General features: G+C 66.0%; 298 protein-coding genes and 2 riboswitches (1 of these 300 cut by a window edge). Of the genes, 135 read left to right on the top strand and 163 right to left on the bottom strand.

All coding sequences use genetic code 11. The annotated features are described in order from the left end of the window. Window positions 1–155 precede the first annotated feature (155 nt). The 10 genes from ACQR10_RS10780 to ACQR10_RS10735 all read right to left on the bottom strand — a co-directional run bounded on the left by ACQR10_RS10780 (window position 156) and on the right by ACQR10_RS10735 (window position 10,632). Window positions 156–1,499 (bottom strand): methyl-accepting chemotaxis protein, encoded by a 1,344-nt coding sequence (locus ACQR10_RS10780; RefSeq protein WP_316218075.1) that lies wholly within the window; start codon window positions 1,497–1,499, stop codon window positions 156–158. Window positions 1,500–1,827: 328 nt separating this feature from the next. Then, window positions 1,828–2,316, bottom strand: a complete 489-nt coding sequence (locus ACQR10_RS10775; RefSeq protein WP_316218076.1) for a cytochrome c-type biogenesis protein — start codon at window positions 2,314–2,316, stop codon at window positions 1,828–1,830. Window positions 2,317–2,321: 5 nt separating this feature from the next. Continuing rightward, window positions 2,322–4,301, bottom strand: a complete 1,980-nt coding sequence (locus tag ACQR10_RS10770; RefSeq protein ID WP_316218077.1) for a heme lyase CcmF/NrfE family subunit — start codon at window positions 4,299–4,301, stop codon at window positions 2,322–2,324. Then, window positions 4,298–4,870: a cytochrome c maturation protein CcmE gene (gene ccmE / locus ACQR10_RS10765; RefSeq protein ID WP_316218078.1), complete on the bottom strand. Its 573-nt coding sequence runs from the start codon at window positions 4,868–4,870 to the stop codon at window positions 4,298–4,300. The genes ACQR10_RS10770 and ccmE overlap by 4 nt, the downstream gene beginning before the upstream one ends. Window positions 4,871–4,901: 31 nt before the next feature. Further along, window positions 4,902–6,002 (bottom strand): c-type cytochrome biogenesis protein CcmI, encoded by a 1,101-nt coding sequence (gene ccmI, locus ACQR10_RS10760; protein WP_316218079.1) that lies wholly within the window; start codon window positions 6,000–6,002, stop codon window positions 4,902–4,904. 138 nt (window positions 6,003–6,140) lie between these two features. Beyond that, window positions 6,141–6,410 carry a hypothetical protein gene (locus ACQR10_RS10755; protein ID WP_315804188.1) on the bottom strand — a complete coding sequence of 90 codons (270 nt, stop codon included), beginning with the start codon at window positions 6,408–6,410 and terminating at the stop codon, window positions 6,141–6,143. Window positions 6,411–6,516: 106 nt separating this feature from the next. Continuing rightward, window positions 6,517–7,983: a hypothetical protein gene (locus tag ACQR10_RS10750; protein WP_316218080.1), complete on the bottom strand. Its 1,467-nt coding sequence runs from the start codon at window positions 7,981–7,983 to the stop codon at window positions 6,517–6,519. Window positions 7,984–8,093: 110 nt separating this feature from the next. Next, the gene (locus tag ACQR10_RS10745) at window positions 8,094–9,470 is read right to left on the bottom strand and encodes a sensor histidine kinase (RefSeq protein ID WP_316218081.1); all 1,377 of its coding nucleotides are present in this window, start codon (window positions 9,468–9,470) and stop codon (window positions 8,094–8,096) included. A 62-nt stretch (window positions 9,471–9,532) separates the two neighbouring features. Further along, window positions 9,533–10,207 carry a response regulator transcription factor gene (locus tag ACQR10_RS10740; protein WP_006614547.1) on the bottom strand — a complete coding sequence of 225 codons (675 nt, stop codon included), beginning with the start codon at window positions 10,205–10,207 and terminating at the stop codon, window positions 9,533–9,535. Window positions 10,208–10,479: 272 nt separating this feature from the next. Next, complete coding sequence (locus tag ACQR10_RS10735) at window positions 10,480–10,632, bottom strand: hypothetical protein (RefSeq protein ID WP_009027687.1); 153 nt, start codon at window positions 10,630–10,632, stop codon at window positions 10,480–10,482. Between the two features lie 263 nt (window positions 10,633–10,895). Between ACQR10_RS10735 and ACQR10_RS10730 the strand changes: the two genes are divergently transcribed. From ACQR10_RS10730 to ACQR10_RS10720, 3 genes are all read left to right on the top strand, one after another. Then, window positions 10,896–11,870, top strand: coding sequence for a Ku protein (locus tag ACQR10_RS10730; RefSeq protein WP_316218082.1), 975 nt, complete (start codon window positions 10,896–10,898; stop codon window positions 11,868–11,870). 463 nt (window positions 11,871–12,333) lie between these two features. Next, entirely contained in the window at window positions 12,334–13,335 is a 1,002-nt protein-coding gene (locus ACQR10_RS10725; protein ID WP_315804192.1) for a LysR family transcriptional regulator, read from the top strand. Between the two features lie 404 nt (window positions 13,336–13,739). Further along, window positions 13,740–15,236: a porin gene (locus ACQR10_RS10720; protein ID WP_316218083.1), complete on the top strand. Its 1,497-nt coding sequence runs from the start codon at window positions 13,740–13,742 to the stop codon at window positions 15,234–15,236. 192 nt (window positions 15,237–15,428) lie between these two features. Here ACQR10_RS10720 and ACQR10_RS10715 read toward each other — a convergent pair whose 3' ends face one another. Beyond that, window positions 15,429–15,593: a Flp family type IVb pilin gene (locus ACQR10_RS10715; protein WP_315716136.1), complete on the bottom strand. Its 165-nt coding sequence runs from the start codon at window positions 15,591–15,593 to the stop codon at window positions 15,429–15,431. Between the two features lie 390 nt (window positions 15,594–15,983). Between ACQR10_RS10715 and ACQR10_RS10710 the strand changes: the two genes are divergently transcribed. From ACQR10_RS10710 to ACQR10_RS10695, 4 genes are all read left to right on the top strand, one after another. Next, complete coding sequence (locus ACQR10_RS10710) at window positions 15,984–17,516, top strand: thymidine phosphorylase family protein (RefSeq protein WP_316182597.1); 1,533 nt, start codon at window positions 15,984–15,986, stop codon at window positions 17,514–17,516. Between the two features lie 46 nt (window positions 17,517–17,562). After that, complete coding sequence (locus ACQR10_RS10705; protein ID WP_316182595.1) at window positions 17,563–19,155, top strand: MBL fold metallo-hydrolase; 1,593 nt, start codon at window positions 17,563–17,565, stop codon at window positions 19,153–19,155. 258 nt (window positions 19,156–19,413) lie between these two features. Beyond that, window positions 19,414–21,531: an OmpA family protein gene (locus ACQR10_RS10700; RefSeq protein ID WP_434911951.1), complete on the top strand. Its 2,118-nt coding sequence runs from the start codon at window positions 19,414–19,416 to the stop codon at window positions 21,529–21,531. Window positions 21,532–21,543: 12 nt separating this feature from the next. Next, a complete protein-coding gene (locus ACQR10_RS10695) occupies window positions 21,544–23,277 on the top strand; it encodes a cell envelope biogenesis protein TolA (protein WP_434847177.1) in 1,734 nt (577 codons plus the stop codon). A 181-nt stretch (window positions 23,278–23,458) separates the two neighbouring features. Here ACQR10_RS10695 and ACQR10_RS10690 read toward each other — a convergent pair whose 3' ends face one another. Then, window positions 23,459–25,042, bottom strand: coding sequence for an MDR family MFS transporter (locus ACQR10_RS10690; RefSeq protein ID WP_434911950.1), 1,584 nt, complete (start codon window positions 25,040–25,042; stop codon window positions 23,459–23,461). A gap of 168 nt (window positions 25,043–25,210) precedes the next feature. Beyond that, the gene (locus tag ACQR10_RS10685) at window positions 25,211–25,723 is read right to left on the bottom strand and encodes a YcgN family cysteine cluster protein (protein ID WP_315804199.1); all 513 of its coding nucleotides are present in this window, start codon (window positions 25,721–25,723) and stop codon (window positions 25,211–25,213) included. A 341-nt stretch (window positions 25,724–26,064) separates the two neighbouring features. Here ACQR10_RS10685 and ACQR10_RS10680 point away from each other — a divergent pair, with 341 nt between their 5' ends. The 5 genes from ACQR10_RS10680 (at window position 26,065) to ACQR10_RS10660 (ending at window position 31,743) form a co-directional block, all read left to right on the top strand. Then, on the top strand, window positions 26,065–28,344 hold the full coding sequence (locus ACQR10_RS10680; protein ID WP_434911949.1) for a transglycosylase domain-containing protein: 2,280 nt from the start codon (window positions 26,065–26,067) through the stop codon (window positions 28,342–28,344). A 14-nt stretch (window positions 28,345–28,358) separates the two neighbouring features. After that, window positions 28,359–28,940: a DUF1214 domain-containing protein gene (locus tag ACQR10_RS10675; protein ID WP_315716128.1), complete on the top strand. Its 582-nt coding sequence runs from the start codon at window positions 28,359–28,361 to the stop codon at window positions 28,938–28,940. Further along, the gene (locus ACQR10_RS10670) at window positions 28,937–29,521 is read left to right on the top strand and encodes a DUF1254 domain-containing protein (protein ID WP_315804202.1); all 585 of its coding nucleotides are present in this window, start codon (window positions 28,937–28,939) and stop codon (window positions 29,519–29,521) included. Before ACQR10_RS10675 ends, ACQR10_RS10670 begins: the two co-directional genes overlap by 4 nt. Before the next feature lie 119 nt (window positions 29,522–29,640). Further along, the gene (locus ACQR10_RS10665; RefSeq protein ID WP_316218091.1) at window positions 29,641–30,144 is read left to right on the top strand and encodes a CYTH domain-containing protein; all 504 of its coding nucleotides are present in this window, start codon (window positions 29,641–29,643) and stop codon (window positions 30,142–30,144) included. Window positions 30,145–30,252: 108 nt separating this feature from the next. Beyond that, a complete protein-coding gene (locus ACQR10_RS10660) occupies window positions 30,253–31,743 on the top strand; it encodes an acetyl-CoA hydrolase/transferase family protein (protein WP_316182583.1) in 1,491 nt (496 codons plus the stop codon). Between the two features lie 27 nt (window positions 31,744–31,770). Here the strand turns inward: ACQR10_RS10660 and ACQR10_RS10655 are convergent, their stop codons facing one another. Both ACQR10_RS10655 and ACQR10_RS10650 read right to left on the bottom strand, forming a co-directional pair. Further along, window positions 31,771–32,532 carry a hypothetical protein gene (locus ACQR10_RS10655; RefSeq protein ID WP_316218092.1) on the bottom strand — a complete coding sequence of 254 codons (762 nt, stop codon included), beginning with the start codon at window positions 32,530–32,532 and terminating at the stop codon, window positions 31,771–31,773. A 19-nt stretch (window positions 32,533–32,551) separates the two neighbouring features. Next, window positions 32,552–32,740 (bottom strand): hypothetical protein, encoded by a 189-nt coding sequence (locus ACQR10_RS10650; RefSeq protein WP_316218093.1) that lies wholly within the window; start codon window positions 32,738–32,740, stop codon window positions 32,552–32,554. A gap of 398 nt (window positions 32,741–33,138) precedes the next feature. On the opposite strand from ACQR10_RS10650, the gene ACQR10_RS10645 reads away from it, so the two are divergent. Next, the gene (locus tag ACQR10_RS10645; RefSeq protein WP_316218094.1) at window positions 33,139–34,092 is read left to right on the top strand and encodes a DUF2336 domain-containing protein; all 954 of its coding nucleotides are present in this window, start codon (window positions 33,139–33,141) and stop codon (window positions 34,090–34,092) included. Between the two features lie 31 nt (window positions 34,093–34,123). Here ACQR10_RS10645 and ACQR10_RS10640 read toward each other — a convergent pair whose 3' ends face one another. Genes ACQR10_RS10640 through ACQR10_RS10630 form a run of 3 tightly spaced genes read right to left on the bottom strand, consistent with a single transcriptional unit; the run spans window position 34,124 to window position 36,967 of the window. Continuing rightward, window positions 34,124–34,474, bottom strand: coding sequence for a DUF1491 family protein (locus tag ACQR10_RS10640; protein ID WP_315804208.1), 351 nt, complete (start codon window positions 34,472–34,474; stop codon window positions 34,124–34,126). A 50-nt stretch (window positions 34,475–34,524) separates the two neighbouring features. Then, window positions 34,525–35,211, bottom strand: a complete 687-nt coding sequence (locus ACQR10_RS10635) for a peptidoglycan-binding domain-containing protein (RefSeq protein WP_316218095.1) — start codon at window positions 35,209–35,211, stop codon at window positions 34,525–34,527. After that, a complete protein-coding gene (locus ACQR10_RS10630) occupies window positions 35,204–36,967 on the bottom strand; it encodes a PAS domain-containing sensor histidine kinase (protein ID WP_315804210.1) in 1,764 nt (587 codons plus the stop codon). The genes ACQR10_RS10635 and ACQR10_RS10630 overlap by 8 nt, the downstream gene beginning before the upstream one ends. Before the next feature lie 452 nt (window positions 36,968–37,419). On the opposite strand from ACQR10_RS10630, the gene ACQR10_RS10625 reads away from it, so the two are divergent. After that, complete coding sequence (locus tag ACQR10_RS10625; protein WP_316218096.1) at window positions 37,420–37,881, top strand: DUF5330 domain-containing protein; 462 nt, start codon at window positions 37,420–37,422, stop codon at window positions 37,879–37,881. A gap of 74 nt (window positions 37,882–37,955) precedes the next feature. Continuing rightward, entirely contained in the window at window positions 37,956–38,381 is a 426-nt protein-coding gene (locus tag ACQR10_RS10620; protein WP_315804212.1) for a SufE family protein, read from the top strand. Window positions 38,382–38,390: 9 nt separating this feature from the next. Here the strand turns inward: ACQR10_RS10620 and ACQR10_RS10615 are convergent, their stop codons facing one another. Both ACQR10_RS10615 and ACQR10_RS10610 read right to left on the bottom strand, forming a co-directional pair. After that, the gene (locus ACQR10_RS10615; protein WP_315716114.1) at window positions 38,391–38,807 is read right to left on the bottom strand and encodes a MucR family transcriptional regulator; all 417 of its coding nucleotides are present in this window, start codon (window positions 38,805–38,807) and stop codon (window positions 38,391–38,393) included. A 229-nt stretch (window positions 38,808–39,036) separates the two neighbouring features. Continuing rightward, on the bottom strand, window positions 39,037–39,957 hold the full coding sequence (locus ACQR10_RS10610; RefSeq protein ID WP_434911957.1) for a hypothetical protein: 921 nt from the start codon (window positions 39,955–39,957) through the stop codon (window positions 39,037–39,039). Window positions 39,958–40,398: 441 nt separating this feature from the next. On the opposite strand from ACQR10_RS10610, the gene ACQR10_RS10605 reads away from it, so the two are divergent. Both ACQR10_RS10605 and ACQR10_RS10600 read left to right on the top strand, forming a co-directional pair. Continuing rightward, window positions 40,399–42,051: a glycosyltransferase family 39 protein gene (locus ACQR10_RS10605; RefSeq protein ID WP_316182575.1), complete on the top strand. Its 1,653-nt coding sequence runs from the start codon at window positions 40,399–40,401 to the stop codon at window positions 42,049–42,051. Between the two features lie 104 nt (window positions 42,052–42,155). Next, window positions 42,156–42,935 (top strand): class II aldolase/adducin family protein, encoded by a 780-nt coding sequence (locus ACQR10_RS10600; RefSeq protein ID WP_316218097.1) that lies wholly within the window; start codon window positions 42,156–42,158, stop codon window positions 42,933–42,935. A 107-nt stretch (window positions 42,936–43,042) separates the two neighbouring features. Here ACQR10_RS10600 and ACQR10_RS10595 read toward each other — a convergent pair whose 3' ends face one another. From ACQR10_RS10595 to groES, 5 genes are all read right to left on the bottom strand, one after another. After that, window positions 43,043–43,576, bottom strand: coding sequence for a hypothetical protein (locus ACQR10_RS10595; protein WP_434911948.1), 534 nt, complete (start codon window positions 43,574–43,576; stop codon window positions 43,043–43,045). A gap of 90 nt (window positions 43,577–43,666) precedes the next feature. After that, window positions 43,667–44,116 (bottom strand): Hsp20 family protein, encoded by a 450-nt coding sequence (locus ACQR10_RS10590; RefSeq protein ID WP_315804216.1) that lies wholly within the window; start codon window positions 44,114–44,116, stop codon window positions 43,667–43,669. 265 nt (window positions 44,117–44,381) lie between these two features. Continuing rightward, window positions 44,382–44,612 (bottom strand): hypothetical protein, encoded by a 231-nt coding sequence (locus ACQR10_RS10585; RefSeq protein ID WP_315716108.1) that lies wholly within the window; start codon window positions 44,610–44,612, stop codon window positions 44,382–44,384. A gap of 265 nt (window positions 44,613–44,877) precedes the next feature. After that, complete coding sequence (groL, locus tag ACQR10_RS10580; protein ID WP_434911947.1) at window positions 44,878–46,500, bottom strand: chaperonin GroEL; 1,623 nt, start codon at window positions 46,498–46,500, stop codon at window positions 44,878–44,880. Between the two features lie 40 nt (window positions 46,501–46,540). Then, on the bottom strand, window positions 46,541–46,855 hold the full coding sequence (gene groES, locus ACQR10_RS10575; RefSeq protein WP_316182572.1) for a co-chaperone GroES: 315 nt from the start codon (window positions 46,853–46,855) through the stop codon (window positions 46,541–46,543). Window positions 46,856–47,077: 222 nt separating this feature from the next. Between groES and ACQR10_RS10570 the strand changes: the two genes are divergently transcribed. Next, a complete protein-coding gene (locus ACQR10_RS10570; protein WP_434837905.1) occupies window positions 47,078–48,172 on the top strand; it encodes a trypsin-like peptidase domain-containing protein in 1,095 nt (364 codons plus the stop codon). 145 nt (window positions 48,173–48,317) lie between these two features. Next, the gene (locus ACQR10_RS10565; protein WP_434911946.1) at window positions 48,318–49,529 is read left to right on the top strand and encodes a diguanylate cyclase domain-containing protein; all 1,212 of its coding nucleotides are present in this window, start codon (window positions 48,318–48,320) and stop codon (window positions 49,527–49,529) included. A gap of 51 nt (window positions 49,530–49,580) precedes the next feature. On the opposite strand, the gene ACQR10_RS10560 is transcribed toward ACQR10_RS10565, so the two are convergent. Both ACQR10_RS10560 and ACQR10_RS10555 read right to left on the bottom strand, forming a co-directional pair. Continuing rightward, window positions 49,581–50,984, bottom strand: a complete 1,404-nt coding sequence (locus ACQR10_RS10560; protein ID WP_434911945.1) for a M20/M25/M40 family metallo-hydrolase — start codon at window positions 50,982–50,984, stop codon at window positions 49,581–49,583. 159 nt (window positions 50,985–51,143) lie between these two features. Beyond that, on the bottom strand, window positions 51,144–52,751 hold the full coding sequence (locus ACQR10_RS10555) for a helicase HerA-like domain-containing protein (RefSeq protein ID WP_434911944.1): 1,608 nt from the start codon (window positions 52,749–52,751) through the stop codon (window positions 51,144–51,146). 334 nt (window positions 52,752–53,085) lie between these two features. Here ACQR10_RS10555 and ACQR10_RS10550 point away from each other — a divergent pair, with 334 nt between their 5' ends. The 14 genes from ACQR10_RS10550 to ACQR10_RS10485 all read left to right on the top strand — a co-directional run bounded on the left by ACQR10_RS10550 (window position 53,086) and on the right by ACQR10_RS10485 (window position 64,897). Beyond that, a complete protein-coding gene (locus ACQR10_RS10550) occupies window positions 53,086–53,292 on the top strand; it encodes a hypothetical protein (RefSeq protein WP_316182563.1) in 207 nt (68 codons plus the stop codon). Window positions 53,293–53,359: 67 nt separating this feature from the next. Further along, entirely contained in the window at window positions 53,360–53,767 is a 408-nt protein-coding gene (locus ACQR10_RS10545) for a DUF4332 domain-containing protein (RefSeq protein WP_316182561.1), read from the top strand. 74 nt (window positions 53,768–53,841) lie between these two features. After that, on the top strand, window positions 53,842–54,699 hold the full coding sequence (folP, locus tag ACQR10_RS10540) for a dihydropteroate synthase (protein WP_434911943.1): 858 nt from the start codon (window positions 53,842–53,844) through the stop codon (window positions 54,697–54,699). Next, complete coding sequence (gene folB / locus ACQR10_RS10535) at window positions 54,696–55,064, top strand: dihydroneopterin aldolase (protein ID WP_315804226.1); 369 nt, start codon at window positions 54,696–54,698, stop codon at window positions 55,062–55,064. Before folP ends, folB begins: the two co-directional genes overlap by 4 nt. A 5-nt stretch (window positions 55,065–55,069) precedes the next feature. Beyond that, a complete protein-coding gene (folK, locus tag ACQR10_RS10530) occupies window positions 55,070–55,561 on the top strand; it encodes a 2-amino-4-hydroxy-6-hydroxymethyldihydropteridine diphosphokinase (protein ID WP_316218106.1) in 492 nt (163 codons plus the stop codon). A gap of 102 nt (window positions 55,562–55,663) precedes the next feature. Beyond that, entirely contained in the window at window positions 55,664–57,532 is a 1,869-nt protein-coding gene (locus ACQR10_RS10525) for a methylmalonyl-CoA mutase subunit beta (RefSeq protein WP_316218107.1), read from the top strand. Next, window positions 57,529–57,993 (top strand): GFA family protein, encoded by a 465-nt coding sequence (locus ACQR10_RS10520; RefSeq protein ID WP_316218108.1) that lies wholly within the window; start codon window positions 57,529–57,531, stop codon window positions 57,991–57,993. Before ACQR10_RS10525 ends, ACQR10_RS10520 begins: the two co-directional genes overlap by 4 nt. Window positions 57,994–58,012: 19 nt before the next feature. Further along, window positions 58,013–60,169: a methylmalonyl-CoA mutase gene (gene scpA, locus ACQR10_RS10515; protein WP_316182552.1), complete on the top strand. Its 2,157-nt coding sequence runs from the start codon at window positions 58,013–58,015 to the stop codon at window positions 60,167–60,169. A 125-nt stretch (window positions 60,170–60,294) separates the two neighbouring features. Continuing rightward, window positions 60,295–61,071, top strand: coding sequence for an RsiV family protein (locus ACQR10_RS10510; RefSeq protein ID WP_316182550.1), 777 nt, complete (start codon window positions 60,295–60,297; stop codon window positions 61,069–61,071). 50 nt (window positions 61,072–61,121) lie between these two features. Continuing rightward, window positions 61,122–61,436 carry a nucleotidyltransferase family protein gene (locus ACQR10_RS10505; RefSeq protein ID WP_315804232.1) on the top strand — a complete coding sequence of 105 codons (315 nt, stop codon included), beginning with the start codon at window positions 61,122–61,124 and terminating at the stop codon, window positions 61,434–61,436. A gap of 1 nt (window position 61,437) precedes the next feature. Beyond that, window positions 61,438–61,779, top strand: a complete 342-nt coding sequence (locus ACQR10_RS10500) for a HepT-like ribonuclease domain-containing protein (protein ID WP_316182548.1) — start codon at window positions 61,438–61,440, stop codon at window positions 61,777–61,779. 1 nt (window position 61,780) lies between these two features. Continuing rightward, the gene (gene meaB / locus ACQR10_RS10495) at window positions 61,781–62,764 is read left to right on the top strand and encodes a methylmalonyl Co-A mutase-associated GTPase MeaB (RefSeq protein WP_316182547.1); all 984 of its coding nucleotides are present in this window, start codon (window positions 61,781–61,783) and stop codon (window positions 62,762–62,764) included. Next, window positions 62,761–63,411 carry a pyroglutamyl-peptidase I gene (locus ACQR10_RS10490; protein WP_316218109.1) on the top strand — a complete coding sequence of 217 codons (651 nt, stop codon included), beginning with the start codon at window positions 62,761–62,763 and terminating at the stop codon, window positions 63,409–63,411. Before meaB ends, ACQR10_RS10490 begins: the two co-directional genes overlap by 4 nt. 112 nt (window positions 63,412–63,523) lie before the next feature. Beyond that, window positions 63,524–64,897: a TIGR03808 family TAT-translocated repetitive protein gene (locus ACQR10_RS10485; RefSeq protein WP_316218110.1), complete on the top strand. Its 1,374-nt coding sequence runs from the start codon at window positions 63,524–63,526 to the stop codon at window positions 64,895–64,897. A gap of 4 nt (window positions 64,898–64,901) precedes the next feature. Here ACQR10_RS10485 and ACQR10_RS10480 read toward each other — a convergent pair whose 3' ends face one another. The 4 genes from ACQR10_RS10480 to ACQR10_RS10465 form a co-directional block, all read right to left on the bottom strand. After that, on the bottom strand, window positions 64,902–65,528 hold the full coding sequence (locus ACQR10_RS10480) for a TIGR03809 family protein (protein WP_316218111.1): 627 nt from the start codon (window positions 65,526–65,528) through the stop codon (window positions 64,902–64,904). Between the two features lie 470 nt (window positions 65,529–65,998). Next, complete coding sequence (locus ACQR10_RS10475) at window positions 65,999–67,636, bottom strand: S8 family serine peptidase (RefSeq protein WP_410051452.1); 1,638 nt, start codon at window positions 67,634–67,636, stop codon at window positions 65,999–66,001. Between the two features lie 33 nt (window positions 67,637–67,669). Further along, window positions 67,670–68,509, bottom strand: coding sequence for a hypothetical protein (locus ACQR10_RS10470; RefSeq protein ID WP_434837899.1), 840 nt, complete (start codon window positions 68,507–68,509; stop codon window positions 67,670–67,672). After that, on the bottom strand, window positions 68,506–69,075 hold the full coding sequence (locus tag ACQR10_RS10465; RefSeq protein WP_008961196.1) for a sigma-70 family RNA polymerase sigma factor: 570 nt from the start codon (window positions 69,073–69,075) through the stop codon (window positions 68,506–68,508). The genes ACQR10_RS10470 and ACQR10_RS10465 overlap by 4 nt, the downstream gene beginning before the upstream one ends. Before the next feature lie 322 nt (window positions 69,076–69,397). Between ACQR10_RS10465 and ACQR10_RS10460 the strand changes: the two genes are divergently transcribed. Together ACQR10_RS10460 and ACQR10_RS10455 are read left to right on the top strand one after the other, a co-directional pair. Further along, window positions 69,398–70,561 carry a GGDEF domain-containing protein gene (locus ACQR10_RS10460; RefSeq protein ID WP_315804239.1) on the top strand — a complete coding sequence of 388 codons (1,164 nt, stop codon included), beginning with the start codon at window positions 69,398–69,400 and terminating at the stop codon, window positions 70,559–70,561. Continuing rightward, on the top strand, window positions 70,558–71,667 hold the full coding sequence (locus ACQR10_RS10455; protein ID WP_316218113.1) for a DUF2336 domain-containing protein: 1,110 nt from the start codon (window positions 70,558–70,560) through the stop codon (window positions 71,665–71,667). Before ACQR10_RS10460 ends, ACQR10_RS10455 begins: the two co-directional genes overlap by 4 nt. Window positions 71,668–71,672: 5 nt before the next feature. On the opposite strand, the gene ACQR10_RS10450 is transcribed toward ACQR10_RS10455, so the two are convergent. Both ACQR10_RS10450 and ACQR10_RS10445 read right to left on the bottom strand, forming a co-directional pair. Continuing rightward, a complete protein-coding gene (locus tag ACQR10_RS10450; protein ID WP_316218114.1) occupies window positions 71,673–72,311 on the bottom strand; it encodes a DUF1109 domain-containing protein in 639 nt (212 codons plus the stop codon). Between the two features lie 2 nt (window positions 72,312–72,313). Continuing rightward, on the bottom strand, window positions 72,314–72,859 hold the full coding sequence (locus ACQR10_RS10445; protein WP_315716082.1) for a sigma-70 family RNA polymerase sigma factor: 546 nt from the start codon (window positions 72,857–72,859) through the stop codon (window positions 72,314–72,316). Between the two features lie 337 nt (window positions 72,860–73,196). Between ACQR10_RS10445 and ACQR10_RS10440 the strand changes: the two genes are divergently transcribed. The 6 genes from ACQR10_RS10440 (at window position 73,197) to ACQR10_RS10415 (ending at window position 78,060) form a co-directional block, all read left to right on the top strand. After that, window positions 73,197–73,586 carry a hypothetical protein gene (locus ACQR10_RS10440; RefSeq protein ID WP_316218115.1) on the top strand — a complete coding sequence of 130 codons (390 nt, stop codon included), beginning with the start codon at window positions 73,197–73,199 and terminating at the stop codon, window positions 73,584–73,586. 83 nt (window positions 73,587–73,669) lie between these two features. Beyond that, complete coding sequence (locus tag ACQR10_RS10435; RefSeq protein WP_316218116.1) at window positions 73,670–74,449, top strand: enoyl-CoA hydratase; 780 nt, start codon at window positions 73,670–73,672, stop codon at window positions 74,447–74,449. 249 nt (window positions 74,450–74,698) lie between these two features. Further along, window positions 74,699–76,117 carry a TolC family outer membrane protein gene (locus ACQR10_RS10430; protein WP_315804245.1) on the top strand — a complete coding sequence of 473 codons (1,419 nt, stop codon included), beginning with the start codon at window positions 74,699–74,701 and terminating at the stop codon, window positions 76,115–76,117. A 116-nt stretch (window positions 76,118–76,233) separates the two neighbouring features. Then, window positions 76,234–76,521, top strand: a complete 288-nt coding sequence (locus ACQR10_RS10425) for a DUF3303 domain-containing protein (protein ID WP_316182532.1) — start codon at window positions 76,234–76,236, stop codon at window positions 76,519–76,521. Further along, the gene (locus ACQR10_RS10420; RefSeq protein WP_434883478.1) at window positions 76,518–76,925 is read left to right on the top strand and encodes a hypothetical protein; all 408 of its coding nucleotides are present in this window, start codon (window positions 76,518–76,520) and stop codon (window positions 76,923–76,925) included. Before ACQR10_RS10425 ends, ACQR10_RS10420 begins: the two co-directional genes overlap by 4 nt. A 127-nt stretch (window positions 76,926–77,052) precedes the next feature. Beyond that, on the top strand, window positions 77,053–78,060 hold the full coding sequence (locus tag ACQR10_RS10415) for a hypothetical protein (protein WP_434911942.1): 1,008 nt from the start codon (window positions 77,053–77,055) through the stop codon (window positions 78,058–78,060). A gap of 36 nt (window positions 78,061–78,096) precedes the next feature. Here ACQR10_RS10415 and ACQR10_RS10410 read toward each other — a convergent pair whose 3' ends face one another. Together ACQR10_RS10410 and ACQR10_RS10405 are read right to left on the bottom strand one after the other, a co-directional pair. Next, the gene (locus tag ACQR10_RS10410) at window positions 78,097–79,296 is read right to left on the bottom strand and encodes an adenylate/guanylate cyclase domain-containing protein (RefSeq protein ID WP_315804249.1); all 1,200 of its coding nucleotides are present in this window, start codon (window positions 79,294–79,296) and stop codon (window positions 78,097–78,099) included. 195 nt (window positions 79,297–79,491) lie between these two features. Then, a complete protein-coding gene (locus tag ACQR10_RS10405; RefSeq protein ID WP_316182525.1) occupies window positions 79,492–80,838 on the bottom strand; it encodes a carbohydrate porin in 1,347 nt (448 codons plus the stop codon). 390 nt (window positions 80,839–81,228) lie between these two features. Here ACQR10_RS10405 and ACQR10_RS10400 point away from each other — a divergent pair, with 390 nt between their 5' ends. Further along, entirely contained in the window at window positions 81,229–81,735 is a 507-nt protein-coding gene (locus tag ACQR10_RS10400) for a hypothetical protein (protein WP_434911941.1), read from the top strand. A gap of 14 nt (window positions 81,736–81,749) precedes the next feature. Here the strand turns inward: ACQR10_RS10400 and ACQR10_RS10395 are convergent, their stop codons facing one another. The 4 genes from ACQR10_RS10395 to alaS form a co-directional block, all read right to left on the bottom strand. After that, a complete protein-coding gene (locus ACQR10_RS10395; RefSeq protein ID WP_434911940.1) occupies window positions 81,750–82,007 on the bottom strand; it encodes a hypothetical protein in 258 nt (85 codons plus the stop codon). Between the two features lie 249 nt (window positions 82,008–82,256). After that, on the bottom strand, window positions 82,257–82,463 hold the full coding sequence (locus ACQR10_RS10390; RefSeq protein WP_434911939.1) for a hypothetical protein: 207 nt from the start codon (window positions 82,461–82,463) through the stop codon (window positions 82,257–82,259). A gap of 763 nt (window positions 82,464–83,226) precedes the next feature. After that, window positions 83,227–84,456 (bottom strand): cyclic nucleotide-gated ion channel, encoded by a 1,230-nt coding sequence (locus tag ACQR10_RS10385; RefSeq protein WP_434889186.1) that lies wholly within the window; start codon window positions 84,454–84,456, stop codon window positions 83,227–83,229. A 2-nt stretch (window positions 84,457–84,458) separates the two neighbouring features. Further along, complete coding sequence (gene alaS / locus ACQR10_RS10380; RefSeq protein ID WP_434911956.1) at window positions 84,459–87,140, bottom strand: alanine--tRNA ligase; 2,682 nt, start codon at window positions 87,138–87,140, stop codon at window positions 84,459–84,461. 181 nt (window positions 87,141–87,321) lie between these two features. Next, window positions 87,322–87,433: riboswitch (glycine riboswitch) on the top strand. Window positions 87,434–87,579: 146 nt separating this feature from the next. Between alaS and gcvT the strand changes: the two genes are divergently transcribed. The 3 genes from gcvT (at window position 87,580) to gcvP (ending at window position 92,131) form a co-directional block, all read left to right on the top strand. Then, window positions 87,580–88,728, top strand: a complete 1,149-nt coding sequence (gcvT, locus tag ACQR10_RS10375) for a glycine cleavage system aminomethyltransferase GcvT (protein WP_315804255.1) — start codon at window positions 87,580–87,582, stop codon at window positions 88,726–88,728. A gap of 9 nt (window positions 88,729–88,737) precedes the next feature. After that, entirely contained in the window at window positions 88,738–89,103 is a 366-nt protein-coding gene (gene gcvH / locus ACQR10_RS10370; protein WP_315804256.1) for a glycine cleavage system protein GcvH, read from the top strand. Between the two features lie 154 nt (window positions 89,104–89,257). Next, window positions 89,258–92,131, top strand: coding sequence for an aminomethyl-transferring glycine dehydrogenase (gene gcvP, locus ACQR10_RS10365; protein ID WP_316218122.1), 2,874 nt, complete (start codon window positions 89,258–89,260; stop codon window positions 92,129–92,131). Here gcvP and ACQR10_RS10360 read toward each other — a convergent pair. Beyond that, a complete protein-coding gene (locus ACQR10_RS10360) occupies window positions 92,110–93,189 on the bottom strand; it encodes a DUF1835 domain-containing protein (protein ID WP_316218123.1) in 1,080 nt (359 codons plus the stop codon). The genes gcvP and ACQR10_RS10360 overlap by 22 nt on opposite strands. A gap of 293 nt (window positions 93,190–93,482) precedes the next feature. After that, window positions 93,483–94,571 carry a recombinase RecA gene (gene recA / locus ACQR10_RS10355; protein ID WP_315804259.1) on the bottom strand — a complete coding sequence of 363 codons (1,089 nt, stop codon included), beginning with the start codon at window positions 94,569–94,571 and terminating at the stop codon, window positions 93,483–93,485. Window positions 94,572–95,144: 573 nt separating this feature from the next. On the opposite strand from recA, the gene ACQR10_RS10350 reads away from it, so the two are divergent. Beyond that, the gene (locus ACQR10_RS10350) at window positions 95,145–95,438 is read left to right on the top strand and encodes a hypothetical protein (protein WP_315804347.1); all 294 of its coding nucleotides are present in this window, start codon (window positions 95,145–95,147) and stop codon (window positions 95,436–95,438) included. Between the two features lie 1,268 nt (window positions 95,439–96,706). Next, complete coding sequence (locus ACQR10_RS10345) at window positions 96,707–96,946, top strand: DUF6894 family protein (RefSeq protein ID WP_012045383.1); 240 nt, start codon at window positions 96,707–96,709, stop codon at window positions 96,944–96,946. A gap of 339 nt (window positions 96,947–97,285) precedes the next feature. Here ACQR10_RS10345 and ACQR10_RS10340 read toward each other — a convergent pair whose 3' ends face one another. Both ACQR10_RS10340 and ACQR10_RS10335 read right to left on the bottom strand, forming a co-directional pair. Continuing rightward, complete coding sequence (locus tag ACQR10_RS10340) at window positions 97,286–97,531, bottom strand: hypothetical protein (protein ID WP_315804260.1); 246 nt, start codon at window positions 97,529–97,531, stop codon at window positions 97,286–97,288. 111 nt (window positions 97,532–97,642) lie between these two features. Then, on the bottom strand, window positions 97,643–97,939 hold the full coding sequence (locus ACQR10_RS10335; RefSeq protein WP_316182504.1) for a hypothetical protein: 297 nt from the start codon (window positions 97,937–97,939) through the stop codon (window positions 97,643–97,645). 272 nt (window positions 97,940–98,211) lie between these two features. Between ACQR10_RS10335 and ACQR10_RS10330 the strand changes: the two genes are divergently transcribed. Both ACQR10_RS10330 and ACQR10_RS10325 read left to right on the top strand, forming a co-directional pair. Continuing rightward, entirely contained in the window at window positions 98,212–98,652 is a 441-nt protein-coding gene (locus ACQR10_RS10330) for a PaaI family thioesterase (RefSeq protein ID WP_315804262.1), read from the top strand. 147 nt (window positions 98,653–98,799) lie between these two features. After that, the gene (locus ACQR10_RS10325) at window positions 98,800–99,051 is read left to right on the top strand and encodes a PilZ domain-containing protein (RefSeq protein ID WP_315716061.1); all 252 of its coding nucleotides are present in this window, start codon (window positions 98,800–98,802) and stop codon (window positions 99,049–99,051) included. A 15-nt stretch (window positions 99,052–99,066) separates the two neighbouring features. Here ACQR10_RS10325 and ACQR10_RS10320 read toward each other — a convergent pair whose 3' ends face one another. Together ACQR10_RS10320 and ACQR10_RS10315 are read right to left on the bottom strand one after the other, a co-directional pair. Next, on the bottom strand, window positions 99,067–101,040 hold the full coding sequence (locus ACQR10_RS10320) for a pyrroloquinoline quinone-dependent dehydrogenase (protein WP_316218156.1): 1,974 nt from the start codon (window positions 101,038–101,040) through the stop codon (window positions 99,067–99,069). Between the two features lie 279 nt (window positions 101,041–101,319). Then, complete coding sequence (locus ACQR10_RS10315; RefSeq protein WP_316218125.1) at window positions 101,320–102,816, bottom strand: caspase family protein; 1,497 nt, start codon at window positions 102,814–102,816, stop codon at window positions 101,320–101,322. A 243-nt stretch (window positions 102,817–103,059) separates the two neighbouring features. On the opposite strand from ACQR10_RS10315, the gene ACQR10_RS10310 reads away from it, so the two are divergent. From ACQR10_RS10310 to ACQR10_RS10300, 3 genes are all read left to right on the top strand, one after another. Continuing rightward, window positions 103,060–103,449 (top strand): hypothetical protein, encoded by a 390-nt coding sequence (locus ACQR10_RS10310; protein ID WP_316182498.1) that lies wholly within the window; start codon window positions 103,060–103,062, stop codon window positions 103,447–103,449. A gap of 210 nt (window positions 103,450–103,659) precedes the next feature. Then, a complete protein-coding gene (locus tag ACQR10_RS10305; RefSeq protein WP_316182497.1) occupies window positions 103,660–104,706 on the top strand; it encodes an HD-GYP domain-containing protein in 1,047 nt (348 codons plus the stop codon). 139 nt (window positions 104,707–104,845) lie between these two features. Further along, window positions 104,846–106,081, top strand: a complete 1,236-nt coding sequence (locus ACQR10_RS10300) for a GNAT family N-acetyltransferase (protein ID WP_316218127.1) — start codon at window positions 104,846–104,848, stop codon at window positions 106,079–106,081. Here the strand turns inward: ACQR10_RS10300 and ACQR10_RS10295 are convergent. Together ACQR10_RS10295 and ACQR10_RS10290 are read right to left on the bottom strand one after the other, a co-directional pair. Next, window positions 106,059–106,724 carry a DsbA family oxidoreductase gene (locus ACQR10_RS10295; protein ID WP_315804267.1) on the bottom strand — a complete coding sequence of 222 codons (666 nt, stop codon included), beginning with the start codon at window positions 106,722–106,724 and terminating at the stop codon, window positions 106,059–106,061. The genes ACQR10_RS10300 and ACQR10_RS10295 overlap by 23 nt on opposite strands. A 66-nt stretch (window positions 106,725–106,790) precedes the next feature. Then, window positions 106,791–107,609: a helix-turn-helix domain-containing protein gene (locus ACQR10_RS10290; RefSeq protein WP_316182493.1), complete on the bottom strand. Its 819-nt coding sequence runs from the start codon at window positions 107,607–107,609 to the stop codon at window positions 106,791–106,793. Window positions 107,610–107,709: 100 nt separating this feature from the next. On the opposite strand from ACQR10_RS10290, the gene ACQR10_RS10285 reads away from it, so the two are divergent. From ACQR10_RS10285 to ACQR10_RS10275, 3 genes are all read left to right on the top strand, one after another. Continuing rightward, window positions 107,710–107,940: a hypothetical protein gene (locus tag ACQR10_RS10285; RefSeq protein WP_316218128.1), complete on the top strand. Its 231-nt coding sequence runs from the start codon at window positions 107,710–107,712 to the stop codon at window positions 107,938–107,940. 27 nt (window positions 107,941–107,967) lie between these two features. Beyond that, on the top strand, window positions 107,968–108,366 hold the full coding sequence (locus ACQR10_RS10280; RefSeq protein ID WP_316218129.1) for a hypothetical protein: 399 nt from the start codon (window positions 107,968–107,970) through the stop codon (window positions 108,364–108,366). 118 nt (window positions 108,367–108,484) lie between these two features. Further along, the gene (locus tag ACQR10_RS10275; RefSeq protein WP_316218130.1) at window positions 108,485–109,102 is read left to right on the top strand and encodes a class I SAM-dependent methyltransferase; all 618 of its coding nucleotides are present in this window, start codon (window positions 108,485–108,487) and stop codon (window positions 109,100–109,102) included. A gap of 26 nt (window positions 109,103–109,128) precedes the next feature. Here ACQR10_RS10275 and ACQR10_RS10270 read toward each other — a convergent pair whose 3' ends face one another. The 3 genes from ACQR10_RS10270 to ACQR10_RS10260 all read right to left on the bottom strand — a co-directional run bounded on the left by ACQR10_RS10270 (window position 109,129) and on the right by ACQR10_RS10260 (window position 111,078). Beyond that, window positions 109,129–109,794 (bottom strand): SET domain-containing protein, encoded by a 666-nt coding sequence (locus ACQR10_RS10270; protein WP_316218131.1) that lies wholly within the window; start codon window positions 109,792–109,794, stop codon window positions 109,129–109,131. A gap of 237 nt (window positions 109,795–110,031) precedes the next feature. Further along, the gene (locus ACQR10_RS10265) at window positions 110,032–110,316 is read right to left on the bottom strand and encodes a hypothetical protein (protein ID WP_316218132.1); all 285 of its coding nucleotides are present in this window, start codon (window positions 110,314–110,316) and stop codon (window positions 110,032–110,034) included. Between the two features lie 45 nt (window positions 110,317–110,361). Beyond that, window positions 110,362–111,078, bottom strand: coding sequence for a TetR/AcrR family transcriptional regulator (locus ACQR10_RS10260; protein ID WP_315804274.1), 717 nt, complete (start codon window positions 111,076–111,078; stop codon window positions 110,362–110,364). Between the two features lie 121 nt (window positions 111,079–111,199). On the opposite strand from ACQR10_RS10260, the gene ACQR10_RS10255 reads away from it, so the two are divergent. The 4 genes from ACQR10_RS10255 to ACQR10_RS10240 all read left to right on the top strand — a co-directional run bounded on the left by ACQR10_RS10255 (window position 111,200) and on the right by ACQR10_RS10240 (window position 114,317). Next, window positions 111,200–112,624 (top strand): carotenoid oxygenase family protein, encoded by a 1,425-nt coding sequence (locus ACQR10_RS10255; protein WP_434911938.1) that lies wholly within the window; start codon window positions 111,200–111,202, stop codon window positions 112,622–112,624. Window positions 112,625–112,739: 115 nt separating this feature from the next. Beyond that, complete coding sequence (locus ACQR10_RS10250) at window positions 112,740–113,324, top strand: hypothetical protein (RefSeq protein ID WP_316238723.1); 585 nt, start codon at window positions 112,740–112,742, stop codon at window positions 113,322–113,324. Between the two features lie 25 nt (window positions 113,325–113,349). Continuing rightward, complete coding sequence (locus ACQR10_RS10245; RefSeq protein WP_315804277.1) at window positions 113,350–113,901, top strand: septation protein IspZ; 552 nt, start codon at window positions 113,350–113,352, stop codon at window positions 113,899–113,901. A gap of 119 nt (window positions 113,902–114,020) precedes the next feature. Continuing rightward, a complete protein-coding gene (locus tag ACQR10_RS10240) occupies window positions 114,021–114,317 on the top strand; it encodes a hypothetical protein (protein WP_315804278.1) in 297 nt (98 codons plus the stop codon). Window positions 114,318–115,164: 847 nt separating this feature from the next. Here the strand turns inward: ACQR10_RS10240 and ACQR10_RS10235 are convergent. The 3 genes from ACQR10_RS10235 to ACQR10_RS10225 are packed head-to-tail and all read right to left on the bottom strand — an operon-like array spanning window position 115,165 to window position 118,151. Beyond that, window positions 115,165–115,833 (bottom strand): DUF429 domain-containing protein, encoded by a 669-nt coding sequence (locus tag ACQR10_RS10235; protein ID WP_434893825.1) that lies wholly within the window; start codon window positions 115,831–115,833, stop codon window positions 115,165–115,167. Between the two features lie 23 nt (window positions 115,834–115,856). After that, window positions 115,857–116,492, bottom strand: coding sequence for a hypothetical protein (locus ACQR10_RS10230; protein WP_434837875.1), 636 nt, complete (start codon window positions 116,490–116,492; stop codon window positions 115,857–115,859). A 3-nt stretch (window positions 116,493–116,495) separates the two neighbouring features. After that, window positions 116,496–118,151, bottom strand: coding sequence for a fumarate hydratase (locus ACQR10_RS10225; RefSeq protein ID WP_434837874.1), 1,656 nt, complete (start codon window positions 118,149–118,151; stop codon window positions 116,496–116,498). Window positions 118,152–118,267: 116 nt separating this feature from the next. On the opposite strand from ACQR10_RS10225, the gene ACQR10_RS10220 reads away from it, so the two are divergent. From ACQR10_RS10220 to ACQR10_RS10205, 4 genes are all read left to right on the top strand, one after another. Beyond that, window positions 118,268–118,948, top strand: coding sequence for an alpha/beta fold hydrolase (locus ACQR10_RS10220; protein WP_434837873.1), 681 nt, complete (start codon window positions 118,268–118,270; stop codon window positions 118,946–118,948). A 103-nt stretch (window positions 118,949–119,051) separates the two neighbouring features. Further along, a complete protein-coding gene (locus tag ACQR10_RS10215; RefSeq protein WP_316238727.1) occupies window positions 119,052–119,369 on the top strand; it encodes a Kazal-type serine protease inhibitor family protein in 318 nt (105 codons plus the stop codon). Between the two features lie 144 nt (window positions 119,370–119,513). Then, entirely contained in the window at window positions 119,514–119,993 is a 480-nt protein-coding gene (locus ACQR10_RS10210) for a hypothetical protein (RefSeq protein WP_316238728.1), read from the top strand. Between the two features lie 163 nt (window positions 119,994–120,156). Continuing rightward, entirely contained in the window at window positions 120,157–120,381 is a 225-nt protein-coding gene (locus ACQR10_RS10205) for a hypothetical protein (RefSeq protein WP_434837872.1), read from the top strand. Window positions 120,382–120,677: 296 nt separating this feature from the next. On the opposite strand, the gene ACQR10_RS10200 is transcribed toward ACQR10_RS10205, so the two are convergent. The 9 genes from ACQR10_RS10200 to flgB form a co-directional block, all read right to left on the bottom strand. Next, window positions 120,678–121,382 carry a glutathione S-transferase gene (locus ACQR10_RS10200; RefSeq protein WP_316218140.1) on the bottom strand — a complete coding sequence of 235 codons (705 nt, stop codon included), beginning with the start codon at window positions 121,380–121,382 and terminating at the stop codon, window positions 120,678–120,680. A gap of 107 nt (window positions 121,383–121,489) precedes the next feature. Further along, a complete protein-coding gene (locus tag ACQR10_RS10195) occupies window positions 121,490–122,461 on the bottom strand; it encodes a Tim44 domain-containing protein (protein ID WP_434837941.1) in 972 nt (323 codons plus the stop codon). Between the two features lie 154 nt (window positions 122,462–122,615). After that, complete coding sequence (cckA, locus tag ACQR10_RS10190; RefSeq protein ID WP_434837871.1) at window positions 122,616–125,183, bottom strand: cell cycle histidine kinase CckA; 2,568 nt, start codon at window positions 125,181–125,183, stop codon at window positions 122,616–122,618. Between the two features lie 155 nt (window positions 125,184–125,338). Continuing rightward, window positions 125,339–126,418 carry a flagellar biosynthesis protein FlhB gene (gene flhB, locus ACQR10_RS10185; protein WP_434911937.1) on the bottom strand — a complete coding sequence of 360 codons (1,080 nt, stop codon included), beginning with the start codon at window positions 126,416–126,418 and terminating at the stop codon, window positions 125,339–125,341. A 12-nt stretch (window positions 126,419–126,430) separates the two neighbouring features. Next, complete coding sequence (gene fliR, locus ACQR10_RS10180; RefSeq protein ID WP_315716025.1) at window positions 126,431–127,198, bottom strand: flagellar biosynthetic protein FliR; 768 nt, start codon at window positions 127,196–127,198, stop codon at window positions 126,431–126,433. 218 nt (window positions 127,199–127,416) lie between these two features. Beyond that, window positions 127,417–127,680 (bottom strand): flagellar biosynthesis protein FliQ, encoded by a 264-nt coding sequence (gene fliQ, locus ACQR10_RS10175; protein ID WP_008965881.1) that lies wholly within the window; start codon window positions 127,678–127,680, stop codon window positions 127,417–127,419. Between the two features lie 133 nt (window positions 127,681–127,813). Further along, window positions 127,814–128,170 carry a flagellar hook-basal body complex protein FliE gene (fliE, locus tag ACQR10_RS10170; protein WP_315738761.1) on the bottom strand — a complete coding sequence of 119 codons (357 nt, stop codon included), beginning with the start codon at window positions 128,168–128,170 and terminating at the stop codon, window positions 127,814–127,816. A gap of 16 nt (window positions 128,171–128,186) precedes the next feature. After that, complete coding sequence (gene flgC / locus ACQR10_RS10165) at window positions 128,187–128,612, bottom strand: flagellar basal body rod protein FlgC (protein WP_315716023.1); 426 nt, start codon at window positions 128,610–128,612, stop codon at window positions 128,187–128,189. Window positions 128,613–128,642: 30 nt separating this feature from the next. Continuing rightward, window positions 128,643–129,050: a flagellar basal body rod protein FlgB gene (gene flgB, locus ACQR10_RS10160; RefSeq protein WP_315804287.1), complete on the bottom strand. Its 408-nt coding sequence runs from the start codon at window positions 129,048–129,050 to the stop codon at window positions 128,643–128,645. Window positions 129,051–129,406: 356 nt separating this feature from the next. Here flgB and ACQR10_RS10155 point away from each other — a divergent pair, with 356 nt between their 5' ends. Next, window positions 129,407–130,471 (top strand): flagellar biosynthetic protein FliO, encoded by a 1,065-nt coding sequence (locus ACQR10_RS10155; RefSeq protein ID WP_316218142.1) that lies wholly within the window; start codon window positions 129,407–129,409, stop codon window positions 130,469–130,471. After that, window positions 130,468–131,223 (top strand): flagellar type III secretion system pore protein FliP, encoded by a 756-nt coding sequence (fliP, locus tag ACQR10_RS10150; protein ID WP_316218143.1) that lies wholly within the window; start codon window positions 130,468–130,470, stop codon window positions 131,221–131,223. The genes ACQR10_RS10155 and fliP overlap by 4 nt, the downstream gene beginning before the upstream one ends. 422 nt (window positions 131,224–131,645) lie before the next feature. On the opposite strand, the gene ACQR10_RS10145 is transcribed toward fliP, so the two are convergent. The 7 genes from ACQR10_RS10145 to fliL all read right to left on the bottom strand — a co-directional run bounded on the left by ACQR10_RS10145 (window position 131,646) and on the right by fliL (window position 139,930). Next, window positions 131,646–132,683: a ParA family protein gene (locus tag ACQR10_RS10145; RefSeq protein ID WP_316218144.1), complete on the bottom strand. Its 1,038-nt coding sequence runs from the start codon at window positions 132,681–132,683 to the stop codon at window positions 131,646–131,648. A gap of 187 nt (window positions 132,684–132,870) precedes the next feature. Next, window positions 132,871–132,996, bottom strand: coding sequence for a hypothetical protein (locus ACQR10_RS10140; RefSeq protein ID WP_316218145.1), 126 nt, complete (start codon window positions 132,994–132,996; stop codon window positions 132,871–132,873). Between the two features lie 75 nt (window positions 132,997–133,071). After that, window positions 133,072–136,866: a tetratricopeptide repeat protein gene (locus ACQR10_RS10135; RefSeq protein ID WP_316218146.1), complete on the bottom strand. Its 3,795-nt coding sequence runs from the start codon at window positions 136,864–136,866 to the stop codon at window positions 133,072–133,074. Between the two features lie 103 nt (window positions 136,867–136,969). After that, the gene (locus ACQR10_RS10130; RefSeq protein WP_315804291.1) at window positions 136,970–137,740 is read right to left on the bottom strand and encodes a flagellar protein FlbB; all 771 of its coding nucleotides are present in this window, start codon (window positions 137,738–137,740) and stop codon (window positions 136,970–136,972) included. Then, the gene (locus ACQR10_RS10125) at window positions 137,737–138,216 is read right to left on the bottom strand and encodes a DUF6468 domain-containing protein (RefSeq protein ID WP_315804292.1); all 480 of its coding nucleotides are present in this window, start codon (window positions 138,214–138,216) and stop codon (window positions 137,737–137,739) included. The genes ACQR10_RS10130 and ACQR10_RS10125 overlap by 4 nt, the downstream gene beginning before the upstream one ends. Next, window positions 138,213–139,415, bottom strand: coding sequence for a flagellar motor switch protein FliM (gene fliM, locus ACQR10_RS10120; RefSeq protein ID WP_315804293.1), 1,203 nt, complete (start codon window positions 139,413–139,415; stop codon window positions 138,213–138,215). Before fliM ends, ACQR10_RS10125 begins: the two co-directional genes overlap by 4 nt. 20 nt (window positions 139,416–139,435) lie before the next feature. Next, window positions 139,436–139,930, bottom strand: coding sequence for a flagellar basal body-associated protein FliL (fliL, locus tag ACQR10_RS10115; protein WP_315804294.1), 495 nt, complete (start codon window positions 139,928–139,930; stop codon window positions 139,436–139,438). Between the two features lie 376 nt (window positions 139,931–140,306). Between fliL and flgF the strand changes: the two genes are divergently transcribed. Genes flgF through flgH form a run of 4 tightly spaced genes read left to right on the top strand, consistent with a single transcriptional unit; the run spans window position 140,307 to window position 143,754 of the window. Next, entirely contained in the window at window positions 140,307–141,071 is a 765-nt protein-coding gene (gene flgF / locus ACQR10_RS10110; protein ID WP_316180437.1) for a flagellar basal-body rod protein FlgF, read from the top strand. A 22-nt stretch (window positions 141,072–141,093) separates the two neighbouring features. After that, window positions 141,094–141,882 (top strand): flagellar basal-body rod protein FlgG, encoded by a 789-nt coding sequence (flgG, locus tag ACQR10_RS10105; protein WP_315804296.1) that lies wholly within the window; start codon window positions 141,094–141,096, stop codon window positions 141,880–141,882. A gap of 22 nt (window positions 141,883–141,904) precedes the next feature. Then, the gene (flgA, locus tag ACQR10_RS10100) at window positions 141,905–142,969 is read left to right on the top strand and encodes a flagellar basal body P-ring formation chaperone FlgA (protein ID WP_316180435.1); all 1,065 of its coding nucleotides are present in this window, start codon (window positions 141,905–141,907) and stop codon (window positions 142,967–142,969) included. Between the two features lie 5 nt (window positions 142,970–142,974). Further along, window positions 142,975–143,754, top strand: a complete 780-nt coding sequence (flgH, locus tag ACQR10_RS10095) for a flagellar basal body L-ring protein FlgH (protein WP_315804298.1) — start codon at window positions 142,975–142,977, stop codon at window positions 143,752–143,754. A 358-nt stretch (window positions 143,755–144,112) separates the two neighbouring features. On the opposite strand, the gene ACQR10_RS10090 is transcribed toward flgH, so the two are convergent. The 5 genes from ACQR10_RS10090 to ACQR10_RS10070 all read right to left on the bottom strand — a co-directional run bounded on the left by ACQR10_RS10090 (window position 144,113) and on the right by ACQR10_RS10070 (window position 149,683). After that, window positions 144,113–144,904, bottom strand: coding sequence for a 2-keto-4-pentenoate hydratase (locus ACQR10_RS10090; protein WP_316218147.1), 792 nt, complete (start codon window positions 144,902–144,904; stop codon window positions 144,113–144,115). A 142-nt stretch (window positions 144,905–145,046) separates the two neighbouring features. Then, window positions 145,047–146,084: an SDR family oxidoreductase gene (locus ACQR10_RS10085; protein WP_316218148.1), complete on the bottom strand. Its 1,038-nt coding sequence runs from the start codon at window positions 146,082–146,084 to the stop codon at window positions 145,047–145,049. 97 nt (window positions 146,085–146,181) lie between these two features. Then, entirely contained in the window at window positions 146,182–148,239 is a 2,058-nt protein-coding gene (locus ACQR10_RS10080) for a sensor histidine kinase (protein WP_434848763.1), read from the bottom strand. Window positions 148,240–148,477: 238 nt separating this feature from the next. Next, window positions 148,478–148,843 carry an RNA polymerase-binding protein DksA gene (gene dksA / locus ACQR10_RS10075; RefSeq protein WP_170323279.1) on the bottom strand — a complete coding sequence of 122 codons (366 nt, stop codon included), beginning with the start codon at window positions 148,841–148,843 and terminating at the stop codon, window positions 148,478–148,480. A 228-nt stretch (window positions 148,844–149,071) separates the two neighbouring features. Further along, window positions 149,072–149,683: an NAD(P)-dependent oxidoreductase gene (locus ACQR10_RS10070; protein WP_316218150.1), complete on the bottom strand. Its 612-nt coding sequence runs from the start codon at window positions 149,681–149,683 to the stop codon at window positions 149,072–149,074. 143 nt (window positions 149,684–149,826) lie between these two features. Here ACQR10_RS10070 and ACQR10_RS10065 point away from each other — a divergent pair, with 143 nt between their 5' ends. Further along, window positions 149,827–150,201: a winged helix-turn-helix transcriptional regulator gene (locus ACQR10_RS10065; protein WP_315804303.1), complete on the top strand. Its 375-nt coding sequence runs from the start codon at window positions 149,827–149,829 to the stop codon at window positions 150,199–150,201. A 16-nt stretch (window positions 150,202–150,217) separates the two neighbouring features. On the opposite strand, the gene ACQR10_RS10060 is transcribed toward ACQR10_RS10065, so the two are convergent. Next, on the bottom strand, window positions 150,218–150,631 hold the full coding sequence (locus ACQR10_RS10060; RefSeq protein WP_316180422.1) for a flagellar assembly protein FliX: 414 nt from the start codon (window positions 150,629–150,631) through the stop codon (window positions 150,218–150,220). A gap of 271 nt (window positions 150,632–150,902) precedes the next feature. On the opposite strand from ACQR10_RS10060, the gene ACQR10_RS10055 reads away from it, so the two are divergent. The 4 genes from ACQR10_RS10055 to ACQR10_RS10040 all read left to right on the top strand — a co-directional run bounded on the left by ACQR10_RS10055 (window position 150,903) and on the right by ACQR10_RS10040 (window position 153,554). Then, window positions 150,903–152,027 carry a flagellar basal body P-ring protein FlgI gene (locus tag ACQR10_RS10055; protein WP_315738786.1) on the top strand — a complete coding sequence of 375 codons (1,125 nt, stop codon included), beginning with the start codon at window positions 150,903–150,905 and terminating at the stop codon, window positions 152,025–152,027. Next, window positions 152,027–152,413, top strand: coding sequence for a flagellar assembly peptidoglycan hydrolase FlgJ (gene flgJ, locus ACQR10_RS10050; protein ID WP_316180420.1), 387 nt, complete (start codon window positions 152,027–152,029; stop codon window positions 152,411–152,413). Before ACQR10_RS10055 ends, flgJ begins: the two co-directional genes overlap by 1 nt. A 56-nt stretch (window positions 152,414–152,469) precedes the next feature. After that, window positions 152,470–152,955 (top strand): hypothetical protein, encoded by a 486-nt coding sequence (locus ACQR10_RS10045; protein ID WP_316180418.1) that lies wholly within the window; start codon window positions 152,470–152,472, stop codon window positions 152,953–152,955. A gap of 212 nt (window positions 152,956–153,167) precedes the next feature. Further along, window positions 153,168–153,554 carry a hypothetical protein gene (locus ACQR10_RS10040; protein WP_316180416.1) on the top strand — a complete coding sequence of 129 codons (387 nt, stop codon included), beginning with the start codon at window positions 153,168–153,170 and terminating at the stop codon, window positions 153,552–153,554. A 91-nt stretch (window positions 153,555–153,645) separates the two neighbouring features. Here ACQR10_RS10040 and ACQR10_RS10035 read toward each other — a convergent pair whose 3' ends face one another. From ACQR10_RS10035 to ACQR10_RS10020, 4 genes are all read right to left on the bottom strand, one after another. Continuing rightward, the gene (locus ACQR10_RS10035; RefSeq protein ID WP_316218151.1) at window positions 153,646–153,936 is read right to left on the bottom strand and encodes a hypothetical protein; all 291 of its coding nucleotides are present in this window, start codon (window positions 153,934–153,936) and stop codon (window positions 153,646–153,648) included. Between the two features lie 96 nt (window positions 153,937–154,032). After that, the gene (gene flaF / locus ACQR10_RS10030) at window positions 154,033–154,398 is read right to left on the bottom strand and encodes a flagellar biosynthesis regulator FlaF (RefSeq protein ID WP_315715999.1); all 366 of its coding nucleotides are present in this window, start codon (window positions 154,396–154,398) and stop codon (window positions 154,033–154,035) included. Between the two features lie 371 nt (window positions 154,399–154,769). Continuing rightward, on the bottom strand, window positions 154,770–156,341 hold the full coding sequence (locus ACQR10_RS10025) for a flagellin (protein ID WP_316218152.1): 1,572 nt from the start codon (window positions 156,339–156,341) through the stop codon (window positions 154,770–154,772). Between the two features lie 231 nt (window positions 156,342–156,572). After that, window positions 156,573–158,117, bottom strand: coding sequence for a flagellin (locus ACQR10_RS10020; protein ID WP_434848762.1), 1,545 nt, complete (start codon window positions 158,115–158,117; stop codon window positions 156,573–156,575). A 388-nt stretch (window positions 158,118–158,505) separates the two neighbouring features. Here ACQR10_RS10020 and flbT point away from each other — a divergent pair, with 388 nt between their 5' ends. Further along, window positions 158,506–158,931: a flagellar biosynthesis repressor FlbT gene (gene flbT, locus ACQR10_RS10015; protein WP_315715996.1), complete on the top strand. Its 426-nt coding sequence runs from the start codon at window positions 158,506–158,508 to the stop codon at window positions 158,929–158,931. A gap of 178 nt (window positions 158,932–159,109) precedes the next feature. Here the strand turns inward: flbT and ACQR10_RS10010 are convergent, their stop codons facing one another. The 10 genes from ACQR10_RS10010 to ACQR10_RS09965 form a co-directional block, all read right to left on the bottom strand. Continuing rightward, window positions 159,110–160,657, bottom strand: coding sequence for a flagellin (locus ACQR10_RS10010; RefSeq protein ID WP_316216857.1), 1,548 nt, complete (start codon window positions 160,655–160,657; stop codon window positions 159,110–159,112). A 346-nt stretch (window positions 160,658–161,003) separates the two neighbouring features. Beyond that, window positions 161,004–162,440 carry a pyridoxal phosphate-dependent decarboxylase family protein gene (locus tag ACQR10_RS10005; RefSeq protein ID WP_316216884.1) on the bottom strand — a complete coding sequence of 479 codons (1,437 nt, stop codon included), beginning with the start codon at window positions 162,438–162,440 and terminating at the stop codon, window positions 161,004–161,006. 68 nt (window positions 162,441–162,508) lie between these two features. Beyond that, on the bottom strand, window positions 162,509–163,699 hold the full coding sequence (locus ACQR10_RS10000; protein ID WP_315804351.1) for an ATP-grasp domain-containing protein: 1,191 nt from the start codon (window positions 163,697–163,699) through the stop codon (window positions 162,509–162,511). 52 nt (window positions 163,700–163,751) lie between these two features. Continuing rightward, entirely contained in the window at window positions 163,752–165,380 is a 1,629-nt protein-coding gene (locus tag ACQR10_RS09995) for a hypothetical protein (RefSeq protein ID WP_316216858.1), read from the bottom strand. Between the two features lie 11 nt (window positions 165,381–165,391). Beyond that, window positions 165,392–166,198, bottom strand: a complete 807-nt coding sequence (locus ACQR10_RS09990; protein WP_316216859.1) for a hypothetical protein — start codon at window positions 166,196–166,198, stop codon at window positions 165,392–165,394. A 93-nt stretch (window positions 166,199–166,291) separates the two neighbouring features. Continuing rightward, on the bottom strand, window positions 166,292–168,163 hold the full coding sequence (locus ACQR10_RS09985) for a flagellar protein (RefSeq protein WP_316216860.1): 1,872 nt from the start codon (window positions 168,161–168,163) through the stop codon (window positions 166,292–166,294). A gap of 15 nt (window positions 168,164–168,178) precedes the next feature. Continuing rightward, window positions 168,179–170,041 (bottom strand): flagellar hook-associated protein FlgK, encoded by a 1,863-nt coding sequence (gene flgK / locus ACQR10_RS09980; protein ID WP_315804316.1) that lies wholly within the window; start codon window positions 170,039–170,041, stop codon window positions 168,179–168,181. Between the two features lie 44 nt (window positions 170,042–170,085). After that, window positions 170,086–171,891 (bottom strand): flagellar hook-basal body complex protein, encoded by a 1,806-nt coding sequence (locus ACQR10_RS09975; RefSeq protein ID WP_316182988.1) that lies wholly within the window; start codon window positions 171,889–171,891, stop codon window positions 170,086–170,088. Between the two features lie 296 nt (window positions 171,892–172,187). After that, complete coding sequence (gene msrB, locus ACQR10_RS09970; RefSeq protein ID WP_316182987.1) at window positions 172,188–172,691, bottom strand: peptide-methionine (R)-S-oxide reductase MsrB; 504 nt, start codon at window positions 172,689–172,691, stop codon at window positions 172,188–172,190. Between the two features lie 97 nt (window positions 172,692–172,788). Beyond that, window positions 172,789–174,219 carry an NAD(P)/FAD-dependent oxidoreductase gene (locus tag ACQR10_RS09965; RefSeq protein WP_316216861.1) on the bottom strand — a complete coding sequence of 477 codons (1,431 nt, stop codon included), beginning with the start codon at window positions 174,217–174,219 and terminating at the stop codon, window positions 172,789–172,791. A gap of 105 nt (window positions 174,220–174,324) precedes the next feature. On the opposite strand from ACQR10_RS09965, the gene ACQR10_RS09960 reads away from it, so the two are divergent. Both ACQR10_RS09960 and ACQR10_RS09955 read left to right on the top strand, forming a co-directional pair. Then, the gene (locus tag ACQR10_RS09960; RefSeq protein WP_315804320.1) at window positions 174,325–174,867 is read left to right on the top strand and encodes a SixA phosphatase family protein; all 543 of its coding nucleotides are present in this window, start codon (window positions 174,325–174,327) and stop codon (window positions 174,865–174,867) included. 51 nt (window positions 174,868–174,918) lie between these two features. Continuing rightward, window positions 174,919–175,344: a universal stress protein gene (locus ACQR10_RS09955; RefSeq protein ID WP_284420907.1), complete on the top strand. Its 426-nt coding sequence runs from the start codon at window positions 174,919–174,921 to the stop codon at window positions 175,342–175,344. 486 nt (window positions 175,345–175,830) lie between these two features. Here the strand turns inward: ACQR10_RS09955 and ACQR10_RS09950 are convergent, their stop codons facing one another. From ACQR10_RS09950 to ACQR10_RS09940, 3 genes are all read right to left on the bottom strand, one after another. After that, complete coding sequence (locus tag ACQR10_RS09950) at window positions 175,831–176,571, bottom strand: class I SAM-dependent methyltransferase (RefSeq protein ID WP_316216862.1); 741 nt, start codon at window positions 176,569–176,571, stop codon at window positions 175,831–175,833. Window positions 176,572–176,642: 71 nt separating this feature from the next. Continuing rightward, complete coding sequence (locus ACQR10_RS09945; RefSeq protein ID WP_316216863.1) at window positions 176,643–177,230, bottom strand: YdcF family protein; 588 nt, start codon at window positions 177,228–177,230, stop codon at window positions 176,643–176,645. An 89-nt stretch (window positions 177,231–177,319) separates the two neighbouring features. Beyond that, window positions 177,320–177,910, bottom strand: a complete 591-nt coding sequence (locus ACQR10_RS09940) for a hypothetical protein (protein ID WP_410051424.1) — start codon at window positions 177,908–177,910, stop codon at window positions 177,320–177,322. 48 nt (window positions 177,911–177,958) lie between these two features. Between ACQR10_RS09940 and ACQR10_RS09935 the strand changes: the two genes are divergently transcribed. Next, a complete protein-coding gene (locus tag ACQR10_RS09935; RefSeq protein WP_315712681.1) occupies window positions 177,959–178,393 on the top strand; it encodes a hypothetical protein in 435 nt (144 codons plus the stop codon). A gap of 72 nt (window positions 178,394–178,465) precedes the next feature. Here the strand turns inward: ACQR10_RS09935 and ACQR10_RS09930 are convergent, their stop codons facing one another. Continuing rightward, window positions 178,466–178,972, bottom strand: a complete 507-nt coding sequence (locus tag ACQR10_RS09930) for a ferritin-like domain-containing protein (RefSeq protein WP_316216864.1) — start codon at window positions 178,970–178,972, stop codon at window positions 178,466–178,468. 388 nt (window positions 178,973–179,360) lie between these two features. Between ACQR10_RS09930 and ACQR10_RS09925 the strand changes: the two genes are divergently transcribed. Then, window positions 179,361–180,452 (top strand): lysylphosphatidylglycerol synthase transmembrane domain-containing protein, encoded by a 1,092-nt coding sequence (locus tag ACQR10_RS09925; RefSeq protein WP_315804325.1) that lies wholly within the window; start codon window positions 179,361–179,363, stop codon window positions 180,450–180,452. 103 nt (window positions 180,453–180,555) lie between these two features. Next, a complete protein-coding gene (locus tag ACQR10_RS09920) occupies window positions 180,556–182,505 on the top strand; it encodes a hypothetical protein (RefSeq protein WP_316216865.1) in 1,950 nt (649 codons plus the stop codon). Between the two features lie 187 nt (window positions 182,506–182,692). Here ACQR10_RS09920 and ACQR10_RS09915 read toward each other — a convergent pair whose 3' ends face one another. The 3 genes from ACQR10_RS09915 to ACQR10_RS09905 form a co-directional block, all read right to left on the bottom strand. After that, a complete protein-coding gene (locus ACQR10_RS09915) occupies window positions 182,693–183,073 on the bottom strand; it encodes a DUF3551 domain-containing protein (protein WP_316216866.1) in 381 nt (126 codons plus the stop codon). Window positions 183,074–183,147: 74 nt separating this feature from the next. Next, window positions 183,148–183,756, bottom strand: coding sequence for a DUF2147 domain-containing protein (locus ACQR10_RS09910; protein WP_315804353.1), 609 nt, complete (start codon window positions 183,754–183,756; stop codon window positions 183,148–183,150). A gap of 171 nt (window positions 183,757–183,927) precedes the next feature. Next, the gene (locus ACQR10_RS09905) at window positions 183,928–184,956 is read right to left on the bottom strand and encodes an NAD(P)/FAD-dependent oxidoreductase (RefSeq protein WP_315804328.1); all 1,029 of its coding nucleotides are present in this window, start codon (window positions 184,954–184,956) and stop codon (window positions 183,928–183,930) included. 172 nt (window positions 184,957–185,128) lie between these two features. On the opposite strand from ACQR10_RS09905, the gene ACQR10_RS09900 reads away from it, so the two are divergent. Continuing rightward, on the top strand, window positions 185,129–185,593 hold the full coding sequence (locus tag ACQR10_RS09900) for an acyl-CoA thioesterase (protein ID WP_316216867.1): 465 nt from the start codon (window positions 185,129–185,131) through the stop codon (window positions 185,591–185,593). A 50-nt stretch (window positions 185,594–185,643) separates the two neighbouring features. Here ACQR10_RS09900 and ACQR10_RS09895 read toward each other — a convergent pair whose 3' ends face one another. Further along, a complete protein-coding gene (locus ACQR10_RS09895; protein ID WP_315707114.1) occupies window positions 185,644–185,964 on the bottom strand; it encodes a 2Fe-2S iron-sulfur cluster-binding protein in 321 nt (106 codons plus the stop codon). 83 nt (window positions 185,965–186,047) lie between these two features. Further along, a complete protein-coding gene (locus tag ACQR10_RS09890; RefSeq protein WP_315804330.1) occupies window positions 186,048–186,392 on the bottom strand; it encodes an Hpt domain-containing protein in 345 nt (114 codons plus the stop codon). Window positions 186,393–186,806: 414 nt separating this feature from the next. Between ACQR10_RS09890 and ACQR10_RS09885 the strand changes: the two genes are divergently transcribed. Further along, window positions 186,807–192,419 carry a methyl-accepting chemotaxis protein gene (locus ACQR10_RS09885; RefSeq protein ID WP_316216868.1) on the top strand — a complete coding sequence of 1,871 codons (5,613 nt, stop codon included), beginning with the start codon at window positions 186,807–186,809 and terminating at the stop codon, window positions 192,417–192,419. Between the two features lie 316 nt (window positions 192,420–192,735). On the opposite strand, the gene ACQR10_RS09880 is transcribed toward ACQR10_RS09885, so the two are convergent. The 3 genes from ACQR10_RS09880 to ACQR10_RS09870 form a co-directional block, all read right to left on the bottom strand. Further along, entirely contained in the window at window positions 192,736–193,608 is an 873-nt protein-coding gene (locus ACQR10_RS09880) for an MlaD family protein (RefSeq protein ID WP_315804332.1), read from the bottom strand. A gap of 151 nt (window positions 193,609–193,759) precedes the next feature. Next, a complete protein-coding gene (locus tag ACQR10_RS09875; protein WP_315804333.1) occupies window positions 193,760–194,530 on the bottom strand; it encodes an ABC transporter ATP-binding protein in 771 nt (256 codons plus the stop codon). A gap of 6 nt (window positions 194,531–194,536) precedes the next feature. Further along, the gene (locus ACQR10_RS09870) at window positions 194,537–195,670 is read right to left on the bottom strand and encodes an ABC transporter permease (RefSeq protein WP_316216886.1); all 1,134 of its coding nucleotides are present in this window, start codon (window positions 195,668–195,670) and stop codon (window positions 194,537–194,539) included. A 158-nt stretch (window positions 195,671–195,828) separates the two neighbouring features. On the opposite strand from ACQR10_RS09870, the gene dgcA reads away from it, so the two are divergent. Then, complete coding sequence (gene dgcA / locus ACQR10_RS09865) at window positions 195,829–196,824, top strand: N-acetyl-D-Glu racemase DgcA (RefSeq protein ID WP_316216869.1); 996 nt, start codon at window positions 195,829–195,831, stop codon at window positions 196,822–196,824. Here the strand turns inward: dgcA and ACQR10_RS09860 are convergent. Next, the gene (locus ACQR10_RS09860; RefSeq protein ID WP_316216870.1) at window positions 196,806–197,993 is read right to left on the bottom strand and encodes an MFS transporter; all 1,188 of its coding nucleotides are present in this window, start codon (window positions 197,991–197,993) and stop codon (window positions 196,806–196,808) included. The two genes, dgcA and ACQR10_RS09860, sit on opposite strands and share 19 nt — an antisense overlap. Window positions 197,994–198,068: 75 nt before the next feature. On the opposite strand from ACQR10_RS09860, the gene ACQR10_RS09855 reads away from it, so the two are divergent. Together ACQR10_RS09855 and ACQR10_RS09850 are read left to right on the top strand one after the other, a co-directional pair. After that, window positions 198,069–199,688 carry a hypothetical protein gene (locus ACQR10_RS09855; RefSeq protein ID WP_316216871.1) on the top strand — a complete coding sequence of 540 codons (1,620 nt, stop codon included), beginning with the start codon at window positions 198,069–198,071 and terminating at the stop codon, window positions 199,686–199,688. A gap of 153 nt (window positions 199,689–199,841) precedes the next feature. Beyond that, the gene (locus tag ACQR10_RS09850) at window positions 199,842–201,560 is read left to right on the top strand and encodes a caspase family protein (RefSeq protein WP_410051423.1); all 1,719 of its coding nucleotides are present in this window, start codon (window positions 199,842–199,844) and stop codon (window positions 201,558–201,560) included. 10 nt (window positions 201,561–201,570) lie between these two features. Here ACQR10_RS09850 and ACQR10_RS09845 read toward each other — a convergent pair whose 3' ends face one another. The 6 genes from ACQR10_RS09845 to ACQR10_RS09820 form a co-directional block, all read right to left on the bottom strand. After that, window positions 201,571–202,560 carry a threonine ammonia-lyase gene (locus tag ACQR10_RS09845; protein ID WP_316216873.1) on the bottom strand — a complete coding sequence of 330 codons (990 nt, stop codon included), beginning with the start codon at window positions 202,558–202,560 and terminating at the stop codon, window positions 201,571–201,573. A gap of 47 nt (window positions 202,561–202,607) precedes the next feature. After that, window positions 202,608–203,420 (bottom strand): UDP-2,3-diacylglucosamine diphosphatase, encoded by an 813-nt coding sequence (locus ACQR10_RS09840; protein WP_315804339.1) that lies wholly within the window; start codon window positions 203,418–203,420, stop codon window positions 202,608–202,610. Between the two features lie 192 nt (window positions 203,421–203,612). Then, entirely contained in the window at window positions 203,613–205,031 is a 1,419-nt protein-coding gene (gene pyk, locus ACQR10_RS09835; RefSeq protein WP_316182973.1) for a pyruvate kinase, read from the bottom strand. 171 nt (window positions 205,032–205,202) lie between these two features. Then, window positions 205,203–206,276, bottom strand: a complete 1,074-nt coding sequence (locus ACQR10_RS09830) for a tartrate dehydrogenase (protein WP_316182972.1) — start codon at window positions 206,274–206,276, stop codon at window positions 205,203–205,205. A gap of 96 nt (window positions 206,277–206,372) precedes the next feature. Further along, the gene (gene glgX, locus ACQR10_RS09825; RefSeq protein ID WP_316182971.1) at window positions 206,373–208,607 is read right to left on the bottom strand and encodes a glycogen debranching protein GlgX; all 2,235 of its coding nucleotides are present in this window, start codon (window positions 208,605–208,607) and stop codon (window positions 206,373–206,375) included. A 67-nt stretch (window positions 208,608–208,674) separates the two neighbouring features. Further along, window positions 208,675–208,950, bottom strand: a complete 276-nt coding sequence (locus tag ACQR10_RS09820; protein ID WP_316182970.1) for a DUF3606 domain-containing protein — start codon at window positions 208,948–208,950, stop codon at window positions 208,675–208,677. An 833-nt stretch (window positions 208,951–209,783) separates the two neighbouring features. Between ACQR10_RS09820 and ACQR10_RS09815 the strand changes: the two genes are divergently transcribed. Next, a complete protein-coding gene (locus ACQR10_RS09815; RefSeq protein ID WP_316218467.1) occupies window positions 209,784–211,124 on the top strand; it encodes an IS1182 family transposase in 1,341 nt (446 codons plus the stop codon). Window positions 211,125–211,241: 117 nt separating this feature from the next. Here the strand turns inward: ACQR10_RS09815 and ACQR10_RS09810 are convergent, their stop codons facing one another. The 9 genes from ACQR10_RS09810 to ACQR10_RS09770 form a co-directional block, all read right to left on the bottom strand. Beyond that, entirely contained in the window at window positions 211,242–212,633 is a 1,392-nt protein-coding gene (locus tag ACQR10_RS09810; protein WP_316218809.1) for a serine hydrolase domain-containing protein, read from the bottom strand. A gap of 506 nt (window positions 212,634–213,139) precedes the next feature. Next, complete coding sequence (locus ACQR10_RS09805; protein WP_315805359.1) at window positions 213,140–213,610, bottom strand: GNAT family N-acetyltransferase; 471 nt, start codon at window positions 213,608–213,610, stop codon at window positions 213,140–213,142. 45 nt (window positions 213,611–213,655) lie between these two features. Next, a riboswitch (SAM-I-IV-variant riboswitch) is annotated at window positions 213,656–213,765 on the bottom strand. Window positions 213,766–213,917: 152 nt separating this feature from the next. Next, a complete protein-coding gene (locus tag ACQR10_RS09800) occupies window positions 213,918–214,166 on the bottom strand; it encodes a DUF3551 domain-containing protein (protein WP_410051475.1) in 249 nt (82 codons plus the stop codon). A 171-nt stretch (window positions 214,167–214,337) separates the two neighbouring features. Further along, window positions 214,338–214,949, bottom strand: coding sequence for a hypothetical protein (locus ACQR10_RS09795; protein WP_316182969.1), 612 nt, complete (start codon window positions 214,947–214,949; stop codon window positions 214,338–214,340). Window positions 214,950–215,488: 539 nt separating this feature from the next. Beyond that, window positions 215,489–216,184, bottom strand: coding sequence for a VIT1/CCC1 transporter family protein (locus ACQR10_RS09790; protein ID WP_315805357.1), 696 nt, complete (start codon window positions 216,182–216,184; stop codon window positions 215,489–215,491). A 60-nt stretch (window positions 216,185–216,244) separates the two neighbouring features. After that, on the bottom strand, window positions 216,245–216,793 hold the full coding sequence (locus tag ACQR10_RS09785; RefSeq protein WP_316182968.1) for a cytochrome b: 549 nt from the start codon (window positions 216,791–216,793) through the stop codon (window positions 216,245–216,247). Between the two features lie 109 nt (window positions 216,794–216,902). Continuing rightward, window positions 216,903–218,321: a sensor histidine kinase gene (locus tag ACQR10_RS09780; protein WP_316218808.1), complete on the bottom strand. Its 1,419-nt coding sequence runs from the start codon at window positions 218,319–218,321 to the stop codon at window positions 216,903–216,905. Continuing rightward, a complete protein-coding gene (locus ACQR10_RS09775; protein WP_315805354.1) occupies window positions 218,318–218,983 on the bottom strand; it encodes a response regulator transcription factor in 666 nt (221 codons plus the stop codon). Before ACQR10_RS09775 ends, ACQR10_RS09780 begins: the two co-directional genes overlap by 4 nt. After that, window positions 218,984–219,289 (bottom strand): PepSY domain-containing protein, encoded by a 306-nt coding sequence (locus ACQR10_RS09770; RefSeq protein WP_315805353.1) that lies wholly within the window; start codon window positions 219,287–219,289, stop codon window positions 218,984–218,986. Between the two features lie 346 nt (window positions 219,290–219,635). Between ACQR10_RS09770 and ACQR10_RS09765 the strand changes: the two genes are divergently transcribed. Next, entirely contained in the window at window positions 219,636–219,881 is a 246-nt protein-coding gene (locus ACQR10_RS09765; protein ID WP_316218807.1) for a hypothetical protein, read from the top strand. 35 nt (window positions 219,882–219,916) lie between these two features. On the opposite strand, the gene arsB is transcribed toward ACQR10_RS09765, so the two are convergent. From arsB to ACQR10_RS09745, 4 genes are all read right to left on the bottom strand, one after another. After that, window positions 219,917–220,945: an ACR3 family arsenite efflux transporter gene (gene arsB / locus ACQR10_RS09760; RefSeq protein WP_316218806.1), complete on the bottom strand. Its 1,029-nt coding sequence runs from the start codon at window positions 220,943–220,945 to the stop codon at window positions 219,917–219,919. 4 nt (window positions 220,946–220,949) lie between these two features. Continuing rightward, complete coding sequence (locus ACQR10_RS09755; RefSeq protein ID WP_316218805.1) at window positions 220,950–221,477, bottom strand: arsenate reductase ArsC; 528 nt, start codon at window positions 221,475–221,477, stop codon at window positions 220,950–220,952. Continuing rightward, entirely contained in the window at window positions 221,470–221,832 is a 363-nt protein-coding gene (locus ACQR10_RS09750; protein ID WP_316182963.1) for an ArsR/SmtB family transcription factor, read from the bottom strand. Before ACQR10_RS09750 ends, ACQR10_RS09755 begins: the two co-directional genes overlap by 8 nt. 91 nt (window positions 221,833–221,923) lie before the next feature. Further along, window positions 221,924–222,571, bottom strand: coding sequence for a Crp/Fnr family transcriptional regulator (locus ACQR10_RS09745; protein ID WP_316218804.1), 648 nt, complete (start codon window positions 222,569–222,571; stop codon window positions 221,924–221,926). A gap of 78 nt (window positions 222,572–222,649) precedes the next feature. On the opposite strand from ACQR10_RS09745, the gene ACQR10_RS09740 reads away from it, so the two are divergent. The 5 genes from ACQR10_RS09740 (at window position 222,650) to ACQR10_RS09720 (ending at window position 227,931) form a co-directional block, all read left to right on the top strand. Then, window positions 222,650–223,129 carry a hypothetical protein gene (locus ACQR10_RS09740; RefSeq protein ID WP_316218803.1) on the top strand — a complete coding sequence of 160 codons (480 nt, stop codon included), beginning with the start codon at window positions 222,650–222,652 and terminating at the stop codon, window positions 223,127–223,129. Window positions 223,130–223,234: 105 nt separating this feature from the next. Then, on the top strand, window positions 223,235–223,552 hold the full coding sequence (locus tag ACQR10_RS09735; RefSeq protein WP_316218802.1) for an ArsR/SmtB family transcription factor: 318 nt from the start codon (window positions 223,235–223,237) through the stop codon (window positions 223,550–223,552). A gap of 47 nt (window positions 223,553–223,599) precedes the next feature. Beyond that, window positions 223,600–224,964, top strand: a complete 1,365-nt coding sequence (locus ACQR10_RS09730; RefSeq protein ID WP_434911936.1) for an NAD(P)-binding domain-containing protein — start codon at window positions 223,600–223,602, stop codon at window positions 224,962–224,964. A 43-nt stretch (window positions 224,965–225,007) separates the two neighbouring features. Beyond that, window positions 225,008–226,195: an MFS transporter gene (locus tag ACQR10_RS09725; RefSeq protein ID WP_434891998.1), complete on the top strand. Its 1,188-nt coding sequence runs from the start codon at window positions 225,008–225,010 to the stop codon at window positions 226,193–226,195. 161 nt (window positions 226,196–226,356) lie between these two features. After that, window positions 226,357–227,931, top strand: coding sequence for an EAL domain-containing protein (locus tag ACQR10_RS09720; RefSeq protein ID WP_315805343.1), 1,575 nt, complete (start codon window positions 226,357–226,359; stop codon window positions 227,929–227,931). 30 nt (window positions 227,932–227,961) lie between these two features. Here the strand turns inward: ACQR10_RS09720 and ACQR10_RS09715 are convergent, their stop codons facing one another. After that, the gene (locus tag ACQR10_RS09715; protein ID WP_434899572.1) at window positions 227,962–228,390 is read right to left on the bottom strand and encodes a CHRD domain-containing protein; all 429 of its coding nucleotides are present in this window, start codon (window positions 228,388–228,390) and stop codon (window positions 227,962–227,964) included. A 206-nt stretch (window positions 228,391–228,596) separates the two neighbouring features. Here ACQR10_RS09715 and ACQR10_RS09710 point away from each other — a divergent pair, with 206 nt between their 5' ends. After that, complete coding sequence (locus ACQR10_RS09710; RefSeq protein WP_315805365.1) at window positions 228,597–229,253, top strand: TetR/AcrR family transcriptional regulator; 657 nt, start codon at window positions 228,597–228,599, stop codon at window positions 229,251–229,253. A gap of 2 nt (window positions 229,254–229,255) precedes the next feature. On the opposite strand, the gene ACQR10_RS09705 is transcribed toward ACQR10_RS09710, so the two are convergent. Further along, window positions 229,256–229,972, bottom strand: coding sequence for a GntR family transcriptional regulator (locus ACQR10_RS09705; protein WP_315805341.1), 717 nt, complete (start codon window positions 229,970–229,972; stop codon window positions 229,256–229,258). A 174-nt stretch (window positions 229,973–230,146) separates the two neighbouring features. On the opposite strand from ACQR10_RS09705, the gene ACQR10_RS09700 reads away from it, so the two are divergent. Genes ACQR10_RS09700 through ACQR10_RS09685 form a run of 4 tightly spaced genes read left to right on the top strand, consistent with a single transcriptional unit; the run spans window position 230,147 to window position 234,836 of the window. Further along, the gene (locus ACQR10_RS09700) at window positions 230,147–231,040 is read left to right on the top strand and encodes a VOC family protein (RefSeq protein ID WP_434911935.1); all 894 of its coding nucleotides are present in this window, start codon (window positions 230,147–230,149) and stop codon (window positions 231,038–231,040) included. A 25-nt stretch (window positions 231,041–231,065) separates the two neighbouring features. Then, window positions 231,066–232,619 (top strand): bifunctional 3-(3-hydroxy-phenyl)propionate/3-hydroxycinnamic acid hydroxylase, encoded by a 1,554-nt coding sequence (locus ACQR10_RS09695; protein WP_434911934.1) that lies wholly within the window; start codon window positions 231,066–231,068, stop codon window positions 232,617–232,619. A gap of 33 nt (window positions 232,620–232,652) precedes the next feature. After that, window positions 232,653–233,975, top strand: a complete 1,323-nt coding sequence (locus ACQR10_RS09690) for an MFS transporter (protein ID WP_434911933.1) — start codon at window positions 232,653–232,655, stop codon at window positions 233,973–233,975. 9 nt (window positions 233,976–233,984) lie between these two features. Then, window positions 233,985–234,836, top strand: coding sequence for a fumarylacetoacetate hydrolase family protein (locus tag ACQR10_RS09685; RefSeq protein ID WP_434837838.1), 852 nt, complete (start codon window positions 233,985–233,987; stop codon window positions 234,834–234,836). 144 nt (window positions 234,837–234,980) lie between these two features. On the opposite strand, the gene ACQR10_RS09680 is transcribed toward ACQR10_RS09685, so the two are convergent. Both ACQR10_RS09680 and ACQR10_RS09675 read right to left on the bottom strand, forming a co-directional pair. After that, window positions 234,981–236,561 (bottom strand): DHA2 family efflux MFS transporter permease subunit, encoded by a 1,581-nt coding sequence (locus tag ACQR10_RS09680; protein WP_434911932.1) that lies wholly within the window; start codon window positions 236,559–236,561, stop codon window positions 234,981–234,983. A 12-nt stretch (window positions 236,562–236,573) separates the two neighbouring features. Further along, window positions 236,574–237,839 (bottom strand): HlyD family secretion protein, encoded by a 1,266-nt coding sequence (locus ACQR10_RS09675; protein ID WP_434911931.1) that lies wholly within the window; start codon window positions 237,837–237,839, stop codon window positions 236,574–236,576. Between the two features lie 314 nt (window positions 237,840–238,153). Here ACQR10_RS09675 and ACQR10_RS09670 point away from each other — a divergent pair, with 314 nt between their 5' ends. Continuing rightward, window positions 238,154–241,540, top strand: coding sequence for a hypothetical protein (locus ACQR10_RS09670; protein ID WP_434911930.1), 3,387 nt, complete (start codon window positions 238,154–238,156; stop codon window positions 241,538–241,540). Between the two features lie 8 nt (window positions 241,541–241,548). On the opposite strand, the gene ACQR10_RS09665 is transcribed toward ACQR10_RS09670, so the two are convergent. From ACQR10_RS09665 to ACQR10_RS09625, 9 genes are read right to left on the bottom strand one after another with little or no spacing between them, the layout of a single operon-like run. After that, window positions 241,549–242,241, bottom strand: a complete 693-nt coding sequence (locus tag ACQR10_RS09665) for a YoaK family protein (protein ID WP_316218792.1) — start codon at window positions 242,239–242,241, stop codon at window positions 241,549–241,551. Between the two features lie 19 nt (window positions 242,242–242,260). Further along, window positions 242,261–243,670, bottom strand: coding sequence for an alginate export family protein (locus ACQR10_RS09660; RefSeq protein WP_434911929.1), 1,410 nt, complete (start codon window positions 243,668–243,670; stop codon window positions 242,261–242,263). A gap of 12 nt (window positions 243,671–243,682) precedes the next feature. After that, complete coding sequence (locus tag ACQR10_RS09655; protein WP_316182948.1) at window positions 243,683–244,573, bottom strand: glyoxalase; 891 nt, start codon at window positions 244,571–244,573, stop codon at window positions 243,683–243,685. A gap of 27 nt (window positions 244,574–244,600) precedes the next feature. Continuing rightward, complete coding sequence (locus ACQR10_RS09650; protein ID WP_315805331.1) at window positions 244,601–245,026, bottom strand: DoxX family protein; 426 nt, start codon at window positions 245,024–245,026, stop codon at window positions 244,601–244,603. Next, window positions 245,026–246,903, bottom strand: a complete 1,878-nt coding sequence (locus tag ACQR10_RS09645; RefSeq protein ID WP_316218790.1) for an amidohydrolase — start codon at window positions 246,901–246,903, stop codon at window positions 245,026–245,028. The genes ACQR10_RS09650 and ACQR10_RS09645 overlap by 1 nt, the downstream gene beginning before the upstream one ends. Next, complete coding sequence (locus ACQR10_RS09640) at window positions 246,900–247,184, bottom strand: XapX domain-containing protein (RefSeq protein ID WP_316218789.1); 285 nt, start codon at window positions 247,182–247,184, stop codon at window positions 246,900–246,902. Before ACQR10_RS09640 ends, ACQR10_RS09645 begins: the two co-directional genes overlap by 4 nt. A gap of 14 nt (window positions 247,185–247,198) precedes the next feature. After that, window positions 247,199–247,843, bottom strand: a complete 645-nt coding sequence (locus tag ACQR10_RS09635; RefSeq protein ID WP_315712755.1) for a hydrolase — start codon at window positions 247,841–247,843, stop codon at window positions 247,199–247,201. Window positions 247,844–247,870: 27 nt separating this feature from the next. Continuing rightward, the gene (locus ACQR10_RS09630; protein ID WP_316218788.1) at window positions 247,871–248,383 is read right to left on the bottom strand and encodes a hypothetical protein; all 513 of its coding nucleotides are present in this window, start codon (window positions 248,381–248,383) and stop codon (window positions 247,871–247,873) included. Between the two features lie 15 nt (window positions 248,384–248,398). Next, entirely contained in the window at window positions 248,399–249,223 is an 825-nt protein-coding gene (locus ACQR10_RS09625) for an alpha/beta fold hydrolase (RefSeq protein ID WP_316218787.1), read from the bottom strand. Between the two features lie 139 nt (window positions 249,224–249,362). Here ACQR10_RS09625 and ACQR10_RS09620 point away from each other — a divergent pair, with 139 nt between their 5' ends. Continuing rightward, on the top strand, window positions 249,363–250,412 hold the full coding sequence (locus ACQR10_RS09620; RefSeq protein ID WP_316218786.1) for an AraC family transcriptional regulator: 1,050 nt from the start codon (window positions 249,363–249,365) through the stop codon (window positions 250,410–250,412). 33 nt (window positions 250,413–250,445) lie between these two features. Here the strand turns inward: ACQR10_RS09620 and ACQR10_RS09615 are convergent, their stop codons facing one another. Next, window positions 250,446–250,901: a nuclear transport factor 2 family protein gene (locus ACQR10_RS09615; protein WP_434911928.1), complete on the bottom strand. Its 456-nt coding sequence runs from the start codon at window positions 250,899–250,901 to the stop codon at window positions 250,446–250,448. A 114-nt stretch (window positions 250,902–251,015) separates the two neighbouring features. Continuing rightward, on the bottom strand, window positions 251,016–251,816 hold the full coding sequence (thiD, locus tag ACQR10_RS09610) for a bifunctional hydroxymethylpyrimidine kinase/phosphomethylpyrimidine kinase (protein WP_315805324.1): 801 nt from the start codon (window positions 251,814–251,816) through the stop codon (window positions 251,016–251,018). A 121-nt stretch (window positions 251,817–251,937) separates the two neighbouring features. Between thiD and ACQR10_RS09605 the strand changes: the two genes are divergently transcribed. Together ACQR10_RS09605 and ACQR10_RS09600 are read left to right on the top strand one after the other, a co-directional pair. Then, a complete protein-coding gene (locus ACQR10_RS09605; protein WP_315805323.1) occupies window positions 251,938–252,183 on the top strand; it encodes an Lrp/AsnC ligand binding domain-containing protein in 246 nt (81 codons plus the stop codon). A gap of 371 nt (window positions 252,184–252,554) precedes the next feature. Beyond that, window positions 252,555–253,619: a helix-turn-helix domain-containing protein gene (locus ACQR10_RS09600; RefSeq protein WP_316182993.1), complete on the top strand. Its 1,065-nt coding sequence runs from the start codon at window positions 252,555–252,557 to the stop codon at window positions 253,617–253,619. On the opposite strand, the gene ACQR10_RS09595 is transcribed toward ACQR10_RS09600, so the two are convergent. After that, window positions 253,573–256,095: a bifunctional diguanylate cyclase/phosphodiesterase gene (locus ACQR10_RS09595; protein ID WP_315805322.1), complete on the bottom strand. Its 2,523-nt coding sequence runs from the start codon at window positions 256,093–256,095 to the stop codon at window positions 253,573–253,575. The genes ACQR10_RS09600 and ACQR10_RS09595 overlap by 47 nt on opposite strands. Before the next feature lie 238 nt (window positions 256,096–256,333). Between ACQR10_RS09595 and ACQR10_RS09590 the strand changes: the two genes are divergently transcribed. Continuing rightward, window positions 256,334–257,494, top strand: a complete 1,161-nt coding sequence (locus ACQR10_RS09590; protein WP_315805321.1) for an ABC transporter substrate-binding protein — start codon at window positions 256,334–256,336, stop codon at window positions 257,492–257,494. Window positions 257,495–257,521: 27 nt separating this feature from the next. Here ACQR10_RS09590 and ACQR10_RS09585 read toward each other — a convergent pair whose 3' ends face one another. The 6 genes from ACQR10_RS09585 to ACQR10_RS09560 all read right to left on the bottom strand — a co-directional run bounded on the left by ACQR10_RS09585 (window position 257,522) and on the right by ACQR10_RS09560 (window position 264,638). After that, the gene (locus ACQR10_RS09585; RefSeq protein WP_316218785.1) at window positions 257,522–258,442 is read right to left on the bottom strand and encodes a cytochrome c; all 921 of its coding nucleotides are present in this window, start codon (window positions 258,440–258,442) and stop codon (window positions 257,522–257,524) included. Window positions 258,443–258,590: 148 nt separating this feature from the next. Further along, the gene (locus tag ACQR10_RS09580) at window positions 258,591–259,040 is read right to left on the bottom strand and encodes a c-type cytochrome (protein WP_434911927.1); all 450 of its coding nucleotides are present in this window, start codon (window positions 259,038–259,040) and stop codon (window positions 258,591–258,593) included. Between the two features lie 130 nt (window positions 259,041–259,170). Further along, a complete protein-coding gene (locus ACQR10_RS09575) occupies window positions 259,171–261,480 on the bottom strand; it encodes a xanthine dehydrogenase family protein molybdopterin-binding subunit (protein ID WP_434911926.1) in 2,310 nt (769 codons plus the stop codon). 149 nt (window positions 261,481–261,629) lie between these two features. Continuing rightward, window positions 261,630–263,159 (bottom strand): murein biosynthesis integral membrane protein MurJ, encoded by a 1,530-nt coding sequence (gene murJ, locus ACQR10_RS09570; RefSeq protein WP_434911925.1) that lies wholly within the window; start codon window positions 263,157–263,159, stop codon window positions 261,630–261,632. A gap of 305 nt (window positions 263,160–263,464) precedes the next feature. Then, on the bottom strand, window positions 263,465–264,028 hold the full coding sequence (locus ACQR10_RS09565) for a tetratricopeptide repeat protein (protein WP_434889117.1): 564 nt from the start codon (window positions 264,026–264,028) through the stop codon (window positions 263,465–263,467). 28 nt (window positions 264,029–264,056) lie between these two features. After that, on the bottom strand, window positions 264,057–264,638 hold the full coding sequence (locus tag ACQR10_RS09560; protein WP_434911924.1) for a hypothetical protein: 582 nt from the start codon (window positions 264,636–264,638) through the stop codon (window positions 264,057–264,059). A 99-nt stretch (window positions 264,639–264,737) separates the two neighbouring features. Here ACQR10_RS09560 and ACQR10_RS09555 point away from each other — a divergent pair, with 99 nt between their 5' ends. Then, complete coding sequence (locus tag ACQR10_RS09555; protein WP_434889116.1) at window positions 264,738–265,547, top strand: hypothetical protein; 810 nt, start codon at window positions 264,738–264,740, stop codon at window positions 265,545–265,547. Between the two features lie 1,104 nt (window positions 265,548–266,651). On the opposite strand, the gene ACQR10_RS09550 is transcribed toward ACQR10_RS09555, so the two are convergent. Both ACQR10_RS09550 and ACQR10_RS09545 read right to left on the bottom strand, forming a co-directional pair. Then, complete coding sequence (locus ACQR10_RS09550; protein ID WP_434911923.1) at window positions 266,652–267,800, bottom strand: DegT/DnrJ/EryC1/StrS family aminotransferase; 1,149 nt, start codon at window positions 267,798–267,800, stop codon at window positions 266,652–266,654. Window positions 267,801–267,855: 55 nt separating this feature from the next. Continuing rightward, window positions 267,856–268,866 (bottom strand): Gfo/Idh/MocA family protein, encoded by a 1,011-nt coding sequence (locus ACQR10_RS09545; RefSeq protein ID WP_316183697.1) that lies wholly within the window; start codon window positions 268,864–268,866, stop codon window positions 267,856–267,858. A 360-nt stretch (window positions 268,867–269,226) separates the two neighbouring features. Here ACQR10_RS09545 and ACQR10_RS09540 point away from each other — a divergent pair, with 360 nt between their 5' ends. Next, window positions 269,227–269,937, top strand: a complete 711-nt coding sequence (locus tag ACQR10_RS09540; protein WP_434911922.1) for a DUF1223 domain-containing protein — start codon at window positions 269,227–269,229, stop codon at window positions 269,935–269,937. Between the two features lie 9 nt (window positions 269,938–269,946). On the opposite strand, the gene ACQR10_RS09535 is transcribed toward ACQR10_RS09540, so the two are convergent. From ACQR10_RS09535 to ACQR10_RS09515, 5 genes are all read right to left on the bottom strand, one after another. Continuing rightward, on the bottom strand, window positions 269,947–272,166 hold the full coding sequence (locus ACQR10_RS09535) for a tetratricopeptide repeat protein (protein WP_434911921.1): 2,220 nt from the start codon (window positions 272,164–272,166) through the stop codon (window positions 269,947–269,949). A 57-nt stretch (window positions 272,167–272,223) separates the two neighbouring features. Next, window positions 272,224–274,446 carry a tetratricopeptide repeat protein gene (locus tag ACQR10_RS09530; protein ID WP_316218706.1) on the bottom strand — a complete coding sequence of 741 codons (2,223 nt, stop codon included), beginning with the start codon at window positions 274,444–274,446 and terminating at the stop codon, window positions 272,224–272,226. Window positions 274,447–274,515: 69 nt separating this feature from the next. Next, on the bottom strand, window positions 274,516–275,928 hold the full coding sequence (locus tag ACQR10_RS09525; protein ID WP_316218705.1) for a mannose-1-phosphate guanylyltransferase/mannose-6-phosphate isomerase: 1,413 nt from the start codon (window positions 275,926–275,928) through the stop codon (window positions 274,516–274,518). Between the two features lie 12 nt (window positions 275,929–275,940). Further along, entirely contained in the window at window positions 275,941–276,957 is a 1,017-nt protein-coding gene (locus ACQR10_RS09520; protein WP_316218704.1) for an NAD-dependent epimerase, read from the bottom strand. Between the two features lie 10 nt (window positions 276,958–276,967). Continuing rightward, on the bottom strand, window positions 276,968–278,251 hold the full coding sequence (locus ACQR10_RS09515) for a nucleotide sugar dehydrogenase (protein ID WP_316183398.1): 1,284 nt from the start codon (window positions 278,249–278,251) through the stop codon (window positions 276,968–276,970). A gap of 188 nt (window positions 278,252–278,439) precedes the next feature. On the opposite strand from ACQR10_RS09515, the gene ACQR10_RS09510 reads away from it, so the two are divergent. Beyond that, window positions 278,440–279,402, top strand: a complete 963-nt coding sequence (locus tag ACQR10_RS09510) for a lysylphosphatidylglycerol synthase transmembrane domain-containing protein (protein ID WP_315805308.1) — start codon at window positions 278,440–278,442, stop codon at window positions 279,400–279,402. A gap of 102 nt (window positions 279,403–279,504) precedes the next feature. On the opposite strand, the gene asnB is transcribed toward ACQR10_RS09510, so the two are convergent. The 3 genes from asnB to ACQR10_RS09495 form a co-directional block, all read right to left on the bottom strand. Beyond that, window positions 279,505–281,475, bottom strand: a complete 1,971-nt coding sequence (gene asnB, locus ACQR10_RS09505) for an asparagine synthase (glutamine-hydrolyzing) (protein WP_316218703.1) — start codon at window positions 281,473–281,475, stop codon at window positions 279,505–279,507. A gap of 38 nt (window positions 281,476–281,513) precedes the next feature. Continuing rightward, window positions 281,514–283,472: a TIGR04372 family glycosyltransferase gene (locus ACQR10_RS09500; RefSeq protein ID WP_316218702.1), complete on the bottom strand. Its 1,959-nt coding sequence runs from the start codon at window positions 283,470–283,472 to the stop codon at window positions 281,514–281,516. A gap of 423 nt (window positions 283,473–283,895) precedes the next feature. Further along, complete coding sequence (locus tag ACQR10_RS09495; protein ID WP_316218701.1) at window positions 283,896–284,957, bottom strand: hypothetical protein; 1,062 nt, start codon at window positions 284,955–284,957, stop codon at window positions 283,896–283,898. A gap of 450 nt (window positions 284,958–285,407) precedes the next feature. On the opposite strand from ACQR10_RS09495, the gene ACQR10_RS09490 reads away from it, so the two are divergent. From ACQR10_RS09490 to ACQR10_RS09420, 15 genes are all read left to right on the top strand, one after another. Then, window positions 285,408–286,910, top strand: a complete 1,503-nt coding sequence (locus ACQR10_RS09490) for an MBOAT family O-acyltransferase (protein WP_316218700.1) — start codon at window positions 285,408–285,410, stop codon at window positions 286,908–286,910. A 67-nt stretch (window positions 286,911–286,977) separates the two neighbouring features. Then, window positions 286,978–288,114 carry a hydrolase gene (locus ACQR10_RS09485; RefSeq protein ID WP_316218699.1) on the top strand — a complete coding sequence of 379 codons (1,137 nt, stop codon included), beginning with the start codon at window positions 286,978–286,980 and terminating at the stop codon, window positions 288,112–288,114. A 146-nt stretch (window positions 288,115–288,260) separates the two neighbouring features. After that, a complete protein-coding gene (locus tag ACQR10_RS09480; RefSeq protein ID WP_316218698.1) occupies window positions 288,261–289,394 on the top strand; it encodes a hypothetical protein in 1,134 nt (377 codons plus the stop codon). A 488-nt stretch (window positions 289,395–289,882) separates the two neighbouring features. Beyond that, entirely contained in the window at window positions 289,883–291,370 is a 1,488-nt protein-coding gene (locus ACQR10_RS09475) for a PfkB family carbohydrate kinase (RefSeq protein ID WP_410051472.1), read from the top strand. 9 nt (window positions 291,371–291,379) lie between these two features. Next, a complete protein-coding gene (locus tag ACQR10_RS09470) occupies window positions 291,380–292,102 on the top strand; it encodes a nucleotidyltransferase family protein (protein ID WP_316218697.1) in 723 nt (240 codons plus the stop codon). 108 nt (window positions 292,103–292,210) lie between these two features. Further along, window positions 292,211–293,149, top strand: a complete 939-nt coding sequence (locus tag ACQR10_RS09465; protein ID WP_257170486.1) for an NAD-dependent epimerase/dehydratase family protein — start codon at window positions 292,211–292,213, stop codon at window positions 293,147–293,149. Beyond that, window positions 293,146–293,754 carry an SIS domain-containing protein gene (locus tag ACQR10_RS09460; protein WP_316218696.1) on the top strand — a complete coding sequence of 203 codons (609 nt, stop codon included), beginning with the start codon at window positions 293,146–293,148 and terminating at the stop codon, window positions 293,752–293,754. Before ACQR10_RS09465 ends, ACQR10_RS09460 begins: the two co-directional genes overlap by 4 nt. A gap of 12 nt (window positions 293,755–293,766) precedes the next feature. Then, window positions 293,767–294,765, top strand: coding sequence for an NAD-dependent epimerase/dehydratase family protein (locus ACQR10_RS09455; protein ID WP_316218695.1), 999 nt, complete (start codon window positions 293,767–293,769; stop codon window positions 294,763–294,765). A gap of 45 nt (window positions 294,766–294,810) precedes the next feature. Beyond that, window positions 294,811–295,659 carry a transketolase gene (locus ACQR10_RS09450; protein ID WP_316183388.1) on the top strand — a complete coding sequence of 283 codons (849 nt, stop codon included), beginning with the start codon at window positions 294,811–294,813 and terminating at the stop codon, window positions 295,657–295,659. Further along, the gene (locus tag ACQR10_RS09445; RefSeq protein WP_316183387.1) at window positions 295,656–296,579 is read left to right on the top strand and encodes a transketolase family protein; all 924 of its coding nucleotides are present in this window, start codon (window positions 295,656–295,658) and stop codon (window positions 296,577–296,579) included. Before ACQR10_RS09450 ends, ACQR10_RS09445 begins: the two co-directional genes overlap by 4 nt. 8 nt (window positions 296,580–296,587) lie before the next feature. Next, complete coding sequence (locus tag ACQR10_RS09440; protein ID WP_316218694.1) at window positions 296,588–297,625, top strand: zinc-binding dehydrogenase; 1,038 nt, start codon at window positions 296,588–296,590, stop codon at window positions 297,623–297,625. A gap of 24 nt (window positions 297,626–297,649) precedes the next feature. Further along, complete coding sequence (locus ACQR10_RS09435) at window positions 297,650–298,267, top strand: hypothetical protein (RefSeq protein ID WP_315805296.1); 618 nt, start codon at window positions 297,650–297,652, stop codon at window positions 298,265–298,267. Further along, window positions 298,254–299,297: an aminoglycoside phosphotransferase family protein gene (locus tag ACQR10_RS09430; RefSeq protein ID WP_316218693.1), complete on the top strand. Its 1,044-nt coding sequence runs from the start codon at window positions 298,254–298,256 to the stop codon at window positions 299,295–299,297. The genes ACQR10_RS09435 and ACQR10_RS09430 overlap by 14 nt, the downstream gene beginning before the upstream one ends. A 27-nt stretch (window positions 299,298–299,324) precedes the next feature. Further along, entirely contained in the window at window positions 299,325–299,987 is a 663-nt protein-coding gene (locus ACQR10_RS09425) for a class I SAM-dependent methyltransferase (RefSeq protein WP_315805294.1), read from the top strand. A gap of 681 nt (window positions 299,988–300,668) precedes the next feature. Continuing rightward, window positions 300,669–301,616: a TylF/MycF/NovP-related O-methyltransferase gene (locus ACQR10_RS09420; RefSeq protein ID WP_316218692.1), complete on the top strand. Its 948-nt coding sequence runs from the start codon at window positions 300,669–300,671 to the stop codon at window positions 301,614–301,616. 21 nt (window positions 301,617–301,637) lie between these two features. Here ACQR10_RS09420 and ACQR10_RS09415 read toward each other — a convergent pair whose 3' ends face one another. Beyond that, window positions 301,638–302,783 (bottom strand): TylF/MycF/NovP-related O-methyltransferase, encoded by a 1,146-nt coding sequence (locus ACQR10_RS09415; RefSeq protein ID WP_316218691.1) that lies wholly within the window; start codon window positions 302,781–302,783, stop codon window positions 301,638–301,640. 297 nt (window positions 302,784–303,080) lie between these two features. On the opposite strand from ACQR10_RS09415, the gene ACQR10_RS09410 reads away from it, so the two are divergent. Next, entirely contained in the window at window positions 303,081–304,055 is a 975-nt protein-coding gene (locus ACQR10_RS09410; protein ID WP_316218690.1) for a TylF/MycF/NovP-related O-methyltransferase, read from the top strand. A 5-nt stretch (window positions 304,056–304,060) separates the two neighbouring features. On the opposite strand, the gene ACQR10_RS09405 is transcribed toward ACQR10_RS09410, so the two are convergent. From ACQR10_RS09405 to ACQR10_RS09395, 3 genes are read right to left on the bottom strand one after another with little or no spacing between them, the layout of a single operon-like run. Continuing rightward, on the bottom strand, window positions 304,061–306,040 hold the full coding sequence (locus tag ACQR10_RS09405; RefSeq protein ID WP_316218689.1) for an acyltransferase family protein: 1,980 nt from the start codon (window positions 306,038–306,040) through the stop codon (window positions 304,061–304,063). Beyond that, window positions 306,018–307,097, bottom strand: a complete 1,080-nt coding sequence (locus ACQR10_RS09400; protein WP_316218688.1) for a hypothetical protein — start codon at window positions 307,095–307,097, stop codon at window positions 306,018–306,020. Before ACQR10_RS09400 ends, ACQR10_RS09405 begins: the two co-directional genes overlap by 23 nt. A 27-nt stretch (window positions 307,098–307,124) precedes the next feature. Beyond that, window positions 307,125–309,083, bottom strand: a complete 1,959-nt coding sequence (locus ACQR10_RS09395) for an acyltransferase family protein (RefSeq protein WP_316218687.1) — start codon at window positions 309,081–309,083, stop codon at window positions 307,125–307,127. 538 nt (window positions 309,084–309,621) lie between these two features. On the opposite strand from ACQR10_RS09395, the gene ACQR10_RS09390 reads away from it, so the two are divergent. Beyond that, window positions 309,622–311,760 carry a TIGR04372 family glycosyltransferase gene (locus tag ACQR10_RS09390; protein WP_316218686.1) on the top strand — a complete coding sequence of 713 codons (2,139 nt, stop codon included), beginning with the start codon at window positions 309,622–309,624 and terminating at the stop codon, window positions 311,758–311,760. Window positions 311,761–311,907: 147 nt separating this feature from the next. Here the strand turns inward: ACQR10_RS09390 and ACQR10_RS09385 are convergent, their stop codons facing one another. Further along, entirely contained in the window at window positions 311,908–313,956 is a 2,049-nt protein-coding gene (locus tag ACQR10_RS09385; protein ID WP_316218685.1) for a TIGR04372 family glycosyltransferase, read from the bottom strand. A gap of 153 nt (window positions 313,957–314,109) precedes the next feature. Next, window positions 314,110–314,379: a hypothetical protein gene (locus ACQR10_RS09380; protein ID WP_244440752.1), complete on the bottom strand. Its 270-nt coding sequence runs from the start codon at window positions 314,377–314,379 to the stop codon at window positions 314,110–314,112. A 379-nt stretch (window positions 314,380–314,758) separates the two neighbouring features. Here ACQR10_RS09380 and ACQR10_RS09375 point away from each other — a divergent pair, with 379 nt between their 5' ends. The 11 genes from ACQR10_RS09375 (at window position 314,759) to ACQR10_RS09325 (ending at window position 328,924) form a co-directional block, all read left to right on the top strand. Beyond that, window positions 314,759–315,964 carry a methyltransferase domain-containing protein gene (locus tag ACQR10_RS09375; protein WP_316218684.1) on the top strand — a complete coding sequence of 402 codons (1,206 nt, stop codon included), beginning with the start codon at window positions 314,759–314,761 and terminating at the stop codon, window positions 315,962–315,964. Continuing rightward, window positions 315,961–316,497, top strand: a complete 537-nt coding sequence (locus ACQR10_RS09370) for a WbuC family cupin fold metalloprotein (protein WP_315805281.1) — start codon at window positions 315,961–315,963, stop codon at window positions 316,495–316,497. The genes ACQR10_RS09375 and ACQR10_RS09370 overlap by 4 nt, the downstream gene beginning before the upstream one ends. Next, complete coding sequence (locus tag ACQR10_RS09365) at window positions 316,494–317,234, top strand: SDR family NAD(P)-dependent oxidoreductase (protein WP_316218683.1); 741 nt, start codon at window positions 316,494–316,496, stop codon at window positions 317,232–317,234. Before ACQR10_RS09370 ends, ACQR10_RS09365 begins: the two co-directional genes overlap by 4 nt. Before the next feature lie 69 nt (window positions 317,235–317,303). Continuing rightward, window positions 317,304–318,569: a class I SAM-dependent methyltransferase gene (locus ACQR10_RS09360; RefSeq protein WP_316183372.1), complete on the top strand. Its 1,266-nt coding sequence runs from the start codon at window positions 317,304–317,306 to the stop codon at window positions 318,567–318,569. A 148-nt stretch (window positions 318,570–318,717) separates the two neighbouring features. Continuing rightward, window positions 318,718–319,560: an ABC transporter permease gene (locus tag ACQR10_RS09355; protein ID WP_315805278.1), complete on the top strand. Its 843-nt coding sequence runs from the start codon at window positions 318,718–318,720 to the stop codon at window positions 319,558–319,560. Between the two features lie 33 nt (window positions 319,561–319,593). Next, window positions 319,594–320,343, top strand: a complete 750-nt coding sequence (locus ACQR10_RS09350; RefSeq protein WP_315805277.1) for an ABC transporter ATP-binding protein — start codon at window positions 319,594–319,596, stop codon at window positions 320,341–320,343. A 43-nt stretch (window positions 320,344–320,386) separates the two neighbouring features. Further along, window positions 320,387–321,454, top strand: coding sequence for a glycosyltransferase family 2 protein (locus ACQR10_RS09345; protein WP_316218682.1), 1,068 nt, complete (start codon window positions 320,387–320,389; stop codon window positions 321,452–321,454). Further along, a complete protein-coding gene (locus tag ACQR10_RS09340; RefSeq protein ID WP_316218681.1) occupies window positions 321,451–323,559 on the top strand; it encodes a TIGR04372 family glycosyltransferase in 2,109 nt (702 codons plus the stop codon). The genes ACQR10_RS09345 and ACQR10_RS09340 overlap by 4 nt, the downstream gene beginning before the upstream one ends. Window positions 323,560–323,750: 191 nt before the next feature. Further along, on the top strand, window positions 323,751–326,624 hold the full coding sequence (locus ACQR10_RS09335) for an NF038122 family metalloprotease (RefSeq protein WP_316218680.1): 2,874 nt from the start codon (window positions 323,751–323,753) through the stop codon (window positions 326,622–326,624). Between the two features lie 144 nt (window positions 326,625–326,768). After that, window positions 326,769–327,926, top strand: coding sequence for a glycosyltransferase family 4 protein (locus ACQR10_RS09330; protein WP_316218679.1), 1,158 nt, complete (start codon window positions 326,769–326,771; stop codon window positions 327,924–327,926). Continuing rightward, entirely contained in the window at window positions 327,923–328,924 is a 1,002-nt protein-coding gene (locus ACQR10_RS09325; RefSeq protein WP_316218678.1) for a glycosyl transferase, read from the top strand. Before ACQR10_RS09330 ends, ACQR10_RS09325 begins: the two co-directional genes overlap by 4 nt. A 4-nt stretch (window positions 328,925–328,928) precedes the next feature. Here ACQR10_RS09325 and ACQR10_RS09320 read toward each other — a convergent pair whose 3' ends face one another. The 4 genes from ACQR10_RS09320 to rfaD are packed head-to-tail and all read right to left on the bottom strand — an operon-like array spanning window position 328,929 to window position 334,610. Continuing rightward, window positions 328,929–330,842: a polysaccharide biosynthesis protein gene (locus ACQR10_RS09320; protein WP_315803507.1), complete on the bottom strand. Its 1,914-nt coding sequence runs from the start codon at window positions 330,840–330,842 to the stop codon at window positions 328,929–328,931. Then, entirely contained in the window at window positions 330,839–332,122 is a 1,284-nt protein-coding gene (locus ACQR10_RS09315) for an O-antigen ligase family protein (RefSeq protein WP_434911920.1), read from the bottom strand. The genes ACQR10_RS09320 and ACQR10_RS09315 overlap by 4 nt, the downstream gene beginning before the upstream one ends. Continuing rightward, a complete protein-coding gene (gene rfaE1 / locus ACQR10_RS09310; protein ID WP_434911919.1) occupies window positions 332,119–333,591 on the bottom strand; it encodes a D-glycero-beta-D-manno-heptose-7-phosphate kinase in 1,473 nt (490 codons plus the stop codon). The genes ACQR10_RS09315 and rfaE1 overlap by 4 nt, the downstream gene beginning before the upstream one ends. A 38-nt stretch (window positions 333,592–333,629) precedes the next feature. After that, window positions 333,630–334,610: an ADP-glyceromanno-heptose 6-epimerase gene (gene rfaD / locus ACQR10_RS09305; protein ID WP_316218676.1), complete on the bottom strand. Its 981-nt coding sequence runs from the start codon at window positions 334,608–334,610 to the stop codon at window positions 333,630–333,632. 147 nt (window positions 334,611–334,757) lie between these two features. Here rfaD and waaF point away from each other — a divergent pair, with 147 nt between their 5' ends. Together waaF and ACQR10_RS09295 are read left to right on the top strand one after the other, a co-directional pair. Next, entirely contained in the window at window positions 334,758–335,822 is a 1,065-nt protein-coding gene (waaF, locus tag ACQR10_RS09300; RefSeq protein ID WP_316218675.1) for a lipopolysaccharide heptosyltransferase II, read from the top strand. A gap of 57 nt (window positions 335,823–335,879) precedes the next feature. Next, window positions 335,880–336,219 carry the 5' portion of a D-sedoheptulose 7-phosphate isomerase gene (locus ACQR10_RS09295; protein WP_316218674.1) on the top strand. 254 nt of this gene lie beyond the right edge of the window, so 340 of the gene's 594 nt are visible here — the first part of the coding sequence; its start codon is at window positions 335,880–335,882; its stop codon lies off the right edge, out of view.

Here is a 336,219-nt window from a genome sequence, read left to right as displayed (position 1 = left end):
CCAAAAACCCACAACAGTTGAGCCTCGCAATATGCGGAAGCTGAACCGGACAGCCGTGGGTCAAGCCCGGCCATGACAGGGGAGAGAGGTGGGCTCACAACGCACGCCATGACAGCGGAGAAATACAACTGGCGCCCCCGGCGGTGCGCCTGCCCTCAGCTCGCCTTCACGCTGATGATGAACGCATCGACCTCGCGCTTCAGCGTCTCGGCCTGCTGCGACAGGTCGCCGGCGGCGTCGCGGGCCTCCGAGGCGAGGCGGCCGGTTTCGGCCGAGGTCGAACTGATCTGGGCGATGTGGTTAGAGACGTCGAGGGTGCCGCGGGCGGCTTCCTGGACGCTCCTGGAGATGTCCTGGGTGGCGGTGCGCTGCTGCGAGGTGTCGACCTCGATGCCGGACATGATGGCGCTGATCTCCGACAGCGTGGTCGAGATGCCGTCGATGGCGCCGCGGGTCTCAGCCGTGATGCCCTGGATGCTGGCGACGTGGGCGGAGATCTCGTCGGTCGCCTTGCTGGTCTGGTTGGCGAGGTTCTTCACCTCCGACGCCACGACCGAGAAGCCCCGGCCGGCCTCGCCGGCGCGGGCGGCCTCGATGGTGGCGTTCAGCGCCAGCAGATTGGTCTGCGAGGCGATCGCCTGCACGAGCTGGACCACGGCGCCGATCTTCTCGGCGGCGTCCGACAGCGCGTGGATGGTGTTCTTGCTCTTCTCGGCCTGCGAGGCCGCGCCCTCGGCGCGCTGGGTGGCGTCGGAGACGCGGCGGCTGATGGTGCCGATCGAGCTCGTCATCTCCTCGGTCGAGCCGGCCACGGTCTGGACGCTGCGGTTGGCGTGGTTGGCGGCGGCCTCGACCGCATTGGCCTTGGCGGAGGTGTCGTTGGCGGCGCGCGACAAGGTCTCGGCGTTGCTCTTCAGCCGGATGGCCGACGACGCCACGCTGCCGACGACGCTGGCGACGAGGTCGTTGAAGGAATGGATGCGGCCGTCGAGAAAGCGCGAGCGCTCGCCCTGGCGCTGCGCCTCCTGCAGCTCGCGCGCGGTGAGGCGCTGGCGCTCGATGCCGTTGGTCTTGAACACCTCGAGCGCGCCGGCGAGCTGGCCGATCTCGTTGCCGAGGCCGAGGCCGGGAATGGGCGTGTCGTATTTCTGGCCGGCGACGTCGCGCATGGCCGAGACCATCGCGGCGAGCGGCCGCAGGATGCCGTTCTGCACGGCGGCATAGGTCATCAGGCAGACGGCGCTGGCGAACACCGCGATGGCCGCGCAGGCCATCAGGAAGTAGGAGAACGCCGACTGCGCCTGCTGATAGATCAGCATCGCATGATCACGGGCCGGACCGCTGAGATTGGCGAAGTCCGACGACAGGCTGGTGATCTGGTTGTTGAGATAGAGCACCGCGATGAAGCCGGTGCCGCCGCCGATCGCCAGGAGCATGAGGAGAGAGGCGACGACGCCTCCCACGAGGAAGCGGATCGTCAGATGACTGTTGGAGAACATGGACCTTGCCCGGACGCGTCAGACGGAATGTGCTGCGCACCCTTCCAGACAAAGGTAAAATAAGCTGAAAGCGCGGGTAGGCGCGGAGCACGGGAAAGCACGGGGTTTTGCGGATCCACGGCGCGTTCCCATTTGCTGCGCTCGCTTCTTACTCGCGACAGCCGGCCTTCGCACCACGCGCTTTCAGCCCGCCTCTCTCCGTCGTCATGGCCGGGCTTGACCCGGCCATCCACGTCGTCCGGCACTCTGGGATCCACATGGATGCCCGGGTCAAGCCCGGGCATGACGGAGTAACTAACTGGCAGGGGATCGTGGCGTTAGCGGATCATCATGTCGCCGGCGGCGGCTGCTCGGCGGCCATCAGCGCGGCGAGGCGCGCCTCCTCCTCCGCGGTCAGCTTCGGCGTGGCCTCCGGGCCGCGCTGCCCGCGACGGCGCACCTGCCACCACAGCGCCAGGCCGCCGCCGAGCAGCAGCACCGGCGGCAGCAGCCACAGCAGCAAAGTCTGGCGCTCGAAGCGCGGCTTCAGCAGCACGAACTGGCCGTAGCGCGCGACCAGGAAATCCAGCACCTGATTGTCACTGTCACCGGCGGCGAGCCGCTCGCGCACCAAGAGGCGCAGGTCGCGCGCCAGCGGCGCGTCGGAATCGTCGATCGACTGGTTCTGGCAGACCATGCAGCGCAGCTCGCGCGACAGCGCGCGGGCGCGCTGCTCCTTGGCCGTGTCGGCCATGACCTCGTCGGGCTGCACCGCATGCGCCACCGGCGCGGCGAGCAGCAGCAGCACCAGCGCCGCAAGACCGAGACTACGTCGCATCCGCCCTACTCCGCCGGCTGCAGCGCGCGCGCGGCACGCGCCGGCCGCGGCGCGCCGACGCGCAGGCGCCGGTCGGACAGCGACAGCAGGCCGCCGAACGCCATCAGCACCGGACCGAACCAGATCAAGAGCACCAGCGGCTTGTGATAGATGCGCACGGCGAGGCCGCCGTCGGGGGTGGCATCGCCGAGCGAGACGTAGAGCTGGCTGACGCCGCGGGTCATCAGCGCGGCTTCCGTCGTCGACATGCCGCGGGTGGCGAAGCTGCGCTTGCTCGGCGTCAGGACGCTGAGCTGCCGGCCGTCCTGGCTGATGACGAAGGTGCTGACGACCTCGCTGAAATTCGGGCCCTGGCGCTGGCTCATGCCGTCGAACTTGATCTGGTAGCCGGCGAGATTGCGGACGTCGCCGGGACGCAAGGTCGAGATCAGCTCGCTGTTCCAGGTGGTCTCGCAGACGATGCCGAGCAGCGCGACGCCGAGGCCGGCATGGGCGAAGGCGGTGCCCCACACCGAGCGCGGCAGACCGCGGGTCCGGTGCAGCGCGGTCTTGAACGGCACGCGCGCCACGCCGGTGCGCTCGACCAGATCGACGACCGAGCCGGTGATGACGAACACGCCGAGGCCGATGCCAACAGGCGCCAGCGCGCTGCCCCCGCGCGCCCAGGCCCAGACGATCGCGATCGCCACCAGCGCCGTGACGCCGGCCGCGAGCAGCCGCTGCGTCGCCGCGACGAGGTCGCCGCGCTTCCACGCCAGCATCGGGCCGAACGGCACCATCAGCAAGAGCAGCGCGAACAAGGGGCCGAAGGTGATGTTGTAGAACGGCGCGCCGACCGAGAGCTTGAAGTCGAGCGCCTCCATGATCACCGGGTACAGCGTGCCGAACAGCACGGTGGCGCAGGACACGGTGAGCAGCAGGTTGTTCAAGACCAGCGCGCCCTCGCGCGAGATCGGCGCGAACAGGCCGCCCTGCTTCAGCGCGGTGGCGCGGCCGGCGAACAGCGTGAGGCTGCCGCCGATGAACAGCACGAGGATGCCGAGGATGAACACGCCGCGGGTCGGATCGCTGGCGAAGGCATGGACCGAGGTGATGACGCCGGAGCGGACCAGGAAGGTGCCGAGCAGAGACAGCGAGAAGGTCAGGATCGACAGCAGGATGGTCCAGACCTTGAGCGCGTTGCGCTTCTCCATCACGACGGCGGAATGCAACAGCGCGGTGCCGGCGAGCCAGGGCATCAGCGAGGCGTTCTCGACCGGGTCCCAGAACCACCAGCCGCCCCAGCCGAGCTCGTAATAGGCCCAGTACGAGCCCATGGCGATGCCGAGCGTCAGGAAGATCCAGGCCATCAGGGTCCACGGCCGCACCCAGCGCGCCCAGGCGGCATCGATGCGGCCTTCGAGCAGGGCCGCGATCGCGAACGAGAACGAGATCGAGAAGCCGACATAGCCGAGATAGAGCATCGGCGGGTGCACCGCGAGGCCGATGTCCTGCAAGACGGGATTGAGGTCGCGGCCCTCGATCGGCGGGTTGGCGAGGCGGGCGAACGGATTCGATGTGGTCAGGATGAACAGATAGAACGCGGTCGCCACCCAGGCCTGCACCGCGAGCACGCGGGCGCGCAAGGACAGCGGCAGGTTGTTGCCGAACATCGCGACCATGGCGCCGAACAGGGCCAGGATCGACACCCACAAGAGCATCGAGCCTTCGTGGTTGCCCCAGACGCCGGTGATCTTGTAGAGCAGCGGCTTCATCGAGTGCGAGTTCTCGAACACGTTGGCGACGGAGAAATCCGAGGTCACGTGCAGGGTGACCAGCGCGATGAAGGAGAGACCGGCGAACAGCAATTGCGCCAGCGCGGCCGAGCGGCCGACATTCATCAGGGCGATGTCACGTTGATGCGCGCCGAGCATCGGCACGGTGGACTGGATCAGCGCCAGCGCGAGCGCAAGCACCAGGGCGTAATGTCCGCTCTCTGCAATCACTGCGTCGCTCCTGCCGCCGTCTTCTCGGCGCCTTCGCGCATCGACACCGGGCTTGGCGTGGCTGCGCCGGCTGGCGTGGCTGCGCCGGCTGGCGTGGCTGCGCCGGCTGGCTTGGCCGCCGCGCCGGGCTTGCCGTAATCGTCCTTCCAATGGCCCTGCTTCTTCAGGGCATCGGCGACTTCCTTCGGCATGTAGGTCTCGTCATGCTTGGCGAGCACGGTGTCGGCCTTGAACACGCCGGCGGCATCGAGCGCGCCCTCGGCGACGACGCCCTGCCCTTCGCGGAACAGATCCGGCAGAATGCCCTTGTAGGCGACCGGCAGCTTGGCGCCGCCATCGGCCACTTCGAACGTCACGGCGAGATCGTCGCCCTTCTTCAGCGAGCCCGGCTGCACCAGGCCGCCGAGCCGGAAGCGCTTGCCCGGGCCGATATGCTTTTCCGCCACCATGGTCGGTGTCGAGAAGAACACGATGGAGTCGCGCAGCGCATTCAGCACCAGCCCGGCCGCGACCGCGAGCACGAACAGCGCCCCGCCGATGATCGTCAAACGCCTCTGCTTGCGTGTCATCCCTTGATCCCGTTGGCGGCGGAAGCGCCGCTCATCCATCCAAGCCGAAAGTCTTCACGCCCTCGTTGAGCTGCCGCAACCGCTCGGCATCGCCGGACACCGCCTGCCGCGCCTCCGACAGCGCCCCCTTGGCCTTGTCGAGATCGCCCATCACGACATAGGCGCGCACCAGCCGCAACCAGCCCTCGACGTCGTCGCCGTTCTGCTTCAGCCGCGCCGCCAGCCGGTCGACCATGCCGCGGATCATCGTCTCGCGATCGCCTGCGCTCATGTCCTTGGCCGCGGCGATCGTCTCGCTCGGCAGCGCCGGCACCTCGCCGCCGCCGACGCGGGCCAGCGCCGCCGTCACCAGCGGCCGCCACGGCGCATCCGCCGGCGCCTTGCCCAGCATCGCCCGCCAGATCGCGCCCGCCTCGTCCTTGCGGCCGTCCTGCTCGGCAGAAAGGCCGAGATAGTAGTTCGACTTCGGCTCGTCGGCCTCGAGCGCATGGGCGCGCTCGAACTCCGCCTTGGCCTCGGCGGTGACGACGCCGCCGGCGGCCGCCGTGATCATCTCGCCGAGATCGGCGCGCTTGGCCGCGCCGTCGCCAGCATAGGTGATCATGTTGCGATAGGCCCGAATCGCGTCATCGGTGCGGCCAAGCCGCGCCAGCACCGGGGCGAGCACGGTCCAGCCGCGGCCATCGGTCGGGTTCTTCTGCAGGTGCTGCTCGACCTGCGCCACCAGCGTTTCCAGCGGCTGCGTCCCGTTGGGCGCCGCGCGGGCGGTGAGCGGGAAATCCGGCAGTTGCGGCGAGCCGAGCGGGAGGTAGACCGCGAGCGCCACGATCGGCACGCCGATCAGCGCCAGCACCGCCGACGCGCGGCGCAGACCGAGGCTCGGCTTCACCGCAGCCTCGTCCTCCTGGTCGGCCGCGGCCAGAAGGCGGCGGCTGATCTCGACCCGCGCGGCTTCCGCCTCGACCTTGCCGATCAGCCCGGTTTCGACGTCGCGCTCGATCTCCGCCAGCTGGTCCTTGTAGACGGCGACCTCGCGCCCGTCCGACGCGGCCCGCGCGCCCAGCCCGAGCGGCAGCAGGACGGCGAAGATCGCCGCGGCCGTCATCACGGCGAACACGAACCAGAGAGTCATCGGACAGGGTTCCAGTCAGCGCCTACCGGCAGGCGCGCCTCGCGCCGCTTTTAACCAGCACCGTTCCCGGCGGCAATTCACATTTGCCGCCGTGGTAGCCCAGCCGTCCGAGCCGAAAAACTCAGGACAATTACGTAATTAGGGGACCTCGAACTCGGCGCTCTTGGCGAGATAGCTGCCGTGCCCGTTCAGGGCCACCAGGAAATAGGTCCCCGGCCGGACATGGTCGGTGAGCCTGATCCGCAGCGACCCGACCGGGACCGGAGAGGCGATGGTGGTGACGGGATCGGGGAGTGGCGCCCCGCTCGTCTTGTCGACGAGCACGACCTTGGCCTTGATCATGAGGTTGCGATAGGTCGCGCGCACGACGCGGTTCTCGACCTCGACGAAGTTGATGACGGAAATCATGGTCTTGATGAAAACGGATGGAACCTGCGGGAACCTATGCGTGGCCCCGGGGCGGGGTCAACCTGAAATTGCAAAAATCAAAACGTGGACAGACTAGCAGAAAATCTCAACCGGCGCGCGAGGATTTTCGCTCGCCGTTCATCGCGTTCTCGGCCGCCCTGCTCATCAATTGGGCGTAGTCGTTGCCGAACAGGACGTGACAGAAGCGGATCGCCGCCGACACCTGCGACTGCCGATAGGCGCGCGCCCGCGCGTCGCCCGAGCGCAGCGACTGCACCAGCGCTTCGGTGGCCTTCTCGACATATTGCTGCAGATCGGAATAGGTCCGCAGCGTCACCTCGTTGATCGCGAGCTCGCTCGCATAGTTGCGGCAGACCGCGACGAACTCGATCAGCGCCGCCACCTCCTCGACCTCGCCGCCGTCGACGCCGGCGCCGGCCGGAATGTCCTTGTCGGCGCGCTGGCGCAGGATGCGGCGGACGCGGCCCGGCACGCTGTCGATCTCCGATTGCAGGGCATTGGAGATGTCGGCGCGGATCGCGGTGAGCTGCTTGCCCCAATTCGATTCCGAGCGCAGGTCGAGCTCGGTGCGCAGGCCGCGAACGCCGTCATGCAGCGTCTTCAGCGTATCGCCGAGATTGGAGAAATGACCGCGCCGGATGTCGGCGCGCAGCACCGAGGCGAGGCCGGCGAGATCGTTGAGCGCGATGGTGACGGCGACGCCGAACGGGGTCGCCGCCACGCGGATCTCATCGTCCGATGCCGCGATCTTGGTCGCGAGCCGGATGATCTGCCAGGGCGCGGCGAGCCGCTGCATCACCAGCGACAGTGCGAACGGCAGCATCGAGGGCGTCTGCAGTGACGGCACGTTGATGGCTTCGGTGACGGAGGCAATCTGCGAATCGCCGAGCACGCGGATGATGCCGGGCAGCCGGCCGTTGAGGCCGTCGAGCGCCTCGCGATTCTGCAGCACCAGCCCGATCGGCAGCAGATCCTCGATCACGCTGGGTGCGCCGATGCGGGCGAGCGCGCGCTGGCGGTCGCCGGTCGCGTTGGGGCCGACGAGGTTCATCAGCGCCTCGGCGGCGGCGCGCTGCAGCTTGCGTGCGGCCATCTCGACCTCGCGCGAACTGTCGCCGGTGACCGACATCGCGGCCTCGAATTCGGCGTAGCGCTCCGGCGCGCCTTCGCGGCCGAGCCACTGCCAGACCGGCAACAGCGAGGCACGGCGGATCTGGCCGGGACGGAGAGGACCGGTGGAATCGGTGAGGAACGGGTCGAGCGGCCGGAACAGCCGACGCGGGCCATCGCCACTCTGGCGGCGCTCCTCGCGGGCCGGCGGACGAGCGACCTCGATGGCGGGTTGGGGACGCACGGGATCCAATGTTGGAGCGGGAGCCGGCGGCGCGACGGGCCGCACCACCTTGCGCAACTGCTCGAGCACCAGGGTCGCCACGGCGACGTCCTGGCCACGCTCGATGGCGCGCTCGAATTCGCGCATCAGGAGCGACTGCGCGTTCGGCGGCAGCTGCCCGAGATATTCCCTTAACCGCTCGTGAGCTGTCTGACCCATGCGCCGGCGTGCAAATTTCCACGGCGAGAGCGCACATCGCGCACCCCTGCCCGGACCATACGGTCCGCGGTATTAAGAACACCTTTAGGATGGCGAAATTCGCCGCCCCGTCAAACGCCGGGCAATCTCAGCTCCGCCCGCAGGCCCCCGGTCGGGGCATCGCCCAGGGTCAATCGGCCGCCATAGAGCGCGGCCAGATCGGTGACGATCGACAGCCCGAGCCCCGACCCCGGCTTGGATTCGTCCAGCCGCTGGCCGCGCCGCAGCACCTGGGCACGCTCGGCGGCCGAGAGGCCACGGCCATCGTCATCGACCACGATCCGCAGCATCGGCGAGGCCCCGGACTGGGCCGGCGGCTCCACGGTGAGCTCGACCGAGACTCGCGAGGTCGCCCATTTGCAGGCATTGTCGACCAGATTGCCGACCATCTCCTCCAGATCCTGGCGCTCGCCACGAAATCTCGCCGCGGGATCGGCGGTCGCCGCGACCACGATGCCGCGGTCGCGGTAGATCTTTTCCATGGTGCGGCGCAGCGCCTCGATGGCCGGCGCCACCTCGGTCACGGTGGACACGATGGTGACGCGCGCGGCGATCCGCGCCCGCTCGAGGTGGTGGGCGACCTGGTCGCGCATGACGTCCGCCTGCTCCATCACCTTGGCGGCGAACGGGTCCGCCGCATGGGTCGCCGCTTCATTCACGATGACCGAGAGCGGCGTCTTGATGGCATGGGCGAGATTGCCGACATGCGTGCGCGCCCGCTCGACGATCTCGCGATTGGCATCGATCAGGGCATTGGTCTCGCGGGCCAGCGGCGCGATCTCCACCGGGAACTCCCCTTCCAGCCGCTCGGCGCGCCCGGACCGGATGTCGGCGATCGATTCGGAGATGCGTTTCAGCGGCGCGAGGCCATAGCGGACCTGGAAGATGGTCGTGAGCAGCAGCACGATCCCGAGCGCGGTGAAGGTGCCGCCGAGGTAGTAGTCGAAGCTGCGGGTCTCGTCGAAGATCTCCGAGGCATCGCCTGCGACGCTGACCAGGAACTTGCCGTCGGAGCCGAGATCCACCGGGCGCTCGACCATGCGCAGGTCCTGGTTCTCCGGCCCCTCGACATAGCCGATCCGGATCCCGGCCGCCGTCAGCTCGATCCCCTGCTCCTCCAGCTTGGGCAGCTTCTTGTCCCACAGCGAGCGCGAGGCCCGTACCTCCGGCTTCTCGGCGTCGGTACGGGTGATCTGCCAGTACCAGCCGGACAGCGGCAGCTCGAACAGTGGCTCGCCCAATGACTGGAATTGGCGGTCCGGCGGATCGTCGGGGGTGGCGACCTCGGCGATCAGGGTGCGCAGATAGAGATTGAGCCGGCGATCGAAGGCGCGCTCGGTCGCGTTGCGATACACCGAGGACAGCACGATGCCGGTGATGGCGAGAATGACCACGAGCCACGCGGTCGCGGACAGGAACAACCGGGTGGCAAGTGAGCTCTGGCGCATGACCGCAAACTAGCGAAACGGCCGGCGCCCGGCCACCGCGAATGGCTGGCTCCGGAAACGGATCAGGCGCCTGCGGCCGGCGGCGGGGTCAACAGATAGCCGAGGCCGCGCACGGTCTGGATGACGTCGCAGTCGAGCTTCTTCCTGATGCGGCCGACGAACACCTCGATGGTGTTGGAGTCGCGGTCGAAGTCCTGGTCGTACAGATGCTCGACCAGCTCGCTGCGCGAGACGACGCGGCCGGAATGATGCATCAGATAGGACAGCAGGCGGTATTCATGTGAGGTCATCTTGACGGGGTTGCCCGACACGCTGACCTTGCCGGTGCGGGTGTCCAGGGTGACCGGCCCGCAGGTCAGCTCGCTCTGGGCGTGGCCGGCCGAGCGGCGCAGCAACGCGCGGATGCGCGCCAGCACCTCCTCGAGGTGGAAGGGCTTGGCAACGTAGTCGTCGGCGCCGGCGTCGAAGCCCTGGACCTTGTCGCTCCAGCGGTCGCGCGCGGTGAGAATCAGGACCGGCATCGCCCGGCCATTGCGCCGCCACGCCTCCAGCACCGAGATGCCGTCCATCTTGGGCAGGCCGATATCCAGCACGACAGCGTCATAGGGCTCGCTGTCGCCCAGATAGTGCCCTTCCTCCCCATCGAACGCACGGTCCACGACGTAGCCGGCGTCGCTCAGGGCCGTGGTGAGCTGACGGTTGAGATCCGGATCGTCCTCGACAACGAGCAGACGCACGCTTGCCTCCAAAGCTGAACTGCACGATTTCCGCCCTCAAGATGAACCGGAAGGCCGTGAACCGTGCATGAACGGAACCCGAGCGACCAGGTTACTTTTTGGTCATCTCGATCGGGACCCCCGGCAGGCGGCCGACAGAATTGGGGCGGATATAAGCTCCGGGACACCACGATGAAAAGCCCGGCCATGGGAATGGCCGGGCTGGATTTCGTGACCAGGCGAAGGGCGTCGGCCGCGGCGTCACGCAGCCGGCCGACCTCGCGATGTGCCTCTCAGGTGTGGAAGAACACGAACCACACGAGGCCCAGGACCAGCAGTGCCAGCCCCGTGGAGATGGCCAGCATCGCCAGGACCGACGGGCCGGGCTCGCCCTGCCGCGCTTCGGTTGGAGTTTCGACGATCTGCGACCCTCGTCTTGTTGCCATGGCGCCCTCAGCTCGCTGCTGTTCGATATCGAGCGCGGTATCGCGCTCCCTCACTTGCTCCCGTTGGCAACGTCGACCGCCAGATGATGTTCCGGGACGGACACGGCTGCGACCAGTTAACGCCGCTCTCAGAATCTGCAGCTACGCTTGTTGAATCCGGGGCCTGCGGTGTTATCCTCGCGGCAGCTACCGACAACTATGTCCGCAGCAGCCCGGTCCCGGGGGAGCACGCCCGTCAGTTTGCAGTTGAGTGGAGTTGAGGAATGGCCCCGCGCGCCAATTGGAAGGGTTTTCTGCGCCTGTCGCTCGTGACCTGTCCGGTCGCGCTCTATCCGGCGACGTCCGAGTCCGAGAAGGTCTCCTTCAACCAGATCAACCGCAAGACCGGCCACCGCATCAAATACAGCAGGGTCGACGCCGAGACCGGCGAGGAAGTCGCCAGCGACGACATCGTCAAGGGCTACAAGGTCGACACCGACACCTACATCGAGGTCACCAAGGACGAGCTCGAGGACATCGCCTTGGAATCGACGCACACGATCGAGATCGACGAGTTCGTGCCGCGCACCGATATCGACAGCCGCTATCTGATCCGCCCCTATTATCTCGTTCCTGACGGCAAGGTCGGCCATGACGCCTTCGCGGTCATTCGCGAGACCATCCGCAGCATGGACAAGGTCGCGATCGGCCGGGTCGTGCTCACCAATCGCGAGCACATCATCGCGCTGGAGCCGCTCGGCAAGGGCCTGATGGGAACGCTGCTGCGCTACCCCTACGAGGTGCGCAACGAGGACGAATATTTCGACGACATTCAGGATGTGAAGATCACCAGCGACATGCTGGATCTCGCCAAGCACATCGTCGAGAAGAAATCGGCCGACTTCCAGCCGGAGAACTTCGAGGACCACTACGAGGCCGCGCTGATCGAGCTGATCAACAAGAAGCGCAGCGGCGTGACGATCGCCGCCAAGTCCGCGCCGAAGTCGAGCGGCAACGTCATCAACCTGATGGACGCCCTGAAGCGCAGCCTTGCCGGCGAGGGTGACAAGGCGCCCGCGGCGGTCGCCCCCGCGCCGAAGGCCAAGGCCAAGAAGCCGAAGAAGCGCGTCGAAGGCCAGCGCGAGATGCTGCTGCCGATCAGCGGCAAGAAGGCCAAGGACGAGCCGAAGAAGGCCGAGGAGCCGAAGAAGTCGGAGAAGCCGGCGCGGACCACCGCACGCTCGCGCAAGGCCAGCTGAGGCTTCGATACGGCGAACGACCTCCGAAGCTTCGCGCGGCGTCCGGATCCCGTGCAGAACGGTCGCTCGACCGCGAGTTCCGGCTGTGGCCGTGGGCACGCCACCGCGTGGTGTCACGGGTCCGTCATCCACCAAGAACGCCGCAATCGATCGCCGCCCCCCCGATTGGTGGGGAAATATCTGCGTTGATCAGGTAAGTCGATCCGGCAATGGTGAGCCGACGATCAGGCGCGGATTCGTGATCGTTTCGACATCACTTCGATGCTTGCGGAATGATCACGTCGCCCCTAGCTCTGCGGCGCGGGATGGTGATCCGGGCGTAAGCTTCCTGACGGAAGATTGATGTGCCTGGTCGGTCGGGACGACGCTGGCGAAGTCGTCCCAGCCGCACGACGCGGCGTATCAGGGGGATGTGGATGTTTCAGCACGATGCGGACCAACGCCGGGCGAAGTACGCCTAGCGATGGCACGGGTTCAGCTGTCCGAGCTCTCCGCCTTCGCAGCCGTCGCGGATTCGTTGAGCTTCACCAAGGCGGCCGCTCATCTCGGCTGCTCCTTGCCGACCATCAGCCAGACCATCAAGAGCCTCGAGGAGCGGCTGGACGTCAGGCTGTTCAACCGGACGACGCGCAGCGTGGCCCTCACCGAGGCCGGCGAGCGCCTGCTGGCGGAGATCCAGCCGATTCTCGAACGGGTCGACCAGGCCATCGAGAGCATCAACGCGTTCCGCGACAAGCCGATGGGCACCCTGCGCCTGACCGTATCGCGTGTGTTCGCCGTGAGAGGGCTCGGGCCCCTGATCAGGTCGTTCCTGGCCGAATACCCGGACATCCATATCGAACTGGCTGTCGACGACACCAACAGTGACATCGTGCGCAATCGCTTTGATGCCGGCATCAGATCCGGACACCGGGTGGAGCGCGACATGAAGGTCATCCGCGTGTTCGACGAGTGCAGCTTCGTTGCGGTTGCCGCCCCCGGCTATCTCGCGGCGCATCCCGCGCCGGCCGTTCCCGAGGATCTCCAGGCCCATAACTGCATCCGGCATCGGGTCCCTGCCGACGATACGCTGCAGCCCTGGATCTTCGAAAAGGGCGGCGAGCGCACCGAGATTGCCGTGGACGGCTCTCTTATCGTCAACGACTTCGATCTCGCGCTGAATGCCGCGCTCGACGGCATCGGCGTTGCTTATCTGGTCGAGCCGATGATCGAGTCGCATCTGGCCGAAGGACGGCTGATGCGGCTGCTGCCCGGCTGGCGCTACGCGACGCCCGGACTGTTCCTGTACCATCCGAGCCGCCGGCAACCGCCGATGCCGCTGCAGGTCTTTCTCGACTTCGTCAAGCGCTGGCGCAGCGGCGTCACGCTGGACGCAATGTCGCGCGCGGCGGATTACGATGCACGCGGGTTGGTAGCAGCGACGTCACACCGAGCGTCGATGCACGTCGAGCCGAACCGCCGTTGATATCTCACGTGTGGCCGGAGAATCTTCGCGCGTCACCGACGGCGCCGCGGAAGCACAATGACGTGCGCAGTTTGCGCTGAGCGCCCGGGATTGTTCGGGATTCCCATCTAGCCTATTCACGATTATCACCATTAACAAATCGACACCGCGAGGCCAAAACCGCGGCGTCACTGCGTCGATGCTGGTGCGTGCGAGCAGCGTGTTAACGACGATCGAGTGGGCTTCGAACAAGGCAGAGCACATTCATCAAATCGAAATTGGCTCATGCACACTTCATTCAACCATTCCGCCGGTCGCGCCGATCGAGCCGTCGTCGGAATCAGAGGTGTGAGAGCGGCAATCTGGCGAAGCCAGAGGCGACACGCGGGGGGCCGTGTGCATCGCCGTCAACCGGAGAAACGGAAATGAAGACGTTGAGGGGCCTGCTTCTTGGAACGGGAGCAGTGATACTGTCCGCCGCTGCGGCTCAGGCCGCGGATCTTCCGCTGAAGGCCAAGGCCGTCGAATATGTGAAGGTGTGCTCGCTCTACGGCACGGGCTTCTACTACATTCCCGGCACCGACACCTGCATCAAGCTCGGCGGCTATCTGCGTGCCGAGACCGCGCTGTGGACCAACAGCAACTATGGTGGCGCCTATTCGGGGCAGGCCGGCGCCGACAACCGCCTGAGCAATCGCTACCAGACTCGCTCGCGCCAGGATCTGAACATCGATACACGCACCGCGACCGAATATGGCGTGGTGCGCACCTACTTCGAAACCGTGCTGAACTGGACCTCGGGCTCCTACGGCGGCACCGGCGCCGGCGCGACGTCCTACACCGGCGACGCCATCTCGGGCGGCATCGTCGGCGTCTACTACGCCTTCATCCAGTTCGCCGGCTTCACGATGGGCAAGGCGGTGTCGACCTTCGACGCGCCCTGGACCAATTATCCCGGCAACAATTTCGACGGCCTGGTCGGCGGCAGCGGCTCCAACAACGGCGTCAACCAGTTCACCTACACCGCCGATTTCGGCCAGGGCATCACCGCCGCGATCTCGCTGGAAGACCAGACGCAGTTCTTCACCACCAACATCTGGAACACCTCCGGCATCACCGCGGCCGGCGTGCTCGGTGGCAACTACGGCTCGAGCGCCTTCGGCGGCACCGTCGCGCCCGACATCATCGGCATGGTTCGCGTCGACCAGGCCTGGGGCATCTTCCAGGCATCGTTCGCCGCGCATGACAATCATGCGGCCTATTACGGTGCGACCGAGACCTCGGGTCATCCCTCCGACAAGTGGGGCTGGGCCGCGCAACTGGCGCTGTCCATCAAGAACATCCCCACCGGTCCGGGCGACGTCGTCAACCTGCAGGCGGTCTACACCGACGGCGCGAGCCGCTACAACTTCCAGAGCCTCGCCAACACGACCTATTCGATGTACGGCAGCACGGGCGTGGCCGGCGCCTATCAGAGCATCGGCTTCGCCGGCGTCGGCGACGCGGTGTTCGGCACCGGCACGGGCCTGTCGACCGTGCAGACCTGGGGCATGCGCGGCGCCTTCACCCACAATTGGGATCCGCGCTGGAATACGGCGCTGTATGGCGCCTATGCCCAGGTGAAGTATGGTCAGACGGGCTCGGCTCTCGTCTGCGCCGGCATTGCCGCCACTGGCATGCTCACGGCGGGCTCGACCTGCAATCCCGACTTCAATCTCGGTCAGATCGGCCTCATCACCCGATGGACGCCGGTCAAGGGCCTGACCTTCTCGGCCGACGTGACCTACAGCCACCTCGACCAGAAATTCTCGGGCACGGCGATTGCTCCGGCCGTCACGAGCACGGCCAAGCCGGCCGCGACCTACCAGCTCAAGGACCAGGACACGGTGAGCATGCTGCTGCGCGCCCAGCGCAACTTTTGAAGCTGGGCCGTTGAACCTCTGACCGCTCGACGAGCTTCCGGCGATGCCCCCGCCGGAAGCTTCGTTCGTGGAGACGAGCGGCGCGTCGCGAGGGATGGGGCGAAATGCGGCAGGCGTCGTGCGGGTCACGACGCCTGTGATTTGTCGGACGGTGCGCGCTGACCTGATCGCGCCGGCGGCGTGACCGGCCGGCTACTTGATCGAGGTGTTGATCGCGGTGAACTTGCTGCTCAGCCCCGAGCCCAGGCCATTCACGGCCGCCAGGATCACGATGCTCAATCCACCGGCAATGATGGCGTATTCGATCGAGGTCGCGCCAGCCTGATTCTTCAGGAAGCTCGCAATCAACTGCCGCATCTACCTCTCCGGTCGGGCTCGATCATGGGATCGCGCCGGAACGGCGCGCGCAGGCCGGGACGGACGCCCCAGCGAAAACCCTCGGTCATCCGCTTGAACAATCAGTTAACCCGATCAGGTACCTGGCGGGCCCGCCGCGCCGGCCCCCGGCCCCGCCCTTGCTCTCTGATCCGGCACGCAGCCGCGCCGCCGACTGATCCGCAAACATCTGGATTGATTGAGCTTTATTTTCTGCTTGCCACGCCTTCGGCAGGCCGGCCCGGCCATCGCCGAGCTCGGCCCTTGCCCGGACATATTGAGAAAAAATTCGGTCGGCCCGGGGAGACGCCGGCCGCATGATCTGCGTCAACGGCCATGGCGCGGACGGGCTTAAGGGGTATCCTGGCCGCCATGAGCACAACAGATTCCGCCCGTCCCCAGCTCAAGATCCGCAGCGTCGCGCTCGACACCGGCCGCGAGAACGTGGTCGTGATCTCCCGACGCTCGAAGGCGTTGCGGCCCGAGGTCTTCCGCGGCTTCAGCCGCGTCGAGCTGCGCTGCAACTCGCGGACGCTGCTGGCGACCCTTCTGATCACCGACGACGATGCGCTGGTCGGCCCCGACGAGATCGGCCTGTCGGAGCCGGCGATGCGGCGCTTCGCGGAAGCCGCCGGCACGCTGGCGACGGTGTCGCCGGCGACCCCGCCCGAGAGCCTGGAAGCGGTGCGCGCCAAGATCCGCGGCGAGACCCTGAGCGACCAGGCGATCGCGGCCGTGATCGACGACCTCGCCCACTACCGCTACTCGGACATGGAGATCGCCGCCTTCCTGATCGGCTCAGCCAGCTTCATGAGCTCCGGCGAGCTGCTGGCGCTGACCCGCGCGATGGCCAATGCCGGCACGCAGTTGAAATGGCCCGAGCCGGTCGTGGTCGACAAGCACTGCATCGGCGGCATCCCCGGCAACCGCACCTCGATGGTGGTGGTGCCGATCGTCGCCGCCCACGGCCTGACCATTCCAAAAACCTCGTCGCGCGCGATCACCTCGCCGGCCGGCACCGCCGATACGATGGAGGTGCTGGCGCGGGTGAATGTGGGCGCCGACGAGATGAAGTCGATCGTTGCGGCCTGCAATGGCTGCATGATCTGGGGCGGCCACGTCAATCTGTCGCCGGCCGACGACGTCCTGATCTCGGTCGAGCGCCCGCTCAGCCTCGACACCCGTGAGCAGATGGTCGCCTCGATCCTGTCGAAGAAGCTGGCCGCCGGCTCGACGCATCTGCTGCTCGACCTGCCGGTCGGGCCGACCGCCAAGCTCACCAGCGGCGCGGAGGCGATGCGGCTGCGCAAGCTGTTCGAATTCGTCGGCGACCGGTTCGGGCTCAAGGTCGAGGTGATCACGACCGACGGCCGCCAGCCGATCGGCAACGGCATCGGCCCCGTGCTGGAGGCGCGTGACGTGATGGCGGTGCTGGGCAACGAGCCGTCGGCGCCTGTGGACCTGCGCGAGAAGTCGCTGCGGCTCGCCGCGCATCTGCTCGAATATGATCCGAAGCTGCGCGGCGGCGCCGGCTACAACAGGGCGCGCGAGCTGCTCGACAGCGGCGCGGCGCTCAGGCAGATGCTGAAGATCATCGATGCCCAGGGGCCACCGGAATGCCGCAGCGAGCTCGGCGATCTCGCCTTCGACGTCAAGGCCGAGCACGACGGCATCGTCTCCGCGATCGACTGCCTGCGGCTCAATCGCCTGGCGCGTACCGCCGGCGCGCCGGTGAACAAGGGCTCCGGGATCATGCTGTTCAAGAAGATCGGCGATCGCGTCGACCAGGGTGAGCCACTTTATCGCGTGTTCACCTGCGATCCGTCGGAGCATGATCTGGCCGCAGCCGCAGCCGCCGTCAACCACGGCTATGGCTTCGCCGACGGCGCGAATGGTCGTTCGTGATGAACCGTCATCGAGCATCGATCCATCGTCCTCGGGAGACCGCCGCATGAGTGTGACCGTTCGCTTCTGCGGGGCCGCGCATACCGTGACCGGGTCCTGCTGTCTGGTGCGGAGCGGCAAAAGCCAGTTTCTGATCGATTGCGGCCTGTTCCAGGGACAGAAGACGCTGAAGGAGCTCAACTACGGCGACTTCCCGTTCCGTCCCGCCGACATCGACGCCGTGCTGCTGACGCATGCGCATATCGACCATAGCGGCCTGCTGCCGAAGCTCGTGCGCCTGGGCTTCGACGGCAAGATCTTCGCCACCCGCGGCACCATCGATCTGTGCTCATGGATGCTGCCCGATGCCGGCAACATCCAGGAGCAGGAGGTGCTGGCGCTGAACCGCCGCAACATCGCGCGCGGCCGCGGCGAGGTCAGCCCGATCTATACCCAGGCCGACGCCATCGCGGCGATGCAATACTTTCAGCCGGTCGCCTATGAGACCTGGACCGACATCGTGCCGGGCGTTCGCGCCCGCTACTGGAATGCCGGGCATCTGCTGGGCTCGGCCTCGATCGAGATCGAATTCGCAGGACAAGGCGCCGACGGCGCGGCGCTGCGGCTGCTCGCCTCCGGCGATGTCGGGCCCGACGCCAAGCTGCTGCAGCCGGACCCGAAAGCGCCCGAAGGTTTCGACTACGTGATCTCCGAGGCCACCTATGGCGACCGCATTCGCGAGCCGACCACGCCGGAGCTGCGCCGCGGCCGTCTGGCCGGCGAGGTGCGCGACGCGGCGGCGGCCAAGGGCGCGCTGTTGATCCCGGCCTTCGCGGTCGAGCGGACGCAGGAGCTGATCGTCGATCTGGTCGGCCTGATGGAGCGCGGCGAGATTCCGGCCGCACCGGTCTTCCTGGATTCGCCGCTTGCGATCCACGCCACCGAGGTGTTCCGCGCGCATACCGAGAGCCTCGACGGCGGCAGCGATGTCGGCCGTCTGCTGTCGTCGTCGCATCTGCGCTTCACCGAGACCGTCGATGAAAGCAAGGCGATCGCCAAGCTGACCGGCTTCCACATCATCATCGCCGCCAGCGGCATGTGCGATGCCGGTCGCATCCGCCACCATCTCAAGCGCTGGCTGTGGAACAACCGCGCCACCGTGCTGCTGGTCGGCTACCAGGCCAACGGCACGCTGGGGCGCTTCCTGCAGGACGGCGTCAAGGCGGTGCGCATCCAGGGCGAGGAGATCAAGGTCGCGGCGCGCATCCGCATGATGGACGACTATTCCGGCCACGCCGACGGCACCGAGATCGCCCGCTGGATCGCGGCCCGCCGTCCGATCGCGCGCGGCCTGTTCCTGTCCCATGGCGAGGAGGCCGCGATCACGGCGCTGGCAGCACGCGTCGCCGAGCGCATCGTGCCGACCGCGAAAGTGTTCTCCCCCCTGCTCGACGACGTCTACGAGCTGACGACCGCGGTGCCGACGCCGCTCGACGTCGCACGCCGGCGGCGGCTGGCGCCGGAGGCGGTCACCCGGCTGGACTGGCACAACGACATGTCCGGCCTGCTGCTCGACATCCACGAGCGGATCGAGCAGGCCGCCGACGACCGCGCCCGCGGCGTCATCATCCGCCGCCTGCGCCGGGCGCTGGAAGAGTGATGCGAGCGGCGCCGCCGCGAAGGCTGCGCGCCTGCGATGTTCGTCGTCGAACGGTCACACTTTGATCGCACCTTGAGGACGATCAGGTGCGGTGCGAAGCTCGCAGACGGCGACGCTCCCCCAGCTTGTGCATATTGAAACACACAACGTGCCGACGGCTGGTCTCCGGGAGCTGTTCTGATAGGCTCGGCACGTGGTTCATAACAACGGAACGATCCGGGTGAACCGGGCGCAGGTGGGGAAACGAGGGGCTCTCACATGCATCAACCATCGAAATGGTGGGCGGGACTGATCGCTGTTGCCGTGCTGTGGCTCGCCGCCATGAGCTTCAAGACGGCTGATGTCGAGGACGACATTGCGCCGCGAGTCCGCGCCGCCATTGCCGCCGCCGTCCCCGATACGGCCGCAGCGCTCAAGGTCTCGGTCGCGGGCCGCGACGTTCGCATCGCAGGGCCGGAGTTCAGTCCCGACCAGTCGACGAAACTGGCAGACGCCGCCACGGTCAATGGCGTCCGGCTCGTCGACGGTACCTACGACAAGCTGCCGACACCGAAGCCCTATGCTTTCCGCGCCACGCGAAACGGCGGCCAGCTCGTGCTCGAAGGCGCGGTGCCGACGCCCGCCGTTCGCAATGCCGTGCTCAATGCCGTCCGTTCGTCCGGCGGTGAGGTGGTCGATCGCCTCTCCTATGCACTGGGGGCTCCGGCCGACTTCGCGGCCATCGCAAGCCACGGAGCGGTCCAGGCCGCCAAGCTCAATGGCGGCACGTTCGCGCTCGCGGACAAGGCCTATTCGATCGCAGGCGCCGCCGCCTCATCGGACGTCTACGAGGCCGCCGTCGCCGCGACGCGGCAGCTGCCGGGCGGCGCCGTGCTCGACAAAATGGCGATCCTGCCGCCGGAGGCAAAGCCCTTCATCTGGAGCGCGGTCCGCGAGGGCAACACGCTGGTGATGTCCGGCGTCGTCCCGAACGACGACATCAGGCGCGCGCTCGAGGCCGCCGCGACCAAGGCCTGGCCCGGCACGTCGGTGATGCATCAGATGCAGATCGCGCGCGGCGCGCCTGACGGCGATTTCGGTGCCTACGCCTCCTATGCGCTTGCGGAGCTCGCCAGGCTGAGCACGGGCCGGGTCGTCATCTCCGACGCCACCTACGCGATCTCGGGCGAAGCACCCTCGACCGCCGCCTACGACGAAACGATGGCCGGCGTCGGCAAGCTGCCGGCCGGGCTGACCTTGGCGAAGGCCGACATTCTGCCGCCGGAGATCAATCCCTATCGCTGGTCGGCGGAGTTCGACGGCACCGGCCTGAGCCTCACAGGTCTCGCGCCGAGCGCGACCGCCCGCGAGGCGATGCTGGCCTCTGCCAGCGGACAGTTCGACGGCAAGCCGATCAAGAGCCAGATCGGCATCGCCCGCGGCGCCCCCGATGGCGACGTTGCCAAAGCGAGCGCGAGCCTGCTGCAGCAGCTCGCCAGGCTTGCGCAGGGGCGCGCCGAGATCAACGACACTCAGGTCTCGCTCAGAGGCGTGGGACTCGCCAATGTCACCGGCGCGACCCTGCGCGAGCAACTGGCCGGCGCCCTGCCCGCGCCGTTCGCGCTCGCATCCATCGACGTCCGCGACGGCCCGGTCTCGCCCTACGCGTTCGGACTGCAGAAGCAGGACGGCCGTGTCCTGCTGAGCGGCTATGTGCCTGATGACGCCGCCCGCCGCGATCTCGTCGACGCCGCCACGACGACCTTCATCACCGAGACGGTCGAGGACGGCCTGAAGATCGGCGACGGTGCGCCAAAGGATTACGTGCAGTCGCTGAAGGCGACGTTCCCGGCGCTGGCGCGGCTGTGGTCCGGCGCGCTGACGGCGAAGGACGCGGCGATCACGGTCGACGGGCTCGCCATCTACGACAAGTCGGCCGAGCAGGTCCGCAAGGAGCTCGCCGACGCGGTCGGCAGCGGCTTCAAGCTCGACGACGTCAAGATCGGCCTCAAGCCGGAAGGCCCACCATTGGCGGTCGCGGAGTGCCAGCCGGCGTTCAACGGGCTGCTCGCCAAGGGCCGCATCCGCTTCAGCACCGGCAGCGCCGAGCTGAGCCGCGCCTCGCTGGCGCTGCTCGACCACCTGATCGAGGTTGCGCAGCGCTGCAAGGACGCCGAGATCGCGATCGAGGGCCACACCGACAATGTCGGGGACGAAGCTGACAACATGGACCTCTCCAAGCGCCGGGCGGCGGCGGTGGTCGGCTATATCGGCGACGCCGGCATCGACACCTCGCGCATGACCTCGGAGGGCTACGGCCAGAACAAGCCGGTCGCCTCCAACGACACGGCCGAAGGCCGCGCGCAGAACCGCCGCATCGAATTCGTCGTCAAGTGAGGCGCTGACATCATGATGTACGACCTTGCGACATTTCCGTTCTGGATCATCCTCGCCGCCGGCATCGGCGGCTTTGTCGGCTGGCGCACCTGGTCGGACGAGCCGCGGCCGGACTGGCTGAGAAGCTGGCTGCTGCCGGCGACGCTCGCCCTTGTCATCGGGATCCTGATGGCGCTGCTGAGCGTGCTGCCCGGACGTGCCGGCCTGTGGCTCGAGGTCGGCCTGCTGATGGTCGGCGCCTATGTGCTCGGCTGCCTGATCGGCGGACAGCTCAAGGAATATGTCGGGCTGGGTGACACCAGTGCGATGTCGCCGGGCGGTCCTGGAAACAGCGTCGCGTTCGCCGGCGCAACCGCGGCGGCTCGTCCTTGGGCGGACAGCCCTTCCCCGGCTTCGCAAGCTGCAGCCAGCGTCGAGGCCGACCGCCTCGCCACTGAAGCTGCCGCAAAGGCTGAAGCCGAACGTGTTGCGGCCGAAGCCGCTGCAAGGGCGGAGGCCGAGCGGCTGGCCGCCGAGACGGCCGCAAAGGCCGAGGCTGAGCGGCTCGCCGCGGAAGCCGCGGCAAGGGCCGAGGCTGATCGTCTGGCGGCTGAAGCCGCAGCGAAGGCCGAAGCCGAACGTCTCGCTGCCGAGGCGGTGGCGAAGGCCGAGTCCGATCGCCTTGCTGCGGGGGCCGCCGCGAAAGCCGAAGCCGACCGCCTCGCTGCGGAAGCCGCCGCGAAAGCAGAGGCCGATCGTGTTGCGGCAGAAGCGGCTGCGAAGGCCGAAGCTGAACGCTTGGCCGCCGAAGCAGCGGCGAAAGCCGAAGCGGACCGTCTTTCGGCGGAGGCCGTTGCGAAGGCCGCGGCGGAAGCTCAGCGTCTCGCGGCCGAAGCGACCGCCAAGGCCGAGGCCGATCGCCTGGCCGCCGAAGCGGCCGCACGGGCGGAAGCCGATCGCCTCGCCGCGGACGCCGAGGCGGAACGGCTCGCAGCCGAGGTGGCCGCATCAGCGGCCCCGGAGAGCCCGGCCGCGGCCGACGACAGACCGCCGGCCCTGCCCGCCCCCGAGGGCGCCGCGGACGATCTCAAGCTCATCAAGGGCATCGGACCCAAGAACGAGCGCATCCTGAACGACATCGGCGTGCATCATTTCAGCCAGATCGCGGCGTGGTCGCCAGCGCATGCCGACTGGGTCGGCCATCACATGGCCTTCCCCGGCCGCATCGAGCGCGAGCATTGGATCGCGCAGGCCAAGCTGCTCGCGGCCGGCCTCGACACCGCGCATTCCAGCGCGGTGAAGTCCGGCGCGATCACCATCGACGAACACGCCGACACGCCGCTGAGCGAGGACGAGGCGAGCTACCTCCTGGCCCACCTGCCGGCGCTGATGCCGCCCGTCGAGAACGAAGACGCCCATGGCGGCGCCCGCCCGCTCGGGCTCGTCGCGCCGCGCGGCGGCCAGGCCGACGATCTCAAGCTGATCAAGGGCATCGGCAAGCAGAACGAGGCGCGGCTGCACGGCCTCGGCATCTGGCATTTCGCGCAGATCGCGGCCTGGACCGCCGAGCACGCCAAATGGGTCGGCTCGTATCTGGCGTTCGCAGGACGGATCGAGCGCGAGCAATGGATCAGCCAGGCCAGGGAGCTGGCGAGCGGCGGCACGACCGAATTCGCGAAACGCGTCGAGGCCGGTCTGGTGAAGTCATCGCTCGACGATGGCTCGCGCGGGCAGGACAACATCGAAATCGTTCAGCCGCGCGAGTAGCTGCGCCGACGGGCGAACCGTAGGGTGGGCAAAGGCGCTGTCGCGCCCTCGCCTCACGCGCGCTCGTGGTGGCGCCGTGCTCACCGTCTCGCCGCGGCCGTGCTGGACGATGGTGGGCACGGCGCGCGACAGCGTGCTTCGCAGGGCTGTCCTGCCGGGCGCCTTTGCCCACCCTACGGCCCTATTCCGCCAGCTCCACGGCCTCATTCCGCGACGGGCCGGCCAGCGGCCGCTCCTCCATCAGCATCATGCAGACGGAGGCGCAGGCGAGCATCGCGGTGGCCGCGGCATAGACGAAGCGGAAGGCATGGATCATGTCGGCTTCCGCAATGCCGCTGACGGCGCCATGAGCGCCCTCTGCCAGCGAGATGTCGGCGCCCAGCGCCATCAGCAGGATGGCGCTGAAGGCCGCGACCGTGAACGAGGACATCATCGAGCGGAAGAAGTTCATCGCGCCGGTGATGGTGCCGATCTGGGAGCGGTCCACCGCGTTCTGCAGCGACACCACCGAGATCGGGAACGCAGTGCCAAGCCCGATGCCGTAGATCGACAGCAGCACCATCAGCACCCATAGCGACGGCGTCGTCACCGTCATGACCGCGGCGGCGATGGTGCCGATGATCGTGCCCACGATGGCGACGCGCTTGTAGTGCTTGACCCGGGCCATGGTACGACCGGCAATCGCGGCACCGAAGGTCGAGATCGCCGCGATCGGAATCAGGCCGAGGCCGGCCTGGCTCGGGGTCAAATGATAGACCAGCTCGTAGTACAGCGGCAGATGGACCGTGAGCCCGATCAGCGCGCCGAGGGCGCAGCCGCTGGCCAGCATGCCGTAGGGCACGACCGTGCCGCCCATCAGCGACAGCGGCAGGAATGGCTCATCGGCCCGCTTGGCGTGCCAGACGAAGGCGAGACCCAGCGCCACCGCGCTGCCGATCATCGCGAGCAGCGTGGGCGACAGCCAAGCCAGCTTGTGCCCGCCCCAGGTCAGCACCAGCATGAACACGACGGCCGAGGCCATCAGCAGCAGGCCACCGGCCCAGTCGACCTTGCGCAGCCGGTGATAGACCGGCAGCCGGCCCATCTTGGGCAGCAGCAGTGCGAGCGCGGCGATCGCGAGCGGGACGTTGATCCAGAAGATCATCGACCAGTGCAGATGGTCGGCGAAGAAGCCGCCGATCACCGGCCCGAGCAGGCCGGCCAGCAGCCAGACGCCGCTGAAATAGGCCTGATACTGGCCGCGCTCGCGCGGGCTGACGACGTCGGAGATCACGGTCTGGACCACCGGCATGATGCCGCCGCCGCCGAGCCCCTGCAGGCCGCGGGCAAGGATCAGCACCGGCATGTTCGGTGCCAGCGCGCAGACCACCGAGCCGACCACGAACAGGCTGAGCGCGGTGATGATCATGGAGCGGCGGCCATAGATATCGCACAGCGTGCCGAACACCGGCGCCACCGCGGTCGACGCCAGCAGGTAGGCCGTGATCACCCAGGACAGGTTGGTCACGTCCTGGAACTCGCGGCCGATGGTCGGCAGCGCCGTCGCCACGATGGTCTGGTCGAGCGCGGCCAGGAACATCGTCAGCAGCAGGCTCATCAGGATGGTGCGCACCTCGGCCTGGGTCAGCGGCACCGGCGGCGCAAGCGACGGCGCATCCTCGATCGCCTGAACCTGCGGCGGAATGGCCGGCAGCTCGGCGGCAATTTCTTCAGGCAGGGACTGGGACGCGGCAGGGTAATGCGTCCGCCGATCAAACTTGTTCATGGGATGAATGCTGTGCCCGGGCGCGACATCGCCGCGCGGATTCGCCGACTGGCGAACTACTTAAGGCATAATTTTCCCGTGCGGCAGCGGGTCGGGTGCATGGGTGCATTCCGACAGCACGGGAACGGTCGCATCATCGTGACTTGCTGCGGGCGCGAGGTGATCGCGCTATTTCGGCCGACGCTTCAGCTTGGCCCGCTTCGGCAGCAGCACCGGCCACTGCACGATGTGGTCCTCGAGCTGGTCGTCCGGAACGTCCTCCTCGGTGCCCTCGACCCGGCCGCGCACCGAGACGCCGGCTTCATGTACCGTCTGAGGATCGCCCGAGATCAGAGGATGCCACCAGTAGAGATCGCGCCCCTCCGCCACGAGGCGGTAGCCGCAGCTCGGCGGCAGCCACGTCAGGGTGCGGACGTTCTCAGGTGTCAGTCGAACGCAATCCGACACCTGTTCGGAACGATTCGGGTAGTCCTTGCAAGCACATAGCCCGGCATCCAAGAGTTTGCAGGAAATGTGGGTGAAGTAGATGTCGCCGGTATCCTCGTCTTCCAGCTTCTCCAGGCAGCAGCGCCCGCAGCCATCGCAGAGGCTTTCCCATTCCGCCTCGGACATCTCTTCCAAGATCTTGGTTTTCCAGAACATTCCCTCCTGGCCCGAGGGACGTTTGAGCGGTGCGGTCATCGGGCGATTCTCAAAGAGGGCGTGTGGCGTGGCCGCCATCTAGGTGCCCGGCCCCGAGCCGCGCAAGGGCTTTGCCTGCCACAGCGGCACGTTAGCTTTGTGCATCAAATTGTGAGCGGAACCATTGGTTTGTGACCCCCGCTCGGCTAGATAGATGATTGAGTCACTCCGGCGGCGGCGCCGGCACGCGGCTTGGGGTCAGGTGCTCGGGTTCGGGCGGCTGACTGTGCAGTGCCATGGGTTTGCCGCAACAATCGCGCAAGACCCTTCGATGGCCCCCAGCCCACTTGCTGAGTGCTTTCGAAGCCAGCTGACACGCTTTCGAAACGACCAGGGTTCCCGTGCGGCAGATCATTCCAGACGATTGGAAGAAGCGGATCAACAATTTCCGCCTGGATCTCGACGCCCGCTTCGATTCGGCGCTGTTCTCCTCCCTGCGCGGCACCCGTGAGCTCTACGAGCGCTATTCCGCGTTCATGGACCGCTTCTATGTCGGCGGCTGGAAACGCTGGGTGTTCGTCGAGCCATTGTCGGAGGCCGCCACGATCGGACTCGGCGGCCTGGTGCTGATGCTGGCGCTGGCGATTCCTGCCTTCCGGGAGACCGCCGACGAGGACTGGCTGAAGAAGTCCGACCTCGCCGTCACCTTCCTCGACCGCTATGGCAACCCGATCGGCAGCCGCGGCATCAAGCACAACGACTCGATCCCGCTGGAGGACTTCCCGGACAATCTGATCAAGGCGACGCTCGCCACCGAGGACCGCCGCTTCTACGACCATTTCGGCATCGACATCGCCGGCACGGCGCGTGCCCTCGTCACCAACGCCCAGGCCGGCGGCGTCCGCCAGGGCGGCTCCTCGATCAGCCAGCAGCTCGCCAAGAACCTGTTCCTGTCCAACGAGCGCACCATCGAGCGCAAGGTCAACGAGGCGTTCCTGGCGATCTGGCTCGAAACCCGCCTGACCAAGAACGAGATCCTCAAGCTCTATCTCGACCGGGCCTATATGGGCGGCGGCACCTTCGGCGTCGACGGCGCGGCACACTTCTATTTCAACAAGTCGGTGCGCGACATCAACCTCGCCGAAGCCGCGATGCTGGCCGGCCTGTTCAAGGCGCCGACCAAGTTCGCCCCCCACATCAACCTGCCCGCCGCCCGCGCCCGCGCCAACGTCGTGCTCGACAACCTGGTCGATGCCGGCTTCATGACCGAGGGCCAGGTGTTCGGTGCCCGCCGCAACCCGGCGTTCGCGGTCGACCGCCGCGACGAGAGCTCGCCGAACTACTTCCTCGACTATGCGTTCGACGAGATGCGCAAGCTGGTCGACACGTTCCCGAAGTCCTACACCGAGCGCGTCTTCGTGGTGCGGACCTCGATCGACATGACCGTGCAGCATGCGGCCGACGAGGCGATCGAGAACCAGTTGCGCCAGTTCGGCCGCGACTATCACGCGACCCAGGCGGCAACGGTCGTTTCCGACCTGGACGGCGGCATCCGCGCCATGGTCGGCGGCCGCGACTACGGTGCCAGTCAGTTCAACCGCGCCGTCGACGCCTACCGGCAGCCGGGATCCTCGTTCAAGCCGTATGTCTACACCACCGCGCTGCTGAACGGCTTCAAGCCGACCTCGATCGTGGTCGACGGCCCGGTCTGCATCGGCAACTGGTGCCCGCAGAATTATGGCCATTCCTATTCGGGCTCGGTGACGCTGACGCAGGCGATCACCCGCTCGATCAACGTCGTGCCGGTCAAGCTGTCGATCGCGCTCGGCGGCAAGGAAGGTCCGAAGGCCGGCCGCGCCAAGATCATCGAGGTCGCGCGGCGCTTCGGCCTCAAGGCGCCGCTGCCCGACACCCCGTCGATGCCGATCGGCTCCGACGAGGTCACGGTGCTGGAGCATGCGGTCGCCTATGCGACCTTCCCGAACAAGGGCAAGGCGGTGACGCCGCATTCGGTGCTGGAGGTCCGCACCGGCGCCGGCGACCTGGTCTGGCGCTGGGACCGTGACGGGCCGAAGCCGAAGCAGGCGATCCCGGCCTCGGTTGCCGCCGACATGGCGGGCATGATGAGCCACGTCGTCAGCGAAGGCACCGCGCGCCGCGCCGCACTCGACGGCATTCCGACCGCCGGCAAGACCGGCACGACCAATGCGTATCGCGACGCCTGGTTCGTCGGCTACACCGGCAACTTCACCTGCGCGGTCTGGTACGGCAATGACGACTATTCGCCGACCAACCGCATGACCGGCGGCTCGCTGCCGGCGCAGACATGGCACGACATCATGCTCGCCGCGCATCAGGGCGTCGAGGTCAAGGAGCTGCCCGGCGTCGGCATGGGCGAGAAGCTGCCGCAGTCCGCGTCCGCCGCGATGGCACAGGCCGGCCAGCCGAAGACCCTGGAGATCAAGCCCGGTCCGCCGCCGATCCTGACCCGCCGCGGCGCCGAGGTGCTGGTTCAGGTCGAGAAGATGCTCGACGATGCCGCGCGCGTCGCCGAAAAGAGCGCGCCGGTGGATCCGCGCAAGCCCGCCAAGCCGGTCTCATCGAGCGCGCTGGCCTTCCCCGAGAACTACGCCGCGGCAACGGCCGACGGCGTCGCCACCCCTGCCTTGCGCAAGAACTGACGTCAGCGATCCCCGTGCGGCTGCTCTTCATCACCTTGGTCACGCTCCTGATCGCCACCGGCGTCGGCATCGGCGCGACCTGGATGACGACGACCCGCGGCACCGAATTCGGCACGCTGACGATCGGCGCCTGGACGGCGCGTCCGAAAACCGGCACGGCCGATGTCGACCCCTATGCGCGCGCGACCATCACCCGCAATGGCGAATTGCCGATCGGCACCGGCGACGGCGTGGCCTTCACCGCCACCACAGACGACAAGAGGAAGCCGCTCGACGGGCGCTGCGACATCCTCGTCAGCGGCGTGACGCCGCCCGCCCGCTTCTGGACGCTCACGCTGTACGACCGCAAGGGCCACCTCGTCGCCAACACGCTGCAGCGCTACGGCTTCACCAGCCAGGAGCTGGTGCGAGGTGCCGATGGCTCGTTCGAGATCCGTGTCGCCGCACGCTCGCGCTCCGGCAACTGGCTGCCGACCGGCGGCATCGAGCGCTACGCGCTGATGCTGCGGCTCTACGACACGCCGGTCGGCGTCGCGACCCGCACGCAGCGCGACGCGCCGATGCCCTCGATCACGACAGTAGGCTGCCCATCATGATCCGGCTGCTGTTCACCATCGTGGTCGGCGTGCTGCTCGGCGGCGTGGTCCATCTCGTCAGCGTGCTGGCGCTGCCGCGGATCTCGACCCAGGACGCCTACTCCCGGCTGACGCCGATGACCAAGCTGAACGCCGTGACGCAATTGCCATTGGCCGATCCCGGCAATTCACCGATGCCGTTCATGGATCCGGCGTTCGCGATGGCGATCTGCCGCTACGATCTGTCCGACGGCCCGCTGAAGCTCACGGTCCCGGTGAGCCAGGCCTATACGTCGGTGTCGTTCTACACGCGCAACGAGATCGCGTACTACGCCATCAACGACCGCTCCGCCGGCAAGCGCGTGATCGAGCTCAACCTGATGACCGAGGCGCAGCACGAAGACCTGCCCGAGGACGAGGAGATCACGGCCGCCGACCGGCTGATCATCGATTCGCCGACGACGACCGGTTTGATCGTGCTGAAGGCCCTGGCCGCCGAGCCGGGTCTCATGCCGCAGGCGCAGGCCTCCCTTGCAGCGGCGAGCTGCGGCGTACAGACCGAGGCACCGGCCAAGGCCGAGAAGCCGCGCGGCAAACGATAAGTCAATCCGACGTCCGGAATGAATTTGACAACGCTCTCTTCATCCTTGGTGGCATAGTCGTCGTCGCGCGCCGCTGCTATGACGTATCAGGACGGCGGCGCTTCGCTCAACATCAGGTCATGCCTCTCGAAATCGAACGGAAGTTTCTCGTCAAGTCCGATGCTTGGCGGGATCAGGCGACGCACAGTGAACGCCTTCGCGACGGCCTCGTCGCACGTCAGGACGGCCTCAAGGTCCGCGTTCGCTGCTATGGCAACCGGACGACGCTGTGCGTGAAGAGCGGCCGCCGCGGTCTGGCCCGGGATGAATTCGAGTACGATATTCCCGCGGACCACGCAGCGGTGCTGTTCGCGCATTGCGCGGGACGCATCCTCGAAAAGACGCGTCACTACGTGCCGGCCGAAGCCGGCGTCTGGGAGATCGACGTCTACCACGACCCGCTCGAAGGCGTCGTCATCGCCGAGATCGAGCTGCCGACCGAAACGACCGTCGTGACCCTTCCGGACTGGGTCGGCGACGAGGTCACCGGCGACCCGCGCTACGGCAAGGCCAATATGCTGACGGAGCGCTCGCGGGCGGCGAAAGTCCGGGAACTGCGGCGCGCGCGCCTTGCAGGGCTGTGATGCACGCACGGGCCGTTGCGGCTTGACCCCTGTCAAATCACCCGTCGAGGGCACACCTTAAACAGCGCGGACTTGGCGGTCTGAACGATCGCGCATGGAGTTTGCACGATGAGTTCATCGCAGGTGATGTCACAGGCGCTGCGCGCCAAAATCATGTCGGCCGACGAGGCTGCCGCGCTGGTCGAGCCCGGCAACCATGTCGGCATGAGCGGTTTCACCGGGTCGGGCTATCCGAAAGCGGTGCCGCTCGCGCTGGCGCGCCGGATCGAGGCCGCGCATGCGCGCGGCGAGCCGTTCCGCGTCGGCGTGTGGACCGGGGCGAGCACCGCGCCCGAGCTCGACGGCGCGCTCGCCCGGGCTGATGGCATCGACCTGCGCCTGCCCTATCAGTCCGATCCGGCGACACGACAGCGCATCAACGCCGGCAGCATCGACTATATCGATCTGCATCTCAGCCATGTCGCACAGTTCGTGTGGTTCGGTTTTCTCGGCCATCTCGACGTCGCCGTGATCGAATGCGCCGGCATCCTGCCCGACGGGCGGCTGATCCCCTCGACCTCGATCGGCAACAACAAGACCTGGCTCGATCTGGCTGACCGCGTCATCATCGAGGTCAATTCGTGGATGAATCCGGCGCTGCTCGGCATGCACGACGTCTACTACGGCACCCGCCTGCCACCGCATCGCAAGCCGATCCCGATCGTGGCGCCCGGCGACCGCATCGGCGAGACCACCTATCGCTGCAATCCGGACAAGGTCATCGCGGTCGTCGAGACCCATGCGCCCGACCGCAACACCAGCTTCGCCGCGCCCGACGATAACTCGGGTGCGATTGCCGGCCACATCCTGGAGTTCTTCGAACACGAGGTGAAGCAGGGCCGCCTGCCGCGCAACCTGCTGCCGCTGCAATCCGGCGTCGGCAATGTCGCGAACGCCGTGATGGCCGGGCTCGATGACGGCCCCTTCCCGCATCTGACCGCCTATACCGAGGTGCTGCAGGACGGCATGCTCAATTTGATCCGCTCGGGCCGCATGGATCTGGCGTCGGCCACCGCGCTGTCGCTGAGCTCGGAAGCTGCGGTCGAATTCAACCGCGAAATCGAGTTCCTGCGCGACCGCATCGTGCTGCGGCCGCAGGAGATCTCCAACCATCCCGAAGTGATCCGCCGGCTCGGCGTCATCGCCATGAACGGCATGATCGAGGCGGACATTTACGGCAACGTCAATTCGACCCATGTGCGCGGCAGCAGCATCATGAACGGCATCGGCGGCTCCGGCGACTTCGCCCGCAACGCCTATCTGTCGATCTTCATGACGCCCTCGACCGCCAAGAACGGCACGATCTCCTGCATCGTGCCGATGGTCACCCATGTCGACCACACCGAGCACGACGTGCAGGTCCTCGTGACCGAGCGAGGCCTCGCCGATCTGCGCGGCCTGTCGCCGAAACAGCGCGCCCGCACCATCATCGACCAGGCGGCGCATCCGAAATTCCGGCCGGCGCTGGCGGATTATTTCGAACGCGCCTGCCGCGATTCGACCGGCAAGCACACGCCGCATCTGCTCGAGGAGGCCTTCCGCCTGCTCAGGCCGGACTGAGCGAAGCGGCGTGCGACCGCGTGCGGGCTAGCCCCGCGTCGTCAGCGGCCGTTCGATCAGGGGCCGCGCCGCGACCGGCGGATTGGCGGTCTGGGCTGCCAGTTCATGGATCAGGCGATCGGCCTCGGCGGCCATGCCGTCGGGCGCCTGCAGCACCAGGCGCTCCAGCGCCCAGCGATAGGACGAGACGCGCTGCTCCAGGCTGATCTGCACCCACTGTACGATCAGCGAGTTCTCCTGCATGCGCGCGACCGCGTCGGCCTTCTCGCGCGGCGAGAGCTCGGTCATGTATTTCATGCTGGCATCGCGCTTGCGGTCGAGATCGATGACGCGGATGGCCGATGCGAAGAACGGCTCGAACCGGGTGATGTCGTCGCGCACGTCGTCGATCAGTTGGGTGTAGCGCGAGGCGTGCGAGCGGTGCGGCTCGTCGATCAGGGCGCGGCCATAGGCGGTGCGGTCGAACACGACCTTCTGCCGCCAGGGCGAGGCCGACGGCTGATAGTCGCCGAACACGCTCTTCCAGGCGGGGCGCGAATGCGGCGGCTCGATCAGCGGATAAGCGAGGTCGCGCAGCTGGCGCTCATTGTCGGTGAGCTGGAACTGCGATGGCATGACACCGACGCTGGCGGTGGCTTCCGCGCCGATCCATTTGTGCATGTCGTCATTGCGCATGTCGGCGCGGGTGCGGCCAAAATCGCCGCCGCTGCAGGCACCGAGCAGGCCGCCGACGAGACCGAGCGCGAGGACCGGCAGCGCGCGCCGGACCGGATTGACGATGGCCGGCATTCCCATGTCCCCCGACCTGTCAGCGGCGACGGCGGCGGCGGCTTGGCGCTGTGCCCTCGCGGGGCCCTCGATCGTCGGTCGTGGTCTCGCGCTCGATCCGAACGACGGGAAGAATCAGGATCGTTCCCATGCCCTCCTGCGGCGCGCCGGTCACGGCAGACCGCGCGCGACGCGCAACGTCCGCCGGGAATTCAATGATGGTCGCCATATCCACTCTCTTTCGTGCCCGAAGTTCTTACCCCCTGAAAACTCCCCGTCGCCCGAACTTCGCAGGCAAGAGGGCACGCAGAACTGACGATCACGAATGCCGGCGCATGACGCTGCACCTTGGCATTCGGCGCGGCGAAGATCAGGCCGGCCGCGCGACGCGGCCAAGGCGAGATCATCGAACGGATCGATTAAGATCAGGACGTGGTTAAGAGGATATTAATGCGCGGCCCGCCCGACACGGATCGCGTGCACCGGTGGGAGAGAAGGCAAGCCGGCGTTGCGCCTTTGTCTCACCGGGTCATTTCGACCCATCTTCACCGATTGTTTTCCTTAACGCCGCATTAAAACAACTCCGCTCTAATCGGCGCAACGATTGCCGAAGTTGCGTACCCCGACATGACAAGATCATCGCTGTTCCCCGGCTTCGACGGGTTGCTCACGCTCTCGCGCCGCGAGGGCGTCGACATCAAGCCCACTCTGCTGCGCGTGCTGACCGACCTCTATGTCCAGGCGAGCGCGCATTCCGCCGACGAGGAGCGGCAGTTCGTCGAATTGGCTTCCCGTCTGGTGGACGACGTCGATGACGCGACCCGTGCGGCGGTGCGTGCGCGGCTGGCGATCTATCCGGCGACGCCGATCGAGATCCTGAACAAGCTGGGCTTGCGCCCGGCGCAGAGCGAGCCGGCGCCGCCGCTCGCCGGCCCCATTCCCGCATCGCTTCGCCCCTCGTCTCCGATGCCGCCGCGCGACGACGCATCGTCCGGACTGTCGATGCAGCCGAAGGATGCCGCCGAGCTGAGCGAGATGTTCATGCGCGCCGCCTCGCACGAACGCATCGCCATCCTGCAGAACCTCGCCACCACGCCGCTGAGGCCCGCCGCGCCGACGCCGTTGCACCGCGCGGTGCATGCGATCGAGGCACTGGAGATGGCCGCCTTCAACGCCGACGTCGAGACGTTCACGATCGAGCTCGGCGAGAGCCTGATCCTGCCCTCACGCATGACCCTCGAGGTGGTCAACGATCCCCATGGCGAGCCGCTGGCCTGTGCCGCAAAGGCGCTCGGCATGCCAGCGCCGGTGTTCGAGCGCGTGCTGCTGTTCCTCAAGCCGGAGATGGGCCAGTCCGTCCAGACCGTGTTTCGGCTGTCACGCTTCTACGAGCGCCTCAGCGAGCGCGCGGCGCTGATCATGCTGGCGGCCTGGCGCGGCTCGGGCATGGCGGCGATCAGGGCCAAACATCGCACGATGCTGTACGACGACGAGCGCCAGTCTGTCCGCGCAGGCGGAGCGCGGCCCGGCACAGCGACGCGACCGATCGTGCGCACGGGCACCGACGGCTTCAAGCGCTGACGCGCGATCACCGTCGCGGATCGGAGGATGATCAGGGACGCTCGCGCACGAGATCGAGGAAATGACGACCCTGCCTGTCCTCGGTCTCGATGATCCAGGCATCGGGATCGAAGCGCAGCTCCTTCACGAGACGCTCCTCGACCTGCGCTTCCGCGATCGGCTGCGGCGATACCGGTACGAAGAAGCGGTCGATCGGCCGGCTGTCGTCATAGACGGTCTGCGGCGCGGGGACATAGAGCTGCGCCGTGCCGTCCATCAGCGCGACCTTGACGAACACCGCGCCGGCCTCCTCGGCGCCGCGGTGGCGGATCGCGCTGAACGCGCCGGCCGACTGGCAGCGCCGCAGATAGGCGCTCACCCAGATGCTGGTCTTCAATCGCATGATGGTTCGATGCAGGAGCAAGCGCGCTGCACGTCGCAGCCGCCCCTGCTCTATTCGATCGGGTGACCGATGACAATCGCAAGCTCGCGCACCAGGCGGTCCGACACCTGGCCGGTCACCGGCAGCTTGCGCTCACGCTCGAACTTCTGGATCGCGGCCTGGGTGTCGGAGCCGACCATCCCGGTGGGCTTCAACTGGCCATAGCCATATTCGGTCAGCGCACGCTGGACCGCCGCGACACGGCGGACATTGCCGCCCTGCTGCGTCGGCTGCGGACGCGGCACATTGCCCTGACCGCCGCTGACCGAGCGGACGAGATCGGCCAGGGGATCGGCATATTTCTGATCCGGACGCGCCTCGGTCGCGCGCTGCTCGACCGCCCTCTGCTCCGCCGCCCTGGTTTCAGCGGGCCGCGTCTCGATCACCTTCGGATCGAGCGGCGAGATGTCCATCGGCCGGGGCCGCGGCAGCGGATTGGAGCTCGTCAGATTGGGCGGAATGGTGACGATCGATCCGAACATCGGCGCCGGATGCGGTCCCGATTGCAGGAACACGGCATTGACGATGATGGCGCTGCCAGCCGCACAGGCCAGCAGGCCCGCAAACAGATCCTTCGGGCTGTAGAGCATGGCCCGCAGCAGCCAGCCGCGCTCCTCCGCCACGTCGGCGACGGCCGCAGCGGCGCGCTTGCGACGGCGCGGCGGCGCCGGATCATCCTCTGCAGCTCGTCTAGGCACTCTTCTTCACCTGCATGACCTGCCCTGGCTGGGCGGAGCGCGAGGGTGACAGCGGCGTGACGGTGGCGCCGGCGGCCGCCTCGGCCACGAAGTTGATCGGCAGCGCGATCGTGACCGTGGTCCCCTCGTCGATCTTGCTTTCTATCGACATTTCGCCGCCGTGCAAGTTCACGAGGCTCTTGACGATCGACAGCCCGAGCCCGGTTCCCTCGTGGCGCCGCTGGTAGGTCTTGCCGGCCTGAAAGAACGGATCGCCGATGCGCTTGAGATCATCGGCGGCGATGCCGACGCCGGTGTCGGTGATTCGCAGCAGCAGGCGCGCGCCGTCGACGCCGGCAGAGACCGTGACACGGCCGCCGCGCTCGGTGAACTTGATGGCATTGGAGACGAGGTTGAGCACGATCTGCTTGAAGGCGCGCGGATCACCGGTGACCATCGGCAGGTCCTGCGGCACGTCGGCCGACAGATCGACACCGTTCTCGCGCGCCCGCAGCGCCAGCAGGTTGCAGCAATTGATCAGCGCAGCGCGCGGCGCAAACGGCTCCGGCGTCAGCTCGAAATTGCCGGACTCCATCTTCGACATGTCGAGGATGCCGTTCACGACCGACAGCAGATGCTGGCCGGAATCGTTGATGAGTTGCGCATATTCGCGGCGCCGCGCCGCGTTCAGCACCAGCACCTGCTCCTGCATCAGCATCTCGGAGAAGCCGATGATGGCGTTCAAGGGCGTGCGCAGCTCGTGGCTCATGGTCGCGAGGAATCGCGTCTTCGCGGCGTCGGCGCGCTCGGCAGCGCTGCGCGCCAATTCGAGCGCCTGCTCCTGCAGCTTGCGGTCGGTGACGTCGCGCATGACCGCGACCACCTCCTGCTCCGACCCGCCCGGCATCACGCCGATGCGGTCGAGCGGGCGGCACCGCATCTCGACCCAGATGAAATCGACCGGATGATGAAAGCCGCGGCCCTCGCCCGGCGCATCGCGGCGCAGGCGGAACTCGACGCTCGAGGCTTCGCTACCGCCCGCCGCTTCCGACAGCGCCGTGAGGTAGGCCGGCCGGTCGGCGACATGGACCCGTTCGAACAGGCCGTGGCCGTGCAACTGCGCGACCGGCGCGCCGAGCAGCGTCTCGGCCGCCGGCGAGATGAACATGACCGCGCCGTTGCGACGGTGACGGGAGATCACGTCGCTCATATTACGTGCGAGCAGGCGATAACGCTCCTCCTCCATCGACAGCAGCGTCACGCTGGTGCGCGCGAGCGTGTCGGCGGCAAAGGCGAGCACGGCCGCATAGAGCGTGGCCGAGGCGACGCCGAACGCGAGCAGCCCGGTGCGCAGGGCGGGGTTGATCTCGGGCTTCGGCAGCCACCCGAAATGACCGATGAGGATGAGCAGCAGCGCGCAGCACAGTGCGAGCCCCGCGGAGAACACGACGACGCGGCGCGAGGCCGAGAACGAGGCTTCCAGGGGTACGACGATCAGCCACACCGCGGCAAAGGATTCGATGCCGCCGGTCTCGATCGACACCGCCATGATCAGCGCCGACAGCGCCATCGACGACAGCGCGCAGGCGCTCTCGTAGCGGCCGGTGCGTGACAGATACCAGGACAGCAGAATGGGCGCGATCAGCCAGGACAGCGCGCCGACCTCGAGCGCGCTCGGCGCACCGCGTAGCGCGAGATAAGCGGGAAACACGGCGAAGGCGGCGAGGCTGCCCAGCAGGCGCGGCGCGATGAAGGCGCGATGACGCGCGCGCGTCATCGCATCAGTTCGAGCCGATGGATGCAATAACGCATCGAGACAATCGCGGATGATACTCAACACACTCACGGCTCTCGCGCCTCGGCTTAATCGGTGGTTCTCACAAAGAGAACGCGCCGGGACGCCCCCTGTCGTCGGAAGTCACCGTGTCAGACTCGCATTAAGCGAACGCTAAGGTCCAGACTGCGGTGAGCCCGCCATTCGGCCGGGATGGTGAATGCATCGTTTCCGGCCGGGCCTGCGGTTGCGAAAGCGGCGCGATCTACAGCCGGTTGCACGGCGCGGGCGCCCGGCGCCAATGAAAAATTGACTCCGAAAAAAATCCAGCGCCCGGCTTCGCGAAATCTCAACCAATTAAGCCCAATGCAAGCAGTCGCGACATAGAACAATCAGCTGCGATCCGGTTGCGCGATTTGAGCACGCGAGATCAGCAGCACGGTCGGGGTTGCGTGATGTTCTTTCTGCTTCGGATGGCATTCTGGCTCGGACTCGTGCTGGTGCTGCTGCCGCGCGAGAAGAGCCCGGACGCCGACAAGCTGCCGCAGATCAATGCGCACGAAGCCGTGCAGGCCGCGACCGCGGCCGTCTCCGACATGAGCCAGTTCTGCAAGCGCCAGCCGCAGGCCTGCGAGGTCGGCGGCCAGGCCGCGACCGTGATCGGCCACCGCGCCCAGGAAGGCGCGCGCAAGATCTACCAGATCATCACCGACAAGGCCGAAGGCGCGGAGAAGCCCGCCGGCGCCGACAAGTTCATCGGCCCGGTGAAGCCGGCCAGTCTCGACAAGCGCGGCAACGATCACACCGGCTCGATCGACGCCCCCGTGCTCGAGGAGATTCCGCCGGGCGACGCGCCGGCCGATACGCTCTCGACCGACGATCTCGCCGCCGAATGGCATCTGCCGCCGACGCCCTGAACCGGCGGAACCGACTGTCGCTTTCGTCGTCCCGAACGCCTATATGAAAGCCGACATCGGGACCGAAGAGCATCATGACGATCGACGACATCCGCGACAATTTCGCCCTGCTCGACGACTGGGACGACCGCTACCGCTACGTGATCGAGCTCGGCCGCACCCTGGCGCCGATGCCGGAGGACGAGCACTCCGCCGCGAACAAGGTGCAGGGCTGCGCCAGCCAGGTCTGGCTGTCCAAGCACGTCGATCACAGCAGCGCCGTGCCGGTCCTGAACTATCTCGGCGACAGCGACGCCCATATCGTTCGCGGCCTGATCGCAATTCTGCTGACGCTGTATTCGGGGCGGACGCCGCAGGAGATCATGACCATCGATGCGCCCGCGGTGTTCGACGAGCTCGGGTTCCGCGAGCATCTGACGCCGCAGCGCTCCAACGGCCTGCGCTCGATGGTCGAGCGCATCCGCGCCGACGCCCGCGAGGCGCTCGCCGCGGCGTCCTGATCGGCTCGGCTACTTTTCCCGCTCGGGCCGCTGCTGGCCCAGGCCCATCTTCTTGGCAAGCTGCGAGCGGGTGACCGCGTAGTTCGGCGCCACCATCGGATAGTCCGGCGGCAGGTTCCATTTGTCGCGGTATTGTTCCGGCGTCATGTTGTACTGCGTGCGCAGATGCCGCCGCAGCGACTTGAAGCGCTTGCCGTCCTCGAGGCAGACCAGATAGTCCGGATGGATCGATTTCTTCACTGGGACCGCGGGCCGCGCCGGCTCCGGCGCGGGCTCGCTTCGTCCCGCTGCGACCCGCGTCAGCGCCGCATGCACCTGGCTGATCAGAGAGGGAATCTCCGCCGCCGGGGTCGGGTTGTTGCTGAGATAGGCCGACACGATGTCGGCCGTCAGATCGATAAAGCTCTTGCCGACCGCTTCGGTCATTGACCCCTCATCCCGCTCCGCCCTGTGACCGTCGATCGCAAGTATCCCTCGATCGCAAGTATCACTCGCGCCGAGTGGCAGCGTTGTCTCGCGATTCTGCAAGCAATATGGGCAAATGACTGGCAAAATGACAAGATAGTGAGGACTTCTTCTTGAGAAGTCTGTCACCCGCCAAGTAGTGTGTACCGTATGCCAGCCGGGTTCAACCTGACCGTGTGATCCCGCTGCCTCAGGTCCGGCCTTCGAGATGGGCGCGCAGCTCGTCGATCGACGCAAAGCGCATCATCCCTTCGGGCATCTGCGCCTCGATCGAGCCGTCGGAATAGAGCGAATAGGCCATCCCATCCACCACGCCCGACTTGACGATGCTGACGGCCGGCGCGTCCAGATCCTTCGGCTCGGGCGGCGGCGGGGTTGGCTCGGGATCGACGAAGGCCGGGGCGGCCCGCGCCAGGCGCCGCGGGAACGGCGGGCGCAGAGGCTCCGGCGTCCGCTCCGGTCGCGACCAGCCGTCCGACGCGCCCGGCTCGGTCGCGGCAGGTTCGTCCAGCGGCACGGGCGGCGGGGCGCTGAGGGGCGGTGACCGGAAATCCGTCGGCAGCGGCTCGGCGCCGCGCTTCTCCGCGCGGTCCCGCTCCCGGCGCGACGACGCAAACAGCAGATTGCGCTTGGGCCGCTCGGCGGGTTCGGACGGCGACTCGGCGGGATCCCGCAAGGACTCGGAGGCGCGCAGCGAGCTTGACAAGGGAGACGAGGACAGCGGTGAGGACGACGACAGCCCCGAGGACAAGGGGGCCGACAGGTCCGGCATGCGGGGACGCGGACGCGGCGAACCGCCTTCGCGCCAGACATCTTCTGTCGGCGGCACCGGGGCGGTCTCGAAGTCGGTCGTCCCGGCGGCAGGTGGGAGCTGCAGGGGCCTGGCCTCGGACTCGGCGCCCGAACGCGACCTCAGCCGGCTCGAAATCACCTTCAGCTCGTTGAGGACGGCCGCCAGTCCGAACAGGATCAGCCCGCTGCACACGCCAAGGGTCCCCGACAGGATCAGCGTATTACCGACGCTGAACTCCTTGACCGGAATTCCCCAGGCGATCGCCCCGAGCCCGGCCAAGATGGCGAGGGCCCCGGCGGCCAACATTGCACTCATCATCGAACTCATCCCCTAATGCGCCGGTTCCGGGCGGTGTCCCGACCGAAATCACATTAGATAGCTGCGGTTGCGCGCGTCCTTGAATCCGGTTTCTAGTCCAAATCCGCGACGATTTGCAGCGGAAGTTCGTCCAAGACCGCCGAAGTTCGTATCCGACCTGCGCCGCCCGCCACGATCCCGCCACAATACGGTTCAGCCAACCCTCGGAATTCCTGGAGGTTCCTCTCGGGTTCTCCCGGTCCTTCTGGTTCAGCGGCCGTTCATTTGGCTGTGCCAATATGGCGCTTAGCAGCCGAAATTCGGGTCCCCGCTGCGCTGCGACAAGGCGTGCCTCCCATATTTTCGACACCTCCGAACACGGGACGCGCTATACGCAGGCGGGGAACACAAGCCTGAAACGCGGAAGCGGGGTCGCCAGGGGACGCCGGGTCACACTCAGCCATGACAACGATAACCACTTCGGTCCTCGAGACGCCGACGCGGCGGTCCCTCGAGCGGACGTATGACGATCTCGCCGTGTTCGTGCTCGCCGCAGTCGCGGTGGTGGCCGGACTGACGTTCCGGGATTACGGCCTCGGCTGGGACGATTACACCCATGCCGAATATGCCGATCTGTTGCTGCGCATGTACGGCTCCGGTTTCAGGGACCAGGCGGCGCTGTCGTTCGCCAACCTCTATATGTACGGTGGCGGCTTCGACATGGTTGCAGCCCTGCTGCACAAGATCATGCCGCTGGAATTGTTCGAGACCCGCCGGCTGGTCGGGGCCATCGTCGGGCTGATTGGCCTCGGCGTGACCTGGCGCCTGGCGCGCCGCATCGGCGGCCCCGTGGCCGGCCTCGCCGCGCTGCTGCTGCTGGCGCTCTGCCCGATCTTCTACGGCCACATGTTCATGAACCCGAAGGACGCGCCCTTCGCGGTCGCCATGGTGGTGCTGCTGATGGGCCTCGTGCGCCTTGCCGAGGAGTATCCCTACCCCTCGCCACGCACCATCCTGATCATCGGCCTCGGCGCCGGCTTCTCGATCGGCTCGCGGATCCTCGGCGGCATGGCCGTGGTTTACGCCATGGTCGGCTTCATGCCGCTGTTCATGGAGGAGTACCGCACGCAAGGGCCCCGCGAGGCGATCCGCCGCTTCGCCCACGTGCTCTACGTGCTGATCCCCGGCCTGATCCTGGGCTACCTGATCATGGGGTTGATTTGGCCGTGGTCGATCATCGAACCGGCCAACCCGTTCCGGGCCCTGACCTACTTCTCGCATTTCTTCGAGAAGCCGTGGAAGGAGATGTTCGACGGGGCGCTGGTCTCGGTGCCCGACATGCCCTGGTCGTATCTGCCGACGCTGTTCGCGCTGCAACTGCCCGAACTGATGATCGCGCTGTTCGTCGCCGGCGTCGTCGCCTCGATCATGTCGCTGTCGCGGCCCGACATGCCGGCGCGCCAGAAGAGCATCCTGTTGATGCTGACCCTAGCGGCGACGCTGCCGATCCTGATCGCGATCGTCAAACGCCCGGCGCTCTACAACGGCATCCGCCATTTCGTGTTCGTGATCCCGCCGATGGCGCTGCTCGGCGGCATCGCCTTCTCCTGGCTGTTGTCGTGGCTCAACGCCGACGAGCGAAGGAGCTGGCAGCCGGTGGCGATCGCCGCGTTCTGCTTCGGCCTGCTGCTGCCGCTGGCGGAGATGATCCGGCTGCATCCCTATCAGTACACCCACTTCAACTTCATCGCCGGCACCGTGCGCGAGGCCGACACCCGCTTCATGCTCGACTATTGGGGGCTGGCGCTGAAGCAGGCCTCCGACGGGCTGAAGGAACAGCTCGACGAGCGCCAGGAGGTGCCGCCGATCGGGCACAAATGGAAGGTCGCGGTCTGCGGCCCGCAGCGCCCCGCCCAGGTCGCGCTCGGCCCCGATTTCACCATCGGCTGGGACAGCCATGCGGCCGACTTCGCCATGACGCTCGGCGAGTTCTACTGCAAGGGACTGACCGCACCCGTGATGGTCGAGATCAAGCGCGACGATGTCGTGTTCGCCCGGGTCTACGACATCCGCGGCCGCAGCATCTCCAGCCTGCTGTCGATCCCGGCGCCCTGAGCGGCGCACTCGGCCAAACGGCATGACTGCCCCCCTGCCCCGCGCCTTGTCGCGCGGCGGCGAGCCGCTTAGGCTCCGGTCAACCCAGGAAATCGGAGAATGCCATGTCGCCAGCCGAAGCGCGCCTCAAGGAAGTGCCGTCGAACATGACCGAGGCCGAATGGTCGCAGCGGGTCAATCTCGCCGCCGCCTACCGGCTGGTGGCGCTGTTCGGCTGGGACGACTTGGTGGACACTCACATCTCCGCCCGCGTGCCCGGCCCCGAGCATCACTTCCTGATCAACCCCTATGGCCTGCTGTTCGAGGAGATCACCGCCTCCAGCCTGATCAAGGTCGACCTCTACGGCAATCAGTTGTCCGAGAGCGAGTACAGCATCAATCCCGCCGGGTTCACCATCCATTCCGCGATCCACGAGGTCCGCGAGGATGCCGGCTGCGTGATCCATCTGCACACGCTGGACGGCGTCGCCGTGTCGAGCTGCGCCGACGGCCTGCTGCCGCTGAACCAGATCGCGCAATACGTGACCCACGACCTCGCCTATCACGACTATGAAGGCGTGGCGCTGGACCATGACGAGCGGCCGCGGCTGCAGCACGACCTCGGCAGCAAGAACCACATGCTGCTGCGCAATCACGGCACGCTGACGGTCGGCCGCTCCGTCGCCTCCGCCTTCGAGCGCATGTATCATCTGGAGCGCGCCTGCTCGATCCAGGTGCGCACCCGCACGCTCGGTCCCTCGGCCTATCCGGTGCGCGACGAGGTCATCGACAAGAACGCGAAGCTGTTCGACAACGAGGATCGCGTCGAGCTGCGCTCCAATCAGTTGGTGTGGCCGCCGCTGCTGCGCCGGCTCGATCGCCTCAACCCGGGCTACCGGAATTGATTTTTCGCCGATGATCGGCTAGCCTGAGTTCATCACCCTCTACGCTTTCGGAGTCAAACGCCGCCCAATTCCGGGCGGCGTTTTCATTCGTCCGGCGATGTCCCTCGTCAGCAGCACCCGGCCCGAGCCGAGCCATGCCGCTCGGCCGGGCCGTGCACTTGCTGCAGCTCCTCGGCCAGCCGGCGCTCGACGAAGCGCCGCTCGTTCTCGGCGAGGTGGGTGGCAAGCAGCTTGCGATAGCGCCGCACATTGGCCTCGCGCGAGAACCGCAGGCGGGCGGCGGGCCGCATCCTGCCGCTAGCGGTGCTGTCCATCGCAGCGCCATCGGCCTCGACATCGACGCGCGGAACGATGCGCATGGCCGCCCCGCCGCGCGGGCGCGGCGGCTGGTCCTCGCGGTCGAGCTGACGCAGCGCGCCGAGCACATCGGCCAGATGCAGCGGCCTGGAGATGCCCGGAATCTTGCGCAGGCCCGGCTGCGACTCGACGGCATACATATCTGACGCCCAGGACGACAGGATCAGCCGCTTCTCGGCCAGTGACAGCTTGCGGTCGTTCAGCAAGTCGGCCGGCGACTCGTAGTGCGAGACCGGATGGAATCCGGCTCTGCCCGCGGTGATCGAAAAACAGTGCTCGCTCATGGCGTCTCTCCTCTTCCACTCCTTTCACAAGAGACAGATGCTGCAAGGGCGCGGGCGACACGCCGCCCGCGCCGCAACTCGAACAAGGCGTCAGGCCGCCTTCTGCTGCGCGATCTTTTCGACCGGCACTGTACCGATGGCGATGCGGCGCGGCTTCATCGCCTCGGGGATCTCGCGCACGAGCTCGATCCGCAGCAGGCCGTTGTCGAACGCCGCGTTGGTCACCTGCACGTAGTCGGCGAGATTGAACTGCCGCTTGAACGGCCGCGACGAGATGCCTTGATAGAGATATTCGCGGGTTTCCTTGTCGCCCTTGCGTCCTTCCACCGTGAGCACGTTGTGCTCGGCGGTGATCGACAGCTCGTCCGGCGCGAACCCCGCCAGCGCCAGCGAAATCTGGTAGCGGTCGTCGCCGAGCCGCTCGATGTTGTACGGGGGATAGTTGTCCTCGACCGCGCGCTGGGTCTCGTCGAGCAGATCGAACAGACGGTCGAAACCGATGGTCGAACGCCACAGCGGAGAGAAGTCGTAGGTCCTCATAGCCAAGTCCTCCTGAGAGCAAGATGGATACGAAGGAGCGCCGAGCCGATGCGGACTTCAAAGTCCCGGAGATGTCTAAGTACCAAGAGACTTGGTACAAGAGACTACTGAGTACCAGACAACCGGTCAGCGCCCAGATTTCGACCGGGCCCTGATGGCACCCGGCGCCGCCGAAGCGGCAGCAGACGAATTAGAACAACCGATATCCATTTCAAGAGGGGAAGATCGAATTTTTTGTCGTAGCCTTTTCGCGGCGCAACACCCGTCAGGCGGCCACGGCAGACAGCCGCTGCAGCCGCATCGTCGCCTCCCGGAGCACGCTGACCAGCCGGTCGCGCTCGCGCTGATCGATGTCACCGCGCGACAGCACGGCCTGGCAGTGTGCCACCACGCGCTGTTCGCTCTCGATCAGAAACCGTGTCAAGCGACGCGGATCGCCCATGCTCATGACGGAGGTCGGGTTGGGCGGCGGATGATCGTATTGCCAGGCTGGCATGATCGGGCCTGCGAGCTCGCGCTGCTGATGAGACCGGGCGGCGCGACAGCGCTCAACCACACCTCCCGTCGACCGTCGGTCCGTTCTCAGCCGGCTCACCGAATGCAATTGTGGCCGGTTGTGGACGGATTGCGGTCGTTGGCCTGATTGATAGCTGCGCGTTGTGGCCGATCCACGACCTCACGGGGCAGCGATCAGTTGTTTGTCGATATTTCTTTCGGGGAGCCGGGGGTGGCTGCGGCCAGCCGCCCCCGGCTGCATCGGATCAGAAGTCCATCGACGGCGCGGCCGCGGTGGCGTCGCCCTTCTTCGGCTTGTCCGCCACCAGCGCCTCGGTGGTGATCAGCAGCGAGGCGACCGAGGCCGCGTCCTGCAACGCGGTACGGACCACCTTGGCCGGGTCGATCACGCCGGCCTGCACCAGATCCTGGTACTCGCCGGTCGCGGCGTTGAAGCCCCAACCATAGGCATCCTTCTCCAGGAGCTTGCCGACCACCAGCGAGCCGTCCTCCCCGGCGTTCTGCACGATCTGCCGCACCGGCACCTGGATGGCGCGGCGGACGATGTCGACGCCGGCCTTCTGGTCGGCATTGGCGGTCTTGACGCCGTCGAGCACCTTGGTGGCGCGCAGCAGCGCCACGCCGCCGCCGGGCAGGATGCCCTCCTCCACCGCGGCGCGGGTGGCGTGCAGCGCATCGTCGACGCGGTCCTTGCGCTCCTTGACCTCGACCTCGGTGGCGCCGCCGACCCGGATCACCGCGACGCCGCCGGCGAGCTTGGCCAGCCGCTCCTGCAGCTTCTCGCGGTCGTAGTCGGAGGTGGTCTCCTCGATCTGCAGCTTGATCTGCTGCGCGCGGGCCTCGATGTCGGCCTTCTTGCCGGCGCCGTCGACGATGGTGGTGTTCTCCTTGTCGATCACGACCTTCTTGGCGCGGCCGAGCATCGACAGGGTCACGTTCTCCAGCTTGATGCCGAGATCCTCGGAGATGGTCGTGCCGCCGGTGAGGATCGCGATGTCCTCCAGCATCGCCTTGCGGCGATCGCCGAAGCCCGGCGCCTTGACGGCCGCGATCTTCAGGCCGCCACGCAGCTTGTTGACGACCAGGGTCGCCAGCGCCTCGCCCTCGACGTCTTCAGCCACGATCAGCAGCGGCTTGCCCGACTGCACCACGGCCTCGAGCAGCGGCAGCATGGTCTGCAAGCCCGACAGCTTCTTCTCGTGGATCAGGATGTAGGGATCCTCGAGCTCGACCCGCATCTTCTCGGAGTTGGTGACGAAGTACGGCGAGACATAGCCGCGGTCGAACTGCATGCCCTCGACCACTTCCAGCTCGGTATCGAGGCTCTTGGCCTCCTCGACCGTGATCACGCCCTCGTTGCCGACCTTCTGCATGGCCTCGGCGAGGAAACGCCCGATCTCATTGTCGCCATTGGCCGAGATGGTGCCGACCTGGGCGATCTCGTCGTTGCTGGTGATCTTCTTGGCGTGCGACTTGAGATCCTTGACGATCGCGTCGACGGCGAGATCAATGCCGCGCTTCAGATCCATCGGGTTCATGCCGGCGGCGACCGACTTTGCGCCTTCCTTGACGATGGCCTGGGCGAGCACGGTGGCGGTGGTGGTGCCGTCGCCGGCGAGATCGGCGGTCTTCGAGGCCACTTCGCGCACCATCTGCGCGCCCATGTTCTCGAACTTGTCCTCCAGCTCGATCTCCTTGGCGACCGTCACGCCGTCCTTGGTGATGCGCGGCGCGCCGAACGATTTCTCGATCACGACATTGCGGCCCTTGGGACCGAGCGTGACCTTCACGGCATTGGCGAGGATGTCGACGCCGCGCAGCATGCGGTCGCGCGCGTCGGTGGAAAACTTCACGTCCTTGGCAGCCATGTTCGTCGTCTCCTTTCCTTCGATGACTGTCAGTTGGGGATCAGGCGGCCTTCTTCGCCGCGGCGGGCGCGTCGATGATGCCGAGCAGGTCGCTCTCCTTCATGATCAGGAGATCCTTGCCGTCGATCTTGACCTCGGTGCCCGACCACTTCGCGAACAACACGCGGTCTCCCGGCTTGACGCCGAGGGCGACCTGCTGCCCCTGCTCGTTCCGCGCCCCCGGACCCGCGGCAACGATCTCGCCCTCCTGCGGCTTCTCCTTCGCGGTGTCGGGAATGATGATGCCGCCCTTGGTCTTCTCCTCGGCATCGATGCGGCGCACGAGCACGCGGTCGTGCAATGGACGGAAATGCATGCACATCCTCCTTTACAGATCAGCGATGTCATAAGCCTCGGGTCCCATCAGGCCCCCGGGCGAGCAACGACCTAGGAAAGCCGAACTTTTCGTTCAAGAGGGTCACGCAAATTTTTTGGCACTCTCGGGGAACGATTGCCAGCCCGGCTCTTGAACCGGGCCGGCCGCCTTCCCAGCTCTGTCGTCGCCAAAAAATCCTGATCGCGCTTGTTGGGGATCACGATGCAGCTTCCGCCTTCTCTCCGGGCCGTCCTGGCGCCTGCCATCCTGCTTTGCCTGATGACCGGGCCTGCCTTGGCCCAAATTCCCGATCTCAAGCTCGGCCGGGTGCCGACGCTCGCGCCGCTGGTCAAGGAGGTGACGCCGGCCGTCGTCAACATCTCGGTCGAGGGCAAGGTCCGCCAGGACAACCCGCTCTACCAGGACCCGCTGTTCCGCGAGTTCTTCGACGTGCCGAAGCAGGTCGAGAAGCAGATCAGCGCGACCGGCTCCGGCGTCATCGTCGATGCGCAGCGCGGCTACGTGATGACGGCCAACCACGTCGTCGAACACGTCACGACAGCGCAGATCCGCACCAAGGACGGCCGCAAATTCGCCGCCCGCCTGGTCGGGCGCGATCCCGCCACCGACATCGCGCTGCTGCAGATCAGGGACCCGATCGAGCTCAGGGCCATCGCACTCGGCGACAGCGACGCGCTCGAGGTCGGCGACTTCGTGATCGCGGTCGGCAACCCGTTCGGCCTCGGCCAGACGGTCACCTCGGGCCTCGTCAGCGCGCTCGGACGCACGGGCCTGGGCAAGCAGGGCTACGAGGATTTCATCCAGACCGACGCGGCGATCAATCCCGGCAATTCCGGCGGCGCGCTGATCAATCTGCGCGGCGAGCTGGTCGGTATCAACACCGCGATCATCTCGCCCGGCGGAGGCAATGTCGGCATCGGCTTCGCGGTGCCGATCAACATGGCGCGACGGGTGATGGAGCAGCTCGTCGCGAACGGCCGCGTCGATCGCGGCCGCATCGGCGTGACCCTGCTCGACCTCGACGCGCCGGCCGATGGCCGCATTCAAGGCGCGCGCGTCGCCGACGTCACCGTGGGCTCGCCGGCCGAACGCGCGGGGCTGCGCAAGGGCGACATCATCGTGAAGGCGAACGACATGCCGGTGCGCAGCGCCACGCAGGTGCGCAACCTGATCGGCCTCACGCCGGTCGGACAGCGCGTCCGTCTCGTGTTCGAGCGCGACCGCGCGCTCGGCAATGCGACAGTGGAGGTCGCGCCGGTCGCCGAAGAACGCGCGCGTGCGCGAACCTCGGGCTGAGAATTCAACTTCAGTTCGCTGTGAGCTGCGCATACCACGTGGAGTAAATTTTTACCGTGCATCAAGCATGCAGCGAGACGCCGATACCTCCATAAACGCGTGTTAAGTGCCCTCGCGGTTAGTGCAACCCCGCGGAGGTATTGAAATGCGGGGTGATGGTTTGTCGTTCAGTTTGCCACGCTGGCGCGTGACGCGCTGGCTGGCCGACCCGGGATATCCGGTGTCATCAGATATCCGCGGCGCATTGACCGGCGAGCTCTACGGCTGCTGGTCGGTGTTCGCCGGCGGCGCCATCAACACCGTCGCCGTTGCTGCTGCGCTTGCGCTGCGCACGCCGAGCCCGCTGTTCATCACCTGGTTCGTGCTCGAGGTCGCGGTCTGCCTGTCGCGGCTGGTCGTGATGATGATCGCCTACCGCCGCGCCCGCGAGCGGCTGGCGACGCCGACCGACATCCACATCCTGCTGTCGGTGGCCTGGAGCGCCAGCGTCGGCTTCGGCGTCGGCATCAGCCTGGCGTCCGGCGACTGGGTGGCCGCGTCGCTGACCTGCATCTCCTCGGCCGCCATGGTCGGCGGCATCTGCTTTCGCAATTTCAGCGCGCCGCGCCTCGTCGGCACGATGATCCTGTTCAGCATCGGCCCCGTCATCCCCGGCGTCGCGACGTCGCATGAGCCGCTGTTGTTCGCGATGTATCTGCAGATGCCGGTCTACTTCCTCGCCATGACCGGCGCGGCGTTCCGGCTCAACAGGATGCTGGTGGCGGTGATGCAGGCCAAACGCGAGAGCGACGAGCGGGCGCGGCTCGATCCGCTCACGGGTCTGTCCAATCGCGCCGGCCTGATCGATGCGCTGCAGAGCAGGCTCAACGCCGGCGGCGATCGCAGCTTTGCCGTCCTGTATCTCGACCTCGATGGCTTCAAGCCGGTCAACGACACCTTCGGTCATGCCGCAGGCGATGAGCTGCTGAAGATCGTCGGCCGGACGCTGCGGCAGACCGCCGCTCCCGACGACGTCATCGCCCGGATCGGCGGCGACGAATTCGTCGTGCTCGCCGGTGATCCGGCGATCGACCACGCGCTGGCGCTCGGCGAGCGCATCATCGAGGTGATGACCGCGCCGATGGCCATGCCGGGCGGCGCGCATGTCCACATCGGCATCAGCATCGGCATTGCCGTCGCGCCCGAGCACGGCACCGATCCGGAAGCCCTGCTGTTCGCGGCGGACGCCGCATTGTATGAAGCGAAGTCGAGCGGCAAATCATGCTGGCGGCTGGCCTCAGCCGAGGCCAATCTCGCAGCGCTGCGCAAGATCGCCGGCAGCGACCCGACCGCGAGCTCGGTCGCCAGCGCTGCGTGAGTTGCGCCTGGTGCAAACGACCAGCGCATCGCAGCCCGGATGAGCGCCTACCTACTGCGGCATCTCCGCGAGCGCAGCGAGGATGCGGGCCCAGGAGCGGATGCCCTTGTGGTAGCTCTTCAGGTCGTACTTCTCATTCGGTGAATGGATGTTGTCGTCGTCGAGGCCGAAGCCGACCAGCAGTGAATCGAGACCGAGCGTCCTCTTGAAATCGGTGACGATCGGGATCGAGGCGCCCGATCCCATCAGGATGGTCTCCTTGCCCCACTCCTCGGTCAGCGCCTGCTTGGCAGCCGCGAGCGGCTTCATGGTCCAGTCGAGCGCGATCGCAGCGCCCGCCGAATGATCGCCGAATTCGACCGAGCAGTCGCCGGGAATGCGCGCCGAGACGTAGTCGCGGAACGCCTTGCGGATCTTCAGCGGGTCCTGGCCCTCGACGAGGCGGAAAGAGACCTTCGCATGCGCCAGCGACGGGATCACGGTCTTGGAGCCCTCGCCGATATAGCCGCCCCAGATGCCGTTGATGTCGCAGGTCGGCCGCGACGAGATCTGCTCGATCAGCAGACGGTCCTTTTCGCCGGCGGGAATCGACAGGCCGATCGGCTTGAGGAAGCTCTCGGGCGTCAGGTTCAGCTTCTTCCACTGCTCCAGCACCTCAGGCGGAACGTCCTTCACGCCATCATAGAAGCCGGGAATGGTGATGCGGCCGTCGGCGTCGAACAGGCCGCCGAGGATCTCCGTCAGCACGCGGATCGGATTGCGCGCGCCGCCGCCGAACACGCCGGAATGCAGGTCGCGATTGGCGGCCTTGATCTTGATCTCCTCATAGAGCAGGCCGCGCAATGAGGTGGTGATCGCCGGCGTGTTCGGGTCCCACATGCCGGTGTCGCAGACCAGCGCGAAATCGGCCTTGAACTCGTCCTTGTTGGCCTCGAGGAACGGCACGAAGTTCTTGGAGCCGACCTCCTCCTCGCCTTCGATCAGCATGGTGATGTCGAGCGGCAGCGCCCCCGTCACCTTCTTCCAGGCGCGACAGGCCTCGACGAAGGTCATCAGTTGGCCCTTGTCGTCCTCGGCGCCGCGCGCGACGATGATCTTGCGGCCGTCGGCGTGATCGGCGACCACAGGCTCGAACGGCGGCCGGTGCCACAATTCGAGCGGATCGACCGGCTGCACGTCGTAATGACCATAGAACAGGACATGCGGCTTGGCGGCGCCATGGCCGTTGCTCTTGCCGACCACGGCCGGATGGCCGGCGGTCGGCCGCACCTCGGTCGCAAAGCCGAGCGTCGCGAGATCCTTGGCGAGGTGGTCGGCCGCCACCCTGCAATCGTCAGCAAAGGCCGGATCGGCCGAGATCGACTTGATGCGGATCAGCGCAAACAGCCGTTCCAGGCTGTTGTCGAAGTCGGCATCGATGTGATCGAGAACGGATTGAAGCTGCGCATTGGCCATGGCCACCGGATCCTTCGCATGTACGGCTATTGGCCCGCTTGTAGCTCCGTTGCGCGGTCCGGGCCAGCCTCATGCAAAGGCGAAGTGAATGCCGCCTGCGTCCCAAGTCGGCCGATGACATGACAAGGCCATCACGCCGACCGGAAACACGACATCATCTCAACGCCGCAGCAGTCCACCGAGCGCGCCCCGCACGAGGGATCGGCCGATCGAACTGCCCAAGGAGCCACCGACCTGCTTGCCGAGATCGGCCGCGATCCCGCCCACCACCTTGTCGGAGACCGAGCGGGCGACGTTGCGCGCGATCACCTGCGTGGTCGAGAGCTGGCCGCGCTTGACGTTGGTGCCGAAGATCGTCGCGGCGATGTCGCCGATCTTGCCGAGCACGCCGCCGGAGGAGGCTGCCGTCGTCACGGCGTTTCCCGCGATCCGCTTCTGCAGCAGCTCGTAGGCGGACTCGGCGTCAATCGCGGTGTCGTATTTGCCCTTGACCGGGCTCGCGGCGATGACCGCCTTGCGTTCGTCCGGCGTCACGGGTCCGATCCGCGCCGAGGGCGGCCGGATCAGGACGCGCTCCACCATCGCCGGTGTGCCGTTGCCCTCCAGGAACGACACCAGCGCCTCGCCCTTGCCGAGTTCCGTGATCACCTTCGCGGTATCGAGCTTGGGGTTGGGACGGAAAGTGTCGGCGGCGGCGGCCACCGCCTTCTGGTCGCGCGGCGTGAAGGCGCGCAGCGCGTGCTGCACGCGATTGCCCAATTGCCCGAGCACCCGGTCCGGAACATCGAGCGGGTTCTGCGTGACGAAGTAGACGCCGACACCCTTCGACCGGATCAGCCGCACCACCTGCTCGATCTTGTCCATCAGCGCCTTCGGCGCATCATTGAACAACAGATGCGCCTCGTCGAAAAAGAAGACCAGCTTCGGCTTGGCGACGTCGCCGACCTCCGGCAGTTCCTCGAACAGCTCGGACAGCATCCAGAGCAGGAACGTCGCGTAGAGTCGCGGGCTCTCCAGCAGCCTGTCGGCGACAAGGATGTTGATCATGCCGCGGCCGTCGCGGTCGGTCTTCATGAAGTCGGTGAGCGTCAGCGCCGGTTCGCCGAAGAACTTCGTGCCGCCCTGGTTCTCGAGCACGAGCAACTGCCGCTGGATCGTACCGACGGTCGCGCGCGTGACATTGCCGAACGACTGCGCCGCCTTCCGGATCGGCGCCAGCGGGTCGGCGTCCGCATCCGCGCCCTTCTTGGCGTCCGGAATGATGGCGTCGAGCAGCGCGCGCAGATCCTTCATGTCGATCAGGGCGAGGCCGTTCTCGTCGGCCACGCGGAACGCGACGTTGAGCACGCCTTCCTGGACATCGTTCAGATCGAGCATGCGCGCCAGCAGCAGCGGTCCCATCTCGGTCACGGTGGCGCGCACCGGATGACCCTGCTCGCCGAACACATCCCAAAATACCGTCGAGAACTGATCGGGCTGATAGGTGAGGCCGAGCTCGGCGGCGCGCTTGAGGATGAAGTCCTTCGCTTCGCCGGTTTGCGAGATGCCGGAGAGATCACCCTTGATGTCGGAGGCGAAGACCGGAACACCGGCACGGGCAAAACCTTCGGCCATCACCTGCAGCGAGACCGTCTTGCCGGTGCCGGTCGCGCCGGTGACCAGTCCATGGCGATTGGCAAGCGCAAGCGTCAACCAGGCCGGCTGCTCGCCGGCACCCACGAAGATCTTGTCGTCGGTATCAGCTAGGGGTTTTCCGGATGGTGCCATGATGATCCATCTTTCGAAAGAGAATGTTTCGCATCACACGTGGTGCGGAGCATCGCGTACGATAACATAGTTGAGTTTCGCGAATTGGAACCGGCGTCAGGTGCCTCACCTCTTCGCACGGCACGCACTTTTCTTAGCATTTGTGCTGCGCGATGCGCACGTTTGGTACGTAGATTCAACATCCGGTCTTGCATCGCTGCAACAGTTCATCGTCGATCGCGAATCGATTCGCGCACCGACCCGGCTCCTCGCTTGTAATTCACGGATCGTCCGATCAAGATGAATTCAGCGAGAGGACGTCCGGTCGTGGGGGACCGGATGAGACGGGGTTCACATGAACGAGTTGATTGAGCCGCTGGCCAGAACGGCCGGCATCAGTAAAGTCGTGGCTGAAATCATCGGCATCGAGCTGGACCTCCTCAGCGGCAATGGACGGCGTCGGCAGGCGCAGCAGCCGTCAGCCGGTGAACTTTTTGCGTTCGGCCGCGACCAAATCGAAGCCGATCAGTTGGCACGATCGCGACAGGCACACCCGGCCTGAGCCGGTTGCCCCAAGCCCGACCGCCTGGGCCAGATCATCTGAAGCACCTTCGCGCGCGCCGAGTATCATGACATATCCGATCACCGAACTCGAAGGCATGACGACCTTCTATGCCGCCAAGCTGAAAGCTTTGGGCATCCGGACCACCGACGCATTTCTCGAAGCCGCCCGGACCGTGAAAGGGCGCAAGGCGCTGGCCGCCAAGACCGGCATCAGCGAGCAGCAACTGCTCGATTGGGCAAACGCCGCCGATTACATGCGCATTCCCGGCATGGGCAAGGCCAAGGTCTGCCTCGTCCGCGCAGCCGGCGTGACCACCGTGCGCGAGCTGGCGCACCGCAATCCGGCCCGGCTGGCGCAGAACATCAAGGAAGTGAACACCCGGCGGAAGCTGGTTCGCATCCTGCCGTCGGAGAAGTCGGTCGGCCAGCTCATCGAAAAGGCGCGGCGGCTGGAGCCGAAGATCAGCTATTGATCGGCTCTGGATTGACCGCGCTTGTGCAGTGCGACACCTTGACTTGACGGTGCCAACCGCGCAAAGCGGCGCCCATGAGCGCCATTTCGCCGCACTCCGCCCCGGACCTCGCGTCGAGCCACCCGCTGCTGCGGACGTGGCTTTCGCGTCCATTCCCGGCGGTGATGGGCATTCTCAACGTCACACCGGATTCGTTCTCGGACGGCGGCCGTTTCGATGCGCCGGAACGGGCGATCGCGCAGGCCGAGCGCATGATCGCGGCCGGCGCCGACATCATCGACATCGGCGCCGAGTCGACCCGCCCCTACAAGGGCGCGGTGCCGGTCACGGCCGAGGAGGAACTGGCGCGCCTGCGACCGATCCTGCCAGCGATCGTCGCACTCGGCGTGCCCGTGTCGATCGACAGCATGAAATCTCAAGTTGCAGGTTACGCGCTGGACCATGGTGCCGCAATCGCCAATGATGTGTGGGGCCTGCAGCGCGATCCCGCGATGGCAGCGGTCGTCGCCGCGCATGGCGCGCCGGTCGTGGTGATGCACAACCGTGCTGCCGTCGATCCGGAGATCGACATCATCGAAGACATGCTGGGCTTCTTCACGCGCTCGCTGGACATCGCGGCCAAGGCCGGCATCTCCATTGGGAACATCGTGCTCGATCCCGGTATCGGCTTCGGCAAGACGCCGCAGCAGAGCATGACGGCGCTGGCCCGGCTCGATGCATTCGCATGCTTCGGGCTGCCGCTGCTGGTCGGCGCATCGCGAAAACGTTTCATCAGCACCGTGGTGGCGTCGGAGCCGCAGGAGCGGCTCGGCGGCTCGATCGCGGCGCATCTGATTGCGGCTCGGCGCGGTGCTGCAATCATCCGGGCGCATGACGTCGCCGAGACGGTTCAGGCCGTGCGCGTGGCCGCGGCAATCGAGGCACTGCGATGACCGATACGATCTTCATCAAGGGCGTTCTCATCCACGCGCGTCATGGCGTGATGGAGCATGAGAGCGAGGTCGGCCAGCGCTTCGTCATCGACCTCGAACTCTACACCGATCTGTCGGACTCCTCGCGCAGCGACCGCCTCGCCGACACCGTGTCTTATTCCGACGTGGTGGAGACGGCGACGGCGGCGTTCAAGGACACCAACTACCGCCTGCTCGAACGCGCGGCCGGCGCGGTCGCCGATGCGATCCTGTCGACCTTCGCCCGCATTCGCGCCGTCAAGGTCACGGTGCACAAGCCGCATGCGCCGATCGCCGCCATCTTCGAGGATGTCGGCGTCGTGCTGACGCGCTCGCGACATCCGTGACGGCGATGGCAAGCGCGCTGGTTGCTCTCGGCGGCAATGTCGGCGACGTCAGGGCGACGTTCCGGCGCGCCATTCCGGAGATCTGCGCGCGTGCCTCGGCTGCGCTCGTTGCGCGGTCGTCCGACTACACCACGCCGCCTTGGGGCGAGGAGCAGCAGCCGCCCTTCATCAATGCCTGCATCGAGATCGCAACCGCGATGCCCCCACGGCGGCTGCTCAGCGCTCTGCACGCGGTCGAACGCATGTTCGGCCGCGATCGCGCGCAAGAGACGCGTTGGGGTCCGCGGACGCTCGACCTCGATCTGATCGCCTATGACGACATCGCGGTCGACACGCCCGATCTGACGCTGCCGCACCCCCGGCTGTTCGAACGCGGCTTCGTGCTGGTGCCGTTGTCCGAGATCGTGCCGGCGCGACGGATTGCCGGGCGCCGCGTCGACGAGGCCGTGCTCGCCGTTTCGCGCGACGGAATCCGGCCGCTGCCGTCAGCCGAATAGCTGACATCTCCGGCCAAACAACCGTTTGGCTTGGCCGCCCTGACGTGGCATTTTGCGCCACAACAATCGCGATAACAGACGCCCCGGGAGACGCGTGCCGACATGACGACCGAGACCGACGATCTGCGACTGGCTGCCGATTTCGCTCCGGCCGGCGAGGCGGACTGGCGCAAGCTGGTCGATGGCGTGCTGAAGGGTGCGGCCTTCGAGAAGCTGGTCGGCAAGACCTATGACGGGCTCGAAATCCAGCCGATCTATCTGCGCGCCAAGCATGCCGCGCCGGTCGCGGGCCGCGCACCATCGGCGCCATGGCAGATCATGCAGCGCATCGATCATCCCGATCCGGCCAAGGCCAATGCGCAGGCGCTGATCGACCTCGAGAACGGCGCGACCGGTTTGTCGCTGGTGTTTGCCGGCTCGAATGCCGCGCATGGCTTTGGCCTCGCCGCCAACGCCGACGCGGTGGCGCGCGCGCTCGACGGCGTGCATCTCGATGCTGCGATTGCAATCGAATTGCAGCTCGGTGACTCGCTCTCGCCCGCCTCGCTTGTCGCCGATATCGTCAAGCAGCGCGGCATCACGGCCGCGGCCTGCGACATCCGGTTCGGCCTCGATCCGATCGGGGACGCCGCTGTTCGCGGCGCAAGCACGCATGACGCATCGACGCTCGGCGGCAATTCGGGCGCGCTGGTCAGGCAGCTGCACGAGGCCGGCTTCAAAGGCCCGTTCTTCGCCGCCGACGGCCGCGTCGTGCACGACGCCGGCGGATCGGAGGCGCAGGAGCTCGCCTTCGTGCTCGCCTCTGGTGTCGCCTATCTGCGGGCGCTCGAAGCCGAAGGCATCGCGCTCGAGACCGCGCGCGGCATGATCTATGGCCGGCTCGCCGCCGACACCGATCAGTTCCTCACGCTGGCGAAATTCCGCAGCCTGCGCCGGCTGTGGGCACGCGTCGAGGAGGCGTGCGGACTGACACCGAAGCCGCTCTTCATCTCGGGCGAGACGGCGTGGCGCATGCTCACCCGGCGCGATCCTTACGTGAACATGCTGCGCGCCACCATCGCCGTGTTCGCGGCCGGGCTCGGCGGCGCCAACGCCGTGACGGTGCTGCCGCATACGACCGCGCTCGGCCTGCCCGACCCGTTCGCGCGCCGCGTCGCCCGCAACACGCAACTGGTGCTGCTGGAGGAAAGCAACCTCGCCCGTGTGGCCGATCCGGCCGCCGGCGCTGGCGGCGTCGAGGCGCTGACCAGCGAGCTGTGCAGCGCCGCCTGGGCCCTGTTCCAGGAGATCGAGAAGGCCGGCGGCGTGGGCGCGGCTCTGCAGACCGGGCTGATCCAGTCCAAGGTCGCCGCGGTCAAGACGGTGCGGGATGCCAACATCGCGAGGCGCCGCGACGTGCTGACCGGCGCCAGCGAGTTTCCAAATCTCAACGAGGCCGCGGTCGCGGTCGAAGCGCTCGCACCGGTGGCGCCGCAACCGATCGACAAGACTTCGCTCACCTTCGCCGCGCTCGCGCCGATCCGTCTCGCGGACGGTTTCGAGAAGCTGCGGGATCGCTCGGACGCGCTGTTGGAGCGCCAGGGACAGCGCCCCTCGGTGTTCCTCGCCAATCTCGGCACCGCCGCCGACTTCACCGCGCGCGCCACCTTCGCCCGCAGCTTCTTCGAGGCCGGCGGTATCGCCGCGATCGACGGCCAGGGCGGCGCCGATCCGGCCGCGCTCGCAGATGCCTACCGCGCCTCCGGCGCCGCGATCGCCTGCCTTTGCTCGTCCGACAAGGTCTATGCCGACGCCGCGGTTCCCGCTGCCAAGGCCCTTCAGGCCGCCGGCGCGCGACATATCTATCTGGCAGGCCGCGGCGGCGAACAGGAAGCTGCGCTGCGCGAGGCCGGCATCGGCAGCTTCGTCTTTGCCGGCGGCGACGCATTGAAGACGCTCGCGGACGCCTACGCGCATCTGGAGTCAGCATGACCGACGAAAGCAAACCCGTCCTCACCGGCGGCTGCCAATGCGGCGCGATCCGCTACGCGCTGATGTCGGCGCCGAGCAAGGTCAGCATCTGCCATTGTCGGATGTGCCAGAAGGCTTCGGGCGCGCCGTTCGCGTCGTTCGCCGAAATCAACAATGAGAGCTTCGCCTGGACCCGCGGTCAGCCGGCCGCGTTCCATTCCTCCTCGATCGCGATGCGCGACTTCTGCAGCCAGTGCGGCACGCCCCTGAGCTTTCGCCGCATCGACGGGCCGCGCATCGAGATCATGACCGGGACCTTTGACCGGCCCGACCGGGTGGTGCCGACGCGGCAATATGGCTCGGAATCCCGGCTCGGCTGGGTGGTCGCGATCGCCAACCTGCCGAGCCAGACGACGCAGCAGAACTACGGACCGGAGAAGATGGCTGGTATCGTCAGCCATCAGCATCCGGATCATGATTAAGCGATGAGGACACGAGGCCATGAGCCGCATTCCTGATTTCAGCGCCATCGCGTTCGAACCCATCGCCTCCCCCGCGCCCGCGGGCGCCGCCGAGCCGTGGCTGACGCCGGAAGGCATCCCGGTGAAACCGGCCTATGGCGAGGCCGATCTCGCCGGCATCGACTTCCTCGACACCTGGCCCGGCATCGCGCCCTATCTGCGCGGCCCCTACCCCACGATGTATGTCAACCAACCCTGGACCGTCCGGCAATATGCCGGCTTCTCCACGGCGGAGGATTCCAACGCCTTCTACCGGCGCAACCTCGCCGCCGGCCAGAAGGGCCTGTCGGTCGCGTTCGATCTCGCCACCCATCGCGGCTATGATTCCGATCATCCGCGCGTCGGCGGCGACGTCGGCATGGCCGGCGTCGCGATCGACTCGATCTACGACATGCGCACCTTGTTCGCCGGCATTCCGCTCGACCAGATGAGCGTGTCGATGACCATGAACGGCGCGGTGCTGCCGATCCTCGCGCTGTTCGTCGTCGCCGCCGAAGAACAAGGCGTGCCGCCGGAGAAGCTGTCGGGCACCATTCAGAACGACATTCTGAAAGAGTTCATGGTGCGCAACACCTACATCTATCCGCCCTCGCCCTCGATGCGGATCATCTCCGACATCTTCGCCTTCACCTCGCAGCGGATGCCGAAGTTCAACTCGATCTCGATCTCCGGCTATCACATGCAGGAGGCCGGCGCGACGCAGGACCTCGAGCTCGCCTACACGCTCGCCGACGGCGTCGAATATCTGCGCGCCGGCATCGCCGCCGGCCTCGACGTCGACCGCTTCGCGCCGCGGCTGTCGTTTTTCTGGGCGATCGGCATGAACTTCTTCATGGAGGTCGCCAAGCTCCGCGCCGCGCGGCTTTTGTGGGCCAAGCTCCTGAAGCCGTTCAATCCGAAGGACGCGCGCTCGCTGTCGCTGCGCACGCACAGCCAGACCTCGGGCTGGTCGCTGACCGCGCAGGACGTCTACAACAACGTGGTGCGCACCGCGGTCGAAGCGATGGCCGCCACGCAGGGCCACACCCAGTCGCTGCACACCAACGCGCTCGACGAGGCGCTGGCGCTGCCCACCGACTTCTCCGCGCGCATCGCCCGCAACACGCAATTGTTCCTGCAGCAGGAGAGCGGCACCACCCGGATCATCGATCCCTGGGGCGGCTCGTACTACGTCGAGCGTCTCACCCGCGATCTCGCCGCGAAGGCCTGGGGCCACATCCAGGAGATCGAGGAGCTCGGCGGCATGGCCAAGGCGATCGAGGCCGGCGTGCCGAAGCTGCGCATCGAGGAGGCCTCGGCCAAGACCCAGGCGCGGATCGACACCGGCCGCCAGTCCGTCATCGGCGTCAACAAGTACAAGCCGACCGACGAGCCGCCGCTCGACGTTCTCAAGGTCGACAATTCCACCGTGCGCCGGCTGCAGATCGACAAGCTGTCGCGGCTGAAGTCCGAGCGCAAGCAGGCCGAGGTCGACGCGGCGCTGGCGGCGCTGACGCGCTCGGCCGGCGACGGCAACGGCAACCTGCTGGCGCTCGCGATCGACGCCGCGCGCGCCAAGGCGACCGTCGGCGAGATATCCGACGCGCTGGAAAAGGTGTTCGGCCGCCACCGCGCCGAGATCAAGTCCATCACCGGCGTCTACAAGCGGGAGATCGCCGCCATGTCCGGCAAAGCCGAGAAGCTGCAGGCGCTGATCGAGGCGTTCGAGGAGGCGGAAGGCCGCCGGCCGCGCATCCTCGTCGCCAAGATCGGCCAGGACGGCCACGACCGCGGCCAGAAGGTGATCGCGTCCGCTTTCGCCGACATCGGCTTCGACGTCGACATCGGGCCGCTGTTCGCCACCGCCGACGAGGCGGCGCGGCAGGCCGTCGAGAACGACGTCCACATTCTCGGCGTGTCGTCGCTCGCCGCCGCGCATCTCACCGCGGTGCCGGAGCTCAAGGCCGCGCTCAAGAAGCAGGGCCGCGAGGACATCATGATCATCGTCGGCGGCGTGGTGCCGCCGCAGGATTACGACGCGCTGTACAAGTCCGGCGCGGAAGCGATCTTCCCGCCGGGCACCGTGATCGCCGACGCCGCGGAGGAACTGATCCACAAGCTCAACGCGCGGCTCGGCCACAGCCAGGCAGCGGAATAGTTTTTCGAATCCGCGAGCGCAGCTCTCCGGCGTACGATCGTCAGATCGTGCGCCGCTACGTTTTTGCAGATGAACCTCAGCATTCCCTGGCGATACGCATCTTCATCCGCTGGATATTGATAGCCATGACCCGTTCGACACTTTGCGCCGCTGCGCTGCTTGGCCTGTTCCTGGCCGCCCCGGTCCTCGCCGCCGATCCCAAGCCGGACGCCAGCATCAACACCAAGGCGGTCGAGGCCAACGTGACGCTCGATGCCCGGATCAGGGCGGACGCGCCGCTCGCCGCCTACTGCCTCGCCGACGGCAAGAAGTGGATCGACAAGAACGCCGCTGACGCCGCCAAGGAGCGCAAGGAGGATCCGGAAACATTCCGCGACGGCAAGTGGTCGTTCGAGCGCAGATATTCCATTCGCTCGGTCGTCGCCGACCGCTACGTCAGCATCCTCCGGGACGACTACATGGACACGCGCGCCGCGCATCCCAACAGCGACGTCAACACCATCCTCTGGGACAAGGCCGCGGCCAAGCCGATCAGCATCCGCCCGTTCTTCACCGACACCGCCGACAACGGCCCCACGATGAAGGCGATGCTGAATGCGGTGATCACGTCGCTGAAGGCCGAGAAAAAGAAGCGCGACGCCACGGAGACGGCGACCGCCGAATGGTTCAAGGGGCTGGAGCCGAAGCTGCTGAAGATCGGCGCCGTGACGCTCGCTCCCTCCACGGAGGCCGGAAAGAGCTCCGGCCTGACCTTCCACTACCCGCCTTATGCGGTCGGCCCCTACGCCGAAGGCCAGTACGTCGCCTTCGTGCCGTGGGAGACGCTGAAGCCGTATCTGTCACCGGAGGGCCAGGCGATCTTCGGCGGCGCCAGGCCGAAGGGGGATGCGGAAGACCAGTGAAGCCGACCGGCGGCCGTGCAGCCGATGGCTGGATATGCTAGACTGTTCTCATGAACGACGTCGCTGACATTCGCCTCATGACGATCATCGGCCGGCTGCAGGCCCTTGCGCCGGCCCTGCGAAAGGCCGGCATCACGCGACTGTCGCTGTTCGGTTCGCGTGCGCGCGGCGACTCCCGTCCTGACAGCGACCTCGACGTTCTCGTGGAAACCACGCCCCCCGGACTCCCTCCCGCGTTCGATCACTTCAAGGCGCAGCACCTCATCGAGGACGACATCGGACTGCGCGTCCAGATCACGCAACGGGCGCTGTTGAAGCGGCGGATCGCCGATCGAATTGCTGATGACCTGATCGAGGTGTTTTGAGGTGCCTCCGACCGTCGAAGACCGGCTACGGGACATTGCCGAAGCCATTGCGGAAATCGAACAGCTTGTCGCCGGCACCGATCTCGCGGCCTTCAGCTCTGACCGCCTGTTGCGCCTGGCAACCGAGCGCCTGCTCGAGATCATTTGCGAGGCCTCCCGCAGCATTCCAGACAGCATCAAGAGCGAGAGTCCGACCATCCACTGGCGGAAAATGATCGACTTCGGAAACCTGCTGCGGCATGCCTATCATACCACCGACGTCGCCGTCGTCTGGGATGTCATAGCCAGTGAACTGCCGGCTTTGACAACGTTCGTCAGCGGCAAGCTCACCGACTTGAAGTAGAATGATCTCGCGGGGCACCGACACCACCTCATTGGCCGATGCCATCCGCGCCGGCAGCCGCGCCGCGCTGGCGCGCGCGATCACGCTGGTCGAGAGCCGCCGTGCCGACCACCAGGCCGCCGCGCGCGAGCTGGTGCAGGCGCTGCTGCCGCAGACGGGGCACGCGATCCGCGTCGGCATCACCGGCTCGCCCGGCGTCGGCAAGTCGACCACGATCGATGCGCTCGGCATGTACCTGATCGGACAGGGCCACAAGGTCGCGGTGCTCGCGGTCGACCCGTCCTCGGCGCGCACCGGCGGTTCGATCCTCGGCGACAAGACGCGGATGGCGCGATTGTCCCATCACGAGCACGCCTTCATCCGCCCCTCGCCCTCGTCGGGCACGCTCGGCGGCGTCGCCGCCAAGACGCGCGAGGCGATGCTGCTGTGCGAGGCTGCGGGCTTCGACGTGATCCTGGTCGAGACCGTCGGCATCGGCCAGTCCGAGACCGCGGTCTGCGACATGACCGACTTTTTCCTTGCGCTGATGCTGCCCGGCGGCGGCGACGAGCTGCAGGGCATCAAGAAGGGCCTGGTCGAACTCGCCGACATGATCGCGATCAACAAGGCCGATGGCGACAACATCAAGCGCGCCAACATCACCGCCGCCGACTATCGCGGCGCGCTGCATCTGCTCAGCCCGCGCTCCGAGCACTGGCATCCGCCGGTCGTCACCTACTCCGCGATATCAGGCACGGGCATCGCCGAGCTGTGGCAGAAGGTGATCGGTCATCGCAAGGCGATGGTCGCGTCCGGCGAGTTCGCCGCGCGCCGCCGCGACCAGCAGGTGAAATGGATGTGGACCATGCTGGAGCAGCGCCTGATGGCCCGGCTGCGCACCGACCCCTCCATTCGTACGAAAGTGAAGAAGCTGGAGACCGACGTTGCCGAGGGCCGCGTCGCGCCGGCGCTGGCCGCCGAGCAGCTTGCGGAGATGCTGAATTGACCGAGCGGCTGCGCCTCCTGATCACCGGATTCGGCCCGTTTCCCGGCGCGCCGTCCAACCCGACCATGCCGCTGGTGAAACGGCTCGCGGCGCTGCGGCGCCCGGCGCTGGCTGATGTCGACATCTCCAGCCACATCTTTCACGTGACCTACGATACCGTCGATCGCGAGCTGCCCGCATTGATCGCCGAGCGGCGCCCGCATGCGCTGTTGATGTTCGGCCTCGCGGGACGAACATCCTATCTGCGGATCGAGACCCGTGCCCGCAACGCGGTCACCACCACCTTTCCCGATGCCGACCGCCACGTCGCGCGCAAGGGCCTGATCGTCCCGGGCGCGCATCCGATCTCCTTCGGCCCGCACATGGCGCGACTGCTGCGCGCGGCACGCGCTACCGGCATCGATGCGCGGGCTTCGCGCGATGCCGGCAGCTATCTTTGCAACTATCTGAGCTGGCGCGCGATCGAGGCGACCAGGGCCGCCGACGGCCCGCGGCTCGCCGCCTTCATCCACATCCCGCCGCTGCCGCGCTCCGGCACGGTACTGCCACAAGGCAGCCCCCGCATCACGCTGGACGCGCTGGTCGATGCCGGCGAAGCCATGCTGATGGAGCTGGTGAAGCTGGCGCGGCATCGAGGCCGAGCGTAAAGATTTAACCCTACCCGCAACAAACAGCCGCTGCGACCGTCCGACCAAGCCGGCCGTGAGCGCTTTTGCGTTATCTCGGCAAGCGAGAACTGACCAACGCGAGCCTGACATCATGGACGTCAACCGCCGCAACCTGCTCGGGACTTCAGCGGCCGCCGCTGCCGCCGTGCTGGCGCTGCCGAGTGAACCGGCGCAGGCTGTCCCGCTGATCTCCACGCTCGGCCGCGACGCCACCCAATTTGGCGTCAAGCCCAACAGCCCGGATGACCAGACCCGTGCCCTGCAGCGCGCGATCGACGAGGCGGCGCGGGCGCAGGCGCCGCTGGCGCTGCCGCCGGGCACCTACCGGACCTCGATGCTCAGGCTCGCCAAAGGCAGCCAGTTGGTCGGCGTCCGCGGCGCCACGAAGCTCGTGTTCACCGGCGGCGGCCCGTCGCTGCTCTCGGCAGAAGGCGCCGATGGCCTCGGCATCAGCGGCATCGCGCTCGACGGCGGCGGCATCGCCCTGCCCCAGCGGCGCGGCCTGCTTCACGTTGCAGCCGGCAACGATGTCAGGGTCCAGGACTGCGAGGTCACGCGCTCCGGCGGCAGCGGCATCTGGCTCGAGCAGGTCTCCGGCGATGTCAGCGGCAACGTCCTGACCGACGTCGCCGTCACCGCGATCGTGTCGTTCGATGCCCTCGGCCTGATCGTGTCGCGCAACACCATCAAGGGCACGCGCGACAACGGCATCGAGATCCTGCGCACCGCGATCGGCGACGACGGCACCATGGTGCTCGACAACTTCATCGCGGACATCAAGGCCGGCCCCGGCGGCTCGGGCCAGTACGGCAATGCCATCAACGCCTTTCGCGCCGGCAACGTCATCATCAGTGGCAACCGCATTAGGAATTGCGACTACTCGGCGGTGCGCGGCAACTCGGCCTCGAACATCCAGATCGTCGGCAACAGCGTCAGCGACGTGCGCGAGGTCGCGCTCTACTCGGAGTTCGCGTTCGAAGGTGCCGTGATTTCGGGCAATACGGTGGACGGCGCCGCCTTCGGCGTCTCCGTCTGCAACTTCAACGAAGGCGGCCGCATCGCCGTGGTCCAGGGCAACATCATCCGCAACCTGATCCCGAAGCGACCGATCGGCACAGCGCCTGACGACGATGCCGGCATCGGCATCTATGTCGAGGCGGACTCCGCGGTGACCGGCAACGTGGTCGAGAACGCCCCGTCCTACGGCATCGTCGCCGGCTGGGGCCGCTATCTCCGTGACGTCGTGATCTCCGGCAACATCATTCGCAATGCGCTGGCGGGCGTCGGCGTGTCGGTCGTCCCAGGCGCGGGCACGGCCATGGTCAGCAACAACATGATCTCCGGCACGCCGCGCGGCGCCGTGATCGGGCTCGATCACATCAAGCCGGTCACCTCGGACCTGACGCAGGACGGCGCGCAGCGCTTTGCGCAGCTGACCGTCAACGGCAACGCCGTCACACGATGAGAAACTAGTACGCGACCGCCAGCGCCGGATAGCGGCGCTCGATGGCGTCGAGATCGACAACGGGCTCGTCATACTCCGCATCGGATTCGATGCCGATGCTCAAGGCCTGCTCCAGCGCCGACATGTCGATGCGCGGCGCCGCGAGGGTCAGTTCCGCGGCGAGGTCGTCTGCGGCGACATGGTCCGGTTCGATAACCTCATGGGGCTCCAGATCCTCTGTGCCGAGTTCGACCTCGGACTCGACGATGATCTCGGACGCCGCGAGGATGGTTTCGAGCGAGCGCGGCAGAGCGATCGGCCGGTGCTCGTGCGGATGGACGTCAATGGGGTGGCGCGCGATCGGCTCCGGCTCGGCGAGGCGCACGGGAGCCGGTGGCGCGGCCAACACCGGGGCCGGCCTCTGACTCGGCACGATGCTCACCCTCTCGGGTTCGGCGCGGGACAGGGCCTGCCAGGTCTGCACCGCGGCCTTGGCCTGGCGGATATCGTCGAGGAGAGACTGCTCGGTGTAGTAGCGGCGCCAGCGGCCGCTATCGAACAGCTCGGTGAGATGGTCGAGGCGCCGTTCGGCAAGCGCGCACCAGCGCGCAGCCAGTTCGCGGCTACAAGCCACGTCCGGTCGATGTGTCATAGGGGAGCCCGTGAGAGAAGGGGACGGACGCACTCGGCACGAATCAACGCAACGTGACGTGAATATTTTGTGGAAAAGGTTAACAAAGTCTAGCTAATGCCATGTTGTTTGGCGGCCAAACCGTAGTCGTGCGGAAATTTTGTCCGTGTTTTTTCGGGCTTTGGCCAGGCGCGGCAATACGAACGCGACCAACGGCATCCCTAAACAACCCAAAGATGTTCCCCTCAGGGGCGCGAGACACTGCCGGATATCGACGTTGCCGGGCTTCGACCTCGCTCAAAAATGAAAGACCCGTCCGGGGGGACAACCGGACGGGTCGAGCCATATTGGCGCTTGGGGTGGATGGGCGCTCGCGCCGTATATAGCCTTGGGGAGGGGATCACCGCTCCCACATGCTTTCTGTCGTGACCGCCCCGCTGCACGTTCAAAGCGAGCAGGAGAATTTCGGAACGTTCACGAAAACGTTGGCGTCATTGCTGCGCGGGCCGAAGCGCATCGCCGGCCGGAGATGCTTCGGTCACCGCGGCCGGGCGCAACTCGCGGGCCGGTGCCGGCTCCGCTTGCAGCCCCGCGGACGGCGCCGCAGCAGCAGGCGCATCCTGCGGCGAGACCACGGCCTGGACCGCCGCGAGGGCGTCCGCCTCCCCTGCTCCGAACAGATCGTCACGTCCGGGCGTGCCGAGATCGCGCGCGGTGCGCGTCAGCACGGTCCGCACCGTCTCGGGCTTCAGCGCCGGATTGCGCTCCAGCACCAGCGCCGCAAGCCCGCTGACATAGGCCGCGGAAAACGAGGTGCCCGAGATGATCTGATATTTGCCATCCGGCGCCGGCAGGAATATCCCGGCGCCGGGCGCGGCCAGCGCGATGTAGTTGCCGCGGTTCGACGCCGGCAGCAGCTGGTCCCTGTCGTCGGTGGCGCTGACGGCGATGACGTTCGGATTGCCCGCGGGATAGAGCGGCGGCGACTTGGCGCCGGCATTGCCGGCGGCCGCGACCATCACGACGCCCTTGGCAGCGACGGCCGCGATCGCGCGCTCGATCACCGCATCCTTCGGGCCGGCGAAGCTCATGTTGACGATCTGGGCGCCGTGCAGGGCCGCGTAGTCCAGCGCCTTCAGGATCACGTAGGAGCTGCTTTCCGGCCCGCCGCCTTTCTTGGCCATGCCGAAGGCGCGGATGGCGATGATGCGTGCATAGGGCGCGCTACCCATCAACCGCTTGTGCGACACGATCACGCCGGCGATACCGGTGCCATGCACATCCGGCCCCTCGTCGCCGCCGAGCGCGTCGAACACGTCGAACGACGCGTCGGCGAATTCGGGGTGCCTGAGATCGACCCCGGAATCGATCACAGCGATGGTGACGTTGGAGCCCTGGGCCAGCCTGTGCGCTTCCGGCAGCCGCAGCTTCGCCAGCGCGTATTGCGCCGGATCGCCCTCGACGGGGGCTGCGTTCTGCTGCTGCAGCGTATAGCGGTAGTTCGGCTGCACCGAACGCACCCTGGCATCTGCCGCGAGCGCACGGCTGACCGCCTGCACCGAGCGGCGATCGGTGATCCTGAACAGACCGATGGTGGCGCCGATCAGCGGAAAGCGCTGCGAGCTGATGCGCTGCAGGCCATGGCGACGCGCCAGCGCGTCGGCCTGGTCGGTCGAGAGAGAGTCATCGATTTCGGCGACGATCTCGTTGGCGATGGTCCGCAGATCGACCGCGGCCGCAACCTTCGGCTCGCGCCGCTGCGTCACCCTGGCGGAGCTGCCCTTGTCCAATTTTCCCTGGGCTCGCCGACCCTGCCCATCCCCCGTCACCGACGGGTGGTCGAGACATTCGCCCGAGACGCTGCGATCCGCCGGGTTGCAGGACGCCTGCAGGTTCGGTGCAAATCGCGCATTGGGCAAGGCCGGGCGCGGCGCCATCCCGGTCGGCGGCGGCGCGCGCAGCGCGGTGCCCGGGTTGATGCTCGGCACCCGGCTCGGGATGTTGATGGTGGGCGAACGCATCATCGCCTGGGCATGGGCACTGAGGTCGCCACCTGCGAAAGCAGGCATTGTGACGACGATCAGCATCGCAACCGATCTGGCGAAGCGTAGCGGCGAACTCGACGACATGAAGCCTCCGAATGAATTTCGGACGGCGCGGGCCTATTGCGCGGCCACCGCGAGGCTGACGATCTTCTCCCGCGCCAGACGGCCGATCAGGCTGTCGGCCTCGGCCTTCGACAACGGCCGGTCGCCGAGTTGCAGCTTGAACAGGCCGCCCTTGGCGCCCTCGACGATCGAGGCCTGGTAGCTGTCGAGCAGCGCCGAGATGTCCGCCATGCGCGCCTCCGGCGCGAACCGCACCAGCGCATAGGCGGGCGCGGTCGATCCGGCGACCTGCGGTCCAAGGCCGCGGATCAGCGGCGCGGCCGGCGCGGGTGCTTCGGCCATCCGCGACCGCGTCATGCTCTCGGGCGCCCGCTCCGCCGGGGCCGGCGCAGCGGCGCTCGGCGGCGGCGCGGCCATCGGCTTGCTCGCGGGCTCGGGCGCGGCGGTCTTGTCCTGGACCGAGGCGGTCTGATAGGTCGCGGTCTGCGAGCGCATCAGCACGGCGCCGATCACGCCGGCCTGCGCCAGCACCAGCAGCGCGCCGAGGCTGACGGTCCACGCCAAGGTCCGCGGCGACAGGCTGTCGAAGAAATCCATCAGCCGCGCGCTGAAGCCGCGCGGCGCGGCAGGCTTCTGCACCGGATCCGCCTCGATCGCCGCGAACAGCTTCTGCATCGCACGCATCGACGGCGCGCCGAGGCTTTCGTTCAGCGCGATGGTCTCGGCATATTCCTTCTGGATTTCCGCATACTGCCTGGCGAGATCGGCATCGTTGGCGAGAGCCTCCTCGACCCGGCGCATGTCGCGCGCATTCAGCGTGCCGGCGGCATACCACGGCAGCAGGAGTTCGATCTCTCCGGGCTCTTGCTCCAGCATCTTGCTCAAAGCCATCATGGCCAGCCTCTCTCAATGCCGGCCGCTTTCAGGAGTTCGGCCAATTTCTTGCGCGCATAGAACAGGCGCGTCTTGACGGTGTTCTCCGGAATTCCGACGATCTCGGCCACCTCCTCCACGGACTTCTCGTGGTAGTAGACGAGATCGACGATCTCCCGGTGATCAGGCGAAAGCGCCGTCAGGCACTTGCGCAATGCTTCGCCGGTATTCTTCTTCTGGACCGCGACCTCCGGATCGTCGGACGTATCCTCGATCGCGTTCGCGGCCTCGTCTTCCAGCTCAACGTCCTTCCGGCGCCGAAGTGCCGACAGGGCCTTGAACCGCGTGATCGCCAGGAGCCAGGTGGAGACGGCAGAACGGCCTTCGAACTTGCCGGCCTGACGCCACACGTCGAGAAAGACCTCGCTGATGAGGTCTTCCGCGACCTGCTCGTCCCGCACGAGCCGGAGCCCGAAACGGTACACCCTGACATGGTGCCGTCCGTACAGCACCTGCATGGCGAGCCGGTCGCCTTGAGCGATCCGGGCAATCAGGGTTTCATCTGACGCCGCTGCTGTCACGCTCAATGGCCGTCTCGCAAGATTGGTCTGGAGGATTGACGTCGCGGTTCGAACACAACCGCAAAAATCTTCAAAATACCGGAAAGATACGTCCCGAAATGTGAGTTGGCGCACAGACTTGCAGATTTCGCTGCAGCGCCCAGGTCGATCGCGACCAGCGGGTTCCCGCCTACCATGTTCCGCCCGTTCCCGCCAACTACCCGCCCTGAAAGCCGTAGATTCCCGGTCGCAGCACCACGGCGGCGGCCTCTTCGTCCATGCCCATAGATACCAAAGTTAAATGCTTTCCCACGTAGATATTAAGCCAACGACGAAGAATCGCGAGCACATGGGCACGACGGCACCGCCTTTTCCCAGTCCTGATATCGCTGAGGCCGGGGACGCGCAGCCGTCTCCGTCCAGCGACCTGCGCGCGCGTCGAGCCGGACGGCGCCGGCAGATGCTGGCGCTGGTCGCCGGATGCTACCTGATCGATGCCGTCATCCTGCTGATCTACGCCCAGGCGGGAACCGTCCCGGTCACGATCGCGCCAGCCTACGCAGCGATCGGCATTCTCACCGTCGCGCTGTGGACCGTCCTGTCGGAGAGCGGTTTCAACGACCGTTTCCGCGACCACTACCTCGTGGTGCCGCAATCGCTCGCCAGCATGATGCTCACGGTCGCGTTCTGCTACATCGCGCCCGAAGTCAGCATCCTGTTCCTATGCACGCTGTACATCGTCGTCGCCTTTGCCTCGCTGCGGGCGACGCCGCGCCAGAGCGCGATCTGCTGGACGTTCCTCGCGATCGGCCTGGCGGGATTGTTCCTGCTCACCGACAAGCCGCTCGGCATGCCGCACGGCAGCGGCCTCGAGCGGCTCGCGACGCTGCTGGTCTTCCTGCTCACCATCGCCTGCTGCATGTTCCTCGGCATCTTCTCCAGCGCGCTGCGCGAGACGCTGTACCAGCGCGGACAGAAGCTCAAGGAAGCCTATCGCCGCATCGAGGAGCTGGCCGAGCTCGACGAGCTCACCGGCGCGCTGAACCGGCACTCGATCATGCATGTGCTGGACGAGGAGATGGCGCAGGCGCAGCAGGGCGGCCAGCCTTGCTCGGTGGTGCTGATCGATCTCGACTGGTTCAAACGCATCAACGACACGCATGGCCATCCGACCGGCGACGATGTGCTGCGCACCTTCGCCATCACCATCTTCGCCAACATTCGCGGCAGCGACCGCTTCGGCCGCTACGGCGGCGAGGAATTCCTGCTGGTGCTGCCGGGCGCGCCGGCCGACGCCGCGGCGCGGCTCGCCGAACGATTGCGCCAGATCATCGCCGGCCTCGACTGGAGCGCGTTTTCGACCGGCCTGCAGGTCACGTTCTCGGCCGGCGTGGCCACCCCGCGCGGCGACGAGACCGCCGATTCGCTGCTCGCCCGGGCCGATCGTGCGCTCTACGACTCGAAGGCGCAGGGCCGCAATCGCGTCACCAGCGCCTGCGCCATCCCGGCATGACCCCGAAACCCGCCCCGAACGAAAGCCTGCTCGACGAGCTCGAGGACACGCTCGCGCACGGCACCGTCGCCCGGCGGGTCGAGACCCTGCGCAAGGTGACGGACCTGTTCGTCGACGGCGCGACGGACTTCGCCGATGATCAGGTCGCGCTGTTCGACGACGTGTTCGAATGCCTGGTCGAGCACATCGAGATCTCGGCCCGCGCCCTGCTCGCGCGGCGGCTGGCGCCGCTGGCGTCGGCGCCGCCGCGGACGCTGCACCGGCTGGCCGATGACGACGCCATCGATGTCGCAGGTCCCGTGCTGTCGAAGTCCGACCGGCTCGATGAGGCCGCGCTGATCCGCACAGCCGAGACCAAGAGCCAGGCGCATCTGCTCGCGATCTCGCTCCGGCGCGTGCTCAGCCGCGCCGTCACCGACATCCTGCTCAGGCGCGGCAACGACGAGGTCGTTCACAGCACCGTCAGCAATCCCGGCGCCGACGTCTCGGAGGCCAGCCTCGACACGCTGGTCGATCGCGCCGCGCTGGACGAAAACCTCGCCGCCTGCCTCGCCATGCGGCCCAATCTGCCGCGCCACCTCTATCTGAAGCTGGTCGCCAAGGCGTCGGCCACGGTCCGCACGCGGCTCGAGGCGGCAAATCCGAAGCTCGCGCAAGAGGTCCCCTCGGCAGTGCGCATGGCGGGCCGGCGGGCGCGATCGAGCGCGGTGGCGCTGACCAGCCAGACCGAGATCGCGCACGCGCTGGTGCGCTCGCTGCATGCCGAGGGCCGGCTCGACGACCGTCTCGTCGTGCAGTTCACCGAGCAGCGCAAGTTCGACGAGGCCAATGCGGCGCTTGCGGCCATGGCCAACGTGCCGGTCGCGGTCGCCGAGAGCATCATGATCGAAAGCCGCGCCGAGGGCGTCATGATCCTCGCCAAGGTCGCAGGCCTGTCATGGCCGACGGTGAAGTCGATCATCCTGATGCGCGATGAGCTCGCCACCACCGCGACCGCCGATCTCGACGCCTGCAAGGCCACCTATGAACGGCTCCGGCGGTCCACTGCGCAGCAGGTGCTGCGCTTCCATCGCGTGCAGGACGCCGCGACGCCGGTGCAGGCGTAGCGCGCTCAATAGCGCAGCACCCTCGCGCCGATGAGCGCGCCGAGCCCGGCCACGATCAGCGCCGCCACCGTGTACCAGGTCGCCACGAACAGCGGCGAGTCGTCGGTGCAATGCGCGGCATAGAGCGTCGCCGCGATGCCCGCCGAGACCAGCCCGGCGATCGCGCCGGTCATCGCCGGACGCGACGGCGCGCCATGGCGCAGGCCGAACAGCGCCGCGCCCAGCAGCGGCAGCGACAGCACGGGGATGGCGCTCATGCACACCATCGAATTGTGGCCGACCAGCCGCGCCATCATCGGCGTGCGCTGCGGCAGCATCATCTCCGCCGCCATGCCGCCGACGAGGACCACGATCGGCGCGATCAGGAGCCAGCTCCAGCCCTGCAGCGAGGCCTCGGGGCGCGACAGATGCAGGCTGATGATCAGCGCCGGGATCGCCAGCGCCGTGGTGACGACGAACTTCAGGTCGAAGAACGGATTGCGCACCGCGAGCCAGATGTCCGGCCGCACGCCGAGGCCGATGAGCAGCATCGCGGTCGAGACCGGCGTTGCCGCCATCAGGGCCAGCGCCAGCACGATGCCGACCGGCTGCGCGCGTTGCGCATTGTCGGCCGCGAGGGTCCGGATGAGCTGATCGGTGTCCATGGTCAGGTATCCCGTAGCTTGGCCGTGAGGCTTGCGAGTGCCCGGTGCAGCGCCACCCGCACCGCGCCCTCGCTCATCGAAAACTTTTCCGCGGTCTGCTTGATCGAGGCGGCCTCGACCGCGATCGACTGCAGCACGTCGCGCTGGCGCTGCGGCAACGTCTTCAGCTGCGCCTCGACCTCGCCGGCCGAGACGGTGGGCGCCGGCGGCTCGTCGGCCAGCGTCTCCGAGAAATCGTCGATGTCGACGAACACCCGGCGGCCGCGCCGGCGCAGCATGTCGATCAGCTTGTTGCGCGCGATCGCGAACAGCCAGGGCGCGAACGGCGCATCGACGTCCCAGGTGTGCCGCTTGAGATGAACCGCCAACAGAATTTCCTGCACGATGTCCTCGGCCTGGTCGGGGGGCTGGCCGGCGCGCGCCAGCCCGCGCCGTGATGCTGCGCGCAACACCGGCGTGATCGCCCTCAGCAGGCGATGATAGGCCTCGTCGTCACCGGCGACGGCCTGGCGCATCCAGCCCGTCCACTCGTCGTCACGCTCGCGCAACTCCGCTCCACCCCCAGCAATTCGCCCGATTCGTCAGTTTGTTACTCTCGCGGCATCCTGATCACTAATTCGTGATGCGGACGTTGGCCTCGGAAGCATCCGAGTTACGCCACACCGAGAGCACGCCACCGGGCAAGTCTTGGAAACAGTTCCTTGGAACCGCTCCATAGCACCGAATCGCACGGTGCATGATCAGGTTTGATGGGCCGCATCGCAAACTGCGGCGCCGCCCAGCTTTTGCCGTGAGCGGCAGGAAGATACCCATTTTCTGCCCCGTTCTCGACATCTGTCGGGGTCTCACTCCGACTTGGGCTGGCGGGATGGGGAGAAGCCGACGATGACGATCCAAGCCAGTGGACGTTCAGCATTGATCATTGCCGCCGCGTTCGTTCTGGGCCTCGTTGGCACTGGATTGGCGCGCGCGGCCGAACAGCAGAGCTACAGTCCGTTCCTGCCGGTGGGGGCCGAGAGCGCCCCGGCGGCGAAGCAGGACGGATTCCCGGCGCCGATGCCGGCCGAGGCCCAGGCTCAGGCCGCGCCTGCGGCGGAATCGGCCGACGCCGCGCCGAGCGATGCGCCGACGGCCTCGGACGTCACCGTGAACATGGTCACGGTCAGCAATGACGACAGCTCGGGCTGGGACAAGGCCTCGATCATCGGTAAGATCTTCATCGCCTGCGGCACCCTGCTCACCCTGGGCTCGGCGGCACGGATGTTCATGATCTGAGGCGCCACGCGGCGCCGCACCTACTTGATGCGTAGCGATCCAGCGGGCACATTGCCCGCTGTTTTGATTTGCGGGGTGGGATCATGAGCGTTTACGAGCACATCATCGTCGAGGGCAAGGGCGCGGTCGGACTCATCACCCTGAACCGGCCGAAGATGCTCAACGCGCTGTCGTTCGGCGTCTTCCGCGAGATCGCCGCAGCCGTCGACGATCTCGAGGCCGACGACGCCATCGGCTGCATCGTGATCACCGGCAGCGAGAAGGCGTTTGCCGCCGGCGCCGACATCAAGGAGATGCAGCCCAAGAGCTTCATCGACATGTTCTCGAGCGACTTCACCGCGATCGGCGGCGACCGCGTCGCGCGCTGCCGCAAGCCGACGATCGCTGCGGTTTCGGGCTATGCCCTCGGCGGCGGCTGCGAGCTCGCGATGATGTGCGACTTCATCATCGCCGCCGACACCGCAAAATTCGGGCAGCCCGAGATCACGCTCGGCACCATCCCGGGCATTGGCGGCACCCAGCGCCTGACGCGCGCGATCGGCAAGGCCAAGGCGATGGACCTCTGCCTCACCGGCCGCATGATGGATGCGGCCGAGGCCGAACGCGCCGGCCTCGTCAGCCGCATCGTGCCGGCCGACAAATTGATGGACGAGGCGATGGCCGCGGCCGAGAAGATCGCCGCGATGTCGCGCCCGGCAGCGGCGATGGCCAAGGAGGCCGTCAACCGCGCCTTCGAGACCCCGCTGTCCGAAGGCATGAATGTCGAGCGAAACCTGTTCCACGCCACCTTCGCGCTGGAAGACCGCGCCGAGGGCATGGCCGCGTTCATCGAGAAGCGCAAGCCGGTGAACAAGAACCGGTGAGATGGCTGCGGGTCACTCGCAGCTGAACGAATCGCTCTGCCTCTCGCGTCGACGGGTGCACCTCACCCGCTTACCAAGCGCGTATTCGCGCGGCCATGTCGCAGCACTGCGACAAACGGCCTGTGGCGAGCACGCCACAACAAACCATGGAAAAGCCCGCCGGATTCCATATCCGCGGTTTGTGTGTGGCCGCCATCCGCCGTAAACAGGTAAACAACTGGTTAAGACAGTGAGACGCGGCGGAGTCGGATGGTGGGTCGAGCCAAACAATTTGGCGTCGGCAAGGTGCATGCGCGGCGGTTCGGCCTCGGCCTGACCGTGGCCGCCGGCTTTGTCGTCGCCTGCTCGCCCGCGCGCGCCGAGGATCTCGCGGCCGCGCTCGTCAAAGCCTATCAGACCAACCCGGCGCTGAACGCCGAGCGCGCGCGCCAGCGCGCCACCGACGAGAACGTGCCGCAGGCGCTCGCCGGCTATCGCCCGCAACTGATCGCGAGCCTCGGCGCCGGCCTGCAGGCCGTGCGCAATCTGCTGCCCGGCAACACGATCCAGACCGCGACATTGAAGCCCTGGACCATCGGCGTCACCGTGACGCAGACACTGTTCAACGGCTTCCGCACCGCCAACAGCGTGCGCATGGCCGAGTTGCAGGTGCAGTCGGGCCGCGAGGCGCTGCGCAATGTCGGTCAGGGCGTGCTGCTCGACGCCGTCACGGCCTACACCAACGTGCTCGCCAACCAGTCGCTGGTCGAGGCGCAGCGCTCCAACGTCGCCTTCCTGCGCGAGACGCTCTCCGTCACGCAGCGCCGCCTCAATGCCGGCGACGTCACGCCGACCGATGCCTCGCAGGCCGAGGCGCGGCTGGCGCGCGGCCAGTCCGACCTCAACGCCGCCGAGGTCAACCTCGCCATCAGCCAGGCGACCTATGCCCAGGTCATCGGCATGGCGCCGGGCCAGCTGCGCGCGGCCGACCCGATCGATCGCCTGCTGCCGCGCAGCCGCGAGGACGCGATTGCGCTTGGCAACAAGGAAAATCCGGCGGTGGCTGCGGCCAGCTTCGACGTCGACGTGGCCTCGACCTCGATCAAGGTCGCCGAGGGCGCGCTGCTGCCGACCGTGACCCTGCAAGGCAATGTCAGCCGCAGCCGCGATTCGGATCAGACGCTCGGCACCTTCGGCACCGACCAGGCCTCGATCGTCGGCAGCGTCACCGCGCCGATCTATGACGGCGGCACCGCCGCGTCGCAGACCCGCCAGAGCAAGGAGCTCGCGGCGCAGAGCCGCCTCGTGCTCGACCAGGTCCGCAACCAGGCCCGCACCGCGGCGGTCAGCGCCTGGGTCGCCAATGAAGGCGCCAAGGTCGCCGTCAGCGCCTCAGAGGCCGAGGTGAAGGCCGCCACCGTCGCGCTGCAGGGCGTCTCGCGCGAGGCCCAGGGCGGCCAGCGCACCACCGTCGACGTGCTCAACTCGCAGGCCGATCTGATCCAGGCCAAGGCGCGGCTGATCGGCGCGCAGCGCGACCGCGTCATCGCCTCCTACACGCTGCTCAGCGCGGTCGGCCGGCTCGACGTCAAGAATCTCAATCTGAATACGCCGGACTATCTGCCCGAGGTTCACTACCATCAGGTGCGCGACGCCTGGCACGGCCTGCGCACGCCGTCGGGACAGTAGAGCTCCCTCACCGCCGGTGCCGGAGCCGGTCTTTCAGACCGCGAGGCCACGCGCGAGACCTGGAACACCTGCTCGATTCCGTCCACACTCTGCGCCGGACCCAGGCGGAGGCGCGCATGCTGTTCATGGTGATCGAGCGTTTCAAGGACCGCGATCCGATTCCCGTCTACCGTCGCGTTCGCGACCCCGGCATCACCTTTCCCGACGGCTTGAAATATCTCGGCAGCTGGATCGAGCCGAATTTCGACCGCTGCTTCCAACTGATGGAATGCAACGACGCCCGCCTGCTGCAGCAATGGATCCTGTCCAACGCCCGCGACACCGGCATGACGTTCGAGATCGTCCCGGTGGTCACCAGCGCGGAGACGCGCGAGGTGGTGGCGCCGTTCCTGGATGAGAGTTGAGTCGCGCGACGATGCTCGACGTCCTGACGCAGATGCTCGCCGTCTGCCTGATCTCCTATGCGATCGCGGTGCTAATGCCATCGTGGCGGGCGCTGCTGGCGGCGACGCTGCTGCTCGCGCTGGCGACAATGATCGGCGGCCTGCGAGAATGGTGGACGCTGGAGCAAGGCAGCTGCAGCCGCGCTTGTACGCTCGAAGATCTGCTCGACATCCCGATGCTTCCGATCGCAAGAGCGGGCTTCATCACCGGAGCGATCGTCCGGGCGCTCACATTCCTGCCGCAGGCCCGCGGCCTGTCGCCGCGCACCATCGTCACGATCTGTATTGCCGGGGGCGCATTTGCGCTCGCAGTGGCCTTGTTCGCGCCGAGCCTCGTCTGGTGGCGGCCGCTGCGAATCCTCTAGGCACGGCGACAGAGTCGTTCATTGCTGCGGCGAGCTGCGATGGCTTACACTGCGTCTCGCGCGAACGTCAGACGCCGAGGCGATTTCGCCGCATGTTGTCGGCTAGCAAAAACGAAAGGCTGATGTCGTGGACTGGTTCGAACGCCTGACCGGCTTCAAGGAGACCGACTATGCCTCGACGCGCGCCAGACTGGCCTGCGAAGACGGACGGCTGACGTCTCTGGTCAATGGCAAGAGCTACCAGACCGGGCGGCTGGAGCTTCCGAAATTGTCGGAGCTCCGGACCAGGGTCCAAGACTCGGCCTGTCGAACCGGGCGGCTCCGCGTGAGTCTCGTCAGCGGCGATGTCCGCACCCTTCATCTGGTCCCGGAGTTCGCCGGCGCCCTGTTCCAGGTCGCCTCGCAGTTCAATCTGCTGGAGATGATCGGCCCCCACGCGACCCCGGAAGACGGCGTGACGATCTACCAGCATGATCCGACGCAGGGGCCGGCCTGCGCGATCGCCGCCGGCGCCGCAACGATCTATCGCAACTACTTTGCCCCGGTCGGCGGTGAATCGGGCCAGACCCGCGACCGTCAGCTCGACGCGCTCGCAGATGTCGGGGCGGCTCTGAAGTCCCGTCTATCCCGCGGCGGCGAGCTTTGGGCGATGACGAACGGGTACGCCCTGTGCACGCGGACCGGACTCGAGACCATCACGGCCATCCTCGACGCAAGCGATGGCGATGAGATCGACGCATTGCGCGGACACCTTCGGATCGGCCTGCATTCCGACGTCGAGCTGACCGACGCGGGCGAGCCCCGACCGACAGTGTCACAGGCCTTCTGCTCCGCGCTCCCCGTGGCCTACTGCTCCCCTGCCCCCCGATATTGGCAGACATTCGCTCGCCTGATCCTCGAGGCCAGCTACGAGGCAACGATCTGGGCGGCGGTCCTCAACGCGACACGCGGCTCGAACGTTGCCCTGCTCACCAGCGTCGGCGGCGGCGCGTTCGGCAATGAGGAGAGCTCGATCGAGGACGCGCTGCGCCGCGCGCTGCTGCTGGCGTCCAGCTTCGACCTCGACGTCAGGCTCGTCAGCTATGATCGCCCGACCGAGACATTCCTGCGGCTTCAGGACGAGTTCGGCCGCTGAGCCATGCCGTGAGCACGGCACAGCTCGTACGACGCCCTACCCCTCGAACGCAAACAGCTCGATCGGGTCGTTGAAGCCGCGCACCGGGTATTCGCCGACGCGTTCGAGCGCGAACGGGCCTTCGACGAGTTCGGCGAAGGCCCGCGACATCAGCACGGGACGACCGACCTGCTTGGTCAGCGCCTCCATGCGCGAAGCCATGTTGACCGCGGGTCCGATCACGGTGAAATCCAGCCGCGTGCGCGAGCCGATGTTGCCGTACATGACGTCGCCGACGTGGATGCCGATGCCGTAGCGCAGCGGCGCACGGCCGCCTTCCGCATGCCGCGCGTTGAGCGCCGCCATCGCCTGCCTGGCGCCGGTGACCGCGTGTAGCAGGTTCTCGCAGGCGCCGGGCTGGCTAAGCGGAAAGATGGCGAGCAGGCCGTCGCCGATGAACTTCAGGATCTCGCCTCCATGCTCTGTGATCGGCTCGACCATCGCGTCGAAATAGCCGTTGAGGAGATCGATCACGTCGTCGCGCGGCCAATTGTCGGAGATCTTGGTGAAGTCGCGGAGATCGCAGATCATGATCGCGGCGCTCACGGTCTCGCCGCTGCCGCGTCGGGTCGCGCCGGCCAGCACCATCTCGCCGGCATGCGGCCCGACATAGGTCTCGAGCAGGGTGCGCGCCAGCCGGTTCTTGATGCGGATCTCGCTGACCAGCGCCAGCACCGGCAGCAGCCGCTTCAGGGCGCCGATCTCGGCATGATCGAAGCCGCCGCGCTGGTCGGTCGCGAAGGTCACGCAGTGGCGCTTGCCGAGCGTGTGAAAGATCGGCCAGGCGACATAGTCGGTCAGCCCCTGCGCGCGCATGTCGTCATAGATGCCATGCTGCCGGCCGAGCGCGGGATCACGCGCCAGGTTTTCACGGATCTCGTCGGCGCCGTTGTAGACCTCGCTCACCGGGCTGCCGATGAACTCGGAACGCGAGCCGACGTCATAGTCGACGCGATTGATCTCGGAGCTCTCCATCCCGTCGCTCCACAGGATGCGCGCGCCGAGCCATTGCGGATGGTTGATCTGCACGTGCAGCGACGCGCGCTTCACCGGGATTCCGGCGCGCTGCAGGCGGATGCACATCTGCGCGAAGATGTTGTCGATGAAGCGTTCGTCGCGGGTGCCGCTGGTGAGCCAGTCCACGACCTCGTCGCCCAGGCGCTGGCCGGCGGCGAGACGGACGTCGGTTGCGGTCATGGCGGTCTCCTGGGCCGGCGCGGCAATGCCAGGGAGATGTCGTGTCGCAGCGCAAAAGAGTCAACCGATACCAACGCATCGCGCCCCTACCCCGATGGGCAGGCCCATCAGGTTCGGCGTCGGCAAAGGACGGCTCATCGTCTCAGCCCAGCGAGGGACGGATGCTGCACATCCGCCCCTCGCCTGACAGGCTTCTCAGAAATGCACCACCGTCCGCAGGCCGAGCACCACCGCATTGCCGGTCTTCAGGCCGGCGGCGTTGAAGCCGCGTCCGCCCGGATTGATGACATACTGGGCGTCGAACTTCAGGTTCATCCAGCCGGTCGCCTGCCAGCCATACCAGGCTTCGATCGGCACTTCGTTGCCGCCTGCATTCGGCGTCAGCGCCGCCGAGTTGACATGCGTGGTGCCGACCGCGAAGCCGACCTCGTCGTCGGGACGGAACGAGAAGGTGCCGGTGTGCTTGACGCCCCAGGAGATCTGGTAATCCTGATAGGACGTGCGGTGATCGGCCACGCTGGTGTTGAGGAAGGTATACCAGCCCTGCGCCTTCGGACCCTCGACGGTCAGCCGCTGCAGGATCGATTCGTAGAAGCCGTAGCGGCCGCGCTGGCTGCTGAGGTTCTGATCGCCCACGCCGGGACCGCCGGCGTAGACCCCGGTGATGCCGGGCAGACCGCCGTCGATGGTCGAAGCGCTGTCATACCAGCCGCCGAAGCGCCAGGTGCCGTTGAGCGGACCGCTCGGCTCCCACACCACTTCCACCGGCACCAGGACGCCCGAGGCCGGATTGGAGCGCGCGATGCCCGGCGCCAGGTAGACGCCGGCGTCCGACGTCGTCAGGTAGTTCGGATTGGCATCGTAGACGCCGACCGACAGCTTCCACTCCTTGGTGAAGTTGTAGTGCACGACGCCGGCCCACTGGCTGACCGGCCAGTTGTAGATGTAGCCGCCCTGGATGTTGCCGGGCTGGCCGCCGCAGAAGGTCAGGTTGATGAACTCGCACTGGCCGAAGAAGAAGTCGGAGCCGACCGGCAGCCGGCCGCCCTTGAGCACGAGGCGGTCGTCGAACAGCTTCTGCTGATAGTAGAACTCGGTAAGGCGCAGGATGTTGCCGCGGCCGAACACCTCGTTGGTCAGCTGCAGCGCCGGAATGCCGGCTTCGCTGTTGAGATTCTTGCCGAAGCGGTCGACCAGCGTCACGCCGATCAGGCCGCCCTGGATGCCGGCGAGCTTGGCCATGTCGAACTTGGCCTCGAACCACAATTGCCCGGCATTGGCCGCGGTGTTGCGCGAGCCACCTGACAGATTGGTGACGGCTTCGTCGCCGAGCGTGAGCGCGAGCGAGATGCCCTGCTCCTTCAGCCTAGTCCGGCCGAGATCGCCGAACAGATACGGCCGCGTCCAGAAATCATCGACACCGGCATAGGGAACCGGCGGCGCCTTCATCGGCAGATCGGCGGCGAGCGCACCGCCGCCCAACAAACAAGACAAAGCAACCCCTACGCCACACATACGTGCGGTCGTCGCAAACCCACTCATTTTTCCTGCTCCTCGCAGCGTCCCCAGGCTCTGGCTGTTGTTCTGTCGCGTCCGGCCCAGAGCCTCCGTCCCGGCACGCGCTTCCCCACGGCTCAATCCCGGCCGCCGCTCATTCGAGGAGCGAATTCGTCAACCTGAGATTGGATGGCAATCCTAGCAAGCGCCGAGGTGCCTTTGAATAGTCATATTATATTGGGGAGTCGGTATAACCGTAAGTGTGACATGGGCGTCACATGCCGCATTGCGGAATATTGTGTTCCGCGCCGTTGCGGCTCTCGGGATGCGTCGGACGCACGACAAGGCAACCAATTTGGAGAACCGTGGCGTGGCTGTTGACCTGCGCCTTTCAGCTCGCATGAGATCACGCCCAAGCTGGACGAGACTTGCTGCATGAAAGTGTCAGACCCCGATTTGTCAGAAGCACGCTGGGCCAGCCTCCTCGGCGGCTATCGCGTTCCCTACGACCCGCGCCCAGCCCTGCAACGCCTCGAAGGTGGCGATAGCTCAGCCTGGGACGAACTCTGGAATGAGCTGCACCACCAAGGTGACGTCGGCGAAGCATCCTTCGCCGCCGTACCCGGTCTGGTCCGAATTCGCGAGCGCCGCGGTGTTGCCGACTGGCAGACCTACACGATGATCGCGATCATCGAGCTTGCGGGAGACGGCTCTCGCAATCCGGCGATGCCGGCTGACCTGCGCGAGAGCTACGAAGCGGCGTGGGGCCAATTACTCCACATGGCACTCCGCGACCTCGCGACGGCGCAGGATGCCGACGTTGTCAGCCAACTCCTCGGCGTTATAGCGATCGCGCGCGGCCAACGCGCGCTGGGACGCATTGCGATCGAATTCACGGAAGATGAACGGGCTGCAATGCTGGCCGGCGAATGGCCTCCATGAATCACAACGCGACCTCACGGGTAGAATCGCTTTAGGAAGGCATCGATCTCGTCGTCATCTGCCTGCCAGTCGGCGCCGCGCTCCATGTACATCAACGCAAGTCCAAGCAGCTGCAGGGGGCTCTCGGCGACGAGTTGAAGCGTCCCCTTCGTTGCGTTCCAGAGTTCGCCGCCGCTCTCATAGCGACGATCGATTTCGTATCCGAGCTTGTTCAGCGTCAGATATGCCGGAATTTCGGTATTGCCTGCCGCCGCGATGGTTTGGGTAAACACGGAGTTCTCCCGTTCTGGACGGAGTCCCCGGCCTGCCGACTGCGTCAATCAAACAGACTGGATCTGATTTGGCACGCGTGGAGCACCACACCCCGGACCTCGAACACATCAGCCGATATCGTGTAGTAGACGACATGCGCCTGGAATTGAAACCGTCGTAGCCCGCGCCGGAAGTCCTCGGCTGATTGACCTATGGCCGGGAATCTGAGAGCAGCTCGAAGGTCGCGAGCTCGAATGGTGAGGCGATAGCTACCCACGGCGCGCAGCAACACGCTGCCGAGCAGCCGCGATGATGTCCTCAGCAGTCTCGGCAGTGCACGTCTCGCAATCAGTGTGCGCGAAGAACTCTTTGAAGCGAGCGATCTGCTCCTCGCGACTCAATGCCTGCCAATCCGCAAGCTCGGCTTCACTGGGCGGCAGCGCCGACGGGACGACCCGAGACTTGATTTGCGACATTGGTCCTTTCCGAGAGAACGGAGCCTGAAACATAAAGGTAGCACCTCCCGGTGGAATTGCGAGATCGGCCGCCATCTTCGACGAGGCATCGAGCTTGGCCGATTTTGCCGGGCGGGCATTATCGCGCCGACGAAAGCACGGGACCGTTCCTGATCACGGGTCAAAATCGCCTGCGTCAATGCTTCCATTTTCCCATTCCGTTCAGCCACATCTTTCGTTTCAAGAGCTTCGCGCAAAAATAAATCACTTCCGAAAATCAGCAAATCATGTCTATTCTATCCGCGTTCCGGTCCGGATGAGGGGCGTACGCGTCGTCACGAGACGTTGGGCCGGCAATGCGGTGGACGTGAGGGCATCAGCGCGCTTTCGGGTGCGGACGAATGATGCGCTCGCGGACGTGAAGTCGCGTGGTCCTGGCATCCCGATGCTGATGTCCCGCGCGATGCGCTTGGAGCGCATTGCGCGAACGGTGGCCAACAAGCCCGGTGCACCGAGGAGATCGCGTATAAGCGTTAAAACCGCCGCGCAGGGAATGCCGGATGAACCGGCTTTGCCTGTGGTACCTGCCGCCTGCATTTTTTCCGCAGGCGGGCCATGGGTGAGGCCCTCACCCGGCATTCCCTGCGCCCTCATCGTCTTTCGAGGGCGAATGCTTTCCGCATCCCCCGGGCGCGACCGCGCCGCGGGACCGTGTGTGCACGCCCGGCTGTTTGACTGGTTGGAAGATGGGACGGGGGACTGCGAGCGATCCGGGAGCAGCGTCCTACGCGTCCGGCTGGTCGTCGCGTTCGGCCTGCGACAGCTCGGCGAGGGCAAGATCGCCGGAATCGGCCATGCGCGCCTTGGCGATGGTCCGGACATGCGCGGCGAGCGCCGGCATGCGCGCGATCAGCGCATGGAAATCCTGCGCGTCGAGCACCAGCAGCCGGGTCTTGCGCGTCGCCGTCACGGTGCCCGAGCGCTTGGTCCGGTGCAGCAGCGCGATCTCGCCGAAGAAGGTGCCGTCGGCGAGCTTGACGCATTGCGTCGGCAGCTCGATCTCGACCTCGCCCGTGGTGATGAAATACATCGAGGACGCCGGATCGCCGCGCCGCACCAGCACCTCGCCGCCTTCGATCGTGCGTGCACGCAGCAGCCGCATGATGTCGGCGATTTCGGACGCCGAAAGATGCGAGAACAGCGGCACCCGCGCCAGCATGCCCCAGGTGACGACGAAATCGCGCCGCTTGATCTCCTCGGCGAACGCAGTGGAGATGATCGCGACCGGCAGCGCGATCATGGCAAAGCCCCAGATGATCGCGAACACCGTGATGATGCGGCCGAGCGGCGTCACCGGCACGACGTCGCCATAGCCGACGGTGCCGAGTGTCACGATCGCCCACCACATCGCATGCGGGATGGTGCCGAACTTGTCGGGCTGGACATCGCGCTCGACCGCGTAGAGCAGCGAGGCGAACAGCAGCACCGCGCCGGCCAGGATGACGAGGCAGCCGATCAGGATGCGCCGCTCGGCCTGCACGGCGGACAAGAGCGAGCGCAGCGCCGGCGAATAGCGCACCAGCTTCAGGAACGGCAGCACGATGCACAGGGCTTCCAGCGTGCGATCGCCAAGCACCAGCGCGATGGACGCCGGCACGAAGGACAGGAGATCAATCAGGCCGAGCGCGGACAAGGCGTAGGCGAGCCGCTCCCGGTGCGGCGACTGGCGCCGCGGCATGTGCCCCGCCACGCTCCAGAGCCGAGCGACATACTCCGCGGCAAACACGATCAGCGAACAGACCTTGATCGCTCGCAGCAATCCGCCAATGGAAGCCGCGATGTCCGGGTCGGAGGCCAGCACCACCGCCAGCACGTCGAGCGTGATGACGAGCACGATGAACTGGACGATGCGCGAGCCGTGCGTGCTCGGCAGATGGTCGTGCTCGAGCAGCTCGTACAGCCGGTCGCGCAGATCGGGATCGCGAACGCTCTCGCCCGGCCCGAGCGTCGGCACGATCAGCCTGCCTTGCCGATCGCACTCTCGATCGCGGCCAGCGCAGCCTCCGCCTTGGTGCCGTCCGGGCCGCCGGCCTGGGCCATGTCAGGTCGGCCGCCGCCGCCCTTGCCGCCGAGCGCCTCGGACGCGGCGCGCACGAGGTCGACCGCATTGAAGCGCGATGTGAGATCGGCGGTGACGCCGACCACGACGCCGGCCTTGCCGTCCTCGGAGGTCGCGACCAGCGCGACCACACCGGAGCCGAGCTGCTTCTTGGCCTCGTCGGCGAGCGACTTGAGGTCCTTCATCTCGATTCCGGAGACGGCGCGGGCCATCAGCTTGATACCGGAGACGTCACGAATCCCGGCTGCCGGCGAGCCGTTGCCGATCGAGGTGCCGCTGCCCATCGCGAGCTTCTTGCGCGCGTCCGACAGCTCGCGCTCGAGCTTCTTGCGCTCCTCCATCAGCGCGGTGATGCGCGCTGGCACATCCTCGACCGTGGTGCGCAGCTCGGCTGCCGCCGCCTTGGCGAGCGAGAGGTTGTGGTTGGCATGCGCCCGCGCGCCGCGCGCCGTCAGCGCCTCGATGCGGCGGACGCCGGACGCCACCGCGCTCTCCGAGGTGACCGCGATCAGGCCGATGTCGCCGGTGCGCCTGACGTGGGTGCCGCCGCACAGCTCGACCGACCAGCCCATGGCATTCGAGCCCAGCTCGCGCGCGGCGTTGCCCATCGAGACGACGCGGACCTCGTCGCCATATTTCTCGCCGAACAGCGCGCGGGCGCCGGCCTCCCGCGCATCGTCGAGCCCCATCAGCCGGGTCGTGACCTCGGCATTCTCGAGCACGACGTCGTTGGCGATGTCCTCGACGCGGGCGAGCTCTTCCGGAGAGATCGGCTTCGGATGGACGAAGTCGAAGCGCAGCCGGTCGGGCGAGACGAGCGAGCCGCGCTGGGCGATGTGGTCGCCGAGCACCTGGCGCAGCGCCTCGTGCAGGATGTGGGTGGCGGAGTGATTGGCGCGGATCGCCGAGCGCCTGGAATGATCGACGTCGAGCTGCAGCGCGGTGCCGAGCTTGAGCGTGCCCTGCTCCACGGTGCCGATGTGCGCGAACAGGTCGCCGGCCTTCTTCTGGGTGTCGGTGATGCGCACGCGGACGCCGTCTCCGGTCATAAGGCCGGTGTCGCCGACCTGGCCGCCGGACTCGCCATAGAACGGCGTCTGGTTCAGCACGATGACGCCGGTCTCGCCGGCCTTGAGGCTGTCAACCTCAGCGCCGTCCTTGACCAGCGCGGTCACCGCGCCCTCCGCGGTCTCGGTCTCATAGCCGAGGAACTCGGTGGCCCCGAGCTTCTCGCGCAGCGGGAACCAGACAGTCTCGGTCGCCGCCTCGCCGCTTCCGGCCCACGCCGCGCGCGCCTTGGCCCGCTGGCGGTCCATGGCATCGGTGAAGGAGGCCTGGTCGACGCTGATGCCGCGCGACTTCAGCGCGTCCTGGGTGAGATCGAGCGGGAAGCCGTAGGTGTCGTACAGCGTGAAGGCGACGTCGCCGTCGAACATGTCGCCCTTCGAGAGCGAGGCCGACTTCTCGTCGAGGATAGCCAGCCCGCGCTCCAGGGTCTTGCGGAAGCGGGTCTCCTCGAGCCGCAGCGTCTCCTTGATCAGCGCCTCGGCGCGGATCAGCTCGGGATAGGCCTGGCCCATCTCGCGCGAGAGCGTGCCGACGAGCTTGTGCATCAGCGGCTCACGGGCGCCGAGCAGCTGGGCGTGGCGCATCGCGCGGCGCATGATCCGGCGCAGCACATAGCCGCGGCCCTCGTTGGACGGCAGCACGCCGTCCGAGATCAGGAACGACGAGGCGCGCAAATGGTCGGCGATCACGCGAAGCGACGCCTTCTGCGGCCCCTGCGGGTCGGCATTGGTGAGGTCGGCGATGGCGCGGATCAGCGCGACGAACAGGTCGATGTCGTAATTGTCGTGCTTGCCCTGCAGCACCGCGGCGACGCGCTCGAGGCCCGCGCCGGTGTCGATCGACGGCTTCGGAAGGGGATTGCGGACCCCGCCCTCGAGCTGCTCGTACTGCATGAACACGAGGTTCCAGATCTCGATGAAGCGGTCGCCGTCCGCCTCCGGCGATCCCGGCGGGCCGCCCCAGATCTTGTCGCCGTGGTCGTAGAAGATCTCCGAGCACGGGCCGCACGGGCCGGTGTCGCCCATCTGCCAGAAATTGTCCGAACCGGCGATGCGGATGATGCGCGATTCCGGCAGGCCGGCGATCTTCTTCCAGAGCCCGAACGCCTCGTCGTCGTCGATGTAGACGGTCGCGGTCAGCTTGTCCTTCGGGAGGCCGAACTCCTTGGTGACCAGCTTCCAGGCAAGCTCGATGGCGTTCTCCTTGAAGTAATCTCCGAAGGAGAAGTTGCCGAGCATCTCGAAGAAGGTGTGGTGCCGGGCGGTGTAGCCGACATTGTCGAGGTCGTTGTGCTTGCCGCCGGCGCGGACGCATTTCTGCGACGTGGTGGCGCGGTTGTAGGGCCGCTTCTCGACCCCGGTGAAGACGTTCTTGAACTGCACCATGCCGGCGTTCGTGAACATCAAAGTCGGGTCGTTGCGCGGCACCAGCGGCGAGGACGGCACGATCTCGTGGCCGTTCGCAGCGAAGAAATTGAGGAAGGTCGACCTGATCTCGTTGACGCCGCTCATAGCAATCCAATCGAAGAAGTCCGGGAATTCGGCGGCAATGCTTTTAGACAAGGCGACTTCGCGTGTCCAGAAACTGTGCAGAAACATCATGGGCTTGCTGCACGGCTCCTAAAGCTGGTTGAAAGCCCGAGTGACGCGTTGACAGCTTGCGCGGGCTGGTGTTTGGTCCCGGACATAGACGACAGTCGCGTCGGGAGAGACTGGCCTTTTGAGGTTCTGGTTGAACGTCAAGGGTCGGCGCCGAAGGAGCAACCGCCCCGGAAACTCTCAGGCAAAAGGACCCTCGCGCCTGCAACTGCATCTGGAAAGAGACGCTCGCCCGGCATGATCCCGGGACGCGTCCGCCGACGGGATAATACTCTCAGGCACAGCGACAGATGGGGCTTCGGTGGCGTTTTTCGGGACTGGTCCCGAGGAACCGCGCGAGGACCCCTGATCGATGGCTGAACCGGCTGCCCCCCTTTCTTTGAAGCGAACGCCGCTGCATGCGCTGCATGTCAGCCTCGGCGGCAAGATGGTGCCCTTTGCGGGCTATGAGATGCCGGTGCAATACGCGCCCGGCGTACTCAAGGAGCACCTCCATACCCGCAGCGCGGCCGGGCTGTTCGACGTCTCCCACATGGGCCAGGTCGCGCTGCTGCCGAAATCCGGCAACGTCGCCGACGCCGCGGCGGCGCTGGAGCGGCTGGTGCCGCAGGACGTCATCGGCATCCCGCCCGGCCGGCAGCGCTATGCCCAGTTCACCAACGCCGAGGGCGGCATCCTCGACGACCTGATGGTGGCGAATTTCGGCGAGCACCTGGTGCTGGTGGTCAACGCCGCCTGCAAGGAGGCGGACATCGCGCTGCTGCGCGACGGAGTGTCCGACGTCTGCGAGGTCCAACCGCTGACCGACCGCGCGCTGCTGGCGCTGCAGGGGCCGAAGGCGGCGTCCGTGCTGACGAAATTCTGTGCAGAGGCCGAGGCGATGCGGTTCATGGACGCGGGGCCGCGCAGCGTCGATGGGCTCGCCTGCTACGTTTCGCGCTCGGGCTACACCGGCGAGGACGGCTACGAGATCTCGGTGCCTGCCGATCAGGCCGAGCGGCTCGCCGAGGCGATGCTGTCCGACAAGGACGTGCTGCCGATCGGGCTGGGCGCCCGCGACAGCCTGCGGCTCGAGGCCGGGCTCTGCCTCTACGGCCACGACATCGACACGGCGACAACGCCCGTGGAAGCTGCGCTGGAATGGTCGGTGCAGAAGGTCCGCCGCACCGGCGGCGCGCGCGCCGGCGGCTTCCCCGGCGCTGACAAGATCCTCGCGCAGTTCGATGGCGGTGCGACACGCCGCCGCGTCGGTTTGCGGCCCGAGGGCCGCGCGCCGGTGCGCGAGGGAGCAGCGCTGTTCGCTTCGGCCGATTCAGGCGAGCCGGTCGGCAAGGTCACCTCTGGTGGCTTCGGCCCGACGCTGAATGCGCCGGTCGCGATGGGTTACGTGCCGACCACTCTCTCTGCGCTCGACACCCCGTTGTTCGCCGATGTGCGCGGCCAACGCCTGCCGCTGCGGGTCGCCGCCATGCCCTTCGTTCCCAACACCTACAAGCGCTGAAGGACGTCCATGACTACGCTCTACACCTCCGACCATGAATGGCTCAGCATCGATGGCGACACAGCCACCATCGGCATCACCGACTATGCGCAGGCCCAGCTCGGCGACGTCGTGTTCGTGGAGCTGCCGCAGGTCGGCCGCGCGCTGAAGAAGTCGGAAGCCGCCGCCGTGGTCGAATCGGTCAAGGCCGCCTCCGACGTCTACGCGCCGATCACCGGCGAGGTGGTCGAGGTCAACCAGGCGATCGTCGACGAGCCTGCGCTCGTCAACACCGACGCCGGCGGCAAGGCCTGGTTCTTCAAGCTCAAGATCGCCGACCGGGCCGAGCTCGGCGGCCTGATGGATGAGGCCGCCTACAAGGCGCACACGGCGTGAGACGGGCGGAGCGTAGCCCCCATGAGCGGAGCGATGCGGGACCAGGGGTCCCGGGTCGCTCCGCTCGCCCGGGCTACGGTCTGCCGATCTCGCTGTCGCTGTTTACTGGACGCCCCGCCGTCGCGGGGCATGACGAGGCATAGAGGATTTGCTCATGACCACGCCGCTCAAGCCGCTCGATGATGCCGCCACCAGCTTCGCCCGCCGCCATATCGGTCCCTCGCCGCGCGACGTCGCGGCGATGCTGGAGACCGTCGGCGCCAAGAGCGTCGCGGAGCTGATGGCGCAGACGCTGCCCGGCACGATCCGGCAGACGGCGCCGCTCACCCTGGGGCCGGCGCTGAGCGAGCCCGAAGCGTTGTCACAGATGCGCGCACTCGCGGCGCGGAATCAGGTTTTCACCTCGCTGATCGGCCAGGGCTATTCCGGCACGCTGATGCCGGCGGTGATCCAGCGCAACATCCTGGAGAACCCGGCCTGGTACACGGCCTACACCCCCTATCAGCCGGAGATCAGCCAGGGGCGGCTGGAGGCGCTGTTCAACTTCCAGACCATGATCTGCGATCTCACCGGGCTCGACGTCGCCAACGCCTCGCTGCTGGACGAAGCCACGGCGGCGGCGGAAGCGATGGCGCTGGCCGAGCGGTCGGCGCGGGCGAAGACCAAGGCATTCTTCGTCGATCGGAACGTGCATCCGCAGACGCTGGCGGTGCTGCGCACCCGCGCGGAGCCGCTCGGCTGGCAGCTGATCGTCGGCGATCCCGCCAAGGATCTGGACGGCGCCGAGGTGTTCGGCGGCCTGCTGCAATATCCGGATACGACGGGCGCGCTGCGCGATCCGCGCGCCGCGATCGCCAAGCTGCACGACAAGGGCGCACTGGCGATTCTGGCCGCCGACCTGCTGGCCGTGACCGTGATTGCCTCGCCGGGCGAACTCGGCGCCGACATCGCGATCGGCTCGGCGCAGCGCTTCGGCGTGCCGATGGGCTATGGCGGACCGCATGCGGCGTACATGGCGGTGCGCGATGCGCTGAAGCGGTCGCTGCCCGGCCGCATCGTCGGCCTGTCCGTCGATTCGCGCGGTGCCCCCGCCTATCGGCTGGCGCTGCAGACCCGCGAGCAGCACATCAGGCGCGAGAAGGCAACGTCGAACATCTGCACCGCGCAAGTGCTGCTGGCGGTGATCGCCGCGATGTATGCGGTCTATCATGGCCCGGATGGGCTGAAGGCGATCGCCCGCACCGCGCATCGGCGGACCGCTGTGCTGGCTGCGGGGCTGCGCAAGCTCGGCTTTGCGCCGGAAAGCGAGACCTTCTTCGACACGATCACCGTCGAGGCCGGCGCCAAGTCCGGGTCGATCATCGCCCGCGCCGAAGGCGAGCGGATCAATCTCGGGCGCGACGGCAGCAGGCTGCGGATCGCACTCGATGAGACCACGACGGCCGATGTCGTCGAAGCCGTCTGGCGCGCATTCGGCGGCGACCTCTCCTACACGACGATCGAGGCGGAAGCCCGCGAGGCGCTGCCGGCCGAGCTCAAGCGGCAGCGGCCGTACCTCGCGCATCCGGTGTTCCACGCGCATCGCTCCGAGACCGAGATGCTGCGCTATTTGCGCAAGCTTGCGGACCGCGACCTCGCGCTCGATCGTGCGATGATTCCGCTTGGCTCGTGCACGATGAAGCTGAACGCGACCACCGAGATGATCCCGCTGACCTGGCCGGAATTTTCCAGCCTGCACCCGTTCGTGCCGCGCGCGCAGGCGGCCGGCTATCACACGATGTTCGCCGATCTGACCGACTGGCTGTGCCGCATCTCCGGCTATGACGCCGTGTCGCTGCAGCCGAACTCGGGCGCGCAGGGCGAATATGCCGGGCTTCTGGCCATTCGGGGCTACCATGCCGCCCGCGGCGAGGGCCACCGCACGATCTGCCTGATTCCCTCGTCCGCTCACGGCACCAACCCCGCCTCCGCGCATATGGCCGGCATGGAGGTGGTCGTGGTCGGCTGCGATGCAGGCGGCAATGTCGATCTCGCCGATCTCAAGGCCAAGGCGGAAGTGCATAGCGCCAAGCTCGCCGCCATCATGATCACCTATCCCTCGACGCATGGCGTGTTCGAGGAGCACATCCGCGACATCTGCGACATCGTCCATGCCCACGGCGGACAGGTCTATCTCGACGGCGCCAACCTCAATGCGCAGGTCGGCCTCTCCAGACCCGGCGATTACGGCGCCGATGTCAGCCATTTCAACCTGCACAAGACGTTCTGCATTCCGCATGGCGGCGGCGGCCCCGGCATGGGTCCGATCGGGGTCAAGGCGCATCTGGCGCCCTTCCTGCCCGGTCACCCAGCGACCGACGGCGCGAGCGCGCATCCGATCGGGCCGGTCTCGGCCGCCCCCTACGGCTCGGCCTCGATCCTGACCATCTCCTACATCTACATGCTGCTGATGGGCGGCGACGGCCTGACCCGCGCCACCGAGATTGCGATCCTCAACGCCAACTACGTCGCGGCGCGGCTCGATGCGCATTTCCCGGTGCTCTACCGCAATGAGCGCGGCCGCGTCGCGCATGAATGCATCATCGACCCGCGGCCGCTCAAGCAGAGCAGCAGCGTCACCGTCGACGACATCGCCAAGCGGCTGATCGACTACGGCTTCCACGCGCCGACTATGAGCTTCCCGGTGGCGGGCACCCTGATGATCGAGCCGACGGAATCGGAGTCCAAGGCTGAGCTCGACCGCTTCTGCGACGCCATGATCGCGATCCGCAAGGAGATCGCCGAGGTCGAACAGGGCCGCTTCGGAATCGAGGCCTCGCCGTTGCGCCACGCGCCGCACACGGTGCACGACATCGCCGACGACGATTGGAACAGGGCCTACCGGCGCAGCGAGGGCTGCTTCCCCGCGGGCACCTCGCGCACCGACAAGTACTGGTGCCCGGTCGGCCGCGTCGACAACGTCTACGGCGACCGCAATCTGGTGTGCTCCTGTCCGCCGGTGGCGGACTACGCCCAGGCGGCGGAGTAAGCTTCCTCACGCATGTTCCGAGCGATCGGGCGCCACGGCTCGCGACAATCAATGACGTCAGACGTGCCCGGATCCGGAGCGATGAGCGCCGCATGCCAACGCCAGAGATTGGCGTTGATCAATTCGATGCCGCCCCACCAGCGCCGGATCGGATTATGGCTGCTGAAATCCTCCTCGCCGGCGAGGATTGCCTTGCCGAGCGGCGTCAGCGACAGCCTGCTGGCCTTGTAGCGCTCGAGGCGTTCACGGCTGTCGTGCATCTCGACCGAGAACGGCCATTCGTCGAGGCCCGAAATTGCCGGCACCGGCGCGAGTGCCAGACCGTCAAGCAACGTGCCTCCTTCCCAATAGTCATAGACGCGGCGTTGAAAGCGATCCCGATGATGCGGCAACAGGTCGAAGGGGTGCTGATAGCCGGCTGACAGCAATTCGAGGATTCGCAGTTCCGATGCTCCCAGGCCCGTGGCAACACCGGGAAGCTCATCGAGCATCTCCTGCACGCAGCGGCGAAGCTGCGGCAGTGCACTGAGATCCTGCTTCAACAGATCGAACCAGGCTTGCGGCGTCGGCGTTCGAAACGCCTGCCATGCCAGATGGCCCAGGTCGAGATGCTCACGCGCGAGCGCTACGCCGGCAATGGTCCGGCCGGCGGGTTGTCTGGCCAAGGCGTCGAAGACTGGCGCATCGAGGTGTCGCAACACGATCTTCGTCGCGATCTCGGCGTAATCGCGCAGATAATCCAAGAGCCAGATCAGCACCAACTGATCGTTCGGACGGGTCCCCATCCACAGTTCGACGCTATCGCAACGGTCGACAAGTTCGAGAAAACTCTGACTCCGCCCGCCGACCGCCATGAAGTCGACGCGCGAGGCGAAATCCAACCAATGCCCCCGCTTCCGTCGCACGGTGCGCTGGACGAGATAAGCCGATAATTCGGCATCGGATGGCAGCGGTCCCCACACGAAACGATGGAGAATTGGTACCACCAGGTCGGCAAAGCCGCCCCTCCGAAGCGCTCCGGCGCTGGGATCATCGGCCGCTAGAATCAAACGCGTCATGCTGTTGGCTCCGGCACGACCTGATTGGCTCAAGGCTATCAACACGTTTGCGATCGGCTCCCGGCGCCCAGGACCGGCGCCGGAAATGTTGGTGCCGCCGCGCGGATCCGGTCCGCTCGTCCGCCCGCACGCTTTCGACTATTCGCGCTGAAGATCGTATCCGGCGCTCAGAAACCCGGGCTCACTGCATTGGTCATGCAGCAACGCAGATTTCGGCAGAACACCACACTTCTGCAAACGGGCGCCGGAACGTCGGCAACACGACGTCCATGGCACCCGCCGCCGTCGTAGCTCTACTCCTCCGCCGGCTCCTCGCCGTCGGCGTCGCGCTCGGCATTGCCGGCCAGGATCTGCTCGGCGATCAGGCCGGAGTTCTGGCGGATCGCGGCTTCGATCTTGGCGGTCATGTCCGGATTGGTCTTGAGGAACGATTTCGAATTCTCACGTCCCTGCCCGAGACGCTGGCTATCGTAGGAGAACCAGGCGCCGGACTTCTCAACGATGCCGGCCTTGACGCCGAGATCGAGGATTTCGCCCATCTTGGAGACGCCCTCGCCATACATGATGTCGAACTCGACCTGCTTGAACGGCGGCGCCAGCTTGTTCTTCACCACCTTCACACGGGTGGAATTGCCGATCACCTCGTCGCGCTCCTTGATCGCGCCGATGCGGCGGATGTCGAGGCGGACCGAGGCATAGAATTTCAGCGCATTGCCGCCGGTGGTGGTCTCCGGCGAGCCGTACATCACACCGATCTTCATGCGGATCTGGTTGATGAAGATCACCATCGTGTTGGACTTGTTGATCGAGGCCGTCAGCTTGCGCAGAGCCTGGCTCATCAGGCGGGCCTGCAGGCCCGGCAGCGACTCGCCCATCTCGCCTTCGAGCTCGGCCTTCGGCACCAGCGCCGCCACCGAGTCGACCACCAGCACGTCGACCGCACCGGAACGCACCAGGGTGTCGCAGATCTCCAGCGCCTGCTCACCCGTATCCGGCTGTGAGATCAGGAGCTCATCGATGTTGACGCCCAGCTTGCGCGCATAGACCGGATCGAGCGCATGCTCGGCATCGATGAAGGCACAGATGCCGCCCTTCTTCTGCGCTTCCGCCACCGTGTGCAGCGCCAGCGTGGTCTTGCCCGAGGATTCCGGACCGTAGATCTCGACGATGCGCCCTTTCGGCAGCCCACCGATCCCCAACGCGATGTCGAGCCCGAGCGAGCCGGTCGACACCGTCTCGACATCCATCGAGCGGTCGTTCTTGCCCAGCTTCATCACCGAGCCCTTGCCGAACTGACGTTCGATCTGGGACAGCGCAGCAGAGAGCGCCTTACTCTTATCCATTGAGGAACCTTCGACGATACGCAGGGCGGTGGCGGACATTGGCGCTCCTTATGGCGGGGATTCGCGAGATGGACAAACGGTTAACGAGGTCGGCCAGCAATCTTGAGGTGAATGTACTCCATCCGTTCTTTGTTCGCAATATGTTCTTCTCGACAATCACGCCTCTTCTCTTCGCAAACCCCTGACAGCCGCGGGGACGCGCCTGCCGCTCGAGGGGCCGAGGGCCGGCGCCAGTGCACCGAGCACCGCTGAGGAAGCGCTGCCCGACGAGCGGGCCCACAAGCGAAGTAAGGGATGCTGGATGACGGCGACCGCGAGAGGATCCTGGCTCGGCTGAAGGCGGAGGCCATGCGCGCGAGCGGCGCAGCCGCCGACCGGCGATCATGCGAATTACGACCGGCCTGTCCGAGCGCTCCAACCTCGCCTCTCGCGCCAGTGACAGACGCCACTTCAATTATAAATTGTTATTGTGGTCTCGACCGTGCCCTATCATCCTGCTGGTCCTTCTCTGTGAGCCCCCTACCGCTTCCAATTTTCGGGACCAGCATGACCGGATCCAACAAGGAACAGACCCTCACGCTGTGACGCCCGGTCGGCCCAAAGGAGTTCGCCTTGATCGCGGCCTCGGGCATGCGGGCGTTTCCGCCGCGCCTTCCGGAGCAGCCGATCTTCTACCCGGTGCTGACCGAGGCCTATGCCGTGAAGATCGCGAGGGACTGGAACGTACCGGCGAGCGGCTGCGGCCATGTGCTGCGCTTCGCGATCCTGCGACGCTTCATCGACGCGTACGAAGTGCATGAGGCCGGCGGCCGAGAGCATCTCGAGTACTGGATTCCCAGCGAAGACCTCGCCGACTTCAATGCCGCGATCGTCGGGCCGATCGAGCTCGTCAAGACTTTTCCTTGAAACTACCAAACTCCTACACGCGTGCGTAGATCGCACGGTCCGTGGTTCTCCTGAGAAGAACGAAGTTCCCTCGCCTCTTCTGCTTTTGTTCGGCTCATCGTGCGTGCAGACGCACGATTTCGATGCAGACGTGCAGCCGCCCTGCACGCGGCGTCCGGCCGCGAAGTTCCGCAGCACGCGGATCCGACCAGCTCGGCGGCCGCCATATGACGAGCGACAGATGAAACGACGAACCTCGGACAACTTCGTGTCGGACCACGCCCGAGGGATGGGTTAGCGTGCCATTCGCGCAAGCTCCTCATGCCGGCCTGAGGAACGGCCTGGACGAGACCCGCGTGACCCGCATCACGCGGCGCCCCCGCGCCCACGACATCTTCAAGCCACAAACCATTGTCATAAACTTTGGGTTGCGTTATATAATCGTGGTTGTCGTACGTCTGAGCAAATTTTTGATCAGCCCCGGATTTGTTTGTTCGTTGCGATGATGGCTGACCCGTATTGTCCGTGATGTATTGTCAGTGATGCGGCGTCGACCGATCCCTTGCAGCCTGCCAGCTCCAACATTTGCAGGCTCCGTCACCCGTAGGCGCACGGCCCTGAAACCATCCGCGCCGAAAGAAAGCCCCGGACGACGTCCGGGGCTTTCGACGTTGATAGCTCCGCTCGGGATGCATCTCCCTCCGTCATTGTCGTGATGTCGGGGAACGGATTGCGGGCGCTGCGCTTCATATCGGCGATGACAAGAGATGACGTGACGTGTCCGTCCTGCAGGGCCGGCCTTCAAAGGATCGAGCTTCACTCGCAGCAAGGCGCCGCGGGAGAGAGGCGTTGTCCGGCCTGCGACGAACTCCTGGAAATGGTCGACGGCGCGACGCAGATTGCCTACCGACTGACAGTCGTGCCGGAACGGATCTTCGACCGCAGCCAAGTGCGTCCCGCGGCGGTTGATCGAGATTGCAACCTTGATCTGACGCAAGGCACGCCGACAGGTTTCGTACTAATTTAATTGTTTCATTGCCGAACTGCCCTTGCTGGGAAGCTACGACGTTGACGCCGAGCCTCGGACCGCGGCGGTCCGAGGCTCATTCGTCGGCCTTCGCTGTGCCCGGTTGCGCCGCACATCACCAACGGCAATCAGCCTAACCGAAGCGAACAGCGCGACCGACCGTATTTTACCGGAATTGATCCGAGTGGGTTTTGCGCTTCCATTTGTGGTGCGTACATCAAACCCAGCGGCCTGGGGCGGTCAGGGCTCACCGGTTTTGGCAATGCCGCTCTATTTCTTTCGTATCCGCAACGGCCACTTCTCAGGCGCGTCCGAGTATGGGACCGAGTGCGCCGACCGCAACGCAGCCTGGAAAGAGATGACCACCGTCTGCGCCGACATGGCCAGCAGCATCTCGCGCAAGCTCGCCGAAAACTCCGAATGGCAGATGGAGCTGCTCGACGAGGCACGGCAGCCGGTCTTCCGCATCCGGATCGTCGCCGAGTCGCTGGATCAGGCCTGACGGCTCGCCAGACCTCTTGTGGATTGTCACCGACGAGAACCACAACCTCAGCCTGTGGCCGGCGAGGTCGACTGCGCGTCATTTCGGCAGCCGAGCTTGATCGAGATCAAAATGCCTGTCTGCATCCTGGCAGACATTTAAATTTGTATGGGTAATCTGATCTTCAAATGTCCGCGAACGGGGATGAACGTGCAGCATTGGCTGGAAGAGCCGAAGCCAGGCGATCCCACGTGCTCCTATGAAACCGTGGTCTGCAAGGCCTGCACGCGGCTTCATTTCATCAATCGCGACACACGCAAGCTTCTTGGCGAAAAGGAATGAGGCGCTTGCCGGAATCGTTCAATCGGCGCTGGGAAGCCGCCGCATCGTGAACTCGATCGCCCCGTCGGGAAGCTCGCGCCAGCTTTCGACGGCGCTCATGTAGCCGGCCTTGGGATAGCGGGTCAGATAGTCGCGGGCCTTGGCGCGCGCTTGCTCGCGCGGCAGCGTGAACGTGTCGCGAACGTAGCCGTCGCGAGCCTGTGCGGCGCCCTTCTGGCGCCGGGCCGCCATCCGGCTGGCAATGTCCCGGGGCCGCATCCCCATCGACGAACTCCAACGCGCTGCCACACCGTCAATATAGACGGGGCCGCGAGGAATCCGAGTCCGCAATCGGCCCGGAGGGTCAGAGCCCGCCCGACCCGAACGCGATAAATCTCAATTGGTGCTGCCGACAGCCTTCGGCTTCTTGGCCGCGGTGGTCTTCATGGCAGGCGCCGCCTTGGGCTGCTCCGCCGCGCGGACGTTGCCCCAGGGATCGGCGCTCGTCTTGGCGTCCGGAATCTTGCGCATGGTGTCCTTGTAGGCCTGCTCCCGCGCCGCTTCAGCTTCCTTTTCCTCGGGCGTCTTCGAGGGACCGTCGGCGAGAAGGTTGATATTGGGCATTTGCGCCATCGCGGGAACCGCCCAGCCTGCCAGCACGGCGACCGCCATCGTCACGATCAGCTTCTTCATTGGTTACTCCCCGGTAGAGGCGCCTTATACCATCGCCTCGCCATGCGCCAAGCCCGCGGCACTGTGCCGAAACGGTGGACCGCAGGCCGGGATGTTCGCGGCCGCACCGTCTGCGCGCACCTGCCGTCTGTTCCACGGTGTGCCATCATCATAGTTTTCCAACTCCGGCCTTTTCAAGCCGCCGCTCTGCGGCAACATTCCGGCGGCTCCGCCGATCGCGGCGACAAAAGTCGACGAGACAAATCGACAAGACCATGGGAGGACCTCCGCGCGTGCCGAATGAGACCCCGAACTTCACCATCGACGACGCGAGGCGAATCCTCGATGACGTGTTCGCTCCCTGGATCAAGGATCTTGGCCTGATCGTCGAGGACATCGCGCCCTCCCCGCTGGGCGAAGCCGGCGCCATCCTGCGCATGCCGTTCTCGCCGCGGCTCTGCCGCGACAATGGCGTTGTCTGCGGCCAGGCGCTGATGGCTTTTGCTGATACCGCGATGGTGATCGGGATGGTCACCGCCAGCGGCGGCTACCGGCCGATGACCACTGTCGACCAGACCACGCATTTCATGCGCGCCATTGCATCCGCCGACGTGCTGGCGGATGCGCGCGTGGTGCGGATGGGCCGCACCATGAGCTTCGGCCGGGTCACACTGACCAGCGCCGGCGATGGCAAGCCGGTGGCCATGGTGTCGAGCGCCTTCGCGATGCTCTGATCCGCGCGGCCCGGCCGGGGTTAACGAAACGTGAAGGCGACGGCCCGGGCCTCGCGGGCCGGATTCATCTGATCGAAACGCGAGCGTGATTTATTTTAGGTGCTTTTGACGCGAAAGGTGACGCCATTCGGCACCGGGTTACAGGCCATGAGCGAGACGAGTGACAAGCGCATTGCACCGAGGCATCGGGTGCTGAAGCAGGGCAGGCTGGCGTTCGACGGCGGCGGCGCGGTCGATTGCATGGTCCGCAACATGTCCGATACCGGCGCCAGGGTCGAGGTGGTCAGCCCGGTCGGTCTGCCCGAAGCCTTCACGCTGGTGATCCCGGCCGACAAGTTCACGCGGCGCTGCCACGCAGTCTGGAGCCACGACAAGCGGATCGGCGTCGCATTCGACTGATGGCGGTGCGGAGGGCTAGGCCCGCCGCAGGCGCCATCGCCACAACGCCACGAACAGACCAACCAGCACAATGGCCGCGAGCAGCACACCGGCGGCAAACCGTCCGCCGGGGCGATCAATCGTCCGTGACCATAGCGAGGGCCCTTCGCCATCCCGCGCCAGCCGAAACGCCACGACGCTGTCGCCGAGCGACGTTCCCGCCTCCGAATGCCCCCCCGCTGCGATCACCACGAATTGCTCGCCCTTCCATTGATAGGTCATCGGATTGGCGACGCCCGGCGCGGGCAACCGGCCCTGCCAGAGCTCCTGACCTGAGACAGCGTCGAAGGCGCGCAGATAGGCGTCCATCGCGCCGGTGAAGACGAGGCCGCCGGCTGTGACCACGACGCCGTTGACGAGCGGCGTGCCCCACTTGAACGCCAGTCCGAGCGGAGCGCGATCCTCGGTGGTGCCGACGGTCGAGCGCCACAGGATCTTTCCGGCCTTGAGGTCGACCGCAACCATTTCGCCCCATGGCGGCCGGTTGCACAACAGGCCGAGCCTGGACACCGCGACCGCCCGTGTCACGGCGAACGGCGCTCCGCGCTGCAGTCCAAAATCAACACCGAGCGGCGCCTTCATCCGGTCGGCTTCTGCGCGCGGGATCAGCCTGACGATGTGGATGGCGCGGCTGACATTGGCGTAGAGGATCTGGTGGACGGGATCGAACGCCGCGCCGCCCCAGTTCACGCCGCCGCCGGTCATCGGAAACAGCAGCGTGCCCTGAGTCGTCGGTGGCGTGTAGAGACCCTCATTGCGCAACGGCGCGAGCTGATCATCGCAGGAGGAATCCAGGACGCGCGGCACGGCCCTGAAAATATCACCCGCCGCGAAGCGCTGATCGAGCAGCGGCGGCACATGGGTCGGGAACGGCTGCGTCGGCGACAAAACGTCACCCTCGACCGCGCCTTGCGGCACTGCGCGCTCCTCCACCGGCCAGACCGGCGCGCCGGTGTCGCGGTCGAGCACGAACACGAAGCCTTGCTTGGTCGGCTGCATCACGACGTCACGCGCCCCCTGCCCGGTCTCGATCCGCGCCAGCATCGGCTGCGCCGGCAGATCGTAGTCCCAGACGTCATGATGGGTGGTCTGAAACGACCAGGCCAGCGCGCCGCTTTCGATCCGCAAAGCGACCACGGAATCGGCGTGCCGGTTGTCACCCGGACGCGCACCACCGAAGAAATCCGGACTGGGCGAGGAGGTCGGAAGGAACACGAGGCCGCGCGCCTCGTCGACCGACATCGGCGCCCAGACGTTCGCATGTCCCGCCGCGATGCCGTCATGGATCAGCGGATCGAAGCTCCAGCGCAGCTCGCCGGTGCGGGCATCGAAGCCGCGGACCGTGCCTCTGGGCGCATCGACCCGCACGTTGTCGCCGATCGATGAGCCGACCACGACGACGTCCCTGCCCGCCACTGGCGCCGAGGTGATCTGGAACTCGCCCGGCCACAGCAGGTCCTTGCCGATGTCGATCCGCACTTCGCCGTCCGCTCCGAAGCCGGCGCAGGGCTGTCCCGTCCGGGCGTCGAGGGCGATCAGGCGCGCATCGACCGTACCCATGAACAGCCGGCTGCGGCATGCCGTGCCGGCGGGCGCCCGCTCGTCCACCCAATAGGCAACGCCGCGGCAGGCATAGCGATTGGCCGGGCGCCGTCCGCTACCGACCTTGGGATCAAAACGCCAGCGCTGAACGCCGGTGCCTGGGTCGAGCGCCACCACCTCGTTGAACGGCGTGCAGAACACCAGGCTGTCCTCGACCAGGATCGGCGTCGCCTCGAACTTGGTGCGCAAGGCTGCCGCGGGCGGCCGGCTCTGCAGATCCCCGGTGTGATAGTCCCAGGCGGGCACCAGCCGATCGACATTGGAAGGCGTGATCTGCGCCAGCGGCGAGAACCGCGTTCCACCGGCATCGCCGCCCCAGTGCTGCCAGCCAAAGGCCGGCACGAACATCAGCTGGCTCCAGACGAGGCCCGCGCAAACACCCGCTCGACGCAACGACATGACCCTTCCCTCCCTCAGACGGCATCCGAAGCGACGCACCGGCACGATGAAAGCAGCCTTCGCGGACGGATCGAGCGGGATGGGACGGACGGCGGCATCCGCGGGACGAGTGGTGAGGAGCGATGACGAATGGCGGAACCCAGAGGATGACCCGAACGAACGCCTCCCGCCCAACGTCAATGGCCGCCCCTGCGGGCGGCCACCTCGATGCACGGATGTCAGCAAGCTTCAGTAGCCGTAGCCGCGCCGTGCCGGATAGTTCTGAGGCACCCGTCCATAGCCGCCGCCATAGCCGCCGCCGATCCCGATGCTCACCGGCGGCGCCACGCGCACCGGCGGTCCATAATACACGCGCGGCGGAGGCGGCGGCGCATAGACGACGACATCGTCGCCAGGGTCGCGCCGGGGCGGGCGGCCGGCGCGCTTGGGCGGGTCCTCGTCGCGCTTCCTCGCCGGCTTCTCCTCGACCCGCTTCTCCAACTTCCGGGCCGGCGGAGGCGTCTGCGAGCATGGGCAGGTGGGGCCTGCCGCGGCCACGGCCGGCACGACCGGCGGGGCTGCCGAAGCGGCCGGGATCGCCGCATTGGCGGCCGCCACGACCGGCGTCACCACGGGCCGGTTGCGCAGGCGCTCGATCAGCTTGCGCGCGGTCGGGGTCAGGTCGCTGTTCGGATAGCGGTCGAGAAAGCCCTGATAGGACGCCACCGTATTGATCAGCACCGCCTCGTTCCAGGCGGCCATCCTGTTGTGGAGGTCGAGCCATTCCCGCGCCTGCGGGCCATAGGGCGGCGCGGTGTAGAGCGCCACGAACGCCTCATAGGCCTCGACGCTGCCGTCGCCGACGATGATTTCGTTGGCGGCCTCGATCGGCTTGCCTTCCAGGCTGCGCTTCCATTCGTCGACGCTGCGCTTGGCGACGGCCGGCCGCGGGCCCGCATTGGCAGCGCCCGCATCCGTCGCCCCGACGAAGCGAAAATCCTCCGTCAGGGACGACGAATCCCATGGCGTCTGACGGCCCTCAGTGACCTTGTTCACCGCGACGCGCACGCGCTTGAATGCCTGCTCGATCGGGAGGCCCGGCTCCCGCGCCGCCTGCAGCAGTGCCGTGGTGTAGGGGCTGTTGGCGCCGGTGCCATCCTCGGCTTCCGCGCCGGGCGAGGTCGAGTAGGACAGGAAGGTGCCCGGCGCTCCGGTCTTGGTGTCGACCAGCGCAAGGCCGCGGCCCGCGTTCTGGCTGATGGCGGGAAACGGATTGTTGCGGCAGGCGTCGAGCAGCAGGATGCGCATCCGGCTCGGTACCGAATTGAGCGTGTTCAGGAGATCGTTGAGACGCACGGCCTGCAGCGGAATGTCGGCTTCACGCCGCGGATCGACGTCGACGGGTACGAGATAGTTCTCGCCATCGATCTGCAAGCCGTGGCCGGCATAGAACACCAGCGCCACCGTGTCGGGTCCCTTGGCCGCGATCTTGGCAGCAAAGTCGCCCACCTCCCTGTTGAGGTCCCGCTGCGACAGATCGGCGGCGGTCGTCACGTCGAACCCCGCTTCACCCAGCATCTTCGCCATTGCCTTGGCGTCGTTGGCGGGGTTCGGCAGCGGCGTCACCGAACGATAGGCCGACTGCCCGATCACCAGCGCCAGCCTGCTGCCTTCGGCCAATGCGGGAGCAAGGCCGGCAAACAGGCCGCCGGCGAGCAATGCAGCCCTGAGAGCGTGCCGAAACATGGGATCTCCAATCTGCTCATGGCGTGCCTGTTGGTCGGGCCGGTTCGCGGCCGGGTTCATCCCGACGGGCACAATCCGGTGAGCACGATGCCGCACGGCAGGCGCCGTTCGCGCGCGCATGACGGCCTCCGGCCGCGACCGGACATCGTTGCTTCACGGGATCCCCGCAGCAATGCCGCGATCACCCGCTAGCGTCCGCGCCGAAACGGGGGGCGAGGCGACATGCGGCGGATTGCGTCACACGTGGGGCTGCTCTCGGCCCTGCTTCTGACCGGCTGCGCCGCCGACAGCAATGCGCGCCTGCCGGCCTTCATGCGAGCCAAGGCGCCCGAGCCGCCACCGCCCGAAGCCGCGCCGGACGTCGCGCTTCTCGTGCGCAAGAATCTCGACATGATCTTCGTCGCAACGACGCTGCCGCGCGATCTCGAGGCCACATCCGCCCGACATTCCGATGGCGGCGATACATGGACCGCCTGCGTGCGGGCTCAGATCACATCCGCCAGTGGAACCGCGCTTCGGCGCCAGACCTATCGGCTCATGATCAGGCACAACGAGATCATCGACCGGCGGCGCGCGGCGGCCAGCAACGACTGTGTTTCTGAAGATTACAAAGCCGTCCTGCCGACGAAGTAATTCCCTCCGAAGACGAGCTGGATCCGCCAACTCGACTGGAACTCGCCCTGTCGGCGGGCGTGCAGGAACGGACTACCGCACCGCTCGCAGATTGTTAGTTCTTAGCTAACGCAAATCCGCAACCGCACAGCGAACGAATGGCTCAAATTTAACGATTCCTGCGGAACATCGGGGCCCACAAACGCGGAATGACCCTGGACCTGGTTTTCCATGAACGTTCACCTCGTCGGCGATGACACGGCCAAGCTCGCTATGCTTCGCGGCATGCTGGCCGAACGCTGCTCGCTCACATCTGAACTGATCGGTGATGCCGACTTCAAAGGCGGCGACATCGACGCGATTGTCGTGGCCGCCGATCTGCGCCACGTCGACAACATCACCGCATTGAAGGAAATCTCCGACCGGCTCTCGCGTATTCCGCGGCGGATCTTCCTGACCAACAACAAATCCCGTCTGTCGACGGTCCAGGCCTATGCGCTCGGTGCGACCAGCGTGCTGTCGAGCACGCCGAGCCGCAATCAGTTGCTCGGAAAGCTGCTCGATGCGCGCCCCGGTTCTGCAGCCAAGAGCATCGCGACCGACGACCGCCAGGCTGCATTTGCGGGCGCGTCCTGCATCGCCTCGATGTTCGCAGCCGTGCTGGGCGGTACTGCGATCGACGTCGAGGAGACCCGGCGGGCGGGCAAGCGGATCGCCGACTGTATAGCGGAAAACGGTCTGTCCGACTGGCTCGCCACCGTTCGCCGCCATCACGAAGGCACCTATCAGCACTGCCTGCTGGTGACCGGCATCACCGTGGATTTCGGCTTGAGCCTCGGCGTCCACAGCTCCGATCTGGAGCGTCTCTACATGGCCGCGATGTTCCACGACATCGGCAAGGCCAAGATCCCGCTCACCATTCTCGACAAGCCGGGCCGGCTCGACGTCAAGGAACGCACGCTGGTGGAAACCCATCCCGTGGCTGGTTACGATGCACTGAAGGACAACGCAGCGATCACCGACGAAGTGCTGAAGGCGGTACGCAACCATCACGAATTTCTCGACGGCAGCGGCTATCCCGACGGGCTGATGGCCGACAACATCCCGGACCTGACGCGCATCCTCACCATCTCCGACATCTTCTCGGCGCTGATCGAATATCGCAGCTACAAGCCGGTGATGACGCGCGAGAAGGCCTATGAGATCCTCCAGGGGATGGAGGGCAAGCTCGAGAAGCCGCTGATCGGCGCCTTCCGCGAGGTCGCGCTGATCCGCTGACCGCATCCAGCGACATGCTGAACCGACCGTTAACGCATCGATTCGAATTGTTGGCCGGCGGCAAGCGTCTCTTGTCAGCTTTGCGCTAGTGTCGCCCACGCGGTGCGGGTTGTCCGCCTCGCGAGGGGATTATCGGGACGTGGCCGAGATCATCGATCGCGCGATGGCGACTGCTTCATCGACGGCAGGGAACCAGCAGGCCGGTCCGCTCGCGCGCGAGCGCGCCGCCGACCTGGTGCCGTTGGAGACCGTTTCACCGCAGGCATGGCAGGATCTGGCGGAGCGTGCGCGCGAGCCGAACGGCTATTACCTGCCCGGCTGGGAACGCGCGGTGAACGCCACGGCGCGCGGCCGCACCGGAACATCGGCGCTGTGCGCATGGGATGACGATCAGCCCTCGCGTCTCATCGGCCTGATGCCCACGACCTCTTTATGGCATGCCTGCAGGCTTCCCCTGCCTGCGCTCGCCAGCGGCCATCCCTACGGCACGCTGTGCACGCCGCTGCTCGACGCCGTGCGCGCGGAGCGGGCTGCGGCGCAACTGCTCGATGCCGCGCGACGAACGGGCGCTCGGGCCCTGCTGCTGCGCGACATGTCGCTGGCAGGCTCCGTGATGCAGGCGTTCGAGGCGGCGCTTCGTCGCGGGGATCTGCGCCCGCGTGTGCTGCAATCCTATGAAAGAGCCTTTCTCGATGCGACCGGCGTCGGCGACCAGGTGCTGCATGACGCGCTTGGCGCCAAGAAGCTGAAGGAGCTGCGCCGCCTGCGTCATCGGCTGGCCGAGCATGGCGACGTCCGCTTCGAGGTCGCGCGCTCTCCCGGCGACGTCTCCACTGCGCTGGAGACGTTTCTGGTGCTGGAGGCGAGCGGCTGGAAGGGACATCGCGGCACTGCGCTGATCCAGCACGACGGCGACGCGACGTTCATCCGACGCGCTGCACCGGCGCTGGCGCGGCACGAGGCCTGCGAGATCATCAGCCTCATGGCGGGCGACACCACCGTTGCGGCGGGCGTCGTCTTGCGGCATCAGGATCGCGCCTTCTTCTTCAAGCTCGGCGTCGACGAGCGCTTCGCGAAATACTCGCCCGGTGTCCAGCTGACGCTTGACCTGACGCGGCACCTTTGCGCGGATCCGAAGATCAACGCCGCCGACTCCACCGCCGGTCCCGACCATCCCATGATCAACCCGATCTGGCGCGAACGCCTCGCCATCGGCGACGTGATGATCCCGCTCTATGCGCGCGATCCGGTCGTCGAGCTTATTCACGGCGCGTTGACTGCGCGACGCGAAGGCCTGACCATCGCACGCCGCGCGGTGCACGGGATCCGCGCCCTCCGAAAGCGCCGGCCGACTACTCAGCCGCCTCGGCGTTGACCTCCGCCGACACCTGCCGGATGGCGCGCGCCAGCATCTGCGGATCCTGCGCGCCGGAGACGGCGTATTTCTGCGCGAAGACGTAGGTCGGCACTCCGGAGATGCCCTTCTCTGCGGCCTCCTGCGCCTGGGCCGAGACCAGCGCCACATCCTCGTCCGTCGCCAGCATCTTGCGGACCACCTCGGCATCGAGCCCGCAATCCGCTGCGGCCTGTACCAGCACCTCGACGTCGGTCAGATCGCCGCCGTCGCGGAAGTACAACTCCATCAGCCGCTGCTTCATCTCCGGCGCCTTGCCGATCTCGCCGGCCCAGCGGATCAGGCGATGACAATCGATCGTGTTGGGCTGACGGGCGACACGATCGGGATGATAGCTCAGCCCCTCCTGCTCCGCGGCCGCGACCACGCGGCCTGCGATTCCCTTGTAGGCTTCGACCGATCCGAACTTGGTCGTGAGGTACTGCTCGCGGCTGATGCCCTCGCGCGGCACCCAGGGATTGAGGAAGAACGGCCGAAAGTTCACCTCGACCGGCACGTCAGGCACGAGCTTCAGCGCCTCCTCGATGCGCTTCTTGCCGATGTAGCACCAGGGACAGACGACATCGGAGACGACATCGATGATCAGCGGCTTCAAGGTGCTCATGCGCGTGCCTCCAAGTTCCCATGGCTGCGCCCAACATAAGCCCACGCGCGGCCAACACAAGCGGGGTCACGGCGAGGTAACCATCTCCTTCAGCCTGAGCGCAGTGAGCTCATCGGCGGGAAAGAAGGTCTCCAACGCCAGCTCCGACAGCGTGATGTCGACCGGCGTGCCGAACACCATCGTCGTCGAGAAGAAGCTCAGCACGTCATCGCCGACCCGAAGCCGCAATGGGATCGCGACGCTGTCGGCCGCGAGCGGCGCCGATCGCGCGGGGAATGGATAGGACTTCAGCTCCTCATAGAGCTTCAGCAGATCCGCATCCGCGGTGGCCTCGCATTGCCGGTGCAATCGCTCCAGCAGATGGCCGGTCCATTCGGCGAGGTTCACCGTCCGCGCCGCGAGCCCCTCCGGATGCAGCGCCACCCGCAGCACGTTGAGCGGCGGCGCAAGCAGCCGCTCGGAGACCCCTGTCAGCAGCGGCGCGATCATGCGGTTCGCCGCGACCAGGTTCCAGTGCCGGTCGATCGCCAGCGCAGGGTTGGGCTCGTGCGCCTTGAGCACGAGGTTCATCGCCTCGCGCGCGGGCTTGAGCGCCGGATCATCCAGCGGGCGCTGCTGGAAGGCGGGCGCGTAGCCGGCCGCCACCAGCAAAACGTTGCGTTCGCGCAATGGCACGTCCAGTCGCTCCGCCAGTTTGAGGACCATGTCGCGCGACGGCGCGGAGCGGCCGGTTTCCACGAAGCTCAGATGTCGTGCCGAGATCTCGGCATCGAGTGCGAGATCGAGCTGGGACAGATGCCGGCGCTGCCGCCATTGCCGCAAGTGCTCGCCGACATGAGCGGGTCTGGCGCGGTCGGCGCGCGCCGAAGCAAGCTGTGCATTCATGATCCGAGACCTATCACGCTGACGTCAGCGCCTCCATGACCTGCCAGGTAATCGAAATGCCTCCCGGCGCAGGTCATCGTCCTCACCACAGGAGATGACGATGAGCAGGCAGCGCGATCCCGAGACCCTTTCCTTCCCCTTCACCGCCGCCAGCCAATGGCTGGCGGGTCTCGCGACATCGCTGCTGGCGCGCTCGCTCAACATGCCGGAGTCGCTGCTGCACGTCACGGGCAGCCTCGTCTTCGCACAGGTGTACGCGATCGAGACGAGAGCCGCGCGCTCGCTGCGCCCGGCGCGGCTACGGCGTCAGCTCCTGGCCTGGTTCCGTTGAACCGCCCCCAACCGAAGGAGACCCGACATGATCACCTCGTCCGCCCTGCTCCGCCGCGCCCTGCTCGCCGATGCCGCCTTCAGCGGCGTTGCCGGACTCGCGCTCACCTTCGGCGCTTCGCCGCTGGCGACGCTGCTGCAACTGCCTGACGCGCTGCTGCTCGAGACCGGGCTGTTCCTGATCGTCTACGCGGGCTTCGTCGGCTGGCTGGGCTGGCGGCAGATGGCTCCAAGGCCGCTGATCCTTCTGGTCATCGCCGGCAATGCGGCGTGGACGGTCGGCAGCATCGCGTTGCTGTTCTCGGGCGTCGTCACACCGAACGTGCTCGGCGAGATATTCGTCGCGGTGCAGGCGGTGGGCACCGGCGTCTTCGCCGAATTGCAGTATATGGGCTTGCGCCGGAGCACCGTCGCGGTCACGGCCTGACCGGCGGTGAGCGCCGGGCTTCATGATCGAGCGGCCCGGCGCTCGCGACCGAACCGAGATTGACATGCGCGGCGAATGCATCTTCTGCATAATCTGAGATCGACAGGGGATCGCAGCGATGCAGCCGCAGGTGATCGGAACGGAAGGCTACGCCACCGAGGCCGACAGTCTCTTCGTGCGCTACGAGAGCATTCCGTCGGAACAGGTCCATGGCGCCGTGCTTCACCTGCTGCCCGCCGTGCCAGCGCGCGTGCTCGACATCGGTGCGGGCACGGGCCGCGACGCCGCCTGGTTTGCGAGCCTTGGACATCAGGTGGTGGCCGTCGAGCCGACCGAGGCACTACGCGTCGGCGCCATGCAACTGCATCCCTCCCCCGCCATCACCTGGATCGACGACAGCCTTCCCGATCTGGCCGCACTGGCCGCTCGGGACGAGCAGTTCGACCTGGTGATGCTGACCGCCGTTCTGATGCATCTCGACGAGGCGCAGCGGCGACGCGCGCTGCCCAACATCGCGGCACGGGTCGCCCCCGGCGGACTGCTGATCATGACGCTGCGGCATGGGCCGGTGCCGCCGGGCCGGCGGATGTTCGAGGTCGCGGCCGAAACGATCATCGAGCCGGCGCGCCAGCTCGGGCTGACGCTCCGGCTCAACCGCCTCGGCGAGTCGCTCGGCGCCGAGAACCGGGCGGCCGGAATCACCTGGACGACGCTGGCCTTCGGCAAGCCGTCCTGAGATATCCCGGAAACGGGCCCGCCAGATCAGGCCGCCTTGGCGCGGTTGGTCAGCGTCTTTGCGGGGGTGGATTTGGTCTTGCCGCGACTGCCGGCAGCCGGCCGCCGGGACTTGGCTTTGCCGCGAGCCGCCGCGCCCGATTGGGCTTTTGCCTTGGACCGCTGCTTGGCCTTGTCCTTGACCAGCTTCTCGGCCTTTTTCTTCGCCTTCTTCTCGGCCTTGCGCGCGTCCTTCGCCTTCACCCGCGCCCGCTCGGCGCGCGCCTCGGCCTTCTTCTTCGCCCGCTTCTTCTCGCAAGCATCGCATTTGCAGCCGATCGGCTTCAGATAGGCTTTGAAGTAGTCCGTGCCGTAGTCGTAGTTGATCTCCTCGCCGGGCTCGATGTTCTTGATGGCCCGGATGAAGATCTTCTTCTTGCGCGGCTTGACGTCGGACTCGGCGTTCGGCTTGCAGGAATGATTGATGTAGCGGGCGACGTTCTCGCGGATCGAGCCGTCGATGGTCCAGCGCTTGTCGAGCTCGAACAGATATTTGTTCTCGATCGCATCCTCCTCCGCCTTCTTCGAATCCAGGAGCGGTCCGAAATAGCGGATGATCTTGGTGCCCTTCTTGATCGGCTGGGTGGCAAACAGGCCGAGCCCCGTCTTGGAGCGGCCGATGCGATAGGGTTTGGATTGCGGGATGACAGGCATGAGTGATGAGAAGACTTGGACCTCGCGAGGCCGCCGTTCTAGGATAAATTCGCGACGCTGTCAGGTGTTTCCCGCCGCCGTTTCGCGCCGTCCCCAGCTTGCAGCGTCCTGCGCAGGACGAGTTCCGGTCATCAGGGGCCCTGCCGCTCGAAATCCTTCGACATCGCGACGTGGCGCGAATCAGCGCCGCGCTTATGCTCTAGGCTGCGTCCGTCGGCCGGGCGGCCGCAGCGAACGTCACTTCGCGGTCTTGCGCACGGCGGATGTGCGCCTGCTCGCTGGCTTCGATGCGCTCTTCCCGGTCTTCGATTTCGCCGCCCGCTTGCGGCCGCTGGTCTTGGTCTTTGCCGCCTTCTTGGCCAAGACGCGCATGTTGTCGACCAGATTGGGATAGCGCCGTCCGGCGCGCCGGGCGCGGGCCTTGGCCGTCGCCTTCTCGGCCGGAGTGAGATGGGTGGAGGCCTTGCCGGCGCGCTTGCGCGGATTGGCCTTGCTCCAGGGAGCGCGTGGGGTTCGTGCCATGCATTGCCAACGCATGATCCCCCACCCGGTTTCCGGTGCGTCGAACTACGCGCCCGGCGGCAGCTTCGGCACCGTGGCCCTGAGCATCGCCTCCAGCAGCTTTTCGGCCGTGGTGCCCGGCGGCGAGCGGCGCAGGATGTCGGCAAGGCGGCCGTCGAGCAGCAGCATCGTGTAGCCGTGCACCAGCGACCAGGCGCGGGCGATCGCTGCCGACTGATCGAGCGACAATTCCTCGTCGCCGACCGGACCTTCGCTGCGCGCGGCGACCGAGCCCGCGAGTCCGGCAAACGAGGCTTCCGCGGCCTCGTGCAGCGCGGGGCGCGAATAATCCAGACGCTCCGTCCGGAACATCAGTCCATACATGCCGGGATTGGCCTGCGCATAGGCGACATAGGCGCGGGCCCGCGCCATCGCCCGCTCGATCGGCGTGCCCGGCTGCTCGCCGGCCGCTTTCATCGCCGCATTGAACCGCGTGAAGCCGATTGCCGCGAGCTCGCTGACCAGCCCGGTGAGATCGCCGAAATGATGCGTCGGCGCCGCATGCGACACGCCGGCCTCGCGCGCCACCGCGCGCAAGGTCAGTCCGGCCAGCCCGTCGCGCTCCAGCACGCGCTCGGCCGCTTCGAGCAGCGCATCGCGCAGCGCGCCGTGATGATAGGGGGCGGCCGGCTCGCCCGCGCTCACCGCGCGCCGCGATCGCGTCCGGGCCGCCGCCGTCGTCGTCCGGTGCCTGCTCAGTCTTGCCTGTTCGATCTTCGTCATGCTTCTCCTTATACAAGCAATTTTGACAGCGTAAAGATTAGCCTTGACCTCGGGCTTCTCGGCCGGTAGCTTTATCTTTACATCGTAAAGATAAAGCTGGCATCGAGGGGAAGGACACGCCATGAATGGACCGTCGAAAGAAACAGTCCAGCGCCGCACTCCGCGCGACAACATCGCGCCGATCCCGTTCGAGGCCGACGCGCCGTTCCTCGCCATCACCGGCGAGCTGCCGCGCGAGCTGAACGGCACGCTCTATCGCAACGGCCCCAACCCGCAATTCTCTTCGCCAGGCTCGCACTGGTTCGTCGGCGACGGCATGCTGCACGCGTTCCATCTGGAGAACAGCCGCGCGTCTTATCGCAACCGCTGGATCCGCACCCCGAAATTCGAGGCCGAGCGCAAGGCCGGCCGCGCCCTGTTCGGCGGCTTCGGCCGCAGGCTGCCGGATGCGCCGGCCGACGTCACCGATGGCGGCGTCGCCAACACCAACGTCATCGCCCATGCCGGCCGCCTGCTCGCGCTCGAGGAGGCGCATCTGCCGACCGAGATCGAGCCGGGCACGCTCGCCACCCGCGGCTATCATGATTTCGGCGGCCGCCTCCGCGGCGCCTTCACCGCGCATCCGAAGACCGATCCGGTCACCGGCGAATTGCTGTTCTTCGGCTACAACGCCGCCGGACCGCTGACGCCGGCGCTGTCCTACGGCACGGTCGATGCGGCCGGCAGGCTGACGCGCCTCGATCGTTTCGAGGCGCCCTATGCCAGCATGGTGCACGACTTCATCGTCACGGCCAACCACGTGCTGTTTCCAATCCTGCCGCTCACCGGCAGCATCGAGCGCGCAATGTCCGGCAGGCCGCCTTATGCCTGGGAGCCCGACAAGGGCGCCTATGTCGGTGTGATGAAGCGCAGCGGCGACATCAAGGACATCGTCTGGTTTCGCGGTGACGCCTGCTACGTCTTCCACATCATGAACGCCTGGGAGGACGGCAGCCGCATCGTCGCCGACGTGATGCAGTTCGAGGAAGCGCCGCTGTTTCCGCATCCCGACGGGCGCCCGACCGATCCGGCCAAGTCGGTCGCGCGGCTGTGCCGCTGGAGCTTCGACCTCGCCGGCAACACCGACCGCTTCTCGCAGAGCTATCTCGACGACCTCACCGGCGAATTCCCCCGCATCGACGACCGCCGCGCCGGTCTCGCCAGCCAACATGGCTGGTACGCCTGCGCCAATCCCGACGGGCCACAGTTCGGCGCGCTGTCCGGGCTCGCCCATGTCGACGGCGCCGGCACGCGCCGGGCGACGCACCTGCTGCCCGCTGGCGACACCCTGTCCGAGCCGGTGTTCGTGCCGCGCAGCCGCGATGCCGCCGAAGGCGACGGCTGGCTGCTCACGGTGGTCTGGCGCGCCGAGAGCAACACGTCCGACCTCGCGGTGTTCAACGCCACCGACATCGGCAATGGGCCGGTGGCACTGGTGCATCTCGGCCATCGCGTGCCCGACGGCTTCCACGGCAATTGGGTCGGGGCTGACGATCCAAGGCATTGAAAAGCCTTGCGTAAGCTGCGAAGTCACAAGATTTTGACACTGTCAAGATTTGCTTGACCCGACGCCGTACGGACTCTAAGTATCTTGGCAGTGTAAAGATTGGCCGGGCGAACTTATGACGATCTTCCTCATCCTTGCGCCCTATGGCGTCTATGCTGCGCTGATGATGGTGGTCTCGGCCACGCTCAGCCTGGCCGTCGGCGCCGCGCTGTGCCTTGCGGTGGTGGCGCTGGATGTGATCAAGGGCCGGTCGATCAAGATCCTCGGCCTCGGCTCGGCCGTCGTGTTCGCCGCCGTAGCCGCCTACCTCCAGCTCATCGATCCCACGCCGAGCGCCTCTATGGTGCGTCTTGCGGTCGACTGCGGCATTTTCGCGCTGTCGCTGGGCTCGATGCTGCTGCGCATGCCGTTCACGCTGCAATATGCGCTCGAGGCCGTCCCTCCGGAAACCGCGGCGATTCCGGGCTTCCTGCGCGCCAATTACGTCATCACCGGCGCCTGGACTGCTTCCGCGCTGCTGATGATCGTCGGCAACCTGATGACGCTCTACGTGCCCGGCCTGCCCTATTGGACCGGCCTCGCCATCGCCTTTGCCGCCCGCAACAGTGCACTTTATTTCACGCGCTGGTATCCTGACTACCGCCGAACAAAGGACGTGGCAGCGCAGACTGCCGCCGCAATGTCCGGCCAAGATTCGTGACCGGGGTCTGCTGCAGGAGACGTGCGTGAAAGTCGTGTTTGCCAAGCTGATTGCCGACTTCCTGTCGGCCGCAGTGTTCTTCCTCCTTTACATCGCGACCGACGACGTGGTGCTGGCGACCGCCGTCGCGGTGGCCGTCGCCGTGGTGCAGGTGGTCTGGGCGCGCATCAAGGGCGTGCACCTCAGCTTCATGGCCTATGCCAGCGTCGGCCTCGTCATCGTGCTCGGCGGCGTGACGCTCCTGACCAACGATCCCCGCTTCATGTTCGCCAAGCCCGCGATCGGGCATTTCGCCATCGGGCTGATCATGCTGAAGCGCGGCTGGATGCTGCGCTACGTGCCGCCGATCGTGTCGGAGACCATCCCGGAATACGTCACCATCGCCGGCTATGCCTGGGCGGCGCTGATGTTCGCGCTCGGCCTCGGCACCATCGCGGTCGCCATGACCGGCGACATCAAGCTGTGGGTGCTCTACATCACCGTGGTTGCGGGCGGCGCCAAGGTCGCGGCCTTCGCGCTGCAGTTCATCGCCTTCCGCTTCGTGGTCGCCAACCGCCTCAGGGCGGCCCGGGCCTGACCGCTGCATCCGATCGCCGCAATGGGCTTACGCGCAAAGATGCGCTATAGGGGCGGCCGAACGCATCCTCGAGGCCGCCGCCTCGAGGTCCGCAAAGCGCAACGCCAGGAGAACGATCGATGGCTGTGGACGGCAACTGGAATCTGACCTTGAACACGCCGATGGGCGAGCGCAGCGCGACCCTGAGCGTGAAGAGCTCGGGCGCGACGCTGACCGGCACCCAGGCCGCCGAGGGCGATTCCGCCGAGATCTTCGATGGCACCGTCAACGGCGATGACGTCGCCTGGAAGGTCTCCATCACCAGCCCGATGCCGCTGACGCTCGACTTCAAGGGCAAGGTCGCCGGCGACACCATCTCCGGCGAGATGGGCATCGGCTTCATGGGCAGCTTCCCGTTCACCGGCGCGCGCGGCTGAATCCGTAAGGTGGGCAAAGGCGCGCCCACGCCGCCACTCGATGGCGATGTGCTCTCCCGCGCCGTGCCCACCATTCGCTCCGCAATGCTCCGACTGACGGTGGGCACGCGACCGCCTTGCGGGCGGCCGCTTTGCCCACCCTACCGCCGCGCCGCTCGGGCTTGTTCCGCTTCACATCTCAAACAGCATGGACAAGCGCGCGCGCACTCGCGGCGAACATCGCCCGAGGGATACATCGGCATGTCCCTCTCCAAATGCAGAGGGCGCAGGGAAGGCCAGGCGTCGGCTGACGCCTGCGGCCCGCCTGCGAAAGAAATGCAGGCGGCAGGTACCACAGGTGCAGCCGAGAACACCCGGCCTTCCCTGCGCGATGGTCTTCACGCTTATACGCGATCTCCCCGGTGTCCGGCTTGTTAGCCACCGTCGCCCGAAGGATCATCATCCTCCGGACTTGGCGCCAGCTTCGGGGCGCCAGGACCACGCGACTTCGCGTCCGCATATCGCCGTTCGTCGGCACACCCCGAGGGCATGCTGCGACAATCCGCGGCCATCGCCTCCCCGCCTCGCGTGTCGTGACGATCGCGCGCAACGCCCCTCCGCAGTGAGGCGGGATGGCGAGAGAGAACCATAATTTCCGAAATTTGGCAAGTGGTTTATTTTTTTCGGAAATAGGAGCCGCCATCTCGCCTCCCCGGCCGGGCATCACGCAACACTCTCTCTTTTGTCATCGAGCCCGGACTCCATCGTGCGGCAATGCGCGCGGCAAAATGGATTCCGGGCTCGCGCTGCGCGCGCCGCCCGGAATGACGGCTGAGTTTGTCGCGGCCGTCGTGCCCATATGCCGCGTTCAAAACCAGATCTGCATCGGCACGCCATGCGCGTCGCGCGGCGGCTCGCCCTCAGGGACGCTGCCGACGCAGTCGCAAGCGGCGAGTGCGACGGCGCAGGCGTCGAGCACGTCGTCTTTCTTGGCGCCGGTGCCGCGACGCGCGATGCCGATCCAGTCATCGATCTCGGCAAAGCCCCCGCCGATCAGCAACTCGCGCCGCAGCGCGGCGCCCTGCTCCGTCTTCTTCGACGGCAGCGGCGCGCCGTGGAGGCGCAGGAACACGAGCTCCGGATGCACCTCGCGGATGTCGAGATCGCGATGCGCGCGCACGAAGGCATCGACCTCCATGATCTTGCGGCCGAGATGCCAGAGCTGGCGCGAGGCGCGCGGCTGGCGGCGGCGCGAGGCCTCGATATTCGCCTCATCGGGATCCGTGTACTCCTCCCACAGCCAGCGCCGCGCGCCAGTGAAGACGCGGGAGCGATGCGGCGTCAGCTTGTCGCGGGCGAGCTGGTCGCAGTCGCGATTGCCGTCGTCGGTCATGCCAATCGGCATATCGATGGCGGCACGGGCGAAGGGGGCTGCAAGCGCGGTCGAGATATCAGCCGGGAAGCTGATCGCGTGATCATCGCCATCGATCGAGACAGCGACCCAACCGTTGCGGAATCCGTCGAGCCCGACGACCAAGGGCCGCGAGTGGAAATTCCCGCCTAGCACGTTCGCGTAAGCTTGTGACGCGGAGAGCAGCCACAAGACTGCAGCCGCGGCTCGGGATGTGTGCGCTTGTTAGGTACTTGGACGCCACTTTCTCTAAACCACGCGAGAAGCGCCCTTTTTGATGTATCACCTATTTCGCTTCGGCGATGACCACGTCGAGCACCGATCTCGATGCGAAATTTCAGAAATTTCGCGGGCAATACAACGCCGTTCCGGCCGAAATGCCATGCGGCCTTCATGACCAAAACATTGCGCCCACCGATATCCCGAGACTGGTCTCCCAGCTGATGGACAGAGTTCCGAACCTGAATATATCCGCCGGCTCTAGGGCGATAGATATTGTCAGGACGCGAACTCCGGTCGGGCTTTTTTGTCTGAAAGCGCGAATCCCGCCAATATTGATCGAAGCTCAAGATTTCGCCGACCTCTCCAGCCCAAATGACTGCATCAGGATGCCACTTTCCATCCTTTCCCCTTAGCAGCGAGCGCCCCGCGAATGCCATCACGAGGTCGCCCACCTCAGCCAGCCTGCGTATTTCCGGCTTGCATATGGCGAGCGTTACGGAGGGCGGACCATAGTTCGGTGCGCTACCGTGATCCACTGTGATGACGTATCGCCACAAGTGCATGATCTAGCCGAGGTTCAGCTCCTTGAAGAAGTCGTTGCCCTTGTCGTCGATGATGATGAAGGCCGGGAAGTCCAACACTTCGATGCGCCAGATCGCTTCCATGCCGAGCTCGGGATATTCGACCACCTCGACCTTCTTGATGCAGTGCTCGGCGAGGTTCGCCGCGGCGCCGCCGATCGAGCCGAGATAGAAGCCGCCGTGCTTCTTGCAGGCTTCGCGCACGGCCGGCGCGCGGTTGCCCTTGGCGACCATGACCATCGAGCCGCCGGCCGCCTGGAACTGGTCGACGAAGGAATCCATGCGGCCCGCGGTGGTCGGGCCGAACGCGCCGGAGGCGTAGCCGTCCGGGGTCTTGGCGGGACCGGCGTAGTAGACCGGATGGTTCTTGAAGTAGTCCGGCAGCGGCTCGCCGCGATCGAGACGCTCGCGCAGCTTGGCGTGCGCGGCGTCGCGGGCGACGATCATGGTGCCGGTCAGCGACAGCCGGGTCTTGATCGGGTTCTTCGACAGGGTGGCGAGGATGTCCTTCATCGGCTGATTGAGATCGATCTTCACGACCTCGCCGCCAAGCGCCTGCTCGACCTCCGGCAGATACTGCGCCGGATGGTGCTCGAGCTCCTCGAGATAGACGCCGTCCCTGGTGATCTTGCCGAGCACCTGGCGGTCGGCCGAGCAGGATACGCCGAGACCGATCGGCAAGCTCGCGCCGTGGCGCGGCATGCGGATGACGCGGACGTCATGGCAGAAATACTTGCCGCCGAACTGCGCGCCGACGCCGAGCGACTGCGTCATCTTGTGGATTTCCTGCTCCATCTCCAAGTCGCGGAAGGCATTGCCATCCGGGGAGCCCTGGGTCGGCAGCGCATCGAGATAACGCGCCGACGCCAGCTTCACCGTCTTCATGCACAGCTCCGCCGACGTGCCGCCGATGACGATCGCCAAGTGATAAGGCGGGCACGCCGCGGTGCCGAGCGTCAGGATCTTCTCCTTCAGGAACGCCAGCAGCCGATCCTTGGTCAGCACCGAGGGCGTCGCCTGGAACAGGAAGCTCTTGTTGGCCGAGCCGCCGCCCTTGGCCATGAACATGAACTTGTAGGCGTCCTCGCCCTCGGCATAGATCTCGGTCTGCGCCGGCATGTTGTTGGCGGTGTTCTTCTCCTCGTACATCGACAGCGGCGCGACCTGCGAGTAGCGCAGGTTGCGACGTAGATACGCGTCGCGCGCGCCTTGGCTGAGCGCCGCCTCGTCGTCGCCGTCGGTGATGACGTTGCAGCCCTTCTTGCCCATGATGATCGCGGTGCCGGTATCCTGGCACATCGGCAGCACGCCGCCGGCGGAGATGTTGGCGTTCTTCAGGAAGTCGAGCGCGACGAACTTGTCATTCGGGCTGGCCTCCGGATCCTCCAGGATGCTGCGCAGCTGCTTCAGATGGCCGGGGCGCAGGAAGTGGTTGATCTCGCCGAACGCGGCCTCCGACAAGGTCCGCAGCGCCTCCCGCGACACCACCAGCATGTCGCGGCCCAAGACCTTCTCGACCCGCACGCCGTCGGTGGTGATCTTCTTGTAGGGCGTGGTGTCCGGCCCCAGCGGAAACAGCGGCGTGTGCTTGTAGGGCGGGACGGGCTTGGACTGGTCGGGGAAGGCGGTCGGCGCGTTCATGGCGAGCTCGTGGGGTTCTAAAGATGGCCGCCCAAAGCGGTCTTGACAGGTCTGATACGCTACCCGTCGGAAGCCTTGCAAGACATGTCTCCGTACAGCAGCCGAGGAGTAAGATCATGGCGACTTTTGTCCTGATTCCAGGAGGTTGGCACGGCGGCTGGATGTACGCCGCGCTCTCGGCCAGGCTCCGGCAGGCCGGTCATGACGCCTATGCCTTGACCCTGAGCGGATTGGAGGAAACGCCCGCCCGCACCCATGCCGTCAATCTCGATACCCACGTCACCGACGTCGTCGAGCTGCTGACGACCGAAGATCTGTCCGAGGTCATCCTGTGCGCGCACAGCTATGGCGGCATGGTCGCGACCGGCGTCGCCGACCGCGTGCCGGAACGGCTCGCCGCACTGATCTATCTCGATGCCTTCGCACCCGAGAACGGTCAGTCATGGTGGGATCTCGCCGGTGACGCGTATCGCCGGTTCGTGATCGAACGCGCCGGGCATGACGGGCTGACGGCGCTGCCGCGCGAAGGCTCCGATCCGCGCCGCCGGCCACATCCGCTCGGGACCTTCATCCAGGCCCTGAACCTCCGCAGTCCGGCGCCGCCTACTCTGCGCCGCACCTTCGTCTACGCCAGCGGATGGAGCGCGACGCCGTTCACCGCGCAATATGAGCGGCTGCGCAGCGATCCCGCGTGGCGCGTGCTGGCATTTGCGTGCGGGCACGATGTCGTGCAGCACGCCCCCGACGAGACGTTCGACCTGCTGGTCGAGACGGCCCGCGAGGTCGCCGCAACATGACGCCGCGAGCAGCGCAGTGTCGTGCGGCGAGATCGATTGCGATCGGCTGCCAAATTATGTAACCTTAGATTGTTGACATATTCATTTTCTTCCTGGAGGCGTCATGACACGAGGTCTCGTTTCCATCATCGCATTCGTCCTCGCCCTGATCACCCTGCTCCCGAACTCCGCTGGTGCCGTCGGTCCCGGCCGCGCGTGCGGCGGCTTCGCCGGCATTCGCTGCAATGCCGGTCTCTATTGCGAATTCCCAGCCGGCCAGTGCGGCCGGTTCGACATGATGGGCGTCTGCCGCCGAAAGCCGACGCTCTGCCCACGCATCTACATGCCGGTCTGCGGCTGCAACTTCCAGACCTACGGCAACGACTGCGAGCGCCGCGCAGCCGGCGTCTCGCTCGCACATCCGGGCCGCTGCTGGTTCTGAGCAAGCGATCGCGCCGCTGCAGCCGGCATGTGACCGCCGTCCCGTCAACACGCGGCCACACCCGCTGATGATCTTGTGCAGCTGCGGCGCATCGCGCTTGCATGCCCCCCTCGCGCAGGCTTCAATGGCGCGGGGGTATTTGGAATGCAGTCATCGCTTTGCTCATTTGGCCGCTTGGCCGGTTTTGTTTTTCTCGTTGCGTTGAGCAGCGCGCTGCTGCCGCGGGCGGCACGGGCCGATCGTTGCGATGACGTTGCCAAGGAACTGAAGAACGGCATCGACGGCATCAAGATCGGCCAGACCGCGGCCGGCACGGTCTATCTCGCCCATCCCAAGGCACGCGAGATCACGCTCGGCTGCTCATCGAAGAATGTCAGCAACCAGTTGTTCGGTAAATCCGAACGCAAGCCGACACCGGCCTTCATCGAGCTGATGGCGAGCGCGGCGGCGATCGTGTTCACCTTGCCGAAGGACGACATGCAGCGCGGCGTCACACGCTGTTACCGCCGGCTCGGAATCTTCCGCGGCGACGACGTCGCCAGCCGCTACCGCCGGCTCGACATGCGTTGCGCCCGAACCAAGACCGAGTCCTCGATCACGATCAGCCGCAGCAAGGACCAATAGGCCGGGGGCGAAGCGATAGCCCTGTCGTTTCTGCGCCGGCGGCAGCGACCCGTTCACTATTCGCCGCGCCACTGACAGTTGCAGACAATTCGAACGATCTGCTTGACGAAGTTTTCGTCAGGGATGGCCACGCTTGTCGCAACACCAAGCGAGGAGCTGGACCATGTCCGTTTCGAGCGTTTCGTCGTCATCGCCGCCGCCCTCACCGCCGCCGGTCTCGACCGAGACGACCAAGCCGCAGACCCAAGACACCCAGGCGCGGAACCAGACGCAGCAGAGCCAGGCCGTGAATCCCGCCAAGACCGGCGACGAGGCGGCCGCGGAGAAGCAGGCCTCGCGTCCGCCGCTGCCGCCCGGCCAGGGCACCCGCATCGACATTCTCGCCTGACGATCCCACACCCTCAGGCCAACTTCGTATAGCGGCGGCGCCCCAGGCGCCTGCCGCTATACGTGTGAGCGGGGCCCTGGCAGCGCGGCGATCCACGTGGTTTTGGAGCACGCGCGCGGCTCGCTCGGGTGAGGCGTTACAGGTCTACCGACACCCACTTCCCGTGCGGCCGCCCCTCACCCCAACCCTCTCCCCGTGAAGAACGGGGAGAGGGAGCGCAGCGCCGACGAGGCGCCAGCGAGGCTCTCAGAGGAGCACGCGAAGCTCGCTTCAGCATGACTGCACGCCCTCAGCCCTCAGGCATCCAGCGCCTTGTAGTGGCGGAAGATGCCGTCTTCGTTGAAGGGGATGCGGCGGTCGCTGGCCAGATAGGCCGAAATGTTCGGCCTGGCGGCGACGCGGTCGTGCAGCGCGACGAGGCCTGGAATGTTGCGCTCGAATGCCGTCATGCGATGGGGAAAGGCGTAGCGCAGGCCGGCGACGATCTGGAACAGCGACAGGTCCACATAGGTGAGCCGGCGCCCGGTGATGTAGGCGCCACCGCTTTTCGATAGGAGCTGCTCGAAATAGCCGAGGAATTTCGGCACCCGCTCGCTCCAGAACTCGGCGGTGCGCTTTTTGGCCGGCGCGCGCTGGTCCTCGTAGTACAGCGTCGGCCCCAGCGGATGATGCGTGTCATGGATCTCGACGACGAAGTCGGTCACGGTGAGCTGCAGCTGATGCACCCAGAGCTGGCCGGCTTCGGTCTTCGGTGCGAGGCCATGGCGGCTGCCGAGAAACAGCAGGATGTTGGCGGTCTGGCCGATGACGCGGCGGCCCGCTCTCAGGAACGGCGGCGCGAAGGGCGGCGTGTCGCTGTCCGCCGCCATCATCGCCGTCATCGTACCGATGCCGTCCTCGCGCGCGACATCGCGATAGGCGGCGCCCGCCTCCTCCAGCGCGAGACGCACATATTCGCCGCGGCCCTGGATCATGGGCCAGTAGTAGAGCTCGTAACGCATGGGCCATCCTCATTGCCTGTTCATCGCGGCACGCCACTATAACCACGCGCAAAGCAAAAGCGCCGCGGATTGCTCCGCGGCGCCCGATGATCGTTCGACCTATGGCGTCAGCCGACCTGCTGGATCGCCGACAACTGCCAGTCGGCGCCGGGGTGACGCAGGAAGGTCCAGATCTCCGTGACCTCCTGCGGCTGGTCGGAGCCGTCGACAACGCGGCCCGAGGCGCGCTCGATGGTCTTGTCGGCCAGGGTGAAGCGCATCGCGACCGTGGCGTAGTCGGCGCCATTCTCGCGCCAGGCTTCGGCGAGGTCGCCCTGCAGCAGCTTCACGGCGCTGACCTTGTTGACCACGCCGCGGGCCTGGTTCTGCTCGAGATCGCGCTCGAAATACGAGGCCATCTCGGGCGTCGAGAGCAGGCGCAGGCGGCCGACATCCTCGTTCGACCAGGCGGACTGGATCTCGCCGAGCAGCCGCTCGAACGCCTCATAGTCGGCCGGCTGGATCTGCAGCGGCGGCACAGTGTTGCCGCCGCCCAGGCCGCCGAAGCCGCCGAGACCACCGAAACCGGAGCGGAAGCTCTGCTGGCCGTCATTGGGGCCCGGCGACGGGCCGGCCGCATAGGCCGGCTGGTTACGGCGCTGCCACCAGGCCATCGCGAAGCGCACGGCGACCACCACCAGCAGGATCTGCAGGATCAGGCCGATGAACGAGGCGAAGCCGCCGAGGCCGGAGAACAGGCCGCCGCCGAACAGCATGCCGAACAGGCCGGCGCCGAGGAAGCCGGCGGCGAGGCCGCCGAGCAGGCCACCGGCGCGGCCGCCGAACAGGCCGCCACGCGCGGGCGCAGCCGTGTTGAAGCCGCCGGGCTGGCCCGGCTGGGTGATCGTCCTATTGAACTGCGACGCCGATCCCGGCGCGGTCGTGGTCGAAGGCGGAGCCGAGAAGGTGCGCGTGCCGCGGGAGCCCGAGCTGGAGCCGCCGCCGATCCGGGCGTCGGCCGCCGAGACGGCGAGCACCGTCGGCAGCGCCAGTGAAAGGGCCACGGCCATCGCCTTGAGGAGGCCGCTTTTGCGCTGCATGAAGCTCATCTGTGTTTCCCATAATCCCCGGAATGGGGATGCCCGTAAGATGGGCACAACCCACGAAAAAGGAAGGCGGCACGAGGCCGCGCGGCTGCGGCGCTGGGTCGCGGGATGAACGCGCTCGGCCGGCTGGCGAAGGAACTCCGGTAACCTATTGTGGCGCCATGGTTTCCTTGACCGCCGCCACGAGCTGGCTGAGCGTGAAAGGCTTCGGCAGGAACGCAAACTGCTGGTTCTCCGGCAGGCTCTTCTCGAACGCATCCTCGGCATAGCCCGAGACGAAGATGATCTTGATCTCCGGATTGCGCTCGCGCATCGCCTTGAGCAGCGTCGGCCCGTCCATTTCCGGCATCACCACGTCGGACACCACGAGATCGAGCACGCCGTCGCACTCCTCCAGCGCCTCCATCGCCTCGACGCCGTTCGACGCCTCGATGACGCTGTAGCCCCGCGAGCGCAGGCCGCGCGCGTTCAGCGCCCGCAGGCCCTCCTCGTCCTCCACCAGCAGGATCGTCCCCTGCCCGGTCAGGTCGGCGCGCGGCTTCGGCGCATCGGCGGCAGCCGGCTCCTTGGCGGCGCCGTTGGCGGCGTGCGGCTCGACCTGGACCTCCGGCACGACGATGTGGCGCGGCAGGAAGATCTGGAACGAGGTCCCCTTGCCGACCTCGCTGTCGACATAGATGAAGCCGCCGGTCTGCTTGATGATGCCGTAGACGGTCGAGAGCCCGAGGCCGGTGCCCTTGCCGACCTCCTTGGTCGAGAAGAACGGCTCGAAGATCTTCTCGCGGATCTCTGCCGGAATGCCGGTGCCGGTATCGCTGATCTCGATGCGGACGTAGTCGGCGACCGGCATGCCCTTGTAGGCGGCCTGCGCGACCTCGTCGGCCGAGACGTTGGCGGTCCGCACCGACAGCTTGCCGCCATCGGGCATCGCGTCGCGGGCGTTGACCGCGAGGTTCACGACCACCTGCTCGAACTGCGAGACGTCGACCTTGACCGGCCAGAGGTCGCGGCCGTGAACCAGGTCGAGCTTGACCTTCTCGCCGATCAGCCGGCGCAGCAGCATCGTCAGGTCGGACAGTGCGTCGCCGAGATCGAGCACCTGCGGCCGCAATGTCTGCCGGCGCGAGAAGGCGAGCAGCTGCCGCACCAAGGTCGCGGCGCGGGTCGCGTTCTGCTTGATCTGCATGATGTCCTGGAACGACGGGTCGGTCGGCTTGTGCGCGTTCAGCAGGAAATCATTGGCCATCATGATGGCCGAGAGCACGTTGTTGAAGTCGTGGGCGATGCCGCCGGCGAGCTGGCCGACCATCTCCATCTTCTGCGACTGGTTGATCTGGTTCTCGAGCGCGCGGCGCTCGGTGGTCTCCAGCATGTAGACGATCGCAGCTTCCGTCTCGCGCTCGTCCTCGTCGACCGCGGTGACGAAGAACTGGCCGAAGCGCTCCTTCGGCCCGTCCAGCATCACCTCGACCGGCGGAATGTCCGCCTGCCCCTCGGCCGCCTGGTTGATCGCGGCGATCAGCAGATGCCGGTCGCGCTGACTGACGGCGCGGAAGATCGACTTCGCCGCCGCCGCATCGCCGCTGACGCTCTGCGCGAGCTTGGCGAAGCGGGCGTTGGCGCGCACCACGGCGCCGCCGCGGTCGACGGTCGCGATCGCCATCGGCGTATGGTCGAAGAAGCGCATGAAGCGCACCTCGGCGGCGCGCTCCGGATCGGAGCGCTCGTCGCGGGCGCGGCTGATGACGAGCGTGCGCGAGGCGCCTGGCTTGCCGTCGGCGCCGAAGGCGAGCTTATGGTAGAGCCGCGCCGGCATGGTCTTGCCACCGCGCATCTTCAGGTCGATGTCGAACACCTCGGTGCGGACCTCGCCGGGCACCGCGACGATCGAGCTGAGCAGCGAGGCACCGTCGCCCGAGACGACGTCGGCGAGCTTCAGCCCGCCCGAGCCGATCTCGGCGAGATCATAGTCGAGCCAGTTGGCGAGCGTGGCATTGACGTAGACGAGGCTGCCTTCCGGATTGACCGAGAAGAAGCCGCACGGCGCATGGTCGAGATATTCGATCGCGTGCTGCAGCTCCTGGAACACGTCCTCCTGGCGCTCGCGATCCCTGGTGATGTCGGCGATCGACCACACCGCGTAGCGGGCATGGCGCTTGGTCTGGCCGAGCGGGCGCACGCGCATCCGCAGCCAGCGCCCCTGCGCGCCTTCGGCCGCGGTGATGCGGACCTCCTCCTGCTGCCGCTTGCCCTCGCGCGCCGCCTTGAGCAGGCGGAACACCGCTTCGGACACATCGGGATTGCCGATGAAGACGCGCTCGACGGGACGCGCCTCCTGCGCGGTCGCTGCTCCCGTCATGTTGAGATAGGCGGCGTTGGCGTAGACGACATGGCCGCGCGGATCGGTCACCGCGAGGCCATCGAAGGCATGATCGGCGATCGCGCCCAACACCGGATCGTCGGTCGACTTGTCGGCGAAGCGGACGATGCCGGCGGCGAACGCGAACAGATTGAACAGGCCGACGGTGGCGAGCAGCGACAGCAGGCCGAGAATGTAGGGCTGCGCCTGGGCGCGGCCGATCGTCATCAGCGCGATCGCGACCGCGACGAGGCCGAACGCCACCAGAAGGATCAGCAGAATGCTGCCGCTGCGGCGCGGCCGCTCCGGCAGGCCCGCCTGATCCTGTAACCCATCATTGTCGGAATCGGCGCTCATGGCTCGGGGACGCGACCTGTCGGCTGGGAGCCCCAGCCCGTTCGCGCGGCTCCCCCTTCCACCTGCCTGAATCGACGGGTCAAGCGCAAGCCCGTCAAGCCGATATTCCATGATTTATCCGTATTTTGCGGTCCGTCCGGGGACCTGCTCGGTTGTCATTGCGGGCGCCCCGAGAGGTTGCGCCGCAGCCCCATCACGTAGCCGATGATCTCAGCGACCGCGTGATAATGTTCCACCGGGATCTCCTCGTCGATCTCGACCGTGGCATAGAGCGCGCGCGCCAGCGGCACGTTCTCGACGATCGGGATGTCGTGCGCCTTGGCGACCTCCCGGATCTTGAAGGCGATGTTGTCGACGCCCTTGGCGACGCAGACCGGTGCCGACATGCCGCGCTCGTAGGACAGCGCGACCGAGTAGTGCGTCGGGTTGGTGATGATCACGGAGGCCTTGGGAACCGCGGCCATCATGCGCTTCTTCATGCGCTGCTGGCGGATCTGCCGGATGCGGCCCTTGACGTGCGGGTCGCCTTCCGACTGCTTGAACTCCTCCTTCATCTCCTGCACCGACATCTTCTGGCGCTCGTACCATTGCCGGTACTGGAACAGGTAGTCGCCGATCGCGACCAGGGCGAGCAGCGCGACCACCGAGCCCATCAGATGCGTCGTCAGCGAGATCGTGACGCCGAGCAGCTCGCCGACGTCCATATGCAGCAGCGATTCCAGGCGCAGCCGCTCCGGCCACAGGATCATGACCATGACCGTGCCGAGCAGCACGAGCTTGAAGAGACCCTTGGCGAAATTGGCCGCGGCCTGCTTGCCGAACAGGCGCTTGGCGCCGGCCAGCGGAGAGATCTTGCTCAGGCTCGGCTTCATCGGCTCGCCCGACCAGACCAGGCGATGCTGCATCATGTTGCCGGCGATCGCCGCCAGCATCACCATCAGGATCGGCACGCCGATCGCCGCGATCACGGCGAACGACAGGCTGCGCGCCAGCAACAGCAGGCCGGCGCCGTCGGTCTGGATCATCCAGGAATTGGCGATCAGGTTGCGCATCGGCACCAGCACCGCGGTGCCGATCGAGCCCGAGAAGGTCGACATCACCAGGGTCGCGGAGGCGATCACGAACCAGGTGTTGAGCTCCTGGCTCTTGACGACGTCGCCGCGTTCGAGCGCCTGATCGAGCCGCTTTTGCGTCGGGTCTTCTGTTTTGTCTTCGGAATCGGCTTCATCGGCCATCGGTCAGGCCCCTCACCGCGGCATCATCTCGTGCATGACGCCTTCGAAATAGCCGAGAAACGTTCCCATCATCGCGGTCAGGACCAGCGCGAAGATCAGGAAGCCGATCAGGATCGAGAGCGGCGCGCCGACGAAATAGACCTGCATCTGCGGCATCAGCCGCGCCAAGACGCCGAGCCCGATGTTGAAGACCAGCCCGAACACCAGGAACGGCGCCGACAATTGCAGGCCGATCTTGAAGGCCGCGGCAAACGCCTTGGTCGCCAGCGAGGCGACGTCGCCGCTCGGGATCAATTCGCCGGGCGCGAAGATCTTGTAGCTGTCGCTGAGCGCGGCGATCACCAGGTGATGGCTGTCGGTCGAGAACAGCAGGGTCACGCCGAGCATGGTGAGGAAGTTGCCGATCAGGACGCCCTGCTGTCCCTGCGTCGGATCCACCGCGGTGACGAAGCCGAGCCCCATCTGCTGCGCGATCACGGAGCCCGCGACCTGCAGCGCCGACAGCGTCACCCGCGCCGTCGCGCCGAGCACGATGCCAATCACGATCTCGTGCACCATCATCACCAGCAGCGGCGACAACGCCTGCAAATCGACCTGATAGGCCTGACGGTGCAGCGGCAGCACGATCATCGTGAGCAGCAGCGCGGTCGCGAGCTTGATGCGGACGGGGATGTTGACCTCGCCGAGGCCCGGCAACAGCATCACCATCGCGCCCACGCGCGCGAAGGCCAGCATGAACACGGCGGCCAGCGCCGGAAGGAAGGAAATATCGATGCGCATCGTCCGCCGTCACGGCCCTTTCGACCGCATGCTGGTGCGGCACGGCGGTCTTTGAAGAGACAACCTGCGAATAGACAGCCTCAGACGAGTCAGCCTGCGAAGAGCTCGCCCGAAAGGCTGCCCGCGCACGGCCGAAAGCAGCAGCGCCCCCCGCACTGCTCCTTACGACCGCTCGCAGCGCCCTCACGCAGGCCTGCCCTGCCGCCCCGGACATTGCCTCATCCGCCGATGATTCGCGACGAGATCCGCATCATGTGCGAATGCAGCGCATCGGCCATGAACGGCAGCGCCAGCAGCAGCGTCACGAAGATCGCGATGATCTTCGGCACGAACACCAGCGTCTGCTCCTGGATCTGCGTGAGCGCCTGGAACAGCGAGACGACCACGCCGACCACGAGGCCGACCACCATCAGCGGCGACGACACCAGCACGATGGTCCAGATCGCATCGCGCGCCACATCGAGCGTTTCAGCTCCCGTCATGTCCTGTCGTTCCTCACTGTCGATCGGCTCCGGTCCGGCCCCCGCCTCAGCGCGCATCGCGCGCAGTCGCGGCAGACGGCAAATCCTCTGGGCGCATCAGGCACGTGGCGGCCTGAAGCGTTACGAGCTGCGCCTAGATCGTCATCTTCATCACGTCTTCATAGGCCTGGATCACACGGTCGCGCACCGACACCAGCGTCGACACCGCGACGTCGGTTTCGGCGACCGCCGTGACGACATCCATGACGTTTGCCTTGCCCGCGGCCATCGCGACCGCCTGACTGTCGGACTTGCGTCCGGCCTCCATCACGCTGCCGATCGCGTCCTTCAGCACCGCGCTGAATGACGGACCACCCTTGTCGGCGCCGTTGCCGCTACCGAGCACGTCGCGCACGCGCCCAAGGCTGCCGAAGGCACCGCTCGAGCCGCCGGCGTCGAGCACGCGGGCGGAATTCGCATAGGCATTCGCTGCGGAGATTGGGGAGGCCATGACTTTCGTTCCTGTCCTAGGTCTTCAGAATGTCGAGTGTGCGCTGGATCATGCGGCGCGTGGCGCCGATGATGTTCAAATTCGCCTCGTAGGACCGCTGTGCATCACGCATGTCGGTCATCTCGATGAGCGGATTGACGTTGGGGTACTTGACATTGCCGGACGCGTCCGCGGCCGGGTTACTGGGGTCGTATTTGACGCGGAACGACGATTGATCGGGCACCACCTTGCCGAGCGCCACCACCTTGGCATCGAGCGCACGGTCGAGCGCCGAGGTGAATGTCGGGACCTTGCGGCGATACGGATCGCCACCCGCCTTGGCGGCGGTCGAATCGGCATTGGCGATGTTCTCGGAAATGACGCGCATACGTCCCGCCTGCGCACGCAGGCCGGAGGTCGCGATGCTCATCGAGCGCAGGAAATCGCTGGAGTCGTTTGCCATGCTTGTCGGTCTCCGTCCTTAAACCCGAGCTCAGCCCTTGCCGATCGCCGTCTTCAACAGATGCAGGCTCTTGCCATACAGCGAGGTCGCCGCGGCGTAGTCCATCTGGTTGGCGGAGACCTTCAGCATCTCCTCTTCGAGGCTCACCGCGTTGCCGGCGGGCCTCGTCTGAAATCCGACCTTGCGGTTCTGGTCGAAGCTCGCGCTCTCGCCCGACGACGGTGCGATGTGCGCGGTGCTGGTCCGGGTCAGCGACAGCGGCGCAAAGCCGCCGACCGCCTGGCCGGTTGAATCGAACTTCGGCTCAACCAGATCCTTCGGCTTGAAGTTGGGCGTATCCGAATTGGACACGTTCTCGGACAGCACGCGCTGGCGCTCCTGATGCCATTGCATCTTGGTCCGCAACGCCGACAACACGGGGATATCGTTGATGGACATGGCGCTGCTCGGTTGTGTCCGACTACCGGACGGTTTGGGTAGGTAGAAATTGCCGTGCATATGGTTAACAGGGAGTTAAGAAACGGTGCGGCGACCCCCGGGATGATCCCGGTGTTTTGACGATTTCTTAGGAAAGTGCCGGGCTCCCGGCCGACCGATGCATCATTCCGGGACGGCACGGCTCGCCAAGAAGTCGTTTTGGCCCGGCCGATTCATGGGTTATTAAGAGGCCGAGCGGCAGTTCCTGCCGTCATGCGTTAACAGGTTGGTTCCGGTTCTGAAGCTCCGTTCGCTGCCGGCGATGCGTTGGACAGACGAGAGACTTCGAAAGGACGCGGTATTTGCCGGGGACAGAGATGCAGGCACTGACGTTCTTTTTTGCATTCGTAGCGGTGCTGGCGCTGATCGGCCTCGCCGCGTGGCTGGTTCGTCGATTCGCGGGGAATCGTCTCGGCACCAACCCGAATCGCGGCCGCATGCCCCGGCTCGCCGTGATCGATGCCGCCGCCGTCGATGGCCGCCGCCGTCTCGTGCTCGTACGCCGTGACAACATAGAGCATCTTCTGATGATCGGCGGACCGACCGACATCGTGGTCGAGTCCAATATCGTGCGCGCCATGCCGGCACGCGAGCAATTGCCGCAGCGGCCGGGCATCAATGCCGAGCCGCCGGCGGCGCGCATCGCGCCGCTGCCGGATGCGCCGTCCTGGGCCGACAGCGAGAAGACCGAGGCCGCCGAGCCTGCCGAGCCGCAGATGCCGGAGCCGCCGCAGCGCCCGATGCGGCCCTCGTTCATCGACGAGGTTCGCCGCACGGCGCCGGTTGCCGCTGAGCGGCGTGAGCCGGCACCGGCATTCCCGCCGGAACCACCGCTCCCTCCGCGCCGACCCGATCCCCGCCAGGATCTCCGGGCGGACGTCCGTGGAGAACCGCGCGGCGGCGACGAAGCTCGCCTGGAGCCCCGCCCCGAGCGGGTGATGCGCGGCGAGCCGGGAATGCCACGGCCGCTGCGGCCCGCGGAGCCGCAACGCCAGGCCGAGGCGCCGCGCGCTTCCGAGGGGCCCCGGCTGCCGCCCGTGCGGAACGCTGAGCGCGCAGCCGAGCGCATCGAACGCGCGGCGGCGCCGCCGCTGCCGCCGGTGGCCCAGATGCCGCCGCCACCGCCCCCGGCTGCCCCACCGCCCGCAGCGGCCGATTCGAGCGCCGAAGCCAATCTGGCCGAGATGGCGCAACGGCTCGAGGCCGCGCTGCGTCGTCCATCAGCCGATCCGTCGGCTGCTCCGGCCTCGGGTCCTCCGGCGCTCCGGGCGGCCGCGCGCAACGAGCCGGCTCCGGCGCAAGCCGCGCCGGTCAAGACCAGCTTCGAGAATCTGGAGGACGAGATGGCCTCGCTGCTCGGACGTCCGAAGTCGTCTCAGTGAGATCGCTGCTTCCCCCGCGTAGAGTTGTCTTCATCGCTGTTCTGACTGCCGCCGGTTTACTGGCGGCACCCACTGCTGCGCAGGACATCAGTATCAATCTCGGCGGCGGTGGCGGCGGCGGCGTCACCGAACGCGCGATCCAACTGATCGCGCTGCTCACGGTGCTGTCGATCGCGCCGTCGATCCTGATCATGATGACGTCGTTCACGCGCATCGTGGTCGTGCTGTCGCTGCTGCGCACGGCGATGGGAACAGCGACCGCGCCCCCCAACTCGGTCATCATCGCGCTTGCGATGTTCCTCACGGCCTTCGTGATGGGCCCGGTGCTGCAGAAATCCTATGATGACGGCATCCGGCCGCTGGTCGAGAACCAGATCGGCGTCGAGGACGCGCTGCAGCGCGCCTCGGTGCCGCTGCGCGGTTTCATGCAGAAGAACGTGCGCGAGAAGGACCTGAAGCTGTTCATGGACCTCTCCGGCGAGCCGCCGCCGGCGACGCCCGACGACCTGTCGCTGCGCATCCTGGTGCCGGCCTTCATGATCTCCGAGCTGAAGCGCGCCTTCGAGATCGGCTTCCTGCTGTTCCTGCCGTTCCTGATCATCGACCTCGTGGTCGCCTCGGTCTTGATGTCGATGGGCATGATGATGCTGCCGCCGGTCGTGGTGTCGCTGCCGTTCAAGCTGATCTTCTTCGTGCTGGTCGACGGCTGGTCGCTGGTGGCAGGCAGCCTGGTGCAGAGCTACGGAGGGTAGCGGCGGTAGCCGCCGCTCAAGAGCGATCAGCGCCGTTTTCGAGTCGGCATCTGGTGGCCCGGATGAGCGTCAGCCGACGCCCCTGAGTCGGCGTGAGCGATATCTGGGGTCGCCGGCGACAATGCCTGATAACCCGGATATCGCGTCCGCCCTCGCTCTTCGGCTTCCGCTCATTCGGCTACGATACTGCCCCCGCCGGTGATTGGCGGCCAAGTAAGACGATCGATCACGCCGATCGAAGCTCAGGCCGACATACTCGCCGCTTTTGCGCGGCGAAATCTCAGGCGCCAGCGCTTTACTTGTTGCGGCCATACCGTCGTGCTGGATCAGCCGGGCCGCACTTTGCGTTGATCCCGCAAATGCATCCGTGGGACGCAGTCCAATAGCCCGAATCCCATGAAGCAGCCTGACGTCCTTTAGTTTCACTTCAACCTGGCTATGACCGTATCCGCCACGAAGTCTATCTGGTCACGAATCTTCCCAATTAGTGTCAACTGCGCTGCTGACCACTTTTGCTTGTTGCCAGTGAGATCCTTGACCTGATCGTGCTGATCCAGCCGCGCGGCAGGCACGTTAAGCCAAAGGCTATTCTGCATAATCACGTTCATGTCCTCGACTGTCCCGATGTTGAATGAGTCTTCATTATTGTCGAGAACAGCGCGGTAGCTTTTGATGCTCTTGTCTAGCTCTTCGGCAAGCCTGTCATTCGCAGCATCGATGTTTGAGTAGTGCGCAGAATCAGCCCGCAGCATTTTGTCAGATCGAGTGTCGAATCCGTTGAAGACCCATCCAGCGTAGACGGGTTTCCCTAACGCGTCATATTCTTTAGACGCATAGTTATTGGCTTTAAATCGAGCAATGCCAGTTTCCCAATCCGAAATAAACTGAGGCAACATCTGAGCGATGAGGCCAATACAATACTCACTGAATGAGTCCGACGTGCAAGGTATGATAAGATAGTCTGACGAATAAAGAGCCGACCTAACGAGACCACCAAACGACGGCGGCAGATCGATCATGACGTAATCGAAAATATGTCCTGCTTCCTTGAGCTTTTCTACCAGGGTACGAATCGCAGTAAATTTCGCGATGCCGTTGCCCGTCAGCAGATCGTTTCCTACGCTTAGAGCATCGGAATAAACGTTTAGCCAAAAGTCGCCAGCAACGATTTTGACATTTGAGTTTGTGTTTTCCGCCGAGTGGATGGTAACAGGTCCAGGACCGACATTCTGAAGATAACCCTGAAGAAATGACCGTATAGTCTTGGGTGACGCCTTATCAGCAACAAGGGTCTTGAATTGCTCAGCCCCTAGCATGGCTATCGAAAGATTGCACTGAGGGTCGAGATCAATCAGTAGAACGGTCTTTCCCTTTTCACCCAACGCATCAGCAAGATTCCAAGTAAGTGTCGTTTTCCCAACTCCACCCTTATTGTTGAAGATGCTAATGAATTTCGTCATGCCGAAAGCCCTCGAATACGTGGTCAAACAAAGAGCCACAACCAAAGAGGGCAAGCAATAGGTTTGTCGCGTGTCATCCACACAAGTTGGATGACAGAGGCTCTCATGGAGCAACCAACCAAATTCCAGGGAACTTATCCGCGTTTGCTCACGTTCATGGAACCTGTGTTGCGCTTGGGCTCGGGGATCACGCCAGCGTAGTTGCCCGGACCGCTTTTCCCCCTGGCACGTCGTCCTGCTTGTTCAGCCCGTCGCCGATCTTCACCAGCATCGCGACGGCCTCCGGATAACCCGGCCGTGTCGCCGTCTCCACGCGATCAACCCGGCTTCGGTCCCGGCCGGTTTGGTCCTCTGGTCGCCCTCTCCGACTCTGCGTGTCGCGTTGAGATCACCGACCCGCAATCGCCTGCTTGACGCCCTGGATGCGCGGCAAGGCGCCAGTCGCCTCCGACGGGGCCTTGGCCGCATCCTTGCCGCCGTCCGGTCCTTTGCCGGTGGCATCCGGGAAGCGCGCGCGCATGTCGCGCAGGAAGCCGTCGAGCGTGTCGACGCTCGCCGCCATCTTCGCGATCTGGGCGAATTCGGCGCTGGAGCCGCTCGCCGGCTTGCTGGCGACGTCGAACGCGATCTTGTCCGCCTCGCCGGTCATCAGCGGCGCATATTTCTCGCGGAAACGGGCGAGGCCGATGGCGTCGTCGGCGAGCGCATAGCCGACCACGGCCCGCAGGATGTCGCCGCGCTCCGCCGGATTGAGCGGACGGAAATCGCGCCAGCGATCGCCGTAGTAAAGCTCGATCTGCTCGGACGCCTCGCGCCAGCGCCGCGACGCCCAGTAGATGTCGGAGCGCAGCCGGATCGCCTCGCGGCCGCCGATGTTGCTGATGATGTCCAGCCCGAGGTCGTAACGACCGATGTCACTGTTGGCGCGCGCCTCCAAGAGCAGCCGCTGCTGGCGCAGCTCGCCGGCGAGATCGGCGATGCGGGTCGTGCGCAGCGCCTCGATGGCGCGGTCCGGCTTGCGGTTGGTGAGATAGACCATGGCGAGGCGGGCGGCGACCTGGGCGCGTGCCGCCCCTTCGAGGCGGTGGTCGACCTGGTATTGGAGAAGCTCGGCGGCCTGGTCGAGCAGGTCGATGCCGACCAGGCGATCGGCGAGCTTGCGGATCATCTCGTCGCCGCGGCGGCCGATCGGAGTCAGCTCGCGAAACCCGTAGAAGATGCTGAGCGCATCGACCGGCGGAAGCTCGTCGGCCTTGCCACTCAGAAACAACTGCGAGAACAGGCGGGAGGCTGCATCCTGGGCCTGCCGCGCCATGTCGGAGTTGGGCATCAGGCGGGTGGCCTGGCGCGCGGCCTCGAGCGAGTCCGCATAGCGCCCGGCCTCCTCGTAGAGCTGCGCCATCATCTGCAACGTCTGCACCTCGATCGCGTCGCCGCGCCAGATCGCCTGCAAGGTCTCCAGCTCCCTCAGCGCGTCGGGCGGCTTGATCTCGCCGCGCTTCTGCAGGAGCTTGATCTCCAGCAGCTTGGCCTCCGCCGCCGCCGGGCGGTCGTCGGAGTTCACGGCGAAGCGATAGTCGTCCAGCGCATCCTTCTCCTGCGCCATCGCCTCGGCGAGCCGGCCGCGCAGCACCGCGATGTCCGGCTTCATGTCCGCCGGCACGCCGATCACGTCGAGCTCGGCGCGGCGCTTGGCGGCGCCGGCGAAATCCTTGATCTCGAGCGCCGACTTCATCGCATCCGCGATCACGACGCGCTGCAGATCGAGTGGCAGCGAGGCGATCGCGAACTCGACGTTCTTCAGCTTCTCGCGCGCATCCGCAAACTTGCCCTGCCGGGCGAAGGCAAGCCCCTTCCACATCTGCGAGTCGAAATTGTTGCCGATCGACGGCGTGGCGAGATCCTTGAGGCCCTGGTCCGGCCGGCCCATCAGGATGCTCGCCACCGCGTGGATCATCAGCATGGCGGTCTCGTCGGTGCGCGGATCGGCGTCGGAGATCATCAGATTGGTGACGCCGCGCGCTTCCGGATACATCGCTCGCGCCATGTAGAAGCGCGCCAGCGCCAGCCGCGTCTGCGCCCGCCGCTCCGGCTCGGCGTTGGCCGCGGCCTTGATCAGGAGATCCTCGCGCGGCACGAACGGCTGGGTCTGGTTCTGCTGCCATTCGTCGATGTCGAACATCGGCCTGACAGCGGTCGGCGCCCGCTCCGGCGAGAAGCCGATCGACGACAGCGTCAGCCCGCCCGGCCGGCCCAGGATCACCTTGTCAGGCGCGATCTCGACGGCGATGTCATCCGAATTCGGACGCACCGCGATGCCGTGGATGGAATCGAGCAGCGACAGATCGACGAAATCCTGGCGCTTGATGAAGCCCCGGATCGGCGGCGGCGCCGTCACGACCAGCAGCGTGTCGCCGGCATCCGGGTCGGTCAGGCGGTGCAGCATGCCGGCTCCGGGATTGGCGAGCGGCACCATCACATTGGCAAGCGCGGGATCGGTGACGTTGCGCATCACCATCAGCGGCTGCTGATTGGCCTGGCCCTTGTCGGCGAACGACAGCGTCCAGCTGCGCCCGCCATCATCGCTGCCGAGCGAATGCATCTGCGGGCGGTTGAGCCGGATCCGGATCGCCTGCCCGTTATCGAGCGGCATCCTGTTGACCTCGCCGATGATGGCGCCGCCCTTGGCGCGGATGGGCTCGACGTCGACGGGCTTGGTCGAATCGAACACCATCCATACCGTATCGCCGCGGCGGAACAGCGCCGCCGGCGTAACCTGGCCGAAGCCGAAGGTGAGCCGCAGGCCCTCGCTGTCGCGCAAGGCCTCCAGGGTGGCGGCTCCATTGGCTGCCTTCTCGGCCGGCTTGGTTTCGGCAGGCTTGGTTTCGGCCGACTTGGTTTCGGCCGACTTGGCCTCTACAGCCTTGGCATCGGCCGACTTGCTCTCGACGGGCTTGGCGGCTTCGCCTTTGCCGGCCTCCGGCTTCATCGCCTCGGGCTTCGCCGGTTCGGATTTGGCCGCCTCGGATTTGACAGCTTCAGGCGCAGCAGCTTCAGGCTTGGGGAGCTCGGGCGCGGCTTCGGCCTTCGCGGCGGCCGGCGCGGCAGCAGCCGCTGCCGACGGCGCAGGCTCGGCCGCGGGCTCGGTGGCTGGCGCCGCGACCGCAGGCGCCGGCTTGGCCTCCGTCTTCATCTCCTTGGCGATGGTGTCGGAGGTCGGCGGCACGATCTCCGGCTGCGCAGCCTGCTTCGGCTTGTCACCATTGGGCTTGCTGCCGTTGGGTTTCTCGGCCGCGGCCGCCTTGGCGCCCGGCAGCGTGTCCGAGGAGACTGCGGAAACCTTCTTGTCCGGCTGCTGATAGGCGACGTCGATGTTGTAGTTCTTCTCCTCGCGGAAGGCGCGAACGTCGACCTCGCCGATCAGGCCGATCTCGACGACGGTCCTGCTGCCGTCGATGCGCTGGTTGATCGCGGCGACGTTGGGCGGCGAAACGATCTTGGCGTCGGCGAGATCGAAGGACAGCGGCGCGGTGAAGAACAGCGACAGCTTCTGGTCGTTGAGCACCGAGGAGATGCCGACGCCGTCGGGGATCTCGAACACGAAGCGCACGAAGGTCGGCTGCACCAGCGCGCGCACCCGGATCGGCGGCCGCTTCTTCGATTCCGCCTCGGCGCGCTGCAGCCGCAGCGCCTTCTCGGCGGCGCGCGCGCGCTCGGCGAGCTCGCGCACGACCTCGGCCGGCAGCGGCGGCGGCGGGCCGGTCCAGCTGTCGGGCAACAGGTCGATGAAGACGCGCTCGCCCGCGGTCATGGTGTTGACGCGGACCTTGCGCGACAGCGACAGCCGCAGCGCCGAGCCGTCGGGGTCGCCGCGGGCCGACGAGATGTAGTCGGGCGCCGCATCGACCCAGCGGTCGATCGGAACGGTGGCGGGGCGATCGAACCTGATCAGCAGAATCGAGCCGGCGGTGGTGACGTCGGCGCTGACGTCCTCGGCGAATTTCAGCACCAGCCGCGCATAGCCGTCCTGAGCCGACAGGCTCGCCTCGCCCGGCACCGGTGCAGCGCCCGCCGCGACCGTGGACAGCACCAGGCCGATGACGATGGCCGACAGCAGCGCGAGGCCGGCGCGCGCCCGTGCGCGGGCCTTCGACCGCAATCCAATGGGAGTCGTGCGCGCCATGGTCACAAGCTTCCGGTTCGACATCCGCAACTTGACGGATACGCCTGCCCCGCCACGCCGGAAATCTAGGTGCCGGCGTTTAAGGGCGCATTAAACATGCGGCTCAATTGCTCTTCACGGGCACGATCTTGCCTTCGATCTTCGGCAGCTCGGCGCTCGCCTCGGGCCGTTCGGCGCCGGCCCGGCGGGCGAGCTCGACCGTGAGCCGTTCGGCCGCCTCCGGCGTCATCAGGCCGAGAATGTCGGACATCTTGCGTGGCGCGATCTGCGAGGCGATCTCGATCAGCACCGACATCTCGAGCCGGTCGAACACCTTGGCGGCGTCCTTCGGCTTCATGCCCTCGTACATCGTGACGATGCTCTTGAAGCGGGCGTTGTCGGCCTCGGTCTTGGCGGCCTGCGCGCCGGAGATGCGGCCCTCGATCGCCTTCATCTCCTCGGTCTTGGACTGGATGCGCTGCTCGGCGGCGCGCAACAGGCTCTCGCGGATGTCGATCTCGCGCGCGCGCGCGTCGAGCTCCTGGCGGCGCGACTGCAGCCGCTCGAGGATCGCCTTCTCCGCCGGCGACACCTGCTGCTGGTTCTCCTCGGGCTTGATCACGACGCCCTCGGGCTTGGTGTCCGGAGCGGCGGGCTTGGGCGCCTCCTCCTTCTTCTCCTTCGGCGCGCCGTGCGTGGAGCCGGTGACGATGTCATTGTCCTCGCGGCCTGGATAGCCGAGGTTCTCCTGAGCCCAGGACCGCTTGGTCGGGTGAGGGTCGTAGTCGAAAACGTAGCCGCCATCGATCACCAGGCCGGCCACCTTCAGGACGGCGAGGCAGGCCACCGCGATCAGGACGACGGGAATGACGCGGATGTTACGAAACGCATTCATGCGGCAAGGCCACCAGTCCTTCGACGTTCGGAGAATGCCTGGGCCGCGGCGGCAACCGCCTTGGCACCGGAGACGCGCACCGGCTCGGTCGTGATCGCCGGCACAGGCGCCGGCGCCGGCTCGGGCGCGGCGTCAGGCGAGGTGATGGGTCGCGCGGCGCTGGCGATGCGCGAGAGACGGCGCACCACGCCGTCGCTCTCGGCGAGCTGCTTGCGCAACTGGTCGGACATCTGCGTCGCGGCGGCGAGCTGATTGCCGAGATTGTCGTTGACGTCGCGCACCGCGAGCTTGAGGCCGCCGATCGCGCGCTCGGCGATCTCGGTCGCGGTGATCAGCTCAGCGATCACGGCCTTGAGCGAATGCTCGTCGGCCTTCAGCCGCTTCAGCCTGGAATTCAGCAGCATGCAATAGCCGATGGTCAGCACCAATAGGACCGCCACCAGGCTTTCGATGATCAATCCGAGGGAGTGGTTCATTGGGCCTCCATCAACTTGTTCTGGCCTTCGGCGCCTTCGAACATCGCAAGCGTCGTATTCGGCTTGCGCAAATTCTTGGTGACACGGATCGCGACGCGGTCTCCGACCCGCCCCATCCGCCCCTCCGTCAGCATGGTGCTGCCGCAGCGGACCGCGACCAGCGCATCGGGACGGATGTCGAGCGGCAGGGTGTCGCCGACCTTCAGCTTCATGAGCTGCTTCAGCGGCACGTCGGCCTCGTAGAGCACGGCGTCGACGGCGATCTCGGCCTTGGTGATCTCGGTGGCGAAGTGGCCTTCCCAGACGGGATCGCGGCCGAACTTCTCACCCATGAACATCTGCAACAGCACCGGCCGGATCGGCTCGATGGTCGCGTAGGGCAGCAGCAGCTCGATGTTGCCGCCGCGGTCTTCCATGTCGATCCGCAGCTTCACCAGGATCGCGGCGTTGGCGGGCCGGCTGATCGCGGCGAAGCGCGGGTTGGTCTCGAGCCGGTCGATGGTGAAGCGCACCGGCGACAGCGGCCGGAACGCCTGCTCGGCATCGCTCAGCACCACCTCGATCAGGCGCTTGACCAGGTTGGTCTCGATCGTCGTGTAGGGGCGGCCCTCGACGCGGAGCTGGGTGTTGCCGCGGCGGCCGCCGAGCAGCACGTCGATGATCGAATAGATCAGGGTCGAGTCGACGGTGGCGAGCCCGAAATTCTCCCACTCCTCCGCCTTGAACACGCTGAGCACGGCCGGCAGCGGGATCGAGTTCATGTAGTCGCCGAAGCGCACCGAGGTGATGCGGTCGAGCGAGACCTCGACGTTGTCGGAGGTGAAGTTGCGCAAGGACGTCGTCATCAGCCGCACCAGGCGGTCGAAGACGATTTCGAGCATCGGCAGACGCTCGTAGGAGACCATCGCCGAATCGATGATCGCGCGAATGCCGGAATGGTCGTCGAGACTGACCTCGCCGGCGGTGAAGCCGAGGAGGTTGTCGATCTCCTCCTGCGACAGCACCCGCTCGCCGCCGTTCTTGGTGGCGCCGAAATCGCGGCTGCCGTCCTCGACCATCGCGGCCCATTGCAGGGCCATCGATTCGGTGAGTTCGTTGGCTGCTGCGGCTTCCGCGGCCTCTGTGGGATCCTCCGAGTCGAGCGAGGCTTCCCATTGCGCGGCTATCGCATCTTGGTCGACTTGATCGTTGCCAGCCATGATCGTTGCGCTTCTTTGCCTTACTGGACCACGATTTCCTTGAACAACACCGCGTTGACCTGGTTGGGCGCCAGCGCGACGTTGACCCGCTTGGTGAGCTCCTCCTTGAGCCGGAACAGGCCCGCCGAGCCGTTGAGGTCGCTCGGCCGGAGCTCGCGCAAATACGTCTGGAAGATGTCGGTGACGCGCGGAAGCGTCGGCTTGATCGTCTCGACCTGCTTCTCCTCCTTCACCTCGAGCACGATCTTCACCTTCAGATATTGGACGCGGTCACCGGGATTGCCGACCAGGTTGACGAGAAGGTCCGGCACCTCGACGAAGGCCGGCGGCTTCGGCGGCGGCGCCGCCTCGGCGTGATGCTCGTCGTTCTTGTGGCTGAAGAAGAAGAAATAGGCCGCGCCGCCGACGCCGAGCAGCGCCAGCGCGCCGACGACCATGATGATCAGCTTGAGCTTGCTCTTCGGCGAGCCTGCTTGCTCCTCGCCTTCGCCTGCTCCGGCTTCGTTCTCGGCCATAGCTTTCGGATCCTTCCGGAAAATCGAGCCGATGCCGCCAGAAAGCTTAATGACGCGAAACCAACGCTCCCAGCGCATCTGCGCTTTGTTGAGGGAACGCTACGGTAACAATGGTTAACGGAAGCTTTCTTTTGCCGAGGCGGTGGGAAAAACTTGCCGGGCAATTATGGTTAGCGAGACGTTATTGCCGGGTGTTGTGATCCCGTACTGAAATCCAAACCATTGATTTATCGATAGTTTCAGAGTTGGCACGGCTTTCGCTGTACCCCTTGCGAACCCGCCGGCTTGGGAGAGCTGAACGGTTCTGGAAGACCCGGTCGAGACCGCCTTGGGAGAGGTGCCGCGAACGGGATTCGTTAAGAGGGGAGATCGACCGGTGGAGAATGCGCTTCTCATCGGATTGTCGCGGCAGATGGTGCTGGAGCGACAACTCGACGTCGTTGCCAACAACGTCGCCAACGTCAACACCAACGGCTTCAAGGCCGATCAGCAGCTGTTCGAGGAGTATCTCTCCTCCGGCGCGCATGAGGACAATTTTCCGGTAGCCGGCCGCAGGGTCTCCTATGTGCAGGACCGCGGCACCTATCGCGACTTCTCGCAGGGCTCGATGCAGCGCACCGGCAACGCGCTCGACGTCGCCGTCACGGGCGACGGCTTCCTGACGGTGCAGACCGCGGCCGGCGAGCGCTACACCCGCGATGGCAATCTGCACATGAACAACCTCGGCCAGCTCGTCACCGCCGCCGGCGACCTCGTGCTCGGCACCGGCGGTCCGATCGTGTTCCAGCAGACCGACCACGACATCAACATCTCGCCCGACGGCACCGTGACGGTGGTCGAGGGCCTCAACCGCACCGACTCGATCCGCGGCAAGCTGCGCATCGTCAACTTCGCCGATCCGCAGGCCGCGCAGAAGCAGGGCAACAACCTCTACGCCGCCGCCGCCGGCGCCACCGCACAGCAGGACACCAAGTCGACCGTGCAGCAGGGCTACATCGAGAAGTCGAACGTCAGCGCGGTCGGCGAGATGAGCAAGATGGTCGAAGTGATGCGTGCCTACACCCAGGTCGCCAACATGCTGCAGGTCCAGAGCGACCTGCGCAAGAACGCGATCGAGAAACTCGCCGACGTTCCGGCCTGACAGATCTTGAAGGAGACGTGACATGCAGGCGCTTCACACCGCTGCGACCGGAATGGCGGCACAGGAACTCAACGTTCAGGTGATCTCCAACAACATCGCCAACCTCCGCACCACCGGCTTCAAGAAGCAGACGGTGGCGTTCCAGGACCTGATCTACGAGCACATGCGCCGCGTCGGCGCGCAGTCGTCGGACCAGGGCACGATCCTGCCCGTCGGCATCGACATCGGCGGCGGCGTCAAGACCGTCGGCACGCCGCGCTCGATGACCCAGGGCACGCTGTCGCAGACCGGCAACGACCTCGACCTCGCGATCTCGGGCGAGGGCTTCTTCAAGGTGCTGATGCCCGACGGCACCTTCCAGTACACCCGCGACGGCACCTTCCAGATGGACAATCAGGGCCGCATCGTCACCGCCCAGGGCAACCCGGTGCAGCCGACCATCACGATCCCGCAGAACGCCTCGGGCATCACGGTCAACGCGCAGGGCCAGGTCTCGGTGACGCTGCCGGGCTCGACCACCTCGAACATCATCGGCCAGCTCCAGATCACGCGCTTCATCAACAAGGCCGGCCTGCAGCCGGTCGGCAACAACCAGTTCACCGACACCCCCTCCTCCGGGCCGCCGCAGGACGGCGTCGCCAACCAGGACGGCCTCGGCAGCATCACCCAGGGCAGCCTGGAGCAGGCCAATGTCGACGTCGTCAGCGAGATGAGCGAGCTGATCGCCGCGCAGCGCGCCTACGAGATGAACGCGAAGGTCATCTCGGCCGCGGACCAGATGCTGCAGTCGACCACGGCGCTGTTCCGCTGAGGTTCGAAGGGAGATCACCGTCATGACCCGTACCGTCCGTCCCTTCCTTCTTGCGGCTGCCCTGCTCGCCTCGACTGCGCTCTCGGCGCTGGCCGGCGAGGCCGACGACCAGATCAAGGCGCCCGTGCTGCGCTCCACCGTGAACGTCACCGGCGACATCGTTCGCGTCGGCGACCTGATCGACAATGCGGGCGTCGCGGCCAACATCGCCGTCTACCGCGCGCCCGACCTCGGCACCACCGGCGTGCTGCCGGCCGCGCAGGTGATCGCGACCCTGCGCACCCACCAGGTGATCGGCGTCGAGGTCCGCGACATCAAGGAGGTCGCGGTCACGCGGCTGGCGCGCGCCGTCGATGCCAAGGAGATCGGCGCGGCGGTGGCCCAGGCGCTCGATCACCGCAACGGCCTTGGCGATGCCGCGAACCTCAGCATCAGCTTCGACCAGCCGGTGCAGGACCTCAAATTCGAGGCGTCGATGTCGGGCACGCTGGCGCCGACCAGCGTCCGGTTCGACCCACGCAGCGGCCGCTTCGACATCACCTTGGAGCTCGGCCAGGCCAATGGCGCTGGTACGACCAAGCTGCGCTACACCGGCACGGCGATCGAGACCGTCGAGGCCGTGGTGCTGACCCGCAACATCGATCGCAACGAGATGATCCGCTCCGGCGACCTGCAGACCGAGCGACGGCCGCGTGCCGAGCTCGGCGGCGGCGAACCCGCCTCGCGCGAGCTCGCGGTGGGCATGCAGATGCGCCGCCCGGCGCGCGCGGGCCAGGCGCTCAAGACCACCGACCTCGCCAAGCCCGACCTCGTGCAGCGCGACCAGGCGGTCACGCTGATCTTCCAGACCGCCGGCATCTATCTCACCACGCGCGGCAAGGCGCTGGAGTCGGGCACCGAAGGCGATGTCGTCAGCGTGCTCAATCTGCAGTCCAAGCGCACCGTGACCGGCCGCGTCTCGGGTCGCGGCCAGGTCTCCGTCGACATCGCCGTCGCCAAGCCGGCGCAGACCTCCGAAGCGGACATCGCCGCGCCCGTGGCCGTCGCCAGCCGCCTTCCCACCTCCGCCACCCCGAAAGCCGAGTAAGTTTCATGTCGAAGTTCAAGTTTGATGATCGGGGCGCATCGAGCCTGCGCCGGGTCGCGCTGATCTCGGTCTCCTTCGCGGTGCTGTCGATCGCCGGCGGATGCTCCTCGATCGACCGTCTCAGCCAGATCGGCGAGCGGCCGAAGCTGACGGAGATCGACAATCCGACCACGCAGCCGGGCTACAAGCCGGTACAGATGCCGATGCCGAAACCCGAGACCGTGTCCTACGCGCCGAACTCGCTGTGGCGTAACGGCTCGCGCGCCTTCTTCAAGGACCAGCGCGCCCGTCAGGTCGGCGACCTCCTGACCGTCACGGTCAGCATCTCCGACAAGGCCAATTTCGCCAACGAAACCCAGCGCAGCCGCACCAACAAGGAGGATTCGGGCATCACCGACTTCATCGGCGCGAAGACGCTCGGCGTGCAGGCGCAGAAGGTGCTGCCCGGCCGCATCCTGACCGCCGACGGCACCTCGTCCTCCGACGGCAAGGGCACCATCCAGCGGTCGGAGTCCCTGACCACCAGCGTCGCCGCGGTCGTGACCCAGGTGCTGCCGAACGGCAACCTCGTCGTCGAAGGCAAGCAGGAGATCCGGGTCAACTACGAGATCCGCGAGCTGATCGTGGCCGGCATCGTCCGCCCCGAGGACATCCAGAGCGACAACACCATCGACTCCACCAAGATCGCCCAGGCCCGCATCTCCTACGGCGGCCGCGGCCAGATCACCGACATCCAGCAGCCGCGCTACGGCCAGCAGGTCATGGACATCCTGCTGCCGTTCTGAGGCAAACCTCAGCATCAAGGACCGGACGGAGCGCCGCCCGGTCGCACTGGAAGCCGCCCATGCGATGACCTCGCAAGGCGCGAATCGAAACGAGGACCAAGACACACGACCGAAATCCCTCCCCAGGCGGGAGGGTCGGACAAGGGATTGGCCGAGCGCGATATGGGTCATGGCGCATGACCCCGCAGCCGCCGCCCTTCTCTGAAAACGAGCTCCCACATTGCCCTATGCGAACCTAGGCGCGGCGGGTGATGTATACGCGGCCTCCGGTAGCTCCCCTGCCGGAGGCCGTGTTCGTTTTAGTTGTCACACCCGAGCTGATGGACGCCAGCTCAAAGCGTTCCAGCGCCACCTCGGCTCACACGAACGCGGCCTCGACCACGCCGAGGCCGTCCAGCTCCATCCGTACCCGGTCGCCCGCGCCCAGCCAGATCGTCTTGACCAGGCTGCCGGTCAGGACGAGCTGCCCGGCCTCGAGCCCGTCACCACCCGCGGCGAGATGATTAGCAAGCCAGGCCAGCGCATGGACCGGATGTCCCAGCACATCCGCGCCTGTGCCCTCGCCGACCAGGGTGCCGTTGACGATGGCACGGCCCTGCACAGCGGCCAGGTCCGCCACGGCAGCGCGTGGGAGCGCCGGGCCGAGGACACAGCCGGCAGCAAAGAAATCGTCGGCGACCAGCGTCGGCGCTCCCAGCGTCTGCCATTGCACATAACGGTCGTCGACGATCTCGATCGCCGCATGACAGTCGCCGATCGCCTCGATGACCCGATCCATGGTGAACGGCGCGTCCAACGGCGGCAGGTCGTGCTCGAGCCGCACGGCGATCTCGCATTCGACGCCCACGCGGACGAAGTCGGCCGTGCGCAGTTCGACACCTGTCTGGTGAATACCGGACGCGAACACTCCGCCGGAACAGGGATGCGGAATGCCAAGATAGTCCTGCATCACCTTGCTGGTGCAGCCGATCTTGTAGCCGGCGAAGTCACCGGCCTGCTCGGCGAGCAGCCAATGGACTTCGCGCTGGATCTCATAGCCGGCCGCTTCATCCTTCGGCTGAAGCTGAGGCGGCAGAGCCCCCAGGGGCGCCCGCTGCTTGCGGGCATCCACGATCAGTCGCGCAGCGGCAAGGATCTCGTCTGCTCCCATGGCCCTTCAACTCCCCTGGCCCGCGGCCCGAACCGGCATCGCAGGATCTATGGTGAACGGATTGTTTATAAACGAGTTTTGGACTCCCATCTCAGCTTCATCAACAATTTGAGACGGCGCGGCCGCGGCGCAAGCGGCTCGTTCAACCGATTTCACGTTTCACGATACCGAGTTCGAGCAGACTTTCCGCAGTGGCGACGATCGCGTCCTCGTTGGAGCGTGGACTCCAGCCGAGCAGACGCCGCGCCTTGTCGGCGCTCGCCTCGCAATAACGCCCAAGCAGCGGCTGCACGGCGCGTAGCTGCGGCACCACCACGCCGAGCAGGCGCGCCAGCCAGTCAGGCAGCTCATGCCGTGGCACCCGTCGCCCGCCGACGCCCATCCGCGCGCGCAGGACTTGCGCGATTTCCAGTAGCGAGACGCTCCGGCCCGCCATCGCCAGGAAGCGCTCGCCGTTGGCGGCCGGGTCTGTCATCGCCCGCAGATGCAGGTCGGCGACATCGCGCACGTCGACGAGGCCAAAGCTGATGCGAGGCACGGCGGGGGCCTGGCCGGCCAGCAGCGCCTGCACCATCGCGATGGAGGTCGAGAAATCCGGGCCCAGGACAGGGCCGAGCACGGCGACCGGATTGATCGTTGCAAGCTCCAGCGCGCCGCCCTCGCGGGCGATGAACTCCCAGGCCGCGCGCTCGGCGAGGGTCTTGGACTTCGGATAGGGTTGAATGCCCGGACCATCGAGCCGGCTCCAGTCGGTCTCGTCGAACGGCCGGCGCCGCCCCTCGTGGCCGTAGCCGATCGCGGCGAAGGATGAGGTCACCACCACGCGCCTGACACCGGCATCGCGCGCCGCCCGCAGCACCCGCAAGGTGCCCTCGCGGGCCGGCACGATGAGCTCGCTCTCATCCTTGGGCACGGCGGCTGGCAGCGGCGAGGCGATGTGCAGGACATAATCGCACCCGTCGACCGCGGCCGACCAGCCCTCGTCGCTGTTGAGATCGGCGGCATGAAACGACAGCGGCCCGGTGTCGGTCGCACCGCCGCGCCGGAGCATTGTCAAAACCTCGCTTCGCCGATCGGGACTGCGCAAGGTCGCGCGGACACGGTGGCCCGCGGCCAGCAGCTGCAGGATCGCATGCGCCCCGATGAAGCCGGAGCCGCCGGTAACCAGAACCTCGCTCATCAGAATTGCGTTCTCCGGGCAGGACTCCTGGGCGCAAGGATGGCAGTGCGCGATGGCAAGGCCATGTCGGGACCCGCTGCGCTTCGCGCGCCGGCGCTCAGCTCGCTTCCGTTGCGGCCACCGAACTCTCGCCAGGCGTCCTGAGCCAGGGCAGCTCGAACTGGCAGGTCAGCCCGCTCTCGGCAAACGTCCGCTGCAGATGCCTGACGGTGCGGGTCAGCAGCCGGCTGCCGAAGCCGACCACCGGCGGCTCTGTTGCCGGCGGGCCGCCGCTCTCCTGCCAACGGACATGCAGCGCGTCCTGCGCCAGCGACCAGCTGACATCGACGTGACCGTTGGGCGTGGTAAGCGCGCCGTATTTGCTGGCGTTGCAGGCCATCTCGTGGATGACGAGCGCCAGCTGCGTCGTCAGCTCGACCGGGACCAGGACGGCGGGGCCGCTGATCGCGAGCTGATCCGGTGTGCCGGCGAACGGCGCGACCTGGCTCCTGATGAGCGCGGCGAGATCGGCGCCCTGCCAGTCGTTCTCGGCGAGGCTGGTGTGCACCGTCGCCAGCGCATGCAGGCGCGAGGTGAAATCGCGGACCTTGGCGTCGTGGCGCGGCAGCAGCTGATGCGCCAGCGACTGCACCACGGCGAGGCTGTTCTTGACGCGATGGGCGAGCTCATGCACCAGCAGCTCGCGCTTGCGATCGGCTTCCTTCGCGGCCGTGACGTCGATGTTCACGCCGATCATGTACGGATCGCCGCCGCCCTCGCCGCCCAGCATGCGGGCGCGCGCCTCGATCCACCGGATCGAGCCGTCGGGCAGCGGCACCCGCCATTCCGAATCGAGCTCCCCGGTGATCAGCGCCTGCTTGTTGTCCCGGTCGGCACGCGCCTGATCCTCGGGATGCACCAGCGCCAGCCAAGCGTCATAGGTCCCGGGGAACGTGCCCGGCGCAAGACCATAGAGCTCTTCGATCTCATCGGACCAGTGGCTGGCGCCGGATCTGCCGTCCCAGGTAAAGGTGCCAAGCCGTCCGTATTTCGCGGCGAGCTTGAGCTGCCCGGCCGTGCGCGACGCATCGTCCCTGGCCTGGGCGAGCATCCCGAAATTCTCCTGGATGACGCGTGCACTCTCCGCCTGCGCCCTTTCGGCCGCAGCCAGTCGGGCGTTGAGCGCCCGGACCTCCGGGGGATCGGCGGGCGCGGCCTCACCGGGGATGGCGCTCTTGACGGCGATGCTTTCGAGCGGCCGGGCGATGCTTCGGCCGATGCCGGCCGCCAGCAGCAGCGCCAAGGCACAGATCGTCGTCGCCACGATGGTCGCGGTCTGGACCGTCGAGGAGATCGCCTGGGCGAAGGCCGCCTGCTTGATGCCGACCCCGACCGTCCAGTCGCTCAGTTGGGGACGCGCATTGGCGTTGATGACCCGATCGCCCTCGATCGACGGAAACTCCGCAATCCCCTCGGTCTTGGCCGTCGCCCGCCAGCCGGCCGACGCCGGCTGCCCGGTCGTGGTCGCGTTCTTCGGGATGCGCGAAACGTAGCGGCCCTGGCCGTCCATGATGCCGACCAGCCAGTCGGCCGGCAGCTGCTGCTGGGCCAGCAGCCGGGTGTAGCTCGCGGCCGGCATGGCAATCGAAAGGCAGCGGAACGGCTTGCCGTCCTTGAAGACGGGGACATCGACGGTCGCCACCCACGCGCCGGAGTTGGGGCCGGTAAAGATGTCCGAGATCGACGGCCGCCCCGACTGAAACGCCCGCTCCTGCGAGCGCCGGCCCTCGGGAGTGCGCTCGCCGAGCGGCTTGCCCGGCGTTGCGATGGTGTTGAGCAGCAGCCGGCCGCTGGCGTCGGACACGATGATCCAGCCTTCGCCGCTGACCGCACCGACACGGCGCGCCTCTGCCTCGAAGCTGCTGAGATCGGCAGCGCTGAGATCAGGCGACTTCGCCAGCACCTCCGCGAGCGCGATGTAGCGCCGCAGTTCGGCGTCGACGGCACCGGAGATCGTTTGCGCGGCATAGGACAGGCCGCGCCGGATCGAGGCGTCGGCAGATTGCGCCATCGACACGATGACATAGGCGATCAGCCCGACGCAGGGCAGGAACAGAATGCCGGCCAGCAGAAGGAGGCGTCCCTTGATGCTCAGGACGCCGTAGGAACGCTGCATCGTTGCCAGCGCGCCTCTGGCTATGTTCGGCTCGCCCATGATTCCCCGCGGCGTTCCGAGATGGAACCGCAGATAATTCAGCAGACGCCGAAAAGTTCCGGATGTTTGGAGAACAAAGGCGCTTGCGTTCGCTCCCGCACAGCCTGTGCGGACCGCACGAACGCGTCTCGGCCGTCAACACTGCGGCCGCACCCGGCAAGCGGCCGCAATCCCTGCTCGTTCAGGTCAGCGTCGCGATCTACTCGTCGCGATAGACCTTTTCACGCTTCTCGTGGCGTTCCTGCGCCTCCACCGACAGCGTCGCGATGGGACGGGCCTCGAGCCGCTTCAGCGAAATCGGCTCGCCGGTCTCCTCGCAATAGCCGTAGGTGTTGTCCTCGATACGCTGGAGCGCCGCGTCGATCTTGGAGATCAGCTTGCGCTGGCGGTCACGGGCGCGAAGCTCGATCGCCCGGTCGGTCTCCGACGACGCGCGGTCGGCGAGGTCCGGATGGTTCACGTTCTCCTCCTGCAGAGCCTGCAGGGTGAGCTTCGATTCGCGCAGGATCTCCTCCTTCCATGCCAGCAGCTTGGCGCGGAAATAGTCGCGCTGGCGTTCGTTCATGAAAGGCTCTTTTTCGGAAGGTTTGTAGTTCTTCAACTTTTCCAAGGTCAGCCCATCTGTACGTGCTGGCGCCGGTTTCGGCACCGGCGGACGGAATACGCCCGTTCGCGGCCGCGTTATATAGCGGCCTCATGTGACAGACAATATTTCCATCGGCACGGGCGCCCCGCCGTTCGGGCCGTTGCACAGGCAAATTCGGCCCCAGCCGGCGGGACGCCGCGGATGGCCTCAGTAACCGACCGTGAAACGGGCCCGCCGGTGCGCCGGACGCTCGATTTCGTCGGCCATCGCGACCGCGAAGTCCTCGAAGGTGATGAAACTCTTGCCGTCGGCATCGACCAGCAGCTGATCCGTTCCGAGGCGGAACTTGCCGGTCCGGGCGCCGAAATCGATCATGGCCGAGGGCGACAGGAAGGTCCAGTCGAGCTCCTTCTCCTGGCGCAGGCGGTCGAGGAACGCGGCACCTTTCTCCGCCTCGGCCTTGTAGATGGCCGGAAAGCCGGGCGTCGTCACCAGCCGCACACCCGGCGCGACCTCGAGCGAGCCGGCACCACCGACCACGAGGTAACGCGATACGCCGGAGTCCTTGGCGGCTCCGATCAGGGTCTCGACATCGCTGACCAGGAAATGGATCGCGCTGATCGCGACATCATGGCCGGCCCACAGTTTCGCCAGCGCGGCGCGGTCGTTGGCATCGCCCTGCACCGCCGTGACGTTGGCGCGCTTCTCGATCTTGTCCGGGTTGCGGGCGATGCCGGTGACCTGGTGGCCGCGGCTGGCCAGCTCGGCGGTGATACGGGATCCGGCACGGCCGGACGCGCCGGCGACGGCGATCTTCATGGGGCAGCTCCTATGTTCGAGATCACGAGGTCGGATCCGAGACTGGACGCAGCCACCTCGGTATCCGATAGTGACTAGATAGCCGAACGAATGCTGGTGTTAAGAGCGCACTTTAAGATCACCTGGTCACGCCGGAGTAACCGATGAGAGCCGCGAACGTCTACGCCGCCGACTGCCCGACCCGCCAGATCCTGGATCGCGTCGGCGACAAATGGGCCGTGCTGATCCTGATCCTGCTGCGCAACGAACCGTTGCGCTTCAATCAGTTGCGGCGGACGATCGAAGGCATTTCGCAGAAGATGCTGTCCCAGGTTCTGAAGAGCCTGGAGCGCGACGGCCTGGTGCGGCGGCGCGCGATCGCGACCGTTCCGGTCACGGTCGAATATTCGATCACGCCGCTCGGGCTGACGCTCGCCGCTGCGGTCGATCCGCTGCGCGACTGGGCCGAGCGCCATCTCAAGGAGGTCACCGCGGCGCAGCGCCGCTACGACGCGCAGCAGCCGTCGAAGGCGGCTTGAGCGCGCGCGATGCGTCTCAGCCCCGCCCGGCCTTGGCGAGCTCGACCTCGACGCGCAGCTCGATCTCGGAGAGGATCGCATCCAGTCCCGGGTCGCCCGAGGTCTGCTTCAGGTCGGCCGCGGCATCGCGCAGCCGCAGCGCCATCGCGGTGTCGAGCCTGCCGGACAGCAGCGACAGCTTGAGATCATCGAGCACGTCGAGCGCGCGCTTGCCGCGCTGGACCGAGCGCTTGCGGCGCTCCGCCGGCTCCTCCTCGATGCCCTGCAGCGCCAGCAGCGCATCGATGTTCGCAGTCTGCTTCGGCGCGAGCGTCGCGCGCGTGTCCTGCGTGGTGCCGGCATCAGGCAGCCTGAAGCCGCCGGACGAGGTCTTCCGCGTCGCGCTCGTCGACGAGCCCAGCGTCGTGCCTTTCGGTCCGTAGATGCGCATCGATGGCTCCCGCAAGCTTCCGCCTCTCGACGGGGAGATTGGCTCCGTCGTGGTTAACGGTGCGTAAACGGCCCGGCAAATTCTGCCGGGGCGGCAGCTTCGTTCCCCCGGCGCACCCCGGGATCGCAACAAGGCTCGCGATTGATTTCACACTCTTTCAATGAGTTAGCCCGGAGCATCGCCCTGGCACGGCGCTCGCATAGTTGAACGTCGATCATGCGGTCATGGGAGTGGCCGAGTGATCACTTGAAGAGTTCGAGGGGAGCATAGGATGCGACGCGTCCGAACTACGCGCCTGTTTCAGGTCGCCTGCGCCGCCGTGCTGGCGCTGGCATCTACCGTCATGTCTGCGAATGCGACCTCGCGGATCAAGGATCTCGCCAATATCGAGGGCGTGCGCCAGAACCAGCTGATCGGCTACGGCCTCGTGGTCGGCCTCAACGGCACCGGCGATACGCTGAACAACATCCCGTTCACCAAGCAGTCGCTGCAGGCGATGCTCGAGCGCATGGGTGTCAACATCCGCGGCGCCACCATCCGCACCGGCAACGTCGCCGCAGTCATGGTCACCGGAAACCTGCCGCCATTCGCCACGCAAGGCACGCGCATGGACGTGACGGTCTCCGCGCTCGGCGACGCCAAGAACCTGCAGGGCGGCACCCTGCTCGTCACCCCGCTGCTCGGCGCCGACGGCAACGTCTATGCGGTGGCGCAGGGCTCGCTCGCGATCTCCGGCTTCCAGGCCGAGGGCGAGGCCGCCAAGATCGTGCGCGGCGTGCCGACCGTCGGCCGCATCGCCAACGGCGCCATCATCGAGCGTGAGATCGAGTTTGCGCTGAACCGGCTGCCGAACGTACGGCTTGCCCTGCGCAACGCCGACTTCACCACCGCCAAGCGCATCGCCGCCGCGATCAACGATTTCCTCGGCGTCAAGACCGCCGAGCCGATCGACCCGTCGACGGTGCAACTGAGCGTCCCGGCGGAGTTCAAGGGCAACGTCGTCGCCTTCCTGACCGAGATCGAGCAGTTGCAGGTCGATCCTGACCTTGCCGCCAAGATCGTCATCGACGAGCGCTCCGGCATCATCGTGATGGGCCGCGACGTGCGCGTGGCGACCGTCGCGGTGGCGCAGGGCAACCTCACCGTCACGATCTCCGAAAGTCCGCAGGTCAGCCAGCCCAACCCGCTGTCCCGCGGCCGCACCGTGGTCACGCCGCGCACCAGCGTCGGCGTCACCGAGGAAGGCAAGAAGTTCGCGGTCGTCAAGGACGGCGTGTCCTTGCAGCAGCTGGTCGACGGCCTCAACGGCCTGGGCATCGGTCCCCGCGACCTGATCAGCATCCTCCAGGCCATCAAGGCGGCCGGCGCGATCGAAGCCGACATCGAGGTGATGTGATGGCGACGTCCTTCATCGACTCCTATCATGGCCGCGTCGCCCTTAGCATGCCGACGGCGGCGGCGGTCACCGCGCCGCGCACCGATCTCGATCTCGCCGAGGCGCTGACCAAGGTCTCGCCCAAGGCGCAGGCCAGGGCCAAGGCGACGGCGACCGACTTCGAAGCGATGTTCCTCAACAGCATGTTCTCGCAGATGACCAGCGGCGTGAAGGGCGAAGGTCCGTTCGGCGACACGCCGGGCACGGGCGTCTGGCGCTCGATGCTGACGGAGCAATATTCCAAGAACTTCGCCAAGGCCGGCGGCGTCGGCATCTCAAACGACGTCTTCCGCACTCTCATCCTGCAACAGGCCGGCAGCAGCTCCGGCGCCAACGGCAAAGCGTAGATGTTCGCGTGACAAGCGCGTGGGCGGCAAACGCTCGCGCCGAAGGGAGTTATGAAATGACCGCACAGGGCCAGGCGAAGAAGACGACCTACACCGCCGCCACCAGCGCCGCCGAGGCACGCGCGCTCGCCGACGAGATGGTGAGCGTCATGAGCGAGCTGATCGCCGTCATCGAGCAGGAGACCGAGCTGGTCCGCGCCGGCAAGCTGCGCGAAGGCATGGCGTTCGGCCCGAGGAAGACCGAGCTGTCCCGTCACTACGTCACGGCCGTCGGTCGTCTGAAGGCGAGCCAGAATTTCATGAAGCAGACCGCGCCGGAGCTGCTCGCCACCCTGCACCGTCACCACGACACCTTCCGCGCCATGCTGCAGGTGAACCTGACCGTGCTGGCCACTGCGCACGCGATCTCGGAAAAGATCGTGCGCGGCGTCAATGCCGAGGTTCAGCGCAAGAACATCCCCAGCACCTATACCGCCGGCGGCCGCCGCGCCGCCCCGGGGGCGCGGCACCTCACCCCGCTCGCCGTCAGCCGGACGCTCTGAGCCTCACCGCCAGACCCCCATCTGCATCGCAGCGCCGCGCCGCCTCACGGGCCGCGCGGCCATCGCCGCTTAACGCTCGGATAAGCTTAAAAGGCCCGGGCGAATCACAACGCGCCGTTCATCCTATTTCCTAACATAACGTTGATTGGTCATCGGCATAGTTGCAAGCGGGATGGGTTGGGAATTGACTCGATGGCCATGAGGAGGCTGCCATGAGTTCCGATTTCAGCGTAAGACCGGTAGGGACGCCAGCGTCCGTTCCGATAATTCCACCGTCGAGCCAGGCGGTGGTGAGCGCTGTTCCAACGGACCTTCCTCCCAGCCAGACCGTGACCGCGGCCGAGCCCGGCGCCCCCGTGCGCAACGACATCCCGGTCAACATCGCGAACGATCTGTCGGTGTCGCGCCAGGCCTATTACGATCGCGCCGCTGCCGCTCTGGTGTTCCAGGTGGTCAACCGCAAGACCGACCAGGTCGTGACCCAATATCCAGATGAGGCCGTGCTGCGCCGCCGGGCCTACTTCAACACGCTCGATCTGCAGAAGGATCTGCAGAAGGCGGACGTGCCGCGCGTCGTGGCGACCGATCGCACAGCCTGAGCCCCCCGCGGGATCGAGCCGCTTCATTCCGCCGCCTGCACGCCGCCCCACCGGGCGGCGTTGCCGTATCGAGCGGCGCAGCTCTGGCGGATCAACTGCTCCGTATCGCGTAGGCGGTGTCGAGATAGGTCTGGCCCGAGGCGGCGTCGGTGACCACGTTCTTGATCTGGGCCTTGCCGTTGCCGGTCAGCGTGAACTTCGTATCGCCGATCCTGAACGCATTGTGCTTGATCAGCACGTCCTGATACTTGTTCACGCCGTCGCGCTGGTAGCGAAGCTTGGCGTGAAAGCCCTCGACGTTGGCGATCGAGACCGTGAACGACGTCCCGTTGGCATATCTTCCGCGCCAGCCGCCCTGATGGAGCGTCTGATCGACGGCCACGTATCTGCTGTTGCTTCGCGCCGTATTGAACAGGTTCGACTTGTCGGACGCAGAGGGGATGCTGCGATGACGCGCCTCCCGCCCCTGCCCCTGTGGTCAGCTCCGCCCGGACAATCCCGCGGCGATGTGGCAGTTGATGTCGATCAGCGACTTGAGCTTCGCCGGATCCGGGTCCATCTGCATCTCGATCGTCTGCTTCATCACGAACACGCCGATGTTTGCGATGTTCTGGCGGATGTCGAGCGGATTCGGATTGTCGTCCGCCTCCATCGCGCTCATGAAGATCGTCCACAGGCGACGATTGAAGAGCAGAGCCTTGTACATGTTGCGATCGGGGCCATTCCAATTGGCCTGGACTTCCTGCAGCTGCCGTGCCGCCTTCAACAGAGCCTGAGCTTCGATCTCCCGTGGTGATGCCGTCGTCTGCGACGTGCGGGCATAGGCTTGAGCGGCATATGACATCAACTACTCCGGACTGACGCAGGGACACGACCAAACTGCCCAGGTTTTGTACTTTGCGTGCCTTTAAAATATGGTTAGCGGCCGTTAGCGGAATTTGTTTCGTAGCGTCACGGAGCACCGCAAATCGCTTTGTTTGGTGCACCTCTTAATTTCTTGCGAACCGACTTATTCAAAATGTCCGGACGAAGATCGCGTGTTGTTCATCCCGCCCTGGCGGCTTGAACTACACGAACAATGGCGTTCTCACCGAGCTCATCCACTGTCCCCGGCGTTGACCTGAGACCAGCGCCGGCACGCGCGGCATGGCCCAACGCAGAAGCGGCGGGCATGGCCCGCCGCTTCGATGAGATACTATTCCAGCGCGTTCGCGCTCAGCGCAGGAGCTGCAGCACGCTCGCCTGCGACTGGTTGGCCAGCGCGAGCGCGGAGACCGCGATCGACTGGCGGGTCGACAGCGCCTGGCTGTTGGCCGCTTCCTCGTTGGTGTCGGCCAAGGTCAGGTTCGACGAACCGGTCTGCAGCACGTTGATCAGGTTCTTGTTGAAGTCCTGACGGACCTGCACGATCGACAGGTTCGAACCGAGCGACGACGCCTCGGAGCGGATCGCCGTCGATGCGCTGTTCAACGTCGACAGCACCTTGTTGGCCGAGTTGCTGTCGAGGAAGTCGGTGCCGACCACCAGCGCCGACAGGCCGAGACCGGTGCTGTTGAAGGTCACGCCGGTGATGTTCAGCGTGGACCGTCCGGTCTCGTTGAACACCAGCTTGAGCGTATCGCCGTTGAGCAAATTGATGCCGTTGAACGAGGCGTCCTGCGCCGTGGTGTCGATCTGCGCCAGCACGTTGTTGTACTGGGCGATCAATCCGGCGCGTGTGGTCTGCGAGTTGGTGTCGGCCACCGGCGTGGATGCGGTCACACCATTGAAGGCCTGGCTTGCCGCCGTGGAGGAGCCGGCCACCGCGCCGATCGTCGACGACGCCGATTCGTTGGTCGTCAGGATCGTGAGCTGGCCGTTCGTGCTGAGGCTTGCCTGCAGATTGTTCGCCGCAAGCGCGGTGTTGAGCTGCGCCAGAGTCGATATCTGCGAGGCGCCGGTGCCGAACGTTATGTTCGTGGCGACACCGCCTCCTGTCGAGGCTATGGTCAGTGTCTGTCCTGACAATGCAGGCGGATTGCGCGTCGTGGTTGCGGCCGTCAATCCGAGCTTGGCCAGGGCCGTGCCCGAGACTGTCAGATCCTGCGCCGTGCCTGTCGCGAGAGTTATCTGGCCGCCGCTCACAGTGGACGGCGTCGCAGTCGCACCGGTCACGGAGTCGATGGCTGCAAGAAGGTTGCTGACGGTGTCGCCGACGCCGATATTGGTGCCGGCCGAGACCGAACCGGCCACGAAGGTGAACACCACGCCGTTGACCACGAGCGTGTCGCCGGTCGTGACGCTGCTCGCCAGGTCGTTCGAGGTGGAGCTCGCCGTGCCGGACAGCCTGGTGGAGCCGGTGATCGCGACCGCCGCGCTGGTGTTGTCGTTGTTGACCACGGAGCCGGTCACGAACTTGTTCGAGGAGCTGCCGAGCAGGTTGTTGGCCGTCGCCCCCGGAATGACCGCGGAGGTCACGCTCGACTTGGTCGTGTAGCCCGTGGGAGCCTGGAGCACCTGACTTGCGATCGACTTGGCGCTGTCGACCAGCTTCTGCAGCGAGGTGAGACCGGTATTCGCAGCCTGGAGAACCTGGACACCGTTACCGATGCTGTCGAGCAGGTTCGCAATGTCGCTCGCGCGGTTGTTGAGCGATTGCGCGGTGAAGAATTCGGTGGGGTTGTCGAGCGCCGTGTTGACCTTGTTGCCGGTGGCCAGGTTGTTTTGAGTGGTGGCCAGCAGCGATGCGGTGTTTTGCAGCGCCAGCAGGTTTTGGCGAACCGAAGCCGAGAGAACGATACCGGACATGTGTGTGAAACCTTCCTAGTTATTCACCAGGAGGTTCTAGTCCATCCACTTTTAAAACATGGTTAATGGCGCTTTAAATTTCTTGCTTAACGACTGGTTGCGATCCCTCAGCTCCACTCCCGTCCGGTTCCAGACCAGTATTGATACGGATCGGGCGGCCGAACCAGGCGAAAAAAAGCGGCGGGGTTGCCCCCGCCGCCTTGGTTTTCGAGAGATGCCGATGCTTGCGGATCAGCGCAGCAGCTGCAGCACGCTCGCCTGCGACTGGTTGGCGAGCGACAGCGCGGACACCGCGATCGACTGGCGGGTCGACAGCGCCTGGCTGTTGGCCGCTTCCTCGTTGGTGTCGGCCAAGGTCAGGTTCGACGAGCCGGTCTGCAGCACGTTGATCAGGTTCTTGTTGAAGTCCTGACGGATCTGCACGACCGACAGGTTCGAACCCAGCGTCGAGGCTTCCGACCGCAGCGTCGAACTCGCCGAGTTCAGCAGGGTGATCACCTTGTTCGCCGAGTTGTTGTCGAGGAAGTCGGTGCCCGAGGTGAGGTTCGACAGGCCGAGACCGCCGGTGTTGAAGGTCACGCCGGTGATCGAGAGCGTCGACTTGCCGTTCTCGTTGAAGGTCAGCTTCAGCGTGTCGCCGTTCAGCAGGTTGACACCGTTGAACGAGGCGTCGGCCGCGGTCGTGTTGATCTGCGCCAGCACGTTGTTGTACTGCGAGACCAGGCTCGCGCGCTGCGTCTGCGCGGTCGCATCGGCCACCGGAGCCGCCGCCGTCAGGCCGTTGAAGGACTGGCTGGAGGCCGCCGCCGTACCACCGATCGCGCCGATCGTGGCCGAAGCCGCGTCGTTGGTCGTCGTGATCGAGATCTTGCCGGTCGTATCGATCGAGGCCTGCAGGTTGTTGGCCGCGAGCTTGGCGTTGAGATCGTTCAGCGACTTGACCTGCCCTGTCCCGAGGCCGAACGTGACACTCGTCGCCGTGCCACCTCCTGTGGCGCCGATCGTCAAGGTCTGTCCCGACAATCCGTCGCCGACGGCAGTCAGCCCGAGCTTGGCCAAGGTGCCGGTGCTGCCCGAGAGCGTCAGTCCGGACGCCGGCGGCGTCAGGGTGATCGCACCCGCAGTGATCGACGCGGTAACGCCGGTCTGGGTCTGGATCGCCGACAGCAGGTTGCTGACGCTGTCGCCGATGCCGATGTTGGTGCCGGTCGAGGACGTGCCGGTGACGAAGGTGAAGGTGGTGCCGTTGACGACCAGCGTCTCACCCGAGGTGATGCCGGTGGACAGATCGTTCGACGAGCTGCCCGACGTACCCGACAGCTTGGTCGAGCCGGTGATCGCCGCCGGGGTCGTGTTGTCGTTCTGCACGACCGAGCCGGTCACTGCCGTCGAGCTGGAGCCCAGCAGGTCGGTCGCGGTCGCGCCGGTCAGAGCCGCCGAGGTGACGCTGGACTTGGTGGAGTAACCCACGGAACTCTGCAGCACCTGGTTGGCGATCGACTTGGCGCTGTCGACGAGCTTCTGCAGCGAGGTGATGCCGGTGTTGGCGGCCTGCAGCACCTGCACGCCGTTGCCGATGCCATCGAGCAGATTGGAGATGTCGGAAGCGCGGTTGTCGAGACCCTGGGCGGTGAAGAAGTTGGTCGGATTGTCGAGGGCCGAGTTGACCTTCTTGCCCGTGGAGAGGTTGTTCTGGGTGGTGGCGAGGAGCTGAGCCGTCGACTGAAGCGAGAGCAGATTCTGACGCACCGACGCCGAGAGAACAATACCTGACATTTTCATACCCTTCTGGTGTGAAACAAACTGCCCGATCCATTCAGGATCGAGGCGAAGCCCGCGGGTGACTGCACCACCGGGCGACGTGCGTTAAGGTAAATGCGAGCGGCTAACAAACAGTGAAGTCACGACCGCTCGCGTTGCCCCACGCGCCGCACCGGCACGGCCGCGCCGAGGTGATTCGCCGCGGATCACATTGAAAACACCGCATATTCGCCGCCCGCGCCCGGCCGTTTACCGTCCGTTAACCATGATCGGAAAGGATTGCTGCGCGCCGACCGATCGAGCGCGCAGACTCCCCGCGCGATTGAGACTGGCAGCTGGACCGGTCATCGGCCTCGACGCAGCAGGTTCGGCGCCACGCCGATTGCGGCAACGGAGAATGAGAATGGCCCTGAAAGTCGAACTGAAGCCGCATGAGCGCATCATCATCGGCTCCTGCGTGATCACCAATACCGACCAGCGCGCGCGCCTCCTGATCGATGGCGAGAACATTCCGATCCTGCGCGAAAAGGACATCCTGACGCCGGAGACGGCCGACACGCCGGCCAAGCTCGTCTATCTTGCGGTCCAGCTGATGTACATCTCGCCGGGGGCAGATGCGGATCACGGCACCTATTTCAACCTGCTGCGCGACATCATCACGACGGTGCCGAGCGCCTGGCCGATCATCGAGGCGATCAACGGCCATATCCTGAACGGCGATCTCTATCAGGCCCTGAAGGAAGCCAAGAAGCTCGTCGCCTACGAGAAGAAGCTGATCGAGCAGGCTGAAGCCGAACAGCAGGACAAGCCGGTGAGCTCGGCGGCCTGAGCTTTCGCGTCCTCCCATCGGAAGGCCCGGCTCGCCAGTCGCGAGGCCGGGCCTTCCGAATTTTTGCGCGGTCGCCAGGCTCCGCCGCCAGCAACGTCGGACCTCTCCATGTCGTCCGATGAAAAAGCGGCGGGGTTTCCCCCGCCGCCCTGGTCGTCGAGATGCGATGCCTTTCGGATCAGCGCAGCAGCTGCAGCACGCTCGCCTGCGACTGGTTGGCGAGCGACAGCGCGGACACCGCGATCGACTGGCGGGTCGACAGCGCCTGGCTGTTGGCCGCTTCCTCGTTGGTGTCGGCCAAGGTCAGGTTCGACGAGCCGGTCTGCAGCACGTTGATCAGGTTCTTGTTGAAGTCCTGACGAACCTGCACGACCGACAGGTTCGAACCCAGCGTCGAGGCCTCGTTGCGCAGCGTCGAGCTCGCCGTGGTGAGCACGCCGATGACCTTGTTCGCCGAGTTGTTGTCGAGGAAGTCGGTGCCCGAGGTCAACGTCGAGAGGCCGAGGCCCGCGGAGTTGAAGGTCACGCCGGTGATCGACAGCGTGGACTTGCCGTTCTCGTTGAAGGTCAGCTTCAGCGTGTCGCCGTTCAGCAGGTTGACACCGTTGAACGACGCATCGCTCGCGGTCGTGTTGATCTGCGCCAGCACGTTGTTGTACTGCGAGACCAGGCTCGCGCGCTGCGTCTGCGCGGTCACATCGGCCACCGGAGCCGCCGCCGTCAGCCCGTTGAAGGACTGGCTGGAAGCCGCCGCCGTACCGCCGATCGCGCCGATCGTGGCGGACGCCGCGTCGTTGGTCGTGGTGAGGGTGATCTTGCCGGTCGACGAATCGATCGAGGCCTGCAGGTTGTTGGCTGCGAGCTTGGCGTTGAGATCGTTCAGCGACTTGACCTGCCCTGTCCCCAGGCCGAACGTGATGCTGGTCGCCGTGCCACCTCCTGTGGCGCCGACCGTCAAGGTCTGTCCCGACAATCCGTCGCCGACGGCAGTCAGCCCGAGCTTGGCCAAGGTGCCGCTGCTGCCCGAGAGCGTCAATCCCGCCGCCGGCGGCGTCAGGGTGATCGCACCCGCGGTGATCGACGCCGTCACGCCGGTCTGGGTCTGGATCGCCGACAGCAGGTTGCTGACGCTGTCGCCGATGCCGATGTTGGTGCCGGTCGAGGACGTGCCGGTGATGAAGGTGAAGGTGGTGCCGTTGACGACCAGCGTCTCACCCGACGTGATGCCGGTGGAGAGGTCGTTCGACGAGGTGCCCGACGTACCCGACAGCTTGGTCGAGCCGGTGATCGCCGCCGGAGTCGTATTGTCGTTCTGGACGACCGAACCGGTCACAGCGGTCGAGCTGGAGCCGAGCAGGTCGGTGGCGGTCGCACCGGTCAGGGCCGCCGAGGTCACGTTCGACTTGGTGGAATAGCCCACCGCGCTCTGCAGCACCTGGTTGGCGATCGACTTGGCACTGTCGACGAGCTTCTGCAGCGAGGTGATGCCGGTGTTGGCGGCCTGCAGCACCTGCACGCCGTTGCCGATGCCGTCGAGCAGATTGGAGATGTCGGAAGCGCGGTTGTCGAGACCCTGGGCGGTGAAGAAGTTGGTCGGATTGTCGAGCGCCGAGTTGACCTTCTTGCCCGTGGAGAGATTGTTCTGGGTGGTGGCGAGGAGCTGAGCTGTCGACTGAAGCGATAGCAGATTCTGGCGCACCGACGCCGAGAGGACGATACCTGACATTTTCATACCCTTCTGGTGTGAAATAAGCCCCGATCCCTTCGAGATCAGGGTGAAGCCCAGGTCGACTTGAGCGACCCGGACGACGGGCGTCACGGTGAATGGCAGTGGCTAACAAACGCTGAAGAGTTGTGGGGCGCAGCCGCCTCAATCAGCAGAACAGGCGCATCGGCGCGGCTCATTGCCGCGTCATCACGCAGGAACGCCCCTTGAAAAGGCTCATTGATTCAACAACCGCACCCGTCATTCACAACGCGTCAACCACCTTTGGAAAGGTTTCGACACGCGCGGCTACATTCCGTCGGCGGTCGTCATCGACCAGCGGACGACGCCTAGATGCGGTTTGCGATCAGAGCGCCAGCGGCGGAGCTTCGATCTCGATCAACGGCGTGAGACCGGCCGCGCGCTGGCGGCCGAACATGAGGACCGCCGCAATCAGCCGGTCGATGTCGCTCGTCCCGGTGCGATGATTGACGATCGCGGCACGGATCGCCAGCCGTCCGTCGAGCATCGTGGTCGACGGTGCGGCGAGGCCGGATTCGTGGATGTCGGCGACGATCTCGCCGTTGAGCGCATCGGCATCGTCTGCGCGATAGCGGAAGCAGACGATGTTGAGATTGACCGGCGCCAGCAGCTCGAGCTCGGGCTCGGCGCGCACCCGCGACTCCAGATGGCGCGCGAGCTTGCAGCTTCGCGCGATCACGGCACCGAGCGCGTCCGTGCCGAACGTTCTCAGCGTGAACCAGGTCTTCAGCGCCCGGAAGCCGCGCGACAGATCAGGACCGAGATCGCAGGGCCATTCGGCGCCCGCCGCGAGACCGCGGGTTTCCCGGCGCAGATAGGCGGCCGGCGAGGCGAAGGCGTCACGATGCTTGGTGCCATCGCGCACCAGCAGGAAGCCCGCATCGTAGGGCACCTGCCCCCATTTGTGAAAATCCAGCGCAATCGAATCCGCCAGCTCGATGCCGGCGAGCTTCGGTGCGAGCTCCGCTGACAGCATCGCGAGCGCACCGAAGGCGCCGTCGACGTGAAACCAGAGCCCCTCGGCACGGCAGAGCTCGGCAATATCAGCGAGGTCGTCGATGGCGCCGATATCGACGGTGCCAGCGGAGGCGACGACGAGAAACGGATGCAGGCCCGCGGCGCGATCGCGCGCGATCGCGGTCCGCAGCTCGCCGACGTCGACGCGATGTGCGGCATCCACCGCGATGCAGCCGAGCGCGTCGCTGCCCAGTCCGCAGATGTCCATCGCCTTGGCGATGCAGCCATGCGCCGCCTTCGACGTGTAGGCGCGCAAGCGCCGCCCCTCCTCACCGAGACCCGCCGAGCGAACCGACGCGCCGAGCGCGGCGCGGCGCGCCACCAGCACCGCCATCAGGTTCGCCATCGAGGTGCCGGTGACGAAGATGCCGCTGGCGCATACCGGAAAGCCGAACAACTGGCGCGTCCAGTCGACGACCTGCCGCTCGATCTCGATCGGCGCATGGTCGCGGCCGCCGAGATTGGCGTTCAGTCCGGCAGCCAGCATCTCGGCAAGCATGCCGACCACGGTGCCGCCGCCGTGCACCCAGCCCATGAATCCGGGATGCACGTTGCCGGTCGCGTAGGGAACGACGAGCTCGCTGAAATCGCGATAGACCTCGGCGAGATCGGTCGGCGCGTGCGGCAGCGCGCTGCGGAAGCTCCGCCGTGTCGCCGGCGACATCGGCTGCCACACCGGCCGGTCGCGGATATCGGCGACATAGTCGATCATGTCGTCGAGCATGCGATGACCGAGCGCGCGCATCTGGTCCCAATGTTGCGGATCGAGCGTCTCCGCCGTCCGCGACGCGGGATCGATGCGCAGCCCGGCGGTCACGCCGCCTGCTCCGCCCGCGACGCGGCGCGCTTCTCGATCATGGCCGCGAAGGCCGCGAAGATCTTCTGCATCTGCGGCGGCTTGTAGGGGAAGATCTCCGGCGAATCCATGTTGTGGACGACGGCCGTATTGTCGGCCTCGAACACCAGCAGCGCGCCGTCCCTGGTCTCGGCGCAATCGATGATGAAATAGTCGAGGCCGACGCGCGCGGCGATCGCATCGAGCACGCTGCGATGACGGCGGCCGAAGCCGATGTCGAAGGTCTGCATGAAGGTCGCCTCTTCGAGGCGCTTGCTCTCGCTGCCGGCCATGTTGGCGTTGAGGTACCAGATGTCCCAGCGCCGCGCGATCGCCATGTGGCAGGCGTAGGCCGTGCCGTCGACGAACACGATGCGGTACTTGCGGAACTGGCCGTCCTCGCTGGCATAGTCGACGAAGCGCGAGACGAAGAACTCCTGCTCGTCGCGCTCGTCGAGATAGAGCGACAGCTCGAGCGGCTCGTCGATCTTCTCGAGGCCGACGCCGGCATGCGAGCCGCGCGGCCGCACGATGACCGGGAAGGCGAGCGAGTGGTCGACGTCGGTGATCCATTCGCGCTCGTCGGCGATCTCGATCAGGCGCTCGCGGTCGACGGGGATGGTCGCCGGAATGGTGAGTCCGTCGATGCAGGCCAGCAGCGCATGCAGCTTGTCGCGGTCGAGATGCCAGATCCGCTCCGGCGGATTGAGCAGCGGACGCGGCCAGCGCGCCGCGACAGCATCGATCTCGCGCAGCGCGTGCTGGCAATCCTCGGAATCGGAGGCGATGACGATGGCGACGTCATGGGCCGGCAGCGGTGCCAGCAGGTTCGCGCCTGGAACGACGTAGAGCAGCAGCAGCTCGAAGTCGGTATCCTCGAGCAGGAACTCGATCGGCGTGTTGCTGCCCATGTCGGTGGCCGCAGCGAGCGCGAGCACGCGCAGGCGCGGCGTCTCGCTCTTGCAGCGCACGCGATAGAGCTGCTGCGACTGCAGCACGTCGTGCTGGATTGCAAGCCCGGACGATTTCTCGCCGATGAGCTGCGCGATCAGCGCCAGGTCGAGCCCCTCGCCCGGCTCCGCGCGGCCGTCGAGCAGCTTGGCGAGCAAGGCGGCCCACAACGGTTTCAGGTCCTGGCCGTCGAAGGCGGCCTTGGCGAGCTTGGCCATGCCGACCCGGTCGGCACATCCTGCGCCGGTGGCGTCGGCCAGCGCGAGCAAATCAGTCGGCATTGCAGATGTCCCTGAGATCCTGGCTGCTCAGATCCGATACGAGCAGCTCTGTTTTGGCAACGATGTCGGCGACGCGGTCGATGTCGGATTCGAGATTGACCCGGGCGGCGGTGACGTCGTCACACCATGCGTCCGTCACCTGGCGCGCCCCGATGCACAGCCGCAGCGCGGCCGTCGGCGCCTCGCCCGCGCGTTCGATCCGCACCGGCTGGCCGATCAGGCACTGGCGCGCGGCAACCTCGGCCGCTCGCCCGGTGAAGCGGCTGCCGAGATCGCGCTGCAGCGCGCGATATACCGCCTGCGTCTCACCGAGGCCGAGCGGGCCGCCGTCACGCTGGAGCGCGAACGGGAAGATGGTGGGAAAGCCGAACTCGCCATCGCTCGCATCCGGCGCAGGCGCGCGGGCGGCGATCGAACGCAGCGCCGGCGACAGCATCAGCAGGCTTTCGATGGACTCGCCGAGCTGCCGGATCGCCATCCGGCGGAACGGCTCGGGCACGGCGTGATATGCGGCGATCTCCGCCAGCGCGGCTTCCCAGCGCAGCCATTGGCCGATATTGGCGCGCGGCGCCGTGCGCGCGCGCAGATCCGTCCAGGCGAGCGGCCAATCGCTGCGATTGACATAGTCGAACAGGCCGGGCGCGATCGGATGTCCGCAGCGCAGCGCAGCCGCTGCGGCCGCGGGCACCAGCAGGGCGCCGCTGAAGGCGGGTCCGCCAAAGAACTTCGCGCCCGTGACGAGCACCAGATGGCCGCGATCGAGATGGGCGCGCAGCCGCGCCGTGCCGAGCCGCATCTGGCAGGCATCGACGACGACCTGCACGCGCCCCGGCCAGCGCCGCGCCACCTCGTCCAGGCAGGCCATGTCCGGCGCGCGCCAGCCGAGCTTGGAGGACTCCATGACCTGCAGCAGGACGCTACGGCCCTTCCGCGCCAGCGCCTCGACGCTGTCGAGCACCTCGGCATCGATATCGCCGCGCGGCTGCATCGATGCGCCGTCGAGCAGCGGCAGCGACACGGCGTCGCCCGAGAGCCCCTCGATCGGCGTGTTCGTCCGCACCGCCAGGCCGTTCGCCGTCCGCGTGCTGAAATGGTGTCCCCGGGCGCTCGCGGCAGTGCCGCTTCCGGTCTGGTCGCTGCCGACGACGATGCTCGTGACGCTCTCGCCGAGCATCGCCCGCACCAGCGCCAGCGCATGCAGTTGCGAGTCGGTGCCGGACGGCGAGAACACGATGTCGATGTCGTCGGCAAGGCCGAGATGTCCGCGCAGTTCGCAGCGCATCTCCTCGGTGCGCCGGTCGAGCGCGGCGTCGAGGCCGAGCGAGATCGCCGCATGCATCAGTTGCTCGCGCGCCAGCTCGACGCGCGCATAGGCGCGTTCCGAAATCGGCGACGCCGTGCTCGATGCGAAGCACAGCACATCGGGTTCGGGCGACGGCCCGCAGCCATAGACGTTGCGGCCCCAGGGGCGATCGAGCGCCAGGCGGGCGTCGCCGCCATCGATCAGGAGATCGCCGAGCAGGGCAAACAGATCACGCAGTCCGGCCGCGACGCCCTGCTCGCGCCGGTCGATGCGGGATGGCTGGGAGATCTGCGACCGGGTTGCCGCCGGGGTCATGGTACGGATCGTCAGGCTGCGTCAGCCGCAGCAGCGGTCGGAACCGCCACCGCCGAGGCGAATTGCGAGGCGACATTGCCATGGAAGACGGACGGACCGACGTGATCGAGCCGGCTGTCGAGATCGGCCCAGATCTCGCCGCCGAGATCGGTCCATCGCCTGCAGAACGCGAAATCCTCGCTGAGATAGGTGCCGGTCGCCGGATCGATCATGCATTCGAACAGCGCGAAGCGGTTCCGGCTGCCGGCCAGCGCATCCTGCGAATGCTCGCGGAAGAACTGCAGCGGCGCGTAGGCCGGATGCGCGATCATCGCCTCGATGACGCGGCGGCGGATCATCAGGAAGCCGGTGCCGGCATAGCGCACGCGGGTAAAGCCGTTGACCACCGCGACGTGGTCCGGATTGTCAATCTCCAGCACGTAGTCGAGCGACGCCGCCGGCACGTCCATCCGGTTGTCGTTGATGGCGCGGCGCGCCTTGCTCCAGTTGACCTTCTTGACCGGATAGACACCGGCGACCATGTCGCCGCCGGACTCGATCAGCCGGAAGACCTGCCTGGGCGTAAAGCCGATGTCGGCATCGACGAACAGCAGATGGGTTGCTGTGGGATCATTGAGGAACAGGGTGACGAGATTGGCCCTCGCCCGGGTGATCAGCGCATCACCGTCGCGCATGTGGACGGTGAGGCCGACGTTGGAGGTGGCGCGCAACTCGCGCTGCAGGGCGAAGATCGAGCTCGCATAGATGCTCGACACCTGGCCGCCGAAGCATGGTGTCGCGACCACCAGATGAATGCGCTCGTCGGTTCCGTCACTCACGTTCCGCCTCCAGACAAAGAGGCTCTCGCCCCAGATCTGAACAAAAGCTAAAGAGACGTGGTTAACGAAAACCTAACCGCCGTCCCCGGGGCGCTACAGATATTTCACCAGCGTCAACTGGGCGAGCATCGCCGTCGTCTGGTAGGACGCCTGGAGGTTGGTCTGGAGCTGCAGGATCTGGCTCGCCACCTCCTGCTGCGAGATGCCCTCGGTCTGGTCGACCATGGCCTGCATTGCCGCCTTGGCCTGGGTCTGGCGCGCCGTGGCGTCCTTCATCGTGGTCTGGGCGTTGGCAAACTCGGTCTGGATGTCCGAGATCGCCTGCTGGCCGAGCTGCGGCGTCAGGTTGGCGGCGATGCGCTGGCTGAGCGCGCCGATCTGCTGCGGGGCATTCGCACCCGCCGGCGGCGTGTTGACGGCGGCATAGACCGCGGTCTGCTGCACGAGGTTGCGGATCGCATACTCGTTGCCCTGGGCGCCGAACTGAATGCTCTGCGCCGTGTCGATCCGGATGGTCGCGCTCGACCGCGCCGAGCCGGGACCGCTGTTGCCGGTGTACCAGGCGACGGTGTTGGCCGAACCGTTGACGAGGCTGGTCGCCGACCCCAGCGGCGAGCCGGAGACGCGCAACGGCGGCGTCGGCGCCGTCACGGTGCCGGAGAAGCCGAGCGCCCCGAACGCACCCGCGTTCGAGCTCGACACCGAGAAGCTGGCGGCGGCGTCGGTGCGCAAGGTGATCACGCCGCCGCTGACCGTCGACGGCGTCGACGTGCCGCTGAGCGTATCGATCTTCGACAGCAGCGTCTGCACGCTGTCGCCGACATTGATCTGGTTGTTGCCGTTGGCGCCGGAGGCGACGAAGGTCAGCGTCTGTCCGTTGACGGTGATGGTGTCGCCGGTTGCAAAGCTGGTCGCGATCGAGTCGGAGCCCGCACCGCCCGACAGCAGCGTCGCTCCGGTGATCGGAGCCGGCGTTGCGAGCTTGTTGTTGACTACGGTGCCCGACACGGAGCTCGCCGTGTTGAAGAAGTTGTCACCGGCGACGACCGCCGAGGCGGCGGTCAGCGAGGTGTTGGCCAGCGTCGACAGCGCCGTGTTGAGCGCCGCGTTGAGATTGGCGGAGGTGGCCGCGGGCGTGGCACCGATGGCGAACGTATTGGTCGGCGCCGGCGTCGTGGTGGACGCCGTCAGCTTGATCGATTCCGAGGTGCCGTCGGGCAGCTTGAAGGTGAAGCTGATCTGGTCGCCCGCATTCGGATTGCCGGCGGTGAGATCGACCGAGATGCCCGCGGGCGAGCCGGACGGTCCGGTCACCGTGGCGTTGGTCAGCGACGACGTCACCCCGCTCAGCTTGAAGCCGAACGGCGAGCCGGCGACGTCCTCCGCCAGCGTGATCGGCATGGTGGCCGACGCCGACAGGTTGAGACGCCCGAGACCGTTGAGCCCGAGATCCGCCTGCTGCCGCTCGGCGATGACCTGCTTGAGCCCGGCCTGCGTTGTGGTGCCGTTCAGGATGTCGTCGGCCGATGCGATCGCCGGCCGGTCGGTGGCGCTGCCGGAGAAGATGTAGCGGTCGCCGACCTGCGTGTTGAGGATGCCGGTGATCGCCGACAGGTTGGACAGCGCCGTCAATTGTCCCGTGGTCTGGCCAGTGCTGGTCAGGTTCTGTGGTGTCGCCGAGGCGCCACTCTGGACCTGGTCATGAATCTTGGACAGCGATTGCAGCGAGGTATTGACCGCGCCGATCACGGTATTGACGTGGGTCATCGTCAGCGTGAACGCCGAGATGTTCGACAGCTGCGCCCGCGCCGCGATCGCGAACCCCTCGTCGGGCCCCATGCCGGCGTAGTTGTTCGCCTTGACGCCGCTCGAGAGCTGCGTGGAAAGGTCCGCGAGCTGGCTCGTGATGTTCCGCACGGACAGGCCGAGCAGAGAGCTTCCGTAATTGACACTGCTGATCGTCATCTTACACGCGCCTCACTAAAACGCCTGGAGCAGGCTCTGCATCATGCTTTGCACGACCGACATGATATGGGCGTTTGCCGCATAGGTGTTCTGGACCTGGATCAGGTTGGACATCTCGCTGTCCATGTTGACCCCCGCGGTGCCCTGGAACTTCTCCTTCAGCGTGCTGACCACGACGGCCTGGCCCTGGCTGAGCTGGGTCGCCAACGTCGACGCACTGCCCTGCTGGCTGACGAATTGCTGCAGATAGCCGGACACCGTGCCCTGGAACGGCTGCGCCGCCGAGCCGAGGCCGGTGGTCGGCGAGTAGCTGAAGGTCGCCGAGGTGAGCTGCGCGAACAGGAAGTCCGGCCGCGTCGAGTCGCCGGCCGCCGTCTGCGGCGAGGTCGAATAGGTCGACAGCTTGGTCGGATCGTTGAGCAGCGCCGGGTTGACGTTGAGCCGCCCGGCGAGCCCCGTCATCTGCGAGCCGGTCGAGGTGATCGCGCCGGTGTAGAGCGCGCCGCCGTCGGTGAACACCGGGAGCTGCGCATTGCCGCTGGCAAGCGTCTGCGTTGTGGTGGTGGCCGAGGCCGCCTTGACGGTCGCCTGGCTGCTGCCGTCGTCGGTGATCCGCAGCGTGCTGCCGGAGGGATTGGAGAACTGCAGATGCGCCGACCCGAGCGCGCTGTTGAGCTGCGAGACCACCGAGGCCATGCCGAGCGAGAAGTCGACGCCGACATAGGACGGGTTGGCTCCGGTCGCATTCTGCAGCGGCAGCGCAGCGGGATCGTTGACGTTGACGACCTTGATCTGACGCTGGACGTTGCTCGAGTCCGTGTAGGTCAGGTTGATGGTGTTGCCCGCCAGCAGTCCGGTGGTCGAGACGTCGAAGCCCGCCGGCGGCCCAGCCACCGCGGTGCCCGCCGTGGTCTTGTCGGACAGTGCCGAAGCCATCGTCGCCGCGAGCTGGTCGACCTGGGTCTGGGCCTGCACCAGGGTCTGGTCGCGCAGCTTGAGGTCGGCTGCGATCTGGCCCGAGTTCAGCAGATTGTTCGACACGACGTCGAGCGACACGCCGTTCGACAGCTTGATGTTGAGCTGGCCGACGCCGGTCTTGGTCGGATCGCTGTTGTAGAGCGAGGTGGCGTCGAGCGTCCCCGGCGAGGAGAAGGTGAACTCCGAGCTGAGGCCCGCGCCGACCAGCTGGATGCCCGAATTGGTGAATATGCTCGTGCCGTTGGTCGGGTCGGACACGACGCGGATATCGACATATTTGGCGAGCGTGTTGATCGCGTTGTCGCGCTGGTCCTGCAGGGTCGCCGCCAGCGGGTCGGAGCTGTCGAGGCCCTGCAGCTGCGTGTTGAGCGTCGCAATCTGCTTGATCGCCGCGTTGGCCTGCGTGACCGAATTGCCGATGTCCTGCTCGACATTGCTGCGCAGGGTCTGGATGCCCTTGGTGGTCGCGTTGAGCTGCAGCGCCACGCCCTGCGCCGCCGACAGCGCCACCGACTGCGCCGACTGGTTGCTCGGATTGTTCGACAGCGACTGCAGCGCCGTGGTGAAATTGTTCAGCGCCGTCTCGAGCGTGCCGCTGCCGCCGGGCGTACCGTACACGGTCTGCAGCTGGCTCAGGATGTTGGCCATCTGATTGGCGTAAGTCCCGCCCGAGGTCTCGGTGCGGAGCTGGTTCTGGACGAACAGATCGAGCTGACGGTTGACGCCGGTCGTCGTCACCGTCGAGCCGAAGCCGCCGCTGGCGACCTCGATCTGGTTCGGGTTCTGCGCGACGTAGCCGGGGGTGTTCGCGTTGGCGACGTTCGACGAGATGATCGAGAGCGCGGCCTGCGTCGAACGCAGGCCGGACATCGCGGTGGCGAGGGCAGAACTCAAACCCATGTGCGGTAGCCTTATGTCAATTCAACTGCCACGTCTCAGCGCGATCAGCGCAGCACGTTCAGAAGATCCTGCACCATCGAATTGGCCGTCGTGATCACCTTGGTGTTGGCCGAATAGGCCTGCTGGGTCACGATCAGCTTGGTGAACTCGTCGGCGATGTCGGTGTTCGAGCCTTCCAGCGAGCCGCCCGAGATCTTGCCGGTCGCGCCGATGATGGCCTGGCCGGACTGATCGGTCGCCTCATAGGCGCCGCCGTCGAGCGCCTTCAGGTAATTGGTGCCGTTGAAATGCGACAGCGTCACCTGCGCCAGGTTGATGGTCTGGCCGTTGGAGAAGGTGCCGGTGACGACGCCGCTGTTGTTAACGGCGACCGACTGCAACTGACCGGCGGCGAAGCCGTTCTGATTGATCTGGTTGATGGTCGCCGAGCCGATCGTGCTCGCATATTGCGTCAGCGCGCCCGAGGAGATGTTGAGGCTGACGGTACCGAGCGTGGTGCCGTCGACCACGACGTTGGGGATGGAGATGTTGGAGGTCGTCGGCGACACCAGCGAGCCGTCGGAGGCGAACTGGAAGTTGGTGCCGACGTTCTGCCACGCCACGGTCGAGCCGGTCGCGTTCGAGTCGGTCTGGTAGAACAGGTTCCAGGTGTCCTTGTGGCCGGTGCCGAGCGTCGCGCTGTCGACCTTGCCCCAGCGCAACTGCACGTTCACCGGCGTGCCCGACGAGTTGTAGGCCGTGACCGCGCCGCCAGAGATCGTCTCGTTGTTGAAGTTGGTGAGATCATTGCCGATCACGATGCCGGTGCCGGGACTCGCCGTGCGCGTCAGTGCCACCGGTGACGTGAGGCCGAGCGCGGTGAAACCCGGGGACGCGCTGCTCATGGTCCAGTCCTCGCCGCTGCCGGAATGCAGCGTGATCTTGCCGGCGGTGATGGTGGGCGTCACGCCGGTGACGGCCGCGATCTTCGCCATCAGCGTGCCGACGGAGTCGCCGACGTTGATCTGGGTGCCCGAGGCGCCGGAGGCGACGAAAGTGAAGGTGATGACGTCGCCCGCGCTGCCGGTCATGGTGATCGTGTCGCCGGTGGCAAAGTTGCTCGTGATCGAATCGGTGGCCGCACCACCCGACAGCAGCGTCGACGTGGTGATGTTCGCCGCGTTCTTGTTGACCGCCGTACCGCCGGTGACGGTGGAGTCGGCGTAGAAGTTGGTGCCCACCGGCAGCGGCACGTTGGAGAGGTCGGCCGAGTTGAGGCCGCCGGCCGCGACCAGGGTGCCGGTCGCGGCATTGCCGCTCGCGGCGGTCTTCGGCTGCGTCGGCAGGTTAGCGGCGTACTGGATCGCGGTGGTCGCCTGCGCCGGCACGAAATTGTTGGCGAATTGCAGCACGGTCGGCACGTTGCCGGTGGCGTTGCCGGTCTTCGGATCGACCGCGACGCCCATCAGGTAATAGCCGGCGCCGTTGATCAGGTTGCCGTTGGCGTTGAGTTGGAAGTCGCCGCGCCGGGTGTAGTTGGTGACGCCAGTGAAGACCGGCACGTTGTCGACGACCGAGGAGGCCTTCTGCACGTTGAAGAAGCCGTCGCCGTTGATCGCCATGTTGGTGGCGACCGAGGACGTCGAGACGGTGCCCTGGGTGGTGATGGTGGCCTTGGCGAAGGCGGTGACGCCGCCGGCATTCTGGCGCGTCGGGTTGGTCGCGTTGGGGATGAGGTCTTCGAAGCTGGTGCCGATGCCCTTGTAGCCGACGGTCGACGCGTTCGCGATGTTACCGGAAATGTTCTGCAGCGCGAATGATTGAGCGGACAGACCGCTCACCGAAGTATTCATCGCGTCGAAGATACCCATACCAATCTCTCCACTGTGATGCCGGTGACAGGTCGGCCCGCACCGCGTTTCGTGGAGAGCTGTCGCAATCGCTGTGCCAGATGCGAAAATACTGTGAAATCAGCGGGTTGAAAAACAACAACGTCAAAAAACCAGCGTCAAAACTGGTGAACAATTGCCGAGCCGGCAGTTCTTGCCGGGCCGGACACGCCAAATCGCGCTCCGGCGCGGCCGCTCGTCACGGCTACCGGCGCGTCCTCAAGACCCCCATCTGAGCCTTGAACGGACGAGCCGGAATATCCGGGCGCAGATTCCCGTCAGGTCGACGACGGATTTGCCGGGTGGAACGTGAGCGACAGCCCGTCCATGCAGTAGCGCAGGCCGGTCGGCTTGGGGCCATCGTCGAACACGTGGCCGAGATGGCCGCCGCAGCGGCGGCAATGCACCTCGGTGCGGACCATGCCGTAGGTCTTGTCCTGGCGGGTCGCCACGGCATTGTCGAGCGGCTTGAAGAAGCTCGGCCAGCCGGTGCCGCTGTCGAACTTGGTGTCGGAGGAGAACAGCGGCAGGTCGCAGCCGGCGCAGGCGAAGGTGCCCTTGCGATGCTCCTTCAGCAGCGGGCTGGTCCACGGCCGCTCGGTGCCCTCCTCGCGTAGGATCTCGTATTGCTGCGGCGTCAGTTGCGCGCGCCACTCGGCCTCGGTTTTCTCGACCTCGAACTTCTCGGCGGCGCGGGCCGGCGCGGAACCGCCGAGCCAGCGCAGGGCGGCGAAGCCGAACAGTCCGGCGGCGGTGGTCAACATCAGGCGGCGGTCGATCATGGCGGTCTCCGTACGGCGATGGGTTACCGGATCTACGGATGGGATCCCGCGAAGTTACGTCGGGCGCGGGCGCGGCGGCTCACTTTCTTGCGAGGTGTCAGCCCTCCCCGGCGTCGGGATGACGGTTCAGATCGGATGGCTGCGGCCGCAGCGGCAGCCGCGAGCCGGGCCGCTCGGCCGCCCGGCGCCGCGCTTCGGCCGCCCGGATCTCGCGCATGCGCTCCTGCGCACGCGCGCGCTCGCGGTGTCGCGCCAGCGTTCCGGCCGCGGCGGAGCGGCCGCGGACCCAGAGATTGACGACATGCCCGGCAACCCGGCCGCTGACGCCGCCGGCCCAGACCAGCTCGAACGGCGAGAACAGCTTCCAGCGATCGTCGCCGGCGAGGATCGCCTGGGCGATCAACTGTCCGGCCATCGCCGAGGTGTTGAGCCCCTGCCGGCCGAAGCCGCTCGCGACCCACAGGCCTTTGCGGAGCTGGCCGATCTGCGGCATGCCGTGCACGGTCTGGCCGGTGACGCCGCCGAAGGTGTCGGCGATCTCGACCCGGCCGAGCTGCGGAAACACCGTCCGGATCCGGCGCTGCAGCGCCGCGGCAAATCCGCTGGGCCGCGCGTCCCAGGTCGTCTCCGGGCTCGCCCACATCAGCCGGTCACCGTCGACGATTCGGAAATGATCGATGCCGTCGGTGTCGCTGACCGATCCCTGGAAGGAAATCGCTTCGGCGAGGCGCTCGCCGAGCGGCGCGGTGACGCCGCCATAGCGCCACACCGGCAGCAGCGTATCGGACAGCTTCTGCAGCGGCGCGCCGAGATGGATGTTGCCGGCCAGCACGATGTGCGAGGCGCGCATCCGCGCCGACGGCGTCACGATGCGCTTGCGCACGCCCGACGCATCGATGCTGACCACCGGCGTGTCCTCGAAGATCCGCGCCCCGGCCTTGTGCGCGAGCCGCGCCAGCGCGTGAACGTACCTGCGGCCGTCGAGCTGGAACGCCTTGGGATAATGGACGCCGTGGAAGTAGCGGTCGGTCTTGAGCTCGGTCCTGACGCGCTCGACCTGCCAGCCCTCGACCTCGGTGTCGAAATCCTCGTGCAGCATCTGCAGGCGGCGGATCAAGGCGTCGCCGGCGTCGACATTGGAGACTTCGAGCGCGCCCTCGCTGAGCCCGATGCCCGGCATCGCTGCCTCGGTGGCCTGGGCGCGGATGAACTCGGCACCGGACCAGGACAACGCCCATAGCGCCCGGGCATGCGCGAGCCCGACGCGCTCGATCAGATCCGGCAGCGGCAGGTCGAACCCAGGCATCACCGTGCCGATCATGTGGCCGGATGCGTTCCACCCGACCTGGCGGCCTTCCAGCACCGCGACGCTCGCCCCCTGCCGGGCCGCGCACAATGCCACCGTCAAGCCGGCCAATCCCGCCCCGACCACGCAGACGTCGACGTCGAGGTCGAAATTCAGCCTGGTGCGGCCGTGTGCACCTGCGGCATCCGCGTCATCGTTCACGCTTGTGGAAGTCTCGCTCATGGCGTTTTCTTAGCGAACCCTGCGCCGGACGTCATGACGCTTTTAATGGCGACAAAGAGACGTGGTACAGCCGGACCCAGCCTGAACGATTCGAGACGGAATTCCATGCGCCGATTGATGCTGCTGCGCCACGCCAAGACCGAGACTGACGCGCCGACCGGCCGCGACCAGGACCGCCGTCTCGACGAGCGCGGGCACCAGGATGCCGCCATGATCGGCGATTTCATCGCCAGCCACCCGCCGGTGCCGGAGCTGGTGCTGGTCTCGACCGCGGTCCGGGCACAGCAGACCTGGGACCTCGCGCTTGCGGCGATGAAGGACCGTGTCCCGGCCCCGCAGGTCGAGACCGTTCCCGGGCTCTACGGCGCCGAGCCGATGCAGATGCTGCATCACATCCGCCTCGCGGCAGTGCACGATCCGAAGCAGCTCCTGCTCGTCGGGCACAATCCCGGAATGCACGAGCTCGCGCTGGCGCTGACCGGCGGGGGCGATTCAGAGGCCCGCCACGAGCTGATGCGCAACATGCCGACCGCGGGTTTGGCGGTGCTCGATTTCGACACCGACGATTGGGGCGACGTCAGCTTCACCCGCGGCCGTCTCCTGAGATTCGTCACGCCCAAGCTGCTCAAGCATGGCTCGGTCGATTGACAGGCAGGTCCGGTCCGGCGCGTAATCCCGGCGGACAGAGGAGGACCTTCGATGTTCAACTCGATTCTGGTGCCGATCGATCTGGCCGACACCGACCTCGCCAAGCCCGCCATCGCCACCGCGGCCACGTTGGCACAGACCTGGAGCGGCACGGTGCATCTGCTCAACGTCATGCCGATGACGCCGGTGATGCTCGCCGAATACGTCCCGGCCGATTTCGACGCGCAGCAGCGCGAGACCGCCGAGGAAGCGCTGTCGATCGTGGCGCGCGAATCCGGCATCCCGGCGGAGCGCATCAGCTATACGGTGCGCCAGGGCGGCATCTATCACGAGATCCTCGAGGAGGCAGCCAAGGTCAAGGCCGACCTGATCGTAATGACCTCGCACCGCCCGGCGATGCGGACCTACTTCCTCGGCAGCAACGCCGGCCACGTCGTGCGCTACGCCAAGTGCTCGGTGCTCGTGGTGAGGCCGTAAGACGCGGCCCGTCCGACGCATCCTGCGCGTGGACCAATTTCCACTTCGTGGTCATTGCCATTGCATTGGCGTTTCTCGATCATATTGCCCGACCGAAGCGCCGACTGAGGACACCGTCATGAGATGGCCTCTGCCTTATCCAAGGGCTGGTGACGTATTGGGTATCCTATTCATCGTCGCGCTGCTTTGCCTTCTCGTTTCTGGCTTCTACTGGTTTCCCAATCCTAATCCGAATACGGGATTTGGTCCGGACTGGGATTGCACTCCTGTCCCCAATGGCCAACCGATCTGCATCAAAAAGATAGGTCAGTGAACGCAGTCCGCTGACGGAATGAACCACGCGGTTGTCCGAATGCCCCCGATCATGCGTCGGCGTGATCTCGATCGAGTTCTTGCTTCGGTTGGCTGTGAATAAGGATCCGGCTAGCGTGAAACGATCCCATCGAATCTCACGCGCATGTTGGAAGACCCTGAGCAAGTGTTGGGTCAGACGGGCGGAGCCCGAACGGCGCGGGCAAGCCAGAAGCTGCGCTCGCCGTTGGCCGGCTCGCCGACTGACTGTGCGATCAGTTCGAATCCATTGTCGCGCAGCAACGCAGCGTACTCGGACGGATCGAGAGACGCATGATAGAGCGGATCGCCGCGGTAGGACCCGATGGCTTCGCCATGTGCGGGTCCGGCGTTGAACAGCAGCACGCCGCCCGAAGCCGTGCAGGCCGCGAAGATCGGAAACATGCGCCGCTGGTCATCATGTCCGAGATGGAAGAAGCTGTCCCACGCCAACACCCCGTCAAATCGCCGCCCTGAGGTCCACGACCGCATGTCGGCAACGACCCATTCCTGATCCGGCATTCGCGTCCGACACAGCGCGATCATCGTCGGCGAGCTGTCCACCCCGGTGACGGAAAATCCTTGCGCCGAGATGTGCGCTGCGACCGGCACACCACCCCCGCAGCCGAGATCGAGCACGTTCGCGCCCGGCCGCAGGAGCGTAACGAAGCGTTCGATGGGAGGCTTGTCAGTCCAGGCGGCCGCGCGGCGGTCAGCGTCCCACGCCAATGCGTGACGCTCATAATGGGCGACGATCCGGCTCGCACCTCGGCTCATGGAAGCTCCGTCATAGAAGTAGGGTCGGCAAAGGCGCGCCCGATCAGCGTGCTTGTCCGTGCCATCTGAGGGCGCCGTGCCCACCGTCTCGCGCGGATGGAGAGACGGTGGGCACATCATCGTGCGGCTCGCGCCCCCCGATGACTTTGCCCACCCTACGGGGCTCGCACCTTTGCCTCGAGCTTTGCGCCTCACGGCCACTCCGCAATGTAGCCCTTCGCCTTGTACGGCGCGATCTTGTCCCATTCGCCGAGCACGCGGCGGCGGAATTCGGGATGTGTGTGCCAGAGATGGCGCGGCACGCCGAAGCCGTCCACCGTCAGCAGCATCTTCTCCACCTCGGGCCAGTGCCGCTGCAAGGTCATCGCGTAGCGCCGCGCGGTCCAGCTGTTGCCGAGACAGATCACGCTGCCGACATTGGCGAGGCCGAGCGCGGCGTCGATCACCGGCAGCGCGAGCACGACGTTCTCGCCGGTGTTCGTGGCATGATGCTCTTCGAGGATGCGCTCGGCCGGAACGCCGCGCCTCACCATGGCGGCCTTGATCAGCGTACACTCCGAAACATCCGCGCCCGGCGTGATGCCGCCGCTGACGATGGCGTGGCGGAAGTAGCCCTGCTGCCATAGCTTCGCCGCCGTCTCGGCACGCAGCTCCTCGTCGACGCGGGTGCCGAACACGAACAGCAGATCGGCCGGCCGCAGCGGCGTGTCGGCGAAATGCCGCGCGTTGATCGCGGCGATCTCGGCGTCATCCGGCCTGCGCAGCGCGCGATCCTGCATCGTCCCACTCCGAAAGCGACTCGCTCAGTCTGGCATGGTGCGCGAAATCTGCACGATCACATTCGGTGACCGGCGATGAGATTGCGTGATCACGGCAGCAGCGCGGCCGGAATGTCCGCGAACGTGTAGCTGCGCGGCCGGTTGCGGGTGATGAAGCCGCCGACATACCAGGCGAACAGCGCGGCGAAGCCGATCAGGAACAACGCGCCCGACCATTCGGCGATGACGAGCGCGCGCACCAGCAGCCCGGTCATCGCCACGGCGAGCAGCGCGATCGCGGCGAGCGCCGCGCCGTAGGTGAAGCGGCCGAGACCCGCGGTCAGCCGCGCGTTGCTGCCGCTGACGGCGAGCCGCGCATGCAGGCCGACGATAAAGGCGCGATAGGCCTCGCTCTGCGGCGCCATCAGGGCAGCCGTCTGCCACGAGACGGAGACGATGCCGAGGCGGCGGCCGTCGCGATGGGTGATGTCGGCCCGAAAACGCTTCGCCTGCATCGACACCGGTCGGTAGGACAGCCGGATCGCGGCGATCTCGGCGTAAGGCCACAGGCCGGTCCGGCCGGCGAACCGCCACGACAGGCCCTGCTCCGTCAGTTCGAACTGGTGCGCGGCCCCGATCAGCGACGCCTTGTAGGCGTAGCGGATCGCATCATCGCCGGCCGTGGTGGTGCGCTCGGAAATGGATCGGTCCTGTTGCGTGTGGCGCGCGCCTTATCCTACAAACGGAGCATGAGCGAAACGATCTATTTTCCGCGCCATTTGATCCTGGCCGGGGCGATGGCCGCCGGCGTGCTGCTGGCGCTGGCGGTGCACATGCTTGGCGCCCGCTACGGGCTCGATCTCGGCGGCCTGTGGCAGACCGAGAGCGGCGCCTTCATGCCGGCGGGATCGGCGATCGCGTGGTGGCTGATCGCGACCGTCGGGTTCTCCTCGGGCTATTTCATCGCCAACATCATGCACAGCGCGGTGTCGGGCGAGATCCCGCAGCGGATGCGCAACTTCCTGGTCGTGGTCGGCGTCCTGATGCTGGCCGGCATCGGCCAGGCGATCTCCGGTCCGAGCCCCGTGCCGTCGGCCTCGGGCGTACTGGCAGGCCTCGCCGCCCTCTGCCTCGGCGCCCTGATGGCGTTCTGCGGCGCCAACTTCGCGCTGCGCAAGACCTGACCGGCGCGATCCGCACACGCCGACACCGCGCGGGCGACCCGCGCGGCGTTTTGCCTCATCAGCGATCGAGCGTCAGCTCGCGGCGCGCAGGTTGACGCCCGTCTCGGCGAGCTTGGTCAGCTTCATGTCGGTCGCCTTCTCCTCGTCGAGCGTCTTCTGCAGCACGGCGGCGCAGTCGCTGCGGCCGAGCTGCTTGGCCCAGGCGATCAGGCTGCCGTAGCGGGTGATCTCATAGTGCTCGGCCGCCTGGCCGGCATTGATCAGGGCGGCGTCGAGCACGGTCTTGTCCGCGACCTCGCCGGCGACCTCCTCCGCCTCTTCGATGATGCCGTCGATCGCCGGGCAGTCGACTGCCTTGGGCGCGATGCCATGCATCTCGAACACCTGCTCGAGCCGCTTCACATGCGTCCTGGTTTCGTCGAGATGGGCCAGAAAACCCTGCTTGAGCTTCTGATCCGTCGCCTTCTCCGCCATCTTGGGCAGCGCTTTGACGAGCTGGTTTTCGGCGTAATAGATGTCCTGCAGCTGATGAACGAACAGATCGTTCATCGTCTTGATGTCCTTTGTGAACAATCCCATTTGCTTCACGTCCTCCTGGTTCGGGAACATGGCAGGTCCCGCCCCCGACCGGTGGTCGCCATGTTCACTGTGCTCGCGGGCGCTAACCGGCGGCAGCGGCGGTCGTTCCTGTGTCACCGAGCCTGCCGTCCGGAACCGGGCGCGGAGGACCAAGTTTGCCCGTGAACCCCGCGGGTAACCAGTTGGACCGAACTGAGGCGGATGGGCGGCCAGCCATGTGACCGGAGTGTGACAGACCTGCGCCGCATGGGTCGGAGCTGACCTGTGTCAAGGACTGCACAAGCCGCGCATTTTAGCATAAGAAACAGGCTGTCACGAATTGCCCGCCCCATCGATCAATGGTTTCGCCTCTTTTCCAAGATCTAGTACCGCCCCGCCGGGAGGATGAATGCAGCGCCTGCTGACCACGCTTGGGCGTGGCTTCAAGAAATGGATCGGCTGGAAGCGGCTGGGGATTGCAGCGAGCCTTGCGATCATCGCCTTCGCGATCACGACGCTCGTGCGCACGCTGAAGGGCGTCGACGCCGGCGTCATCCTGACCGCGCTCACCGAAATCCCGCCCGGTCACATCGCGCTCGCGGCCTTGTGTGTGGTCGGCGCGTTCTGCACGCTGACCTTCTATGACTATTTTGCGCTGCGAACGATTGGCAAGAAACACGTGCCCTATCGCATCGCGGCGATGAGCGCCTTCACCAGCTATTCGATCGGCCACAACATCGGCGCCACCGTGTTCACCGGCGGCGCCATCCGGTTCCGGATCTACTCCGACTACGGCCTGTCCGCGATCGACGTCGCCAAGATCTGCTTCCTATCGGGCCTGACCTTCTGGCTCGGCAATCTGTTCGTGCTCGGTATCGGCATGACCTTGCATCCGGCCGCCGCCACCGCGATGGACCAGTTGCCCCCGGCGGTGAACCAGTTGATCGCGATCGGCATCCTCGGGGCGATCTTCGCCTATCTCGGATGGCTGACCGCCGGCAAGAACCGGCGCCAGCTCGGCCAGAACGGTTGGAAGGTGGTGCTGCCCTCGGCGCAGCTCACGCTCGTGCAGATCCTGATCGGAGTGGTCGACCTCGGCTTCTGCGCGCTGGCGATGTACCTCCTCGTCCCCGCCGCTCCGCCGATCGATTTCCTGTCGCTGTCGGTGGTGTTCATCCTCGCTACCCTGCTCGGCTTTGCCAGCCATGCCCCCGGCAGCATCGGCGTGTTCGATGCCGCGATGCTGGTGGCGCTGCCGCAGTTCGGCCGCGAGCAGTTGCTGGCCACCCTGCTCGTTTTCCGCGTGCTGTATTTCGTGATCCCGTTCGCGACGGCGATCTCCATCATGGGCATCAGGGAACTCTGGCTGAATGTGGTCAAGCCGTGGCAGGAGCGGCGCCGGCTGCAGGGCGCGGTGTCGGACGAGATCGCCGCCAAGCGCGCCGCGACCACGGCGCACGCTGCGGTTCCCCAGCGCATCAAGCGGCACTCCCAGCGCTGAGCATCAATTCTCTCGCGGACGACGCAGCGGCTCGCCCCTCGGCCGGTTGAAGTCGCGTGCGATCCTCTTATTTCCGCCCCATCGCTGACGTGAATCCTTGCGCATGACCCGAATGCCCCATCGTCCGTTGCTCGCCGCCTGCGTCCTGGCCGGCCTGCTTGCCCCTCTCGCCGCCACCGAGGTCGCCGCGCAGTTCGGCACGGCGCCGCCGCTGCAGATCAGCTGGGAGGTGCGCAACCGCTTCCGTCTCTTCCGGGAGGAGCGCGACTTCCTGCTGCATACCGAGAGCACGCGCGACCGCTCCATCCTCGCCGCCGAGCAGGCGTTGGCGGTGCAGAGCGACGGCCGCGGCTGGGCCCGCAACGTCGTCAACCGGCTCTGCATCGACCTCGCCGGTCGCATCAACGAGCCATGCACGCGCGACAACGTCAAGGAAAGCTATCTCACGCCGATCGACCACCCGGTCACCGTGCGCCTGACCGGCCCGGTTCCGGTCGGCGCCACCTGCGCGTGGTCGTTCGACGACGGCGACGGGCCGCAGACCTCGACATTCGACTGCGCCGAGCCGGTCAACCTGCGCGTCCGCTACGGCCGGCAGACCGTGGCATCCGTCGATGTCGCCAGCCCGGAAGGGACGCTGCAGGTCTCGACCGGAATCCAGGTCCGCGACGTCCTGATCGCCGGCCTCGGCGACAGCATCGCCTCCGGCGAGGGCAATCCGGACCGCCCGATCGCGCTCGCCGACGAAGGCTTCTGCTTCCGCTCCTATCTCGGCGGTCCGACCGCGCAATATTATCGGCCGAGCCGCGCCGGCTTCAAAGGCGGCCGCGCCTGCGAGGCGCCGGACACGCTGCAGAACTGGCAGAAGCACAGCGCGGTCTGGCTCAACGCCGCCTGCCACCGCTCGCTCTACAGCTACCAGACACGGACGGCGCTGGCGCTCGCCGTGCGCTATCCGCATGTCGCGGTCACCTACCTGCCGCTTGCCTGCACCGGCGCTACCATCGCCGACGGCCTGTTCGGCAGTCAGCGCGCGCGCGAATGCACGCCGGGCCGCTCTGCGGCCACCTGCGCCGGCGGCGTCAACGGCCAGCTCGGCGAGCTGCGCGAGGCGCTGACCGCGGCCAAGCGCCGCCAGCCGGACCGCAAGCTCGATCTGATTCTGCTGTCGATCGGCGCCAACGACATCAACTTCTCCGGCCTCGTCGCCGACGTCATCGTCGATACGCCCACCGAGCGCACGCTGTTCAAGCGCTCCGGCGTGATCGGCTCGGTCGAGGAATCGCGCAGCGAGCTGGCGCGCGACCTGCCGCAGGGTTTTGCCAAGCTGCGCGAGGCGCTGAAGCCGCTGGTCGGCGACCTCTCGCACGTCATCTACACATCCTACGGCAACCCGGCGCTGAGCGGCCCGGGCACGCCCTGCCCGGGTGGTCCGGCCGGCTTCGAGGTCCACCCGTCGTTCAATGCCAATCCGCAGCGGCTCGCCAAGGTCGCGGGCTTCGTCGAGAACGAGTTCCTGCCGTCACTGCGCGGGCTGGCGCAATGCACCGCGGGAGTCCTGTGCCGCGACCCGCAGGCCGACCGCATGACCTTCGTCGATGCGCATCAGGCCGCGTTTGCCGATCACGGCTTCTGCGCCCGCTCGCCGCAGGATCCGCCGTTCGACCGCGAATGCTTTTCGGCCGACGGCGCCAGCTTCGATCCGAACATCGTCAGCGCCGCCAACGAGCCGCTGCTGTGCGGCCGCGGCGCCAGCGAGTATCGCCCCTATCTGCCGCGCGCGCGCTGGATCCGCGACGCCAACGACAGCTACTTCTCGGCGATGACCTATCCGCAAGGGCTGCCGGCGGCGATGCAGCCCTCCGACATCCACGATGCGAGCTGGGGCGTGCTGTCCGCGGTCTATGGCGGCGCCGTGCATCCGACGGCGGAGGGCCATGCCGCGATGGCCGACGCCGCCTTTCCGGCTGCGGCGCAAGTGCTCAACCTCGATGCGGCCGAGCCCAACGTCACCAGCCAGCCGCTGCCGCCCGCGGGCGTGGTGAGGCAGTAGTCGGCCATTCGGGCAGAGATCGCAGAGGAAGAACGGCCTGAAGCGCTCCGCTCCGCACAGCGTCTTTCGGGAGGCCCTCCGTGAGCGGGCGCTCAGGGACAATGGCCGTGTGGCAGCGAGATCTCCGAGCCTCATGGTGAGTTGGGAGCGGACGGAGAGCTGGGCCGCCCCCTCGACGTCCCAACGCTCAGCGCGCAAGTCGGCGGCGACCACCGCCATGCGATCCTGATTGTCGTTGTGCCCAATATGGGTTGTTCACGCACATGGCCGCGAGACCCCAGCCTGCCCTTCGACACTGATCCCAGGATGTATAGGTGCATTCGAAAGAGGTGCTACCACCCCATTCCCACTTTTGTAGGCAGACAGGATAATTGGAATCATGGGTTTGAGCAGCGGCGATCGGGATCATGGAGATGGCCGCGCTCCCCGCGATTATCCAACGCAGCATCAGCATCGCTCCCTCGTCGAATTCCGACCGCTGCGGCCAATGGCCCGCACAACCACCGGCAAGCAACGCTCGGATGATCATGGAGACCTTGTCGTCGACCACGCGCTTGATCTGGATCAAGCTCTTCGCCGACGCGGTGTCCGAGATCGCGCTCCCTTGTCGGCCCGGAGCGACGGTCGTAGTTCGGAAGCCGTCTACTTGATTGCAGCCGGCTTCTTCATCATCGGCGGCGCCTGCTTGGTGGCAGGGCCTGTTGCCGTCGTCGCTTGCGAGGGCAGATATTTGGCGAGGATCGCCGGATCGATCTGCGCCATGTTGCTGTCCGGCAGGCGGGTCCAGGTCTCGTCCTTGCCGAACAGCGAGATGCCGAGATAGCCGTGCAGGATCAGCGACTGCCCATCCGGAGTGACCCGCATGTTGGCCTTCCAGATGTTGCCGTCGCGCGGGTTGAGCACGTTGCCGCCTTCGTATTTCAGCCCCTCGCGCTTCATGTCACGCACGAAGGAGATGCCGAGCACCGGCGCATTCTTGCGGTCATCGCTGCACTTCGAACAGACCTCGTTCGGATTGTCGCCGGGACGCGGAAACGTCTTGGCGATCACGCCCTCGAACACGCCGTCGTGGTCGATGAAGAGAAACCAGCCGACGGGCCTGCCATCCTCCACCTTCTGCCACAGACCGGCCGCGGTCGGCTCAGCCGCGAGCGCAGGCCGCGTCAGCAGAGCACCGGCAACAACGAGCGCGCCGATCGCGAGCTTCGTCACACCAGGCACCAGCCGAAGTCGGGGAAACGCATTGCGCATCATCATCTCACCTTGACCAAGTCACAAAATGAATGGCCGCACAGTACGGCCGTTTCGTGCATCGTTCCAGCCCATAACAGGTCTGGCGCGCCGGTGAAACCGGCACGCGCAGGAAACATTTCTTCACATTTGAGTTGGTCCGGCGGTGCCGGGTTCCACTGTGCGAACGAATTAGTTGACGCCGAGCTTCTTCTGCAGGCTCGACGACGACGTCGTGTACTGGAACACCAGCCGCTTCTCCGGATACACGTAGCGGTGCGCCTTCTGCGCCATCAGCGCGCCCTCGTGGAAGCCGCACAGGATCAGCTTGATCTTGCCGGGATAGGTATTGATGTCGCCGATCGCGAAGATGCCGGGCACCGAGGTCTCGAACGCCGACGTCTCGACCGGAATGAGATTGTGCTCGAGCGCGAGGCCCCACTCGGCGACCGGGCCGAGCTTCATCGTCAGGCCGAAGAACGGCAGCATCATCTCGCACGGCACGGTCTCGACCGCATTGTCGTTGCCCTTGATGGTGGCCGCGGAAAGCTGACCGTTCGCACCTTCGAGCGCGGTCACCTGACCGATGCGCAGATCCATCTTGCCGCTCGCGACCAGCGCGCGCATCTGCTCGACGCTGTGCGGCGCGGCTCGGAAGTCGTCGCGGCGATGGACCAGCGTGATGCGCTTGGCAAGGGGATGCAGATTGAGGGTCCAGTCGAGCGCGGAATCGCCGCCGCCGACGATGACGACATGCTTGTCGCGGAACTGCTCCATCTTGCGCACGGCATAAAATACCGAGGTGCCTTCGTAGGCCTCGATGCCCGGCACCGGCGGACGCTTGGGCTGGAACGAGCCGCCGCCGGCGGCGATCACCACGACCTTGCACTCGAACACCTTGCCGGCATCGGTGGTGACGCGAAAACCGGGATCGCCGATCTTCTCGACCTTCTCGACCATCTCGCCGAGATGGAAGGTCGGACTGAACGGCTTGATCTGCTCCATCAATTGATCGGTGAGGCCCTGCCCCGTCACCATCGGCACGCCGGGAATGTCGTAGATCGGCTTCTCCGGATACAGCTCGGCGCATTGGCCGCCGACCTTATCGAGGATGTCGATCAGATGCGCCTTGATGTCGAGCAGCCCCAGTTCAAAAACGGCAAACAGTCCGCAAGGGCCCGCGCCAATGATCAGCACATCGGTCTTGATCGCTTCGCTCATGTCGCTCTTCTCGTTGGAGGCGCCGCTCGACGGAGGGCGGCAGATGGCGGTTCCGAATTTGTAGCCAACGGGCTGGTCGCAGGGAAGGCACAAAAGCCGCCCTCCGCTCGCGCGGCTTGCAGCGGCGGGCTTAGCCGGGTTTGAAGGGGACATGAATGATGGAGATCAATCGGTGACAGAGACGGCCCGTCGCGACCACGCGCCACGCCTGGAGGACTTTCCCTACCGCCTCACGGACAATGTCCGCTTCGGCGACCTCGACCCCAACCAGCACGTCAACAACGCAGTCTACGCGACCTATTTCGAGACCGGCCGGGTGACCCTGATGAAGGACCCGCGGCACGGCCTCGGCCAACAGGGGCTGGCCTGGATCATGGTGCGGCTCGACATGCATTTCCGGGCCGAGCTGCGCTGGCCGGGCACAATCGAGCTGGGACTGGGGGTCGTGAGGCTGGGGCGCACGTCGGTGACATCAGAGCAGGTCGTATTCTCGGACGGGCGCTGCGTGGCGTCGGCCACCGCGGTCATGGTCCTGATCGACGAAGTGACGCGCAAGCCGGCGCCGCTGACGCCGAATCTCATTGCTGCGCTACAGCCCTGGGTCCGCCGCGGCGTGACGATCGCGCCGCCGGCATAGGCTTGGCGGCGATCATCGGAGGCGCGGCGACGAGGGCGCGAGGCGAACGGTCAGGCCTGACGCTCGGGGGTGGAGACGACGAGGCCGTCGAGTTCGTCGGAGACCTTGATCTGGCAGGAAAGACGGGAATTCGGCCGGACATCGTAGCCGAAATCGAGCATGTCCTCTTCCATCGGGGTCGGCGGGCCGACCTTCTCGCGCCAGGCTTCGTCGACATAGACATGGCAGGTCGCGCAGGCGCAGGCGCCGCCACATTCAGCCTCGATGCCGGGAATGGCATTGCGGATCGCCGCTTCCATCACAGTCGCGCCGTTCTCGATCTCAACGGTTCGGGATTCGCCGGTATGGTCGACAAAGGTGATCTTGGCCATGTGTGCTCGTGCTGCGCAGGAAATGAGGTCGGGCTGTCCTATAACGGACCGCTCCGCTCCGCGCTAGTGCTGCCGCCGGCCGCTCAGGCCGCGCCGAGCATCTCCGAAATCGCCGCGCGGGCCTGCGCGATCGCCGTGCCGAGCCAGGCCAGCGCATCGGCCGGATCGCCCGCCCGCAGCGCCGCTTCGAGCCCTTCCGCCGCATCGGCAACGTCGAGCGCGCCGACGGCGCGGGCCGAGCCCTTCAGCGTGTGGGCGACGGTGGCGGCATCCTCGGGCATCACCTGCAACCGCTCCAGCAGGCGGACGGCCTGGCTGGAGAACATGGCGAGCACCTCGCGCTCGAGCGCGCTGTCGCCGAGCGTCATCCGGCGCAGCAGGTCCAGGCTGATCGGCCCGTCATCGGGAACCAGCGGGGGCGAGGGCATCCATTCGATCCGTGAAAGGTCGGGAATCATGGCGGCAATCCGGTCCGGCGGGCGCGCCGCGCGCGCCTGTGGTAAGCCAAGCACGACAATGGTTAATGCATTGTTACCGGCCCAATTGCCGCGGGTTTGCCGCGATTTGGGCCCGGCTCTGCCCCAATCGCGGCAGAAACGGGAATTCGCAGAACTTCTAAAGTGTTAACGGCGGCTGCTGTTAACGATGATTAAGAATCTCTTAACCACGGCCATTTCTTTCAACAGGCACAGCCAATAGGATGATGCCCGGATGGAGTGGGTCACCTGGCGGAATTTGCCACCCCTGGTGCCTGCGAGGGATGACGTCCGGTTCGAGCGTTGCGAGAGGGCACTCGTACGCGGCTCGCCGGATCGAAATTAAGACGAGGGCTCGGACTCAACATGGCGAACACTCCGAAAAAGGTCAAAGACCCGACTGAAGTTGCGCTGTCCGCCATTCAGGAGGCTTTGAACATCAGCGATTCGTCCGCGCCCACGGACTCGCAGAGCTCGGTCCACGCTGACGGAGCCCCGCCGGTCATGCCGAACGGCGTGTCGAGCCTGGATTCGTTCGACTCCCGTCCGGGCATCGATCGCAGCAGCCTTGACGAGATTGAGCCGCCGCCGCTCGCCGCGCGCCGTCCGGCCAATGACGACCGCGAAACCATCGGCCAGTTGCTGCAGGCGATCCAGAAGGGCCGCCCGTCGCGCGGCGTCTACACGCTGGCAACCGCCTTTGCAGGCATCTGGATCGTCGGCTGCGTGCTGCTGACCATCGGTTTCCTGCCCGCCTTGCAGGCCTTGATCGGCCAGAGCGGCGGCGTGCTGGTGCTCGCCGGCCTCGCCGCGGTGTTCTTCGCACCCGTTCTGCTGTTCTATTTCCTCGCGAGCCTCGCCTGGCGCGGCCAGGAGCTGCGCATGATCGCGCAGTCGATGGCGCAGGTGGCGATCCGCTTCTCAGAGCCGGAGGGCGCCGTCAGCGATTCGATCGTGACCGTCGGCCAGGCCATCCGCCGCGAGGTCGCGGCGATGGGCGACGGCGTCGAGCGCGCGATCGCGCGCGCGGGCGAGCTCGAGATGCTGGTCGCCAACGAGGTCGCGGCCCTCGAGCGCGCCTACAGCGACAACGAGGTCCGCATCCGCGCCCTGCTGCAGGACATCGCCCACCAGCGCGACAACCTCGTCGGCCAGGCCGAGCAGGTCCGCAGCGCCATCTCGGGCGTCCAGATCGACCTTCGCCACGACATCGCGCTGATCTCGGACGCCATCGCCTCGCGGGTCGACGAGGTCGCCAAGAGCATCACCGGCGCGCTGGAAGAGCGCGGCGCCCACATCACGGCCGCGCTCGGCAACGCCGGCGACAACATGATCCTCGCGCTCGGCGAGCGCGGTGGCGATCTGCTCGACCGGCTCGAAGAGGCCAGCGCCGAGACCACCCGCGCCGTGCTCGACGCCTCGGAGCGGCTCACCACCAGCCTCAATTTCAAGACCGGCCACGTCCACGACGAGTTCGCCGACCTGTCGGACCGAGTCCACGAGATGCTCAACGAGCGCATCGACCGCATCACCGGCGAGTTCGAGCAGCGCACGGCGGCCATCGTCGACGGCATTTCGGTGCGCACCGAGCAGCTCCACGACCAGCTCAAGGCCTCCGGCGAGTCCCTCCTGCTGGAGCTCGAACTGCGCAGCGGCGATCTCGTCACCAAGATCGACGAGGCGAGCCAGCGCATGTCCGGCCACATCGTCACGTCAGGCGAGAAGGCGAGCGAGTCGCTCGATGCGACCGTCAATTCGCTGGTCGCCAAGGTCGTCAGCCAGACCGAGAGCACCCACGACACGCTGTCGATCCAGATCAGTGCCTTCGACGAGCTGGTGAAGAACCAGGGCACCGAGCTCGCCGAGCGCTTCGCACGCGACAGCTCGACCTTGGGCGCGCTGATCACCCGGCACATCACAGAGTTCGACCGCACGGTGAAGACCTATGGCGGCGAGATCGTCGAGCGCATGGGCCAGCGGACCCAGGAAATCTCCGACAATCTCAAGTCCTATGTCGACACGTTCGATACGCGGCTGTCGTCCAACAGCGGTGAGATCACGGCGACGCTGGATCAGCGGCTGAACCAGTTCGAGACCAATCTGCAGGCCCGCATCACCACCCTCGACACCTCGCTCGATGCGAAGATCAAGACCTTCGACGACAGCGTCGAGGGCCGCCTCAAGTCGCTCGAGGAGAACTTCGACACCCGCGCGACCTCGGTCACCTCGACGATCGAGGGCCGCCTCGGCACTCTGTCCAACTCGCTGACCGACGGCGCGGCGCAGGTGCTGCACGCGATCGACTCGCGGCTCACCGTTCTGACGACCTCGCTGACCGACGGCTCGGCGCAGGCGATCCAGTCGATCGATTCCCGCCTCAACATTCTCACCTCCTCGCTGACCGACGGCACCGACAAGGCGCTCGAAGCCATCGATCAGCGCATCCACAGCCTGTCGAACATCATCGACGGCCGCAGCTACGAGTTGACCGAAGCCGTCACCGCACGCTTCCAGGACATCCATCAGGGCATCGAGACCCGCGTCGGCTCGATCGCCAAGGACATCGACCAGCGCGTCTCGCAGTTCGAGGACCTCTTGGGCTCGCGCGTCGAGGCCGTGGCCGGCCGCATCGAGAGCAGCGGCCGTCAGGCCAGCGACGAGCTGATGACCCGCGCCGAGCTGCTGTCCGCCAGCATCAAGTCGCATGTGGAAGATGCGGAGCGGGCGCTCACAAACCTCGTGGTCAACACCAGCGAGACGATCCAGACCGGTGCCCGCTCGGCACAGCAGTCGCTGCTCAACGTCTCGACTGACGTCGGCTCGCAGCTGAAGAACACGTCCGCCGAGGTCGAGCGTGCCCTGTCGAACGCAGGCAGCGGCGCGGCCGAGGCCGTCCTGACCAGTGCGCGCGAGGCCCAGGCCGCGCTGGTCGCGGCCTCCGGCGAGACCGCCGACCAGATCAAGTCGCTGTCGGCCGACGTCGAGCGTACGCTCACGGCGGCAGGCTCGACCACCGCAGCCTCGATCCTCGCCGGTGCGCGCGAGGCCCAGAACACGCTGGTGTCCGCCTCCTCCGACGCCGCCACCCACGTCAAGTCGCTCGCCGTCGACGTCGAGCAGGCGCTGACGGCCGCCGGCTCAGCCACGGCAGCCTCGATCCTCGCCGGTGCGCGCGAGGTCCAGAACACGCTGGTGTCCGCCTCCTCCAACGCAGCCGACCACGTGAAGTCGCTCGCAGCCGACGTGCAGCGCTCGCTGACCAGTGCCGGGACGGAAACCGCCGAAGCCATCACGGCGGGCGCTCGCGATGCCCAGCATGCCCTGCTCACGGCATCGAGCGAAGCGGCCGAACAGGTCAAGGCGCTGACCGTCGACGTCCAGCGCTCGCTGTCGATCGCGGGGACAACCACCGCGGAAACGATCACCGGCGGCGCCCGGGAAGCGCAGAACACGCTGATCAGCGCTTCGTCCGAAGCGGCCAATCACGTCAAGTCGCTAGCGGCCGACGTCGAGCGCACGCTCGCGGCGGTCGGGACCAGCACGGCCGCGGCGATCGTCGACAGCGCCCGCGACGTCCAGTCGAAGCTCGTCACCGCCTCGACGGAAGCAACCGAGCACGTCAAGTCGCTGGCCGTCGACGTCGAGCGGACGCTGTCGTCCGTCGGCGCCGATACCGCGACCTCGATCCTCAACAGCGCGCGCCAGGCGCAGATGTCGCTGACCGCCACGTCGGCCGACACCGCAGCCACCCTGGTCGGCAGCGCACGCGAAGCCCAGGCGGTGCTGACGACGACCACGACCGAGACGGTCGCGGTGATCGTCGGCGGCGCGCGCGAGGCGCAGAACCTGCTGACGGCCACCTCCACCGACACCGCGGGCCAGCTCAAGGCGATGTCGTCGGAGATCGAGCGCGTCATCAATTCCGTCGCGGCGAACACCACCGACGCGATCCAGAGCAGCGCGCTCAATGCGCAGAGCGCGCTCGTCGCCGCCTCCAACGAGGTCTCCACGCGGGTCAAGTCGACCTCGACCGAGATCGAGCGCTCGGTGCTCGCCGCCGGCAACTCGTTCGGCTCGGCCATGACCGGCAAGACCGACGAGATCGTCACCTATGTGCAGCAGCAGAGCGAGCGGCTGTCGCAGATGCTCGACGGCAAGCGCGGCACCCTGGTCGAGGCGCTCAACTCCAAGACCAACCAGCTCACGATCGAGATCGATCGCGTCACCACCGACGCGCTGAAGGCGATCGAGGTGCGCGGCCAGAACTTCGCCCAGAGCGTCAATGGCAACGGCTCCGAGGTCGCCCGCACCATCACCTCGGCGGGCGAGCTTGCGACCACCGCGATCACCAAGTCGCTCAAGGAGCTGGAGCAGGCCTCGCGCGCGGCGATCGAGCAGTCGCGCCAGGTCTCGGTGGCCGCGGTCACCGAGATGCAGGAGACGAGCAAGATCCTGCGCACCGACACGGTCGCCCTGTTCGAGCGTCTGCGCGAGGGCAACATCCTGCTGCAGGAGGTCCTGACCGGAGCCCACGACAACCTCAACTCGCTGGAGCGGGCGCTGGTCACCCGGGTGGCCGACTTCGTCACCGCGATGAACGACGTCACCGCGCGCAACGGCACCGCGACGCAGACGCTCGAGGACCAGCTCAACGTGTTCAACTCCAAGACGTCGCGGGCGCTGGAGGATCTCAACTCGCTGTCCAGCCAGTTCGACGCGCATGGCAAGGCGCTGATCGAGGCGGCGGCGATCGTCGAGCAGAGCAACCGCGATGCGACCGTCTCGATCTCGGATCGCAAGACGACGCTGGAATCGCTGGTCACCACCATCGATCTGCGCACGGCCGATCTCGACCAGCGTCTGACCCGCTTCACCACCCTGCTCGACGAGTCCTTGGCGGCCGCCGAGGAGCGCGCCCGCGACATCGCCCGCGTCGTGGCGGAAACGGCGGGTGCCGGCTCCACCGCGCTCAGCCGCCAGTTCGAAGCCATCCGCACCAACGCCGAGGAGGAGCGCCGCCTCACCACGTCGCAGATGCAGGAGATCTACCAGCAGAGCACGCAGGAAGCCGATGCGATGTTCAAGCAGTCGGCCGAGAAGTTCGCCACGCTGGTGTCGAGCATGAAGCAGATGACCGCCGAGATGCATCGCGAGCTCGAGGCGACGCGCAACGAGCTGCGCCGCGGCGTGCTGGAGATGCCGCAGGAGGCCGCCGAGAGCACGGCGCAGATGCGCAAGGTCATCGTCGACCAGATCGAGGCGCTGGCCGAGCTCAACCGGATCGTCGCCCATCATGGCCGCGGCCTCGACGTGGTCAGCGCGTCGCGCCCCGCCGCGGTCGCCGCGCCCGCCGCCGTGATCCGTCAGGAAGAGCCGATCGTCGCCGCAGCCGTCGGCGGCCGGCCCGACATGCGCCTGCGCGAGCCGGCTGCGACCAGCGTCGCCAACCTGCCGCCGCCGGATCTCGGCATGCAGCCGCCGGCCCCGCCGCCACAGCCACGCCGGGTCGAGGCGCCGCCGATGGGTCCGGTCGCCGATCAGCGCAGCGACAACTGGCTGTCCGACCTGCTCAACCGGGCCGACAACAGCACCGCCGGCCAGCCGCAGCCGCCGCGTGGCCGCGGTCCGGCGCAGCAGTCGGGCAATCCGCTGGAGTCGCTGTCGCTCGACATCGCCCGACTGATGGACCGCAATCTCGCGGCCGAGATGTGGGACCGCTACCAGCGCGGCGAGACCAAGGCGTTCTCCAAGCGCCTCTACACCCCGGCCGGCCAGAAGGCGTTCGACGAGGTCGCCCGCAAGTACCGCGCCGACCGCACCTTCAAGCAGACGGTGGACCGCTACATCACCGAGTTCGAGCGGCTGCTCGACGAGGTCGCCCGCGACGACCGCAATCCGCAGGCGCTGCGTGCCCAGCTCACCTCGGAGACCGGGCTGGTCTACACCCTGCTCGCCCACGCCGCCGGAAGGCTGGCGTGAGGGAGGGGACGAATAGCGAGTAGCGAATGGCGAGTAGCCGACCAACGACCGAAAAACAAACGGAGGCCGCGAGGCCTCCTTTTTGCTTTTGCAGGTCCAGCAACGCTTTTTCCGGCTTCGCTCGTTCCCGCCCCGCCTCCGCTCAACCGGACAGGAAGACCTGGCGCTGGGTGGCGCATCCTGCAGTCGAGGTCGCCCAGGACTCGGACGTCACGCTCCGTCAGACGAGACGACGACGCACCGACCAAGGAGCCACCAGCGGCGCGCGGTAGGAGATCTCATGCACCCTATTCGCTATTCCCCATTCGCCAAGGCCTCACCGCCGTCCGCTGGCGGAGGGCGCGGGCGCCGGCTGCGAGGCCTGGGCGTTGCTCGGGCTGGAGTTGCTGGCCCCGAACAGGACCCGGGTCGGATTGCGGTCGAAATTGTTCACGGCGCGGCTGATGTCGGACAGCGTGCGCCGTCCATCGGCCATCAGCGCGCCGGAGCGCTTGTCCAGATCCTCGGCGAGCTCGCGGATCGACTTCACCGTCAGGAACAGCTCGCCGCCATCCTTGCCGCCGGCCAGCGTGTTGAGACCGAGCATCAGGGTATCGGCCTTGCCCATGATGCCGTCGACCCGGCTCATGACGCCATCGATGCGCTCGGAATTGCGGGCCAGCGACTGGGTGAACACCTCGAGATTCTTGATCGAGTTCTTTACGGCGTCCTGGTTGTCGGCGACGACCTTGTTGATGTTCTGCAAGGTCGCGCGGATCGCTTCGGTCACGTCCTGCAGCCGGGTCGGATCGGCACGCAGCACCGGCACGCCATCCTCGTCGAGCGGCGGCGGCGGCGCAGCCTCCTCGCCGCCCTTCAGCGAGATCGCGGCGACGCCGGTCAGGCCCTGGAACTCGAGCCCGACCAGGGTGTCCTTGCGGATCGGCGCGTTGTTCTCGACCATCGCCAGCGCCACGACGCGGCGCGGATTGTCGAGCTTGACCGAAATGACCTCGCCGACCCGGATACCATTGAAGTTGACGCTGCCGCCGTTGCGCAGACCCGCGGCCGGCCCCTCGAACACGACCCGCAGCGGGCTGCGCTGCTTGGTCGTGTGCAGGCTCTGAAACCAGAGGACAAACCCGATCGCCGCGGCAATCACTGCCAGCGTGAACGACCCGATCAGGACGTAATTCGCCCGCGTTTCCATTACCAACTCCGGTACCGGCACGTCACGGCGGTCATCCAGCCCCCGCTTCCGCGCACTGTCGGTTGGCGCCGGACAGCGGCACCCACCCCATCAACTTTGTCGCGGCAGTCCCCACTCCCGCTCACAAAAATCGTCCCTGGGGCGCGTCGCGCTACCCCATCACGGCTCGGGCACGCTTGCCGTGGAAATACTGTCGGAGCCACGGATGTTCCGAGGCCTGCATGTCGGCCATCGATCCCGCGGCGATAATCTTGCCGTCGCCCAGCACGGCGATGCGGTCGCACGCCGTATACAGGCTGTCGAGATCATGGGTTACCATGAAAACCGTCAGTCCCAAAGTGCGCTGCAGGGTCCGGACGAGCTCGTCGAAATCGCCGGCGCCGATCGGGTCGAGTCCCGAGGTCGGCTCATCGAGGAACACCAGTTCCGGATCGAGCGCGAGCGCGCGTGCCAGCGCGACCCGCTTGATCATGCCCCCCGACAGCTCGCTCGGGAAACGATCAGCAACATCGGGCCGCAATCCGACCATCACCAGCTTTGCGATCATGATCTCGTCGAGCAGACGCTGCGAGACCTTGAGATACTCCCGGACCGGGAACTGGATGTTCTGCCGCACCGTGAGCGAGGAGAACAACGCGCCCTGTTGGAACAGCACGCCCCAGCGCCGCTCGACAGCGCGGCGGCCGGCACGATCGGCGGCGTCGAGATCGACGCCGAACACCTCGATGTTGCCCGACAGCTTCGGCACCAGGCCGATGATGGTGCGCGTCAGCACCGACTTGCCCGCGCCAGAGGGACCGACGAAGCCCAGGATCTCGCCGCGCTTGACGTCGAGGTCGAGCCCGTCGAGCACGCGCGTCTTGCCGAACTGCACGGTGACGTCACGCACGCGGATGATGGGATCGGAGACCTGCTGCACCATCTCAGCTCACATCCCGACCGCGGCGAAGAAGATCGCGAACACGCCGTCCATCACGATGACGAAGAAGATGCCCTTCACCACCGACGAAGTGGTGTGGCGCCCCAGCGACTCGGCGCTGCCCTGCACGGCCAGTCCTTCGACGCAGGCGACGATCCCGATCACGGCAGCCATCACCGGCGCCTTCAGCAGGCCGACCTTGAAATGATCGATCGAGATCGCATCGCGCAGGCGCAGCAGGAAGGCCTCGGGATCGACGCCGCCATAAAACCAGGCCACCAGCCCGCCGCCATAGAGCGCGGCGATGTCGCCGAGGAAGGCCAGGATCGGCAGCGCGATCACCAGCGCCAGCATGCGCGGCAGGATCAGGACCTCGATCGGATCGAAGCCCATGGTGCGCAGCGCGTCGATCTCCTCGCGCATCTTCATCGAGCCGAGCTCGGCCGTGTAGGCGCTGCCCGACCGGCCGGCGATCATGATCGCCACAAGCAGCACGCCGATCTCGCGCAGCACCAGCACGCCGAGCATGTCGACGACGAAGATGTCGGCGCCAAACCTTCGGAAATGGAAGATGCCCTGCTGAGCGATGATGCAGCCGATCAGGAAGGTGATCAGCACGATGATCGGCACCGCACGCCAGCACACCTGCTCGAGATGATGAATGGTCGAGGTCAGTCGGAAGCTGCGGGGATGAATGAGGACCCGGCCGCTGGCGACGATCACGGCGCCGAGCATGTCGACGAGTGCGGCGACCGTGCCGAAGATGCCGGCGACACTGAGGCCGATCTGGCCGAGCATGCCGGTGATGGTCACCATCGTCGCGTCGCCATTGGGCGCGGTGCTGACGCGGCGAACCTCGTCGACCAGGCTGGCGTAGTTCGCAGAGAGCCCATCGATCCGGACCTCGACGGTTCCGGTCGTGAAGCTGCGGCGCAGCCGCTCGATCAGCCAGGCGCCGAACGTGTCGAGCTTGGACACCTGGGAGACGTCGATGGAGACATCGATCTTCTTGCCGGCGAGCTTTTCGGCATCGGCGACGAGCCGTTCGAGCGACGGCGCAAAGGGCGCAGTCCAGGCGCCGGTCGCGCGCAGCGACAGCGCATTGCCATCGCCACTGCGCTGCAGATCAGGGCCGCCCTTCACGACGGCCATCCTCGGAGCCTTGGACGTCCGCTCCTTGACGAGAAAAATCCCACCGCGTCGCTACCACCTTGCCGGAGACCACTATCAACAGCCATAGTCGGTCACATCGCGCAAGTCCCAAGCGCCTCATTCCGGTTCACAAAGCGCCAGACTTTCAAATGACTTCCAACGGTTTTCCAATACTGGACGCCCGGATCGGCCACTGGCCGATCGCCGGCAGCTTCACGATCAGCCGCGGCGTCAAGACCGAAGCCGTGACAGTGATCGCGGAGCTGCGACACGGGACGATGGTTGGCCACGGCGAATGCGTGCCCTATCCGCGTTATGGCGAAACGCCCGATGCGGCGCTGAGCGCCCTGCTCGCGATGCGCGATGCGATCGCCTCTGGTCTCGACCGCAACGCCCTGCAGACGGCGATGCCGCCGGGCGCGGCGCGCAATGCCCTCGATTGCGCGCTGCTCGACCTCGAAGCCAAACGAAACGGCCGGCGCATCTGGGACCTGCTCGGACGCCGCGCACCGGCGCCGTGCGTCACGGCCTACACGATTTCGCTCGGGACCCCCGATGTGATGGCCAAAGCTGCGGCCAAGGCCGCGCACCGCCCGCTGCTCAAGATCAAGCTCGGCGGCGACGGCGATCCGGCGCGGATTGCAGCCGTGCGAGCCGCGGCGCCGCAGTCACAACTGATCGTCGACGCCAACGAGGCCTGGACCGAGGCCGTCCTGGAATCCAATCTCGCAGCCTGCGCCGCCGCCGGCGTCACGCTGGTCGAGCAGCCGCTGCCCGCAGGCAACGACGAAGCGCTCGGAAGGATCGCGCGCCCGCTCGCCGTCTGCGCCGACGAGAGCGTGCACGACCGCAGCTCGCTGGACGCGCTGCGTGGGCGCTACGACGCCGTCAACATCAAGCTCGATAAGACCGGAGGACTCACCGAGGCGCTTGCCATGGCCGATGCCGCGCGCGCGCTCGGCTTCGACATCATGGTCGGCTGCATGGTGGCGACGTCGCTGTCGATGGCGCCGGCCATGCTGCTGACGCCGTTCGCCCGTTTCGTCGATCTGGACGGTCCGCTGCTGCTTGCCGAGGATTGCGAGCACGGCCTGCACTACGACGACAGCCTGGTCTATCCGCCCGATCAGGCGTTGTGGGGCTGAAGCGAGACGCCGCGGCGCGCGAGCCACATCAGCGCGCCGCCCGCTCCGGCCATCGCAGCCATCACGTAGTAGACGCCGGGGCCATAGGCCGCATAGACCGGCCCCGAGAGGGCCGACGCCGCCGAGCCGACCACGCCGCTGGCGGCGGCATAATAGCCCTGCCCGCGCGCGGTCAGATGCGCCGGCACCTGGCGCACCAGCAGCCCCATGGTTCCGACCAGCGTCAGCCCGAAAGTGAAGCCATGGCTGATCTGGACCGCCGCGAGCCCCGCCGCATGCGGCTCCTGCGCCGTGAGGCTCCAGCGCAGCACGGCCGCCATCGCACCGATCATGACCAGGCTGGCGGGCGCCAGCGTGAACCGTGGCGACAGGGCAAACACGACGATCTCGGCGAGCACGCCCATGGTCCAGAGCCAAGCGATGGTCAGCCCGCTGAAGCCCTGCGCCTTCCACTCGATGGCGGAGAACGTGTAGTAGGCCGCATGGCTGGCCTGAATCAGCGCCGAAGCTGCGATGATGCAGAGGAAGCTCGGATTGGCCAGCAGACTGCGGCCGTCCCGCGATGGGCCGGCGCCATGCGGCAAGGGCGGCAGCGCCTGCAGCAGCAGGCTGCTTGCCGCACCGCACAGCGCAACCGAGACGATGATCCAGATCAGCTCGGACGACGGCGCGAGATCGGCCAGCCCGCCGCACAGCAGCGTTCCAGCGATGAAGGCCGCCGATCCCCACAGCCGCAGGCGACCGTAGTTCAGGCCATAGCTCATCACGCCACGAAGCGCATAGGCGTCCGTCAGCGGGACAACGGGTGTCCATAGGCAGCAGGTCGCCACGTAGACCAGGAATACCAGCCAGGGTTCGCGCTGGAAGGCAAGAACCACAAAGCCCGATGCCGTTGCGAAGGTGGCCAGCCCCATCGCGGTGCGCAGGGCCTGCCGGCGCTCGGCGACCGCAGTGATCAGCGGCAGGACGGTGAAGCGGGTTACGGCGGGAACCGCAATGATGACGCCAATCCATGCGGCATCCAGCCCGATCGCCCGTAGCCATACGGGAAAGAACGGCAGATGCGTGCCCGACAGCATGAACACCGCGCCATAGAACAGCCCCAACCTGTCCGCGAATCGGCGCGACAATACCGGCGATGTGGTGGAGATTTGTCGGGACAGTGGCATCAATTCAATTGCGATTCGATCAATATCATGGTGATCGTTATGCCAACGCGCAGCAATGTGCGCGATAGGTTTGCCATGGTCGATGAAGTCTTCGCCCTCTCGCCGATATCCGCCCGTGCGGCTCAGCCGAACGAGGCCGATTACGAGGCGATCCGCGACGCCTTCATGGAGACGTCCCGAGGCCGCTGGTTCCTCGGTGAATATGCCAAGCGCAACCGCAATGCTGACACCAGCATGGTGCTCGACGCCGTCGCCCGCATCGAGCACGCTCTTGCCTCGCAGCGTCAGCAGCAGCAGGAATTCGAGCAGGCGGACAGCAAGGCGCTGCCCGAAGCGCTCGCCGCGATCCGCGCCACGGTCGAAGACGCCGCATTGGCCGCCGCCTCCGCGGTCGACCGCATGGCCCTCGACCAGAACCTGGCGCCGGTGCGCAAGGGCATCCGAATCATCAAGGAGATTTCCTGGCGCTGGCGCGAGATCGGCGCCGATTCCCGGATCTGTGACCTGATCGATTCGCAGGTGACGTCGATCGAGGCCGCCTGCGATCAGCTTGCGAGCGCCGACCCCAAGCTCGCGCTGCTTGCGGCGTTCGAGATCATCAAGACGCGGCTGAAGGAGCTCGAGGCGGAGAAAGCGAGCGTTCCGCCTGTAGCCGACGAGATCAGTCCGGCGGCCGAGGCCGCCGCTTCGCCAGCGCCTGATGTCGCATCAAGTCCGTCCGCCGAGATGGTGGTCTCGGAGCCGGAGCCTGCACCGGAACAGAGCGAGGCGTCCCAGGCAGCGCTCGAGATCGCCATTCCGCTCGTTGCGGCGGTGGCCGCGATGGAAGTGGTTGAGACCTCCTCGGCTGCTGACGCTGTGATCGTGGCGGCCGCAGCAGTCGACGCCAGGATCGTTGACGCCGAAACTGCGGCAGTGGTGCAGCCCCCGGAAGCTGCGACGGAGCCGTCGGTGGACGAAGCCCTGCTCGAGATCGAGCAGCACGCCGCGGCGGCCCTGGATGACGCCGCCGCCGCAGAAGCCGAAGACGAGGCCATTCTGGAATTGGTCGCGGCGGAGATGGGTGTCCTCGACCCGATCGACGACGAGGAGTTCAGCCGGGTCAGGACGCTCGGCTTCGACATTGAGGAGCCGACCTCGGTCGACGACGACATCGTCGCGAGCTTCAGCGAGACAGCGCCGTCGGAGCCGGATCTCGTGCTGACCACGGCAGAAGCCCCGGTTGCCACGGCGGCGCCGGCTCCGGCTGCGCCCACGATGCCTGCCCCGCCGGTGTCTGCCCCGCCGGTGTCTGCTCCGTCGATGTCTGCCCCTCCGATGCCGGCCCCGCCCACGGCGGCCCCGCGCATGGCATCGCCTCCAGTCCCGGCGCCAATCCCCAGCGCGCCCGTATCGCCACCGCTTCCGGAGGCGATCACCATCGAGACCCTGGCCGCCGTGGCGGCTGCGGTCGCAGCTCAATCTCCCGCAGCGGCCCCGCAGGCCGACGTTGCGCCGAGCCAGCAGGTCCGCCCGACCGCTGCCGCGGCTCACAGCACCAGCGCATCCGCGATGCCCAAGCCTGCCTACGAGCCGTCGCTGGGATCGACACTCCTGTCGAACGGCCTTCTGCAGCGGCCACAGGCGCCCGCCAATGACTCGCTGGCGCCGATCCGTCGCATGACCCAGCCTGAGAAGATCGCATTCTTCTCGTAGGCCGAGAGCATCTCGGCCACCTCCTGTTGAACCTCGATCACTGAGCACCAAGGGTGCCGCGTTGATGGGTGACGCGGATCACGTACGCCACTGCGTGATCTGCGTAGCCTGCTTCTCAAGCCATTCGCTTTGCGCATGCTTGAGGAGAACGCCGTGTCCGTTCCGAAATTTCGCGCTGTAACGTCCGCCTGGAAATCCCTGCTCATGTCCGCGCTGCTGGGCCTGATGGCCTGGGTCGGCCCGGGCTCGGCGTTCGCCGCCGGCAGTGAGCTCGACACCCTTCACACGCCACCGCGCGCGCTGGCAGCTTCCTCACCGGCAAGGGAGAGCAACACGCTCGCCGCGATCCCTCAAGGAGCCGAGCCACGCGTCGCGCTCGTGATCGGCAATGCGAGCTATCAGAACGCGCCGCCGCTGGAGAACCCGGACAACGACGCCCATGCTGTTGCCAAGCTGTTGAACTCGGCCGGCTTCGAGGTGATCACGGCGACGGACCTGACGCAGAACGAGATGCTCAAGGTCGTGGAGGATTTTTCGAGCCGGGTGGCAGCACACGGCCCGAATACCGTGGCAATGGTCTACTACGCCGGCCATGGGGTTCAGCTCGCGGGCGAGAACTATCTGATCCCGATCGATGCCCGCATCTCGGCGCCCTCCGACCTGACGACGGGGACCATCCGGCTGGTGGATCTGATGGCGACGCTCGACGCCATCCCGAGCCGCATGCGGATCGTCGTACTGGACGCCTGCCGCAACAATCCATTCCCTGCCATCAACGATGCCGGACGCGGATTGGCCATCGTCGACGCGCCGAACGGCTCCATCCTCGGATACTCGACCTCGCCCGGCGCGGAGGCGCTCGACGGCCGCGGCGAGCACAGCCCTTATGCGCAGGCCTTCCTCAACCTCGCGCGACAGCCGAACCTGCCGATCGAGCAATTGTTCAAGCGCATCCGTCTGCAGGTCAACCAGACCACCGACGGCCGGCAGACGCCGTGGGAAAGCTCTTCGCTCACCGGCGATTTCACCTTCTTCGGGGATACGCTGGTCGCGGCCGCGCGCCCTGCCGAGAATGCGCCGGTGATCCAGATGGCGGCCAACCTGCCCAGCCGGTCCGTGCGGCAGGCCTATGACTACGTGCTGTCGGAGAACCGTCCGCAATATTATCGCGAGTTCATCGCGATGTATCCGCGCGATCCGCTCGCCGACCGCATCCGCGCCCTGCTCGCCGGCCTCGTGCAGGCCGCGGCGTGGCACGAGGCCGTACTGGCGAATTCGCCGGCCGCCTATCGGAGCTTCCGTGAATCCTATGCCGACAGTCCATATGCGCCGGTCGCGCTGCGGCTGCAGGGACAGCCGCGGCCCATCCCCGTGCTGCAACCGAGCCGCCTCATCATGCCACCGCAACTGGCGCCGATCGCGCGACCGTTCAATCCGGGCGCCCAGATCCCGCAGCCGAAGCTGCCGACCACCACCATGCCGCCGCGCGGGCCGCTGCCGCCCACGGTCGTCACGAAAGGCGATGCCGTCAACAACACAGGCCCCGGCAAGGTCGCTGATCCCAGGCCAATCGCTCAGACCAGGTTACGCGACAGGATCATGCCGCCGGCAAATCCGCCCGTGACTACGAAAATCCAGCGCGACCCACTGAAGCGCAGTCCTGGTCGGCCATTCGACACCCGCGAGGTCCGGCGTCCCTTCCCCGGCAATTCCGGACCGTTCAAGCCGAACATCAACGCGTCGCATCCGTCGATGGCGCGGGGTCAAGGCGGGATGCAGGGCGGCCTGACGCGGGGCGCGCCGCACGTCGCGCAGTCCGGACTGCGGATGGGTGGTGGAGGATCGGCAAGAGGCGGCCTCGGCTTTCGCTGAGGCTTGATCGTCAGGCAATCAGCCGGGCGTAGAGCTCAGCGTCGACATTGCCGCCGGAGAGCACGATCACCACAGTCTTGCCCGCCGCGTCCAGCCGGCCGGCCAGCAATGCCGCGAGCCCGACCGACCCGCCGGGCTCGACCACGAGCTTCAGCTCCCGGAAGGCAAAGCCGACCGCCCGCCCCACCTCCTCATCCGAGGCCTCGACCGCAGCCGACAGAAGTTGGCTGTTGATCGCGAAGGTGATCTCGCCGGGAATCGCCGCCATCAGCGCGTCGCAGATGGTTCGGCCCTTTGCATCGTGGGCCTCGCGGTGGCCGGCCCGCAGCGAGCGCGCATGGTCGTCGAAGCCCTTGGGCTCAGCCACGACCATCCGGGTGCTCGGAAACTGCGCCTTCACCGCGGTCGAGACGCCGGCAAGCAGCCCGCCGCCGGAAGCAGGCACAATCACCAGATCCGGCGACAGGCCGAGCGCAGCAAGGTCGTCGGCGATCTCGCGGCCGACGGTGCCCTGCCCTGCGATGACGAAGGGATCGTCATAGGGCGGCACCACCGTCGAGCCGCGCTTTGCAGCGATGTCGCGCGCGATCGCTTCGCGGTCCTCGCGGTCGCGATCATAGAGCACGACGTCGGCGCCGAACGCCTTGGTGCGCTCGCGCTTGGCCGCCGGCGCATCCGAGGGCATCACGATCGTGGCGTCCATGCCCAGCAATGTGGCGGCATGGGCGACGCCCTGCGCATGATTGCCGGAGGAGAATGCGACGACGCCGTTGCCGCGCGCTGCTTGCGGGATCGACGCCAGCTTGTTGTAGGCGCCGCGGAACTTGAACGAGCCGGTCCGCTGCAGCACCTCCGGCTTCACGAAAACGTTCGCTTTGAAGCGCTCGCTGAGCACGGGAGCCGGCAGCAGCGGGGTCCGCACGGCCACGGGCGCAAGGACGCGTGCCGCCGCATCGATGTCGGCGGCGGTCACGGGCAGGATCGGGGAATGAGCTGTCATGCCCCGATTTTACCGCGCCCGATTGCCGAGAGGCAAGGGAGCCGGTGTCAGGCGGCGCGGGCGGCCAGCTGCGGAACCGGCGCCGGCTGCCGCTGCGGATCGGTCCAGGTGAGGATCTCGAAGCGGCCGTCCTCGTGCTCGACCAGCGCCGTGCAGCTTTCGACCCAGTCGCCGCAATTCATGTAGCGGATGCCGTCCTGGTCGCGGATGACGGCGCAATGGATGTGGCCGCAGATCACGCCGTCAGCGCCATGCCGGCGCGCCTCGGAGGCCAGTGCCGTCTCGAACGCGCCGATATAGTTCACCGCGTTCTTGACCTTCTGCTTGGCCCATTGCGACAGCGACCAATAGGGCACGCCGAACATGCGGCGGAAGAAGTTGACCAGCCGGTTCATCTGGATCGCAAAATCGTAGGCCTTGTCGCCGAGATGGGCGAGCCAGCGCGCGTTCTGCACGACCAGATCGAAGATGTCGCCGTGAATGACGAGATAGCGTTTGCCGTCGGTGCCGGTGTGCACGATGTTCTCGACGACGTCGATGCCGCCGAAATGCGTGCCGTAGTAGCCGCGCAGGAACTCGTCGTGATTGCCGGGGACGTAAACGACCTTGGCGCCCTTGCGCGCCTTGCGCAGCATCTTCTGCACCAAGTCGTTGTGCGACTGCGGCCAATGCCAGCTCGATTTGAGCGCCCAGCCATCGATGATGTCGCCGACCAGATAGATCGTATCGGCATCATGGTGCCGCAGGAAATCGACCAGGAGATTGGCCTGCGAGCCGCGGGCTCCGAGATGAACGTCCGAGATGAACAACGTCCGAAAGCGCCGAGCCGGGCTTTCTTCACCAGCAGTCTCAAGTCCCATGCGCGCCCACCTAACAGCCCCTGATGACACCGCGATGACGAACGGCCTCACTGGCAGAACCCGTCCTGCCGGACCGCGACCGGACACCGCTCGTTCGACGACTCGCGACGTCCTTCGTCACTGCCCCGCGATACCAGCGCGGTGCGACAATCAGGCGACAGGCGGGCGGCGCGAACAGGGAAAATCGGCCTCCTATCTCGGCATGGTGACGACACGCAGATTGTTGGTGGTGCCGGCCTGCGCGAACGGGATGCCGGCGACGACGACGAGCAGGTCGCCGGCTTCCGCGAACTCCTCCTGCACGGCAAAGAAGGTCGCGCGCTCGACCATTTCCTCGTAGTTCTGCACGTCCTGCGACAGCACGCTGTGCGCGCCCCACAACAGGCACATGCGCCGCGAGGTGTCCTCGTTCGGCGTGATCGCCAGAATCGGCAGGCTCGGCCGCTTGCGCGCAACGCGGGAGGCCGAAGTTCCGCTCGACGTATAGGCCACGATCGCCCTGGCGTGGATCGCCGACGCCAGGTCGGCCGCGGCGGTCGCCACCGCATGCGGTGCGGTCTGCTCCTCGCCCGGCTGCGTCGCCTCGACGATGGAGCGGTACATCTTGTGGCCCTCGGTTGCCTTGATGATGCTGTCCATCATCGCGACCGCCTCGCGCGGGTATTGCCCGCTGGCCGATTCCGCCGACAGCATCACCGCGTCGGCGCCGTCATAGATCGCGGTCGCGACGTCGGAGACCTCGGCGCGGGTCGGCGTCGGCGTCGCGACCATCGAATCCAGCATCTGCGTCGCGACGATCACCGGCTTCACCGCGAGCCGGCAGGCGCGCACCAGCTCCTTCTGCTTGCCCGGCACGTCCTCGTTGGGAATCTCGACGCCGAGATCGCCGCGCGCGACCATGATCGCGTCCGACAGCTGGATGATGTCGTCGATGCGCTCCAGCGCCGCCGGCTTCTCGATCTTGGACATGATGCCGGCGCGGCCATTGATCAGGCCCCTCGCCTCCAGCACGTCGGACGGCTTCTGCACGAACGACAGCGCCACCCAGTCGACGCCGAGGTCGAGCCCAAAGGCAAGATCGGAGCGGTCCTTGGCCGTCAGCGGCGACAGCTCCAGAATCGTGCCCGGCAGATTGACGCCCTTGTGATTGGAGATCGCGCCGCCGACGATCACCTTGGCTTCGATCCAGTCGTCGCCGAGGCCCATGACGCGCACCCGCACGCGGCCGTCATCGATCAGAAGATCGTGACCGGGCGCGACCGCCGCAAAGATCTCCGGATGCGGCAACGGAATCGACGTCTTGTCGCCCTCGGTGCCGTTGAGGACAAACCGAATCGTCTCGCCGGCTTCGACCTGGATCTTCTTGTCGCGTAGCGTGCCGACACGAATCTTCGGACCCTGCAGATCCATCAAGATGCCGATTGGCCGCTGCACCTCCTTCTCGAGGGCGCGGATCGCGGCATGGACCCTGGCGTGATCGGCCTGCGTGCCGTGGCTGAAATTGAGACGAAATGTGTCTACACCGGCGAGGAACAGCGCTTTCAGCACCTCCGGAGAATTGCTCGCGGGACCGACAGTCGCGACGATCTTGGCTCGACGGTGACGACGCATGATGTGTCCTTTCTCCTGAAGCCCAGGCCACTTAAGTCCGTGTCTCGCGTCACTATGACATGCATGTGATTAGCATGCGCGGACGCGGCGGAAGCGCTGGTATACGCCCCGCAGCGTCCATTGCAAGCGCGACGCGGAACACGCCTAGATTGTGCAAGCGAGTAGCACGCCTCAGACGTTGGAGCCGTGGATCGCGTCGATGACGGCGTCGGTCACCTCCCTGGTCGTCGCCTTGCCACCCACATCGGGGGTGAGGATGCCGGCTGCGCAGACCTTCTCGACCGCAGCCATCAGCCTGACGGCCGCGTCCTTTTCGCCGAGGTGCTCGAGCATCTGCGCGCCGGTCCAGAACGTCGCCACCGGATTGGCGATGCCCTTGCCGGTGATGTCGAACGCCGAGCCGTGGATCGGCTCGAACATCGACGGGAAGCGCCGCTCCGGATCGATGTTGCCGGTCGGCGCCACGCCGAGGCTGCCGGCGAGCGCGCCGGCGAGATCGGACAGGATGTCGGCATGCAGGTTGGTCGCGACGATGGTGTCGAGGCTCTTCGGCTGCAGGGTCATGCGCACGGTCATCGCGTCGACCAGCATCTTGTCCCAGGTCACGTCGGGGAATTCCCGCGCCACCTCGGCGGCGATCTCGTCCCACATCACCATGCCGTGGCGCTGCGCATTCGACTTGGTGACGACGGTGAGGAACTTGCGCGGTCGCGACTGCGCCAGCTTGAACGCGTAGCGCATGATTCTGACGACGCCGACGCGGGTGAAGACCGCGACCTCGGTGCCGACCTCCTCCGGCAGGCCGCGATGCGCCCGGCCGCCCATGCCGGCATATTCGCCTTCGGAATTCTCGCGCACGATCACCCAGTCGAGATCGCCGACGCCGACATTGCGCAAGGGCGAGGCCACGCCGGGCAGGATCTTGGTCGGGCGCACATTGGCGTACTGATCGAAGCCCTGGCAGATCGGCAGCCGCAGGCCCCACAGCGTGATGTGATCGGGCACGTCGGGCGCGCCGACCGCGCCGAAATAGATCGCATCGAATTTCTTGAGCTCAGCGAGGCCGTCGGCCGGCATCATCACGCCGTGCTTCTTGTAGTAGTCCGAGCCCCAGTCGAAGGTCTTGACGTTGAAGCTGATGTCGCCCGCGCGCTTGGCGAGTGCCTCGAGCACGCGGACGCCTTCGGAGATGACCTCGGGGCCGATGCCGTCGGCGGGAATGGCGGCGATGGAATGGGTGCGCATTTGAGCTTTTCTTGACCTCTGTCCGGGCGTTTCACCCGGACAGCTTTTGCACGACATCCCGCGAACGACAAGCCGGCGCCGGGCTGTCTCGCCGCCCTACCCCAGCGGCGCCTCCGCGATGTCCAGCAGGGCGCCGAGGCCGTGGCGCAGGCTGCGCATCGGCTGCTGCTCCGAGGACAGGCCGAGGGCCAGCAGCGATCGCCCGGTCACCGCGTAGACGTGGCCAAACGGAAACGACTGCGGCTGTGCATCCGGCTGGTTGGTATCGATCAGCGCCAGCCAGTTGTGCCCCTCCGGAACGGAAGGCAATGTGAAGTTCACGACGTCGTAATGGGCGTTGTAGACCAGCAGCAGGGTCGCATCCGATCCGCGCCGCTTGACGCCGGTCTCCTGGGCGCGGCCGTCGAGCAGCATGCCGAAACAGCGCGCATGATCGTCCGTCCACTGCTCGGTCGTCATCTCCTCGCCGGAGGGATCGAGCCACGTCACATCCTTGACGTCGAGCTCCTCGTTGTGCGAGCCGACCAGGAAGCGGCTGCGATAGAGGATCGGGAAAGCCTTGCGCATCGCGATCAGCTTGCGCGTGAACTCGCGCAACGCCCTGCCCTGCGGCGAGATCCCCATCCAGTCGAGCCAGGTGGTCTCGTTGTCCTGCGCATAGGCGTTGTTGGTGCCGTTCTGGCTATGGCCGAACTCGTCGCCCGCCAGCAGCATCGGCGTGCCGTGCGACAGCAGCATCGTGGCGAGCAGATTGCGCTTCTGCCGCTCGCGCAACGCGGTGATCTCGGGGTCGTCGGTCGGCCCCTCGACGCCGCAATTCCAGGAATGGTTGTTGCTGTGGCCGTCGCGATTGTCCTCGCCATTCGCCTCGTTGTGCTTCTCGTTGTAGGAGACGAGGTCGTTGAGGTTGAAGCCGTCATGGGCGGTGATGAAGTTCACGCTCGCCCAGGGCCTCCGGCCGCGCTTGTTGAACAGGTCGCCCGAGCCCGAGATGCGCTTGGCGAAGTCGGCCAGTGTGCCGCCGTCGCCCTTCCAGAAGGCGCGCGCGGTGTCGCGGAACTTGTCGTTCCATTCGGCCCAACCCGGCGGAAACTGCCCGACCTGATAGCCGCCCGGGCCGATGTCCCAGGGCTCGGCAATCAGCTTGACGCTGGACAGCACCGGATCCTGCCGGCAGGCGTCGAGGAAGCTGCCGCCTTCGTCGAAGCCGTAGGGCTCGCGCGCCAGGATGGTGGCGAGATCGAAGCGGAAGCCGTCGACCCGCATCTCCGTCGCCCAATAGCGCAGCGAGTCCGCGACGAGCTGCAGCACGCGCTGGTGCGACAGGTTCACGGTGTTGCCGGTGCCGGTGTCGTTGATGTAGTAGCGCTTCTGGTCCGGCATCAGCCGGTAGTAGCTGGCATTGTCGATGCCCTTGAACGACAGGGTCGGCCCGAACTCGTTGCCTTCGGCGGTGTGGTTGTAGACCACGTCGAGGATGACCTCGATGCCGTTGGCGTGGAACTGGTTGACCATGGTCTTGAATTCGGTCGCGAGCGGCGTCTTCAGATAGCGCGGCTCCGGCGCGAAGAAGCCGATCGAGTTGTAGCCCCAGTAGTTGCGCAGGCCCTTGTCGACCAGATAGCTGTCGTCGATGAAGGCATGGATCGGCAACAGCTCGGCCGAGGTGATGCCCAGGGAGCGCAGATAGGCCGGGATGTCCTGGTGCGCGAGACCGGCGAAGGTGCCGCGATCGGCCTCGGGCACCAGCGGATGCAGCTTGGTAAAACCCTTGACGTGCATCTCGTAGAAGATCGTCCGCTCCCACGGAATTTCCGGCTTGCGCGAGGTGCCCCAGGTGAAGGCGGGATCGATGACGCGGCACTTCAGCATCAACGGCGCGCTGTCGCGGCCGTCGAACGACAGATCCTTGTCGGCATGATCGAGCTGATAGCCGAACAGCTCCGGACCCCAGCGCAGGTCGCCGACGAGCTGCTTGGCATAGGGATCGATCACGAGCTTGTTCGGATTGAAGCGGTGACCGACGTCGGGCTCGTAGGGCCCGTGCACGCGATAGCCATAGACGGTGCCGGGACGTGCCGTCGGCAGATAGCCGTGCCAGACCTCGTCGGTGTATTCGGGGAGCTCGATGCGCTCGAGCTCGGTCTCGCCGGTGTCGTCGAACAGGCACAGCTCGACCTTGGTCGCGTGCGCGGAAAAGATCGCAAAGTTGACGCCGAGGCCGTCCCAGGTCGCGCCCAGCGGAAACGGACGGCCTTCGCTGATCTTGGCCTTGCGCAGGCTGAACGCGGCCTGCATCAAAGCGTCACCGTGATCGGTGCGTTGGTCCATCCTTTGCCCCCTTCGTCCAATGCCCGGACCGATTGCCGGGCTTCTCGATGATCCGCGCCGCCGCTTGCTAGGTTGCCGCCGGCGTCTCGTCCGGCATGATCACTTCCGCCTTGGTCTCGGTCACCGTCACCGAGGCGATGACGGCTCCTTCCGGCGCCGAAGCCTTCGCGGCCCGCTGCTGCGCTACTTCCTTGGTGATGGCCGCGATGGAGTTGCCGATGCGCTCGACCATCTCGGCCAACTCGCCGGGCGACATCTTCAGCCGCTTGGTCACCACGCGGACCTGGGCCTGATCGGCCATGTCGAGCTTGTTGCGGGACGGCTGAATTTTCGGACGGCGCATGTGGGGGGTCTCCTGCATGCCAGCTAACCTTGGCTGCGGAAATTGGTTCCCGCGATGGGGCTCCCTCCCCTCCGGGTGTCGCCACGAAGACGTGCGTCACCGACCTCGCGGCGCCATGCGCCCGAGGGATGTCATCGATGTTGCCCCCTGATCAGGCAGAGGGCGCAGGGAATGCCGGGAGCTGGCCGCCCCCATGGCCCGCCTGCAGAAAAAAAGCAGGCGGCAGTCACCACAGGTTCAGCCGAGACATCCCGGCATTCCCCGCGCGATGGTTTTCACGCTTATACGCGATCTCCCCGGTGTCCGGCTTGTGAGCCACCGTCGCCCTCGGGATCATCGCCCGAGGACTTGGCGCCAGCGTCGGGGCGCCAGGACCACGCGACTTCGCGTCCGCAAGCTGCCGTTCGTCCACGCGAGCCTCCCCGCGCTGCGGCATCCTGCAGCCACCGCATCCCGCACCCAACGTTCCGTGACGATCGCGAAGCGCCCCTCTCGAGGAGCACGGGATGGCGATGGTCTAGCACGTTTTCTGGAAACGCGAAATAGAAATTTTCAGTCGGCGACGAGCGCCTTTTCGCACGCACGCGTTCGACGGGGTGGCCGGGGACTGCCCTTGCACCGGTCAGCCGAACGAAAGGCGGGAGCCCGCGACCGGAGTCGACCCGAGCACTCCGATTTGCGCAGTGCTTCAGGAAGGATCTGGATGCAGGACGTCAGCACCAATGCGCGCGACAAAGCCACGTCCGCTTTTGACCGATTCCGTTGAAAAAGTCGGCAGTTGCGACGCAGAGAGATCGATGATTCAGTCTGTCTAATTGGCAGGACTGAAGGTCATGATGGGGCATCGGCAAGTCGAACAGGCTGCGTTGTTCTATGAGTTCTCCCTAGAAAAGCACGTTCCAGCCGACCACCTCCTGCGGTCGATCGATAGGTTCGTCGACCTTGAGGACCTGCGACGGGAGTTGGCTCCGTTCTACAGCAACATCGGGCGACCCTCGATCGATCCGGAGCTGATGATCAGGATGCTCCTGATCGGCTACTGCTTCGGCATCCGATCGGAACGGCGCCTCTGTGACGAAGTCCACCTCAATCTGGCATACCGCTGGTTTTGCCGGCTGGGTCTGGATGGAGCTGTCCCCGATCACTCGACGTTCTCGAAGAACAGGCACGGCCGCTTCCGTGAGAGCGATCTCTTTCGCCGCGTGTTCGAGACCGTCTTGCGGCGCTGTATCCGGGAGCGCCTGGTTGGCGGCGAAGGGTTCGCGGTCGACGCGAGCCTGATCAAGGCGGATGCCAATCGGCAGAAGGGAATCGAAGGCGATAAGGGGCTTCCGCCGGAGGCCACGGGCCGAGCAATTGACGAGTACCTTGCTGCTCTTGATGATGCCGCGTTCGGTGCCGCGACGGAGGTCACGCCCAAGTTTGTATCGCCCTCCGATCCGGCGGCACGCTGGACGGGAGCGCATGGCGGCCAAGCCTTCTTCGCCTACTCGACGAACTATCTGGTCGACGTCGAAAACGCGATCATCGTCGATGTCGAGGCGACCACGGCGATCCGCCAGGCAGAAGTGTTGGCCGCCAAGCGCATGATTGAGCGTTCACTCGAAAGGTTCGATCTTTATCCAAGCCGGCTTCTCGGCGACAGCGCCTATGGCTCCGCTGAGATGCTCGGGTGGCTGGTCTACGAGCACGGGATCGAGCCGCACGTGACCGTCTTCGACAAGTCGACCCGCACTGACGGGACCTTCTCGCGTGAGGCCTTCACTTACGACCATGCTGGGGACGTCTATCGCTGCCCCGGTGGCAAAACCCTCACCACCACAGGAACGCTGGTGAACGACGACAAGACGATCCTCTACCGCGCGAGCAAGCACGACTGTCAAGCATGCTCTCTGAAAAGCAGGTGTAGCCCGAACACCCCGGCCCGGAAAGTGCCACGCTCGATCTATGAGGGCGCTCGCGACATGGCACGCGAGATCGCAAGCTCATGGGAGGGCCGCACTTCACGGCGGCTCCGCAAGAAGATCGAGATGCTGTTCGCGCATCTCAAGCGCATTCTCAAGCTCGATCGGCTACGACTAAGAGGGCCGAACGGCGCGCGTGACGAGTTCACCCTTGCTGCAGCCGCTCAGAATCTTCGTAAAATGGCCAAGCTGATCCCGATGCCCGCGTGACTCCCCCACCAAGCCAACGCGTCCTCGGAACAGCCGGCGTTCACAACGAAACTACTGCCGACTTTTTCAACGGAATCGACCCTGAACCGACGTCGCGAGCCGATTGCTGCATGCAGATCACTGAGGCAGCGCCACCCCGGCGATTTGCATGACGCCAAGCTGGTCGAACAACTCAATCTGCTCACCGTTCAGCACTGGAATGTAGCAACGACGTCTAGCAGCCGAGATCAAGATACAGAGCTTATCCTCCGCGACCGCCCATGTCCCCGTTGCAGGCCCAAAGGACTCGTCCCAGTGCGGATAAGTCATCCGGCCGTCGGGCTCGAATCGCATGGATAACGGACCATTCTTGAGCTTCGGACCGAAGCTGATCGTCTTGCCCTTGAATTTTGCGGCCAGGGTCTCACCTGTCGGTCTTTCGCCGGTTGCTGCGGTGAGCGAGGCATCGGGCCCCGGATCATAGCCATCGGCCTTCAGGATGAGCCAGAAGAGCCTAGCCATGTTGCGAAATGAAGGTTCGACGTACGGCGCATCGCGGTCGACACGATGCACCACGACAAGGTCGAGTGCGGGTACGACTAAGGCGTATTGGCCGCCGGCACCTTGGGCCATAAAGCTGCCCTCGGGCAAAGTCACCGTAGGCGCAACGTCACCGCCCAGAAAGCCGATCCACCAGAGATAGCCATAGCCCATCCCGAACGCTGCTTTCGAATAGCTGCGCGTGCTCTCTTCCACCCACTCCCGCGGCACGATCTGGTGTCCGGCCCAATTGCCTTTGTGAAGATAGAGAAGTGCAAAACGCGCCAAGTCCCGTGCGCTCATGCGTATCTCATAGGCGGGGTGGATAGACGCTTCGCCGCGGACGTAGCTGCCATCCTGTGGCCGGTAGTCCTGCATGCCGATTGGCTTTGCGATCTTTTGGTCGAGCGCCTCGAAGAGGCCGATGCCAGTTGCGTGCTCGTAGATCGTGCCAAGCGCGTTGAAGTCCCAATTGTTGTAATACCAGAAGGTGCCGGGCGGGTGACTGCCGCGCGGCGGTCTCATCTTGGCATTGTCCGGCGTCTCATAGAGCGCCGCGTGGTAGACCCCGGAACGCGCTTCGAGGAGTTCGCGCACCGTCGCGCCCTTCTCGACCCCGGTCAAGCCAGGCGGGTTATCGTCGATGCCAAGTTCGCCAAGCGTGCTGTCAAGGTTGATCTGGTGATCCGACACTGCGATGCCGATCAGGGCGCTGAGCATGCTCTTGCGGATTGAAGCGACTTCCATCGGCTTCGTCGTACTGCCCCACTCGGCCACGACCTTGCCGTGCTGAACGATCACAACCGCGCTCGAATGAATCTGATCCGAAAAGGATCGCGCTTGGGTCAATCCGGTTTCTGACCAACCCAATTCTGCAGGCGTGACGCGCTCCCACTCCGCTGCTGGGAAGCCATCTTCAGCTTGGGCATGCTCGAACCGAACCAAAGCGCCGAGCAGCACGACAGCGAAAACAATCTGGCGAATATGCATAGGATGATCCCACCCGTTGCGAGCTTGACCAGATTGCTACACACTAATCATTAACGGAATTAAGCAGAACGCCTGTTGAAGTGTTTTCTTTGGATACCCGCCAACCATCCTCATAGCGACGTCTCTTGTTGGCCCACAACGGACATGGAACGAACGGAACTCCCTTACGACCAAACTGTGTGACCGGCTGGTGAGAAATCGCTACTCATCCTTATTCAACGCGGCGATGAGGACGCCAACCTCTTCAACAGGTAAGGATCGTCACGCGCTATCAACTCTTCTGTCCTTGGGAGCTTTCCGAAAGCAAACCGTGCCTCCTCGATGCAAGAAAAATAACACAAGCATCTCCGTGCCATCTGAATGCTCGACCTCAACCATGTAGGATGCTAGCGATGGCGGAGTAACCACCCCATGTAAGGCTGGTCTGAGAGGCGATCTCGATTGTGCAACACGATCGAAAAGCAGACTTGATCATCTATTCCTTGTCGTCACATCGCCCTCGACCATCATTTCGTCAGCCATCTCTCGAAGTACAAATTGATCGGGTTGGAAACGTAAGGGCCATACGCTGGGCACGGAACGAACCCCTTCGCCCGATAGAGCCTCTGGGCATCGGGAAGAAATTCCGTGGTTTCCAGCCGCAGAACCGACAGCTTGGCGGTCAAGGCCGCTTCCACAACGCGCGTCAGGAGCCTGCTGCCTATTCCAGTTGTCCGAGCCTCGGTGACGACATACATGCGCTTCACCTCCCCGGTACCATCCGCGAACACCTGCAGCCCTGCACAGCCAACGGCTTGTCCGGCAATCCGCGCGATAAACATTTGCGTGTCGTCGTGCGCTAGCCGATCAATTGGAGAGCCGTGATTCCTCTCCACCCCGCAGACCTTGTTTAAGAAATCGTCCAGCGCGGTTACGAGATTAATCAGGTCCGGGGACCTTGCATCGGCCAGCTCAATTTCGATTCGATCGACAGTCATTCTCGTCCCCTTCTTCGAAGAGATGAGCGCATGACGCCGTGGTGGCTTGTCCCGTTTAGTTGCCGGACCGGCCACATCTTCTTCCGAAGGAAGAAAGCCACCTTGCTCGGGGAGCAGGTTGGCGCTGGGCGTCGGCCCAACTCTTGATGTTGGAGTTGACGATAGCGGGCACTATCGAGCTTGGCAAGTACGCCCCCAGTTCGAGGAACAACGCGTGGCCGCTCCTGGCTCATCTCGAACCTTTTGGTCGGCTCCGACGATGGCCGCTCCGTCGAAGATTGGGGTCTTGTCAGGCCGCAATCGGCGCCTACCGGGGAGGCCGACGGCGGCTCGGCTCAGGCGGGCGCTGTGCATAGGGGTTCGGCAGGCACATGGCCGAAAGGCCCGCGGCCCCCGCTCTGCACGCCTCCCACGACCTGTACTGGCACGCGATCGTGCTGGACCCGCCCCACTCCCATGTCTGGAGGCACACCGGATCATTGCCATCGAACCGCTGGGCCGCGGCTGGAGCGGTTGCAAGCACGATGATCGAAGTCATGAGGAGAAGCGCGCGCATCATCAGCCATCATGACATGAGGCTGACCAATCCGAAAGGGTCTGCCGGCGCGGCCACGTCCACGCGCGCTTGATCCGCAGGCGCGGCGGGTTTCGGTACCCGCGTCGTCAGGTGACCCTCTCTTGCTCCACGGAAAGCAGGCGATCGCAGCTAGCTTCGGCGGCTCATGAGTCAGAAATAGGAGCGCGGCTGCTGCCTGGTATGTTGGCCGAGGTAGCGTCTCACGGTCGAAAGATTTTTCGGTTCAGAAAGCTTCTCAAATACCTGATGCACCAATTCATCGTGATCGGAGGCAACAATTGCGACGGCGTCCCTCAGGTTTCTAAGCTGACGCCACGAAAGAGCAGGCTCCGCTGCTGCCACCAAAGCCCAAAATACAGGGCGCCATAACCCGGTGTCGAAGGGCTTCGACGCCTGAAATATGGAAAACAGCGCCTCTGAACGACTCCCCATGTTTTCAATGGCGCCAGAAGCAGCGACGTACTTTATGAGAAGTTCTTTGGCGGGCGGCCCGTTGCCGCGCTCAAGATATGCCCTGATCGGCCATGCCGAGACGGCTACACGATTGAAAATATCCTCCTGACAGTCGGCTGCCAGAATCGCCTCTTCAAGGAGGCGGCTATACCTTTCATCGGGCCAATGGCGTGCGACGTGAGATAACGCCTGACACCTGAACCAAGGTGCTTCTATCCCCCTTGCGACGCTTAGCGCTTCGTCAGGGCGAGCAGATGCGAGGCGGATCGCGAGGTCTCTTGCTTTGGTCGGGGTCAGGGTCTTGCTCACCCAAACCGACTACCATAACTCCCCGCAACGGCCAATTGGATGGAACGTCAGATTCTGGCCTAAAGGTGAACTATGCTGGTTCAAGGCTGACGCATGGTCTCAACCCAACGCCGTCGTCAGGACGTCCAGATCCGCAGAGCACCAACAGTCTCGAACTCGGCGAGCCTAAAGCTCTTTGTCACAGACAACGCTGCCGTAGGGTGGGCAAAGCGACGCCAAGGGCGGCGCGTGCCCACCATCGGTGGCGCTGGGTGTAGGCGGTGGGCACGGCGCGCGTGAAAGCTCGCCCGACAAGGCCGCATCCCGGCGCGCCTTTGCCCACCCTACGGCAGGTTGTTAGTTCAGCGTGCCATCAATCTTGACGCTGCTGGCAAAGCGGCGCGTGACCACCATCGCCACCGCTCGAAACGCGCGGTGGGCCCGATGCGACGCGGCGTTGCCGCGTACGCCTCTTTGCCCACCCTACAGCTCGGGTGACGGGATCATGACCGGCCCGGTGACCTTCGTCCGAACGGCCTAGACCGCAATCCCGCTCCACCTCACCCGAACAGATGCGCCAGCCAGAACGCGGCGCCGGCGGCGAGGCCGCCGACGAGGGCGGTCTGAAGCGCCGACTTGATCTTGTTGACGCCGGTGAAGTGGCCCTTGATGGCGCCGAAGATCAAGAGCGCGATGCCGGTGGCGATCACGGAGATGCGGAGCGCGGACGAGATGTCGGCTGCCAGCATGTAGGGGATCAGCGGGATCAAGCCGCCGATCACGTAGGAGCCGCCGATGGTCACCGCGCTGACCGGCGCGCGCTTCGGATCCGGGCGTTCGAGGCCGAGCTCGAAGCGCATCATGAAGTCGACCCAGCGCTTGCGATCGGACGCGATGGCGTCGACCACGGTGGTCAAGGCCTGGCCTTCGAGACCATAGCCGCGAAAGATCGCCGCGACCTCCTCGACCTCCCGACCGCGGAGCTTCTCGATCTCGTCGTGCTCCCGCTTCTCCTCGGCGGCGTAGTGCTCTGCGTCGGAGCGGGCGGCGAGATAGCCGCCGAGCCCCATCGCGATCGCGCCGGCGACGACCTCGGCGAGGCCGGCCGTGACGATCACGTCGGTCCTGGCGACCGCCGCCGAAAGACCGGCGGCGAGCGCGAACGGCACGGTGAGGCCGTCGGCCATGCCGATGACGACGTCGCGGACGACCTCCGACGCGGTGAAGTGCTTTTCGATGTGCGGCGTTGCCGGCATGGCGGCCTCCGATGGCGTGTTCGACGGAGACCTTCTAGCAGGCCCGGATGACAGGCGCGATCACCGCAGTCCCGGCACCATCCGCCGCAGGGTGCGATCGTGCAGCCAGTAATGGTGCAGCAAGGCGGCGCCTGCGTGCAGGCCGATCAGGATCATCAGGCCATTGGCCAGCGCCTCGTGCATCTCCTTCATGTCGTGGGCGAAGCCGCGGTCGCCGATCCAGGGTGAGGCGATCTCGAACAGGCCGAACACCGGCAAGCCGTAGCCGCGGGCAAACTGGGTGACGATGCCAAGCACCGGAATGGCGAACATGATGCCGTAGATCAGCAGATGCGTGATCTCGCCGACATGAACGGTCCACGCGCCGAATTTGGTCGCTTCAGGCACCGGCGGCGGATCGGCCAGGCGCCAGGCCAGGCGCGCCAGCGCGAAGCCGAGCATCGACAGCCCGAGCGAGACGTGCATGAACAGGCCCATGTCATGAGCGGGACGTGGCAGCACGTCGCCGAGATGGCCTGAAATCCAGGCCGCCGGCACCAGCACGGCGACGATCCAGTGCAGTGCGATCGCGACGGAGCCATACGTCTTGGCGGAGTTTCGAATGCGCATGATCAGCTTCCTTCGACCATTGGGCATCCCGCGCCGGCACGCCGGAGCACGGGGTGGCATGGCCGGAGGCAATAGCCGACCGGGGGCGTCGCGCCGCTGACGCGGGATGTCAGCCTGCTGTCAGAATGGACGGCGCCGGGGTGGCCTGCGACGTCGCGGGCTGCGACCAGCGGAGCGCCGAGACGATGGCCGGCGCGATCGTGATCCTGGCGCCGCCGAGCTGGGAACGTCCGATGTGCAGCCGCCAGCCATAGGCTTCGAGCACGTCCTGCACGATCGCGAGCCCCAGCCCGCTGCCCGGCCCCTGCTCATCGAGGCGGCCGCCGCGCTCGAGCACGCGGCCGATCTTCGCGTCCGGAATGCCCGGACCGTCGTCCTCGACAGTGACGATCAGAGGGGTCGCACTGGCGACGATGCGAACCGTGCTCGCCGCATGACGCGCGGCGTTCTCCAGGAGATTGCCGAGCACCTCGGCGAGATCCGTGCGGTCCATGCCGACGCGCAGGCTTGGAGGCACCTCGCCATCGAAGCTGACATGGGCGGCCGCCGGCGTGCGGCCGAGCGTCCCGAGCAGCGCATTCACCAGCGGCGCCAGCTCGGTTGCGGCCTCCGGCCCACCGCGAGCCTTGCCGCGCAGCCGCGCCAGCGCCAGTTCGCGATCGACCTGCCGGCTCATCGCCTCGGCGACATCCTCGACATTGCGCGCCAGCTCGAGCTGGCCGAGCTCCCGCAACCGCGCCGCGTCGGCCGCGAGTGCGGCGAGCGGCGTCTTGAAGCCGTGGGCGAGATCGGCCGCACGGCTGCGCGAGCGCATGATCTCGCGGCTCTGCGCATCGAGCAGCGCGTTGACCTCGTCGACCAGCGGCGCCACCTCGGTCGGCACGTCCACGGGAAGATGCTGGCGCCGGCCGCTGCGGATCTCGGCGACGCCACGGCGCAGCACGCCGAGCGGACGCAGGCCGAGCGTGACCTGAACCGAGGTGCCGACGGCGAGGATGACGGCCAGCACGGCGAGCGCGATCGACAGATCCTTGGCGAAGGTCCGCACCGCGCTGGTGGCGCCGTCGAGGTCGTAGGCCACGGCCGCGCGCACGCGGATCTGGCTTTCCGGATTCATCAGGATGCCGCGCTCGGCAACCAGCACGTGTTCGCCATCCGGCCCGGCGAGCTCATGCTGATGCACGTCGCTCGGTCCGGGCTCGTCGATGGGCAGCGGCAGGATGGTGTCCCACAGCGAGCGCGAGCGCAGCAACTGGCCATGATCGTCCGAGATCTGCCAGTACAGCCCCGACAGCGGCACCACGAAGCGCGGATCGGCCGGCGGCCGCGCGACCACGATGCGCCCTTCCGCATCGACCTCGAGGCCGTTCAGCAATTGGCGCAGGTGGATGTCGAGATCGGAGGCGAGCGTGCGCGCGACGTGGCGCTTGAACAGCACGACCATGCCGAAGCCGGCGACGCCGAGCGCGACCAGCAGCGCGATGGTGCCCGCCGCCACCAGTCGCAGCCGCAGCGAGCCGAGCCTCATTCCGTCGTCTCCGGGATCATGTAGCCGAAGCCGCGGCGGGTCTCGATGATGTCGGCGCCGAGCTTCTTGCGCACGCGCCGGATCAGCACCTCGAGCGCGTTGGAGTCGTGCTCGTGGCCGAGACCGTAGACGTTCTCCTCCAGCTCATGCTGCGGCACGACGCGGCCGCTCTGCCGCAGCAGGTAGGCGATCAGCCGGTATTCGAGCTGCGACAGCGTCACCGGCACGCCGGACAGGCTGACCTTCATCTGGCGCTCGTCGAGCATCAGGTCGCCCGACGAAAGCACCGGAGCGGCATGGCCGGCGGAGCGCCTGATGATCGCGCGCAGCCGCGCCAGCAGCTCCTCGTTGCGAAACGGTTTCGGCAGATAATCGTCGGCGCCGGCATCGATGCCGTCGACCCGCTCGGCCCAGCTCGCGCGCGCCGTCAGGATCAGCACCGGCATGTGCCGCGCCGCGCCGCGCCAGCGCTTCAGCACCGACAGGCCGTCCATGCCGGGGAGGCCGAGATCGAGGATCACGGCGCCATAGTCCTCGGTGTCGCCGAGAAACCAGGCCTGCTCGCCGTTGTCGGACGTTTCGACCAGATAGCCCGCCGCCTGCAGCGTCCGCGCCAGGTCGGACGACAGCCGCGGATCGTCCTCGACCAGCAGCACACGCATCTATTTTTCCTCGATCCGCTCGATCTCGCCGCTGCGCGCATCGACATAGACCTCGCGCACGCGGCCATCACGGCCGATCACCCGAAACTCATACCGCCAGCGGCCACGCTGGCGGTCGACATCGATTCCCATCACGTCGCCGGCGATCCGGCCGCGCAATCTCGGCAGGATCTGCGACAGCGGCAGGACGTCGCCCGCCTCCACCGCGCGACGCACGGCATCACGGCGCTCGCGATCGTCCTCGCGCGCCACCGTCGCCGCGGACGCCGCCGTCGAGATCAGCATCGCAAATGCCGTGATGCGCATGAACCGTCCGATTTGAGGCAAATGCATGATCTTCCCGGGGCCTGACGCTCTGATCTTCAAAGCTCGTCGTCATTCGTTGCGCGCGCGCCACTGGGTTCGAATTGCGGGGGTCGACTTGCGGAGCGTTCGCAGATGCTAAGGAGCTGGTGCGGATTTTAGTTTGAACTTCCGATGTCGGAATTGCGCTCAGGCCGATGCGCGGGTGGAAACTCGCAAGGGATCGGCATCCTGCCCGAGACAAGCTGACGTCTCGCTGACTCAACCTGACAGGATGCCGTCAGCCTCGTTGCGACATGATCCCGCCCGGACGGAGCGAGCCGGGGGCGCGGTGAGTTCGGAGACGAGAATGCGTAAGACGATGACATTGGCAGCCGTGCTGGCTGGGCTGGGCGGCCTCCTGGGGATGTCACAAGCCGGCCGGGAGACGGCACCCACGCTGGTGCCGGTGGCCCGTGCCGATGTCGGCACCCTGGCGGCCTATGCGCATCTCGCGGCGCTGCATGCGCGGGCCGACAGCCAGCTGCTGAGCTACGAGCCCGCGCGCCGGGACCGCGAAGGCGACGACGACGATCAGGACGAGCCGCGGCGGTGAGGCGAACCGGCTTCTGACCAAGGCACGGACCAAGGCTAGGCCGGCAGGCCCGCTTCGTACCACCGACGCGTCGCCTTGACGATGCGCACGACCGAGAGCATCACGGGGACTTCGACGAGAACCCCGACGACGGTCGCGAGCGCAGCCCCCGAGTCGAGCCCGAACAGGCTGATCGCGGCGGCAACCGCCAGCTCGAAGAAATTGCTGGCGCCGATCAAGGCGGCCGGCGCCGCGACGCACCAGGCCACGCCGAGCCGGCGGCTCAGCCAATAGGCGATCCCCGCGTTCAGATAGACCTGGATCAGGATCGGCACGGCCAGGATCGCGATGACGACCGGCTGCTTCAGGATCTGCTCGCCCTGGAAGCCGAACAGCAGCACGAGCGTCCCGAGCAGCGCCACGAGCGAGACCGGTTGCAGCACCCGCAAGGTGCGCTCCAACGCCCCGTCCGTGCTACGCAGCAATGCCCGACGCCAGAGTTGCGAGACGATGACCGGCACGACGATATAGAGCAGCACCGACAGCAGCAGGGTTGTCCAGGGCACCGAGATCGAGGCGACGCCGAGCAGCAGGCCCACCAGCGGCGCAAACAGGAACACCATGATGACGTCGTTGAGCGCGACCTGGCTCAGCGTGTAGTGCGGCTCGCCGTCGCACAGATTCGACCAGACGAACACCATCGCCGTGCACGGCGCCGCCGCCAGCAGGATCAGACCCGCCACGTAGGACGACAACTGGCCTGCGGGAAGCATCGGCGCGAACACGTGGCCGATGAAGATGCTGCCGAGCAGAGCCATCGAAAACGGCTTGATCGCCCAGTTCACGATCAGGGTGACGCCGATGCCCCGCCAATGCTCCTTCACATTGCCGAGCGCGGCGAAATCGATCTTCAGCAGCATCGGGATGATCATCAGCCAGATCAGGGCCGCGACCGGCAGATTGACCCGCGCCACCTCCGCCGACGCGACAGCCGCGAACAGCCCCGGCATCAGATGGCCGAGACCGATACCGACGACGATGCAGAGCAGGACCCAGACCGTCAGATAGCGCTCGAAGATCGTCATCGGATCAGGCCACGTCGGAGCGGAACGACGTTGCGCCCTCGCCCGTCCCGATCTCGCGCAGCCGCGTGCCGAGCGACATCGAATCGATGCGGCCGAGCGGCAGATTGATGAAGGCGTCGATCCGGTTCTTCAGATAGCGGAAGGCGGTCGTGAACGCCGCGAGCTTCTCCAGCTCCGTGCCTGCGGCCGCCGCCGGATCCTCGATGCCCCAATGCGCGGTCATCGGCTGCCCCGGCCAGATCGGACACGCCTCGCCGGCGGCGTTGTCGCAGACCGTGAAGACGAAATCCATCGCCGGCGCGCCGGCGGCGGCGAACTCGCTCCAGCTCTTCGAGCGCAGATCGTCGGTCGGATAGTCCATGCGCGCGAGCGTCTCGAGTGCCAACGGATGCACCGCGCCCTTCGGCGTGCTGCCGGCGGAGAAGGCGCGGAAACGGCCGGCGCCGTCCTTGCGCAGGATCGACTCGGCGAGCACCGAGCGCGCCGAATTTCCAGTGCAGAGGAACAAGACATTGTAGATGCGGTCAGACACGACTCTTCTCCTTGCGCTTCGGCGCACAGCACGGGGTGAGACTTGCGATGACGGGTGCGCAGACCTCCGGCCGGCCGCCGCAGCAATCCTGCAGCAGAAACAGCGCGACCTCGCGAAACTGCGTGAGATCGGCCCGGTAGACGATCGAGCGGCTGTGCCTGATCGAGCTGACGAGGCCGGCGCGGGCGAGCACGGATAGATGTGCCGACAGCGTGTTCTGCGGTACCTCCAGCAGACGCGCGAGCTCGCCCGCCGGCAGCCCGTCGGGCTCGTGCTGCACCAGAGTGCGGAAGGCCTGCAGGCGCGTCGGCTGCGCCAGCGCCGCCAAGGCCAGAACGGCTTGTTCGTTTTCCATATATCCAGAATTATCGATATAACCAGCAAACGTCAAGGCCGGCCGCACCAGGAATGCACGACGGAGCGAGAGGCTCCGCAGACTGGAAGGCTCATCGCAAGCGCAGGCGGGTGCCGTGGACGATGAGTTCGCCGTCCTGCGCCATCCGCGCCAGCGCGCGATAGAGCGCTTCATGGGTGACGCCGAGCTCGGCGGCCCAGTCCTTCTTCGACCGGCCGAGCTCGACCTCGCCGCCCTCCCCTTCGGTCTCGATGAAATGCACGATCCGCTCGCGCGCCGTCTTCAGGCTGAGCCGCTCCGATTGGGCCCGGACCTTGCGCAGCTCGCGGGCGAGATGGTCGGACCATCGGTCCCTGATCTCGGGACGGCGCAGCGCCTCGGCGAAGGCCGTGCGGTCGATCGCGAGCAGCGCTGAATCCTGCGCCGCGACGGCGTCGCAATGATACGACGCCTGATCGAGGCTGGCCTCGGCGAGAAAGCCCTGCCGCGCCCGCTGCAGGATGATGTCGTCGCCGGCGCGCGAGCGGCGCAGCAGCCTCACCTCGCCGGTCAGCACGAAGAACATTGCCTGCGGCCGATCCCCCCGGCAGAACACCGTGCCCTGGCGCGGCACCTGGATGCGCCGGGTTTTCAACCGCGCGGCCTCCGGCAGCGCGGCAAGCAACGGCGACAGCCGTGCAAGGGCACGCCAGTCCAGCGGGTGCGTACCTTCGGGCGGGAGACGGTCGGTTCTCGGCATATGATCAGGATCATATGCCGCGTCGGGCTGCGCGGTCTAGGGAAGACCTCACCGCGTTCGCCCGAATGGGAGGTCCTCATGCGCCTGCGCCTTGCCGTCATCACGCTGGCCTTCGTTGCGTCCGCCGGCATCGCCACGGCGCAGCATCACGGCCATCACGACCACGAAAGCCATGGGGCGCTTGCGGCGGACCCGCGCGAGCGGGTGGCATTCCCGCCCGACCTCGCCGAGCATACGCTTGCCAACATGCGCGACCATCTGCTGGCGCTGCAGCAGATCAACGACGCGCTCGCGGCGGGCGAGCCGGACCAGGCCGGCCAGATCGCCGAGCAGCGCCTGGGCATGAGCTCGCTGCGGCTGCACGGCGCCGCCGAGGTGGCCGGGTTCATGCCCCCGGGCATGCAGGAGGCCGGAACGACGATGCACAAGGCGGCGAGCCGCTTCGCCATCGAAGCGCAGAATGCGGGCGTGACCGGCGACCTCAAGCCGGCGCTGAAGGCGCTCGGCGAGACGATGGCGGCCTGCGTGGGCTGCCATGCCGGCTACCGGCTGCGATAGCGCGCCGGACGCGCCTCCCGCCGGCGATGCACCGCGGCGCGTTATTTCCAATATTCTAGAAATATCGTTTGACTTCGGCACGCCGCCTGCCCCATCCTGCTTGTCATGAAGCTCGATGACGCCGCTGCCCGCCTGGAAGCCCTCGGCAACACCACGCGCCTGAAGATCTACCGCGCGCTGGTGCGCGCCGGGCATGCCGGGATGCCGGTCGGCCGATTGCAGGAGCGGCTGAAGATCCCGGCCTCGACGCTGTCGCACCACGTCAAGACGCTGGTCGCGGTCGGGCTGATCTCGCAGCAGCGCGAGAGCACCACGCTGGTCTGTCACGCCGAATACGACGTGATGCGCTCCCTGCTCGGCTTCCTCGTCTCCGAGTGTTGCGCTGAGGAGCAAGGCTGCGGCACCGAGAGGCCGGCCGCCTGATCATTTGACAAATAATTCGATGATTCTAGAAATATGGGAGGAATAGCGTGATGGATGCCAAGACGGTTGCGATCATCGGCGCCGGCCCGGTCGGGCTGGCGGCCGCCGCCCACGCGCTGGCGCGCGGCCTGACCCCGGTCGTGCTGGAAGCAGGTCCAGAAGCCGCGCATGCGGTGCGGCAGTGGCAGCACGTCCAGCTGTTCTCGCCGTGGAAGTACAACATCGACAGCGCGGCGGCGCGGCTGCTGGCGGCGACGGGATGGACTTCGCCCGAGCCCGAGGCCTATCCGACAGGGCGCGAGCTGATCGAATCCTATCTCGCGCCGCTTGCAACGCGCACCGCGCTGCGCGACGTCATCAGAACCTCGCATCGCGTCACCGCGATCGGCCGCGCCGGCTTCGACAAGGCCAGGTCGAAGGGACGCGCCGATGCGCCGTTCGAGATCCGCGCCCACAACGGCAAGGGCGAGGCGGCGCTGCAGGCCGACGCCGTCATCGATGTCTCCGGCGCCTGGTTCTCGCCCAATCCTGCCGGCCATAGCGGGCTGCCCGCGCTCGGCGAAGCCGCGCATGCGGCGCGCATCGCCTACGCGATGCCGGACGTCCGCGGCGCGCAGCGCAGCCGCTATGCCGGCAAGACGGTCGCGGTGCTCGGCGCCGGCCACTCGGCGATCGGCACCTTGATCGATCTGGCCGCATTGGCCGAGGTCGCGCCGGGTACGCGGGCGATCTGGCTGATGCGCGGCGACGATCCCGCGAAGGCATTCGGCGGCGGCAGCGCCGACCAGCTCGCCGCGCGCGGCGAGCTCGGCCTAGCCTTTGCCGCGCTGGTGCGTTCGGGCCGCATCCGGCTCGAGGCCGGCTTCGGCGTCACCGGGATCACCCTTGAGGACGGCCGGTTGCGGATCGCCGCAGACGGCGACCGCCATGTCACCGCCGACGAGCTGATCGTCGCCACCGGTTTCCGCCCCGATCTGTCGCTGCTGGCGGAGCTGCGCCTGCGGCTCGATCCCGCGATCGAGGCCCCTGTGGCGCTCGCGCCATTGATCGATCCGAACGAGCATTCCTGCGGCACCGTGCGGCCGCATGGCGCGCGCGAGCTGGCGCAGGCCGACGAGCCCGGGCTCTATCTCGCCGGCATGAAGAGCTATGGCCGCGCGCCGAACTTCCTGATGATGACGGGCTATGAGCAGGTCCGTTCGATCACCGCCGACATCGCCGGCGACAAGGCCGCCGCGCGTCGTGTCGAGTTGAAGCTGCCGGAGACCGGCGTCTGCACCCGCGGCGGAGTGGAGAGCATTGCAGCCTTGTCCGGCTGCTGTGGCGGACCGGCGCCATCGGGCGTAGACAGTTGCTGTGCCGATGATGCCAAGGCCAAGGCGGCTGGCCGCAGCGGCTGCGGCTGTTCGTGATCCAGAGACGTCGTGACGCAGAACCGAGGAGAGGTCGACGGGAATGCAGGCAAGACGGCTGGGCGTGGTCATCGCTCTCGGCACCGCCCAGACACTGGCCTGGGGATCGAGCTACTATCTGCCCGCCATCCTCGCCGACCCGATCGCGAGGGATCTCGGCCTGTCCAACAACTGGTTCTTCGCCGCCTTCTCCGCCTCGCTGATCATCTCCGGCCTGTTGGGTCCGCGCATCGGCCGCCAGATCGACCGCGTCGGCGGCCGCCAGGTGCTGTGCGCCTCCAACATCGTGCTGGCGATCGGGCTCGCGCTGCTTGGCCTGTCGCATTCGCTGTGGGTGATGGCGCTGGCGTGGCTGTGGCTCGGCGTCGGCATGGGGCTCGGCCTCTATGACGCCGCGTTCGGCGCGCTCGGGCGCATCTATGGCAAGGATGCGCGCGGCGCGATCACCGGCATCACCCTGATCGCGGGCTTTGCCTCCACCGTCGGCTGGCCGCTGAGCACCTGGGGGCTCGCCACCATCGGCTGGCGCGAGACCTGCTTTGCCTGGGCGATCGCGCATCTCGTGATCGGCCTGCCGCTCAATCTGTCGCTGCCGCGCGCGACCCAGATGGCACCCGGCGAGATGCCGGCGGGCAAGCCGAACATTCCGCTCGATCGTCCCATGATCCTGATCGCGTTCGCGATGGCGGCGGCCTGGACCGTGACCGCGGCGATGGCGGTGCATCTGCCGCGGCTGATGCAGGCGTTCGGCGCCACACCGGCACAGGCGCTGTTCGCGGGCATGATGATCGGGCCGGCGCAGGTCGCCGCGCGCGTGTTCGAGGCCGGCTTCCTCAGCCGCTTCCATCCGCTCGCCTCGGCGCGGCTCGCCTGTATCACCCATCCGATCGGCGCCGTGACAATCGGGCTGTTCGGCGGCGGCGCGGCGGCGGCCTTCGCGCTGCTGCACGGCTCCGGCAACGGCATCCTGACCATTGCTCGCGGCACGCTGCCGCTCGCGATCTTCGGCCCCGTCAACTACGCCTACCGGCTCGGCCTGATCGGGGCGCCGTCGCGGATCTGCCAGGCCTTCGCGCCGCTGCTGTTCGGCCTGCTCATCGACGGGCTCGGCCGCGGCGTGCTGATCGTGTCGGCGAGCCTGAGCCTGTCGGCGCTCGCCGCCCTGATGCTGCTGCCGGCCGAGCGCGCCGAGACGGCGATGCCGCTCGACACCACCGACAAGGCGGCCTGAGCCGGTAGCCTTTCATTAACCAGCTTCCTGCGCTCACGGCCCACCGTGCCGCTGCGGACGGGCATCCTGGGGCGCATATACGGAAAGTTGAAGGTTGGATTGAAGGATACCCGTGGTCATACGGGGGCGTTCACGACACGATGGCATTGCAACGTAAACACATGCTTCGTGTCGCGGCGGTGGTCGCCTGCGTCGGGATCTTCCTGGCCGGCGCCGATCTCGCCGTGACCGCGCTGATCGGCAACCAGACCGCGCGGCAGCTCAGCGAGCTCAGCAAGCTGGCGCTGCGCCGTTCCGAGGCCGCGATCGACTCGGCCGGATCGATCCTGAACCGTCTGATCGCGAAAGGACCGATGGACTGCAGCGCCGTCGCGCTGCAGGCGCTGCGCCTTCACGTCTATCAAGGCACCATCATCAAGGACATCCGCACCGTCGATCGCGACGGCGCGGTCAAGTGCGCGGCCTATTCCGAAACACTGGAATTCGACAATGGCTGGGCGCGGCGCGACGAGATGTTCAAGTCCGCCGACGGCGAGCTGCGGCTGTTCCGCGTCGAGCAGTTCACCGGCGCCGCGTTCGGCGTGATGCGCGACATCGACCCGCAACGGTCGCTGGCGGCGATCCTGCGCATCGACGGCAATCTGCTGGACGTGATGCCGGTCGGCCTGCGCGCCGAGAGCAACGTCACCCTGACTTTGCCCGATGGCGAGCAGGTGGCCGGCTATCATCCCGACGCATCCGCCAGATCGCCGGCGCAGACCGTCGCGTTCACCACCGTGTCCGACCGCTATCCGCTGCAGGCCACGATCCATGTGCGGCCGCAGAGCCTGAGCGCGCGCGGCGACCTCGCTTATCTCCTGACGATGCTCGCCGCCGGCACGCTGGGCGGCATGTTCGGCCTGCTGCTGGCGAGCTACCTCAGCCGGCCGGTGGACCCGGTCGCCGAGCTCGACCGCGCGCTCGCGGCCAACGAGTTCAAGCCCTATGTGCAGCCGACCTTCCGACTGAAGACCGGCGACATCGTCGGCTGCGAGATCCTGGCGCGCTGGGAGAAGCCGGACGGCCGGCTGATCCCGCCGATGAGCTTCATCCCGCTCGCCGAGAGCTCCGGCCGCATCGAGAGACTGACCTGGCAGCTCCTCAAGACCGCCTTGCGCGAGCTGCAGCCGGAGATGAAGCAGGACAAGCTGTTCAAGCTGTCCGTCAACGTCACCCCGCGCCACCTGCTCGGCGACCGCTTCATCGACGATCTGCGCAAGACGGTCGCGTCGTCATCGGTCTCCACCCGCCAGGTCGTGCTCGAGGTCACCGAGCGCGAGGAGCTCGCCGATCTCGCCAAGGCGACTGATGTCGTGAAGGAGCTCAGCGAGCTCGGCTTCCGCGTCGCACTCGACGACGTCGGCATCGGCCATAGCGGCCTGTCCTATATCCAGCGGCTCGGCGCGCGCATCCTGAAGATCGACAAGTTCTTCGTCGACGCGATCACCCGCGACCAGTCCGCCATCGTGGTGGTGCAGATGCTGGTGGCGCTGGCGCGCGAGCTCGACATGTCCGTGGTCGCCGAGGGCATCGAGCATCAGGAGCAGGTCGATGCGCTGATCGCCTGCGGCGTCGAGGAAGGCCAGGGCTATCTGGTTGCGCCGCCGCTGTCGCTCGGGCGCTTCAAGCAGTTCCTCGACGTGCGCCGGGCCTCGGCCGTTCCCGGCCAGGCCGGCGAACCGGAACTGGCCGCGTGACGGCGAGCCCGCGCGCGTCGGGCACGCGCCTCACTGCCGGGTCATCTGTCCGCGAATCTCGCCGCCTGGGTTCGCCTGGGTATGAACGTTGGCGTACCATTTGCCGGCCAGCAGATCGGCCGCCTGAGCGTCCGTGATGACGGCCGAACCGGTAATCGGGGTCTCCGGGCTCTTGAACGGCAGCACGATGCCGGCATTCTTGCCGGGCTCGCTGGGACCGTGGAAATGCGCTCCCATCGCCGGCCCGGTGAGGCCCGAATAGGTAACCTTCCAGCTCAGCGTCCTGGTGGCGGTGTCGAAGCTCGCTTCGGCCGCGCCCGACGCGGTCGACGCGTTCGGCGGCACCTCGTTGGCGGCCTTGAGCTCGGACTTCAAGATGACGGTCTCAGCGCGCGCAATCGGCGCGGCCGCGACGCAGGCGACCGCGAGCAACGACAAATGAACGAATGTCCGTCCCATAGTTTCCTCCTCAATCGTTTTGTGCAGTCTCAGTGTTCGAGACCCCACGGGCAAGCCGATATTCCGTGGAACGCGTTAACGCCCCAGGCATGAGCAGCGGCCCCCGGCCGCGTTGATTGAACAATCCGGACCCCTGTGCCAAACAGGACGGGAACACAAAGGCCGCGAAAGAAAGCCTCGAAAGAAAGAAAGCCATGGCGGATCGAATGGTTGCTTCCAAGACGGCGCGCGGCAAGGTGGGGCGGCCTCCGCTCGAACGTGCCGGCGAGGTCGAGGAGCGCATTCTCGATGCGGCAAAGACGGTGTTCCTCGCCAACGGCTTCGAAGGCGCGAGCGTCGACGAAATCGCGCAGACCGCGCGTGCCGGCAAGCCGACCATCTACGCGCGATTTCCCAGCAAGGCCGCGCTGTTCGCGGCCGTGATCGCCCGCCATGCCGCGCGCAACACCCAATATGAGAACCTGGTGCCGCAGGGCCGCACCTTCCGCGCCCGGCTGATCAGCCTCGGACTCACCCTGATCGAGCGCGCCTTCGTCGAAGACACGATCGGCCTGATGCGGACCGCGATTGCGGAAAATCCGCGGTTTCCCGAGCTGACGCTCGAGATCCAGGACACCGCGCGCAAGCGCGCCACCTGCAATGTGAGCCATGCGATCGGCGAGCTCGCGCGCGCCGAAGGCCTTGCCGGCAAGGGCGCGTTCTCGGCCGATCGCATCGAGGACAGCGCACGGATCTTCCTCGATCTCGTCGTGTTCGCCGTGCTGATCCGCAGCCTGCTCGGCGAGGACATGCGCACCCTGAAGAAGGAAGCCCAGGCGCATGTCGAGAAGCGCGTCGACTTCTTCCTCGCCGCGACGACGTGATCCTAAATCTGCTTGTCCTTGCGCAGCTCCGGAAAGATCGTCTCGTCCTGCAGGATCACGTCGGCGGTGCGCTGATAGTGCGCCGTGAGCAGCGCAACCGCGCGTTCGGTGTCGGCGTCAAGCACGGCGTTCACGATGTCGGCGTGCTCGTCGCCGACGGGGCGTGACGGAAACGCCTTGCGGATCGACAGCCGGCGGTAGCGATAGAGCTGGTCGGCAAGCTGGCCGCAGAACGCGATCAGCGACTGCGAGCCGCAGTTCGAGATCAGGACCCGATGATAGATCCGGTGCAGCCTCTCCCACTCCGGATTGTCCTCGAACGTGGTCGCGCTGAGCGAGCGCGGCGCGCGGCTGAGCCGATGCTGCGCCAGCACCAGTTGCTCCTCCCAATCCGGCGTCGCCGCCGCCATCGACTCGCGCAGCGCCAGCGCCTCGACCCAGCAGCGGGTCTTGGTCAGCTCGGCGAGCTCGGCGCGGCTGATGTCCTTGACGTAGAAGCCGCGCTGCTCGCGCACCTCGACCAGTCCGTCGGCAGTGAGGCGGTTGAGCGCCTCGCGCAGCGGTGTCTGCCCGGTCTGATAGGTCTCGGTCAAAAACCGCATCTGCAGCTTGCGCGACGGCGCCAGCCGGCCGGACAGCAGGTCCTCGCGCAGCCGGTCATACACATGACTCGCCTGCGTCGACGGGCCCTGCCCCTCGGCCTCCAAAACCGCATCCACGCCCGATCTCCTCTGAATCAGACGACATGTATAGAGCGAGGCTACAGAACATAAAATTTATAAATTCTGATTGATTCCTATTTTTTATGTAATAAAAAGGACGAGCCGGTTCTGCCGGCCAGGGATAGAAACGTCGCGCGTCCTCACCCGGGCATCGCGCAGGAGGACACGCTCATGACCCGGTTTCCGGTCGCGGCTCTGCGCAGTGTCGATCTGGGCACGCCAGATCTCGCGCGTTCGGAAGCGTTCTATCGACAGACCTGGGGGCTGGAGCGCGTCGCGGAGGCCCGCGGCATCGTCTATCTCCGTGCGACCGGCAGCGATCATCATGTCGTAGCGCTGCACCAGAGCCAGCGTACCGAGTTGAAGGCGGTGACTTTCCGCCTCGCCGAGTCCAGTGATTTCGATGCCGTCAGCCGCAACGCCATCCATGAAGGCGCGACGCTGATCGCAGCGCCAGCGCCGAACCCCGGTCCCGACGGCGGCGTGATCATGAGCCTGCGCGGCCCCGAAGGCGGCGTGCTGCGCTTCGTTCATGACGACCTCAGGCACGACGCCAGGCCACCGCGGCCCGAGCTCCCCGAACGGCTCGCCCACGTCAATCTCAACAGCACCGACGTCGATCGCACGGCCGCGTTCTACGAGAACGCGCTCGGCTTCAAGCTGACCGATCGCTCCGCGGCGATGGCGTTCGTCCGCTGCAACTCCGATCACCATGCGGTGGTGATCGCCGCCGCCAAGGTCAACGGCCTCAACCACGTCGCCTTCCTGATGCCGACCTGGGAAGGCGTGATGCGCGGCGCGGGCCGCATGATCGATGCCGGCCATCCGATCGCCTGGGGCGTCGGCCGCCACGGCCCCGGCGACAATGTCTTCGCCTACTTCATCGATCCCGTCGGGACCGTGATCGAATACACCGCCGAGGTGCTGCAGGTCGACGACGACTACGTCGTGCGTGGGCCGGAGCATTGGGTCTGGCCACCCGGCCGCACCGACCAATGGGGCATCGCGCCGCCCAAGGCCGAGCACGTCAAGGCCGCGCAGCTCGCGGTCGGCTACACCGCCTGACTCGTTGTCCAACTCCAGAGTTTCCATGTCAGCTACGTCCGATCACAAGCATTTCGAGGTTGCCGTCATCGGCTTCGGTCCGACCGGCGCCATCGCCGCGAGCCTGCTCGGCATGCAGGGCATCAAAACGCTCGCGATCGATCGCGCTGTCGAGATCTACGACAAGCCGCGCGCGATCGCGCTCGATCACGAGATCATGCGGCTGTTCGACAATCTCGGCATCGCCGAACAGGTCAGCCGCCATGTCGCGCCGTTCCCGGCGTCCGAGCATTTCGGCGCACGAGGGCAGTTGATCCGCCGCATCGACATGGTCGGCCCGCCCTACCCGCTCGGCTACACGCCGAGCATGGTGTTCACGCAGCCGCCGGTCGAACAGATGATGCGCGATCGCGTTCGCGCCTGTCCGTCGGTGACGGTCGAGCTCGGCACGAGCCTCGTCGCGATCCGGCAGGATGCAACGGCGGCGACCGTCGTGCTGCAGCGGGCGGACGGCACGACGCATCAGGTCACCGCCGACTACGTGATCGCCTGTGACGGCGCCTCCAGCACCGTGCGCCAGCAGCTCGGCATCAGCTTCGATGATCTCGACTTCGACGAGCCATGGCTGGTGGTCGATCTTCTCGTGAATGCTGGCAGCGCCGGCAAGCTCCCGGCCACCGCGGCGCAATTCTGCGATCCCGCGCGTCCGACCACCTACATCATCGGTCCCGGGAACCATCGCCGCTTCGAGATCATGCTGCGGCCGGGGGAAGACCGCCACGCGATGGAGCAGCCGGAGCAGGTCTGGCAGTTGCTGTCCCGCTGGCTCGGGCCCGAGGACGCCACCCTGTGGCGCGCGGCGAGCTACCGCTTCCATGCGCTGGTCGCGCACCGCTGGCGCCAGGGCCGTGTCCTGCTCGCCGGCGATGCCGCGCATCAGCAGCCGCCCTTCATCGGCCAGGGCATGTGCCAGGGCCTGCGCGACGCCGCCAATCTGTGCTGGAAGCTCGCGCGCGTGTTGCGCGGCCAATCGACCACGGCCCTGCTCGACAGCTATGAGAGCGAGCGCAGCACGCATGTGCGCGAGCTGACCACGCGCATCAAGGCGATCGGCCGCGTCATCTGCGAGCAGGATCCGGAGGCCGCAGCGGCACGCGATGCGCGTATCCTTGCCGAAGGCGGCGGCGCGCCGCGCACCATCACGCGGCAGGAGATCGTGCCGCCGCTGACGCAGGGACTGCTCGCGACCAGGGCAAACGCGGCCAATGGCACGCTGTTTCCGCAGCCCTGGATCGTCGGCGACGGTGGTGGGCGAGCGCTGCTCGATGCCATCGCCGGCACCGGATGGCGGCTCGTCCTCGACGGGCGGGGCGCGCTGAACTCGAGCTCGATCGACGCTGCGACCCGCGACGCCGGGATCAGTGTGATCGCCATCGGCGGTCACGGCTTGCACGAGGAGAGCGCCGTCGTCGCACGCTGGTTCGAACGCCACGGCTGCAGCGCCGCGCTGGTGCGCCCCGATCATTATGTCTACGGCGTCGCGACGGACGCGCCGGAGCTCGCCGCGCTGCTGAGCGAGCTGAACCAACGACTGCACTAATCAAAACAAGAGAATGTCAAACGGGGAAACGCCATGACGACATCATCGGACACCGCCAGACCCAGTGTGGGAGGACGCGCGATCGCCGTCCTCATCATGCTGTTCCTGTTCCAGACGCTGAACTTCTTCGACAAGCTGGTATTCGGCCTCTCGGCCGTGCCGATGATGAAGGAGCTTGGCTTGAGCCCGAAGGAGTTCGGGCTGATCGGCAGCAGCTTCTTCCTGCTGTTCTCGCTGTCGGGCATGGCGGTCGGCATGTTCGTCGTCGGCCGCTTCCCGGTGAAATGGCTGCTCCTGATCATGGCCGGCGTCTGGTCGGCGACGCAGATCCCGATCTTCTTCTCCGGCTCGGTCGCCGTGCTGGTGATCTGCCGCATCATCCTCGGCGCCGGCGAAGGCCCGGGACTGCCGACCGCGCTGCACGCCTGCTACAACTGGTTTCCCGCCGACCGCCGCAGCGTGCCGAGCGCGGTGGTGCTGCAGGGCATCAGCGTCGGTCTGTTGGCCGGCGGCCCGATCCTGACCTATGTCATCGTCAACCATGGCTGGCGCACCGGCTTCCTGTTCTGCGGCCTGCTCGGCCTCGCCTGGATGCTCGGCTGGTTCTTCGTCGGTGGCGAGGGTCCCTACTCCGCCCATGCGCCGGAGGCTTCGGCGGCGAAGGACAAGGCGTTGCCGGCGCGCGTGCTGTGGGCCGATCCGACCGTGATCGGCGTCATCATCATGTCGACCGCGTCGTACTGGATCGTCGGCATGTCCGCGACCTGGCTGCCGCCCTATCTGCAGCTCGGGCTCGGCTACAAGCAGGTCGATGTCGGCTGGATCATCTCGGGGATCTACCTGTTCCAGTCGCCGCTGCTGCTCGGCGGCTCCTGGCTGACGCAAGTTCTGCAGCGCAGAGGCTTCAGCCTGCGTGCCTGCCTCGGCCACGCCTCCGGTCTCGCGCTGCTCGCCGCCGGCTGCGCGCTGCTCCTGAGCATCGTCACCTCGGGGCCGCTGCAGCTCGCCTGCATCGCGATCGCCTTCGCGGCGCCGAGTCTCACCACGATCTTCGGCCCCGTCGCGCTCGGCGCCGTGGCGCCGGCAATCCAGCGCGGCCGGCTGATCGTCGTGATCTATTCCGGCAACGCGGCCTCCGCGCTGGTGTCGAATGCGCTCACCGGCTGGATCGTCGGCGAGGCCGGCGGCAACGCGCCGCTCGGCTACGCCCACGCCATGACCTTCACCGCCGGCGTGCTGATCGTCGGCGCCATCTCGGCCTTCGCGCTGATCTTCCCGGAGCGCACCATCGCGCGCTTCGCGAAATCGGCGCAAGAACCGGCTTCTCCCTCCGCCGTAGCGGCGGTTTCGACCTGAGGACATCGGATGAGATTTGCAAGCTTCACCATCGACAATGCGCCGACTTGGGGACTCGTCGAGGGCACCGACGTCGCCGATCTCGGTGCCGTCCTGCGCGACCGCTTCCCGGACCTGAAATCGGCGATCGCAGCGGACGCGCTGAAGGAGGCGGCTGCAGCGGCCTCAGGCGCAAGGCGGCATCCGCTCTCGGCCATCAGCTTCCTGCCGGTGATCCCGAACCCGGACAAGATCCTCTGCATCGGCTTGAACTACGAGACGCACCGCAAGGAGACCGGCCGCTCCGAGGTCGAGAACCCCACGGTGTTCGGCCGCTTCGCCAACAGCCAGACCGGGCATCTCACGAATATCATCCGCCCGCGCGTCTCGACCGATCTCGATTTCGAGGGCGAGCTCGCCATCGTGATTGGCAAGCCGGGTCGCTACATCCCGCGCAGCGAGGCCTTCAAGCACATCGCCGGCTATGCCTGCTACAATGAGGGCAGCGTCCGCGACTTCCAGCGCCACACCCACCAGTTCACGCCGGGCAAGAATTTTCCGGCGACCGGCGGGTTCGGCCCGTGGCTGGTCACGCCGGATGAGATCGACGATCTCGGTTCGCTGCGGCTGCAGACGCGGCTGAACGGCGAGGTCGTCCAGGATGCGACGATCAGCCAGATGATCTTCGATATCCCGCGCCAGATCGAATATTGCTCCTCGTTCACCCGGCTCGAGCCCGGCGACGTCATCGCCACCGGCACGCCCGGCGGCGTCGGCTCCCGCCGCACACCGCCGCTGTGGATGAAGCCCGGCGATGTCGTGGAGGTCGAGATCGACAAGATCGGACTGCTGCGAAATGGCATCGCCGACGAGGCGGTGTGAGCGCCCCTGATGTTCCTGACCGTCACTCCGGGGCAGCCCGCCAGGGCTGAACCCGGAATCTCGGGATTCTCAGGTGCGCAACTGCGCACCATAGTTCGATGCTTGCGCATCGCCCCGGAACGACAGCCGAACGACCGTGCTTCCTCAATGCGCCATCGCCGGGCCGCCGCCGAGCTTGACCTTGCGGAGCGTCAGCGCCAGCGGAATCGCCGACAGCGAGATCAGCATCAGCGCCCAGTAGACGTCGACATAGGCGAGCAGCGACGCCTGCATCTGCACGGTCTGGCCGATCCAGGCGAGCGCCTGCTGCTGCGCCTGGACCAGCGAGCTGCCGTGGGCGGTGAAGTAGTTGGTCACCTGGTGCAGCGTGTCCTGATAGGCCGGGTTGGACGGAATGGCATTCTCGACCAGCCGGCTCTGGTGGAACTGCGCGCGATGCGCCAGGATGTTGGCGGCGAGCGACACCCCGATCGACCCGCCGGTGTTGCGCGCGGCGTTGATCAGCGCCGAGGCCTGGTCGGTCCTCTCGGGCGGAATGCCGTTGTAGGACGCGGTCGTGATCGACAGGAAGATCAGCGGCAGGCCGATTCCGATCAGCATGCGGGATTCGGCGAAGAACCAGAAGTCCACATTGGCATAGACCCGGGTGAGGTCATACATCGCGAAGGCGACGACCGCGGCGCCCGTCATGATCATGTATTTCGGCTGCACCTTGCCCGAGAGCCGTCCGACCACGAACATCATCGCCATGGTGACGAGGCCGCCGGGCGACAACACGAGGCCCGCCCAGGTCGCGGTGTAGCCGAAATCCTGCTGCACCATCTGCGGCAGCATCTGCGTGGTGCCGAGCAGGATCGCGCCGGTCGCCAGCATCACCAGGAAGCTGGCGCCGAACTGGCGCGACGCCAGCATGCGGACGTCGACCGTCGGGTTTTTCTGGTTCATCTCCCACGGGATCATGGCGATGAAGGCGGCAACGCAGACGGCGGCGGTGACCAGTATGAAGCGCGAGTCGAACCAGTCGTCCTCGAGGCCGCGGTCGAGCATCAGTTCGAGCGCGCCGAGGAAGGTCGCGACCAGCACGAAGCCGACGACGTCGAAGCCGTGCGCCTGCTTGCGCCGCTCTTCAGTGACAGCTTCAGGCTCCTTGAGGATCAGCCCGATCAGCAGCATCGCGGCGACGCCGACGGGGCCGTTGATCAGGAAGCACCAGTGCCAGGAGACGTTGTCGGAGAGATAGCCGCCGAGCGTCGGGCCGACGACGGGCGCGACCACGACGGCGACGCCGAACAGCGCGAAGGCCTGGCCGCGCTTTTCCGGCGGGAAGGAGTCGGCGAGGATCGATTGCGCGACCGGCACCATGCCGCCGCCGCCCAGGCCCTGCATGATCCGGAACAGCAGCAGCACCTGCAGATTCCAGGCGAGGCCGCACAGCACCGAGCTCAAGGTGAACAGGCCGAGGCACATGATGAAGAAGGTCTTGCGTCCCAGGCGCTTGGCGAGATAGCTCGACGCCGTCAGGATGATCGCGTTGGAGACGAGATAGGTCGTCACCACCCAGGAGGATTCGTCCTGGCTGACACCCATGCCGCCGGCGATATAGGGCAGCGCGACGTTGGCGATGGTGGTGTCCAGCACCTCCATGAAGGTCGCGAGCGCGACCAGCACCGCGATGATCCACGGACTGCCGGCGCGCGGCGCGGAGAGAGCGGCAGCCTCACGCATGGCGGACCTCCCTCACAGCACGGCCTTCAGCCGCTCATAGAGCGACGGCCTGGCATCGACGCGCACGGTCGGCACCACCGACATGCCGGGACCGAGCGCGACGTCCGTCGGCGGATCATCCATGTCGATCTTGACCGGCACGCGCTGCACGATCTTGACGTAGTTGCCGGTCGCATTCTGCGGCGGCAGCAGCGAGAAGGCCGGGCCCGAGCCGGACTGCACGCTGGCGACATGGCCGCGGATCTCGCGCTCCGGATAGGCGTCGATCTCCAGGGTCACGGGCTGGCCTGGACGCATCTCGTCGAGCTGGGTTTCCTTGAAATTGGCGGTCACCCAGACGTCATCGGGCACGAACATCGAAAGCGCCGTGCCTTGTGCCGCCAACTGGCCGTCGGCGGCGCTGAGATTGACAACGCGGCCGGGCTGCGCCGCGGTCACGGTCGTGTAGGACAGATTGAGCTGCGCCTGGTCGCGCTGCGCCTGCGCCTGCGCGAGATTGGCGTCGGCGCTCTCGCGCTGCGCCTTCAAGGACTCCAGTTGCCGCTGCGCCACCTGCAGATTGGCCTGCGCCGAGGTCAGCGCCGCCTTCTGCTGCTGGAGCTGCGATGTGTATTGCTGCTCGCTCTGCACCGTGCCCGAGCCGGTGCGGGCGAGGTCCTGATAGCGCTTGGCCTGCTGCTCGGCGAAGGTCAGCCCGGCCTGGGCCTGCTCGACCTGGGCCTGGCCCGCGGTGATCTGCGCCTGCTGCACCTCGATCTGCGCCTCGATGTTGCGGATCGCCGCCTGGGCCGACTTCACCTGCGCATCGGCCTGGGCCAGCGCGGTCTTGTAGTCGCGATCGTCGATGCGCGCGATCACGTCGCCGGCCTTGACGTGCTGGTTGTCGGTGACGGGGACGGCGGTGATGTAGCCGGAGACTTTCGGCGCAATGGAGAACTGGCGGGCCGCGATGAAGGCATCGTCGGTGGTCTCATAGTGACCGGCCGCATCGTAGTAGACGTAGCCGCCGGCGCCGACGGCGAGCAGCAGCACGAGACCCAGCGCTGCCCCAAGCGGATGCCGCCGGATCAGGCTCCTCCGGGCCCCCTCCTGGCGCTGCCCGTGCTCCGTCGGCGACGGACCGGGCTCCGCAGCCGGCGCCTTGGCCTCGATCTGCTGCGGAGTGTCGCCAGAGGCATCCCCGCGCCATTGCCGCACGGCACGATCGCGCGCGGAGACCACCGGATCGTCGTTGGCCGCAGATGGAACCTCAGCCGATGACAGAGCTTGCTGTGTCATCACGTCTCCTTGAAAAGAACGGAACCGTTTCGTTTCTACAGTTGGGCGCGATGCATGTGGGACGCAATGGCGCACAGCGATGCGGCGAGCTAAACTTTTCGTCATTGGAGATCGCCGACGCGCGTTTCCCTGCGCCTCCACCGCGAACCGCCGTGAGCAAGGTCAACTGCGTGACGCAGCCGCGGTTGCAGTCTCACGTGATCGCGTTGACTCGATCAACGCGGCTAAATACAACACACGCATAATAAGAAATTGTTAGGGTCGGCAACCGACTACCGCGGAAGATGCCGACGTGATCCTATTGCGAGGCACGCATGCCCGTCCGTCAGGTGCCAGGCTCAGACCTGCAATATGTGCTCATCGCCTTCGATGCGACGGGGCAAGAGCGGCGAGAGGCCGACGGTTCGCTCGCGAGCGAGATGGTGGTGAACCGCCTCCATGCGCTGGGCGCGGCGGTCAGCGATATCATCCTGCTGAGCCATGGCTGGATGGGCGACGTCCCCGCGGCGATCGAGCAGTATGATCGCTGGCTCACCGCCATGGGAGCGCTCGACGCGGACCGGCTCGCCGCGGAACGGCAGCGTCCCGGCTTTGCTCCCGTCATCATCGGGCTGCACTGGCCGAGCCTGCCATTCGGCGACGAGACGCTGCCGTCGGGCGGCGGCGGGTTACTGTCCGCCGACACGCCGGCGGCATCGCTCGAGGCGGAGGTGGAGCGCTATGCGGCACGCGTCGCCGACACGCCGGCGGCGCGCGCCGACATTCGCTCGATCCTCGAGCAGGCGCGCATTGCGCCGGCGGCCACGTTGCCGGACTCGATGCGCGATGCCTATCTCAGGCTGTTCGCTGCGTCCGGCCTTGCGATGGGCGATGTAAGCGGACGCCCTGGCGCCGAGCAGGACCGGTTCGATCCGACCGTGATCGTGAGCGAGGCACGGAGCGGGCCGGCCGATGCGACCGCAGGCACGCTCGGCCTCGGCGACGACCTGCGCGAGGCGCTGCTGGCGCCGCTCCGCATCCTGTCGTTCTGGAAGATGAAGGATCGCGCGCGCCAGTTCGGCGAGGCCGGCGCCCATGATGTCCTCGTCAAGCTGCAGCAGGCGGCGCCGGCGGCCCGGGTTCACCTGATGGGCCACAGCTTCGGCTGCATCGTCGTGTCAGCGGCCGTCGCCGGCACACCCGACGGCCGCGCGCTGCCGCGTCCGGTCGAGACGATGTTCCTGGTCCAGGGTGCACTGTCGCTGTGGTGCTATGCCGAGAGCATTCCGCAGGCCGCCCCGGCGCAGGGCTATTTCCGGCGCACGCTGCTGAAGGGGCTCGTGCGCGGCGCCTTCGTGACCACCCGCTCGAGCTACGACCGGGCGAACGGATGGTTCTACCCGCTCGGAGCGCGGCTGAAGCAGCAATATCTGCTCGATACCGACTATCCGCTGTACGGCGCCATCGGCAGCTTCGGCGTCCGCGGCACCCAGCCTGTGGCGACCGTCGACATGCCGATCCAGGATGTCGGCTTCAGCTACGGTTTCGGCAGCGGCCGGGTCTACAACATCGAGGCGAGCCGGATCATCCGGAACGGCGGCGGCGCGGCCGGCGCCCACAGCGACATCGCCCACCCCGAAGTGGCTCACGCCTTCTGGGCCGCGATCCTGGCCGCGCCCGCGGCCGTCAGGCCGCAACCCGGCAGCATCGGCGGCGGGCTGCTCAGCGACGACATCCGCCACTTCGATCAACAGCGATACGATCAGCAACTCTGGCGGCAGCGAACGTTCGAGCGGACTTCGGAGCAGGTGCAACAGGTTCAGCGGCAGGAACAGCAGCAGCAGGTGCAGCGACAGCAGCGCGAGCAGCAGGAGCAGAGCCAGCATCAGCAGCAGCAACGGCAGCAGGAGGAACAGCAGCAGCGACAGCAGGAGCAGGATCAGCAGCAGCAGCGGCAGCAACGGCAGGAAGAGCCGCAACAGATTCAACTGCAATATCCGCAATGGGTGGCGCCGCCGACCGTTCCGCAGCCGCCCCCGCTCGACAACCGCAAAGCCTATCCGCCCGGCGAGCAGCGCTGGATCAATGCCGGCTTCGAGGATCTCGATGCGCCGTTGAAGCCGGGCCAGTGGTACACGTTCGCTTTCGACGTCGACATCCAGCAGAGCGGCGTCTCGTCGGTGCCGCTTGCCGACGAGCAGCTGTTCCCGGAAGGAACCTCCGATGTCACTTTGACCATCCAGCTCGACAGCGACGATTTCGAGCTTTCCGACAAGAGCCGCCCGCTGCGCCTGCCGAGCACCGGCAAGTCGCGCAACAAGGCGCGGTTCGATCTGTCGCCGAAGAAATTCGGCCCGTCGGCGCTGCGGGCGACGGTCCACAAGGACGGCAATTTCGTCCAGCAGATGGACCTTGTCATCGATGTCGGCGCGGCGCCCTCTCCCCGCGTCGAGGGCGCGCATGGCCGGCCCTATTCCTCCGCCAGCGTGCTCAATCCGCGCGACGTCGGCCTGTCGATCATGCCGATCGCGGGCGGCTACGACTGTCTCGTCTGGAAGCCCGTCACGGTCCGCGCCCGGCTGCCGTTGCTGCCGGACTACCTGGCCAAATCGATCGAGATCGTGCGCCAGGAGCTCATGAAGGTCGTGACCCATCAGAACGCGGCCGGCAGCTTCGTCTTCCAGAGCGGGATCGACATCGCCGATGCCGACCGCGACGCCGCCCTGAAGATCATGGCGCGGGCGGGATCGGCGCTGTTCCAGAAGCTGTTCTTCGGGCCCGCCGCGGCGCAGGATTCCAAGGACATCGGCGACTTCCTGCGCAAGCTGACCAGCGACCGCTCCAGGCGGCTGAAGCTGCAGATCGTGGCGGAGGCGACCACGGTGCCGTGGGGCCTGCTCTATGTCGGCGATGCCTCGGCCGGCGCACAGCTCGACTGGGACAATTTCATCGGCATGCGCCACGTGATCGAGCAGATCCCGATGCAGAACACGCCGCGCATCTCCGACTGCCTGATCCCGAGCGACAAGCCCGAGCTCAGCATCAGCCTGAACGTCAACGACAACATCGACCGGCAGATGGGCGCCGACCTCGTCGCCCAGCAGCAGCGGTTCTGGCTTGCGGAAAAGGCGGCGCGCCGCAACGTCCACATCGTCTCGCGCACGACCAGCAAGGAGCTGGTCAAGGCGCTGGCCGACGAGACCACCAACGACCAGATCCTCTACCTCTATTGTCACGCCCGGGCGACCGGCCTCGACGACCCCGGCGGTCCCGACAGCTCCAGCCTGGTGCTGACCGATGCCGGCATCACGCTGGGCGAGCTCAGCCTGGACGCCCCGACCAGCAAGCTGCTTCCCGGCAACCCCCTCGTCTTCATCAACGCCTGCGAGTCGGCCGAATTGTCGCCGGCGTTCTACGACGGCTTCGTGCCGTATTTCATGGCCAAGGGCGCGCGCGGCGTGGTTGGAACGGAATGCAAGACCCCGGCGATCTTCGCCACGGCCTGGGCGAAGCGCTTCTTCGAAAGCTTTCTCGACGGCGTGCCGCTGGGAGAGACCTTCCTCAGCCTGCGCCGAGAATTCCTCCGCGAGCACGGCAACCCGCTCGGACTGCTCTACGCTGTCCACTGCGACGGCGACACCCAGGTTGCGCCGTCGCTGCCGCGGCTGCCGCCGACGGCGCCCGCGCCGACCGTCCAGCCGGCCCTCGGCACCGGCACCTGACGGCGTTCTCAGCGCGCCGGCTCGGGCCCGGCGAGGCGCACGCCGAGCGCCAGCGCGGCGACGACCGGCGGCACGACGAAGCACCAGCTTCCCAGGCGCATGAACAGCAGCGCCGCGGCACCGCAGCCGAGCGCAAAGGCGAGCACGTTGATCGCCATCTGCATCAGCCGCGCCGGCGGCGGCGCTTGGCCCTTGTCGCCGACATAGATCCTGTCGGCGAGGTCGATCATCACCTGCGTGGTCGTGCCGGTCATCAGGGTCGACGGCGGCGAGCTCGGCAGATGGATCCGGTGCACGGCGTTCTGGATCGCCATCGCCGCGACCAGCACCATGCCGGTGATGATCGCCTCGCGGCTGTCGCCGTCATGGAACGGGCCGAAATGGATGGCGAGCACGGCGCCAAGGACGAGCAGCACCAGCTTGACGCCGATCAGGACCTCGAACGCGCGCGACCACCGCCGCGACAGCAACGTGCCGGCCAGCCGCGTCGCGATCACGACCAAGCAGAATACCGGGAGCGCCAGCAGCTTGGCGGTCGCGCCCGAGGTGCCCAGCGCCAGCGCCGCACCGAACGTCACGAAGTTGCCGGTGACGTGCGCGGTGAACAGGCCCTGCAGCGCCAGGAAGCCGGCAGTGTCGACATAGCCGGCATTGACGCTGAGCAGCAGCGGCACCACGTTGCGGGACTCGAATTGCGACATGTGGTCCTGCTTTCGTTGTTCAGAGCGCGTATTTCAGCTCGATGCCGATGTAGTCGCTGTCGTGGCCGCCGGCGCGGCGCAGCGTGTCGCCGATCTCATAGTGCACGGCTTCCAACGCGCCCGTGAGGTTGGCGTTGAAGCGATAGTCGGCGCGCAGCTGCGCATAGGCGCCGGACCACGAGCTGCCCTGCCCCGCGGTGCCGGCGACCGCGACATTGGGCTGGACGTAGATCGCGTCCGCATTGGTCGCGCGCCATTGCAGGCCGATCGCGGCCATGAAGGACAGCGCGGCGGTCGGCTTCACGGTCAGCGACGGCTTGAGATGGATCAGGTTGGTGTAGCCGGTGAAGCCGGCGAGCGAGAAGTAGTAGCCGTTCGGAAACAGCGGATTGAAGGTCTCGATCCGGCCATCGCCGCGATGGCGGTCGCCGGAGGCGCCATCGAGCTGCAGGCCAATGCGTGGCTGCCAGGCGACATCGGCGAACGTGTAGCCGGCGCGGGCGCCGGCGCCCCAGGCGCGGATCTGCTTGGCGCCGACCGAGCCCGCCTGCCCCATCGCCTCGAGATCCCAGTCGAAGCCGGCGAGCTTGCCAGCGAAGCGGAGGTCCAGCACGTGGCGCTGCTCGAGGCCGGCGGCGTCGAGAAAGCGGGCATTGTCGCGCTGGTAGTAGGAATAGTACGCCGACAGCTCGTTGGTGCCGAGCACCTGGCGCTCGACGCGAAAGGTGTGGAACAGAAACTTGCCGTTGGACGTATCGTCGAACGGCCGCACCAGATTGTACTGCACCGGCTGGCTGACGAAGCCGATGAAGCGCCAGGGACCGCTTTCCCAATCGCCCCACAGCGCATCGAAGGACTGGCGCACGTTCGGCCCGTCGCGCGAGGAGACGAAGCGCTGCAGGTCGAAGTCGAAATCCTGCCGGCCGACACGGACCTTGAACGTGCCCTGCTCCGTCGCGTTGACGTAGGCGAGGAAAGCCAGCCGGAGATCGAGCGGGTTCTGGTCGACAGAGGTGATGTTGGCCTTGCCGAAGGCTCTCGCGTCCTCGAGCTGGACGAATGCCTGCCAGTGCTCGTCGAAATGCGCGTCGGCATGGATCTGCAGCCGCTGCAACACGTGCTGATCCGGCTTCGCCCCGCCGATGCCGAAGCTCGCCGCGTCCAGGCTCTCGAACCGCTCGCGCAGGGTCATGCCGAACGAGACATAGCTCTGCGGCACGCCGGCCTGCAGCGGAATGTACTTGATCGGATCGAACGGCTCCGTGCGCAGCGCCGGATTGGCGAGGACGGACCAGTCCTCCTGCCAGCGATTGGTGCGAATGGCGGGACGGGCGTCCTCGGCGGCGGCCAGGCCGCACGACACCGCGACCATCGCAAGCGCCGCGGCCGTCCTCGTCAGTGCCCCAGCCATCCGCACGCGCCTCTCCATCCGCCGATGGCGCTACTTTACCAGCGCATGGATTTCCGCGACATAGCCGCCGGGAAACTGCACCAGCGCCTGCTCGCGCTTGTCCGCCGTGAACGGCTCGACCAGCACGGTCGCGCCCGAAGCCTTGGCCTTGTCGAGCGTGGCCTTGAGGTCGGCGACCTCATAGCCGGTCATCTCGCGGCCGAACGGATATGGCAGATGGCCATCGGTGACGAGCACGGTCATGCGGCCGAACACCGACTCGATGCGGATGCGCCGGTAGCGGTCGTTGGGCCGGCCGATCTCGACGCCCGGCGCCTTGGCCTCGTCGGAGATCACCTTGCCCTTTGAGAACCGCAGGAAGGCGCGGGTAAACGCCTCGGCGCGATCGGCCGAGACATAGACGCGGTTCTCCGGAACCTTCTCGAACGCGGCGTAGGACGGCTTGGTCGTGTGCCAGTAGAGCTGCATGTTGACGCCGCCCGGCCACTGGATCACGGCATCGCGGCCGATCGGATCGGGAAACGGCGAGACGACGACGTCGGCGCCGGCGGCCCTGGCGGCCTTGATGGCGGCGTCCATGTCGGTGACGAGATAGCCGGTGCGCTCTGCGCCGAACGGATACGGGATCGGAGTCTTGAAGCCGAACAGCGACACCGTGCCGACCGGCGTCTGCAGCAGCTGCGAGGTCGTGCTGCTCGGCGTCGGCGTCACCGTCGCGACGACCTGCTTGGTGCTCTGGCCGCCGAAGGTGGCGAGGAAGCTCGTGACGAACTTCTCGACGTCGTCGGGCGCGACATAGACATGCGTCGTGTCGTATTGCGCGCCGACGCCCACGAGCCGCGCGGTGTCCTTGGCGAATGCGGGAGCGCCGAACAAGGCGGTGGCAACGAGTACGCCGAGCAGATGACGGGAGCGGATCATGACAACCTCAGACAAATGGAGACCGGATCAGGCGCGGCGCGCGCGCCAGGACATGATGGAGACGAGCACGAGACCGGCGATCAGGCCGAGATGCTCGAAGAAGGAATTGAGCGCCATGAAGCGGTCATGGCCCTCCATGTGCCAGAAGTCGTTGGCGGTGAGCATGGCGACGAAGGTGAGCACGCCGAGCGCACCGGCGCCGAGCCAGGCGAAGCGGTTGACCACGACGAGCAGCGAGCCGATCAGCTCGACGGCGATTGCAGCGACCGCCCACAGCGCCGCCGGCTGCAGGCCGAAATGGGCCTGCTCGGCGACGGCACCGGGAAAATCCATCAGCTTCTGGACGCCGCCGATCACATAGGCCGAGACGAGCGCGAGCCGCGCCGCGGGCCAGAGCCACGGCCAGGCGAGCACCGCTGCGACCGGCCGCGGCGTGTCCGGGATCACGGCCATCACACCGCCCAGCAGGCGCAGCCGAGCGCGCCCCAGAAGCTCTTGAGGTCGGCGATCGGCAACTGGCTCGACCAGGACCGTGCATGGTCGTGGCCGTGGACGCCGCAGGCATTGGCGCAGCCGCACATCTGCATCGCCTGGGCACGCACCGCGCCGGTCTCATCCTTCGCGAGCCACGCGCCGTAACCGCCGAAGCGGCGCACCGGCGACCAGTCCGGCATCGCCGGCGGCGGCGCGGAGTCGTCCAGCATCTTGAAATCTGACGCCGCATAGACGACGCGGCCGCCGACCATGGTGAGGTCGCTGGCGATGTCGGCGATCTCGGCCTCGGCACAGGAGAAGAAGTCGCGGTCCGGCACGATCAAATCGGCAAACTGCCCGACCGCGATGCGGCCCTTGCGGCCCTCTTCATTGGAGAACCAGGTGACGTTCTCGGTCCACATCCGCAAAGCGGTCTCGCGATCGAGGCAGTTGCGCTGGGGATACAGCCGCAGGCCGCCGACGGTGCGGCCGGTGACCAGCCAGGACAGCGAGACCCAGGGATTGTAGGAGGCAACGCGCGTCGCATCGGTGCCGGCGGAGACCTTGACGCCCTTGTCCAGAATCTTCTTCACCGGCGGCGTCGCCTCGGCCGCGCCAAAACCGTAGCGCTCGACGAAGTACTCGCCCTGATAGGCCATGCGGTGCTGCACGGCGATGCCGCCGCCGAGCGCGGCGACGCGGTCGATCGACTGGTCCGAGATCGTTTCGGCATGATCGAAGAACCAGTTGAGACCCTCGAGCGGCGTATCCTGGTTGACCTTCTCGAACACGTCGAGCGCGCGCGAGATGGTCTCGTCATAGGTGGCGTGCAGCCGCCACGGCCATTTGTTCTGGACGAGGATGCGCACCACCTCTTCGAGCTCGCCTTCCATCTCGGCCGGCATGTCCGGCCGCGGTACGCGAAAATCCTCGAAATCGGCGGCCGAGAACACCAGCATCTCGCCGGCGCCGTTGTGGCGGAAATAGTCGTTGCCCTGCTTGTAGGTCGAGCTTTGCGTCCAGCGCAGGAAATCGTCCTTCTCGCCCTTTGGCTTCTGCGTGAACAGATTGTAGGCGAGCCGGATCGTGAGCTGGCCGTCATCGGCCAGCTTCTGGATCACGGCATAGTCGTCCGGATAGTTCTGGAAGCCGCCGCCCGCGTCGATCGCGCCGGTGACGCCGAGGCGGTTCAATTCGCGCATGAAGTGCCGGGTGGAATTGAGCTGATAGTCAAACGGCAGTTTCGGTCCCTTGGCGAGCGTCGCATAGAGTATGGCGGCGTTCGGCTTGGCGAGCAGCAGACCGGTCGGATTGCCCTCGGCATCACGCGCGATCTCGCCGCCGGGCGGTTGCGGCGTGTGCTTGTCGTAGCCGACGGCGCGCAGCGCGGCGCCGTTGAGAATCGCACGATCATAGAGATGCAGCAGGAACACCGGGGTGTCGGGCGCGACGGCGTTGAGTTCGTCGATGGTCGGCAGCCGCTTCTCGGCGAACTGATGCTCGGTGAAGCCGCCGACCACGCGCACCCATTGCGGCGGCGGCGTGATGGCGACCTGGGCCTTGAGCATCGCCATCGCGTCCGCGAGCGAGCGCACACCGTCCCAGCGCAGCTCCATGTTGAAGTTGAGTCCGCCGCGGATGATGTGCAGGTGGTTGTCGATCAGGCCAGGCAGCACGCGACGGCCCTTGAGATCGATGACCTTCGTCCGGGGGCCGGCGAGCTTCATCACGTCCTGCTCGTGGCCGACCGCGGTGAACACGCCGTCCTTGATCGCGACCGCGCTCGCCGCGGGATTGGAACGGTCGAGCGTCGTGAACAGGCCGCGATGCAGGATGAGATCGGGATGGTCGCTCATGAGGCCTTCTCGTCTTGCGTAGCAATGGTGGTCTCTGCCCGGCCGTGATGGCCGGGCAGCAGGCCGAAGATGTGCGTGGCGCAGGCTGCCTTCTGCCACGCAGCCGCAAGGCTGGTGCCGTCCAGGAGCTGCCTGCCCACGGGGATCACCTGCTCTCCGACGAGGATGCCGAGCAGGCCGACCAGCGCCACCAGCGGCGGCGCCGGCGAGCGGACCTGAAGCAGGCTGTAGATCACGCCGACCAGCAGCCCTGCCCCGAGCGAAAACAGGTAGATCTTCATGGGATGCCTCAGCGCTACTTCGCCCCGCCCTCGGAGGCGTGCTCGCCGAGCGCCCATTTCGAGAAGCGGATCTGGATGCCGTAGGGCGAATGCGCCTTCAGGATCTCCATCATGCCGTCATAGGTCTCGGCACGTGCCCAGTCCTGCTGCAGCTCGAAGGCGAACTGGCACGAGGTGATCGGCACCGCGCCGGCCTGCACCGCGCGATCCATCGCCCGGTTGTGCGCTTCGAGCGACAGGTCGCCGCAGGCATCGGCCGGGATGTAGATCTCATAGCCTTCGCGCAGCATGTCGAGCGTCGGGAACAGCACACAGGCCTCGGTCCAGAGTCCCGCGATGATGAACTTCTTGCGACCGGTGGCGGCGACCTGCTTGCGGAAGCCGGCATCGAGCCAGGAGTTCATCGCCGTGCGGTCGACGATGTCGTGCTCCGGAAACAGCTCGGTCACTTCCGGCATGAAGGGACCGGAGAACGAGTCCTTGGCGACCGTGGTGAGCACCGTCGGAATCTTGAACAGCTTGGCCGCCTTGGCGACGATCTGGATGTTGTTGAACACGCCGAGGCGATCATGCGACTGCACGCCCTGATACATCGCGGGCTGATAGTCGATCAGCGCCACGGCGCAGTTCTGCGGGGTCAACATTTCGAGCTTGGACACGAGGTTCTCCTTGAAAGACCGAACGGATCAGGTGAGCGAAGCTCGCGGCGCCAGCGCGGTGGGCGCGAAACGCCGCCACGAGAAGACACCGAAAGCAATGAACAGAGCGAGCGCGACGAGCTGAGCTGCCGCGAACGGCGGCTCGCTCTGCGTCGGCGCCAGCGCATTGAGCACGCCGATCTTCTGGAACGACTGCACGATCGCGACGAAGACGTTGAGATAGAGCGAGAGCAGCGCGGTGACGACATAGACCCGTCGCCACCATCCCGATAGCCCGAACGCATAGAGGGCGGCGCTGGCCGCAATCAGCAGCGCGAGCAGGATGATGCCGATGATGCGCGGCGGGTCGAGACCGAACGGCGGCAGCGGAAAGCCGGTCACGCCGGTGAGGAAGGTCGTCACCAGGAACAGCGCCGCCCAGGCCGCCAGATGGCGGCCTGCCAGCATGCCGGCGAGCATCACGAGCCCGGTCGCGATTCCAATCAGGCTCAGCACCACGTGGATCTGAAGAAACAGGGCCGTCGGAATTCCCCAGGTCATGCAAGCCTCCCCTGATCAGCTCTTGATGAAGGACAGGAGATCGGCGTTGATGGTCTCGGCTTCCGTGGTCGGCATGCCGTGCGGAAAGCCCTTGTAGGTCTTCAACACGCCGTTCTTCAGCAGCCTGGCCGACAGCGGCGCGGAATCCGCGTAAGGCACGATCTGGTCGTCCTCGCTGTGCATGACCAGCACCGGCAAGGTGATCGTCTTGAGATCCTCGGTGAAGTCGGTCTGCGAGAAGGCGACGACGCCGTCGTAATGCGCCTTGGCGCTGCCCATCATGCCCTGGCGCCACCAGTTCTGGATCACGGCCTCGGACGGCTTGGCGCCAGGCTTGTTGTAGTTGTAGAACGGCCCAGCGGCGACGTCGCGATAGAATTCCGCGCGGCGCGTGGCGACCTGGGTCTGGAAGTCGTCGAACACGGATTTCGGCAGTCCGCCCGGATTCGCCGCGGTCTGCACCATCAGCGGCGGCACCGCGGCGATGATCGCAGCCTTGGCCGCGCGGCTCTCGCCATGGCGCGCGAGGTAGTGCACGACCTCACCGCCGCCGGTCGAATGGCCGACATGGATCGCGCTGTTGAGATCGAGATGTGCGGTCAGTGCCGCGAGATCGTCGGCATAGTGATCCATGTCGTGACCGTCGGCGACCTGGGCCGAGCGGCCATGGCCGCGGCGATCGTGGGCGATGACGCGAAAGCCGTGATTGAGGAAGAACAGCATCTGCGCATCCCAATCATCGGCTGACAGCGGCCAGCCATGGCTGAACACGATCGGCTGGCCGGAGCCCCAATCCTTGTAGTAAATCTCTGTGCCGTCATTGGTTTTCAGAACGGGCATGATTTCTCCTGCGCGCCAGCCATGCGGTCGCACCACCGATTTTGGTATCGCGATCGCCAATATCAGGTGCTATGCAGTCTCATGTGCATCTGCACAATGACCCGAGGATGCCAAAGCACTGGCTCCAGAAGGCCAAGGGATGGCTCAGCAGATTCGAACCACATCGTCGTCCTGGATGCGCGGCGTTGCGACGACGCTGAACGAGCAAGGTCTGGATGCCGCCGCGCTGTTTGCCGAGGTCGGCCTGTCGATCGGCGATCTCGACGATTGCGACCGACGCTGGCCGACCGAGGCGCTGAGCCGGTTGTGGGTGCTGGCGGCCGAGCGTTCGGGCAATCCGGACATCGGGCTGGCAAAGCTCGATGCGCCGCGACCTGACAACTATGGCGTCGCCGGCTACGCCATGATGTCGAGCCCCACTCTTCTCGCCGGGCTGATGCGCCTGATCCGCTACATGTGCCTGGTGAGCGACGCGGTGACCATCACGCTCGAGCAGGGCTCTGGCGGTCGCTGGATACGAACCGACGTGTTCGGCGGTGAATGCCCGATTCCGCGGCAGCGTTATGACTACGGCGTCGTCAATCTGCTCAATCTATGCCGGTGGATGCTGGATCGTCCGCTGACGCCGCTCGCGACGCGTTTCTCGCATGCGGTGCCGCTGTCGATCGCGTGCTACAACAGGGCGTTCCAATCCCCGCTCGAATTCGATGCGCCGTTCAACGGCTTCCTGGTGTCGGAACAGGATCTCGCCTGCAAGCTGACGACCTCGGCGCCCGAGCTTTCGGCAATCCACGATCGGATCGCCGACGAGGCGCTGGAGCGCCTGGTCAAGGCCGACACCGCGCATCGCGCCCGCACCGCGATCGCCAGGCTGCTGCCCGACGGCAGCCCGCTGCGCTCGGCCATCGCAGCCGAGCTCGGCTTGAGCGACCGCACCTTCCAGCGCCGGCTCGCCGATGAAGGCCTCTCCTTCAGCGACCTCGTCGACGATGTCAGGCGCGAGCTGGCCCAGCGCCATCTCGCCGACTTCCGCATGACGCTCACCGACATCGGCTATCTGCTCGGCTATGCCGACCAGAGCACCTTCTTCCGCGCGTCAAATCGCTGGTTCGGCGAATCGCCAGGCGAATACCGCTCGCGCGTGATGAGGGGCGTGCGTCGGGAAATCGCGCTCGCGCGCGGACCATGATCCGCCGGCGGGAGACGCCTTCAGACGCGTTCTTCAGAACATCCCATTGGGATTGGCCGACTGCTCGGGAATGGGCTGAACCGAATCCCAGTGCTCCTCGATCTTGCCGTCCTTGAGACGGAAGATGTCGACGATGGCGTTGCCGCGGGTGCCGGGCTCGCGGATGGCGTGAACGCGCAGCACGACGAAGTCGCCGTCGACATGCACCTGCGTGATCCTGCTGTGCGACTGTGGAAACTTGGCCTTCAGAAATTCGATGAACTTGCGAAATCCCTCAGGGCCATCCTCGGCATTCGGATTGTGCTGGATGTAGGTGCCGAGATATTTCGACGCCGCCTCGAAATCCTTGCGATTGAGGCCCTGCTCATAGAAGTCGAGCACGATCGCATTGTTGCGTTCCTCCTGGGCGGAATAGGCCCGCTGGGCCAGCACCGGTGTCGCCACCGCGGCGAACAGCACCGCAGCCACCGCCGCGAAACGCGTCATCATTCCGTCATCTCCTGCGGAGCGCAGGCATGATGCAGCCGTTGTCCGCCCCAGCTATTTCGGCTGCCGCCAGCTAAGCTGAGTTGCCACGGGAAGTGACCTCAAAGATGTGTGACCTCAATAATAGCGGTGGAGATGATGCACCGGGCCGTGGCCGTGTCCGACCGTGAAGCGATCGGCCGCCGCGATCGCGCCGGAGATGAAGGCCTTGGCGTTGCGCACGGCCGCCTCGAGGCTCTCCCCCTTCGCCAGCCCTGCGGCCACGGCCGACGACAGCGAACAGCCCGTGCCGTGGGTGTTCTTCGTGTCGATGCGCGGCGACGGCAACGGGATGCTGGTCGCTGATGTGATCAGGTAATCGGTGCTGTCGGCGCCCTGCCCGTGACCGCCCTTGATCAGTACGGCCGGACAGCCGAGCGCGAGCAGCCGGCGGCCTTGCGCCGCGATCGCCTCGTCCGTATCAGCGACCGGCTCGTCGAGCAGCGCGGCCGCCTCGGGCAGGTTCGGCGTGATCAGCGTCGCCTGGGGGATCAGCCGGCGGCGCAGCGCGTCGATCGCATCCTCCGGCAACAGCCGCGCGCCCGAGGTCGCGACCATCACGGGATCGAGCACGACATGCCGCGGCCGCCAGCGCGCAAGGCTTGCCGCGATGGCGTCGGCGATCGGCGCCTGCGCCACCATGCCGATCTTGACCGCGCCGACGTCGAGGTCATCGAACACCGCGTCGATCTGCGCCGTGACGAAATCGGGCGGCACCAGATGCACCCCGGTCACGCCCCTGGTGTTCTGGGCGGTCAGCGCCGTCAGCACCGAGGCGCCGTAGACGCCGAGCGCCGCGAAGGTCTTGAGGTCGGCCTGGATACCGGCTCCCCCGGAGGAATCCGAACCGGCGATGGTGAGTGCGACGGGGGTGCTCATGCCCCTTCCTAGCGCGGGCCGGCCGCGCCCGGCAAGCAGGCCCGGTCGCCGGAGAAAGCGTATCGACTTCGCCGGAAAACGCTATATTGAGGCGAAAGATGCCTTCCGGAGACAGCCCGCAATGGTTCCCTTCTTCGTCCAGATCAAGTGCAAGCTCGGCCAGTCCTACACGGTCGCCAATGCGCTGGCGGAAGCCGAGATCGCCTCCGAGATCTACTCGACGGCGGGAAATTACGACCTGCTGGTGAAGTTCTACGTCGACAATGACACCGACATCGGCCACTTCGTGAACGAGAAGGTCCAGGTCCTGCCCGGCATTCAGGACACCCACACCATCATCACGTTCAAGGCCTTCGGCGCCACCTAGCGACGCGCTCGTCCCGACCGGGCGCGGCCTGCCCGTCGGCCGCCTGCCCCACGACAAAGGCGCCCGTCGTGACCGACGGGCGCCGAGGTCCTGAAAATGGGTCAAGCATGGTTTCGTCATGAAAGACGGTGGCGGCCGGAGACCGTTGTCCGCCAATTCGCGCCAGTGGGCCGGAAAGCCGGACCTTTCGATCGTGAGGGGCAATGGGGGACCGTCGAACGGCCCGGCTTTCCCTTTCGGCAACTCGGCGATAGGCGTTCTATAGCGGGTGCGCGGAGCACCCGGTCAAGGCGAGCAACCGATCCGATACGGTCGATCAAGAGGTTGAGACGAAAACTCAAGAATGACTGCGGCGCCGTGTGAAGAGTGAGATCAAAGCCGTTTCGTCCCTGCTGCCGAGTTACGGCTTTTGCGCCGAGCAGATGGACACCGAGGCGAACATCGCGGCGTGGCGCGAGGCCACTTCGACGTTTTTCGAGGTCGACGAACTCGCGGCCGGCGAGGCCGCTCCGTTCAGGGCGGACGTGCTGTCCTACGCGCTGGGCTCCGTGCTGCTCGGATCGGCCCGGGCGAGCGGCCAGCGGTTCCGCCGATCGGCCGAGACCATTGCCCGCAGCGGCGTCGACCACATCATCCTGCAGCTCTACGTGAGCGGCAGCTATGAGGGGGTCGCGGCGGCCGCGCCGATCCGGGTCGAGGCCGGCGACCTCTGCGTGCTCGATCTCGCCCAGACACTCGAAACGCGCGCGACGCCGTTCGAGAACATTACCTTGGTCGTTCCCCGTCCGATGTTCGATGCGCGCCTGCTGCAGGTCGACGACCTGCACGGCCTGGTGCTGCCGCGCAGCGGCGCGCTGGCGCCGCTGCTGGCGCGGCATTTCGGCGCACTGCTCGACTGTGCGCCGCGCATGAGTTTCGACGAGTGCCAGGCCGCGGTCGAGGGCACGATCGCGCTGATCTCGGCCTGCCTGCGCGGCGAGCTCGAACGCCGCGATGCCGACCGCAGCGTGACGCCGGATGCTTCGCTGCTCCGCATCCGCCAATACATCGAGGCGCAGCTGTCGAGCCCCGAGCTCAGCGCCGACGCGGTGGCGCTGCATTTCGGGATGTCGCGCGCGTCGCTCTATCGCCTGTTCGCGCCGATCGGCGGCATCGCCGACTACATCCGCAGCCGCCGCCTGCATCGCGCGTTCTTCGATCTCGCCGGGACCGGGTCGCGGACACAGCGCATCAGCGAGGTGGCGCGGCGCTGGCAGCTCGGCACCGATGCCCATTTCACGCGGCTGTTCAAGACCGCCTACGGCATCACGCCGAGCGCCGCGCGCGAGGCCGCCATGCTGGGCCTGGCACGCCTGCCGGTCGACGCAGATGCCGAAGCCGCCTCGCCGCTCAGCCGTTGGATGCGAGGGATAGCAGCGCCCCGGACCGGGGAATGAGCGCGACGACGGCCGCCGAGCGCGGATCGTCGTCCTCGGATGCGTCGTCCTCGGATGCGTCTTCGGCCGGCTGCGGCTCGTCGGCCTCGGATGCAGCGCGGGCGATCTCCAGATGCTGCTCGAGCTGCTCAACCGGCATCGGCCGGCCCAGCAGATAACCTTGCGCGAAGTTGACGCCGAGCGAGCGCAGTTGCACCAGCTGCTCTTCGGTCTCGACGCCTTCGGCGGTGATCTGGATGCCGAGCCCCCGCGCCAGCGTCACGACCGATGAGATCACGGCGGCACTTTCGTCGCGCACGCTCAGATTGGCGACGAAGGACTTGTCGATCTTGATCTTGTTGAACGGGAACGCCGTCAACGAACGCAGCGACGAATAGCCGGTGCCGAAATCGTCGAGCGCCAGCGAGATGCCGAGGCCCTTCAGCCGGTCGATGAAGCTCTCGTTCTCGGCCGCGCGCTCCAGCAGCACCGACTCCGTGATCTCGATCTCGAGACGCTTCGGATCGAGGCCCGACCTCGCGAGCGCCGACTGGATCACGTCGAACAGCTCGGCCTGCTTGAACTGGACGGGCGACAGATTGACGGCGATCTTGACGTCGTCGGGCCATGCGGTGGCGTCGTCGCAGGCGCGCCCGATGATCCATTCGCCGAGCGGCACGATCAGGCCGGTCGACTCCGCAAGCGGGATGAACTTGTCCGGCGGCACCAGCCCCTTGACCGGATGGCGCCAGCGCACCAGCGCCTCGACGCCGCACCGCTCGCGCGTCTCGGCGTCGTAGAACGGCTGATAGTGCACCTCGAACTGGCACTGCGCGATGGCGTCGCGCAGATCGCCCTCGAGCGTGTTGCGCGCCTCGAGCTCGGCCGACATCGCGTCGTCATAGAGCGTGTAGCAGCTGCGGCCGGCGGATTTCGAGCGGTAGAGCGCGAGGTCGGCCTTCTTGAGCAGGTGCTCCTGGTCGCGGCCGTGCTGGGGCGCGAGCGAGATGCCGATGCTGGTGCCGATCTCGACGCGCTGTCCGCCGAGCTGGTACGGCTCCGCGATCAGCCGGGTGATGCGCTGCGCGAGCTCGATCGCGGCGGCGCGCTGGTCGGAGGCGCCGGCCTGGATCAGGGCGAACTCGTCGCCGCCGAGCCGGGCCAGCACGTCCTCGTCGCGCAACTGCGATCTCAGCCGCTGTGCCACCTGCACCAGCAGCTCGTCGCCGGCGCCATGGCCGAGCGAATCGTTGACGTTCTTGAAGCGGTCGAGGTCGAGCAGGAAGACGGTGAAGCGGCCGCTCTTCTCGTCGTTGATGCGCTCCATTTCCTCGAGGAAGAAGGCGCGGTTCGCAAGGCCGGTCAGCGCGTCGGTCTGCGCCAGCTCGAGCACGCGGCGATTGGCGAGGGCGAGCTGCAGGGCGTTACGGCTCGACAGCGCGAGATACACGGCAAGGAAGATCGTCGTCGCCATGCCGGCCGCATACAGCGCCAGCGCGCGATTGTGGCTCGCCATCAGGCTGCCACCGGCGGGCGCCGCCTGGAACACCCAGTCGGCATCGCCGATGCGCAAGGTCGTCGACCAGATGCTGGGGTCCGCGGGCCAGCGCTGCGGGTCCACGCCGGAGGCATTGATCACGCGCTCGGGCGGCAGCAGGTTGATCGCGAGCGCCGGGCTGTTGGGATTGTTCGCGCGCACCGACTGCAACAGCGTCGGCAGGTCGAACACGCCGATGATGAAGCCAGAGAGATTGCGCCGGCGGTCGGCGACCGTCGTGCGCGACGTCCCCTTGGCGTAGACGGGGATGCCGATCATCACGGCGTTATTGCGCTCGTTCTGATTGATCAGGTTCTGACGCGTGCGCAACGCGCCGATCACGTCGTAGTCGCGCGACTGCTCCAGCACGGCGCGATGGTCGGGAATGCTCCAATAGTCGAGACCGTAGACCGGCGAGGTCTTCGCCTCGGTGGAGAAGTAGACCGGATAGTATTCGTCGCTCTCCGGCGCGACGGTGCCGTCGGGATAGGACTTGATGCGAAACGCGGGAACGCCGTCGGTGATCGCCGCCGCCTCGTATTCGCCGCGCTCCTTGCGCTTGATCCGCGGCAGCCACGCCAGCCGCAGCATGCCGCGATGCGACTCGAACAGGCGCGCGCTGAAGGTCTGGTACTCGCTGCGCGTAATGTCGTCGTTGGCGGATTCGAAGCGGGTGCGCAGCGCGGTCAGCCGGCTGACATATTCGTTGACGCCGTTCTGGACCAGGATCGCCTGGGCTTCGGCCAAGCCTTCGAAATCGGTGCGCGCCAGCCGGTTCTCCCAGCGTCCCACGGCAACCGTCCCGACCACCGACAGCACGACACCGACGCATGCCGCGATGATCGCAGGGCGATAAAGGCGGTATCGCGATAACGACGCGCGCAGCCTCTCGCGCCCGCTACCGCTGCGAGCATCATCCTTTTCCTGCAGCGTCGGTGCGCTGTACTCTTCAACCTGCAATATGGCCCCCGCCAAACGGCTGCCCCTCACCACGATGCGGCCGATGCTGGCCGCGGTAAGTTAAGGACGGTCAAAGATGATCCGTTGTGGCGTACCAGAAACCGGGGCTTGGTTAACGGCTGACTGTTGAGGGCCGCCCAAAACGCGATCAAGCGCGGGCTACGTCTTTAGCGAGGTCTTCATTCAACACGCCTAGACTGAGTTGTCATCAAGTGTACCCCGTGCATCGAAGATCGCAATGAACTGGTTTTCAAGCCTTCGGATCTCCTTCATTCTCATCTTGATCGCCGGCGTGCTCCCGCTGGGGTCTGCGCGCGCCGACGAGCTCGGCGTCACCAACGACACCATCATGTTCGGCCAAGTGGCGGCGCTGGAAGGCCCGTCGGCCGCGCTGGGCCAAGCGGCGCGCCAGGGACTGCTGGCGGCCTTCAACGAGCTCAACGCCAAGGGCGGCGTCTACGGACGCAGGCTCAAGTTGTTGAGCCGCAACGACGGCTACGACCCCGATCGCTCGGTCGTCGAGACCATCAAGCTGATCTACGAGGACAAGGTGTTCGCGCTGATCGGCGCCGTCGGCACGCCGACCGCGATGGCCACTGCGCCGATCGCGGCCTCCAACGACGTCCCCTTCATCGGGCCGATCTCCGGCGCCGAATTCCTGCGGACGCCTGAATTCCAGAACATCGTCAACATCCGCGCGAGCTACGCGGCGGAGGCGGAAGCCTCGATCAAGTATCTCACCGAAGAGCTTCACCTGACCCGCATCGCGATCTTCTATCAGGATGACGCGTTCGGCCGCGACGTACTGGCCGGCGTGAAGACGCATCTCGATCGCCGCGGCCTCGAGCTCGCGGCCGAAGGCACGTTCGAGCGCAACACGCGCGCTGTCGGCGCGGCGCTCAAGGTCATTCGGCGCGCGGAGCCTGAAGCGGTGATCCTGGTCGGCACCTACGGCCCGTGCGCCGAGTTCATCAAGATGGCGCATCGCAGCGGCTTCAATCCGACCTTTACGGCGGTCTCCTTCGTCGGCGGCAACGCGCTCGCCAAGGAGCTCGGCCCGGAAGGCCGCGGCGTCGTCGTCTCCGAGGTGGTGCCGTTTCCGTGGGACACCGACCTCCGCATCGTCGCCGACTATCAGGCCGCGATGAAGACGCTCGATCCGAGCCAGACGCCGGACTTCATCGGCCTCGAGGGCTACATCACCGGCCGACTGGTGGCGCGCGCCCTGGCGATGACCGGGCCGAACCCGACCCGCGCCGAGCTGCTCCGCATCATCAACGAGGTCGGCCAGTTCGACATCGGCGGGCTGGTGGTCAGCTTCGGCAACGCGCGCAAGGAGAATCCACCGCCGGTGTCGCTGACGGTGATCCAGAGCGACGGCAGCTTCAAGCCGATCTGACCTGAGCGCGCGCGCCCGCCGAACTGATCAGCTTGCCGGCTTCTTCGGCTTCGGCGGGCCTTCCACCGGCGGCAGCGATTTCAGATAGACCGCCATCGCCTTGCGATCCTCGGGCGAGAGCTGCGAGGTGTTGCGGATCACCCGCGCCATCGAGCCGCCGACGTTGTCGCCGTCGGGCAGTTGTCCGGTCTCGAGGAAATAGCTGATGTCGCTCTCGCTCCAGTCGGACAAGCCCTTCTGGGTGATGTTCGGCACGAAGCCCTGACCTTCCGGCTCTGGCCCACCCGCCAGCCGCTGCGCCGAGACGATGCCGCCGAGCGCATTGCGCGGGCTGTGGCACTCGGCGCAATGGCCGAAGGTGCTGACCAGATAGGCGCCGCGATTCCACTCCGCCGGGCGCGAGGCGTTGGCGGCAAAGGGCTTGCCGTCGAAGAACAGCAGCTTCCAGACCCCGACGGTGCGACGGATGTTGAACGGAAATGGCATGTCGTGCGCGCGCGAGGCGCCCGCAACCGGAGGCAGCGTCTTCATGTAGGCGAAGAGATCGCGGACGTCGTCGATCTTCGCGGCCGCGTAGGAGGGATAGGGAAACGCCGGGTAGTAGTGGCTGCCGTCCGGCGACACGCCCCTCACCACCGCATTGACGAACTCGGCCTCGCTCCAGCGCCCGATACCGTCAGTGGGATCGGGCGAGATGTTGGGCGCATAGAACGTCCCGAACGGCGAGCTCAGCGGCAGGCCGCCGCCGAGCTTCAGCCGGTCCGGCTGGTTCGGCACGGCGTGACAGGACGCGCAGCCACCGATGTTGAACATCTCCTGCCCGTTGGCGAGATCCGGCGCGCGCGTCGCCGCTGCGAGCGTGATCGTCGACGGCTGGGTCAACCACCAGAACACCGTCAGGCCGGCGGCGCCGAGCACGCAGAGAGCAAGCAGGAGGCGGCGTAGCATGGTGGCTCCGTCACAGCAGGAGGAGATCGTCGGCCCGGCGATCATCACCGGAGCTCGGCGGCGCCGTGATACGTCAGGACGCCCGCGCGGCGCAGACAAACGGGGGCGGACGCCATGTCGCGTCCGCCCCCGTGGATGGCAGGTCAGATCAACTGTTCTTGAGACGGAAGGTCTCGTGGCAGCCGCCACATTCCTTGCCGATGCCCGGCGCGGTCGCCTTCAGGCTGTCGAGATCCTTGATCTTCGCCTTGGCCTCGGTGACGACCTTGGCGAAGCTGTCGATCTTGGCCTTGAAGCCCGCCTGGTCTTCCCAGATCTTCGGCGACGGAGCGTAGTCGCCTTCGAACTTGGCGCCCTTCAGGCTCGCCGGATACATCGTCGGCAGCTTCTTGGCGGTGTCCTCGAGCTGGGCCAGAGCGGCATTGACGGCGGCCTGGTCATACGGCTTCTCGCCCTTGACCATCGCGATCAGGACACCGCCGAGGTTCTTGGCGTTGGCCTTCATCGTGTCCTGGCTATGCTTGACCAGATCCTGCTGTGCCATCACGGCGCCGGCCCCTAGCAGCAAAGCTGCGACAGCCACGACAGTCCGCTTCATCAATTCGCTCCTTTGTTGTCACAATCCCGTCCAGCCCACCCGGACGGGGTCGCTCGGTTGGTCAACCCCTCAGCCGGCGGATTATTCCGGAATTGAGGCGGATATCGGAGGAGATCCGGAGGGAGAGTACTCAGAGACTATGACGGCGATGCTGCTCCCGGATCGCGATCCAGACGCGCTCCGGGGTCGCCGGCATGTCGATGTGATCGATCTTGTACTCACGCCAGAGGGCTTCGACGATCGCATTGACGACGGCCGGACAGGAGCCGATCGCCCCCGCTTCGCCGGCGCCCTTGACGCCCATCGGATTGGTCTTGCAGGGCACGTTGTGGGTCTCGAAGGTAAAGGACGGCGCGTCGGCGGCGCGCGGCAGCGCGTAGTCCATGAAGCTGCCGGTGACGAGCTGGGCGTCGGAGTTGCTGTAGACCACCTGCTCCATCAGCGCCTGGCCGATGCCCTGCACCGCACCGCCATGCACCTGGCCGGCCAGCAGCAGCGGATTCAGCGTCACGCCGAAATCGTCGACGATGACGTAGTTGACGATCCTGATGATGCCGGTCGCCGGGTCGATCTCGACCTCGGCCACGTGGGTGCCGTTCGGATAGGTGCCGTCGGCGCTGGCGAAGGTGGCGCTGCCCTTGAGCTTGTCAGGATCGACGCCGGGACGCTTGGCGAGGTCGGCAAACGAGATCGCGCGGTCGGTGCCGGCGACGCGGATCACGCCGTCGGCGATCTCGAGATCGCCGAGCCCGGCTTCGAGCGCTTCGGCCGCGATCTGCTTGAGCTTGTCGCCGAGCTCATGGGTGGCGCGCTGCACGCTGACGCCGCCGGAGGGGATCGAGGCCGAGCCGCCGGTGCCGAGGCCGGTCGCGATCTCGGCCGTGTCGCCCTGATGGATGTGCACGCGCTCCGGCGGCAGGCCGAACTGCTCGGCGACGATCTGGGCGTAGGCGGTCTGGTGGCCCTGCCCGCTCGACTGCGTGCCGATCAGGATGGTGACGTCACCGTTGGGGTCGAGCCGCACATTGGCGGTCTCCTCGCCCATGGTGCCGCAGACCTCGACATAGCTCGCGAGCCCGATGCCGCGAATGAGACCGTGCTTCTTGGCGGCCTTGGCGCGCTTCGAAAACTCCTTCCACTCGGCGATCTCCATGGCGCGCTTGAGGTGCGCGTTGAAATCGCCGGAATCATAGACCTTGCCGGTCGCGGTCTTGTAGGGCAACGCGCGCGGCGGAATGAAGTTCTTGCGCCTGATCGCATCGACGGACATGTCGAGCTTGCGCGCGCAGGCATCGACCAGACGCTCGATGACGTAGGCCGCCTCGGGACGGCCCGCGCCGCGATAGGCGTCGACCGGCACGGTGTGGGTGAAGATCGTGCGCACGCGGCAGTGGAAGGCCTGGATGTCGTAAAGGCCCGGCAGCATGCCGGCGCCGCCATGCGGGATATAGGGCGCGAAGGTCGACAGATAGGCGCCCATGTCGCCCATCAGGTCGACGTCCATCGCGAGGAACTTGCCGTCCTCGGCCAGCGCCATCTTGGCGGTGGTGACGTTGTCGCGGCCCTGCGCATCGCCCATGAAATGCTCGGAGCGGTCGGCGGCCCAGCGCACCGACTTGCGCAGCCGCTGCGCGGCGACCGCGACCAGCGCGTATTCCCGGTAGGGAAACAGTTTTGTGCCGAAGCCGCCGCCGACGTCCGGGCAGATCACCCGCATCTTCTCGGTCGGGATCTTCAGCACGTTCTGGCAGAGGATGTCGCGCAGGCGGTGGCTGCCCTGGCTGCCGGCCGTCAGGGTCAGATGGTCGCGCTTGGTGTCGTAGTCGCAGACCGCGGCGCGGGTCTCCATGAAGCTCGCCACCACGCGCGGATTGACGATGCGGATCTCGGCGACCGCATGCGCCTTCGCGAACGCCGCCGCGACCGCCGCCTTGTCGCCGATCCCGACATCGAACAGCACGTTGCCCTTGTGCTCGGCCCAGACTTGCGGCGCATCCGCCTTGATCGCGTTCACGACGCCGGTCACCGCCGGCAGCGTCGTCCACTCGACCTTGATCGCCTCCAGCGCATCGCGCGCGTGGTCGAGCGTGTCGGCGACGACGAAGGCGATGGCATCGCCGACGTGGCGCACCTCGTCCTTGGCGAGGATCGGATAAGGCGGTGCCGTGAACGGATCGGTCTCGAGATTGAACAGGCACGGCAGCCCGCCGAGCTCGGCGGTGTCCTCGGCGGTCAGGATCAGCGCCACGCCCGGCAACAGCCGCGCCTGGGTGACATCGATGGTGAACCGGGCATGGGCATGCGGCGAGCGCAGCACCAGGGCATGCAGGGCAGCGGATGGCGCGAGATCATCGGTGTAGCGGCCCTTGCCGCGAATCAGCGCGTCATCCTCTTTCCGGAGAACGCTTTGTCCCATACCGAACTTGATCGGAGCTGCCATCTGGTTTCACTTCCCACTGCATTGTCGCGACGATTGGCCGGCATATTGCAGCGGATCACGCCCTCGCGCAAACGCCATATGGCCGCTCCCCGAACACGCGCGGTCAACTCTCGGCAGGCATGCCAGCACGCAATGTTGCAGCGCAAACGTCAGCGCCGCACGAGGGCCTTCAGCCAGCGCGGACCGAACAGCACGAGGATGGCGCCCACATAGATGACGGCGCCGACGATGATCAGCAGACCGAGAACGGCTTCGTCCTGCATGCGGCCGAGCGACGCGAGCCGGGTCGATGCCACCAGGGCCGTTGCCCACAACGCCGCCGCGAGCACCACGCCGGTCCCGGCGAACTTCAGCAGCGACGAGGTGAGCCGCCGATCGAAGTGCAGATAGCCTTTGTGCACGGCGAAGCCGAGCACCAGCAGCAGATTGATCCAGGCGCCGACGGCCGTCGCCAGCGCGAGTCCGACCTGGGCGAGCGAGCCCATCAGCAGCACCTTCAGCACGACGTTGGCGGTCAGCCCCGTCAGCGAGGCCTTCACCGGCGTCGCGGTGTCCTTGCGCGCGTAGAAGGTCGAGACCGCGCTGCGAATCATCACGAACGGGATCAGGCCCACGGCATAGGCGGCGAGCGTCGCCCCGGCCGCGGCGGCGTCGCCCTTGGTGAAGGCGCCGCGCGCGAACATCGCGCGGGTGATCACGTCGGGGACGGCGAGGAAGGCGGCGACGAACGGCACCGAGAACAACAGCGTGAACTCGAACGCCCGGCGCTGCTGCTCCATGGCGCCGTCGTGATCGTTCGCCGTGAGCCGCCGTGACATCTCCGGCAGCAGCACCGTCCCGATGGCGATGCCGATCACGCCGATCGGCAACTGGTTGAGGCGGTCGGCATAATACAGTGCCGAGATCGCGCCGGCGGGGAGGAACGTCGCGATGATGGTGTCGGCGAACATCGCGACCTGCGTGCCCATCGAGCCCAAGGTCGCCGGTCCCAGCGCCTTGAAGAACGCGCGGATGTCGTCGTCGAGCTTGAGCGGCGCAAAGCGCGGCAGGCCGCCGTGGCGGGCGAGATCGCCGGCGAGCAGGAAATATTGCAGGAACCCCGAGATCAGCACGCCCCAGGCCGCGGCGTGACCGACACCGGGGAAGAACGCCGCCAGCGCCAGGGTCGCCATCATGGCGAGGTTGAGGAAGATCGACGCCGCCGCCGCGCTGGCAAACCGCTGCATCACATTGAGCATGCCGCCATAGAGCGTCACCAGCGTGATCAGCAGCAGATACGGAAAGGTGATTCGCGTCAGCGTGATCGCAAGCTCGCGCTGCCCGGGATCGTCGGTGAAGCCCGGCGCCAGGATCGTCATCGCCTGCGGCATGAACACCCAGGCGAGGATCAGCAGCACTATTTGCGAGGCCAGCAGCAAGGTGAAGATGCGATCGGCAAACAGGCTGGCGGAGGCCGGCCCCTTCTCGCCATGGACATGCGCATAGGCCGGCACGAACGCGGCGTTGAACGCCCCCTCGGCGAAGATCGCCCGGAAATGGTTCGGCAGCCGGAACGCAATGAAGAACGCGTCGGCCACCGGCCCGGCGCCAAGTATAGCCGCCAGCATGATATCGCGGGCAAAGCCGGTGAGGCGCGACAGCAGCGTATAGCCGCCAACGGTGAAGATACGTCCGAGCATGGGGGGCTTCTAGAGCATTGGGGGGAGAGTTTGAAGCCGGGAACGTCTGCTGTCCTCGCTTGCGGCTAAAATGAGGCGCCGCAGTTGGGCCCCTCTCCCGCTTGCGAGCGAGACTGGCACAGATTTTCTGACGCTAGCCCGTTGGTGGCAAACCTCTCCCCGCTTGCGTCAGGATCGCATATGGCGCTCGACGTATTGCGTCCGGCCGCTCCCACGTCGTGATGGCCGGCCTGCCCGGCGGAATATGTCAGCTCCGCTCGCTTTCCGACCGCCGGTTCGTGTCAATTCCAACCCTATCGACTCCGTTATCGCCCCTTCGATGCTTTCCATTCCCGCGCCCGCCTTTGCCCCTCGGCAACCTGAGCTGCAGTCATGCGTTGCCCAAGGCCATCCCGAAATTGCGCGGCGCCCTGGTTGCCTTCGGTCGCTAGCTGGAGCCACATGTATGCAAGCACATAGTCCTGCGGAACGGCTTGCCCTTTCGCGTACATTATCCCAAGCATGCCCTGAGCATTAGCTAGCCCCAGCTCGGCGGCCTTGCGAAACCACTTCACCGCTTCGCCATCGTTCTTGGCGGTGCCGTCGCCCGACATGTACATGTCGCCAACTCGAAACTGAGAATGGGCATGGCCTTGTTCAGCGGCGAGCCGAAACCATTTGAACGCTTCGGTATAGTCTTTCGAAACGCCTAGCCCTTCATCATACGCGGTGCCAAGCTTGTACTGGGACTCGGCATCTCCCTTATTGGCGAGAGCACGAAGATGTCTATCGAATGAAGCAGCATCCTTCGTTTGCGCTGCGGCTGGCGTTGGAGCGAACCAAATCCCCAGCAAAGCGGCTCCAACGCCGATTAACCTACGTGTACGCATCGCGTTCTCCTCGCCAACAAGGCCCCAGCTAATATAGTCCCTCTCGCTGCGTATCCGCGACAAGGCGCATGTGAAAAAACACCTCTACAACCATAACCGCGGCGAAAATCTGCGTGGCGGACGTGAGGTCAACTCCGAAAGCGAGACTAATCATCATAACTATGAAAGCTGCTTGGGCGAAAAACGCAGCCAGCATTGAGGCAACGGAACCGTCTTGTTGTGCCATGTATGTCCAAGGGGAAGTGGCTACCACGTAAGACCATATAAGCAGTGGCCAAAAGGCCTGGTTGGCGGCTCCATTCAAGAAATAAAAAGTAACAGTGCCGCACCACGCTGAAATCAAGGCCGCTATGTAGATGCTGGCGAGGAAGCTGAAGAAATAGACCCCTATCGTGACGCCGCGTTTTGCGAAGAATATTCCTGGCCCCCCAAGCAATACTGTCGGAAGAGAAGCCAATCCTAGGAAAAAGGGCGCTGTTACAGACATCAATAGGCCGACCAGCACCGAGCGCCACTGTCCAAGAGTGAGCAGCCAAATTGCCGAGCCGATGAAGCCGAAAAGGTTCAGAACTAGGATTGGAAGTTGGAATATCGAAAATATGGCTTGCATTCTGCGCCCCCCCCCTGCCGCAGCGTAGAGCGCAGCATGCTAGGATATTAGAGGGCACCTCACAACTTGCGGTGGCTAAAAAAAGGGGGGGGGCGACGAATGTCTCTGGAAGGCGCGATAGATCAAATGCAGAAGGCGAGGGTGCCGTTTTGGCCCGTCGTGCTCGCTCCTTTGGTCGCAGGCATCTATTATCTGTCACTCAAACTAGCATTTGCGGAATCTGTTATACCGGTGCTGGGGCGGGCTGATCTATTCGAGACGCCGCACTGGGGCTCACATTGGGCCTTTCGCCTAATCGCTGAAGCAATATCGATCGGCTTCGGCGCGTTCGTGGCGGCGGCTTTAGCGCCTGGACGGGAGAAGGCAGCGGCGGTGGTGGGAGGCTGCACCATTTCGCTGGGCTTTGCTGCCAAATTGGCGATTTTATATGCCGATCCAACGACAATACCGGGAGCAGAACCTTGGTATCAGTTTGCTATCGACGCGCTGTGGATTGTTTTAGCCCCTATGGTGGGCGCTTACGTCTCAGAAGCTGCAACAGACATGCATGGAGCCGCGCGAGGTGTCGGAGGCATAAGCAGATTTCATTTCCTGTGGCTTTGGCTTCCAGCGTATTTTTATGCTCTGGGGCTAGTTACACCGATAGGCCGAATGTACGGGGTCAGCAACGAGGGTCTCGTCGCAATGATTGTCGTTGTTATCGTCAATGGAATCCCGGCTGTCGCGCTCGCGATACCCGCCTACTATGGCCTAGCATTCCTTGCTGGACACCATGGCGAAAGCATGCACCCCGCAGGTCGCAACATGGTAGGGTTGCTCGTACTCGTATCTGGGTTCGGACTAGGTGCTGCGATACAATTCGGATGGTATTGGATTATTGAAAAAATCCATGCTGCTCTATTCGAATAAGTGTTGGCGCACTCGCCGGCGCGCTGTGAGACATACGTCCGCTCAGGTCCGGGACCGCGGTGGCTGTGGCAAGCCAGGCGCCCTCGGTCTACCCCAGCTCAGGAAACTTCCGAGTGTGCGGCACTTGCGCTCGGGCTGATCTCCCACCCGATTTGCGCCGTCCCTACAGCCCGCGCCAAAAAACTCATTTCGCGAGCCAATTCAAGCGTATCCCCCTCTCCAGCCCGCCTCTGAAAATATTCCTCTTTCTTTTTTTCAGAAATCATGATTGTATGCCGCTGTCCCGTCTCGATCAGAGGGGCGCTTCGCGGTCGTCACGGACGTTGAGGCGGGATGCGGTGGGCGTGTCGGTGCTGCAGCGTGGGGTCATCCTGCGCCGACGAACGGCATTGATGCGCACGGTCAAGTCGCGTGGTCCTGGCATCCCGACGCTGATGCCAAGTTGGTGCTGATGCGCAAAGCGCAGTGCCGACGACGGTGGCCAACAAGCCCGGAGCACCGGGGAGAACGCGAAGCAGCCGTTCCACCCATCGCGCGGGGAATGCCGGGATGTCTCGGCTGAACCTGTGGTTCCTGCCGCCTGCATTTTTTTCTGCAGGCGGGCCATGGGTGCGGCCAGCGCCCGGCATTCCCCGTGCCCTCTTTTCGGGAGGGCATGACGAACAGCAAAGCTCGGACGCCAGATGCGCCGCGAGAAGGTGAACACATGTCTCACCACCGTCATTGCGAGGAGCGAAGCGACGAAGCAATCCAGGACCGCACGCGCAGCCCTGGATTGCTTCGCTTCGCTCGCAATGACAGTGAGCATGCCGGTCGCACGTCGGCACTTGCGACGCTGGCGGGGAGGCGCACCACGCACTCCGCTGTCGTCCCGGACAAGCCTGCCGACGCGAAGCGGCGGCGGGCGCCGATCCGGGATCCATACGCCGTGCAGCCGATGGGGCGCGCGGAACGGGCCGCCTGCCCCTTCCAGACATCACGCGGTATGGGTCCCGGCGTTCGCCGGGACGACAGTGTTTGTTGGAGCTGCCGGTGGGACAGATCATTCATACACGCTGCGGCCGGTCGGGCCGCCAGCGGAGATGCGCGACGATGCGTAAGACCTCAGGCCAGTGCGCCGCGCACGACGTCGATGATGCGCCCTTGCGTCGCTTCGTCGAGATAGGCGTGCATCGGCAGGCTGATGACGTCGCTGGAGAGCTGCTCGCTGACCGGGAGGCCGCCGTCGGCGCTCGGGAAGATGCGGTAGGCCGTCTGCTGGTGCATCGACTTCGGATAGTAGATCGCGGTCGGGATGCCCTGCGCCTTCAGCGCGGCGGCGAAGGTGTCGCGGTCGACGCCCTTGGGCAGGCGGATGGTGTATTGCGCCCAGACCGAGGTGCAGCCGTCGACGAGGCGCGGCACCTTGACGACATCGGCCAGCGCGGCCGTGTAGCGCTCCGCCACCACGTTGCGCGCGGCGATCTCGTCCTCGAAAATCTTCAGCTTCTCGAGCAGCACCGCGGCCTGGATGGTGTCGAGCCGCGCGGTGAGGCCGAGGCGGACGTTGTCGTATTTGTCGCTGCCGCCGCCATGGGCGCGCACGCTGCGCAGGCGCTCCAGGAGGCCTGCATCATCGGTGAGGATGGCGCCGCCGTCGCCGAAGCAGCCGAGCGGTTTTGCCGGATAGAAGCTGGTCGCGGTCGCGAGACCGAAGGTGCCGATGCGGCGGCCCTTGTAGCTGGCGCCAAAGCCCTGCGCGGCGTCGTCGAGCACGAACAGGCCCTCGTCCGCCGCGATCGCTGCGACCGAATCGTGGTCCGCGCTCTGGCCGAACAGATCCACCGGAATGACGGCCTTCGGCTTCAGGCCGAGCCGCTTCGCGGTGGCGATGCCGCGGCGGAGCGAGGCCGGATCGATGTTGAAGGTGTCCTCCAGCACGTCGACGAAGACGGGCGTGGCGCCAGTCAACGCCACGGCCTCGCCGGTGGCGCAGAAGGTGAAGGACGGGCACAGCACCGCGTCACCCGGGCCGATGCCCTGCGCCATCAGCACCATCAGCAGCGCGTCGGTGCCGCTGGAGCAGCTCACGGCGTATTTGGCACCGCAGAACTCGGCCAGCTCCTTCTCGAGCTGAATGATTTCGGGGCCGCCGAGAAACTGGCAATGCGCGAGCACGCGGGCGACGGCGTCGTCGAGCGACTTGCCGAGCCGCTGGCGCTGCGCGGCGGTGTCGATGAACGGAATGGGCTGATGACGCAGGTGCTGGTTCATGAGCTCTGACAAAGGTTCGGAAACGGAAATGAGGGTGAAGCGGAAGCCTGGGCGGCTAGCCGGCCACGGCGCGCCGCTTGGTGGCAGCCGCCTCGGCCGGACGATGGCTCGACGTCTCCAGGCACTGTGTGGCGATCGCGAGGCTCGCGACGCCCTCGTCGCCGGTGACGGCGGGTGCCGTGCCCGAGCGCACCGCGTGCAGGAAGGCGATCAGCTCGGCGCGCAGCGGCTCGTCATGGCCGACCGGGAGATGACGCATCGAGTAGCTGCCGTCCGGCTTGAAGCCGAAGCACTCGGTGACCTGGCGGGTGAGCAGATCGCCCATGATGTATTTGCCGCGCGTCGCCACCGTGACGTTTCGCGCCTTGAACGGCGTCAGCCAGTTGGTGTTGATGTGGGCGAGCACGCCGGAGGCGGTGCGGAACTGCAAGAGCGCGATGTCCTCGCGCTCGGCCACCGCGCTCGACAGTTGCGGCTGCACCTCGATGATGTCGGATTCGGTGAACCACCGGATGAGATCGATGTCGTGCACGGCGAGATCGATGACGACGCCGACATTGGACATGCGCGGCGGGAACGGGCCGACGCGGGTGATCGCGATCGACAGGATGTCCTCGCCGGCGATCGCCTTCTTGATCGCGGCCACCGCCGGATTGAAGCGCTCGACATGGCCGATCATCAGGGTGACGCCGGCGCGATGCGCGGCCGAGACGATCTCCCTGCCCTCGTCCACCGTCGAGGCGATCGGCTTCTCGACCATCAGGTGAACCTTGCGCGCGATGCAGGCCAGCGCAAGCTCATGATGCAGATGCGTCGGAGCCGCGATGGTCACGGCGTCGACGCCCTCGGCGACGAGCTGGTCGAGGCTCTCGAAGGTCGGGCAGTTCGCGAGCTCGGTGACGCGGCTGCGATGCGCGGGCAGCGGATCGACCACGCCGACCAGATGCACGTCGGGGAGTCCGGCGAGCACGCGGGCATGATTGCTGCCCATCACGCCGGCTCCGATCACGCCGACGCGCAGCGCCTGCCTCAGCTCGGCCTTGTGGCCCGCCCCCTTGGAACTCATGTCATCGACCCCATCAATGCCCCCGGCTTGCGACGTCACGGATTGGCCGTAACGGTTAACGAACTGCAAATCACCGGTCGAAGCTCTCCTAGCATGCCGCTCGAAGCGAGGCGAATGCGGAAAGCCTTTTCAGGACACGATTTGATTCAGAAAGTTACATCCGGCACGGACGAAAAACGCTGTCTTTTGAACGGCGTGCGCGATGCGCTTCAGGTGTGGCGGGCGCCCTGCTCACGCGTCACGACAGGTCGCGAAAGTAACGGTGGATGCGTCTTCACGCCTGCGTGTGGGCCGCGGCAGGAGGTAACGCGATGGCTCCCGCCAGCGAAGGAGATCACGTCACAACGCGGGAGAACACCCATGCCCCTCAGCCTCGCCTCGCTCCGCCACGCCTCCGCCTTCGCCGTGCTGCTCGCATCGCTTGCCCCATGGTCGCCGTCGGCCGCCGCCACGGACCGGCCCGTCGTCATCGAGCTGTTCACCTCGCAGGGCTGCTCCTCCTGCCCGCCTGCGAATGCCTATCTGAACGAAATGGTGCGGCAGCGCCGCGACGTGCTGCCCCTCGCCTTTCACGTCACCTATTGGGACCGGCTCGGCTGGAAGGATCCGTTCTCGCTGCCGGCCGCCACTGACCGCCAGGCCCGCTATGGCAGCCGCTTCGGCGATGGCTCCTACACGCCGGAGATCGTCGTCGACGGCACGACGAGCCATGTCGGCTCCAACCGGGCCGAGGTAGGACCCGCGATCGACCGCGCCAGAGGCGCGAGCGCGACTGCGGCGCCGCTCAAGCTCGCACGCAATGGCGACAAGCTCACGGTCGAGGTCGGCGGCGGTGAAGGACGCGGACGCCTGCTCCTGGTCGGCTTCGATCATCGGCATGAAACGTCGATCCGCCGCGGCGAGAATGGCGGCCGCACGCTGGAGGAGCTGAACGTGGTGCGCTCGGTGCGCCCGCTCGCAGATTGGAGCGGCAGCGCGCTGCGCCTCACCGAGCCGATGCCCGAGGGCGAGGATGCTGCAGTGATCCTCGAAGCGGCGGACGGGCGCATCGTCGGTGCAGCGCGGCTGTAGCCGCCACGATCAGGAGGAGGCACAATAACGGCGCCAGAACAGACGATAGCCCTCCTCCACCTTGCGCGTGTAGGTCTCGACATTGCCGGCGGCGGAGTTCGCGACCATCGCCGGCAGTTGCGCCCGCAGCTTCGCCAGCTCCGCGGGCTGCGCCGCATGCTTCAGGGCGATGGCGATGTACCCGTCATCGTCCTCCGCCACGAACTCTGCGAGCCCGACCGCCGTGTTGATGGCGGCCGCCGCCCGCGCCGCGGCGCCGTGGCCGAGCCTGGCGATGACGGGCACGCCGGCCTGCAACGACTCCCAGGTGCTGACGCCGCCATTCTGCGGGAACGGATCGAGCGACATGTCGATCGCGGCGAACTGCGCGATGTGCTGATCGCGCGTCGACAGGCCGAGGCAGGTGATGCGCCCCTCGGCGATGCCGTGCGCCACGAACCGGGCCACGAGCCCATCGCGCAGCAAGGGCTCATCGAGCGCACCGTTCTTGATGACGATCCGCGAGTCCGGCAGCGCGCCCATCAGCCGCGACCACAGCGCGAGCGCGGGCTCGGAGATCTTGTCGATGCGGTTGAAGACGCCGAACGTAACGTAGCCGTTGCGCAGCATCGGCAGCGGCGTCGGCTGCCATCCCGGCAAGGGATCGGTGGTGATGACGGCCGGCAGGTCGTAGACCTGCTCGGCAAACAGAGGACGCGCGGCCTCGGGCACGGTCACCGGATCGGCGAAGAAGTAGTCGATGGTCGGAAGCCCCGTTCCGGTGCCGCTGCCCCACGCGGTGACCTGCACCGGCGCCGGCTTGCGCGCGAACACCGGCAGCCGGTTGCCGGCGGAATGGCCGGAGACGTCGACGAGGATATCGACCTGATCAGCCTCGATGCGATCGCTCAGTTCCTCATCGGACATCTGCCAGGCGTCGACCCAGAGGTCGGCGGCGGAACGGCAGCGCTCGGTCATGCCATCCTGCAGCGGCGAGCAGGAGTAGCAGACGACCTTGAACGCCTGATGGTCGTGGTGGCGCAGGACGGGCAGGAACACCAGCGCAGCCGAGTGATTCCTGAAATCGGAGGAGACGTAGCCGATGGTCAGCCGCCGCTCCGGATCGCGGTCGCGGACCGGCGGCGGCCGGCGCACGATCTTGCTGCCGATCCTGGTCCACCATTCCCGGCGCGCCGCCTGGTGCTGAGCGAAGTCGGTGTCCGGCATGAAGTCGAGCAGGAAGATCTTGGCAGTGATCGCATCACCGAAATCCGGCTTGATCTCGAGCGCACGCTCGAAGTGCTGCAAGGCCGTTGCGAGATCGCCCTGCTTGCAGAAGCATTCGCCGAGCCAGGTCCAGGCGACCTCGGAGGCCGGATTGAGCTCCAGCACCTTGCGGCACGCGTCCATCGCCGGCGCGATATTGTCCTTGATGGCGCTGAGCTGCGCGAAGCCCAGCAACGCCACGTCCTGCCATGGATCGAGCGCCAGGGCGGCCTTGAAGTCGGCCATGGCCCGCTCGAACCGTCCGGCCTGCTGGTGCAGGCGGCCGCGCTGTGCCAGCACCTGCGCGGCATTGGACTTGATTGCAAGCGCGGCGTCGAACGCCGCGAGCGCCTCGTCGGAATGGCGCAGATTGATGCTGGCGAGGCCCTTGCCGAACATCGCCTCCATGTGGCGCGGGTTGAGCGACAATGCGCGATCGAAGCTCGCATTGGCCTCCGCATTGCGGGCGAGCGGAAGCAGCGCCATGCCGCGATTGCAATAGGCGTCGGCATAGTCCGGCTTGAGCGCGATCGCCCGGTCATGCGCGGCGATCGCCTCCTCCGGCCGCCCCAGCCGCATCAGCGTGTTGCCGAGGCCGGTGATCGCCACGAGCAGGTTCGGCTTCAGCGCAATCGCCCGCTCCTGGCATTTGCGCGCCTCCTCGAACCGCTTGCGGTTGAACAGCGCAAGGCCGAGATTGGAGAGCGCCTCGGCATTCCGCGGCTCGATCTCGACAGCCTTGATGAGCGCCTGCTCGGCCATCTCCATTTGTCCGCCGTCGAGCGCCGTCACGCCGAGCAGATGCAGCGCATCGAAATGATCGGGCAGCAGCGCCAGGATCTGGCCGCAGACCGCCTGCGCCTCGGCGCGACGGCCGCCGCGATAAGCGGCGACGGCCTGTTGCATCAGCGCATCGGCCTGCTTGCGATGCTTCTTCTGCAGCCTCGCATTCTGAAACGCGCGGGAACCGACGTCGCTTGCCAAAAGACGGCCTCCGGAGTGACGCGTAGATCGACAGAACAGGCGTACTGCGGACGGCGCTCAGCCGCCGGCGGCACAATAGCGGCGCCAGAACTGGCGATAGCCTTCCTCGACCTTGCGCGTGTAGGTCTCGACATTGCCGGCAGCGGAGTTGGCCACCCGCGCCGGCAGCTCGGCGCGGAGCCGAGCCAGCTCGGCCGGCTGGGCCGCGTGTCGCACGGCGATCGCGATGTAGCCCTCGTCGTCCTCGGCCACCCAGTCGTCGAGCCCGACCGCCTTGACGATCGCGCCGCCGGCCCGCGACGCCGCGCTGCTGCCGAGCTTGGCAACCACGGGCACGCCGGCCTGCAGCGATTCCCAGGTGCTGACGCCGCCATTCTGCGGGAACGGATCGAGCGAGATGTCGATGTTGGCGAACGCTGCGATGTGCTCATGGCGCATCGACGCGCCCAGACACGTAAGGCGGCTCTCGCCGACGCCGTGCGCGGCGAAGCGGGCGATCAGCGTGTCGCGCAGGAATGCATCCTCAAGCGCGCCGTTCTTGATCACGACGCGGGCGTCCGGCAGCGCCCGGAGCAGCGCCGACCACACCGTCAGCACCTCGTCGGAGATCTTGTCGACGCGGTTGAAGACACCGAAGGTGACGTAGCCGTTGCGCAACATCGGCAGCGGTGTCGGCTGCGCGTCCGGCAGAGGATCCGTGGTGATCAGTGCCGGCAGATCGTAGACCTGCTCGGCGAACAGCGGCCGTACTGCCGCCGGCACCGTCACCGGATCGGCGAAGAAGTAGTCCATGGTGGGCAGGCCGGTGCCGGTCGCATTGCCCCACGCGGTGACCTGGATCGGCGCGGGCTTGCGGGCGAACACGGTGAGCCGGTTGCCGGCCGAATGACCGGAGAGGTCGACGAGAATGTCGACCTGATCGGCCTGGATGCGATCGGCGAGTTCATCGTCGGACAACTGAGATGCCTCGATCCAGCCATCGGCCGCAGCCTTGCACTGCTCGGTGACGGAATCGACCAGCGGCGAGCACGAGTAGCAGATGACCTTGAACGCCGCGTGGTCGTGATGGCGCAGCACCGGAAGGAAGGTCAGCGCGGCCGAATGGCTGCGGAAGTCGGACGACACGTAGCCGACCGTGATGCGGCGATCCGGATCGCGGTCGATGGCGGCAAGCTGGCGCTGCGGGATATGCGCGCCGATCCGCTCCCACCATTCGCGGCGGACGGCCTGATGCAGGGCGACGTCGGCGCCGGGATAGAAATCGAGCGCGAAGATCTTCTTCATGATCGCATCCTCGAAATCCGGCTTGATCTCGAGGGCGCGATCGAAGTGCTGGATGGCGCCGGCCGTGTCGCCCTGCTTCGCGAGGCACGTGCCGAGCCAGATCAGCGCGACTTCCGACGCCGGATTCTGCTCCAGCACCCGCTTGCAGGCCAGCATCGCTGGCGCGATCCGCTCGGTGAGCACGCAGACATGCGCCTTGCCGAGCAGCGCCGCTTCGAGCCCGGGGTCGATCGCCAGCGCGGCATCGAAATCGGCCTCGGCCTCGGCGAACCGTCCCATCTGCACATAGAGGCGGCCACGTTGCGCGATGACGGCCGCTGTGCCCGGCTTCATGGCGAGGGCGGCGTTGAAGGCGGCGAGCGCCTGCTCAAGGTGCCGCAGATTGACGCTGACCAGTCCCTTGCCGAAGGTCGCCTGCATGTGCCGCGGCGCCAGCGCCAGGGCGCGGTCGAAACTCTGCCGGGCCTCTTCGTTGCGCAGCAGGAGCAGTTGCGCCATGCCGCGATTGCAATAGGCGTCGGCGAAGTCCGGCTTCAGCGCGATGGCGCGGTCGTGCGCCTCGATCGCCTGCGCGAACAGCTGCATGTTCATCAGGGTGTTGCCGAGGCTGGTCAGCGCCGTGGCGAAATTGGGCTTGAGCGCGACGGCGCGCTCCTGAACCGCGCGCGCCTCCTCGTAGCGCTTCATGCTGAACAGCACCAGGCCGAGATTGGCCAGGGCCTCGGCATTGCGCGGCTCCACCGCGACGGCGCGGGTCAGGGCCTGCTCGGCGAGATCGAGCCGGCCGCTGTCGAGCGCGGAGGCGCCGAGAAGGTGAAGAGCGTCGAAATGATCGGGCACGAGGGCCAGCGCCTGACCGCAGATGGCCTGGGCATCGGCATGCCGGCCAGCCCGATAGGCCTCGACGGCCTTCGGCAGCAGGCCGTCGGCCTGCTTGCGGTTCTTCTTCTGCAGGCGCGCGTTCTGGAACGCACGCGATCCGATCGTGCTTTGCAAGGAAGCTCTCCGGCGGACGACTCCGGGGCTGTCTAGCACGGCTCGCGTGATTCGCGGCGAGACCCCGCCCTACTCGCGGCGGTAATCGTCCTCGATGCGGATGATGTCGTCCTCGCCGAGATAGGACCCGGTCTGGACCTCGATCAGCTCCAACAGGATCTTGCCCGGGTTCTCCAGCCGGTGCACCGCGCCCATCGGAATGTAGATCGATTCGTTCTCGTGCACGGTCTGAACGGTTTCGTTCACCGTGACCCGCGCCGCGCCGCGCACCACGATCCAGTGCTCGGACCGGTGATAGTGCTTCTGCAGCGACAGCCGCTGGCCGGGCTTGACGATGATGCGCTTGACCTGGTGGCGCTCGCCATTGTCGACCGACTGATAGCTGCCCCAGGGCCGGTGCACCTTGATGTGCGCCTCGGTGACCTCCGGCGCGACGGTCTTGAGCTTGGCGACCAGCCGCTTCAAGCCGTTGGCATCGCGCTGGCGCGACACCAGCACGGCATCCTGCGCCGCCACCACGACGAGATCGTCGACGCCTTCGAGTGCGACCAGCGCCTTGTCGGTGACGACGTTGCAATTGCGGGAATCCTCGAACACGGCGGTGCCGCGCGCGGCGTTGCCCTGCCCGTCCTTGTCGGACAATTCCCAGACCGCATGCCAGGAGCCGACGTCGGACCAGCCGCACGACACCGGGGCCACGGCCGCACGCTCGGTCTTCTCCATCACGGCATAGTCGATCGAGATCGGCTTGGCCGCGGCGAAGGCGTCGGAGTCGAGGATGATGAAGCTGAGGTCGCGGCCGGCCTTGGCAACGGAGTTGGTGACCGTCTGCACGCTGTCGGCATCGAACTTGCGGTATTCGTCGAGCAGGACCGACGCGCGGAACATGAAGTTGCCGCTGTTCCAGAGATAGCCCTCGCGAATGTAGCGCTCCGCGGTCGGCTGGTCCGGCTTCTCGACGAATTTCGCGACCGCCCGCACCTCCCCGGATACCGGCGCGCCAGGACTGATGTAGCCGTATTCTGTGGCCGCGCGCTCCGGATTGACGCCGAAGGTGACGATGCGGCCGGCCTCGGCGGCAGCGAGCCCCTGGCGGCACGCCGCGAGAAAAGCGGGGGTGTCACGAACGACGTGATCGGCCGCGAGCGCCAGCACGACAGCATCCTGATGGCGCGACTGGGCGAAGGCGGCTCCGGCGGCGATCGCCGGGCCTGAATCGCGTCGCATCGGCTCCAGCAGGACGTCGGCCTCGATGCCGATCTCGGCCAGTTGCTCCAGCACCATGAAGCGATAGGCCAGGTTGGTGATGATGATCGGCCGCTCGAACAGATCGGCATCGGAGACGCGCAGCAGCGTATCCTGGAAGGTGGAACGGGCGCCGAACAGCGGCAGGAACTGCTTCGGCCTGACCTCGCGCGAGGCCGGCCACAGCCGGGTTCCGGCGCCGCCGCACATGATGAGAGGAATGATGCGTCCGGTCATGAAATCAATCCGTCAAATCCCGTGATACTCGCGGTACCATTTTGCAAAACGCCCAATGCCGTCGGCGATCGAGGTCGCCGGCCGGAAGCCGATGTCGCGCTCGAGGTCGCTGACATCCGCGTAGGTCGCCTCGACGTCGCCGGGCTGCATCGGCAGCATCTCCCTGATGGCTGGCCGCCCGAACTCCTTCTCCAGCAGCGTTATCACGTCCATCAGCTGTTCGGGATGATTGTTGCCGATATTGTAAATCCGCCATGGCGCCCGGCTGCTCGACGGATCGGGCCTGTTTCCGTCCCAATCCGGGTTTCCCTGTGGCGGCCGGCCGAGCAGGCGGACGATGGCCTGCACGATGTCGTCGACATAGGTAAAATCACGCCGCATGCGGCCATGATTGAACAGCTTGACCGGCTGTCCGGCGAGGATGGCCTTGGCGAAGATGAACATGGCCATGTCGGGCCGGCCCCAGGGACCGTAGACCGTGAAGAAGCGCAGACCGGTCGCCGGCAGCCGGTACAGATGGCTGTAGGAATGCGCCATCAGCTCGTTGGCCTTCTTGCTCGCCGCATAGAGGCTGATCGGATGATCGACATTGTCCCTGACCGAGAACGGCAGCTTGGTGTTGGCGCCATAGACCGATGAGGACGAGGCGAACAGCAGATGCTCGCAGCCATGATGGCGGCAGCCTTCGAGGACGTTGATGAAGCCTTCGAGATTGGCGTCGACATAGGCGTGCGGATTTTCCAGCGAGTAACGCACGCCGGCCTGGGCGGCGAGATGCACCACGGCTGGAAAGCGATGCTGAGCGAACAACGCCTTGATGCCGGCGCGGTCGACCAGATCGAGCTTGTGGAAGGTGAAGCCGGGCTGCCTCTTGAGAATGTCGAGACGCGCTTCCTTCAGCTTCGGATCGTAGTAGGCATTGACGTTGTCGATGCCGATCACCTGGCGTCCGTCGGCGAGCAACCGCTGCGACAGGTGAAATCCGATGAACCCGGCGGCGCCGGTCACGAGGATGGGATGATCAGCCATGGTCGCTCCGTCAGGGTCGCCACAGTTCGATGGCGGCGGGTTTGCTCGCGCGGTCGAGCTTCATCTTCACGTCGAGCACGAGGCCGCTCTCCTCGCGCAGCAGGCCCTGTACGAGAGGCCAGCCTCCGGCGAGATATCGATCGTGCGACACGGCCAGCACGACCGCGTCGGCCGGACGCAGCGCCTCGATCGCCGTCAGGCCGATGCCGTACTCCTCATGCACGGCCGCAGCATCGGCCAGTGGATCGGCGACCTGCACCTCGACGCCGAACGACTGCAATTCGCTGATGATGTCGATCACGCGCGAATTGCGGATGTCCGGCACGTTCTCCTTGAACGTCATGCCGAGAATGGTGACGAGGCCACCCCGGCCCTTCCGCCGCAGCAAGCCGCGGATGCATTCGCGCGCGATGCGCCGGCCCATCTCGTCGTTGATGCGGCGGCCCGCCAGAATGACCTCGGGATGATAGCCCGCCTTCTCGGCGCGGTAGGTGAGGTAGTAGGGATCGACGCCGATGCAGTGACCGCCGACGAGGCCGGGCGTGAACGGCAGGAAGTTCCACTTGGTGGCGGCGGCGGCGAGCACGTCACCGGTATCGATCTCCAGTGCCTGGAAGATCAGCGACAGCTCGTTCATGAACGCGATGTTGAGGTCGCGCTGGGTGTTCTCGATCACCTTGGCCGCCTCGGCGACCTTGATCGAGGGCGCGCGATGGATGCCAGCGGTGACGACCGAGCCGTAGACGGCGGCGACGATCGCGAGCGTCTGCGGATTCTGTGCCGAGACCACCTTGGTGATGGTCTCGAAGCGATGCGTCTTGTCACCGGGATTGATGCGCTCCGGCGAATAGCCGACGTTGAAATCCGTCCCCGCCTTCAGCCCCGAGCTGCTCTCCAGCAGCGGGACGCAGTCTTCCTCGACGGCGCCCGGGTATACGGTCGACTCGTAGACGACGATGTCGCCGCGCTTCAGAACGGCTCCCACCGTGCGCGTCGCGGCCAGCATGGCGCCGAGATCGGGCCGCCTTGCGTTGTCGATCGGGGTCGGAACGGTGACGATGAAAAAATCGGCAGTCGCGATATCATCCGGCTCGCTGGTGAAGCGCAGGCCCGGCCGGCGCAGATCGGCCGCATCGACCTCGCAGGTCCGGTCCCTTGCGTCCTTCAGCTCCGCGACCCGGACCGCATCGATATCGAACCCGATCGCCGGGCAGCCTGCCCGCGCGAACGCAGCCGCGACCGGCAGGCCGACATAGCCAAGGCCTATCACCGCAATCTTCCGGCCATGAGACATAAATTGATATTCCGGTCGTTTCGGAGGCCATTGACGCCACCCCTGCGACTGTTTAGCCACCGGGGCATCAGGACCGCAAGGGGCGGCTACGGCTCCCCCTGGACCCGGGGTCCAGCCTTGCCAGGACGGGAGTTGCGCGTATCGCACTCGGCTTGGAGCGTTTCAACCAAGAGCGAAGCCAGCCTGGCATGCGTGCGTTTTTGATTCTTCTCCTCCGGATCGTGGTGTCGCTGGCTCTGCTGTATCTCGCTCTGCGCGGGATCAACTTTGCGGCGATCCGTGAGCGGCTCAGCCAGATCAACATCGGCTGGATCGGACTGGCGGTGGCCATCACGCTGGTGCAGATCTTCATCGGTGCCCTGCGGTGGCGCGAGATCTCGGCGCTGTGCGGCGCGCCGCTGACGGACATGCAGGCGTTCCGCTACAACATGATCGGCGCCTTCTTCAATCAGACCCTGCCGTCCTCGATCGGCGGCGACGCCGTGCGTCTGTGGCTGATCGGGCGCACCGGCGCCGGCTGGCGCGCAGCCAGCTACTCGATCCTGACCGACCGCGCCGTCGGCTTCATTGCGCTGGCACTGATCATCGTCGCGAGCCTGCCGTGGAGCTATGGCATGATCGCCGACGAGCACGGGCGGCTGGCCCTGGTGCTGGTCGACGCGGCGGCGCTGGCCGCCGGCGTCGGCTTCCTCACCATCGGCTATCTGCCGGCCAAATGGATGAAGGCGTGGTGGCCGACGCGGCACGTCTATGCCTGCTCGGTGATCGCGAACAAGGTGATCTTCGGCCCAGGCACCGCTGCGAAGATCGCCGTGCTGTCGCTGTCGATCCATGTGCTGGCGGTCGTCATCGCCTGGTGCGCCGTGCGCTCCATCGCGGCGCCCGCCGCGTTCGAACAACTGTTCCTTCTGACCCCGCCGATCATGCTGATCACGATGCTGCCGATCTCGATCGCAGGCTGGGGCGTGCGCGAGGCGACGATGATGGTCGCGTTCGGCTATGCCGGCCTGGCGCCTGCCGACGGCACCGTCGTCTCGATCCTGTTCGGCGCGGTCTACTTCATCGTCGGCGGCATGGGTGGGCTGGTGTGGATCCTCAGCGCCGAAAAGGGCGCCGGCCGCCTCGCGGTTCCCGCGACGGTCGAGGACTGACCTGGATCATGATACGATTCCACGGAATCGCATCATGATGTCATCTCTTTGTTTGAGCATGATCTTTTCGGAAAACCGGTTTCCACTTTTCCGGATCATGCTCTAAGCGGCGCGCGCCCATTCGTCGTGCCAGGCCTGCGCCATCAACACGTTCCACAGCCAGTAGGAATGATTGTGGCGGCGGCTGACATGCTCGTCGAACATGCGCGTCACCCGCACCGGATCGAACAGACCCTGCCGCCGCAGGCGCTCCGGCGACAGCAGGTCCGATGCCCAGGATCTCAACGGCCCACGCAGCCACGCGTCGAGCGGAATGCTGAAGCCCGTCTTCGGCCGATCGATCATCTCCGCCGGGACGTGGCGATACAGCACCTGTCGCACCAGCCATTTGCCACGGCCGTCCCGCACCTTCATGCCGGCGGGCACCCTGGCCGAGAACTCGACGACGTCCTTGTCGAGGAACGGAACGCGCGTCTCCAGCGCCACGGCCATCGCCGCGCGATCGACCTTCTGCAGGATGTCGTCGCTGAGATAGCTGAGGGAATCCGCCAGGGTCATGCGGTCGAGCGGATCGAGCTTCGCCGCAAGCTGCCGCATCTCGTTCCCCGCCCAACTCTCCCGCTCCGTGCCGCCCACCACCGTCCCGGCCGGATCCTGATCGACCGAGCACAGCGCCCGGTAGAGGCCATCAAAGCCGTCGGCGGCAATGACGCGGCCGAGCTTGGCGACCTGATCACCGGCGTGCCGAATCCTCAATCGGGCCGGCAACACCGGCTGCAGCGCCCTGAGGACCGTATCGGCGGGCTCCGGGGCAATCGCGCCGAGGACGGCACCGATCGCGCGCCGCACCGGCATCGGCACACGACCCAGGCGTGCCTGCAGCGTGCCGCCCCAGACATGCCTGTTGTAGCCGCCGAACAGCTCGTCGCCCGCGTCACCTGACAATGCGACGGTCACGTGCCGGCGCGCGAGCTGAGCGACCAGATGCGTCGGGATCTGCGAGGAGTCGGCGAACGGCTCGTCATAGATCCGCGGCAGCTTCGGTACCACGTCCATCGCGGTCCGCGCATCGACATACAGCTCGGTATGATCGGTACCGAGATGCAGGGCGACCCTGCGGGCATCCTGGGCCTCGTTGTAGCCGCCCTCGGCAAAACCGATGCTGAAGGTGCGGACCGGCTGCCCCGACTGCGCCTGCATCAAGGCCACGATGGTCGATGAATCGACGCCACCGGACAGGAACGCGCCGAGCGGCACGTCCGACAGGCACTGCCGCTTCACGGCGACCGACAGCAACTGCTCCAGCCGATCGACGGCCTCGCGCTCGTCGGCAATGCGATCGCCCTGGGCGGCGACAACGCGATCGCGCAGCGACCAATAGGGTTGCGGCGCGGGCCAACTGTCGGGAGCCGCATCCGCCGAGAAGCGCACGAACGACGCCGGGGGCAGCTTGCGGATGCCGGTCCAGATCGTGGCGGGCGCAGGCACGTAGGAATAGCGCATGAACGCCGTGAGCGCCGCGCGGTCGAGCGACGGCGCCCAGGTGGGATGCGCCGCCAGCGCCTTGAGCTCGGAGCCGAACACCAGATCGGCGCCGCTCCAGCCGTAGAACAGCGGCTTCTCGCCGAAGCGGTCGCGCGCCAGGATCAATTGCCGAGTCTCGGCGTCCCAGAGCCCGACGACGAACATGCCGATCAGGCGCTGAAGCGCCGGCTCAACGCCCCATCGGCTGATCGCGGCGAGCAGCGTTTCGGTGTCGGAATGACCGCGCCAATTCGGTGCGGCGCCGGCGGCCTCCAGCTCGGCACGGACATCGAGATGGTTGTAGATCTCGCCGTTGAAGGTGACGGTGTAGCGTCCGCAGGCGCTGTGCATCGGCTGCGCCCCGGCCTCGGAGAGATCGAGGATCGCCAGACGGCGATGTCCGAAGGCAACTCCCCTCGCAGCACTGATCCAACTGCCGGACGCATCGGGGCCGCGATGCGCCAGCGCCGCCGTCATCCGTTCGACGATCCCGGCCAGTTGGGCCTCGTCGGCTCCGCCGGGGCGAAACAGGCCGGCTATGCCGCACATGGTGCCATCTCCACCGCTTCGTCCCCCCTCTGCATGGCTCAGTGCCCCTCACCGGTGTCGTGCAGCAACTCCGTCTCATGATGGGCCAGGAAACCGAGGCTTGGACGGCTGGTGCCGTAGTAATAGGGCAGCCCGAGCGCACGCCTCCAGCGCGACAGCAGCCGCGCGCCATCGTGACCAGCTTCGAATTCGGCCAACCGACCGTCGGCGATGGCCAGGACCTCGTCCGCGGTGTGGCGGATGTCGTCCGCCGAGTTGGTCTCCGGATGCGCACCGCTCCGGCCCAGCACGGCCGCGTCGAACACGCGCCAGCGCCAGGGCGACGTTGTCAGCTGGTGCTGCGTCAGCGCGGCGCCGTCTGCCAGTCTGACGGGCTTGAGGGCAAAACGGACGTTGCTGTTCCACAGCTGGGCGTCGGTCGTGATCGCATTCACGATCGCACAGGGAATACCGAAACTGACAGCGACATTCGTCAACCCGGACGTCGTCCCGATGAAGGCGTGGGCGTGGCGGATCAGGTGGATGTCCATCGGCTCCGATCTGAATTCGCCGAGCGCATAATCGATCGTGCGCGCCATCGGCGGAAGCCTCGGCGAGTTCGGACCACCGAGCTTGATGACCCATCCGCCACGGGCGGTGATCAGGCGAATGGCGTCCAACGACGTTTCGATCGGCGCGTTGCGATGGGTCTGCCCTGTGCCCATGAACTCGAAATAATGCGCCGCGTCCCGGGTGTGCAGGCACACATACCAGTCGTCGGGCTTCATGCCGTACCTGGAACGGAACGCGTCGAAGCGAGCCGTTGCCGCTGCCGCCTCGCTCCGATCGTAGGCATCACGCAACGGATGCCCTCTTCCTTCGCGCTCCCATTGCTCGATGGCGATCGCACCCGCATCTTGCCAGGGAACGACCCGCCCATCCGGCAGCCTGAAGGCGTTGAAGTTCAACCCGCACCATCGCTGCAAGGACAGCAGTTCCTCACCCAGTCGCTCCGATACCGTTTCGCCGATCACCACGACCTTGCCGAAACTTTCAAACAGCTTGAAGAAGACCGCGTTGGCGATGCTATCGGGACGGACGACGATCACGGCTTCGCCTGACCACCAGCCCAGCGCTCGCATCCGAAACAGAATGTCGAGCATGCCCAGATGGCCGATCTGCGTCGCCCATTCCTCAGGAACGAGCCGCAACGTATCGAAGGTGACGCCGAGCCGGTCGAGCAGACGCTTCAACTCATCAGAAAGCGGTGGCGGCGATGCCCGCAGTTCCTGCTGCGCATCCAAAGCGCGCTCGTACAACCGAATTGCAATCTCGCCGCGACCGACATGCATCACACGCTGGCCCGTGAAGTTGCACAGGTCGAACAGCCGGCCTCGAGCGCCGCAGAGGAAGTCGAGGCTGTTCGGGACATAATACGGTGAATTCCGAGCCGCGATATTCTGGTGGGGACGGAGAAAATGCAGGCTGCTCCGACACGCCCAGAACATCGCGTCGAGCGCCGCCGCGTCATCCCCTCCGATCACGTCGACCATGGCCTTGTAGAAGGCGAGATCGACCATCGCTTCGAGCTGTTCGGGCTTCGCTCCCGCCGCGGCATCGCGCGCTTCCGAAAACTCGCCCAGCTCGAACAAGGATCGAACCAGCGCGTATCTGGTCTCCGCATCATCGAACGCCAAGGTTTCGCGGCCGACAGTCCCGGCCGCCTCGCGATAGGCGCCGATGCTGCTCAGGGCTTGAATCGAAGGGCCGGGGAAATATCGGCTGAGAGCCGTCGAAAAACGAAACTCCGGCCGAGCTGCAAGATGCGACGTCACATAGGGAAAATACGCCTGAGCCAGGCGCCGCCGGAGTGGAAGTCTCGCGGCGAAAGCGATGACCAGACCAAGGAACACCGCGCGTCGCGGCAGCAGGTTGAGGGTCGCTCCGACTATGACGAAGACCTGGTAGACAATCCGTCGGCGGCCGCCGCGCATCGGCCTTTGCTTTTGCAGTTTCATACGACCAAGTTCCACACAACCTTGAAATCCCGGATTCCGCGCGTTCGGATCAAGGCGGAGCCTGGACGACCGGCCGTTCAAGTCGCCTGCGCGCCAAGGATCACGTCTCGGGATGAGGACAGTACGCTCGCCGGGTCCAATGCGAGAATTCCCCGTGCAGACATCGCCGCCGCAAATGCCAACCAAGGATTGAGCCGATTGGATCGCAGCTATAACAGAGGTGCCGGGAATTTTCCAAGCCGAACATGGGGATGAACGCGAGCAAAACTGGACGAAATGGGAATTCAGAATTCTAAGCCCCGGTGGCGATTAGTCTCGGGGAGCCCCACCTTGAGCGAGGGTCCTCGATGGCTCGGACGAAGCGTGTCGGACGAACCCGCGTGGAGCCGGCGGCTCCTTGGCTGGAATTCAGCAACATCGGCATCATTTGCCGTCGCCAGTTCCGACTGGAAATGCCCGTTTGAAAGCCGCCGTCTTGACGATCTCGCGAGCGAGATAGCTCGTAAAGACTTGCGCGCCGTGCCTGTCCAAATGGCCGCCGCCGTCGATCGTCGTCAGGCCATCGAATGGCGGCGCGATCAGTTCGATGTTCAATTCCTTCGCCAGCTCTGCCGCCTGCTGGACGCAGGACTGGCTGTGCGGGACCAGTGTGAGCACGACCTCTCCGCCCACCTCGTGGAGAAATCTCTTCGCATAGTCGACAATCGCGGGGGTCGTATGACAGTCCGGATCACGGGCCGATAGCATCGGCTTGTTGCCCGCGGCGACATAGCCCGGATTGGCATCCAACCCCATGTCGCCGTCCGTGATGTTGCGATAGAGGCCGGTGGGCGAAAAATGGCCGTTCTGATAGGCCGCAACGAGGTCCTCGATGCGCCAGTGCAGATTACGGCCCACCACCGTCAGGTACCCCCGCATTCGGTTGCGCTGGACGGCGGCGATGGGCTGCTTCTGCGGACCAAGAGTGACGCTGAGATCGTTGCTGAAAAAGTGCACGAACTGATCGTCGGCATTGATGACCCACAAACGCGGACGGATTTTCCAGCGCTGGATCACGAGCCGCGAGAACTCCCCGCCGCGAATGCCCACGAAGGCCATGTTGTAGATCCCCAATCGACCGAGCACCGGTGATTGCGCGAGCGTCTGCCGGTCTACCGCATAGCTGACGAAGGACGGGCCGAGAAAGACGAGATCGGCCTGCTTTGCGGCTTCGACCGATCCTCCCAGATTGCTGTAGAAGATATCCTGGTCCTGGATCTGCGGAATGCTGCGGCCGCCGAAATCACGATACCAGTTGGTGTCGCCTTCCCGTGGAATCTGCAGCAGCCCATCACGCAACGTCCACACGTCCGACGAAAAGAGCGACAGACCGAGCGAAAACGCGAGCGCGGCCGCCACGCCGACAATTCCGACTGCGATGAGATAGCGCCCGAATCCGCCCGGTTCAGCTGACTTTTCCGGTGCAGACCGGCCGACTGTCGACATGACGCAATTCCCGCTCGATAGGTTGTCTCGGTGGGTGTCGTGGCAGCTGCTTCGGCTCCGACAACGAGAGTCTAGACACGACGTCAGCCGGTGGAACAGAGGGCTTTCCACTCCTCCCCAGCTTGCTTTGCGCGCGAGAGCGCAGACCTATCGGGATGTCATCGGCATGGTCCATCGAGGGGTTTCTTGGCCGCGGCGGTCATCGGCGAGAGTGATTGCGCGAAACCCCATCATGGCGTCATTGGATTGGCGTCGTCGTCTAATTGAGCTGCCATAGCAGAAGAATCATTGATCGAAAAGTGTCCGCCCCATTCGAGAGGCTGGTCCACGTCGCTGTCGTCAGGGGGCGACATCCCCCGAAATTCGCATCGCGAGAGGTGCACCCAACTTGGCAGCGCCCTCAATCATTGATAAAGCAGCGCAATATGCAGCAACATCAAGAAACTTGTTATGCTCTTCACGCAGTTTGAGTTTCTGTTTCTGTTCCTGCCGGTGACCCTGGTCGGTTATTTTCTGCTGGCTCGCTTTTTCGCCGCCCCTGTCGTGCGCCTCAGCTGGCTCGCCGCGGCGTCGCTGACCTTCTACAGCTATTGGGACATTCACTTCCTCCCGGTCATCCTGGTCTCCATCGTCTTCAATTACACGATGGGTCTGCTGATTGCCGGACAGACCGGAAAGCTCCGAACCGGCCTGTTTTCCGCGGCCATCACGCTCAACCTGGCCGCGCTCGCGTTCTACAAATATACGAATTTCGGCATCCAGATCCTCAATGCGATCACCGCGTCGAAACACCCCTCGCTCGCGATCGTTCTCCCGCTCGGCATTTCGTTCTTCACCTTCACCCAGATCGCCTACCTCGCCGACGTCTATGGCGGTTATTCCGACGAACGAAGCTTCGTGAAATACGGCCTGTTCGTCACGTATTTCCCGCATCTGGTCGCCGGCCCGATCCTCCATCACCGCGAGATGATGCCGCAATTCGGCTCGGAGGAGAGCCGACGGATTTCCATCGAGAAGGTCGCGGTCGGCCTCACGATTCTGACCATTGGACTTTTCAAGAAGTCGTTCATCGCGGACGGGTTCGGCCTGATCGCGAATCCCGTGTTCCAGGCCGCCAATTCGAGCCACCTTCACCTGATGGACGCCTGGGGCGGCGCCCTCGCCTACTCGCTGCAGATCTATTTCGATTTCTCGGGCTACTCCGACATGGCGATCGGCATCTCGATCATGTTCGGGATCCGGCTGCCTTTCAACTTCGATTCCCCCTACAAGTCGCTGAGCATCGTCGAATTCTGGCGCCGTTGGCATATCTCACTGTCGCGCTTCCTGCGCGACTATCTCTACATCCCGCTTGGCGGCAACCGCTACGGCGAGCACCGGAGAAACGCCAACCTCTTCGCCACCATGCTGCTCGGCGGTCTCTGGCATGGCGCGGGTTTCACCTTCATCATCTGGGGCGCGCTGCACGGGCTGTTTCTGATCGTCAATCATCGCTGGAGCAAATTCGTCGCGCAGCGACCGGGCCTCACCCGCCTGTCGGCGACCGCCTGGTATACGGTGGCGGCGCTCTTGTTGACACAGTTCGTCGTGGTTCTGGCATGGGTTTTCTTCCGGGCCGACAATCCGAATGCCGCGGTCAGGCTCATCAAGGGAATGCTCGCCCTGTCCAACCCGGAGAAGATCACGGCAACGAACCTCGTCGATCCGCGCCTCATGATCGCGATCCTGGCAGGCTATGTTGCCTGTTTCACCCTGCCCAACGTGAACGCGATGTTCGAGCGTTGGAAGGTTGGGCTGGAAACCTATCACAACCCTCGTCCCTGGAGCATTCTGAACCTGAAGTGGCGGCCGTCCCTGCCGTGGGCCATCGGAACCTCCATCGCGCTCGTGGCGGCGGTCTTGATGAACATCATTGCCGGCGATACCTCCCAGTTCCTCTACTTCCAATTCTGAACTATCATCGCGTGCGCGGCAGCGCCTTGCGCTGATCTCAATGAGCATGGATTCAGACGATAGCTGCATGGATGATCACCCGCGGCCACCGCCTTCAGCGCAGTCGATAGATTGCACGCGGCGCTACGTCACGACGGTGCTGGCGACCTCCGCGTTGGCCGGTTACCTGCTTCCCACGGCTCTTTTTCAACTCGCCCGACCATTCGGCGCGACGAGAACGCTGCATGAACTAGCGGAATCGCAGCGAAAGAACCCAGAACAGATCGTGCTGCCCTTTGATCTGCGCTACAACGCAGCGTTCAAGCTGGCGAGGCTCGAGCACGAGCGTCCCGAAGTCATCTGGATCAGTTCGTCGCGCGCGGGTGCGTTTCGTGCAGCCCATTTTGCTCCGTACAGCTTCTACAATCTCTCGTTCACGGCTTGGACGACCGACCAGATGGTTGAACTGTTCGAGCGCGCCACACGGCAAGCACCTCCCCGAGTTGCCATTCTCTCACTGGATCATTTCCTGTTCGCGGAGCGGTGGGAAGAATGGTTCGCTCTTCCTAGAAAGATGCATTATGACTTTGCGCTTGCCTATGTGAGATCGAGCGTTTTGGATTTCGCGCGTACCGCAGCGCGGAATCCGACGCCGTTCCGGAACTACTCTAGCGCTCCGACGGCCTTCGTCGGCACCCAGTCCATCGTTCACGAAGAAGGCTTCCGCAGCGACGGGTCCTACGTCTATTCGCCGGCACATATCGCCGACGCGCGCTCACGCTATTTGAATGCCGAAACGCTCGCCGGGAGCCTTCCTCGCGCGCCGGGCGTGTCGCCGCGGCTGGAACAGCCGATTGCTCGCCTCGCCAAAATCGCAAAGTCTCGCGAGGTAAAGCTCATCGGCGTTCAATTGCCGTTCATTCGGGCCGGCGTTGATCTTCTTGATCGCGAACAGAGCGGTCCTCAGGGGTTCGGTGCTTGGCGAGAGTTCGCGAGCAAGGAGACCCGAGACTGGCTGCAGGAGATAGGAATCCGCTTCTTCGATCTGGCGCGTCTAACGCTGGAGCATGAAACGGTCAGTTTCGTGGACGCGTATCATCTGGCTGAGACCGGCGCCGCCCGGACGATGCTGCATCTACTGGACGACCCGGATTTTCGAGCCGAGTTTCCGAGAATCGACCCCGTAGAGATCCGGCGATCACTCGCTTCTTCAACGCAAACCTGAGCATCATACAACGTTCTTTGGGCACCGGCGGCTCAAGCGATCGTCGCAACACCAAGTTTTCACGGGGGCAGTCAGCGTCCGGATGTTGCTCGTTGGCAACCAAAATGGCCGCGCCTTGCGGGAGGAGACGGATTGGATACAAGACCGTGACCCGGTATATCGCGATAGTCATAACGCTGTTCGCTGCCGTGTTCGTGCCGCTCCTGGCGGCGCTGGAATGGGCCGGCTGGCGGCTGGGCGCCACGGTTCCGCTTTCAGTGATCGCAGCGGAGCAATCACGCAGCGACCGGCTCGTCTGGCTCGGGACGTTCAAGGACTATGCGGCTTACAAGCTGGAGCGAATCAGGCGAACTCGTCCTGAGATCTTGCTAGTAGGAAGCTCACGCTGTGGCCAGGCCCGCGAGCAGATGTTTCGTCCCTATCGCACCTACAATGCCTGCCTGACGGCTTGGCCTCTCGCGCAAATCGTGGATTTCGTCGATCGCGCGACCTCATCTACGAAACCTCGCGTCGTCGTCGTGGCGCTTGACTACTTCCTGTTCGACGATTCCCTTGCCGATGCCTGGAGAAAAGAACGCACGATGGATTTCGCGCAGGGGCTCGATGCGCACCGGCGAGAGTTGCACAGCGTTGTAGAGTTCTTGATCCGGACCGGCGGAAACTTCGAAGCAATCCGGTCCGCACTCTTTGTTCCGCAATTCGATCCTGTGGATAACAATAAACTGGTCGGACCAGAGGCAATTCGCGGGAAGTTCGGATTCCGCAACGACGGCTCGGTCATTGTGGCCCCACCCTATCGACGCGCGTCGGCCGAAACGATGTCCAATGGCGCTCAATACATCCTGTCGTTCTGGGGCACATCCCACCTCAGCGAACGGCAGTTCCTGGAAATCGACCGCTTGGTCCGACTGTCTCGCGAACGAGACTTCTCGGTGGTTGCGATCCAATATCCCTTCCTGGAAAGCGCGGCAGCCTTCCTCGATAACGATGAAGCCTACCGGCCCTATTCCGGGCACTGGCGCGAGATCAGGAGTCCACAGACCGTCGAAAGATTTGCGCAGCTTGGCATCCAGTTCTTCGATATGAGCCGCACCGAGATCTCGCGGGATTCCGGCAACTTCTTCGATCCTGCGCATCCCTCGGAAAGGGGCATGCTCAAGACCTACCTCGCCCTGCTGGACCGGCCCGAGTTCAGCAAGCTGTTTCCGCGGATCGACCGCAGCGCCTTGGCAGCCGATCTTGAAAAGGGACAGCACGAACAGTTCGATCTCTATCACTGAGGCATGCTGCGAGAGACTTGCGTCTCCGAGGCTTTTCCGCATAGCCCGCCCACCAGCGCGCCCCGCTGTTCGTCTTTTTTCGTCGGAGCATCCTCGGATCCATCCCCCGCCTGATTCGTGAGCACGGGCGTTCAGCATCGTCGTGAAAGGACGATGAGCACTCCGGAGCCGCGTTCCGATGCGACCGCACAACCGTAAGCTAACAGGACTGTTTGTGCTGCTGCGCACACCTGATAAAGAGACCATTGGAAATGATCGGCCGCAGGCCCCTCCATCGCTCCGATCGAGGGACTGTTCTTGTTTTTTTCGCAACGAAATCAATGTCGAGCATGAAAGATGCAGATCGGAACGGGATTCGCGGTGCAGATGTGCCGGGCGACAGCGACGCTTTGCATCGGAGTTCCTCGGCCGGCGAATGACACGGTGGCCGATTGTCCGACCTCAGCCCGATCGAGCCGGAGGCGAATTCCTTGGATCAGGTGATCGATATGAGTGAGATGGATCTGGCCTGTCAGACGGTTCGCGCCTCCTGTGACTCCGGGCAGACGATTGCGTTCGTGTCCGGCAATTTCAACGTCGTGCACCCCGGACATTTACGGCTTTTGAAGTTCGCTGCCGAGCAGGCCGACGTGCTGGTCGTGGGCGTCAATCCCGATTCGACGCCAGGCGTGACCCTGGCGCAGGACATGCGCCTCGAAAATGTGCGTTCCATCGCCTTTGTGCACCATGTCGTGCGCTTGGAAACGTCGGCGTCCGACTTCATCGCGCATCTGAAGCCGACCGTTGTCGTCAAGGGCAAGGAGTTCGAGGATCGCGCCAATCCAGAGCAGGAGGCCGTGGACGCCTATGGCGGACGGCTGATCTTCTCGTCCGGTGAATTGCGCTTTGCGTCGCTGTCGCTGCTGGAACGCGACGCCAACATCGACATCTCCACGGTCCGCAAGCCGCAGGAATTTCCAAGGCGCCACGGCTTCGAGATCGGGAATCTGAAGGACCTGCTCCGCAAGCTCTCCGGCATGCGAGTCGCCGTTATCGGCGACCTGATCGTCGACGAATATGTCACTTGCGATGCGGTCGGCATGTCCCAGGAAGATCCGACCATCGTCGTGACGCCGCTGATGACCCGCACCTTCGTCGGCGGTGCCGGGGCGGTTGCGGCCCATGCGCATGGCCTGGGCGCAGACGTGAAGTTCTTCACGCTGGTCGGCGACGATGAAGCGGCGCGGTTCGCCCGCAACACGCTGGAACAGCATGGGGTGAACTTCAACGCCTTCACCGACCAGAGCCGGCCGACCACGCGCAAGCAGCGTTTTCGAGCGCTCAACAAGACGCTGTTGCGCGTCAATCATCTGCGCCAGCACGCCTCCGATGCCGACCTTCAGCGGCAGATGCTGACCTCGGTCGAGCGCGCCTTGAAGACCTGCGATCTGCTGCTGTTCTCCTGCTTCAACTACGGCTGCCTGCCGCAGGATCTGGTCGACGCGATCGCCGATCGCGCCCGCGCCCAGGGCGTGATGATGGCGGCCGACAGCCAGGTGTCCTCGCAGACCGGCGACGTCTCGCGCTTCAAGGGCATGACCCTGCTGACGCCGACCGAGCGCGAGGCCCGCGTCGCGCTGAACGACTTCATTTCCGGTCTCGCCGTCATCAGCGAGCGCCTGGTCGAACGGGCCCGCACCAAGAACCTCGTGATCACGCTCGGCGCTGAGGGCGCGCTGATCAACACCATGGCCGAGGGCATCTTCACCTCCGACCGCCTGCCGGCGTTCAATCCGTCGCCGAAGGACGTCTCCGGCGCCGGCGACAGCTTCTTCATGGCCTGCTCGATGGGCCTGCGCGCGGGCGCCGATATCTGGCAGGCCTCCTATCTCGGATCGCTGGCGGCCGCGCTCCAGGTTTCCCGCGTCGGCAACCTGCCGTTGACGACGGCGGAGCTGGTGCGGGAAATCGACGAGACCGGATTCAGCCAGGAGTAGGATGTCGACATGCGTGCCCTCCTGCTCGCGGCGGGGATCGGAAGCCGGCTGCGCCCGCTGACCAATACGACGCCGAAATGCCTGGTGCGTGTGCACGACCGACCCTTGCTGGACTATTGGCTCGACCTCGTCTTCGAAGGCGGCATCGAGCGGGCGTTGCTGAACACGCACTGGCTCGCCGAGCAGGTCCGCGCGCACGTGGCGCAGTCGCGCTGGCGCGACCGGATCGATCTCGTTCACGAAGATGAACTGCTCGGGACCGGCGGCACCGTGCTTGCGAACCGCACCTGGTTCGGCGACCAGCCGTTCCTCGTGGCCCATGCCGACAATCTGACCGATTTCGACGTCGCAGGGCTGCTCGCCGCCCATCGCACCCGCCCTGACGGCTGCATCATGACGATGCTCGCGTTCCGGACCGACGATCCGAGCTCGTGCGGGATTCTCGAGCTGGATGCTCAGCACAGGGTGATCGCCTTCCACGAGAAGGTCAAAAATCCGCCTGGGAACCTCGCCAATGGCGCGGTCTACGTCTTCGATCCCGCCGTCATCGCCGACATCGCCGCGCTGGGAAAGCCGATCGTCGATCTCTCCACCGAAATCATCCCCAACTATTTGGGACGCATTTTGTGCGTGGAAACCAGCGGTTATCATCGGGATATCGGTAACCCGGAAAGCTTGCGCCGGGCCCATTTGGAGTTTAATCACGAACCGCGCCGTGGCGGGGACGCTTGACGGGCGATTTTCGCCGCTGGGCTGGTCGCCTTCCCCCGCCAATTTGTATAAAGGTGCGCGCGACGCGCCAGCCGGCGACACGACAGGCGAGCCACGGGGATTGCTCAGATGAAGATATTCGTGACCGGAGCGTGCGGCTACAAGGGCAGCGTGCTCGTGCCGAAGCTCCTGAAGGCCGGCCACAAGGTCGTCGCATTCGACATCATGTGGTTCGGCAACTTCCTCGATCCGCATCCGGATCTCACCGTCGTCCAGGGCGACGTGCGCAATCCCGACGCCATCGACCTCACCGGCGTCGATGCCATCATTCATCTCTCCAGCGTCGCCAATGATCCCTGCGGTGATCTCGATCCCAAGCTGACCTGGGAGATCTCCTGCCTCGCCACGATGCAGCTCGCCGATCGCGCCTACCGCCACGGCATCAAGCGCTTCATCTACGCGTCCTCCGGCAGCGTCTACGGCGTCAAGGAAGAGGAGCAGGTCACCGAGGATCTCGAGCTGCTGCCGATCTCGGAGTACAACAAGACCAAGATGTGCGGCGAGCGCATCGTGCTGTCCTACAAGGACGACATGGTGGTGCAGATCGTGCGTCCCGCCACCGTGTGCGGCTACTCCCCGCGCCAGCGGCTCGACGTTTCCGTCAACATGCTGACGATGCAGGCGCTGATGAACGGCCGCATCACGGTGTTCGGCGGCGACCAGACCCGCCCGAACATTCATATCGACGACATCACCGATCTTTATCTGTTCCTGCTCGATCATCCTGAGCACACCGGTGTCTACAATGCCGGCTTCGAGAACATCTCGATCCTCGACATCGCCAATCTGGTCACCAAGCACGTGCCGGCCGAGGTCATCGTGACGCCCTCGAACGATCCGCGCAGCTATCGCGTCAACTCCGATCGCCTGCTGGCGACCGGCTTCCGCCCGAAGAAGACGGTGGAGGACGCGATCAAGGAAATCATCGGCATGTACTCGCAAGGCCAGCTCAAGAACGAGGACCGCTGGTACAATCTGAAATGGATGGAGAAGGAGGTCGTGAAATGAACGTCCTGGCCTTCAAGACCCCCGGCAGCCTGTTCGCCGACTACACCAGCCGCTTCAGCACCGTGCTGAAGGATTTCGACTGGGCCCCCGTCGAGAAGCTCGCCTATGATCTGCGCGACTGCTGGCAGACCGGCCGCCAAGTATTCTTCTGCGGCAATGGCGGCAGCGGCGGCAACGCCAACCATCTCGCCAACGACTTCCTCTATGCGCTGTCGAAGACGCCGGGCTCCGGCCTGCGCGTGCATTCGCTGTCGTCGAACCCGTCGGTGATCACCTGCCTCGCCAACGACGAAGGCTATGACCAGGTGTTTTCGCTGCAGCTCGCGGTGCTCGCGCGCAAGGGCGACGTGCTGATCACGTTCTCCGGTTCGGGCAATTCGCCGAACATCCTGAGGGCGCTCGAAGAGGGCAAGAAGATCGGCATGACCAGCTATGCCGTGCTGGGCTTCTCCGGCGGCAAGGCCAAGGCGCTGGCCGACGTGCCGATCCATTTCGCGGTCGACGACATGCAGATCGCCGAGGACGCGCAGATGGTGATCGGCCACATGATCATGCAGTGGCTCTACGCCCAGCGTGGCGACATCATCGCATCGCGCGAGGTCTGACGGACAGGGACGATGGCTGCGAACGAAAAGTACCTGATCCTCGGCTCGAACTCCTTCTCGGGCGCAACCTTCGTCGATTTCCTGGCCTCGGCCGGTCACGACGTGATCGCTACCAGCCGCTCCGACGAGCCGCATGATGCGTTCCTGCCCTACAAATGGCAGAAGCGCCCCGGTAAGGTCCGCTTCCAGCGCGTCGACCTCAATCACGATCTCGATGCGCTGAAGGCGCTGCTGGTGGCCGAGAGGCCGACCCATGTCGTGAACTTCGCGGCGCAGAGCATGGTCGGCGAGAGCTGGCTGTACCCGGACCACTGGATGATGACCAACGTCGTCTCCGCCGTCCGCCTGCACGACATCCTGCGCAACTATGACGGCCTCGATCGCTACGTTCATGTCACGACGCCGGAGGTCTACGGCTCGACCGAGGGCTGGGTGCGAGAGGACGCGCCGTTCAACCCGTCGACGCCCTATGCGGTGTCGCGCGCCGCCGGCGACATGAGCCTGCGGACCTATTTCGCCAACTACCAGTTCCCCGTGGTCTTCACCCGCGCGGCCAATGTCTACGGCCCGGGCCAGCAGCTCTACCGCATCGTGCCGCGCACCATCGTCGCCGCGATGACCGGGCAGAAGCTGCGGCTCGACGGCGGCGGAAAGTCGGTCCGCGTCTTCATCCACATGACCGACGTGTCGGACGCGACGGTCAAGATCGGCCGCAGCGGCAAGCTTGGCGAGACCTATCACATCTCCGGCTACGAGCTGGTGTCGATCCGCACGCTGGTCGAGATGATCCTCGCCCGGCTTGGCAAGAACTTCGAGGATTGCGTCGAGATCGGCCCCGAGCGGCCCGGCAAGGACACCGCCTACACGCTCGACAGCTTCAAGCTGCGCACCGAGCTCGGCTGGCGCGACACGTTCTCGCTGGAGCAAGGCATCGACGACGTCATCGCCTGGGCGCGACGCTTCGAGGATGTCATGGCCAAGCTGCCGACCAAGTACGAACATAAACCCTGATCGAGACCCCTGCGCTTTCAAACGAAAGCGCGACTGGAGAGCACGATGAACGTGGCAGTCCGGAACACCGCGGCCAAGCCCGACGTGGCCGCCCTGAAGGCGCAGGCCGCGAAGCTGCGCGGCAAGATCATCGAGATGTCGCACAAGGCGCAGGCCGCGCATCTCGCCTCCTCGCTGTCCTGCGCCGATGCGATGACCGCCGCCTATTGGCACGTCCTGAACATCGACCCGAAGAACCCGACCGATCCGCTGCGCGACCGCTTCATCCTCTCGAAGGGCCACGCCGCCGCGGCGCTGTTCGCGACCTTGGCGATGAAGGGCTACTTCCCGATCGAGGAGCTCGACACCTATTGCCAGGACGGCGGCCGGCTCGCCGAGCATCCGCCGGCGAACCTGCTGCCTGGCGTCGAGGCCGCCACCGGCTCGCTCGGCCATGGCCTGCCGCTTGGCTGCGGCATGGCGCTGGCCGGCCGCATCAAGGGCGAGACCTACCGCGTGTTCGCGCTGCTGTCCGACGGCGAGAACAACGAGGGCTCGGTGTGGGAAGCGGCGATGTTCGCCGCCGCCCAGAAGCTCGAAAACGTCTGCGTCGTGGTCGACTACAACAAGTGGCAGGCCACCGCGCGCTCCAACGAGACCCTGATGCTGGCGCCGCTGCGCGACAAATGGGCCGCCTTCGGCTGGGACGCGCACGAGATCGACGGCCATGACGTCGGCGCGCTGGCGGAGGCCATGCAGAACATCCCGAACGGCTCCGGCAAGCCGGTGGCGCTGATCGCCCATACCGTCAAGGGCAAGGGCGTGTCGTTCATGGAGGACGACAACAACTGGCATTACCGCGCCCCCACCGCTGAGGAAGTCGTCAAGTCGTTCAAGGAGCTCGGCCTGTCATGAGAAATGCTTTCGCCGACGAGCTGACCAAGCTCGGCAATGAGGACAGCCGCGTCGTGATGCTCTCGGGCGACATCGGCAACCGCCTGTTCGACAAGTTCAAGGACAAGCATCCGAGCCGCTTCTTCAACTGCGGCGTCGCCGAGGCCAACATGATGGGCGTCGCCGCCGGCATGGCCATGAACGGCCTGCGCCCGGTCGCCTATACGATCACCCCGTTCGTGACGACGCGCTGCCTGGAGCAGATCCGCACCGACGTCTGCTATCACGAGGCGCCGGTGACGATCGTCGCGGTCGGCGCCGGCCTCGCCTATTCCGGCCTCGGTCCGACCCATCACGCCTGCGAGGACATCTCGTTCCTGCGCTCGATCCCGAACATGGTCGTGATCTGCCCGGGCGATGCCTTCGAGGTCCGCGGCGCCCTGCGCGCGGCAATGCAGCAGGACCGGCCGGTCTACATCCGCATGGGCAAGAAGGGCGAGCCGGTCGTTCACAAGGGCCCCATCGCTGACTTCAAGATCGGCAAGGCGATCACGATCGAGGAAGGCTCGGACGTGTGCCTGCTCTCGACCGGCAACATGCTGCCCGAGGCGATCGAGGCCGGCCACAGACTGAAGGAAAAGGGCATCTCCGCCGAGGTCGTGAGCTTCCACACCGTGAAGCCGCTGGATGAGGACAAGCTCAAGCAGGCGTTCAGCCGCTTCAAGCTGGTTGCGACCATCGAGGAGCATTCGCTGATCGGCGGCTTCGGCGCTGCCGTGTCGGAATGGCTCGTCGATTCAGAGACATCGGCGAAGAAATTCCTGCGCTTCGGGACGCCGGATGCGTTCTTCAAGAAATCCGGTGAACAGGAATATGCCCGCGAGGTGCTCGGCCTGACCGGCCACCAGATCGCGGACAAGATCATCCACGCCTTGAGCTGAGACATCACATGAAGACCCAAGCTGCCCTCCTGGTCCAGACCGGCCAGCCGCTCGTCCTGGCCGAGATCGAGACGCCGGCCCTGAAGCCGGGCCAGGTGCTGGTCGAGATCGCCTATTCCGGCGCCTGCGGCACGCAGGTGATGGAGTGGCGCGGCGACAAGGGCGAGGACAAATGGGTCCCGCATTGCCTCGGCCATGAGGGCACCGGCACTGTGATCGAGGCCGGCAGCGCCGTCACCAAGGTCAAGGTCGGCGACAAGGTCGTGCTGTCCTGGATCAAGGGCAGCGGCATCGAGGCCGGCGGCGCCGTCTATGACTGGGACGGCAAGAAGGTCAACGCCGGCGGCGTCACCACCTTCCAGCGCCACGCCGTCGTCAGCGAGAACCGCCTGACCCTGCTGCCGCCGGACCTGCCGATGGATGTCGCGGTGCTGCTCGGCTGCGCCGCGCCGACCGGCATGGGCGCAGTCTACAACGTGCTGAAGGTGCAGCCGGGCGATGCGGTCGCCGTGTTCGGCACCGGCGGCATCGGCCTGAACGCGCTGATGGCCGCCGCCCTCGCCGGAGCGATGCCGGTGATCGGCATCGACCCCAACCCGACCCGCCGCGCGCTCGCCCAGATCTACGGCGCCACGCATGTGATCGACGCGGCTTCCGACGTGCTGGCCGAGATCAAGAAGATCGTGCCGCAGGGCGTTGATCTCGCGGTCGAATCCTCCGGCATTCCGGGCGTCATGGATCAGGCCGTCAACGCCACCCGCCAGCAGGGCGGCCGCGCGGTCGTGATCGGCAATGCCAAGCATGGCGCGGCGCTGACGCTGAATCCAGGCGTGTTCAACCAGGGTAAGAGCCTGCTCGGCACCTGGGGTGGCGACAGCGTGCCCGATCGCGATTACGGACGCTATGGGCGCCTGCTGAGCTCCGGCCGCTTCCCGGTGCGGGACCTCTTGTCGAAGCCCTACAGCCTCGCCCAGGCCGACCAGGCGCTGCAGGATCTCGCCGCCGGCAAGGTCGGCCGTCCGCTGATCGACATGTCCTTGCGTTAAGTCCAGGTCATTTAAGTCCAAGCCATGCGGATCGGGATCGACTTCGACAACACGATCGCCTGCTATGACGGCGTGTTTCATGCGGCAGCCCTCGAGCGCGGCCTGATCCCGGCCGATCTCGGCCGCGACAAGAACAGCGTCCGCGACCATCTCAACGGCAGCGGGCGCAAGGACGACTTCACCGAGCTGCAGGGCTATGTCTACGGCGCCCGCATGGACCTGGTGTCGCCCTACCCCGGCTTCGCCGCGTTTGTCACGGCGGCCCGCGCCGCCGGCCATGACCTGTTCATCGTCAGTCATAAGACGAAGCACCCCATTCTCGGGCCCAAGCACGACATGCATGCCGCCGCGCGCGGCTTCCTGACCGATCGCGGCCTGATGGGCGAAGCGCCCGGACAGATCGCGCCTGACCGGGTGTTCTTCGAGCTGACCAAGGACGAGAAGGTCGCCCGGGCCCATGCGCTGGCCTGCGAGCTGTTCGTCGACGACCTGCCGGAGATCCTGGCCATGACCGGCTTCCCCGAGGGCATGCGCAAGGTGCTGTTCGATCCGGAGAACCAGTTCGCGGCCAAGGCCGTGCCGTACGAGCGCCGAGTCTCCTGGGCCGAGATCGCGGCGGATGTCGTCCGTGACCCCCACTGACGCCGGCGCGGATCGTGATGCCGCCCTGCTGGCGCTGGCGCAGCGCCTCACCGCGCAGGCCGGCAGAGCGAGCCCGACGGCGCTGACCCGGCTCGCCGGCGGCCGCAACAACCAAGTCTATCGTCTGGACACCGCCGAGGGCCCGCTGGTCCTCAAGCGCTACTTCACCGACGCCCGCGACACCCGCGACCGGCTGGGCGCCGAGTGGAGCTTCATCAGCCATGCCTGGTCCCACGGCGTCCGCGTCGTGCCGGAGCCCTTGGCCTGCGACCGCGCCGAGCAGGCGGGCCTCTACAGCTTCGTCGCAGGCCGCAAGCTGACCGCGGCAGAGCTCGCGCCTGTCCATGTCGATGCCGCGATCGACTTCGTGCTCGCGGTGAACGCCCCGCCCCGCCCCGCGCTGGCGCCAGGATCGGAAGCCTGCTTCTCCCTCGCCGAGCACCTCGCCACCGTCGAGCGCCGGGTGGCGCGACTGGCCACGCTCGATGCCGAGGTGCCGCATGTCGCCGACGCCCGGGCATTCGTGGCGGCGCGGCTGCAGCCGGCCTGGACCGAGGTGAAGGCAACCATTCTGCGCGGAGCGGCGGCCGAAGGGCTCGCCTTCGAGGCCGCCATCCCCGCCGATCAGGTCTGCCTGTCGCCATCCGATTTCGGCTTCCACAACGCGCTGATCGACGACCAGGACAAGCTCACCTTCCTCGACTTCGAATATGCCGGCCGCGACGACCCGGCCAAGCTGGTCTCCGATTTCTTCTGCCAGCCTGAAGTGCCGGTGCCGCTGCCGGTGCACGAGCATTTCATCGACCGGCTGACGGACGGCCTCGGGCTCGACGCCGCCAGCGTGGCGCGCTGCCGGTTGCTGATCGACGCCTACCAGGTCAAATGGACCTGTATCATCCTGAACGACTTCTTGCCGCTCGGCGCCACGCGTCGCGCCTTCGCCGACACCGGCGCCTGGGCGCAGCGCTGCGCTGCGCAGCTCGCCAAGGCCGAGGCACAGCTCAGCCTGATCGGCGCCACATCCGATTAACCGACACTCACACGCCCGGAGATATTCATGGCCTATCGCGAGTTCGTCAGTCTCGTCCACAAATCGACCAAGCGCGACTATCTCGCGCGCGTCACCCAGCGCGACAAGGCCGATGTCGCGGAGATGGCGATCAAGTTCGACTACGACTACTGGGACGGCAGCCGCGAGACCGGCTATGGCGGCTACAAATATGACGGCCGCTGGCGCAAGGTCGCCGACGCCATGATCGAGACGTACGGCATCAAGCCGGGCATGCGCGTGCTCGACGTCGGCTCCGGCAAGGGTTTCATCCTGCACGATTTCCGCGAGGCCATTCCGGATCTCGAGGTCGCCGGCATCGACATCTCATCCTACGGCGTCGAGCACACGATGGAGAGCGTCAAGCAGTTCTGCCAGGTCGGCTCTGCCGCCAAGCTGCCCTACCCGGACAAGTATTTCGATCTCGTCATCTCGATCAACACGCTGCACAACCTCTACAACTACGATCTCGATGCGGCGCTCCGCGAGATGGAGCGCGTCAGCCGCGGCGCCAAATATCTCTGCGTCGAGGGCTACCGCAACGAGCGCGAGAAGGTGAACCTGATGTACTGGCAGCTCACCTGCCGCATCTTCCACACTCCTGAGGAATGGGCCTTCGAATTCAAGCGCTCCGGCTACACCGGCGACCACGAATTCATCTTCTTCGAATGAGTGTGAGCTGAGAGCGTCGACAGGCGCTCTCGCGACGCATCGGCGCCCGAGCTGTGATCTGATCGTCGCCCTTTCGACATGAGAGGGCGCGAGGAAGGCCGGGAGCCTGCCGCCCCCATGGCCCGCCTGCGAAAGAAAATGCAGGCGGCAGGTACCACAGGTTCGGCTGGGACATCCCGGCCTTCCCCGCGCGACTGGTTTTAACGGTGTCCTTCGTGCTCTCCCTGGGGATCGGCTTTCTTGCCCCCATTTGCGACAACGCGCCTTAAGGCACGTTGCGCAGACCTCAGCGTCGAGAGGCCAGGACCACACGACTTCGCCGTCCGCGCCGGCCAGCGCTCGTCTGGCGCAGCCCTCACGTCCATCGCAGCCCACCTCCACGTATCGTGACGACGCGTACGTCCCTCTGCATGAGGCGGGATGACAAGAGAGAACCACATTTTCCGATAAAACGAAAGAAGAATATTTTTCCTGGCGGGACTGGACAGGGGTGATGCACCTGAAGATGCGGGCCAATTCGTCGTGTACGCGCACGCAGGACCAGTTCGGCCACCAGCGCCGCCTCGCCGGCCGACACCCACGCAAAACGAGTGCAGAGCCCGCATGCCGCTTTTGCGATCTCTGCAAAATGTATCTATAAATTGGCGGCGAACATCGCGAGCGGCGGGGAACGGGGCTGTCATGACGAAATCATTGAAGGTGGCGATTGCCGAAGGCCTGCCCCCCCAGACGCTGTTCAAGCTGCGCTCGATCAAGCGCGCGCTGATGGGGCAGCCGCCCCCCGAACGGCCGCAGGCCGCTGCGGAGCCGCAGCCCGAACCGGCGCCTCAACCGGCCCCCGCGCCGGTCGTCGAAGCACCGTCGGAGCCGCGGACGCGGCAGACCGAAGCCCTGGAGCGGCTCGACGCCCACAAGATCAGCGCGCCGTATTTGTTCTTCGACGTCGACGACGTCCTGATCCTGCCCGCCAAGGAGATCGCGCGGACGCTGACCTTGAGCACGATGTACATCAACAGCGCCGACGTCAAAGGCGACATCGCCGAATTCGGCACCATGGGCGGCTTCACCGCGCGCACCCTGGCGAACGCGATGGTGTTCGACCCGCGCTATCAGCCGAACCAGCCGCTGCGCAAGCTGCGCCTGTTCGACAGCTTCGAGGGCCTGCCGGAAATCACCGCGCAGGTCGACCTCGAGTCGCAGCATGTGAAATCGGGCACCTGGTCGAAGGGCGGCTGCCGGATTCTCAGCGCCGCCGATCTGCGGACCATGGTCGAGGCGATCATTCCGCCGAGCCGGGTCGAGATCTATGAGGGCTGGTTCGCCGACACGGTGAAGCTGCTCCCGGACGATACGCGCTTTGCGCTGATCCATTTCGACGGCGACCTGTATTCGTCGACCATGGACGCGCTGGTGCCGTGCTTCGAACGCGGCTTGATCTCGAAGGGCGCCGTGCTCTGCTTCGACGACTGGAACTGCAACGAGGCCGACCCCGAGGCCGGCGAACGCAAGGCCTGGGCCGACCTCGTCAGCCGCTTCGACATCGTCGCCAGCCACTCAGGCGACTACTCCATTCAAGGCACGAAGTTCATCGTCCATTCCTATCGCGGCATGAAGCCGCGGGAGGCCTGAGCCGGCCTCCCCCGCCGTGCCTCAGGAATAGGGCTTGATCATCAGGCCCTGCCCGGTCGGGAGCGCCAGGATGGCGACACCGCGCTCCGCTGCAAACTTGTCGAACGCTTCCTTCTGGGCCTCGTAGCGCACGAACCCGTAGTCATCGAGCAGGATCGGCGCGCCGGGCAACAGCCTGTCCCAGAAGTAGGTCACGGCAGCGATCTCCGGGGCCGCATTGTTCATATCGATGGAGAGGTAGGCAACCCTGCCGATGTCGACGCTGGCCAGCGTCTCCGGAACGCTGCCGCGGACAATCACGACGTCCTTGAACTCCGAGAAATTCCTGACGACGTGGTCGTAGATGTCCTCACCGTAGCCAATGCGGAAATGCGGGATGTTGATCAGTTCTTCGTCCGCCAATTGCGTTTCGTCGACACCTCTGAACGTGTCGAACAGGAAGAACTTCTTGCCGACGCGATTCCAATCGTAATAGGACGCAATGGCGGTGCTCAGCAGCCCCTTCCAGACGCCGCATTCGACGAAGTCTCCCGGCAATCGCAGCGCCAGACCGGCACACCACAACGCCACGTGCACGCGCCAGTAATAGCGATGGTCGATGACAGTTGCCTGAACGGCCCGCTTGTAGGCGGCGACGAAGCGTGGATCCCGCATGAAGTCGTGGTTGTGGACGATATAGGGGTCGTTCCGCAGGCCGTCGAAATCGTAGATCGGCACGTAGATGCCGTCCCCTGCCGGCTCCGCCTGCGGCCCGGACGGCGTCGACGCATGCTGCGCGGCCGATCCGCCCGCCGTCAGCAATTCGACCGTGCGACGCAGGCGCACGAGTTCGTCGCCCTGGACCCGCAGCGCGGCCGATTCACGCTGCAGCGTCGTGAGATACGCCCGGCTGACCGTCTCGACCGGCTCACCATCGCGTGGCATCATGCGAAACGTGTGGGCTTCAACACTGCTCTGAAAAGCGGCCTCCGCCTGCTCGGCAACCGGGTCGGCATCGGCCGGCACCTCGGCGGCGATCGGCTCCGGTCCCCCGGAAGGAGGCGCTTCGGACGCGGTGGCGCGTTGAGCTGCCGCCAACCGGTCGATCGTCTCGGTTCGCACCAACTGCAAACCAACCGCTCGTAACATCTGGTTGGTGACGCCTTTCCCGGCCGTGATCAGTCCCACCTGCCATCCCCAACATCGACGCACAGAGCCTATGAGTTGTGGCAGGTCCCTGACGCGTTGTCCAACGCCCGGACCGTGTAGAAGTCGGTTGTGCTCACTGATAGATCGACGTCCAACGCTGTTCCCTTCGAGATGATGCGCTCGCGGGCACGGAACTGCTCGGCGTCGCCGGCCGACCTTTTCCTTGCACAGCCATCGCGGGAACGTTAAGCGGGATAGCCGGGCCGAAACGGTCTTGATGACCGCTTCTTTCGAGGTCGCATGGCGCCTGGGTGACACCGCGTCGGAGATATTTGAATGCTTACCCCGTTGAAGAATGGGCTCGCCAATGCGCTCTCGCCGGCGGCGCTTTACTGGCTGCGTTCGGTCAAGCGCGCAATCATGTCCGAGCCCCCATTGCCTTGGCCGTATGGCGCCCAACAGGAGCCTGGGACGAGCATGTCGTCCCCGCCTGCGATCGCTGCCCCGGCTCCACTTCCGAGCGAGGATGGCCGGCCGATACAGGACATCGCACTCGAGAGATACAAGCTTCGCCAGCTTCCTTCGCCGGACTCCTACTATACCTACGAAGACGTTCTCATCGTTGCGGCACAGGAAATCGCAAAGATGCTGACGCTCTGCGTGCAGTATGTCAACGGGTCACATGTCTATGGCGACGTCGCCGAGTTCGGCACCATGGGAGGCTTCACCGCGAAGACTCTTGCCACGTCGATGGTCTTCGACCTGCAGCGTCAGCCGCTGAGCAAGAGCGCATCCGGCGAGAATCCCTTTCGCGTTCTGAGATTGTTCGACAGCTTCGAGGGACTGCCGGAAATCACCTCCCCTGTGGACATGACATCTCCCCATGTGGTCTCCGGGGCGTGGGCGAAGGGCGGATGCAAAGTGCTGGCCGCACCGGAGCTGCGCGAGCGGATCGGCAGGATCATCCCACCCCATCGGTTCGAGATCTATGACGGCTGGTTTGCAGACACTGTCAAGACACTGCCGCCGGAGACGCGCTTTGCGCTGATCCATTTCGACGGCGATCTCTATCAATCGACGATGGACGCTCTGGCGCCGTTGTTCCAGCGCGGGATGGTCTCGACGGGCGCGGTGCTTCTGTTCGACGATTGGAATGCCAATCGCGCGCTTCCAAGCACGGGCGAACGCCGAGCCTGGCGTGAACTGGTCGCAGAGTTCGATATTGAAGCCAGTGACTGCGGCGACTACTCGGTCGCAGGAAAGCGCTTCATCATCCACTCCTATCGCGGCATCCCGGCCGATCCGGAATAGCCGGCTCAGCGAGACGGCTGCCGGGACAAATTGAGCAGGCGGTCGAGGGTGTGGCTCGCCAGGAAGATGGAGCCGGGCACCGTGAGATGCGCGGCATCGAAGGCCGTCAATTGAGACCCGCTGGGACCGATCCGGCTGAGGCAGCCCTCGTCGTTGCAGAAGATGTCGCGCACCGAGATGTAGTCCACCCCGAGTTCGCCGGCGAGCGCGCGAAGCAGCATTTCGCGGCCGCGCGTCCACTCGTCGCTGGAACGAAACCACGTTCGCTCCGGCAATATCTTCCCGGTCTGACGGTAGTAGTCCAGCACGTTGTGAGACAGGCCGATACCTTGCCAGCTTGGCGGGGGGCCCATCACCACGATCCGGCCAATGCCGGTCGCCCGGAGCTCCGCCACGGTGCGCGGCAAATCCTCGCGCAGCACGGCTTCTGCATGTCCCCAGGTGGCATCGAGGATGACCAGGTCCGGCCGGAGATGGCCGATCCGCTGCGCGACGTCATCGTTGATGCTCTTGCAGAATGGGCGCGCGGCGAGCGTGTAGCCGATCAGCGGCGGGCAGGCGGAGGCCGTGTACTGGGCGACGTCGTAGCCGCGCTCCGGCGAGAAGTGCAGCAGCCCCGGATACAGCGCGGCCCCGTAGGAGTCGCCCCAGATCAGCAACAGCGGCCGGCCTCCCTGCCCCGCGCAGTCGGCGCCGAACTCGGATGCGGGTTGCAGGATCAGCAGACAGCGGCCACGGCGCCAGTGCGACGTCGTCTCGCTGCCCGAGAGCATGAATCCCCTGATCTCCGGGGCGAACCGAACCGGCAATCCGCGCGTGGTGGTCGCAGTGATGCCGACCGCCCCCACCATGGTCATGGCGGCCAGCAACGGCCCGACCCGCCATGCGACCGGGGCCGCTCCGAACCTGAGCGGCCGCTCGATGGAACGCCACGTGACCCAGGCCAGCACGGCGCTGAGCCCAAGCACCGCGAACAGCGCCCATTCCGGGGCCGCGCCGGCGAAATGCAGCCTGGTGAAGACGAGGAGCGGATAGTGCCAGAGATACAGCGCGTAGCTGATGAGACCGACGAAGACCAGCGGAGCCCAGCGCAACATCCGGTGAAACAGCGTGTCGCCGGTTGCGATCAAGAGCATGGCGGACATCACGACAATGATGGTCCGGACGCCCGGCCAGGGCGAGGCACCGCTGAAACTGAAGAATGCCGCGAAGAGACCTGCCGCCGCGATCGCGGCGAGCAGGCTTCCGCTCACCGCCCTCGTTCGAAGGATGGAATGCTGCCGCAACCAGACCGCCAGGAGCGATCCCGCCAGCAGCTCCCAGCCTCGCGTGGTCGGCGCGTAGAAGGCCCAGGCCTCCTGCGCGGCAGGGGTCGCCAGGCAGACCACGAGCGAGCCGAGACCCAGCGCTGCGACGATCGCCACCTTGTGCGACGGCCAGCGGGCGATCAGCACGAAGGTGGCCGGCCATAGGATGTAGTATTGCTCCTCGATGCCGAGCGACCACAAATGGAGCAGCGGAAGACGCTCGGCGGCCGGATCGAAATATCCGACGATCTGCTCGTGCAGCATGAAATTCTCAATGAACGCTGCCGCGCCCGTGATGTCGGAGCCGAGTGCTTCCATCTGGGCCACCGGCAGCACGAACCACGCGATCAGGAACGTCGTCAGCACCACTACGATCAGGGCCGGGAATATCCGCAGGATGCGGCGGGCGTAGAACATCGTGAAGCTGAAGCTCTTGTCCGCGCACTGGCGGTCGATGATGCCCGTGATCAGATAGCCCGAGATCACGAAGAAGACGTCGACGCCCGCAAAGCCGCCGGGCAGCAGCTGCGGGAAGGCGTGATAGACGAGCACGGCGATCACCGCGATCGCACGCAGCCCGTCGATGTCTGGCCGGTACGTCAACGCGGGCGCCGTGCTCGACTGCGGCGACGAGACGCTGCCAGCGGTTCGGTGGTCAACGCTGCCGGCGATCGTCATTCTCGCGCATCCGTTGGAACGCGCTGGTCGTCTCCAGAGCGCTGACAAGGTCATTGGTGAAGTCGCCGGCGCCTTTGCGATCGAGATGGCCGCCGCCGTCCCAGCTCGAATAATCGGTCCGCGCCGGCATCGCCGTCTCGACGCCGATCGCGTCCGCTATTTCGCGCACCTGGGTCCGACAGCCGTGGAAATTCGGCACCAGAGTGAGCACGACGGGCGCTCCGAGCGACTGCACCAACTCGCGCGCATTGGTAATGACGTCCGGCGTGCTGTGGCAGTCCGGATCGCGTGTCATCTTCACGCCAGGGTTGCCCTCGGCGAGGAAGCGCGGAAACCCGCGCATATCGGCTGCGCCGGTCCGATCATCGCGCTCGAAAGCCGGTATGGCACCCACCCTCGGAGGAGCGAAGGACCGGCGCACATCGCGCGTCGCGTCCTCGAACCGCCAGCGCAGATTGCGCCGGATCACCTCGTAATAGGCACCGAAGCGGCTCAGCCTGACGCTCGGGATGGGACGGACGTCGGCGCCGAAGGAGCGGGTCAGGTTGCGGTGGAAGAAACTGCCGCCACCGCCACCGTCATCGGCATTCACGATCCAGAGGCGCGGATGAAGATGATGCTTGCGGGCGACCTGCCGCGCGAACTCGCCGCTCGCGACCCCGACGAACGCCATGTTGTAGAACTTCAGCCCATGGGTCTGTTCGAGGCGCTCGCGAACGACGCTCTGGTCGATTGCGAACGACACCAGCGAGGAGCCGAGGATGATGATGTCGGCCTGCCGCGCATGCTCGATCGAACGGCCGATGGCGTGAAAGAACAGATCCTGATCCTGGATCTCGGTGACGCCGTCGCCACCGAAGTCGCGGTACCACGCCGCGTCGCCGGGCCTGCTGATCGCGCTGAAATGGTCGCCGCCCCGCGCGGCCAGCACGAGGCAGAGGCCCCCCAGCATCAAGGCCGTCACACCGAGCAGGCAGCCCAGATAGCGGCGGCCGTCAGGGCAACCCTTCCCGACTTCCGCTCCGGCGAAACCGGCCTGCTCCGTCCGACGATCCATGGTGACCCCGAGGCTCGGACAGCGTGTCTATTTGTCGAAGCCAGGCACGGCGTCCAGTACCTGCTTGGCCACGAAGATGGAGCCGGGATAGGTCAGATGGCCGAGGTCATAGGCCGTCAGTTCCGATCCGTCGGGGCCGATGCGCGCGAGGCAACCGTCCTCGTTGCACATGATGCGCCGCGCCGAGATGTACTGAATCCCCACGCGCTGCGCCTGCGCCTCCAGGAATTCGTCCTGCACCCGCGTCCAATTCTCGTTCGACCGGAACTTGGTACGCGCCGGCAGCAGAGAATGGGTCTGGAAGTAGTAGTCCAGCAGGTTCGCCGGCAAGCTTTCCCCGAGCCAGCTCGCCGGCGGTCCCAGCAGGACGATTCTCGGGACCTTGAGCTCCCTCAATGCCGGGACGGTTCTGTCGAGCCCGCTGCGAATATCGTCCGGACCATAACTCCAGGTCGAATAGAGAAGGACCAGATCCGGCTTCAGCTCGGCGATCTTCTGAATGACGAAATCGTTCGCGCCCTTGCAGAACCGCCGCTCGGGATGGACGAAGCCGAGGAGCGGAGGACACGCCGAGGCGGTGAATTCAGCAACGTCAAATCCCCGCTCGGAAGCGAAATGAGCAAGGCCCGGATAGAGCGAGGCCGCATAGGAATCGCCCCAGGCGAGAACCAGCGGATGGCGACCGGTGCCGGCGCATTCTGCCGCAAAATCGGCGGCGCTCTGGTCCGGCTTCAGCAGGCACTTGTCCGCCCGCCAGAAGCGCGCCGTTTCGCTGCCGTCGAGCATGAAGCCGCGCAGGCTCTGCGGAATCCGGATTGGCAATCCGTTGGTCCGATCGGCGACCAGTCCCACGATCCCCAGTGCGGCCATGCTGCCCACCAGGGCACCGACCTTGAGAGGGACCCAGTTCCGCCCGAATCGGATCGGCCGCTCGATGAAGCGATAGGTCAACCAGGCCAGCACGACGCTGGCGATCACGATGCCCCACATCACCGAAGGTGCGACGCCGTCCACGAAATGGATCCGCGCATAGGCCATCAGCGGATAGTGCCAGAGATAGAGCGGATAGCTGATCAGGCCGACGAAGACGGCGGGGCGCGCGCCGAGCACATGACGATGGACCAGCGTGCCGCTCGTCCCGATCAGCGCCGCGGCTGCCAGCACCGGGACCAGCGTGAGGAAGCCCGGGTGCGGCAGCTTGCGATCGTAGAGCCAGAACGCCGCCACGATCGCCAGCAACGCAGCCACGGCGATGATCTCGCGACCGATGGACGCCGCCGGCCCTGGCTCATTGCCGATGGCCCGGCCACCGGCCCACAAGGCGAGCGCCGAACCGGCCATCAGCTCCCAGGCCCGGGTGACCGGAAGATAGAACGCATGATCCGGCGCCCGCGTTTGCACGACGATGCAGGCGATGAACGAGGCGGCGGCCAATGCCAAGGTGATCGCAAGGCTCTTGCGCCGCCACGCGCCGATCAGCATCAGAAGCAGCGGCCAGACCACGTAGTACTGCTCCTCGATCGCCAGCGACCAGAGATGCAGCAGCGGTTTCTTGTCAGCGGCGAGATCGAAATAGCCGACCTGGCCGAGCAGAATGAAGTTCTGGATGAAGATCGCGCCGCCGGCGATGTTGGTGCCGAGCGACTTCAGCTCCCGTGGCGGCAGCACGAACCACGCGATCAGGAAGGTGACGAGCACGACCGTGATCAGCGCGGGAAAGATGCGGCGGATGCGGCGTGCATAGAAGTCGGCGACGCTGAACCTGCCCGACAGCATCTGCTTGTGGATGATGCCGGTGATCAGGTAGCCGGAGATGACGAAGAAGATGTCGACGCCGTAGAAGCCGCCGGGAACGGCCTTCGGAAATGCATGATAGAGCAGAACGGGCAGCACGGCGACCGCGCGCAGGCCGTCGATATCCTTGCGATAACCGAGGGGCGTCGCGCGGGCCTCATCGAGGGCAAGGTTCGGCTGGACAAAGTTCATCGGCTCGGGGCGCTCCAGGACAGCTTCGGCAGAAAAGCTGAATCGGTCCAAAGGACGTAGCAACAAGGCCGCCGGCTGCCGACAAATTCGGAGATATTCACACGTTTTTCCCGGGACCTCCTCAACCGTCCCGATGTCATGCAGCGCGCTGGCGACAGGGCCGGTCTCTTGTTGGTCCACACGACCTCGACGGTCTTCAGGACACCCTCGCCATCCCCTCTGCGTACGATCCGCCTCGCATCGATGGCGGCGTCGCCTTTGCGAGATCCGCGATCTGCGAAACGCATCCGGATCGACGACCACTCACGAAAATGCCGGCAAAGGCTATCTGCCGGCCGGTCCATTGACAAGAGCGAGGACATCGAACGAACCGAGATCACCACCTCTGATCATTCGAGGCTGTTCTACATTCCGCCCGCCTCTCGCAACCGGCGCAGCGCCGCCGGCGACGGCTTGCGGCCGGCGGGATAGCGCTATATTCGAAGAGCAGTATGGTCATCAGCTGCGCAGCCGTCGCGGTCGGGCATGGGGCTCCAGAATGTCCTTCGAGTCCATCCATCCAGATCCGGCCGGCCAACCCGCGCCACGCCGGCAGGGCATGATCCGATCACTGAAATCGAGCCTGGCTGAGCGTGGCGTAAAGGCGATCAGCTGGTACCTCAACGTCGTCGGCGAGCGGGCCGAATCCCTCAAGGACCTGATCTTTGCGCTGTTGCCGTTCCAACAGGCATTCATGGTCGCACTCGTTTTTCACCGCTATGCACATCGAAATGAGTTCGACCGGCAGTTTCGCTATTTCTGCGGACCCGATCTGGACAAGGAAATGAGATGGGTGCTCGCCAGTCCCCGTTCGGATCAATACTGCAACGAGCTGATCCTCTTCCTTCTGATGTGCGAAAAGGACAAGCATGCTCTCCAGCTGTTTCCCAACATCGACTGGGGACGGGTCGACGATGAGTTCATGGAGGCAATTGGCAGGCTGACGAACAAGCTGACGTCCGGCTATTTCATGGAGTTGCTGGCGCAGGCCCACACGATCGATTGGATCGCCCTTCGCCCCCGGGACCTGCGTCGGTTTGCCGAACTGATCAACGTCATGCTGGAGCATCGGAACTTCCGTTATGAACAGAGGTCCTTCGAAGGACGACAATACGATGCGCGCAGAGACGGCGATCCCGTGCCGCTCGAAGCCCCTCTCGACCGCTACGTCCACGAATACTTCTGCGACAAGGAACTGATCGAGACCCTGGTCACTGAGCTGGACCTTGCCCGCTACGACGATATCCTCGCCACACGCGAGGACCGCGGCCAATATTGGGAACGGTTTCCCGCCGAACATCCGCAGCGCAAGGTGTTGTCCGAGATCAACCTGTTCTACGCCTATCGCAACCTTCTGCTGACGACATACCACAGCGGCGAGGGGTTCCACGTTCCCCAGGTCTACACCAAGCTGACGGAGACACAGAAGCGCCTGCGCCGCCACCTTCCCGCTCCCAGCCCTCAGCTCAAGGCCCTTCTCAAGAAGCTCGACACCGATCTGTCGGAAGTCAAGCTGCTCTCTCCGGACTGGAGCGCGCTGATCGGCCATAATGGCCACCTCAACGTTCATCTGATGATGCGCGAGATGGGGTGGTGGCAGGGCCAGCCGCTGCTGCTGGCCTACAAGGACCGGATCGCCAACAAGCCGTTCCTGTCGCTGTTCTCCGACATCTGTCCGACGCTCACTCTGGGCGAGAACGTCAGCACCGGCGTGTGGCACGAGCTCGCCAGCCTCACGCCCTTCATCGGCGATTCCCACCAGGCCTTCCGCTTCGAGGACGGGCGTGCGGTGTACTGGAACGATGCGGGGTCACTGGCGCTCAAGCGGTGGGAAAGCCGGCGGCGAACCTTTCCGCTGCGCGACATCTACGACCGCCGGCTGCTCGCCGACAACCGCATCGAGCTGACCTACCAGGACTACCGTCGCAGATGGGGCATGGCGGACAGCGACTGGTTCGTCTGCCTGCACGTGCGGGACGCCCAGACCCGCAATGATACCGACGGCGTCGGCGAATCCATCCGCAACGCGTCGCTGGCGAGCTATCTCGATGCGGTCCGTCACATCACCGGATGCGGCGGCTGGGTTATCCGGATGGGCGGTGGCAAGGTGCCCCCGTTCCCGCAAATGGAACGTGTGGTGGACTATGCCCGCAGCGACGATGCGTTTCCGGAGATGGACATTCATTTGATGCGTCGTGCGCGCATGTTCATCGGGACCACTTCCGGCTTTGCCTACGTGGCAAGCAGCTTCGGCATTCCGACCGCCATGGTGAATGCGTTGAGTTCGATCGGGCTGTTGTGGTCGAGGGACACCCGCTTTGCGCTGAAGCCCGTGCACAGGGCCGATGGCCGGATGCTGTCATTGAGCGAATGGACCTCGGAACGGTATCGTTGGGCTTATCCGACCCATGAATCCGTGGCGCGCGCCGAGCTCGTCGTGAGCGAAAGCAGTTCCGACGAAATTCTGGAAACCGTGCGCGAGGTGCTCGAAATCTCCGATCCCCTGCGGAAAGGACCCGCGCCTGGCGTGGACGGCAGCTGGGAACGTCACGTCCAGGTGCCGGGCTTCTTCGGCAGTTCGCGGCCAAGCCGGTATTTTCTGGAGAAGTACGCGAGCGACCTGCTGAGGGGCGAATGAGTTCGACGTGATCGACATCTCGTGACGGCCAGCACCTTTCCACGACAGGATTTGGCCTGAGAGCTCGACATCGACGTCTGTGTGAGAACGCGGCCTGGTTCCGCAAGGGATCGAAGATATCGATGCGAGAGCGCTCGCCGAAATCCGTCAGTTCGAGACCTTGTCCGGCGCCAGAAATTCATTCTCGTACTTGGCAAGGTAGTAGGCGCTGATGCTGCCCGCGCCATAATAGTGTGATGCCGAAAGCTGTCTCTTCCACCGCGCCAGGAGTTGTGGCTCGGCGCTCCTCGGGCATCGGGACGCAAGATCGAGCACTTCCTCTGCGACGGCCTGGATCTCGTCCGACGTGTTGTTCTCCGGCTGAGCTCCGCTGCGGCTCAGAACACCGGCATCGAACAGGCGCCAGCGCCACGGACTGGAGGTGAGCTGCGCCTGGGTCAGGATGGTTCCGTTGGCAAGGCGCACCGGCTTCAGTGCGAAGCGGACGTCACTGCTCCACAACTGCTGGTCCGTCGTGATGCAGTTCAGCAGCGCGGTTGGAATGCCCAGACTGATCGCGGCGTTCGTCAGCCCGGAGGTGGTGCCGATGAACATCCGGGCGTTCCGAATGAGACAAATGTCCATCAGTTCGGAGCGGAATGGGCTGAGCGGATAGTCGATCGCGCGCTCGAGGCATGGCAGCGCCGGCGAGTTCGGACCGCCGAGCCTGATGACCCAGCCGCCCCTGGACGTGATCGCGCGGATTGCGTCGAGATACGTTCCGATCGGCGAATTGCGATGGGTCTGGCCGGTGCCGTCCGTCTCCGAATAGTGGGAGGCATCACGCGTATGCAGGCAGACATACCAATCGTCCGGCTTCATCCCCCAGGCTTTGCGCATCCGCCAGAAATCGTGCTGCACCTGCAGCTTTGCCCCATAGATCCGATCATACTCGTCTCGCAACGGATGGCCCCGACCTTCCAGCTCCCACTGCGTGATTGCAAGCGCGCCGGCGTCCTGCCACGGCACCACCTCACCGTTCGGCAGCCGAAAGACGTTGAAGTTCATGCCGTACCAGCGCTGCAGGGACAGCAATTCTTCGCCCACGGCTTCGGAGACCGTCTCCCCGATAACGACGATATCGGCAAATCTCTCGAACAGCCGGATGAACGGCTTGTTGGCGACGAGGTTCAAACGCACGACCATCAGTGGCTTTCCCGACCACCACCCCAGCTCGCGCATTCGAAACAGGATGTCGAGCATTCCGAGATGACCGATCTGGGTCGACCACTCCTCGGGAAGGATCCGCAATTGGTCGAGGGGAATGTTCAGCCGGCCAAGCAGATGGCTGACCTCTGCCGAGACCGCCGGCGAACCTTGGCCGCGCAAATCTTCCTGCGCGGCCAGCGCGCGCGTGAACAATCCAATCCCGAGATCGCCCCGACCCACGTGAGTGACTCGCTGGCCGGCGAAATTGCAGAGATCATGGAGCCTGCCCGCCGCACCGCAGGCGAAGTCGAGCGGGTTGGGCTCATAACTCAGCGCCGGGCGCGAAGCCATGTTTTGATGCGGACGCAAGTAGCCGGGGAAGCCGCGGCATGCAATCGACATGCTTTCGATCGCGCCGGCCTCATCTCCCGCGATGATATCGAGCAGCCCCTTGAAGAAAGCGAGATGACACTCCGCTTCCGATCCCGCTCGCAGAGGCCGCTGCGATGCCAGCCAATGCGCCTTGTCGAACTCGCCGAGTTCGAACAGCGACCGGATCATCATGTTGGTCAGCGCGGGCGAATATTGAACGAGCCCATCCTGAACGATGAGATCATAGGCTTCGCGATCAGCACCGATCCGAAGCAGAAGTTCCGCGACCTCGATCGGAAAGTACCACCTGAGCTGTCCGGAGAATTGCTGGCCCGGATTCTTCGCCAGCAATGCAGCCGCATGGACCTGATAGGCCCTTTCGAGCAGACGCCGCCCGCGAAGTTGTCCAATCTCCGAAAACAGCAGGATCAGAAAGGCTAGGCGAGGCGGCAGCCAACCCAGAATCCGGCCTGCTGCTGCGATGAGGGCGCGCGCCGCACGCTGCGGCTGGAGCAAGGTCAATTCTCGAAGGCGTGCAATTCCGGCCAGCAGGTCGCGTTGCCTGGGCGGCGGCTGGAACATACCGGATCTGCGCATCGGACTCAGCACACCTAGTGACGCCTTGAAACGCTGCATCGGCCAACCGCCCTCCGCCCCCTTGAACCCCTCAAACCCGTTCGCGGTTCCGCGGATGCATGGGAACAATCAAGATCGAGGAAGGTCATCGCGTAGGACGTCCAAGACGACCGAATCATAGCTACACGCGTAGGCAACATCTCAGCCGGACCGTCAAGTCAACCCGCGACTGATGATCGCAATGACCCCATGCAGCCATTGGGTGATCGGCAACAACCCCGATTTGTCAACAACGAACAGAATCGTGGACCACAGCGCCAGCTGCTCGAGCACAACCCGTCCCAGTCCGACCGCGAGGAAAACGAAAGCCGTCAGCCCCGCCAGCAAGGAGTAGAGGAATCCGGCGCCGAGCGCGAGAAAAATACAGAAGTAGACCGTGCTCACACAGACGATCCGCAGGATCGTCCGGAGCGTCAGAAACATGTTTTTCACGCACGTGCCCCTTTTTCCAATCCCAAATCGTATGGCGGAAGAACAGCCGCCAAGAGCCCCTGAGCATCGGATGTAGCATCTCGCCGTGACGACCAGGCAAATTGATCAGGAAGGTTCGCAGCTTTCTGACCAGTTCGACGATGAGTACATCCGGGCGCGATTCCGAATCTGGTATCCAGAAAACGACCGCAATAGCAAGCTCCGGCATGGAGTTTGCCAATAGCTAAGCATCCGCGAGCCAGGCATCCGCGACCGTTGGCCCCTCGCGCATCTGTTGCAAGCTGAACATTTTACGTTGTATTGTTCGCAACTGCACTGCTATTGCGGCTCCTTCCGAATGGCAATATCCTTTCGCGGTCCAGCCGAACCAATGCCCACCAGATCCTCGTCCGGCTGCCGGTTATGCGGCCAGCCGATCACGACGCAGCCTCTCACGCTCGGCGTCCTCCCAGTCTGCAACCGCTTCACGCGTGACGGCCGCGTCGATCACTCATGGGCGCTCGACATCGTCGAATGCGAAGCTTGCCGACTTGTTCAGCTCCGTGAGGCTCCGCCTCCCGAGATCGTTGCTCCGGCCGTGCCGTGGATCAGGTACCGCGAACCGGAAGGTCACCTCGATGCGCTGGTCGAACGACTCGTCTCGTTCAGACCGCTTGCGGGGCGCGCGCTGGGCACAGGCCCCTTCGAGCAGCCGCTTCTCACCCGCCTGGCTGGGCGAGGTCTGCAGATCGAGTCGCTCGATCTGCAGGAGAAGGGTTGCGGGGGGCGCCATCCCTATCTTGAAACCTGGCAGGCCCGCCTCAACGCGGCGGATCTCGCGGCCCCTGCCGCCTCGCTCGGAACGTTCGACATCGTCTCCTGCCGCTATCTCATCGAGCACACGTCAGCACCTGTCGACGCCTTGCAAGCTCTCAAGACCCTGCTTTCGCCCCAAGGCCTTCTGCTGATCGAGGTCCCCGACAGCAGCAAATTCCTTGCGGCGCGCGACTACTGTTTCCTATGGGAAGAGCACAGCTGCTATTTCGTCGAGGAAACACTGCGTCGTCTGGCCGAGGAGAGCGGCTATCGCGTTCTGGCCCTGCTGCGCTATCCGGGGGCCCTGGAGGATGCGCTGGCGACCGTCCTGACGCCCGCGGACGGCTCTCCGGCAGCGGCCTCACCGCGGGGATCTTCCAGCCTGTTCCAAGCCTATCGTGACGATTTTGCTCCCACCCGGGCGCGGTTACGCGGGAAGCTGGCGACGCTCGCCGGGCCGGACGGGGATCGAATCGCTCTGTTCGGCATCGGACATCACGCCATCATGTTCGCCAACGCCTTCGGCGTGGCCGACATGTTCGCGCTTGCCGTCGATGACGACCGCGACAAAGCGGGCTTTTTTCCACCGGGTTTCGCCGTCCCCGTGGTAGGGTCGGATCGCCTGCTGGCTGGCGGGCAGATCACCACCTGCCTGTTTGCCGTGGCACCTCACATCGAAGGCAAGGTGCGCGAGAAGCTCGCGCCGCTCGCCGCCAGGGGCGTGGAATTCCGCTCGATCTACGCCGCGCTCGACAATTCGATCATGAGGGATCACGCATGACGCTCGTCCAGAAATCCCCCGAGGTCTTCCTGGCCGAGGGCCCCATTTCATCGGTGGGCGCTGCCGAGATCAACACCCTGAAAGCCGCGGTGAAGGCCAGCCCGAAGCGGCGGGCCCGCATCAACGCCCATCCGGACGGCGATGACAGCCTGCATGAAATGATCATCGCGATCGATTCCAGCTCCTACATCCGTCCGCACAAGCACCCGGGCAAGAGCGAGGCCTTCCACATCATCGAGGGCGAGGTCGATATCGTGGTGTTCGACGACGACGGCCAGATCGAGCGTGTCGTCGAATTGGGGCCGCCGGGCGGTGCGCGGCCGTTCTACTACCGGATGTCGAACGCGTTCTTCCACACCCTGATCATCCGCAGCGACCTCCTGATCGTGCACGAGATCACCAACGGCCCGTTCCGCCCCGGCGCCAGCGTGTTCGCCGACTTCGCGCCCGAGGACAGCGACACCGCCAAGGCCGCAGCCTACCAGGCTGATCTCGTCCGGCGTGTCGCCGCACGGCAGGGCGTCGCGGCATGACCGACCATGCCGTCGTGGTCGGCGGCAGCCGCGGCCTCGGCCGCGTGGTCGTCGAACGCTTCCTGGCGCGCGGCTGCGCCGTCAGCGTCGTGTCGCGGCAGCGCCCGGCCGATTTTCCCGATCAGCCCGGCCTGAAGCATTTTTCCGCCGATCTCGAGCGCAGCGAGAGCTTTGCCGGGCTCTGGCGAGAGATCGCCGAGGCCTCCGGCCCGGTCCGCTACCTCGTCCTGAGCCAGCGCTTTCGCGGCCAGGGCGATCCCTGGGCCGGCGAGATCCAGGTCGGCCTGACCGCCTCGCGCGACCTGATCGAGGGCTTTTCCGGCCATTTCGCTGGCGATGGCGACCGCGCCATCGGCGTGGTCAGCTCGGTCTACGCCGAATTCGTCGGCTCCTCGCAGCCGGTCGGCTACCATGCCGTGAAGGGCGGCCTCAATGCGATGGTCCGGCATTACGCCGCAACGCTCGGCCGGCGCGGCATCCGCGTGAACGCGATCATGCCGCTGACCTACCTGAAGCGCGAATCGCGCATCTTCTATGAACAGAACGAGAAGCTGATGGAGACCTACCGGAAGCTGGTCCCGCTGGGCCGGCTCGGGACGGCCGAGGAATGCGCCGACGCCCTCGACTTCCTCTGCAGCCCGCGCGCGTCGTTCATCAACGGGCAGAGCCTGTTCCTGGATGGCGGAGTGTCCACAGTCTGGCAAGAAGAGGTCGCCAAGAGCTTCGCCGGCCTGTAAAACCCGCCGCAAATTCCTCTTCGGCCGACCATCCCGCCTGCGGGATCGCCAACCCAGGATCGACACCTCATGCAGCACGTCAAGCACAAGACCGATTGCCGCCTGTGCGGCTCGACCTCGCTCGATCACGTGCTGCCGATCAGGCCTTCGGCGATCGGCGACGCATTCGTGACGGCCGACCGGCTGAGCGAGAAGCAGGATCTCTACCCGCTCGACTGCTATCTCTGCCTCGACTGCGGCCATCTGCAGAATCTCGACGTCGTCGATCCCGACATCCTGTTTCGCGACTACACCTATCGCACCTCGGTCTCGCTCGGCCTCGTCGAGCACTTCAAGCGCTATGCGCAATCGGTGGTGTCCTCGCTCGGCATCCCCAAGGGCAGTCTGGTCGCCGAGATGGGCAGCAACGACGGCTCGCTGCTCAAGGCATTCAAGAACGAGGGCATGCGCGTGCAGGGCATCGACCCAGCCCGCGACATCGCGGCGACCGCCACCAAGGAAGGCGTGCCGACGATCCCGGATTTCTTCACCAGCGCGCTGGCGGCCCGCATCAAGGCTGAACAGGGCGAGGCCAAGCTGTTCTGCGCCAACAACGTGTTCGCGCATATCGACAACATGTCCGACGTCGTGAAGGGCATCCGTCTGCTGCTCGCCGACGACGGCGCCTTTGTGTTCGAGGTCTCCTACATCGTCGACATGATCGACAACATGGTGTTCGACACGATCTACCATGAGCACGTCTCGCATCACGCGCTGATCCCGCTCGAGACCTTCCTGAACCGGCACGACATGACGCTGTTCCACGTCGAACGCACCGGCACCAAGGGCGGCTCGATCCGAGCTTTTGCGCAGCCGAAATCGACCGGCAAGCGGCCGCGCTCGGCGGAGCTGTCGAAACTGATCGCCGAGGAGGAGCGGCGCGGGGTGACCAAGCCGCAGATCTACCGCGACTGGTTCGTCGCCATCGAAAACTGCAAGCGCCGGGTGCTCGCCACGCTCGACCAGGCCATCGCCGCGGGCAAGCTGGTCGCGGCCTACGGCGCCTCGACCACCACCACCACCCTGCTCTACCATTTCGAGCTGGAGGGCCGGATCAAGTTCATCGTCGACGACAACCAGCTCAAGCACGGCCGCTTCAGCCCGGGCGCCCACATCCCTGTGCTGCCGTCCAGCGAGCTCGCGACGCGCAAGCCCGACATCGTCGTGATTCTCGCCTGGATCTATGCGGAGCCGATCCTGAAGCGCAACCAGGCTTACCTGGACGCCGGCGGCCGCTTCCTGGTGCCGCTGCCGGAGCCGCGGATCGTCGACGCCTCGGGCTCGGTCGCGATCTGAGCCCGCGGCGGCGGCCTCAAGCTGACCGGTTGACAGTGCCCGCGTAACATGGTCCAGCAAGCCCCGGCGATTGGCCCCCGGGCGTGACGGACGTCCAACCGCTTTCGGCTGGTAAGCCAAATACTTACGGCTCTCGCGAGGTAGAAGGATGACCACCCTGACCGATGGACAGGTCGAGCGGTTCGTGGTTGCGGATCGGCGCCGCATCTCCTGGGCGCGCTGCCGCGAGGACATCGCGCCGTTCATCACCCGTCACGTCACCTGGCGTGCGCTCGCGGCCGGTGACATCCGATCGAAATACCGCCGCACCATGCTGGGCCCGTGGTGGATCACGGCCACCAATGCGATCACCGCACTGATCATGGGCACGGTGGCCGGCCGCTTCCTCGGCGCCGACATGAAGACCTACCTGCCCCACTTCATGGTCAGCATGACCATCTGGAGCTTCATCTCGTCCTCGCTCAGCGAAGCCTGCTACACGATGATCAATGCAGGCGGCATGATCAAGGCCGTCGACATGCCGATCCTGATCCATGTCATGCGCATGGTTCAGCGCAACCTGATCATCTTCCTGCACAACATCGCGGTGATCCCGTTCATCTGGCTCGTCTATCCATGGTCGGTCGGATTCGGAATGGTGCTCGCCATCCTCGGCCTGATGATCGTCTACGTCTTCGTCGTCAGCGCCTCGGTGATCGTCTCGATGATCTGCGTGCGCTATCGCGACGTGCCGCCCGTCATGGCGGCCGTGCTGCAGCTCTTGTTCTTCATCTCTCCGATCATTTGGGAGCCGTCGAGCATTCGCGGCGGCGAGTTGATCGTCACGCTCAATCCGATCGCCTATCTGCTGGCGGTCACGCGTGGTCCGCTGATGGGCGACGTTCCCGGCCTTGCGACCTGGGCCGGTGCCATTGGATCGGTCGCGGTCCTGACCGCCGCCATGATCTATATCTACACGCGCTATCGGTCGCGCGTCGTGTATTGGGCCTGACATCATGGCCGGAGACCTCTGGATCCGCCTCGAATGACTCTCATTGAAGCCAAGCAAATCGGTATCGAATTTCCGGTCGCACCGCCGAACGCACGATCGTTCCGGCATCTGGCCATCAAGGCGGCCTCACGCGTCGGCGGCCGGGTCTCGAAGAGCGACGGCTCGTTCCAGTTCGTCCAGGCGCTCGATGACATCAGCTTCACCCTGAAGCAGGGCGACCGGCTCGGCCTGCTCGGCCACAACGGCGCCGGCAAGACCACGCTGATCCGCGTGCTCGCCGGCATCTACGAGCCGACGAGCGGATCGCTGCGGACCGTGGGGCGGAACGTTCCGATGTTCGACATCGGTCTCGGCATGGACGAAGAGGCTTCGGGCTACGAGAACATCCGCACCCGCGGCCTCATCCTCGGGCTCTCGCCCGAGGAGATCGAGCAGCGCGTGCCGGAGATCGCCGAATTCGCCGAGCTCGGCGACTATCTGGAGCTGCCGATCCGGACCTATTCCTCCGGCATGCTGCTGCGCCTGGTGTTCTCGATCGCCGCCTCGATTCACGGCGACATCATCCTGATGGACGAGTGGATCGCGGTCGGTGACGCGCAGTTCCGCAAGAAGACCCACGGCCGGCTGCAGGAGATCACGAACCGCTCGGGAATCGTCGTGCTCGCCTCGCATGATCACGGCCTGCTGCGCGACACCTGCAATCTCGGGCTCTATCTTGATGGCGGCCGCGTGCGGGCCTTCGGCGCCCTGGACGACGTTGTCAAGGAACTCCCGAAGCCGTGAGAGACAGGCATCGGGGATGATGTGCCATGACGTTCGCTGAGCCATGACTACGACGACCCGCCCAGTAACCTTGCCGACCGTCACGCTGGTCGTCCCGAACTTCAACCATGCCCGCTACCTGCCCGAGTCGCTCGGCAGCATCGCCAGCCAGACCCGCGCCCCAGACCGCGTCCTCATCATCGACGACTGCTCGACCGATGACAGCATCGCGGTCATTTCGCGCTTCGTGGCGGACCGGCCGAGCTGGCGGCTGATCCGCCACGAGACCAACCAGGGCGTCGTGCGCGGTCAGAACGAGGCGCTGGCGATCGCGGACACCGAATGGATCGGCTTTCTCGGGGCCGACGACGCGCTGCATCCGACCTATCTCGAAAAGGCGATGGCGCAGGCCGCCAACCATCCTGAAGCCGGCCTGGTCTTCGCCTGCTGCGAGATCATCGGCCCTCAGGGGCCGTCCGCAAGACGGATGCTGCGGCCGGCAATGCTGCCCGCGTCGACCTCGGCGATGCTGGCGCCGGCCGACCTTCGCGAGGCGCTGCGCTTTGGCGACAACTACTTTTCCGGCACCACCTCGCTCTATCGCCTGACCGCCTTGCAGGCGCTCGGCGGATTCGACGTCAAGCTCGGCTCGTTCTCCGATGCCTTTCTCGCCCGGCGGCTGGCCTTGACCTATGGCTGCTGCTTCATCGCCGAGGCGCTCGGCTACTGGCGCATCCACGGCCAGAACTATTCGACGGCGACGGCGACCGATCCGGCTTCGCTCAACGCCAAGCTCGCCGACATCGGCGCGCTGATTGCGCAGAGCAAGTTGTTCCCCGAAGGCTATGGCGATCTATTCGCCCGGCGCAATCGCTTCGGCGCGGCGCGGATGGTACTCGGCGGTGAAACGATGCCGTCGGCCAAGGCTGCGCGCGTATCCGCCTTGCTGGATGGCAACGCGCTCGACACGCACCTGCTTCGGGTGATGCTGAGCTTCGGGGCCGTCGGCCGCCTGGCCGCGCTGGCTTGGGTCACGCTCCGGACGCGGCCGATGTCGCTGACGCGCCTGCTTGCCCAGACCGCCGCCCGGCGCGCGATCTTGTCCGCCACCTCCGGCTATCGCGCGCCATGACGGCCCGCGCCCCCTTCGGCTCTCTCCGTCGCCGCCTCGGCGCCAAGGCTGTTCCTGCGCCGACTCGCGCCGTGCCGGCCGAGCAACCGTCGCCGCAGACGCCGCGAGGCCGCTGGTCGCCGCGGACGTGGCTGACGGCATCCGCGTTTCGCCTCTATGCGTTCCTGAGTGCGCGGCGCCGGCAATTGCTGCCGCTGACCACCCGCGCCGCGAACATCGTCGACAGCAGGCTGATCGTCGCGCCGGCCGGTGCGACGCTGCTCCGGCTGATGGACCGGCAATTGGCAAAGGGATCGCGCCTCGGCCGTTTGCTGGCGCTGACGGCCTCGACCACGCTGGCCGCGGCAGCGCAGATTCACCTCGCCGCCAGCCGCAAGCCGAGCGCGCTGCGTGCGGTGCGGATCTTGAACCTGATCTTCCGCAGCAATGTGCGCGCCAGAGCCGGTGTGGGCGCGCAGGCCTATTTCACGACGCTGGCACTGTGCAGCGCCTATGACCGCATCGTGCGCGAGGTGCCGCGGCCGGAGACAATCGACAGCTTCGCGATCAATTTCGCGGCCGGCGTCGCCCACATGTATCGCGGCAATCTTCCAGTCGCGGCGCATTTCCTGACGGCGGCCGCGGCCTCGGGCGACGGCAACGCGCTGCGCAAGCTCGGCGCCGTCCATGCCCTGGCCGGCGACCACGTTCAGGCCGCCGCGTGCTTCAAGGCGTCGGTCGCGCGCGATCCCCGCTCGGTGATGGCGCACCAGAACTATGCCGGCGGCTACGATCCATCGACCTATACGCCGAGCACCTGGGAGCTGGAGCATGCCGGCGAGCTCCTGATCTACGACAATTTGATCCAGCTCGGCGAGAACTTCTATCACCAGGGGCGCTACGAGGACACGTTCCGCAGCTATCAGGCCGCACTCGACCACCAGGATTCCTTGGCAGCCAAATGGTCGATTCCCGACGCGCTGATCGCGCGCATTGCCGGCGCCGGCAGCATCTTCGATCCCGCGCTCCCGGTCCGGCTGCTCGGCTACGAATGGGTGACGCTGATCGGCCACGTCGGCTTCATCGACTGCCATTTGCGCATGGCCGCGCTCGGCATGCTGCCGCGCGCCAACTACGTGCTGCTTGCCCCGGCAAGCAAGGTTGTCAACCAGCCATTCCTCAGGCTGTTCGATCAGCATGTCACGATCATCGAAGACCCCGCTCTCGTCGACGATCTGCTGCCCTATCAGCGGCTGGTCGGCGACCAGTTCATCGCCGTCCGGGGCAAGGACGGCATCGCCGAGCCGTGGGCTCACGCAGCGTCGCGCGCGCAGGTCGCCTGGGCCGAACAGCAGCGGCTGCCGATCGTGAAGGTCCCGTCGGAGCTGATGCAAACCGGAACGGCCAGGCTGCGTGCCGCCGGTGTCACCGCCGACTGGTTCGTCGCGATGCACATCCGCGAAGGCGGCTATCACGGCGACGGACCCGGCACCACGCGCCAGCATCGCTCCGCCAATGTCGGCGACTACCTCGACGCCATCGCCGCGATCACCGCACGCGGCGGCGCCGTGGTCAGGCTCGGCGATCGCAGCATGACGCCGCTGCGCGGCATGGCAGGCGTCTTCGACTACGCCCACAGCGACATCAAGTCGGCGGAGATGGACCTCTATCTTTGCGCCGCCGCTCGCCTGTTCGTCGGCACGACATCGGGCCTGACCACGGCCGTGCAGGCGCTGGGAACGCCGATGCTGCTCGTCAACTGCATCTCCAACGACTGCCAGTTCTGGCATGAGCGCACCGACTTCGCCGTGCGCCCGGTCTATGACCGGCGCGCGCGGCGCTACCTCTCGCTGCGCGAGACCTATCGCCAGCCGCTGCAGGCACTGCTGATCGACACCGCCGTGCTGGCGCGCCACGGGCTCGAAATTCACCCGAATACCGCGCAGGACATCACGGCAGCCGTCCGCTACAAGCTCGATTGCCTGGACGGGATCGGCCGGCCCCTGCGTGAGGGCGGGCCACAGCTCGATCGCTATCGCGCCGCGCTCAGCGGCAACCCCTATAATTTCGGTGCTGCACTACCGGTCCCTGCGTTCCTGGACCGCCTGCCCGAGCTGCTGGATTGAACGCGTAAGCGAACCTCGGTTCGATGAACGCCCGCGACAGCCATCGCCGGTCGTTTTCCGGGGCTTCGGAACGCCCATTAACCTCCGAGCAAGATCGTTGCCCTGTAACTTGGGACGGTCACGATTCGACTCGGCAGCGTGTCGATACGGTCGAGCCATGCGCCCTCACGCGATGAGCCGGAACTGAGGCAATGCCTGGAGCATCCAACTTACAGTCGGTCACGACTTCACCTCCATACGACGCGGGGGTACCCCCGCCGTCGAATCCCGTGGAGCTGCCCGACGAGGCGGTCGAGGCGCAGCTTGCGCAGGGCGACTTCGGCGGGATTGGCGCGGTCACCGCGGTGAGCGCCGGCGGACTGACGATCAATCTGCTGTTCGACACGGCGGCGATGAATGCACCGGCGAGCTTTCGCGCCGGCATTCAGCAGGCCGCCGCGATCCTCACCTCGATGATCTCGGACCGCATCACCGTCAACATCAAGATCGACTATAGCGGCGTCGGCGGCGGCGCGGCAGCCGGTCCTGACGGCGGCCAGTGGATGGGCTATTCGAGCGTCAGGTCCAACCTGATCAACTATGCCAGCCCCGGCGATACCACCTTCAATGCCCTGCCGGCGGGATCCAGCATCCAGGGACAGTCCTACGTCGCGGTGTGGAATTCGCAGCTCAAGCTGTGGGGCGGGCTCGGCGCCAACGATGCGACCACCGACGACGGCAGCGCGACCTTCGCCACCGATATCAATTCGAACCTGCTGGTCGGCGTGGCGCTGCACGAGCTGACGCACGCGTTCGGCCGCGTGCCCTACGGACCGCAGCCCGACGTCTTCGATCTGTTCCGCTTCTCCAGCCCCGGCGTGCGGCTGATGACCGGCGGCGCGACGGCGGGGACCGCCTATTTCTCCCTCGATGGCGGCTATACCAAGCTCGCCGATTACGGCCAATCCTCGGACCCCAGCGACTTCCTGAACAGCGGCGTGCAGGGCGGCAACGATCCGTTCAACGAGTTCTACACCTACAGCACGCTGCAGACGCTGACGGCGGTGGACCTCAAGCAGCTCGATGCACTCGGGTTTCACCTGACCGGCTCGTCCGGCACGGTGATCCAGACGAACGGCGACACCAGCCTGACGTTGGTGGGAAACCGCTATTATCTCATCAGCAGGACGACCGGAACCGGCCCTGAAATGAAGTACGGGGGCACGCCCGTCACGGTCGGTGAATTCGGCAGCGTCGCGCCGGTAGGCGCCATCAAGACAGGCTCCGGATACAACATCGCTTGGCAGGTTGCAGGTACTAATCAGTTCACCTTCACGACCGCCGACAATAACGGGAACTATACGTCGAACATTTCCGGCATCGTTTCGGGAAATAGTTTGACTTCTGAACTCCAAGAAGCAACCTTCGGCCAGGATTTCAACCACGACGGGTCCGTCGGGGTTACTGCGTCACTTGTCCACGCCAACGGCGACACGAGTCTGCTCCAGATCGCCGACCAATATTTCATGTACGTGAACGGCTCGGGTCCATCGATCAAGATTGGCGGTGCCCCCGTCGTTGTTGGCCAGTTGGGAAATGCAGCCCCGATCGGCGCGATTCACACCTCGTACGGCTACGACATCGTCTGGAAGGACTCGACCACCGGTCAGTTCACCTTCACTGCTGCTGACGGCAACGGCAACTACACGTCCAATATCAGCGGGTGGGTGTCCGGGAGTAGCGCGACGGCGATGTCGGAAGAAATCATCTTCGGTCAGGATTTCAGCGGCGACGGCACGATCGGGCCGGTCGCGACGGTCATCCAGGTCGACGGATCGACCAGCTTGGTCCAGGTCGGCAACAACTACGGACTCTATACCGCCGGCTCTGGCCCGACGATCAAGATCGGCGGCGCGCCGGTGGTCGTCGGCCAGCTCGGCAACACCACGCCGATCGGCGCGATCCAGGTCGGATCCGGTTACGATATTGCCTGGAAGGATCCGACCACCGGCCAGCTCACTTTCACCGCTGCCGACAGCAACGGCAACTACACATCCAACCTCAGCGGATGGGTCTCCGGAACGAGCGTGACGGCCAAAACATTCGAAACGACCTTTCATCAAGACTTCAACGGCGACGGTGTGATCGGCATATCCGCACCAATCGTCATTCAGACCGATGGATCGACCAGCTTGGTCCAGATCGACAACAACTATGGTCTCTACACCGGTGGGTCCGGCCCGACGATCAAGATCGGCGGCGCGCCGGTGGTCGTCGGCCAATTGGGCAATACGATTCCGATCGGCGCTATTCAGATCGGATCCGACTACGACATTGCCTGGAAAGATCCGACCACAGGTCAGTTCACCTTCACAACCGCGGATAGCAATGGCAACTACAAGGCGAATCTCAGCGGGTGGGTGTCAGGGACTAGTACGACGGCTGAGAGCCTCGAAACGTTGTTCCATCAGGACTTCAACAGCGACGGCACGATCGGTGTCCCGTCCTCCAGCAGCCCGCTGCTGGCAGTTCCACAATCGGCAACGCCTGCCGACGGTCAGAACCTAACGGCGTCGGCGGATTTCACCGGCAATCTCATCGGATTCGGCGGCACGGCCGCTCAGATCGATCTCAAGAGCATCGCCTTCACGTCGCTTCAGATGCATTTCGACGAGACCAGCGGGCTGCTGTCGCTGAGCGACGCGTCCAACAGCGCGTCGCTGCACTTCGTCGGCCCATTGTCGCAGGACAGCTTTCACTTCGCAGCCGACGGCCAGGGCGGCACGCTGATCTCCGGGACCTCGATCTCCGGCGCGGCGTCCTCATCGGTGTCGCTGCAGGGACATGACACCTTCGTGTTCGCCGAGCATTTCGGTCAGGTGACGGTCTCTGACTTCAATCCCGGCACCGACCAGATCGTGTTCAGCCAGAGCATCTTCGCGGAGCAGTCCGCACTGCAGGCCGCCATCCATGACGACGCGGCGGGCAACGCCGTCATCACCGATGCGGCACTCGACACCATCACCATCCAGCACGTGTCGGCGGCCGAGCTGCTGTCCCACCTGTCGAGCTTTCATCTGGTCTGAGACCGGGGCGGCATTCCGAGGGCCGCCCCTCATCGTCGTCGGCACCGGCGGGCGGTTTTCCGCCCGTCGCAGGACAGATAACGGCTCGCGCGAGGGCCGCTCTTGGCCTATACGGCGCTTCGACCGCCCAAGACCGTGAGTTCGATGTCCCTGCCCCGCTCCGCTTCGCCGCGCCGCCTGCTGTACGTGGCCAACGAGGACTACGCCTTCCTGATGCATCGCCTGCCGATGGCGCGCGCGGCGCGCGAGGCCGGCTACGAGGTGCATGTCGCGACCAACGTCAACGCCGGCGCCGCCGCGATCGCCGCCGAGCGGTTCGTGCTGCATCCGATCCCGTTCCGGCGCGGCGGGCTGTCGCCGTCATCAGCCCTGCCCACGATCCGCGCGATCCGCGCCGTCGAGGCTGCGATCAGGCCCGACGTGGTGCATCATTCCGGGCTGCAATCGAGCGTGCTCGGCTCGCTCGCCACGCTCGGACGCACCACGCCCGTCGTCAACGCCATGACCGGGCTCGGCTATGTCTTCACCTCGGCGAGCTGGCGCTCGCGCCTGCTCAAGCAGAGCCTGCTGTGGCTGCTGCCGCGGCTCATGAACCGGACACCGAGCTGCGTGCTGGTGCAGAATCCGGACGATCGCCAGGCACTTCAAGCCATGGGCGTCCGCGGCGACAAGATCACGCTGATCCCGGGGTCAGGCGTCGACACCGACCGCTTCCAGCCGCTGCCGGAACCGGACGGGCCGATCACCTTCGGCTTCGCAGGACGGCTGCTGACCGACAAGGGCGTCCGCGCCCTGGTCGCCGCGCACCGCTTGCTGCGCCAGCAGGGCCGCGACGACCGGTTGCTGATCGCCGGCTCGCCTGATCCGGCCAATCCCGCCTCGGTCTCGGCCGAGGAGGTCGAGGCCTGGCGGAAGGAACCCGGCATCACCCTGCTCGGCCAGATCAAGGACATCACCGAGCTCTGGCGGCGCTGCCACATCGCCGTGCTGCCGTCGCATCGCGAAGGTCTTCCCGTAAGCCTGCTGGAGGCCGCCGCCTGCGGCCGGCCGCTGATCTCCACCGATGCGCCGGGCTGCCGCGAGATCGCGATCCACGGCCAGACCGGCCTCTCCGTGCCGGTGGAGGACGCGCCCGCCCTGGCACAGGCCATGGCGCAACTGGCGACATCGCCGGAGTTGCGCGCACGCTACGGCGCGGCGGCCCGCCAAATGGTCGAGGACAAGCTCTCGGCCAGGATCATCGGCCGCTCGGTGGTCGCGCTCTATGACCGCCTCACCTCGGCGCCGGACGCGCGCGGATGATCGCCCATCCAGCCGGAGTCCTCGCCGCCATCGCCGTGCTCGCGGCCGCGATGTGCGGTGTGCTGATCGTGCTGCTGCGCCCGGTGCTGCAGCGCTACGCACTGGCGCGGCCCAACGCGCGCTCGTCGCACAATATCCCCACGCCGCAGGGCGCCGGCATAGCCGTGGTCGGCGCAACGCTCGTGGTCGGCGGCGCCTTTGCCTCCGCGATGGGCTTTGCACCGCTGCTGATGCTGTTCATCGCGGTGCCGATGCTGGCGCTGGTCGGCCTGGTCGACGACATCAGGCCGATCCCGGTGCTGCCGCGCTTGATCCTGCAGGGATTGGCCGTTGGCCTCGTCATATTCACCGCGCCTGACGATCTCAGGCTGTTTCCGATCCCGCTGGCGGTCGAGCGCACGCTGCTGCTGATCGCGGGCCTGTGGTTCGTCAACCTCGTCAACTTCATGGACGGGCTCGATTTGATGACCGTGGCTGAGGCGGTGCCGATCACGGCGACGCTCGTCCTGTTCGGCATCTCCGGTGAACTGCCCTGGCCGGCGACCGCCATCGCTGCGGCGCTGGGTGGCGCCATGCTCGGCTTTGCGCCCTTCAACCGTCCCGTCGCAAAGGTCTTTCTCGGCGATGTCGGCAGCCTGCCGATCGGGCTGCTGCTCGGCTGGGGCCTGCTCCATCTGGCCTGGCAGGGCTCCATCGCCGCTGCGCTGCTGCTGCCGCTGTACTATCTGTTCGACGCCACTTTCACCCTGTTGCGGCGGATGGCACGGCGCGAGCCGTTCTGGGCGGCGCACCGCACGCATTTCTATCAACAGGCCACCGATAACGGCTTCACCGTCTCGCGCGTCGTCAGCGAGGTGTTCATCCTCAATGTCGTGCTTGCGACCCTCGCAGCCATCTCGGTCGCGCAGCGTTCCATGACGGTCGACGCCATCCTGCTCGTCTTCGGGCTCGGCGCCGTCACCTGGGTGCTGAGCCGCTTCTCGCGGCGGCGCCATTGAAGACTCAGGCCGCGCTCGAGCCGAATTCCGGCACCGCATCCTTCAGCACCGATTTGATCGTCACCGGATCATTGCGCGCGATCGCCTGATCGAGCGCCGCGATCCAGGCCTTCAGCGTCGGCATCGGCGGCTCGTTCGGGTTGGCGGCCATGATGCCGGCGACGCCGATCTCGACCGGCGGCTCCTCGCTCGCAAACAGGATTTCGTTCAGGCGCTCGCCCGGCCGGATGCCCGTGAACACGATCTCGACGTCGTACCCCGGCTGCAGGCCCGACAGGCGGATCATGCGCTCGGCGAGCTCGACGATGCGAACCGGCTGGCCCATGTTGAGCACGTAGACCGAGACATCCGGACGCTGCGGCGCCAGCGCATGCGAGGCTGCCGTGATCACCAGATCGCAGGCCTCGCGAATGGTCATGAAGTAGCGCACCATGTCCGGGTGCGTCACGGTCACCGGGCCGCCCGCCTCGATCTGCGCCTTGAACTTCGGCACCACCGAGCCGTTCGACGCCAGCACGTTGCCGAACCGCACCGAGATCAGCCGCATCGGCGGCCGTCCCGCCGGCCGGTCGGCGAGCTGGCGGTCCAGCGCCTGGCAGTACATTTCGGCGAAACGCTTGGTGAGACCGAGCATCGACACCGGCTCGATCGCCTTGTCGGTCGAGATCATCACCATCGCCTCGGCGCCCGAGGCCACCGCGGCATCGGCGACGTTGATCGAGCCGAAGATGTTGGTCTTGACGCCCTCGCTCCAGTCGCGCTCGAGGATCGGCACGTGCTTCAAGGCGGCGGCATGGAAGACCAGATCCGGCTTGAAATCGCCGATCAGCGCGAACACCCGGTCGCGATCGCGGATGTCGGCGATGCGCCCCTCGACGGCGACGGCAGCCTCGGGATCGGCCGCGAGCGCCTCGGTGATCGCGTAGAGCGCCGGCTCGGAATTCTCCAGAATGAGCAGCCGCGCCGCGCCGAATGCCACGACGCGCTGGCAGATCTCGGCGCCGATCGAGCCGCCACCGCCGGTCACCACGACGGCTTTGCCGCGCACCAGCGCTTCCAGCCGGCCGTAATCGATCTTCTCACTCGGCCGCAGCAGGAGGTCCTCGACCGCGACCGGCGCGAGCCGTGGCGCATCGCCGCTCTCCAGCGACGGCAGGCGGCTCACGATCAGGCGCAACCGGCGCGCCCGCATCAGGAAGGTCTCCGGATGGCAGTCCGGATCGAACGCCGTCGGCATCATCAGGGCGCGCGCGATCGGCCGGTCCCGCCGGGCAAAGTCGGCCGCGACATCCTCGACGTCGTCGATGCCGCCCAGCACCGGCACGCCGCGGATCAATTGGCCGCGGTCGGCGGCCGACGGCGAGAGAATGCCGATCGGCCAGATCCGCTTGACCGCGCCGCTCTCGATGCCGCGCAGGACGACCTCGGCGTCGGCCGCACGGCCGATCAGGAGCGCGGGCGCCGCGTCCTCGGACCGCGCGTGCCGCCGGACCCGCGTGTAGCGGAAATAGCGATAGGCGAACCGCAGCGCGCTCAGCGCAAAGATCTCAAGGAACCAATAGAGAATGATCGTGAGCTTGCCGAAGAAGAACGTGCCGCGGACGTTGGGCGCAACGATGATGTAGTCGAGCACCAGCAGCGCCAGCGTCAGCACCGTCGCGACGCGGACGATGTTCAGCGCGTCCGGCAACGAGATGAACCGCCACTTCGTCGTCAGCAGGTTCGAGAAGTAGAAGACGACGAAGCTGAAGGCGATGAAGTATGGCAGGATCTGAAAGAGCAGCGGCACCCGCTCCCAGAAGGTGCTGGCGCCCTCGAAGCGGATGTAGAACGCGGCGAACAGCGCGACGACGCTGACCAGGAGGTCATGCGCGGCAATCAGCATATTCCGGTAGGTCAGTTGAGACGGACGCGTCATGGTTCCAGCGTCCCTCGCACCGTCTCAGGCTGCGTCCTCGATCGCAGCACCATGCCGCCGGCCACCCCGACGCCGATCACATACATCCACCCCTCGTGGAAATCGAAGATGTGGGAGTTGAACAGCGAGGTGAAGATGTTCTGCACGACCACGAGCAGCCCGATCCAGGGCACCAGCCCGTCGCCCCGGAACAGCAGGAGGTGCGCGGCCCACATCGCGTAGAGAATCACGATCCCGAGCGCCCCCCATTGGACGGCGACGTAGAGCGTCTGATTGTGCGGATTGCCGACGACCTGGCTCGAGGAGAGGTCGCGCGCGCCGCTTGCGGCCAGCTCGAACAGATGACGCGTCGAGCCCGAGCCGTGTCCGATCAGCGGCGCGTCGGCCAGGAACCGCAACGACTTGCGCCAGAACTCGAGCCGCTCGCCGATCGACGTCACCGCGCGATCGTTCCTGTAGTCCTGATATTGGCTCGTGAACGTAGCCACCTTGCCCTGCAATTGCGGGGACACGGTCCATGCCGCGAGGCCCAGCGCAAGGGCAACGGCCGCGATCAGCAGGTTCGCGCGCCATTTCAAGTGGATCAGCCCGAACACCGCAAGCAGGATCGGGATTGTCACCAGCGCGGTGCGCGACACCACGATGAAGATCATGTTGGCGAGGAACGCGATCATGATCGCGGTGAGCAGGCCGGCCGGAAGGAAACGGCGGGCGCGCAGCAACTGGGCGATCGGATAGGCCAGCGCCACGGCGCAGAGCGAGAACTCCTGGCCCTGGTCGATGTAGTTCTTCACGAAGATGCCGCGATCGGCATTGGCCTTGAGCGCGAGAGCAGGATTGAACGCGACCGCGGTCGACATCGCGACCATCAGCACGCAGGAGGCGAGAAACGCGGTGAACACCCACAGCCCGCGCTCCGACCGCCGGAAGTGATAGAGCAGCGCCGGCAGCACCAGGAGCTTCGCCGCCGGTCCCACCGCGTAGAACCGCGCGCCCCATGCCACGTCCGACCACAGCGTTCCCACCAGCGCCAGCAGGAACAGCGCGATCGGTGCCAGCGAGATCGGCCGCTTCAGGACCTCCAGCAGACGTTCGAGGTCGAGAAACGGGACCATCGTGATCAGCATGACGACGCCGAGGATCGAGACCAGCGAGGTCGACCATGGCAGCGAGGCCGCCAACAGCATGGCCACGACATCGACGGTCGTCCGCCACGCCGCCGGATCGCGCCAGCGGCGCGCCAGCAGCGCCGGACCGGGATGACCTGCCAGCGTGCTCATCGCGCCTCGCTCCGGGCGCGATCGACCAGCGCGGTCGTGCTATGTCCCTTGAGGATATCGATAAGCAGCACCTCGCCGCCCGCGGCCTCGACGACCTCGTGGCCCACGACCTGCTCTCGCGTGTAGTCGCCGCCCTTGACCAGGACGCTCGGCCGGACCAGCTCGATCAGGCGGAGCGGCGTGTCCTCCGCGAAGATGGCGACGAGATCCACCGCCTCGAGCGCGGCCAGCACCTCGGCGCGCGCGCGCTCGTCCTGCACGGGACGGCTCTCGCCCTTCAGCCGCTTGACGGAAGCATCGCTGTTCAGACCGACCACGAGACGGTCGCAGGCGGCGCGCGCCGCGGTCAGCACCTTGACGTGGCCGGGATGCAGAATGTCGAAGCAGCCGTTGGTGAAGCCGACGCGCAGGCCCTCTCCCCGCCATCCCTCGACACGGGCGGCGAGTTCGTCGTCGCTCTCGATGATCTTCTCCTCGGCCGCGCGATAGGCATGCGGCAGGATCTTTCGGCGCAGTTCGGCCGACGTCACGCTGGCGGTGCCCTGCTTGCTGACGGCCACAGCCGCCGCGGCGCTCGCCATCCGCAACGAATCCTCCCAGGCGGCGCCCGCCGCGAGCGTCGCGGCAAGCACGGCGACGACCGTGTCGCCGGCGCCGGAGACGTCGCGCACCTTCACGGGATAGGCCGGCACGTGAATCGGATCGCCCTCGCGCGGGACCAGCGTCATGCCGCGCTCGCTCTGCGTCACCAGGATCGCCTCGCAGTCGGCGAGATAGATCGCATCCTGCGCGGCCGCGGCGATCTCGTGATCGGTCTCGGCCCGGCTGCGGGTCGCTTCCGAAAACTCCTTGCGGTTCGGCGTCAGCACGCTCGCGCCGCGATAGATCGCGAGATTGGCGCTCTTGGGATCGACGATGACGCGCTTGCCGGCCTTGCGCGTCGCGTCGATGACGTTGCGCAGCACGCGCGCCGTCAGCACGCCCTTGGCGTAGTCGGACAGCAGCACGATGTCGGCCCGTGCGATCAGCGGCAGGATGGCCTCGATCAGCTTCTGCTCGATCTCGCCGGACGCCGGTGCGGCGCGCTCCCAGTCGGCGCGCAGCATGTGGGTGGAGAAATGTTCGGAGACGAAGCGCACCTTGCGCGTCGTCGGGCGCGAAGGATCGCGCACCAGCACGCTCTCGATGCCAGCTTCCCTGGCGAGCTCGGCCTCGAGCTGGTCGCCAGCCGCATCCTGCCCGACAAGGCCGACGAAGATGCAGCGGGCACCGAGCGCGGCGATGTTGCGCGCGACGTTGCCGGCGCCGCCGATATTGATCTCGCTGCGCTGGACCGCGATCACCGGCGCAGGCGCCTCGGGGGATATGCGCGACACCTCGCCATAGACGAACTCGTCCAGCATGAGGTCGCCGATGCACAGCACCGTCTGGCGGGCGATCGCTTGCGAGAGATCGTCAAAGTCGAACATCAGCGGCAGTCTCGGTGCAATGGTCGGAACCAGATCGTCTAGCGGAAGCGGTCGGAGGAATCGAGATAATCTCGGACATAACCGGCGACCGCATCCTCGAGCGACGTGAAGCCGCCGTTGTAGCCGGCGGCCAACAGCCGGTCGACGTTGCTCTGGGTGAAGTACTGGTAGCTGCCGCGAATCGCTTCGGGCATGTCGATGTACTCGATCCGCGGCGTCGCACCGAGCGTGGCATAGGCCGCGAGCATCATGTCCTTGAAGCTGCGCGCCCGGCCCGTGCCGACGTTGAACAGGCCCGACACGGAGGGAGAAGCCAACAGCCACAGCATCACGCGAACGACGTCGTCGACATGGATGAAGTCGCGGCGCTGGTCGCCATCGGCGATGCCTTCGCGGTGCGACTTGAACAGCTGCAAGGTGTGCCCGGCCTTGATGTCGTCGAAGCGTCGGGTCAGCACGCTCATCATCGATCCCTTGTGGTACTCGTTGGGACCGAACACGTTGAAGAACTTCAACCCGGCATATTGCGGCGGCAGCCGCTCGCCGCGCTCGGCGCGCGCAGCGACCGCCATGTCGAACAGATGCTTGCTCCAGCCGTAGAGATTCATCGGCCGCAGCGTCCTCAGCGCGGTGAGCGACGGATCATCGACGAAGCCCTGCGCGCCGTCGCCATAGGTCGCCGCCGACGAGGCGTAGATGAACGGCGTGGTGTTCGCCGTACACCAATCGAGCAGCCGCAGCGAACTGCGGAAGTTGCGCTCCATCACCAGGTCGCCGTCGACCACCGTGGTCGCGGAGATCGCGCCCATGTGCAGGACGGCCTCGAGCCTGCGACCCTTCAGCCAGGCGTCCAGATCGGATGGCGGCACGACGTCCGCCAGTTGCCGCTTGGCGAGGTTGCGCCACTTGCCCTCGCTGCCGAGCGTGTCGCAGACGACGACATCGGTGCGGCCCGCATCGTTCAGCGCCGCAACCAGATTCGATCCGATAAACCCGGCGCCGCCGGTCACCAGCAACATTCAGCAACCCGTCCTGATCCCGAAAACCCCGGCCCTCGCGTAGCGCATGCGACGGCAAAGTGTAAGCGCTTTGGTGACGGCCCGCTCGGCCCACTTTACCTGCGGCAGCCGAGCGGCTACCAGCGCGCGGAGCCAGGCAGACAAAGAATGAATTTGAATTCGACCAAGGTCGAGGTGGACGCGGCGGACACCAGCCCGATCCTGATCATTCCCTATATGTGGATCGGCGATTTCGTGCGCGGCCATACCGTGGTGCGGGTGCTCAAGGAGCGCTGGCCGAATCGACCCGTGGACCTGCTGGTGACCTCGCTCTGCGCCCCGCTGGTGGATTACATGCCCGGCGTCCGCTCCGGCATCGTCTGGGACCTGCCGCGCAGCCGGCTGGCGCTCGGCCGGCAATGGCAGCTCGCTGCGATGTTGCGCGAACGCCACTATCGGACCGCCCTGGTGATGCCGCGGACCTGGAAATCGGCGCTGGCGCCCGCGCTCGCCGGCATCCCCGAGCGCGTGGGCTTCGTCGGCGAGGTCCGCTTCGGCCTGCTCAACCGCTGGCGCTGGGGCGAGAAAGCGCTCCCCCGCTTCATCGACAAGAATGCCGCGCTGGCGCTGCCCGACCGGGCGCCGCTGCCGCCGGAATGGCCCGTACCGCAGCTGCGGGTGCCTCAGGACGACGTCGCACGCTGGCGCGAGGCCCATGGCCTGGGGAACCGCCCGGCCGTAGCACTGGCCCCGGGGTCGGTGGGCGCCGCCAAGCGCTGGCCTTTTTACGGCGAGGCGGCCCGGCTGCTGCGCGAGGCCGGCCTCGACGTCTGGGTGGTCGGCGGGCCAGGCGAGAAGGCGCTGGCCGCCGAGATCGTCGCCACCGGCGGCCCTGCCGTCCGGGACCTGACCGGAACCGACCTGCGCAACGGCATCCTGGCCATGGCCGCGGCCGGCGTCGCCATCTCCAATGATTCGGGGCTCATGCACATCGCCGCGGCGCTGGGGACGCCGACCATGGGCATCTTCGGCCCGACTAGCCCGTACCATTGGGCGCCGCTGAACGGCCTCGCGGCGACGGTCCAGACCAGGACCCAGCTCCCATGCCAGCCCTGCCACCGGCCAGTCTGCAGGATGAACGACCACCGCTGCATGCGCGACATTCCGGCAACCGACGTCGCCGCCATCGCCCAGCGGGTCCTTGCCGATGCGGCGATACCGGTCGCGCCCTAGCTTGCGGAGCGGCACCGCGCCCCATACACCGGCCCTGACGTAACCCGAGCCGCCACCGTGACCCGCGCATCCGACCCGATCGCCAGCCATCTCGCCCGCTCCCGCGCCGCCATGGAGCGCGCGGCCGACGATGCCGCGATGCTCGCCTGCGCCGGGCGGATCGCTGCGACGATCATCGCTGCGCTGCGCGGCGGCCACAAGCTGCTGATCGTCGGCAACGGTGGCAGCGCGGCGGATGCGCAGCACATCGCCGCCGAGATCGTCGGCCGCTACAGGCAGGAGCGGCCGGCTTATGCCGCGATCGCGCTGACCACCGACACCTCGGCGCTGACCGCGATCGGCAACGACTACGGCTTCGACCACGTCTTCGCCCGCCAGGTCGAAGGGCTCGGTATAC

This window comes from Bradyrhizobium sp. HKCCYLRH2060, from assembly GCF_051168135.1.
In the GTDB taxonomy this organism is placed as follows: Bacteria; Pseudomonadota; Alphaproteobacteria; order Rhizobiales; family Xanthobacteraceae; genus Bradyrhizobium.
This window is presented reverse-complemented; position numbering and strand designations above follow the sequence as displayed.

Excerpts from the sequence above, each read along its gene's own strand:
- rfaE1 (WP_434911919.1), bottom strand. The coding sequence starts at position 333,591 with ATGTTCGACTTTGACGATCTCTCGCAAGCGATCGCCCGCCAGACGGTG.
- ACQR10_RS09880 (WP_315804332.1), bottom strand. The coding sequence starts at position 193,608 with ATGGAAACGCGGGCGAATTACGTCCTGATCGGGTCGTTCACGCTGGCA.
- ACQR10_RS09665 (WP_316218792.1), bottom strand. The coding sequence starts at position 242,241 with ATGTCGCAATTCGAGTCCCGCAACGTGGTGCCGCTGCTGCTCAGCGTC.
- ACQR10_RS10125 (WP_315804292.1), bottom strand. The coding sequence starts at position 138,216 with ATGAACCACTCCCTCGGATTGATCATCGAAAGCCTGGTGGCGGTCCTA.
- ACQR10_RS10750 (WP_316218080.1), bottom strand. The coding sequence starts at position 7,983 with ATGGGTCAGACAGCTCACGAGCGGTTAAGGGAATATCTCGGGCAGCTG.
- ACQR10_RS10745 (WP_316218081.1), bottom strand. The coding sequence starts at position 9,470 with ATGCGCCAGAGCTCACTTGCCACCCGGTTGTTCCTGTCCGCGACCGCG.
- ACQR10_RS09985 (WP_316216860.1), bottom strand. The coding sequence starts at position 168,163 with ATGACGATCAGCAGTGTCAATTACGGAAGCTCTCTGCTCGGCCTGTCC.
- ACQR10_RS09740 (WP_316218803.1), top strand. The coding sequence starts at position 222,650 with ATGCGCCTGCGCCTTGCCGTCATCACGCTGGCCTTCGTTGCGTCCGCC.
- ACQR10_RS10485 (WP_316218110.1), top strand. The coding sequence starts at position 63,524 with ATGGACGTCAACCGCCGCAACCTGCTCGGGACTTCAGCGGCCGCCGCT.
- flgA (WP_316180435.1), top strand. The coding sequence starts at position 141,905 with ATGACCCGTACCGTCCGTCCCTTCCTTCTTGCGGCTGCCCTGCTCGCC.
- flgJ (WP_316180420.1), top strand. The coding sequence starts at position 152,027 with ATGGCGACGTCCTTCATCGACTCCTATCATGGCCGCGTCGCCCTTAGC.
- ACQR10_RS09930 (WP_316216864.1), bottom strand. The coding sequence starts at position 178,972 with ATGGGATTGTTCACAAAGGACATCAAGACGATGAACGATCTGTTCGTT.
- ACQR10_RS09500 (WP_316218702.1), bottom strand. The coding sequence starts at position 283,472 with ATGAAACTGCAAAAGCAAAGGCCGATGCGCGGCGGCCGCCGACGGATT.
- ACQR10_RS10605 (WP_316182575.1), top strand. The coding sequence starts at position 40,399 with ATGACAACGATAACCACTTCGGTCCTCGAGACGCCGACGCGGCGGTCC.
- ACQR10_RS09995 (WP_316216858.1), bottom strand. The coding sequence starts at position 165,380 with ATGACCCCGGCGGCAACCCGGTCGCAGATCTCCCAGCCATCCCGCATC.
- ACQR10_RS10700 (WP_434911951.1), top strand. The coding sequence starts at position 19,414 with ATGCATCAACCATCGAAATGGTGGGCGGGACTGATCGCTGTTGCCGTG.
- ACQR10_RS10590 (WP_315804216.1), bottom strand. The coding sequence starts at position 44,116 with ATGAGGACCTACGACTTCTCTCCGCTGTGGCGTTCGACCATCGGTTTC.
- fliE (WP_315738761.1), bottom strand. The coding sequence starts at position 128,170 with ATGGCCTCCCCAATCTCCGCAGCGAATGCCTATGCGAATTCCGCCCGC.
- ACQR10_RS09780 (WP_316218808.1), bottom strand. The coding sequence starts at position 218,321 with ATGAGGCTCGGCTCGCTGCGGCTGCGACTGGTGGCGGCGGGCACCATC.
- ACQR10_RS10270 (WP_316218131.1), bottom strand. The coding sequence starts at position 109,794 with ATGCCTGTCATCCCGCAATCCAAACCCTATCGCATCGGCCGCTCCAAG.
- gcvP (WP_316218122.1), top strand. The coding sequence starts at position 89,258 with ATGACCACGCCGCTCAAGCCGCTCGATGATGCCGCCACCAGCTTCGCC.
- ACQR10_RS09550 (WP_434911923.1), bottom strand. The coding sequence starts at position 267,800 with ATGAACCAGCACCTGCGTCATCAGCCCATTCCGTTCATCGACACCGCC.
- ACQR10_RS09885 (WP_316216868.1), top strand. The coding sequence starts at position 186,807 with ATGGCGAACACTCCGAAAAAGGTCAAAGACCCGACTGAAGTTGCGCTG.
- ACQR10_RS10435 (WP_316218116.1), top strand. The coding sequence starts at position 73,670 with ATGAGCGTTTACGAGCACATCATCGTCGAGGGCAAGGGCGCGGTCGGA.
- flgC (WP_315716023.1), bottom strand. The coding sequence starts at position 128,612 with ATGGCAAACGACTCCAGCGATTTCCTGCGCTCGATGAGCATCGCGACC.
- ACQR10_RS09855 (WP_316216871.1), top strand. The coding sequence starts at position 198,069 with ATGGTCGATGAAGTCTTCGCCCTCTCGCCGATATCCGCCCGTGCGGCT.
- ACQR10_RS09820 (WP_316182970.1), bottom strand. The coding sequence starts at position 208,950 with ATGCGCCGTCCGAAAATTCAGCCGTCCCGCAACAAGCTCGACATGGCC.
- ACQR10_RS10315 (WP_316218125.1), bottom strand. The coding sequence starts at position 102,816 with ATGTTTCGGCACGCTCTCAGGGCTGCATTGCTCGCCGGCGGCCTGTTT.
- ACQR10_RS09440 (WP_316218694.1), top strand. The coding sequence starts at position 296,588 with ATGAAGACCCAAGCTGCCCTCCTGGTCCAGACCGGCCAGCCGCTCGTC.
- ACQR10_RS10695 (WP_434847177.1), top strand. The coding sequence starts at position 21,544 with ATGATGTACGACCTTGCGACATTTCCGTTCTGGATCATCCTCGCCGCC.
- ACQR10_RS10555 (WP_434911944.1), bottom strand. The coding sequence starts at position 52,751 with ATGGCACCATCCGGAAAACCCCTAGCTGATACCGACGACAAGATCTTC.
- ACQR10_RS09540 (WP_434911922.1), top strand. The coding sequence starts at position 269,227 with ATGCCCCTCAGCCTCGCCTCGCTCCGCCACGCCTCCGCCTTCGCCGTG.
- ACQR10_RS09765 (WP_316218807.1), top strand. The coding sequence starts at position 219,636 with ATGCGTAAGACGATGACATTGGCAGCCGTGCTGGCTGGGCTGGGCGGC.
- ccmE (WP_316218078.1), bottom strand. The coding sequence starts at position 4,870 with ATGACACGCAAGCAGAGGCGTTTGACGATCATCGGCGGGGCGCTGTTC.
- ACQR10_RS09845 (WP_316216873.1), bottom strand. The coding sequence starts at position 202,560 with ATGACAGCTCATTCCCCGATCCTGCCCGTGACCGCCGCCGACATCGAT.
- ACQR10_RS10155 (WP_316218142.1), top strand. The coding sequence starts at position 129,407 with ATGCAGGCACTGACGTTCTTTTTTGCATTCGTAGCGGTGCTGGCGCTG.
- ACQR10_RS09340 (WP_316218681.1), top strand. The coding sequence starts at position 321,451 with ATGACGGCCCGCGCCCCCTTCGGCTCTCTCCGTCGCCGCCTCGGCGCC.
- ACQR10_RS09625 (WP_316218787.1), bottom strand. The coding sequence starts at position 249,223 with ATGCCCGTTCTGAAAACCAATGACGGCACAGAGATTTACTACAAGGAT.
- ACQR10_RS09955 (WP_284420907.1), top strand. The coding sequence starts at position 174,919 with ATGTTCAACTCGATTCTGGTGCCGATCGATCTGGCCGACACCGACCTC.
- ACQR10_RS10325 (WP_315716061.1), top strand. The coding sequence starts at position 98,800 with ATGAGCGAGACGAGTGACAAGCGCATTGCACCGAGGCATCGGGTGCTG.
- ACQR10_RS09630 (WP_316218788.1), bottom strand. The coding sequence starts at position 248,383 with ATGACCTGGGGAATTCCGACGGCCCTGTTTCTTCAGATCCACGTGGTG.
- ACQR10_RS10200 (WP_316218140.1), bottom strand. The coding sequence starts at position 121,382 with ATGCGTTACGAGCTCTACTACTGGCCCATGATCCAGGGCCGCGGCGAA.
- ACQR10_RS09910 (WP_315804353.1), bottom strand. The coding sequence starts at position 183,756 with ATGCGCAATGCGTTTCCCCGACTTCGGCTGGTGCCTGGTGTGACGAAG.
- ACQR10_RS09475 (WP_410051472.1), top strand. The coding sequence starts at position 289,883 with ATGAGTGAGATGGATCTGGCCTGTCAGACGGTTCGCGCCTCCTGTGAC.
- ACQR10_RS09810 (WP_316218809.1), bottom strand. The coding sequence starts at position 212,633 with ATGCATATTCGCCAGATTGTTTTCGCTGTCGTGCTGCTCGGCGCTTTG.
- fliL (WP_315804294.1), bottom strand. The coding sequence starts at position 139,930 with ATGGCCGAGAACGAAGCCGGAGCAGGCGAAGGCGAGGAGCAAGCAGGC.
- ACQR10_RS10220 (WP_434837873.1), top strand. The coding sequence starts at position 118,268 with ATGGCGACTTTTGTCCTGATTCCAGGAGGTTGGCACGGCGGCTGGATG.
- ACQR10_RS10650 (WP_316218093.1), bottom strand. The coding sequence starts at position 32,740 with ATGGCGACCATCATTGAATTCCCGGCGGACGTTGCGCGTCGCGCGCGG.
- ACQR10_RS09840 (WP_315804339.1), bottom strand. The coding sequence starts at position 203,420 with ATGGGACTTGAGACTGCTGGTGAAGAAAGCCCGGCTCGGCGCTTTCGG.
- ACQR10_RS10045 (WP_316180418.1), top strand. The coding sequence starts at position 152,470 with ATGACCGCACAGGGCCAGGCGAAGAAGACGACCTACACCGCCGCCACC.
- folK (WP_316218106.1), top strand. The coding sequence starts at position 55,070 with ATGGCAAGCGCGCTGGTTGCTCTCGGCGGCAATGTCGGCGACGTCAGG.
- ACQR10_RS10280 (WP_316218129.1), top strand. The coding sequence starts at position 107,968 with ATGATCACCTCGTCCGCCCTGCTCCGCCGCGCCCTGCTCGCCGATGCC.
- ACQR10_RS09525 (WP_316218705.1), bottom strand. The coding sequence starts at position 275,928 with ATGACCGGACGCATCATTCCTCTCATCATGTGCGGCGGCGCCGGAACC.
- ACQR10_RS10090 (WP_316218147.1), bottom strand. The coding sequence starts at position 144,904 with ATGGGAGCAGACGAGATCCTTGCCGCTGCGCGACTGATCGTGGATGCC.
- ACQR10_RS10625 (WP_316218096.1), top strand. The coding sequence starts at position 37,420 with ATGTTCTTTCTGCTTCGGATGGCATTCTGGCTCGGACTCGTGCTGGTG.
- ACQR10_RS10565 (WP_434911946.1), top strand. The coding sequence starts at position 48,318 with ATGCGGGGTGATGGTTTGTCGTTCAGTTTGCCACGCTGGCGCGTGACG.
- ACQR10_RS10010 (WP_316216857.1), bottom strand. The coding sequence starts at position 160,657 with ATGTCAGGTATCGTCCTCTCGGCGTCGGTGCGCCAGAATCTGCTATCG.
- ACQR10_RS10260 (WP_315804274.1), bottom strand. The coding sequence starts at position 111,078 with ATGACGAAGATCGAACAGGCAAGACTGAGCAGGCACCGGACGACGACG.
- ACQR10_RS09770 (WP_315805353.1), bottom strand. The coding sequence starts at position 219,289 with ATGCGCATCACGGCATTTGCGATGCTGATCTCGACGGCGGCGTCCGCG.
- ACQR10_RS10410 (WP_315804249.1), bottom strand. The coding sequence starts at position 79,296 with ATGACCGCAACCGACGTCCGTCTCGCCGCCGGCCAGCGCCTGGGCGAC.
- thiD (WP_315805324.1), bottom strand. The coding sequence starts at position 251,816 with ATGAGCACCCCCGTCGCACTCACCATCGCCGGTTCGGATTCCTCCGGG.
- ACQR10_RS09655 (WP_316182948.1), bottom strand. The coding sequence starts at position 244,573 with ATGATCCGCTCCCGTCATCTGCTCGGCGTACTCGTTGCCACCGCCTTG.
- ACQR10_RS09400 (WP_316218688.1), bottom strand. The coding sequence starts at position 307,097 with ATGGATCGTCGGACGGAGCAGGCCGGTTTCGCCGGAGCGGAAGTCGGG.
- flaF (WP_315715999.1), bottom strand. The coding sequence starts at position 154,398 with ATGTCATATGCCGCTCAAGCCTATGCCCGCACGTCGCAGACGACGGCA.
- ACQR10_RS10340 (WP_315804260.1), bottom strand. The coding sequence starts at position 97,531 with ATGGGGATGCGGCCCCGGGACATTGCCAGCCGGATGGCGGCCCGGCGC.
- ACQR10_RS10520 (WP_316218108.1), top strand. The coding sequence starts at position 57,529 with ATGACCGACGAAAGCAAACCCGTCCTCACCGGCGGCTGCCAATGCGGC.
- ACQR10_RS09455 (WP_316218695.1), top strand. The coding sequence starts at position 293,767 with ATGGCTGCGAACGAAAAGTACCTGATCCTCGGCTCGAACTCCTTCTCG.
- ACQR10_RS09435 (WP_315805296.1), top strand. The coding sequence starts at position 297,650 with ATGCGGATCGGGATCGACTTCGACAACACGATCGCCTGCTATGACGGC.
- ACQR10_RS09580 (WP_434911927.1), bottom strand. The coding sequence starts at position 259,040 with ATGAAGCGGACTGTCGTGGCTGTCGCAGCTTTGCTGCTAGGGGCCGGC.
- ACQR10_RS10230 (WP_434837875.1), bottom strand. The coding sequence starts at position 116,492 with ATGCACTTGTGGCGATACGTCATCACAGTGGATCACGGTAGCGCACCG.
- ACQR10_RS10085 (WP_316218148.1), bottom strand. The coding sequence starts at position 146,084 with ATGAGCGAGGTTCTGGTTACCGGCGGCTCCGGCTTCATCGGGGCGCAT.
- ACQR10_RS09920 (WP_316216865.1), top strand. The coding sequence starts at position 180,556 with ATGACCCGAATGCCCCATCGTCCGTTGCTCGCCGCCTGCGTCCTGGCC.
- ACQR10_RS09805 (WP_315805359.1), bottom strand. The coding sequence starts at position 213,610 with ATGACTGTCGATCGAATCGAAATTGAGCTGGCCGATGCAAGGTCCCCG.
- ACQR10_RS09575 (WP_434911926.1), bottom strand. The coding sequence starts at position 261,480 with ATGGCAGCTCCGATCAAGTTCGGTATGGGACAAAGCGTTCTCCGGAAA.
- ACQR10_RS09800 (WP_410051475.1), bottom strand. The coding sequence starts at position 214,166 with ATGCGCGCGCTTCTCCTCATGACTTCGATCATCGTGCTTGCAACCGCT.
- ACQR10_RS10255 (WP_434911938.1), top strand. The coding sequence starts at position 111,200 with ATGAATGGACCGTCGAAAGAAACAGTCCAGCGCCGCACTCCGCGCGAC.
- glgX (WP_316182971.1), bottom strand. The coding sequence starts at position 208,607 with ATGGACCAACGCACCGATCACGGTGACGCTTTGATGCAGGCCGCGTTC.
- ACQR10_RS09875 (WP_315804333.1), bottom strand. The coding sequence starts at position 194,530 with ATGGTGCAGCAGGTCTCCGATCCCATCATCCGCGTGCGTGACGTCACC.
- ACQR10_RS10670 (WP_315804202.1), top strand. The coding sequence starts at position 28,937 with ATGATCCGGCTGCTGTTCACCATCGTGGTCGGCGTGCTGCTCGGCGGC.
- ACQR10_RS09385 (WP_316218685.1), bottom strand. The coding sequence starts at position 313,956 with ATGCAGCGTTTCAAGGCGTCACTAGGTGTGCTGAGTCCGATGCGCAGA.
- ACQR10_RS09645 (WP_316218790.1), bottom strand. The coding sequence starts at position 246,903 with ATGAGCGACCATCCCGATCTCATCCTGCATCGCGGCCTGTTCACGACG.
- flgG (WP_315804296.1), top strand. The coding sequence starts at position 141,094 with ATGCAGGCGCTTCACACCGCTGCGACCGGAATGGCGGCACAGGAACTC.
- ACQR10_RS10570 (WP_434837905.1), top strand. The coding sequence starts at position 47,078 with ATGCAGCTTCCGCCTTCTCTCCGGGCCGTCCTGGCGCCTGCCATCCTG.
- ACQR10_RS09585 (WP_316218785.1), bottom strand. The coding sequence starts at position 258,442 with ATGCTACGCCGCCTCCTGCTTGCTCTCTGCGTGCTCGGCGCCGCCGGC.
- ACQR10_RS10130 (WP_315804291.1), bottom strand. The coding sequence starts at position 137,740 with ATGAATGCGTTTCGTAACATCCGCGTCATTCCCGTCGTCCTGATCGCG.
- ACQR10_RS10065 (WP_315804303.1), top strand. The coding sequence starts at position 149,827 with ATGAGAGCCGCGAACGTCTACGCCGCCGACTGCCCGACCCGCCAGATC.
- ACQR10_RS10685 (WP_315804199.1), bottom strand. The coding sequence starts at position 25,723 with ATGACCGCACCGCTCAAACGTCCCTCGGGCCAGGAGGGAATGTTCTGG.
- ACQR10_RS10005 (WP_316216884.1), bottom strand. The coding sequence starts at position 162,440 with ATGCGCGCGCTCGGTCATCGCATGCTCGACGACATGATCGACTATGTC.
- ACQR10_RS10305 (WP_316182497.1), top strand. The coding sequence starts at position 103,660 with ATGAACGTTCACCTCGTCGGCGATGACACGGCCAAGCTCGCTATGCTT.
- ACQR10_RS10430 (WP_315804245.1), top strand. The coding sequence starts at position 74,699 with ATGGTGGGTCGAGCCAAACAATTTGGCGTCGGCAAGGTGCATGCGCGG.
- ACQR10_RS09420 (WP_316218692.1), top strand. The coding sequence starts at position 300,669 with ATGACGAAATCATTGAAGGTGGCGATTGCCGAAGGCCTGCCCCCCCAG.
- ACQR10_RS09450 (WP_316183388.1), top strand. The coding sequence starts at position 294,811 with ATGAACGTGGCAGTCCGGAACACCGCGGCCAAGCCCGACGTGGCCGCC.
- ACQR10_RS09345 (WP_316218682.1), top strand. The coding sequence starts at position 320,387 with ATGACTACGACGACCCGCCCAGTAACCTTGCCGACCGTCACGCTGGTC.
- meaB (WP_316182547.1), top strand. The coding sequence starts at position 61,781 with ATGATCTCGCGGGGCACCGACACCACCTCATTGGCCGATGCCATCCGC.
- flgB (WP_315804287.1), bottom strand. The coding sequence starts at position 129,050 with ATGTCCATCAACGATATCCCCGTGTTGTCGGCGTTGCGGACCAAGATG.
- ACQR10_RS10480 (WP_316218111.1), bottom strand. The coding sequence starts at position 65,528 with ATGACACATCGACCGGACGTGGCTTGTAGCCGCGAACTGGCTGCGCGC.
- ACQR10_RS09445 (WP_316183387.1), top strand. The coding sequence starts at position 295,656 with ATGAGAAATGCTTTCGCCGACGAGCTGACCAAGCTCGGCAATGAGGAC.
- ACQR10_RS09410 (WP_316218690.1), top strand. The coding sequence starts at position 303,081 with ATGCTTACCCCGTTGAAGAATGGGCTCGCCAATGCGCTCTCGCCGGCG.
- ACQR10_RS10595 (WP_434911948.1), bottom strand. The coding sequence starts at position 43,576 with ATGAGCGAGCACTGTTTTTCGATCACCGCGGGCAGAGCCGGATTCCAT.
- ACQR10_RS09555 (WP_434889116.1), top strand. The coding sequence starts at position 264,738 with ATGTCTCTGGAAGGCGCGATAGATCAAATGCAGAAGGCGAGGGTGCCG.
- dksA (WP_170323279.1), bottom strand. The coding sequence starts at position 148,843 with ATGAACGAACGCCAGCGCGACTATTTCCGCGCCAAGCTGCTGGCATGG.
- alaS (WP_434911956.1), bottom strand. The coding sequence starts at position 87,140 with ATGAGCGGCGTCAACGAGATCAGGTCGACCTTCCTCAATTTCTTCGCT.
- ACQR10_RS09790 (WP_315805357.1), bottom strand. The coding sequence starts at position 216,184 with ATGCCGGCAACGCCGCACATCGAAAAGCACTTCACCGCGTCGGAGGTC.
- ACQR10_RS09350 (WP_315805277.1), top strand. The coding sequence starts at position 319,594 with ATGACTCTCATTGAAGCCAAGCAAATCGGTATCGAATTTCCGGTCGCA.
- folB (WP_315804226.1), top strand. The coding sequence starts at position 54,696 with ATGACCGATACGATCTTCATCAAGGGCGTTCTCATCCACGCGCGTCAT.
- ACQR10_RS10275 (WP_316218130.1), top strand. The coding sequence starts at position 108,485 with ATGCAGCCGCAGGTGATCGGAACGGAAGGCTACGCCACCGAGGCCGAC.
- ACQR10_RS10470 (WP_434837899.1), bottom strand. The coding sequence starts at position 68,509 with ATGATGGCTTTGAGCAAGATGCTGGAGCAAGAGCCCGGAGAGATCGAA.
- ACQR10_RS10250 (WP_316238723.1), top strand. The coding sequence starts at position 112,740 with ATGACGATCTTCCTCATCCTTGCGCCCTATGGCGTCTATGCTGCGCTG.
- ACQR10_RS09745 (WP_316218804.1), bottom strand. The coding sequence starts at position 222,571 with ATGCCGAGAACCGACCGTCTCCCGCCCGAAGGTACGCACCCGCTGGAC.
- ACQR10_RS09735 (WP_316218802.1), top strand. The coding sequence starts at position 223,235 with ATGAAGCTCGATGACGCCGCTGCCCGCCTGGAAGCCCTCGGCAACACC.
- ACQR10_RS10055 (WP_315738786.1), top strand. The coding sequence starts at position 150,903 with ATGCGACGCGTCCGAACTACGCGCCTGTTTCAGGTCGCCTGCGCCGCC.
- ACQR10_RS09470 (WP_316218697.1), top strand. The coding sequence starts at position 291,380 with ATGCGTGCCCTCCTGCTCGCGGCGGGGATCGGAAGCCGGCTGCGCCCG.
- ACQR10_RS09365 (WP_316218683.1), top strand. The coding sequence starts at position 316,494 with ATGACCGACCATGCCGTCGTGGTCGGCGGCAGCCGCGGCCTCGGCCGC.
- ACQR10_RS10780 (WP_316218075.1), bottom strand. The coding sequence starts at position 1,499 with ATGTTCTCCAACAGTCATCTGACGATCCGCTTCCTCGTGGGAGGCGTC.
- fliM (WP_315804293.1), bottom strand. The coding sequence starts at position 139,415 with ATGGCTGGCAACGATCAAGTCGACCAAGATGCGATAGCCGCGCAATGG.
- flgH (WP_315804298.1), top strand. The coding sequence starts at position 142,975 with ATGTCGAAGTTCAAGTTTGATGATCGGGGCGCATCGAGCCTGCGCCGG.
- ACQR10_RS10455 (WP_316218113.1), top strand. The coding sequence starts at position 70,558 with ATGACCCCGAAACCCGCCCCGAACGAAAGCCTGCTCGACGAGCTCGAG.
- ACQR10_RS09965 (WP_316216861.1), bottom strand. The coding sequence starts at position 174,219 with ATGAGCGAGACTTCCACAAGCGTGAACGATGACGCGGATGCCGCAGGT.
- ACQR10_RS10295 (WP_315804267.1), bottom strand. The coding sequence starts at position 106,724 with ATGAGCACCTTGAAGCCGCTGATCATCGATGTCGTCTCCGATGTCGTC.
- ACQR10_RS10195 (WP_434837941.1), bottom strand. The coding sequence starts at position 122,461 with ATGCAGCGCAAAAGCGGCCTCCTCAAGGCGATGGCCGTGGCCCTTTCA.
- ACQR10_RS10080 (WP_434848763.1), bottom strand. The coding sequence starts at position 148,239 with ATGCAGCGTTCCTACGGCGTCCTGAGCATCAAGGGACGCCTCCTTCTG.
- ACQR10_RS09725 (WP_434891998.1), top strand. The coding sequence starts at position 225,008 with ATGCAGGCAAGACGGCTGGGCGTGGTCATCGCTCTCGGCACCGCCCAG.
- ACQR10_RS10505 (WP_315804232.1), top strand. The coding sequence starts at position 61,122 with ATGAACGACGTCGCTGACATTCGCCTCATGACGATCATCGGCCGGCTG.
- ACQR10_RS09380 (WP_244440752.1), bottom strand. The coding sequence starts at position 314,379 with ATGTTTCTGACGCTCCGGACGATCCTGCGGATCGTCTGTGTGAGCACG.
- ACQR10_RS09515 (WP_316183398.1), bottom strand. The coding sequence starts at position 278,251 with ATGTCTCATGGCCGGAAGATTGCGGTGATAGGCCTTGGCTATGTCGGC.
- ACQR10_RS09605 (WP_315805323.1), top strand. The coding sequence starts at position 251,938 with ATGGTTCCCTTCTTCGTCCAGATCAAGTGCAAGCTCGGCCAGTCCTAC.
- ACQR10_RS09620 (WP_316218786.1), top strand. The coding sequence starts at position 249,363 with ATGGCTCAGCAGATTCGAACCACATCGTCGTCCTGGATGCGCGGCGTT.
- ACQR10_RS10285 (WP_316218128.1), top strand. The coding sequence starts at position 107,710 with ATGAGCAGGCAGCGCGATCCCGAGACCCTTTCCTTCCCCTTCACCGCC.
- arsB (WP_316218806.1), bottom strand. The coding sequence starts at position 220,945 with ATGACGATCTTCGAGCGCTATCTGACGGTCTGGGTCCTGCTCTGCATC.
- ccmI (WP_316218079.1), bottom strand. The coding sequence starts at position 6,002 with ATGACTCTCTGGTTCGTGTTCGCCGTGATGACGGCCGCGGCGATCTTC.
- ACQR10_RS09700 (WP_434911935.1), top strand. The coding sequence starts at position 230,147 with ATGACCCGGTTTCCGGTCGCGGCTCTGCGCAGTGTCGATCTGGGCACG.
- ACQR10_RS10640 (WP_315804208.1), bottom strand. The coding sequence starts at position 34,474 with ATGCGATTGAAGACCAGCATCTGGGTGAGCGCCTATCTGCGGCGCTGC.
- ACQR10_RS10730 (WP_316218082.1), top strand. The coding sequence starts at position 10,896 with ATGGCCCCGCGCGCCAATTGGAAGGGTTTTCTGCGCCTGTCGCTCGTG.
- ACQR10_RS09950 (WP_316216862.1), bottom strand. The coding sequence starts at position 176,571 with ATGATGTGCCCACCGTCTCTCCATCCGCGCGAGACGGTGGGCACGGCG.
- folP (WP_434911943.1), top strand. The coding sequence starts at position 53,842 with ATGAGCGCCATTTCGCCGCACTCCGCCCCGGACCTCGCGTCGAGCCAC.
- ACQR10_RS10400 (WP_434911941.1), top strand. The coding sequence starts at position 81,229 with ATGAAAGTGTCAGACCCCGATTTGTCAGAAGCACGCTGGGCCAGCCTC.
- ACQR10_RS09890 (WP_315804330.1), bottom strand. The coding sequence starts at position 186,392 with ATGCCCTCGCCCCCGCTGGTTCCCGATGACGGGCCGATCAGCCTGGAC.
- recA (WP_315804259.1), bottom strand. The coding sequence starts at position 94,571 with ATGTCCGCCACCGCCCTGCGTATCGTCGAAGGTTCCTCAATGGATAAG.
- ACQR10_RS09325 (WP_316218678.1), top strand. The coding sequence starts at position 327,923 with ATGATCGCCCATCCAGCCGGAGTCCTCGCCGCCATCGCCGTGCTCGCG.
- ACQR10_RS10705 (WP_316182595.1), top strand. The coding sequence starts at position 17,563 with ATGAGTGTGACCGTTCGCTTCTGCGGGGCCGCGCATACCGTGACCGGG.
- ACQR10_RS09905 (WP_315804328.1), bottom strand. The coding sequence starts at position 184,956 with ATGAGCGAAGCGATCAAGACCGATGTGCTGATCATTGGCGCGGGCCCT.
- asnB (WP_316218703.1), bottom strand. The coding sequence starts at position 281,475 with ATGTGCGGCATAGCCGGCCTGTTTCGCCCCGGCGGAGCCGACGAGGCC.
- ACQR10_RS10720 (WP_316218083.1), top strand. The coding sequence starts at position 13,740 with ATGAAGACGTTGAGGGGCCTGCTTCTTGGAACGGGAGCAGTGATACTG.
- ACQR10_RS10475 (WP_410051452.1), bottom strand. The coding sequence starts at position 67,636 with ATGTCGTCGAGTTCGCCGCTACGCTTCGCCAGATCGGTTGCGATGCTG.
- pyk (WP_316182973.1), bottom strand. The coding sequence starts at position 205,031 with ATGCGTCGTCACCGTCGAGCCAAGATCGTCGCGACTGTCGGTCCCGCG.
- ACQR10_RS09750 (WP_316182963.1), bottom strand. The coding sequence starts at position 221,832 with ATGGAAAACGAACAAGCCGTTCTGGCCTTGGCGGCGCTGGCGCAGCCG.
- gcvH (WP_315804256.1), top strand. The coding sequence starts at position 88,738 with ATGACTACGCTCTACACCTCCGACCATGAATGGCTCAGCATCGATGGC.
- ACQR10_RS09405 (WP_316218689.1), bottom strand. The coding sequence starts at position 306,040 with ATGACGATCGCCGGCAGCGTTGACCACCGAACCGCTGGCAGCGTCTCG.
- ACQR10_RS10210 (WP_316238728.1), top strand. The coding sequence starts at position 119,514 with ATGCAGTCATCGCTTTGCTCATTTGGCCGCTTGGCCGGTTTTGTTTTT.
- ACQR10_RS10460 (WP_315804239.1), top strand. The coding sequence starts at position 69,398 with ATGGGCACGACGGCACCGCCTTTTCCCAGTCCTGATATCGCTGAGGCC.
- ACQR10_RS10715 (WP_315716136.1), bottom strand. The coding sequence starts at position 15,593 with ATGCGGCAGTTGATTGCGAGCTTCCTGAAGAATCAGGCTGGCGCGACC.
- ACQR10_RS09670 (WP_434911930.1), top strand. The coding sequence starts at position 238,154 with ATGCCCGTCCGTCAGGTGCCAGGCTCAGACCTGCAATATGTGCTCATC.
- flbT (WP_315715996.1), top strand. The coding sequence starts at position 158,506 with ATGGCCCTGAAAGTCGAACTGAAGCCGCATGAGCGCATCATCATCGGC.
- ACQR10_RS09650 (WP_315805331.1), bottom strand. The coding sequence starts at position 245,026 with ATGGCCGTGATCCCGGACACGCCGCGGCCGGTCGCAGCGGTGCTCGCC.
- groES (WP_316182572.1), bottom strand. The coding sequence starts at position 46,855 with ATGCATTTCCGTCCATTGCACGACCGCGTGCTCGTGCGCCGCATCGAT.
- ACQR10_RS10615 (WP_315716114.1), bottom strand. The coding sequence starts at position 38,807 with ATGACCGAAGCGGTCGGCAAGAGCTTTATCGATCTGACGGCCGACATC.
- ACQR10_RS10265 (WP_316218132.1), bottom strand. The coding sequence starts at position 110,316 with ATGGCACGAACCCCACGCGCTCCCTGGAGCAAGGCCAATCCGCGCAAG.
- ACQR10_RS10775 (WP_316218076.1), bottom strand. The coding sequence starts at position 2,316 with ATGCGACGTAGTCTCGGTCTTGCGGCGCTGGTGCTGCTGCTGCTCGCC.
- ACQR10_RS10440 (WP_316218115.1), top strand. The coding sequence starts at position 73,197 with ATGACGATCCAAGCCAGTGGACGTTCAGCATTGATCATTGCCGCCGCG.
- flhB (WP_434911937.1), bottom strand. The coding sequence starts at position 126,418 with ATGGCCGATGAAGCCGATTCCGAAGACAAAACAGAAGACCCGACGCAA.
- ACQR10_RS10145 (WP_316218144.1), bottom strand. The coding sequence starts at position 132,683 with ATGACGAAATTCATTAGCATCTTCAACAATAAGGGTGGAGTTGGGAAA.
- ACQR10_RS10360 (WP_316218123.1), bottom strand. The coding sequence starts at position 93,189 with ATGACGCGTTTGATTCTAGCGGCCGATGATCCCAGCGCCGGAGCGCTT.
- ACQR10_RS09460 (WP_316218696.1), top strand. The coding sequence starts at position 293,146 with ATGAACGTCCTGGCCTTCAAGACCCCCGGCAGCCTGTTCGCCGACTAC.
- ACQR10_RS10550 (WP_316182563.1), top strand. The coding sequence starts at position 53,086 with ATGAACGAGTTGATTGAGCCGCTGGCCAGAACGGCCGGCATCAGTAAA.
- ACQR10_RS10600 (WP_316218097.1), top strand. The coding sequence starts at position 42,156 with ATGTCGCCAGCCGAAGCGCGCCTCAAGGAAGTGCCGTCGAACATGACC.
- ACQR10_RS10320 (WP_316218156.1), bottom strand. The coding sequence starts at position 101,040 with ATGTTCGTGCCGGCCTTTGGCTGGCAGCACTGGGGCGGCGATGCCGGT.
- ACQR10_RS09720 (WP_315805343.1), top strand. The coding sequence starts at position 226,357 with ATGCTTCGTGTCGCGGCGGTGGTCGCCTGCGTCGGGATCTTCCTGGCC.
- ACQR10_RS10425 (WP_316182532.1), top strand. The coding sequence starts at position 76,234 with ATGCTGTTCATGGTGATCGAGCGTTTCAAGGACCGCGATCCGATTCCC.
- ACQR10_RS09785 (WP_316182968.1), bottom strand. The coding sequence starts at position 216,793 with ATGCGCATTCGAAACTCCGCCAAGACGTATGGCTCCGTCGCGATCGCA.
- ACQR10_RS09685 (WP_434837838.1), top strand. The coding sequence starts at position 233,985 with ATGAGATTTGCAAGCTTCACCATCGACAATGCGCCGACTTGGGGACTC.
- ACQR10_RS09935 (WP_315712681.1), top strand. The coding sequence starts at position 177,959 with ATGAGCGAAACGATCTATTTTCCGCGCCATTTGATCCTGGCCGGGGCG.
- ACQR10_RS09485 (WP_316218699.1), top strand. The coding sequence starts at position 286,978 with ATGGATGATCACCCGCGGCCACCGCCTTCAGCGCAGTCGATAGATTGC.
- rfaD (WP_316218676.1), bottom strand. The coding sequence starts at position 334,610 with ATGTTGCTGGTGACCGGCGGCGCCGGGTTTATCGGATCGAATCTGGTT.
- ACQR10_RS10240 (WP_315804278.1), top strand. The coding sequence starts at position 114,021 with ATGGCTGTGGACGGCAACTGGAATCTGACCTTGAACACGCCGATGGGC.
- ACQR10_RS09360 (WP_316183372.1), top strand. The coding sequence starts at position 317,304 with ATGCAGCACGTCAAGCACAAGACCGATTGCCGCCTGTGCGGCTCGACC.
- ACQR10_RS10405 (WP_316182525.1), bottom strand. The coding sequence starts at position 80,838 with ATGAGTGGGTTTGCGACGACCGCACGTATGTGTGGCGTAGGGGTTGCT.
- ACQR10_RS09320 (WP_315803507.1), bottom strand. The coding sequence starts at position 330,842 with ATGACGCGTCCGTCTCAACTGACCTACCGGAATATGCTGATTGCCGCG.
- ACQR10_RS10450 (WP_316218114.1), bottom strand. The coding sequence starts at position 72,311 with ATGGACACCGATCAGCTCATCCGGACCCTCGCGGCCGACAATGCGCAA.
- cckA (WP_434837871.1), bottom strand. The coding sequence starts at position 125,183 with ATGAGCGCCGATTCCGACAATGATGGGTTACAGGATCAGGCGGGCCTG.
- ACQR10_RS09390 (WP_316218686.1), top strand. The coding sequence starts at position 309,622 with ATGTCCTTCGAGTCCATCCATCCAGATCCGGCCGGCCAACCCGCGCCA.
- ACQR10_RS10525 (WP_316218107.1), top strand. The coding sequence starts at position 55,664 with ATGACGACCGAGACCGACGATCTGCGACTGGCTGCCGATTTCGCTCCG.
- ACQR10_RS10665 (WP_316218091.1), top strand. The coding sequence starts at position 29,641 with ATGCCTCTCGAAATCGAACGGAAGTTTCTCGTCAAGTCCGATGCTTGG.
- groL (WP_434911947.1), bottom strand. The coding sequence starts at position 46,500 with ATGGCTGCCAAGGACGTGAAGTTTTCCACCGACGCGCGCGACCGCATG.
- ACQR10_RS09465 (WP_257170486.1), top strand. The coding sequence starts at position 292,211 with ATGAAGATATTCGTGACCGGAGCGTGCGGCTACAAGGGCAGCGTGCTC.
- ACQR10_RS09545 (WP_316183697.1), bottom strand. The coding sequence starts at position 268,866 with ATGAGTTCCAAGGGGGCGGGCCACAAGGCCGAGCTGAGGCAGGCGCTG.
- flgK (WP_315804316.1), bottom strand. The coding sequence starts at position 170,041 with ATGGGTTTGAGTTCTGCCCTCGCCACCGCGATGTCCGGCCTGCGTTCG.
- dgcA (WP_316216869.1), top strand. The coding sequence starts at position 195,829 with ATGACTTCCAACGGTTTTCCAATACTGGACGCCCGGATCGGCCACTGG.
- ACQR10_RS10735 (WP_009027687.1), bottom strand. The coding sequence starts at position 10,632 with ATGGCAACAAGACGAGGGTCGCAGATCGTCGAAACTCCAACCGAAGCG.
- ACQR10_RS09775 (WP_315805354.1), bottom strand. The coding sequence starts at position 218,983 with ATGCGTGTGCTGCTGGTCGAGGACGATCCGCGGCTGTCGTCCGACCTG.
- ACQR10_RS09335 (WP_316218680.1), top strand. The coding sequence starts at position 323,751 with ATGCCTGGAGCATCCAACTTACAGTCGGTCACGACTTCACCTCCATAC.
- murJ (WP_434911925.1), bottom strand. The coding sequence starts at position 263,159 with ATGCTCGGACGTATCTTCACCGTTGGCGGCTATACGCTGCTGTCGCGC.
- ACQR10_RS09830 (WP_316182972.1), bottom strand. The coding sequence starts at position 206,276 with ATGCGCACCCATTCCATCGCCGCCATTCCCGCCGACGGCATCGGCCCC.
- ACQR10_RS09510 (WP_315805308.1), top strand. The coding sequence starts at position 278,440 with ATGCGTGCGTTTTTGATTCTTCTCCTCCGGATCGTGGTGTCGCTGGCT.
- msrB (WP_316182987.1), bottom strand. The coding sequence starts at position 172,691 with ATGATCGACCGCCGCCTGATGTTGACCACCGCCGCCGGACTGTTCGGC.
- ACQR10_RS09330 (WP_316218679.1), top strand. The coding sequence starts at position 326,769 with ATGTCCCTGCCCCGCTCCGCTTCGCCGCGCCGCCTGCTGTACGTGGCC.
- ACQR10_RS09895 (WP_315707114.1), bottom strand. The coding sequence starts at position 185,964 with ATGGCCAAGATCACCTTTGTCGACCATACCGGCGAATCCCGAACCGTT.
- ACQR10_RS10630 (WP_315804210.1), bottom strand. The coding sequence starts at position 36,967 with ATGACGCGCGCGCGTCATCGCGCCTTCATCGCGCCGCGCCTGCTGGGC.
- ACQR10_RS09945 (WP_316216863.1), bottom strand. The coding sequence starts at position 177,230 with ATGCAGGATCGCGCGCTGCGCAGGCCGGATGACGCCGAGATCGCCGCG.
- ACQR10_RS10390 (WP_434911939.1), bottom strand. The coding sequence starts at position 82,463 with ATGTCGCAAATCAAGTCTCGGGTCGTCCCGTCGGCGCTGCCGCCCAGT.
- ACQR10_RS10755 (WP_315804188.1), bottom strand. The coding sequence starts at position 6,410 with ATGATTTCCGTCATCAACTTCGTCGAGGTCGAGAACCGCGTCGTGCGC.
- ACQR10_RS09495 (WP_316218701.1), bottom strand. The coding sequence starts at position 284,957 with ATGTCGACAGTCGGCCGGTCTGCACCGGAAAAGTCAGCTGAACCGGGC.
- ACQR10_RS09590 (WP_315805321.1), top strand. The coding sequence starts at position 256,334 with ATGAACTGGTTTTCAAGCCTTCGGATCTCCTTCATTCTCATCTTGATC.
- ACQR10_RS09640 (WP_316218789.1), bottom strand. The coding sequence starts at position 247,184 with ATGAAGATCTACCTGTTTTCGCTCGGGGCAGGGCTGCTGGTCGGCGTG.
- ACQR10_RS09975 (WP_316182988.1), bottom strand. The coding sequence starts at position 171,891 with ATGGGTATCTTCGACGCGATGAATACTTCGGTGAGCGGTCTGTCCGCT.
- ACQR10_RS09860 (WP_316216870.1), bottom strand. The coding sequence starts at position 197,993 with ATGCCACTGTCCCGACAAATCTCCACCACATCGCCGGTATTGTCGCGC.
- ACQR10_RS09395 (WP_316218687.1), bottom strand. The coding sequence starts at position 309,083 with ATGAACTTTGTCCAGCCGAACCTTGCCCTCGATGAGGCCCGCGCGACG.
- ACQR10_RS10335 (WP_316182504.1), bottom strand. The coding sequence starts at position 97,939 with ATGAAGAAGCTGATCGTGACGATGGCGGTCGCCGTGCTGGCAGGCTGG.
- fliQ (WP_008965881.1), bottom strand. The coding sequence starts at position 127,680 with ATGACGGGAGCTGAAACGCTCGATGTGGCGCGCGATGCGATCTGGACC.
- ACQR10_RS10645 (WP_316218094.1), top strand. The coding sequence starts at position 33,139 with ATGACAAGATCATCGCTGTTCCCCGGCTTCGACGGGTTGCTCACGCTC.
- ACQR10_RS10025 (WP_316218152.1), bottom strand. The coding sequence starts at position 156,341 with ATGTCCGGTATCGTTCTCTCGGCTTCGGTTCGCCAAAACCTGCTGGCG.
- ACQR10_RS10725 (WP_315804192.1), top strand. The coding sequence starts at position 12,334 with ATGGCACGGGTTCAGCTGTCCGAGCTCTCCGCCTTCGCAGCCGTCGCG.
- ACQR10_RS09715 (WP_434899572.1), bottom strand. The coding sequence starts at position 228,390 with ATGGGACGGACATTCGTTCATTTGTCGTTGCTCGCGGTCGCCTGCGTC.
- ACQR10_RS09560 (WP_434911924.1), bottom strand. The coding sequence starts at position 264,638 with ATGCAAGCCATATTTTCGATATTCCAACTTCCAATCCTAGTTCTGAAC.
- ACQR10_RS09355 (WP_315805278.1), top strand. The coding sequence starts at position 318,718 with ATGACCACCCTGACCGATGGACAGGTCGAGCGGTTCGTGGTTGCGGAT.
- ACQR10_RS10070 (WP_316218150.1), bottom strand. The coding sequence starts at position 149,683 with ATGAAGATCGCCGTCGCCGGCGCGTCCGGCCGTGCCGGATCCCGTATC.
- ACQR10_RS09925 (WP_315804325.1), top strand. The coding sequence starts at position 179,361 with ATGCAGCGCCTGCTGACCACGCTTGGGCGTGGCTTCAAGAAATGGATC.
- ACQR10_RS09425 (WP_315805294.1), top strand. The coding sequence starts at position 299,325 with ATGGCCTATCGCGAGTTCGTCAGTCTCGTCCACAAATCGACCAAGCGC.
- scpA (WP_316182552.1), top strand. The coding sequence starts at position 58,013 with ATGAGCCGCATTCCTGATTTCAGCGCCATCGCGTTCGAACCCATCGCC.
- fliR (WP_315716025.1), bottom strand. The coding sequence starts at position 127,198 with ATGCGCATCGATATTTCCTTCCTTCCGGCGCTGGCCGCCGTGTTCATG.
- ACQR10_RS10020 (WP_434848762.1), bottom strand. The coding sequence starts at position 158,117 with ATGTCAGGTATTGTTCTCTCGGCGTCGGTGCGTCAGAATCTGCTCTCG.
- ACQR10_RS10690 (WP_434911950.1), bottom strand. The coding sequence starts at position 25,042 with ATGAACAAGTTTGATCGGCGGACGCATTACCCTGCCGCGTCCCAGTCC.
- ACQR10_RS09565 (WP_434889117.1), bottom strand. The coding sequence starts at position 264,028 with ATGCGTACACGTAGGTTAATCGGCGTTGGAGCCGCTTTGCTGGGGATT.
- ACQR10_RS10040 (WP_316180416.1), top strand. The coding sequence starts at position 153,168 with ATGAGTTCCGATTTCAGCGTAAGACCGGTAGGGACGCCAGCGTCCGTT.
- ACQR10_RS10000 (WP_315804351.1), bottom strand. The coding sequence starts at position 163,699 with ATGGCCAAGCTCGCCAAGGCCGCCTTCGACGGCCAGGACCTGAAACCG.
- ACQR10_RS09375 (WP_316218684.1), top strand. The coding sequence starts at position 314,759 with ATGCCCACCAGATCCTCGTCCGGCTGCCGGTTATGCGGCCAGCCGATC.
- ACQR10_RS10545 (WP_316182561.1), top strand. The coding sequence starts at position 53,360 with ATGACATATCCGATCACCGAACTCGAAGGCATGACGACCTTCTATGCC.
- ACQR10_RS10060 (WP_316180422.1), bottom strand. The coding sequence starts at position 150,631 with ATGCGCATCTACGGACCGAAAGGCACGACGCTGGGCTCGTCGACGAGC.
- ACQR10_RS10510 (WP_316182550.1), top strand. The coding sequence starts at position 60,295 with ATGACCCGTTCGACACTTTGCGCCGCTGCGCTGCTTGGCCTGTTCCTG.
- ACQR10_RS09520 (WP_316218704.1), bottom strand. The coding sequence starts at position 276,957 with ATGGCTGATCATCCCATCCTCGTGACCGGCGCCGCCGGGTTCATCGGA.
- ACQR10_RS10610 (WP_434911957.1), bottom strand. The coding sequence starts at position 39,957 with ATGATGAGTGCAATGTTGGCCGCCGGGGCCCTCGCCATCTTGGCCGGG.
- ACQR10_RS10290 (WP_316182493.1), bottom strand. The coding sequence starts at position 107,609 with ATGAATGCACAGCTTGCTTCGGCGCGCGCCGACCGCGCCAGACCCGCT.
- ACQR10_RS10225 (WP_434837874.1), bottom strand. The coding sequence starts at position 118,151 with ATGAACGCGCCGACCGCCTTCCCCGACCAGTCCAAGCCCGTCCCGCCC.
- ACQR10_RS09815 (WP_316218467.1), top strand. The coding sequence starts at position 209,784 with ATGATGGGGCATCGGCAAGTCGAACAGGCTGCGTTGTTCTATGAGTTC.
- ACQR10_RS09690 (WP_434911933.1), top strand. The coding sequence starts at position 232,653 with ATGACGACATCATCGGACACCGCCAGACCCAGTGTGGGAGGACGCGCG.
- ACQR10_RS10585 (WP_315716108.1), bottom strand. The coding sequence starts at position 44,612 with ATGCCAGCCTGGCAATACGATCATCCGCCGCCCAACCCGACCTCCGTC.
- ACQR10_RS10345 (WP_012045383.1), top strand. The coding sequence starts at position 96,707 with ATGCCGCTCTATTTCTTTCGTATCCGCAACGGCCACTTCTCAGGCGCG.
- ACQR10_RS09370 (WP_315805281.1), top strand. The coding sequence starts at position 315,961 with ATGACGCTCGTCCAGAAATCCCCCGAGGTCTTCCTGGCCGAGGGCCCC.
- waaF (WP_316218675.1), top strand. The coding sequence starts at position 334,758 with ATGAATTTGAATTCGACCAAGGTCGAGGTGGACGCGGCGGACACCAGC.
- ACQR10_RS10655 (WP_316218092.1), bottom strand. The coding sequence starts at position 32,532 with ATGCCGGCCATCGTCAATCCGGTCCGGCGCGCGCTGCCGGTCCTCGCG.
- ACQR10_RS10660 (WP_316182583.1), top strand. The coding sequence starts at position 30,253 with ATGAGTTCATCGCAGGTGATGTCACAGGCGCTGCGCGCCAAAATCATG.
- ACQR10_RS09680 (WP_434911932.1), bottom strand. The coding sequence starts at position 236,561 with ATGCGTGAGGCTGCCGCTCTCTCCGCGCCGCGCGCCGGCAGTCCGTGG.
- ACQR10_RS09960 (WP_315804320.1), top strand. The coding sequence starts at position 174,325 with ATGCGCCGATTGATGCTGCTGCGCCACGCCAAGACCGAGACTGACGCG.
- ACQR10_RS10710 (WP_316182597.1), top strand. The coding sequence starts at position 15,984 with ATGAGCACAACAGATTCCGCCCGTCCCCAGCTCAAGATCCGCAGCGTC.
- ACQR10_RS09660 (WP_434911929.1), bottom strand. The coding sequence starts at position 243,670 with ATGGAGAGGCGCGTGCGGATGGCTGGGGCACTGACGAGGACGGCCGCG.
- ACQR10_RS09315 (WP_434911920.1), bottom strand. The coding sequence starts at position 332,122 with ATGAGCACGCTGGCAGGTCATCCCGGTCCGGCGCTGCTGGCGCGCCGC.
- ACQR10_RS10135 (WP_316218146.1), bottom strand. The coding sequence starts at position 136,866 with ATGGCGCGCACGACTCCCATTGGATTGCGGTCGAAGGCCCGCGCACGG.
- ACQR10_RS10215 (WP_316238727.1), top strand. The coding sequence starts at position 119,052 with ATGACACGAGGTCTCGTTTCCATCATCGCATTCGTCCTCGCCCTGATC.
- ACQR10_RS09675 (WP_434911931.1), bottom strand. The coding sequence starts at position 237,839 with ATGACACAGCAAGCTCTGTCATCGGCTGAGGTTCCATCTGCGGCCAAC.
- ACQR10_RS09710 (WP_315805365.1), top strand. The coding sequence starts at position 228,597 with ATGGTTGCTTCCAAGACGGCGCGCGGCAAGGTGGGGCGGCCTCCGCTC.
- ACQR10_RS10620 (WP_315804212.1), top strand. The coding sequence starts at position 37,956 with ATGACGATCGACGACATCCGCGACAATTTCGCCCTGCTCGACGACTGG.
- ACQR10_RS10560 (WP_434911945.1), bottom strand. The coding sequence starts at position 50,984 with ATGGCCAATGCGCAGCTTCAATCCGTTCTCGATCACATCGATGCCGAC.
- ACQR10_RS09695 (WP_434911934.1), top strand. The coding sequence starts at position 231,066 with ATGTCAGCTACGTCCGATCACAAGCATTTCGAGGTTGCCGTCATCGGC.
- gcvT (WP_315804255.1), top strand. The coding sequence starts at position 87,580 with ATGGCTGAACCGGCTGCCCCCCTTTCTTTGAAGCGAACGCCGCTGCAT.
- ACQR10_RS09490 (WP_316218700.1), top strand. The coding sequence starts at position 285,408 with ATGCTCTTCACGCAGTTTGAGTTTCTGTTTCTGTTCCTGCCGGTGACC.
- ACQR10_RS09615 (WP_434911928.1), bottom strand. The coding sequence starts at position 250,901 with ATGATGACGCGTTTCGCGGCGGTGGCTGCGGTGCTGTTCGCCGCGGTG.
- ACQR10_RS10205 (WP_434837872.1), top strand. The coding sequence starts at position 120,157 with ATGTCCGTTTCGAGCGTTTCGTCGTCATCGCCGCCGCCCTCACCGCCG.